Genomic DNA, 461373 nt, shown 5'->3' with positions numbered 1-461373 from the left:
GCGGTCGCGATTACCTTGAACACCAGCACCGCGACGAGCGCCTGCCAGGTCCACGGCGAATGCAGGATGTGGTTCACCACGCTGTAGCCGTTGCCCCATACGTCGGGAATCCACACCGAGATCACGCCCACTACGAGCCCGCCGAGCGCGAGCCGCACCGGCAGCGGCACGGGCAGGCGCTTGAACTGGTTCTTTGACGCATCGAGCAGGTGCAGGAACTGCGGCGCGAGCACGCCGCACAGCGCGCCGAGCACGACGAACAGCAGCACCTCGGGGCCCGTCACGGCGGGGAATACCGGCATCTCGTACGGCGGCCGGTAGCCGGCGAACTCGCGCATCACGATGTTCGCGACGACGGAGGCGACGACCATCGGCCCGAAGCTCTCCATCGCGATCGTGCCGAGCACGATCTCGGAGACGAAAAACGCGCCGGCGATCGGCGCGTTGTACGCGGACGTAATGCCGGCCGCCGCACCGCACGCGACGAGCAGGCGCAGGCGCGGCGGGTCGAAGTGCACGAAGCGGCCGACCAGCGACGCGGCGAGCGCGGCAAGCTGCACCATCGGCCCTTCGCGGCCGATCGAGCCGCCGCTGCCGATCGTCAGCAGCGACGATACGCTGCGCCACAGGCTCTGCCGTACCGGCACGACGCCGTCGCCGAGCGCGACGGCTTCCATGTAATCGGTGTTGCCGGATTTCCGGACGCCGCGCGTCGCGAGCAGCAGCACGCAGCCGGCCAGGAAGCCGCCGGCGGCCGGCATCCAGAAGCGCACGTACCACGGCAGGCTTCTCGCCATCTGCACGAAGCTGCCGCTGTGCCCGGAGATCAGGCGCTGCATCAGGTCGATGCCTTCGCGAAAGCCCATGGTGGCGAAGGCGCCGCCGACGCCGACGATGGCCGACCAGATCAGCATCGTGTGGGCGTCCGACAGGCGGAACAGCGTCTGGGCGCGGGTGCGCAGCTTCAGCAGGAACGAGAGCACGGCTGAAAGTGGGTGATGAAGAGGACGAAGGAAAACGACGCGAAGCATAGCACTGCGCCGCGCCCGCGGGACCTTCCCGTCGGGCGCGGCGCGTGTCGCGGCGTGGATGCGCGGCTCAGCCAAGCCAGTGCTGCACGGCCCAGGTGATCGCGTAGCCGCCGGCGATCAGCCAGACGTACAGGATTAGGCCGGTGGTCAGCGCGCGCGGGCCGGCTTCGCGAATCTGCGATACGCGGGTCTCGATGCCGAGCGCGGTCATCGCCATCGTCAGCGCGAAGGTGTCGAGCACGTTCAGCGTGTGGGTGACGTCGGCGGGCAGCACGTTCAGCGAATTGACGATCACGAAGCCGAGGAAGCCGAGCGCGAACCACGGCACCGCCACCTTGCGCTTGCCTTGCGTGCCGCCGGCGCTCGCGTCGGTCGAGCGGGCGGCGCGGGCGAGCCACCAGCCGAGCGCGAGCAGCACCGGCACCAGCAGCATCACGCGGGTCATCTTCACGATCGTCGCAACGTGCGTGACCTGCGGGCTGATGTCGCTCGCCGCGCCGACCACCTGCGCGACCTCGTGGATCGTGCCGCCGAAGAACAGGCCGAGGCCGTTCGCGTCGAGATTGAGCAGGCCGGCGTGATACGCGAGCGGGTAGAGGAACATCGACAGCGTGCCGAACAGCACCACGCTGCCCACGGCCATCGCGCTCTGGTGCGGCTTGGACTGCAGCGTCGACTCGAACGCGAGCACGGCGGCTGCGCCGCAGATCGCGCTGCCGGCGGCGGTCAGCAGCGCCGCGTCGCGATCGAGCTTCATCACCTTCATGCCGACCCAGGTGCCAATCGCAAGCGTGCTCACGACGACCAGCACCGACGCCGTCAGGCCCGGCAGCCCGACCTGCGCGATTTCCTGCAGGCTCACGCGCAGGCCGAAGAACGCGACCGCGATGCGCAGCAGCTTGCGCGCGGAAAAGTTGACGCCGGCCGCCCAGCTCGCGGGCATTCCATCGCGCAGCGCATTGCCGTACAGCGCGCCCGCGACGATGCCGACGATTAGCGGCGACAGGCCGAGCCCAGCGATTGCCGGAAGTTGCGACAGGCTGGTGACGGCGGCGGCGAACAGCGCGACGAACAACACGCCGTTCAACTGGCCGCGCATCGACGGCGCGGCGTGGTGGAGCTGGGGAGTCGGAGCAGTGGACATGGGGCACCGTGATGAAACGGGTTGCGATGGCCTAATCCTAATTTGGTTATATCGATATGAGAAATTGTGATTTGTGACGTAAACTATCCGGAAAGCCGATAATTCATCTCCATGACCCCGGATCAACTGATAACGTTCGCGGCTGTCGCCGAACACCTGAACATCAGCCGCGCTGCCGTGGCGCTGCATCTGTCGCAGCCGGCCGTGTCGGGCCAGCTGCGCCTGCTGCAGGACGAGTTCGGCGAGCCGCTGTACCAGCGCGAGGGCCGCGGCATCCGCCTGACGCCCGTCGGCGAACAGCTCGCGCAGTACGCGTACGCGCAGCGCGATACGTTCGCGCAGGCGCGCGCGTTTCGCGACGCGGTGCGCGGGCTCGATGCCGGCACGCTGCGCATCGGCGCGAGCACGACGCCCGCCAGCTACCTGCTGCCCTACCTGATCGCGGCGTTCCAGCCGCGCGTGCCGCGCGTGGCGATCCACACGATGAGCGGCAACACGGCCGACGTGGTGGCCGCGCTCGCGTCGCTCGACATCGCGATGATCGAAGGGCCGCCCGGCGAGGCGCTGCCGCCCGGCACCGCGGTGCACGCGTGGCACGAGGACGAGATCGTCGCGGTCGTGCCGGCCGGCCATCCGCTCGCCGCGCCCGAATACGAAACCGGCGTCACGCTCGACGCGCTGGCCGCCCATCCGCTCGTGCTGCGCGAGGAGGGCTCCGGCGTGCGCCAGCTCGTCGAACGCGCGTTCGCGCATGGCGGCGCGCCGATGCGCGTCGCGTTCGAGATCGCGGGCGTCGAAGCGGTGAAGGAGGCCGTGCGCGCCGGGATGGGCGTCGGGTTCGTGTCCGCGATGTCGCTGCGTCACGAGGACGCGGCGCTCGTGCCGCGCTCGCTGGCCCCCGCGCCGCTTACGCGTCATTTCTCGATCCTCGTGCCGCATGGCGCCGCGCCGTCGCGGGTGGCGGCCCGGTTTCTCGACATGTGCGTCGCGCACCGCGACGAATAGGCGCCTGCGGGGCCGGGAACGCGGGAGGCATGTGCGTGGGGCACGTATAGGGGCCGCGTATTCATGCAGCGGCCCGTCCTAGGGATTTCCTCTATGGCGCGTACCGAACGCGAAGCGCACCATCCGTCTCAAGCAAATGGAACCGGTTCCATTCCGGTAAAAAAGGGCAGAAATGGCAGACATCGTGATCGTGGCGAGCGCATTCGGGATCGACCGCGTGCGCCAGGAGGGCCACCGGGCATTCATCGCGACCGCGGCCGCAGCCGGCGCGGCCGGGTTCGAGGTGCGGCGCGAGCTGTTCGTGTCGGACGATGACGCGACGCCCGCCGCGCTCGCCGAACTCGGCAAGGCATTGGCCGCGCACGGGCTGTGGTCGGTCTATTCGACGCCGGCCACGCTGTACACGGAAACCGGCGCGCTCGATGCCGACGCGTTGCGCGACACGCTCGTCGAAGCCGACGCGCTCGGCGCGCGCTTCGTCAAGTTCCAGCTCGGCGGCTTCGCCGGCGACGCGCATGCATCGGAGATCGTCGCGCTGTCGCGCGGCGCGCGTGCCCGCGTGGTGGTCGAGAACGGCCAACTGCCGGTCGGCGGCGCGCTGGCTCAATTCAGCGGGCTGTTCGCCGCGCTGACGCAAGCGGGCGTGCCCGATGCGCTCGGCATGACGTTCGACATCGGCAACTGGCAGTGGCCGGGCGAAGCGCCGCTCGCGTGCGCGCACGCGCTCGCGCCGCACGTGGAATACATTCATTGCAAGGCAGTCGCGGGCGATGGCGCGCGCCGTTTCGCGGTGGCGCCGGCGTCGGGCGACCCGCTCGTCACCGGCGTGCTCGCGGCCCTGCCGCAAGCGGCGCCGCGCGGTATCGAATTTCCGTTCGATGCCGCCGACCTGGCGGGCGACGCCGGCCGGCGCGTGGCGTGGCTCGCCGCCGCGTGAAGCAGGACGGATACGGAGGAATTCACTCATGAAGGCAGCACTCGATGTCGTGACCTACGGCGAAGCGATGGCGATGTTCGTCGCCGCCGAGCCCGGTCACCTCGCGCACGCGTCGCAATTCACGAAACGGATCGCGGGCGCGGACCTGAACGTCGCGATCGGCCTGTCGCGGCTCGGCTTCCGGGTCGGCTGGATGAGCCGGGTGGGCCGCGATTCGTTCGGCGGTTACGTGCTCGACACGCTCGCGCGCGAAGGCATCGACGCGTCGTGCGTGACCGTCGATCCGCGCTATCCGACCGGCTTCCAGCTGAAGTCGCGCAACGACGACGGCAGCGACCCGACCGTCGAATATTTCCGCAAGGGTTCGGCCGCGAGCCACCTGTCGTGCGACGACTACGTGGCCGACTACGTGCTCGGCGCGCGCCACCTGCATCTGACTGGCGTCGCGCCGGCGATTTCCGCGACGTCGTGCGAACTCGCGTTTCAGCTGGCGCGCGAGATGCGCGCGGCGGGCAAGACGATCTCCTTCGATCCGAACCTGCGCCCGACGCTGTGGCCGTCCGCCGACGTGATGGCGAAGACGCTGAACGCGCTCGCGGCGTTTGCCGACTGGGTGCTGCCGGGCCTCGCCGAAGGGCAGCAGCTCACCGGGCACGATACGCCGGCCGATATCGCGGGCTTCTACCTCGCACAGGGTGCGCGCGGCGTCGTGATCAAGCTGGGTGCCGACGGCGCGTACTTCCGCACGGCCGACGGCCGCGGAGGCACGGTCGCGGGCGAGCGCGTCGCCAACGTGGTCGACACGGTCGGCGCCGGCGACGGCTTCGCGGTCGGCGTGGTCAGCGCGCTGCTGGAAGGGCGTTCCATCGAGCAGGCGGTCGCGCGCGGCAACCGCATCGGCGCGCTCGCGATCCAGGTGATCGGCGATTCGGAAGGCTTGCCGACCCGCGACGCACTCGATCGGCTCGAAAACGTCAGCAATGGCGTCGATCGCGTAGAGGAAACCGTCACCGCGCAATGAGAGGCCGGACACGGCACAATCCGCGGACCATTTCGTCGTGCACGCGCACGGCAACGCAAGGAACCGGGACACGCGCCGACGCGTTCGTTCCGACACAGGAGACATTCTCATGGCCAACACGCTCGCAGCCCGACGCTGGTGGACGATCATGCCGATCGTTTTCATCACCTACAGCCTCGCTTACCTCGACCGCGCGAACTACGGGTTCGCGGCCGCGGCCGGCATCAACCAGGACCTCGGGATCAGCAAGGGCCTGTCGTCGCTGATCGGCGCGCTGTTCTTCCTCGGCTACTTCTTCTTCCAGATTCCGGGCGCGATCTATGCGGAGCGCCGCAGCGTCAAGAAGCTCGTGTTCGCGAGCCTCGTGCTCTGGGGCGCCTGCGCGGCGCTCACGGGCGTGGTCACCAACATTCCGTCGCTGATGGCGATCCGCTTCGTGCTCGGCGTGGTCGAAGCGGCCGTGATGCCCGCGATGCTGATCTACATCAGCAACTGGTTCACGAAGAACGAACGCTCGCGGGCGAACACGTTCCTGATTCTCGGCAACCCGGTCACCGTGCTGTGGATGTCGATCGTGTCGGGCTATCTGGTGCACGAATTCGGCTGGCGCCACATGTTCATCGCCGAAGGCGTGCCGGCCATCGTCTGGGCCGTGTGCTGGTGGTTCCTCGTGCAGGACAAGCCGGCCGATTCGCCGTGGCTCACCGCCGAGGAAAAGCGCGACCTCGACGCGGCGCTCGCGGCCGAACAGGCGGCGATCAAGCCCGTGCGCAACTACGGCGAGGCGTTCCGCTCGCCGGCCGTGATCAAGCTGTGCGCGCAGTACTTCTGCTGGAGCATCGGCGTGTACGGCTTCGTGCTGTGGCTGCCGTCGATCGTCAAGAACGGCTCCGAGCTCGGGATGGTCGCGACCGGCTGGCTGTCGGCGCTGCCGTATCTCGCGGCGACGATCGCGATGCTCGCCGCGTCGTGGGCGTCCGACAAGGTCGGTTCGCGCCGTGGCTTCGTGTGGCCGTTCCTGCTGATCGGCGCGGCCGCGTTCGCGGCGTCCTATGCGCTCGGCTCGTCGCATTTCTGGATCTCGTATGCGCTGCTGGTCGTCGCGGGCGCCGCGATGTACGCGCCGTACGGCCCGTTCTTCGCGATCGTCCCCGAACTGCTGCCGAAGAATGTCGCCGGCGGCGCGATGGCGCTGATCAACAGCATGGGCGCGCTCGGCTCGTTCGTCGGCTCGTATTTCGTCGGCTACCTGAACGGCGCGACCGGCTCGCCCGTCGCATCGTACGCGTTCATGAGCGCCGCGCTGGTGGCCGCGGTGATCCTCACGCTGTCCGTCAAACCCCAGGCGCGCGATGCGCACCCGCTCGCGACGCCGCTGCAAGGAAAATGAAAACAATGAAGCCTCGTATCGTCGCGTACAAGCCGCTGCCCGATGACGTGCTCGCGTATCTGCGCGAGCAGGCGGACGTCGTGCAGGCCGACGGCGCCGACGCGCTTGCCGATGCCCTCGGCGACGCGGACGGCGCGATCGGTGCGAGCCTGAAGGTCACGCCGCAGATGCTCGATCGCGCGCCGCGCCTGAAGGCCTGGTCGACGATCTCGGTCGGCTACGACAACTTCGACGTCGCGGATCTCACGCGGCGCGGCATCGTGCTCGCGCATACGCCGGACGTGTTGACGGAATCGACCGCCGATACCGTGTTCTCGCTGATCCTCGCGTCCGCGCGGCGCGTGGTCGAACTGGCGGAGTGGGTGAAGGCCGGCAACTGGCACCGCAGCATCGGCCCGGACCTGTACGGCACCGACGTGCAGGGCAAGACGCTCGGCATCGTCGGGCTCGGGCGGATCGGCGGCGCGGTCGCGCGCCGCGCGGCGCTCGGCTTCCGGATGCAGGTGCTGTACACGAATCGTTCCGCGCATGCCGAAGCCGAGGCTCGGTACGGCGCCCGTCGCGTGTCGCTCGACGAACTCCTCGCGCAGTCGGATTTCGTGTGCCTGCAGGTGCCGCTGTCGCCGCAAACGCATCACCTGATCGGCGCGGCCGAATTCGCGAAGATGAAGCGCGGCGCGATCCTGATCAACGCATCGCGCGGCCCGGTGGTGGATGAGGCCGCGCTGATCGAGGCGCTTCAGGCGGGCACGATTCGCGGCGCGGGGCTCGACGTGTTCGAGAAGGAGCCGCTGGCGGCGGATTCGCCTTTGCTGCGGATGAGCAACGTCGTCGCGCTGCCGCACATCGGTTCGGCGACGCACGAGACGCGCCATGCGATGGCGCGCTGCGCCGCGGAAAACCTGATCGGCGCGCTGGCCGGCACGCTGCGCACGAACCTCGTGAATCCCGACGCGCTCGTGCGCGGCTGAGCGGCGGCGATCGGCCGGCTGGGGCGCCGGCCGGGTTAGAGGCGATGATCTTGGTGCGCGAGGGCAGGCTGCGTTATGATCGCCCGCTCGTCGCATCGACGAACCGGCCGCGCGGCCGGCGGCGTCCGGCGGCGGGCATCCGTGCCAGGTCCGGCGCGGCCGATCGCCGTGCGGCTCGGGCGAGCGGGGCGGGCGCGAATGCGCCGGCTTCGATCGACCGCGAAGCAGGGAAGCGGCGGCGTCCGCCGGGTGGCTTCCGTATCCAACAACAAAGGTCCGTCCGCACACGAAGCGGCGCGGATCGTACGTCGCGAGGCACGACTTGAGCGATTCGCAACCTTCCACGCAGCGTCCGGCGACGATCAGCGACGTCGCCCGCGAAGCCGGCACGGGCAAGACCAGCGTTTCGCGCTATCTGAACGGCGAGACGCACGTGCTGTCCGCCGATCTGCGCCAGCGGATCGAGACGGCGATCGCGCGTCTGAACTATCGGCCGAACCAGATGGCGCGCGGGCTGAAGCGCGGCCGCAACCGGCTGCTCGGCATGCTCGCGGCCGACCTGACCAATCCGTACACCGTCGAAGTGCTGCAAGGCGTCGAGGCCGCGTGCCACGCGCTCGGCTACATGCCGCTCATCTGTCACGCGGCCAACGAGGTCGAGATGGAGCGGCGCTTCCTGCAGCTGCTCACGACGTACCGGGTCGAGGGGCTGATCGTCAACGCGCTCGGCGCGGAGGAAGACGTGTTGCGCCCGCTGCGCGGCGCCGGCATTCCGGCGGTGCTCGTCGACCGGACGGTCGAGGGCTTCGAGGCCGACCTGATCGGCCTCGACAATACCGACGCGATCGAGACGGCGATCGCCCATCTGGTCGCGAGCGGCTTCGACGCGGTCCATTTCGTCGTGCAGCCGTTCGAACGTGTGAGCTCGCGGCGCCTGCGCGAGGCCGCGTTCCGCGCGGCGCTCGGCGCGCGCGGGCTGCCGGTGCCGCCGACGGTCGTGCTCGACCTGAACGAGCCCGCCGCGGTCGGGGCGGCGCTGGCCGACCTCGACGCGCGCATCGACGACGCCACGCGGCGCGGCGTGCGTGCCGCACTGTTCGCCGCGAACGCGCCGGTCGCGCTCGCGATCGCGCGCCATCTGCGCGCGCGGTTCGGCGCGGCGTGGCAGGAAAAGGCCGCGCTGCTGTCGATCGACGATCCGGAGTGGGCCGAGCTGATCGGCATCACGACGATTCGCCAGCCGACCTACGAGATCGGCTACAAGGCCGTCGAATTCGTGCACGAGCGCATCGACGGCGCGGTGGGCGACGTGCGCGTCGCGTTGCTGCCGGGCGAGCTGATCGCGCGCGCGTCGACCGCAAGCTGAGTATCATTCGGGGCACGCAGCGCGTCAGGTGCGCTGCCTCGAACAAGGAAATTCATGACTGTCGCTCCCGTCACGCTGGCGGTGCTGATCGCTGCCACGCTGATCATCGCGCTACTGCCGTTCGTTCTGTTCCGCTTCCTGCGCAAGCCACTCTCGCTCGACCGCCGCGACACGATTGTCGGGGTCGCCGTCTTCACGCTGTTCGCGATGATCGTCGAACGTGCATTTCACGGCCTCGTGCTGAGCCAGACGCCCGCCGGCGGCTGGCTCACGCAGCCGCTCGCGTTCGTCGCGTACAGCGCACTCGCGACCGCCGTGTTCGAGGAGCTCGGCCGCTATCTCGGGATCCGGTTCCTGAACCGCCGCTACGGTGCGTCGGCCGGCGACGGGCGCGGTATCGGCTACGGAATCGGCCATGCCGGCGCCGAAGCCTGGTTCGTCGGCGTGCTCGTATGGGGCCAGTGGTCGTATCTGGCATGGCTCGCGAGCCGCGGCCAGCTCGAGACGCAGCTCGCGGACCTGCCGGGCGATACCGTCGTGAGGCTGCACGTGATGCTGGCGACGCTGTCGGCGCAGTCGATGCTGCTGTTGCTGCTCGAGCGTTGCTCGGCGTTCGTGGTGCAACTCGCGCTGTCGGTGCTGGTCTGGCGCGGCGTGCGCGCCGGCCGCGCGGGCGTGCTGCCGCTCGCGATCGTGCTGCATGCGCTCGCGGTCGCGCCGGCGCTGCTGTATCAGGTGCGCGTGCTGCCTGCCGGATGGCTCGAGGCCGTGTATTTCATGCTGGCCGCGATCCTGGTCGCCGTGCTGGTGAAGACGTGCCGGTCGCCGCGTGCGGCGGCCTGACGGGAGAGGCGGAATGGACGACTATCTGATCGACTGCCAGAGCGCCGAATTCGACGCGCTCTCGCGCGTGATCTGCGATCTCTTTCCGGAGCAGACGCGTTTTGTCGAAAGCAGCGACGAACGCGGGCGTTTCCTGTCCGTGCAGTGGCTCGCGATGCGTTTCGGATCCACGCCGAAACGGATGACGCTCGACATCCGCATCGTGCCGGCCGCGCTGGCGCGCTATCTGGCGCTCAGGCCGATGCAGCGCGCCCGCAGCCATGCGGTGCTGCATGCGTATGCGGAAGCGATGCTGGGCTCGCTCGAGGAGCGGCACGCAGCCGGCGAGGCCGTCGAGCGTGAAGCGGAGCTCGAGCTCGACGAAGACTTCGCCTGAATGTCGACGTGAACGCGCGCGCCGGCGCGATGCCGGCGTCTCGCGTTACGCGTTACGCGTCGCGATAGACCTGCGCGAAACGCTGCGCCTGGACGACGCCGTAGTCGCCGGGCGCATACTGCATCACCCAGTCACCGGCGACGCCGCGCAGCGTGTCGCCGTTTTCCGAGCGGGCGATCGTGAACGGTTCGTCCATCCGGCGGGCGAGCACGACGGCCGGGCGGTTGCGGTAGGCGCCCGGCGCACCGTGCGCGAGTGCGTCATCGGCGGGCAGGTACTTCGCATCGAAGCGTGCGCGCGACACGACCCAGCGGTCGCCGGTCGAGCCGGTGATCAGCGCGTCGCCCGCGACATAGCGGTTCGGGCCTTCGAGGCTCATCAGTTCGCCGTCGGCCTGCGCGAATGCGACCGTGACGGTTTCGTCCTTCACGACGCGACGGGCCTGCGGGTCGGTACGCAGATCGATGTGCTTGAGTTCGAGCATGGCAGCGGGAAGTGCGGGAAAAGGCGGGAGCTTATCCCGAATCCGGCGTGCCGTGTGGCTCGCCGGGTTCCTGCGGGATGCGCGACGCCGTTCGGCCCCGACGGGCAGCGCGACGCCGGCGCGGGGCGCGTCAGGGTTGCGCGGGCGCGCTGGCGGCCGGCGCGGCGGCTGCCTTGCCTTCCTTGCTCCCCGTCTTGCCCTTGCCTCGGTGTTCGCCGCCATGATGCAGCCAGCTGCGGAACGTCGTGTCGGCGAGTGCCTTCTGGTCGGCCGGGAAGCTGTCGTACAGCGGCGCGAATGCGTCGGCGAGTTTTTTCGCGCCATCCGCGTTCGCCTGCGCGAGCTCCGCGTACTGCTTCATGTCGTCGACGGCGGACACGTTGCGGCTTTCCATTCGCGCGCGGTAGAGGCGGCCCATCGTGTCGCCGTTTTCACGCATCGTGTCGGCGAACGTCTTCCATTGCGGCTCCTGCGCCGACGTGATCTTCAACTGGTCGTGCAGGTATTGGATGCGCTGCTCGATGCGCGCTTCGTGGCGCGCCGCGCGCTGTTCGGCGCTCGGGGCAGACGCGGGCGTCTGCGGTTGCGGCGGAGTTTGCGCGAATGCGCTGGCCGCAACGGCGAGCGTGGCGAGGGTGAGCGAGATCTTCTTCATGGTTGGCTCTCCGGGGTGGTGTCGTGCGAGCGGGCGCGGCGGCCGATGCCGCGAGCGCGCAACTCGTGTCGCCCGTTATTAGTAGCACGTTGCGTATCGTGCGGCAGCGAAAGCGACACTTGCTTACATCCGAAACGAATCGAAATTGAAAGGGACATGGCGGCTGGCCACCGTCGACGGCGTTCGATCGACACGTCGGCCGCCGCACGCGAACGAGGCGGGCGATGCGAATGCGCGGGCCCGCGACCGTGCGATGCCGATTGGGCGCACCGGCGTTCGGCGCTATCATCGCGTCACGTTCCACTTCGCCGGTGCGATGCTCGCCGGCCCAGCCTCATGCGTCCACCTCGCCTCGACCAACTCGACGACCTCGACCGGCAACTCGTCGCGCTGCTGCAAGCCGATGCGCGCGCAAGCGTCGCCGATCTCGCGCGACAGCTCGACGTCGCACGCACGACGGTCGTCGCGCGCATCGCGCGGCTCGAGCGCACCAACGTAATTGCCGGATATAGCGTGCGACTCGGGCAGGACGTGCTCGATGCAAGCATTTATGCGTACGTCGGCATCATCCTGACGCCCAAGTTCGGCAAGGACGTGTTGCGCAAGCTCGACCGGATGCCCGAGGTGCAGCTGTTGTGCGCGGTGAGCGGCGAATACGACTACGTCGCGTGGCTGCGTGCGGATTCGCCGGAGCGGCTCAACGATCTGCTCGATCAGATCGGCACGCTCGAAGGCGTCGAGCGCACGACGACGTCGATCATCCTGTCGCGCAAGATCGATCGCGGCACGATCGGCGGATGATGCGTCGCATGCGGTGTCGCCGCGGGTGTGGCGCGTGACGCCGCAGCGCGATTCGCTTCATCGCGCAGTTTTCTCTTTCTTTCCCTTTCCTTGATGTCCGCCGCCGGCGCACGCTGCGTGGTGGAGCATTGCGTCGCCGATCTGCCCGCGAGCGCGTTGCGCCGGATGCCGGGCTGGGCGCGCGCAACGATTGATTTGCCGGCGCATGTCCCGCGTTGCGTGATCGTTCCTTCCTGCCTACCCATCCAAACGCGCTCGTCGCTGTCCGTTTCCGACCCGCCATATACGCGATTTTTAGATGATCTGGTCATTGTGACGAAATGCGTCGTCATATCGTCGAATTAAACGGTCGTTTCGCATCATTCTTCGTCTTGGAACTGATTTTGAGCGTCCCTAAACTGTGTTCATGGCTCGACGCCGTACACCAACACCAAACTCATCATCAGGAGATAAGCGCATGAAAATCGCCATCGTCGGCGCAGGTCTGATCGGTCACACCATTGCTCACATGCTGCGTGAAACGGGCGACTACGAAGTGGTCGCGTTCGACCGCGACGCGGATGCGCTCGCCAAGCTGTCGCGTGAAGGCATCGCGACGCAGCGTGTCGATTCGGCCGACGCCAATGCGATCCGCGAAGCCGTGAAGGGCTTCGATGCGCTCGTCAACGCGCTGCCGTACTACCTCGCGGTCAACGTTGCCGCAGCGGCCAAGGCTGCCGGCGTCCATTACTTCGACCTGACCGAAGACGTGCGCGCGACTCACGCGATCCGCGAACTGGCGGAAGGTTCGGATCGTGCGTTCATGCCGCAGTGCGGCCTCGCGCCGGGCTTCATCGGCATCGCCGCGCACGAACTCGTGAACGGCTTCAGCGAGGTGCGCGACGTGAAGATGCGCGTGGGCGCGCTGCCCGAGTATCCGACCAACGCGCTGAAGTACAACCTGACGTGGAGTGTCGACGGTCTGATCAACGAATACTGCCAGCCGTGCGAAGCGATCCGCGACGGCCGCAAGCAGTGGGTGCAGCCGCTCGAAGGCCTCGAGCACTTCTCGCTCGACGGCACCGAATACGAAGCGTTCAACACGTCGGGCGGCCTTGGCACGCTGTGCGAGACGCTGTCGGGCAAGGTCGAGACGCTCGACTACAAGTCGGTGCGCTATCCGGGCCATCGCGAACTTGTGCAGTTCCTCCTCGAGGACCTGCGCCTGTCGAGCGATCGCGACACGCTGAAGTCGATCATGCGCCGCGCGGTGCCGTCGACGAAGCAGGACGTCGTGCTCGTGTTCGTCACGGTGACGGGCGTGAAGGATGGCCAGCTCGTGCAGGACGTGTTCACGCGCAAGATCTTCGCGAAGGACGTGTGCGGAATGCACATGAGCGCGATCCAGATCACGACGGCCGGCGCGATGTGCGCGGTGCTGGATCTGTTCCGCGAAAAGAAGCTGCCGCAGAACGGTTTCATCCCGCAGGAAAAGGTGTCGCTGAAGGCGTTCCTCGCGAACCGTTTCGGCAAGCTGTACGAAGGCGGCACGATGGAGCGCGTGCACGAAGTCGCCTGACGACGGGTCTAAGGCACGAGGGCCGTACGACGCCGGGAGCGCAACAGCGCTTCCGGCGTTGTTTTTTGCGCGCGTCGAAGCGCATGGCGGCAGGCAAGAGCAGGGAGATGCGCGCCGCTCAGGCGGGCAAGGGCGGGACGATCGTCGACTGCGGCGTGTGCGGTGCGATGCGGCGCAGCAGCGCATCGATGTCCGCGTCGGACGGCGCGGTGTTGTCGAACATCACGATGCCGTCGCACTCGCGGCCGGTCGGCACGAAGCGGCGTTGCCGGTATTCGTCCCAGTGCGCGAGCTTGTATGCGTCGTTCGGATTGCCGCGCGCGACGATCCGCTGGCGCGCGACGTCTTCCGCGGTATGAACCCACACGACCGTCAACGCGACCTCCGGCCCGATGCCGAGCCACCTGCGGTCGAGGATGCGGCGATCCCGCACTTCGCGCGACAGCGGGCCGACCACGAGCACGCCGATGCCGAGCGCGAGGTTCTCGCGGGCCGTGTCGAGCAGGCCCTGGTACTCGGGGTCCCGCAGGTGCTTCAGGTAGAGCGGGCTGTCGCGATCGTTCGGATCGGAGGTGAGGGCGCCCATCGCGGCCGAGCTGTAGCGGCCGTAGAGCGTGTCCTTGTCGAGCAGGCAGAATGCTTCGCCGGTCGCGCGCATCAGCGGCCCGATCAGCCGCTTCGCGAGCGTGGTCTTGCCGGTGCCGGCATGACCGCAGAAGAACACCAGGTGCGTCACGAATGCCGGCTCCCCGGATCCGTTCGCGATGTGGCGGCGCGCTTGTCGCCGCGCGAGAAGACTTCCGCCTCCAGCCACATCGCGTTGATGATGCCGAAGCCGAGCGCCACGCCGATGCCGAGTATCCACGAGAAATACCACATGGGTCTGTCTCCTTGACGGTTGGACCGCACGGGCGTGCCGTGCGTGTCTGTCGAAGCGATGCCGTGCGCGTGCCGCGGTGCACGCAGTCCGATCATGACCAATATCGGCGTGTCGCGCAAGCCGGGCCGCCCGCGCTTCAAACCGGTAAACTGATGCGAAAACGGCAACATGACGGACAACATGCTGATCAACTGTGCTGCATACCAGGACGGCCGCAAGCTGGCCGAAATCGATATCGACGCCATCAGCGACTACGTGTCGAAGCCCGAGTGTTTCGTGTGGGTCGCGCTGAAGGACCCGACACCGGACGAGATCGAGCTGATGGGCGAGGAATTCGGGCTGCACGAGCTCGCGCTCGAGGATGCCCGCAAGGGGCACCAGCGGCCGAAGATCGAGGAGTACGGCGATTCGCTGTTCGCGGTGCTGCATATGGTCGAGCTCGACGACGACGGCGAATTCAAGGTCGGCGAGCTGAACGTGTTCGTCGGGCCGAACTACGTGCTGTCGATCCGCAATCATACCGAGCAGGACTTCCGCGACGTGCGCAAGCGCTGCGAGCGCGAGCCGCATCTGCTGCAGGAAGGGTCGGCGTTCGTGTTCTATGCGTTGATGGATCAGGTCGTCGACCGCTATTTCCCGATCCTCGAGACGCTCGGCAACGAGCTCGAGGAACTCGAGGACCGCATCTTCACGAAGACCTCGCCCGCGTCGTCGCGCGCGATCATCGAGGATCTCTATTCGCTGAAACGCCGGCTCGTGATGCTGTACCAGCACACGGCGCCGCTGATCGAGCCGCTAGCGAAGCTCACCGGCGGACGCATCCCGCAAGTGTGCAGCGGGATGGAGCATTACTTTCGCGACGTGTACGACCATCTGCAGCGGATCGTGAAGACGATCGAAGGGCGGCGCGAGATGGTCGTGACCGCGATCCAGGTCAACCTCGGAATGATTTCGCTCGCCGAAAACGAAGTGACCAAGCGGCTCGGCTCGTTCGCCGCGCTGTTCGCGATACCGACGATGATCGCCGGCATCTACGGGATGAACTTCGCGAACATGCCCGAACTGCACCTCAAGTACGGCTTCTACGGCTGCATCGGGGTGATGGTCGTCGCCGATCTCGCTTTGTGGTGGCGCTTCAAGCGGGCGGGGTGGCTGTAGTCGCGAGCGCCATTAGCGCGGCGCGTGCTTGCCGACCACGACGCGCCACGGGCGCACACACCAGGATTTGACGAGGCCGTGCTGCACGTACGGATCGGCGCGGGCGAACGATTCGGCGGCTTCCGGCGAGTCTCCTTCGAAGACAAGCACGGCGCGGTCGGCTGGATCCTGCAGGGCGCCGGCGAGCATGAGCTCGCCGCGCTCGGTTGCGGCCTGTGCGAGCGCGAGGTGTTCGGCGCGGTACTGCTCGCGCCGGGACAGATAATCGTCGACGAGTTCGTAGATCAACTGGTAATGCATGGTCGCTCCCGGAGTCGGCCGCCGCAGGATCGCGGGCGGTTGGCTCAGTATAGGGCGCGGTGCGACCTTTGTCGGGGCGGTATGCGATGGCTTTGTCGGCGCTTGGCCCGCGGATTCCGGGCGGCCAATGTCGATGATTTTTGAATCATCACGCACCTCCCTAAAATGCAACTAACGGTCTGGCGTGAATCCGCCGTCGCATGGGTTTGCAGCCGTCGGTCCCGAGTGGTTGCCGCTCTTTTTGTCTTCAGGAAAGGCCCGGGGGACCAGCATGCCTCGTGCATATTCCAGGTCCCGGTTTCGCATGCCGGCGAGGGCGTCCGCATCGATCGGAAAAGGGGCGCAAGCCAGCGGCGGCCATCCGTGCGGGCACCGTGCTCTGGCATTTCCATTGGCCGCAATGCGACCTATGCTGAACGAATCCGGAGTGAGCTTCGGTCATCCGATTCGTCCAGACGAGGTGTGCCATGCCAGTATCAGCCACCCTGCAGGATTGCCTGCGCCAGAAGTCATCGCGGTACGAAGTCGTGTACCACCCGTATAGCCATACCAGCATGGAGACGGCCGCCGCCGCGCACATTCCCGGCGACCGCCTCGCGAAAACAGTGTTGCTCGAGGACGACGAAGGCTACGTCGCCGCCGTGCTGCCGACATCGCACGCGGTGCGCCTGTCGGACCTCTGGGTCAAGACCGGCCGCCATCTCGTGCTCGCCAAGGAGATGGAACTGCGCGAACTGTTCAAGGATTGCGACCTCGGTGCATTGCCGCCGGTGTGCATGGCGTACGGGATGAAGACGTTCCTCGAGGAACATCTCGCGCAGCAGCCGGAAGTGTATTTCGAGGCCGGCGATCATGAAGCGCTGATCCACATGACGCAGGACGAATTCCTGTCGCTGATGGAGACGGCCGAGCGCGCGCATTTCTCGCACAAGATGCAGGGGATGTGGTTGTCTTGAGCGTTAGTGTCGGTTTGCTTGCGGCGGTTGGAGACGGAGTCTTGCGGGCGGGCCGTCGGGGAAATTGCGTGTCGTCGGTTTTGCCCGTGGGTGCGGGATCACGCTGGCGTCGGGCTGCGAGCGGCCGTGAGGCGGGATTTTGGTGGCGTCGGTTCAGGATTTCAGTGGAGTGTTTGGGTGAATTTCATATTTGACATAATCATAATTAGCGCAGATTTTGACTGTAGCAGCTAAGTTCAAATGTCCGCTTTTGGCTAAGTTCAGATGTCCGTTTTTCGACCCGTCGTAAGCTGACCGACCGCTGGCAATCCAGCGCCGGAGGCTGCGATGGCTGCAACGGAACGGATCACGATGACGATGCGCGAACTGGACCGATTCAAGGTCATACAGGACGTGGCGGACGGCAAGCTCAAGCCGTGGCGCGCGGCGGAACGGCTGGAACTGACGAGCCGGCAGGTTCGCCGACTGGTCGCCAGATTGCGGGAACACGGACCTCAAGGTCTTGTGTCGGGACGGTATGCGAAGCCCAGCAACAACCGGCTGGATCCAGGAGTCGCTGACCGGGCGCTGTCGATCATCCGTGATCGCTACGCCGATTTCGGGCCGACACTGGCCTGCGAGAAGCTCTGGGAGTGTCACGGCATTCGGCTGGCCAAGGAGACGGTCAGGAAACTGATGACGGAGGCTGGGTTATGGATTCCGCGTCGGCAACGACCGCCGAAGGTCTATCAGCCGCGTGCGCGCCGGGCGTGTCTGGGCGAACTGATCCAGATCGACGGCAGCGATCATCGATGGTTCGAGGAACGGGCGCCGGCCTGCACGCTGCTGGTCTACGTGGACGACGCGACGAGCCGGCTGATGATGCTGCACTTCACGCAGACCGAATCGACCTTCAGCTACTTCGAGGCAACACGGGCATACATCGAACGGCACGGCAAACTGGGGCGTTCTACAGCGACAAGGCCAGCGTATTCCGCAACGTGAAGCCAGGAAAAACCGGTAACCGTGTGACGCCGTTCGGCCGCGCGATGTACGAGCTGAACATCGACACGTTCTGCGCGAACAGCAGCTCGGCCAAGGGCCGCGTCGAGCGCGCGCATCTGACGTTGCAGGATCGGCTGGTCAAGGAGATGCGATTGCGTGGGATCAACACGGTGGCCGACGCCAACGCTTACGCGCCCTCCTTCATGGCCGCCTACAACACACGCTTCGCGAAGCCGCCGAAGAGCGACTTCAATGCACACCGGCCGCTGCGGCCCGACGAAAGTCTGGACATGGCGCTGACGTGGCGCGAGCCGCGGAAAGTGACGAAGTCGCTGACGGTACAGTACGACCGGGTGATGTACCTGCTGGACGACACGCCGGAGAACAGGAAGTTGATCGACCGGCAGATCGAGGTGTGGGAGTACCCGGATGGACGGATCGAACTCCGTGCTGACGATCGCGTGCTGCGCTGCCGGCAGTACGATCGTTTGGCTGAAATCGATCAGGGTGCCGTCGTCGAGCACAAGCGTTTGAGCCATGTGTTGCAGGTCGCGCAAGCGCTTCAGGCGCAACGCGATAACCGCCGAATCGGTAAAGCGCCGTCTCGAACGCATCGTGGCGACTCGACGCGGACCAACCGAAACGAGGCCGAGCCGGGTAAGAAGAAGCAACGCAAGATCACACAGGCCGACGTCGAGCATGTGATCGTCGATCTGGCGCAACGTCGTCAAACCGCCAAGTCAGCGGACAAACCTGGCCGTCGGTCTGCAAAAGCTGAGGAAGCGAGCGTAAGCGCCCTGCCCGTTCAGGCGCCGACCTTCGACACTGCGTAACGGTTAAAGCGAAGAAAGAGGCGCTGCAAAACCAACCTTAAAACCGGACATTTTTAAATGGCTGGAAGGTGGACATCGTGTGACGCACTCCGGCCACGCGGCGAGTCGGGCGAGCACACGTTACGTTGCAGGAGCGCTCGGTCAAGGAGAAGCGATTGAGCGAGTTGGTCACGGGCACCGACGCCAACACTTTCGCATTCCCCCGCAATTTACAAGGACAGGGTGGTTGCCTGCTGAAAACTTTCGGTGCGCGAGAAATATAGGATTCCCGCTTTTTTGGAAACACTAAAAAAGCCCTATCACCCAATATATGGGATTTTCACCCCTTATTCCGGTGGAGTTTTAGGAAATAATTGTTAAATTTAACAGTTTCACACCAGAGTCCATGTTGCAGCATAAAAATATTCTTTCATGTTTGTGATTATTTTCTTTCTGAAGTATAAATAATCTCAATATTGTGAAAGGAATATAGAATGGATTTCCATTTGGACATTTGTTACCCTCGGTCGGCCTGCAAAACAAGCATCACGACTTGATGCGGGTTGAATGCAGTGGATCAGCCGCAGACGTGCGCGAATTTTCCCGGGGCTGCATTTTCACCGAACTGTTTTGGCGGGCGTTCGGTTAATAAACTCTACTAAATGGAGATTTTCAATCATGAGACTCCTGAATGACAACGAACTTGCAATCCCGAGTGGTGGCGTGTCTGCCGGTGATGTCGGCAACGCAGTTGGTGCTGCTGTCGGTGGGCTCGTCGGCGGCGAAGTCGGTGGTCCGGTTGGCGCAGCGGTCGGTAGCGCGGTGGGCGCCATTGCCGGGGAGGCAGTCGGTGAAGCTATCGGCGATGCTGTCAGTGGCGACACCAACGATAGCTCGGGCGATGACGGTTCCAGCGACGGTGGGGACGGAGGTGACGGTGGCGATGGTGGTGGAGATGGCGGCGGCGATTAACCGCTAGAAATCGGGCCGCGGGCTGGCGTTCGCCAAGACCCGCGGTACTAATTTGTCGAACGAAGCCGACTCGAGAGTTGGCCTCGATTGCCGTGCTGCTACGGGTGGATTGCGCATGCCGACTTCCCGCCGTGATTTCGTGAGACTGGTGATTCCCGTGATGATCAATGCTATTGCTCCCAGTGTCGACGCTGCATTGCAAGACGATCCGTCAATGTCGAAGTCATCTTCATCAAATAATGGGATCGTCTGGAAAGCTGTCTCGGAAACAGGGATCGCGGTCAACCTCATTCCAACAATTCACGTTCTTCCTCGTTACGAGCGACTTCCACCTCGTATTGTCGAAAAAATCGCCACCTCGTCGAAAGTATTTATCGAAGCTGATCCTAACGACGCAGTCGATCGGGCGAACGCCATAAGTCACTGCCGTTATCCCGATGACGACGACGTATTCAACCATCTGACTGCGCAGACCGCCGCGCTGCTTGTCGTACGAGCCAACACGGTCGAGGTTCCGGTGGAGAAACTCAAAAAATTGAAGCCCTGGGCCATATCGATCCTGCTTCAGGACATCGAGAAGCGAAATGCGGAGCTCGGCAAACTGACAAGCGTTGAAGCAAAAATCGTGACAGAAGCGCGCCGCGACCACGTTCCGGTCGAAAGCTTTGAAAGCATCGAGCAGCAGTTTGTGATGTTCGATTCGTTTCCCGAGGAAACTCAAGACGCAATGCTACGCGGCTATCTTGAGCAGAATGCAACCGCGACTCAAACCAATACCGCATTGACACGCATCGCGCGAGCGTGGATGGCGGGAGACGTCGAGCGTCTTGGTCGCGAGATTGCCACGCTCGACCCCTACCCTCCCCAAGTCGACAAGATTGTCAACGAAAAGATGTTGAATCAGAGAAACCGCCGATTCGCCGACCGGATTCTGGCAGAAGCGCGATCGCCTGCAGCAGCTCCATTTGTGGTCGCGGTTGGATTCAATCACTTCAATGGGCCCAGTGGTCTGCTGGCCCTCCTTTTGGCTAGAGGATTCGTCATCGACGCCGCCTGAGACTAGCTCAACCGGAAAAATTTCGAACATGGACAAACACTCGATTCTCTCTGCCCTCGTCATCGGTGTGCTGGCGTATCTCATTACGTCTGGCGTACGGCATCTATCCGAAAGCGGCCGACTTGGGCAGTCGAAGTGGGCGAGGCATACGTTGATCGTGGTGCTCATATTCATTACCGCGCTCATTGTCAAAGCGCTGATTGGTTAGTCGCATCCCTCGTCCATTTATGAATCTCCTCGGGATATTTGGCAATCTTCAAGTGGGGTTGCGCAAGAAGGTTCCGGTCGTTCTACAAAATGAGGCGGCGGAGTGTGGACTTGCATGCGTCTGCATGGTCGCGTCGTTTCATGGTCACGAAATCGATTTGCGCCAATTGCGTCAGCGCTTTTCCGTGTCCCTCAAAGGCACGACGCTCGCCAACCTCGTCGAGATCGGCAGCCATCTGAAGCTGACGGCGCGCCCTCTTTCGCTCGAACTGAATGAAGTGCGTCATTTGCAGTTGCCCTGTGTCCTGCACTGGAGTTTCAATCACTTCGTCGTGTTGGAGCGAGTCCGGGCGTCGAGTGTGGAAATCGTCGATCCGGCGCTGGGACGCAGCACCATTGAATGGAAGGAACTATCCAGGCACTTCACGGGCGTCGCGCTTGAACTAACGCCTAACCCGGAATTCAAACGCGCGAAACGCAAGGAAAAGCTCCGGGTTCGAGAGTTGACTGGGCGCATCGTCGGGCTCAAACGATCGCTTTCTCAGATCTTCTTGCTAGCCATCGCAATCGAAATCTGCACGATCGTGACGCCTTTCTTCGTTCAATGGGTGACCGATGAGGCGCTCGTTACCGGCGACGAGCAACTGGTGTTAACGCTTGCCATCGGATTCGGCATCGTGTGGGCGTCGCAGACTGCCATCGAAGCGTTCCGGGCTTGGATTGTCGCGCACATGGGAGCATCGCTCAACGTGCAATGGCTTGCCAACGTTGGCAGCCGACTGTTTCATCTACCGAGCAGTTTCTTCGGAAAACGCCACCTCGGCGATATTGTGACCCGCGTTAATACGATCAACGTCATCCAGAACACAATCAGCACGAGCGTCGTGGAGGCAGTGCTCGACGGAGCGATGTCGATCGGCACGCTCGTGATGATGATCGTGTACGACGCGAAGCTCGCCCTGATCAGTGTCGGCGCGTTGACGATCTATATCGGTTTGCGGATTTCTTTGTATGGTGCACTGAGATCTGCGAACGAGAGCCAGTTCGTGTTCGACGCAAAGCAACAGACATATCTGCTTGAAAGCGTCCGTGGCATTCAAAGCATCAAACTGTTCGGGAAGGAACATTCCCGGATCGCCGGCTGGCTCAACCAGATTGTCCGGCAAAAGAACGCGTGGCTGCGTACGCAGCGGTTGCTTGTCTTCTTTCATGGCGCGAACAGCTTTATCTTTCGTGCCGAAAACCTGATCGTCGTCGTGATGGGCGCCAACGCCGTGATTGAAAAAACGTTTTCGATCGGCATGTTGCTTGCCTACCTTTCGTACCGCGAGCAGTTTTCCAAGCGTGTGACGAGTCTCGTCGACAAGGCATACGAGTTTCGCATGCTCGATGTTCAGCTGAACCGTCTGGCCGACATTATGTACGAGAAGGAAGAAGTGCGGACCACCGGCGTCGAGGTGACTCGTTTCCCTGCCGCGAGGATCGTGCTGAAGGACATCTCCTTTCGTTATGCCGAAGAGGAAGAAGAAGTCGTCAAAAGATTCAGTATGACCGTCGATCCCGGCGAGCACGTGGCAATTGTCGGCGCCAGCGGCAGCGGAAAAACGACGATTCTCAAAATCATCGCTGGTCTGCTTCGTCCGACCTCGGGTGCGGTTCATATAAACGACGCTCCAATCGAGGCGCTTGGAACGACGACGCACCGTCGACTTATCGGAACGGTCATGCAAGAAGACCAGCTGTTTGCCGGTACTCTGGCGGAAAATATTTGTTTCTTCGACGAGATGCCGGATCACGCGCGCATCCGCGAGTCCGCACGAATCGCCGCGATCGAAGACGACATCAACCGCATGCCGATGGGTTTCAACTCGATGGTGGGCGACATGGGTTCAATCCTATCAGGTGGCCAGAAACAGCGTGTACTGCTCGCGCGGGCGCTTTATCGACAACCTTCGGTCTTGCTGCTGGACGAAGCGACTAGTCACCTCGATGTGGAAAACGAGAAGCGCGTGAACGACGCGATCAAAAAACTTCCGCTGACAAGAATCGTTGTTGCACACAGGCCGGAAACAATTGCGAGTGCCGACCGGATCATCGACGTAACCGCTACATAACCGATGGAGTTTGCAAGGCGGTGGTCCATCGTGAGATTAAAAGCAGCAATAAACGGGGAAAGTCAATTGGAGCACATTGCAAAAGAGATAAATGTCTTTGATGACCTGGTGCCGGCTCATTTGCGTCAAAGCCTTAGTGAGCTGGTTCGTGGCCCGATTTGGCAATACGGCTGGCGGTCGAATACCCGCCGGGACCGGTTTTGCTTTTGGCATGCAAGTTTTGCCGGCGGCGGCATCGAGAGCCGAGCAAACTGCGAGATGGAACTGTCCAAAAATGCGGCAGCGGTTCCGGTCTACGAATTGTGGAAGCTACTGTCCAGTGGTCCGTTGAAGGGACACGAGCCGCTTCGGGTATATGCGAACAGCCATACTTATGGTGTCGAAGGCTACGTGCATACGGACAATGACGACACTGAGAACTACTTTTCGACGATTTACTACGCACATCAGACGTGGCACAAGAATTGGTCCGGTGAGACGCTGTTCTTTACGCGCGATGGGCAGGACATCGTGAAGGCAGTCTACCCCAGCCCAGGACGGATCGTCTCTTTCCCGGGTTCCCTTCCGCACGCGGCCCACGCGCCAAGCCGTGAGTGCGCGGAATTGCGCGTCTCGATCGTTTTCAAGAGCCAAAAGGCCCCAGTATGACCAGGCGATCGCATGAAGAGCAAGTGGCATTTCTCATCGAAGCCGGCGCCGGTCAGGTGTCCCACTCGGGGCGTACCTTCCTTGATCACCTGATCGGGGTCGAAAATTTGCTGAAGCGTTGGGGATGCGATGGAGACGTTCAAGCTGCCGGATTGTTTCACAGCGTATATGGAACGAATCGGTTCAAGAAGACACTGGTCGGCCTGCACGCTCGCCCGCTTGTCTCGCAAGTGATTGGAAGCGAAGCAGAGGAACTGGCGTTTCTGTTCTGCTCGTCGGAGCGACCTCAGGCGTGGCTTGATGCCTGCTCGACCGGAAAACTGATCGACCGGCGCTCCGGCAAGGCGCGGGCCGTGCCGAAAGCGATGCTCGGTTCTCTAATCGAGATGGAATGTGCAAACCTGATCGAACAGGGTAGCGGAAAGAAATTCCTGCAAAGTGTTCTAGCGATGGCTAAAAGAACGGGGCTCGCGCTGCGCGCATCAATTATCGACGAAATCTTGATGCAATCGACGACCCGAGAAAATCACGAGAAGGTCACTCGCCTGGCAATAGGTTCTGCACGGCCGGCCGAGTACTCAGCAATCGTTACGCTTGCACGTCAATTGCAGGTCGACAGTCGCTACGTTTCTCTTCGTTTCGACGAGCCGGCGGCGAAGCGATTCATTGCGTCGGCGGCCAGCGATCCAAATCAATGCGTTTTCGTCGCTCGCTTCGACGGTGAACCTCAGGGATTTCTGCTCGGCGGGCTTCACGAGCTTTCGTGGACCAATGCGAAGGTTGCGGTATGTGAGCATTTGTATGTCGCTCCAAGGCAACGAGGATTGACCGGGCTACGCTTGCTGCATGAATTCAAACGCTGGGCGCGAACGGCGGGCGCAGTTGAGCTCCGTGTGCTCGATACATTTGGCGATAACGCTGCGCGCTCGCGCGCCTACTTCGAACGGCTCGGCCTGGATAATACCGGCGGGAGTTTTGTGTTGTGGCTATAAATGTCGATACGGATATTTCGAGTCCGCCCGCGGAGACGTCGCCTCGGCCATTGTTCCGTGAAACCGCTCTTGAATTCCGGCAACGCGCGTTACCCGGCACAGTTCTGCTTTCGCAGGAGGTGCCGCGCTGGGTGCTGACAATCGCTTCGTTGGCGTTTGCGCTGGTGATATGCGCGTTTCTCGCGTTCGGTAACTATACACGCCGCGTCCGTGTCGGCGGGCAGGTTCAATTAACGCAGAAGGTCGCTCACGTGTACGCGTCTGTCGATGGAACAGTCGTCAGGCGCCTCGTCAGCGAGGGCCAGTTGGTCGACAAGGGAACCCCGCTCTACGTGGTCGACAGCGATAGACGAAGCGCGGCCATTGGTCAGACGCAAGAAGCGATCACCGCTAGCCTAAAAGAGCGGCGGAGCGAGGTATTCAGTGAGAAAAGCCGGCGAAGCCGAATCCTCGTCGAGGAGCGTCAGGCGCTCGACGATAAGGTCCGTGATCTGCAGGCCGAACTCCGACAGATGCGCGCACAGGCCGATGCATTGCGCGAACTCGTTGGCGCAAACGAGCAAAACCTCAGCCGCTATAAGCAACTTGCGGCTCAAGGGTATTTCCCGCTTGCGCAATTGCAGCAGAAAATCCAGGAGAACCTCGATGTAAAGGCGAGACTCGCCGGTGTCGAACGCGATATGGCAGCGACATTGTCCGGCTTGCAGCAATCCCAAAGCGCACAGAGAAATTTCCCGCTCCAGGCGCAAAATGAGCTCTCGGGCTACGACCAGAAATTGGCCGACCTCGATGCGCAGCTTGCCGACAACGAGGGCCGGAGGGAAATCGTTGTCTATTCGCAGATCCGCGGGCGAGTGACTGCGGCACTCTACGACCCAGGTCAATCCGTTACGTCAACCACATTATTGGTAAGTGTGGTGCCATACGACGCGCAGTGCGTAGTCGATCTGTATGTACCGAGCCGCGCGGCGGGTCTTATTTCGATTGGTTCTGCGGTACTGCTGCGATACGAGGCATTTCCCTACGAAAAGTTTGGTCAATATGGCGGCCGCGTGATCGAAATAGCGCATACCGCGCTGCCACCGACGCTGCTGCAGCAGGATAGCAGCTCAAGAGAAACGCTTTACCGAGTGCGCACTCAGCTCGACGAGCAGACGGTGAAGGCATACGGTCGGTCGGTCAACCTCGAGGACGGCATGAAGGTCGACGCCGATATTCTTCTCGAAACAAGGAAAATCTACGAATGGGTGTTGGAGCCGCTCTACGCGATCTCGGGCCGCTACGGTGGCGCCGTGCGATAGTCGCGCTTGCCCTGGGTCAGGCCGCGTTACCGATGGCATGTGCGCAGACCAGCGCATCAGTATTGGATCTCGTGCAGACGATTGATCGTGTGGAGACGGGGAACGCTGGCTTCGCCGCGGCCCGCGCGGAATTTCGCGCAGCGCAGCAAGCGGTCCCTGAGGCAGTTGCGGGCTTGCTACCGCGCGTTGCTTTAACGGGAAAGATGCAGAAAGGAAGCACAGTGGTCGGAGAAAGCACCGGTGCGAAGGATTTCCATACCAACGGCTTCACACTCTCGCTCACTCAGCCGCTGATCAACATTGAGCAATGGCAGATGGTCGACGAAGCCAGGCTGGGTGAAGCGCGCGACGCAGTCGCGCTAGCAGAGGCTCATCAGGACCTCTTGGCCGATGCGACATCCGCATACCTTGACGTCCTCGCAGCTCACGCCAGACTGCGTGCTGCGACAGCGCATCGCGTCGCGTTAGCCGAGGCATTGGATGCGGCGCATCATGCGTTCGAATCGGGTGTGGTTACAGTAGTTGACGTAGACGATGCTCAAGCGCGTCTCGCACGGTCGGACGCCGATCTGGCCGAGTTTGAGAATGACACAGAGATTGCGATGAGCAAGCTTCGCAAGATTGCAGGTGACGATTCGATCGCAGTTAAGCCTATGCCGTCCGCCTGGACAATACGGCCTGTGTCGCCCGGTGCACTGCCCGATCTGCTGGAAAGGGCTGAGGAAGAAAATCTTGGCGTTTCCCGTTCACGGCTCGAGACGCGAATCGCCGAGAAGAAAATCAAGGAGGCTCGTAGCGAATTTCTTCCGACTGTTGAACTCGTGGCGAGCCACAGTCGTGGCTCAGCAACCTATTTGGAAAGCCAGACCAACATTCTCCTGGGACGAGCCGGGCATTCCGATGCAATCGGTATCCAGGTCAGCGTACCGATCTTCGATGGATTTTCTACGATCGCGAAGGCGCGCCGGCGCCTTGATGAGAAGGACTCAGCCGACGACAAATTAGTCGAACTCATTCGAACCGTTCGTCAGCAAACGCGCCAAGCATATCTCACATTAACGTCGAGCCTCTCTCGCATGCACGCTCTTTCAGAGGCCATTCGCGCGGCAGTTACTGCGCGCGACGCAACGCGGAAGGCGTACGCAATTGGTGTCAAGATCAATGTGGACGTGCTCGATGCAGAAGACCGGCTATATGCCGCTCAGGCAGACTCCATTAGGGCAACTTTCGATGCGTTGCAGTCTGAAGTTAAGTTGAAGCGGCTAACGACCGATCTCACTGAAGGATATATCGCTGAGTTGAACCGCGATATTTACGGGGGAAAATAATCCCTTGACTTCGAGTGGACACGTCGATCGTGCTCTTGAACGACTGAGCATCACGTGGGGTGCGCGATGTTTCACTGAGCACCCAATATACCGCCACCGAACGTCAGATCATTCTCGTACGCGCTGGATGAAATTGTCTATCTCGGCCACATGAGGGCAAGATGAACGTGACTTATCAAGGAAAGGCGTTTCCTGCGGCCCTTGCGCGGCTTTGTCGAGAACGGATATTCGTCCATTTGTTCAGATCATGGATGGTGGTCGTATTGACTGTCTCCGTGATCGGCTGCACGGTGTCGGCAGACGAGGAGCAGCCCATCGCAAGCGACATCTATGAGACCGTCGCAAAAGTTCCCGTTGACGAAGGAATGCATAGCCGCGACATAGTAGCGACAACCTACATGCCGGCAGGCCCGGGGCCGTTTCCATTGATTGTTTTAAGTCACGGCAGTCCACCTGACCCCCGAGATCGATGGAAGGTTGGGCGCTACCGGAAATTGGCGCAGATTCGGACATTCATCCGGCTCGGTTTCGCAGTTGTCGTGCCGATCCGACGCGGCTACGGAGCCACGGGTGGCGCTTACGAGGAGGACGCGGGTTCGTGCCAGCATCCTGACTACACGACCGCCGGTAAGCATGCAGCTCATGATGTACTCGCAGCCGTCAAATATGCGCAGACATTGCCTCAGGTTGATCGGAAGCATGTTGTCTTGGTCGGGCAATCGGCGGGTGGGTTCGCATCGCTAGCCGCGGCAAGCTATGCCCCGGAAGGATTGGTCGCGGTCGTCAACTTTTCGGGAGGTCGTGGCGGGAACCCATCGAAGCATCCGGGTATGCCGTGTGGGGCGCAGCAGATGACGGACACGATTGCCCATTTTGCAGCGACAATTCGAGTTCCCGTACTGTGGCATTACGTCCAAAACGACCAGTTCTTTGCACCGGAAGTGGTTGCCGAATGGTATGCAGCATTTCGAGCTGCGGGTGGTCAAGGGCAATTGATTATCGAGCCGCCTTTCCGCGCGAACGGACACGGTATGTTCGCTGTCGCAAGCGCAATTCCCATCTGGTTGCCGCACTTCGAGCAGTTCGTCATGCCACTTGCATCGAAGAACCGCCCGACCTCAATAGACCGACATGATTGACGAGCGTGCGGGCCCATAACAACAGATGTCCGCTTTAGAGCCGCTTTGCTTTGTTCGCATTCAGCCGCAACTGACGGCCGGCGCGCCGCGGAATTCGTGGTGCTCAACGTGCTTGCGCAGATCGGAAGGCGCCTTGGCGGGCTCAATCGCCTGCATCACCTCGTGCGTGTTAACGGGCAAGTCGCGTCGGCCGACCGCTTTCAAGGTCAGCCGGCCGTGATCAACGGCACTTCCGCCCCGTTTGCCAACGTGCGGGTCAACAAGGCCGGACATTCGCGCTCGGCGTTTCCCCACCGCCAGTTGCCGGCAGACGCGACGGTCATCCTGTCGTGATCGCCGACGTTCATCCTGCATAGCCGAATTGCCGCAGCGCGCCGTCGCCGCCGCGGTCCCGATGGTGGCCCCCCCGCTATTGCTGAACTGCCGACCCGAGCCGCCTCTTGAATTTTTAATATAGGGGCTCGATCAACCAAGTGCCCTGCACAGCAAGGCTCGGCAGGATTCAGATACATTGAAATACAAAATATCGCATGCGATTTAATCGAATGCGCTTGACGTGGTTCGCTGTCTCGACGAAACTGCATCGCATGCGATCGAATCGCATCAGACAAAACCTTCCTACCTGACGGAGTGCACGATGAGCAAGATCGAAAAAGTGCTGTACACGGGCAAGACCCATACGACTTCCGGCGGCCGCGACGGCGCGGCTCGCAGTTCCGACGGCCGCCTCGACATCCAGCTGTCGTCGCCCGGCAGCGCCGGTACCGGCACGAATCCGGAACAACTGTTCGCGGCCGGCTGGTCGGCCTGCTTCATCGGCGCGATGCAGCTCGCGGCGCGCGCGGCGAAGGTCACGCTGCCGGCCGATCTCTCTGTCGATGCCGAAGTGGACCTGGGCACGGGCAACAACGCGTACTTCCTGCAGGCTCGCCTGAACGTGAGCGTGCCGGGGCTCGATCGTGACATCGCGCAGCACATCGTCGATACCGCCCACCAGACCTGCCCGTATTCGAAAGCGACGCGCGGCAACATCGACGTCGAGATCCGCGTCGTCTGAGCCATGTCCGGGCGGTCACGTGCGCCTTCCCAACGTTCCGCCATTTTCTTGTCGAGGTGAATGATGAAAACCCAACTGATTGCCGCTCTTCTCGTTGCCGCGTCCGCTGCCGTTTCCGTGCCGGCCCTTGCCCGTGAAGCCGTCGTGACGCGCGCACAAGTGCATGCCGAACTCGTCCAGTTGCAGCAGGCCGGATACGTGCCAGGCCGCGCGAACGATCCGCATTACCCGGACGACCTGCAAGCCGCGCTGACGCGTATCCACGCAAACGACACCGCCGCAGCCGACGCGGCGGCGTCCGGTTACGGCGCCGACGCCGCAGCCCCCACGCAATCGGGCAGCCGTGCTGTCGCGCGCGTCGCCGAGCGCTCGATCTACTTCGGCCATTGAACGAAAGCGCAAGCGACGCCTGCTCCTGGCATGCGGCGTCCACATTCCGATCACTTTTTCCATCGAGGTAAATGATGAAGACCCAACTGATTTCAGCCTTGCTCGTCGCCGTGTCGGCTTCCGTTGCCGCACCGGCCTTCGCGACCGAAAGCACCGTGACGCGTGCGCAAGTGCGTGCGGAGCTGGCCGCGCTCCAGCAGGCCGGCTACCTGCCGAATCGCCCGAACGACCCCAACTATCCGGACAACCTGCAGGCAGCGCTGAAACGAGTCCGCGACAACGCAGCGACGGCGGCCGACACCCAAGCCGCGGATTACGGCAGTGACGCTGTCGGTGCGACGCAATCCGGCAGTCGCATCGCGATGCGCACCGCCGAGCGCTCGATCTATTTCGGTCGTTGAGCGTCGCGCCGAAATCGGCACCGTCGTTCATCAAATAAGGCGCATGCGATGTAATCGCATGCGCCTTATTGTTTGCCTCCACCGTGTTCTGGCGATCGCGTCTATGCTGTGCGACGGCAGCCTTCAATCAAGGAGCGGGCGATGCGGGCAGGAACGACGGAGCAGGAAGAAAGCGGATCGCATCCGCTCGACAACGCCGTATGGCATGCGCTCACCGGCGAGCAGCATCGCTTCGCCGTCGGCGACGCGCGTGCGCGCCGGTTTGCTCCAGCTCTTGCGCCATTTGCCGGGATGCCCGGCCGCAGCCCTGCCGCTTTCGACGCGTTGCACGGCCTGATCGCCGCGCACGGCCCCGCGGCCCTCGTCACGCCGGACGAGATCCCGACGCCAACCGGTTTTTCCGTGATCCGGCGTGCGGTGCTGCATCAGATGATCTGGCGGGGAACGCTCGACGGCGTGCATCCTTTGGAGCATGTCCGGCTCACCGCAGCCGATGTGCCGGAGATGCTCGAATTGATCGCGGCGACGGAACCGGGGCCGTTCGGCCCGCGCACGGTCGAATTCGGCGGCTATATCGGTGTACGCAGACAAGGCCGACTGGTGGCGATGGCCGGCCAGCGCCTGAGGGTCGACGGTCATGCGGAGATCAGCGCCGTGTGCGTGGATGCGGCTTTCCGCGGCCAAGGCCTCGCGGCCGGACTGATCCGGTCGTTGATCGCGGCCATCCGCGCGCGGGCGGAAACACCCTTCCTGCACGTGCTCACGTCGAACCAAGGCGCGATCGAGCGCTATCGCGCACTCGGCTTCGAGACGCGTCGCGACATGCATTTGCTGGTGCTGGGGCGCGAGGAGATCGGGACTGTTCAGCGATCCGGGCAGGTCGCGCCGGTGCATCGGCCCTGAACGCGGAAAACGTACTGAAATTGCGGAAGGCGCCGGCGGCTGCCGCTTCGCCGGCTCGATATCGAGCCGGCGTTCACTTGTCTATTCGTTGATCGAGTCGATCAGGTTGCCGCGCAGTGTGACGATGGCCTTCTGCATCTTCGCGAACTCGTCGGGTTTCAACCCGGTGGCTTCGACCAGGTCCATGTCGAGTCCCTTCTCGCGCACGCGGCGGCCGCTCTTCGTCAGGCTTACGAGCACCTGGCGCTCGTCGGACGGATCGCGGTGCCGCTCCAGATAACCCATCGCCTCGAGCTTCTTCAGGATCGGCGTCAGCGTGTTCGATTCGAGGAACAGCTTTTCGCCGAGTTGCCCGACCGTCTGGTTGCCCTCCTCCCACAGCGCGATGATCGTGATGTATTGCGTGTACGTGAGGCCGAGTTCTTCGAGGATCGGTTTATACGCCTTGCCGAATGCGAGATTCGTCGAGTAGATCGCAAAACACAGAAACTCGGACAGCTTCGGTGCAGCGGGCGATGGTGCTTCGGTCGGTTTCATGAGCGTCCTCCAGCGACGGTCATTCGTGTCGCAGATGGATGCATTATATATCGCGTGCGATCTTATCGGAAGCGTTGATATGGTTTGAGGATCGACACGATGCGAGCGCCACGGCAGCTGCCAGGACTCAGTCACGCTCATCGTCGTTCCGACCCCGCCGATTGCTCGTCCGCTGCCGGCTGACGGTCAGCAGCGAGCACTGCATCGGATGCGCGATTTCGGTTGCGAGGCCGCCCGCGGCGAACAGCAGGATCATCAGCCAGCGCATCATGCGTCCTCCACGACCGACAGGCTTGCGCCATCGGCAACGCCCGCATCGAGCACATATGGATCGACGCCGTCGAGACAGCCGAGATTGACGCGCCAGCACGCGGGATCCTTGCGCGTCTGATGGAACGGATAGACGCCGCAGCGGCTGCAGAAATAGTGGCGGGCCGTATGCGTGTTGAAGCTGTACAGCGTCAGCGCGCCCTCGCCTTCGACGATCTTCAGGTCGGCCGCGGGGAACATCGGGCTCATCAGTGCGCCGCGCCGGCGGCACAGGCTGCAGTTGCAGCGGGCCGCCGGCTCGATCGCGGTCCGGACTTCAAATTTCACGGCGCCGCAATGGCAGGAGCCGTTGAACCACCTAGCAGACATGTCGTGCTCCTCGAAAGGTCATGTCCGCTTTATAACGGGCCTTCGCCGATGCGTTGTATCACGCTGTATCCGGGCCGCCCACGGATACACAACGTTGCAATTTTGTACCGGGCCACGTGCATGGCCGCGCATTCGCCGTGTGCCCGCGCGCCGCATGTGGCCGGAAGATCAGTCCAGCGTGTGCTGCAAACGGGCGATGGCCGCCCTCGTTTCGCGCTCGAGCGTCGCGAACAGTTCGGCTGCCGGCAGCGACCGCGCGAGCGGCGCCGCCTGCCCGGCCCATTGCGCGCCGTAGCCGAACTCGCCGTTCGCCTTCGCTGCTGCGTGCAGTGCCTTGCCAGCGTCGTATGCGATCGGATAGGCCGGCGTTGCCGGGGCGCGCGGATCGTCGCCGAGCGCGGTCAGCCGGTTCGCGATGCCGCGCGCGATCCGTCCGGAGATCGCCGTCGTCAAGGTCGTGCGTCGTGCCCCGTCGCCGAGGAGCGCGCGGCGATAACCGTCGTCGATCGAGGTCTCCGGGCACGCGACGAAAGCGGTGCCCAGCTGCGCGGCCTGCGCACCGAGCGCGAGCGCGGCCGCGATGCCTTCGCCGTCCATGATGCCGCCCGCGGCGATCACCGGCAGCGCGCATTCGCGCACCAGCAGGCGCGTGAGCGCGAACGTGCCGAGCCGGTCGTCATGCGCCGCCGGGTCGAATACGCCACGGTGTCCGCCGGCCTCGATGCCCTGCGCAACGATCGCGTCGATGCCGGCCGCGGCGATCTGCCGGGCTTCGTCGAGGTTCGTCGCGGACGCGAACACCGTGGCGCCCGCGCGCTTGAGCACGGCGATGGCGTCATCGGACGGCAAGCCGAAATGAAAGCTGACGACCGCCGGCTTTTCTTCGACCAGCATCGCGAGCATCGCATCGTCCACGACGAAGCTCGTATAGATCTCCGACAGCGACGCCGGAGGCGTCGCGCCCTGTTCACGGAACGCGGGCGCGAGCCAGTCGAGCCACTCGCGTTCGACCGCTGCGTCGGCGCGGGCCGGCTGGTGGCAAAACAGGTTGATGTTGAACGGCCGGTCGGTGAGCGCGCGGGTGTCGCGGATCATCTTGCGCGCGCCGTCGGGGTTCGTCGCACCGACGCCCAGCGAGCCGAGCCCGCCCGCATTCGACACGGCGGCCGCCAGCGCGGGGGTGCTGACGCCGGCCATGGGCGCCTGGATGATCGGGGTGCGGATACCGAGCGTGCGCAACAGCGTCCGGTTGTCGGGCGAGGGAATCATGTCGTGCATCTCCTGTGGGCGGCTTGAACGCAAACGGGACGCGTGCCGGCGGGCCCGTTTCAGAATTCAGCGCTCAGAATAGCGGACCGGGACAACGCATCCAAGTCTGCCGAACGGCATATGCCCCAACGAGCCGGTTCGTGAAATACTGCGGCCACGCATGCCTCCCGAACCGACGATCTGTGAAATGCCCGCCATGCCCTCGTTCCGTTGCTCGATCTTGCGTTTCGCGACGACGTGCGCCGTCGCATTGCTGGTTGCCGGGGCGGCCATCGCCGATCCTGCAACCGATGCCGCGCACCTGCCGAGTGGGTCGCCCGCACCGCCAACGCGCACGCCGCAACGCATCCTGTTCGTCGGCGACAGTCTCACGCATGGCCGCTACACGCCCGTGCGCTCGTATGGCGCGATGCGCTCCGGCAGCAACGACGTCGACGGCGCCGCGCAGGTCGTCGACGAAAACTTCGGGCAGACCGGAGCCCGCGCCGAACGCGAGCCGGGGCCGTGGGGCGGGATTCCGGGGATCTTCGCGCGCTTCGCCGCGCAAGCCGGACTCGACTACGAGGTTCATCTGGAAGCGATGTCGGCGACGAGTCTCGCGAAGCATGACCGCCTCGCATCGGACGTGATCGACCGGCCGACGTGGGATGTGGTGGTCCTGCAGGAGCTGAGTGCGAAGCCGCTGCCGTTTACGCTCACCCACAGCCGCGCCAGCGATCCGGCCGGTTTCCGTGCGAGCGTCGCGAAGCTCGCGCGCGGTATTCATGCGGCAGCGCCGCAAGCGCGTGTCTATCTGTATGAAACCTGGCCGCGTGCCGATCTCGCGAAAGCGCTGGCGGGCGAGCCGGACAGCGCCGGTTTTCACACACGGTACGTCGCTCGCCTCACCGACCTCGTCGCCGCATATCGCGATGCATACGAAGGCGCGCGCCGCACCGATCCGTCGATCGTCGCCGTCGCGCCGGTCGGTCGCGCGTGGCAGCAAGCGTGGGCGACCGGCGTCGCCGATCCCGACCCGTATGCGCGGTCCGGTGCGCCGCTGCTGTGGTACGGCATGCATGCGCGGAACCACCCGCCGATCTCGCGGCCCGATTATCTGCATCCGGGTGTGCTGGGCGCTTACCTGAGCGCGCTGGTGCTGTTCGAGCAGATCACTGGCGTCGACGTCCGTACTTTCGGCCCGCGGGAGCAAGCGGCCGCGCAGCTCGGCATCGCGCCGGACATGGCGGCAAGGTTGCAGGCAGTTGCGTCGGATACGGTCCGCCAGGCGCGCGCCGAAGGCGCCCCCGTGGACGCTGTCGATGCCGGTCGGACGTCGACAGCCGGGTGCGCCGTTTCGTGTGCATCGCAATGACCGCCAATGCGGCGCGGCCCTTGGGCCATATCGAGCAGCGGTGAGCATACGATAAATGCATAGACGGAGCGTGACGCGCGGTTGCGTAGCGCCGGCCCTGCCGACACCGAGCCACTCCGTACGGCGTCGCGAAGCCCGGAACGCCGAACGCCCGCAGCGCCACGCATGGTTTTCCCTCCCCTTCCACTCCCGCAGCGCTGGATTTGCATCCGGAGCCCGCCCGCCACGCGTTCAGCAGCCTTTCTGCGCGGGAAAGGATGCTTGAAGCATCCGCAATTATCGCGTCTCGCGAATTCGTCGACCATGTTTCGGACGACCGGCGTTACCCGCGGAGCCGGCCTTTTCCAGGGCCGGGCGGGCACGCGCGCCGCGTCGTGCGACCGGACCCGCATGGCCGGCCGCGAACGGCCGGGCGTCGCGCCACGGCGAATTCATAATCAGGAGACACGATGAACAGCCAATCCCTCGACCTCGGCGGCACCGCGGGCGGAGCCGCGTCCCCCATACCGTCCGCGGCCCGGGCCGGCGCCGGTGCGCCGGCGGCGCCCGTGCGCGGCATCACGCTCGGCGAATTCATGGACGATCTGCCGGTCGGTTCACTGCACCGGTTCGTCGTCTGGGTGATCGGCATCGGGCTGTTCTTCGACATGTACGAGATCTTCCTCGTCAGCACGATCGGCTCCGCGCTGCAGAACGAGTACGGGCTGAGCCGGCAAAGCGCCGATTTCAAACTGCTGCTGGCATCGGCATTCATCGGGATGTTCGTCGGCGCGATGTGCCTGGGCAGCCTCGCCGACCGGATCGGGCGGCGCAAGGCGTTCTTGCTGACGCTCGTGTGGTACAGCGCGTTTTCGCTGATCGGCGCGTTCTCGGTGAATGCCGACATGCTGGTCGCATGCCGGTTCCTGACGGGCATCGGCGTCGGTGCGATCTACCCGGTCGCCGACAGCTTCCTGTCGGAAATCCTGCCGAAGGACAAGCGCGGACGGCTCGCCGCGTGGGCCTATACGACTTCGTACGTCGCGGTGCCGCTGGTCGGTTTTCTCGCGCTATGGCTCAATCCGCTGCATGTCGCGGGCGTGGCCGGCTGGCGCATCATCCTCGCGATCGGCAGCCTCGGTGCCGTGTACGTGCTGCTGGTGCAGCACCGGCTGCCGGAAAGCCCGCGCTGGCTGCTCGCGCAGGGCCGCACCGCGGATGCACATGACGCGGCGCGACGCTTCGCCGACAGCGCTGGCGTGCGCATGCCCGAGCAGTTCGCGGCGTCGGCCGAACCGCAGCGGCCGCTGGGCCTCGGCGAGCGCGTCGCGCTGCTGCGCCGCCGGCCTTACGGCGCGCGTTATCTGATGCTCGTCGTGTTCCATCTGTTCCAGGGCTTCGGCTATTACGGCTTCGGCACGCTCGCCGGCACGGTCGTCAAGAGCCGCGGGTTCGACGTGACGGACGGTACGCTGTTCATTGCACTGTCGTTCATTGGTTATCCGATCGGCTCGCTGCTGTCGATCCCGCTGTTGAACTGGATCGAACGCCGCACGCTCGTGATCGTGTCGATCCTGTCGATCGCCGTGTTCGGGCTGGGCTTCGCGTATTCGGGCAATACGGCGTTGATCGTCTGCTTCGGTTTCCTGACGACCTGCGCATCGAACGTGTTCAGCAACGCGTATCACGTGTATCAGGCGGAAATTTTTCCGGCACGCGTGCGCTCGACCGCGATCGGCAGCACGTACGCGCTGTCGCGCATCGTCAGCGGCGGGCTGCCGTTCGTTTTGTTGCCGGTGCTTGCAACGTATGGCGCCGGCGCGATGTTCGGCGTGATCTCGGTCGCGCTCGGCATCGTTGCCGTCACGCTGCGCGTGTTCGGGCCGCTGACCACCCGGCGCAGCCAGGACGACATCAACCCGGTATGACGGCGATCGGCACGGCGCGCGCGAATGCGCGCGCCGTGCCCGATGCATCGCGTCTGCGGCCCGGCGCCGAGCACGTTTCAGCGCGCCGACATGAAATCGAACAGCTTCGCTATGTCGTTGGTCAGCACGGCGCCGGCCTTCACGCCGACCCACAATGTGCGCGTCGCCCACGCGTCGTCGAGCTTCACCACTCCGAGCCGCGCTGCGCGCTCGCCCGTCACCGCGTCGCGCGGCAGCACGCCGATCCCCAGCCCGGCCTCGATCATCCGGCTCACGCCGTCGAAATTCGACACCTGGATGCGCAGCTTCAGCGAGCGCTCGGCCGCGAACGCGGCATCGGTCATCCGCGTGAGCAGCGAACTGCCGTCGCTCAGGCCGACGTAGTCTTCATCGAGTGTCTCGGCGAAACGGATGCTGTCGCGCGCGGCGAAGCGATGCCCGCGCGGCACGAGGAGCACGAGCTCGTCGCGCCGGTACAGGCGGCGCTCGATGCCGGGTGCCGGCACGTTGTCCGCGAACACGCCGACATCGGCCTTGCCGGACAAGAGCGCGTCGACGATCTCGTGACTCAGCCGCTCTTCGAGACTGACCTTGATGCCCGGATTGTCGGTGAGAAATGCGGCGAGATCGGCCGGCAAGAACTGGACGATGGCCGACGTATTGGTCCACACGTGAATGTGGCCGCGCACGCCCGCGACGTAGTCGCTCATCTCGTGCGCCATCCGGTTGACCTGCTCGATCACCTTCGCCGCATGGTCGAGCAGCGCGCGGCCCGCCGGCGTCAACTCGACGCCGCGCGCATGCCGGACGAACAGCGCGCTGCCGGTCGTGCCCTCGAGTTCGGCGATCCGCTTGCTGACGGCGGACAACGTGAGCTGGCCGTGTTCGGCCGCCTTGGTCAGGCTGCCGTGCTCGGCAACGAGCGCGAATACACGCAGCGACTGCAGATCGAAATGAAGCGGGTTCACCATGATGAAGGTCCCGGGAAGCGCCATGCGGCGGGCGCGAACGGCGCCGGCCGGCCTGACGGCGATCATACGCCCGGCCGCGCGCGGCGCGCGATCGCGCCACGCGATGCAATACGGCGCGCTCAGTGCGGCGCGATCGCCTGCAACGCCGCGAGCATCGTACTGTCCGGTTTCGCGAGATCGTCGAGCACCGTGAAGTGCTGCATGCCGGGCAGCCATGCGCGGGCGATCCGTTCGCCGGCCGCTTCGCATGCGTCGGCATATTCGTGTGCGTGACGCACGAGTTCCGGCAGCTCGGCCGCGCCGACGGCGACGACGGTCGGTGCGCCGGGTCCGATGTGATACAGCGGACTGTATGCGGCGATTTCCTGCGCGGTGAGCTTCAGCTTGTCGTCGAGCACGCAAAGCGAGATCGGTTCGAGATCGACGAGCGGGCTGATCGCGAGCGCCGATACGACGGCCGGGTGCGCACGATGCACGGCCGTCAGGTGGCCGCCGGCCGAGTGACCGCTCAGGTGGATCGGTCGTTCTGCGGTGCCGATGCGATCCGGGTCGGCCGCGAGATGGTCGAGCAACGCGCCGATCTCGCCGACGATGTCGGTCATCGATGCCACCGGCGCGAGCGTGTATTCGGCGAGTACGACGTCGAAACCGCGTGCGAGCGGCCCGGCGGCCGCGTACGCGAAATCCTCTTTCGCGCAGTGCTGCCAGTAGCCGCCGTGAATGAACACGAACAGCGGCGCGTCGGGCGTGCCGCACCGAAGCCAGTCGAAGCGCTGCGCCGCCCGCTCGCCGTAACGCAGGTCGCGCTGCCCGGGCGTCGCGTCGTAAAGCGCTGCGCTGCGCGCCTGGCAGGACGCGAGCACCGCCGGGAAATCGGGAATGGCCTTCGTGTTCAGGTAGGCGGCGTCGAGCGCCGCGCGGTCCATGCCGCGATAGAGGATCGTCATTCGGGAAGTGCCTCGGTCGGATTTCCAAAGTGCGGGACGTCGCGGTGCCCGCGGCCGACGCGCCGGACGGGCCGACGCCGTTGCACCATTATGCGCAGTGCAACCGGGGCCGGCTATCCGGAATCGGCGGTGGGCGGCGCCCCTCTGTCCGCTTTCGGCGGCGGACCAGGGCGTGCCCGTGCATGCGCGAATGCGCGGTCGCATGACGAAGCGGCACGTCGAAGCCGCACGACGGTCGCGACGCGATGCACCTTGACGTCAGTCAGATCAGTTCGGATATCTCGATCAGGTTCAGGTCCGGGTCGCGCACGTACACCGACCGGATCTTCTGCGTCGCACCGGTGCGCTCGACGGGCCCTTCGACGATCGGCCAGTCGACGCGTCGCAGATGCGCGATCACGTCGTCGAGCGGCACCGACGCGATGAAGCACAGGTCGAGCGCGCCGGGCACGGGCACGTGCGCCTTCGGCTCGAACTCCGCGCCGCGCACGTGCAGGTTGATCTTCTGGTTGCCGAAGCGGAACGCGAGCCGGCCCGCGCCGAAGGTTTCGAGCTGCATCCGCAGCACTTCCGTGTAGAAGCGCTTCGTCCGTTCCGGATCGACGCAGGTCAGCACGAGGTGGTCGAGGTGATCGATCAGCGCCATGTGGTTCGCTCCTGGTTTCATGCGTTCACGCGAAAGCCCGCTGCGCCGGCATGTCGCCGGCTTCGGCGCGCGGCGGCGGATGAAGGTCCGAGCGGCGCCCGGCCTTCAGGATCTGGCTCGGCACGTCATGCCCGATCAACGCGGGCAGCCGCGCTGCCGCGGCGAGCACGGCCGTGAGGTCGATGCCCGTGTCGTAGCCGTCGAGCGCCAACATGTGGACCAATTCCTCGGTGCACGCATTGCCGGTCGCGCCCGGCGCGTACGGACAACCGCCGAGCCCGCCGAGCGACGCGTCGAAGCGGTCGATGCCGGCGTCGAGCGCGGCGAGCGTGTTGGCGAGCGCCATGCCGCGCGTGTTGTGAAAGTGCAGCGTGAGCTGTAGCGCGCCGAAGCGTTCGCGCGCGCGTTCGGCCAGCTCGCGCACCTGCGACGGGTATGCCATCCCGGTCGTGTCGCACAACGTGAAGCCGTGCACGCCGAGATCAGCGAAGCGCTGCATCCACGCGAGCACGGTGTGTGCGCGCACGTCGCCTTCCATCGGGCAGCCCATCGCGGTCGACAGCGACACGTTGATCGCGACGCCCGTGCCGCGCACCTCCTCGATCACGTCGCGCAGCTGCGCGAACGACTGCTCGCGGGTCATCCGCAGGTTCGCGCGGTTGTGGCTCTCGCTCATCGACATCACGAGGTTCACCTCGTCGACGCCGCACGACAGCGCGCGCTCCGCGCCGCGCACGTTCGGCACGAGCACCGTATAGACGACGCCCGGCGCGCGCACGATGCCGTGCATCACGGCCTCCGCGTCGCGCAGCGCCGGGATCGCCCTCGGCGACGTGAACGACGTGACCTCGATCTTCGCGTAGCCGCATGCGCTCAATGCGTCGACGAGCGCTATCTTGTCGGCGGTGTCGACGAACGCGGCCTCGTTCTGGAAACCGTCGCGTGTCGCGACTTCGTGGATGTAGAGTCGTTGGGGAGGCTTGCTCATGTCGTCGTTCCGTGGGCTGGCGGGCCGGTTCAGATCACGCCGCGCGAGCGCCAGTCGTCGCGCGTCGCGGCATCGATGCCGATCGATTCGAGTACCGCGTCGGTATCGGCGCCGAGCGCGGGGGCCGGGCGCTCGATGCGTCCCGGCGTCGCGCCGAGCTTCGGCACGATGCCCGGCACGAGCACGGGCGTGCCGTCGGGCAGCGCGGCGTCGACGATCATGTCGCGCGCGCGGTAATGCGGATCGGCCGCGATGTCCGCGACGTCGTAGATGCGCCCGGCCGGGATGCGCGCGTCGTTCAGCGCGGCGAGCACGTCGTCGAGATCGTGCCGCGCGCTCCATTCGCCGATCGCCGCGTCGATGCGCGCGACCTGCGCGACGCGTCCGTCGTTGTGCGCGAGCGCGGGATCGCAGCCCAGGTCGGGGCGCCCGATCAGCTCCATCAACCGCCGGAAGATGCTGTCGCCGTTGCCGGCGATCAGCGCGTACTTGCCGTCGCGGCAGCGATACGCGTTGGTCGGCGCGATGCCGGGCAGGCTGCTGCCGGCGGCCTCGCGCACCGCGCCGAACACCGCGTATTCGGGCAGCAGGCTTTCCATCATGTTGAACACCGATTCGTAGAGCGCGACGTCGACGACCTGCCCTTGGCCGCCCTGCTGCTCGCGATGGCGCAGCGCGAGCAGGACGCCGATCACGCCGTGCAGTGCCGACAGCGAATCGCCGAGCGACACGCCGACGCGCACCGGCGTGCGCCCGGGCTCGCCGGTCAGGTGACGAAGGCCGCCCATCGCCTCGGCGATCACGCCGAAGCCGGGACGGTCGCGATACGGGCCGGTCTGGCCGAAACCTGAGACGCGCAGCATCACGAGCCCGGGGTTGATCGCGGACAGCGTCTCCCAGCCGAGCCCCCAGCCTTCGAGCGTGCCGGGCCGGAAGTTCTCGATCAGCACGTCGGTCTCGGCGACGAGGCGGCGCACGACGTCCTGCCCTTCCGGCGTGCGCAGGTCGAGTGCGAGCGAGGTCTTGTTGCGCGACTGCACGGCCCACCAGACCGACGTCCCGTCGTGCAGCAGCCGCCATTTGCGCAGCGGGTCGCCGACGTCGGGCGGCTCCACCTTGATCACGTCCGCGCCGAATTCGGCGAGCATCCGGCCGGCGAACGGCCCGGCGATCAGTTGACCGAGTTCCAGCACGCGGATGCCGTCCAGGGGCCGCGTCATGGCTGTCTCCGATGAAATCGAGTTGTCGATGACGGCGATCATGACGGTGTTCGCATCCGGCGAAAATCGATCGATACTCAACCAGCCTTTCCCGAACGGAAAGGCATGGATGGCAGCGAGCCGGTGGCGCGACGCGCCCGTCCGGAGGCGCGATCACGCAGCCCTTTCCGCGCGGAAGACAGGCTGCCGCCGCGAAATCGGAGAAAAGAAGAATCGGGAAAGCAGGGTTCAGGCGGTGCGCGACCGGCACCGGTACGCGTTGATGCGCGATGCACACCGCCGGCGCGGGTCGGCCAGCGGCCGCGCGTCGGCGGGAATCAGCGGGGACGTGTCAGCGGGGAGGCGAGACTCAGTAAGCGGACATCTCGACGCAAGGATCGACCTTGGACGGCGAGCAGATGACCGAATACTTCGCGCTTTCGCGCATCAGTGCTTCGCCTTCGTGCAGGGCGACCTTGATCTCGGGGTGACGCTCGTACGCAAGGAATGCGGAGCAGAAGACCGCGGACATCACGACAAGGGAAAACACAAACTTTTCAAGGGACTGGAAACGTTCGGGCATGGTTCGACCTTTCTTCTAGGTCGCCATTATAACTGCGAATAAGGGTTTTCCCTATATATCGGCCTCTATACCGAGGATGGTTTCGATTCATTGCGGGCAGCGTTCGTGCCCTTTTTCCCTTTACGCAGGGTTCGAGCGTGGGTTCAACCGAAGGCCGCAGATGTTGTCGCACGCATCGTCCGCACGGCATTTAGGCAGACGCGTCGACGAAAGCCGGCGACGACGCGTCACCGCGTCACTGCGGCGCCGATGCACCGCTCGCCGCATTGCCGGGCCACGCGTTGCCGATCTTGTCGATCAGCGACTTGGCGGCGCCCGTCGCGATGGCGGCGTCGACGCCCGATGTCTGCCACGAGCCGTCGGCGGCCTTCACGAAGGTCAGGTTCGCGCGCGACGGCGCGTAATCGGTGTTGCGCCACGTGAGCACGACGTCGCACGTGTAGGTGCGCTCGCCAACCTTCCTGCAGTCGCCGTCCGGTTTCGCGGAGATCACGTCGGCCGACACGGGCAGCGGCTGGCCGAACAGCGCATTCAGGCCACCGTGGTTTTCGGCTTCGAGTGCGCGGCGCACCGCGGCATCGACATCGCTCGATCCGGGACCGTCGTGGAGCAGGTTGCAGGCGGCGAGCAGCGTGGCGGCACAGCCGAGTGTCAGCAGCGTGTGAAGCTTCATGGATATCCGTGAATCGGGTGAACGTCGGATGGCGGCGGCGGTGCATGCGAACGCATTGCCGATGCCTTACGCCGCGTAGTCTGCAACGTTCGCGTGTCGCACGCGGTATCCATTTGTAACGAATTGCATGCACGGCCGGCACGGCGCGAATATCCGCTCCCCGCCGCTTGCAGGCGCGCCTACTGCCGCTCCTGCTTCACGCGACTCACGAGTTGCGTCGGGCTCACGAACTGCAGCGCGATCACGACCCACACGAGCGTGATGGCCATGTAGATCATCGCCATCGCGTCGATCGACTGCGGTGCGCGCACGCCCGTCGAGAACACCGCGTAGTACAGCGCGACGACGAGCGTCTGCGTGCTCGGGCCCGCGGTGAAGAAAGTCAGCTCGAACATCCCGATCGTGCGCACCAGCACGAGCAGCCCCGCGGCGAGCATGCCGGGCACCAGCAGCGGCAGCAGCACGTGGCGGAAATAGCGCCACGTGTTCGCGCCGAAGATGCGCGCGGCGGCTTCGAGGTTCGGATCGATCTGTTCGATGAACGGCGTCATCACGAGGATCACGAACGGCAGCGCCGGCACGAGGTTCGCGAGGATCACGCCGGGCAGCGTGCCGGCAAGCCCGACCTTGTACATCACCGTCGCCATCGGGATCCCGTACGTGACGGGCGGCACCATCAGCGGCAGCAGGAACACCAGCAGTGCGAAGCGCTTGCCGCGGAACTGCACGCGCGCGAGCGCATAGGCGGCCGGCACGCCGAGCGCGACCGACAGCAGCACGACCGAGCCGACCACTTCGACGGTCACCCACAGCACGCTGGCGAGCTGGAAGTCTTCCCACGCCTTCGCATACCAGTGCAGCGTGAAGCCCTGCGGCAGCGGCGTGCCGAACCAGCGCGTCGCGATCGAGTTCACCGCGACGGTCGCGATCAGCAGCATCACGTTCAGCAGGAAGAACGTCATCAGCCCCCACACGAGCGCTTTCCACGCGCGGGCAGCGAGGCTGTCGCGCCGCTTGCGCGGCTTCATCGCGTCGACCGGCTGCGCGCCGGGCGGGCGGTGCTTCGGCGGCCACGCCGGCGCGGCATGATTGTCGGTCGCCATCAGCCCTTGCCTCCCGTGACCGGACCGGTATAGAAGAAGCGGCGCGCGCCGAGCATCGACGCGACCACCAACAGCTGCACGAAGCCCATCACGATCGCAATCGCCGATGCGAGCGAATAGTCGTAGCTCTCGAACGCGGCTTCGGCGGCTGCGATCGAGATCACGCGGGTCGGGCCGGCCGGCGCGCCGAGCAGCACGGCCGACGGGAATACCGAGAACGCCTGCACGAACGACAGGCACGCGGCCATCGTGAGCCCCGGCACGAGCAGCGGCAGGTAGATCCGCCGGAACTGCTGCCACGGGTTTGCGCCGAGCGTCGCCGCGGCGCGCGCGAGCGTCGGGTCGATGCCGCTGATGTACGACAGCATCAGCAGGAATGCGAACGGAAAGCCCGACACGATCAGCGACAGCAGCACGCCCCAGTAATTGTGGGTAAGGCGTACTTCGTCCGTGTACAGATGCAGCCCGTGCAATGCTTGCGGAAACCAGCCATTCGGGCCGAAATACGTGAGCATCCCGTCGGCGACGAGCACCGTGCCGAGCGTGACGGGAATCACGAGCAGCGTCGTGACGAACTTCTGGTACGGCGAGTTGCGGCGCAGCGCGAACGCGACGGGCACCGAGATGCCGACGTTGATCAGCGTCGCCGGCACCGCGAGCTTCAGCGTGACCAGCACGGTCGGCCACATCGCGGTGTCGGTGAAGAACTGCACATAGTTCGCAAGCACGCCGCCGCCGTTCATCGGCTGGAACGACAGCACGAGGCCATACGCGAACGGATAGATGAACAATGCGACGATGAACGCGAGCGCCGGCGTGACGAGCCATGCCTTCGCGTCGCGCGGCGCGCCGCCGGTCGCGAATGTGCTCATGCGGCCTCCGGGCGGCGAGCTGCCGCGCTCGCGGCGCAGCCGCGGTTCATTGCGCGTCTCCCGCATAGACGAGCGTGCGCGCTGGCGCCACGCGCAGCCGCAGTCGCTCGCCCTCCGCGAATTCGCCGGCGATCCGCGCCCAGATCGGCCCGAACGGCGCGATCGCGCGGACGAGGGAGTCCCGGCCGCCGTATTCGACCGTTTCGACGGTCGCGTCGAATGCGTTGTCGGCGCCCTCTTCCGCCCGCTCGATGTCGTCGGGGCGCAGCGCGACCACGACGTCCTTGCCGTCGAAACCGGCCATCGGCACACCGGTGACGCGCACGCCGCCCGCCGTGACGTTCACGTAATCGCCGGCCATCCCCTCGAGCGTGAACGGCAGCACGTTGCGATAGCCCATGAAGCGCGCGACGTGCAGGTTGCGCGGGCGCGTATACACGTCTTTCGGCGACGCCACCTGCTGTACGACGCCCTCCTTCATCACGACGATCCGGTCGGCCATCGACAGCGCCTCGTCCTGGTCGTGCGTCACGTAGATCGTCGCGCGTTCGAGCTGCGTGTGGATGCGGCGGATCTCGGCGCGCATCTCGATCCGCAGCTTCGTGTCGAGGTTCGACAGCGGCTCGTCCATCAGCACGAGCGGCGGCTCGATGACGATCGCGCGCGCGATCGCGACGCGTTGCTGCTGCCCGCCCGACAACTGCCCGGGCAGCTTGCCCTCGTGGCCGACGAGTTGCACGAGCTCGAGCGCCTGCTGCGCGCGCCGCCGCGTTTCCTGCTTCGGCACGCCGCGCATCTTCAACCCGAAGCCGACGTTCTCGAGCACCGACATGTGCGGAAACAGCGCGTAGTTCTGGAACACCATGCCGAAGCCGCGACGCTCGGGCGGTAGCACGTCGATGCGCGTGTCGTCGAGCCAGATGCCGCCGCTCGTGAGCGGTTGCAACCCGGCGATGCAGTTCAGCGCGGTCGACTTGCCGCAGCCCGACGGGCCGAGCAGCGCGATGAACTCGCCGCGCCTGATGTCGAGATCGAGCCCGTTCAGTGCGGCGACCTGCACGCCCTCCGCATTGGTAAAGCTGCGGCATACGCCGTCGAGCCGCAACCGTTCGAAACTGTGCTTCATTACGCGAACTCCGTCGGCGCGGGCGCTGCGGCGCCCGCGCGTTCATCCGTCATTTCGACTTCTGCGATCCGATTTCGCGGTCCCACTTCTGGAACGCGGCGACCATTGCCTGGGCGTTGAGCGGCTGCACGTGCGGACGATCCGCGAGCAGCTTCGCATACTCCGGGCGGCCGAATTTCCGGATCACCTCCTGGCTGTGCGCGGGCGCCATCTCGAGCGTCACGCCCTTCACGGCCGGGCCCGGATAGAAGTAGCCGTCGTCGTAGGTCATTGCCTGCTGCGCCGGTTCAAGCAGGAAGTTCATCAGCTTGAATAGCACGTCGAGCTTCTCCTTCGGCACGCCCTTCGGGATCACCATGTAGTGCGCGTCGTTGACCCACGTCATGTTGTCGAACGCCTGGATCCGGAACTCGGCCGGCACGATGCCGAGCGCGCGCGGGTTGAGATCCCAGCCGGTGACCGTCACCGTCATGTCGCGCGTGCCTTCGCCGAGCTCCTTCATCACCGCCGACGTGCCGCCCGGGTAGTACGGCACGCACTCGTTGAGCTGTTTCAGGAACGCCCAGGTCTTGTCCCAGCCGTTGATCGGGTCCTGCGGGTTCTTGTCGCCGAGCACGTACGGCAGCCCCATCAGGAACGTGCGGCCGGGGCCCGAGTTCGCCGGGCGCGCGTAGATCAGCTTGTTCGGATGCGCCTTGCACCACGCGAGCAATTGTTCGGGCGTCTTCGGCGGGTCGCTGACCTTGGCCGGGTTGTATTCGAGCAGCGGGCCGGCCGGCATGTAGGTCACTTCGAGACCGAAGCCCTGCGCGAGGTCCTGCATCTTGCGCGGGCCGGGCGCGTATCTGTCGAGCACGCCGGGAAACGCGCCCGCGCTGTCGGGCAGCAGCTTGAGCCAGAGGTTCTGCTCGATGCCGGCGGCCAGCGCGTCGGTGCCCGTCAGCACCAGGTCGATGTCGGCGCGCCCTGCCGCCTGCATCGCCTTGATCTTGCCCGGCAACTGAGGCGCGGGTGCGTTCGTGAACGTGACGTTCGAGACCAGATTCGGGTTCTTCTCCCTGAACGCCTCGATGGCCTTCTGAGTGAGCTGGAGATTGCCCGCGACGTCGACGACATTCAACGACACGGGGGCCGCGACGGCGGCCGTGGCCGTGAGCGTCAGGCCCAGCGCCAGTGCGATCCGGCGGACACGGCGCGCGATCGTGGTGGTGTTCATGTCTCCTCGCTTCGGTCGGTGGATGAGGACCTTTCTTTTGGGAAATCATGACGGCGTTATACGATGTCGGTCAACAAAAAACCAACCTGCACGGGGCGGGAATTTCCCTAACAAAAACCTTCCGAAGGATTCGCACCATTCCATGGAGCCGGGATTCCGGTCATTGGTGAATGTGTTAGGACGTCGTATGTCAACGGAAGGAAAATTAAAGCCGGTCCCCAGGCGGAGGGGCAAATCGCAACATCACCATGGCCTCACGCCAGGATGGGAAGCGAATCAATGCGCTCCATCGAGCGATCAAGGTGTGGCAAAAAAGCGAGCGGCTCGATGCGACGTCGTTAGCGGGACAAGGACAATTCCCACACTGCACTGAAATACTCGGCCAGTTCCTCACTGCTTACGCTGCCGTCCGCCACGTCGACCATAAGATCTTCGAGATCGGCGAGGCGAGGAATCGTGATTCCCTGCCGTTCCATATACGTCAATGCGCAGGTGAGACCAGTGCGCTTGTTGGCATCATTGAAGACGTGCCCGCGCGCGATGGCAATGCGTAGGTCGCGGCAATACCAAACACGTCGTCGAGACCCGCATAGTGAGCGTGATTGGCGACCCGATGCAGGGCGGCTTCGACGCCGCCCCGGCCAGCATGAGCAAATCCGCTCAAGCCGCCAAGGTCCCGGATGATCTCGTCATGAATCGTGATGACGTAATCAAGGTCCAGCAAATCAACGATCCTTCAATGCGATCAGCACATCCCGGTGTTCGGAAATGACTTTTCGGGCAGCGCGAAGCACATCACCTTTCTCGGTTTCCGTTGAAGCCTTCACCTCGTTGGTGGGCCGGATGATCGTACGGGGTTTCAATTCCACCCCGTACAGCGTCTTTCTTTGGGGGGCCATGATAGCTTTCCGACTTAAAAATCATTAGCAATCAGCCACTTGCCTGCACTTGCGGCAAGCGGCCGCGTGTCGATAATCATAGCACCCGAAGCGCCCGAACGAAGGCGGTAATGTCAGCTCGTCAAGCTTTGCTGGTTTTTGCCAAGCGCCGTCACCTCCGCGACCAAGCGCTCCGCATCCCGCCACTCACCATACCCCGACGCCGGATTCATATGCCCCACCTCGCCCAGATCGACCAACCGGCTGCCCCACCCTGCCGCCAGCGCTTGTGCGCGCTCGAAGCGCGCGAGCGGATCGTTGCGGCTGGCCGCGACGATGCTCGGAAACGGCAGGCGTTCGCGCGGAACCGGCAGCCAGCCATTGGCCCGGATCGCGTCGATCGGCGGATATGGTGCGGGCATCGGCGTCTCGAGATCGGCGGGCGTGACGAGCAGCGCGCCCTCGATCGCTCGCGTCGTTTGCTGCGCCCAATGCACGGTGATCATCACGCCCGCGCTGTGCGCGACGAGGATCACGGGGCCATCGATCGCGGCCAGCGCCGCATCGAGCGCCGCGACGCGCGCGGCGCGGCTCAGCTTGTCGGCTTCGAGCGGCGCGACGGCGCATGCGTTCGGCACCCGCCGTTGCAGATGCGTCTGCCAGTGATCTTCGACGTGATCGCGCAAGCCGGGCACGATCAGGATGGTGGGCGCGGTCACCAGGGTCATGCTGCCTCCGGGAGGAATCGGTTCAGGAAAGGTGTGACGCGCGCCGTTCGCGTTCGACGCGCGCGAGATCGGCCGCGTAGCTCGCGCGGCCGATCGCGAACAGCACGGCGGCCGCGAGCGGCACGGCGGGAATCCATTGCAGTGCGCCGACGAGGCCGGCGCGATCGGCAACCCACCCCGTCAGCAGCGGGCCCGGCGCCATGCCGAGCAGGTTGTTGGCGAGCGTGAGCGTCGCGAACGCCGATGCGTGGATCGCGGCCGGCGTCAGGTTCGCGACCATCGCGCCCGATGCACCCGATGCACCCGCGCCCACCAGCATGCCCGCGCAGATCAGCGCGAGCTGCAGCGGCCCGGGCGGCAGCCGGAACGCGACCGCGAGACACACGCCCGTCAGCACGCAATACGCGATCGCGGTCAGCCATTTGCGCGCGCCGTCGGCGCGCCCGACGCGGTCGGTGACGATCCCGCAGCCGACCATCCCGACGCCCGACAGCAGCACGAAGCCGGCCGCAAGCACGGCCGCACGGTCCGGCGCCATCGCGTAATAGCGGTTCAGGTAGCTCGGCAACCACGCGAACAGCGCGCCGGGCACGAACAGGTGCAGCCCGCTGCCGACATACGCGCAGATCACCGAACGCGATGCGAACAGCCCGGACATCAGCGCACGCATGTTGCCGCGCAGGCCGCGCGGCGCATCGGCATGCGGCCTGCACGGTTCGATGCGGCATGCGGCGAGCCGCCGTTCGGTGACCACGCCGCGGTACGCGACGAGCAGCACGATGCCGAGCGCGGCCATCACGCCGAACGACCAGCGCCAGCCGAGATGCGCGCCGACGAGGCCGCCGAGCGCCATCCCGAACACGGAGCCGAACGCGCCGCCGGCCATGAACGCGCCAGTCAGCGTCGCGCGCAGGCGCGCCGGAAAGATGCTGAGGATCAGGGCGACGCCGACGCTGCCGTACGCGGCTTCGCCGAGTCCGACAAGCCCGCGCGCGACGAGCATTTCGGCGTAGTTGGTCGACAGCGCGCAGCCGAGCGTCGCGACGCTCCACAACGCGGCCATCAACACGATGCTGCGCACGCGGCCGAAGCGGTCGGCGAGCACCGACAGCGGAAACGTCAGCAGCCCGACGAGCAGCGCGACGACGCCGGACAGCGAGCCGAGCTGCGTGTCCGACAGCCCCCACGCGTGCTTGAGCAGCGGAAACACGGCATTGAGGACCTGCCGCGACATGTAGTCCGACAGCAGCAGCCCGACGGTCAGCCCGAACACGAGCCAGGCATAGGCCGGCGCGCGCCGCCCGGTGGCCGCCACGTCCTGCAGCGACGGCTCGACGTGATGAATCAGCATGCGTGTCTCCTCCGGCACCGGTGCGGCAACGCGCCGGCGCGGCTTGCGCGGCCCCGCTCCGTTCGTCGGAGCTTGCCTCGCGCACCGCGCGAGGGTGGGTGCCGCGCCACATCGATCGGCAGGCGGCGCCTGTATGCCGCCCGGATGCGCGGTGCGTCAGGCCGCGCGCAGCGGCACGTTCGACTGGCCCGGCCGGCGGTTCGGCGCCATCCCGAGTCGCGCGAGCGTTTCGTCGACGCCGTCGTACTGCACGCCGATCCGGTAGATCGCCTTCGCCTCCTTGCCAGTGGCGATGTCGCGGCCGAGTTCGCGGGCGATCCGCACGCACTGCTCGACCTGCTGCACCGACGTCATCCGGTTGCCCTTCTGGTCGATGATCGTGTCCTCGATCCCGCAGCGCGGATGCAATCCCAGCGCCATCGCGACGGTGTTGATCGGCAGCACGTTCTTCATCAGCGATTCGAGCGTGATGCACGCGCCGTCGGGGCAGCGCCGGATGAATTCCATGAAGTTGTACGGATTCGGGCCGTCGAAGCCACCGCCGATGCCGACCCACGTGACGTTCAGCGGCCCGCGATAGACGCCGCGGCGGATGATCCGCTCGAGTGTCTCCAGCGCGTGCATGCCGGTGAGCTGGAAGTGCGGCTGGATCCCGGCCGCCTGCAGCCGGCGCAGGTGTTCGTCGACCCAGCCGGGGCCGGCCGGCACGGTCATCTCGCGATACGCGTCCCAGAGCGCGGCCTCGTTGAGCGACGTGCCGGCGATGTCCTTGCGGTTCATCAACTCGGTGATGTTCATCTGCACGGTATTGATCGCCACCGTCACCTGATCGGGCTTCGGCGTCAGCTCGGCGAGCATGTGGCGCGTGTCGTCGGACAGCCATTTCGCTTCCGCGCCGTCGCCTTCCGGCGCAAACGAGATCGAGCCGCCGACCTGCAGGATCATGTCGGGCACGGCGTCGCGCAGCCGGCCGAGCAGCTCGTTGAATTTCGACAGCCGTTTGCTGCCCTTGCCGTCGAGCTCGCGCACGTGCAGGTGCAGCACCGTCGCGCCCGCGTTGTAGCAGTCGACGGCCTTCTGCACGTGCTCGTCCATCGTCACGGGAATGTCTTCCGGAAAATCGGCGGGCATCCATTCGGGGCCGTACGGCGCGACCGTGATGACCACCTTGTCCTGGTTTTCCGGGTGCAGCGAATCGTCGAGAAATTGCATGTCGTCCTCCAGATGGAATCGTTGTGTTCGGGGCGTACGGGCGTGCGTATCCCGTCGCGCCGGGCGGCTCGCCCGGTGCGTGGTGCGTTGTTGCGAATGAGCTACGGCGCGGCCGCGTTCAGAACGGCACGTCGCCGACGATGCCCGCGCGCTCCATCCTGCGCACGCACGGCGGGTAGTCCATCACCGCGTAATGCTGCGTGCTGCGGTTGTCCCAGATCGCGACGCTGTTCTTCTTCCAGCGCCAGCGCACCTGGTATTCGGGGATGTACGCCTGGCTGATCAGGTATTGCAGCAACTGGCCGGCGCCGGGATTCGCGTCCTGCCCGAAGCGCACGCGCCCGGGCGTGTGGAAATTCGTGAAATGCGTCGTGAACGCGTTCACGTACAGCACCTTTTCGCCCGTTTCGGGATGCGTGCGCACGACCGGATGCTCGGCGTCCGGATACTGCGCCTTCAACGCAAGGCGCTTGTCGAGCGGCATCGCGGCGCCGAAGCTCGCCTCGATGCTGTGACGCGCGCGCAAGTCCGCGATCTGCTGCTTCACGTGTTCCGGCAGTTGCTCGTACGCGAGCACCATGTTCGCCCACATCGTGTCGCCGCCGACTGCCGGCCCCTCGACACAGCGCAGCACGCAGCCGAGCGGCGGCGCCACGCGCCAGCTCGCGTCGCTGTGCCACGCGTTCTCGTAGCGGTCGCTCGGCTGCTCGGGCGACTTGTAGATCCGCACGAGCCCGGGATGCTCGGGATCGCTGCCGGCGACCGGATGATCCTCGAGCTCGCCGAAGCGGCGCGCGAACGCGACGTGCTCGGCACGCGTGATGTCCTGGTCGCGCAGGAACAACACGCGATGGCGCAGCAGCTGCGCGCGGATCTCGGCGAACAGGCCGTCGTCGTGCACGGCGTCGGCGAGGCTCACGTCCAGCAGCTCCGCGCCGATCGCACAGGTCAGGGGTTCGACTCGCATGCGCATCTCCTCAGACGATGAACACCGACGAGCCGGTGGTCTTGCGCGATTCCAGGTCGCGGTGCGCCTGCGCCGCGTCCTGAAGCGCATAACGCTGGTTGATCTCGATCCGGATGCGGCCGGCCGCGACGTGCGCGAACAGTTCGCCGGCCAGATCGTTCTTCTCGGCCGGATCGGCGATGTAGTCGGCCAGCGCCGGGCGCGTCAGGTACAGCGAGCCCTTCATCGCGAGGCGCTGCGGGTCGAACGGCGGGATCGGGCCCGACGCGGTGCCGACGCAGACCATCAGCCCGCGCCGCTTCAGCGAATCGAGCGAGCCTTCGAAGGTGTCCTTGCCGACGCTGTCGAACACGACGTCGACGCCCGCACCGTCCGTCAGTTCGCGCACGCGCTTCGCGACGTCCTCGCGGCTGTAGTCGATCGTATGGTCGCAGCCGTGCGCGCGGGCGACCTCGGCCTTGTGCTCGCTCGACACGGTGCCGATCACCGTGAGTCCGAGCAGCTTCGCCCATTGCGACACGATGAGCCCGACGCCGCCCGCGGCCGCATGCAGCAGGATCGTGTCGCCCGGCGCGAAGTCGTGGATGCGGCGCAGCAGGTACGCCGACGTCAGCCCGCGCATCGTCATCGCGGCGGCCGTGTCGCATGCGATGCCGGCCGGCAGCTTCACGAGCGGCGCGGCCGGAATCAGCCGTTCCGTGCTGTACGCGCCGAGCGTGTTAAGGAAGCCGGTGTAGGTCACGCGGTCGCCGACGGCGACGTTCGTCACGCCGGGGCCGGCGGCCTCGACCACGCCGGCCGCCTCGACGCCGATGCCGGCCGGCAGCGGCACCGGGTACAGGCCGCTGCGGAAGTACGTATCGGCGAAGTTCAGGCCGACGGCCTCGTGCCGCAGGCGAACCTGCCCGGCGCCCGGCTCGCCGACTTCGACCGCTTCCCAGCGCAGCACGTCGGGGCCGCCGGTTTCGTGGAATCGCACTGCATGTGCCATCTCGTTCTCCGTAAGTATTCAGTCGGATGCGTGTCGCGCATCGTCGGATTCGTCCGCGTCCGGCTTCGCCGCGTCTGCGCCGCTCGCCGCGGACGTATCCAGTTCGTTCCAGTCGGCGTCGCCCAGGTAGCGCCGCGCGGCCGGGAAAATCACGCCTTCCATGCGTCCCATCTGCTCGAACGCGCTGCGCGCATACGCGGCGAGCGCGGCATCGAACGCGGCCGACGGCAATCCGTCGGCGGCGAGCCGCGCCAGCGCGTCGAGCGCATGCGCGTCGCGGCGCCGCTGGCGCTCGAGCTCGTCCAGTTCGGCCACGGCGCTCTCCGCCCGCATGCGCAACGCGGCGCACAGGCGGGCCTCGGCGGACGCGCCGAAGCGCGCGTTCTGCAGCGCGGCGAGCGACGCCAGCACCGCCAGCGCACCGCCCGCGTCGGCGGTCGGCCGCGTTGCCGCGTCCGGGTCCTTGCTTGCCATCGTCAGCGCCTGCAGCCGCTCGCCGAGCGCGCGGTGCGCCGCGAGACAGCGCGCCATCACGCGTGCCTCGGCCGGTGCACGCCGCGCCGGGCACACGAGCACCGGCACACGACTCGTCGCCAGCAACGAGCGCCGTTGCGCGGCCACGGCGGCATCGGCATCGTGCGGCAGCGCCGCGACGCCGATCAGGTCGCAGCCGAGCTCGCCGGCGAGCTTGGCGGGCGACGTCTCGTTCGCCCCCGGATGACCGGCCCCCGGTTGGCCGGCCCCCGGATGGCCGGCCCCCGCGATCGCATGGGACAGGCCCTGCGCCCGTGCGGCGGCTTCCACTTTCGCACCGTGTTCCGGCGTCCGCGCTCCGGATAAACGCGAGTCCGGCGCGGCGTCGGACAGCACGAACGTGACCCGCGCGCCGACCGCACGCGCCAGTTCGAGCGCATGGCCGATCGCGTCGATGCCGCCGGGCGCGCCGTCGACCGTCACGAGCAGATGGCGATACATCGCGCCGCTCCGTTTATCCGGCACGCGGTGCGCTGCGTCGCGCGCCGGTCGATACGATGTTCATGGTTCCTCCTCGTGGCATTCGTCGATTGCGTTCGTCACGCATCGGAACCCATGCTATCGACCGGGCGGCGGTGCTGCCCCACTCGTCGCGGGGGGGATTGACGCGCGAACGTGGTTCGGCCGATCCTGTCCCCCACGCTCATCCCGGACGCTGGCCAGCACGGCATCGCCGGACTCCGACTCCTGCCCCGATGGCCCACCCACCCGATCGCGCCGACGCGCCCCCCACCGAACTCGTGCTGAAGACGACCGCGCCGCGCGTGCCGGCGCAGTTGCTCGCGCGTGCGCGGCTGAGCCTCGCCGCGCCGGCGTTCGACGCGCGGCCCGTCACGCTCGTGCAGGCGCCGGCCGGCTACGGCAAGACCTCGCTGCTCGCGCAATGGCGCCGCGAATCCCTGGCGCTCGGCCGCGCGGTCGTGTGGCTGTCCGCCGACGAGCGCGACGACGCACCGCGCCTGCTGCAGGGGCTCGTGCAGGCGGTGCGCACCGGGTGCGCGCGGCCCGGCTTCGGGCGCCTGATTCCGGATGGCGCCGCCCGCGCGCTGGAAGGCATGACCGCGTGGCTGGCCGAAGTCGCGCAACTGTCGCTCGACGCGCTGCTGATCGTCGACGATGCGGAGCGCTTGCCGCCCGCCGGCCTCGACGCGCTGACCTACGTGCTGCACAACGCGCCGCAGAACCTGCGCGTGGTCGTCGCGGCCCGGCGCGGCCTCGATCACGCGGCCGGCGATCTGCTCGCCGGCGGCCAGTGCACGCTCGCGGGCCCAGACTGGCTGCGCTTCACGCTCGACGAGACGATCGCGCTGGTCGGCGCGCGCTTCGCGCAGCGGGTCGACGCCGACGCGTGCGCGCGACTGTTCGAGCGCGTCGACGGCTGGCCGCTCGGGCTGCAGCTCGCGATGGCCGCGATGGCGCGCTCGGCCGATCCGCGCCAGGCCGTCGACGCACTCGCCGCGCGGATGGACGGCACCCGCGACCGGCTCGTCGAGCTGCTGCTCGCGAACCTGTCGGCCGACGACACCGCGTTCCTCACGCGCACGAGCGTCGCCGACCGCCTGCATCCGTCGCTGTGCGCGGCGCTGCTCGACGACGCGAGCGCCCCCGCCACGCTCGCGCGGCTCGCGCGCGACACGCCGCTGTTCATCGCGTCCGACGATTCCGACTGGTGCCGGCTGCACCCGCTCGTGCGCGATACGTTGCGCGACCGCCTCGCGGCGCGCCCGGACGCCGAACGCAGCGCGCTGCACGCACGCGCGGCCGCGTGGCTCGACGCGCACGGAATGACGGAGGAAGCCGCGCGCCATGCGTATGCGGCCGGCCAGTTCGACACGGCCTACGCGCTGGCGCAGCGCTGCCTCGAGGACGCGATCAAGCAGGGCCGCATCAACGACGTGCTCGACTGGCTCGCGCTGCTGCCCGATGCGGAGCTCGACAAGCGTCCGACGCTGCGGATCGCGGTCGCGTGGGCGCTGGCGCTCGGCGAGCGCCATGTCGAGGCGCAGCGACAGATCGCCGGCATCCTCGCCGAGCCCGGCACGCCGGCCGCGATGCGCTACGAATGCGCGCTGATCCTCAGCGCGGCGGCCTATTACGCGGACGAAATCGACCGATTCGTCGAGCTGTTCGAACCGTGGGCCGGCTTCACGCCGCCCGCGGCGACATGGCTCGCGCAGATGCACGCGAACCGTCTGGCGGCGCGCGCGATCATCGTCGGCGAACCGGCGCAGGCACGCCGCTTCCAGCAGGCGGCGCCGCGCGGCGAGACGGCGGCCGGATTCGGCTACGTCGCGCGCTGGGGCGAACTGATCACGGGCCTGAGCTATCTGCGCGAAGGTCAGATCCTGCTCGCGGACGACGCGTTGTCGCCCGCGCTCGCCCGCGCGGAAGCCGACCTCGGGCGCCGCCATCCGCTGACCTGCATGCTCGCGGCGATGTGCGCGGCGATCGCCTACGAGGCCGATCGCGTCGACCAGGCCGCCGCGCTGCTCGCGAACCGGCTCGACGTGCTCGAGCACGCGGGCACGCCGGACACCGTGCTGCTCGGCTATCGGACGGCCGCGCGCATCGCGCTGCTGCGCGGCGTCGAGCATCGCGCGATCGACCTGCTCGAGGCGCTCGATGCGATGGGTGTCGCGCGCCGGCTGCCGCGCCTGTCGGTCGCGAGTCTCGCCGAGCAGGTGCGCATTCACGCGGCGCGCTATCGCGAGGCGACCTGCCATGCGCTGGTCGAGCGGATCGATGCGATCGCCGCGGCCGAGTTTCCGTCGCACGGGCCGCTGTGGCGGCGCCCCGTCGTGCTGCTGCAGGCGACGGCGCACGCGGGCGCCGCGCTTGCCGCGCGCCGCTGGGACGATGCATGCGCGGCGCTCGACGAGGCAGCGGTGCTGGCACGCGAGATGAGCATGGGACGCGAGCGCATCGAGATCATGGCGCTCAGCGCGTTCGCGCTCGAACAGTCCGGGCACGGCGGCCGGGCGCTGCTCGACGAGGCGATCAACCTGGCCGACATGTTCGGCCTCACGCGCACGCTCGCCGACGCGCATCCGGCCGTCGCCGACTGGGCGCGCCGCATCGGCGACGAGGCGCCCGCGGGCGACGGCGCCGTGCGGCCCGCGCAGCCGCAGCCGCGCATCGTGCCGCCCGCGCCGCGCAACCCGGCCAGCCCGCGCGCGGTGCCGAGCGTCGTGCTGACGCCCAAGGAACGCGCGATTCTCGAACTGCTCGCGCGCAACCTGTCGAACAAGGAAATCGCGGTGGCGCTCGCCGTGGGCGAGGAAACCGTGAAGTGGCACCTGAAGAACCTGTTCGGCAAGCTCGACGCCAGCTCGCGCAAGCACGCGGTGCGTCGCGCGCTCGTGCTCGGGCTGCTCGAAAGCGCGCCGTGACCGCTGTCTGCGCGCATCGGTAGCGGCGTTACGCCGGCCGTTGAAGTCGACCTCGTCTTCGCTCCCCGATCGATTCTCCGCAACCCTGCCCCCCGCGCTTGGGGGGGAGCGGCCGCGCGCCGTTGCGTAACCTTTCCGCACGGCTCGCCCCGGCGTCGCATCGCGCCTTCCTGCCTGCCCGCTGCTTCCCCCGCTTCACCCGCCCGGGCTCGATCCCGTGCGGTCCATTACGATCCTGGAGACTTCGATGAAGACGAAACTGGCCGCGCTCGCGGCGCTTGCCGGCTGTTCGGCGCTCGCGCACGCGCAATCCTCCGTCACGCTGTACGGCGTGGTCGATACGGGCCTGTTGTACCAGAGCACGTCGGCTGCATCGTTCAGCCCGAGCGCGCCGAACACCGGCAAGGTGTTCCGGATGAAGGACGGCGGCATCTATTCGAGCTTCTGGGGCATCAAGGGCAGCGAGGACCTGGGCGGCGGCTACAAGGTCAACTTCAAGCTGCAGGGTTCGTTCGACAGCGGCACCGGCAAGATGCAATTAAGCGACACGCCGGGCGCTGCCGCGATCTTCAACCAGGTCGCGTCGCTCGGCGTGTCGGGTCCGTTCGGCACGTTCACGGCCGGCCGCCAGATCGTGCCGATGATCTATGCGATGGCCGACACCGACGTGCGCAACGCGCAGTTCTTCGGCAGCGTGCTGACCGCTTGGCTCGGCCTGAACACCGCGGCCGGCTGGCCGGGCACGAGCACCAACGGCGCGATCGGCGCGCTGTACGACAGCAACGCGCTCGTCTATCAGTCGCCGACGTTCGCGGGCGCGTCGATCGCGCTCGAATACGCGCCCGGCGGCGTCGCCGGGCAGTTCCAGGGCGGCACGCGCGAGTCGGTCGTGCTGCGGTATTCGAACTACGGGCTCAATGCGTCGGCCGTCTACTACAACGGCCACGATACGAACCCGGCGCCGGGTGTCGCGCCGACCGGCGTCGACAACAACCGCTTCGTGTACGTCGGCGCGAAATACACGATCCGCGACTTCTCGGTGTCGGCGTCGTACGGCAACGGCCGCAATCCGTCGCATGCGGACAAGGTGAACCTCGACATGCTGTCGGCCGGCATCGGCTATCGCTTCACGCCGGCGCTGCAGGTCGCGTCGGCCGTGTACTACCTGAAGGACCGCAACCGCGCCGAGAACCGGTCGACGGCCGTCGTCCTCACCGCCGACTACAGTCTGTCGAAGCGGACGATGGTGTATGCGCAGGTCGGCCACGTGAACAACCGCGGCACGATGGACCAGATGCTCGTGTACGGGCAGCCGGTCGCGCCCGGCGTCGGCACGACCGCCGCGATGCTCGGGCTGCGGCACAACTTCTGACGACACGGCGACGCAGCGACGCAGCGGGCGCGCGGCGGCACGCGGGCACGGCGCGCGGCCGCCGTCTGCAGCGATTGCGGGGATCGGCTACAGTGGGCGTTTTCGGTGCGCTCCGCGCGCCTGTCGACGTGTTCGTCCCGTTCCTGCCGCGGTGTCGGCGGCGTCGGGCGACGCGCGGCAGGACGACGGAGCGCGGATCCTCCACATTGACGAGCGAACCTCCATGCCCGATCTGTCCGCCTTCCCGATCACGAAAAAATGGCCTGCCCGGCATCCCGACCGTCTGCAGTTGTACTCGCTGCCGACGCCCAACGGCGTCAAGGTATCGATCATGCTCGAGGAAACCGGCCTGCCGTACGAGCCGCACCTCGTGCGCTTCGACACCAATGACCAGCTGTCGCCCGAATTCCTGTCGCTGAACCCGAACAACAAGATCCCGGCGATCATCGATCCGAACGGCCCCGACGGCCGGCCGCTGCCGCTGTTCGAATCCGGCGCGATCCTGATCTATCTCGCGGACAAGACGGGCCAGCTGATTCCGAAGGATCCCGCCGGCCGCTACGAGACGATCCAGTGGGTGATGTTCCAGATGGGCGGCATCGGGCCGATGTTCGGCCAGGTCGGCTTCTTCCACAAGTTCGCGGGCCGCGATTACGAGGACAAGCGTCCGCGCGACCGCTACGTTGCGGAATCGAAGCGCCTGCTCGCCGTGCTCGACGCGCATCTCGCGAATCGCACGTGGATGATGGGCGACACGTACACGATCGCCGACATCGCGATCTTCCCGTGGGTGCGCAACCTCGTCGGCTTCTATGAAGCGGGCGACCTGGTCGGCTTCGGCGAATTCAAGCATGTCGCGCGCGCGCTCGACGCGTTCGTCGCGCGTCCGGCTGTCGCGCGCGGGCTCAACATCCCGGCACGCGACTGAGACGCGGGCGCGGGGGCGCCCGCTGCCCGGCCCGCCGCGTTGAGCGGCGGGCGATTCTCCCGCTTCCTTCAGGCGGTTCGTTTCTTGTTCGTCGCGTTCGTTCGACGTGACGATTCGGCGTCGCTATTTGTCGGCCGGCGCCGATGCCGCTTTGCCCAACCCCGCCAGCAGCTTTTCCAGCAACGCCGAAAGTTGCGCCTGCTCGTCGTCCGACAGCGCGGCCAGCATCGCGCGCTGATTGTCGACGTGCGCGACCACCGCCTCGTCGATCAGCGCGCGGCCGGCGTCGGTCAACGCGACGAGCGTGCCGCGGCCGTCGGCCGGGTTCGGCCGGCGCTCGACCCACCCGGCCTTCTGCAGCCGGTCGATGCGCGCGGTCATCCCGCCCGACGACATCATCAGCGCGTCGTACAGCGCGGTCGGCGTCAGCGCGAACGGCGTGCCGCTGCGCCGCAGCGTCGCCAGCACGTCGAATTCGCCCGGCTGCATCCCGTAGCGCGCGAACAACGGATTGAGACCGTCGCGTGCGATCACCAGCGCGGCCTCCTGCAGCCGGCCCATCACGAGCATCGACGACGCATCCAGATCCGGACGCTCGACGCGCCATTGCGCGAACGCATGCGCGGCTCGATCCATTAACCCTCCTCGGTTCACCAGTTATCTTGACGTCGAGATAAATCAGCATTTATCTTGATGTCGAGATACTTTACATGAAAACGCGCGCCACCCCCGACGGAGGTGCCGCGCACCGATACCGAGGGCCGTTCCATGAATCGCTTCACTTCCCCCGGGTGGCGGCTTGCCGCCATCGTGCTGGTCGGACTGAACCTGCGGCCGGCGCTGGCCGCGATCGGTCCGCTGCTCGACATGATCCAGCGCGCGACCGGCATCGGCGACGGCGCGGCGAGCCTGCTGACCACGATCCCGATCCTGCTGATGGGCTTGGGCGCGCTGAACGCGCGGCGACTGCAACGGATGACGGGCATCGCGGGCGGCGTGTGGCTCGGCGTCGCGCTGATCGGCTTGGCCTGCGCGTCGCGCATCGGCGCGCGGCACGCGTGGCTGCTGCTCGCGAGCGCCTGCTGCGCGGGCGTCGGGATCGCGATGGTGCAGGCGTTGCTGCCGGGCTTCGTGAAGGCGCATTTCGCGACGCGGATCGGCGGCGCGATGGGCGTCTATTCGACGGCGATCATGGGCGGTGCGGTGCTCGCGAGTGTCGTTGCGCCGTTCGCCGCGGCCCGCTGGGGCTGGCTGGTCGCGCTCGCGGGCTGGGCGCTGCCGGCCGCGCTCGCGGCGCTCGCGTGGCCGCTGGCGAGCCGTGGCGGCGACCCGTTGACGTCCGGACCGACGTCGGGCTCGACGGTGCAGGCGCGGCCTTCGCGCTCGCCGCGCGCGTGGCGGCTCGCGATGTTCTTCGGGATCGCGACGGGCGCCTACACCCTCGTGCTGGCATGGTTGCCGCCGTACTACATGCGGCTCGGCTGGTCGCCGACCGCGGCCGGCGGCTTGCTCGGCGGCGTGACGCTTGCCGAAGTCGTCGCGGGGCTGGCGGTCTCGGCGACGATCGACCGCCTGCCCGATCGCCGGCCGGCGCTGCACGCGGCGATCGCGTCGCTGCTCGCGGGGCTGCTGGTGATGCTGGCCGCGCCGCAGGCTCTGGCGCTGCCGGCCGCGCTGCTGCTGGGGGCCGGTATTGGCGCGCTGTTTCCGTTGTCGCTGATCGTCACGGTCGACCATGCGGCGACGCCGGCCGAAGCGGCGTCGTTGACGGGGTTCGTGCAAGGCATCGGCTATCTGATCGCGGGGCTGTTTCCGTTCGCGGCGGGCATCGTGCGCCAGCGCCTGGCGGATCTGTCGCCCGCGTGGGTCGCGATGGCCTGCCTGTGCGTCGTGCTGTTCGTGCTGGCGGCGGGATTCGCGCCGCGGTTTGCGCGGCGCGTGGCGCGCGCGTAGAGCCGGTCAGACGCGGTGCGTAAAGGCGGCGAGGCGTTGATCTGGGCGTGGCTGGCGCGTGGCGCTCCGGCGCTGCCCGGTCACGCTCGATGTCACGGTTGGAGCCGTTCGGCCAACGGTGTTGCCCGGCGGGCTGGTCGGCTCACGACAACATCCGTCGTCCCAGGCAAGGCCTCGAAACGCCACGTGCACTGCGTTTTCCGTGTACGCGCGCTCAGCTCCCGCTCGCATACAGCGTCGAATCCGCGAATCCTTCTGCATCGAGCACGCGGCCGATCAGGATCAGCGCGGTGCGCTCGATCCGCGTGCCCTGCACCTTGTCGACGATGTCGGCCAGCGTGCCGGTCACGCGTTCCTCGTCGGGCCAGCTGGCACGGTAGATCACCGCGACCGGGCAGGCGGCCCCGTAGTGCGGCAGCACTTCGTCGACGATCCTCGCGAGATGCCGCACGCCAAGATGGATCGCGAGCGTTGCGCGATGCGCGGCCAGCGCGCCGAGCGCTTCGCCTTCCGGCATGGTCGTCTTGCCGGCGAAGCGCGTGAGGATCACCGTCTGCGCGACACCGGGCAGCGTCAGCTCGACGCCGAGCGTTGCCGCGCAAGCAGCCGTGGCAGTCACCCCCGGCACGATTTCATAGGGAATCCCGAGGGCTTTCAGCCGGCGAATCTGTTCGCCGATCGCGCCGTACAGCGACGGATCGCCCGAATGCACGCGCGCGACGTCCTGGCCTTTCGCATGCGCATCGGCGAGCAGCGCGACGATCGCGTCGAGGTCGAGCTCGGCCGTGTTGACGACCTGCTCCGCGCGATGGCCGTCGAGCACGGCCGGCGGCACGAGCGAACCCGCGTACAGGATCACCGGGCACGTGCGCACGAGACGCTGGCCCTTCACCGTGATCAGCTCGGGGTCGCCGGGGCCCGCGCCGATGAAATACACCGTCATCGAAAAATCTCCGTCAATTCATGGGGCAGCGGCTCGTGCGCCATCACGCGCGCGCGGCCGGGTCGAGCGCATCGAGCAGCGCGGCGGTCGAATCGAACGCGCGATCGACGTCGGGCAACGTCGGCCGGCGCAGCATCACGACCGGCAGCCTGCGTTCACGCGCGACGTCGAGCTTTGCCTCGGTCGCGGCGCCGCCGCTGTTCTTGCTGACGACGACGTCGATGCCGGCAAGCGCGAACAGTGCGCGCTCGCCGTCGGGCGTGAACGGCCCGCGCGCGGCGATGATCTGCGCGCGCGCGTTGCCGGGATGCGCGTCGAGGCAGCGCACCAGCCAGAACTGGTGCGGCGGGATCTCGTCGAGATGCGCGAGCGGTTCGCGGCCGAGCGTGAACAGCGGCCGCCGGAACGGCGTGAGCGCGGCCTCGATGCCGGCCCAGTCGTCGACCATGCGCCAGTCGTCGCCGGGCTGCGGCGCCCACGGCGCGCGACGCAGCGCCCACAGCGGCACGCCCGCGTCGCGCGCGGCGGCCGCCGCATTCGCGCTGATTCGCGCGGCATACGGATGTGTCGCATCGATCACGAGGCCGATGCCGGCGCCACGCAGATACGCGGCGAGCCCCGCCGCTCCGCCGAAGCCTCCGACGCGCACTTCGCAGCGCAAGTCGTCGGGCACCTTGCCGAGGCCCGCGAGGCTGTAGACGTGCCGAGGACCGAGCGTGCGTGCGATCTTCAGCGCGTCTGCGGTGCCGCCAAGCAGCAGGATGCGCGCGCTCATCGTGCGCTCCCGACGAAGCCGCCCTGCCGGTCGATCGCGAACATTTCGACCGCGACCGACGACGGTACGATGTCGCGCGCGACGCGCAGCGCATGCGTGCAGACGATGTCGCCAAGCGGCACGCGGTCGTGCTGCGCGAGCTTCAGCGCTTCCTGGCTGGTATTCGCCGCGCGCATCGCGGCCTGCAGCGCCGCGCTCGCGCCCGCCTCGGCCGCCCACTGCGCAAGCAGCGGCAGGTCGATGCTCGAATGGCGGCTGTGCAGGTCGAGATGGCCTGCCGCGAGCTTGCTGAGCTTGCCGAAGCCGCCGCACATCGACAGGCGGGCGACCGGCGCGCGGCGCAGATGCTTGAGCACCGCACCGGCGAAATCGCCCATTTCGATCAGCGCCATGTCGGGCAGGCCGTAGTGCGCGCGCATCGCATCCTCGCTCGCGTTGCCGGTGCATGCGGCGATGTGCGAAATCCCGTTCGCGCGCGCGACGTCGATGCCCTGGTGGATCGACGCGATGTACGCCGAGCACGAGAACGGCCGCACGATGCCGGTCGTGCCGAGGATCGACAATCCGCCGACGATGCCCAGACGCGGGTTCATCGTCTTCAACGCGAGCGCCTCGCCGCCTTCGACGCCGATCGTCACGTCGAAGCCGCCCGCGTAGCCGAATTCGGCCGCGAGCGCGTCGAGGTGCGTGGTCATCATCTGGCGCGGCACCGGATTGATCGCCGGTTCGCCGACCGGCAGCGTGAGTCCGGCGCGCGTGACGGTGCCGACACCGGGCCCCGCGTGAAAGCGCACGCCGGGCATATCCGCGAGCGCCACGCGCGCAAAGACGAGCGCGCCGTGCGTGACGTCCGGATCGTCGCCGGCATCCTTGATCGTGCCGGCTTCCGCGCCGTTAGCCGTCGTCCGGCAGAACGCGAGCCGCATCATCACGCGCTGTCCCTTCGGCAGCACGATCTCGACCGCGTCGGCCGCGACGCCCGCGAGCAGCAGGCGCGCGGCCGCAAGCGACGTCGCGGTCGCGCAGCTGCCGGTCGTATAGCCGAAGCGCAGCGGTGCAGGTTGTTCGGGCGTTTCGTCTCGCATCATGCGCAGGCCGCGAGGCCGGTTGCCGTGGCATGCGGCTTGTGCACGTCGTACAGCGTGACGGGCAGCGGCTGCCGCCACGTGTCGAAGCGGCCGAGCGGCTCGGCGTGCGCGAGCGACACGCGCGTGAGCGTACCGCCGTGCAGGTCGCGCCACGCGGCGAGCGCGAGCTCGCCCTGCAACGTGACGGCGTTCGCGACGAGCCGTCCGCCGGGCTTCAGCGCCGACCAGCACGCGTCGAGCACGCCGGGCGCGGTTGCACCGCCACCGATGAAGATCGCGTCGGGCGTCGCGAGCCCGGCGAGCGCCTCGGGCGCGCGCCCCGCGACGAGTTGCAGCGCCGGCACGCCGAGCGCGTCGCGGTTGTGCTCGATGAAGCGCTGCCGCTCCGCATGCGATTCGATCGCGATCGCCTGGCATGACGGATGCGCGCGCATCCACTCGATGCCGATCGAGCCGCTGCCCGCGCCGACGTCCCACAGCAGTTCGCCGGGCGCGGGCGCGAGGCGTCCGAGCGTCAGCGCGCGCATGTCGCGCTTGGTGAGCTGGCCGTCGTGGCGGTATGCGTCGTCGGGCAGGCCGGGCGTGAGTGCGCGGCGTGGCGCGTCGGGGCCGGCCTGGCAATCGAGCGCAACGAGATTGAGCGCGGCGGTTTCGTCGATGTTCCAGTCCTGCGCGAGGCCGTCGATGCGCCGTTCCAGCGGGCCGCCAAGGTGTTCGAACACGCTGATGCGCGTCGGGCCGAAGCCGCGCGCGGCGAGTTCGGCGGCGACCGTGGCCGGCGTGCGGCCGTCGGCGCTCAGCACGAACAGGCGCCGGCCCGGCAGCAGATGACGCGCGAGCGTCGCGAGCGGCCGGCCGACGAGCGACACCGCGCCGACGTCCTGCAACGCCCAGCCGAGCCGCGCGGCCGCGAGCGACAGCGACGACGGCGCGGGCAGCACGCGCCATTCGCCGGGCGATAGTTCACGCACGAGGGTCGCGCCGACGCCGAACAGCATCGGGTCGCCGCTTGCCAGCACGCAGACGGGCGAACCGCGCCGCGCGAGCAGGCCCGACACGTCGAACGGCGAAGGCCATGCTGCGCGTTCGGCCCGCAGCCGTGCGGGCAGCATGTCGAGGTGCCGCTTCGCGCCGACGACCCGCGTCGCCTCGAGCAGCGCGCGCCGCGCGCTGCGCCCGAGGCCCGCGTAGCCGTCGTCGCCGATGCCCACTACCGTCAGCCACGCCGTCATGCACCCTTCCCCATCGTCCGGTTCCATCGAGTCGGCGCACGGCGGCCGTGAAAGCGCCGGTGCGGCCGTCCGCATTGCGAAAGTCGGCATGGTACCGTGTTCCTCCACGCGTTTCATCTGCGGGGCCGCCGATGCCCGGCCGCGTTGCGCTTCGGCCGCGGTGCCCGTTCGGCGGTCGCGAAGCGCCGGTGAAATCGGGTATGCTACGGCCGTTCGTTCGCCGGTGCCCTTCGGGGCCGAAGAGGGAACACAGGGCGCGCACCGCGCCGCTGTGGCTGCCCCCGCAACTGTAGACAGCGAGCCGATCTCCCCCTCGTGCCACTGGTTTCACCGGGAAGGCCGGGAGCCGGCGCCGACCTGTCAGCCAGGAGACCTGCCGGCATGAAAGTGCGTGCGTGCCAGTCGGCGTCGGGCGGGGTGTACCGATGCGTTGGCCGCGGCGCGACACTGTCCCCGGTATCCCGTTGAGCTCCGCCCCCGATTCCATTCCTGCGTCGTCGCCCGTCGTGCGCCCGTCGGCTTGCCCGGGGCTCGTGCGCGTCGTCGCGGCCGCCGACGGCGGGCTGTGCCGGATCAAGCTGCCCGGCGGCCGGCTCGACGCACGGCAGGCGCGTGCAATTGCCGCCGCTGCCCGCGCCTGCGGCTCGGGCGCGATCGACGCGACCAATCGCGCGAATCTGCAACTGCGCGGCATCCGCGACGGCGCGGCCGAGACGCTGGCCGACGCGTTGCTCGCCGCGGGCCTGGGCCCGCACGCGAGCACGGGCGATGCCGCCGACGACCGGGCCGCGCTCGCCGCGAGCGACGATATCCGCAACCTGATGCTCAGCCCGCTCGCGGGGCGCGATCCCGACGCACTCGTCGACAGCCGCGCGCTCGCGCTGCCGTTGCTCGACATGCTCACGCACGAGCCGCGTCGCGGCGAGGTGTCGCCGAAATTCTCGATCCAGCTCGATGGCGGCGAATCGGTCGCGGCGCTCGATCATCCGCACGACATCTGGCTTGCCGCGCGACGCCGCGAAGACGGCGCAATCCGCATCGCCGCGGGCCTCGCCGGCTGCCCGCCGGTCGCGCCCGGCGATCCGCCCGCCTGGTTCGACGTCGCGCCGGACCAGACCGTCGCGCTCGTTCGCGCGCTGCTGCTCGCGTTCCTCGATCTCGCACCGGCCGATGTCACGCGCATGCGTGCGTTGCTCGCAGCCGGCGCCGCACGCGCGCTGCGCGAGCGCGCGCAGCATTACGCTCCCTTCCTGCTCGAGGCCGATCCGGGCTTGTCCGGCTGGCGGCGCAAGCATGCGGACGCGGCGCTGCGTTTCGGCGTACGGCCGTCGCGCGATGCGGATCGCTGCAGCGTCGGCGCGCAGTTCGTGCTCGGCCGGCTCGACGCAATCCAGCTCGAACGGCTCGCGGCACTCGCCGAAGCACACGGCGACGGCACGCTGTCGATGACCCCGTGGCAAGGCGTGTTCGTGCACGGCGTGCGGCACGAGCGCACGCGCGCCGTGCTCGACACGCTCGCGGCGCTCGGCCTCGTGTGCTCGACCTCCGACCCGCTGGCGGCGCTGGTCGCCTGCACCGGCAGCGCGGGCTGCGCGAAGTCGCGCGCCGATACGAAACACGATGCGCTCGCGCTGGCCGCACGTATCGGCCATCCGGTCGACGTGCACCTGACCGGCTGCGAGCGCCACTGCGCGCTGCCGCACCCCGCCGCGCACACGCTCGTCGCGGTCGCGCCGGCACGCTACGACCTTTACCGGCGCGACGCCGCCGCGGGCCTCGGCGCCCCGCTCGCGCGCCATCTGACGATTGACCAGGCCGCGGCCCGACTGGCGGGCGCGCGGCACAGCCAGGACACCACCGATGCTTGACTACATTCGCGACGGGCAGGAAATCTACCGCCAGTCGTTCGCGACGATCCGCGCCGAGGCCGACCTGTCGCACGTTCCGCCCGATCTCGAGAAGCTCGCGGTGCGCGTGATCCACGCGTGCGGGATGGTCGATGTCGCCTACGACCTGCGCTTCTCGGCCGGCGCGGGCGCGGCGGGCCGCGCGGCGCTCGAAGCCGGCGCGCCGATCCTCTGCGACGCGCGGATGGTCGCCGAAGGCATCACGCGCGCGCGGCTGCCGGCCGGCAATCGCGTGATCTGCACGCTCGGCGAACCGGAAGTGCCCGACCTCGCCCGGCATCTCGGCAACACGCGCTCGGCCGCGGCGCTCGAACTGTGGCGCCCGCATCTGGCCGGCAGCGTCGTCGTGATCGGCAACGCGCCGACCGCGCTGTTTCACCTGCTCGACATGATCGACGCAGGTGCGCCGCGCCCCGCGCTGATCCTCGGTTTTCCGGTCGGCTTCATCGGCGCGGCCGAATCCAAGGCCGCGCTCGACGCCGACAGCCGCGGCGTGCCGTACGTCGCGCTGCTCGGCCGGCGCGGCGGCAGCGCAATGGCCGCGGCCGCCGTCAACGCACTCGCGACGGAGGCGGAATGACGGCCCCGCGCGGACGCCTGTTCGGCGTCGGCGTCGGCCCCGGCGACCCCGAACTGATGACGATCAAGGCGCTGCGCGTACTGCAGGCGGCGCCGGTGGTCGCGTATTTCGTCGCGAAGGGCAAGAAGGGCAATGCGTACGGGATCGTCGAGGCGCACCTGCTCGATGCGCAGACGCAACTGCCGCTCGTCTATCCGGTGACGACCGAGGCGCTGCCGCCGCCGCTCTGCTACGAGACCGTGATCGCCGATTTCTACGATACGGCCGCCGAAATCGTCGCGTCGCATCTCGACGCCGGGCGCGACGTCGCGGTGATCTGCGAAGGCGATCCGTTCTTCTACGGGTCGTACATGTACCTGCACGATCGCCTCGCGCCGCGCTACGACACCGAGGTGATCCCGGGCGTGTGCGCGATGCTCGGCGGCACCGCCGTGCTCGGCCAGCCGCTCGTCTATCGCAACCAGAGCCTGTCGGTGCTGTCCGGCGTGCTGCCGGAGGACGAATTGCGCACGCGCCTCGCGCAGGCCGACGCGGCCGTCGTGATGAAGCTGGGCCGCAATTTCGACAAGGTGCGCCGCGTGCTCGACGAGCTCGGGCTCGCGAAGCGCGCGCTGTACGTCGAGCGCGCGACGATGGCGGCGCAGCGCATCGTGCCGCTCGACGAAGTCGATCCGATGGCGTCGCCGTACTTCTCATTGCTCATCGTGCCGGGGGAAAAATGGCAAGGATGACGACTCCGCCCGCGATCGTGATTCTCGGCGCGGGCGCGCTCGATACCGCGCGGCGCATCCAGGCGCGCTATCCGGGCGCCTCGGTGCACGGGCTCGCGTCGCGCGTCGAGGCCGACGTGCCGTTCGACGAACTCGGCGCACATCTGCGTGAGCTGTACGCACGCGGCCTGCCGATCGTCGCGCTGTGCGCGGCCGGCATCGTGATCCGTTGCGTCGCGCCGGCGCTGGCCGACAAGGGCATCGAGCCGCCCGTGCTCGCGGTCGCGGAAGACGGCTCGGCCGTCGTGCCGCTGCTCGGCGGGCTGACCGGCGTCAACCTGATCGCGCGCGAAATCGCCGAATGCCTCGGCGTCGCACCGGCGATCACGACGAGCGGCGAGCTGCGCTTCGGCGCGTGCGTGCTCAACCCGCCCGACGGCTATGCGCTCGCCGATCTCCAGCAAGGCAAGCGTTTCGTGTCCGACCTGCTCGCTGGCGCGGCCACGCGCATCGACGGCGCGGCGCCGTGGCTCGACGACGTCGCGTTGCCGCGCGACGATGCGGCCGCGCATGCGATCCGCGTGACGCCCGATGCATGGCGCGGCGCGCGCGACGAACTCGTGATCCATCCGCGCAGCGTGGTGGTCGGCATCGACGCGCACGCCGTGCGGGCCGATGCGTCGCCGTCGCTTGCCGAGCGTATCGACGCGCTGCTCGAGATGAACGGTCTCGCGCGACTGGCGCTTGCCGCACTCGTCGCATCGGCGACGTTGCAAGGCGATGCGCGCGTCGACGCGGCGGCACGGACGCTGGGCGTGCCGCTGCGCTTCGCCGATGTCGGCGGCGATGTCGCCGGCGACCGGGATGTCGATGCCGCTGCCCTGCTGGGCGCTACGCTGCGCGTTGCGCACACGCTGCGCGCAGTATCCGACGGCCTCGCATGCGCGGTGGCGGCGCAACCCGTCGACCCGGCGTCGCTCGGCCGTGCACGCGGCCGCCTGACGGTGCTCGGCCTCGGCCCGGGCGATGCGGCGTGGCTCACGCCCGCCGCCCGCACCGCGCTCGCGCAAGCCACCGACATCGTCGGCTACACGACCTACGTGACGATGGCCGGCCCGTTCCGCGCGGACCAGCGCGTGCACGGCACGGACAATCGCGAGGAAATGCAGCGTGCGCGCCATGCGTTCGAACTCGCGGCCGAAGGCCGGCACGTCGCGGTCGTGTCGTCGGGGGATCCCGGGGTGTTCGCGATGGCCGCGGCCGTGCTCGAAGCGCTCGACGAAGCGCGCGACCCGCGATGGGCCGCGGTCGAACTGCGTATCGAACCCGGCGTATCGGCGTCGCTCGCAACCGCCGCGCAGGCCGGCGCGCCGCTCGGTCACGATTTCTGCGCGATCTCGCTGTCGGACAACCTGAAGCCGTGGAACGTGATCGAGACACGCCTGCGGCACGCGGCGCAAGCCGATCTCGTGATGGCGTTCTACAACCCGATTTCGCGTGCCCGGCCGTGGCAGCTCGACCGTGCGCTCGACGCGGTGCGCGCGTATCGAGCGGCAGACACCATCGTCGTGCTCGGCCGCGATATCGGCCGGCCCGGCGCGACGCTCGCGACGACGACGCTCGGCGCGCTGCGCAGCGATCAGGTGGACATGCGCACGATGGTGATCGTCGGCTCGTCGACGACGCGGCGTTTCGCGATCGGCGACGGGCGTGAGTGGGTCTACACGCCGCGCTGGTATCGCTGAAGGCGCGTCTCCCGCTATTCGCGTGCCGCGCGGGCCGGCCCGGCGTGGCCCGTTCGCCGGAAGCGGTCCATCGGCATGGTGGACCGCTTCCGTGCGCATCGCTTCATCGCCCCGACAGACCACACGCGTCACGCAAGCGGAAAAATCTGCCGCCTCGCGTTTCGATATGCGATCGAATCGGCAAGATCGTTACGTATCGGGAATCGAATAACGAAAAGAACACCTAAGTATTCACGATTCGGCGCGAATCCTCCAAGATGAGCACGCCGCCAGGCGGGCATACCCGATCGCCCGCGAGGCGGCGATACGCAGGCCAGCGTATCCCTCTTCCACTTGGAGAACACAATGAACAACAACGTGTTGCCGCGATTCAACCCGCGCGCGCTCGCCGCGGGCTGCCTGCTCGCCATGGCGAGCGTGTCCCACGGCGCCGGCATGTATGCGCCGTTCGTCGACGTGACGCTCTACCCGACGCCGCTCGTCGACCGGATCGGCATCCAGCAAGGCATCCAGCAGTTCACGCTGGCGTTCGTGGTCGCGGGCAGCGGCTGCGCGCCATCCTGGGGCGGCGTGCAGCCGATCGGCAACGGCGCGAGCGGCGACCTGCTCGCATCGCTGTCGACGTCGATCGCGAGTTATCGCGCGAAAGGCGGCGAAGTCGCCGTCTCGTTCGGTGGCGCGAACGGCACGCCGCTGATGCAGGCATGCTCGAGCGTCCCCGCGCTGAAGACGGCCTACCAGACCGTGATCGATACCTACGGCCTCACGCATGTCGATTTCGACATCGAAGGCGCATCGCAGCAGGACAGCGCCGCGATTGCCCGCAACTTCCAGGCCGTCGCGCAACTGCAGTCCGACTACGCGGCGAAGGGCAAGCCGCTGCACGTCACGCTGACGCTGCCGACGATGCCGACCGGGCTCACGCAGGATGGCGTGAACGTCGTCAACGCGGCAATCTCGAACAAGGTCGCGTTCGACGCCGTGAACCTGATGACGATGGATTACGGCCCCGCGAACATCGACATGGGCGCGGCCGCGATCAGTGCCGCGCAGGCGCTCTATACGCAACTCGATACGGCGTTCAAGTCGGCGGGCCAGCCGAAAACGGGCACGCAACTGTGGCAGATGGTGGGCGTCACGCCGATGATCGGGATGAACGACGTACAGGGCGAGACCTTCACGCTCGCGAATGCGCAGAGCGTATTGAATGCGGCGGTCGGCAACGGTTACGGATTCTTCGGCAACTGGTCGGTCGGCCGCGATCAGCCGTGCCCGAACAACGGCGCGTATGTCGCGCCGACCTGCTCCGGTGTCGCGCAGCAGCCGTACGCGTTCGCGTCGATCTTCCGCAAGCTCGACGGCAAATGGGGGGCGGGCGTCACGCAGGATCCGAACTACGGCGGCGGCTCGAGCGGCGGCACGCCGCAACCGGGCGCGCCCTGGTCGGCCGGCCAGGTCTATACGGCAGGCGCGACGGTGACTTACCAGGGGACGACGTACCAGGCGCAATGGTGGACGCAGGGCGACGTGCCCGGCCAGGCGGCGGTGTGGAAGCCGGTCGGCGGCGGCACGCCCGTGTGGTCGGCGACGACCGCGTATCAGGGCGGCACGTGCGTCACGTACCAGGGCGCGAAATACTGCGCGAAATGGTGGACGCAGGGCGATAACCCGACCGCGGGCGGCGTGTGGGTGAAGTCGTGACGTCGCGACGCATCGGCGCGTGACGCGCGGCGGCCGTTCCCGGATGCCGTCGGGCATCGCGGCGAACGGCCGCCGAAGCAGCGGCACCGCTGGCCACGGCCCTGCCCGCCCATCCTGCCGGGAATGCGGCCGCCGGCAAGTGGGGAGGACACCGAACGCAGGCCGATTGCGGCGCCCGGCCGCGGTTCGCTAAGCTGACGGACGGCGCTCATCCGAAAAAGGCGGATCTTTCATGAAACACATGCTGCTCGCGGTCATCGTGCTGGCGTCGACGCTGGGCGTCGCGCGCGCGCAAACCCAGACCTTCCATTTTGGCGAGGGACAATCGCAGCCGCGGGCTGCCGCGCCGACGGCACGACCCGCACCCACGCGCCCGCACGTGACACCGCCACCGCATCAGCACCGGCGTGCGATCCACAAGCGGCGCCACGGCCGTTCCGGAAAACCGGCGCGCGCGGGGCTGTACACGCACGCGTGATGCGGTGCGCGTTGCGCGCGGCAACGCACGGAACTGTCACGAACGCCCGGTAAGATCGGCGCGGCGGCCTGCATGCCGCCGTGCCCGACGATCGGTCGACAGGCCGGCAGCCCGGGGCGACGCGCATTTCCCTCCACGACTCAGCATTTGTTTTTGCCGAACATGAATACCGGGCCGGATACCGTCGTCAGCATCAAGGAACGCGCCACGATCGTGTGCCGCCAGCGCAGCAGCGTGCTGCTGGTCGCCCGTACCGCCGCGCGCTGGTCGCTGCCGGGCGGCACGATCCGGCGCGGCGAGACGCCGCTCGAGGCCGCGCAGCGGGAGCTGGCGGAGGAAACGCGACTGGAGGGGCTCGCGCTCGACTATGCGGTGCAGTTCGGCGGACTCACGAAGCTTCATCACGTGTTCGTGGCCGACGTGCCGCGACACCTGACGCCGCGCGCGAGCAACGAGATCGCGCGCTGCAAGTGGTTCGACGTCGAACGGCTCGAGACGCTGCGCGCGAGCGTGCCGACCCGCAAGATCATCGAACTGCTGCACCTCGACCGCTTTTCCGCGCTGGCGGACGGGCCGCCGCGCTCACGCTGAGCCGGCCCGGGCCGGTCACGCGCGCAGCCACGGACCGGCCTTACGCTCGAGCAAGGCGATCAATTCCGGCTGCATGTACGCGTAGCGGTCCGGAATGTCGAGACAGACGATCTTCTTGTGCTTCAGCCGAGTGCCGTATCGGGCCAACAGCTTCGCCTTGTGTGCGCGCTCCATCACGAACACGATCTCGGCCCACTCGAGTTGCTCGGCGGACAAACGCGTTTGCGCATCGGGCGCGAGGCCCGCGGAGTCGGCTTCGACACCCGGCCACGCGGCGAACACCGCCTCGGCCGTCGGGCTGCGCAGCCGGTTGCGGCTGCAGATGAACAGCGCCCGTGTCATGCCGGCGCATGGCGGCCGGAACACCCGCTCAACCGTTCAACCCCGAGGAATCGTGCCGGGCCGCACGTAGGCCAGCATGTGCGGCACGTAGTCGGCCTTGCCGAGCTCGACGCCGTGATGCCGCAGGATCGCGTACGCGGCGATCGCGTGAAAGTAGAACTGCGGCAGCGCCCAGTCGCGCACGTATTGCTCGCCCGTCATGTCGAACGCGGTGCCGTTCGGCAGTTCGAGCGCGATGGGCAGCGCGGCGCCGCCATCGAGCCCGTCCGGCGCGAGTTCGCCGAGAAAGGCGATCGTGCCGGCGACGATCGCCTGCGCGTCGCTCAGCGTGCCGGGCTGCGCGTCGGCATGCCAGCCGGCTTCCCGCAACGCCAGCAGCGCGTCCGGCAGCGGCTCGCCGCGCAGCCGATAGACCGGTTCCATCGCCTGGAAACACGAAAACCGCACCTGGGCGGCAAGCGGATACATATCGGGCGCGAGCTTCAGCGTCAGCAACGCATCGGGCGCGTTGCCGTCGGCCTGCCCGTGCGCGGCGGCCTTGTCGAGCCACGCGGACTGCGCGCGCAGCATCTGCGTGAAGGTCGGAACGAGAAGTTGGGTCGGTGACATGCATGCTCTCCGATGAAGCGTTCGCGCCGCGATATCGATGTCGGGGCGAATCCGTATTCTGCCGTAGCCGACGTTTCGACGCGAAACCGGTGACGTATCGCAAGACCGATGCCCGGTGTCACGGTTTGCCGTGGCGTGCCAGGAACCGATCGAATTGCGACGCGAACGCCTTGCCGTCGCGCGCGCTGAACGGGGCCGGCCCTCCCGTATCGATGCCCGCGCTGCGCAGTTGTTCCATCATCGCGCGCGTCGACAGCCGTTCTTCGATGTTCTCGCGGCTGAACCAGTTGCCGCGCGGGTCGAGCGCATGCGCGCCCTTGTCGAGGACGGCGGCGGCCAGCGGGATGTCGGCGGTGATCACGAGATCGCCGGCTTGCGCGAGCTCGACGATGCGCGCATCGGCCACGTCGAAGCCGGCCGGCACCTGCACCGCCTTGATGAACGGCGACGGCGGCGTGCGCAGGAACTGGTTCGCGACCAGCGTCACGCAGATCTCGGCACGACGCGCGGCGCGAAACAGCATGTCCTTGATGACGGCCGGACACGCGTCGGCATCGACGAGTATTTGCATGGCAATCGTTCCGGTAAGCAGAAACGGCGATCATAACGCAGCACCGCCGATCGCCGCGCACGGGCGGTCAGTCGGGCAGCCCCGGGCACAGTGACGCGGCCGTCGTCCATTGCGCGCCCCATGCGTCGGCTAGCCGCCTGCCCTGCCCGATTCGCACGGCCGCGTCGTCGAAGTCGACGAACGTGACGTGATCGGCGGCAGCCGGTCTCGGCGGCGTTTCGCGGGTGCAACCGTCGGACAGCACCCAAAGCCAGCGCTGTTGATCCGGCCTGCGGCGCGCGGCGGCCGCGAGCAATTGCGCGGCCGCCGCGATGCCATTCGCGAGCGGCGTGCCGCCGCCGCCGTCCACCGGTTCGAGCCAGCGCGCGTTCCACCAGCGCGGCACGGCCGGGCCGAAGCGCCGCGCGGCACCGTTGCCGCCGAAGCAGATCAGCGCGGTTTCCACGCGGTTGCGCGCGGCCTGATCGAAGTACGCGACGATCAGGCCTTTCGCGAGCGCGAGCCGGTCGTGCGACAGCATCGACGCCGAGCAGTCCAGCACGAAGCAATGCAGTGCGCGCGGTGTGCCGGCTCGCTTGCGAAAGCGCAGATGGCCGGCGTGCAGCGTGCCGCCGCGCTTCGCGGCGAGTGTCGCCGGCCATGCCACGGCCGTGCCGGCACGCACCGTCCCGGGCACGCGCGCGACAGCGCCTGGCTGCCATCGAGGACCGCGAATGGCATTCGCGGCGGCGGCGGCTCGATGGCTCAGCGTTTTTTTAGCGGCAGCGGCACCACGCTCTTCACGTCACGCAATCCGGCCGGCTCGGGCGGCAGGTAGCCCCAGTCGCCTTGCGACGCCGCCGCATCGCCACGTGCGGCGTCCGGCGAACGATCGGGCTGCCGGCTGATGTCCGGCGGCGTTCGGCCGTCGCGGTTGCCGACGCCTTCGGCGTTCGACTGCGACTGCGACGCCCCTGACGACGGCGGCGTACCGGCGTGGCGCCGATGCCGCAAAACCGCGTCCGCCACGCGCTCGACGTGCGACACCGTCACCGCTTCGGCTTGCTCCAGCGCCGCGAGTGCGCGCGCGGCGCGCAGCATCACGAGGTCGGCGCGCAGGCCGTCGACGGCGGCAGCGATGCACAGCGCGCTGACGCGCGCGTGAACCGCGTCGTCGAAATCGAGCGCCGGCAACCGTGCCCGCGCCGCGTGGATCGCATCGCCGAGTGCGCGTTGCGCGCTCGCGTGGCGTGCGCGAAACGCGTCCGGGTCGAGATCGAACGCGAGGCGCGCCTTCACGATCTGCTCGCGCTGCGCGGCGTCGAAACAGTTCTCGAGCTCGACCATCAGCCCGAAGCGGTCGAGCAGTTGCGGGCGCAGTTCGCCTTCCTCGGGATTCATCGTGCCGACCAGCACGAAACGCGCGTCGTGCGCATGCGACACGCCATCGCGCTCGACCACGTTCACGCCGCTCGCGGCAACGTCGAGCAGCGTATCGACGAGACCGTCGGCAAGCAGGTTCACCTCGTCGACGTACAGCACGCCGCGATGCGCGCGCGCAAGCAGGCCGGGCCGGAAGCGCACGCCGTTTTCGGCGAGCGCATGGGCGAGATCGAGCGTGCCGGTGACCTGCTCGTCGCTCGCCGACAGCGGCAGCGTGACGAATGCGCCTTCGGGCAGCAGTTCGGCGAGCGCGCGCGCGGCGGTCGATTTCGCGGTGCCGCGCGGCCCGCTGACGAGCACGCCGCCGAGCGACGGGTCGATCGCCGCGAGCAGCAGCGCCTGCTGCAGCGGCTGTTGCGCGACGAGCGCCGCGAACGGGAACACCGCGCGCGCGCGATGCGTCGTCGGATCGGTCATCGCCGTCCTCCTTCCTGAAGTTGTTCGCTGTCGAGCCAGACCGCTTCGATGCGCTCGCGATACTCGCCCGGCTGCTGCCAAAGCCCGCGCTGCATCGCTTCGACGAAGCGCTCGCAGATGCCGTGCAGCGCCTTCGGGTTGTGTCGTTCGAGGAACGCGCGCGTGTCGTCGTCGAACAGATACGCGTCGGCGACGAGCGCGTACTGGTGATCCGACAGCACGCGCGCGGTCGCGTCATAGCCGTACAGATAGTCGACGGTCGCGGCCATTTCCGCCGCGCCCTTGTAGCCGTGGCGCTTCACGCCGTCGAGCCACTTCGGGTTGACGACGCGCGAGCGGATCACGCGCGCGATTTCCTCGCGCAGCGTGCGCATCTTCGGCGCGACCGGGTTCGCATGGTCGCCGTGGTAGATGCTCGGCTGCTGCCCGGACAGGTGGCGCACGGCAGCCGCCATCCCGCCCTGGAACTGGTAGTAGTCGTTCGAATCGAGGATGTCGTGTTCGCGGCTGTCCTGGTTCTGCACGACGACGTCGATCGTCGCGAGCCGTTCGCCGAACACGTCGGCCGCGGCGTCGCCGGCGCTGTTCTGCGCGTACGCGTGGCCGCCCCACTGGCGGTACGCGGCGGCGAGATCGGCGTCGGTCTGCCAGCGGCGCTGGTCGATCAGGTCCTGCAGGCCCGCGCCGTAGCTGCCCGGCCGCGCGCCGAACACGCGCCAGCCGGCACGACGCCGCGCCTCGTCCGGCGCCACGCCCTGCTCGATCCATTTCGCGCGTTCGCGCTCGACGCGCGCGCGGATCGGGTTCAGCGCCTCGGGCTCGTCCAGCGCGGCAACGGCCTGCACGGCCGCGTCGAACAGGTGCATCAGGTTCGGGAAGGCGTCGCGGAAGAAGCCCGACACGCGCAGCGTCACGTCGATGCGCGGCCGGTCGAAGATCTCGATCGGCAGGATCTCGAAGTCGGTCACGCGATAGCTGCCGTGCGCCCATTTCGGCCGCACGCCGAGCAGCGCGAATGCCTGCGCGATATCGTCGCCGCCGGTGCGCATCGTGGCCGTCCCCCACACCGACAGGCCGATCGCGCGCGGATAGTCGCCGTGATCCTGCAGATGGCGTTCGATCAGCTGCTGCGCGGATTTCAGCCCGAGCGACCATGCGGCCTGCGTCGGCACCGCGCGCGTATCGACCGAATAGAAGTTGCGGCCCGTCGGCAGCACGTCGGGCCGGCCGCGCGACGGCGAGCCGCTCGGCCCCGGCGGCACGAAACGGCCGTCGAGCCCGCGCAGCAGCTGGCGCAGTTCCTCGCCGCCGCACGCGTCGAGCGCCGGCAGAAGCGTCGAGCGCACGCGTTCGAGCACCGCGAGCGTGCGCGGCCAGTCGCCCGGCGGCGTTGGGCCCGCATCGGCGCCGGGCGCGCCGGAAGCAGCCGCGCACAGCCCGTCGAGCCAATGCTGCGCGAGTCGTTCGAGCCGCTCGCGCGTGTCGCCGGCATGGCGCCACGGCGACGCGTCGAGCGCCTGAAGAACGGCCGGCCGCGGACCTGTCCACGGTGCGGCCCAGTCGGCCGCGAGCGGATCGAAATCGTCGCCGAGCGCGAGATCGCCCGCAAGCGCGCCGATCAGCCCCGCGCGTTCTCCCTTGCCGTCGCCGACCGGAAAACGGGCGAGCGCGAGCAGCGTGTCACGCCGCTGACGGTCGGTGGGCGACACGCCGAATACGTGCAGCCCGTCGCGAATCTGCGCTTCCTTCAATTCGCACAGCCATGCGTCGACGCGCGTGAGCAGCGCATCCTCGTCGCCCGCATCGCGCGGCGGCGAAACGCTCAGTTCGTCGTGCAGACGGTGTTCGGCGATCGTCGCAAGGATCGTCTTGCGCAGCAGCTTCGCGCGCCGCGCATCGACCATCAGCGCTTCGTAGTATTCGTCGACCTGCCGTTCGAGATCCTGCAGCGGGCCGTAGTTTTCCGCACGCGTGAGCGGCGGCATCAGGTGATCGACGATCACCGCCTGCGCGCGGCGCTTCGCCTGGCTGCCCTCGCCCGGATCGTTGACGATGAACGGATACAGATGCGGCAGCGGCCCGAGCGTCAGGTCCGGCCAGCACGCATCGGACAGCGCGACGCTCTTGCCCGGCAGCCATTCGAGGTTGCCGTGCTTGCCGAGGTGAATGACCGCGTCGATGCCGAACGCATCGCGCAGCCAGAAATAGAACGCGAGATACGCGTGCGGCGGCACGAGCTCGGCATCGTGGTAGCTCGCGTAGTCGTTCTCGCCGCGCGAGCGCGACGGCTGGATGCCGACGAACACGTTGCCCGCACGCCAGCCGGCGATCGTGAAGCGCTCCTGCCGCAGCGTCGGGTCCGCTTCGGGCGGGCCCCAGCGCGCGTTCAGCGCGTCGCGCACGGCGGCCGGCAGCTGCGCGAAACGTGCGACGTAATCGGCCAGTGCGAAGCTCTGGAACGCGGGGCGCAACGCGCGCACGGCAGGATCGTTGGTCACGCCTTCGGTGAGCCGCGCGATCAGCGCGTCGCCATCGGCCGGCAGGTCGGCCACGGCATAGCCGGCATCGCGCAACGCGGCCAGCACGCGCAGCGCGGACGCCGGCGTGTCGAGCCCGACGCCGTTGCCGATCCGCCCTTCGCTTTGCGGATAGTTCGCGAGGATCAGCGCGATGCGCTTGTCGGCGTTGTCGAGCGTGCGCAGCCGGCACCAGCCGCGCGCGAGCGCCGCGACGAACGCGATCCGCTCGGCATCCGGCTGATAGCGCACGACGTCGACTTCGGTGTGCGGACAACGATACGCGAGCCCCTTGAAACTGACCGCGCGCGTGACGATGCGCCCGTCGACCTCGGGCAACGCGATGTGCATTGCGATGTCGCGCGCGTGCAGCCCCTGGTTGTCGGCCACCCACGCGTCGCGATTGCCGCCGGACAGGATCACCTGCAGCACCGGTGCATCGCCGGCGAGCACGTCGGGTTCCGGGCTGTCGATCGCGCCGGCCGCGAACGCGGTGGTGTTCAGCACGAGCGCGACGCGGTGCGTGTCGCACAGTTGCGTGATGACCTCGCGGCTCACCGCATCCTTCAACGACGTGACCGCGATCGGCAGCGGATTGAGCCCTTCGCGCACGAGCGCATCGGCCAGCGCGTCGAACACGGCGGTGTTCGCGGCCTGCCAGTGCGCGCGATAGAACAGGATCGCGACGACGGGTGCGCCGGGCGTCCAGCGCGAACGCCAGTCGTCGATGCTCGCCGGGTCGCGCACCGGGTGATACAGCGCAGCGGCCGGCAGCGGGCGCGGCGGCTCGGGTTCATCGCCGAAACCGAGCGTATGAAACGCGATGCTGCGCAGCAGCGCTTCGGCGTTGTGCATCCCGCCTTCGCGCAGATAGCGCCACCACAGCCGGCACAGATCCGGCGCGACCGTGCTTTTCGCGACGAGGTTCGGATCTTCCTGCAGGTCGCCCGAGAACATCGCGAGCTGCTGCCTGCGCTTCGACGCGAGCGACACGGCCTGCTCGATCCCGTACGGCCAGTATGCTTCCCCGCCGAGATGGTCGATCACGACCGTCTTCGCGTGACGCAGCACGTCGTCGACGTAGAAGTCGACCGACGCCGGCTGCCGCAGGAACGTGACGTTCGCAAGCCGCACGCTCGGGAAGCCGGCAGGCAGTTTCGGCACGACGCTGGCCAGCAGCGACAGCGTCGTGTCGGCCGAGCTCAGGATCACGATGTCGGCCGGCTGCTGGTCGATCCGGACGACGCCCTGCGTATCGTCGACGAAGCCGCCCGGCGTGGTGCGCAACAGATGCATTGCGCGTTACGCCTGTTGCAGGTCGGCCGCGCACGCGGCGTCGAACGCGCGCTGCAGCGCGGCCGCGTCGAGGTCCTCGCCGATCAGTACGAAGCGGCTCTCACGCGCCTCGCCGTCCTGCCAGCGGCGGTCGAAGTAGCTGTCGAAGCGCCGGCCGACGCCCTGGATCACCAGACGCATCGGCGCATCGGGCAGCGCGGCGAAGCCTTTCGCGCGGTAGATCGTGTGCGTCTCGACGACACGCTGCAGCGCGGCGATTGTCGCCTCGCGCGTGCCTGCATCGCCCGATACCACCACCGAGTCGAAATCGTCGTGATGATGGTCGTGATCGCCGTCGTCGGCCGAGCCGTGATGGTCGTGCCGCAGGTGGATCGTTTCCTCCGACGCCGATTCGAGCCCGAGCAGCATCGCGACGTCCAGTTCGCCGCGGGTGGCGCGCACGATCTTCACCTGCGGCGGGATTTCCTCGCGGATCGCGGCTTCGATCTCGGCGAACTGCGCGTCGGCGACGAGGTCGGCCTTGTTCACGATCACGAGATCGGCGGACGACAGCTGGTCGGCGAACAGTTCGTGCAGCGGCGATTCGTGGTCGAGATTCGGATCGGCGCGGCGCTGCGCGTCGACGGCCTGCGGGTTCTCGGCGAACTGGCCGCTCGCGGCGGCCGGAGCGTCGACGACGGTCACGACCGCGTCGACCGTGAAGCTGTTGCGGATCGACGGCCAGTTGAACGCCTGCACGAGCGGCTTCGGCAGCGCGAGGCCGGACGTCTCGATCAGCACGTGGTCGATGTCGGCGCGGCGCTCGACGAGCGCTTCCATCACCGGATAGAACTCCTCCTGCACGGTGCAGCACAGGCAGCCGTTCGCGAGCTCGTACAGCTGGCCCGATGCCTCGCCCTGCGCGCCGTCCGCGTCCTCGCAGCCGATGCCGCAGCCCTTGAGGATTTCGCCGTCGATGCCGAGCTCGCCGAATTCGTTGACGATCACCGCGATGCGGCGGCCTGCGGCGTGCTGCAGGATATGGCGCATCAGCGTGGTCTTGCCGCTGCCGAGAAAGCCCGTGACGATCGTGACGGGCAGCTTGCGTAAGGTCATGGTGGATCCTGTGTCGAAATGGAAGTCAGGCCGAGAGCGTCACGTCGATCTCGTCGTAGCGTTTGAGGCGGTAGATCGTGGCCGACACGATCCAGCACGCGAGGAACAGGCCGATCACGACATAGCCGAGCATCCCGAAATGCGATGCGACCATCGTCGAGAAATCCCACACGGGCCCCTGCAGCGACAGCTTGTCCGCGAGCAGCGCGAGCACCTCGATGCCGCCGATCAGCGCGGCCACCAGCACCGACACGAACGTGATCGTCATGTTGTAGTAGATCTTGCGGATCGGCCGCACGTATGCCCAGCGGTACGCGCCCATCATCAGGATGCCGTCGGTCGTGTCGACGAGCGTCATGCCCGCGGTGAACAGCACGGGCAGCGCCATCACCGACCAGAACGACAGGCCGTCCTGCACCTGCGTGGCCGAGATGCCGAACAACGCGATTTCGGTCGCGGTATCGAAGCCGAAGCCGAACAGGAAGCCGACCGGATACAGGTGCCAGCTGCGCGACACGAGGCGGAACAACGGCCGGAACAGGCGAGCCAGCACGCCGCGCTGGTTCATCAGCATGTCGAGGTCGGCGTCGACGATCGTCTCGCCGCGGCGCGCCGCGCGAAACGTCCGGTAGACGGAAATCAGGATCAGCAGGTTGGCGGCCGCGAGCACGAGCAGGAAGAATGCCGATACGCTCGTGCTGATCACGCCGCCCCAGGTCTTCATGCTCTCGAAGCGCGCGAGCGACGCCGCGGTCAGCGCGACGGCCACCGACATCACGATCACCACCGTCGAATGGCCGAGCGAGAAGAACAGGCCCGCGCCGAGCGGGCTGCGGCCCTCCTGCATCAGCTTGCGCGTGACGTTGTCGATCGCGGCGATGTGGTCGGCGTCGACCGCGTGGCGCAGGCCGAACACGTAGGCGAGCAGCGCGGTGCCCAGCAGCACGGGCTGGTCGCGAAACGCGACGAAGGCCCAGATCCACGCGCCGACGTTGAATGCGACGAGCAATGAATAGATCGCGACGATTTTGCCGCGCAGCCCGGATGAGCTGTCGTTGAACAGACGGAAGAACGAGTCGAGCATGATGCTCCTTTGCGAACGGTCGACATGATGAATGCCAACACGGCCGTCGCCGGCCCCGCCTGCACCGTTGGCCGTTCCTCGCCCCCGCCCGCGCACGTGCTGCGGCTGGCGGGTCGGCGGAGGAAGCGGGCAGCGTTCGGGCGTCGGGCGTGGTGCGGCCGTGGACGATGCGCCGCCTCCCCGCGGCGCTGAACCCCACGTTCTGGCCGGTATCCGGGCTGACGAACACGCCGCTTCGCCTTCCCGGATGCGCGGCATCCAGTGGCGGTCGTCCGCATGCGGCAGGCATGCGGCGAAGCGGCGCTGCATCGCAATGGGCGATGCGTTCGCTTACCGTTGCGGGGGCAGCACAGGTTGGCTCGACTGCGGTGCAGGCAGGCTCCCTGTTTCCCGTTTAACTGCACGCGCCGGAACAGCGCGCGCGAGCACCAAAACGCGTGCGAGTGTAGGCGGCGGTGCGGGGAGCGTCAAGGCAAAACGGGCCGCCGCGGCGCGTGCGGCACGGCCGCGGCATCGTGCCTGGCGTGCTTGCGACGCCCGCGTGGCGGGTTCGCGCGGGCCGGGCGCTGTGCTATCGTATGCGCCGCGTTCGGTGCTCGCATGCGCATTGCGCGCACGCAGTTAAACGGGAAACAGGAGGCGGAAGTCCGCCCGGCCTGTGCTGTCCCCGCAACGGTACGCCGCCCGCGCGCGCGGTTCCCCCCGCACGCGCCCAGGCCGCCCGCGATGCCACTGCCCTTCAACGGGCGGGAAGGCTGCGGCCTGGCAAGCGGCCAGCCCGGATACCGGCCGACGCAAGGGGCGAGCCCGCCGCTCGCCGAAACGCCCGATCCGCGGGGGACGGATGAGGTGCGCTTGCCGCCCGCGTTCGCGCGGGCTTCGCCCGATCCATCATGCCTTGCCTGTCCACCGGCCGCCGCTGCGCCGCTCGCCCTCTCCTTTCCACTGCCACGACACGGTGCGCGCCGTGCCGCGTCCGATGAGCCGCGCGTGGCTGGTCGGCGCCGGCCCCGGCGACGCCGAACTGCTGACGCTGAAGGCCGTGCGCGCGATCGCCGCGGCCGACGTGCTGCTCGTCGACGACCTCGTGAATCCCGACGTGTTGCGCCATGCGCGCGCCGACGCGCGCATCGAGCACGTCGGCAAGCGCGGCGGCCATGCGTCGACGCCGCAGGAAGCGATCGTCGCCGCGATGCTCGCGCACCTGCGCGCGGGCCGCAGCGTCGCACGGCTCAAGGGCGGCGATCCGTTCGTGTTCGGCCGCGGCGGCGAGGAGCTGCTTTCGCTCGGCGCGGCGGGTTTCCCGGTCGAGGTCGTGAACGGCATCACGGCCGGCATCGCGGCCCCGGCCGCGCTCGGCATTCCGGTCACGCATCGCGGCGACGCGCAGGGCGTGATCTTCGTCACCGGTCACGGCGCGGGGGCCGACGAGCCCGACTGGCGCGCGCTGGCCGCGACGCGGATGACGATCGTGATCTACATGGGCATACGCCGGCTCGACGCGATCGTCGCCGCGCTGCGCGACGGCGGCGTGCCCGGCGACATGCCGTGCGCGGCGATCGAGAACGCGACGCGTGACGGGCAGCGGCACGTGCTCGCGACGCTCGACACCGTCGTCGAGCGCGTGGGCGCGACCGGTATCGGTTCGCCCGCGATCGTCGTGATCGGCCGCGTCGCGGCGCTCGCCGACGATCCGGCCGTGCGCGCGGCGCTCGGCGGTCGCGCATGATGCGCGTCGCGCTCGGCATCGGTTTTCGCGCGGGCGTGACGGCCGCGCAACTCGATGCCGCGATCCGCGCGGCGCTGGCGCATTACCCGGGCGCCGAACCGGCCGTCGTCGCGACCCTCGCCGACAAGGTGCGGGCCCGGCCGCTGCGCACGCTGTGCGCACGGCGCGGCTGGCCGCTCGTCGCGTTCGACGCGGCGCGGCTCGCGCAATGTGCCGACGCGGCATTGAGCGGCCCGTCGGCTGCCGCGCTCGCGCGTTTCGGCGTCGCGGGTGTGGCCGAGCCGTGCGCGCGGCTCGCGGCGCCGCAGGGCCGGCTGCTTGGTCCCAAATCCATCCTGGGCGGCGTGACGGTCGCGCTCGCCGGCCCGCTCTGAACCCATTGTTTCCCTTTCGACAGGACGATTCCCGATGAAGACCGATGCCGAATCCCATCAGCGGATGGCCGAACGCCGCCGCGCCGGCCATGAAAAGAAGCAGGCTGCCGCCACGCAGGAAAAGGGCCTGCTGATCGTCAACACGGGCAACGGCAAGGGCAAGAGCACGGCCGCGTTCGGCATGGCCGTGCGCGTGCTGGGCCACGGCATGCGGCTCGGCGTCGTGCAGTTCATCAAGGGTGCGCTGCACACGTCAGAGCGCGACTTCCTCGGCGCGGTCGCGCAATGCGATTTCGTGACGATGGGCGACGGCTATACGTGGAACACGCAGAACCGCGACGCCGACATCGCGACCGCCCGCAAGGGCTGGGACGCGGCACGCCGGATGATCGAGAGCGGCGAGTACCGGATGGTGATCCTCGACGAGCTGAACACCGTGCTGAAGTACGAATACCTGCCGCTCGACGAAGTGCTCGCGACGCTCGTCGGGCGGCCGGATGCGGTGCACGTCGTCGTCACCGGCCGGCATGCGCCCGATGCACTGATCGATGCGGCCGATCTCGTCACCGAAATGCGGCTCGTCAAGCATCCGTACAAGGAGCAAGGCGTGAAGGCGCAGCCGGGCGTGGAGTTCTGAGCGATGCCGGCCTGCCCCGCGCTGTTCGTCAGCGCGCCCGCATCCGGCCAGGGCAAGACGTCGGTGACGGCCGGGCTCGCGAGGCTGCACCGGCGGCTCGGCCGGCGCGTGCGCGTGTTCAAGACCGGGCCCGATTTTCTCGATCCGATGGTGCTCGAACGCGCGAGCGGCGCGCCCGTGCACGCGCTCGATCTCGGCATGGTCGGCGAAGCCGGCTGCCGTGAACTGCTCGCCGATGCCGCGCGCGACGCGGACCTGATCCTGATCGAAGGCGTGATGGGATTGTTCGACGGCACGCCGAGCAGTGCCGATCTCGCGGTCGCGTTCGGCGTGCCGGTCGTCGCGGTGATTGCCGCGAAGTCGATGGCGCAGACGTTCGCGGCGATCGCGTTCGGCCTCGCGCGGTTCCGTCCTGCGGTGCCGTTTCACGGCGTGCTGGCGAACCGCGTCGGCTCGCCACGGCACGCGGAACTGCTGCGGCAGGCGTTGCCCGACGACTTGCGCTGGCTCGGGCACGTGCCGGCCGATGCGGGCATCGCACTGCCGGAGCGCCATCTCGGCCTGCACCAGCCGGCCGACATCGACGACATCGATGCGCGGCTCGAGCGTGCGGCCGACGTGCTCGCGCAGACGGCGCTCGCCGAATTGCCGCCCGCCGTTTCGTTCGCGGCCCCGGACGTGCGCGCGCCGCTACCGCGTGCGCTCGCCGGCAAGCGGATCGCGATCGCGCGCGATGCGGCGTTCTCGTTCATCTACCCGGCGAATCTGGCGCTGCTCGATGCGCTCGGCGCGCAGCTTCGGTTCTTTTCGCCGCTTGCCGACGAACCCGTGCCCGCCGATTGCGATGCGCTGTTCCTGCCGGGCGGCTATCCGGAGCTGCATGCGGCGACGCTCGCGGCGAATGCCGTGACAGCACGCGCGATTCGCGCGCACGCGGCAGCCGGCCGGCCGATCGTCGCGGAATGCGGCGGGATGGTGTATCTGTGCGAATCGCTGACCGATGTGGACGGTACGACGACGGCGATGCTCGGGCTGCTGTCAGGCCATGCGACGATGCAGCGCCGGTTCGCGGCGCTCGGGATGCAGGCGCTGGACACGCGCACCGGGCCGATGCGCGGTCATACGTTTCACTATTCGCGGCTGGATACGCCGCTGGCGCCCGTGGTGACCGCTGCGCGGCCCGACGGCCCGCGAGGCAGCGGTGAAGCCGTTTATCGCGCGGGCCCGATCGTCGCGACGTACATGCACATGTACTGGCCTTCGAATCCGGAGATGGCGGCCGCGTTGTTCGGCGGCACGGCATTCTGACGAAGAACCGCCGGCTGCCGCGATGTCAGGGCTTTTCGCGGCCCGGCGCTTCCGAGCGTGAAGTCCGGATCACGGTGCCATCGGGCGAGAAATGCGCGTTGAACATCGCGTCGCCCGATACGCCGCCCTCGGCCCAGTGCCAGCTCCACACTTCTTCATGACTCAGCGCGTATTGCGCAACCTCGGTCGGCTTGCCGAGCAGTTGGCGCACATCGTCCTTCGACATTCCCGGCACGACCTTCGCGATGTTCGCCGCCGTCAGTGCCTGCGTGATCGACACGAGCCGCCCGTCCGGCCCGAAATCGAGCATGTACGTGCTCGTGCCGTACGGGCCGCGCGGATACTCGAACCGCTGCGAGCCGTCCTCGCCCTGCCTGACCATCTCGGGCTTGCCAGCCTGACGCAGCACGTCCTCGGTCGTCGAGATGCCCGGCTGCAGATTGCCGAACGCCATCGGATCGGGCTTGATCGCGTTCACCGCGTCGGCCACTTTCTGGTCGTCGCACCCGGCCGCCAGAACGCCGACCGCGCAGGCCGTCAGCACGGTCAGAAACTGTTTTCGCATGTCGTCCACACCTGTATTCATCGAGCCGATTCGGCGTCGCGCGCAGCGTAGCACGCGGGTCGTCCCGTCGATGTCAAGGAGCGTCAAATTCGCGTGCATCCTGCGCGCCCGGTTTCACGGCCTGGTTGGCGCGTACCGGGCGGCGACCGCGCCGATGCGCGGCGACGTCACACGAGGAACGTTTCGGCCAGCTTGACCCAGTACGATGCGCCGGTCGGCAATGCGGCGTCGTTGAAGTCGTAACCGGGGTTGTGCACCATGCAGCCGCCCTCCCCGTCGCCGTTGCCGATGATCAGGTAGCAACCGGGCCGTTTCTCTAGCAGGAACGCGAAATCCTCGCTGCCGGTGAGCGGCACCATCCCGTCGATGAGGTTCGCTTCGCCGACCCACTCGCGCGCGACGTCGCGTGCGAACGCGGTCATCGCCGCATCGTTGACGAGCACCGGGTAGCGGCGTTGATAGTCGATCGTCGCGGTCGCGCCGAACACCGCCGCCTGCGCATGGATGACTTCCTTGATACGCGTCTCGAGCAGGTCGCGCACCTCCGGCTTCAGCGCGCGCACGGACAGGCGCATCTGCGCGCGGTCGGGAATCACGTTCGGCGCCTCGCCCGCGTGGATCGCGCCCACCGTGACGATCGCCATGTCGAGCGGCGACACGTTGCGCGACACGATCGTCTGCAGCGCGACGACGATCTGCGCGCACACGACGACCGGGTCGATCGCCCGGTGCGGCACCGCGCCGTGGCCGCCGCGCCCCTGCACGTCGACGATCACGGTGTCCGACGACGCCATGAACGGCCCCGGCAGAAAGCCGAACCTGCCCGTCGGGAAGCCCGGCATGTTGTGCATCGCGAAGATCGCGTCGCACGGAAACTGCTCGAACAGGCCGTCGTCGAGCATTTTCTTCGCGCCGCCGAGCCCTTCCTCGGCCGGCTGGAAAATCAGGTTCAGCGTGCCGGAAAAGCGGCGCTCGCGCGCCAGGTGCTTCGCGGCCGCGAGCAGCATCGCGGTGTGGCCGTCGTGGCCGCACGCGTGCATCTTGCCGGGGATCGTGCTCTGGTACGGCAGGCCGGTCGATTCGTGGATCGGCAGCGCGTCCATGTCGGCGCGCAGGCCGAGGCGCTGCTTGCCGTCGCCCACCTTCAGCTGCGCAACGACGCCCGTGCCGCCGAGCCCGCGATGCACCGTGTAGCCCCATGCCTGCAATTGCCCGGCGACGAGATCGCTCGTCGCGAATTCCTCGAAACCCAGCTCCGGGTGGGCATGGATGCGATGCCGGATCTCGATCATTTCGTCGGCGAGGCCTGCGGGGATCACGCTGTGCGTCACGGTGTCGTCTCCTGGGTTCCGTGGGGAATGTGCAGGCAAGGATAGTCGGTGGATCGGCAACCGAACAGACAGAAAGTCGTCATGGTGACAACCTCGGGTTGCCGGACGATCGTCGGGCCTACGATGAAGCGTGCAGCGCAGGCAACCAGCCATTCGGCCGACTGCCGACCGCGCTCGGGATTCGCGACACTCACCGTATGTTCGGTCTCGATTTTTCAGACGGGAGTACGCGTTGATCGCCGTTCGTCATTCCGGAATAATTCCGTCACATCAATGGGTTGAGCGCTCATGTTCATTTTTTGACGCGTGTACATTTTTTGTGTACGCTAACAAAAAAGTGAACAAACCCTACTCATCGATGCCCAAGAACGCGCCCCTGCCGATGTCCGAACAGCACGTGCTCGACGAAGCCTGTGCCGCGTTCGAACGCACAACCCGCCGCTTCAACGCGCGGCCCGTGCGCATGCCGGCCGCATACAGCGCGCATGCCGACGCGATGATCCGCTTCGGCATAGCCGGGCAGACCGTCGAGATGCCGGCGGTTGTGAGCGTCGGCGTCGAGTCGCTGCAGGGCGCACTCGCCGCGTTACGCCGACGCGCGCGTCCGGCGCGCGCCGAGCGGCCGCTGATGCTGGTCGCACCGTATTTTTCGGCCGAGCTGGCCGCCCGCCTGATCGAGCACGACATCCCGTTCATCGATACTGCCGGCAACGCGTGCCTGATCCAGCCGGAGGCGACGGTGATGATCACCGGCCGGCCCAAACCCGCACGCCCGCCGCGCTGGCAGACATCGCGCGCGACGACGCCCAAGGGGCTCGCCGTGATGTTCGCGCTCGCGACGCAGCCGAGCCTCGTCGCGCAACCGCTGCGGGCGATCGCCGCCGCATCGGGCGTCGCGCTCGGCACGGTCAATCTCGCGATGGACGACCTGATCGCACGCGGTCTCATCGCGCAGCGGCGCAACGGCGAGCGCTCGTTTCCCGACTGGCCGCGCTTCGTGCAGGAATGGGTCGCGCTGTACCCGAGCCGCCTGCGTGCGAAATTGCCGAGCCGGCGGTTTGCCGCGCTCGCGCCCGACTGGTGGCACGGCTTCGATTTCGCGGCCTTCGACGCGCGGCTCGGTGGCGAACCCGCGGCCGACCTGCTGACGCACGACCTGAAGCCGGCCGCGATCACCGTCTATACGCACGGCGCCGCGACGAACCGCCTGCTGCTCCAGGCGCGCCTGCGCCCGGACGAGCGCGGCGACGTCGAGCTGCTCGAAGCATTCTGGCCGCCGTCGGCGGTGCTCGACTGGCGCGAGCAGGACGTGCCGCTCGTGCCGCCGCTGCTGATCTACGCGGATCTCGTCTCGTCCGCAGACAGCCGCAACCTTGCCGCCGCCGAACACATCCATGACCGATACCTCACCCACCCGCCCGCTTGAAGTCGACGCGCGCCGGCCGCTCGAGCCGGCGGCGATCGCGTTGCTGCAGGCGGTGCGGGCGGCCTGCGCGCAGCTCGACGCTGCATTCGTCGTCGCCGGCGCAACCGCGCGCGACATCCTGATGTGGCATGTCCACGGCATCCGGCCGGTGCGTGCGACGCGGGACGTCGACGTCGCGGTATGCGCGGTGAGCTGGCCGTTTCACGAACGGCTCGTCGACGCGCTCGTCGCGACCGGGCAATTCGCGCGCGCGCCGAAGCATCGGCAGAAGCTGCTGTTCGACAGCGGGACGCAAGGCTTTCGGACCGAGCTCGACCTCGTGCCGTTCGGGCCGCTCGAGGCGCCGCCGGGCGAAATCGCGTGGCCGCCGGGCGGTGATTTCGTGCTGAACGTGCTCGGCTTTCAGGAGGCGGTCGATTCGGCGCTGGTCGTGTCGATCGCAGCCGACATCGCGGTGCCGGTGGCGAGCCTGCCGGCCCTTGCGCTGTTGAAGTTGCTCGCGTGGAAGGACCGGCGTGCGCGCCAGAACAGCGACGCGTACGACCTGCTGTTCCTGCTCACGCATTTTCATGACGCGGGCAATCGCGAGCGTATCTGGGACGTCGCCCCCGACCTGCTCGAGCGGCACGGCTTCCAGCCTGAGCTGGCCGCGGCCGCGCTGCTGGCGCGCGATGCAACGCGAATTGCGTCGCCGCCAACGCGCGATGCGATCCGCGCGCTGCTATCCGACGCCACGATCTACGCGACGCTCGGGCAGGATCTGCAGGCGCGTGCGTTCGCGCTGCTGCCGGGCGAATTCAGCGATGACGTCGACCGGTATCTCGACGCGTTCCGCGACGCCTTTCTCGCGGATTCGCCCGCTCCCCGCGCGTGACGTGTAGCGCTTGCGAGCGCAACGTCATCGCGTGTTCACGGCCCTAAGCCGAAGCCGTCCAGTCTTCGAGCGACAACCCCGCGACGCGGCTGAATTCGCGTCCATTGTTCGTGACGAGCACGGCACCTGCCGCGATCGCATGGCCGGCGATCGATGCATCGTTCGCGCCGATCGGCGTCCCGCGTGCGGCAAGGTCGGCGCGAATCGCGGCCGTTGCATCGACCGCCGCGGTATCCCACGACAACACGCCGTCCAGTCGTGCGACGAACGCCGCCACGAGATCCGCATGCTTCGGCGACGCCTTTCTGCCGATCGCGCCGAACCGCATTTCGGCATAGGTGATCGACGACACGACGATCCGGTGCTGCGCGTTGACGCACGACTGCAGCCGGGACAACACCGCGGGCGGCCGCTCGCGCATGATGAACGAGCAGATGTTCGTATCTAGCATGTAGAGCGTGGTCACCGGCCCGACTCCGTCGGTGCGTCGCCATCCGTGCCGGACAGGTCGAAACGCCCCGCTTCGACGACAGCAGGGCGCTCGGCGAGGAAGTCGGCATCGGCCAGCGGTTCGCTCGCCAACGACAGCCATGTCGGCCGCACCGGACGCAGCAGCAGCGTGTCGCCCTCGCGGCGGATTTCGAGTTCCGTCACACCCTCGAACTCCATGTCCTTCGGGATGCGGATTGCCTGGTTACGGGCGTTCTTGAAAATGGAAACGGTGCGCATGAGCCACTCCACGGGAGTACGATGCGCCCATTCTAGGCATATGCTGGCATATGTCAATATCGAGGCATGCGAGCCGGGGACCGCGCTCGATGCCGTTGCGGATCTGCTTGCCATGTCGTCACGACCTGTGTGCGTTGAGGGAGCGGTCCATTCTTCCTCATGCCGCCCGCCCGATCCATATCCCGAACGGCCGATGCGTGCCCCCTTCCCATCGCGCGAAACACCGACGCCGGCGAATCGACGCATCGACGCATCGACGCTTCGCGCCCGCATCCCGTCACGGCAACCGGAAAGTGTCGAAGAATGTCTCGCGCTCCATCACGGTGAGCGCAGCCCGCTTGTGCGGGAAGTCGAACTCCTTCAGCGTGTAGAACCCGAGCCGGTGCATGTACGCGATATGCCGCACGTGATCGATGCGCGGCTCGCCGACGAGGCGCTGCGTGCGCGGCTCGTCGACGAACATGTAGTGCAGCACCCCGCTCCACCACGCATGCAGCTTGCCCGCGCTCTGGAAGCGTGAGTCGCCGATCAGCAGATGAAGCCCGCGGTCGTAGTCGTGCGCGTCGTAGAACGGCGCGAGGCGGTCCTCCTTCGCCCAGTAGAACTCGAAATAGCCGAACGGCGTGTCGTCGAAATAGCCGATCATCGGATGCATGTGCGCATCGGCGAGCCGCTCCGCCAGATAGGCGGCGTGCTCGTCGAGCGTGCCGCGCTGATCCCAGAAATGCGCGACGCGATCGAGGTTCATCCAGTCGCTGAACAGCTGCGCATGCGTATCGATGTCGACGGTGCGCAGGCTGAACGTCATCCCCACCTGCGGCATGTAGCGCGCATAGATCTCGCCGGCCGGCGACGGCGGCCGCACCGGATGCCGATGGCCGTTCGTGAGCGTGTAGCGCAGCGGCATCCCGCCCGATGCGGGCGCCTTCAGCCACGGCCGCGGGTTCTGCCAGAACGTCGCGCGCGATGCGGTGAGGCGCAGCCGCTCGCCCGCGATTCGCGCGTCGTCGATCACGCCCTCGCGCACCGCCCGCGCGACGTAGGACGCGACAGCCGCCGGATCGGCGTCGCCGAGCGGCACCGACACCGTCGCCGCCTCGTGCCGCGTGTCGGTGTTGAACAGCGCGACGAACGCCTCGAGCAGCGCGGCCGGCGCATCGTCGGGCCGCCACGTGTCGCATGCGTGCTCGACGGCGGGCGTCGACTGCACCTGCGCCCGAGCGGCGCCGTCGAGGGCCGCGGCCACCTCGCCTTCGACGGCGTCCGCCGTGCCGGCCGGTTTCGTCAGCGTGTCGTCCATCACAGTGCTCCCGCGTCGTGGCGGTCGGCGAGGATGTGCAGCCCTCGCTCGAGCGCCGGAAACAGGCTGCGCTGGAAGTTGTTCCAGCGCAGTTCGAGAATCGTGTCGTCCGGCGCGATCGGCGTGTCGAGCACGTCGCAGATCACTTCGCCGGAGTCGATGCCGTTGTCGACGTAGTGGAACGAAGCGCCCGTCATCGTCACGGGTTCGACGCGCGAGGCCGTGCCGGTCGCCCAGTCGATCCGTTCGCCGCGCGCGCCGTGCAGTGCGTCGAGCGTCGCCCACGCACCGCGCCGCTGGTACGGCGAGTCGTCGGCCGTAATGCCGGGGTGGATGTTCGCGATGCGGCGATGAAAGCGCGCGCCGGGGCGCACCAGTTCGTCGAGGATCACGAGCAGGCCGTCGAGCACGACCACGTCGGCGTCGAGTTCGAGCAGGCGTTCGAGCAGGCGGCGCTCGAACGCCTGCTTGCCCGTCACGCGCTCGCGTGCGTCGCGCGGCAGGCGGCGGTACGTCGACGCAATCGTGCAGAACAATTCGTCGACGGGCCGCCCCTGCACGGTCAGCCCGTCGGGCAGGATCCAAGGGCGGCCGGGCGTGCGCGCGAAGCCGTAATCGGCGAGCTTCGCGCGGTCGGCCGGCGAGCCTTCGTCGTCGTCGACGATCACGCCCCGGAGCGTATAGCGCTCGCCGAGCGGCGAGTCGTTTAGGCGCTCGACGAGGAATTCGAGCGGCGCCTTCATGTAGCGCGTGCCGCCCTGGTAAGCGACCGGCTGGCCGGCGCGATCGGCCGCGCCGTTGCGCAGCGACTGGATGTAGACGAGATTTTTCTTCGGCATGGAGGAGGCGTCGTGAAAGAAGCGGACGGCGGCACCGCGGCCCGCCCGCGCCGGCCCGAAGGCCGGCCGGCGCGCCGCGGCGCGCGGCGTCACCAGTTGTATTTCGCGGTGGCGATCACCGTGCGATCGGTACCGAAAATGCACACGCTCGTCGACTGGCAACCGCTGATGTAGTGGCGGTTGAACAGGTTCGTCCCGTTCACGGCAAAGCGCCAGTTACGCGTGTCGTAATGCACGCCCGCGTCGAACAGCGTGTAGCTCGATACCGTCAGCGAGTTGTCCGCCGCACCGGCCGACGCACTCTGGTAGCGCACGCCGCCGCCCAGGCCGAAGCCGGTCAGCGGCCCGGTGTGCCACGTCCAGTCCGCCCACAGCGACGCCATCTGGCGCGGCCGCGGAATGTCGACCGGCCAGTTGTTCAGCGACGCGTCGTTCGCCTTCACGTTCTTCACGTCCTGGTAGACGTACGACGCGATCAGCGACAGGTTGCGCGTGAGCTTGCCGGTCGCGTTCAGCTCGATCCCGCGCGAACGCACTTCGCCGGTCTGCACCGACGTCGTGCCCGACGGATCGAGATTGAGCGGCGTCGACGTGAGCACGTTGGTCTGGTTGATCTGGTAGATCGCCGCGCTCAGCATCAGGTTCTTGCCGGGCGGCTGCCAGCGCAGGCCGGCCTCGATCTGCTTGCCGCGCGTCGGCTGCGGCAGCCCGCCGCCGTACAGGTTCACGCCGATCAGCGGGTTGAACGACGTCGCGTAGCTGACGTACGGCGACAGCCCGTAGTCGCCCTGGTACGTGAGGCCCACGCGGCCGGTGAACGCGGTGATGTCGGCCTTCGACTGCGTGCCGCCCTCGCGGTCGTCCATCCGCTGGTTGACCCAGTCCTCGCGCCCGCCAAGCGTCAGCGTCCAGCGGTTCCACTTGACCTGGTCCTGCACGTACAGCCCGAACGTGTTCATCGTCGTGTACGTGTTGGTGCGGTACGTCGTGTTCGGCGGCGAGAACACCGACAGCGTGACCGGCGTGTAGACCGGGTTGTAGATGTTCAGCGTCGGCGCGGCGGCCAGCCATTCGCTGTCGGTCGCGGTCTGCCGGTTGTACTGGAAGCCGAGCAGCAGCGTGTGCTCTAGCGGCCCCGTGCCGAACCGGCCCTGCAGGTTGTTGTCGATGTCGAAGCGGCTGTAGTTCGTCTGGAACACGCCGGCCCAGCGGTTGATGTCGGTGAGGCTGCCGTCGGCGAAGCCCGCGCCGAACACCGAGCCGTTGTCGAGCGACAGGTGCATCCAGCGCACGTTCTGCCGGAACGTCCACATCGAATTCAGGTTGCGCTCGAACTGGTAGCCGAGCGACCACTGCTTCTTGCGGTAGTAGTTGAAGTTCGGGTCGCCGCCGTAGACGTCCTTGTCGAGCTGCCCGTTCGGGTTCGGCAGCACCGTGCCTTGCGCCGGCAGGAAGTTCGACGAGATGTCGCCCCAGTCCTGCAGGTAGGTGGCGGACAGCGTCAGCGACGTATCCGCGTCCGGGCGCCAGCGGAACGACGGCGCGAGCGCGACGCGCTGGTCGTTGTTCGGGCCCGTCAGCGCGTTGCCGTCGCGCGCGACGCCGACGAACCGGTACGCATACTTGCCGTCCGCATCGAGCTTGTCGCCGACGTCGATCATGAACTGCTTGCGCGCGTAGTTGCCGAACTGCACGCCGGCTTCGCGCACGCGCTCGCCGTCGGCCGTCTTGGTCTGCACGTCGATGATCGCGCCCGGGTCGCCGGCGCCGTACAGCACCGACGTCGGCCCGCGCAGCACGGTGATGCTGTCGATCATGTACGGATCGACTCGCCAGCTCGACAGGTTCAGCGTGTTCGGCACCTGCAGGCCGTTTACGTACGCGGTCGGCGTGAAGCCGCGCAACGCCGCGTACCAGTCGGACCGGTTGTCCGAGCCGTACGACGAGAAACCGGGCACGTAGCGCAGTGCCGCGTTCACGTCGGTCGCGCCGGTCATCTCGATCTGCTGCGCGGTGACGACGTTGATCGTCTGCGGGATTTCATTGATCGACGTATCGGTCTTGGTGCCGGTCCGGCTGCGCTTCGCGACGAGCCCGACCGTGCCGTCGCCTTCCGAGCCCGCGTTGACGTTGATCGCCGGCAGCGTGCCGGCGGCCGCGCCGTTCTGCGCACTGGCCGCCGCACCGTTGCGCGCATTGTCGGCCGACGCCGCCGCGCCCGCGTTCACGGCAGGCGCCGTCTGGGCGTATGCGTGCCCTGCCGCCATCCCGAACGCCACGCTCGCCGCAGCCGCGATCGCACGCACCCGCATGCCTGTTGCCCACTCCATCTTTCTCTGCTCCACTTTTTCGATGCGGTCTCCGACCGCCTTTTGTCAAAGAGCGAAAGCCATGCGGCCCGCGCTCGCCCCGTGTTGATGTCGTCGTTCATGCAGTGCGCGGGCCGCGTCGTCGGCGGCGGCAGGCGCGATCCCTTCCTCGAGCGACGCGCAGATCTCGTCCGCGCGCCGCGCGAGGACCGACAGCAGCGTGTCGGACAGGCCGTGGCTGTCTTCGCAGCAGCCTTGCAGGTAGATGCGCGGCGCGAAGTGCTCGGGCGTCGCGAGCAGGTAATCGCGCGTGACTTCGCCGCGCGCGAGCGCATCGCCCAGATGCGGCGCGAGCCCTTCGAGCAGCGCCGAGTGCGTGTCGCGCCGGTAGCCGGTCGCGAGCACTAGCGCATCGAACCGTTCGACGCGCGTCGCGCCGTTCATCCGGTCGCGCAGCGTCAGCTCGATGCGCCCGTCGGCGGCACGCACCGCGGTCTCGATCGCGCTGTTTGCGAGCAGCGCATGGCGCGGCGTGCCGTCGATGCGCTGCAGGTACAGCATTTCGTAGATCTGCTCGATCAGCGGCCGGTCGACCACCGCGTAGTTGGTGTCGCGATAGCGCTCGAGCAGCGCGCGGCGCGCGTCGTGCGGCTGCGCGTAGACGACGTCGGTGAACTCGGGGCTGAAGATCTCGTTGACGAACGGACTGTCGTCGGCCGGTTTCAATGCGCCCGCGCGCATCACGAGGCTCGCGTCGACGTGCGGGAAGCGGCGCGCGAGGTCGATGAACACCTCGGCCGCGCTCTGCCCCGCGCCGATCACCGCGATACGGCGACGCTCGCCGTGCGGCGCCGCGGCCAGCCGGTCGATGTCGGTCAGGTAGGACGACGAATGGATCACGCGATCGCGGCCGAGCGCGGCGAACGCGTCCGGCACCGCCGGCGTGCCGCCGACGCCGATCGACAGCGCGCGCGTCACGCGCTGGCGCTCGTGGCCGGCCGCATCGCGCGACAGCACGCGCAGCGCGTCGATCCGCGCGCCGTCGCCGCGCACGGGCTCGATCGCCGTGACGGTTTCGCTGTAATGGACCTGATCGGCGAATGCGTCGGCGACCCAGCTCAGATAGTCGTGAAATTCGACGCGGGTCGGATAGAAGTTCTTCAGGTTCACGAATTCGTTCAACCGGCCGCGTTCGAACAGGTAGTTGATGAACGTGTAGCGGCTCTTGGGATCGCGCATCGTGACGAGATCCTTCAGAAACGAGATCTGCATCCGGCAATCGTCGAGCAGCATGCCGCGATGCCAGCCGAATTCCGGCTGGCGTTCGACGAAGCAATGCGTGAGCGGACGCGTGCCGTTGCGTTCGGCGAGGCGCACGGCCAGCGCCAGGTTCGACGGCCCGAAGCCGACGCCGATCAGGTCGAATACGGTTTCTCTCTGCATGTCTCTCAGCTCCCTTGTCGGTGAAACCGGCCCGTCAGACGTGACGGCCGGAGAAGAAGGTCTCGCGCAACGTGCGCATCCACAGCGGTTGCCCGTCGGCGAGCGGCAGCCGCCGCTGCCGCGCGAAGCCGTGCCGCGCGAGGGTGTCGACGACCCGCGCGCGGCCGGCCGGGACCGCGCAGCCGACCGCTTCGGTGCGCGGATCGTCGAGAAACAGGTAATGCACGACCGACGGCAGCCAGCCCGCCACGCAATGCGGGCCGCGCCAGCGCGATTCGCCGACGAGCATCCGCAGCCCGCGGTCGTAATCGCGCGCGCCGACGTGCGGCGCGAGCGGGTCTTCCTTCAGCCAGAACGCCTCGACGTACGCGAACGGTTCGCCGTCGAAGCAGCCGACGAGCGGGCTCACGTGCGGATCGGCATCGGGCGACGTGCCGTCGGCGCCGGGCTGCGTGCCCGGCCAGCCGTCGCGCACGCGCGGCGTGTCGAACCAGTGCGCGACGCGCGCGGCGTCCTCGCCCGGCTGCCAGCCGCGCAGCGTGAAACGCACGCCGAGTGCCGGCAGGTCGCGCGCATAAACGTCGCCGCGCGGCGCGGGCGGCCGCCGCGGATGCCGCCGGCCGTCGGTCAGCATCGGCAGCGTCGCGCACGGCAACGGCGTGCCGACGCGCCACAGATCGGCCTGCTGCGCCCAGCCTTCGCGCATGCACAGGCCGCCGTCGGCGAGCACGCCGCTTGCGCGCAGCGCATCGAGCGCGACCGCCGGCCACGCGGCCGGGTCGAGCCGGATCGCCGCACGGCGCGCGTCGTCGGAAAACGCGGCGGCGAGCGCGGCCAGCACTGCGCGGCGCTGGTCGCCCGGCGCCGCGCGATGGTTGTACGCGACGAGGCGCAGCGTGCCGTCGTCCGCAAGCTGCGCGCGCAGCAGCTGCGCGCCGATGCCGTCGCCCTGCGCGACGCGGATTTCCGCGTCGTTGCGCACGGCGAACAGGCCGTCCGCGAACGCGAGACGGCAGGTGTCCGGCATCGTGAATGCGTCCGGACGCACCTCAGCCAGCATCGCGCACCTCCTCCGTCTCGGCCGACGCATCGAGTCGCGCACCGAGCGCCGCGAGCGTCGGCGACGCGAACACGTCGGCCACCGTCAGCGCATGCCCGGCGCGGCAGGCGGCATCGACGAAGCGCACGACGTCGAACGAAGTCGCGCCGGCTTCGAACAGGTCGGCGTCGGCTGCCGGCGCGGCGGTGGCGAACGTGTCGGACCACAGCGCGGCGAGCGCGGCTGCCGCTTGCGGCGCGCGCGATGCCGCCGGGACGTGCGCCGCCGCACGGCCGGATGCGTCGACTGCGACTTCGACCGCCGCCGACGCCGCGTACCGCGCATCGGGCGCGCCGAGCGCCGCTTCCTGCGCACCGGCGAAACGCGCGACTTCGTCGTGGTAAAGGTCGACGAGCGCGTCGACGAAATCGCCGTCGAGCAATTCATCCGCATATGAAAATGCGGCGCTCACGCGGCCGTCCGGATGCTCGACCACGTCCAGCTCCAGCGTGAAAACGACGCGATGACGCACGTCGTCGAACTCGGCAAGCGACAGGCCGGCCCAGTCGCGCGCGGCGGCACCCGTCGGGCGCAGGTAGTTGAACATCACCTGGAACAGCGGATTGGCGTGCGCGACACGCGGCGAATGCAGCGCGGCGACGACGTCGGCGAACGGCACGTCGGCATGCGCATACGCGGCGAGCGCCGTATCGCGCACCTGTGCGAGCACGTCCGCGCGGCATGCCGCCGCGTCGAGCCGCGTGCGCACGACGACCGAATTGATGAACAGGCCAAGCGCGTCGCACGCCGCGTCGCCCGTCAGCTCGCGCGTCGATGCCAGCACGCCGACCGGCTGGTCGGCCGCACCGGTCAGGCGGAACAGCGCGGTGTTGAGCGCCGCATGCAGCAGCATCGGCAGCGTCGCGTGCGCGGCCGATGCGGCGTCGCGCGCGGCACGGATCAGCGATGCGTCGAACTCGAACGCGATGCGCGCCGCGCGCCATTGCGGGACGGCCGGCGCATTTGCGCGCCGCGGCAGCACGGGCGGCGGCAGGTCGGCGAGCGCGTCGCGCCAGTACGCGACGCGGGCCGGATGGCACGGCGCGGGCAGCACGAGCGACGTGTTTTCCGCCGTCGCCGACGTCGATGCCGAACTGGCTGACGCCGCTTCGCCGCGCACGAACGCGACATAGCGTGCACGCACCGCGTCGAGCCACAGTTCGATCGATTCGCCGTCCGACACGATGTGATGAATCGTCACCGACAGCACGTGATCGTCGTCGCCGACGCGCAGCACGCGCGCCCGCCACAGCGGCGCATCGGCGGCGAGATCGAACGGCGCGAGCGCATCGGCGTCGGTGAGCGCCGTCGCGCGGGCGAGCGCATCGGGCCGTGCCGACAAGTCGACGAGCGGCAGCGCGACGGGCGCTGCGGCGGCGATCCGCTGGCCCGGCAGCATGCCGTCGCGCGCGACGATCCGTGCACGCAGCGCCGGGTGCGAGGCCGCCACGGCCGAGAACGCCGCGCGCAGCGCATCGACGTCGAGCGGACCGCGCACGCGCAGCGCGACCGGAATGTTGTACGCGGCGCTGTCCGGCTGCGCGCGCCACAGGAACCACAGGCCGAGTTGCGCGGGCGACAGCGGCCATACGCCGTGCGCGTCGGGTTTGACCATCGCGATACCCGGAGCCGACGCACCGGCGTGCACGGTGCGCGGCGCGTCGGCCACCTGGCGCGCGTATTGCGCGAGCACCGGCGCTTCGAACAGCGCACGCACGGGCACGTCGCGGCCGAGCCGCTCGGCAACGCGCGTGGCGACGCGCACCGCCGCCAGCGAATGGCCGCCGAGTTCGAAGAAGTGATCGCCGCGGCCGACGCGTTCGACGTTCAGCACCTCGCGCCAGATTGCCGCGAGCACGGTTTCATCGCCGTCGTGCGGCGCTTCATATGCGCGTTCGACGCGCGCCGGCGCCGGCAGCCGCGCCCGGTCGACCTTGCTGTTCGCGTTGCGCGGCAGCGCGTCGAGCACGATCAGTTGCGCGGGAACCATGTAGTCCGGCAACGTGCGACGCAGATGCGCGTCGAGCGTCGCGGCCTCGACGGGCCGCGCGGCCGACTGCGCGTCGGCGGTCAGTTCGACGTAGGCGACGAGCTGCGCGTGCGCGCCCTGCCCGTGCACGACCGCGCATGCTTCGCGCACCGCATCGTGCGCGGCCAGCTGCGCCTCGATCTCGCCGAGCTCGATGCGCAGCCCGCGCAGCTTCACCTGATGATCGACGCGGCCGATGAAGTCGAACACGCCGTCCGCACGGCGCCGCACGAGGTCGCCCGTCCGGTACAGGCGCGCGCCAGGCGCGCCGTACGGATCGGGCACGAAGCGCTCGGCCGTCAGCGCGGGACGATCGAGATAGCCGCGCGCGACGCCGATTCCCTCGCCGCCCAGGTACAGCTCGCCGATCACGCCGACCGGCAGCGGATGCAGCCGTGCGTCGAGCACGTGCGCGGTGCGCGCACCGACCAGCGTGCCGATCGGCAGATACGCGGCGTCGCCGAGCTTCGCGAGATCGTCGCCGGGGCGGAACATCCAGAGCGTCGGCGTGATCACGGTTTCGGTCGGGCCGTAGCCGTTGACCACGCGTACATTCGGCATCGCGCGGCGCAGCATGGCGAACGCTTCGCGCGACGTCGCCTCGCCGCCGACGGTCAGCGAGCGCAGCGTCGGCGGCGCGCCGTGCGCGAGCGCCCATTCGGCGAGCTGCGCGGCGCACCCGGGCGGCACGTAGGTCATCGTCACGCCGTCGCGGATCATCATCGCGCAGGTCTGCGCGGGCGGCCACAGCACGTCGGCCGTCACCGACACGGCGGCGCCCGACAGGTATTGCGAAAACCAGCCTTCGTGCGCACCGTCGAAGTTGACCGACTGGAACAGCAGGAACACGTCGTTCTCGCCCACGCCGTAGCGCTCGGCGATCGCCACGCAATGGCGCGCGAACGCCGCGTGATCGACGACCACGCCCTTCGGCTTGCCGGTCGAGCCCGACGTGTAGATCACGTAGGCCGCATGGCCGGGCAGCACGTCCGGCAGCGCGACGTCCGCGGCCTCGCCGAGTGCATCGACTTCGTCCGCGCGCCAGATGCGCAATGCCGGCAGCTGCGGCAGCGATGCGACGCTCGCGCCATCGGTCAGCACGTGCGCGATGCCCGCATCGCCGACGATCTGCGCGAGGCGCTCGCGCGGATGGGCCGGGTCGAGCGGCACGAACGCGGCGCCGGATTTCAGCACCGCGATCAGCGCAACCAGCAGGTCGACCGAGCGCTGCAGCGCGACGCCAACGCGCATTTCAGGCCGCACGCCGGCCGCGACGAGGTTGCGCGCGATGCGTGCCGCGCGCGCGTCGACCTCGCCGCGCGTGAGCGCGCGATCGATGTCGGCGACACCGCGTGCGTCGGGCCGCGCCTGCGCATGCGCGGCGATCCGTGCGTGCACGGGAACGAACGGTTCGGCTTCGGCCGCGCCTGCCGGCGCGTTCCACGCGAACAGTTGCGCGCGTTCGTCGGCCGGCAGCCAGTCGAGATCGCCGACCGGCACATGCGGGCGCGCGAGCGCATCGCCGAGCAGCGTGACGAGACGCGCGGCCAGCCGCGCGATCGCGTCGGCATCGAACAGGTCGAGCGCGTAGATGAACGCGGCGTCGAACGTGCCGTCGGGCGTCGCCTCGACGGAAAGCGTCAGGTCGAATTTCGCGGACGGTGTGCCGGACGGCAGCAGCGTCGCCGATGCTGCGCCGAACGCGGGCAGCGCGTGGCGTTCGCCATACGCGGCCATTACCTGGAACAGCGGATGATGACTCGCGCTGCGCGGCACGCCGAGCGCGTCGACGACCTGCTCGAACGGCACGTCCTGATGCATCTGCGCATCGACGAGCGCGCGCTGCGTGCGCGCGACCAGCGACGCGAAGTCGCCGTGCGCGGGCACGTCGACATCGATCGCGAGCGTGTTGACGAAGAAGCCGATCAGCCCGGCCGTTTCCGCGCGCTCGCGGTTCGCGGCGGGCACACCGACGCAGATCCGCGCATCGCCGGTCGCGCGGGCGAGCAGCGCGTCGAGCGCCGCGAGCAGCACCGCGAACGGCGTCGCGCCCGATGCGGCCGCGAACGCCCGCAGCTGCGCGCCGATGCGTGCGTCGAGCGCAAACACGTGACGCCCGCCGCGTGCGCTGCGGCGTGCGGGTCGTGCAGTCGCACCGGGCAGCGTCAGCACGCCGCGCTGCGGATCGAGCCGCTCGCGCCAGAACGCCAGCTGCCGGTCGCGCTCGCCGGCATCGAGCCAGCGGCGCTGCCACAGCGCATAGTCCGCATACTGGATCGGCAGCGGCGCGAGCGGCACCGGCGCGCCCGTCGCATACGCGCGATAGAACGCCGCGAGCTCGTCCAGCATCACGCCCGACGACCAGCCGTCCGACACGATGTGGTGAACGGTCAGCGCGAGCCAGTGATGCGTCGCGTCGAAGCGGATCAGGTGCGCCCGCACGAGCGGTGCCACGCCGAGATCGAACGCGCCGGCTTCATCGGCCATTGCGACGCTTTCGGCGCGCGCGACGCGCTGCGCATCAGGCAGCGCTTCGAGATCGGTCTCCCGCCACGGGCAACGCAACGGCGGATGGATCGTCTGCGCGACGCCGTCGTCCGCTTCGTCGAAGGTCGTGCGCAGTGCTTCGTGGCGCGCGATCAGCGCATCGCACGCGAGCCGCAGCGCATGCGCGTCGAGCGGGCCCGTCAGCGCGAGCCGCTCGGTGATGTGATACGCGTGCGGCGCATCGATCAGCCGCGCATGCAGCCACAGCCGCGTCTGCGCGAACGAGGCCGGCACGCGATCGCTGCGCGGCGTGCGCGGCGGGATCGGCAGCACGCGGAAGTCGATGCCGGCCGCGCCGAGCTTGTCGATGAACACCGCGCGCTGCGCGTCCGGCAGTTGCGCGAAGCGCGTTGCAAGGGCGAGCCAGTCGGGTTGAGCCTTCGTCATCCGGGGTCCTTATTGGGTTTCCAGTTCGCCGAGCAGCGCATCGATCGCGCTCGCCGCGTCGGTCTCGCCGCGTGCCGCGCAGGCGGCGTCGATCGCCTCCGCACAGCGGGCGAGCGTGCGGGTGTCGAACAGCGTGCGCAGCGGCAGCGCGAGGCCCCAGTGCAGGTTCGCCTGCGCATGCGCCTGCGTCGCGAGCAGCGAGTGGCCGCCGAGCTGGAAGAAATCGTCGTCGCGGCCGATCGCGTCCACGTGCAGCACGCGCTGCCAGATCGCCGCGAGCGCGCGCTGCGTGTCGGTCGCGAGTTCGACAGCCGCGGCCGCGTCGCGCACCGGCGCGGGCAGCGCATGGCGATCGCATTTGCCGTTCGGCGTGACCGGCAGCGCGTCGAGCTCGATCAATTGCGACGGCACCATGTAGGCCGGCAACTGCGCACGCAACGAATCCAGCAACGCGGCGCGGTCGAGCGGCCCCGCGTCGCCACATGCGACATAGCCGACCAGTTGCTCGTCGCGCACGATCACGACGGCGTCATGCACGCCGGGCGCGGCGCGCAGCAGCGCCTCGATCTCGCCCGGCTCGATCCGCTGGCCGCGCAGCTTCACCTGCGTGTCGACGCGGCCGAGGTAGTCGAGCGCGCCGTCGGCGCGACGCCGCGCGAGGTCGCCGGTGCGATACATGCGCGCGCCCGGCACGAACGGATCGGGCACGAAACGCTCGGCGGTCAGCCCCGGGCGGCCGAGATAGCCGCGCGCGAGGCCCGCGCCGGCCAGGTACAGTTCGCCGGTCGCACCGGCCGGCACGGGCTGCCAGGCCGCGTCGAGCACGTGCAGTTGCAGGTTCGCGATCGGATGGCCGATCGGCACCGCGACGGCGCTCGCGTCGGCGGGGCCGCAGGTCCAGTGCGACACGTCGATCGCGGCTTCGGTCGGCCCGTACAGGTTCACGAGCGTTGCGTTCGGCAGGAGGCGCGCGACCTTCGCGACGAGTTCGGGCGCGAGCGCCTCGCCACTCGCGACGATCAGGCGCACGCTGTCGCACTGCGCGGCGGCCGAAAAATCGTCGAGATACGCGGCGAACGCGGCCAGCATCGACGGCACGAAGTGCAGCACCGTCACGCCGTGCGCATGGATCGCGGCTGTGAGGCGGGCCGGATCGCGGTGGTCGCCCGGCGCGGCGATCGCGAGCTTCGCGCCGGTCGCGAGCGGCCACACGAATTCCCACACCGACACGTCGAAGCCGAACGGCGTCTTGTGCAGCACGACGTCGTCGCGCGTCAGCCCGTATGCGTGCTGCATCCACGCGATCCGGTTCGCGAGCGCGCCGTGCGAGTTGCCGGCGCCCTTCGGCTTGCCGGTCGAGCCGGACGTGTAGATCAGGTATGCGAGCTGCGCATCGTGGATGTCGGTTGCAATGTCGATGGCGGTGTCACCCGATTCGTCCGCGAGCAGGTCGGCCACCGTCAGAAGCGCGGCCGACGCGTCGTTGCCGAGCGCGGCTTCGACCTGCTCGCGCAGATGCGCGTGCGTAATGACAACCGCGGGCCGCGCATCGCGCAGCAGGTACGCGATGCGCTCGGCCGGATAGTCGGGATCGACCGGCAGATACGCGGCACCGGCCTTCAGCACGCCGACGAGCGCGGTCACCATGTCGAACGAACGCTCGACGCACAGTGCAACCGGCGTGTCGGGCTGCACGCCGCGCCGGCGCAATGCGGCGGCCACGCGTGTCGTGTCCAGGTCGAGCTCGCGATAGGTCGCGCGCTGCACGCAGCCGTCGGCATCCGCGTATTCGAGCGCGATCGCGTCGGGCGTCGCGCGTGCGGCGGCCGCGAATTGCAGGTGCAGCGGCTGCCGTTGCGCATCGGGCCACGTCCGTGCGGTGTCCTGCGCGCGCGCCAGTGCGGCGCGCGTGTCGTCGTCGGCGATCGACAGCGTGCCGAGCAGCGCGTCCGGCATGTGCGCCAGCGCGTCGAGCGCACATGCGAACGCGCGGTGCCAGCGTTCGACCTGCTGCGTATCGATACGCGCGGTGTCGTAACCGTAATCGATCGTGAGTTCGGCACCGCTTTCGATCACGAGCGTCAGCGCGAAGTCCGTGGATTCGATGCTGCGCACGCTGCTCAGCGCGAGTGCGCGCGGATCGGCATCGCGCGCCGTGTCGTCGACCGGATAGTTCTCGAACACGACCAGCGTGTCGAACAGCGCACCGCCGGCGCCGCGCGCCCAGCGCTGGATGTCGGCGAGCGGCGTATGCGCGTGCTCGGCGGCAGCCGCGTTGTCGCGCTGCAGCGCCTGCAGCCAGTCGGACGCGCGCTGATGCGGCGCGGGTGCCGTGATGACCGGCAGCGTGTTGATGAACAGACCGAGCACCGAGTCGACGTCCGCGAGCGCGTCGGGACGGCCCGCGACGGTCGCGCCGAACGCAATGGCCGGCTGGTGCGTCATCCGCTGCAACGCGAGCGCCCATGCGCCCTGCACCAGCGTGTTGACGGTCAGCTTCAGCGCGCGCGCCGTCTGCGCGACACGCGTCGTCGCCGCCGTATCGATCGTCGCGCGCCACGCAAGCATTTCCGCCTGCGCACGATCGGCGACGCGCTCGGCGATCAGCGTCGGCGCGTCGAGACGCGCGAGCCGCGCGGTCCAGAAGCGCTCGTCGGCCGCGCGGTCGCGCGTGCCGAGCCATGCGATGAAGTCGCGATAGCGCAGTGCCGGGCGCCGCTCGAACGGCGACACCGCATCGGGATCGCGATAATCGCGCAACACGTCCGCGAGCAGGCGCGCGGTGCTCCAGCCGTCGAGCAGCACGTGGTGACGTGTCCACACGACGCGCCACGCATCGTCGGCGACGCGGATCAGCGTGAGCCGCATCAGCGGCGGCTCGCGCCAGTCGAAGCCGCGCGTGCGGTCGGCCGCGAGCCACGCGTCGAAATCGGCGTCCAGCGTGTCGCCGCGCGTGCGCCAGTCGAGCTGTTCGACCGGCATCCGCGCATGACGATGCACGCATTGCAGCGGTGCGGCCTCGTCGGGCATCACGCTGGTGCGCAGGATGTCGTGGCGTGCGACGGATGCGGCGAACGCGGCCGCGAGCCGGTCGGCATCGAGCGCCGTTGCGGTCGCGACGAGCTGGTTCACGTAGCTTGCATGACCGGGCGCGAACAGCGCATGGAACAGGATCCCCTGCTGCATCGGCGACAGCGGATACACGTCGTCGATCGTGCGCCAGTCGAGCGGCGCGCGCTCGATCGCGGCCTGCGTGAGGCCGGCGGCCTGCGCGAGCGGGAAGTCGCCCGGCGTCGCACCGCCGCCGCGATGCGCGATGCGCGACGCGCAGGCGCCGGCGAGTTCGCGCAGCGCGGCGGCGAAGCGATTCGCGAACGCATCGATCGTCGCACGCTCGAACTGCGGCGCGCCGTAGACCCAGTGAACCTTCAGCGTGCGGGCGCCGTCGCGGTCGGTATCGAGGTACGCGTGAATCGCGAGCGTGTTGCCGAGCGGCCCGTGCGGGTCGCGCTCGATGCCGGTGCCGCCGAAACGCGGCACGAGCACGGCGTCGCGCGGTGCATCGAACTGGCCGAGATAGTTGAACGTGACACGCGGACGCGGCACGGCGGCCAGCGCCGCACGCGTCGCCGCGTCGCCGTGGTGCGCGAGCACGCCAAAGCCGAGGCCCTTGTGCGGGACTGCGCGCAGCGTGTCCTTGATCGCGCACAGCGTGTCGCGCGCGGTGGCTTCGACCGGCAGCGTGACCGGATAATGGCTCGTCAGCCACCCGACCGTGCGGCTTGCATCCGCATCGTCGAACAGCGCCTCGCGTCCATGCCCCTCGAGTTCGACGCGGCACGATGCGGCACCATCGGCGCCGGCCAGCGCCAGTGCGAGCGCCGCAACCAGCAGTTCGACCGTCTGCGTGCGATAGGCGGCGTGCGCATCGGTCAGTACGGCGCGAGTCAGCGCCGCGTCGATCGTCTGCACGACGACTGCCGCATCGGCGTTCGTCGCCGGTGCGTCGGGATGATCGGGCACGAGGTCGTCGCCCTGTGCCATCCGCACCCAGTAAGCCGTTTCGGCGGCGAACGGCGACGCTGGCTCCGTCGCGGCACGCGCGAGGCGTGCGGCCCATGCATCCGCACGCAAGCCCGGCTGCGACAGGCGCACGGGGGCGCGTTCGCATGCGGCACGATATGCGGCGTCCAGGTCGTCGAGCAGGATGCGCCACGACACGCCGTCGACGATCACGTGATGAATCGCCAGATACAACCGTGTCGCACCGTCCGGCAGCCGCGCGGCGCATGCGCACGCGAGCGGCCCGCGACCGAGATCGAGGCGGCGCTGCAACGCGTCGAAGCGTGCCAGCGCGTCGGCTTCGTCGTGCGCGGCGACTTCGACGAACGGCAGTGCATCGTACGGTTTCGCCGCGTCGCTCGCGTGCCAGTGGCCGTCCGCGCCGCGTGCGAAGCGCTGGCGGAACGCGTCGTGATGCGTGAGCAACGCATCGAACGCGCGCGCGAATGCATCGGCGTCGAACGGGCCGCGCACGTCGAACGCGACCGACTGGTTCCAGTGGCCCGGATGCGGCACGTCGAGCGCGAAGAAGCGCTGCTGCGCGGGCGTCAGGATCGCCGCCACGGCAGCCGTTGCGGCCTGGACCGGCACCTGCGCTGCCGGCGTCGTCGCGGGCGTTGCTGCGGCGACGTCTTCGGTCTTCGCGACGCGCGCGAGCTCGGCGACCGTCGGGCCGTCGAACAGTTGCTTCGGCGTGAAGCGCACGCCGCGCTTGCGCGCGCGTGCGATCACCTGCAGCACCAGAATCGAGTCGCCGCCGAGCTCGAAGAAGTTGTCGTCGCGGCCGACGTGCGGCGCCTTCAGCACCGCCTGCCAGACTTCGGCGAGCGTCGTTTCGACCGGCCCCTGCGGCGCATCGCCGGCTGCTGTCGCCACCGGCGCGGCGGCCAGCTCGCGCAGCGCCGCGCGATCGATCTTGCCGTTCGCGGTCACCGGCAGGCGCGCGAGCGCGACGAACTGCGCGGGCATCATGTAGTCGGGCAGCGTCGTGCCGAGCGCCGTGCGCATGGCTGCCTCGTCGAATGCCGCGCCGTCGCGCATCACGACGAACGTCGCGAGCCGCAGGCGGCCGTCATGCTCGATCGCGAGCGTCTCGGCCTGCGCGACCGGCCCGGCCGCGCGCACCGCCGCGCTCACCTCGCCCGGCTCGACGCGATAGCCGCGAATCTTCACCTGGTCGTCGATGCGGCCGAGGAACGCGATGCGACCGTCCGCGCGCAGGCGCACGCGGTCGCCCGTGCGATACAGGCGCGCACCGGCCGCGAACGGATCGGGCACGAAGCGCTCGGCGGTCTGCGCCGGCCGGTTCAGGTAGCCGCGCGCCACGCCCGGCCCGCCCAGATACAGCTCGCCCGTCGCACCTGCCGGCACGCACGCGCCGAACGCATCGAGCACCAGCGCGCGCGCATTCGGCAGCGGTCCGCCAAGCGGCACGCCGCTCGCGGGATCGCGCGCGTCGGCGGCGATCGATGCGGTGTCGCACACGAGCGCGCCGACGGTCGCTTCGGTCGGCCCGTAATGGTTGATCACGCGGCAGGCAGGCGCCAGCGCGGCCACGCGCGCGACGAGCGCCCACGTGAGCGTTTCGCCGCCGGTCACGAGCGCATGGCGCGGCAGCACGTCGGCCGGCACGCGCGCGTCGAGCAACGCCTGCAGGTGGCTCGGCACGATCTTCAACACGCCGACGTCGCGCCGGCGCATTTCATTCGCGAAGAGGTCCGGATCGAACGCGCATGCGGCCGGCAGCAGGTGCAGCGTGCGGCCCGCGCACAGCGCGCCGAACAGCGTCGTGTGGCCGAGGTCGGCGGCGACGGTCGATACCATCGCGAACGACGCGTCCGGAGCGAACGCCAGCTCGTCGAGCATTCCCTGCACGTAGTCGGCCAATGCGCCGTGCGACACGACGACGCCCTTCGGCGTGCCGGTCGAACCCGACGTATAGATCAGATAGGCGCCCTGTTCGCGATGCGGCGCGACGCGTACGCCGGCCGCATGCGCGAGCGTCGCGTCCTGCGCGAGCGCGTCGACGTCGAGCGGCTGCGCCGTGCTGCCGGCCGGCCACGCGGCCACATCGCGGCCATGCGCGACGAGCGCCCAGCGCGCGCCGCAATCGGCGGCCGCGGCCGCGATGCGCGCGCCCGGCTGGGCCGGGTCGAGCAGCACGGCCAGCGCGCCGGCCTTCAGTGCGCCGAGCAGGCCGACGACGAAGCGGGCCGAGCGCTCGATGCAGACGATGACGGGTGCTTCGGCGGCCACGCCGCGCAGCGTCAACGCATGTGCGACGCGGTTCGACGTATCGTCGAGTTCGGCGAACGTCAGCGACGCCGACGCATCAGCAAGCGCGACGCGATGCGGATACGCGGCAGCCTGCCGCGCGAAGGCGGCGACGACGTCCGCGTGTTCGACGTCGAGCGCACGCCCGTCGCGCGGCTGGCGCAGCGCCGGCGAGGCATCGCACGGCAGCGCGGCCGTCGTGCGGTGCGGTTCATGAGCGGCGGCCGCGACGAGCGCAGCATAGCTGTCGAGCCACGCGCGCGCGGTGCCGGCATCGATGCAGTCGGTCGCATAGGCGGCGACCAGTTCGATTCCGTGCGCATCGTCGGTGAAATCCAGCGCGAAGTCGAAGCGCGCGGCGAGATCGGGGCCCGGCGTCGCGACCGCGGTCGCGCCCGGCAGCACGCTGTCGTGCCGTGCATCGAACTGTTGCGCGAATTTCACGCGCAGCCATTCGTCGCCGCGCTTGACGGGCGGCTTCACCGCATCGACGACGCGCTCGAACGGCACGTCCTGGTGCGCGACCGCATCGAGCGCCGCCGTGCGCGCCGCGTCGACCAGCGCGCGGAACGGCAGCGTCGGCGCCACCCGCACGCGCAGCGCGACCGTATTCAGGAACAAGCCGAGCAATGCGCGCGTTTCCGGGCGCTGGCGGTGCGCGACCGGCACCGCGACGACCACGTCGGTCTCGCCGGTCAGGCGCGACAGCCACGCGTCCAGTGCGGCCAGCAGCACCGTGAAGACGGTGGCCTGCGCATCGCGCGCGAGACGCCGGATGTCGGCGGCCGCCGTGTCGGGCAGGCGGACCGAGACGCGTGCGCCGTGCAGCGTGCGCGTCGCGCCCGGTTGACGGTCGACCGGCAGCGCGAGCGGGCCCGGCACGTCGCGCAATGCATCGCGCCAGTAGTCGAGCTGACGCTCGCCCTCGCCGCCGGCGAGCATGTCGCGCTGCCAGTCCGCATAGTCGGCGTACTGGATCGGCAGTGCCGGCAACGACGGATCGCGGCCTTGCGCATACGCGCTGTAAGCGGCCGCCAGTTCGTCGAACGCGCAGCGCGAGCTCCAGCCGTCGGTGATCGCGTGGTGCGCGGTCAGCAGCAGCCGGTGACGATCGTCGGCGAGCGCGATGAGCGTCGCGCGCAGCAGCGGCCCGCTCGACAGATCGAACGGCGTGCCTGCGTCGCGCTCGGCGGTGCGCGCGGCTTGCGCGTCGCGCGCGGCCGGCGATTCGCCGCGCAAGTCGAGCGTCGCGATCGCAACGGGCAGACGGGCATGGATGCGCTGCATCACGATGCCTTCGCCGTTGTCGACGAGCGTCGTGCGCCACGCGTCGTGCCGCTCGATCACGTGATCGAGCGCACGCTGCAATGCGGCGCGGTCGAGCGCGCCGTCGATCGTCCAGTGCGCGGCGATGTGATACGCGGCGCCTGCGTCGCGCGTTTGCGCGAGCACCCAGAAACGTTGCTGGGCGAGCGAAGCGGCGCGATCGACGTACGGGGCATCCGATCCAGCCGCGCCGGCCGGCGCGCGGCGTGCGGCAATCGCGGCCAGCGGCTCGCCCGTCTCGCGTTCCGCGCGATCGACGTGCGCGGCCAGCGCGGCCAGCGCCGGATCGGCGAACAGCGTGTCGAGCCGCAGGTTCACGCGCAACGCGGCGCGGATCGCGGCCTGCAGTTGCATCGCCGCGAGCGAATCGGCGCCCAGCATGAAGAAGCGGTCGTCGCGCGACGGCGTCGTGTCGAGCCCGAGCAGCGTTTGCCAGAGGCCGGCGATCTGCTGTTCGGTCGGCGTGCACGGCGCGTCGCCCGCGGTGCGTTCGGTATCGCGGGCGGCCGCGATGCGCTCACGCAGCGCGGCACGATCGATCTTGCCGTTCAGCGTGTACGGCAGCGCATCGCAGCGCACGAAGCGATGCGGCTGCCACGCGGCGGGCAACTGCGCGCCCACGTGCGCCTTCAGCGCGGCATCGTCGGCCGCCGCGCGCAGCGCCACACACGCGATCAGCCGCGTCGGCCCGTGGCCGGTTTCGGCGATCACGGCGGCGTCGGCCACCGCCGGATGCGCGCGCAGGCACGCGGCGATTTCCGCCGGTTCCACACGCACGCCACGCACCTGGACCTGGTCGTCGAGGCGGCCGAGATAGTCGAACGTGCCGTCGGCGCGCAGACGCGCGAGGTCGCCCGTTCGGTACACGCGGGCCCCGGGTTCGCCGTGCGCATCGGGAATGAAGCGTTCGGCCGTCAGCGCCGGGCGGCCGTGATAGCCGCGCGCGACGCATACGCCGCCCAGCAGCAGTTCGCCGCCCTCGTCCGGTCCGCCCTGCTCGCCTGTCTCGTCGCCGGCGATGCGCGCGACGCGCGGGCCGATCGCGCGACCGATCGGCAGCGCCGCATACGCATCGCCCGTCGCCAGCACCGGCGTTTCGCCCGGCTCGACCGGCCACAGCATCGGCGAGATCACGGCCTCGGTGGGCCCGTAGCCGTTGATCAGGCGAACCGACGGGAACGTGCGGCGCACGAATTCGAATGCCTGCTGCGGCAGCGCTTCGCCACCGAACGCGAGCACGCGCAACGCCGGCGGCACGCCGTCGCGCGCGGCGACGGCCGCGAATTCGCGCAGATACGCAGGCGGAAACGCGGCGACGCTGACCGATTCCCGCACCATCAGCGCATGGGCGGCGTCCGGCGCGAATGGCTGCGGCGGCGCAATCGTCACGCTCGCGCCGATCGCGAGCGGCGCGAGCCAGCACTCGTGCGCGGCATCGAAATTGACCGACGCGAAATGCAGCAGGCGGTCGCCGCTCTCGATCGGCAGCGCGGCCGCGAGCGCGTCGCAATGCGCGGCGAGCGGCCCGTGCTCGACGACCACCGCCTTCGGCGTGCCCGTCGAGCCCGACGTGTAGATCATGTAGGCCGCCGAGCGCGGATGCACGGGCACGTCCTCGTCGTCGACGCTGGCGGCGGCGCCCGTACCCGCATCCGCGGACATCGCGTCGAACGCATGTTCGAGCGGCGCGCCGAGCGCCGCGCGGCCTGCCGCGTCGACGATTCCGTGGCGCAGTTGCGCATCGCGCACGATCCAGTCCAGCCGCGCGGCCGGATGACGCGGATCGAGCGGCACGAATACGCCGCCCGCCTTCAGCACGGCGAGCAGCGCGACGAACAGCTCGCACGAGCGTTCGACGCAGACGCCCACCCGCACTTCCGCGCCGACACCGGCCGCGCGCAGTTGGCGGGCAAGATGCGACGCACGCGCGTCGAGCGCGCCGCGCGACAGGCGCAGGTCGCTCTGGAAAGGCGCGGCGAGCGCGGGCGCGTCGGGCGCACGGCGCGCCAGTTCGCGAATTCGGTAATGCAGCGCAGTCGGGAAACTCGTCATGTGCGTGAAGTCCTTCGGTCCGGCCGCTTCGGCCAAGTCTCGGGGCCGCATGGGGCGGCTTCACTGGTGTGACGAACGGCGCGGCCGATTTTTTACCGTTTTGCGCGCAAAGTCGGAACGAACGCATTTTTCGAAGGCAGCGCTAAATATTTGCGCGGCCCGTTCGTCTATCAGGAAGGAACGCCGCGACCGGGCCCGCCCGCGCGCCGCTTTCGCATCGATCCTGCCGTTTCCGCAAGGTTTGCCTGCCCTTCATTTACCGACGTTGCCGATGACCGCTGCCCACGAGCCTTCTTTCCCGCCGTCCCTCGACGCCTCCCCCGGCCGCCCCGCGGCCCGCCTGATCCTCGCGCTGCTGCGCGAAAGCCGCGCGTCGCTCGCGCTGGCGCTCGTCGCGTGCGTGCTCAACGGCGTCGCGAGCGTGCTGCTCGTCGCGACGTTGAACCGCGCGCTCGCGACGCCCGGCGCGGCCGATGCGTCGCTCGCGTGGCGCTTCGCGCTGTGCGCGGTGATCGCGCTCGTCACGCGCATCGTGTCGGGCACGCTGTTCGCCCGGCTGTCGCAGGACACGATGGCGCGGCTGCGCGTGCATCTCGCGCGGCGCGTCGGCGCGGCCGAGCTGCGCGACATCGAGCGGATCGGCGCGGCACCCGTGCAGTCGGTGCTCACCGACGACGCGACCAACGTGTCGATGCTGTTCTTCGCGCTGCCGAACCTGGTGATGCACGGCTCGATCGTGTTCGGCTGCCTCGGCTATCTCGCGTGGCTGTCGTGGCCCGTGTGCGTGCTCGCGCTGACCGCGATCGTCGCGGGCTCGCTCGGCTATCACACCGGCGATCGCCGCGCGATCGCGTCGCTCGAGGCGGCCGGCCACGCGCAGGACCGCCTGTTCGGCTATCTCGGCGCACTGTTCTCGGGCGCGAAGGAACTGAAGCTGCATGACGCGCGCGCACGCCAGTTCGTCGACGGCCAGCTCGGCGCCGCGATCGGCGAGGTGCGCGACCACCGCCGCCGCGCGTTCAGCGCGTATGCGGTCGGCGTCGGCTGGATCATCTTCCTGTTCTATGCGTTCCTCGGCGCGGCCGCGTTCTGGCCGCAGCTCGGCGTGCATGCCGATGCGGGCACCGCGGCCGGCTATGTCGTCGTGTTCCTGTTCATGCTGGTGCCGCTCGACGGACTGTTGAACAACCTGCCGACCGTCAATGCGGCACGCGTATCGCTCGCGCGCATCGAAGGCGTGATGGCCGAATTCGGCGCGCTGCGCACGGTGCCGCCCGCCAGCGATGCGCCCGACGTGCCGCCGGCCGGCGCGATCACGCTGCGCGGCGTCACGCACGCGTATTTCCACGAACGCGACGAGCGCATGTTCCGGATCGGGCCGATCGACCTGACGATCCGGCCGGGCGAGCTCGTGTTCATCGTCGGCGGCAACGGCAGCGGCAAGACGACGCTCGCGAAGGTGCTGACAGGGCTCTACGAGCCGGAGGAAGGCGCGATCGAGGTCGACGGCCGCACCATCGGCTGGCGCGAGCGTGCCGCCTACCGGCAGCGCTTCAGCGCGGTGTTCAACGATTTCCATCTGTTCGATGCGCTGCTCGGCATCGTCGATCCCGACGATCCGGCGCGTGCGCAGGCCGATGCGCGCGCGAACGCGCTGGTGGCAAAGCTCGCGCTCGATCACAAGGTGAAAGTCGTCGACGGTGCGTTCTCGAACCGTGCGCTGTCGACCGGGCAACGCAAGCGGCTCGCGCTCGTCGTCGCATACCTGGAGGACCGGCCGTTCTACCTGTTCGACGAATGGGCGGCCGACCAGGATCCGTCGTTCAAGGCGGTGTTCTACGAGCAGTTGCTGCCGGAACTGCGCGCACGCGGCAAGGCCGTGATCGTGATCACGCACGACGACCGCTATTTCGATCTCGCCGATCGCCTGCTGAAGCTCGACAACGGGCAGATCGTCAGCGACACGACGCCCGCGCGGTCACGCGCACGGGACGGCGCCGACGCGCTGAGCGCGTAAGCACGCGTGAACGCGGGCCGCCTGCATCCGCCGATCGCGGTGCGCAGGCGGCCGGTTTTCGGCTCCGCCGCGCGTAAAGGATCCGAAATGGACGCAAATATCGTTCGAGACACTGATGGATGCGTGACACCATCGGCACGCGAAGACTCGCGAATGCCCGTGCGACGCGCGTTTCCCTGCACCCGAACGACGATCCGCTCGTTCAGCGCACGGTCGGCAGCGCGAGCAGCGTATCGGTCATCACGTCGGCCAGCTTCAACGCCGACATCGGCCCGCCGAACCCCCAGATGTTCCGTTCGACGAGCGCGATCCTGCGCTCCCGCAGCGCGGGCACGAAACGCCACACCGGCGAGTCGAGTTTCGACGACAGCGGCACGTCCATCCCCGTCGCGGTGACGAACAGCACGGCGAGATCGCGTTGCCGGAGCAGGTCGGCGGACGTCACGTAAAGCGTGCCTTCCCGCGTCGGCTTCTTCGGCCACGGGTCGAGCCCGAGCGCGCGCGCGAGGCCCGCGGACGTGCTGTTGCCCGTATAGGCCCAGTAGCGATCGGGCAGCCCGAGATCCTGAAGGAGTGCGATGCGTTCGCCGCGACGGCCGGCGGCCGCGAGCCGCGCCGCATTGCGCGCGATCCCTGCGTCGAGCGTCCCTTCGATCGCCTTCGCACGCGCATCGCGGCCGGTCACCGCACCGATCGTCCGGAAGATCTGCCGCATCCAGTCGAGCTGCGTGACGGGCACGCCGTCTTCCGACACGTTCGGGCTGAACTGGAACAGGATCGTCGGCGCGATCCGGTCGAGCGCGGCAAAGATCGGCGCATGCCGGAAACCCACGCCGATGATGAGGTCGGGCTTCACCGCGGCGATCGCCTCGAGCCCCGGCTCCTGACGCGAGCCGACGTCGGTCACGTGCGCGAGCCGCTCGCTTTCGTAGCCGAGCCAGCCCGGATAGAACGCGGTATCGGCCATGCCGACCGGCACGATGTCGAGCGCGATCGCGCTTTCGGCGAACATGAAGTCGAGCGCGACCACGCGTTGCGGCCGCACGGGCATCGTCGCACTCGCCTGCGAGACGACAGGGTTGCCGGCAAGCGAGCGGCCCGCTTGCGGCGACGTGCCGCCCTGCCCGCCGCGCGCGACATCCGCGACATCCGCGACATCCGCGACCGCGGCGGACGGCGCAGCCAGCGCACCGCAGCATGCGGCGCCGAGCGCGGCCAGTGCGCCGAGCGCCTGGCGGCGGCCGGCGTGCGGCCTCCCCGTCACCGGATCGCGTCCTGCTCGGCCAGCGCCGCGTCGTCCATCGTCAATAGCAGCGGGCAGCTTCCACACAGTTGCGTTTCTCCAGGAATTTCATAGCGCAGGCAGCACACGCGGCGCGCGCGAAACGGCGTCGGCAGCAGCGGCGAACGCGGTACCGCGTCGCGCACCGGCAGACGCAGCGGATTCGGCTCGCCTTCGACGCGACACGCACCGAACAGCCACTCGGCATCGCGCGCGGAGTCGGCCGCGCACGGCAGCGAGCGGTACGTGCCGAACAGATGGTCGAGCAGGTTGCCCGCGTTGCTCCACAGCACGCGCGGCGTAACGCGGCCCATCGCCGCGAGCAGCTCGATCACCGCGCCAAGATGCGCGAGCAACCCGGCATAGCGCGGTGCGGGTGCGTCGCACGGTTCGCCGAGCGCGTCCGGCGCGACATACAGCGCGGCCGGCATCCCGTCGTCGAGTGCGACGAACGTGCGGCCAGGCGCCATGTCGAGCGGCCGGCCGAGCGTCAGCGCGGCGACCACGCCGGCGGGCACTGCACGGCCGAAGTAATACTTGCTCCATTGCGACATCAGCGCACGCGCATGCAGCGCCGGATCGCCGCCGTAGTGGCGGACCATCGCATCGAGCAGCGCATCGCGATGATCGGGCAGCGCGTCGACCGGCACGACGATCCGGCCCGGCGCGAGCGCATCGTCGGGCATGCCGAGCCACACCGTGTCGAGATGCTCGGCGAACGGCTCGGGCGCGAACGCGGAGAAGCGCGTGGCGCGTGCACCGTCGAGCACCTGCGTCATCGCCCCGCGCGCCGGGCGCGGCGCCCCTCGAGAACCAGCAGCCCGAGCAGATACGGCGCGCCGATCAGCGCGGTCAACACGCCGGCCGGCACTTCGCGCGGCGCGACGACCGTGCGGGCCGCGAGGTCGGCGCATCCGAGAATCAGCGCGCCGCATGCGGCCGCCAGCCACAGCCGCGTGCGATGCCGGCGCGCGCCGAGCATCGTCGCGACGTGCGGCGCCATCAGTCCGATGAAGCCGACCGGCCCAACCGCCGCGACGGCCGCGCACGCGGCGAGCGTCGCGATCGTCAGCGCGAGCGGGCGCAGCGCGGCGACCGGCAGGCCGAGCGCGGCCGCCTGGTCGTCGCCGAGCGCGAGCATGTCGAGCGGCCGGGCAAGCCATGCGAATACAGGAATCGCCAGCACGCACCACGGCAGCAGCATCGACACCTCGCCCCAGCTGCGGCCGTAGGTGCCGCCGACGAGCCACACGACGAAGCGCGCGGGCTGCACGCTTTCCTGCGTGATCAGCCATTGCGCGAGCGTGGTCCACAGCGCGCCGATCACGATGCCGGTCAGCGCGACCGCGAGCGGTGCGTAACGGTGCCGGTGATTCAGCGCGAGCGTGATCGCGAGCGACAGCGTGCCGCCGGTCAACGCGGACACGGCGAGCGTCGCGTGCCCCATCAGCGGCCACGTCGACAGCGCAAACAGCGTAACGAGCCCCGCGCCCTGCGTGACGCCGAGCACTTCGGGGCCCGCGAGCGGGTTGCGCACGACGCTCTGCATCGCGACGCCGCTCACGGCCAGCAGCGCACCCGCGAGAAGCGCGCACAGCAGCCGCGGCATGCGCAGGTCGATCAGCATCCGTGCGACGTCATCGTGACCGGACAGCGCGGCGGACCAGCGTGCCGGCGACACCCACTCCGGGCCGGCCGACACGCCGGCGAACACGACGAGGACGCCGGCCGCGACGAACAGCGCCGCGCGCAACGGCCAGCCGAGCTGCTCGAGCCAGGCGACCACCCGCGTCGAGCCGCTGCCGGCCGCGCGCTCGGCCTGCGCGTGCAGCACGCCCGACCATGCGGCGCCGCGCCGGATCATCGCGAGCATCAGCGGCGTGCCGACGAGCGCGATCGCGACGCCGGTCGACAATGTCGCATCGAGGCCCGACGCGAGCACCGCGCTGTCGGTGACGAGCACGAGTGCACCGCCCGCCAGCGCCGACAGCGGCACCAGCACGCCGAGCCGGGCCGCGCGTGCGCCGCGCACCTGGCGCAGCAGGTTCGGCGCGACGAGCCCGACGTACGACAGCGGGCCGGCGATGCTGACGGCCACGCTCGTGAACGCGACCGCGACGATCGTCGCGGCGAGCCGCGACGCGTCGACGCGCACGCCTGCGGCGGCCGCCGCCTCGTCGCCGAGCGCGAGCGGGTTCAGCGGCCGGATCACGAACGGCAATGCCAGCAGCGGCAAGACGAGCCAGCGCGCGGCGAGCGCGAGCCCGGTCGCGCCCGGCTGATAGAGACTTCCGTTGGTCCACAACGCGGCGCCCGCGATGTTCTGCTCGAAGAACGCGAGCACGAGCGTCGACAGTGCCGCGAACAGCAGCATGCAGACGCTGCCGGCGAGCACCAGCCGCAGCGGCGTCGCGCGCCAGCCGCCGGCCGCGACGATCGCGCACGCGGCGGCCGCGAGCCCGCACACGAACAGCAGCGGCACCGACGCGACTCCGGCGAGCGCCGGCACCAGCATCGCCGCGAGCAGGCCAAGCTGGGCGCCGCCCGTCACGCCGAGCAGATCGGGCGATGCGAGCGGGTTGCGCGTGAGCGACTGGAACAACGCGCCCGCGACGCCGAGGCAGCCGCCGGCGACCAGCGCGGCCGCGACGCGCGGCAGCTGGAGGTCGAACAGGAACACGCCCGCCAGCGCGGCAGCGTCGCTGCCGGGCGCCGCGTTCCACCATGCGTGCAAGTCCGGCGCGATGCGCAGCACCGCCAGCAACACGATCAGCACGACGAGGCCGAGCGCGAGCGCGCCGGCACGGCGGCCGGATGCCGCGCGCTGCCCGCTTGCCGCAAGCCGCTTGCGCATCGCGAACGTCGTCATACGGCGATATCCCGATGAACCGCGCGATCGAACGCGACCGCCGTGCCGGATGCCGGCGGCCCGTACGCCGGCACGCACATCGGCGCGCCCGTCTGCGGATGCGCGAGCTTCAGCATGTCGACGCCGAACGCCGCACGCAGCCGCGCCGGCTCCAGCATCGCGTCGGGCGAGCCTTGCGCGACGAGGCGGCCGGCACGCATCAGAACGATGTCGTCGCTGTACGCCGCCGCCTGGTTCAGGTCGTGCAGGACCCACACGATCGTCAGCCCGCGTGCGCGGTTCAGCGCGCGCAGCGCATCGAGGATGTCGAGCTGGTGATGAATGTCGAGATAGGTCGTCGGCTCGTCGAGCAGCACGATCGGCGCCTGCTGCGCAAGCGCCATCGCGATCCACGCGCGCTGCCGCTCGCCGCCGGACAGCGCGCCGACGTCGCGCTCGGCGTCGCCCGCGAGACCGCTCGTGTCGAGTGCCTCGTCGATCGCCGCATGGTCGGCGCGCGACAGCCCGCGCAGGAACCCGCCATACGCATAGCGCCCATACGCGACGAGCTCGCGCACGGTGAGCCCCGACGGAATCTGGTTGAACTGCGCGAGCATCGTCAGCTCGCGCGCGAGCGCGCGACGGCGAAACGACGCGAGCGGCTTGCCGTTCACGTCGACATGGCCCGCGCGCGCCGGCTGCAGGCCCGCGAGCGTGCGCAGCAGCGTGCTCTTGCCGCAGCCGTTCGGGCCGCACAGCGCGGTGACGCGGCCGGCCGCGATCGACAGGTCCAGCCCGTCGATCACGACATGGTCGCGATAATCCACCGTCAATCCGCGCGCGGCAAGCGCGGCGATACTACGCGCCATCGGCCCTCCGTTCGGTTGCGCGCGCAACCGTATGGCTCTGCGCCATCGCGACGACCACCTTGCGCGGCCCTTCGAACGGGTCGCGTGCATGCGCGCTCAGCATGTTGTCGAGCATCAGCACGTCGCCCGTCCGCCACGGAAACACGATGCGCTGGCGGTCGAGCACGCCGCGGATTTCCGCGAGCGCGTCCGCCTCGAGCGGCTCGCCGTCGCCGTAGTACACGTTGCGCGGCACGTTCTCGAGCCCGACCGCGTCGACGAGCGCTTCCTGCATGTCTTCGTCGAGCGCGGACAGATGAAACAGGTTCGCCTGGTTGAACCACACGCGCTCCCCCGTGCGCGGATGGCGCGCCACGGCCTGGCAGCGTTCGCGCGTGCGCAACAGCAGCTCGCCGTCGTCGCCGGTGCGCCATGCGCATTCGATGCCGCGTGCCGCGCACATCCGCTCGACCTCCGCCGGCTCGTCCGTGCCGAACGACTGCTGCCACGGCAAGTCGAGCCCCTGGCCGAAGTTGCGCACGTACAGCAGCTCGCGCTGCTCGAAGCGTGCGACCAGCGCCGGATCGAGCGCGCGATACACGGCGCGGCTGTCCGCGATCGGCGTCGCGCCGCCCTTCGGCGCCGCGAGCGCGCAATGGAACCAGATCCGCAACGGCCACTCGCGCGTGTACGACTGCTCGTTGTGCAGCGGAATCGCACGGTGCGGCGGGTATTCGGTCGACGTGTAGACGGCGCCTTCGACCTGGCTGCGCGGCGTCGACGCATATTCATAGCCGATCAGCGGATCTCCGAACGACGCCGCGAACCGCTGGAACGCGTCGATCGACGGCACGTGAAAGCCCGTAAACAGCACACCGCCCGCCCGTTCGAGCGTGTCGGCCGCGATCGCATGCGCGAGCGGCGCGATCTCGTCGATCGACATGCCGTCGGCGCCGCGCGGCGACACGACGGTGGGCAGCCCCGGCTCGATACGCAGATCGTCGAGCGTCGGCAACGAAAGCAGGGTCATGCAACGTCCTCTTCAGGTGGCGCGCGCCGCGCACGCGGCGCAGCGGGTCACGACGCGCGCGTCGCGCGGTCGCCGTCCATCGCGCGGCGCAGGCTCGCCGGGCGCATGTCGGTCCAGACGGTCTCGATGTGCGCAAGGCAGTCGGCCTTCGGGCCGCGCACGCCGACTTCGCGCCAGCCGGCCGGCACGGGCCGGAACGTCGGCCAGATCGAATACTGTTCTTCGTCGTTGATGACGACCGTGTAGACGAGGTCGTCGATGTCGGCGGAAGGCGTCGTGGCTTGCGTCATGATCGAATCGGAAAATCGGGAGGCGGTTGAAGGAAGCGAAGCGGCGGAGTGTCGAATCGGCCGCTTCCGTGTTGAAGACGATTGGCCGGCGCGATTTTTTACCGCCGCCGCGCGCGGCCGCCGAGGAACGCCGGGCATGCGTCGCCGCGATGGCAAGCGTCGAGACACTCCGCGCAGTGCCGCTGCGCGTCGCGCACCATGAAATGCACGAGGGTTTGCGACACGTTCAGCGCGCGCGCCGCCGTCTGCAGCGTCTCCTCGCGCAGCCGCACCATCTCGAACGCCGCGCGGCTGCGCGCCGGCAGGTCGTCGAGCGCGGCCCACACGCGGCGCAACGTGTCGCGCGTCATCAGCGCGGCCTCCGGCGTGGGCTCCGGCGACGGCACGTCGAGGCCGTCGTCCTCTTCCGTGTGATAAACGTTCTCGAGGCTTTGCCGGCGGCATGCGTCGATCGATGCATTGCGCACCATCCGCGTCACGTACGCGATCGGCTGACGCACCGCGTCCTGGTTCGGGAATTCGACGAGTTTCACGAACACGTCGTGCACGACGTCCTCGGCCCGGCTCGCACAGCCGACGAAGCCGCGCGCGACGTTGACGAGCATCGCGCGATGGGAAACCAGCACGTCGAGCAGCGCGCCCTGCGCATGCGGCTCCGCGGCACGGCGCACACGCGGCGCGGGGCGCGACGGCCGATCCGGAACCTTGCCGAGGAACGGGTTTGCCGTTGCCGCCGCCGGCCGTTCGAGCACTTCCGCCATAGCCATCGATCTGCTCCGTCAGATTTCGAGATAGCGCAATTTAACGTAAACGCAAATCATTCTCAATCTGATTACGAGATGACCCTTCGGATCGTCAGGATTTGTCTGATCAATGGATCGGATCGGCGACGGATGGCACGGTGACGGCGGTTCGGCGTCGAGCCGGACGCTTTGCGGATGTGGCGCAAGCGTGCGACACGGCACGGCTGGGGCGCCGTTGTATCGATCGACGGGCGAATCCGCCGAGCGTGCCCGGCTTGCATTTCGCCGACGCCGCCCTTCGCCAGCATGCCGACACGCGAGCGGCCGTTATTTGCGGTAGCAACTTCTTACCGCATGAAATTTTGGGGGCTCGTACGATGGCCGCTGCCGTTTCCAAGGGAGAACAACATGAAATCCATCGTGTTATCCGCCGTCATGGTGGGCGCGCTGTCGAGCGCGATGCTGACGGGCTGCGTGGCCTACCCCGGCCCGGCTGAAATCACGGTCGGCTGGCATGGCGATCGCTACTGGGACGGACATCGCTACTGGGAGCGCCGCGACTGGGAAGCCCGGCATTCCGGCGGTTATGACGACCGCCGGGACGACCGGCGCGACGATCGCCCGGACGACCGGCGACCGCAGTGGTAAACGCTCCTTCCCGTGAACCGCAATCGAACGACAGGACCTCGATATGAAGACGCTACTGAAAACGCTGACCGCCGCCGCCGTTGCCGCCGCCGTGCTCGTGCCGGCCATTGCCGAAGCGCATCCGCACCGCGTGTGCCACTTCGAGCATCATCACCACAAGGTGTGCCGCTGGGTGCGTTGAGCACCGCGCCGCGCGTCTGAAAACGAGCGCCGGCATGCCGGCGCTCGTTTCATCGGATGCGTGCGGCCAATGCGCGGCCGACCGCGTCAGTAGATGAACAACCGGATCGTCGCCGTGCCGTTGAACGGCCCCGTCTTCGGCGGCCCGAACGCCTTCAGCACCGCGTCGAGCATCACGCTCTGGTAGTTCACGTTACCGGGCATCTGCGCAAGCACGAACTGCTGGTTGAACGGGATGGCCGTGCCGTTTCTGTCCTCGATGCCGATCCCGAAATTGCTCTTCGCGTCCGGCACGAGCAGCCCGTTCTGCACGGTCTGCGATGTCTCGAAGTAACCGTCCACGCGTACCGGCACGCTGCACTGCTTGGTCAGCGCGAGACTGAACGACTTGCGCGGCACCGCCGGCGAGAAGCCGTTCCCCGTCGCCTGAACCTGGCCGAATTTCACGATGCCCGGCTCCGGCGTGACCTTCACGTCGACCATGCACGGCGTCGGCTTCAGGTTCTGCAGGCCGCTCAGCTTGTAGCGGAAACTTCCCTTGCTGTTCAGGCCGCGCTCGCCGTCGAACTGGAACACCGCGTAGATGTCCGACGGTGGCCGCACCCACGTGCCCTTCTTGCGAACGACGACTTGATACGTAATGCTGATCGGCCATTTCGGACACATCCCGGCATTGACCTGGCGGTCGCTCATCTCGCAGATCTGCACGTAGCGATGCGTACCGATGCCATTGCCCGGCTGGCTGCTGCGCCCGTAGTAGTCGGTGCCCTCGAAGCGAATGCCGATTTCAAGACCCCACGCGGCCGGATTCTGCCGCTCCGGGTTCGCGTAGAAATAGATCTGTTCGGGGAAGTTCTGCAGCCCGCCGATATCCTTGTAGCAATAGCCGGTCGTCGTGCGCGGGGGCGACACCCAGATCACGTAACCGTCCGGTGCGTCGGTCGGATACGACGCGACGTTGCCGATTGCTTCGGTCAACGACATTCCGCCGTTGTCCGCGATGCATTTGAGCGCCCACGCCGGCTGCGCCAGTGCGACGAACAGCGCGAACATGCTCCACCGGAGCCACGCAGGCAGCCGCGCCGCGATGGCATTGCGTCGCACGCCGCTCATTTCTTCACGCTCTTGCACGCACCGGCTTCGCATGCGTACTCGACCGCCACCTGGCCGCCGTAATCGTCGATGTGCGTGACGAACAGCGTCGACGGTGTCGCAGCCTTGAACGGCACGTCGGCCGTGCTCATCGGGCTCACCATCACCGGCTCAATCGGCACCGGCGTCTTCTGCGCGCCTGCCGTCACCTCGACCACCGTCACGTGATACGGCGTCGGATTGTCGAACACGAGCTTGTGCGCCCCCGCGTCGACGCGCAGCGTCATCGGCAGCGTCCAGTCCTCGTCGCGCGCCGGCTGCACGGCCTTCGGCCGGTAAAACAGCTTCATCTGCGTATGCAGCGCGATCTGCAACGTGTTCGGCGTATCGGATTTCGGCGGCACTTCGCGGATGTTCAGGTAGAACACCGATTCGCGATCGGCCGGCAGCGCCGTGCCCGGCAGCTTCGCGATCCGCAGCACGTTGCGCTCGTTCGCCTCCACGCGCTGCAGCGGCGGCACGACCATCAGCGGCGTCGTCACCCTGTTGCCCTTCGTGTCCTCCAGCCACGACTGCACGAGATACGGATACGTCGTGCTCTTGTTCGTGATGGTGACGATCGCGGCCTGTTCGCCTTCGTTGAAGATCACGCGCGTGCGGTCGGGCACGATCGCCGCATGCGCGGCACCGGCGAGCAGCACGCCGGCCGCGGCCAGCGCGCACGATGCGCGTCGCGGGAAGGAATGAGAGAAAGCAGTAGTCATCGCTGGATCCGTGAAATCATCGTTCGGCCCGCGCGGCCGCTGCGTGCGACTCGCCGGGCGTCTGGCACGTCACCGGAATCGGCGTGCCTTCGAGTTGAAGCTGGTTGGGCAGTGCGTCCACCGTGCACAGCGTGCGTTCGCCCGCGCGAACCGCGAGCGCGGATTTCGGCTGAACCTGGGTCAGGAACGCCGCCCCGCCCTCGCCGACGATACCGAGCTCCTTGCCGTTGGCCGCGTCCTGCACCGACGCGCCGAACGGCAGCGGCTTGCCGGCCGTGTCGGTCAACGTCAGGTACAGGTTGCTGCCGCGCGCGGCGGAAAACTTCGCGAAACCGATCGCACCGTCGGTGAGCACCATGCGCTGGATCGGATTCGTCACCTGCACTTCGAGCGGCAGCTTCTCGACGTTGACGGTCGCGTCGTACACGTTGTACGGCGAGATCCCGTCGAGCACCGCATAGCCGCGCGAGTCGGTATGCGTGAGCGTGCCGGACAGCGGCACGTCGGGCACGCCGTCGGTCGATACCAGCAGGCGCGTATCGCCGGCGTTGCCGTTCGCGTGCGCGGACACGCCATAGCGCGTCGCGACGAACGAGCCGTCCACCTCGAGCGACGCGGCCGCATACGCGTTGGCGAGCGTCGACGCCTGCGCGGTCAGCTGATACGTCGACGTGCGCTGGCGGAAGCTCGCGTTCGCCGCCGCGCGGCCGTCGGTCGCGCCTGCATTGACCTGGTAGGTGCGGCCGTCCGGATCGTCGTAGATGTATCCCGCGTTCACGCTCGTGCTGCCGCTGCCCGTCGTCAGGTTCGACGTGACGGTGTGGCGGCCGCCGATCGGCAGCGTCGCGGTCACCGAAAGCTGATTGCCGCTCGCGCCCGCGCTTTGCGTGCGGAAGGCCGACACGCTGACGTTCAGGTTGCGCAGCGCGCCGACCGAGAACGCGCGCGTCAGCGTAAGGCCCACGCGCTGCTCGGAAGAGCGCGCCCAGTAGGTCGTCTGGTCGTACGAGAAATAGGTCGACGTGTCGCCGAAACGCTTCGACAGGGTCGCCGAGTAGCGCTGCTTGCTGTTGGCGAGGCCGTACGCGGTCGGGTCGCCGGAGAACTGCGCGAAGTTGGTGTAATCGCGCTCAGAGAAGCGATAGCCGAAGAAGCGCACGTCCGCATCGAGCCCGTCGAAGTGCTTCGAATAGTTGATGCGGTACGAGTTGCCGTTGCGCGTCGCGCCGTTCCACCACAGCCGCGCCCGTGCGTGCGTGACGTCGGCCGACACCGCGCCGAACGTGCCGAAATCGCGGCCGACGCCGAGCGCAATCGACGTATAGCCCGATGCCGCGATGAAGCCGCCGTACACCGTGATGTCGAGCGGCAGGCCATAGGCGGCTTCGCCGAAGCCGAAGAACGGCGTGATGCCCGCGCCGCCGAACTGTCGCGGCTTGCCGACGGCGGCCTTGTAGCGCAGTTGTCCGGTGCGCGCGAGGAACGGCACGGCGGCCGTCGTCACCTGGAAGCGCTGCACGCTGCCGTCCTCTTCCTCGACCGCGACGTCGAGCGTGCCCTGCACGCTCGTGTTGATGTTCTGCAGCGCGAACGCGCCCGGCGACACGCGCGTCACGTACAGCACGCGGCCCGCCTGCGACACAGTCACGGTCGCATTGGTGCGCGCGACGCCCGAGATCAGCGGCGCATAGCCGCGCAGCGAAGGCGGCAGCATGCGGTCGTCGCTGCGGATCGACGCACCGGTCAGCGCGAACGTGTCGAAGATGTCCGAGCTCAGGTAGTCGTCGCCGAACGTCACCGTCGACTGGATCGACGGCAGCGCGCGAAATGCATAGAGCCGGCTGAAGCGGAACGTCCGGTCCGCGTACGCCGTGTTGCCCACGTTCGACTGCGCCTGGTAGTCGCCGCGAAAGCGCCATGCATCCCAGTTCGCGCCGATCGTGCCGTAGGCCTGGATCGAATTCGTCTGTGCGCCGCCCGAGCCGAAGCTGCGGTTCGTATTCGCGATCACGCGATAGTCGAGCATCGCGCCCGGAATGCCTTCCGACCAGCGCGCCGGCGGCAGGTAGGTCGAATCGGTGAACTCGAGCGCGGCCTGCGGAATCGTGATCTTGAGCCGTCCGTCGCTCTTCAGGTAACGCACGGTCGCCCCTTCGATCGCACCGAGATCGACGCACCGTCCGCCCTCGAAGCGCGGCAGATCCTTCGCGAGCGACGGCTTCAATCCGAACTGGGCGACGAGTTCCGGCGGCAGGCACGGCTTGCCGGTGCCGGACCCGTCGAGCGCGATGAACCGGATCGCCTGCAGCCCGTAGAACAGGTCGTTGACCTGCACGTCGAGCATGTATTCGCCGGGCAGCGTGAAGTCGGCCTGAGAGAACTGCGACAGGTCGACGTTGTTCGTGCCGTCGATGTCGAGAAACGACGAATTGAATTCCGTCGCATGGCTCTGGCTGCCGACCACCAGCACGGAGACGCAAAGGAAGGAATGTCTGATTCGCACGCGGTGCTACCGGAAGTCCAGGGAAGAAGAAACGGGAAATGAAGCGAGGATGGAGAAAGGGTGCGCACACCCCTTCTCCGGCACGGACGCTTACTGGTAGCGAACCGTGAAGTTCGCGACGCCGTCGGCGGTACCCGGCGTCACGCCGGCTGCCGTCGCTTCGTACATGGCCGCGAAGCGTGCGATGTTCGTGCCGTTCTGCAGCACGGTCGGCGCCTTTTGCTCCGCGCCGTTGTCGAGGTATTCACCCGACGCTGACTGCAGGCGGATGCCGACGTTGGTGGCCGAGCCGATCGTGGCGAGCAGCTTCGGCTGGCCGGCGCTCGACGTGCCCGTGAACGTGAAGTACGCGTTCTGCGCGATGCTCGTGTCGCAGTCGGTCAGCTTGATGTCGAAGTTGGTCGGCGTGGACTTGTCGCCGGCCTGCTTGAACGTGTGGGTCGGCACCTTGCCGAGGTTCACGGTCTGGTTGACCGAGCCCGAATCGATGCCGCATGCGCCTGCGACGATCTCGCCCGTGAAGTTGATCGTGCCGGTGCCGTCTGCGAAAGCCGAGGTGGACAGGGCTGCGAGTGCGACAGCGGTCAGGAGGGATTTTTTCATGACGTTTCCGTGTGAATTGCAAAGGGAATGGACGACGTGGCGGATACAAAAGGCAGCATGTGGTTGGCTCCCGTCCGTCACGAGGCGGCATTATCGAGATACGAGTGAAAGAATTCTGTAAAGCATTGTTAAATCACCAATGACAATCTCATTTTTACGCACTTTCAGACGCACTCTTTCGTTGGAATTCTCAATACGGAAATTTTTATACGAAGTCCTTTTTAATTCTCCGGAACCGCTTGAAAACTAAAGAGGTTTCCTTTTATGAATTTCCACGACGCCGCTTTTCCTTTCTGCGCAAGGTTTTCCGATATAACCACCAGGAAAAGACAAAATTCTGTCCAATACCGCCATCGTTGTCCGATCGCAACGAAAACGATCACCGATCTTCAACTGACAGGAAATTAACGAGCGATTTTCTCCGGATGAAATTTCTCGCGCAAACGATTGCGCAATCATCACAAACGTTTCGCCGCGACATTTTGTCGCCCGCATTATTCGCGATACCAGAATTAATCGAACCGTCAATCGCGGATTAAATTCCGCGTGCCGCGACTTCATCCGGCGCACGTTCGCGACGATGCATACGCGGCGTTTCGGCGCACTGGATGGAATCGAAAAGAAGGAAGTCCGGCCCGAGCCGGAGCCGGGATGCGTGTCGAGCGAAGGGTGCCCTTCAAGCTCGACAGCCAGGGGAAGAACTCGGACGACGACGCGCGAATGGACGCGTCGCCAATCGCCGTCGATGCGCGACGGTACCGATGCCGACCGCAAGCGACGGCGCCTCGCCGTGCGCCATCGCCACGCGGCACGGCCAGCGCATCACACGGCCGACGCCTCGGCCGATGCAGGCGCCCACCCGCCGCCCAATGCGCGATACAGCGCAATCGCGTTCGCGAGCCTGCGTTCCTTGAGCCGGATCAGCTCCTGCCCCGACTCGTACGTGCTGCGCTGCGCATCGAGCAGTTCGAGATACGTCGCGACACCGCCCGCATAGCGGCGCTCGGCGAGCTTCAGCCGCGCGCCGTCGGCCGCATGGACGTCCTGCTGCGCGGCGAGCTGGCGATCGATCCAGTCGCGCGCGGCGAACGCATCGGCCACTTCGCGGAATGCGGTCTGCACCGCCTTCTCGTACTCGGCGACCGCGATGTGCTTGCGTGCGTTCGCGACGTCGAGATTCGCGCGATTGCGGCCGCCCGCGAAAATTGGCAGCGTGATGCGCGGCGCGAACGTCCACACGCTCGTGCCGCCCGCGAACAGGCTCGAGAACGCATCGCTGACCGAACCGTAGTCGGTCGTCAGCGCGATGCGCGGAAAGAACGCCGCGCGCGCGGCGCCGATCTGCGCGTTCGCGGCCTTGAGCCGCGACTCGGCCTGCCGGATGTCGGGCCGCCGTTCGAGCAGCTCGCTCGGCGCGCCGGGCGCCACCGGCGCGATCGCGAGCGTGTCGAACGCGGTGCCGTCGGCCGGCACGGTGCGTGCAAAGTCGCCGGCGAGCAATTGCAGCGCGCGCACCGACTGCGCGTGTTCGCGCTGCAGCGCGGCCTGCGACGCACGCGCGGACGCAACCAGCATCTCGGCCGAGCGCAACTCGATCGCGTCGCTCGTGCCGGCCGCGTAGCGGCGCTGCGTGAGCGCGGCGATGCGCTCGCGCGCATCGAGCGTGCGCTGCGCCAGCGCCAGTTGCTCGCGCAACGACCGCTCGGAAACGTATGCGCCCGCGACTTCGGCGATCACGCCGATGCGCACCGTGCGCTGCGCGTCGGCCGTCGCGAAATACTCGGCGAGCGCTGCATCGGACAGGTTGCGCACGCGGCCGAACAGGTCGAGCTCGTATGCACTGATGCCCACGCCCGCACGATACAACCCGCTCACGGCGCTCTCGCGCACGACCGGGTCGTACTGGCGCGTACGCTCGTAGCCGAGATTCGCGTCGACCGACGGCATCAGGTCCGCGCGCTGCACGCCGTACAGCGCGCGCGCTTCGTCGAGCCGGCCGGCCGCGATCCGCAGGTCGCGGTTGTTCGCGAGCGCGGCGTCGATCCACGCCTGCAGGCCCGGATCGGTGAAATACGCGCGCCAGTCGTCGAGCAGCGCCGCATCGGCGGGCGCGGACGCGGCTGTCTCGACGGCCTGCCGCGTATCGCCGTCGACCGATGTGTAACTGGCTGGCACCGGCGCCGCCGGCCGCTCGTAGCGCGGTGCGAGCGAGCATCCGGCAAGCACGAACGCGAGCGCGGCGGCCAGCGCGAGCCGGGCCTGCGGCGGTGCGCACGCTTTCAGATGAAACGTCATTGAGAACCCTCCATCGTGGCCGGCTGCGCGCCGCCGCGCCGGCGCGGGCCGACGTCGAACAGGCGGCCGACGATCACGAAAAACAGCGGGACGAGGAACACCGCGAGCACCGTCGCCGTGATCACGCCGCCGAGCACGCCGGTGCCGATCGCCATCTGCGCGCCGGACGCGGCGCCCGAAGCGAACGCGAGCGGCAGCACGCCGACGCCGAACGCGAGCGACGTCATCACGATCGGCCTCAGCCGCAGGCGCGCGGCCTCGAGCGCGGCGTCGACGAGCGACATGCGCTGCGCGACCAGATCCTTCGCGACTTCGACGATCAGGATCGCGTTCTTCGCGGACAACCCGATCGTCGCGATCAGTCCCACCTTGAAATAGATGTCGTTCGGCATCGCGCGTAGCGTGACGCCGAGCACCGCGCCGATCACGCCGAGCGGCACGACCAGCATCACCGCGAACGGGATCGACCAGCTCTCGTACAGCGCCGCCAGCGCGAGGAACACGACGAGCACCGACAGCGCGAACAGCATCGGCGCCTGCGAGCCCGACAGCCGCTCCTCGAACGACTGCCCCGACCATGCATGACCGATGCCGGCCGGCAGCTTCGCGGCGAGCCGCTCGATCGCGGCCATCGCCTCGCCGCTGCTGTGCCCCGGCGCGGCCGAGCCGTTGATCGTGAACGACGGGTAGCCGTTGTAGCGCGTGAGCTGCGGCGGCCCGAGCGTCCAGTGCAACGTCGCGAACGCCGCGAGCGGCACCATCTCGCCGCGCGCGTTGCGCACGCGCAGCTTCTTCACGTCGTCCGGATCGAGCCGGTGCAGCCCGTCGGCCTGCACGATCACGCGGCGCACCTGCGTGCCGTGCATGAAGTCTCCGATGTAGTCGGAGCCGAACATCACCGCGAGCGTCGTGTTGATCTCGTCCATCGACACCCCGAGCGCCGACGCCTTCGCGCGATCGATGTCGAGCTTCAGTTGCGGCGCGTCCTGCGTGCCGGCGAACATCAGGTCGGTGAGCGCCGGGTCCTTGCCGCCCGCCGCGAGCAGTTGCTCGCGCGCGGCGCTGAACGCCGCGTAGTCGAGCCCGCTGCGGTTCTGCAGCCGGAAGTCGAAGCCGCTCGTCGAGCCGAGATCGGGCAGCGCCGGCGAGTTCATCGCGAACACCGTGGTATTCGCGGCACCCGCGAAGCGCTCGTTGATGCGCGCGACGATCGCCTGCACGTGATCGCGCGCGGCCTTGCGTTCCTTCCAGTTCTTCAGCGTGACGAAGATCATCCCGCCGTTCGGCCCTTCGCCGTACAGGTTGAAGCCGCCGAGCGCGAACGTGTACGCGGCCGGCTCGTCATGACGAATGTACGACTCGACCTCGCGCACGCTCTGCATCGTTTCCGCGAGCGGCGTGCCCTGTGGCCGGATCACCATCACCATGAAGTTGCCCTGGTCCTCGTCGGGCAGGAACGCAGTCGGCAGTTGCGTGAGCATCAGCGCGGCCGCCGCGCTCAGCGCGCCGTACACGACGAGCCAGCGCACCGGCTTCTTCAGCATCGCGCCGACGCGCGTCGCGTAACGCTGCGTCGCGCGTGCGACGAAGCGGTTGAACCAGCCGAAGAAGCCGCGCTTCTCGTGATGGTCGCCCGCCACCGGCTTGAGCAGCGTCGCGCACAGCGCGGGCGTGAGCGACAGCGCGAGAAACGCGGAGAAGCCGATCGACACCGCGAGCGCGAGCGCGAACTGCCGGTAGATGTTGCCCACCGCGCCGCCGAAGAACGCCATCGGCACGAACACCGACGTGAGCACGACCGTGATGCCGACGATCGCGCCGCTGATCTGCTTCATCGCCTTCACGGTCGCGTCGTACGGGCCGAGCCCCTCCTCGACCATCAGCCGCTCGACGTTCTCGACGACGACGATCGCATCGTCGACCAGAATGCCGATCGCAAGCACCATGCCGAACATCGTCAGCACGTTGATCGAGAAGCCGGCCGCATACATCACGCCGAAGGTGCCCGCGAGCGCGACCGGCACGACGAGCGTCGGGATCAGCGTCGCGCGCAGGTTCTGCATGAACAGGAACATCACGAGGAATACCAGCACGCCGGCCTCGATCAGCGTCGTGACGACCTTGTTCATCGACACGCGCACGAACGACGACGTCTCGTACGGGATCTGGTATTTCACGCCGGGCGGGAAGTATGCGGACAGTGCGTCCATCGTCGCGCGCACGCGCTTCTCGGTGGCCACCGCGTTCGAGCCCGGCGCGAGCTTGATGCCCATCCCGGTCGCGACCTTGCCGTTCACGTACGACGGATAGTTGTAGTCGTTGCCGCCGAATTCGATGCGCGCGACATCGCGCAGCGTCAGCGCGGAGCCGTCCGGCAGCGTGCGCAGCGCGATCGCGCCGAAGTCGGCCGGCGTCTTCAGCGGCGCGTCGGCGAACACCGTCGCGGCGATCGGCGCGGTGTCCGGCACCGCGCTGCGCCCGATGTCGCCGACCGTCACGCGCGCGTTGTGCGCGCGCACGGCCGACGAGATGTCCGACGCGGTGAGGCCGTGCCCGGCCATCTTCACCGGGTCGGGCCAGATCCGCATCGCGTATTCGGCGCCCCAGAACTGCACGCGGCCGACGCCGTCGACGCGGCGCAGCGCCTGCACGACGTTCGCCGATGCGTATTCGCCGAGCTGCACGTCGGTCATCCGGCCGTCGTCCGACGTCAGCGACACGACGAGCTGGATGTTGTCGGCGGCCTTCTCGACCTGGATGCCGTCACGCCGCACCGGCTCGGGGAGCCGCGCCTCGACCGTCTTCAGCCGGTTCTGCACTTCGACGGCCGCGAGATCGGCGTTGACGCCCTGCTTGAACGTCAGGTACAGCGACGCCGCGCCGGCGCTGCTCGTCGCGGACGTATACAGCAGCCCCGGGGCGCCGTTCATCTCGCGCTCGATCAGCGCGGTCACCGATTCCTCGACGACCTGCGCGGATGCGCCCGGGTACGTCGCATAAATGCTGACGACGGGCGGCGCGATGTCCGGATACTGCGCGACGGGCAGCGCGCGTATCGCGAACGCGCCGCCGAGCATGATGAAGAGTGCGATCACCCACGCGAAGACGGGGCGATCGATGAAGAAACGTGCCATGTTGGTCTATGTGAACCGGTCAGGTTTGACGGGCGGCCGCCTGCGACGCGGCCTTCGTCGGCGTCGACTGCTCGACGGGCTTGACGGCGCTATCGGGCGCGAACTGCGCGGCGTTCTCGACGATCACGCGCTCGCCGCCGGCGAGGCCGCGCGTGATGCGCCAGTCGCGTCCGCTCATCCGGTCGGCGACGACCTCGACGTCCTTCACCTTGCCGTTCGCGTCGACTACGCGCACCGACGTGCGCTCGGCCGTGCGCAGCAACGCATCGCGCGGCACGAGGATCGCGCGCTGATCGACGGCCGCGTCGAGCGCGATCCGCACGTACGCGCCCGGCAGCAGTTCGCGCTCCGGATTCGGGAACAGCGCGCGCATCGCGACGGTATCGGTGGTCGGGTCGACCGCGAGATCGGTGAACAGCAGCTTGCCCTTGAGCGGATACGCGGTCCCGTCGGCACGCAGCAGCGTCACCGCGACGTCGTGCTGCGCGATGCCCGTCGCGCGGCCGCTCTTCACCGCGCGGCGCAATGCATCGACGTCGGCCGCCGGCTGCGAGAAATTCACGTAGATCGGATCGAGCTGCTCGACGGTCGTGAGCGGCGTGGCCTGGTCCTGGCCGACGAGCGCGCCCTCGGTGACGAGCGCGCGCCGTGCGCGGCCCGAAATCGGCGCGGTGACGGTCGCGTAGTCGAGCTGCAACTGCGCGCGGGCGAGTTCGGCCTTCGCCGAAGCGACGGCGGCCTTCGCCTGCGCGTCGTCGGCAACGGCCTCCGTGTGATCGCGCTCGCTGACCGCGCGATCGCGCACCAGGTCGTCGTACCGGCGACGCTTGTCGCTCGCCGCGAGCGCGGCGGCCTGCGCCTTCGCGAGCGCACCCTGCGCGGCGTCGCGTGCGGCCTTCAGCGGTGCCGGGTCGATGCGGAACAGCACCGCGCCCTGCTTCACTTCCTGGCCTTCTTCGTAGGTGCGCGCCGTAACGATGCCCGCGACCCGCGCACGCACTTCCGCTTGCCGATACGCATCGAGCCGGCCGGGCAATTCGACGGTCATCGGCACGGCCGTCGGACGTACCGTCACGACGGTCGCGCGTTGAACGGCCTCCGGCGCGTTGCCCTGTTCATCCTTTCCGCATCCGCCCACGAGCAGCATGGCCGCGAGCGCGAACGGCGCCAGCCGAAGGCGGCGCCCCAGGGAGCGTTTGTTGTTCATGTATGACCTCGGATCGTTCGCCGCCGATACAATGCGGCGGCTCAGGGTGGCCGATTATAATCAGTCACGACTGATTAAATACAGGCCGTTTCAATCCGGCCGCCACACTGTCTCAATAAAACGACAGCGAACTGTAAGGAAATTCACGACATGGCCCGCAAGACCCGGGAAGAATCTCTTGCCATCAAGCACCGGATCCTCGATGCCGCCGAGCTCGTCCTGCTCGAAAAAGGCGTCGCGCAAACCGCGATGGCGGACCTCGCCGAGGCCGCCGGCATGTCGCGGGGCGCCGTGTACGGCCACTACCGCAACAAGATGGAAGTGTGTCTCGCGATGTGCGACCGCGCGTTCGCGCGCACGTCCGAAGGTTTCGACGCGGTCGACGGCCTGCCCGCGTTCGCCACGCTGCGCCGCGCGGCGTCGCACTATCTGCGGCAATGCGGCGAGCCGGGCGCGATGCAGCGCGTGCTCGTGATCCTCTATACGAAGTGCGAACAGAGCGAGGAGAACGGCGCGCTGCAGCGGCGCCGCATGCTGCTCGAGCTGCAGATGCTGCGTATCACCAAGGCGCTGCTGCGCCGTGCGATCGCGGCCGGCGAACTCGCCGCCGATCTCGACGTGCATCTCGCGGCCGTCTATCTCGTGTCGCTGCTCGAAGGCGTGTTCGCGTCGATGATCTGGACCAACCGGTTGCGCGGCAATCTGTGGAACGACGCGGAAGCGATGCTCGACGCCGGCTTCGACGCAGTGCGCACGTCCGCCGCGCTGCGCATGCGTGCGCAAAAATTGCCTGTCTGACGAAAAGCGGCGCAATAAATGCTGATTTAACCCGATTTACCGCACTGCGAAACGAGTGAGCCGACCCTCTTTAAAATTTTTAACGTTTCGCGGAACATCGGTAGACTGACGCTGTCATCTTTCTTTAGCGTCTTCGTGATAATCCGGGTGCGACCCGGAAAGCTCACGCCGCCGTTCGAAGCGGGCCTGCCCGCAAGTTGGGTCGAACGGAAACGACACAGGCCCCTGGCGGGGCCTGTTTTGTTGCACGCCCGTCGTCCGCCCCGTCGTCACCCGACGGACATGCCGCCGATGGCTCCCGCCCACACCTCTTTGAACCGCTTTTCTGGATGTGGACACCCTTGGTCAAGCCTGCCGCAACCCCTGATGCTTTCGCGCCCGGCCGCGCGCAGCGCCTCGTGCGCGCGCTCGTGCCGGCCGCCGTGCTCGGCGCCCTCGCCGCCTTCGGTCTCGCCGCCGCGCTACCGGCCGTCTCGCAACTGCCGGGCGCCGTCGATTCCGGCACGGCCGCGCTGCCGCAGCGCGTGCTGTCCGACACGCCGTTTCCCACCGCGCAGCATTTCGTGACGAGCGAGCTCGCGCGCACGATCGGCGAGCGCAACGCACTCGACGAACACGGCGAGCGCAGCGTGCAGCCGGGCCTGTTCGCGCCGCTCAGCGCCCATCGCAACGACATGCTCGGCTATACGAGCCTGTTCCAGTTCGCGCCGCCCGAACAGCAGCACGGGATGCGCGCGGGCGACATCGAACTCACGCTCTCCGACACGCTGAACCGTCTCGACGTGCCGCCCGAGGTGCGCATCCAACTCGGCGATCTCGTCAGCGGCAAGGTCGCGATGCGCGCCAGCGCACAGCGCGGCGACTACTATCGCCTCGCTTACGACACCAACAACGGCACGCCGCACATCACTGCGCTCGAACTGCGCGTCGCGGGCCGCACGTTCGGCGCGATCTGGTTCCGCGCGCCGGGCGCCGACCACGGTGCGTACTACACGCTCGACGGCGCACCGCTCGAAGCGGCCGCATTCACGATGCCCGTCAAGTGGACACGCATCAGCTCGTTCTTCGGCGAGCGCATCCACCCGCTGTCGCAGGCGATGGCGTTCCACACCGGCGTCGACCTCGCCGCGCCGTCCGGCACGCCCGTCAATGCGGCGGCCGACGGCGTCGTGTCGTTCGTCGGCACCGATCCGGGCGGCTATGGCCGCTACGTGATCGTCGATCATGCAGACGGCTATTCGACCTACTACGCGCATTTGTCCGCCTTCGCGCACGGGCTCAAGACCGGCGAAACCGTGAAGCAGGGCCAGCGCCTCGGCTCGGTCGGGATGACCGGCGCCGCCACCGGCCCGCACCTGCACTTCGAGGTGCGCGTCGCGAACGATCCGGTCGATCCGCTCGTCACGCTCGCAAGCGCGCAGACGGGGCTGTCCGACATGCAGCTCACCGCGTTCCGCCAGGAAGCGGCGCAATGGCGCTTCCGCCTCGCGTCGATCAGCACGGCGCCATTCGCATTCGCGCAAACCGACGGCCCGTTGTGGGGCGACTTCGCGACCGGTCCGTCGACGCTGCGCGCGGTCTTCGACACGCACTACAGCGCGTCCTGACGCCGACGCACCGAGGCGCCCGCCGCCGCTGGCGCGGGCGCACACTCTTCATCACCGGCAACGCGCCGCATGCATCGCACGCGGCCCGCCGTTACCGCGCCGGCTCCGTGCGCTCGGCCGCCTGCGCCACGCGCTCCGCACGCGGGCGACGCGACAGCAGCCAGCGCGCCGCGCCGTCGAGCGACGTGCACAGCACGAGATAGATCGCCGCGACGAACAGGAAGATCGGCGCCGGATACACCATCAGCCGGTTGTTCACCTGCGTCGCGACGAAAGACAGCTCCGGCACGCCGACGATATACGCGAGCGACGTGTCCTTCACGAGCGCGACCCACTGGTTGACGAACGACGGCGTCATGATCCGGATCGCCTGCGGCAACAGCACGTAGCGCACCGTCTGCCAGCGCGTGAGCCCGAGCGACAACCCTGCCTGCCACTGCCCGTCGCCGGCCGCGACGATACCCGCGTGCACCGCATGCGCGAGATACGCGCCGCCGATCAGCGCCAGCGCGCACACGACCGTCGCAAGCCCCGGCACGTCCACGTGCAGCAGCATCGGCATCAGGAAATACGTCCAGAAGATCAGCATCAGCACCGGAATCGCGCGGAAGAAGCCGATGAACGCGAGCAGCAGCACGCGCAGCGGGCCGCGCGCGAGCGCCATCGCGACGCCAAGCGCGACGCCCAGCACGGCGGACGCGAGCGCCGATGCGATCGCGAGCACGAGCGACAGCGCGGCGCCGCCGAGCGGGCCGTCCGGGAACGCGCCGACGAGCAGGTACGGCAGGTTGTCGAGCAGCAGCGAGATGTCCATCGTCAGCGCCCCGCACCGAGCCGGTCGCGCCATTGCGCGGCCGCGTATGCGGCGGCCTCGATCGCCGCCACCGCGACGATGTACAGCACGGTCGCGACACCGAACGCGGCGAAGGTCCTGAACGTCTCCGTCTCGACCTGCCGCGACGCATACGACAGCTCGGCGACGCCGATCGCCATCGCGAGCGACGAGTTCTTCACGAGATTCATGTATTGGCCGAACAACGGCGGCAGCGCGATGCGCACGGCCTGCGGCAGCACGACGTAGCGCAGCGACTGCATCGGCGTGAGGCCGAGCGCCGCGGCCGCCTCATGCTGCGCGCGGCGCACGCCGCGCAGTCCGGCTTCGCATTCCTCGGCGACGAACGCGGCCGTGTACGCGCTCAACCCGAACCAGCCCGCGACGAACTCGAACGACGGCCACGCGAGCGTGACGAAGCCCGCGCTCAGTTGATGGCGCGCGTTCAGCCATGCGACCCACGTATCGGGCAGCAACGACGCGACGCCGAAATACCAGAACAACAGTTGCACGAGCAACGGCGTGTTGCGCAACGCAACGACGTAACCGGAAGCCAGCATGCGCGGCACCGTGCCGCGTGCATGTCGCATGACGGCGAGCAGCAGCCCGCCCGCGGTCGCGGCGAGCGCCGCTGCGGCCGCGAGGCCGAGCGTCAGCAGGAAGCCCTGCCAGAGCCAGGACAGATATTTGGGAGCCAGGCCGAGCATGCGGTGGTGCGTGCGCGAAGCGCGCGATCGAAAAGAAACGGAAAGCGCCGCGCTCCGTGCGCACCGGCGCGGCCGGCGGCGAAACGCGGCACACGTGGCCCGCGGCTCAGGTCTTGTCGCCGATGCGGAAGATGCGCGTGAGCGGCGTCTTCGTCGTCGGCCCGAACCACGCGTCGTAGATCTGCCCCGCGCGGCCATTCGCCTCGAGGCCCTTCAGCGTGTCGTTGACGAAGCCGAGCAGGCGCGTCTCGCGCTTCGGCACGCCGACGCCCATGTAGTCGTTCGAGATCGTAAACGCCGGGATCTCGTAGTTCTGCTTGTCGGGCACGTTCGCGAGCAGGCCGATCAGTTTCGGCCCGTCCTGCGTGATCGCCTGCACGTTGCCGGCGCGCAGGGCGGCGAACGCGAACGGCGTGTCGTCGTACGCGACGATCGTCGCCTTCGGGAATTTCTCGCGCAGCGTGATCTCGTTGGTCGTGCCCTTGTCGGCGCCGACGCGCAGGCCGTTCAACTGGTCGGCCGATTTGAGCACGCCCTTCTTCGCGAGAAACTGCTGGCCCGACGAGAAATACGGGATGCTGAAGTCGACCTGCTTCGCGCGCTCGTCGGTGATCGTGAAGTTCGCGAGCACCAGATCGACCTTGCCGGACGTCAGGAACGGAATGCGGTTCGCGGGATTGGTCGGCTGCAGCTGCAGCTTCACGCCGAGCTTGTCGGCCAGCGCCTTCGCATAGTCGACGTCGAGGCCGACGATGCGATTGCTTTTGGCGTCGACGTAACCGAACGGCGGATTGCTGTCGAAAGTCGCGACGCGCAGCACGCCGGCCTTGCGGATGTCGTCGAGGCGGTCCGCGTGCGCGAGCGTGCCGGACGTGACGAGCGCGGCCCCGACGAGCCACGTGGCGAGAGTGTGGATTTTCATGAGCACGACCTGATTTGTTATCAAGGCCGCCGCGGATCGCGCGGCGGCCGGTTCGAGGAACATCGCGACGCCGTGTATCGTCGCGAAGCCGCTAACGTATCAGCGCGTGCGGCGATTCCGAACCAACAAATGCTGCTTTGCTCTGCCGGATTCGTGATGACGCTCGCAGGCGGCGGGCGCGATGGCGTGCGTGGAAAAAAAGACGCCCGCTGCACGCAGCGGGCGCGAATCCCAGTCAAGGAGGTGTCACACGAACTACGCGCTCAGCATAAGAGCTTCGCCGGCGGCCGACAACGAAGCGATTCCGATATCGATATCGCGCGTCCCGCGATGAGCTTGCCTGCGCTCGTGCGCACGCCGCGCGCATGAAAAAACGGCGCGCCGCCTGTGTGGCGGAGCGCCGTCCCGTTGCCCGTTGCCGGTCGATGCAGGCAGCCTCGCGAGGCTGCCCGGTCGATCACGGTTCGTGACGCAGATACCCTTCCTTGCTCGGATCGCGCATCCGCCAGGACACGATCAACGAGATCGCGCACAGCGCCGTCACGTACCAGTAGAAGGTTTCCTCGCTGCCGATCGACTTGAACCACAGCGCGACGTACTCGGCCGAGCCGCCGAAGATCGCGTTCGCGACCGCATACGACAGGCCGACGCCCATCGCGCGCACTTCGGGCGGGAACATCTCGGCCTTGATGAGGCCGCTGATCGACGTATAGAAGCTGACGATCGCGAGCGCGATCGTGACCAGCGCGAACGCGGCCGTCGGGCTCGTCACGGTCTTCAGCGCATGCATCAGCGGCACCGTGCCGATCACCGCGAACGTGCCGAACAGGATCATCGACGTGCGCCGGCCGATCTTGTCGGACAGCGCGCCGAACACCGGCTGGATCAGCATGTAGACGAGCAGCGCGACGGTCATCACGTTGCTGGCCGTCTTCGCGTGCATGCCGGCCGTGTTGACCAGGTACTTCTGCATGTACGTGGTGAACGTGTAGAAGATCAGCGAGCCGCCGGCCGTGAAGCCGACCACCGTGAAGAACGCGCCCTTGTGCTGCCACACGCCGCGGATCGTGCCCGCATCCTTCTTGTCGCGCGATGCGCTCGTCGAGGTCTCGTCGAGCGATTTGCGCAGATACAGCGAGATCAGCGCGGCCGCCGCGCCGCAGACGAACGGAATGCGCCAGCCCCAGGCCTTCAGCTCGTCGTTCGACAGCGCCTGCTGCAGGATCACGAGCACCAGCAGCGCGCACAGCTGGCCGCCGATCAGCGTCACGTACTGGAACGACGCGAAGAAGCCGCGCCGGCCCTTGAGCGCGACCTCGCTCATGTAGGTGGCGCTCGTCCCGTATTCGCCGCCGACCGACAGGCCCTGGAACAGACGCGCGACCAGCAGCAGCGCCGGCGCGAGCGCGCCGATCTGCGCATAGGTCGGCAGCACCGCGATCACGAGCGAGCCGCCGCACATCATCAGCACCGAGATCATCATCGCCGTGCGGCGGCCATGACGGTCGGCGATGCGGCCGAACAGCCAGCCGCCGATCGGACGCATCAGGAAGCCGGCCGCGAACACGCCGGCCGTGTTCAGCAGCTGCGTCGTCGTGTTGCCGCTCGGGAAGAACGCCGGTGCGAAGTACAGCGCGCAGAACGAGTAGATGTAGAAGTCGAACCACTCGACAAGGTTGCCCGACGAGGCGCCGACGATGGCGAACACGCGCCGCCGGGTGTCATGCGCGGACAGCGCAGCTTGGTCGGTCTGGACGTCCATGGGTTGGTCTGTTCCTTTTAGTGCTTTCTGGGCGAGACGGCTGGGGGCCGCCGCGTGCGGTCGCACGTGGCACCGGTTCCGGCGCACGGCGCTACGGGATTTTAGCGAAATGTAAAGTAACAGGCTTTCCGGGTTCGTCCGGATGTAGAAAAATTTTCTCCGGCCGCGCGTTCGCCATATGAAAACGCCAGCCGCGAGGCTGGCGTCCGATGCAAACTATTTCCGGCGCGAGGCTAGACCCGCACCTCCGGCGGCACGTAGCGGCACTCGTAGCGCTTGCGCACGGTACCGGCCTCGTCGACGCTTTCCAGGAACACGTCGAACTGCCAGAGCCGCGCCATGTGCTTGAGCACCTCCTCGCTGTCGTTCGACAGATGGCGGTTGTCGGTCATGAAGTGGCGCAGCGTGAGGCTGCGGTCGCCGCGCGTGTTTACCGCCCACACCTGGATGTTCGGCTCGCGGTGATGGATGTCGTACTGCCGCGACAGCGCCTGCCGCACGTACTGGTAGCCGGACTCGTCGTGGATCGCCGATACCTCGAGCGAGTCGCGCATGTCGTCGTCGAGCACGGAGAACAGCCGCATCTCGCGGATCAGATTCGGCGACAGATACTGCGCGATGAAGCTCTCGTCCTTGAAGTTGCGCATCGCGTAGTGCATCGCCGGCAGCCACGGGGTGCCCGCGATCTCCGGGAACCACTTGTAGTCTTCCTCCGTCGGCGCCTCGCAGATGCGCCGAATGTCGCTCATCATCGAGAAGCCGAGCGCATACGGATTGATCCCGCTGTAGTACGGCTTCGTGACGGGCGGCTGGTAGACCACGTTGCTGTGTGAATGCAGGAACTCCATCATGAAGCCGTCTTCCAGCTTGCCCTGGTTGTACAGCGTATTGAGCAGCGTGTAGTGCCAGAACGTCGCCCAGCCTTCGTTCATCACCTGCGTCTGCCGCTGCGGATAGAAGTACTGGCCGATCTTGCGCACGATGCGGATCACCTCGCGCTCCCACGGCTCGAGCAGCGGCGCGTTCTTCTCCGCGAAATACAGCAGGTTCTCCTGCGGCTCCGGCGGATAGCGTTCCTCCTGCTCCTCCATCAACTCGGGCTTCTTGCCCGGCAGCGTGCGCCACAGCTCGTTGACCTGCGACTGCAGATACGCCTCGCGCTCGCGCCGCAGCGCGGCCTCCTTCGACAACGACGGCTTCTGCGGCCGCTTGTAGCGGTCGACGCCGTAGTTCATCAGCGCATGGCATGAATCGAGCAATTCCTCGACGCGATCGAGACCGTAGCGCTCCTCGCATTCGGCGACGTAGTTCTTCGCGTACACGAGATAGTCGATGATCGCGTGCGCGTCGGTCCACAGCCGGAACAGGTAGTTGCCCTTGAAGAACGAGTTGTGCCCGTACGCCGCGTGCGCGATGACGAGCGCCTGCATCGTCATCGTGTTCTCTTCCATCAGATACGCGATGCACGGATTCGAGTTGATGACGATTTCGTACGCGAGGCCCATCTGGCCGCGGCGATAACTCTTCTCGGTCGCGAGGAAGTGCTTGCCGAACGACCAGTGGCGATAGTTGACCGGCATCCCGACCGACGCGTACGCGTCCATCATCTGCTCGGCGCTGATCAGTTCGAGCTGGATCGGATAGATGTCGAGCTCGTATTGCTCCGCGACCTGCGAGATGTGCGTGTCGTATTCCTCGAGCAGTTCGAACGTCCAGTCGGACGGGCACGGCAGCGGCTTGCGTTCGGCAACGTTCATACGCGCTTCCTTCTGCCCGGCAGCGGGCAAGTCGGCGGCCGGCGGCGCCGGCTCGGCCCGGCCGCTTTGCTGCGATGCGGCAGGGCCGGCGGCGGTGTCGCCGGATGGGCGCGGCGCGTAGCCGCGCGACTCGTTGTGCAGATGGCGGGTCGTCATGACATTTCCACCTGCTTCTCGAACAATTCGCGAAACACCGGGTAAATGTCGGCAGCCGATTCGACTTTCTTCATCGCCAGATGCGGTTGCGACAGCGCGAGCTGCGCGTATTCCAGCCACAGGTTCTGCTCTTCGGGCGCGACCTGGATATACGCGAAGTAGCGCGTCTTGGTGAGGATATCCTCTTCCAGGATTTTGCGACACTTCGGCGAATCGTCGGTCCAGTTGTCGCCGTCGGATGCCTGCGCACCGTAGATGTTCCATTCCGTCGGCGAGTAGCGCTCGTTCATCACCTTGCGCATCAGTTCGAGCGCGCTCGACACGACGGTGCCGCCGCTTTCGGTCGAATGGAAGAAGGTGTCCTCGTCGACCTCCTCCGCGCGCGTGTGGTGGCGGATGAACACGACCTCGATGCGCTCGTAGTTGCGCTTCAGAAACAGGTACAGGAGGATGAAGAAGCGCTTCGCGAGATCCTTGCGCTGCTCGTCCATCGAGCCGGACACGTCCATCAGGCAGAACATCACGGCCTGGCTCGACGGCTGCGGCTGCTTCACGCGGTTGATGTAGCGCAGGTCGAACGGATCGATGAACGGGATTCGCCAGATGCGCCCTTTCAGGTGATGGATCTCGGCCTCGAGCGTCGCGATTTCCGCGCGGCGGTCTTCCGGATCGCTCTTCAACGCCTCGAGCTGCGCTTCGAGTTCGCGCAACTCGTTGACGAGCGGCGAGCCCAGCGCGATGCGCCGGCCGAGCGCGCTGCGCAGCGAGCGCACGACGTCGATGTTGTTCGGCGTGCCTTCCGCCGACCAGCCCGCGCGCACGTTCTTCCAGCTCGGCACCGTCAGCAGGTGCGTCTTCACGAGGCGCGGCAGTTCGAGATCGTCGAAGAAATACTGCATGAATTCGTCACGCGACAGCTCGAACACGAAGTCGTCCTGCCCTTCGCCCTCGTTGCTCGCCTGACTGCCGCCGCCGCCCGAGCCGCCCTGCGGGCGCGGGATCTTGTCGCCGCGCACGTAGTCTTCGTTGCCCGGGTGCACGTATTCACGGCGCCCGCCAGGCGCGTGCCGGAAATTCGGCTCGGCGATGTCCTTGCGCGGAATCGTGATGCTTTGCGTGCTCTGGATATCCTTGATGCTACGGTCGCGCACCGCGTCGGACACGGCACGACGAATGTAGTTCTTGACGCGACGCAGAAAGCGTTCGCGGTTGGCGATGCTCTTGTTCTTGCCGGCCAGCCTGCGGTCGATGATTTGATGAAGCACTCCCGGTCTCCCGCTCGAAAGTCGATCTGCCGGGGCACTCGCCGCGCATGCCGTGTGCCGTCATGCGGGCGGCGCCTCTGAAGGTGCCCGTACGGACTCGCCGTACGGGCGCGGTACCGCGCGCGTCATGACGACTTGCGCACGCGCAGGTACCAGTCGCAAAGCAGCCTCACCTGCTTCGGCGTATAGCCCTTCGCGACCATCCGGTTCACAAAGTCCTCATGCTTGCGTTGCTCCTCCGCCGAACCCTTCGCGTTGAACGAAATGACCGGCAACAGTTCCTCGGTATTCGAGAACATCTTCTTCTCGATCACGACGCGCAACTTCTCGTAGCTCGTCCACACGGGGTTCTTGCCGGCATTCGCCGCCCGTGCGCGCAACACGAAGTTCACGATCTCGTTGCGGAAATCCTTCGGATTGCTGATTCCGGCAGGCTTCTCGATCTTCTCGAGTTCCGCATTCAGCGCCGCGCGGTCGAAACTCTCGCCCGTGTCGTGATCGCGGAATTCCTGATCCTGGATCCAGAAGTCCGCATACGTGACGTAGCGGTCGAAGATGTTCTGCCCGTACTCCGAATACGACTCGAGATATGCCGTCTGGATCTCCTTGCCGATGAACTCCGCGTAACGCGACGCGAGCACGTCCTTCACGAACGACAGGTACTTCTGCTCCGTTTCCGGCGGGAACTGCTCGCGTTCGATCTGCTGCTCGAGCACGTACATCAGATGCACGGGGTTCGCCGCGACCTCGCTCGTGTCGAAGTTGAACACGCGCGACAGAATCTTGAACGCGAAGCGTGTCGACACGCCGGTCATCCCTTCGTCGACGCCCGCGTAGTCGCGATACTCCTGGTACGACTTCGCCTTCGGATCGGTGTCCTTCAGATTTTCGCCGTCGTACACCTGCATCTTCGAGAACAGGCTCGAATTCTCCGGCTCGTGCAGGCGCGACAGCACCGAGAACTGCGACATCATCTTCAGCGTGCCCGGCGCGCACACGGCTTCGGCGAGCGACGAATTGCGAATCAGCTTCTCGTAGATCTTGATTTCTTCGGACACGCGCAGGCAATACGGCACCTTCACGACGAAGATCCGGTCGAGCAGTGCCTCGTTGTTGCGGTTGTTGCGGAACGCCTTCCACTCCGACTCGTTCGAGTGCGCAAGAATCACGCCGTCGAACGGAATCGCGCCGAATCCTTCGGTGCCCTTGAAGTTGCCTTCCTGCGTCGCGGTCAACAGCGGGTGCAGCACCTTGATCGGCGCCTTGAACATTTCGACGAATTCGAGCAGGCCCTGGTTCGCGAGACACAGGCCGCCCGAATAGCTGTACGCATCGGCGTCGTCCTGCGCGTACTGTTCGAGCTTGCGGATGTCGACCTTGCCGACAAGCGACGAGATGTCCTGATTGTTCTCGTCGCCAGGTTCGGTCTTCGCGATGCCGATCTGCCGAAGGATCGACGGATAGCGGCGCACCACGCGGAACTGGCGGATGTCGCCGTTGTATTCGTGCAGGCGCTTGACCGCCCACGGACTCAGGATGCTCTTCAGGTAGCGGCGCGGTATCCCGTATTGCTCTTCGAGGATCGGGCCGTCCTCGTCGTAGTCGAACAGCCCGAGCGGCGATTCGTTGACGGGCGAACCCTTCAGTGCATAGAACGGCACGCGCTCCATCAGCTGCTTCAGGCGCTCGGCGATCGACGACTTGCCGCCGCCCACAGGGCCCAGCAGGTAGAGGATCTGCTTCTTCTCTTCGAGCCCCTGCGCCGCATGGCGGAAGTACGCGACCACCTGCTCGATCACTTCCTCCATTCCGTAGAACTCACGAAACGCGGGATAAACCTTGATAACCTTGTTCGCGAAGATCCGCGACAGGCGCGGGTCGTTGCGGGTATCGATTTGTTCTGGTTCCCCGATTGCAGCCAGCATGCGTTCGCCTGCCGTGGCGTACGCTGACGGATCGTTCTTGCAGAGCGCGAGATACTCCTCCAGCGAGAACTCTTCCTCTCGCGTTTTTTCGAAGCGGTTCGCGAAGCTGCTGTAAATATCCATGCTACCTCCTCGCCTGAGTCTGAAGACGTGCCTGCCTTCTATGACTGCGCAGAAGCAAGCGCGTTCGAATTCATCCTAAACCCTTTCTTATTTTTTTTCACGAACTCTTCGTATGAAGTTCGTCATTCTCGACAACACGGGCTGCGCAACGCATTTCGACGCTTTACAATCGATCTCCCGAGCCGCAGAAACTGCATCCGCCGCATCTTGTCGAGCATCGGAACATCTCGTGCGCCGGACACCTTCTCCGTCATCGCCGCGCCCTTCGTTCTCCCCTTCCTCCCTATACGTTCGAACAGGCGTTTCCGACGACACTTCGCGCGCACCGTTACAAATTTTTTTCGCATCGTCGGGAGATACCCGTAGCGCGGATGCGCACGCTCGATGCGCGGCCACGCGCGAACGCTCACGCGCGCCGTCACATTCGATCGGTCGTCGAAACGACGACGCCCGCATGCCGCGGGCGTCGTGTGCTGCCAAATGGGGATAGATGCGGGGATCGATGCGCGACGCGCGCGTATCAGAACGTTTCCCAGTCGTCGGCGCCGGCAGACGCAAGCGCCGGTGCGGGTGTGGCGGCCGTCGGCTTGCGTGCCGGCGCGGCGTGCCTGGGCGCAGCGTCGCGCTCGTTGCGCGCCGCGACCGCGGGCGCCGGCGGCGAAACCGGCACGACAGCCGGTGCGGCCACCGCGCGCGGCACCGGGCGTGCAGCGGCGGCGACCGGCGCGGCCGCGTCGTCGTCGATCCGGAATACCGACGCCGTTTCGCGCAGGCGCGCGGCCTGCTCATCGAGCGATTGCGCGGCCGCCGCCGCTTCCTCGACGAGCGCGGCGTTCTGCTGCGTGACCTCGTCCATCTGCGCGACCGCGCGCGCGACCTGGTCGATGCCGCCGCTCTGCTCCTCGGATGCCGCCGCGATCTCGCCCATGATGTCGGTCACGCGCTGCACCGCACTGATCACGTCGCTCATCGTGCGGCCGGCTTCGTCGACGAGCGTCGAGCCGGTCCGGATGCGCTCCACCGATGCATCGATCAGCGCCTTGATCTCCTTGGCCGCGCTCGACGACCGCTGCGCGAGGCTGCGCACCTCGCCCGCGACAACCGCGAAGCCGCGGCCTTCCTCGCCGGCACGCGCGGCTTCGACGGCCGCGTTCAGCGCCAGGATGTTGGTCTGGAACGCGATTCCCTCGATGATTGCGATGATGTCCGCGATCTTCGCCGAACTGTCGTTGATCTCTCCCATCGTGCCGACCACCTGGCCAACCACCGTGTTGCCCTTGTTTGCAATCTCCGACGCGTTCGCGGCCAGCGAGCTTGCCTGCCGCGCATTCTCCGCGTTCTGCTTCACGGTGCCGGTCAACTGCTCCATGCTCGACGCGGTTTCCTGCAGCGCGGACGCCTGCTCTTCCGTGCGCGACGACAGGTCGATATTGCCGGCGGCGATCTGGCGGGCCGCGGTCGCGATCGACTCGCTGCCGCCGCGCACGGTGCGCACCGTGTCGACCAGCCCGCGCTGCATCTTCGCAAGACCCTCGAGGAGCTGGCCCATTTCGTCGCGCCGATGCACCACGATCGAGCGGCGCAGGTCGCCCGCGGCGATCGCGTCGAAATGCGCGAGCGCGTCCGCGAGCGGGCGGCCGATCGCGCGGCTGAGCGTCAGCCACGACAGCACCGCCGCGATCAGGCCCGCCGCCAGCAGCGCGATCGACAGCATGCGCAGCGTCTCGAACAACGATTCCGCGCGGTCGAAACCCGCCTGCCCGTCGGTGAACTGGAAATTGCGCAGCGCTTCGCCGGCAGTCGCGAGGTCGTTGTAAAGCGCCTGCAACTGCTTGGCGCCCTCACCGATGCGCTCGTGGTCGCCTGCCGCGACCATGCTCCCGAACGCATCGCAGCTGCGCTGCAGTGCCAGCCGCTTGGCGGCGACGTCCTGCGCCAGCCGGTCTTCCTCCGGGCCGCGCGGCAGCGCAAGATACTTTTGCCACCACGCGTCGGACTGCGCGCGCATCCCGCGGCTGCGCTCCACCGCGGCAGCCGAGTCGGGCGTGCCGGCCAGCAGTGCGGCGCGATCGAGCGCCAGGCGCTCGCGCGCCGCGTACATTTCGGCAACGGCCACGTCGACCGCGCTCGGCATCTGGTTCGTGAAAATCTCGCGCGTCGCGTCGTTCGAGCGCGTCATCCCGTACACGCCCAGCATGCCGATCACCGCCAGCAGGACCGCGAGAAACGCCATCGTCAGACCGATGCGTGCACGTATCGTCAGGTTTCCGATCACCATCATTCTTCCTGTATTGCGTCGTCATGGCGGGCAACGCCCGCTTTTCGAAACAGTGTTTCGTCCTGGTGTATTTACGACCGGATGTTGCGCAGCTTGATGGTATTCACATCATTTTTTTCACCAATTCGTTAGTTCATTACATATCGATGAATAATGGGGGCGAAGCATCGCAGCTCGTCACGCGACGGCGCGTGGCGAGCATTGCGGTCAGGCATCCGGGGAAAGAGGGTCGGCCGCGTGGCGTCGCACGCGCCGGCCGGGATGCGCGATCTAGCCCTGTTCGGCCAGGTCGGCGAGGGTGGGAATCGACGGTTGCGCGCCCGCGCGCGTGACCGACAACGCCGCCGCGCGTTGCGCGAAGCGGATGGCCGCATCGATGGCCTCGCCCGCAGCGACGCGCGCGGCGAAACCGCCGATGAAGGTATCGCCGGCCGCGGTCGTGTCGACGGCCTTGACGACGGGTGCCGGATAGTGGCGCACCGCGCCGTCGGCCGTCAGCGCGAGCACGCCGCGCGCGCCGAGCGTGATCAGCACGTTGCGCGCGCCGCCCGCCTGCAGCACACGCGCCGCGGCTTCCGCGTCGGCCGGGTTGCGCACGGGCAGCCCGGTCAGCGCGGCCGCTTCCACTTCGTTCGGAATCAGGTAATCGACCAGCGGCAGCCAGCCGTCCGGCAGCGGCGCGACGGCCGGCGCCGGATTGAGCACGACGATGCGACCGAGCCGCCGCCCGGCCGACAGCACCGCGAACACGGCGTCCGGCGGCGTCTCGAGCTGGCAGATCACCACGTCGGTCGCGGCCAGCGCGGCCTCGTTGCGCGCCACCGTTTCGGTCGTCACTTCGCCATTGCTGCCCGCGACGATCACGATCGCGTTCTGGCTCGCGTCGTCGACGACGATCAGCGCGACACCGGTCGATGCCGTCGTGCTCGTCGCGAGCCGCGAGCAGTCGATGCGTTCGGCCTCGAGGCCGGCCCGCAGCGCGGTACCGTGCGCATCCGCGCCGACGCAGCCGATCATCGCGACCTGCGCGCCAAGCCGCGCCGCCGCGACGGCCTGGTTGCCGCCCTTGCCGCCCGCGGCCTGCGCGTACGCGTGGCCGGCCAGCGTTTCTCCAGGCAGCGGCAACCGCGGCGCCCGCACGACGAGATCCATGTTGAGGCTGCCGACCACCGTCACGCGGCCGGTGCCTGCCGCACGCGCCGTCATGCGCGAGCGCCCGGCGCGGCCGGCTCGCGATAGATCGCCGTCGATTCGCGCAGCACGAGACGCGGCGACACGACGCGACGACGGCTCGGCGCGGCCGTCGAACCGCCGCCGATCCGCTCGATCAGCGTTTGCGCGGCCATTTCGCCGAGCGCGCGCACCGACTGGCCGACCGTCGACAGCGCCGGATACGTATAACGGGAGAATTCGATGTCGTCGAAGCCGATGATCGAGCAGTCGTCCGGCACGCGCAGGCCGCGCTCGGCCGCCGCGCGCAGCGCGCCGACGCCCATCAGGTCGTTGCCCGCGAAAATCGCGCTGGGATGCACCGACTCGAACAGCCGCGAGGCCGCGTGGTAGCCGCCGAGGCACGAGAAATCGCTTTCCGCGATCGCCCCCGGCACGATGTCGATCCCGCGCTCGGCCATCGCACGGATGAAGCCGTGCACGCGCATCGCGCTGACGGCCGTGTCGGTCGGCCCGGTGATGCAGCCGATCTTCGCGTGCCCGAGCTCGAGCAGGTGACGCGTCGCCAGGTAGGCGCCGCGTTCGTGGTCGATCTGCACGAGGTCGGCCGCGAGCCCCTCGATGTTGCGGTCGACGACGACGAGCGGCGCATGCGCGTCCGCCAGCGTCTGCGCGAGCACCGCGTCCTCGCCGGCCGACGCGACGATCAGCCCGTCGATGCGCTTTTCCTGCAGCACGCGCAGGTAGTTGCGCTGCTTCACGGGATCGTCGTCCGAGTTGCAGAAGAACACGCAATAGCCGTTGGCCGCGCACTGGTCCTCGATGCCGCGCGCCAGCTCCGCGAAGTACGGATTCGTGCTGTTCGGCACGACGAGGCCGATGGTCGCCGTCGCGCGCGCCTTCAGCGACCGCGCCACGGCCGATGGCACGTAATTCAGCTCGCGGATCGCGCCCTCGACCTTCGCACGCACATCCGCGGACACCGGCCGCGAATTGTTCACCACGTGCGAGACGGTCGTAAACGACACGCCCGCCATGGCCGCCACATCCTTGATCGTCGCCATTTCCCGTTTCTCTCTGGTCTGCTTTCCGTATAGTTCTACCGGGCGCGCGCGCGCCGGCTGCGATAAGTGTCGAGCACGACCGCGACCACGATCACCGCCCCGGTGATGATCCGTTTGGTCGGCTCGTTCGCGCCGATCTGAGCGAGTCCCGCGGCCAGCACGGAGATGATCAACACGCCGAAGAACGTGCTGATCACCGAGCCGCGCCCGCCCATCAGGCTCGTGCCGCCGATCACGACGGCTGCGATCACCTGCAGTTCGACACCCGCGCCCGCGTTCGGATCGGCGGCCTCGAGCCGCGAGATCTGAAACAGCGACGCGAGCCCCGCGAGCGCGCCCATCAATGCGAATACGAGGATTTTATACGGACGCGGGTTAACCCCGGCAAGCCGTACCGCCTCCTCGTTCGTGCCGATCCCGACGAGATAGCGTCCGAACACGGTGCGCGTGAGCACGAACTGTGCCGCGACCATCACCGCCACCGCGATCAGGAACGCCGGCGAAATGCCGAGCGCGATCGGGTTCGACAGGAAGTCGAACGCGTCGCCGATGTAGGCCGTGCGCGAATTCGTCAGCTGGTATGCGACGCCGCGCGCGGCCTCGAGCACGCCGAGCGACACGATGAACGACGGAATCCGCCAGCCGACCGTGATCGCGCCCGTCAGCGAGCCCGTCGCGGTCGCGACCGCGATCCCGATCAGCGCGGCCGGCAACGGCCCCCACTGCCACTTCAGCGAAGCCACGCTGACCATCGACGCGGCCAGCGCGAGCACCGAGCCGACCGACAGGTCGATGCCGGCGATGATCAGCACGAAGGTCATCCCGACCGACATCACGACGAGATCGGGGATCTGGTTCGCGATCGTACTGAACGTATCGTAGGTCAGGAAATGCGAACTCAGCGCCGAAAACAGCGCGATCATCGCGACGAGCGCGCCGGCGAGCCCGAGATAGTTCGACACGCCGAGCCGCGTGCCGGACAGCGTGCGCGCGCGGCGCCCCGTCACGGTCTGCTGCGCGCCTGCGTCGCTCGGGGATACGGGAGGCTGGGTCATTGCTGTCGTCCTGTCGTCGAAGTGCCGGAGGCCGGGCGCGGCGCGCCTTGCGCATCCGGATGCCGCGCGCCGTCCGGAAGCGCTTCGCGGCCGAAGCCGGCGAACGCCGCGGCCAGCAGCGCATCCTGGGTCCAGTTGCCGCGTTCGAACACGGCGGTCATGCGGCCTGCCGACATCACGCCGATCCGGTCGCAGATCAGCATCAGCTCGCGCAGGTCGCTCGATACCACCACCAGCGCGCGGCCTTCGCGCGCGAGCGCGCCCATCAGCGTGTAGATCTCGAACTTGGCGCCGACGTCGATTCCGCGCGTCGGCTCGTCGAACAGCAGCACGCCCATGTCGCGCGCGAGCCAGCGGCCGATCACGACCTTCTGCTGGTTGCCGCCCGACAGTTCGCCGACCGCCTGCGCGGCGCCGTGCGTGCGAATCCGCAGCGCGTCGATCTGCTGTTCGGCGAGCGCCGTCTCGCGCGTCGCGTCGACGATGCCGCCGCGCGCCAGACGGTCGAGCTGGCCGAGCGACACGTTCGACGTGACCGACTGCGACAGCAGCAGCCCTTCACCCTTGCGGTCCTCGGTGATCAGCGCGATGCCGTGCTTCACCGCGTCGACGGGCGAGCCGATGCGCGCCGGCTTCAGCGGATCGCCGACCGCGATCATCCCGGCGTCCGGCGTATCCGCGCCGTAGATCAGCCGCAGCAACTCGGTGCGCCCCGCGCCGATCAGCCCCGAGATGCCGAAGATCTCGCCCGAGCGCACCTCGAGCGACACGTCGCGCACGGCCGTGCCGCGCGTCATGCCCGATACGACGAGCCGCGGCGCGCCGATACGGCGCGCACCGAGGTCGATGTGCTCGCCGAGCTCGCGCCCGACCATCAGCGTGACGAGCCCGTCGGACGTCGTCGCGGCCATGTCGCCGACATGCACGAGCCGGCCGTCGCGCAACACCGCGACGCGCTCGGCCACGCGGGCAAGCTCCTCGAGCCGGTGCGAGATGTAGATGATCGCGACGCCGCGCGCCTTCAGCCGGTCGATCTGCTCGAACAGCAGTTCGACCTCGCGCGCGGTCAGCATCGCGGTCGGTTCGTCGAGGATCAGTACGCGGCAGTCGCCGATCAGGTTGCGCGCGATCTCCACCATCTGCTGGTGGCCGATCCCGAGCGCGCCGACCGGCGTATCGGGATCGACCGCATCGAGCCCGACCTGCGCCATCGCGGCACGCGCATCGTCGCGCAGCCGCGCGCGATCGATGATGCCGAAGCGCCGCGGCAGACGATTCAGAAACAGGTTTTCGGCGACCGTCAGCGTCGGCAGCAGGTTCAGCTCCTGCATCACCATGCGCACGCCGAGCGCCTCGGCCTGCGTGCGGCTTGCCGGCGCATAGGCCTGGCCGCCGAGCTGCATCGTGCCGGCCGTCGGGTCGACGAGCCCGCCGATGATCTTCGACAGCGTGCTCTTTCCCGCGCCATTCTCGCCCGTCAGCGCGAGCGCCTCGCCCTGCACGAGCGTCAACGTGACGTCGGCGAGTACGGGTTCGGCGTAGGTCTTGCCCACACCGGAGACGGACAGCACGGGAACAGCTGAACGGGAGGGTTGGAAGGTCGGTTCCATCGCGATCCTGGTTGCGGCCGCGCGCACGCGGCGCGCGGGTATGACGCTCACAAGTGCTTGCAGTGGCCGTGATCGCGCTCACTCCGTATAACGGCCGCTGTCCCCGATTCTTGAGCGCGGCGGCCGTGGCGGAGCGGCGTTACTTCGTCACGAGATCCACCGGCGTCTCGACCACGCCGGTCATGTCGGCCTGCTTGCGATGCTCGGCGATCGCCTTGAGCGCCGTGTCGATGCCGAACACGGCCTGCTTCGCCGCGTACTGGTCGGCGGTCGCGACGACGCGGCCGTCCTTCAGCATCGGCTTGATCGCGTTGATGTTGTCGTAGCCGACCACGAGCACCTTGCCCTGCTTGCCCGCCGCCCGCACGGCCGACACGGCGCCGATCGCCATGTTGTCGTTGCCGCACAGCAGCGCGCGCAGGTTCGGGTACTCGTTGAGCATCGCGGACGCGACCGCGTTGCCCTTGTCGATCTCCCACTCGCCCGACTGTACCGACACGACCTTCATCCCGCCCGCCTTCATCGCATCCTGGAAGCCGGCCGTGCGCTGCTGCGCATTGGTCGTCGTCGACACGCCTTCGATGATGCCGACCTGGTCGCCCGCCTTCAGCCGCTTCGCGAGGTAATCGCCGATCTTGCGCGCGCCCTTGCGGTTGTCGGGGCCGACGAACGGCACGTTCAGGTTCTTCGACTTCAGCACGTCGGGATCGAGCCGGTTGTCGATGTTCACGACGATGATGCCCGCGTCGACCGCCTTCTTCACGACCGGCACGAGCGCCTTCGAATCGGCCGGCGCGAGCACGATCGCATCGACCTTCGACACGATCATCTGCTCGACGATGCGGATCTGGTTCGCGGTGTCGGTCTCGTCCTTGATGCCGTTCGTGATCAGGTCGAACTGACCGGCGTTGTGCTTCTGGTATTCCTTCGCGCCGTTTTCCATCGTCAGGAAGAACTCGTTGGCGAGCGACTTCATCACGAGCGCGACTTTCGGCTTGCCCGCCGATTGGGCATGGACGACCGGTGCGGCAGCGACCGCGACGGCGGCAAGCGCGGCGGTCAGGAAGCGACGGCGAAAGCGGACATTCATACACATCTCCTGGCGACTGGCCCGACGGGCCGGACTGTTGTTTTAATGTGAGCAAACGTTTGCGCCACACTACCCGGGCATTGGCCATCGATGCTGCTTGTCGGTACCACGGAATGGAAGCGAGGCAGACGGCCGACTGCCTGGCGCGTGCTGTCGTCGACGCGCCACCGCCGGCGGGGACGCCGGCGGAGTGAGGGCTATGCTGTACCGTTTCGCGGCGACGCGCAACCCGTCTGATCAATATTTAAGGGTTTATTCGGAGCGCATCGCGACGCGCGAAGGCAACACCTCGTGCGTCAGGCCCGATCCTGTTGCGCGGGCTCGTCGCGATCGTTCGACGGCGGCGCGCCGAAGCGGTTCGCATGCGGCGTGCCGGCGATGAAGCCGTTCATCACGAGCAACGCGAGCGCACCGACGATCGGCACGCACATCAGCAGCATCCACCACCCCGACTTGTCGATGTCGTGCAGCCGCTTCACGCCGACGGCAAGTGTCGACCAGAACGCGACGACGGCGATCGCAACGAACAGCAGCACGACCGACAGCGGCAGATCGTCGTTCGACGAACCGCGGCTGCCCGCATCGAAGATCGCGCTGATCACGCCGGACACCACCGCGTAAATCCACCACGGCATGCGACCGATCCGGCCTTCGAACGAAAAAAGAAACCATTTGAGATTCATTGTTCACCTCTTGTTCGTGCATCGTCGAATGGCGGACGGCGATCGCGGCAGCGCCGGCCTCGGGCATGCGGCCGCCGGTTCCGTCCCGCGTCGCGCAAGAAAGTCCGGCCCGGCCCTTCTCGCGTCCGCGCGCATTAAATCATATCCTTGGCGCCATGACTTGCATGAGATGAACGGAATGCAGCGTTTCACGTGCGTATTCCATGAGCGTCGATGCATGCGGATCGGGCGCGGCGCGGGTATGCGATCCGCCGTCGCTCGAGCGGCAAAAGAAACGCCGCGCGCGCCGGGCGCTTGCCCGGACCGCACGCGGCGTGTGCAGCACGCGCGTAACCGTCAGGCCACTTCGCGCAGTTGCGACGCGATTTCGGTTTCGTTCAGATGCGGCGCGAACATCTCGATCAGCCGGTATGCATACGCGCGCAGGAACGCGCCCTTGCGCAAGCCGACACGCGTCGTGCTCGCCTCGAACAGGTGCTGCGTGTCGAGCGCGACGAGCCCGGTGTCGCGCTGCGGATCGAAGGCCATCGCCGCGACGACGCCAATCCCCATGCCGAGCTCGACGTAGGTCTTGATCACGTCGGCGTCGATCGCGGTCAGCACGACATCGGGCACCGCGCCGGCCTGCGCGAATGCCTGGTCGATGTGCGAGCGGCCCGTGAAGTCCTGGTCGTACGTGATGATCGGGTACTCGGCGATTTCGTCGAGCGTCAGGTTCTCGCGGCCGACGAGCGGATGGCCCTTCGGCACGACGACCGTGTGGTGCCACGAATAGCACGGGAACGTGACGATGTCGGGGTAGCGGTCGAGCGCCTCGGTCGAGATGCCCAGATCGGCTTCGCCGTTCAGGATCATCTGCGCGATCTGCTGCGGGCTGCCCTGCCGCAGCGCGAGATGCACCTTCGGGAACACCTCGGTGAACTGGCGGATCACCTTCGGCAGCGCGTAGCGCGCCTGCGTGTGCGTCGTCGCGACGACGAGGTGGCCGCTGTCCTGGTCCGCGAACTGGCGCGCGACCCGGCGCAGGTTTTCCGCGTCGAGCAGCATCCGCTCGATCAGCTGGTGCACGGCCTTGCCGGGCTCGGTGAGCCCGGTGAGCCGCTTGCCGCGACGGATGAAGATGTCCACGCCCAGTTCATCCTCGAGATCCTTGATCTGCTTCGACACGCCTGACTGCGACGTGTACAGCACGTTCGCGACTTCCGTCAGGTTCATGTTCTGGCGCACGGCTTCGCGCACGAAACGCAATTGCTGAAAGTTCATGGGTATGCCTCTTGGGCTGTCGTTGTTCGAATGTCGATCCGGAGCGGTATCCGCCCTCTTCTCTTTGACGGGTTCGGGCGTCAGTGTGCGGGAAATACGCGCACCGCGCGCGGCACGGCGGTTGCGCCGTCGCCGACCTGCAGCGCGAGCGCGCGCCACGCGTCGCGATCGAGTTCCGCTTCGAGTGCACCGCCCGTGCGCGCCTCGAGCTCGACGCGCACCGAGCCGCCGAGCGGGATCACACGGCGCACGTCGACCGCGATGCCGTCGCGATGGCCGTCGCCGGCCGGCCACAGCTGCAGGTCGTGCGGGCGCACATAGGCATTCGCGGGCCCCGCGAAATCGGCGTCGACGGCGATCGGCGCGGCCGCACCCTCGGCGACGAAGCCGCGCCCGGCAACCGTGCCCGGCAGCCGGTTCGCCGCGCCGAGAAACTCGTAGACGAACGCGCTTTCCGGATGATCGTAGACGTCCTGCGGGCTGCCCACCTGCTCCACGTGGCCGCGGTTCAGCACGACGATCCGGTCGGCCACTTCCAGCGCTTCTTCCTGGTCGTGCGTGACGAAGATCGTCGAGATGTGAAGGTCGTCGTGCAGGCGCCGCAACCAGCCGCGCAGTTCCTTGCGCACCTTCGCGTCGAGCGCGCCGAACGGCTCGTCGAGCAGCAGTACCTTCGGCTCGACCGCGAGCGCGCGGGCCAGCGCGATCCGCTGGCGCTGGCCGCCCGACAGCTCGGACGGGTAACGCTGCGCGAGCCAGTCGAGCTGCACGAGCTTCAGCAGCTCGTGCACCTTGTCGCGGATCACGGTTTCCGACGGCCGTTCGCGACGCGGCTTCACGCGCAGCCCGAACGCGACGTTCTCGAACACGGTCATGTGGCGGAACAGCGCGTAATGCTGGAACACGAAGCCGACCTGGCGATCGCGCGCGCCGACCGACGCGACGTCGAGCCCCTGCAGCACGACCTGGCCGGCGTCCGCGTGCTCGAGGCCCGCGATCACGCGCAGCAGCGTGGTCTTGCCGCAGCCCGACGGCCCGAGCAGTGCGACGAGTTCGCCCGCCGGAAAGTCGAGCGACACATCGTCGAGGGCGGTGAAATCGCCGAAGCGCTTCTGAAGATGACGGACGGTGATACCCATTCTGGTTGCCTCTTTACGATTTCGACGAAACGGCCGCGACAGGGCCGGCATGAGCGGGAACGTCATCGCGTGCGCCGGCCAGTTCGGCGGCGAGATGACGCTCGGCGAGCAGCTTCAGCGCGAGCGTGACGAGCGCGAGCAGCGCGAGCACCGACGCCACCGCGAACGCCGCCGCGAAGTTGTATTCGTTGTACAGGATCTCGACGTGCAGCGGCATCGTGTCGGTCACGCCGCGAATATGGCCGGACACGACCGACACCGCACCGAACTCGCCCATCGCGCGCGCATTGCACAGGATCACGCCGTACAGCAGGCCCCACTTCACGTTCGGCAGCGTCACGCGCCGGAAGATCTGCCAGCCCGATGCACCGAGCACGCGCGCGGCCTCTTCCTCGTCGGTGCCTTGCGCCTGCATCAGCGGAATCAGCTCGCGCGCGACGAACGGGAACGTGACGAAGATCGTCGCGAGCACGATGCCCGGCACCGCGAAAATGATCTGCACGTCGTGATCCTGCAGCCACGGGCCGAGCCAGCCTTGCGCGCCGAACAGCAGCACGTAGACGAGGCCGGAGATCACCGGCGACACGGAGAACGGCAAGTCGATCAGCGTGGTCAGCAACGCCTTGCCGCGGAATTCGAACTTCGCGATCGCCCACGACGCGCACACGCCGAACACGAGGTTCAACGGCACCGCGATCACGGCGACGGTCAGCGTCAGCTTGATCGCCGACCACGCGTCGGGATCGGCGAGCGATTCGACATAGAAGCCGACGCCCTTGCGCAGCGCCTCGAAGAACACCGCGGCGAGCGGCACGACGAGGAAGAACGCCAGGAACGCCAGCGCGACGCCGATCAGCAGCCAGCGCACGGCGCGCGGCTCGCCGACGGGGTCGAGCCGCTTCGCCGCGCGCACGCGCGCGACGGACGGGTCGTTCAGTACGGCACCGGACTTGCGGGTCATTGCTGGCCTCCTGCTGCTGCGGCAACGGTGCCGGTCGCCGGCGCGGGGCCGCTCGCCCCCTTGCTCGTGCGGCGCTGCAGATACCATTGCAGCGTATTGATCAACAGCAGCATCACGAACGACACGACCAGCATCACGACGGCCAGCGCGGTCGCGCCCGCATAGTCGTACTGCTCGAGCTTCGTGATGATCAGCAGCGACGTGATCTCGGATTTCATCGGCACGTTGCCGGCGATGAAGATGACCGAACCGTACTCACCGAGCGCGCGTGCGAACGCGAGCGCGAAGCCGGTGAGCAGCGCCGGCAGCACGGCCGGCAGCACGACGCGGCGGAAGGTCAGCCAGCGCGATGCGCCGAGGCATGCGGCGGCCTCTTCCTGCTCGCGCTCGAAATCCTCGAGCACCGGCTGCACGGTGCGCACGACGAACGGCAGCCCGATGAAGGTCAGCGCCACCAGCACGCCGACCGGCGTAAACGCGATCTTGATGCCGAACGGCGCGAGATACTGGCCGACCCAGCCGTTGGCCGCATAGACGGCGGCAAGCGAGATGCCCGCGACCGAGGTCGGCAGCGCGAACGGCAGGTCGACGATCGCATCGACCAGGCGCTTGAACGGGAACGTGTAGCGCACCAGCACCCACGCGACGAGAAAGCCGAATACGGCGTTGATCAATGCGCCGCCGAGCGCGGCGGAAAACGTCAGCCGGTACGACGCGAGCACGCGCGGCGACGTGACGGCAGTGACGAACTGGTCCCACGACAGCGTCGCGGTCTTCAGGAACGTGGCGGCGAGCGGAATCAGCACCACGAGGCTCAAATAGGCCACCGTGATGCCGAGCGTCACGCCGAAGCCGGGCAGCGCGCTCGGCTTGCGAAAGGTGTACGTCGTCATCGGATGCTCTTGCTGGGTCGTTGCTGCTCATGGGTCCGACGCAAACGCCGACGCGGGAATCGCGCCGGCGGGCCGTCGGGGATGCGGCGCGCTCTCGTGGCGCGCCGCTGTCGTTATGGCTTGCTGCGTGGCGTTATTGCGGCTTGTAGATCGAATCGAACACGCCGCCGTCCGCAAAATGCGTCTTCTGCGCCTTCGTCCAGCCGCCGAACGTGTCGTCGACCGTGTACAGCTTCAGCTTCGGGAACTGCTTCGTCAGCTCCGCCGGCACGTTCTTCGAACGCGGGCGGTAATAGTTGCGCGCCGCGATTTCCTGGCCCTGCGGGCTGTACAGGAAATTCAGGTAGGCCTCGGCCAGCTTGCGCGTGCCCTTCTTGTCGACCACCTTGTCGACCACCGCGACGGGCGGCTCGGCCAGGATGCTCACCGACGGCACGACGATCTCGAACTTGTCGGTGCCGAATTCCTTGATCGACAGGAATGCCTCGTTCTCCCACGCGATCAGCACGTCGCCGAGCCCGCGCTGCACGAAGCTCGTCGTCGCACCGCGCGCGCCCGAATCGAGCACGCCGGCATTCTTGTAGAGCTTCGTCACGAAATCCTTCGCGCTCTGCTCGCTGCCGCCCGGCTTGTGGACGGCATAGGCCCACGCGGCGAGGTAGTTCCAGCGCGCGCCGCCCGAGGTCTTCGGGTTCGGCGTGACGATCGAGATGCCTGGCTTCGTCAGATCGTCCCAGTCCTTGATTCCTTTCGGGTTGCCCTTGCGCACCAGGAACACGATCGTCGACGTGTACGGCGACGCATTGTCCGGCAGGCGCTTCTGCCAGTCCTTGTCGACGAGGCCCTTGTTGGCGAGCGCGTCGATGTCGTAGGCAAGCGCGAGCGTCACGACGTCGGCCTGCAGGCCGTCGAGCACCGAGCGCGCCTGGGCGCCCGAGCCGCCGTGCGACTGCTTGAAGTTGACCGTCTCGCCCGTCTTCGCCTTCCACTCCTTGCCGAACGCCTGGTTGAAGTCCTGGTACAACTCGCGCGTCGGGTCGTAGGACACGTTCAGGAACGTCGTATCGGCCTGGGCATGCGTCACGACGCCCAGCGCCGCCGCCGCGCCCAGCGCGAGTGTTGCGATCAGGCGGCCCGCTCCGCCCACCAGCCCCGTATTGCGCTTCACCATCCTTGGTTCTCCAGTGTTGTCGGTATTGCGATGTCGGGCCAGTCTATCGAACGGGTTACATGATTAAAAATAATCGTTCTTCATTTTTTAATACTCAAAAGTGCTAACGCATACTGGACGGACGGTTGCGGCGGACGATCCGGCGTTCGGGCGTCGCGAAATCGCGCCGGAATCGACGCGATCGCGTCGAACCTCAAGTAACACTTGAAATTCGCGAAGTACTGTATAAAAATACAGCTCACTGTCTATCCATACAGTTCAGCCATGACCAAACTCACCGCCCGTCAGCAGCAAGTGTTCGACTTGATCCGCCGCGCGATCGAGCGCTCCGGTTTTCCGCCCACGCGCGCCGAGATCGCTGCAGAGCTGGGTTTCAGCTCGCCGAACGCGGCCGAGGAACACCTTCGTGCGCTGGCGCGCAAGGGCGTGATCGAGCTGGCCGCCGGCGCGTCGCGCGGCATCCGCCTGCTCGGCATCGACGACGCTCCGCACCAGTTCACGCTGCCGCACGCCGGCCTGATGCAACTGTCGCTGCCGCTCGTCGGCCGCGTGGCGGCCGGTAGCCCGATCCTTGCGCAGGAGCACATCTCGCAGCATTACGCGTGCGATCCCGCGCTGTTCACCAGCAAGCCCGATTACCTGCTGAAGGTGCGCGGCCTGTCGATGCGCGACGCCGGCATTCTCGACGGCGACCTCCTCGCCGTGCAGAAGCGCACGGAAGCGAAGGACGGCCAGATCATCGTCGCGCGCCTCGGCGACGACGTCACGGTCAAGCGCCTGAAGCGCCGGCCCGGCGGCCTCGAGCTGATCGCGGAGAACCCGGATTACGAAAACATCTTCGTCAAGGCCGGCAGCGCGGATTTCGCGCTGGAAGGCATCGCCGTCGGGCTGATCCGCTCGGGCGAACTCTGACAATCGGTCTCTCTGAGGAGAACATCATGGAACGCCTTTCCCGTCTGCTGCCTTTCCGTCAATTCGGCCGCCTGCGTCACCTGCGCGGCCGCACGCCCTGCGCGCCGCTGTCCGCGGCGGCGCCCGTGGTGAGCCAAGAAGTCGCAGTTGAACGGCAGGCGTCGTTGCTGCCGTCGGCGCTGCCCGCATTCGCGCGGGTGTCGCTGAACGCCGGCCTGAATCACGCGGAACCGGCACGTCGTGCGCCCGTGCGCGTGTATCACGGTCGCTCGCGCCTGATCATGGTCGGGACGATCGATGCCGTGTGCCGAATGATCGATCGTTGCATCGCGGAGGAACGATCGGCCACGCACGGCGGTCTCTGATTGCGGAACCTGTCCGTACCGGAGGCACCGTGACTGGATCTTCGGGCCGTGCGTGGCGGCTCAAGCCCTTGCTGATCGTCGTGCTGGCCGTCGCCGTCCTGACGGCGATCGGCTATGCATACGCATCGCCGTACGTCGCGCTTGGTCGCCTGAAATCGGCAATCGACGCGCGCGATGCGCAAGCGGTCAGCGAATATGTCGATTTTCCGTCGCTGCGTATCAGCCTGAAGCAGCAGGTCACGGAAGAGCTGATGCGCCGGATCGACGCTTTAAAGAAAGACAATCCGTTCGCGGTGATTGGCGCGCTGATCGGATCTGCATTGATCGGCCCGCTGGTCGATGCCTATGCGACACCGGAAGGCGTCGCGGCGCTGATGAGTGGCATTCCCCCGCGCGGCAATCCGGGAGAACGGCCGCCTGAATGGTCGAGCCCGCCGTCCGGCGCTGCGACTGGCAACGCGCCGGGCACATCGCCTGCCAATCCGGCGAGTGTTCCGGTGCCCGCCAGCAATGTGGCCGCCTCGGCCGCGTCTGTACCCGCTACCGCACCCGCAGCTGCGAACCCCGGCGGGGCCGGCCATCCGCAGCAAACGAGCGCTGGCTACCGGAATATCGATGAATTTGTCGTGACCTACCAGCGCAACGCGGACGGCACGCGCTATGCAGCGATCTTCCATCGCTTCGGCCTGTTCTCGTGGAAGCTGTCCGCGATCGACCTGCACGCGTGAGCAGCCGTGATCGGCGCACATGTCGCCAGCGGCACGGCGCATGACCGGCGCGAATCGCGATACGATCCGGCCGGTTACACGATCGTTGCGTTACTTGCCGCTCGCGGTGGCCGCTTCGCGTTCGCGTGCGATCTGGGCCTTTTGCTCTTCCGCCGACGAACATGCGACGAGAATGCTGCAGTTCACGCGATCGAGCAGCTGTGTGTTGCCCGAGCCCATCCACCATCTCGACAGTCCGCTGCGGCACCGATGGCCGACGACGACGAGGTCGGCTTTCAGCTCCGTCGCGAGATTCGCGATTTCGTCGATCGGATAGCCGAATGCGAAATGGCCTTCGGCCTGAACGCCGCGCTCGCGCAGCCAGTTCACGCCTTCCTGCAGGATCTCGCGCGCGGTTTCCTCGAAACGGCCGCACGCGACGTCGGTCAGCAACCCGGCGCTTTGCGCGATGCTCGAGCGCATGTCGACGACCGACAACAAATGCGTTTCCGCCTTCAGGTCCAGCGCGAGATTGGCACCACACCGCAATGCCTTGCGTCCTTCGAGCGTGCCGTCGTAGCACAGCAGAATCTTGTTGTAGCTAGCCATGAAACCTCCCTGTCGCGACTACGTACCCTATGCACTCATCATGGTGCGCCGCAATTCAGGACGCAAGGGATGGAAAACGCTGATTCGCCACGCCGCGCGCGTCGGCGATGATGCGGTGCACGATCCGCGCACGCATGCACCATGCGGAGCACATACGCGCTGAAGAGACGCAGGCGATGCACTAGAATGGCCCGTTCGTGCCGTCGGCGCGCGTTCGCCCCCGTCATGCCCATGTGACACGCATTCATCCGATCCGTTCGCCGGGCTGTATGGCCGCCCGACCGGCCGCGAAACGCGTCCGCGTCCGCTTACAACGACAACCTGCCCATGTCCGTTGCACCGATCGATTTCCGGAACGTCGAAAAGCGCTATGGCGACAAGCTCGTCGTCAACGACCTGTCCTTCCACGTACAGGCCGGCGAATGCTATGGCCTGCTCGGGCCGAATGGCGCCGGCAAGACCACGACGCTGAAGATGCTGCTCGGCCTCGCGTATCCCGACGCCGGCGCCATTTCACTCTGCGGCGAGCCGGTTCCGTCACGCGCGCGGCATGCGCGCCAGCGCGTCGGCGTCGTCCCGCAGTTCGACAATCTCGATCCCGATTTCACCGTGCGCGAGAACCTGCTCGTGTTCAGCCGCTATTTCGGGATGTCGGCACACACCGCACGCGCGCTCGTGCAACCGCTGCTCGAATTCGCGAAGCTGGAAAACAGGGCTGACGCGAAGGTCGGCGAACTCTCGGGCGGCATGAAGCGCCGTCTGACGCTCGCGCGCGCACTCGTCAACGATCCCGACGTGCTGGTGCTCGACGAGCCGACGACAGGCCTCGATCCGCAGGCGCGGCACCTGATGTGGGAGCGGTTGCGATCGCTGCTCGCGCGCGGCAAGACGATCCTCATCACCACGCACTTCATGGAAGAAGCCGAGCGCCTGTGCGACCGGCTGTGCGTGATCGAGGAAGGCCGGAAGATCGCCGAAGGCGCGCCGCACGCGCTGATCGAATCGGAAATCGGTTGCGACGTGATCGAGATCTACGGGCCGGACCCGGTCGCGCTGCGCGACGAGCTCGCGCCGTTCGCGAAGCACACCGAGATCAGCGGCGAGACGCTGTTCTGCTACGTGACCGATCCCGAGCCGCTCAGTGCGCGGCTCAAGGGTCGCACGGGATTGCGCTATCTGCATCGCCCGGCCAATCTGGAAGACGTGTTCCTGCGGCTCACGGGCCGCGACATGCAGGACTGATCGATCATGGACGTACGCAACTATTCCGCCGCCGCGCCGTCCGCACCGCCGCGCGAGTCGCGCTTCGCGATCGCGCTGCCCGCGAATGCCACCAACTGGATTGCCGTGTGGCGACGCAACTACCTCGTGTGGCGCAAGCTCGCGCTCGCCTCGCTGTTCGGCAATCTCGCCGATCCGATGATCTACCTGTTCGGCCTGGGGTTCGGGCTCGGCCTGATGCTGGGCCACGTCGACGGCGTGTCGTACATCGCGTTCCTCGCGGCCGGCACGGTCGGTTCGAGCGTGATGATGTCCGCGAGCTTCGAATCGATGTATTCGGGCTTTTCGCGAATGCACGTGCAGCGCACCTGGGAAGCGATCATGCACACGCCGCTCGCGCTGGGCGACATCGTGCTCGGGGAGATTGTCTGGGGCGCGAGCAAGGCGCTGCTGTCCGGCGTCGCGATCATGCTCGTCGCGGGCCTGCTCGGGTATGCACGGTTTCCGTCGATGCTCGCGGCGCTGCCGGTGATCGCACTCGCCGGCCTCGCGTTCGCGAGCACGGCGATGATCGTTACCGCGCTCGCGCCGTCCTACGATTTTTTCATGTTCTATCAGACGCTCGTGCTGACGCCGATGCTGCTGCTGTCGGGCGTGTTTTTCCCGATCACGCAATTGCCTCCGGTCGCGCAACACGCGGCACACGTATTGCCGCTCGCGAACGCGGTCGAACTGATCCGCCCCGCGATGCTCGGCCGGCCGGCGACGGACGTCGGCATGCATCTCGCGGTGCTCGCCGGCTATGCAGTCGGCGGATTCGTGGTTTCCGCGTGGCTGTTCCGGCGGCGGATGATGCGCTGACGGCCGGCGCGCACTGCGCCGGCTCGATGCTGCGATGAAACGGCGACGACGTTACTCGTCGTCGTCGCTCCACGGAATCTCGACGTCGGTCAGGAACGCGACGGTCGCCAGCGGGCCGCCTTCGTGCCGGCCGAGCTTGCCGTCGGCGCGATGCCATTCGACGCGGAACTGCGTACCCGGATCGTCGGCGACGAGATAGACCGCGCGCAGCTCTTCCGCGTCGGCCTCGTCGACCGGACCGTCGAACGACACCAGCATCTTCTGCGGCCACAGGCCGTTCACCGGATCGTAAATGCGGTCGCCCTGCGGGATGTCGATGCTGGCCTCGACGCCGATCGTGGCGGAAGCTTCGATGATCATCGTGCCGAGTGCGTTCAGCACGGCAGTCGCCCGCGCGGAATTGGCCTGGCGGATCGCGAGATCGCCGCGCGTCAGCGCCTTTTCGAGTCGAGGATGAATCTTCGGTTGGGTCATGCGTTTTCCTGTTTGCTTCTTGTAAAGGGCACCGCACGCTTGAAGCTGCGGCGCCGGATGAATACGACGGTCGCGCGGCGGGACCGGCCGGCGCGCGGCACGGCGGCCATCGCGCAGGCTCGGACGCGGGCAGCCGGGCATGTCCTGGCTCGCGCCCGACCGGGCCGCGCGTGTCGCGCCTGTCCGGCCGTCCCGCGCGATCGCCGTGCCGCCCGCGTGTCCGTCAGAACCCGAATGCGATCGCGAGCAGCCCGCTCACGATCCCGAACACGATGACAAGGCCCGTGACGATCGCAAGCATGTAAGGCTTGAACGAACGCGCGAGCATCGCGAGCGACGGCACGCTGATCGGCGGCAGCGTCATCAACAGCGCGGCGGCCGGGCCGACGCCCATGCCGAGCGACAGCATCGCCTGGATGATCGGCACCTCGCCGGCTGTCGGGATCACGAACAGCGTGCCCGCGACGGCGAACGCGACGATCCAGCCGAGATGATTGCCGATGTCCGGGCCGATATGCGGGAACAGCCATGCGCGCGCCGCGCCGAGCAGCAGCACGAGCACGATGTATTCGGGCACGAGCCGCACGGCCATGCGTGCAAGCAGCTTCATCCAGCGGACGAACGGATTGCCCGCGGCAGCCTGCTCCGCCACCAGCGCGGCGAGTTGCGCGTCGTCGATGCTGCGGTCCTCGGGGCGCGCGATACGGTTCAGCAGATAGCCGCCCCCGAATACCATCGCGACGCCGAGCACGAGCCGCAGCGCGCTCCAGTGCCAGCCGAGCACGAAGCCCATGAACACCAGCGCGGCCGGATTCAGGACCGTGTTGCCGAGCCAGAACGCGACCGCGCCGCCCGGCGACGCATGCCGCGCGCGCAGGCCCGCGACGACCGGCGCCGCACAGCACGTGCACATCATGCCGGGCAGCGACAGCAGGCCGCCCGCGGCGACACTGCCGAAGCCCGTGCGACCCAGCGTGCGTGCAACCCAGTGCGCCGGCAGCAGCGCCTGCACGGCCGAACCGAGCAGCAGGCCGAGCACCATGGCCTGCCAGATCGCCTTGCCGTATGCCCATGCATAGTCGAGCGCCGCCTTCAGCGACGGCTCCGGCGCGCTCGCCGACGTGCCCATCAGGATCGACTGGCCGATCGAATGATGCTCGGCGGCAACGAACGCCTTGTTGTAGTACGGGAACCATTTCACGTAGAACAGTCCCGCGACTGCGATCAGCAGGAAGGTCATCCAGCCGAGCGCCGGATTGGGTTGAGTGCGTGTGGTCGTCATCGTGTGTGGGTCGATTGGTTTTTGTCGGTGTCGGATCCCGCAGCCGCGCCGGTGCCGTGCGTCGCCGGCAGCCCCGCGCGCGCCAGCGCATCGAGCAGCGCGCGCGCCTGCTGACGCCCGTCGACGGCATTCGGCCGGAACGCGAACGTCAGCGCGCGGTTCGGCTTGTCGTACGACGAACGATAGGTGCGTGCGTAGGCAGGATCGTAATGCTTGTCGATCAGCGTGCGGAACAGTTCGGCACGTGCATTCGCGTCGATCAATGCATGCCAGCGCGCGACTTCTTCGCGGCTGTGCAGGCCGATCAGCCGATCGAGTTGCGCCTTGAACGCCGCCGGCTCGTCGAACAGGTGCGCGTAGTCGTCGAGCAGGAACGCGATGCGTTCGTCGCGCTCCGCCTCGACCTGGACCCATGGCCCCGCGCGGAACGCGTCCAGCAACGCGAGGGGCAACTGGATGAGGCCGATCTTGCGGCTCTCCGATTCGACGAATACCGGCAATGCGGGGTCGAAACGTTCGAGCGCCTTGACGAGACCCGAATCGAACGCCTTCTGCGTGGGTTGCGGCACGCCCGGCAATGCGCCGAGCAGCGAACCGCGATGGCAGGCCAGCGCCTCGAGATCGAGCGTCTGCGCGCCTTCGTCGCGCAGCGCGTTCAGGAGCCGCGTCTTGCCGCAGCCCGTATGGCCGACGAGCGCGATGTAGCGAAAGCGCGTGGGCAACGTGTCGAGCGTCGCGCATACCGAGCGGCGATACGCCTTGTAGCCGCCGTCGAGCTGCCGGGCCTGCCAGCCGATCAGGTTGAACCAGGTGGTCATCGACCCGGAGCGCTTGCCGCCGCGCCAACAATAGATCAGCGGCCGCCAGTTGCGCGGACGGTCGGCGAACGTGGTGTCGAGATGGCGCGCGATGTTGCGCGCGACCATTGCGGCGCCGACGCGCGTCGCTTCGTACGGCGACACCTGGCGGTACATCGTGCCGACGATGACGCGCTCCTCGTTGCTGAGCACGGGCGCGTTCAGCGCGCCGGGAATATGGTCCTCGGCGAACTCGAGCGGCGTACGCACGTCGATGATCTCGTCGAACTCGCCGGCGCGATCGAGGGTGACAATCAGGTTCTTCAATTTGGCGTCGAACAGGGGCGATGCGGCTCGGCGAGCCGCACGGGCACGGAAGGCGGATTGGCAATTATCTCATGCCCGGCCGTCTCGGGCCGCGCTTGGCAACCGGCGGGGGCGACACGCTGCTCATCGCGTCGATCAGATGGTCGCGAAACGCGCGCACCGACGTCGGCAGGTCGCGCCCCGCCATGGTCTGTACCTGGATGCTGCGCTCGCGCAACTGGGCATTCGTGACGGGCACGACGACGAAGCCGTCCGCGTCGAAACGATCCCGCACCGACAGCAGTCCCGTAAACATCACCGCGCCGGTACGCTGCGCGTAGCGGTACATCACCGCGGTGTTGTTGCTGGTCAGCTCCGGCTCGAGCATGAGCCCGTCGAGCACGCACGCGATGTCGATCAGCTGGCGCACCGTCGTGCCGGCCTCGGGCAGTACATGCGGATGCCGTGCGACATCGGCGAGCGACACCGAGTCGCACGCCGCGAGCGGATGGTCGCGGCGCACGAGCGCGAAGACCGGCGCACGCTCCGTGTGTTCGACGCGCACGCCCTGCTCCGGCGCCAGGCTGAACGTCAGCCCGATGTCTGCATCGCCGTCGCGCACACGCCGCGTGGCCTCCGCCGGCGACACGACCCACACCGAGAAGTCGACGCCCGGATGGCGCGCCTTGAAGCTTGCGAGCGCGCCCGGCAGAAAATCGATCGCGAATCCCTCCGAGCAGGCGATCTTCAACAGGCTGCCGTGCAGCGCCTCCAGCCCGCCGATCTCCTTCATCACGTGCTCGGCCTCCAGCAGGCTGCGCTGCGCGAAGCCCAGCAGCCGTTGGCCGGCCTCCGACAATGCCATCCCTCGCGGCCGACGCTCGAACAGCGGCGCGCCCAGCTCGCTCTCGAGCTTCGCAATCTGCCGGCTGATCGCCGAGACGGCCACGTGCAGCCGCGTGGATGCGTCGCTGATCGACCCGGTGCGCGCCACTTCGACGAAATACCGCAGCGCGAGACCATGCAGGAAAGCCGCCATCGTTGTGTCCCCGGGCCCGCGTTCAGGCCGCTCTGCTTTGCCTTTTCAGCAAAGAAATGTTCGAAATTCGATCATTGTGACAAAAAAAACGGCTTCCTAGAATCGATCGCACTCTCGGTCGTGCGCGCCGCGCTCGCCGCAGAATCGATACAGGAGACACGTCTTGAGCCGTACCGCCGCCATCCAGCATGCGTTGAACCAGTTCGAATCCGGCGCGTTCTTCACCACCCTGAGCCGCCGCATTGCCCTGCGCACCGAAAGCCAGGACAGCGGTGCAAGCGCCGCGCTGCGTGCCTACCTGACCGACGAGATCGCGCCGGAGGCCGCGCGCCTGGGTTTCACGTCGCGGATCGTCGACAACCCGGTCGACGGCGGCGGCCCGTTCCTGCTCGCGTCGCGCCATGAGGACGACGCGCTGCCGACCGTGCTCGTCTATGGCCACGGCGACGTCGTGCGCGGCTACGACGCGCAGTGGCGCGCGCCGCTGTCGCCGTGGACGCTGACCGTCGACGGCGATCGCTGGTACGGCCGCGGCAGTGCCGACAACAAGGGCCAGCACACGATCAACCTGAGCGCGCTGGCGAGCGTGCTCGATGCGCGCGGCGGCCGGCTCGGGTTCAACGCGAAACTGCTGATCGAGATGGGCGAGGAAACGGGGTCGCCGGGCCTCGACGCACTATGCCGCCAGGAACGCGACGCACTCGCGGCCGACGTGCTGATCGCGTCCGACGGGCCGCGCCTCACCGCCGAACGTCCGACCGTGTTCCTCGGCTCGCGCGGCTCCGTCAACTTCAAGCTCGGCCTGCGCGCACGCGACGGCGGCCATCACTCCGGTAACTGGGGCGGCCTGCTGCGCAACCCGGCGACCGTGCTCGCGAACGCGCTCGCGAGCCTCGTCGACGCGCGCGGCGCGATTCGCGTCGCCGGGCTGCGCCCGCCGCCGATCCCGGCCGCCGTGCGCGCCGCGCTCGCCGGCCTGTCCGTCGGCGGCGGGCCCGGCGATCCGGCGATCGACGCCGACTGGGGCGAGCCCGGCCTGTCCGCCGCCGAGCGCGTGTTCGGCTGGAACACGCTCGAGATCCTCGCGTTCAAGGCCGGCAATCCCGAACATCCGGTCAATGCGATCCCGCCCGTCGCCTACGCGCACTGCCAGTTGCGCTTCGTGGTCGGCACCGACTGGGAGGCGCTGCATGCGCACCTGCGCGCGCATCTCGATGCGCACGGCTTCGCCGACATCGAGATCGACGTCGAACGCGGCGCGCCGGCGACGCGCCTGCCGCCGGACGATCCGTGGGTCCGCTGGGCTGTCGCGTCGCTCGCGCGCACCACCGGCAAGCAGCCCGCGATCCTGCCGAACCTCGGCGGCACGCTGCCCAACGAAGTGTTCGCCGATACGCTGGGGCTGCCGACGCTGTGGGTGCCGCACTCGTATCCGGCGTGCTCGCAGCACGCGCCCGACGAGCACCTGCTCGCGAGCGTCGTGCGCGAGGGACTGCAGATGATGGCCGGCCTCTTCTGGGATCTCGGCGAGGCCGCACCAACCGTTCGCCATCCGGCAGCCGTCGCGGCCGGTGCCGCCCTGTAACGCGCTTCGCCCCTTTCCCGGGACTGCTCACACGATGAATACGACCACCCTCACCTCGCAGGACGCCGCGCGACCCAGCGCCGCGAAGATCCGGCGCATCATCTTCGCCGCGTCGATCGGCAATGCGCTCGAATGGTTCGACCTGATCGTCTACGGCTTCTTCGCGGTGACGATCGCCAAGCTGTTCTTCCCCGCGACGAGCGAGGCGACGTCGCTGCTGCTCACGCTCGGCACGTTCGGGCTGTCCTACCTGATCCGGCCGATCGGCGGCTTCGTGCTCGGCGCCTACGCGGATCGTGCGGGCCGCAAGGCGTCGCTGCTGCTGTCGATCGGGATGATGATGGCCGGCACGCTGCTGATCGCGCTGATGCCGACCTACGCATCGATCGGCATCCTCGCGCCGCTCGGGATCATGCTGTCGCGGCTGATGCAGGGCTTTTCCGCCGGCGGCGAATTCGCGAGCTCGACCGCGTTTCTCGTCGAGCATGCACCGCAGCGACGCGGCTTCATGTCGAGCTGGCAGTTCGCGAGCCAGGGCCTCGCGACGCTGCTCGCATCGGGCTTCGGTGCGCTGCTGACGTCGACGCTGAGCGTCGCGCAACTCGAAAGCTGGGGATGGCGCGTGCCGTTCCTGTTCGGGCTCGCGATCGGCCCGGTCGGGCTCTACATCCGCCGCTACGTCGACGAGGGGATCGAGTTCAAGACGCAGGCGCGCTCCGAAGCGCCCGTGCGCGAGCTGTTCGCGGACCAGAAGATGCGCGTGCTGCTGTCGATCGGCGTGCTCGTGATCTCGACCGCGATCAACTACATGGTGCTGTACATGCCGACCTATGCGATCAAGCAGCTCGGGCTGCCGGCATCGACGGGCTTCGCGGCGACGCTTGCGACCGGCTTCGTGCTGACGCTCGTCACGCCGCTCATCGGCCATCTCTCCGATCGCACCGGGCGAATCCGCGTGATGGCGGCGGCGGCCGTGCTGATGCTCGCCACCGTCTGGCCGACGTTCGCGTGGCTCTCGCATCACGCGTCGTTTGCGACGATGCTCGCCGCGCTGATCTGGATCGGGCTGCTGAAGGCGACGTACTGCGGCGCGCTGCCGGCGTTGATGGCCGAACTGTTTCCGTCGCAAACCCGCGCGACCGGCCTCGCCGTCAGCTACAACACGGGCGTCACGCTGTTCGGCGGCTTCGCGCCGTTCGTGATCACGTGGCTGATCAGCGCGACCGGCAACCGACTGTCGCCGGCGCTGTACCTGATGGGTTGCGCGGTGCTGAGTCTCGGCGCATTGCTGGCCGCGCGCACGCGGCTCGGGATGCGCTGAGCGCGCGCCGACGAAACCGCGGCGCGCCCCTGCGCGTCGAATGCGGCCGGTCGCGGCACCTCGCCGCGCGGGCCGCTTGCCGTTTACGGCGCCGGGTTCGGCTGCAGTTCGTGCAGCGCGTCGATCTCGGCGAGGACCTCATCGGACAGCGTCACGTCGATGCTGCCGATGTTCTCCTTCAGCTGCGCGAGCGACGTCGCGCCGACCAGGTTGCTGCGCACGAACGGCCGGCTGTTGACGAACGCGAGCGCGAGCTGCGCGGGCGACAGCCCGTGCCGTTTCGCGAGCGCGACGTAGCGCGACGTCGCCTCGACGGCCTGCGGCTTGCTGTAGCGCTGAAAGCGCTCGAACAGCGTGATGCGCGCGCCGGCCGGCCGTGCGCCGTTCTCGTACTTGCCGGACAGCCAGCCGAACGCGAGCGGCGAATAAGCGAGCAGCCCGACGCCGTCGCGATGCGTGAACTCCGACAGGCCGTTCTCGAACGTGCGATTAAGCAGGCTGTACGGATTCTGGATGCTGGCGATGCGCGGCAAGCCGAGCTTCTCGGCCGCCCGCAGGAATTGCGCGACGCCCCACGGCGTTTCGTTCGACACGCCGATCGCACGGACCTTGCCGGCCTTCACGAATTCCGCGAGCACGCCCAGCGTTTCCTCGATCGGCACCGTATATGCATCGTCGACCCACGGATACGCGGGACGACCGAACGTCGTTGTGCTGCGATCGGGCCAGTGCAGCTGGTACAGGTCGACATAATCGGTCTGCAGGCGCTTGAGGCTGCCGTCGAGCGCCTCGGTGAGGTTCTTGCGGTCGAACTGATTGCCTTCGCCGCGAATATGGCGCGGATTGTGCGGCTGCCGGGCCGGGCCCGCGATCTTCGTTGCGAGCACGATCCGGTCGCGCTGGCCACGATGCTGCGCGAGCCAGGTGCCGATGTACTGCTCCGTGCGCCCCTGCGTATCGGGCTTGGGCGGCACCGGGTACATCTCCGCGGTATCGATCAGCGTTACGCCCTGCCCGAGCGCGTAATCGATCTGCTCGTGGGCGTCGCGTTCAGAATTCTGCTCGCCCCACGTCATCGTGCCGAGACCGATCAGGCTGACCTCGATGCCCGAATCGCCGAGTGTGCGGTATTCCATGCTGTTCCTGTCGCGTCAGTGGAAAGCAGAAACGCTATCACATTGAAGCGAGCGCTTCAGACAGCCGGCGCGTTCGCTTACAGGCGCCCTTCGCCGTGCAGCCGGCCAACGCCCGTACGGCTCGCGCACGATCGCGGGCGGCCGGGCCGGCGAACGACGACACCGCTGCGTTACTGCGGCCGCTGAATGAAGCAGGTCGCCGATGCGTGCGCGACGATCTTGTCGTCCGGCGTCTTCAGCGTGCCCTCGGCGACGCCGAGCGAACGCGACAGGTGAATCACGCGCCCCTCCGCGATCAGATCGACGTCACGCGGCACGGGGCGCAGCATCTTCACGTGCAGGTCGACCGTGCCGTAACCGACGCCCGCGTCGAGCATCGAGTGCACCGCGCAGCCCGTGATCGAATCGAGCACCGTCGCGGCGAACCCGCCATGGACGCCGCCGAGTGGATTCAGGTGCCGGCCGTCCGCACGCGCGGCCATCTTTACGTAGCCGAGCTCGACGCCCAGCGGCCGCATCGGGATCGTTTCGCAAATCGATGCGAGCGGCAGATCGCCCGCCGCCGCCGCGCGCAGCAGGTCGAGACCGGACAGGGAAAGCGGATTCATCGGGTTGTCTCCTGATTGAAAGCACGTCGCCGCGCGAGTAAGTTCTAAATTGGAACTCATTATTCGCAACCGCCCGGCGCTTGTCAACGCAGTTCCGCGCTTTGCAACCGACGGCAAGTTCTATAATCGAACCCGCTCCTTCGCTGAACGGCCGCACGAGACTCGATCATGAAATGGGATGACATCGGCACGCTGAACTGTTCGGTCGCGCGCACGCTTGCCGTGCTCGGCGACCGATGGACCATGCTGATCCTGCGCAACGCGTTTCTCGGCTGCCGCCGCTTCGATGCGTTCCAGACGCAACTGGGTCTCACGCGCCACGTACTCGCCGAGCGGCTCGCGCGCCTCGTCGACGAAGGCGTACTGGTCAAGCGCGCATATCAGGAGCGCCCGCCGCGCTTCGAATACCGGTTGACGGAAAAAGGCCTCGACCTCTACCCGGCCCTGCTCGCGCTGATGACATGGGGCGATCGCTGGAAGGACGACGGCCAGGGGCCGCCGCTGCAATTGCGCCATCGCACCTGCGGTCAACTGATGCATGCGGTCACGGTGTGCTCGGCATGCGGCGAGCCGCTCGATGCGCACGACGTGCAGCCGGAGCCCGGGCCCGGATGGATCGCACGCGAGGCGGCCGGGCCGCTCGATGTCTGACGCGTAGCACGGACGCGTGTCGTGCGCGCATGACTGCGCCGCATGGCCACCGACCGATGCAGATGCTGCCCGGCACGATGAACCGCATCCCGTCGACGGCACCCGGCCGTCACACGATGCGTCGCTGCGCCCGGGCGTGACCGCGCCGCCGTGTGTGCGTTACACTCACGGCCCGCTGTCTCAAATTCATTCGCTGTCCAAGATGTTGTCGCGCCAACGCCTCGCCGCCGCCTGCCTCGCTGCCTCCCTGCTCGCCACGCCCTTCGCCGCCTTCGGCAAGACGCACAACGAATCGCTGCTGCAGCAGGCGATCGACTTCATCGCGCAACTCTTGCCGGCCCCGACACATGAGGCGCCGGCCACGCAGGTCGTCGAATCCGCGTTCTCGCCCGATGGCGGTGCCGAGGCGCTCGTGCTGAAAGCAATCGGCGCCGCGCGCACCTCGATTCGCGTGGCTGCCTACTCGTTCACGTCGCCCCCCATCACGCGCGCGCTGCTCGCCGCGAAACGGCGCGGCGTGAATGTCGCGGTGGTCGTGGACGACAAGGGCAATCGCGCGAAGAGCAGCAAGCAGGCACTGAACCTGCTCGTCAATGCAGGCATTCCGACACGCACGATCGACGCGTATGCGATCCACCACGACAAGTATGTCGTGGTCGATGCGGAACATGTCGAGACGGGCTCGTTCAACTACAGCGCGTCGGCAGCGAGCCGCAATTCCGAAAATGTCGTCGTGGTCTGGAACAATCCCCAGCTCGCGTCGCGCTACCTAGCGCATTGGCAAAGCCGCTTCGACCAGGGCACGCCATACCGCTCGTCGTACTGAGCCTTCGAACGCGGGCAATCGCAGGCACCGCTCGCATGCGGCGCGGCTGACGGGCAGCGTTGCGTACATGCGCGGCGATGTCGTCCATGATCAGTGCACATTGCATGCCGGTCAACCTGGCCGAATGGCCTGCACACCGCGCGCGACGGTACCGCGACCGGTGGAACCGGTTGATGAAATCAGTGGATGTCGGGCGATCGCTCGGAGATCTGCGTCGTCGCGACACATCGGCTCGCATGCGCGTGTGCGTCGCTGGCCGAAAGCTGCGGTCGATCGCGATTCCCTCCCGGCAGCGCGCCGAGCACGCAGTCCGCACTGAAGGCCAGCGTGTCCTGAACCATCGGATAGAGCAGATACAACGCGAACGCGAGATAGCCCGCGTACAGAATTCGAACCATGGTGCGGTGGATGAGCGATTGATGTTTCCCCTGTTTACGGCATCGCGCCGGGGAGCTTGAGCCGCCGCGCATCAAATCCGGATGTCGGGAGGCAACGCACGACACGCGGTGCGTTCATGTCGGATCGACATGTCGCTCCGGGACAACCGGACGTGGCAGTGCCAGGGCGAATGCGCGATACTGTCCGCCATGCGCTCATCGAGCGCGGTGATTGATATCCGCGGAAGTGCGCCGCCGGGCGTGTGCACGCCCGGCGCGCCATACAGACACGATCGATGACCGGCTTCACGGCCGGGACCAGAGACAAAGGCCCATGCAGATTGCTCCCAAACCGGTCGACGAGGCGGCCCGGCTCGAGACGCTTCACTCCCTGTCGATCCTCGACACGCCGCCGGAAGAGCGGTTCGACCGCCTCACGCGCCTCGCGCGCCGGCTGTTCGACGTTCCGATCGCGCTCGTCAGCCTCGTCGACGAGAATCGCCAGTGGTTCAAGAGTCATCCGGGTCTCGACGCAACGCAGACTTCACGCGATGTCTCGTTCTGCGCGCACGCGCTGCTCGCGGACGAAACGATGGTGATCCAGGACGCGCGCAACGACGATCGCTTCCACGACAATCCGCTCGTCACCGGCCAGCCCGGCATTCGCTTCTATGCGGGCCGGCCGCTTGCCGCGCCGAACGGCGCACCAGTCGGCACGCTGTGCCTGATCGACACGCGACCGCGCGAACTCTCCGTCGACGACCTGGCGCTGCTCGGCGATCTCGCGCATATGACCGAACGCGAAATCGCGGCGCTGCATCTCGCGACGACCGACGAGCTGACCCAACTGACGAACCGGCGCGGCTTCGAGATTCTCGCGCGCCACGTGCTGAGTCTGTGCGAGCGCATGGGCCGGCACGCGGTATTGCTGTTCTTCGACCTGAACGACTTCAAGGCGATCAACGACCGCTTCGGCCATGCCGAAGGCGACCGCGCGCTCCAGACCTTCGCGGACACGCTCACCGGTGCGCTGCGCGACAGCGACGTCATCGCACGACTCGGCGGCGACGAATTCGTCGTGCTGCTGAGCGCCAGCGATCCGGCCGATGTCGGCGAGCCGATCGAGCGCGTCGCGCAGGCGCTCGCGCTGCGCAACGCGGCCGACGCACGCGGCTATGCAATCCGGTTCAGTGCCGGCTACGTGGCATACGATCCCGCGCGACATCGCGCGGTGGCCGACCTGCTCGAATCGGCCGATCGGCGCATGTACGAGGACAAACAGCGCGGCAAAGCCGCCGGCGCCTGAGCACGACCGAGCCGCGGCCGCAAGCCGCGTTCAGCCCGGTACGCGCCGTTCGGTCAGCTTCCGCACGGCGGCGCGCTCGCCATCGCTTGCGCGATCTGCTCGGGTGTCAGGTCGCGCTGATGGGTCGCGATCGACCAGCGATGGCCGAACGGATCCTCCACCTGGCCGTAGCGATCGCCCCAGAACATGTCGGCGGCCGGCATCGTGACGGTCGCGCCGGCCGCGACGGCCTGCGCGATCGCCGCATCGGTATCCGGTACGAACAGGTGGAGGCAGACCGGCGTGCCGTTCAGCGCCTTCGGCCCGAGCGCGCCGTGCTCCGGCATTTCATCGACGAGCATCAGCGTCGAATCGCCGATTGCGAGGCACGCGTGCGCGAGCCGGCCGTCCGGGGTCGGCAGGCGAAACCGTTCGGTCGCGTTGAACGCACGCTTGTAGAAGTCGATGGCGGCGGCTGCGCCGGCGCAGATCAGGTGCGGCGTCAGTGTGCGCATCCCTTCCGGGATCGGGTTGACGGACGTGGTCATGAGTGTCGCTCCTTCAGTCGGTTATCGTGTCGGAAATCGGATCGCACGCACGATGCGCACGCCTCCGATGCCACGACGGACGAGCTCGACGGAAATCGACACGCCTGCGGATTATTTTTTTCAGATCTGCGGAAGGTCACGTAGCGTACGCGACTCGCTCGTCGCATCGATGTCGAGCTCGATCCCTTCCGACGCGTCGCGATAGCGCACGCGCTTCAGCCTCGGCCCGACCGCCATCCCGTCCGCTTCGTCGAACACGGCGCGGACGTCGTCGCCAGCCGCAAGCGCACGCGCGACTTCCGCCACCGACGCCTCGGTCGGCGCCGCCGCCCACGACCTGTCCGCCGGATTGACTGCCGCCCAGCGCACGTGCGTCACGCGCGCGCTGAGCACGTCGATTCGGACACCATTCACAGCGAACATCGACATCGGTATCTCCTTCGAAACGATTGCGGCCGGACAAACGCCGGACGATGGAAGCCTGCGATGGCACGACAGCACGAGAATTCAACCACCACCGGGCGGGCTTGACGGGCGATCATCCCCGCCCGTGGCTTCGGCCAACGCGATTTTCGATGATACATTGGGACGCTTTGCAACCGTCAACAGACAATCGTGCACGGGAGAAACACATGACCGACGCCTGGGGAACCTTCCCTGCCAGAATGGGCGACCATCAGGCCTTCATCAGCTTCAATCACGGCTTTGCGGAAATCGCCGAAAGCGATCCGCGCACGTCGCTGCTCAGCGTGCGTGTCACGCTCGAGCATCCGACGCCCGACGGACTGCCGAGCAGCGACGAGTTCGCCGGTCTCACGAAAATCGAAGATCTGCTGGACGCCGCAGTGACCGCGAAAAACGGTGTGCAGGTCGGCCGCATCACGGTCGACGGCAACCAGGACTTCCTGTTCTACGTGCCGTTCGACGAAGCCGCCGCCGCCGGGATCGTCGACTCGCTGGCCGAGCACACGACCTACGCGCTTCAGTACGCCTACCAGGACGATCCGGACAAGGAAACGTACTGGCGCACGCTCTACCCGACCGACGACGACTGGCAACTGATGCGCGACATGCGCGTGCTCGATGCGCTGCGGCAGAAAGGCGACGTGAGCGACGTGAGCCGCCGCGTGATGCACTGGGCCTACTTCGCTGAACCGAGTGATGCACATCAGTTCGCCGACTGGGCGGAGTCGAAAGGCTATCTGGTCGAATCGGTCGCGCCGACCGAGGACGGCAAATCGGCCGTGCGGTTTGCGCACGAAGGCACGATGGTGCTGGCCGACATCACGCGCCATACGCTCGAGATCAATCGCGAGGTGCGCTCGCTTGGCGGCGAATACGACGGCTGGGAAACCAGCGTCGAGCACGCGGGCTGATCTCGCGGGCGCGTGCATTGCGCGTGTGCTGGTTTTCGATGGGAGCGGTACAAAAAGCATCCCGGCAGCGCGACGGCGCGCCGCCGGGACCAAGGCATCGCCGGCCGCAACCGGCGATGGGCCCAAGCAAGCGCTCAGGCACGAGGAAAGCGATTCATGCGGATCAGGCGAGCGGACGCCGTGGCGCGAGACGCCGCCTGCCGGACGCCTGTCCGTTTGCGCCGACGCGGCTTGCATGCGTCGTGCGGGGAAAAAGCCCCCGCTCCTGCGCGAGCGAGCGGGGAAATGGTTGACCGGGCCGGGGTAGAACGGTCAACCGGCCAGATTGTGATCGCGGCCCGTGCCAGCGTCTGTGCGGCAACTCACCCTTTCAGCGGGTATCTGCCTGCGCCGCGGCCGCGGTCGCGCTGCTACACTCGGACCACGATAGTCGCTTGCCCCACTCAAGGAAACAATGTCACTCGCCCGGGCACAACATGATGGCGTCGATGTCTGGATCATCCCGCTTTCGGGACATGCCGCCTATGCCTCCACGCATCTCAAGCGAGTATTCGCATCCGACGACTCGCGGCATCGCGTCGTGACGGTCGACCTGACGAAGCTGCTCGCCTGCGCCGATCGAGACACCACCGATTATGTGCTGCCGTCGGTTCAGTACTGGGCGCCCGGCAAGGCTGTGGGCATCCGCGATTTCCTCGACCCGGCCCAGGCCCGGATTCCCGAAATGCCCTTCATCACCTTTCGCGAGACGCGAACGCGGACTTTGCTCGGCATTCCCGGGCTGTCGAAAGTCGGCGTGGCATCATTCCGAAACGGTCAGCACCGCGCGCGCTATCTGGCGTATGCCGGGGCGACGAGCCTGCCGGTCGAGGTGCATGAAACGGAGGCGGATTTGCTGGTGCGGTATTGCGGGGACTAAAGACGGGCGCTTGACTCCGTGCCGAACGGATCGAGCACCGCGCGACCCCGTTCGAGTCGATGCCGACCGGCCGCTAGGCCTCGATTACATAGATCCGGTCCGTCACTTCCGTCCAGCCGATCAAGCTGGTTTCGACGGCCGCCAGTTGCCAGCCGTTGTGCTCGTAAAAGCCAATGGCGCGGACATTGCCGTCCAGCACCGAAAGGTGAACCTTGTCCGCGCCGATATTTCGCGCCCACGCGCGAACGGATTCGATCATCCGCTTGCCGGCCCCTTTTCCATGATGTGCAGGATGGACGTGAAGGCAATCGAGCAGGACGCCGCGCATCGGATCGACCGGCCTTTCGGCGCTGACGAAGCCGATGATATCGTCCGATACCGCGACGAGCACGAGGCCCCGTTCGGCTTCGTTGCGGTCGAAGTAGCTTCGCCACCGCGTCGCATGCTCCATTGGCACCTCATCGGACAGATAGGCAGCAGGCAGGATATGGCGATATGCGCTCTGCCAGCTCAGCGTATGCAAGCGAGCAATGGGGGCGGCGTCGCCTGGTGTCGCGCTGCGTAGCGTGACGAGTCGGTTTTCCTGCATGCGCGGGTGGGTCCCATTGTGCGATCGAGGCCGGGAAAGTGTAGCAATCGCGAAGCCCCGACGGGGAACTGAATCGCGACTCGAACGAGATGCTGCACGACGGCGCCAGTCGCAAAAAAAGTCCCGGCGCCTTCCGGGTCGCCGGGACCGAACGGCCCTGCAAAGCTAAGGGCACGAGGAATCAAAATATTACATGAATGTAAGACTGTAAGGCTTTGGCGGCTGATGCCAAGACACTGGCCTATTCCGCCATCCGCGCTGACTTTCGCTAAGCGTCGCGAGAGCCGGGATCACCGGCCGATGTTTGAAGAAACAACACGCGCTGAGTCAGCGGCGGTTCAGTCGCGTCTCGATTTGCTCTCGGCGTCCTCCTGACGCGCGAATTGAGCCTCCCACTGTCTCAAACTCCAGAGGTGCCAATAGCGCGGGTGGAACACCATCGTCCAGAACGAAATGTTGCGCGGCGGGCCGATTTTCCGGCAGATCTTTGCCATTTGTTCTGTACGAAAATGATGTGCCAGCAATGGTGCCGCACATGAAATTATCAGTAATTCAAGCCAGAAGTTCTGAATCATATTTCAACTGAATGTGGTGAACTGAAGAAGTCAGGATTTCCGTCGATGGATCGCAACGGGGCTCGTTCATGGCTATGTGTCAGCGCATCGCGGTTACTGCATTTTTTCGAAGATCAAGATTTGCGATCGACCGAACATCAACTTGAATCCCGTCAAGAGACGACTGACGCTTGCAACGCCCGGGTATGTTCCGGCGGAAGTGCCATGCGTGACTTTCCGGGTCCACAGGATCGACAGGGGCTTCAGCAGCAGATAAAGCGGGATAAGCGCCATGCGCTTGCGGCGATCGATGCGGACGCCCTTTAGCGTGCAACCCATCGCACCAAACACATAGATCAGTTGAAGCGGTGTGAACGGACTCACGTGGCCACGATCGACCGACGCTCCGTGAGTCTGGCGCGCGCCGCGCGCATCGAACTGGAAGAAAGTACCGGTAAAGAGAAACTGCAGACGCGAATGCAGATTCGAAACGTTCGGCGTTGAAACGATGATGGTGCCCTTCTGCTTCGTTACGCGAACCAACTCGGAAATAAGATGCACCGGATTCAGTACGTGCTCGACTCCCTCGAGACAGGTGACCGCACCGAACTCGTCATTCTGGAACGGGAGAGGCGCTTCCATGTCGGCTACGACGGAATCGCCGTAGCCATGGATATCCGCCTGCACTACATCATGGCCGAGCGCATTCAGTGATGCGGCGAACACGCCGGATCCGGACGGGATATCGAGGATTCTGGTCTTTTCGGGGCAACAGGCTGCGAAATACTGCAGCACCTGCTTCATGTATTCCGTTTGGCCGCGGAGGTAGTAGCTGTAGTCGCGATGGTTCATTTTATGGTGCCGGCGATAGGTATAAAGATGTATACCTGCCGACAATCGCGGCTCATATCGGATATGTCTGAAAAGTGACTCGTTTGACAAAAAACAGGCAACGGCGTCATTGTTGCAATCGCTCCCGGTGTTGCATTTCGGCGAGTCCCGTTTTCGCCGTATTGGCGAGTGCAGGAGAAACCGATCGGCTGAAGGAAGTGAGCCGGCTAACCTTGAACCAGAGTTAGTCCCGGTCGGAAGTGGAGATTTCCGGCGTGGTTGAGTGGTCTGGCGAGGCGGATTCCCTTGCCTGACGGGCAAATCGGGCGGAGCTAAAATCCAGCTCGCCACCATGTTCATACATCCAGGAAACCATTATGTTCGAGACGAACTCGCTGCCATTGTCGACCTTGATCGTGGCACGATGCCCGCGCATGGCGATGATACGCATCAGCGTGCGGGCCGCGTGCTCACCCTTCAGGCCTTGCTCGACGTCGATGACCAAGTATTCCCGTGGGTAGTTGTCGACGACGGTCAGTGTTCGAAGTAGTCGCCCATCGAACAGTGCGTCTGTAACGAAAACCAGGCTCCAGATTTCGTTGATCTCGGTCGCGATGCGCTTAGGTTGTCGCAACCGAGCCGATTTGTTACATCGTGACTCTTGTGCCCCAGCGACAGGCCCACCGCACGGCACAGCCTGTGGACGCACTTTCAGTTATCTCGCCTGCCTTCGCGGGACCACGTGAACGCGTCGATATCCATAAAGCGCGCGCCACGCGGTGATCTCCTTGGTACCGGCAAGCAGCGCCAAGGAATCACGCGCAACCGCCTGACACGAAAGCATGGACAACCTGGCGGCCCGCTTGACCCTTTCCGGAAACTCCACTCCATACTGCGCGACGCGCAGAGTCGGTCTGATCTGGAACCGGGGTCCGCGTATGGTGGCCTACCCTTGAGAGTGCCTCGCGTTTACCGTATAACGCATCGAGTACGGGGAACAAAAATATCTCGCGGGGGCCTGATGAAAAGGACAATAACCAGTCTGGATGGACTGCGCGGAGCCGCCGCACTGCTGGTCGCCCTGTTCCACCTCAATATGGGGACTCTCGATCTCACGTATCTCCAGGGTGGATATCTCGCGGTGGACCTGTTTTTCGTTTTGAGCGGGTTCGTTATCTCCAGCGCTTACTCGGAGCAACTTGACGATGGCCCACGGTTATTCGCGTTTTTGACAAGAAGATTCGGCAGATTGTGGCCCACCCATATCGTAACCACGATCATTTACTATGGCCTCGCGAACGTCTTGCTCGGCCTCGGGACCGCGATAACCGCCGGCCATTTCCGATTCAAAATGCTGCCGACCACACGGGAAATTGCGTCGACCCTGACGATGACGCAAGGGCTCCATCTGTTCGCAAGCCCGTTCGGTACTGCAGTGAGCTGGAGCGCATGCGACGAATTCTTCGTCTACATTCTTTTCGCGCTTCTATGCTTCCATTTCCGAGGTGCGCGCCGCATCGCGTTGTTGTCGTCGATGATGGTTATCAGTTTCGCTCTGGTTATATGGGCTTCGCTCGCGGTGCATGAGTGTACCCTTGGCTCGCGCTGCATGGACATAACCTCTGATTTTGGATGGGCGCGCTGCATCGCGGGATTTTTCGCGGGCGCGCTCCTTTCCGAATTTCGGGAGTCGCGTGCGGCACTGATGATGCGAACAGTACCGACGCAATGCACTGCAGTTCTTCTTTCTTGCTTTATCGTCGCGTTCTCGTATCAGATCCCCGGCCTCGCGTTTATCGGCCCTGCGTCGTTTGTTCTACTAGTTGGGTCACTATCTGGGGATACAGGTCCAGTGGCGCGAGTGCTCAATACGATGCCGTTTCAGTACTCGGGGCGAATCTCGTATTCCCTCTATCTGACCTTCGGCGCATTGAGGCCTATCACGGATATCGTGCGAACGATTGATTCACCGATCGCTCAGGGAATCGGCGCAACCGTGTTTATTTTGCTGTCCTTTGCGGTTGCCGATATCCTGTACAGGCGAATCGAGGCGCCGTGGCGCATCCGCTTTCACGCTCTCGCGGACCGCATCTGCGGCAATCGGCTCCAGCAGCCTGCGGCAAGTTGATGCCGGCAACGGCAGTCCGAATTACCCGATATCCGTCATCAAACAGCCGCTGCCGTGCGACGACCGGCATATGTCGTTCGAACGAACTGGCGTAGCCGGTACGCGCATGATCGGCGCGCCGTTGACCTTATCGAGCGCGCCGTGTGTCGCCTCGCATGCCACCAACATCAAGTCGATGATGCGCGGCGCCAGCGTCGGCAACCCGTATGTACCGAGCGGCAGCAGATCGTCATCCGACAGGATGATAGATTCCGACGTGTTGCACGCCGTCGACCGTGAGGTCGCTCACCGGCATGTTGCCGCACGTTCCGCCGTCAGCCATGAGACCGCCTGTCACCTCGACCGGCGCAACGACGATCGAGGCTGACGCGCTCGCGCGCTGCTAGCGCCACCGCGACGTCTGGTGTCGCCCTTCGAGAACCGGAACTCGCACTCGGTCAGCAAGTGCCGCGATCACCCTCAGGTCGACCTCGAGCTGGGCGAACCTGTTACCGTTCGCCACGTACTGCAGCGGCGCATCTACATCTGCACGACGAAATTCGCCACGCACTACACGCGCGATGGATTCAAAGGGTTCTGGGATGCTGATGAAGGGTGATCGATGAAAAGCTAATGGCGAGGCGCTTCACCTTCCGCGACCTGCGGGCCTATTACCGTCGCCCGATACAGGGCCGATCGCGGCGCACCGCCCGATCTGCACGCCAATCCGGCGAAGACTACGCGAGTCGACGATCGAACGAAACTCGTGAAGCGCCGAGGCATGTAATTCCCAATTTGGGAATTCCAAAACAAAAACGGCACTGCCTTGTGGGACAGTGCCGTTTCTAACTACTTGATACCGCTAGGAATTCTTTGGGGTGGCTGATGGGACTCGAACCCACGACAACAGGAATCACAATCCTGGACTCTACCAACTGAGCTACAGCCACCACTGATACTGCTTTGTTTCTTCGCTGTTTCGTTTCGTGTTCAGCAGCGAAGAACAAGATTATACGAAGACTTTCCCATCTTGCAAAGCATTTTTTTCAAAATTTTCGAGAGCGTCGTTCAGATGCGTACGCGCCTCGTCGAACACGGCCAGATCGCCGCGCGCGAGCTTCTTGTTGTCCGACAGCACGCGACGCCAGCCGCGCGCCCCCGCGACGCCGCGATACAGCCCGAGTGCGTGCCGGACGATCGCGCCGAGATACGTGCCGCGCTTCAGCTCCGCCGCGCAGTATTCGATCAGTTTCGCCTCGGCCTCTTCGCGCGTCGGCGCGGCGGCGGTCGCTCCATAGAAGCGCGCATCGACTTCCGCGAGCACGTACGGGTTGTGATACGCCTCACGGCCGAGCATCACGCCGTCCACATGCTCGAGATGCTGCGCGACTTCGTCGAGCGTCTTGATGCCGCCGTTGATCACGATCTCCAGCGACGGGAAATCGCGCTTCAGCCGGTACGCATAGTCGTACTTGAGCGGCGGAATCTCGCGATTCTCCTTCGGCGAAAGCCCCTTCAGGATCGCATTGCGCGCGTGCACGACGAACGTCTGGCAGCCAGCCTCGGCTACCGTGCCGACGAAGTCCCGCACGAACGCGTAGTCCTCGACCGCATCGACCCCGATCCGATGCTTGACCGTGACCGGCACCGACACCGCATCGCGCATCGCCTTCACGCAATCGGCAACCAGCTGCGGCTCGTTCATCAGGCACGCGCCGAACGCACCGCGCTGCACGCGTTCGGACGGACAGCCGCAATTCAGGTTGATCTCGTCATAGCCCCACTGCCCGCCGAGTTTCGCGGCGCGCGCCAGATCGTCCGGTTCGCTGCCGCCCAGCTGAAGCGCAATCGGCGATTCGTTCGGCGTGAACGCGAGATGCCGCTGGGCGTCGCCGAACAACAGCGCGCCCGTCGTGATCATTTCCGTATACAGCCACGTGTCGCGCGTCAGCGTGCGATGGAACGACCGGCAATGACGGTCGGTCCAGTCGAGCATGGGCGCCACGCAGACGCGGCGGGGAGGAAGCGAGGACGGTGCGGACATGGAATTCGGGGCAGCAAGCGGCGCGGGAAACAACCCGCCATTTTACCGCAACGCGACCAGGCCGGCCCGGCGGCCTGACTAGACCGGCCCGCCGTCGCCCAGCTCGGCGTCGATGGCACGCCGCGCCTCTTCGAGCACGCGCTCGATCACGCGCCGCTCCGTCAGCAGCATCCCGTCGACTTTGACGAGCCGCCAGTCGATCCGCACGGCAGCGCCCTGCAGCACGCGATAGTGCGCATGCTCGCCGTCCCACACCTGCTCGGTCTTCACTTCGATCTCGTAGCCGCGGTACGGCTCGCTGAAATCGCCGAGATCGCTGCCTCTCGGTTCCATCGCTCGCTCCGTGGCGACGCAACGCCGGGCCGCCTCGGCGGCCGGCGCCGTGCGCTCAATCGTATTCGTTAGACAAAACGGATTTGCCGTCGGCGGTCAGGTCGACACGGTCGCCGGCCGCCTGATAGATCAGCCCTTCGTTCAGCAACGCGTAGACGACGTCGTCGAATGCGGCGGGAACCGGCCGGGTATCGCCGAACTGGTCGATCCACTTCAGCGCCTCGATGGCTTCGGGAGAAAGGATGGGGGTCATGCGTTGGCCTCCGGCGTCGGTGTCGTTCCATCCTAGCACTTCGTCCGGACGCCGAATACAGAGGCAAACGCGCGATCGAAATACCGGGCTCGACGCATGGCCGGATGGCCCGTGCGCCGCGCCCGGCGTCGGAAACACGCTCAGAGGCGCGCGATCGACACTTCGGTGGATTTCACGAGCGCGACGACTTCCGCGCCCACCTTCAGTTCAAGTTCGTCAACCGAGCGCGTCGTGATCACCGACGTGACGATGCCGAACGGCGTCTCGACGTCGACCTCGGACACGACGGGCCCGCGAATGATCTCCTTCACCTTGCCCTTGAACTGGTTACGCACGTTGATTGCAGTGATGCTCATCGGGTTGATCGCTCCGAAGAAAAAAGGTCTGAGAGCGGGCGGCCAGCGCCGCCCGGATTTAAACGGCCCAGCGAATCTGCCCGACCGGTCGTACGTAATCGACCTCATGCGCCGCGCCCTGCCCGGCCGTGCCGGGCCCGCCGGCGAGCACGCGTTGCAGTACGCGATCCTCGAGCGCCGCGAACGCAGCGGACGCGCGTGCACGCGGCCGGTCGAGCGGCACCGGCTGATCGAGCGCGACGCGCCCTTGCTCGATCAAGAGGATCCGATCGCCGAGGGCGACGGCTTCCTGCACGTCGTGCGTGACGAGCAGCGCGGTAAACCGATGCTCGCGCCACAAGCGCTCGATCAGTGCATGCATCTCGATGCGGGTCAGCGCGTCCAGCGCGCCGAGCGGCTCATCGAGCAGCAGAAGCTGCGGTCGGTGCACGAGCGCTCGGGCGAGCGCGACGCGCTGCCGCTGACCGCCCGACAACTGCGCGGGCCAGTCGTTCGCACGCTCGAGCAGCCCGACTTCGTCGAGCACCGCGCGCGCCTGGTCGCGCGCTCCGCGACCGAGCCCGAGCATCACGTTCTGCAGCACGGTTTTCCACGGCAGCAACCGCGCATCCTGGTACATGATCCGCGTGTCGAGCGTACCGCCACCCTCGCCGCGCGTCACGAGCGCACCGCTGCTCGGCGCCTCGAGTCCCGCGACGAGACGCAGCAGCGTGGATTTCCCGCAACCGCTGCGGCCGACGATCGCAACGAAGCTGCCCCGCGCGATGCCGAGTTCGACGTTGTCGAGCACGGTGCGCGCGCCGAAGCGCTTGCTGACACCCGACAGCGTCACCGCGTCATCCTGTGCCGGGCTGCCCGCGCGCCGCCGTGCAAGCGGCACGACGGATGCACCGCCGTCCCGGTCGACGATCGCCGCGTCGCGTGCGTCGTCGTCCGTCACGCGCGCCTGCGCCAGTTCGGCCTCGAGGTCTGCGCCGGCGAGCGGGCCGTAGGCGGCCGCCGAAGTCGTCGCGTTCATGCCTTTGCTCCAGATTGATAAGCGGGGTGCCAGCGCAGCGTCACGCGCTCGATCCATTTCGCCAGCACGTCGGCCAGCTTGCCGAGCACCGCATACAGCAGGATGCCGACCACCACCACATCGGTTTGCAGGAACTCGCGCGCGTTCATCGTCATGTAGCCGATGCCCGATTGCGCGGAGATCGTTTCCGCAACGATCAGCATCACCCACATCAGCCCGAGCGCAAAGCGCACGCCGACGAGAATCGACGGCAATGCACCGGGCAGAATCACGTCGCGATACAGCGCGAAGCCGCGCACGCCGTAACTCTTCGCCATCTCGATCAGATTCGCATCGACCGAGCGGATGCCGTGATACGTGTTGATGTAGACGGGAAAGAACACGCCGAGCGCGACGAGGAACAGCTTCGCCTTCTCGTCGATGCCGAACCACAGGATCACGAGCGGAATCATCGCGAGCGCGGGGATGTTGCGGATCATCTGGATCGTCGAGTCGAGCGCGACCTCCGCCGCTTTCGACAGCCCGGTCGCAAGCCCGAGCGCCAGACCGACACCGCCGCCGATCGCGAATCCGAACAACGCGCGCCAGGTGCTGACCTTCACGTTCGCCCACATCTCGCCCGACGTCACGAGCGACCACGCGGCACGCACGACCGCCACCGGCTCGGGCAGCACGCGCGTCGACAGCCAGCCGACGCGCGCGCCGACCTCCCATGCAACCAGCAGCGCGAGCGGCACGAGCCACGGCGCGATGCCGCGCCACGCGCGGGCGGCCACGGCCGCGCCCGTCGTCGACGTTTTCGTTGTCATCTCGGGTCTCCTTCGTTCAGCTCTGGCTCGCCTTCGGCAGGTAGCTGTTGCCGACGATCTCGCCGAACGGCCCCGACAGCGGACCGGACGGCCGCGCCGCACGCTTGTCCTTGATCAGCGGGAACACGAGCTCGGCGAAACGGTACGACTCCTCGAGGTGCGGATAGCCTGACAGGATGAAGGTCTCGATGCCGAGGTCCGCGTATTCGCGCATGCGTTGCGCAACCTGCTCCGGATTGCCGACGAGCGCGGTACCCGCACCGCCGCGCACGAGGCCGACACCGGCCCACAGGTTGGGATACACCTCGAGCACCTCGCGGCCGCCGCGCTTGCCGCCGTGCAGCGCGGCCATCCGGCGCTGGCCTTCCGAATCCATGTTCGCGAATGCCTTCTGCGCGCGAGCAATCGTCTCGTCGTCGAGACGGCTGATCAGGCGCTCGGCATCGCGCCACGCTTCGTCCTCGGTCTCGCGCACGATCACGTGCAGGCGGATGCCGAACCTGATCTTGCGGCCGCGCGCCTCGGCGCGGGCGCGAATGTCGGCAATCTTCTTCGCGACGGCCTCGGGCGGCTCGCCCCAGGTCAGATAGGTGTCGATGTGATCGGCGGCGATCGCGTGCGCGGCCGGCGACGATCCGCCGAACCACAACGGCGGATGCGGGCGCTGTACGGGCGGATACAGCGCCTTGCCGCCCTTCGACTGAAGGTGCTTGCCGATGTAGTCGAACCCGCCGTTGTCGTGCGATGCGGACAGCAGCCCGCGCCAGATGTTCAGGAAGTCGTCGGTGATTTCATAGCGCGTATCGTGATCGGCGAACAGCCCGTCGCCTTCGAGCTCGGCGGCGTCGCCACCCGTCACGACGTTGATCAGCAGGCGGCCGCCCGACAGACGGTCGAACGTCGCGGCCATCCGCGCCGCGAGGCCGGGCGATGCGATGCCGGGACGCACGGCGACCAGGAATTTCAGGCGCTGCGTCGCCGGAATCAGGCTCGACGCGACGACCCACGCATCCTCGCAGGAACGGCCGGTCGGCAGCAGCACGCCTTCATAGCCGAGCGTGTCGGCCGCGACGGCGATCTGCTTGAAATAATCGTAATCCGCGGCGCGCGCGCCTTCCGCGGTGCCGAGGTAGCGGCTGTCGCCGTGCGTCGGAATAAACCAGAAAACATTCATCTGCTGCTCCTGCTTGACCGTTCTTGCCGGAATCTGGATAAAACGAGGCCCTGCTCGCGTCGCGAACGTGCGACGCATGCATGATGTGCGTTCGAATCGGGATGGCTCGCCGGTTACGCCGTGCCGCGGGCGAGTACGCGATTGCGCGGCTGTTTCCGGGAAATCAGTCTATGGATCGGTGCAGGGCTTTGGAACGATTTTTTTGAGCTTAGGTTTTCCGCTTTCGTGATTAGCACGACGCTCGAGCGAATATCGCATCGGCCGGGCCCTATAATGACGCACCTATCCGAACAACTTCGCGCGGACAGCCCCGGCCGACCGCGCCTGCAATGCACTCATCGATGCAGAAAGTCATCCTGCCGTTCCTGTCCGGTTTCCTGGCCTCGCTCTTCTTTCGCGAAGCAACGCTCGCGCTCCTGCATACGGCGGACCTGATCGCCGCCGCCGGGTTCTCCACCCAGCCGTTCGCGCCGCTCGGCATTCCTGAATTTGTTGCGAATGCATTGATCAGCGCGTGCTGCGCGATTCCGATGGCGTGGCTGCTGCGCGTGGCGCCTGATCGCGAGGCGCCGTGGATCGGCGCACTGGTGTTCGGCGGCATCGTGCTGACGGCCGCCCGCGTGTTCGCGATCGACCCGCTGCGCGGGATCTGGCCGTCGGGCAACATGATGCCGGTGCTCGCCGCCGGTTTCGCGGCGAACGCGGTCTGGGGCTTCGGCGCGCTCGTGTTCATGCGCGCGTTCATGTCGGACGACGCCGGCGACGAATAGCGCATGCCTCGCGGCGAGCCACTGCCCACTGCCCACTGCTCGCTGCCGCCGGCCGCACCGGCATCCTCGAATGAGAAAAGGCCGCCTGCATCGTGTGCAGGCGGCCTTTTTGCCTTTCGCGTCGATATCGCCGCGCGTCAGTCCTTCAGATTGCGCAGCGGATGCGTGTCGGGCGTCCACGGGCTGTCGAACATCGCGAGCACGTCGGCGCGATCGATATCGGCGATCGACTTGAAGCGCCAGGCCGGCTGATGGTCCTTGTCGACGATCAACGCGCGCACGCCTTCGATCACGTCGCCGTGCGCGAACGTCGAACGCGTGAGGTCGAGATCGCGCCGCAGGCAATCGGCCATCGTCGCGCCGCGCGCCCGCTCGACGACTTCGAGCGACACGGCCATCGACAGCGGCGACAGCTGAGTGCGCATCGCGTGAGTCGCCTTCTCGACCCATCCGTCGACCGCGGCGCAATCCTGCTCGGCGTCGAGCGATGCGAGGATCGCGCCGATATCGGCTTGCGCGAAATGCCGGTCGATCGCGGCGCGCGCGTCGGCCAGCACCGACGTGTCGGGCGTCGGCACGACCTTGTGCGACGCGGCCGCGTCGGCCACGCACGCGACCGCCTGCGCGCCGCTGTCGATGGGTGCGCTGCGCAGCGTATCGAACAGCGCCGGCAGCGCGGCATCCGGCAGGTACGCATCGGCAAGCTGCGCGTAGAGTGCGCCGGCCGCGTCGAGCGTCGCGCCGGTCACGGCGAGATAGCGGCCGATCGCGCCCGGCGCGCGCGCGAGAAACCAGCTCATCCCGACATCGGGGAACAGGCCGATGCGCGTCTCGGGCATCGCCATCTTCGTCGAGTCGGTGACCACCCGCAGGCCGCCCGTGTGCCGCGCCGCCTGCGAAATGCCCATGCCGCCCCCCATCACGACGCCGTGCATCAGCGCGATGTACGGTTTCGGATAGGTGAAGATCGTATGGTTGAGCGTGTATTCCTCGATGAAGAACGTATCGACCGCGTCGCGATCGCCACGCTGCCACGCGTCGTGGAAGAAGCGCACGTCGCCGCCCGCGCAGAACGCGCGCGGATGCGGGCTGTGCACGACGACCGCGACCACGTCCGCGTCGTCGCGCCACGCGTCGAGCGCCTGCTGCATCAGTCGGATCATCCCGACCGACAGCGCATTCAGCGCCTTCGGCCGGTTCAGTTCGAGATAGCCGATGCGGTTCGCGACATACGCGCGGACATCGGGCTGGGCGGATTCCGCGCAAGCGGAAGTGGAATCGGTCATGTGAGCCATCCGGCGTATCGCGGGCGCACGCTCAATGCGCCTGCATCTTCGAGAACAGGTTCAGCACCACGACGCCCGAGATGATCAGCCCGAGGCCGATCACGGCCGGCAGGTCCGGCACCTGGCGATAGAGGAGCATCGCGACGAGCGTGATCAGCACGATGCCGGCACCGGACCACACCGCATAGATGATGCCGACGGGCATCGTGCGCAACGTGAGCGACAGGCAGTAGAACGCGATGCCGTAACCGGCCACGACGAGCGTCGACGGCCACAAACGCGTGAAACCGTCCGCCGCGCGCAGCGCGGACGTGCCGACCACTTCCGCGACGATCGCGATCGCGAGCCATGCGTAACCGGGAAGCTGCATCGCTCAGCTCCTTGCAAGCGCCAGCACGGCATAGTCGTGCCCGAGCTCGGCACACAGCGCTTCGACGACGAACTCGTGATCCGCGCGCTGCGGCAGCCCCGACGCGGTGATCGAGCCGATCACGCCGGCCCCCGCGACGGTCAACGGAAACGAGCCGCCGTGCGGCGAATATTCCGAGATCGGCAGTCCGTGCTTGTCGGCGAGCGTGGCGCCGGCCTGCTGCATGCGCAGGCCGATCGCATACGAGCTGCGGCGGAAATGCGCGACGACGTTGCGCTTGCGGCGCACCCAGTCGGCGTTGTCGGGCGTCGCGCCGGCGAGCGCCGCATAGAACAGCGGCTGGCCGAACGTGACGATATCGATCGCGATCGCATGGCCGCGCGACGTCGCGAGCGCATGCATCCGGTTGCCGAGCGCCCACGCGCGCGCCGGGTCGAAATGGGGAAACACGAGCGCCTGTTCCTGCGCGCCGATCGATTGCAGATCGTGAGCGATGTCCATGAATCCGTCGATGCAATGGTGAGTGTCGCAACGGCACCGACGCAATTCGCGCACGATTCCGCTGCAGGAATGAACGACACAAGCAAACCGCTCGATTCTAGCGCACGCGCCTGCCGGACCGGTCCCGCAAGCGCTCCGCAGGCGGTTGCAACGCGATTGTCAGAAAGTACTTGCACGCATTCAGGTAAGTCCATATAATTCAATTCTTCGACGGACGCGGGGTGGAGCAGTCTGGCAGCTCGTCGGGCTCATAACCCGAAGGTCGTAGGTTCAAATCCTACCCCCGCAACCAACGTCCCGATTCATTCAAAAAGCCCGGCTCAACGCCGGGCTTTTTGTTTTTCCGCGCCCGACTCCGCGCAGCGCACGCCATGCATCGCGCCGCACACTGCGCGCGTGCGCTCGCGTTCGAGAATGCCCCGCCCCGGTGATACACTCGCATCACCTCGTCCCTTCCACTCGACATGAAATTCTGCTCCGTCTGCGGTCACGAAGTCATCGCGCGCATTCCTCAGGGCGACAACCGTGAGCGATTCGTCTGCGATCACTGTGGCACGATCCATTACCAGAATCCGCGCAACGTGGTCGGCACGGTGCCGGTCTGGGGCGATCAGGTGCTGCTGTGCCGGCGCGCGATCGAACCGCGCTACGGTTTCTGGACGCTGCCGGCCGGCTTCATGGAGATGGGCGAGACGACGGCCGAGGCCGCAGCGCGTGAAACGCTCGAGGAAGCCGGCGCTCGCGTCGAGGTGCAGAACCTGTTTACGCTGCTCAACGTGCCGCACGTGCACCAGGTCCACCTGTTCTATCTGGCGCGGCTCACCGATCCGGCCTACGAGGCCGGCGAGGAAAGCCTCGAAGTCAGGCTGTTCGACGAAGCCGATATTCCGTGGGACGAAATCGCGTTCCCCACCGTCAGCCAGACGCTGCGCTTCTTCTTCGCGGATCGCGCCGCCGGCGACTACGGCGTCCACACCGGCGATATCTTCCGCTCGCTGCGCAACGGCTGAGCCCCCGCCACATGGTCCCCTGGCTCGGCCCGGACGATCCGTTTCCGCCCGTCGAACGCGCGCTCGGTCCGGCGACCGGTGCGCCGGGGCTGCTCGCCGCGAGCGCCGACCTGCTGCCGTCGCGCCTGATCGACGCCTACCTGCGCGGCATCTTCCCGTGGTATTCGGACGGCCAGCCCGTGCTGTGGTGGAGCCCCGACCCGCGGATGATCCTCGTGCCGACTGAGTTCAAGGTGTCCCCGTCGCTGCGCAAGACGCTCAGGCGCGTGCAGCGCGACCCCGCGTGGGAAGTGCGCGTCGACCACGATTTCTCCGGCGTGATGCGCGCGTGCGCGCAGGCACCGCGTCGCGGGCAGCGCGGCACGTGGATCACGGCCGAAATCATCGACGCATATACGTCGCTCTATCGCTCCGGCAACGCGCACAGCATCGAGACGTGGCACGACGGGCGCCGCGTCGGCGGCCTCTACGGCGTCGCGTTCGGGCGGATGTTCTTCGGCGAATCGATGTACGCCGATGCCACCGATGCGTCGAAGATCGCACTGGCGACGCTCGTCGCCCATCTTCGCGAGCAGGGGCTGGAGATGATAGACTGCCAGCAGAATACGTCGCATCTAGCGTCGCTCGGCGGCCGCGAGATCGCACGCAAGGCCTTTGTCGCTCACGTGCGCCGCGCGGTAGCCGAACCGCCGATCCCGTGGCAGTTCGACAAGCGCGCGCTCGCCGCGCTGACGGGCCCCGCAGGACCGGCCGCCCCGTCCGGGATCGTGCGCTAGCGCGGCACTCCCTCCCTGCATCGAGAGCTGCCCATGACTCACCCGACTGAGCTGCCGCTTTCACCGCTTTCGGCGCTGCAATTCTATGCAACGGCGCCCTATCCGTGCAGCTATCTGGACGGCCGCGTCGCGCGCTCGCAAGTCGCGACGCCGAGCCACCTGATCAATTCCGACATCTATACCGAGCTCGTCAAGGCCGGCTTCCGGCGTTCGGGCGTGTTCACCTATCGCCCGTACTGCGACGGCTGCCGCGCGTGCGTGCCGGTGCGCGTGCCGGTCGGCGCATTCACGCCGTCGCGCACGCAACGCCGGATGTGGAAGCGGCACCGCGCGCTCGTCGCGACGGTCTCGCCGCTGCACTACGACGAGGAGCACTACGCGCTCTACATGCGCTACCAGTCGGCACGCCACGCGGGCGGCGGCATGGATCGCGACAGCCGCGACCAGTACGAGCAGTTCCTGCTGCAAAGCCGGATCAATTCGCGCCTCGTCGAATTCCGCGATCTCGACGCGCCGGGCGGCGAGCCCGGCAAGCTGCGCATGGTCAGCATGATCGACATCCTCGGCGACGGGCTGTCGTCGGTCTACACGTTCTTCGAGCCGGACGACCGGCACACGAGCTACGGCACGTACAACATCCTGTGGCAGATCGAGCAGGCGAAGAGCCTCGGCCTGCCGTACGTGTATCTCGGCTACTGGATCCGCGAGAGCCCGAAGATGGCCTACAAGGCGAACTTCCATCCGCTGGAAGGATTGCTCGACGGCCGCTGGAAAGTACTCGATCCCGAGCGGGTCGACCTGCCGCCGGTCGACGCGGCATTCGCCCGCGCGCCGCTGCCGGGCGGACATTCCGGGTCGAGCTGACGGGAACGTCGCCGGCACGGGGCACGCGCGCGACGCACATCGGTCCGGATCATCAAGCGGGCGACGCGCGGCGCGGCGACCGTCGCCGCGGGCCGCTACGAAGCGAAGCCCGCCCCTGCCGCGCAACTCCCGGTAAAATAGCAGGTTGTCATTTATTCCGGCCGTCCGCCCAATTCCCGTGTTCAGTTCCCTCTATCCGCTGGCCCGCGCATCCCTGTTCAAGATGGATGCGGAAGACGCTCACCACCTCACGCTGCGTGCGCTCGGCGCCGCCGGCCGCACGGGCCTCGCCTGCGCGCTGTCGGCCCGCGTGCCCGATGCGCCGCGCACCGTGATGGGCCTCACGTTCCGCAACCCGGTCGGCCTCGCCGCCGGCCTCGACAAGGACGGCGCGGCCATCGACGGCCTCGCGGCGCTCGGCTTCGGCTTCATCGAAGTCGGCACGGTCACGCCGCGCCCGCAGCCGGGCAACCCGCGCCCGCGCATGTTCCGCCTGCCGCAGGCGGAAGCGCTGATCAACCGGATGGGCTTCAACAACCACGGCGTCGATCAGTTCGTGAAGAACGTCCAGGCGGCACGCTATCGCGGCATCCTCGGCCTGAACATCGGCAAGAATGCCGACACGCCGATCGAACGCGCGGCGGAAGACTATTTGTACTGCCTCGAGCGCGTGTATCCGTTCGCGAGCTACGTGACGATCAACATTTCGTCGCCGAACACGAAGAACCTTCGCCAGCTGCAGGGCGCGGGCGAGCTCGACGCGCTGCTCGCCGCGCTGAAGGACAAGCAGCAACGCCTCGCCGACCTGCACGGCAAGCTCGTGCCGCTCGCGCTGAAGATCGCGCCCGATCTCGACGACGAGCAGGTCAAGGAAATCGCCGACACGCTGCTGCGCCACAAGATCGAAGCGGTCATCGCCACCAACACGACGCTGTCGCGCGCCGCCGTGCAGGGCCTGCCGCATGCGGAAGAAGCCGGCGGCCTGTCGGGCCGCCCGGTGTTCGACGCGTCCAACGAAGTGATCCGCAAGCTGCACGCCGAAGTCGGCAGCGCGGTGCCGATCATCGGCGTCGGCGGCATCTTCTCGGGCGAGGACGCTCGTGCAAAGCTCGCGGCCGGCGCATCGCTCGTCCAGCTGTATACGGGCTTCATCTATCGGGGCCCTGCACTCGTCGCCGAATGCGTGAAGGCGATCGCGCGCGAACGCGCCGCGTAATATAGCCATAAGCAAACGATATATAGCGTCCGATTGCATTTTTGCTATGATCGGCCTCACGTTCTGAATCAAGCGCCCCGCTGGGGCAAGGAAGCTCACACGATGAAAATTTCGCTGCTGAAGAAGCTGCTGGTCGCCGGTCTGATCGGTACGTCGTTCGCCGCCGTCACCGCACATGCGGCCGACCTTCTCGACCAGGTGAAAGAACGCGGCACGCTGCGCGTCGGCCTCGAAGGCACGTTCCCGCCGTTCAACTCGAAGAACCCGCAAGGCGAGCTCGTCGGCTTCGACGTCGACATCGCGAAGGCCGTCGCCGCGAAGCTCGGCGTGAAGGCCGAGTTCGTCACGACCGAATGGAGCGGCATCATCGCGGGCCTGCAGGCCGGCAAGTTCGACGTGATCGCCAACCAGGTGGGCATCACCGACAAGCGCAAGGAAACGCTCGACTTCTCGCCCGCGTACACGTATTCGTCCGCGCAACTGATTCAGCGCAAGGACGACACGCGCCAGTTCAAGTCGCTCGAAGACCTGAAGGGCAAGAAGCTCGGCGTCGCGCTCGGCACGAACTACATGGACATGGCAAAGTCGGTGCCGGGCATCGACGTGAAGACGTACCCGGGCGCGCCCGAGTATCTGCGCGACCTCGCGGCCGGGCGTCTCGACGCGGCGCTCAACGATCGCCTGATGCTCGCGTACCTGACGAAGAATTCGCAACTGCCGCTGCGCCCGGGCGCGAACGTCGGTTCGGCGAACCCGTCGGGCATCCCGTTCAAGAAGGGCAATCCGAAGTTCCAGAAGGCGATCGACGACGCAATGTCGCAACTCGAAGCCGACGGCACGTTCACGAAGATCTCGGACAAGTGGTTCGGTGTCGATGTGACGAAGCCGATCAAGTAAGCACGCCTCTGTTTCCCGCCTGACGGCGGGCCGGAAAGGGCGGCATCCGAAACGATGCCGCCCTTTGTTTTATCGGTCCGGTTTATGATTGCGCTTTCGCGCACGCATTCGCTTCGTATTCCATGTCGACAACGTCCCTGCTCGTCCAATCGCTGCCGGTGCTCGCCCAGGGTGCCGTGCTGACCGTCAAGTTCGCCGTGCTGTCGATGGTATTCGGCCTGCTCGGCGCCGTCGTGCTCGCGATGATGGGCATCCGGCAAAGCGAGGCGCTCGAAGGCTTCGAACGCGTGTGGGTCAACGCACTCGCGTGGCTCGCGCGCGCGTACGTGAGCCTGATGCGCGGCACGCCGCTGCTCGTGCAGATCTTCGTCATCTATTACGGGCTGCCGAGCCTCGGCATCTCGCTCGATCCGACGCCCGCCGGCGTGATCGCGCTGTCCGCGAACGTCGCCGCGTACATGTCCGAAAGCATGCGCGGCGCGATCAACGGGATCGCGCGCGGCCAATGGCTGGCCGCATACAGCCTCGGGTTGTCGTGGGGGCAAACGCTGCGCTACGTGATCGGCCCGCAGGCACTGCGCATCGCGGTGCCGAGCCTGTCGAACAGCCTGATCAGCCTGATCAAGGACACATCTCTCGTGTCGGTGATCACCGTGACCGAACTGCTGCGCAGCGCGCAGGAAGTGATCGCGGCAACCTACCAGCCGCTGCCGCTGTATCTGGCCGCCGCCGCTGTCTACTGGGTGCTGTGCCAGATCCTCGAATGGGTCCAGCGCTGGTACGAAAAGCGCCTGTCGCTGCCGGCGCGCCACTGAGCACGGCAGCTCTGCCGCCGGGCCGCGGTCGCGCGCCCGGCGCGCGCCTTCCCCTGCCGCTCGCCTACTCGCCCGAATAGCGCACGCCGAGTGCCGCACGCGCGGCGTCGGTCATCGCGATCATCCGACGCGAGTGGTCGTGCGTGATGATCGGGCTCTCGAGTTCGCCCGCGCGCAACAGCTCGCAGAAATGCGCGGTCTCGTAGTTCAGGCCGCCGCCTTCGACCGGTGCATCGAGCTCCACGGTGCGCCCGTCCGCATAGCGGATCGTGGCCCGCGCCGGGTTCCACCACTTCTCGTGAATCGTCACGTGCCCGCCTGCGGCGGCAATCAGCGCGTCGCCGCGTCCCATCACGTCGAGCCCGCAAAAGAGCTGTGCGATGCCGCCGTTCGCGTGACGGCTGTTCAGGCTCGCGAACACGTCGACGCCCGTCGCGCCGATGCGGCCGAGCGTCTGCACGTCGACTGCCTCGCCGAGCCAGTCGACCGCGAGAAACGCTTCGTAGATCCCGATGTCGAGCAGCGCGCCGCCGGCACGGTCGAGTCGGTAGACGGAATGATCGTCCGGCACCGACGACGACGCGCAGCCCGCGCGCACGAGTTGGATCTCGCCGATCGGATCGTCGTGCAGGTGCGCGCGCAACCGACGATACAGCGGGAAGAACGGCGGCTTCATCGCTTCCATGAAGAGCCGTCCGGCCGTGCGCGCCGCATCGAGCACGGCATCGAGTTGCGTCGCGTTCAGCGTCGCGGGCTTTTCGCACAGCACGGCCTTGCCGGCGGCGAGCGCCGCTTGCGCGTAGCGTGCGTGACTGTCGTGGAGGGTTGCGATATAGACCGCGTCGATGTCGCTCGCGAGGAGCGCGTCGAGGCTGGCGGCAGGCGTGCCGCCGCTGATGTCGCAGAAGGCGGTCGCCGCGTCGGCGCGGCGGGCCCATACGCCGGCGAGCGTGGCACCCGGCACGTGGGCGAGGCTTTGCGCGAATCGGCGTGCGATGCTGCCTGCGCCGACGATGCCGAAGCGCACCGGGCGGTTGTCGAGGTCGTTCATCCGGATCTTCCGTGTCGGTCGTATGACGGGGGCCGGCACGCTGCCGGCCGGCCGTCATGATAAACGGCTCGCCGGCGCACGGATAAGCGACGCTTGCCGATTCAGGCGCGCACGGGCACGTCCACGGAGAAATCGCGCGAAATCTCGTCGGCGCTGAAATCGATCAGCGCGAGCGACGCCGCTTCGGCTTCGCGCGGATCGCGGCGTTCGATCGCATCGACGACGCGCGCATGCGCCTTCACCGCGACGTCGTGTGCACCGTCCTTCTGCGCGACGCGCGGATTCACGAGACGAACCGCCCCTCGCACGATGGCCGCCATCTGCTGGAAAAACTGGTTGCCGCTCGCCTGAACGATCCGCGTGTGCAGCAGTTCGTCCGCCGTGTCGTATCCGGGGTCGCCCGGTTGCAAAACCTTGAACGCCTCGAATGCCTCGCGGATGCCCGCGATATCGGCCGCCGTCGCACGAACGGCTGCCTGCGCGGTCGCGCGCGGTTCGATCAGCATCCGGAACTCGATGACGTCGCGCATGAACTGCGGATCCGGCTTCGCGCGGAACCGCCAGCTCACCACGTCTTCGTCGATCATGCGCCAGTCGCGCATCGGTCGAACGCGCGTGCCGACTTTCGGACGCACGTCCAGCATGTCGCGCGCAAGCAACATCGACAATGCTTCGCGCATCACCGTGCGGCTCACGTCGAACTCTTTCGACAGCACGTCCTGCGGCGGCAAGATGCCGCCGTACTTGTCCTCGACGATACCCGCGACAAGCCCATCCATCACTTTGGCGACCAGTGACCGGTCTTTGCCCTGCTCCATGACACCTCCCCGTGCGTCGATTTGCGAACACCTGCTCCGCAGTTCCGCCGGCCCTGGTTACGACTGTTCTTATGATCTATAAGTTGATGAGTTCGAGGATATTTCGCTATCTGGTAAACACCTGACAGGGTTATCCCTCTTTTTGACGTGGTGATTTATAAGGCTTCAAAAAAAGCCCGGAAAGCGCGCTGCGCTTGCCGGGCCGGGCTTTCCGTCGCATTCGGGCATGCCGTCCATTACGGCATCCTGACGCAATTACGGACTGCTTCTCATTCAGTCTTGACTAATCCGGATAAACGATCGTTTCAACGCCGTTTGCCGTGCCGAGCAGACACAGATTCGCGCCGCGCTCGGCGAACAGGCCGACCGTCACGACGCCCGGCCATGCGTTCACCTGCGCCTCGAAACCACGCGGATCGGTGATCTGCAGGCCCTTCACGTCGATGATTTCGTTGCCGTTGTCGGTGATGTACGGCGCGCCGTCCTTCGTCACGCGCAGCACCGGCACGCCGCCCAGCGCGGTCACGCGACGGCCGATCGCCGTGCGCGCCATCGGCACGACTTCGATCGGCAGCGGGAACGCGCCGAGCACCGGCACGCGCTTGCTGCCGTCCGCGATGCAGACGAACGTATCGGCCACCGACGCGACGATCTTCTCGCGCGTCAGCGCGCCGCCGCCACCCTTGATCATCGCGCCGCTCGCGTCGATCTCGTCGGCACCGTCGACGTACACCTGCAGCGATTCGACATCGTTCAGGTCGAACACCTTGATGCCGTGCGATTCGAGGCGTTCGGTCGTCGCGATGGAGCTCGACACGGCGCCGCGGTAGCGCGATTTGACGGCCGCGAGCGCGTCGATGAAGCAGTTGGCGGTCGAGCCGGTGCCGACGCCGATCACCGCGCCTTCCGGCACGTTCTGGATCACATAATCGGCGGCTGCCTGGCCGACCAGGCGTTTGAGTTCGTCTTGAGTCATGGGATGGGAAAACAGCGGGATTGCAGAAAACCGGCAGTTTACCGGACTCGGATGACGACCCGGGCTTTTTCGGCGCATGTTGCGCCACCCGACACGCCGATCGACCTCGTCAGGGCGCGCCCGTTGCGGCCGCGTCCTCCGCTGGCGCGGTGGCGTTGGCGGGGAAATACTTGTCGAGCAATGCCTGCGCGATCGCATCGGTCCCGGCATCCGGGTTGCCCGCATAGTCGGATGGCCGGAAATGCATCTGGAACGCCGCGAATACGCGCCGTGTACGCGCATCGAGCACGCCATCGGTCGGCACGTCGTAGCCGTAGCGCGCGAGCTTCAGCTGCAGTTCCCGCACGTCGACGAGCGCATGCGGATCGCGGCCGCCGAGCCGCGCGGCTACGGTCGCATCGTCCGGCCACGCGCCGACGCCGGCTTGCGCAAGCGCGCGCCACGGAAACAGCGGCCCCGGATCGATCTTGCGTTGTGGCGCGATGTCGCTGTGCCCGACCACGCGCGTCGGTGGAATTCCGTAGCGCGCGACGATGTCCTTCGACAGGCGGATCAGCGCATCGACCTGTTCGGGCGAATACGGCTGCCACGTGCGGTTTTGCGGATCGAGCGGGCCGCGGTTCACGTTCTCGATGCCGATCGATACCGCATTGAGTTCGGTCGTGCCCTGCCATGCGCTGATGCCCGCATGCCATGCGCGCTTCGATTCGGGAACGAGCTGGTAGACGATCGGCATCCCGTGTTCGATGCGCGGCTGCGGCGGCACGACGTAGTGCACGCTGACCGAATCGCCCGTCAGCGTGCGCAGCGATTTTGCTTCGTCGCTTTCGGTGTAATGCATGACGAGAAAGCGGATCCGCGAATCGGCGCCGCGCGCATGCAGGCTCGTATCGGCGTAGTAAGTGCCGCGCTCGACGAGCGACGGCGCCGTGCAGGCGGCCAGCAGGCCGAGGATGGCGCACGATGCGCCGAGGCGAAACAGGGTCATGGTCCGAGTTCCGGGAGCCGCGTGCCGCGCGTAGCCGCGGCACGCGTCGTTCGGGTCGAGGCCGTCACGGCCCGCGCAGCGCGCGCGGCCGCGTGCGTCGGCCCGTGTATCAGCCCTTCGCGCGCCGCTGCCGCACCGCTTCGTACAGGCACACGCCGCTCGCCACCGACACGTTCAGGCTTTCGACGCTGCCGGCCATCGGGATGCTCATCACTTCGTCGCAGGTGTCGCGCGTGAGCCGGCGCATGCCTTCGCCTTCCGCGCCCATGACGATTGCGACGGGGCCGTCGAGCTTCGTTTCGTACAGCGTCCCAGGCGCCTCGTCCGACGTGCCGATGATCCACACGCCCGCCTCCTTCAGCTCGCGCAGCGCGCGGGCAAGGTTCGTGACCGTGATGTACGGCACCGTGTCGGCCGCGCCGCTCGCGACCTTGGCCGCGGTCGCGTTCAGGCCGACCGCGCGGTCGCGCGGCGCAATCACCGCATGCGCGCCGGCCGAATCGGCGACACGCAGGCAGGCGCCGAGGTTGTGCGGATCGGTGACGCCGTCGAGCACCAGCAGCAGCGCCGGGCCCTGGATGCCATCGAGCAGTTCGGACAGGTTCTGCGCGAGCGGAACGTCCTCGACGCGCGCGACGACGCCCTGGTGGCGCTCGGTATGCGCGAGGCCCCAGAGGCGGGTTTCATCGGCTGCGATCAGCCGCACGCCCGCTTCCTTCGCGGCGTGCAGGAAGTCCTGCATGCGGCGGTCGCGGCGCGTCTGGTCGTACAGCACCTCCGCAACCGTCGACGCATCGTGCCGCAAACGTGCGGTCACCGCATGAAAACCGTAAAGAACCTTCAGACGTGACATGACTGGAACAACCTTCGATCAAACGTGCGGCCGCGCGATGGGCGAGGCCGCGATCCATGAAAAAGGAAAGCGCCGCGTTGCCGGCCGGTGGCCGGGAGAACGCGGCGTCTCTCGATACTGCACGGGGCGCGCGCGTGCGCTGCCCCGAACGCTCAATACTTCTTGCGGGCGTGCGGCTTCTTCGCGGCCGTCTTCGCCGCCACGCCGCCCTTCTTCTTCGCGGCACGCGCGGCACGCGCCTCCTTCACCGCGACGGTCGGCGCGCTCGCGGCCTTCTTGCGACGCGGTGCGGCGTCTTCCACCGGCGGTAACGATCGCACGCGCGGGCCGCGATCGTTACCGTTGCCGGCAGCAGCCGGCGCCGGGGCCGGACGCGGCGCCTTCACCGGCGTGTCGCGCACGAGGCGGAAGTCGATCTTGCGCGCGTCGAGATCGACGCGGCTCACCTGCACGCGCACGCGATCGGACAGCCGATAGCGGATGCCGGTGCGCTCGCCGCGCAGCTCGTTCTTGATCTCGTCGTACTGGAAGTAGTCCGAGCCGAGTTCCGTGACGTGCACGAGCCCTTCGATGAACAGCGTATCGAGCTGCACGAAGATGCCGAACGACGTGACGCCGTTCACCATCCCGCCGTACTCCTCGCCGAGCTTGTCGCGCATGAAGTAGCACTTGAGCCAGGCCTCGACGTCGCGCGACGCTTCGTCGGCGCGGCGCTCGTTCGCCGAGCAGTGCAGGCCGAGTTCCTCCCAGATCGCCGTGTTCGAGCGCGAACGGCCGCGTGCTTCGTCGTCGGCCTGCTGCATCGCGCGGGCGCGCGGCGACAGCGCCGTGTTCAGTTCGAAGCCTTCCGGCGCCTTCGGCACGTACTTCTTACCCGACAGGATCGAGTAGATCGCGCGGTGCGTGAGCAGATCGGGATAACGGCGGATCGGGCTCGTGAAGTGCGCGTACGCCTCATACGCGAGACCGAAGTGACCGATATTGTCCGGGCTGTAGACGGCCTGCTGCATCGAGCGCAGCAGCATCGGCTGCAGCATCTGCGCGTCGGGCCGGTCGCGGATCTGCGCCATCAGCGCCGCGTAGTCGCTCGCGTGCGGCTTGTCGCCCCCGCCGAGCGACAGGCCCATGCCGCGCAGGAATGCGCGCAGGTTCTCGAGCTTCTCCGGCGTCGGGCCCGCGTGCACGCGGTACAGGCCCGGGTGCTTGTTGCGCTTCAGGAAGTCGGCCGCACAGACGTTCGCGGCCAGCATGCATTCCTCGATCAGCTTGTGCGCATCGTTGCGCTGACGCGGCACGATCTGCTCGATCTTGCCCTGCGAGTTGCAGACGATGTACGTCTCGGTCGTGTCGAAATCGATCGCGCCGCGCTTCTGGCGTGCGGTGAACAGCGCCTTGTAGACGCCGTACAGATCCTGCAGGTGCGGCAGCAGGTCCGCGCGGCGCGCGGCCTCGGGCCCCTTCGTGTTCGACAGCACGGCGGCGACTTCGGTGTACGTCAGGCGCGCGGCCGAATGGATCACGGCCGGATAGAACTGGTACGCCTTGATCTCGCCGCGCGCGGTAATCACCATGTCACACGCGAGCACGCAGCGGTCGACCTGCGGATTCAGCGAGCACAGCCCGTTCGACAGCTTCTCCGGCAGCATCGGGATTACGCGGCGCGGGAAATAGACCGACGTGCTGCGCTCCAGTGCGTCGGCATCGAGGCCGTTGCCCGGCTGCACGTAGTGCGACACGTCGGCGATCGCGACGATCAGGCGGAAGCCGTCGCCGCGACCGACCTTGGTCGGCTCGCAGTACACGGCATCGTCGAAGTCGCGGGCATCCTCGCCGTCGATCGTCACGAGCGGCACATCGCGGAGATCGACGCGAAAGCGCAGGTCGGCCGGCCGCACCTTGTCGGGCAGCGCGGCGGCCTCATCGAGCGCCGGCTGGCTGAACTCGTGCGGCACGCCGTACTTGCGCACCGCGATCTCGATTTCCATGCCCGGATCGTCGATGTCGCCGAGCACTTCGACGACGCGGCCGAGCGGCTGCGAATGGCGGCTCGGGAAGTCGGTCAGTTCGACGACGACGACCTGCCCGACCTTAGCCTTCTTCACGTTCTGCGTGATCAGGATGTCGTGGCCGATACGCTTGTCTTCGGGCGCGACGATCAGTGCGCCGTTCTCGTTGAGCAGGCGGCCGATCACGCGCTTGTTCGCGCGCTCCGTGACTTCGACGACATGGCCTTCCGGGCGGCCGCGGCGATCGTAGCCAACGATCCGCGCGAGCACGCGGTCGTTGTGCATGACCTTCTGCATTTCGCCGTTCGGCAGGAACAGGTCGTCCTGGCCGTCGTCGCGGATCACGAACCCGTAGCCGTCGCGATGCCCCTGCACGCGGCCCGCGACGAAGTTCGACGGATGGGTGAGCTGATAGTGGCCGCGCTTGTCGAGGCGGATCTGGCCGTCGCGTTCCATTGCGGCAACACGCCGGAAGAACCCTTCGCGTTCCTGGCGCTTGATCGACAACGCTTCGGCGATGTCGTTGGCTGCCAGCGGCGCGTCGCTCGTACGCAGCACGCCGAGAATTTCTTCACGGCTCGGAATGGGGTACGGATATTTGCTCAAGGGTTTGTCGATGATTGTTCTCGTTGCGTTGACTGATGGTGCACGGCATCAACATAGAAGTGTCCGTCAGACAGTTCTATAGTGACGGCGGCGGATCATTCTATCACCCGCCTGTGTTGCCAAATGACGCGAATGGCGCGTGCACGCGCCGCGGCGGCCGGTTTGCGGTGCATTGCAAAAAAGTGTTGACACGATTAATTGGGGCGCTATAATTTCCCTTCTTTGCAGCAAGCAGCTACTGCAAAACGTGCCCAGGTGGCGGAATTGGTAGACGCACTAGGTTCAGGTCCTAGCGGTGGCAACACCGTGGAGGTTCGAGTCCTCTCCTGGGCACCATCTGTTTTCTAAAAAGGTCGGCTTCTAGCCGGCCTTTTTTCATTTCGAGCCTCGTAATGCACGCGCCGATCGCGCGATATGCCCGTCACGCCGATCGATAGCGGAATCCGTATTCGCACGCGTGTTCCCGGCGTGCAGGCTCGACCGCCTCTGCCGTCCAGACGCACGCCGAGAATGCGATGCGTACAGCTGCGTACCTGACATCCGAACACCGACGTTCATTACGCCGCTTAAAACGCGCGGCAAGCTCAAGCTCGTCGCTTGCCCGGCTCGGCCAGGAACTGCCTCGGCATGAAATCGCAAGCGACTGGCGACTGACCGAAACTCGCGGTATCAGCGCGATCGACTTCAGCGCAGACGTGGCTGCCCCTCCCTCGTCGTCAATCGCAACAATTCCGACGCCCTCCATGTCACGTGCGATCAGCCAGCGGGAGCCCGGACATGGCTGCGCGAACATGCGGCACGCAAAATTTTTATCACCATCGCTCAAATTGTATTGACAGACTTTCAAGACACGCTAGAATAGCGGCCTTCGCATCGCAGCAAGCGAAACGTGCCCAGGTGGCGGAATTGGTAGACGCACTAGGTTCAGGTCCTAGCGGTGGCAACACCGTGGAGGTTCGAGTCCTCTCCTGGGCACCATCTGTTTTCTAAAAAGGTCGGCTTCTAGCCGGCCTTTTTCTTTTTCACGCGCAGGAAACGCCGAGTAACGAAGCGAACTCGTCGCGCGCGACAAACCCATCACCCGTTCAGCAGCCGAACGGCCATCGAGACCGCCCGGCCGCCGAGCTCAAGCGCCGTTCCAGCGTTTCGCGGCAATCGCGACGCGCTCGCCCAGCACTTCGGCCGTCTTTCGGTCGCTCTCGAGAATCGCGTCGCCGCCCTGGTCCGCATTTGCCTGCGCCATCGCGCCGAGAAACGACCCGAGCCGATTCAGATCATTCACCGAGCCCGCACTGCTGTTGTTGCCGGGCATCAGGCCAAGGCTGACCCACAGCATCTGATGCTGGGCAGCGAAGACCGCCAGTTGTTGCAGCGTCGACAGTTTGTCGCCGCTTTGCGAAGCCGACACGGTGAAACCTGCGGCCAACTTGTCGCGCCACTTGCCCCAATACTTCGACGATGCGTCCATGAAGCCCTTGAACTGGGCGGACGCACTGCCCATGTAGGTCGGCGAGCCGAAGATGATCGCCTTCGCATCGCGCTCCAGGTACTCCCAGTGTTGGTCGATCGCGTCGACGGGAATCAACTTGACCGACGCGCCGTCGACTTTCTCGACACCGCGCGCAACTGCATCCGCAATAACGGCTGCGTGGCCGTAGCCGCTATGAAAAACCACTGCGATTTCAGACATGACAAGCTCCTTGGCGCGGACTCTTCCGCAATGAACAAAACGTAACCGCAACAGTAACACATTTGATCGCGTCGCAAGCGATTTCCCCTACAGGTGCAGCACGCGCCATTGCGCGCCCACGCCGCGGGTCAGCGCACGAGACAGGATGTCACCGTCAACAACCTCGCCAGCAACACCCGCGAATGTGCGCTCGGAGAATCCGCTCCATCCTTGATTCCTCGCACCCGCATCGCCCGGCAACCTCGGTCAAACCGCGACGGCCCATGCGCACCCTTTTTCACATATTCAGCCGATCGCGCAAAAATCTGTTGACACCCCCTTCCGTCACGCTATAATTGCGTTCTTTCGCGATGCAGCAAAGCGAAACGTGCCCAGGTGGCGGAATTGGTAGACGCACTAGGTTCAGGTCCTAGCGGTGGCAACACCGTGGAGGTTCGAGTCCTCTCCTGGGCACCATCTGTTTTCTAAAAAGGTCGGCTTCTAGCCGGCCTTTTTTTCATTTCAAGCCCAGGAAGCAAAGCGCCTGTGCGCTTTGCGTGAGGACTCGAGAGGCTGCGCTTGCAAGCGCAGCCGGGGTCGCGCATGTGTGACCGAGTCCTCTCCTGGGCACCATCTGTTTTTGAAAAGGCCGGCTTCATGCCGGCCTTTTTTCATTTCCGGCTTCGGAATCATTGCGGGCAGGCTTGTGGATCCAGCCACCGCGCAACGCCGTCGGCCTGCCTACGCGCTCCACTCGGATGCGGGTTCCACGCCCGCCGTTCTACGCACGCAGTGCTTCCGCCGCAATGAGTCCCCGCCGCCGTTGCCGCTTCACGCCCTCCTTGCCTGGAGCTCAACCGGGATTTCCCTAGGCTGACACGCCGTCGCTCACGCGGTTAAATAAATCAACGTGATTTATTTAATGCGTCGCAACCGGCGCGTTCATGGAAGGAGACGCCATGAGAAGCCCGCACATCGGCCAGGGAAGCAACTCGGCCAACGTGCGCCGTTACAACGAGCGCCTGCTGTTGAAGACGCTGCGCCGTGCGGGCAGCGCGTCGAAGGCCGACCTCGCCCGTCTCGCGAACATGACGGGCACCGCGGTCGGCAGCATCATCGCGTCGCTCGCCGATGCGAAGCTGATCGCATTCGCCGGCCGCACCGAGGGTCAGCGCGGCCAGCCGGCTTCGTTGATCCGCCTCGATCCGCGCGGCGCGTTCGGCATCGGCGTCCATCTGGATCGGATGCGCATCGAGACGGCGCTCGTCAATTTCGCGGGCGACGTGCTCGGCCGCCGCTCCCACGACACGCTGCTTCCCCCGCCCGCCGACGTGCTCGAAATCGTCCGGCACGATATCGATGCGATGCAGGATCTGCTCCCCGCGCATGAGCGCGCACGCCTGACCGGCGTCGGCGTCGCGCAGCCGTACAACCTCGGTGCCTGGATGCGCGAGCTCGGCCTTGCGCCCGACACGTTCCGGGCATGGGAAGACGTCGACTTCGCGAGCGACCTCGGGCGCACGCTGTCGCTGCCCGTGTTCGGCGAAAACGACGGCAACGCGGCCGCGATCGCCGAACTGTTCTACGGGTACGGCCGGCAGTGCGACGACTTCGTGTACCTGTTCATCGGCCCCGCGATCGGCGGCGGCATCGCGATCGATGGCGATTGCCTGCGCGGCGTGACCGGCAATGCCGGCGACATCGCCGTGATTCCGGTCCCGCCGAGCCGGCTGGCCTCGGCACCGCCGCCGCGCGGCCCATGGGACATCCTGCTCGCCCGTGCATCTCTGCATGCGCTCGTGCGCCACCTGCGCCATCACGGCGAGACGGTCGAGAACCGCGCCGACCTCGAGGCCTGCATCGCGCGCGGGTTGCCAGCGGTCAACGAATGGATCGACGACTGCGTCGACGCACTCGCCCCGGCACTGCGCGCGGTGCTGTGCGTCGTGGATGCGCCGGTGGTCGTGCTCGACGCCGACACCGACGCCGGCCTGCTCGATACGCTCACGAGCCGCCTGCGCGCGGCGCTTGTCGCCACCGCGCCGGAAGCGCGCGGCACGCCGACGCTCGTGCGCGGTACGTTCGGCGCCGACGCCGGCGCAATCGGCGCCGCGACGCTGCCGATGTTCTTCAACTTCTCCCCGCGGGCCGGCATCCTCAAGGGCGCCCGCACCGAATCGCAGGAGGTCAACCATGTCGCGTTCTGAGTCGCCCCGGCCGCTGCTCGAGATGCGCGGGATCAGCAAGACGTTCCCGGCCGTGCGCGCGCTCGACAACGTCAGCCTGACCGTCTATCCGGGCGAGATCCACTCGCTGATGGGCGAAAACGGCGCGGGCAAATCGACGCTGATGAAGATCCTGTCCGGCGCGTACCGCGCCGACGCCGGCGGCGAAATCCTGATCGACGGCGAGCGCATCGACGTCGACGGCCCGCTCGCCGCGCGCGATGCGGGCGTCGCCGTGATCTATCAGGAGCTGTGTCTCGCGCCGAACCTGACCGTCGCGGAAAACATCTACGTCGGCCGCGAACTGCGGCGCGGCAACCGGCGCTGGGGCACCATCGACCGCGCGGCAATGGCGCGCGGCTGCCAGGACGTGCTCACGCGTCTGGGCGCCCCGTTCGGGCCCGACACGCTCGTCGGCACGCTGTCGATCGCCGAGCAGCAACTCGTCGAGATCGCGCGCGCCGTACACACCCGCGCACGCATCCTCGTGATGGACGAACCGACGACGCCGCTGTCGTCGCGCGAGACCGAGCATCTGTTCGGCCTGATCCGCCAACTGCGCGAGGAAGGTCTCGCGATCATCTACATCAGCCACCGGATGGCCGAGATCTACGAACTGTCCGACCGCGTGTCGGTGCTGCGCGACGGATCGTACGTCGGCACGCTGGAGCGCGAATCGCTGTCGGCCGAGCGGCTCGTCGCGATGATGGTGGGCCGCGACATCTCCGGCTTCTACAAGAAGGAACATGCGCCGTACGACCCCGGCCACCTGCTGCTGTCGGTGCGCGACATCGCTGACGGCGAGCGCGTGCGCGGCTGCAGCCTCGACCTGCATGCCGGCGAGGTGCTCGGCATCGCCGGGCTCGTCGGCGCGGGCCGCACCGAGCTCGCGCGGCTGATCTTCGGCGCGGAGCCGCGCACGCGCGGCGAAGTGAAGCTGGGCGACCGCACGTTCGGCGCGCATTCGCCGCGCGACGCGATCGACGCGGGCCTCGTCTACCTGACGGAGGACCGCAAGCGCCAGGGGCTGTTCCTGGACATGAGCGTGCGCGACAACATCAACATCTCGGTATGCAACCGCGACGCGCGGCTCGGCGCGCTCGATCTCGCACGCGGCACCGAACGCGCGCGCGACGCGATCGCCTCGCTGTCGATCCGTGTGCCGAACGCGAACGTGAACGTCGGCGCGCTGTCCGGCGGCAACCAGCAGAAGGTGCTGCTGTCGCGCCTGCTCGAGACGAAGCCGCGCGTGCTGATCCTCGACGAACCGACGCGCGGCGTCGACATCGGCGCGAAATCCGAGATCTACCGGATCATCAACGAACTGGCCCGTGCGGGCGTCGGCGTAATCGTGATCTCGAGCGAGTTGCCGGAAATCATCGGCGTCGCCGATCGCGTGCTCGTGATGCGCGAAGGCGAGATCGCCGGCGAACTTGGCGGCCACATGCACACGCCCATCACGCAGGAAGCGATCATCGCGCTCGCCACCGGCTCACAGGCCGAACTCGCCGCCGCGCACTGATCACGGCCCCTTCATCTCCCTCTTAAGCCCAGGTACCGACATGATCAACCCGACCAAGCAGCGGAACCTCGCTTCCGCGACGGCCCATCCGGTGGCCAACCGTACGCCGCTGATGCGCGGCGCCGATCATCGCGCACGCATGCAATCGCTGATGCGCACCGCCGGCATGCTGCCGGTGCTGCTGGTTCTGTGCATCGGCTTCGGATTCCTGACCGACGGCTTCTTCACGCTGCAGAACCTGTCGATCGTCACGCAGCAGGCGTCGATCAACATCGTGCTCGCCGCCGGCATGACCTTCGTGATCCTGACTGGCGGCATCGACCTGTCGGTCGGCTCGGTGCTAGCCGCATCGGCCGTCGCCGCGCTGCTCGCGTCGACCATCCCCGGCTGGGGCTGGCTCGGCGTGCCGATCGCGCTGGCGGTCGGCCTCGTGTTCGGCGCGATCAACGGCGGCCTGATCTCGTTCCTGCGCCTGCCGCCGTTCATCGTCACGCTCGGTGCGATGACGGCCGTGCGCGGCGTCGCCCGCCTGATCGGCAACGACACGACCGTCTTCAACCCGCAGCTGCCGTTCGCGTTCATCGGCAACGGCACGATCCTCGGTGTGCCGTGGCTCGTCGTGATCGCGGTCGCGGTGATCGCGCTGTCATGGTTCATCCTGCGCCGCACCGTGCTCGGCATGCGGATCTATTCGGTCGGCGGCAATCCGGAAGCCGCACGGTTGTCGGGCATCAACGTGCGGGCGATCCAGCTGTTCGTGTATGCGGCGTCCGGCCTGCTTGCCGGCCTCGGCGCGGTGATGTCGGCCGCGCGGCTCTATGCGGCCAACGGCCTGCAACTCGGCCAGTCGTACGAACTCGATGCCATCGCCGCGGTGATCCTCGGCGGCACGAGCTTCGTCGGCGGCGTCGGTTCGATCGTCGGCACGCTGATCGGCGCGCTGATCATCGCGGTGCTGACCAACGGTCTCGTACTGCTCGGCGTGTCCGACATCTGGCAATACATTATCAAGGGGCTCGTGATCATCGGTGCGGTCGCCCTCGACCGCTATCGCCAGCGCGACTCGGCTCGCACCTGACGCGCATTCCTCACCGCGCATTTCTCATCATCCAACCATCAGGGCGCAGGCAGGTCCTCCTGCGCCCGTCCGCCAACGGACCTTCCGGAGACACAACGACATGTTCAAGCACAAAGCCGCCCTGACCGCCATCGCCTGCGCGCTCGCCTTCGGCGCCGCCGCCGCCCACGCAGCCGACAAGCCGCTGAAATCGATCGGCGTCACGGTCGGGTCGCTCGGCAACCCGTACTTCGTCACGATCGTCAAGGGCGCCGAAGCGCGCGCGAAGCAGCTCAATCCGAACGCGAAAATCACCGCCGTATCGGCCGACTACGACCTGAATAAGCAGTTCACGCAGATCGACAACTTCATCTCCGCGCACGTCGACATGATCCTGCTGAACGCGACCGATCCGAAGGCGATCGAGCCGGCAGTGAAGAAGGCACAGGCGGCCGGCATCACGGTGGTCGCGGTGGACGTCGCCGCGGCCGGCGCGAACGCGACCGTGCAGACCAACAACGTGAAGGCCGGCGAACTCGCGTGCGACTACCTCGCCAAGAAGCTCAACGGCAAGGGCAACGTGATCATCGAGAACGGCCCGCAAGTGTCGGCCGTAATCGATCGCGTGAACGGCTGCAAGGCCGTGCTCGCGAAGAATCCGGGCATCAAGCTGCTGTCGAGCGACCAGGACGGCAAGGGTTCGCGCGAAGGCGGGATGAACGCGATGCAGGGCTACCTGACGCGCTTTCCGAAGCTCGACGGCGTGTTCACGATCAACGACCCGCAGGCGATCGGCAGCGATCTCGCGGCGAAGCAGCTGAACCGTCCGAACATCGTGATCACGTCGGTCGACGGCGCACCCGACATCGAGGTGGCGCTGAAGTCGAACACGCTCGTGCAGGCATCGTCGAGCCAGGATCCGTGGGCGATGGCGCAGAAAGCCGTCAACGTGGGCTACGGGATCATGAACGGCCAGAAGCCGGCCAATCCGATGATCCTGATCGAGCCGACGCTCGTCACGCGCGACAACGTGAAGGATTACAAGGGCTGGAGCAGCCCGCGCTGATCGCGCGACGCCGGCTGCCCGCGATCGCGGGCGATGCCGGGCCGCGTCGCCGCGCGCGGCAGCCGCCCTGCCCGTGCGCCCACTTCAATCGCCGCACCGCCCGCGCTCGCGCAATTGCGCGCGGCGGCGCCCGGGGCGAGCGTTCTCGACACGCGCGGCGCGACGGGCATGCAGTTGCCGCGTCGCGCTACGCGCCCTTTCCGCCCTCTCCACCATTACCGCGCGCCTGCAGCAACTGCAGGCTCTCGTCGACGCTCAGTTCGGACATCGCGTCGTCGCGCAGCGTCTCGTCGGCCGCACGACGCAGCGCATGCAGCGCGTGCTCCTTGAGCCGCACGATCGCGAACTGCAGCCCGCGAGCCGCGCATTCGGCCGCGAACGTGCGCAGCGACTCGATCGTCGTGCCGTCCACGTCGGGCGTTTCCTCGAGACTCAGCAGCACGGTACGCGTATCGGGCGCGGTTTTCATCAGCGCGCGCACGCGATTGAGCATCCGGTCCGCGTTCGCGAAGAACAACTGCGCCTCGGGCCGCACGATCAGCACGCCGGGCACCGGCTTCGCATCGGCATGATTCGCGACGTCGACGAAATCGTGCCCGTCACGCAGCCGGCCGAGCACGCTCACGTTCGGCTCCGACAACTTGCGCAGCGTCAGCAGCAGGCTCACGCCGATCGCGGCAAGCAGCCCGTGCAACACGCCGAGCACGAGCACCGCGAGCAGCGCGGCGATCACGACCAGCCGGTCGCGATGCCAGATCCAGTATGGCCGGAACACCGACGGGTGCAGCGAGTGGCTGACCGCGAAGATCACGATCGCCGCAAGCACCGGCTCGGGCGTGCGCGCAAGCTGCGGCAGCAGCTGCCATACGATCAGCGCGACCACACCGGCCGCCCACAGGCCCGCGAAGCGCGACCGAGCGCCGGCCGCCTCGTTCGCGGACGTCGCCGAATACCCGGCACCGACCGGCATCCCGTGCAGCAACCCCGACACGAGATTCGCGCAACCGAGCGCGACGAGGTCGCGGTTCGGCGACACGGTGTCGCCGTGCTTCAGCGCGAAGTTTCGAATCGACCCGTACGACTCCGCATACAGGATCAGCATCAACGCGAACGCGAGCTCGACCGTCTGCATCCATGCGTTGCGGTCGAGATGCGGCAGCCCGAATTCGATATGCCGGAAATCGATGTGCCCGACGATCGCTATGCCGTAGTGCTGCCAGTCGACCATATACCCGGCCGCGATCGACAACACGATCACGACCAGTGTCGCGGGCACGCGCGAGCGCCGGCCGAGCACGAACAACAGCGCGAGCGCGGTCGCGCCGAGCGCGACGCTCGCGAGGTTCGCATGCGGCGCGCCGGTGACGAGATCGAGCGCGACATGCGGCGCATCGCTGTGCTGCACGGAGATCGCGAGAATCTTCGGCAACTGCTTGATGACGATCGTCAGCGCCAGGCCGAACGTGAAACCGCGCAGGACCGGGCGCGCGACGAAATCCGACATGCCGCCCAGGCGCGCGGCACCTGCGAGGATGAACAGCACACCGGTCATCGCGACGAGCGCGGCCGCCAGCGCGAGCTGCGCGGCAAGCGCCATCCCGGATTCGGCCAGCACGGTCGCGGCGAGCACCGCCGCCGACGACGACGTCGACGACACGATCGCAAAGCGACTGCTGCCGGTCAGCGCATAAACGACGAGCCCTGACAGCAACGCGATGAGACCGGCCTGCGGCGGCAGGTTGGCGAGACCCGCATACGCCACCGCCTCGGGAATCAGCAGGCCGGCGATCGACAGGCCGGCGAGCGCATCGAGGCCGATGCGCTGCGTGGGCGGCGGCGTTGCCGCATCGAGTGCGGCGAAATGCTCGGGATGCTGGGGGCCGGCATCCGGACGGGTCGGGGCGGTCGTCATGAGGCGGTGGGTACCGTGCGCATATCAGGGTTTGACGGCGATCACACCGGACCAGCCGGGCAGATAGCGCGCGTCCTGCTCGTGCGCGCGGCGCAGCGCGACGTCGAGCGCCTTCGAGAAGTTCTTGCGGATCTGGTCCAGCGTCACGTGCTGGCGCAGGTAGTCGGCCCACAGGAATTCACTGAACGGCGTCGCGTCCTTCGCATAGCCGCCGGCCGTGCGCAGCTCGCCGGCAAGGCTCCGGTACGGATCGTCCTCGAGCTCCGTCAGCGCCTTCGGCAGACGTGCATAGTCGCGACGCGAACCATCCGCGCCGAACGGATGCACCCACTGGTTGTGTTCCATCATCCGCCAGAAGATCGTGTCGTCGAGCCAGGACAGATCCTTGAGCAGCATCGCGTTTACGCGCGTCTCCCCTTCCTCGATCAGTGCGAGGCCGAGGTGGTGGTGATCGGTGATGTAGTGCAGCCCGCCCGGGCCGAGCACGGCCGGAAACCAGTGCGACTCGATCGCGGCCTTGCGTGCGCGCTTGTCGAGGGTCTTCCAGTGCTTGCGCTTCGCTTTCACTTCGCGATAGCCGACCGTCATTTGCGTCGGACGCAGTGCGTCGAGCCGGACGGGAATGAGATGAACGTCGTTGCCGAGTGCCATGGTCGTACCCCATGTTGAATTTCCGGCAACGATACTCCTGAACTGGCGAGCCGTTAATACGTCGCGGCGTCGATTCGCGTGTGCTTGACCATCTCTGACAACGAGGCACAACGCTATGCACGCAGGTCGTCGCGTTCGAGACGATGCCGAACGTAGGGAATCCCGTCGTGAACGACGCTCACGCGACGCATCCCGAGCTTGCGTGCGACGTTCAGCGAACCGGTGTTCGCCTCGGCGATATCGGCAATCACGCGCGGCAGCCGCACAGTGTCGAACGCATGGCGCACGACGGCCGCCGCGGCCTCGCATGCGATGCCGCGCCCCCATGCCGCGCGCACGAGCCGCCAGCCGATCTCGACGTCGCGCGCGCCGCCCGCGTAGTCGGGAATCAGCAGGATCCAGCCGACGAACGTGTCGGGCGCGGCCTTCTCGAAGATCGCCCAGTAGCCGAGGCCCGGCGGATACGCGCGCGTGATCCGGTGCGTGACGAAGCGGCGATGTTCGTCCGGGTCGTGCCACGGGCCCGCGATGTAGCGCGTGACTTCGGGATCGCGATCCATCTCGATGCTCGCGTCGAGATCGGCCAGCACGCGCGGGCGCAGCCACAGCCGCCCGGTCTCCAGGACGGGCAACGCGGCAATCGATGGTGCGGTCATCGGGACTCCTGATACGGTGACGATGCGCGGCGCGCATTACATAACGAATACAAAAAGCCTTCCGGAATGATACAAGGCGCCTGTCGCCCATCAGGCGCGCGCGCATTTCCGCGCATTTCGGTTTTCTCAACAATTCATTTCATAGGGATTATTCCCGATTCGCGGATGTCGCGCCCCGCATCGCACGGCACCACGACCTACACTCGATCCATGCACCCGCGCCGCGCGCCAGCCGGGCAGGCATCCGCCTGAAGATCGTGAGCGCACAAGCCTGCGAGGAGACTTCGGACATGAGCTGGACCCGCGAACAACGCAACGTCACGATCGCCGCCTACCTGGGCTGGACACTCGACGCGTTCGACTTTTTCCTGATGGTCTTCGTGCTGAAGGACATCGCGGCCGAATTCGCGTCGACGATTCCCGCCGTCGCTTTTGCGCTGACGCTCACGCTCGCGATGCGCCCGCTCGGCGCGTTGATCTTCGGGCGGCTCGCCGACCGCTTCGGCCGCCGTCCGACGCTGATGGTCAACATCGCGTGCTATTCGCTGCTCGAACTCGCGTCGGGTTTCGCGCCGAGCCTCGCCGCGCTGCTGGCGCTGCGTGCGCTGTTCGGCATCGCGATGGGCGGTGAATGGGGCGTCGGCTCCGCGCTGACGATGGAAACCGTGCCGACCCATGCGCGTGGTTTCGTGTCGGGCTTGCTGCAGGCCGGCTATCCGAGCGGCTACCTGCTCGCATCCGTCGTGTTCGGCCTGTTCTACCAGTACATCGGCTGGCGCGGAATGTTCATGGTCGGCGTGCTGCCCGCGCTGCTCGTGCTGTACGTGCGCGCGCACGTGCCCGAATCGCCGGCCTGGAAGCAGATGGAAAAGCGGCCGCGGCCGAGTCTCGCGGCCACGATCCAGCAGAACTGGAAGCTCACGATCTACGCGATCGTGCTGATGACCGCTTTCAACTTCTTCTCGCATGGCACGCAGGACCTCTACCCGACCTTCCTGCGCGAACAGCATCACTTCGATCCGCATACCGTCTCGTGGATCACGATCGTGCTGAACATCGGCGCGATCGTCGGCGGCCTGTCGTTCGGCGCGATCTCGGAGAAGATCGGCCGCCGTCGCGCGATCTTCGTCGCCGCGCTCATCGCGCTGCCGGTTCTGCCGCTGTGGGCGTTCTCGAGCGGCGCAGTCGCGCTCGCCGCAGGCGCGTTCCTGATGCAGATCTCGGTACAGGGCGCGTGGGGCGTGATCCCCGTCCACCTGAACGAGATCTCGCCCGACGAGATTCGCGCGACATTCCCCGGTGTGGTCTACCAGCTCGGCAACCTGCTCGCGTCCGGCAACGCGACGATGCAGGCGTCGCTCGCGGTTTCCCAGGGCAACAACTACGGTTTCGCACTGGCGCTCGTGGCCGGCATCGTGGCCGTCGTGATCGCGGTGCTGATCCTGTTCAGCCGCGAACGGCGCGGCATCGACATGACGCAATCGGTCAATACGCGTACGACCATCGGCTGAGCCCGCGAATTTGCGCATCGCACCATCGCGCACGCCCCGCGCCGCCGGGGCCGCGCGACATCCTTTCTGCATCCGCACATCGAACTAGAGGAATTTGTCCAGATTCGTCGCTTGCCCGCGCCGCCCGCGTTTTTTTATCTTAATAAAAACGGCTGTTTGAATCAGATAATCAAATCACCTGTTCGCGGCCGGGAGACCGGCATTGGGAGGCGGGACATGGCAGTCAGTCAGGAGGGGCGACCGTCGGCTGGACGGGCGTCCGGGGCGCGGTCATCCGGCAATCGGCAGACCGGCGGGACGAAGGCGCGCATTCTCGATGCGGCCGAGGACCTGTTCATCGAGCACGGCTTCGAAGCGATGTCGATGCGGCAGATCACGTCGCGCGCGACGGTAAACCTCGCTGCGGTCAACTACCACTTCGGCAGCAAGGAAGCGCTGATCCACGCGATGCTGTCGCGCAGGCTCGATCAGCTCAACCAGGAACGCCTCGGCATCCTCGACCGCTTCGATGCGCAGCTCGGCGCACACATCACCTGCGAGCACGTGCTCGGCGCGATGTTCATTCCCGCGCTGAAGGCGTCGCGCGACCCGGAGCGCGGCGGCCCCGCATTTCTGCGGCTGATCGGCCGCGCGTACACCGACCCGTCGCCGTTCGTGCGCAACTTCCTGACCGCACACTACGCGAGCGTCGCGGGCCGCTTCTTCGACGCATTCCAGCGCGCGCTGCCGCACCTGCCGCGCACGGAGCTCGGCTGGCGGCTGCACTTTGCGATCGGCGCGCTGTCCGGCGCGCTGGCCGGTGCCGAGACCGAAAGCCTCATCGATGAATTCTCTCAAGGCCGCACGATGAACGACGTTCAGATGATCGCGCGGTTGTCGTCGCTGATCGTCGCCGCGCTGAAGGCGCCGATGCCCGACAGCGCGCAGTTGTCGATCTTCGCGGCCGTGCTCGACGATGCGGGCGCCGGCGACGCGTTCGGGCTGCCTTCGGGCACGCCGGCGGCCGATTCCGCGACGGTGCATTCGGCGAACTGATTGCGCGAGGCCGTGCAGGCAGCGATTCACGATCCTGGCGGCCCGGGCCGGCGTTAGTGGGCTGGCGAGGCCGAACGAATGTCGTGTGGCGCAAGCCGGGACCGGCTTGCGCGACGACGAAAAAGCATGGCGAGAATGGCGCGCTGGAGTGACGGCTCTCACCGTCCGCGAAGCATGGGGCGAGAGTGGGCGCTGAAGCGCCAACTCTCGTCGACCGCAAAGCATGGGACGAGAGCAAGCACTAAAGCGCCAACTCTCGTCGACCGCGAAGCATGGGACGAGAGTAAGCGCTAAAGCGCTAACTCTCGTCGACCGCGAAGCATGGGACGAGAGTAAGCGCTAAAGCGCTAACTCTCGTCGACACCGGAGACACATCATGTCCTCATCCGCAGCAACCGCAGCGGCCCAGCTCCCGCCGAACACCGACGGCATCTGGTACGCGTCGTATCCGCCCGGCGTGCCGCACGAAATCGACGTCACGCAATACGCATCGCTCGTGCAGTTCTTCGACGAATGCACGACACGCTTCGCCGAGCGGGTCGCCTACGTGAGCGCCGGCGCATCGATGACCTACCGCACGCTCGCGCAGAAAGTCGATGCGTTCGCGTCGTATCTGCAAAGCATCGGCGTGAAGCCCGGCGACCGCGTCGCGATCATGCTGCCGAATACGTTCCAGTACCCGGTCGCTCTGTTCGGAACGCTGAAGGCCGGCGCGATCGTCGTCAACGTCAACCCGCTCTATACCGCGCGCGAACTCGCGCACCAGTTGAAGGACAGCGGCGCGCAGACGATCGTCGTGTTCGAGAACTTCGCGCGCACGCTGCAGGACGCGTTGCCCGAAACGCAGGTGAAGAACATCGTCGTCACCGCGCTCGGCGACCTGCTCGCCGACGGTTTCAATGCCAAAGGACGCCTGATCAATTTCGTGCTGAAGCACGTGAAGAAGCTCGTGCCGGCCTACAGCCTGCCGCAGGCGATCCGGCTGCGCTCGGCCCTCGCGCTGGGTGCGCACGGCAAACCGCAGCCGGTGCAGACGACGCGCGACGATCTCGCGTTCCTCCAATACACGGGCGGCACGACCGGCGTCGCAAAAGGCGCGATGCTCACGCACGGCAACCTGATCGCGAACCTGCTGCAGGCCAAGGCGTGGATCGCCGACCAGGTCTCGGGCGAAGTCGAGACCGTGCTGACGCCGCTGCCGCTTTATCACATCTATTCGCTGACGGTGAACGCGTTCATCTTCATGGGACTCGGCGGGCGCAACATCCTGATCGCGAACCCGCGCGACATGAAGATGGTGATGAAGATCATCCGCCACGAAACATTCACCGGAATCACCGGGATCAACACGCTCTACAACGCGTTCCTCGACAACGAGGAATTCCGCAAGCGCGACTTCTCGAAACTCAAGCTCGCGATGGCCGGTGGCATGGCAATGCAGCGCGCGGTCGCGGAGCGCTTTCACGAGGTCACGGGGCGGCCGGTCGTCGAAGGCTACGGGCTCACCGAATGCTCGCCGATCGTCACGATGAATCCGGTGGACCTGAACGACATGGCCGCATTCAGCGGCTCGATCGGCCTGCCCGCCCCGTCGACGCTCGTGCGCTTCCGGCGCGAGGACGGCACCTGGGCCGGCGTCGGCGAGCCGGGCGAGCTGTGCGTGCATGGCCCGCAGGTGATGCGCGGCTACTGGCAGCGGCCCGACGAGACGGCGAAGGTGATCGACGCCGACGGCTGGCTCGGCACCGGCGACATCGGCGTGATGGACGAGCGCGGTTTCATCCGCCTCATCGATCGCAAGAAGGACATGATCCTCGTCTCGGGCTTCAACGTGTATCCGAACGAGATCGAGGAAGTGCTGGTCATGCATCCGGGCATCAGCGAAGCCGCCGCGATCGGCATTCCGGACGAAGTACAGGGCGAACGGATCAAGGTCTTCGTCGTGCGCCGCGACCCGACGCTGACGGTCGAAGACGTGCTCGCGCATTGCCGCAAGAACCTGACCGGCTACAAGATGCCGAAGCTCGTCGAATTCCGCGACGCGCTGCCGCAGACCAACGTCGGCAAGATCCTGCGCCGCGCGCTGCGCGACGAGGAACTCGCCAGGCTCAAGGCCGCGAAGCAAGGCTGACCATCCATCGCCCCCGGGAGACGCTGTCGATGAACGAAGGAACGAAGCGCCGCACGCGGCACGCCGCCGCGGCCCTCGCGTGCATGCTGTCGCTCGCGCAAGCCGGCCTGCATGCGCAGGAAACCGCCGCCGCCGCGAGCGCGGTACAGGAGGCCGCGCTGCCCGCCGACCTCGCGAAAGTCACGCGCGAGCCGGTCGCGCAGCAGGCGCGCTGGTTGCGCACGGCCGCCCAGCGCGGCACGCTCGCACAACTCGACGACGCGACGCTCACGGCGCTGTTCAAGGCACTCGATCCGCTCGCCGTCCCGCTCTACATCCGCAATGGTCCCAACGGCTATCCGTCGTATCAGTTCACGATGGTGCGCCAGGAGCGCATCAGCGGGAAATGGTCCGACACGCCCGACCGCATGCTCGTGAAAACGACCCGCGAACCGTTGCGGGTCTATGCGAAATGGCTGCCCGGCGGCGCGCACGCGGGACAGGAAACGATCTACGACACGACCCAGCGCAAGGACGAGATGTACGGCCATCTCGGCGGCTTGCTCGGCAAGATTCCGCTGTGGACGGCGCTCGACGGCGCACTGGCACGCGCGCAGTCGAATCACCAGGTGAAGGATCTCGGCACCGAGTTCATCACGAACCTGTACCTGACCGAAGGAAAGAAATACCAGGAAGCCGGCGTGCAGCGGCCGACGCAGGTGGAAGCCAAGACGATCGGCGGCGTGCGCGTCGTCGCGCTCACCTACGAGACGCCGACCGGCCGCCCGCAGTTCTACGCGAAGAAGGAGGTCCTCGGGCTGGACCTGCACGCGCCCTACTTCAGGACCGTCGAATCCTATGACAACGACGGCACGATCTTCGAGCGAATCATCATCGAGAAAATCGCGCCGGCGACGTTCGACGAATCCGCGTTCGACCCGAAGAATCCGGATTACGCGTTCTGATCGCAGCCGGTGCCGCGCACGTCGCGCTCAATCGTCGTCATCGTCGTGATGCTTGCGCCAATGTTTGTAATAGTGCTTGCGCCATCTCCGGTAGCCGTCGTCGTCCTCGTCGCCGTAGTAGCCGTATCCGTAGCCCGGATAGGCGACCACGGCCGGCTGCGGCGCCACATAGACCGGTGCCGGCTCTGCATAGACCGGTGCGACCGGCACGCCGATGCCCACCGACAGGTCGACGTGCCCCGCCATTGCACTGCCGGAAGCGAGCAACGCCACACTCCCGATCCACACCGCCAATCCCCTCTTGTTCATGTTCCCATTCCCGGATCCGCCGGCCAGCCCGGCATGCGCGTCGAATGTAATCGCACCGCGCGCCGCCAGGTGCTACGCCGTTGCGAGAGTCGTAACGCGACGTAACGAAACGGCACTAGCCATTCGACCGAATCGCGAAAATGCACGGGAGCGTCTATAGTGGGTTACGGTTCGACACAATCGCGACCGCGCACTGGCGGAACGAACAGGGTAAAATCCCGCCAAATGCTTGGTGGGCAATCCGCCGCACACGCACAACATATTCTCTGACGCAGGCTCCTGCCGCACCTCAATGGCCAATCCCGCAGAATCCCATCCGCAAAACGACTTCATCAATTCGGCGCGCAAGGAACGTAAGCGTGTTGAAATCTATCTCGTCAACGGCATTCGTCTGACGGGGTGTATCGAGTCGTTCGACCAGTACCTGGTGATGCTGCGCACCCCCGTGGGTCTGCAAGGCATCTACAAGCGTGCGATTTCCACGATCCAGCTCGACACCGGTGGCTCGCGCCCGGGCGGCGGCGGCCCGCGCGGCCCGCGTACCGGCGGTCGGCCGGGCGGCCGTGAAGGCGGCGGCCACAGCCCGTACGGCTCGCACGGCGGCGCACGCGAATCGCGCGGCGACGGCGGCTACGGTTCGCGCGAACCGCGCGAAGGTTACGGTTCCCGTGAACCGCGCGAAGGCTATGGCTCGCGTGAACCGCGCGAGGGTTATGGCGCGCCGCGCGAGCCCCGCGAAGGCTATGGCGCCCCGCGCGAAAGCTACGGCGCGCCGCGCGATGCCGGCGACGCATCGGGCAACACGTCGCCGTCCGACGCACGCGGCAGCAACGGGCCGGTGATCGTCACGCGGCGCCGGCGAATCGTGCCGGACGGCCAGTAAAACAAAAGGGCAAGCCAGGTGGCTTGCCCTTTTTTCCGGTGGGTCGGCGCGGCATGTCGCCGCACCGGCCGTGCCCGCGATCGCTCAGTGTGACGCCGTCGGCAAGCCCGCGTCGGCCTCGCGCTGCAGCGAACGGACCTGCTGCTGCAATGCGCGCAATTGCGACTGAAGCTGCGCCTGTTGCGCCTGCAACGCCGCCGTTTCGGTGCGAACGCTCTTCTGGCGATCCGCGACGGCCGCCTGTTGCTCGCGTGCGATCGAGATGTCCGCCTGCAAGCGCCGCGCGCGTTCCTGCGTGACTTCGATCTGCCGGTCCATCTGCGCCTTCTGCGATTCCAGCTTCGCCGCACGCAACTCGTTGACCGCCAACCGCTCCGCCTGCCGCGAGAAATCGCGGTAGATCGCTTCCGCCCGCGTTTCGTCGTACGTCTTGATCACGCGCCAGAACGCCTTCTGCTGGAACAGCGCGACGAAATAGGAACCGTCCTTCACGCTGAACAGCAGGCTCGCGCCGTAGCTGCCGTTATAACTGGTGCGCATCTCCGTCAGCGAATGCGCCTGGATCTGGCGCTGCAGTTCGTCGACCGTGCTCTGGCCGGTCGTCTCGCCCGCCTGCGGCTGCATCGAGGTCTGCACCTGTTGATCGATCACCGGAATCGTCGCCACCGGCGCCGATGCCTGCTGCACCGCCGGCGATGCATTGCCGGCCAATCCCTGCGCGAACGCGCCCTGCACGCCTCCCATCACGGCGAGCAACACACACGCCCGCCCCAACCTCGTCATATGGCTCATGAATTTCAATTCCCCGCCCGTGTCGTTGTAATTCAGCGCGATTTTATCTCATTAATTACTCGCTTTCGCGGGTCTCGGGCTCTTCGTCGAATATCTGGTATTTGCGCATCTTTTCCCACAGCACCTTCCGGCTGATGCCGAGCTGCTGCGCCGTATCCTGGCGCCGCCAACCGTTTGCGTCGAGCGCCGCGATCACGCGGCTGCGCTCGTTCATGTCCCACTTGCTGCGGTCGACGAAGACCTCTGCGGCACTCTCCGCCGGCACCGGCTGCGCCGAATTGCGCGCATGCGCGATCAGCCGCTGGAGCCGAGCGGCATCCCAGCCGCCCGTTTGCCGCACCGTCACCCCGACGCGCTCGGCAAGGTTGCGCAATTCACGCACGTTACCGGGGAAATAGCTGTCCGCGACCGCGTCCGCAAGCCAGTAAGGCAGGTCGGGCAGTTGCGCGAGCCGCTCCTCGCCCACCACCTCCGCGACGAACGACTTGAACAGCGCGATCTTGTCTACGGCTCCCCGCTCCTCCAGCGACGGAATGCTCAACTCGATCACCGCGAGCCGATAGTAAAGATCGGCGCGGAACAGGCCATCCTTCACGAGCTGCGGCAGCTTCTTGTTGCTGGCCGCGACGAGACGGAAATCGACCTTGATCGGCGTCGTCGCGCCGACCCGCAGCACGGCGCCGTCCTCGAGCACGCGCAGCAGCTTGACCTGCTGGTACAACGGCAGGTCGCCGACTTCGTCGAGGAACAACGTGCCGCCCGCTGCCTGCTCGAAATAGCCTTTATGCGCAACAACCGCCCCCGTAAACGAGCCTTTCGCGTGCCCGAAGAACAGCGACTCGAACAGGCCGTCCGGAATCGCGCCGCAGTTGACCGGCACGAATTCGCCGTTGCGGTAGCGCGAATGCTTTTCGTGGAGCAATTGCGCGATACGTTCCTTGCCGACGCCGGTTTCGCCGTGCAGCAGCACGTTGGTGTCGCAGTCGGCGAACGTATCAACCTCGTGCAGCAGCGCCTGCATCGATTCCGAGTGCGCGACGAGTTCGGACGGCTGCAGCGTATCGGCCGCATGCGCCCGCAGCTGCGTGACGAGCTTGCCGATCATGCCGCGCAGTTCGGCGCAGGTGAAGTCGAGCGGCAGGATGTGCGAATAATCGGGCGGATACTGCGACGCGTCATGGTCGCGCGCCGCGCCGACCCACACGACCGGCATGCCGATGTTCGCCTGCCAGTCGCGCAGGAATGCCGCGCCGGTCTCGATCATCGTCACGCTGATGATCGCGAGCGACGGCCGCAACGCGGCGCGCTCCGGCGAGATTTCCGCATTGTCGGCACGGATCACTTCGACGTCGAAGCTCGCCATGCAGCGAGCAACGCGATCGACGATGTCCGCCTTGCCTTCCCAGACGTACAGGTCGAGTTCTGCGATTGCGGAGGGGGTTCTCATGATTCAGGTGCAGCTACGGTTATTGACGGGTGATGCGGCATTGCGAGGCAAGCGCGGGGCATCGGCCAAGGTGCCGCCCGTGCGCCCGACACAAGCGGATGCGGCGGTGTTCATTGCACAAGCATCGGGTTGCCGCATTTGATCGAGTCCGGTGTATTCGTGACATAGGCGTTCCCCAGACTCAAACCGAGCAAGCCGGTGACCGAAGTCAGCAGGGAGTCGATCGGCTGCAGCAGGAGCGGAACGAGCGTCGCGCCCAGCGCGGACAAAATAGGCCCGAGCACGACATCCAACACTGGCGTTAAAACAATGCCGAGCGCCGCAAGCAGGCCGCTGTCCGCCGTCAACTGCACCGACAGGCCACTGTTGAGGGCACTTTGAACCGCGGGCGACAGAAGCTGATCGGTTCCTGCGCTCAGCATGTACGGTGATGCCGGACTGCCGGGATAGGTGAACGTCAGCGGCGTCGGACTTTGATTGGCGACGGGAATCGTCAACTGCCCGGGCGTCAATTTGATGTTGATCGAGATATCGGTCAGATCGAGGACACCCAAGGTCGCGACCTTGATCAACGTCGTCAGCCCGGAAACCAATCCACCGAGGTTCAACAGATTGAGCAGACTCTGCAAGTTGACGGACACCAGCGTGAGCGGCGTTGCGGTGCTCGGCGTGTATCCGCTCGGGGCATTGAGATTGATCGGCGTATTGGGTCCCCCGCCCAGATAGACGGCGACCACCCCGGTCTGCACGTTCACCGTCGCGCTCTTCGTGCCGTTCGCGGAACAGGTGACCGAGGCGAGCCCGGCCTTCGCCGGCGCGACATACGCGGTGATCGGCAGTTGCACGGCGGCCAGCGGCGTCGGCTTGCCCGACGGGCAGGTGCCGCCCGGATAGACCAGGGAACCGTTGGAGCATGTCGACAGCAACGAAATCGACGTGTTCAGGAACACGTTCCCTTGCGTGGTCGACGTATTGGTCAAGCAATTCGACGTCCCGCAATTCGACGGCCCGGGCGGCCCGCTGGCGGTGGCCGGCGGCATTCCGGCGAGTGTGACGGAGCCCGACACCGTCGCGTTCAACAGCGGCGCGAGCGCGGTCGGCGTCTGGACCGTGATGCTCGGGATGGCAATGGGATTCGTGCCGTTCGCGACCTGAAGCGCGGTCGACAACAAACCGAGCGCGTTGACGCTGGCGTCGACGGCGGAGCTTCCATTGGCCACTGCGGCGGAAACCAGCTGATTGAGCGCGATCTGCGGTCCGCCGCAGACAGTGCCGGAGCAAAGCGCAGCGCTGATCGCGTTCAGCACGTTGAGGTTCGCGCCCACGACGTTCTGTTGGGTCGCCGCCTGCACCAGTGCGTTGGCCAACTGGCCAAGCGTCACGGAGCCGTTCAGCACGGCCGTGCTCGAGCCCACCGGCAAATTGGCGAGAATGCCTGCCAGCTTCAGGTTGACCTGCGCCAGCCCCTGGTAGTCGACAGCGTTGAGGCTCAATGCCTTGGGCGAACCGGTCAGCGTCTGCAGCAATTGATTGGCCAGCCCGCCATTCAACGCGGCGAGCGACGTCGTCAGCGTAAACGTATCGGTCGGTGTGCTTTTCGCCATGGCCGACGCACTGATCGTCTTCATGCCGCGGAAAAAGCCGTTCACCGGTTCGGAAACGCTCACGCACACGGCATTGGCCGACTGGCCGGTCGTTGATCCGGCCGGTCCTGCCGACAAGCCGCCGCATTGACCGTTGAGCGGATCGCCGGCGGTCGGCGTAAACGTCGCGGCACCGCCGCTGGTTTGAGGTGCAGCCCACACACCGCATGTCACGGAAATGGTGGCGTTTGCCGGTACGGAATTCGCGGTAGGGCTCGCGACCTGCTGGGCTGCGGTCTTCGCCGCCGAGCACGTCGTATCCGCGCTGGCCTTCATCACCGACGACAGCGCGGCCAGATCGGCGGCCGCCTGCATATGGCGCCGTTCGGAATAAAAGCGGCCGATATCGATCCCGCTCAGCACGATGACGGCAACCGACAGCCAGATCGCCGCCATGATCGCGATGGAGCCGCGCTGACGCGTTCCCGCCGGCGCGCCGCTGCCGTGTCGCGGGCCCATCCGTGATTGATCTGCGCGCATCGCCATTTCGCTTATTGCGCACCCTGTCCGTTACCCGACATGCCACCGGACGAGCCGAGCTGCGTGCTCATCGACTCGGGAATCTTGTTCTTGAAAGAATCGAGATAACGCTGGTAGACCAACGACGCGACGTCGCCGAGCAACGGTTGCGTCGGAGCTGCCGCGCGGTTTTCGCCCTGCATCGTGAGCCAGCCCCGGGTCGAGCGCCCCACGTCGGACGCAACCGGCGCCGTATCCTGCTGTGCGTACGCGGTGACGGTTCCCAGCGCGACGCAGGCAATCGCAGCAAGCATTGCCATCCGCCCTGCACGCATGTTCCGACGATCGTTGTTGTTCATGTCGTTCCCCGCCTGTTCGTTCTGTTCATTGTGCAAACCGTTGCAGCAGCGGCACGGTCTGGTCATAGCCGAAATTGTTCGCCATCGGCGTGATCGGCGCGGTCGCGGCGCGCCGCGACACCACCGGCGGCGTCGCGACCGCACGCTGTTGCGCACGTGCCGCCGCCGCGATCTTTGCGGCATCACCAAGGATGTCCTTGCGGATATCCGCCGGCAGACGCTGCTGGTTCATCAGTCGCTGCGCATCCTGTGTGCGTCCGGCAGCGAGCAGATACAGCGCGAGGTTGCTGACGATCTTCGGATTGCGTTGATCCAGCTCCGCCGCCTTCATCAACGGCACCCGCGCGCCGACCACATCGCCGTTGCGCAATTTCGCATACGCGAGATCGGAGAGCAGCGACGCGTCGGTCGGCGCAAGCTCCGATGCCTGCGTCAGCGCCTGCACAGCCTGGCCGAAATCGCCGGCCGCACCGGCGATCAATCCCAGCCCCCGATAACCGCGCGCGGCGAGCGGCGTCTTCAGCAACTGCGTGTACGCGGCCGCGCTGGCGGCCGGCTGGTCGGTCATCCGCAGCGCGTCCGCGCGCAGCAGAATCGTGTCCGGCGACACGCCGTAGGCCTTGTCATAAGCGTCGATGTGCGCGAGCGATGCGTAATAGAGGCCCTGCGCCTGCATGCGCTGGATCAGGCCGAGATACATCGCGGGCGTATCCGGCACCGCCTGCTTCTGGTCGGCAGCCTGAATCAGCGCCGCCCGTTCTGCCTGCGCGTTCACACCGTACCCGCCTTCCTTGGTCGCGCATGCGCCCAGCAGCGCGACCACCGCCACCATGCCTGCGCGCCCCGCCATTTCGCTGATCCGCTTCATCGTCCTTCCTTCCGTCCATCAATGATGGTGCGCCGTCAGCGCGCGCATCACGGCCAACAACCCCGGCCCGGCCGTCACGATCAGCAGCGCGGGCAGCAATGTGACCACCATCACACCGGTCATCTTCACGGTCAGCCGACCGATCCGGTCGCGCAGCATCGCGCGACGCGTTTCCCGAAGCCGGTCGCCGAACTGCTTGAGCGGCTCCTGCACCGCGCCGCCATGCTTGTCGACCTGCACCATCAGCCGCGCGATCGCGCGCAAGTCCTCGTTGTCGAATCCGCTCGACAACCTTTGCATCGACTGCTCGCGTGTGCGGCCCGCCGCGAATTGACGCTGCGCGATCCCGACCTCCGACGACAGCACCGGCATCATCCCGCGGAAATCGTTCGTCACGACCTGCAGGCTTTGATCGAGTGACAACCCGACGCCTTGCAACAACCGCAGCATGTCGACGAGCAACGGCAGTTCGTCGATGACACTCTGGCGCCGTGCGGCGGCACGACGCCGAAGGTAGAACTTCGGCAACATGAAGCCGAGCCCGAATGCGGCGAACATGCCGATCATCCAGGATCCGCCTGCCACCCGTCCACTCGCGAAGATCGCGAACAGCAACGGCAATGCGATCGCGCATGCAATCCGCGCGATCAGGAACAGACCGCGCGTACGCGCGTCGACGTAACCGCATTGCTCGAGCAGACGGCGATCCTCGTCCGCGACGATGTGCTTGCCGAACCCGGTATCGAGCCAGCGCATACCCGTCGCCGAGAATCGCGCGAGCATGCGCTCGATGCGCTCGCGCCCGCGAGTGTCCGGTTTCACGGACGGAACATCGTCCGCTGCACCCCGCGCCTTGGCTGCCTCCAGCGCCGCCATGCGCTGATCGAGCGCATCGGCCAACGCACGTTCCGCACGCGACGCGGCGCTCGCGCGCAACAACGCGATCATTCCAAGCAGCAGCACGCCTAGCGCGCCAAGCGCCAGCGCGATCGATCCGATCTGGGTTGCCGTCATCGCATCACCTGAGTCGAGCCATTCGATACAGCCATACACTACCCGCAACCTGGGCAAGGAACGCGAACATGAGCAGCATGCGTCCGCTCGGGTCGTTCCACATCCCTGACAGGTACTTCGGATTGGTCATCACCACGAAACTGCCGATCCCGATGGGCAACATCACGAGCACGAATGCCGACAGCCGCGTCTCCGCCGACATCGCCGTCAGCTCGCGCTCCGCTTGCTCCAGATCGCGCATGAACACGGCCATGCGTTCGAGCATGACGTCCGCGCGACCGCCGTACTTGACCGACAACCGCAGTACCGATCCGAGCAGTTCGAACTCCTCGGTCCGGTAGATCCTGGCGATGTGGAGCATTGCGCGATCGATCTCGACACCCGTGCGCAGCATCCGCGACACGTGGTCGAGACACCCCCGCAGCGGCTCCTCCGTCGTCAGCAGCGCGGCCTGGAACGCGGCCGGCACGCTGTTGCCGAGCGTCACGAGTCGCACGATCCCGTCGAGAAACGACGGAATCTGCCGGACGATTTTCAGTCGTCGCTTCTGAATCCGCGACGCGAGCCAGACGCCGAAGATCGCGCCGCCGCACGCAAGCGCCGCGAAGCACGCGAGTGCGCCGCCGTGGCTGCCCGCGATCGCGGCAACCGCGACGAGAACGGCCAGCGCGGCGATCGCCTTGCCGCGCGCGCCTTCGATCCCCGCACGATTCACGAGGTTGGCCAGATATTCCGTTGCGAGCGCGTACCAGTGCACCCAGAAAGCACGAGACGCGGCATGGCGCGCGCCATCGGACGACGGCGCGGCCCGTGACGCAGCGGATGCCGCCGATCGTGCGGCCGGTGCCGCCGCGCGTACGCCGGGTTCGAGCCGACTGTCGATGAAGCGCTTCGCATCGGTGCGCACGCGCCGGGTCTCCGCATGTCGCCACAGCATCAGTGCCGATGCCACGCACAGCATCGCGACCGCGAGCACCCAGATCATCGCGCTATACATTGAAGCCCCCGCCACGGCCGAATCCGCCGCCGCCAAACCCGCCACCGAAACCGCCTCCGCCCATTGCGCCGTTCGTCAGCGTCTGGCGAAAGCGCGCGAGCTTCGGCGAATGCGGATGGATGCCGAGCGATTCCCAGTGATCGACTTCCTCGCCTTCCGGCGTCACGCGCGCTTCGTAGCGATACAGCTCCTGCGTCGCAATGATGTTGTCGGACAGCCCCGTCACCTCGGTGATCGACAGAATCCGGCGGCGTCCATTCGACAGCCGCCCGATCTGCACGATGAAGTCGATCGCATTCGCGATCTGGCGACGCAGGCTCGACTCGGTGCCCTGGAAGCCGGCGAAACCGGCTAGCATCTCGAGCCGGTACAGGCACTCGCGCGGCGAGCTCGCGTGCACGGTGCCCATCGAGCCGTCATGGCCCGTGTTCATGGCCTGCAGCATTTCGAGCACTTCACCGCCGCGCACTTCGCCGACGATGATCCGGTCCGGACGCATCCGCAGCGTGTTGCGCAACAGGTCGCGAATCGTCACGACGCCGCTACCGTCGAATCCGCCCGGGCGGCTTTCGAGCCGCACGACGTGCGGGTGGTTCAGCGACAGCTCCGCCGTATCCTCGATCGTCACGACACGCTCGGCCTCCGGGATGTGGAATGCGAGCGCATTGAGCAGCGACGTCTTGCCCGAACTCGTGCCGCCCGACACGAGCACGTTGCAACGTGCCTCGACCGCTGCCTCGAGCAGCGCGCCGATCTCGTCGTTGTACGTGCCGTTGCCGAGCAGGTCCGAGGGCTTCAGCGGATCCTTGCGGAATTTCCGGATCGACACGATCGGGCCGTCGATCGACAGCGGCTCGATCACGACGTTCACGCGGCCGCCATCGGGCAGCCGCGCGTCGACCATCGGGTTCGATTCGTCGAGACGACGCCCGATCGGCGCGAGGATCCGGCGCACGATTCGCAGCAGGTGCGCGTTGTCGGTGAAGCGCACCGGCAGCTTCGCGAGAATCCCGTGCCGCGACACGTACACGTCGTTGTAGCCGTTGATCAGGATGTCCTCGACCGCCGGATCCGCGAGCAGATCCTCGATCGGCCCGAAACCCGCGAGCTCCTTCGTCAACGCCTCGGCGATCGCGCGCACCTCGTTCTCGTTGAGCGGAATGCGGCGCAGGCGCACGAAGCTGTCGATCTCGAGATCGACGAACTGATTGATCGCCTGGCGCGACCATCGGCCGAACTCGGCGCCCAGCTCCTCGATACGCGTCAGCAGGTGCTCGTGCGCAGCATTCTTGATGTCGTGGAATTGCTGCGTCTGGGAGAACGGCGCTGCGCCGTCGGCGAATTGAATGTCGTGTGCCATCGGTTATGACCGCTTGGACGAGGGTTGAATGAAACGTTTGAGCGCCGACAGGCCGGGCGCCGCGCGAGACGCGCCCGCCACGCCCGATACGCCGGGCAGCCGCGTCGCGAGGGATTCGAGGGCGCGAACATACGGATCGCGCTCCGCCGCGTCGATGATGAGCCGTCCCTGGTTCGCCGCATGTCCGATCGCGACGCGACGCGCGGGCAAGGTGCCGACCAGCGACAGCCCCAGACGCTCCGCGATCTGCGCGGGCAGCAGGTCCAGCGCCGGATCGTACTGGTTGACCACGAGCTTGACGCGATCCGTGTCGACGCCCGCATCGCGCAGCCCGGTGAGCAGGTCGGCGGCCGAAACGATCGAGGCGACGCCCTGATCGCAAACCAGCCACGCCTCGTCGGCCGATGCGGCGATCTGCGTGACGAATTCCCGGTTCGTGAACCCGCCGAGATCGACGACCTGCTGGTCGAAGAACGCACGGAAACGGTTCAGCAGCCCGATGCATGATGCATAGGACACGTCGCGCAATCCGCTCAGATCCGGCGGCAGCGTCGTCAGCGCGACGCCGCTCTGGTGCCGCGTGAGCGCGGTGTTCACGAACGTGCGATCGATGCGGCGCAGATTCTGCACGGCGTCGATGAAATGGAATTCGCAGCGCGTGTTCAGGAACAGCGCGCCGTCACCGGCCGGCAACCCCAGGTCGATCAGCGCGGTCTGGCGACCAGCCGGCACGCCGCCGTCCGCGCCGCCCGTTGCGCCCGGGCCGAGCGCGCGCTTCTGCAGCCAGACCGAGAGATTCGCGGCGAGCGTGCTGACGCCCATGCCCGCGCGCGCGCCGAGCAACGCGACGACCTTGCCGTGGCGGCTCGTCGGCTCGGCGACGTGGGACAGCAACCCGCGCGTCGTGCGCAGCGCGTCCTCGGCCGGTGCCGACACGTCGATGAAGTCGCGCACACCCGCACGCAGCGCGGCGAGCGTGCTCTCGGGCTGCGCGAGCGAGCCGAGCGCGATGATCGGCAACCCCGGATGCGCGGCACGCACCGTGGCCGCGGCGACGCTCGCCGCTTCGCTGCGCTCGGAGAAGTCGATGAACACCAGTGCCGGATTGACGCCGGTGATGCGCTGCGCCAGCACGCCGGGGTCCAGCGACGCGGCCTCGACCGCACCGGCCGAGATCAGCGTATCGGCCAGCCAGCGCACATGCGCTTCCTGTGTCGATGCACAAACGAAGTAGTCGGTCACGGCGGGTTCACACAATGATTGAGTTCGTGCATTCATGTCGAACACCCCCGATTACGCATGGCGTAGCGCTGTGCCGCGACGCGCCGTGCTTCAGATTCATTTCGAAAACCCCGGTGCCGCATCCGGCGACGCGACCCCGCCCAGATAGGATCGCCACACCGGCCCGTCACGCTGCTCCGACAACTCGCCAGGCGTCGCGGGCAGCACCGCGCCCTTCGCAATCGGTGCGACGAGATGCGGTGTCACGATGATCAGCAATTCCTTGTCGTTCTGCTGGTAGTTCAGATTCTTGAAGAACGTGCCGATGATCGGCAGATCGCCGAGCAGCGGCACCTTGCTCACGTTCGACAGTGTCTGGCGGTCGATCAGGCCGCCGATCACGAAGCTCTCGCCGTCACCGAGTTCGACCGTCGTGTCGGCACGACGCGTCGTGATCCCCGGCACGGCGACACCGCTGATCGTCACGCTGTTCACGAAGTCGAGCTGGCTCGATTCCGGCGCGACCTTCAGCGCGATCCGGCTCGGGCTCAGCACCGTCGGGGTCAGCGACAGACCGACGCCGTATTGCTTCCACTGGATCGCGGTCGAGCCGAGGCCCTGTGGCGCGGGCACCGGAATCTCGCCGCCCGCGAGGAAGCTGGCGCTCTGGCCGGACAGCGCGACGAGCGTCGGCTCCGCCAGCACGCGCGCCATATTGTTCGCTTCGAGCAGCGACAGGTCGGCGAAGATGCCGCGTCCGGCTGCGTTCACGACCAGGTTGAACGCGGATGCGACCGGTGCGCCGAGCGTCGGGATGTACGAACCCGTGCCCGGGCCCGCTGCGCCGTTATACGACTGCACGCCGCCGGGCGCGAACGAGCCGAACGAAAAGCCGTTGCTCTGCTTGAAGAAATTGAAGCCGATCTGCTTGAGCACCGAACGGCTGAACTCCACCACCCGCACGTCGACCTGCACGACGTTCTTGCCGGCCAGCGTCGAACGATCGATCACCGTGCCTTTCGGGCTCATGTTTTTGGCGACCGCCGCGGCCCGTTCATGCGCATCGAGCGATGCCGCCGTTCCGCGCAGCACCGACGTCCCGCCATACGCCTTCACCTGCGGCGTGGAGCCGTCGAGTACCGCTTGCGCCGCCGCGTCGACGACTTCCACGCTCCATACCGTCGGCTCGTCGCGACCGCGCTCCCACAACATCACGTTCGTCGCACCCGGCGCCTTCGCGGTCAGCAGCACCGAGCCCGAACGACTGCCCTTCATGATCAGCACATCGGCGATTGCCGGATCGCCGACGGCGACCCGCTGCAACGCGTGGCCAGCGGAAATCTGCCGCTGCGCGCCGACCGCGAGCTCGATCGTGCCGCTCGCGCTTGCAATGGAGGCGAATGTCAGGGTCCAGAGAGCAATCGCGAATGCAATCAGTGTGTTTTTCATTGTTTGTTGGACCGTCGCACGGCCGTTACTTGTCGTCGCTGATATCGATGGCCATCGATGTTGTTCAATACGCAACCGTTTCCGACCGGCCGCCGCGGATCACCTCGATACTGCCTCCCCCTCCATTGCCTGCAGACCGCACCGTCGGCGGCAAGCGCGACGGCAGCGGCGGCACATTCACGTTGGCGACTGCGGACCGCGTCGTGCCGGACAGCTGTTGCAGCGATACGCCGGCCGCGGCAAGCGCCGACGGCGACAGCTTGTTGTCCGTGCGCACCGCCACCGTCTGCGTCGCGAGCTCGTCGTCGCGCGGGTTGCGCAGCGCGAGCGTCAGCCGCCCGCTCGCCTCGCCGAGGGTCAGCGCATCGACCTGCGCGGTCGGCACCGCGAGCACCGCAATGCGCGCGTTGCTCGGCTGGCCGTTGTTGCCGTTCGTGCTGTTGCCGCTGTCGCGATCCGGCGTCGCGTCGCCGAACGACAGCACGCGAACCTTCGACATCAGCAGCCGCGCCTGCGTCTGCGACACTTCGCCGTCGAACATCGCACCGCCGCCTTCCCGCTTCAGGTTCAGGAACACGTCGACGAAATTACCGGGCCGCAGCCGGTTGCCGACCGCATTCGTTTCGTCGACCCGAACCGCGATCGCGCGTTCGCCCGGCTCGACGTCCTCGGCGAGGCCCGAAACCAGTGCGCCCGAGACGACGGGCGTCGATGCCGGAATGTCGCGCGCCGGAACGCGCCCGACCAGTGTGGCCGGATCGGAAAACGCCCCTGCCGGCGCCGGGGCGGTCGGCTGAATCTTCAACGCGTCGGCGGCAATCGGCTGACCGGCCGACAGCGTGCGCGCGGCGACCACGACCGGAACCGGCGTTGCGGTCGCAGCCGGTTGCGCCGGAACGGCACTGGACGAACTGCGCCCGAGCATCCATGCATAGATTCCGAGCAGAACGGCGATCGCAATCAGCAGCCCCGCGATGATCTTCGTTACGTTATTGGCCATGTTGTCGTATGGATACCGGATTAGGTCCGTGCAAATCTCTTGGTCTGACGATTAGCGTGGTCGCGATGCGCAACTCATTGAAGCAACGACTGCGAAATCTGGACGACGGCGGTACTTGTCAACGGTTGAGTCAGAATGGTCCCCACAAAGGGCATGGTCGTGACCCAGGCTTGCGGTGAATAGCTCACCGTTACCGACAGGCAATACAGCGACGCGTCGTATTTGCACGCAGGTGCCTGCACCACGACATTCGGCGTGCTGATATTCAGCCAACTCACGACGTTTTTCGCAGCCGCCTGCGCCTTCGCGGTTCGAGTCGTCATATCCGGCGCGTAATTCAGGCCCGCGCGCGCGCCCTCACTGGCGGCGAACGTCAGACTTTGCTGAATCACGAAAACCATTCCGAAACATATGATCGCGTAGCAGATCACGAAGAAAAGCGGAAATATGATTGCGAATTCGACTGCGGTCGCTCCACGCTGCCGCCTGTATCCGCACCGCCTTCTTTGCCGTTTCATCGCGCGCTTCCTCCCGCGACGAGGCAGACGAGCCATACCGCCGCCGGCACGACAAGGCACGCGCCATAAGGTGTCGCGCGGTATCGACCCAGGGTCAGCGCCGGCGCGCCACGCCGCCACAACGTACCGAGCGACGTGCGAGACAACAACAGCACGGCGAGCGCATGAATTCCCGCCGCGACGCTCGCGGCAATCCAGAGCCACATCAGGCCATGCACGCCGCACCATGCGCCGAGGACGGCAAACACCTTTACGTCGGCCGCGCCCATCACCCTCAGGAAAAGGAACGGGAGAAGGCCCACCAGACCGACAAACATGCCGAGCAGCGCCTGAATGCGCACGATGCCGAACGGATTTGCACCGGAAAAGGCGCTTGCCAATGCGGCGATCAACCCGCCGACAACGAGTAAATTCGGAATGCGCCGGGAACGAATGTCACAGGCCGTGACGAGCACCGCCCACGCCAGGAACGCCCCGAAAGAAAAGAGATATGCCATCGCGCCAGACCGGTCGCAGATACAAGTCGAGCGGCTCGCCGCAGCAAGCCGCCCGATATCACACCGAGAGACAATGATTGGGACTGCTTAGCCCAATTTGCACGCCGCAGCGGTGCCCGAGCTACCGACCGTGCTGACGCACGTGCCGATGGTCGAGAACATCGAATTGAGATTAGTGCCGAGCGACGATACACCGGCGATGATGGCAACTGCGACCAACCCCGCGATCAGACCATACTCGATCGCGGTAACCCCGTCTTCTTCCTTGAAGAAGCGCTTGATGAGTGCTTTCATTTTTTAATTCCTCGTGCCTGTATGTACGTTCTTTGGCCTTTTATACGTTGTGCGTCCCCGTATATCTGGCCCTTGCCTCGCGCCGTTCGTTACACATGTGCAACGACAACCGAGTGCACTTTCTTTATATGTCACCCCGAGGGGTGCGTATCACAATTTGATGCAAGTTAACATTCGCGATAGTGATCCTCCTCGAACGTCGTGTACCGGACTGTACATTTCCTTACACCTGCTCCGGATTCTATATCCGATCCTATTTAACTTCCAACTTCTTTTAAGGCGGGATCGAAAAACTTTCCGCGAGCACAACGTATTTGTACGGCGTTTCGGTACGACTTACACATAGGATTTACGATAGGTTAGATGTGCACACCTAATCCACCAGTAAAACACGCGAACCGCCCGTCAGCCTTCCCCGCCCGCCACGTTACGCCGCGCGCGTAACGCCAATGTTGTGACGTTACGTTACGAAACGGCCGTAACCGTTCTCATTCGACTGCTCTTAAACAGATTCAACATTCTTTCAATTTGCCTAAAACCCTTTTCCGACAAGGAATTGCCTCGTTTAAAACCAATCGTCGAACCAGCGGCCATCGAAATGGCACGACAGTTGCAGAGTAATCCTCGCATCACTCAACACAACATCAGCTTCAATGCGAGGACGAAATGGACATTCAGGTTATCCCTCATGGCATGCTCCGGACGACTATGATCGCGGCCACCGTGGCAGCCATGCTTTCCCTCTCCGCGTGCGGCGGTTCCGGTTCCATCAGCAAGGGGCTCAGCGGCGGCTCGAGTTCGGGCGGTGGCGATTCGATCTCCACGTCGGGTGGCGGCACCTCCGGCGGCACGTCCGGTTCGACCAGCGGCAGCACGTCGGGTAGCACGAGCGGCTCGACCAGCGGCAGCACGAGCGGTTCGACGAGCGGCAGCACCAGCGGCACGACGAGCGGGACGACCAGCGGCACGACGAGCGGAACGAGCGGTACCTCGGGCGTGTCGGCGAACCCGGTGGGAACTGTCCTCGCACAAGGCAGCAATGTCGTCACGAGTCTCGGCGGCACCGTATCCGGCCTCGGCTCCATGGTTGCCGGCCAGTCGTTGCCCGGCGTCAACCCGGCGACGACGCAAGCGGCAGGCGGCATCGTGCAGAACGTCGGCGGCGCGGTGACGGCGCTCGGCAATGGCCTCGGCAGCGGCCTCGGCCAGCTCGGCGCGACGAAGGATCCGGTCGGCGTCACGGTCGCCAGCACCGGCGGCGTGGTGAACCAGCTCGGCGGCGCGGTCACGCAGACCGGCAACCTGGTCACGAGTCTCGGCAGCGGCCCGCTGTCGCCGCTCGCGCCGGTCACGGGCGCCGTCGGCGGCCTCGTCGCGCAGGTCGGCAACGCCGTATCGAACGGCGGGACCACGCTGACCAACGTGTTGTCGACCGGTCCGATCCAGCAGGTCACGCAGACGGTCAGCTCGGCGATCACGCCGATCACGACGATGGTCGGCCAGACGACGCAGACGATCGGGACGGCCACCGGCCTCGGCGCCCCGGTCAACACGCTGCTCGGCACGATCGGCAACGGCCTGAACCAGGGTGGCGCACTGATCGCATCGACGGGCGGCAACCCCGTCACGACCGGCCTCGGCAACACCGTTTCGTCGGCCGGCAACACCGTGAAGGCTGTCGGTGGCCTGCTTACGGGCGGGACCGGCGGCACGACCAACCCGCTCGCACCGCTCACGGGCCTGCTCACGACCGTCACCGGCACGCTCGGCGGCGCAGCGGGCGGCACCAGCGGCGGCCCGCTCGCTCCGGTCACCGGCCTCGTCTCGACCGTCACCGGCGCACTCGGCGGTGCAGCGGGTGGCACCAGCGGCGGCCCGCTCGCACCGGTCACCGGCCTCGTCTCCACCGTCACCGGCGCACTCGGCGGCGCAGCAGGCGGCACCAGCGGCGGCCCGCTCGCTCCGGTCACCGGCCTCGTCTCCACCGTCACCGGCGCACTCGGCGGCGCAGCAGGCGGCACCAGCGGCGGCCCGCTCGCTCCGGTCACCGGCCTCGTCTCCACCGTCACCGGCGCACTCGGCGGCGTAGCCGGCGGCAGCAGCGGTCCGCTCGCCCCGGTTACGGGCCTCGTCTCCGCAGTCACCGGCGCGCTCGGCAGCGCAACGGGCGGCACCGGCGGCGGCAACCCGCTCGCTCCCGTGACGGGCGCGCTGTCCTCGGTCACCAGCACGGTCGGCGTACCGGCCCTGAGCGGCAGCACGGGCGGCGCCACGAACTCGGGCTCGGGCTCGAATCTGCTCGCGCCTGTCACGTCGCTGATCGGCGGCCTGCTTGGCGGCACGCACGGCAAGTAATCGAGCATCCATTCATCGACAAGACAGCGAGGAGTCAATCATGTCCCAGCAACGTTCCATCACGACGGCCGTCCTGCGCCAATGGCGCGTGCCCCTCACCGCCTTCGCCGCAGCGTGCCTGCTGGCTGCCTGCGGCGGCAACAGCGTCAGCGCGCCGCCGTCCAGCAACAACGGCGGCGGCAGCTCCAGCGGCACGAGTGGTACGAGCGGCACCAGCGGCACCAGCGGCTCGTCCACCGGCACCAAGGGCGCTGTCAACACGCTCGGCCAGACTGCAACCGATCTCGGCAGCACGATCGGCAACGTCAGTCTGCCGGGCCTCGGCGACGGCGTGACGAAGGGCGTCGGCAGCACTGTCTCGAGCACCGGCACGATCATCAACGCGGCGGCCGATGCGTTGAGCAACGGGCTCGGGCAGACCGGCTCGATCAAGGATCCCGTCGGCACGACGGTCGCGGGCCTCGGCAATGTCGTCGGTGCGACCAGCAACACCGTGTCGGGCCTGAGCTCGACCGTCAAGGCGCTCGGCACGGGCCCGCTCGCGCCGCTCGCGCCGGTCACGTCGCCGGTCGGCACCGTGCTCGACACCGTCGCCAACGGCCTGTCGGCCGCCGGAACGACGATCGGCTCGACGCTGTCGTCGGGGGCCGTGCAGCAAGTGACGCAGCCGCTCAGTTCGGCAATCACGCCGCTGGTGATCACCGCCGGCCAGGTCACGCAACAAGTCGGCACGACCACCGGCCTCGGACAGCCCGTGTCGGGCCTGCTGGGCCAGATCGGCGGCGCGATCAGCTCGGCGGGCAAGCAAGTCGGCAGCACGTCGAATCAGCCGCTCGTCGGCGACGTCGGCCAGCTCGTCACCGCGGTCGGCAACACGGTGACCAACGCAGGCGGCCTCGTGAATCCGAACGGCCCGAACGGCGCGGCACCGATCCCCGGCCTGATCACGAGCCTCGTCGGCGGCTCGACGGCCACCGTGCAGAACGGCTCGTCGTCGGGCTCCGGCTCGACCAACCCGCTCGGCGGCCTGCTGTCCGGCCTCGGCTCGACGCCGCTCGGTTCGCTCACCGGCGCAGTCGGTGGCGCAACGGGCGGCTCGGGCAGCAACCCGCTCGCGCCGGTCACTGGTCTCGTGTCGACGGTAACGGGCGCGCTCGGCGGCGCAACGGGTGGCGCAGGCGGTGCAAACCCTCTCGCGCCCGTCACCGGTTTGCTGAATACTGTCACCGGAGCAGTCGGCGGTGCAGCGGGATCCGGCGCTTCGTCGAATCCGCTCGCACCGGTCACGTCGCTCGTCGGCGGCGTGACGGGGACGGCATCGTCGGGCAGCTCGACGGGGCTCCTCGCGCCGGTAACGGGGTTGCTGGGCACGCTGGGTAGCGTTGGCAAGTAAGGAGGACGGTCGCGCCTTTGCAGCCGGAGCAGGAGGCGCGGCCGTACAAACACAACCGGCAAGGCGGCACGCGGCGCGCGACACCCTGGTGTCGCGCGCCCGCATTAGAAAGAAGACGAAAAGCAAGGCCTACGAGGAAGAACAATGAAATCCAGACTCGACAGTTGGATGATGCTGCTCGCCATCGCGGCAACAGGCACGGCACATGCACAAACGCGCGCGGCGGGTAACCCGCTCGATTCGCTCCCCCAGATCAACGCCCCGCAAAAAGGCCCGAGCGTCACTGTGCAGGTCACGCCGCAGGCACCGCAGCTGCAGGAGTTGCTGTCGCGGCACCTGACGCCGACGACGTTCCAGGTCGAGGGCGTCAAGTCGGTGCCGTTCGACGAAATCTCGCGTCGCTTCACGCCCCTCGTCGGCAAGGACATCACGATCGGCGAGCTGATCGAAACCGCGAACGGCGTGACCAAGCTGTACCAGGATCGCGGCTATGCGCTGTCGTTCGCGTTCATTCCCGCGCAGACCTTCGAGAACGGCGTCGTGCGCGTGACCGTCGTCGAAGGCTACGTGTCGGACGTCAAGGTCACCGGCAAACCCGGTGCGATGGAATCGAAGATCCGCGCGATCGCCGCGCACATCACGGCCGATCGCCCGCTGCGCCGCGCAACGTTCGAACGCTACGTCAACACGTTCGGCCTGCTGCCCGGCCTGACGGTGAAGGCCAACGTTCCGCCGCCGCAAACGACGGACGGCGCGACGACGCTCGAACTGGCCGTCGACCGCAAGGCGTTCAACGTCAGCACCGGCATCGACTTCAATCACCCGGGCGTGCAGGGTCTCATCACCGCGACGGAAAACGGCCTCACGTCGTTCGGCGAGCAACTGAGCATTTCCGCGCTGGTGCCGCCCGGGCGTGACAAGCAGACCTACGTCGCGTTCAGCGGCGCGGTGCCGGTCGGCAGCAGCGGCCTGGTCACGCGCCTCGATGCGAGCACGTATCGCGGCAAGCCGACCGACAACCCGGGGCTGCCGTCGTCCGTCGAGCGCACCGTCAAGAACGAGAAGCTCGGCCTTTCGGCATCCTATCCGTTGTTGCTGAACAACCAGCGCAGCCTGCTCGGCACCGTGTCGGGCTATGCGTCGCACAACGAAGACCGCTATCAGAGCAAGCTCACCGGCAACAGCATCGACACGCGCTCGCAGGTCCGCGTACTGCAAATGCAGCTCGACTACACGAGCGTGTCGGCCAAGCAGGTGCAGAAGCTCAGCGTGAACGTCGCCAAGGGCTTCGACATTCTCGGTGCGTCGAAATCGCAGGACACCACGATCGGCTCGAACACGACCTCGGTGGACAGCCCGGTTTCGCTGACGTTCGTGCGCACCGGCGCAACCTTCACCCAGACCAACGAGTGGCCGTTCAAGATCGGCACGTCGATCTCGCTGACCGGCCAGTACAGCCCCGATTCGTTGCCGACGTCCGAGCAGATCTCGTTCGGCTCCACGCGCTACGCGCTCGGCTATCAGCCTGGCGAAACATCGGGCGACTCGGGCTGGGGAATGTCGCTGGAAGTCAACCGCGGTTTCACGCCGGGCTGGACGTACATGAAATCGATCACGCCGTACATCGCATACGACATGGCGCGCGTGTACCTGCACACGGGCACGCCGTCGCCGAGCCGCCTGTCGTCCGTCGGCATCGGCGTGCGATTTTCGGATAGCCGTTACTACAGTCTCGACCTGAATATCGCGAAACCGGTCGGCGACGCGCCCGTCGAAAGCGCATCGCGCAGCCCGCGCGTGAATGCCGCGTTCTCCTATCAGCTCAACTGATCGGTCACCAAACAGCCCGCGTCTTGCGGGCTGTTTGGATTAGAGTCCCCTCTATCAAACGCAGCACGCGGTTTCACGTATTCTGGCAAAGCTCGCAACAAGCCACCGCCCCATGCAGACGGTCGTGCGGGCGCATCGAATACGACATGAAACAAGGAGGAAGACGATGATTCAACTGACCCGCCCGTTGCGCACACTGGCAATCGCAAGCGCACTGCTCGCTTGCGCCGCCCCGGCATTCGCCCAAGCCGACAGCCCCGTCGGCATGTGGCAGACGATCGACGACAACACCCATCAGCCGAAGGCGCTCGTGCAGATCTCCGACGACGGCGATGGCTCGCTGTCGGGCAAGGTCGTCAAGGGCCTCGGTGCCAACGACACGCCCGATCGCCGCTGCACCGCATGCACGGACGAGCGCAAGGATCAGCTCATCAAGGGCATGACGATCATCAAGGCGATGAAGAAGGACGGCGATCACTGGGACGGCGGCAACATCCTCGACCCGGAAAACGGCAAGGTCTACAAGTGCAAGATGTCGCTGGAAGACGGCGGCCAGAAGCTCGTCGTACGCGGCTACATCGGCGTGTCGCTGCTCGGCCGCTCGCAGACCTGGGTTCGCGCGCAATAACGCAACATAACGCAACGCGCGTCGATACGCGCGACGCAATGAAAAATCGGCCTGCGACGGCGTCGTCAGGCCGATTTTGTTTGGAGCCGAGCGTGCGTGAAATCGATCGACGTCATGCTGCGTGTTTCAGCGCTTCCGGTGCACGACCGCCCTGCGGACGATACGCGGGCGCTGCGGCACTTCGCATCTCCGCCGCCTTCGATTGCGCATGCTTTCGCATCCGCGTGGACAATTCGTTGCACAGATTCACACCGGCGTCGCCGTAGAGCTCGCGCATCACCTCCATCAACGTGCCGGTCTCGTGCCAGACCTTGAAGCGGCGATGGCAGGTCTGGTACGAAGGGTAGCGACGCGGCATCGCAGACCAGGTCGCGCCGCTGTAAATCACCCAGAGTACGCCGTTCAGGACGGCGCGCGTGTTGGCCATCGGACGGCCGCGCAATTCGGTGCGCGGCTGCATTTCGGGCAGAAGCGGCACGACGCAGCGCCACTCATGGTCGGTCAGATCGCGATACGGTGTCATGGACATCTCCAGCCTTAAGAACCATGACTCAACGATATCGGCTGCCCTCAACCATGAATATAAGACAAATCCGAAAATACCCTGAGATCGCGATAATTTGACCGGAATTGACGTTTGAAGGACGCCACTTGCCGGAAAACCGCGATCAGGTCAGCGACGTGTCGACGATACGGCGCGGCGTTTCGAGGTACTCCTTCGACTGCATCTCGACGATCCGCGAGACCGTGCGCGCAAATTCGTTCGCCATCGGTCCTTCGATGTACAGCTGCTCCGCCGGCACGGCCGCGGACATCAGCAGCTTGACCTTGTGGTCGTACAGCACGTCGATGAGCCAGGTGAAGCGCCGTGCCTCGGACGCCATCCGCGGCGACATCTGCGGCACTTCCGACAGCACGATCGCATGGAAGCGGCTGGCAAGCTCGAGATAGTCGTTCTGCGAACGCGGGCCGCCGCACAGCGTCGCGAAATCGAACCAGACGACCCCGTCGGCCTTGCGCAGCGCCTTCAGCTCGCGCTTCTCGATATGCAGGATCGGGCTTTCGTCCGGCACCGCGGCGAGCTTCGCGAATGCATGACGCAGCTCGCGATCGGCGTCCGCGCCGAGCGGCGTGTGGTACATCCGCACCTGCGCGAGCGTGCGCTGGCGATAGTCGACGCCCGCGTCGACGTTCAGCACGTCGAGCTTTTGCTTGATCAGCGCGATCGCCGGCAGCATGCGGTCGCGATGCAGGCCGTCGGGATACAGGTCGTCGGGATCGTAGTTGGACGTCATCACGAACTGCACGCCATTGTTGAACAGGCGATCGAGCAGCCGGTACAGGATCATCGCGTCGGCGATGTCCGACACGTGGAATTCGTCGAAGCAGATCAACCGGTAGCGCTTCGCGATGCGCCGCGCGAGCTCGTCGAGCGGATCGGCCTGCCCCTTCAGTTCCTCGAGTTCGCGGTGTACCTCGCGCATGAATTCGTGGAAATGCAGGCGCGTCTTGCGCTGCACCGGCACCACCGCGTAGAAGCTGTCCATCAGGAAGCTCTTGCCGCGACCGACGCCGCCCCACATGTAGACGCCACGCGGCAGGTCCGGATGATTGATGAGCTTCTTGAACGCGTTCGAGCGACGCGCCTTGTATTCGACCCACTCGTCGAAGCAGCGCTGCAGGCGATCGACGGCCGCGCGCTGCGCGGGATCGGACTGATAGCCGCGCGTGGTCAATTCGCGCGTGTAGTATTCGGTGACGTTCATCGGGCAAACCGGAAAGAACGAAGGCGAGCGGGGAAACCCCGCCCGCCTTCGTCATGAGACGGCTGCGCCGGCCGGTGGCCGGCAGGCGCTACACCGTGCTCAGCTGTTCAGCGAGCGCTTGTCGACGGCGAGCGCCGCTTCGCGCATCACTTCCGACATCGACGGGTGCGGATGGCAGATGCGGGCGATGTCTTCCGACGCCGCCTTGAACTCCATCGCCACCACGGCTTCCGCGATCAGATCCGACGCGTTCGCGGCGATCACGTGCACGCCGAGCAGTTCGTCGGTCTTCGCGTCCGCGATCATCTTCACGAAGCCGTCCGGCGCGTTCATGCCGAGCGCGCGGCCGTTGATCGAGAACGGGAACTTGCCCGACTTGATCTCGCGGCCTTCCGCCTTCAGCTGCTGCTCCGTCTTGCCGACCCATGCGATTTCCGGGTACGTGTAGATCACCCACGGAATGCAGTTGTAGTCGATATGCGGCTTCTGGCCGTCGATCACTTCCGCGACCAGCACGCCTTCGTCTTCCGCCTTGTGCGCGAGCATCGGGCCGCGCACCACGTCGCCGATCGCATAGACGTTCGGCACCGCGGTACGGCAGTGGTCGTCCACGTCGATGAAGCCGCGCTCGTTCGCCTTCAGGCCGATCGCCTCGAGGCCGAGGTTGTCGGTGTTCGGCACGCGGCCGACCGACACGATCAGGCGGTCGGCGTCGAGCGTCTGCGCGTTGCCGTCCTTGTCCGTGTAGGCGATCGACACGCCGTTCGCGGTCGTCTTCACGTCGCCGATCTTCACGCCGAGATGGATGTCGAGGCCCTGCTTCTTGAACAGCTTGGCCGCTTCCTTCGCGAGCGCTTCGTCGGCTGCGCCGAGGAATGCCGGCAGCGCTTCGAGCACCGTCACTTCGGCGCCCAGGCGACGCCACACCGAGCCGAGCTCGAGGCCGATCACGCCTGCGCCGATCACGGCGAGCTTCTTCGGCACCGAGTCGAACGTCAGCGCGCCTTCGTTGTCCGACACGATCCTGTTGTCGACCGGGATGCCCGGCAGGTGACGCGCCTTCGAGCCCGTCGCGATGATCACGTTCTTCGCGGTGACGACTTCCGTCTCACCCTCGCCGCTCACTTCGATCTGCACGCCGGCGTCGGTCTTGCCGGTGAACTTGCCGTGGCCCTTCAGCCAGGTGATCTTGTTCTTCTTGAACAGGAACTCGATCCCGCTCGTCATCTTCTCGACGATCGCATCCTTGCGGCCGAGCATCTTCGCGACGTCGATCTTCACGCCGTCGACCGTGATGCCGTGATCGGCGAGGTGATGCGACGCGTTCTCGAACTCTTCCGACGACGCAAGCAGCGCCTTCGACGGGATGCAGCCGACGTTCAGGCAGGTGCCGCCGAGCTTCAGCGCGCCGGCCGGGTTCTTCCACTTTTCGATACAGGCAACGGTCTTGCCGAGCTGCGCGGCGCGAATCGCGGCGATGTAGCCGCCGGGGCCTGCGCCGATCACGACGACGTCAAATTCCTTGGACATGACAATCCTTTCTACTTGTACGCCCGCACGGTCGCGCGTGTGCGCAACCGTGCGGCGCGGGTCAATGCAGTGAGACTCGGCTTACAGGTCGAGCAGCAGGCGTGCCGGATCTTCCAGCGCATCCTTCATCGCGACGAGCGACAGGACGGCTTCGCGGCCGTCGATGATGCGGTGGTCGTACGACAGTGCCAGGTAGTTGATCGGACGGATCACGATCTGGCCGTTTTCGACGACCGGGCGCTCCTTCGTCGCGTGCACGCCGAGGATGGCCGACTGCGGCGGGTTGATGATCGGCGTCGACAGCATCGAGCCGAACACGCCGCCGTTCGAGATCGAGAACGTACCGCCCGTCATTTCCTCGATCGACAGCTTGCCGTCCTTCGCCTTCTGGCCGAATTCGGCGATCTTCTTCTCGATGTCGGCGAGGCTCATTTGATCGGCATTGCGCAGGATCGGCACCACGAGGCCGCGCGGCGAGCCGACGGCGATACCGATGTCGAAGTAGCCGTGGTAGACGATATCGTTACCGTCGATCGACGCGTTCACGAGCGGGAACTTCTTCAGCGCGTGCACGGCCGCCTTCACGAAGAACGACATGAAGCCGAGCTTCACGCCATGTTCCTTCTCGAACTTGTCCTTGTACTTGTTGCGCAGCTCCATGACCGGAGCCATGTTGACTTCGTTGAACGTCGTCAGGATCGCGTTGGTCTGCTGCGACTCGAGCAGACGCTCGGCGATACGCGCACGCAGACGCGACATCGGCACGCGCTGTTCCGGACGATCGTTGAGCCACGTCGTGGCCGACGCCGGCACCTTCACTTCCGGCAGCGACGGCTTCGCAGCGGCGGTCTTTGCCGGTGCGGCGGCCGGAGCGGCCTTCGGTGCGCTGCCTGCGGCCAGCGCGTCGCCCTTCGTGACACGGCCGTCGCGGCCCGAACCTGCGACGTCGCCTGCCGACAGGCCCTTCTCGGCCAGCAGCTTCGCTGCGGCCGGCGATGCGGCGGCCGAGCTCGATGCGACCGCGGCAGCCGGTTGTGCGGCCGGTGCGGCTGCGGCGGGTGCTGCGGCCGGCTTCACTTCGGCGGCGCCCGCTGCTGCTTCGGCAGCCCCTGCCTTCGCTTCGGTGTCGATCGTCGCGATGACCTGGTCGGCAACGACCGTGTCACCGTCGTTCTGCAGCACTTGCGCGAGCACGCCCGCGGCCGGTGCCGGCACTTCGAGCACGACCTTGTCGGTCTCGAGTTCGATCAGGATTTCGTCCTGCGCGACTGCTTCGCCCGGCTTCTTCTTCCACTGCAGCATGGTGGCTTCCGAAACCGACTCCGAAAGCTGGGGGACTTTGACTTCTACGATAGCCATGTGATTTTCCTGGATGCTTAATCTGGGTAATGACGAGGTTCGTGCGATTCCTTCGGCCGATGCGGCGCGCGACGCGCCCGGCGGGCCAAAAGACACGGGAAAGCGCGCTGCGCCTTCCCGTTTCGCTTGACGTCGGTTATTTCGCGATCGATGCGCTCTTCAGGCGGCCGAATGCACCTTCGATGAGGGCCTTCTGCTGCTCGTAGTGCTTCGCGTAGTAGCCAACCGCCGGCGAGGCCGAAGCCGGACGGCCGCTGTATGCCAGCTTCTGCCCTTCCTTCATGCCTTCCTTCAGGTGGTGCTCGACGTAGAACCAGGGGCCCTGGTTCTGCGGCTCGTCCTGCACCCAGACCACTTCAGTCGCGTTCTCGTACTTCTTCATTTCCGCTTCGAACTGCTTGTGCGCGAACGGATACAGCTGCTCGATACGGATGATCGCGACGTCGTTCGCCTTCGCTTCGCGGCGATGCGCGACGAGGTCGTAATACACGCGGCCCGAGCACACCAGCACGCGCTTGACCTTCTTCGCGTCGATGCCGCCGTCGGTTTCGCCCAGCACCGGCTGGAACGAGCCCTTCGCGAGCTCCGACAGGTCCGACACCGCTTCCTTGTGGCGCAGCAGCGACTTCGGCGTTGCGACGATCAGCGGCTTGCGGAACAGGCGGATCATCTGGCGGCGCAGCAGGTGGAAGATCTGCGCCGGCGTCGTCGGCTGAACGACCTGCATGTTGTGATCGGCACACAGCTGCAGGAAACGCTCGATACGCGTCGACGAGTGTTCCGGACCCTGGCCTTCGTAGCCGTGCGGCAGCAGCATCGTGAGACCCGACACGCGGCCCCACTTCACTTCGCCCGACGAGATGAACTGGTCGATCACGACCTGCGCGCCGTTGACGAAGTCGCCGAACTGGGCTTCCCACAGCACGAGCGTGTTCGGCTCGGCGGTCGAGTAACCGTATTCGAAGCCCAGCACCGCCTCTTCCGACAGCACCGAGTCGATCACCGTGAACTTCGCCTGACCGTCGGCGATGTTCTGCAGCGGCACGTACGTGCCGTCGTTCCAGCGCTCGCGGTTCTGGTCATGCAGCACCGCATGACGGTGCGTGAACGTGCCGCGGCCCGAGTCCTGGCCGGTCAGGCGCACCGAGTAGCCCGATGCGACGAGCGACGCGAAGGCGAGGTGTTCGCCCATGCCCCAGTCGAGCGGCTGGTCGCCGCGCGCCATGTTGCGGCGGTCGTTGATCACGCGCTCGACGAGCGGGTGGACCTTGAAGTTTTCCGGGACCGTCGTGATGCGTTCGCCGAGGCGCTTCAGTTCGGCGAGCGGCACGGCCGTATCTGCCGCGTCCGTCCACTTGCGGTTCAGGAACGGAACCCAGTCGACCGCGTACTTGCTCTTGTAGTTCGACAGCACCGGATCGACGGTGTGGTGGCCGTCGTCCATCGCCTTGCGGTACGCCTTCACGTAGTTGTCGGCGTCTTCCGCGGTGATCACGCCCTGCTGCACGAGCTTCTCCGCGTACAGCGCACGGGTGCCCGGGTGCTGCGCGATCTTCTTGTACATCAGCGGCTGCGTGACCGCCGGCGTGTCCTGCTCGTTGTGGCCCAGCTTGCGGAAGCAGACGATGTCGATCACGACATCCTTGTGGAACTGCATCCGGTAGTCGATCGCGATCTGGGTCGCGAGGACGACGGCTTCCGGATCGTCGCCGTTCACGTGCAGCACCGGCGCTTCGATCATCTTGACCACGTCGGTACAGTACAGCGTCGAGCGCGCGTCGCGCGGGTCGGACGTCGTGAAGCCGATCTGGTTGTTGATGACGATGTGCAGCGTGCCGTGCGTGCCGTAACCGCGCGTCTGTGCGAGGTTCAGCGTTTCCATCACGACGCCCTGGCCGGCAAAGGCCGCGTCGCCGTGGATCTGCACCGGCAGCACCTGCAGGCCGTCTTCGTCGCCGCGGCGGTCCATCCGTGCCTTCGCGGAACCTTCGACCACCGGGTTCACGATTTCGAGGTGCGACGGGTTGAACGCGAGCGACAGGTGGACCGGGCCGCCTTCGGTCGACACGTCCGACGAGAAGCCCTTGTGGTACTTCACGTCACCGGCCGGCAGGTCGTCGACGTGCTTGCCTTCGAATTCGGCGAACAGGTCGGCCGGCATCTTGCCGAGCGTGTTGACCAGCACGTTCAGACGGCCGCGGTGCGCCATGCCGATGATGATTTCCTGCACGCCGCGCTTGCCTGCGTGCTGGACGACTTCGTCCATCGCCGCGATGAAGCTTTCGCCGCCTTCGAGCGAGAAGCGCTTCTGGCCGACGTACTTGGTGTGCAGATAGCGCTCGAGGCCTTCCGCTGCCGTCAGGCGGTTCAGGATGTGCTTCTTCTTGTCGACCGAGAAGGACGGCGTCGCGCGGATCGATTCCAGGCGCTCCTGCCACCAGCGCTTTTGCTCCGGATCGCTGATGTACATGTATTCGGCGCCGATCGTGCCGCAATACGTGTCACGCAAGCCCTTGACGATGTCGCGCAGCGATGCCTGGTCGAAACCGAAATACAGGTTGCTTGCGCTGTAGGTCTGGTCGAGGTCGCCTTCGGAGAAGTCGTAGAAAGCAGGTTCGAGTTCGGGAATGGCGGGACGTTCGCGACGCTTCAGCGGATCCAGATTGGCCCATTGCGAGCCGAGGAAGCGATATGCGCTGATGAGGGACTGGACATGGACCTGCTTGCGCGCGGTCGCCAGGTTGCTCGTGCTTTCGCGCGGGATGAAGGCATTGGCCTTCGCGCGCTCGGCAAACGATTCGACGATCGGGAAGTGAGCGACGTCGTTGGCGTTCGAGCCGTCGGTTGCAGGCACGTTCTGCAGCGCGTCGAAATACTCTCGCCAGTTCTCCGGCACCGATGCCGGATTGTTGAGGTATGCATCGTACAGTTCTTCAACGTACGAAGCATTGCCGCCGAACAGATAGGAGTTCAGCTGAAACTGCTTCATTACATCTGACATTTTACGCTCACCTTTCTTCGAGCTTCTCGAGAAATAGCGGGTTACTCAACCTTCCGCGACACGGCCTGACCGTTTAGCGGATTGCGAATCAAGTCTTGCTTGGAAGGACCTAAAACTTGCGTGCGCGCAGCATATCACAGAACCGATACCGAAGTTCACGCCGAGCACGCCTGAAAGCGCCGCGCGGCGGGGGTTTTGCCGGATTGCGGCGCGCTGCGGGAACAGTGTTTTACAGCGCGCCCGATTGCACACCGCGCAAATGCAAAAAGGCTGCCCGAAGGCAGCCTTTTTCGTCATGCGGGAACGGCCGATGCTCAGTCGACCGCGCCTTCGCGGCTCGCGCGGCGACGCTCGTGTTCCTTCAGGAAGCGCTTGCGCAGACGGATCGACTGCGGCGTCACTTCCACGAGTTCGTCGTCGTCGATGAACTCGACCGCGTATTCGAGCGACATCTGGACCGGCGGCACGAGACGCACGGCTTCGTCGGTGCCCGACGCACGCACGTTGGTCAGCTGCTTGCCCTTGATCGGGTTCACGACGAGGTCGTTGTCGCGGCTGTGGATGCCGATGATCATGCCCTCATATAGCGCGTCGCCCGGCTTCACGAACATGCGGCCGCGATCCTGCAGCTTCCACAGCGCGTACGCCACTGCCGCGCCGTCGTCCTGCGAGATCAGCACGCCGTTGCGGCGCTCGAACACCGAGCCGTCCTTGACCGGTGCGTACGAGTCGAAGATGTGGCTCATCAGGCCCGTGCCGCGCGTCAGCGTCAGGAATTCGCTCTGGAAGCCGATCAGGCCGCGCGCCGAGATCTTGTACTCCAGACGCGTGCGGCCGCGGCCGTCCGATGCCATGTCGAGCATTTCGCCCTTGCGGCGACCGAGCTCTTCCATCACGCCGCCCTGGTGCTCGTCCTCGACGTCGACCGTCAGCAGCTCGTACGGCTCGTGGCGCACGCCGTCGATTTCCTGCATCACGACGCGCGGACGCGACACGGCCAGCTCGTAGCCTTCACGACGCATGTTCTCGACGAGAATCGTCAGGTGCAGCTCGCCGCGGCCCGACACTTCGAACACGGTTTCGTCGCCCGTATCCTTCACGCGCAGCGCGACGTTGTGGTTCAGTTCCTTCATCAGGCGATCGCGGATCTGGCGGCTCGTCACGAACTTGCCTTCGCGGCCGGCCAGCGGCGACGAGTTGACGAGGAAATTCATCGTCAGCGTCGGCTCGTCGACGGTGATCATCGGCAGCGCTTCCGGCGTGTCGACCGCGCAGATCGTCGCGCCGATGCCGACGTCTTCGATACCGTTGATCAGCACGATGTCGCCGGCTTCGGCCGATTCGACCTGCACGCGCTCGAGACCCTTGAACGACAGCACCTGGTTGATCTTGCGGTTGAGCACGTCGCCTTCCGGACCGAAGCGCATCGCGACGGGCTGACCCGGCTTGATGCGGCCGCGCGTGATGCGGCCGACGCCGATGCGGCCGACGTACGTCGAATAGTCGAGCGACGTGATCTGGAGCTGCAGCGGCGCTTCCGGATCGGCCGGGCGAACCGGCACGTGCTTGAGGATCGCCTCGAACAGCGGACGCATGTCGCCTTCGCGGGTCGCCGGATCGAGCGACGCATAGCCGTTCAGGCCCGATGCGTAGACGATCGGGAAGTCGAGCTGCTCTTCGGTCGCGCCGAGCTTGTCGAACAGGTCGAAGGTCTGGTTGATGACCCAGTCGATCCGCGCGCCCGGACGGTCGACCTTGTTGATGACGACGATCGGCTTCAGACCGAGCGCGAGCGCCTTCTTCGTGACGAAGCGCGTCTGCGGCATCGGACCCTCGACGGCGTCGACGAGCAGCAGCACCGAGTCGACCATCGACAGCACGCGCTCCACCTCGCCACCGAAGTCCGCGTGCCCCGGCGTGTCGACGATGTTGATGTGCGTGCCTTCATATTCGACCGCGCAGTTCTTCGCGAGAATCGTGATCCCGCGCTCCTTTTCGATGTCGTTCGAGTCCATCACCCGCTCGGCAATCTGCTGGTTCTCGCGGAAGGTGCCGGACTGGCGGAGCAGTTGGTCGACGAGCGTGGTCTTGCCGTGGTCGACGTGAGCGATGATGGCGATGTTGCGAAGGGCGCGGGTCATAGAAACCTGGAAATCGTTGAACGCGCAAACGCGCACGCTCGTCAGTCACCGGGACACGTGCGCGCGCGTTGCAGCTTGGAAAGCCTCAAATTATAGCACGTGAGGATGTCGAAAGCCGGACTCGCCTTTGCAATGCAGCAAACCGCACCTCCCTGCCCTCGCTGCGCACCTCGGCCGGCACCGCCGATGGCGACCAGAAGACCCTGACGCCGACAAGGAGATTTCGGACCGGGGAGCGCGCCCTCGCCCGTTCGATTAACATTTGCCGCGGCAAGCAATTGTGCCTATACTGCTGCCTAGTCAACTATTGCAGCTTCAGGGTTTTATGTCGGATTCTCCTTCCCAACCGTCCGTCTCGCCGCTGTCCACGTATCAGATGAACGACAGCGTCGGTTATCTGATGTCGCGCGTGAAATCGGTGATGACCAACCTCGTCACGCAGCGCACGCAGGAAGAGCTCGGCATCACGGGCACGCAGGCGAGCATGCTGTTCATGATCGCCGTCGGCAAATGCTCGACAGCCGCCGAGCTCGCGCGCGAATACGGGATCGACGCGAGCGCGGTCACGCGCCTGCTCGATCGCGTCGAAAAGCGCGGGTTGCTGTCCCGGGTGCGCAGCATCGAGGATCGGCGGGTCGTGCGTCTCGAGCTGACCGACGAAGGTCGCGCGCTGGCGGAGCGGCTGCCGCCGGTATTCCGCAGCGTGCTCGACGAACTGCTGGACGGTTTCACGCCGGAAGAAGTCGGTTTTCTGAAGAGCATGCTGCGGCGCATTCTCAGCAACTATTGCGAGACCGCCGGCAGTAGCGTCACGCAATAGTTGCCATAACAATTACTTTTGACAGATTAATGTAAGGAAATCCTTGCAGTGTCCATCATTCATTCCGAGTCAGGGAACAGCGCGATGAAATCCTCCCCGTTGTCCGTGCGCGCCGGGTCGTGCCGCGCCGCCATCGCCGCCGCGGTCGCCGCGCTGGCGCTGGCGGGCTGCGCAAACTACATCGGCATCAAGAGCGACAAGCAGATCGCACCCGCGTCGCAATTCGAAACCGCCCAGAGCCTGCCCGCCCAGGGCGGCCAGTGGCCGACACTCGACTGGGCAAACCAGTTCGGCGATCCGCAACTGCCGAAGCTGATCGACGAGGCGCTCCAGGGCAACCCGTCGATCGCGCAGGCACAGGCGCGCATCGCCAAGGCGTCGTCGTACATCGAATCGTCGCGCTCGAACCTGATGCCGAAGGCCGAAGCCAGCTACTCGTGGACGCGCGAGCTGTATTCGTCGAACGCACTGTTCCCGCCCCCGTACGGCGGCCAGTGGTACAGCGAGAACAACGCGCTCGCGAGCGCATCGTGGGATCTGGATCTGTGGGGCAAGAACCGCGAGCGCCTGCATACGGCCGTGTCGCAGGAAAAGGCCGCCGAAGCCGACATGCAGCAGGCGCGCATCACGCTTGCGTCGTCGGTGGCCCGCACCTACAACTCGCTTGCGCAACTGTATGCGCTGCGCGACATCGCGCAACGCGAGATCACCAACCGCCAGACGGTCGGCAAGATCACCGACGGCCGCGTGTCGGCCGGCCTCGACACCAACGTGGAACGCCAGACCGCGCGCGGCAACATCGCGACGACCCAGGCGTCGCTGTCCGACCTCGACGGCCAGATCACGACCGTGCGCTACCAGCTCGCCGCGCTGCTCGGCAAGGGGCCGGATCGCGGTCTGCAAATCGCCGCACCCGTGATGAACCCGACCGGCGAAGTCGCGCTGCCGGGCAATCTGCCGGCCGACCTCGTGTCGCGCCGCCCCGACATCGTCGCCGCGCGCTGGCAGGTCGAGGCCGCCATGCACGACGTGAAGGAAGCGAAGGCGGAATTCTTTCCCGACGTGAACCTCGCGGCCGGCTTCGGCTTCGATGCGTTCGGCTGGGGCAAATTCCTGAATTTCGCGAGCCGCCAGGCGCAGTTCGGGCCGGCCATCCACCTGCCGATCTTCGATGCGGGTGCGTTGCGTGCGCAGCTCAAGGGCCGCTACGCGGACTTCGACCTGTCGGTCGCGAACTACAACCAGACGCTGATCAGCGCGCTCAACGACGTCGCGACACAGGTCGCATCGATCCGCGCGGTCGACCGCCAGATGGACGACGCGCAGCGCGCGCTCGACGCGTCGACGCGTGCGTACGACCTCGCCGTGATCCGCTACAAGGCCGGCCTGTCGCCGCAGCTCCAGGTGCTGACCGCCGACAGCAACCGCCTCGCGTCGGAGCAGACGGTGACGAACCTGAAGATGCGCCGGCGCGACATGCAGCTCGCGCTGATCAAGGCGCTCGGCGGCGGGTTCGATGCGACCGGCACGCGGCTCGCCGCGCCCGACGCCGACAAGCAGACGAAACAGGCCGCCAACTGATCCGGCGCCACCACTACGCAGACACTCGAAATAACGGACGGAGAAAATCGCCATGAGCGACCCTCAACAAAACGCCGCCAGCGCCCAGCCGCAGAACAACGGAAAGCGCAAACGGATGATGACGCTGCTGATCGCGGTCATCGCGATCGCGGCCATTGCGTACGGCCTGTACTACTTCCTGGTCGCGCGCTTCCATGAAGAGACCGACGACGCGTACGTGAACGGCAACGTCGTGCAGATCACGCCGCAGGTCACGGGCACCGTGATCGCCGTGAAGGCCGACGATACGCAGACGGTCAAGGCCGGCGATCCGCTCGTCGTGCTCGACCCGGCCGACTCGCAGGTCGCGCTGCAGCAGGCCGAGGCCAACCTCGCGCAGACGGTACGCCAGGTGCGCGGCCTGTTCGTCAACGACGACCAGTACCGCGCGCAAGTCGCGCTGCGCCAGTCCGACCTGTCGAAGGCACAGGACGACCTGCGCCGCCGGATGGCCGTCGCGCAGACGGGCGCCGTGTCGCAGGAAGAAATCTCCCACGCACGCGACGCCGTGCGCGCCGCGCAGGCGTCGGTCGACGCGGCGCAACAGCAGCTCGCATCGAACCGCGCACTGACCGCGAACACGACCATCGCGTCGCATCCGAACGTGATGGCCGCGGCTGCGAAGGTTCGCGACGCATACCTCGCGAACGCGCGTAACGTACTGCCCGCGCCGGTCACCGGCTATGTCGCGAAGCGCTCGGTGCAGGTCGGCCAGCGCGTGTCGCCGGGCAACCCGCTGATGTCCGTCGTGCCGCTGAATGCAGTGTGGGTCGATGCGAACTTCAAGGAAGTCCAGCTCAAGCACATGCGCATCGGCCAGCCGGTCGAGCTGACGGCCGATATCTACGGTTCGTCGGCGGTCTACCACGGCAAGGTGGTCGGCTTCTCGGCCGGCACGGGCTCGGCGTTCTCGCTGCTGCCGGCGCAGAATGCGACGGGCAACTGGATCAAGGTCGTGCAGCGCCTGCCGGTGCGTATCGAGATCGATCCGAAGGATCTCGAGAAGCATCCGCTGCGCATCGGCCTGTCGATGCAGGTCGACGTCGACATCAAGGACGAGCGCGGCGACCAGCTTGCCAATGCACAGAACACGGTCTACGAGACGAACGTGTTCGCGAAATACGGCGACGAAGCCGACGCCGAGATCGCGCGCATCATCGCCGAGAATGCCGGCGGCAACGCGCCGGCGCCGGCCGCCGCGAAGTCGGCGAGCGTCGCGAAGATGATGTAACGGATCCGACTCCGGAAAACTATCGACATGGCACAGGCTCCTGTCTCCCACCCGCCGCTGCAAGGCGGGCAACTCGTGCTCGGGACGATCGCGGTATCGCTCGCGGTGTTCATGAACGTGCTCGACACGTCGATTGCGAACGTCGCGATCCCGACCATCTCGGGCGATCTCGGCGTATCGTCCGACCAGGGTACGTGGGTCATCACGTCGTTCGCCGTTGCGAACGCGATCTCGGTGCCGCTGACGGGCTGGCTGACCGATCGCTTCGGACAGGTTCGTCTGTTTCTTGCGTCGATCATCCTGTTCGTGATCTCGTCGTGGATGTGCGGGCTGGCGCCGAGCCTGCCGTTCCTGCTCGCGTCGCGCGTGCTCCAGGGCGCGGTCGCCGGGCCGATGATTCCGCTTTCGCAATCGCTGCTGCTGTCGAGCTACCCGCGCGCGAAAGCGCCGATGGCGCTCGCGCTGTGGTCGATGACGACGCTGATCGCACCGGTCGCGGGCCCGATCCTCGGCGGCTGGATTTCGGACAACTATTCGTGGCCGTGGATCTTCTACGTGAACATCCCCGTCGGCATCGCCGCCGCGCTGGCCACGTGGTCGATCTATCGCACGCGCGAATCGACGGTGCGTCGCGCGCCGATCGACGGCGTCGGTCTCGCGCTGCTCGTGCTGTGGGTCGGCTCGCTGCAGATCATGCTCGACAAGGGCAAGGATCTCGACTGGTTCGCGTCGACGACCATCATCGTGCTCGCGCTGATCGCAGTCATCTCGTTCGCGTTCTTCGTGATCTGGGAGCTGACGGCGGAACATCCGGTCGTCGACCTGTCGCTGTTCCGGATGCGCAACTTCACGGGTGGCACGATCGCGCTCGCGGTCGGCTACGGGCTCTATTTCGGCAATCTCGTGCTGCTGCCGCTGTGGCTGCAGACCCAGATCGGGTACACCGCGACCGATGCCGGCCTCGTGATGGCGCCGGTCGGGCTGTTCGCGATCCTGCTGTCGCCGCTGACCGGCAAGTTCCTGCCGCGCACCGACCCGCGCTACATCGCGACCGCCGCATTCCTGACCTTTGCATTGTGTTTCTGGATGCGCTCGCGCTACACGACCGGCGTCGACGAGTGGTCGCTGACGCTGCCGACGCTCGTGCAAGGCATCGCGATGGCCGGCTTCTTCATCCCGCTCGTGTCGATCACGCTGTCCGGCCTGCCCGGCCACCGCATTCCCGCGGCATCGGGCCTGTCGAACTTCGTGCGGATCATGTGCGGCGGCATCGGCACGTCGATCTTCCAGACCGCGTGGGACCACCGGAACAACTTCCACCACGCGCAGCTGGTCGAGCAGACCAACCCGTACAACCCGACCTTCAACCAGGCCGTCACGCAGATGGGTAACCTCGGGCTGACACAGGATCAGGCGCACGGGCTCATCAACAACATGGCCACGCAGCAGGCCGCGCAACTCGGCGTGAACGATCTGTTCTACATCTCGGCGGCAATCTTCGTGCTGCTGATCGGACTGATCTGGATCACGAAGCCCGAACGCGCGGGCGGCGGCGATGCGGGTGCGGCGGCGTCGGCTGCGCACTGAGCATCGCGCTGAAACCAGCACGCCAATAAAAAAACCGGTCGAGATCGACCGGTTTTTTTCATTCCGAGGACGGCGCTCGCGCGCCGCGCATCATGCTGCCGTCACGACGAGGCGTTCGGGCGCGAGCACGCCATTGGCCTTGCGCGCCACGCCGAGCAGCCGTGCCGCGGCGTACACGCGCACGCGCTCGCCCTCGGCCGCGTCGATCGGATCGAGCTCGGACAGCGGCAGGCGCTGGCCGTGCAGGAACCGCTTCGCGCAGGCTGCGTCGAGATGCACCGGCGCAAACGTCGACAGCAGCGCGTCGACCGGCTGAAGCCATGCGTCGCGCGCCGCTTCGGCGGCGTCGGACAATGCGTCGAGCGTCACCGCATGCTCGAGCGTCAGCGCGCCGACGCCCGTGCGGCGCAGCATCGTCAGATGCGCACCGCAGCCGAGCGCCTCGCCGATATCCTCCGCCAGCGTGCGCACATACGTGCCCTTGCTGCAGGTCACGCGAAACGTCACGTCGGGCAATTCGCAGGCGAGCAGGTCGAGCGCATGGATCGTCACGTTGCGGCCTTCCCGTTCGAGGGTCTGGCCTGCGCGCGCATATTCGTACAGCGGCTTGCCATCGCGCTTGAGCGCCGAATACATCGGCGGCACCTGCACGATCTCGCCGGTAAAGCGCGCGAGTGCCGCCTCCACCGCCGTCCGGTCGCATTCGACGGCACGCGTGTCGAGCACGTCGCCTTCAGCATCGCCGGTGGTCGTGCGCACGCCCAGACGCATCGTCGCTTCGTAGGTCTTGTCCGCTTCCAGCAAGTCCTGCGAGAACTTCGTCGCCTCGCCGAAGCACAGCGGCAACAGGCCCGAGGCCAGCGGGTCGAGCGTGCCGGTATGGCCGGCTTTCTTCGCGAGGAGCAAGCGCTTCGCGCGGATCAGGGCGTCGTTGCTCGACAGGCCGACCGGCTTGTCGAGCAGGAGGACACCGTCCAGCGTGCGCCGCGGCACACGTGGACGCTGGGGAGCTGCATTGGTCATGGCGTACGCGCGCTCACTCGTCCTTCGCGGGGGCGTCGGCTTCGTCGTCGTCCTTCGCGCGCGTCGAGTTGGCTTCCTTGATCAGGCGCGACATTTCCACCGCCTTCTCGATCGTCTGATCGTAATGGAAATGCAGCGTCGGCACCGTATGGATATGCAGGCGCTTGAACAGCAGGTTGTGCAGGTGACCCGACGCATGATTCAACGCTTCCTGCGTCTTGGCAGGATCGCCGGTGAGCGCCGTGAAATAGACCTTCGCGTGCGCGTAATCCGGCGTGAGTTCCACGCTCTGGATGGTCACGATGCCGATGCGCGGATCCTTGACCTCGCGCATGATGAGTTCGGACAGGTCGCGCTGAATCTGATCGGCGATCTGAACGTTGCGATTGGGGGAAGTACGTTTCCTGGACATGATCGATCCGTGATCCGTTTATCAGGATAAAGCGGCGCGCGTCGAGCACGCCACCATGAAAATGGGCGGGACAGGCCCAAGCCTGCCCCGCCCAAGAGCCGATACGCGACGATTACAGCGTACGTGCGACTTCGGTCACTTCGAAGACTTCGAACTGGTCGCCTTCGATGATGTCGTTGAAGTTCTTCACCGACATACCGCACTCGAAGCCTTGCTTGACTTCCTTCACGTCGTCCTTGAAGCGCTTCAGCGATTCGAGTTCGCCCGTGAAGATCACGACGTTGTTGCGCAGCACGCGAACCGACGACGAGCGCTTGACGATACCGTCGGTGACCATACAGCCGGCAACCGTACCGACCTTCGGCACCTTGAACACCTGGCGCACCTCGACCATGCCCGTCACGACTTCGCGCTTCTCCGGCGCCAGCATGCCCGACATCGCGGCCTTCACCTCATCCACTGCGTCGTAGATGATGTTGTAGTAGCGAATGTCGATACCGTTCGCTTCGGCCAGCTTGCGAGCCTGTGCATCCGCGCGCGTGTTGAAGCCGATGATGACCGCCTTCGATGCCGTCGCGAGGTTGACGTCGTTCTCGCTGATGCCGCCCACCGCGCTGTGCACGATCTGCACGCGCACTTCGTCGGTCGACAGCTTGAGCAGCGACTGCACGAGCGCTTCCTGCGAGCCCTGCACGTCCGCCTTGATGATGAGCGGCAGGTTCTGCACTTCGCCTTCGCCCATCTGCTCGAGCATGCTTTCCAGCTTCGCGGCCTGCTGCTTCGCCAGCTTGACGTCGCGGAACTTGCCCTGGCGGAACAGCGCGATTTCGCGCGCCTTGCGCTCGTCCGGCAGCACGATCACTTCCTCGCCCGCGCCCGGCACTTCCGACAGACCCTGGATTTCGACCGGGATCGACGGGCCGGCTTCCTTCGTCGGCTTGCCGTTCTCGTCGAGCATCGCGCGCACGCGGCCATAGGCCGTGCCTGCCAGCACGATGTCGCCGCGATTGAGCGTACCGGACTGCACCAGGATCGTCGCGACCGGGCCCTTGCCCTTGTCCAGCTTCGCTTCGATCACGATGCCCTTGGCTGGCGCCTCGACCGGTGCCTTCAGTTCCAGCACTTCGGCCTGCAGCAGCACGTTCTCGAGCAGGTCGTCGATACCGGCACCCGTCTTCGCCGACACCGGCACGAACGGCGAATCGCCGCCGTATTCTTCCGGCACGACGCCTTCCGCGACCAGTTCCTGCTTGACGCGGTCCGGGTTCGCTTCCGGCTTGTCGATCTTGTTGATCGCCACGACGATCGGCACGCCACCAGCCTTCGCGTGAGCGATGGCTTCCTTCGTCTGCGGCATCACGCCGTCGTCGGCCGCCACGACCAGCACCACGATGTCGGTCGCCTTCGCGCCGCGTGCACGCATTGCCGTGAACGCCTCGTGACCCGGCGTATCGAGGAACGTGATGACGCCGCGCGGCGTTTCGACGTGGTATGCGCCGATGTGCTGCGTAATGCCGCCCGCTTCGCCCGCTGCAACCTTCGCGCGGCGGATGTGGTCGAGCAGCGAGGTCTTGCCGTGGTCGACGTGACCCATCACGGTGACGACCGGCGGACGCGGCAGTTGCTCGGCATCGGTGCCGGTCTCGCCTTCGACCAGCAGCGCTTCCGGATCGTCCAGCTTCGCGGCGACCGCGCGGTGGCCCAGTTCCTCGACGACGATCATCGCCGTTTCCTGGTCCAGCACCTGGTTGATCGTGACCATCTGGCCCATCTTCATCATCACCTTGATGACTTCGGAGGCCTTGATCGACATCTTGTGCGCGAGATCGGCAACCGAGATGGTTTCCGGCACGTGCACTTCACGCACGATCGGCTCGGTCGGTGCCTGGAACGTCGATGCGCTGTCCTGGTGACGGCCGCGGCCCTTCGGGCCGCCGCGCCAGCCGCGGTCGACGCCGCCGCTCGAATCGCCGCGCGTCTTGATGCCACGGCGCTTGGCCGCATCGTCCTGCCAGCCGCCCTTGCCGCCACCCGGCTTCTTGTTGCGGTCGCCCGCGCCTGCCGGTGCCTGCGTCGCCGCCGGCGCTGCGCCGGCCGGCTTCTTCACGGCCGGACGTGCCTGCGTGGCCGCACCCGCCGGCTTGGCCGGCTTGTGCAGCGTGCCCTTCGCTTCGGCCGGCTTCGGCGGTTCCACCGGCTTCGGCGGCTCGACTGCCTTGACCACGGCCTTGCGCGGCGTGTTCATCATTTCGCGGATCGCGCGTGCTTCGGCCTCGGCCGCCGCGCGACGCTTGCTGATCTCTTCCTGCTCGGCGCGGGCCTTGTCGGCCGCCTCGCGGGCAGCGTCCTCGGCCTTCTTCGCCGCTTCGCGCTGAGCCGCGCGCTCGGCGGCCGCGCGTGCTTCGTCCTGCGCGGACTGCGCACCGGCTGCTTCCTGCTGGGCCTCGGCGGCCTGCTGAGCTGCAGCCTGCTTTGCCGCTGCGGCTTCGGCCGCGGCGCGTTTCGCCGCTGCTTCTTCCTCCGCACGGCGACGCTCGGCTTCGGCCGCTTCCTCGCGGGCACGGCGCTCGGCTTCCTCGCGCTCGAGGCGCTCCTGGCGCTCGCGCAGTTCCTGCGCCTGCTTTTCGAGCAGCTCGGCCTCGCGGCGCGCTTCTTCCTCGCGACGCTTCAGATCCGCATCGTCATCCGCTTCGGCGACCTGCGCCTGACCCTGTTCCGCACCCTCGGCCACGTCGTCGCGCTTGACGAACGTACGCTTCTTGCGGACCTCGACCTGAATGGTGCGAGCCTTGCCCGTCGCGTCAGACTGCTTGATCTCCGACGTATGCTTGCGGGTCAGCGTGATCTTGCGCTTGTCGCCGTCGGTTGCGCCGTGCGACTTGCGCAAATGATCGAGCAGACGCGCCTTGTCCGCCTCGGACAGCGCATCGTCTTCACTCGCTTTCTGGACACCCGCTGCCTGCAGCTGTTCGAGCAGCACACCAGCAGGCATTTTCAGTTCCGCGGCAAATTGGGCTACGTTGTTACTCGCCATTCATTCCTCTTAGTGCAAGGACCGATTCCTTGCGGTTAGCATCGGGTCAGGCCATACGGCCGCCATCAAATCAGTGCGCCATGGTCATTTCTCACTGGAACCAGTGTTCACGTGCTTTCATGATCAACGCCTTAGCGGCATCCTCTTCCATCCCGGTCATGTCGACCAGTTCATCCACGGCCAGCTCGGCGAGATCGTCTCGCGTCTGCACGCCGTGTTCGGCCAGCTTCGCGAGCAACTCCGGCGTGATGCCGTCGAGGCCCTTCAAATCCAGCGCTGCGTTTTCGACCTTTTCTTCGTTCGCGATCGCCATCGTCAACAGTGCGTCGCGTGCGCGGTTGCGCAGCTCGTGCACGGTGTCCTCGTCGAACGCCTCGATTTCGAGCATTTCGTTGAGCGGCACGTACGCGATCTCTTCCAGGCTCGTGAAGCCTTCGTCGATCAGGATGTCGGCAACTTCTTCGTCGACGTCGAGACGCGCCATGAACAGCGAACGCAGCCGATCGCGCTCCTCACCCTGCTTCAGGGCGGATTCGTCCGGCGTCATGATGTTGATCTGCCAGCCGGTCAGCTCGCTGGCAAGGCGAACGTTCTGACCGCTGCGGCCGATCGCGACAGCCAGCTCGTTTTCGTCGACGACGACGTCCATCGAATGCTTTTCTTCATCGACGACGATCGACTGGACGGCTGCCGGCGCGAGCGCGCCGATCACGAACTGGGCGGGATCCTCGGACCATAGCACGATGTCGATGTTTTCGCCACCGAGCTCGTTGCGCACGGCCTGCACGCGCGAACCGCGAATGCCGACGCAGGTGCCGATCGGATCGATCCGCTTGTCGTAGGCGATCACGCCGATCTTCGCGCGCACGCCCGGATCGCGAGCGGCTGCCTTGATTTCGAGCAGGCCCTGCTCGATTTCCGGCACTTCCATCTCGAACAGCTTCATCAGGAACTCGGGCGCCGTGCGCGAGAGTTCGATCTGCGGGCCGCGCGCGGTGCGGTCGACCTTCGCGATGTATGCACGCACGCGGTCACCCACGCGCAGGTTTTCCTTCGGAATCAGCTGGTCGCGGCGCAGCAGCGCTTCGACACGGCCCGATTCGACGATGAAGTTGCCCTTGTCGAGGCGCTTCACCGTGCCCGTCATGATCTTTTCGCCGCGCTCGAGGTAGTCGTTCAGGATCTGCTCGCGCTCGGCATCGCGCACCTTCTGCAGGATCACCTGCTTGGCGGCCTGCGCGCCGATACGGCCGAACTCGATCGACGGCACCGGCTCCTCGATGAATTCGCCGACTTCGACGTCGGGCTTCTGCTCACGCGCCTCGAACAGCAGGATCTCGCGATCCGGCTCCTGCAAGCCTGCCTCGTCGGGCACGACGAGCCAGCGACGGAAGGTTTCGTGCTCGCCGCTTTCGCGATCGATATGGACGCGGATTTCGGCGCCTTCGTCGAACAGCTTCTTGGAAGCGGACGCGAGCGCAGCCTCGAGGGCGCCCAGCACCACATCCTTGTCGACGTTTTTCTCGCGCGCCAGCGCATCCACCAGCATCAACACTTCGCGACTCATTATTTGCGGCTCCTAAAGTCAACTTGCGGAATCAGGCGGGCTTTGTCGATATCGGCCAGCGTGAAATCCAGCATGGCGGCCTCGCCCTTCTTCCTCTCAAATTCCAAACCGATCGTTTCGCCATTCGGCGCGTGCAGAATGCCGCGGTACGTCTTGCGCCCGTCCAGCGGCTTTTTCAAGGTCACGGAAACTTCGCTGCCGGCGAAGCGCTCGAAGTCGGCCAGCTTCTTCAACGGGCGGTCGAGCCCCGGGGACGAGACTTCGAGCCGTTCGTAATCGATGTTTTCGACCGTCAAGACGTGCTGGAGCTGACGCGTGACCTTTTCGCAATCTTCGAGCGAGATGCCGGCAGGCTGATCGATATAGATGCAAAGCATGCCGCGCCCGGAGCGCTCGAGATCCACCAGCTCGTAGCCGAGCCCGGTGACCGTGGTTTCTATCAGTTCCGTCAGTTGCACAGTGTCCTCTCAGGTGTTCGCGCCCGCCGCTCGCGATTCACCCGCGGGCGCGCGCCTTAGCCGGCGCAGGAAGCGCTACCCGAGATGCCTAACCGTTTCAGCAAAAAAAAATGGGCGGAACGCCCATCTTCTTACTGGTGGTCGCACCTGAGCCGCACATTGAATCCGTACGCCCAGCGACTCCGCGATTATAGCGATTTTTGGCGCAAACGCCAAGCCAGCCGGTAAAAGCAGCGTCCAGCCCGCCTTTACCGACCAAAAATGCGAAACCGGACTGTCCGATCAGACGGCACAATCCGGCAGCGCGATATATACAGTCAAAAGCAAACCGCGCAACGCGAGGTGCCGACTCAACCGGACACGCGCCGGTATTGCCGGCACACCGGCGGCTTCACGCCGCTGCGCGCCCGAAATGGTCAGCGTCCGCGGGAGCGATTGCGCTGCGGGCGTTGGCCGCCTCGCGCGCCACCACCGCCGTTGCCGGCGCCCTCGGCGCGATTGCCATTGGGATTGCGGTTACCGCCCTTGCCGCCGCCGCGCTTGCCACCCGCGCCGTCACGCTTGGGGCCCGCGCCATACGACGCGCGATTGCCATCGACATCGCGACCGCCACCCGAGCGGTTGCCGTAGCCCGCAACCGGCAGGCTGCCGTAGCCGCTCAGGCCAGGCAAGCCCGGGGCGCCACGCCGGCCGCCACCGCGCCGCGGCTGATCGAGCTGACCATGCGTGGTCAGCACCGGCTCGCGGCTGATGAAGCCCATCGACGTCTGCATCGGATCCGGCTGGCGACGCTCGGCCTGCCCACCAGTGCCGCGTCGGCCCTTTTCCTCGGACGGCGCCTTCAGGCCGACGGTCGCCATCAGCTTGCGCACCTGTGCCTCGTCGAGCTCCTCCCAGCGACCGCGCTTCAGGCCGCGCGGCAGCGGAATCGGACCGTGACGCGTACGGATCAGGCGGCTCACCATCAAACCGGCCGCCTCGAACATCCGCCGCACTTCGCGGTTGCGGCCTTCGGCCAGCGCGACGTGATACCAATGGTTCGTGCCTTCGCCGCCGCCGTCGCGGATACGCAGGAAGTTCGCCGGGCCGTCATCGAGTTCGACACCGTGCAGCAGCTTCTGCCGCATCCCTTCGGACAGTTCGCCGACGACGCGCACCGCGTACTCGCGCTCGACGCTGTAGCGCGGATGCATGAAGCGGTTTGCGAGATCGCCCGACGTCGTCAGCATCAGCAGACCTTCGGTGTTGAAGTCGAGACGACCCACCGCGAGCCATTTCGCCGTCTTCATCGGAGGCAGGCGATCAAACACCGACGGACGACCTTCCGGATCCGCGTGGCTCACGATCTCGCCCGTCGGCTTGTGATACAGCAGCACGCGCGGCGGCTTGTTCGGGAGCTTCCGCTTGACCGGCTTGCCGTTGATGCGGACCTGGTCGGTCGGCATGATGCGCTGGCCGATATGGGCAGGCTCGCCGTTCACCGACACGCGGCCGGCAACGATGAGCTCTTCCATTTCGCGGCGCGAACCCATGCCGGCTTCCGCGAGGACCTTGTGGAGCTTCGGCGCGTCGTCGTCCGGCGACAGCACGCGCTTGTTCGCCGGCTGGTTGCGGCCGCGACGCAGCATCGGCGCACGCACGCCGCTGCCGCCCGTCGAATTGTCCGCATCGAACGCCGGCGACGTCACGTAGGCGAACAGGTCGTCCTGCGACGCCGTGTCGCCGTCGGCCTTCGCCGCGCCGCCCTCGGCCTTCGCCGAAGCACCGCGCCGCCCCTGGCCGCCTTGCCCGCCCTGGGCACCCTTGGCCGTACCTTCACGCTTGCCGGCCGGCTTGCGGCCGCCCTTGGCCGTGCCTTCCTTGCGCGGCGCGCGCGCGGGCTGGGCTTCCGCGGCCGGCTGCGCGTCCGCGCCTTCGCCGCCCTGCGACTCGCCATCGCCCTTCGACTTGGCCGCCGCGCGGCGGCGCGCGATCAGGCTGCGCGGGCCGCGCCGCAGGCCGCGGCGGGGACGCTCGTCACCACCCGCGGCCGGAGCATCCTGCTCCGGCGTATCGTCGGCACGCGCGGCCTGCACGGCAGGCGCGGACGATTCAATATCGTGGATATTAGTCAAAACAACCTCAAAATGTCAGGTCTCGCGCCCGGTTCGGGCGCGGCAAGAAGTCGGCCGCGATCAGGCGCGGCGCTGTTCGGGTTCTGCTTCGTCGTCCGGCAGCGCATCGGCGCCGATGGGCGCGCTGGCACTGCGTACGGCATCGGCGAGGCTGCCGGACGTATCGTCCAGCAACTCACCGTCCGCGGGACGGGAGCGTGAGGCGTCGGCCTCGCCAGCCTCGCCCGGCATGTCGCCGGCCGCTTCCGCTCCGTCTCCGGCAACCGCGTCGGCGGCCGGCTTGTGATCTTCCTCGTTCCCTTCCGCGCGCAGCGGCTCGGGCTGCCCGCCGGCCGGCGCTGCTTCGGCGCCGCCCTGTTCCATCTGTACGCGATCAGCTTCCAGCGTATCGCGGTTCGGCATTTCGTGCGTCGCCGCACCTTCCGCCGCGGCGGCTTCCGGCGATTCATGCGGCTGCACGCGCGACACGTCGGCCGCCGCTTCGTCGGCTTCCGGCACCGCGTCCGCCGCCGGCACGTCGCCGTCGAAGTCCATCGCCTGCTGCGCGAGCAGCGCGGCCTCGATGTTCGCGGCCGGCTCCTCGAGCGCCGGCAGGTCGTCGAGCGCCCTCAGGCCGAGATCGTCGAGGAATTGCTTGGTCGTCGCGTACAGCGCCGGACGTCCCGGCACGTCGCGATGCCCGATCACCTCGATCCAGCCGCGATCCTCGAGCTGCTTGACCACCTGCGTATTGACCGTGACGCCGCGAATCTCTTCGATGTCGCCACGCGTGACGGGTTGCCGATACGCGATGATCGCGAGCGTTTCGAGCACCGCGCGCGAGTATTTCGGCGGTTTCTCGGGATGCAGCCGATCCAGATAATGGCGCATCGCCGGCTTGCTCTGAAAGCGCCATCCGGTTGCCAGCGCCACCAGTTCGACACCGCGACCGGACCAATCCTGTTTCAGATCTTCGAGCAACGCGCGGACCGTGTCAGCCGACACGCCGTCGGCAAAGAGCTTGCGCAAATCGCCGAGTTTCAGCGGTTCTTGCGCGCAGATCAAGGCAGTCTCGAGGACGATCTTCGCCTCTTGGGTATTCATGCAGCTAGGCCAGACCCTGTGGTCAAACGAACCGGATCAACAAACAGACGAAAGGAACGGAAGACGCGCTCGCCCGATTCTGATCGGTCATATTGATGGGAGCACGAACCGGGGGCGGCGAACCAACTTCAAGCCAGGCCCAAACCGGACGGAACAGCACGGCTCAACGACGGAACCGCGTGACTGAGCGCCATCTTACGCAAAATTGTCCGGTGCGTAAAGATGAGCCGAAACGGCCCGCCGCGCCAGCTCCGCCCCTGCTTCAACGCCTTCAACGCCGGCCCGCGCCGCGCGCGAGGAACGCCCGCAGGCGCTCGACGCCCGCGTCGAGCCGCGCCGGATCGCATGCGTAGCACCAGCGCACGAACCCTTCCCCCTCCGGGCCGAACGCACGCCCTGGCGCCAGCCCGAGCCCCGCGTCGCGCACCAGCGACTTGCAGAACGCGAGACTGTCGTCCGCGCCCGGCAAGCGCAGGAACACGTACATCGCGCCCGGCGGAGGCGGTACGTCGACGCCCGGCAACGTGCGCAGCGCGGCGACCAGGTGATCGCGTGCACCGCGCAGCGCCCCGACGAACGACCGCACGAACGGCTCGCCGTCGCGCAGCGCGACCTCCCCGGCAGCCTGGATGAAACCCGGCGCGCACGACGTGTTGTACTCGACCAGCTTCGACAGATCGTCCATGATCGCCGCGGGCGCAACCAGCCATCCGAGCCGCCAGCCCGTCATCGCCCAGGCCTTCGAGAACGAATTCACGACGATGAGCCGCTCGTCGCGCGACGCGATGTCGAGAAACGACGGCGCGCCGTCCGCGGCGAACGCCAGCCGTTCGTATACCTCATCGGAGACCACCCAGATGCCATGACGCCGGCAATGCGCGAGTACGGCCCGCTGGTCGTCGCGGGACATCGTCCAGCCGGTCGGATTGTTCGGCGAGTTCACGAACAACATGCGCGTGCCGGGCGTCAGCGCCGCGAGCAGCCTGTCGATGTCGAGCGCCCAGCCCGCATCGCCATGGTGAAGCGGGATGCACTCGACCTGTGCACCGAGGATCTTCGGGATTTCAACGAGGTTCGGCCAGAGCGGCGTGACCGCGACGACGCAATCGCCCGGGCCAACCAGCAATTGCGCGACCAGCATCAGCGCGCTCACACCCGAGCTCGTCACGGCGATCGCATCGGCCCCGGTCGTGCCGTGACGCGCGCTCACATAGGCGGCAATCGCATTGCGCAACGATACCGTGCCGAGATTGGGCGTGTAGAAGGTCGCGCCGTCGCTCAGCGCCGCGGCGGCCGCGTCGCGAATGAATGCCGGCGTGACGCGATCGGATTCGCCGAACCAGAACGGCAGCACGTCGGGCACCGCGAAGCCTGCGTTCGCGACCTCCCTGATCAGCGACGGACGCAGCGCCTGGACCGCGCTGCGTGCCGCCGGTTGGCCCGTGGCCGGGCCGGCATCTGCGGAATGCGCCATCGAATACCGCCATCGGGGAACACGATTGGCGCAGTGTACCGGCGCGCGTGCCGGATCAATACCCTCAGTCGAGATCTTCCGCCCGCGCCGGCATCTGGCGCACAAGCTCCCAGATCGCCTGCGCCGCCGGCGACAGCGACCGGTCGCGGCGCCGCACCAGCTCGACGGTGCGCTCGGTACGCGGCGTCAGCGGCCGCGCGACCAGCGACGACCCCGCCGGCAGCGGCAGCGACAGCCACGGCTGCACGCTCACGCCGACACCGGCCTCGACGAGCCCGAATACCGTCGCCGAATGCCCGAGTTCCTGCATGACGGTCGCGTTCACCCGATGAGCAGCCAGCGCGGCGTCGATCAACGGCCGGCTTCCGGACGCATGATCGAGCAGCACGAGGCGCTCGCCGTCGAGCGCCGTCCAGGGCACCTCGGCCCGCGCCGCAAGCCGGTGATCCGCGCGCGCAACCAGGCAAAACGAATCGGTCATCAACGGTTCGCAGACGAGATCGGCAACGGCGAGCGGACCGATGACGACGCCGAAATCGACCTCGCTCGACTTCACCTTTCGCAGCACGTCACTCTGCACGTCGTCGCGCAGCCCGAGGGTGACGAACGGGAACTGGCGCTCGCAGGCCGCGACGACGCGCGGCATCAGCCGGCACGCGATCGTCGGGCTCGCGGCGACGATCACGCGCCCGCGCCGCTGCTCGCCGATCTCGCGAATCTCGCGCAGCGTGTCGTCGAGATCGTCGAGCAGGCGGGACACGCTTGCGATCAGATTCGCACCGACGTCGGTCAGTTGCACGTCGCGGGTCGTGCGGTCGATCAGCTTCAACCCGAGCTCGGCCTCGAGTTCGCGCACGCAACGACTGACCGCGGACTGCGTGAGCCCGATCTCGTCACCCGCGCGGCTGAAGCTGCGCAGCCGCGCAACCTCGATGAACACGCGAAGCTGGCGCAGCGTAACGTTCATCCGTTCACCTCATCAATCGTCGATACCGATGCGCGATTGTAATGCGCGACATCGGCTTCGATGGGCGAATCCGGCACTCGCCGCACATGTTTCGCTGCGGTGCAATATCCGTGCAGACGCACGCACCACGGGCGAATTGCACAAGATTGGTGATTGTCCTGATTTGCTGGCGGGTTATTTTGGCGTCTTATACGCCCCTAGCTGACTTAGCCGTTAGCCCGCTGCCAAGCGGCTCTCGAGGGAATCGCCTCCGACATGGCACACATCGTGCTTTTACTGGCGCACAGGGCGCAGGTTTGGTCGGACGGAAGGCAGAAACGCCGCTGCCGGCCAACCGGACGCCCCCACCCGGCACTCGACGCTCGAGTGCTTGAAGAGTGCGCGGCGCAGGGCAGCGCACCGGAGTTAGCTTCGCTGAGGTGAGGACATGATGCTGTTCGACGATTTGAGAGATAACGAGTGGGCGCTGGTCGAGGGTCTGTTTTGCTCGGAGCCGGCACGCAGTGAACGGCGCGGCCGTCCCCGCGTGGAGGCCCGCTCGGTGGTCAATGCCGTGCTGTGGGTACTGTCGACCGGTGAAGGCTGGTCGAAGCTGCCGGGTCGCTATCCGTCGCCGCCGACCTGCCGCCGTCGCTTCGACGAATGGCAGGCAGACGGTACGCTCGCCGAAATCGTCAAGCGCCTGGGTACGAGCGGCCGCCAGATCTCGTTGCGCGGACGCATCGGGGCAAGTGCGGCGAAGCCGCCCGCACCGCCGAGCCGCGACCGGCTGCGCGGCGCCTTCTGGACCAATCCGGAATCCTGGCGCGCCCCCGTCAAGATGGCGTAACGCATGCTCGATCGGGCGGCTTCGGCCGCCCGGTTCCGTTCAGCGCCGCGCGTTTCGCGCAGCGCCCGCACCGCCGCCGGTTACCGCCGTCGCGCCGCGATACATCTCTTTACTATTATTTACAGCAAGCCTGCACTCCCCCGCTTACCTTAGCGACATATCAACAAGCCGCGCCGATGGCTTGAAGGGAGCCCCGCCATGAAACCAATGTCACTGCTCGTCGCATGCGGCATTGTCGTTTCGCTGGCGCTCACCGCTCCCGCGCGTGCCGACGATCGCACGAAGCCGCCTCACCGCCAGCAGGATCACCGCAACAGCCTCCGCCAGCAAGCGCCCGCCCCGACGTTCAATCGGCAGACAGTGCCACGCGGCGACTTGCGCGGCGACATCGCCAGCAACGCACGCGCGCGCATCGGCTCGCAGCCGCCGAGCATTTCGCGTCATCCGTAGTCCGCACGATTTCGTCGAAGAAAAATTCCCGAACCCGGGAACTGCTCGACATGCGACGAGTCACATCCGTTGCCATGAGCACAGCGTGGCAACAGCAAAAGTATCCGGTACGCCCGTATCCTCGCGATACGGGCTTTTTTTTGGTTTCGGCGGCGACGCCGCGAAAACGGGCGCGCGCCGCTACAGACGGCTCTCGAGAATCGCCACGGCGCTCGCTTCGCTCAACGCGTAGTCGTCCATACGGCGATCGGTCCAGGAAAGTAATTTTTCGTCGCGCTCGAGGCGCGCGCATTCGGCGCGACCACTCTCGGTCAGCACCGCGATGTCGACCGGCGCATGGAAACCCGGTGCGGGGGCAACCGTCTTCTGCCTGACCGTGTCCATCAGCCCCAGCGACCGGAGATACTCGAACACGCCCGGGCGGCGCGCCCACGGTACCTGGCGGTACTGCACTCGTCTCAATGCGTCGAGCACCGCTTCGTTGGAATACGTGGCCATCTCGATTCTTTCTTAAAGTGCAGCGACAATGCGAAGCGGCGCGCCGGGCGGGAGCTCCGCCCGCCGATACCGCCACCGATTCTGGGGGCCGACGTTCGGCGTCGCGTCAGGGCCGGATCGTCAGCCGTCCATAAAAAGACACCATACCCCAATCAAATTGATTCTGTTCGATTCATTTGTACTTCTCTTCATCGGTTTCATGCTCTTGCGCAAGCGGCGCAAACTCATCGCGATCGCAAGCGTCGCGCTGTTCTGGCTGCTCGCGACAGGCTGGCTTACCGCACCGCTCATCGCTTGGACCGAGGCGGGCGTGACACCGGTCGAGCGCCCCGCCATGCACGGCCGAACCACACTGATCGTCATCGGCATCGGCACACGGCGCAGCGACACCGGACTACAGCCGCCGCCCGACGGGCAAGCCCGCATCCGCACGACCGCGGCGCTCTACCGCATGTGCCGCGAGCAGGCCGTCCGCTGCACCGTGGTGATGTCGGGCGGCGACCCGCAGCATCACGGCGAAACCGAGGCGGCCGTCTACGGGCGCCGGTTGCTCGCCGAAGGCGTCCCTCCCGGCGACCTGGTTCTCGAGCCGAACAGCCGTACCACCTACGAAAATGCGAAATTCACCGCCTCTATACTACGCTCACAACATGACGACTCGCGCATTCTCGTCGCGTCGTCGTACCAGATGCGCCGCGCATTGCTCGATTTCCGCCACTTCGGCATCGATCCGCAGCCCGTTTATTCAAACCGCCGACGCGCGCAAACAGGCTGGCTGCCCCACTGGCACAACCTGGAGGACGCGAATCAGGCATTGCATGAGCTGATCGGCATCGCGCAATTCCACGTCTACCGATGGCTCGGCTGGTTTTGATGGCCACGTGCGCAGCGCAGGCGGAAACGACGGTGCCGCAGACGATGGCACGCGCATGACGGAATGCACGAAGTGTTGCGCGACTTCAACGGGGCCTTGCGCTGCGCCTCGATCCGGTGCACATTGATCCGTCACTTTTGTTACACTCGACACGCACTCGATTGCAGTCGCCAGACAAAACGGCAACATTCGGGTTCATCACCACTTAGCGGAGGTAAAGCAATGAAGAAGACGTCCCTGGCTATTCTGGTCGCGATGTCGGCGCTGACTGGCGCAGCGTATGCGCAAGAGAGCACGCAAATCCAGACCATCACCGACCCGGCGAAGATCGCCGAGATCGAGCAGCGCGCACAGGCACTGCAACAGCAGCAAGCAGCCGAGGCTGCACAGCCGGCGGCGCAGGAAGAGCACCACGGCAAGAAGGCTGCTCACCACCACAAGGCAGCGAAGAAGGCTGGCAAGAAGGCCGCCAAGGCCGCTCCGGCAGAGGCTGCCAGCCAGTAAGTTCGGCGGCACCGCACAAGCGAAAAGCCGAATCCGGGCAACCGGGTTCGGCTTTTTTGGTTGCGGCGCCCGCGCGCTGTGCTAAAGTCGCGCACCGAAATTTTCCACCCGTGCGCACCCCGGTGCGGAGGACAGCATGAGCAACATTCAACTCGACATCGAGTGGACCGAAGCCGCCACTCGCAAGATCAAGCAACTGATGCCGCGCGGCTCGGACGACGCCTTCCTCGCGCTGCCGCCGATCGAATGCCTGCCGATGGAGGGCGACGTGCTTTTCCTCGGTCCGCAAGGCAAGCAGCAACCGTTCATCGTCGCCGAACGCCAGTATCACCACGACGGCGACGCCGACTGGACGATCATCCTGATTCTCGACGTCCCCAGCGCGTCGCACTGATGCGTCGCGGCGGCCGGCAACGTGTCCGGCCGCACACCGTGCTCGCACCCGTTCGCGAGTTCGGCAGCACGCGGATCCCCCGATCGAGTCCAAGGCTGCTTCGCGGAAAGCCGTAACGTGTGCGGAACGCGCAAGCACGTCGAAGCTTGCCCGCTCCGGTTACGCGCCAACTCCCCAATTCAGAAAAGATTTTACGAATCGGCAAATCCGGCACCCGCCGGATCGCCATCCCTCGCTTTGCGGCCCCACCAAAAAAATTGCCCGCGCTTCAGAAGAAGCGCGGGCGAAACCGTCGCCCTACGAGGATAGGCGACGGGGCCATCGAGATCCGCGCACGACGCGGATCGTCATCGGTTACGCCGGCGCTCGCAGCGCCGGCATCTGAAGACGCCGAAACCGTTGGTCGGGCGCTCGCGACACCTGCCCGGTCTCTGACGTCCATCCTCCCTGTCCTAACGATTCGCACTTATAAAGCAGTTTGCGTGCCAGATTTATTTTCGAAAATACGCCATTGATCCATAAGGATATTTTTCAGATTCACGATGATGTAACACCCGTTCTGCGGCCGTAACGCGCGAATGTTACGTAACATCACGACAGAGGAACGCGAACGTCGCGCGCACGCCGGCATCGGCAGGCATCGGGCACGCGACCAAGAAAAAAGCCCGCCGGAAGGCGGGCTTTTTCAAAGAGGCAGGAGCGTGCCGCGGTCAGCGCAGCTGATTCACGAGCAGCCCCATGATTTGCCGGGCCGGGCCCGACGTATCGATCGCACCGGAATCGTCGACGATGGCCACACGCGTCTGGTCGGGCGTCAGCGCCTTCACGTTGACCCGATACTGCTTCGCCTGCTTTTCCTTCTTGCCGTGGAACAGCTGGCTCCAGAAGCCCTGCTCGGCCGCGCTCAGATCCTTCGGATCGACATAGCGCACGAAATACAGACCCTTCGTGCGATCGCGATCGTCGACCGTGAAGTTCGCGCGGTCGAGCGCGAGACCGACATGCAGCCACGACCGGTCGTACGGCTCGCCGAGCGTGACTTCGGACGGCACCGCGGCGGAATCGGCATCGTTCGCTTGCGACGACGTACGCGCGACGTTCTGCGCGGCGATCGCGGCAGCGGCGGCCTTCGACGCGTCGGTATCCGCCTTCTTGTCCTTCGGCACCGTGTTGTCGTTGATGTTCGCGATCGGCGGCTCGCCGTTCTTCGCACGCTGCTCGTTCTGTGCGAGGACCGCCATCAGCCGCTTCAGGTATTCGGTTTCGAGCGCCGGATCGTTCGGTTTCGCTTCCCACTTGCTCGAATCGTTGTTCGCGCCGGTGATCGCCTCGCGCATGCCCTTCTGGCTGATGAACACGTAGGTACCGCCGTTCGGCGCCGAATCGAGACGGGTGCGGTACTTGTTCCGCTCGGCCGTCACGTAAGAGTTGCCCATTGCCTTGGAGATCACGCTACGGATCAGGCCGTCGTTGATCTGCGGATGGGTTTCGTTCCAGTCGGTTTCCATCACGCCCTTGTCGCGCTGGTCGACGACGAGCAGGAAGCCCTGCTCCTGCCAGAAGCGGCGGACTTGCGGCCAGATGTCGGCAGGCTTCTTGCCGTCGATCACGAGCCAGCTCTCGGTGCCATCGCGCTGAATATGCATGCCGGCCACGGCGGGCGCGACGGTGTCCGTCGCGGGCGCTGCTTGCTGGACATGCTGAAGTGCGGACAGGGAAGTCGCGCCGCCCTGTGGCGGCAGCGAACGCTGATCGGCCGTCTCGTCGAGCATGTTGGGCGGCACTGCGAGCGACGCTTCCTTCGATTTCGAATCGCTCTTGTAGTCCACTTTCGTGGGCGACGACGTACCGCAACCGGCAACGAGCGCGCCGGTGGCGAGCACTGCAGCGAACCGCATGGTAAGACGAAGATCAGTCATGTTCGGGGAATCCTCTTCCGCTAAATCACGGCGCTTTCCGTGGATCAACCTTGCATTTTACCGGGGCCGCGCCGCGATGTGCAAAAAAGCGACCGGCAAGAAAAAACCCGCGTCAGCCTGAACTGACGCGGGTTCTTTGTCTGGTCGGGGCGAGAGGATTTGAACCTCCGACCACCTGCACCCCATGCAGGTACGCTACCAGGCTGCGCTACGCCCCGAAAGAAAAAAATTATAACAGACAGTTTGCCGCTTTAGAACGGGTCGCATGCATTTTGTGAATGTTCCTGCGAAATTCCTTGCGACATGCCCAAGCGCGACATGACCGCTTCGATGCAGCCGGCAATTCGCGTCCCCGCTGCTGCCTTGCACTGCGCATCGCGCTCATCGCCGGCGCGCGACACAGATGACCGTGAGGCCCGCCACCCGGTTGAACCGGAACATCGGCAACTCGGCCTGGCAGATCAGCTTGAGCAAGCCGTTGACGGCCGGATGGTGCCGGCGCAATTGCGACGCCGGTTCGCGCGGTTGCCGGCGCGCGCGCTCGCTCAATCGCAATGCCGCCGCGAGCGGGAACGTGAGGCCGAAGTAGTAGGCGCCGCGCTCGACCTCCAGTCCAGCACGACGCACGACGTCTTCGAGACCCTCGAGCGTGTATCTGCGCTTGTGCTCGAGAAAATCGTCATGCGCGCTCCAGAGGAACTGAAATGCGGGCACCGTGATCAGGAACCGGCTGCCCTTCGGCGCGCCCGCCACGTAGCGGGAAAGCAAGCCGACATCGTCGTCGACGTGCTCGAGGACATCCATCAGCAACACGAGATCCGCATCGAAGCGATCGACGGCCCGGCGAAAATGAACCGGCTTGCCGGCGGCCTCCCCGTCGGTATCGTCGGGGTAGCTCGTATCGACGCACCATGCTTCGGTCGCCCGCGTGCGCTCGAGCAGATGCTTCGAAAAGAAACCCGAGCCGGCACCGACGTCGAGTATGCGGTTCGCGTCCGTCGCGCCCAGGAACCGACGGATCGCGCTCGCCTTCGACGCGTAGTACCAGTGATCGCCTACATCCGCTCCCAATACGTCGAGCTCCTTCAGATCCATGACGCCTCCCCCGTGTCGGCCACCATGCTTCGATCCATCCAGCTAATGACGCCGATCTTACCGCGCCGCCGCCCTCGCACGTGCGGCTAGTTGCGCGATTCGCACGGGTCATCGGTGCGGCGCCTTAATCGAAAAGGACGATGGCCGATTCGTCGCCGCTCGCTACCGTGCGCTTGCCCGGCGCGAGATCAATGCGCACGGCACATCGTCCGATTGCATTGCCGATCGATGCGGCAGGTACGCGCGTTGCCGTGTTGCGCGGCACACCGCGAGCCGGTTCGATCGCAACGGCGGTCGCGACATCCTGTCACCGTCTCAGACCAAGGCCAATCAATGACTCAGAAAAACGACTTTTCCCGTCGATCCTTTCTCCGGCTCGGTGCCGGCGCGATCGGCATCGCGCTCGCAGGCACGTCTCTTCTGTCCGCGTGCGGCGGCGACTCGATCGCGGTCGCCCCCGTGACGACGCCCAGACTCGGTTCGGCAGCGAACTTTCGTGATACCGGGGGACCGGGCGCAACAGGCTATGCCACCGAGAGCGGTGCAGCGATGAAGAAAGGCGCGATCTACCGGTCATCCGCGCTCGCGCTGTCCGCGGCCGACCTCGCAACGGTCGACACGCTCGGCATCGCGCGGGTGTGCGACCTGCGCACGACGGCCGAGATCCACGCGCAGCCCGATGTGCCGTTGACCGGCGCCACCTGGCAGAACCTCAACGTGCTGGGCGCCGCCAGCATCGGCCCGCTTCCCACCGACGGCGCGACTGCCACGGCCTTCATGCAAAGCATGTATCGGGCGTTCGTGACGTCCGAAACGGCCCGGACGAGCTACCGCACGCTGTTCGCCGGCTTCGCCGCGTCCGACGGAAACTTGCTCTTCCACTGCACGGCCGGCAAGGATCGCACTGGCTGGGCGACGGCCATTCTGCACACGATCCTTGGCGTCCCGCGGCAGACGATCGTCGCCGACTATCTGCTGACCAACGTCTACAGCGCGTCGGAGATCGCGGCCTATGTCGAACAGGCGCGGAAGAACGGCGGCCAGGATGCTGCCGACATGATGGCCGCCCTGCAGAGCGCCCAGGCGGGCTATCTGCAGGCGGCGTTCGATCAGGTCGTCGCTTCCTACGGCTCGATGACGTCGTACATCGACAACGGCCTGCAGCTGGACCCCGCGACGCAGAATGCAATCCGGCGGCGCATGCTGGTCTGATTCGTGGTGCAGGCGGCGCGCGATAGCGCGGTCGCTGCCGCGTCCGTCAGCTCGCCTGCCCCGTACGCGTCGAATCGGACATCGCCCTCATCCGGCATGCGTCCCCACGTCGGCCCACGCCGACGCCGGGTTTGCCGATCCGGCACACGGCGCGCCGCCTGCCTCGAGCGCAAACCAAACGGCCGTTTGATCTTTTCGCGCCGCCGCCGCGAATCCATTGTCCTGTCGCGCGCCGGCCGGGCTCGCCCGGCCGCCCGCTGTTTGGTTACGCCGCTCTAGCGCGCTATGCCACACTGCACGGCATCGACCTCGGCGCCGCGCATCGGCCGTGCGCCCGCGCCGATCATGACAAGACATGGAGACAGACGATGCGGAATGCGGTCCGACGCGGCCATCGCACGCCTTTGGCATTATTCGACTGGATGGCCGGCCCGCGACGCACGGTCGCGCCGGCGTCAAATGGCGCCTCTCGTGCACTCGGCTGCGGCGCGCTCGCGCTCGCGCTGCTCTGCGCCGGCTGCGCGGAACCGGCCGCACAGCGTGACGGCAACGCGTCGGCCGCATCGACGAAGATCGAGCGCACCAAGGCCGAACGCCTTGCCCGCGAGCAGCAGATCGCGCGCACGGTGCCGTCGCTCGCGTCGCTCAGCCTTACGCAGCCGCGCCCGTTCACGCTGCGCGACTCGGGCCAGAACGGTGCGATGACGTTCCTGCGCGATGTCGATTTCCGCATCGTCAACAACCTCGGCTTCTTCATCCATCAACTGTCGGCCACGCTCGTGCCGACGCAGGCCGGCGCCCCGATCGTGTTCGACGATCCGACGAGTTTCGAGATCGACGTGCATGAAGGCACGGTCACGCTCGACGACGCGAAGCTCACCGCCCTGTTCAACACCTATATCTTCGGTTACCGCAACGCGCCGCTTCGCAAGCTCGCGGTATCGGCGGGCGACGGCGTGATCCATCTGCAGGGCGAGATGCAGCGCGACGGCTGGGTGCCGTTCTCGCTGACCGGCACGCTCGCGATCCGCGACGGCAGCCAGCTCGTGTTCCACCCGACCGGCGTGCGCGTGTCGGGCATCAACGCGCAGCCGGTCATGCGCGCGGCCAACGTGAAGATGGCCGATCTGCTGAAAGTCGAGACGCCGATCGCACGGCTCGCCGGCGACGATCTCGTGATGTCGGTCGACAAGCTGATGCCGCCGCCGCGGCTGAAGATCAGGATCACCGCGCTGCGCGTGACGCCGGCCGGCCTCGACCTCACGCTCGACGACGGCTCGCACGCCGGCTTCGCGCTGCCCGCGAACGCGCCGCAACAGGCGATGTACATCCGCGGCGGCGACGTGAAGTTCATGCGCTCGATGCCGATGAACGCGGACATCCTGATCGTCCCCGTCGATCAGACCAGGCGTGACCAGAAATTCGTGTTCGACCTGTATCACTATCGCGACCAGGTGTCGGCTGGCTATTTCAATTTCGACGAAAGCGGCGCGATGGCGATCCGGATGCCGTCGTACACGGGCCCGGCGAGCGGTGCCGCGCTCGGCAACGCGGCCGCTCGCCTGAACGACAGCTTCCTCGCCGCGCAGCAGAGCGCGTTGCACGACTCGCGCCAGCACTGGCAAGCGTTCGCACTTGCGGCCGGCACGCCGCAGCCGGGCATGCAGAAAGTTGCGATGCGACACGCGTCGGCCATCCCGTTCAACGAACGGCATGTGTCGAACCGACATCCGACGATCCACCTGCACAATGTCGACTTCAACCTGTCCGGCGACATCGGCTTCCACGTCGAAGACCTCGACGTCCAGCTCATCGCGAAACGGCCGGGCGAACCGGTCGACCTCGACGATCCGAACCAGTACGACATCCGCATTCTCGGCGGATCGGTCGTCGAATCGTGGAAAGCGATGTCGGCACTCTTCAACAACTACCTGCTCGACTACTCGCCGCGCTCGCTGAACGACCTGCAGTTGAGCGCGGACGGCCAGGACCTGCGCGTCCAGGGCGGCATCAAGCTGTGGAATCACGTGCCCGGCGTGTGGCTGCCGACCGACATGAAGGGCTCGCTTTCGGTGCTCGACGACCGGCATCTCGCATTCCGGCCTTCGCAGGTGTCGGTGCTCGGCATCCCGCAGGCGAAGCTGCTGCGCTCGCTCGGCATCGAGCTCGCGTCGCTGACGCCGCTGCAGCGTCGCGGCGCGGAACTGCGCGGCGACACGCTCGTGCTCGACCAGTACACCGTCTTTCCGCCGCCCGTGCTGAACGGCAAGCTCGGCCAGGCCACGGTCGAACGCGACGGACTGCGCCTCACGTTCCGGCGCGCCGCCGACGCGCCCGCGTTAAAGCGGCCGCAGATCGACGCGCCGAGCTACATGTGGATGGAAGGCGGCGACATGAAGATGTTCAACGTGCTGGAACTGAACGTGCGCGCGCTGATCCGGAACTCGGCCGAGGCCGGCCCGATGCGCTTCGACCTGTACGACTACCGCAGCCAGGTCGCGCAAGGCTCGGTGCGGATGCTGCCGGACGGCACGCTGGTCGTCGACATGGGCAAGCCGAATCCGCTCGCATCGCGCTGACGCGCGCGGCCTCGCACGCACGAAAAAAAGCCCGGTGGCGCGCGCCAACCGGGCTTCATATCGGATCCGAGCGTCGTGCTCAGTCGTGCTTCAGTCCGTCGATCACGTCGAGGAGCGCCTGACGCAGCGCGATCACGTCGACCGTTGCCCCCGCCTTGCCCGATGCACGCGCGTCGGCGGGCACGTCGGATTCGACCGGTGCGCCGGCAGCGCGCTCGCCGCCCGGCGAATCGAGCCGATTGCGCGCACCGTTGATCGTGAACCCCTGCTCGTACAGCAACTCGCGTATCCGCCGGATCAGCAGCACTTCGTGGTGCTGGTAGTACCGGCGATTGCCACGCCGCTTCACCGGCCGCAACTGCGTGAATTCCTGCTCCCAGTAACGCAGCACGTGCGGCTTGACCCCGCACAGTTCGCTGACTTCACCGATCGTGAAGTAGCGCTTCGCGGGAATCGGAGGCAAGACGACTTTCTCAACCGTAGTGGTCATCGTCGGTTAACCGTCGGTAAAGGGTGCGCGGCGGCCGCGCGGAGACGTCGGCGCGCGGGCGTTACTCCGCGCCGTTTTCGACCAGCGCCTTCAGTTTCTGGCTCGCGTGGAAGGTTACCACCCGGCGGGCCGCGATCGGAATCGCCTCGCCCGTCTTCGGATTGCGGCCCGGACGCTGCGGCTTGTCGCGCAGCTGGAAATTGCCGAATCCCGACAGCTTGACGCTTTCGCCGTTTTCGAGCGCGTCGCGGATCACTTCGAAAAACGCCTCGACCATGTCCTTCGCTTCACGCTTGTTCAGCCCGACGCTGTCGAACAGCAGCTCGGCCAGCTCCGCTTTCGTCAACGTCGGCGTCTCGGTGGACGCCGGCGCCGACGCGTCGCGGTTCATGGCACTGCGTTGCGCCGTCAGAAGGGCTTCGAATTCACTCGAGGTCATGTCGTTCATATCTGCCATACAGCGCGTTAAACCAAAACTTACGATGGGGAAGCGCCGCCCGCAGGCGGGCGGCCCTTCTCCTTAGCCTCGCAGGCGCGCGCCCGCGCGAGCCATCCGCTCGACCAGCGTCTGGATCGCCTGATCGACGACTTCGTCTTGCAGCGTGCCAGCCGCGTCCTGCAGCGTCACGCGGAAGGCAAGGCTCTTCTCGTGCGCGGCAAGGCCACCGGAAGTATTTGATTTTGCACGAAATTCGTCGAAGAGTACAACCTTCTGAACGAATCGGCAGGCGTCTTCGGCGAGCGCCTTCTTCATTTCGTCGAAAAGTGCCTGAACCTCGACCGCCTGGTCGACCACGACCGCGATATCACGCCGCACCGGCGGGAATTTCGACACGTCGGTCGGGGCCGGCAGCGCACGCGCAATCAGCGCATCCGCGTCGATTTCGAACATCACCGGCGCGTGGGGCAGCTCGTACTTCTGCATCAGGCGCGGATGAAGCTCGCCGATCCAGCCGACCGCGCGACCGTCGACCTCGATGCGCGCGCTGCGGCCCGGATGGAGGGCCGGATGCTCGTCCTTCACGAAGCGCGCGACGGCCGGCGCGAGCAGCGCCTCGAGATCGCCCTTCACGTCGAAGAAATCGACCGCGCGGGTCGCGACACCCCACTGTTCGTCGACCGCCGGGCCATACGCGAGCGCGCCGACGCGCTTCGGCTGCGTGTAGCCTTCGACGGTCAGTTCGCCGGCCTTCACCGACGGATCGGCGAGGAACACGCGACCCGTCTCGAACACGCGAACGCGATCCGCGCGACGGTTCAGGTTGTGGCGCAGCACCGAAATCAGGCTGCCGAACAGCGTCGTACGCATCACCGACAGCTGGCTCGCGATCGGATTCAGCAGACGGATCGGGTTGTCGTTGCCGGCGAAGTCGTGCTCCCACTCAGCATCAACGAAGCTGAAGTTGACCGTTTCGGCGTAGTCGCGTGCCGCGAGCGCGTGACGGATGTCGTGGATCGAGCGCTGCGTCTCGTTGGTCGCGCGCATCTCGCTCGTCGCGACCGGCGGGCGCGCCGGGATCTTCTCGAAGCCGTAGATGCGCGCCACTTCCTCGATCAGATCTTCCTCGATCTCGATGTCGAAGCGGTGCGACGGCGGCGTGACCAGGAATGCATCGTCGTCACGCTCGAACGGCAGGCCGAGACGCGTGAAGATGTTCGCGATCTCGTCGGCGTCGATCTTCACGCCGATGATGCGGTTCGCGCGCGACACGCGCATCTTCACCGGCGCGCGCTGCGGCAGGTTCACCACCTGGTCGTCGACCGGGCCGGCCTTGCCGCCGCAGATCTCGAGAATCAGCTGCGTGATGCGCTCGACGTGCTCGACGGTCGTCGCGTAGTCGACGCCGCGCTCGAAGCGATGGGCCGCATCGGTCGAGAAGTTGTACTTGCGCGCGCGGCCGCGAATGCTGTCCGGCCACCAGAACGCGGCTTCGAGGTAGATGTTGGTCGTGTCGAGCGTGACGGCCGTGCTGTCACCGCCCATGATGCCCGCGAGGCTTTCGACCTGACGGTCGTCCGCGATCACGCCGACCGTTTCGTCGAGCTCGACCGTGTTGCCGTTCAGCAGCTTCAGCGATTCGCCGCGCTTGCCCCAGCGAACCTCGATGCCGCCGTGGATCTTGTCGAGATCGAACACGTGCGACGGACGGCCGAGTTCGAACATCACGTAGTTCGAGATGTCGACGAGCGCCGACACGCTGCGCTGTCCCGCACGTTCGAGGCGCTCGACCATCCACTGCGGCGTCTTCGCACGTGCGTTCACGCCACGGATCACGCGACCCGAGAAGCGGCCGCACAGGTCGGGAGCAGCGATGCGCACGGGCAGCGTTTCGTCGAGTTCGACACGCACCGGACGAATGTCGACCGGCGTCAGCGGCGCGCCGGTGATTGCGGCCGTCTCGCGCGCGATGCCGAACACCGACAGGCAATCGGCCTTGTTCGGCGTCAGCTTGATTTCGAAGATCGTGTCATCGAGATTGAGCGTGTCGCGGATGTCCTGGCCGACCGGCGTGTCTTCCGGAAGAATCAGCAGGCCGCTGTGGTCCTCGGACAGCTTCAGCTCGCGCGCCGAGCACAGCATCCCCTGGCTCTCCACGCCGCGCAGCTTCGACAGCTTGATCGCGAACGGCTTGCCGCCCTCTTCAGCCGGCGGCAGTTCGGCGCCGACCAGCGCGACCGGCACCTTGATGCCGGGCGCCACGTTCGGTGCGCCGCACACGATATTCAGCGTCGCGCCGGTGCCGGCGTCGACCTGGCAGACATTGAGCTTGTCCGCATCCGGATGCTTGACGACTTCGAGCACGCGCCCGACGACGATCTTCGACGTCGGCGGCGCAGCCTTGCTCAGCGATTCGACTTCGAGCCCCGCCATCGTCAGCGCGTGCGACAGTTCGTCGGTCGTCAGCTGCGGGTCGACAAAGGTTCTCAACCAGGATTCAGGGAATTGCATGGATGTCTACGTTCGAAACAGGTTAGATCGGCGCCCGGCCGCCGCCGGAAACGTCCGGCGGCGCATGCGCGGGCACATGTCGGCGCGGCGCGTGCGTTATGCGAACTGGCGCAGGAAACGCAGGTCGTTCTCGAAGAACAGCCGGAGATCCTGCACGCCGTAGCGCAGCATCGTCAGGCGCTCGAGGCCGCTGCCGAACGCAAAGCCGATGTAGCGCTCGGGATCGAGGCCCATGTTGCGGATCACGGTCGGATGCACCTGCCCCGAGCCCGAGATCTCGAGCCATTTGCCGGCGTTCTTGCCGTGCTCGAACATCATGTCGATCTCGGCCGACGGTTCCGTGAACGGGAAATACGACGGACGGAAGCGCACGAGGATGTCGTCGCGCTCGAAGAATTTCTTCAGGAAGTCGGTATAGACGCCCTTGAGGTCGGCGAAACTGATGTTTTCGTCGATCCACAGCCCCTCGACCTGATTGAACATCGGCGAGTGGGTCGCATCGCTGTCGACGCGATACGTGCGGCCCGGTGCGATCACCTTGATCGGCGGGCGGTTCATGCGCGCGTAACGCACCTGCATCGGGCTCGTGTGCGTGCGCAGCAGCAGCTGGCGGCCGTCGGCGTCCTTGCCTTCGACGTAGAAGGTGTCCTGCATCGAACGCGCCGGATGGTTCTCCGGGCTGTTCAGCGACGTGAAGTTGTACCAGTCGGTCTCGATTTCGGGACCGTCGGCCACGTCGAAGCCGATCGAGCGGAAAATCTGTTCGACGCGCTCCCACGTGCGCATCACGGGGTGCAGGCTGCCTGCACCTGCGCCGCGGCCCGGCAGCGTGACGTCGATCGCCTCGGCGGCGAGGCGCTGGTTCAACAGCGCGTCGGCGAGCGCCTGGCGGCGAGCGGTCAGCGCGGCTTCAACCTGCTGCTTCGCGACGTTGATGCGTGCGCCTTCGGTCTTGCGTGCTTCGGGATCGAGCTTGCCGAGGCCCTTGAGCAACTCGGTCAGCGCACCCGACTTGCCGAGAAAGCGTGCCTTCTCGTTTTCGAGCGTGGTGATGTCGGCAGCCTGTTCGAAGGACTGCTGCGCGTCGGCGACAATCTGGTCCAGATCCATAGATCCCATCATTTCCAACGTCATTCGGTCTTGGCGAGCGAATCTGCCCGCCAAACAAAAAAGGGGCTCGGAAGAGCCCCGTTTTCGCTGCAGCGGCCGAAACTACCGGAACATCGCTGCAACTAACCACGCAGTGCTAATTTCGCAATTAGGCTGCAACGGCGGCTTTCACCTGCTTGACGATCGCAGCAAAAGCAGCCTTGTCGAACACCGCCATGTCGGCCAGGACCTTGCGGTCGAGTTCGATCGACGCCTTCTTCAGGCCGTTGATGAACACGCTGTAGGTCATGTCGTGCTGGCGAACTGCCGCGTTGATACGCGTGATCCACAGTGCGCGGAACACACGCTTCTTGTTGCGGCGATCGCGGTACGCGTACTGACCAGCGCGCATCACCGCCTGCTTGGCGATGCGGTAGACGTTATTGCGACGGCCGCGATAACCCTTGGCCAGGTTGATGATCTTCTTGTGGCGGGCCCGTGCGGTTACCCCACGTTTGACTCGAGGCATGTTTCTCTCCTTGGAGTATCAGTTGAGGGGTTACGCGAACGGCAGCATTGCGCGGACGGAGTTCAGATCGGAATCATGAACTGCCGTTGCGCCGCGCAGGTGACGCTTGTTCTTCGTGGTTTTCTTGGTCAGGATGTGACGCTTGAAGGCTTGACCGCGCTTGACGGTACCGCCCGGACGCACCACGAAGCGCTTTGCAGCACTCTTCTTGGTCTTCATCTTAGGCATGACGAACAACTCCAGTTTATTTGATGGCGATGGGTGTGCGGTTGGCTTGCGCCCTTGACCCGCCCTTCGAAACCCAGTCCACTTGTGTACGGCGAACCGCTTGCGCAGCCGCCGTCATTGTTGGCGCGCCGCCCTGACCGGGCGACGCGCCGAACCACTTTCGAACCTGCGCGGCTTGCGCGCGGGCTCGTTACTTCTTTTTCTTCGGCGAGAGCACCATGATCATCTGGCGCCCTTCCATCTTCGGCATCTGCTCGACCTGGCCGACTTCCTCGAGATCCGTGCGCAGACGCTCGAGCATCCGCATGCCGATCTCCTGGTGAGCCATTTCGCGGCCGCGGAAACGCAACGTGATCTTCGTCTTGTCGCCCTCTTCGAGGAAGCGTACGAGATTGCGAAGCTTGACGTTGTAGTCACCGTCATCGGTACCCGGGCGGAATTTGACTTCCTTCACCTGGATGACCTTCTGCTTCAGCTTCGCCTCGTGCTGCTTCTTGGACTCCTGATACTTGAACTTGCCGTAGTCCATCAGACGGCAGACCGGCGGAACCGCTTGCGGCGCGATTTCCACCAGGTCAACATCCAGCTCTTCCGATTTACGGAAAGCATCAGCGAGTTTTACGATACCGAGCGGTTCGTTCTCGATCCCGACCAGACGCACTTCCGGCGCAGTGATTTCACCGTTGATGCGATGCGACGACTTATCAGTAGCGATGTTACGTTTCCTCTAAAAATTAAAAAAACGAGCCGCGCTGCCAGGGCGGTTACTTGAACGAGCGCAGGTCTTCCTGCAGACGCTCAACAAAGGCTTCGATCGGCATAACGCCAAGATCGACGCCGCCACGGGCACGCACGGCTACCGTTTGCGCATCACGCTCCTTATCGCCCACGACGAGGAGATAAGGCACCTTTTCCAGCGTGTGCTCGCGTATTTTATAGCTAATCTTCTCGTTGCGCAAATCGGCCGCCACTCTAACCCCTTGTTTTTGCAACGTTTGGGCCAGAGATTGTGCATATTCCGCCTGACTTTCGGCGATATTGAGCACAATTGCCTGGAACGGCGCGAGCCAGACCGGCATCGCACCAGCATGGTGCTCGATCAGAATGCCGAGGAAGCGCTCCATCGAACCGACGATTGCACGGTGCAGCATCACCGGCCGGCGGCGGCTGTTGTCTTCCGCGACGTATTCGGCGCCGAGACGCTCCGGCAGCACCATGTCGAGCTGGAGCGTGCCGCACTGCCACGAGCGGCCAAGCGCGTCCTTGATGTGGTATTCGATCTTCGGGCCGTAGAACGCGCCCTCGCCCGGCAACTCTTCCCACGACAGGCCGCACGCAGTCAGCGCATCGCGCAGGCCTTGCTCCGCGCGATCCCACGTTTCGTCGGTGCCCGCCCGCTGTTCGGGGCGCAGCGACAGCTTGATGTCGATGTGCTCGAACCCGAAATCCTTGTACACGCTCATCGCCAGCGTGTTGAATGCGATCGACTCGGCAATGAACTGCTCTTCCGTACAGAAGATGTGCGCGTCATCCTGTACGAAGCCGCGCACGCGCATCAGGCCATGCAGCGCGCCCGATGCCTCGTTGCGATGGCACGAACCGAATTCCGCGTAACGCAGCGGCAGGTCGCGGTACGAGCGCAGGCCGTGCTTGAACACCTGAACGTGACCCGGACAGTTCATCGGCTTGATCGCGTAGTCGCGCTTCTCCGACTCCGTCGTGAACATGTTCTCGCGGTAGTTCTGCCAATGGCCCGACGCCTCCCACAGCGAGCGGTCCATGATCATCGGCGTCTTGATCTCGAGGTAGCCGGCTTCGTTCACGCGGCGGCGCATGTACTGCTCGACCTGCTGCCACAGCGCCCAGCCCTTCGGATGCCAGAACACCATGCCCGGCGACTCTTCCTGCATGTGGAACAGGTCGAGCTGCTTGCCCAGCTTGCGGTGGTCGCGCTTTTCCGCCTCCTCGAGCATGTGCAGGTATTGATCCTGGTCTTCCTTCTTCGTCCAGGCCGTGCCGTAGATGCGCTGCAGTTGCTCGTTCTTCGAGTCGCCGCGCCAGTACGCGCCCGCGACCTTCATCAGCTTGAAGACCTTCAGCTTGCCGGTCGACGGCACGTGCGGGCCACGGCAGAGGTCCGTGAAGCCGCCGTGCGAGTACAGCTTGATTTCGTCGCCTTGCGGAATCGATTCGATGATCTCGGCCTTGTACTTCTCGCCGAGGCTGCGGAAATAGCCGGCCGCCTCGTCGCGCGACACGACGCGGCGCGTCACCGGCTCGTCCTTTTTCGCGAGTTCCTGCATGCGCTTTTCGATCTTTTCCAGATCTTCGGGCGTAAACGGGCGGTTATACGAGAAATCGTAATAGAAGCCGTTGTCGATCACCGGGCCGATCGTCACTTGCGCATCCGGATACAGGTCCTTCACCGCGTAGGCAAGCAAGTGCGCGGTCGAGTGACGGATGATGTCGAGACCGTCGGCATCCTTGTCCGTGACGATCGCAAGCGATGCGTCGCGATCGATGACCGTGGACGTATCGACGAGCTCCCCATCGAGCTTGCCACCAAGCGCAGCCTTCGCAAGGCCGGGACCGATCGAGGCCGCAACCTCGGCAACTGTCACCGGATGCTCGTATTGTCGAACTGAGCCGTCAGGCAAGCGTATCGAAACCATAGCAATCTCCGTGATGCCGACAGTGGGCGGCAAACCAAGCACGCGATATCAAGTCACGCGCGAAAATTTCGCGACAAAAAAAATGCGGCCCCGCTTTCGAGGGGCCGCATTCGATACTTCACTCAAACTGAAAGGGCGAAAACGTTCCTCGACTAGCGTCGCTCCGAAAAGGTTTCGGTCAACGTTCGCGGTGTCATAACCGTATTCGCCTTGTTCGCGTTGAGTTATTTACTGCATCGAACACCCGGGAACCGGGCATTCTCAATTCGTTGGTAGGCTCGATTGGACTCGAACCAACGACCCCCACCATGTCAAGGTGGTGCTCTAACCAGCTGAGCTACGAGCCTAAAGAAGCTAAGATTATATGGAGCTATCGCTCACTTGGCAAGTGTTTTATGCATCCGCAGCAAAAGGACCGCGTTTCAACCCCGTTTTCGCCGACGTCATGCCTTGCGAGCCGCCCGCACCACGCCCGGCACTTCGCCGAGCAGCGTGCACGCACGCTGCACCTGTGCGGAATTCGACACCTCGACCGTGAACTGCATGAACGCCGTATTCCGGCGGCTCTGGGTCTTCACGCCCACCACGTTCATCTTCTCGCGCGCGAACACTTCGGAGATGTCGCGCAGCAAGCCTTGCCGGTCGCTCGCCTCGATCATCAGGTCGACCGGATAGACCGACACGCCACGGCCGCCCAGCACGTCGGCCGACCAGGTCGTCTGCAGCACGCGCTCGGGGGCCCGTTCGGCCATTCGCCGGAACGTCGGGCAGTCGCTGCGGTGAATCGACATGCCCTTGCCGCGCGTCACGAAACCGCTGATCGGATCGGGCGGCGCCGGGCGGCAGCAGCGCGCAAGCTGAGTCAGCAGCGCATCGACCCCGACCACCAGCACGCCGGCCGACGCGCCATGCGCGACACTCGCCCCGCTGCTGCGCTTCTCGAAATCGGCAGGCGCCTCGGGCGCATGCTCGGGCGGCGGCGCATCGGCCAACGCATGTTCGACGTTGCGCAGGCTGAATTCTTCCTTGCCGACGACCGAGAACAGCTCCTCGGGCGACTTGAAGCCGAGCTTGGCGGCGAGGTTGTCGAGGTTGACCGACGTCTTGCCTTCGCGCTGCAGCGTCTTTTCGACGAGCGCGCGACCGTGCGCGATGTTCTCTTCCTGCTCGATCGAATTGAACCACGCGCGCACCTTCTGCCGCGCGCGCGGACTCTTCAGGTAACCGAGTTGCAGGTTCAGCCAGTCGCGTGAGGGCCCGCCCTCCTTCACCGCGACGATCTCGACCGTCTGGCCGTTCGCGAGCGCCGTGTTCAGCGGCACCATCACGCCGTCGACACGCGCGCCGCGGCAGCGATGGCCGAGCTCGCTGTGCAGGTGGTAGGCGAAATCGACCGGCGTCGCGCCCTGCGGCAACGCGATCACGCGCGCCTGCGGCGTCAGCACGTAGATGTGATCGTCGTCGAGCGACGTCTCGCGCAATTGGGCCCATGCCTGGTCACCGGATATTTCCGTGCCGTCCTCGACGTCGTCCTTCCATGCGAGCAGCTGGCGCAGCCATGCGATCTTCTCGTCGTACTTGTCGCTCGCCGAGAACTGGCCGCCGTAGCCGCGCGTGCCCGCTTCCTTGTAGCGCCAGTGCGCGGCGACGCCGTACTCCGCGAAGCGGTGCATTTCCTGCGTGCGGATCTGCACTTCGAACGCGCGGCCGTCGTCGCCGATCACGACCGTATGCAGCGACTTGTAGCCGTTCGGCTTCGGACGCGAGATGTAATCGTCGAATTCCTTCGGCACCGGTTGCCACAGGTGATGCACGATGCCGAGCACCGCGTAGCAATCCTTGATGTCCGGCACGATCACGCGGAACGCGCGCACGTCGTACAGCTCGGAGAAATCGAGCTCCTTGCCGCGCATCTTTCGCCAGATGCTGTAGATGTGCTTCGGTCGCCCGCTCACGTCGGCCGGGATCTGCGCTTCCGCCAGCTCGCGCTGCAGCCGCTCGATCGCCTGCGCGACGTACGCCTCGCGTTCGATGCGCTTTTCGTCGAGCAGCTTCGCGATGCGCTTGTAGGTGACCGGATCCTCGAAGCGGAACGCGAGATCCTCGAGCTCCCACTTCAGTTGCCAGATGCCGAGGCGGTTCGCGAGCGGCGCATAGATCTCCAGCGTCTCGCGCGCGACGTCGGGCGGCGGGTCGAGCTTCGCCGCCGCGTAGTAGCGCAGCGACTGCAACCGCGACGCCAGCCGGATCAGCACGACGCGGATGTCCTGCGCGAACGCGAGCAGCATCTTGCGCAGCGCCTCGATCTGCGTGCGCCGCTCTTGCGCGGCGTCGCGCCCGGCCTCGGGCATTGCGTTCTGCGCCGCGCGCAGGCTGACGGTGCCGAGCCGCAGCAGCTTGCGCACGTCGGACACGAGCCGCGCGACCTCGTCGCCGAAACGTTCGGTCAGCTCGCGCTCCGGATCGTTCAGGTGCGGCGTGAGCACGAACAGCGCGGCCGCCTGCATCGCGTGCGGGTCGACGTTCAGCGTGCGCATGATCGACGCCGTACCCGCCGAGTGATCGGCGAGCAGCTCGCCCGACGCCAGGCGCGCGTCACCGGCACGCTCGCGCACGAACGCGAGCACGTCGTCGAACGACGGTGCTGCGACGGAAGAAGCGGAAACGGACTCGGTCATCGCACGGCCTGGCGTATCGCGGTCATCGGAATGCTTCGCTCAGCTCCGTTGCGCGGCGACGACGACGATCTCGACGAGCAGCGCCGGATCCGCGAGCTTCGCCTCGACGGTCGCGCGCGGCGGCGTGTTGCCCTGTGCGACCCATGCGTCCCACTCCGCGTTCATGCCGTCGAAGTTCGCGAGATCCGAAATGTAGATCTGCACCGACAGCAGATGCGCCTTGTCGCTGTTCGCTTCGGCGAGCAGGCGGTCGATGTGGCCGAGCACTTCGCGGGTCTGGCCGCGGATGTCCTGCGTGGTGTCTTCGGCGATCTGGCCAGCCAGATACACGGTACCGTTGTGGATCGCGGTTTCGGAGAGACGGGCACCGACGTGGTGACGAATGACTGCCATGGAATGTTCCGGTCGTGTGAGTGGGTGAAGAATCGGCAACGACGCGGCCCGCGTGCCGCCGAACCGCATATTATGACGCGTTTATGCGCTTCCCTCGACGAAAAACCGGCGGGCGAGCGCAATCTGGTCGGCGCTGGTGAACGCCGGCGCGTGGCCCGCGCCCTGGATCTCGGCCTGCGTCACGTGGCGGCCGCGACGCACCATCTCCGCCACCGTGTCGCGCGACAGCAGGTCGGAACGCTCGCCGCGCACCACCAGCAACGACGCATCGGTGGTCTCGATCGCGCGCCACAGCGCGGCTTCGCCGAGCGCGGCGAGCTCGGGCGTCGTCGCCTTGAACGGCTCCGCGATGCGCGGATCGTAGCGCATCGTCCAGCCGCCGTCGGGCAGCTCGCGCAGCAGCGGCCCATTGATCTCGCGCCACTCGTCGTCGGTCAACGCGCCAAACGGCAGCGACAGCGACGTCAGATAGTCGATGCCCTCCTGTTCGGTCTCGAACCGCGGCTGCACGCCGAGGTATTCGCCGATACGCGTCAGCGAATCGGGCTCGATGCGCGGGCCGACGTCGTTGACGATCATCCGGCGCAGCGGCGAACCGGGCAACCCCGCGAACGCCATGCCGATCAACCCGCCCATCGACGTGCCGAACCAGTCGACCGACTCGACGTCGAGCCGCGCGATCAGCGTCACCATGTCGGCCACATATTGCGGAATCGCATAAAGCCGGGCATCGGCGAGCCACTCGGATCGCCCGCGCCCGACGACGTCGGGGCAGACGACGCGATACGTGTCAGACAACGCGGCGGCAAGCCGGTCGAAGTCGCGCCCCGAACGGGTCAGCCCGTGCACGCAGACCAGCACACGCGGATTGGCGGGGTCGCCCCATTCGGTATAGGCGACGTGGTGAAGGCCGGCGGCGCTCGCACACTGCACGCTTCGCTGACGGGGAACCGGAGGATTCGCTGAGGTGGTCGGCATCGTTGGCATCCTGTCGAACATGGGCGGTGCGGCGGACAACGCTCGCGCCGCCTGATGCAATCGATTGTAAACCGCTTCGCAACGACGAGACTTCACGTGGCCGCGGTCACCCGGCGCGTCGTTCGCAACGGTTCATGCACTGCCGCGCCACGTGTCGCGCAGCTGGTCGCGCAGGTAATCGACGAATGTCCTCACGCGCAGCGGTACATGGCGGCCGCCGGGATACACGGCATGGAGCGGTGCCGCAGGCGCCGCGAATGTCGGCAAGACCCGGACCAGCCGGCCGGCCTGCAGATCGGCGCCGACGTCCCAGATCGACTTCAGCGCAATGCCGGCGCCCTCCAATGCCAACGTCCGCGCCGCACCACCGTCGTTCGTCAGCAGCGCGGCCGTCACTTCGACCGTCACTGCACCCTGCGCGCCGTCGAACCGCCACTCCGTACGCGGCTGGTCGCCCATCACGATGCATCGATGCGCACGAAGCTCGGCCGGATGAGTCGGCTGCCCGTGCACGGCGAGATAGCCCGACGACGCGCAAAGCACGCGATGATTCGGCGCCAGTTCGCGCGCGATCATCGTCGAATCGGCAAGGCTGCCGATCCGCACGGCGACGTCGATGTCGTGCGCAAGCAGATCGACGATCGTGTCGGTCAGCATCAGGTGCACGGTCAATTCCGGATGGCGCCGTTGAAACGCCGCGACGAGCGGCGCGATCCGCAGTCGACCGAGCTCGCCGGGCGCCGTCACGCGCAGCACGCCGCCGACCGTGCCGCGACGATCGCTCATCAGCGTTTCCGCGCGATCGATCTCGGCCAGGATGCGCAGCACTTGCGCATGGAACTGCGCACCGTCGTCGGTCAGCGTCTGCTGCCGTGTCGTCCGATGCAGCAGGCGCACGCCGAGGCGCGACTCGAGATGCGCGAGCCGCTTGCTCACGACGGACAGCGACAAATCGAGTTCGCGCGCCGCCGCGGACAGGCTGCCGGCCGACACGATTCTCGCGAAGGTCTCGAGCGCCGGGAGATCGTCGATCAGCATCGCGGCACCTCTCCCGCGTCAATCTTTCCTTTTTTCGAATAATCCATTCGCCTTTTCCCCGTATTTGCGCGCGAAACGGAAACCTACCATACCTGTACCGCGTCACCCACGACGCCCTCCACAGGACAACCGAAACAATGTCGATCCCCTTTGCTTTTGTCGCGCGCCCGATCGCCCGCGTCATCGCCGCGGCGGCCTGTGTCGCTACGCTGTCGCCTGGTGCGTCCCGCGCCGCCGACCTTCTCGATCCGCACAAGCTGACCGTCGCGGCCGACGTGCCGGCCACGCAGGCACGTGCGCAAATCCTCGCTGCGCGTCGCTACGGCACGTTCTGGGATACCGGCGATGCGACCCTCGCTCGGACCGCGCTCGCGGCCGATTTCCTCGACCGGACGTTGCCGGCCGGCCGTGAGCAAGGTGTAGCGGGACCGCTTGCGGCGTCCAGAACGATGCGTGCGGCCATCCCCGACCTGCATTGCGACATCGAGCAGATGATCGTCGCGGGCGACCGTGTCGTCGTGCACCTGCACTTTCGCGGACATTTCACCGGCACGTTCAACGGAACGACCGGAAGCGGACAGGCGGTCGACTTCATCGCGACCGACATCTACCGGATCGACCACGGCCGGATAGCGGAAAACTGGCATATCGAGGACAACCTGACGCTGATGCGTCAGCTCGGGCTCGTCAGCTGACGGAGGACGCGATGACTCACCGCAATCACGGTTCAGCAACGCCGCCGGCCCGCCGCACGTTTCTTGCACAAGCGGGCGCGGGATTGGCAGCCGGCATCGCGATGACCGCGGGCGCCGCCGGGCCGGCAATGGCCGCCCCGGTACCGGGCATCGCGTCGACGGGTGCCGGAGGACACTGGCCGGGCGACACCCGCCTCGTCATCTCGATCTCGATGCAGTTCGAGGCCGGCGGACAACCGCCCAAGGGCGCGGACAGTCCGTTCCCGTCGGTCGAATTTCCGTCGTCGGTGCCGGTCGACCTGGCCTCGGCCACGTGGTTCGCCTATGGCTACCGGGAAGGGATCCCGCGTCTTCTCGATCTGTGGGATCGGCATGGCGTGAAAGTCACGTCGCACATGATTGGCGAGGCGGCACGCCGGCATCCGGAACTCGCACGCGAGATCGTGTCGCGCGGCCACGAAGCGGCCGCGCACGGCCCGACCTGGCGGTCGCAATTCGCGATGAGCCGCGACGACGAGCGCCGCTTCCTCACCGAAGCCCGCGACATGGTCGAAGCAGCGACGGGGCAACGCCCGATCGGCTACAACTGCAACTGGCTGCGGCGCGGACCGCACACGCTGCCGTTGCTGCAGGAACTCGGCTACGTGTATCACATCGACGATGTCAGCCGCGACGAGCCGTTCATCGAAACCGTCGACGGCCGCGACTTCGCCGTCGTTCCGTACACTTTGCGCAACAACGACATCCTGCTGATCGAAGGCCGCAACTATTCGCCCACGATGTTCGTCGAGCAGATCAAGCTCGATTTCGATCAGTTGTACGCGGAAGCCGGGCAGCGGCGGCGATTGATGTCGATCAGCGCGCACGACCGGATCAGCGGCACGCCGCAGATGGTGCGCGCGTGGGAGGCGTTCCTGCACTACGCTCGATCGCATCCGGGCGTTGTCTTCATGCGCAAGGACGAGATTGCACGCTTCGCCCTGCAAAGCCCGTCGACGTTGCGCGAAGCCGAAACGATCTGACCGGATTGCGCTCCCTCACCTCGGAAGGACCACCATGAACGATTCACTCCACGGAAAGAAAGTACTCGTCGTCGGCGGCAGCTCCGGCATTGGTGCCGCCGCCGCGAAAGCATTCGCACAACGCGGCGCCATCGTGACGATCGCATCGCGCGACCCGGCCAAGGCCAATGCAGATGCCGCGCCGGGCGCGCAAGTCCGCACCGAAGCGCTCGACATCACCGATACGGCGGCCGTCGATGCATTCTGTGCGCGCGCCGGCCAATTCGACCATGTCGCGATTTCGGCCGCGAAGACGGCGACGGGTCCGGTCCGGGCGCTGCCGCTTGCCGACGCGCAAGCCGCAATGGACAGCAAGTTCTGGGGCGCATATCGCATCGCACGCTCGATCGATATCGTGCCCGGCGGTTCGCTCACGTTCGTGTCGGGCTACCTCAGCGTGCGGCCGAACGCATCATCGGTATTGCAAGGCGCAATCAACGCAGCGCTCGAGGCGCTCGCCCGCGGCCTTGCGCTCGAGCTGGCGCCCGTGCGCGTGAATGTCGTGTCGCCCGGCCTGATCGCGACACCGTTGTGGGACAAGCTCGCACCCGATGCGCGCGACGCGATGTACGCGGGTGCGGCGCAGCGCCTCCCGGCACGCCGCGTGGGCCAGCCGGAAGACGTCGCCAATGCGATCCTGTATCTGACGACAACGCCTTATGCGACCGGCTCGACGGTGCTGATCGACGGCGGCGGCGCAATCGCGTAGCGCAAGCGGCCACGACAAAACGCCCCGCGTTCCATGGTGGAACGCGGGGCGTCGCGCGTTGTGCCGGAAGGCCGGCGGTTACGCGACCGCGCTCACGTCGAGCGGCGCGCCCGTCTTCGCCTGGATCTCTTCCGCGCTCACGCCATCGGCAAGCTCGAGCACCTTCAGGCCATTCGGCGTCACTTCGATCACGCCGAGATCGGTGATGATCAGGTCGACCACGCCGACGCCCGTCAGCGGCAGATTGCACTCTTCGAGGATCTTGTGCTGGTCGCCCTTCGCGACGTGCTCCATCAGCACGACGACGCGCTTCACGCCCGCGACGAGATCCATCGCGCCGCCCATGCCCTTGATCATCTTGCCCGGGATCATCCAGTTCGCGAGGTCGCCCGTCTTGCTGACCTGCATCGCACCGAGGATCGCGAGGTTGATGTGGCCGCCGCGGATCATCGCGAACGAATCGGCCGACGAGAAGATCGACGACCCCGGCAGCGTCGTGACGGTCTGCTTGCCGGCGTTGATCAGGTCGGCATCGACTTCGTCCTCGGTCGGCGACGGGCCAATGCCGAGCAGGCCGTTTTCCGACTGCAGCCACACCTCGACGCCCGCCGGGACATGGTTTGCGACGAGCGTCGGCAGCCCGATGCCGAGGTTCACGTAGAAGCCGTCCTGCAGTTCCTTCGCCGCGCGCGCGGCCATCTGGTCACGATTCCAGGCCATGTCAGTCTCCTTTCGCGCGTACGACGCGTTGTTCGATGCGTTTCTCGGGCGTCGCGTTCAGCACGATGCGCTGCACGAAGATCCCCGGCGTATGGATCTGGTCCGGATCGAGCGCGCCGTTCTCGACGATCTCCTCGACTTCCGCCACGGTGATCTTGCCCGCCATCGCGCACATCGGATTGAAGTTGCGCGCGGTACGGCGATAGATCAGGTTGCCGGATTTGTCGGCCTTCCACGCCTTCACGAGTGCGACGTCGGCCGTCAGCGACGGCTCGAGCACGTAGTGGCGATCGCCGAACTGGCGCGTTTCCTTGCCTTCCGCGATCACGGTGCCGTAGCCGGTGTTCGTGAAAAATGCGGGGATGCCGGCGCCGCCCGCGCGCAGCTTCTCGGCGAGCGTGCCTTGCGGCGTGAATTCGAGCTCGAGTTCGCCTGCCAGGTACTGGCGCTCGAACTCCTTGTTCTCGCCGACGTACGACGAGATCATCTTCCTGATCTGGCGAGTTTCCAGCAGCAGGCCGAGACCGAAGCCGTCGACACCCGCGTTGTTGCTGATGCAGGTGATGCCCTTGACGCCGGAATCGCGCAGCGCCGCGATCAGCGCCTCGGGAATCCCGCACAGGCCGAAGCCGCCCACCGCGAAGGTTTGTCCGTCGCGGACGATCCCTTCCAGCGCGGCAGCCGCGCTTGGATAGACTTTGTTCATCTGTATGTCCCTTCCTCTATGGAAACCAGCAAAACCGGTTCACGCGCTCACTGGGCCGCAAGCCCACCGCATCATTCTATGCATGCACGGCGATACCTGCGTCGAAGCGCGCTGTTTTTATATCGCGACAAGCCGCCGCGAGATGCCTGAAAGGGTACGATGCGGCGCGGATGCGGCACAATACGCAAAAATACATAAGCGTTTGCCTACGCTTGCCTGCGCCATGCCCGCTCTCGATTACCAGACTGCCTTTCACCTCGCGCCGCTCGGCCTCGTGATGTCGCGCGACCGCGTGATCGAGGACTGCAACGACGCGCTGGCGTCGATCTTCCGCTGTGCGCGCGCCGATCTGATCGGGAAGTCGTACGAAGTGCTCTATCCGTCGCCGGATGAATTCCAGCGCATCGGCGAGCGCATCTCGCGCGTGATGATCGCGAACGGCACCTACGCCGATGACAGAATCATGAAACGCGCCGACGGCGAACTGTTCTGGTGCCATGTGACGGGCCGCGCACTCGACCGCACCGCCCCGCTCGCGGCCGGCGTCTGGACCTTCGAGGACCTGAGCGCGACGCGCCGGGTCGCCGTCGAACTGACGCCGCGCGAGCGCGAGATCGCCGCGCAGCTCGCGACGGGCAAGACCAGCAAGCAGATCGGGCGCGTGCTCGACATCAGTTCGCGCACGGTCGACATCTATCGGGCGCGACTGATGCGCAAGTACGGCACGAACAATACGCCGGAACTGCTGCAGCGCCTGCTCGGCCAGTAAAACGCGCCGGGGAACGGCAATCGGCCGCGCGAGGCGGCCGATTCGGGAAATCGACGGGAAATGGCGGCATGGCGGCGCCCGGGCACCGGCCGCGGTGCCGCCGCGCTCAACCGACCTTCGCCGCGAGCGCGCGCTCGATGGTGTCGCGCAGCAGTTGCGGCAGCGGCACCGACTTGCCGAGCGCGTAGTCGACCCACACGCAGCGTGCGTTGCCGCGCGCATAGACGTGCTCCGGATCGTCCGCGCGCGTCAGCTCGAAACCCGTGTCGAAGCTGCTGCGGCCCGGCTTCGCGACCGACATCCTCGCGATCACGTCGCCCGGATAGTGCAATTGCTTCAGGAACTCCATCGACGCCGTGACGATCACGGGCCCCTGCCCCTCGCCGTTGCCGCCCGCGATGCCGAGTTGCTCGAACCACGAGATCCGGGCCTGCTCCATGTAGCGGAAATAGACCGTGTTGTTCACGTGGCCGAATGCGTCCATGTCGCCCCAGCGGATCGGCATCGACATTTCAAATACAGGGGAATATTCGCTCATTGCAGTGTTCTTCGTTGCTGGATGTCATCCGCTCACGCGAGGCCGAAGCCGTCGTCGGCGGAGATGATCGAGCCGTTGATGAACTGCGACTCGTCGGCCGCGAGCAGCAACAACAGCCCGTCGAGATCCTGAGGCTTGCCGACGCGCCGGCGCGGCAGCATCGACTGCAGCTTCTGGCCCTGCTCGGTTTCCCACAGGTAGTGATTGATTTCGGTATCGATATAACCCGGACAGATCGCGTTGACGTTGATTCCGTGGCGGCCCCATTCGAGCGCCATCGCACGCGTCATCTGCACGACCGCCGACTTGCTCATCGCATACAGCCCGATCTGCGGAAACACGCGCAGCCCGGCCACCGACGCGATGTTGATGATCCGGTAAGGCGGCTTGCCGTTGCCGTTTGCGCGCATGATCATCCGCTTCGCGACTTCCTGCGCGACGAAAAACGCGCCGCGCGTGTTGGTGTCGAACACGAACTCGAAATCGGCCGGCGTCACGTCGACGAGCTTCTGCATCGTCGAGACGCCCGAATTGTTCACGAGGATGTCGATCGTGCCGGCTTCCGTTTCCGCGTGCGCGATGGCCGCCTTGATGCTCTGCACGTCGGTGACGTCGAGCGACACGACGTGCGCGGCACCGCCCTCGGCCTCGATTTCCGCGCGCAACTCCTTCAGTCGCTCGACGCGGCGGCTTGCGAGCACGACCTTCGCGCCGGCCTGCGAGAGCACCTGTGCGAAACGTTGCCCGAGGCCGCTCGATGCGCCCGTGACCAGCGCGACCTTGCCTTCCAGATTGATCGATCGACCCATTGCACATCCCCTTTCGATGTCGTTTCGCCGCCGCGGGCGCCAAGTCCCAGGCAGCATAACCCTAGCACAAAAAAATAGAACGATCGTGCTAATCTTCACGCATGCTGTTGCGGCAAGCGTTTCGTTTCGCAGACAATACGCTCCCGAATAAAAGCATTCTAACGGTTAGAGGAACGCCAATGACCCCCGCAAGCCTCATCGAGCAATACGGCCCGCGCGAATCGATGGAATACGACGTCGTGATCGTGGGCGGCGGCCCGGCCGGGCTGTCGGCCGCGATCCGGCTCAAGCAGCTGGCCGCCGAGAAAGGCACCGAGATCGGCGTGTGCGTGCTCGAGAAGGGTTCCGAGATCGGCGCGCACATCCTGTCGGGCGCGGTGATGGACCCGCGCGCGATCACCGAGCTGTTTCCCGACTGGAAGGAACGCGGCGCGCCGCTGAACGTTGAGGTCACGGAAGACCGCTTCCTGTTCCTGTCCGAGAAAAGCGCCGTCACGACGCCGAACTGGGCGCTGCCGGACAACTTCAAGAACCACGGCAACTATGTGATCTCGCTGGGCAACGTCACGCGCTGGCTGGGCCAGCAGGCCGAGGCACTGGGCGTGGAGATCTTCCCGGGCTTTCCGGCCGCAGAAATTCTCTACAACGACGACGGCTCGGTGAAGGGCGTCGCCACCGGCAACATGGGCGTGGGCAAGGACGGCGAGCCGACCGAGAACTTCCAGCTCGGCATGGAGCTGCACGCGAAGTACACGTTGTTCGCCGAGGGCTGCCGCGGCCATCTGGGCCGCCAGTTGATCTCGAAGTTCAAGCTCGACGCGAACGCCGATCCGCAGGCGTACGGGATCGGCATCAAGGAGCTGTGGGAAATCGATCCGGCCAAGCACAAGCCGGGCCTGGTGATCCACACGGCCGGCTGGCCGCTGAAGTCCGACACCTACGGCGGCTCGTTCCTGTACCACATGGACAATAACCAGGTCGTGGTCGGCTTCGTGGTGGGCCTGGGCTACACGAACCCGTACCTGTCGCCGTTCGAGGAATTCCAGCGCTACAAGACGCACCCGTCGATCCGCGCGTTCCTCGAAGGCGGCAAGCGCGTGTCGTACGGCGCGCGCGCGATCACGGCCGGTGGCCTGTTGTCGCTGCCGAAGACGGTGTTCCCGGGCGGCGCGCTGATCGGCGACGACGCGGGCTTCCTGAACGCGTCGCGCATCAAGGGCAGCCACGCGGCGATCAAGACGGGCATGCTGGCGGCGGACGCGGCGTTCGACGCGCTGCAGGCCGGCCGTCAGTCGGACGAGCTCAACGCGTACCCGGATGCGTTCAAGCAGTCGTGGCTGCACACGGAGCTGTACCGTGCGCGCAACTTCAAGCAGTGGATGGCCAAGGGCCTGTACCTGGGCACGCTGATGGTCGGGCTCGAGCAGAAGGTGATGGGCGGCAACGTGCCGTGGACGCTGCATCACAAGCACGCGGATCACGAGATGCTGAAGCCGGCATCGCAGTGCGAGCCGATCGAGTATCCGAAGCCGGACGGCAAGCTGACGTTCGACCGGCTGTCGTCGGTGTTCATCTCGAACACGAACCACGAGGAGAACCAGCCGGCGCACCTGACGCTGAAGGACGCGAGCGTGCCGGTGAACGTGAACCTGCGCACGTATGCGGGGCCGGAGGCGCGGTTCTGCCCGGCGGCGGTGTACGAGTTCGTGAAGAACGACGACGGCAGCGAGCGCCTCGTGATCAACGCGCAGAACTGCGTGCACTGCAAGACCTGCGACATCAAGGACCCGACGCAGAACATCGTGTGGGTCACGCCCGAAGGCGGCGGCGGGCCGAATTACCCGAACATGTAACCTGCTGAAAGACGCCGCCTTGCGCGGCGTTTTTTTGTCCGGTCTGCATTCGACGCTGCCGCGCCCGAGACCGGGCGCGCGATGCCTTCGCTCCGCCCTGCCCCGGCCGCGCTACCGCGTCGCGATGCGCCGGCGGAAATGCTCGGTACCGGACACGATCTTGTCGAGCACCGCATCGAGCGCCCAGAACCGCTCCCGCACGTCGTAGTCGATCGAGCGACAGCGAATCGACGCGAACGTGCCGATCCGTTGATGATAGATCTTCGCGAGCGCCGGGTAGCCGAGCGCTTCCGACACCGCCGAAAGCACCAGGAAGGTCGACAATTCGTCGGCGAGCGCCGGATCCGAGTCGCCCCGGGTGCGCAGCCATCGATACAGGTCGGGATGGAAGTTGGTAAACACGCCGTTGAAACCGGCGGAGCCCGCCTTCATCGCATCCCATGCGATCGCGGCATTCGCATTCAGGATCTTCATCGGCGAGCCCGCGGCCAGTGCAACGCGTCGCTTCACCGTCTCCAGATCGCAGCTCACGTCCTTCAACATCACGAAGCGGCCTGTGTCGATGCAAGCACGCAGTTCGTCATCGGACAGCAAGCGCCGATATGGCGCCGGACATTCATACAAGCCGAGCGGCAGATCCGACGGCAGCCGCGCAAGCAACTTGTTCAGATGATCGACAAACGCGGCGCTGCCCTTTCGATGCGGATCGAGGCGGTTGGTCACGAGCACGACGCCTTGCGCACCCGATTCCGCCGCGGCACACAGCTCCGCGACCTGCGCGTCCAGATCTTCGCTGACGTGGCCGGACGCCACGACAGGCACACGCCCGGCCACCCGCTCGACCACGAAGCGCGCGAGTTCGGCACGTTCGGCAAGACTCAGGAACTGCATCTCGCTCGATTGCGCGACCGCGAACAGCGCATCCGAGCCATGCGCCAGATACCATTCGATAAGTCGCTCGAGGCCCGCATAGTCGATCGCGCCGGCATCGTCGAACGGCGTCAGCATCACCGGCACGATCCCTTCGATGGTCGTGCTCGCCTGCTGATATGGTTGCATCTGTTTCTCCTTCCTTCAGTGAATACGGGGATCGGCTGGCGCCTCAGGCCGGTAGCGGTCCGGGCGCCGCACTCGCGGATTGCTCGGGAATCGGCTTGCGCACCAGCAGCAGGTAAGCCATCGCACCCGCGAACGCGATTGCCGCCGCCGTCAGCAGCGCCGGCACGAACGACCACGTCTGCGCGATGACGCCGGTCAGGATCGGCGCGAGCGCACCGCCGATGAAACCGCCGAAATTCTGGATCGCACCGAGCGATGCGACACGGCTCGGCGGTGCGGCCGCCGTCGCGAGCGCCCAAGAACACGCCGAAGCCGCATTGGCGAGAAAGATCACGACCGAAATGCATGCGAGCGCGACCGTGTTGCTCTGCACGAGTGCGGCCGGAATCGTGAACGCGACCATCCCGAGCATCGCGACGACCACCGCATTGCGCCGGCTCACCACCGGCGAGCGGCTGCGGCGCGTCACCAGATCCGACAGCCAGCCGGCCACGAGCGAACCGACGAATCCGCACAGGAACGGCACGGATGCCGCAAACCCGGTGCGCACGAGGCTCATGTGACGCTCCATCGTCAGGTACCCCGGCAGCCAGGTCAGGTAGACCCAGTTCAGATACACCGAACCGAAGAATCCGATCAGCATGCCCCAGGTGGTGCCGTGCGAAAAAAGGCTGCGCCACTCGGCGAAGGTCAGCTTGGGGGCGCCGACGGCCGTCTGCGCATCGGCATCGAGATACCCTCGTTCCGCGGCGGTCAGTTGCGCGCGCGCCGGATCGCGATACGACGCAAACCAGACGACGGCGACGACGAGACCGGCTGCCCCCGTCACGAAGAACGCCCAGCGCCAGTTGAACGAGGCGACGAGCACCGACAGCAGCAACGGCGCGAGCGCGGTACCGAGCGGCGACGCCGCGTTGAAGATGCCGGTCGGCGTACCGCGCGCGCGTAACGGAAACCAGTTGCTCACCACCCGCGCCGCCGACGGAAACTGCGGCGCCTCGCCGATGCCGAGCACGATCCGCGCGACGATGAACCAGCCGAAGGTGGACACGAGGCCGCCCGCCATCTGCGCGAACGACCAGACGATCAGGCCGATGCCGAGCAGCCGGCGCGGCCCGATGCGATCGACGAGCCCGCCGACCGGAAACTGGCACAGCGCATAGCTCCACGAGAATGCCGACAGCAGCAATCCCATCTGCGACAGCGACAGCCCGAGATCGCTGCGGATGGACGAACTCGCGACGGCCAGCGTGCCGCGATCGAGATAGTTGACGATCCCGCTCGCGAGCAGCAGCGCGAGCGCGATACGTTGTCCGCGCCGGATACGTGGCGGCGCAGTCGGAACAGCCGGGTCTTCGTTCATTTCGATCGTCTCCATGTCATGGGCCGGTGCTTGCCGGCGCTTTCCGTCTCGCGGAATCTATACGGTTATGCTTTCCACTTCTGCGCGCGTCGGAATCGACGTCTGTGCGCCGTGACGCGTGACGCTGATCGCGGCGGCACGCTGGCCGAACGCGATCGCGTCGTCCATCGATGCGCCGCTCGCCCGGGCCGCCGCGAAGCCGCCGACGAAGGTGTCGCCGGCCGCTGTCGTGTCGACGGCGACCACCGCCATTGCCCGATGGCGGCCGTTGCCTGCGCTGCCGCGCCAGCAGACGCCGCGCGCGCCCAGCGTGACCAGCACGTTGCCGACGCCCTTCGCGCGCAACGCCTCGGCGGCGCGAACCGCGGAGGCATCGTCGCCGACGGCAATGCCGGTCAGCGACTCCGCTTCCGTTTCGTTGACGACGAGGTAGTCGATCCGGGCCAGCAAGGCGTCGAACAGCGGCCGTGCAGGCGCCGGATTGAGCAGCACCGGCGTGCGATGCGCGAGCGCACTGCCGATCGCGCGCGCGACCGTCTCGATCGGCACCTCGAGCTGGCACACCAGCAGCGCCGCGCCGGCGATCGCGTCGCGCGCCCGGTCGACCAATTCGGCATCGAGACGCGCGTTGGCGCCGGGTACGACGACGATGCTGTTGGCCCCGTGCGCATCGACCGTAATCGTCGCCACGCCGGTTGCCTCACCGTCGATTCGGTGCACGTGCGTCACGTCGATGCGTTCGCCCACAAGCGCATCGTGCAGGCGCGCGCCGAACGCGTCGCCTCCGACGCAGCCGATCATCGTCACCGATGCACCGAGACGGGCCGCGGCCACGGCCTGGTTCGCGCCCTTGCCGCCGTGAACCGTCTGGAATTTCGTGCCGAGCAGCGTTTCTCCGGGCACGGGCAGCCGCGGGGCATGCGTGACGAGATCGACGTTGAGGCTGCCGACGACTGCGATCCGACGAGGGTTTGCGTGGCTCATCATTCAATGTAATCGCTTACATTTTCAACGGACAAAATAGTCGACGCGATCATCGTCGACGAAAATTTCACAATGCGGACGTAAGCTGGGTCTGACATAATGCGGAGTAGCAACAAGATAGCGCTTACATTCGCACAGGCACGATGCCCAATGCAAGCGGGACTACGGTGAATCGAGGGTAAACGATGGCGTTTTTGACCACGCGCGGCGCCTGCGGGGCAGCCGCGCCGGGGGAAGATCGATGAGCATGCCTCCACCTGGTGGCGGTACGGCGCGCGCACGCCGCGGCAGCGGCCGATCGGTGCTCGGGGATGTCGCGAAACTCGCCGGCGTGTCGACCGCGACCGTTTCGCGTGTCTACAACGATCCCGGCAAGGTCTCGGCCGACGTGCAGCAGCGCGTGCGCGACGCGGCACGCGCACTGAACTGGATTCCGAACGCGGCCGGCCGGGCACTCGCGTCCACACGCACCCACATCACGGGCGCGATCATCCCGACGCTCGACGACCAGGTGTTCGCGTCGCAAGTAGCGGGCATGCAGGCCGTCATGGCCGAGCATGGCATCACCCTGTTCCTGGGTTGCTCGAATTACGACCCGGCACAGGCGCTCGCGCAGGTGCGCGCGATGCTGTCGCGCGGCGTCGAAGCCGTGTCGCTGGTCGGCGAGGCTCATCCGCCGGAAGTCTTCGAACTGCTCGACCTGCATCGGGTGCCGTACGTCGTCACGTACGCCTACCGCGACGACAGCCCGCATTGCTGCATCGGCTTCGACAACCGCGCGGCATTCGCGCGACTGACCACGCACCTGCTCGAGCTCGGCCATCGCGATTTCGCGATCATCATGCAGCCTTCCGCAGACAACGACCGTGTGCAGGCCCGCCTGCGCGGCATCCACGACACGCTCGCCGCGCGCGGGCTCGCGGTCCGGCCGATCCACCAGCATGAGGGCCCGGCCACGATTGCGTTCGGGCGAGCGAGCCTGCGTGCGATCGCCGACAGCGGCGCGACGCGCCCGACCGCCGTGATCTGCGGCAACGACGCACTCGCGCTCGGCGCGCTGCTCGAAGCGCAGGCAATCGGCCTCGAGGTACCGTCGGACTTGTCGATCACCGGCTTCGACGATATCGCGCTGGCTCGCGAAATCCGTCCCGCACTCACAACGATGTGGGTCGACACCGATGCGATAGGCCGCAAGGCGGCCCGCGCATTGCTCGACGCCCTCGAGCACGGAGCACGCGGGCCCGGTTGCGCGATCCTGCCGGAGTTGCGGGTGCGCGAATCGGCCGCGCCGCCGAATTCGGCAGCCCAATGAAAACGGGGCGCACCAGGCGCCCCGCTTCGTGTCGAATCGGTCGAGCCGGCGCGTGCCGGCCCGCTCGCATCAAGTCGCGCTACCCGCGATCTTCGGCGTCGGCGTCTCGACGTCGCCGCACTGCGCGCGATGGCGCAGCGCATGGTCGATCAGCACCAGCGCGAGCATCGACTCGGCGATCGGCGTCGCGCGAATGCCGACGCACGGGTCGTGGCGCCCGAAGGTTTCGACCGTCGCCTCTTCGCCGGACTTCGTGATCGAACGCCGTGGCGTGCGAATGCTCGACGTCGGCTTGATCGCGATCGACACGGTAATGTCCTGCCCCGTCGAGATGCCGCCGAGCACGCCGCCCGCGTGGTTGCCGACGAAGCCGGCCGGCGTCAGTTCGTCGCCGTGCACCGAGCCCCGCTGCGCGACGCTGTCGAAGCCCGCGCCGATCTCGACGCCCTTCACCGCATTGATGCTCATCATCGCCTTCGCGATGTCCGCGTCGAGCCGGTCGAACACCGGCTCGCCCCAGCCGACCGGCACGCCCGACGCAACGACGTCGATGCGCGCGCCGATCGAATCGCCGTCCTTGCGCAGCGCGTCCATGTAGGCTTCCAGTTCCGGAACGATCGCCGCGTTCGGCGAGAAGAACGGGTTCTCGCGAACGTGCGACCAGTCGACGAACGGCACGTCGATCTCGCCGAGGCCGCTCATGTAGCCGCGCACCTCGACGCCGAAGCGCTCGCGCAGCCACTTCTTCGCAACCGCGCCCGCGCCGACGATCGGCGCGGTCAGGCGCGCGGACGAGCGGCCGCCGCCGCGGTAGTCGCGGATGCCGTATTTCTGCCAGTACGTGTAGTCGGCATGGCCGGGGCGGAACGTCTCGACGATGTTGCCGTAGTCCTTGCTGCGCTGGTCGGTGTTGCGGATCAGCAGCGCGATCGGCGTACCGGTCGTCACGCCTTCGAACACGCCGGACAGGATCTCGACCTCGTCGGCTTCCTGGCGCTGCGTCACGTGCCGCGACGTGCCCGGCTTGCGGCGGTCGAGTTCGACCTGGATGTCGGCTTCGGTCAGCGTCATTCCCGGCGGGCAGCCGTCGATCACGCAGCCGATCGCGGGACCGTGCGATTCGCCGAAGGTCGTGACAGTGAAAAGCGTGCCGAGGGTATTGCCGGACATGATGGAACCGCCCAAAGAGAATTGAACAAACCGATGCGCTGCCGGGACCGCTGGCAGGCCGATCGTTTGCCGGTCGAGAAAAAGAAGTAAACCGCTATTATGCCAGCCGTCCCGTGCCCGCGGGCCGTGTGAACCGTTCAGACCACACGGGCCCGCCACGCGGACGGCCCGGCGCAACGATCGTCGGCCCGCGCCGTGGCGGCCGAACAGGCCGGTTCGCCGCCGTCGTCACGGCCCGGCGCGATGGTGCCGGGGCCCGCTCCTGCTCACTTTCGCGCGCCGCGCAGCTCGGTCACCGCGGCTTGCAATGCTTCTGGCGTCGCGACCGACGCCGGGATCGGCTCCCCGACCGCGAGCGTCAGCCGGCTCATCACGCCGCGCTTGATCGGTCGCGGCATGCGCGCATCGGCATGGCGAGAGAAGTAGCTGCCCCACAGCCCGCGCAGCGCCATCGGAATCACGGGCGCCGGCGTACGGCCCAGGATTTCGGTGATGCCGTGGTGGAACGTGTTGATGTCACCCGTCTTGGTCAGCTTGCCTTCGGGGAAGATGCACACGAGTTCACCGTCTTTCAGCGCGGCCTCGCATGCGTCGTACGCGCGCGCGAGCATGTCGGGATCTTCGTGGCGCGGCGCGATCGGAATCGCCTTCGCATGCCGGAACACCCAGCTCGCGAAGCGCGTCTTGAAGATCCGGTGATCCATCACGAACCGGATCGGCCGCGGGCTCGCGGCCGCCAGCACCAGCGCGTCGACGTAGCTCACGTGGTTGCATACGAGCACGGCCGCGCCCTCTTCCGGGATCCGCTCCGCGTGCACGAGGCGAATCCGGTAGAACGTGTGCACCAGCACCCACGCGACGAAACGCAGCAGGAACTCCGGAACGAGCAGGTAGATGTACGTCGCGACCACGACGTTCAGCAGCGCGGTGACGAGGAACAGACCCGGGATGTCGACGCCGGCCTTGGTCAGCGCCATCGCCATCAGGGCCGACAGGATCATGAACAGCGCGTTCAGGATGTTGTTCGCGGCGATGATCCGCGCGCGATGGGTCGGCGCGCTGCGGCTCTGGATCAGCGCATACAGCGGCACGCTGTAGAAACCGCCGAACATCGCGAGCAGGAACAGGTCGGCCAGGATGCGCCAGTGGCGCGCGCCGGCCAGGAACTCGCCGACCGACAGCAGATGCCCGGGCGACGGCAGCGCGCGGCTCGCGAAATACAGTTCGATCGCGAACACGCTGATGCCGATCGAGCCCAGCGGCACGAGGCCGATCTCGACACGCCGCTGCGACAGCCGCTCGCACAACAGCGAGCCGAGGCCGATCCCGACCGAGAACGTCGCGAGCAGGACCGTGACGACGTCGGGGCTTGCGGACAGCACGTCCTTCGCGAAATTGAAGAACGACGTGAGGAACGTCGCACCGACGAACCACAGCCACGAGATGCCGAGCAGGCTCAGGAACACGGTGCGATTCTGTCGCGCGAGCCCGAGGTTGCGCCAGGTCTCGCTGAACGGGTTCCAGTTGATCACGAGATCGGGCTGCGGCGCCGGCGTCGGCGGCACGCGCTGCGCGACGAGCCGCCCGGCGAGCGCAATGACGACGACGCTGACGGCGAGCACGCGCTCACCGCTGCCTTCGATGCCCGCGGCCGCGCCGCCGATGATCGTCCCGATCAGGATCGCGATGAACGTGCCCATCTCGACGAGGCCGTTGCCGCCGACCAGTTCGTGGTCGCCGAGATGCTGCGGCAGGTACGAATACTTGACGGGGCCGAACAGCGTCGAGTGCATTCCCATCATGAACGTGCACAGATACAGCAGCGTCGCGCTGTGCGTGACGAAACCGGCCGCGCCGACCAGCATCAGCACGATCTCGAAGGTCTTCACGAAGCGCGTGAGCGTCGCCTTGTCGTATTTGTCTGCGATCTGGCCGGAGGTGGCCGAGAACAGCACGAACGGCAGGATGAAGATCGCGGAAATCAGGAACGCGGCCGTCTTCGCGTCGACGCCGGAGAAACGCGCGGTGTGATACGTGACGAGCGACGTGAACCCGATCTTGAACACGTTGTCGTTCAACGCCCCGAGGAACTGGGTCGTGAAGAACGGCGCGAAACGGCGCTGGCGCAACAGGTCGAACTGCGACGCGTGGGCGCGCCGTTCGCCACGCGATGCGGAAGAGACTTGCGTGTGATCGCTCATGCGGAATACGCGCGCGTCGTCTGGGCGAAGCTGCGCGGGCCTTGTGTTGTTGTCGAAAAAACGGCGACGCAGGCTGAACCTGCGCCGCCGTGCGCCGAGTGGCAGCGCCCGCGCGTCATGGCACCGGGCGCGACCGGATTCACGGCTTCTGCGCTTCGGCTTCCGATTCCGGCCAGTCGCGGATGTACGCTTTCAGCATCCGGTTCTCGAAGCTTTGCGCCTCGACGACCGTCTTCGCGACGTCGTAGAACGAGATCACGCCCATCAGCACCTTCTTGTCGAGCACCGGCATGTAGCGCGCGTGGCGCTCGAGCATCATCCGGCGCACTTCGTTGACATCCGTTTCCGGCGTGCACGTGAGCGGCTCGTCCATCACCTTGCGCACCTGCACGTCGCCGATTGCGCCGCCGTTTACGTGCAGGCGCAGGATAATCTCGCGGAACGTCAACATCCCGACGAGATCGCCGTACTCCATCACGACGAGCGAACCGATATCGTGTTCGGCCATCGTATCGACCGCTTCGCGCAGCGGCTTATCGGGCGTCACCGTAAACAGCGTGTTGCCCTTCACTTTCAGAATATCGCTGACGCGCATCGTAGTCCCCTCATGCTTGAATGCAAATCCGCTTTCGATCCTATCGGAAAGCCTGTCAAAAGGAAAGCGCGCCCCCGGCGCGGGCGCGTGCCGCTTGCGGACGCCGCCCGCCCGCCGCACAATGATTCCATCGACAGCGGCCCGAGGAGACGGCCATGGCGCACACGCATACGGAGCAATTCGCGAGCTTCGCCGATTTCTACCCGTACTACCTGAACGAACACCAGAACCTCACGTCGCGGCGGCTGCACTTCATCGGCTCGCTCGGCGTGATCGGCTGCGTCGCGATGGCGATCGCGACGGGCCACTGGGCGTGGCTGCCGGCGGCGCTCGTCTGCGGCTACGGATTCGCGTGGGTCGGACACTTCTTCTTCGAGAAGAACCGCCCCGCCACGTTCCGGCACCCGATCTACAGCCTGATGGGCGACTGGGTGATGTTCAAGGACATCTGCACCGGGAAGATCCCGTTGTAACGCCCGCCCGGCAGCGCGTCACGCCGTTTTCGGCGGCCGCGCGTGCGGGTCGCGCGCGCCGCCCGGCACGGGCCCCGGCACGGTCTCTTCAGGCTGCTCACCGGCGAGCCGGTTCGCGGCGATCAGCGACGCAAGCGATACGTCGAACCGGTCGTTCGACAGCACCTCGAGCAACGCCGCGCCTTCGACGTGGCTGCGGCGTCGCTGCAGCTGGTAGGTCAGCTCGGTGCGGTCGATCACCAGCACGTCGAACAGCTGCGCCAGCGTCAGTTGCTCAGGATTCGCCAGCAGAATGTAGCGCGGCGCGGGTTCGCCGCTTTCCAGCCGCGCGATCCATTCGCGCTCCTCCATCGTCAGCAGCAGCCGCTGCGCGGTTTCCATGTCGCAGCGCAACATGGTCGCGAGCCGCATCGCCGTGTAGCCTGCCTTGCCGGCCGCGCGCGCCTCGGCCAGCCGCGCGAGCAATTCGAGCGCGTCGAGCAGGTCGCTGCCCGGATAATGGATGCGGTGGAACTGGCCGACACGGATCGCCGGCAGCGCGGACGCCACCATCGCGCCGAGCAGCGCGATGAACCAGCTCAGGTACACCCACAACAGGAACACCGGCAGCGCCGCGAACGCGCCATAGACGGCCGTATAAGTCGGAATGCGCCGCACGTAATAGCCGAAGCCCCGCTTCGCGAGCTCGAACGCGATGGCCGCGAACAGCCCGCCGATCACCGCGTCGCGCCATGCGACCGTGCAGTTCGGCAGGTACACGTACAGCAGCGTGAAGGCGAGCACCGTCAGCGGCAGCGACGCGAACGCGAGCAGCCATTCGACGATCGACGTCGACGGTGCGGCGCCGGTGAACGCCAGCGACTGCGTAAACAGATACGACGAGATCGACAGGCTCACGCCGAACAGCAACGGGCCGAGCGTAATCAGCGCCCAGTACGCGAGCACGCGCTGCGCGAACGGCCGCGGCTTTCGCACCCGCCAGATCAGGTTGAATGCGGATTCGATCGTCATCATCGTCATCACCGACGTGACGACGAGCACGATCAGGCCGGCCGTCGTCAGCCCCTTGGCCTTCGACGCGAACTGGTTCAGGTACTTGAAGATCTGGACGTTGAACTGGGCGGGCATCAGGTGATCCGCGAGGAACCCCTGCAGCGAGATCTGGAACGACGCGAACATCGGGAACGCGGTGAACAGCGCGAACGCGACCGTCACGAGCGGCACGAGTGCCAGCATCGTCGTGAACGTGAGGCTGCCCGCCACTTGCGGGATGCGATCCTCGGCGCTGCGCCGGGCCGCGAACTGCGCGAGGCGCTTGAGGGTGTCGAGATCGACGCTCAACTTCGGCAAACGGCTTCTCCTTCTCGATCGCGCGCGCGACGGCGCGCCGCCGCCGCGCTGCGCGACGACTTCAGCCCCTATAATAGCCGCTCGATCCAGCAGGGGCCGACTGCACCGGGCATGCGCGCGGCCGCACGCGGCTCCGTCGCCCATGAAAGACATTCTCGTCCTCTATTACAGCCGTCACGGCGCCACGCGCGATCTCGCGCTCGCGATCGCGAACGGCATCGACAGCGTGCCCGGCATGCAGGCCCGCATCCGCACCGTGCCGCCCGTCTCGACGGTCTGCGAAGCCACCGCGCCCGAGATCCCCGACGACGGGCCGCCGTACGCGGAGCTGCGCGATCTCGAGGAGTGCGCGGGCCTCGCGCTCGGCTCGCCGACCCGCTTCGGCAACATGGCCGCCTCGCTCAAGTATTTCCTCGACGGCACGACCCCGCAATGGCTGTCGGGCGCGCTGACCGGCAAGCCGGCCTGCGTGTTCACGTCGACCGGCAGCCTGCACGGCGGCCAGGAATCGACGCTGCTGTCGATGATGCTGCCGCTGCTGCATCACGGGATGATGATCGTCGGGATCCCGTACACGGAATCCGCGCTCAGCACGACGCGCACCGGCGGTACGCCGTACGGCGCATCGCACGTGTCGCAACACGATCGCAGCGCGCCCGAAGGGCTGTCGGCCGACGAAAAGGTGCTCGCGGCCGCGCTCGGCGTGCGACTCGCCCGCGCGGCAGCGGCGCTGTCAGCCGCCCAGGCTGCCGAAGCCGCATGAACGCGCCCGCCCGCCCCGCCGTCGCTGCCCGGCCGCGCTACGCGCTCGCCGCGGCCGCGTGCCTCGTCGCGCTGATCGCGCTGTCGCTCGCGTGGGAGCTGTGGCTCGCGCCGCTGCGCCCGGGCGGCTCGGCGCTGATGCTCAAGGCCGTGCCGCTCGCGCTCGCGCTGCCCGGCGTCTGGCGGCGTAACATCTATACGATGCAGTGGGCGAGCATGCTGATCCTCGTCTATTTCGCCGAAGGCATCGTGCGCGGCATGTCCGACCGCGGGCTGTCCGCGACGCTCGGCTGGTGCGAGACCGCGCTCGCCGTCGGCTTCTTCGTGGCGGCGCTTGCGTACGTCGCGCCGTTCAAGCGCGCGGCGAAGCGGCAGCGCGCCGCGTCCTGACCCTTACGCGACCGAACGTGATGAATTCTTCCGAAGCCTTCGTATCCGCCTGCCGCGACGCGATCGGCAGCGCCTACGTGCTGACCGATCCGCATGACACCGAGCCGTTCCTGACCGATTGGCGCCGCCGCTACACGGGTAGCGCGTGCGCGGTGCTGAAACCGGCCGATACCGCCGAAGTCGCCGCGCTCGTCCGGCTCGCGAACACGCATGGCGTCGCGCTCGTCCCGCAGGGCGGCAACACCGGCCTCGCCGGTGGTGCAACGCCGGACGCGAGCGGCGGCCAGGCCGTGCTGAGCCTCGCGCGCCTGAACCGCGTGCGCGCGCTCGATCCGCACAACAACACGATCACCGTCGAAGCCGGCGTGATCCTCGCCGACGTGCAGGCGCGCGCCCGCGAAGGCGGCCGGCTGTTCGCGCTGAGCCTCGCCGCCGAAGGCAGCTGCACGATCGGCGGCAACCTGTCGACCAACGCGGGCGGCACCGCGGTGCTGCGCTACGGCAACGCGCGCGAGCTGTGCCTCGGGCTCGAGGTCGTGACGCCGCAGGGCGAGATCTGGGACGGCCTGCGCGGCCTGCGCAAGGACAACACGGGCTACGATCTTCGCGACCTGTTCATCGGCGCGGAGGGCACGCTCGGGATCATCACGGCCGCCGTGATGAAGCTGCACCCGCTGCCGGCCGCGCAGGTCACCGCGCTGGCCGCGCTCGAGTCGCCGCACGCGGCGCTCGACTTCCTCGCGCTCGCGCAACGCGCGGCCGGCCCGCTGCTGACCGGCTTCGAGCTGATGTCCGACTTCTGCATGCAGCTCGTCGGCAAGCACTATCCGCAACTGCGCTATCCGTTCGAGCGCACGCATGCACAGACGGTGCTGCTCGAACTGTCGGACAACGAGAGCGAAACGCATGCGCGCGCGCTGTTCGAGAAATTGATGGAGGAAGCGTTCGACGCCGGGCTCGTGGTCGACGCGGTGGTTGCGGAGAATCTCGCGCAGTCGCGCGCATTCTGGGACCTGCGCGAACACATCCCGCTCGCGCAGGCCGACGAAGGGCTCAACATCAAGCACGACATCGCGGTGCCGATTTCGTCGATCGCGCGCTTCATCGACGAAACCGATGCGGCCATCCAGCAGGCGGCGCCCGGCGCGCGGATGGTCACCTTCGGCCATCTCGGCGACGGCAACCTGCACTACAACGTGCAGACGCCCGAAGGCGGCGACCCGAAGGCGTTCCTTGCGGCGTTCCAGAAGCCGATCAACCGCATCGTCTACGACAACGTGCATCGTCACCACGGCACGATCAGCGCGGAACACGGGATCGGCCAGTTGAAGATCGACGACGCGCAGCGCTACAAGTCGCCGGTCGAAACGGCGCTCATGCGCACGCTGAAGACCGCGCTCGATCCGCGCGGGCTGATGAATCCCGGCAAGGTCCTGCGCTGAAGCCACGCACCCCGGAGCGATGTCCATGAGAGTACGCGTCCTGTCCGACCTGCATCTCGAAAGCAACCAGCCCGACACGATCCCGCATGCCGACGCGGACCTGGTCGTGCTGGCCGGTGACATCCACAATCACGCGGAAGGCCTGCGCTGGGCCGCCGAAACGTTCGCCGCCGATGTGCCGGTGGTCTACGTGCCGGGTAACCACGAGTACTACGACGGGGAATTCGGCGCGCTCGAGACCGCGATGCGTGACGCCGCGCAGGCGATCGACCACGTGCATTACCTGAACAACGGCGTGTACGTCGATCCGGCGCGGCGCTTTCGCGTGCTGGGTACGACGCTGTGGTCGGACTTCTCGCTGTTCGGCGCCGACGATGCGAGCGTCGCACGCGCGATCGACGCTGGCCTGCGCGTGATGCTCGACTTCAAGGGCTTGATTCAGGTGACGTGGCCGCACGACGCGGCACTGCATGGGACGGAGGCGGCGGAGCGGGATTTCACGCCGGCCGACGCGATCGCGCTGCACCGGCAAGGCCGCGCGTGGCTCGAGGCACGGCTCGCGACGCCGTTCGACGGCTGCACGATCGTCGTCACCCATCATGCCCCGCACCTGCGCTCGCTGGCCGAGCGTTACGCGGAAGACCTGGCATCGGCCGGGTTCGTCACGGACATGGCCGAACTCGTGCGGCCGCCCGTGGACCTGTGGATCCACGGCCATACGCACACTTCATTCGATTACGTGACCGACAGCGGTACGCGCGTGGTGTGCAACCCGCGCGGCTATATCCACCGGCGCACCGGCGAACTGGAAAATCCCGCGTTTGCGTGGGACAGAGTGGTCGAACTCGGCTGATTGCCGGCCCGCCGGGCCGCATGATGCGGCCCTGCCCGATCCGGAAAAGCCGCCCGATCAGCGATCGGCGCGGCGCGATCCGTTCGATGACGGGCGCACCCGCACCGGTACCGGCTTCATCCGTGCCTTCATCGCGCGCAGCAGATCGCGCGTCGCCGCGGCGGCAGCAGCCGCACCAAGAAGAATTCCAAGGCCGATCATCAGTTGCGTATCCATTGCGACTCCGGGTATGGGCAGATCCAAATCTCTATGATTTGAACAGTATCAAACTGTCCGCCGTCCGAGGGTAAAAAAATGTTGCGCGAAGGACAAATCTCGTCAGATCGGCCTCGACTGCGCGGTCATGTCGCAGCCGTGAACTGCGCGAGCGCGGCTTCGTCCGCTTCGAGGGTGGCCGGCAACTCGTCGCGCAAAAAATCGACCCAGGTGCGAATTTTCGCGTCGAGGTACTGCCGCGACGGATACAGCGCGTAGATGTTCATCACGTGCGACCGGTATTCGGGCATCACGCGCACGATGTGTCCGCTGCGCAGCCCGCCGATCGCCGAATAGAGCGGCAACCCGCCGATCCCCATTCCTTCCCGCACCGCGACCGCGAGCGCCTCGGCGACATTCACGCGGAACGGCGGCGCCGTGATCGGAATCACCTCGTCGCCGTGCGGGCCCGACAGCGACCACTCGTCGAAGTGAAAGCCCGGCGCGACCATCCCGAGACAGACGTGCTGCTCGAGATCCGCGGGCGTGCGTGGCACGCCGTGCGCGTCGACATAGCCGGGCGACGCGCACACGACGCTGTAGCTCTCGCCGAGCCGCTGCGACACGAGCCCCGAATCGGGCAAGTCGCGGCCGACGACGATCGCGACGTCGTATCCCTCGTCGAGCAGGTCGGGCATCCGCTGCGCGAGCGTCAATTCGACGTGCACGTCCGGATAGCGCTGCCGATAGCGCGCAATGGCCGGCACCAGGTAATGCTGGCCGAGGCTCGTGAAGCAATGGACCTTCAGCTTGCCCGACGGGCGCGCGTGCGCGTCGCCCGCTTCGGCTTCGGCCTGGTCGACGTACGCGAGGATCTGCTCGCAGCGCTGCAGGTAGCGCTCGCCTGCTTCGGTCAGCGCGATCCGGCGTGTCGTCCGGTTCAGGAGGCGCGTGCGCAGGTGTGCCTCGAGATCCGAGACGGCGCGCGACGCATAGGCGGTCGTCGAATTCATCTGCTGGGCCGCCGCGGTGAAGCTCCCCGCGTCGACCACGCGGACGAATACCCGCATGTTTTGTAACGTATCCATCGCATTACCCGTTTGAATCCGGACGGATTGTTGCACAGGGTCGAACAAATATTGTCTCAGGATTCGTAAAAATGACTTGCATCCTTGTCCATTTATTCAGGAATCACTGAAAAATATAATCGCATCCGACTCATCTATATCCGAAAGGGAGAAAATCGTGCGGTCTCCGGCAACAAAAGGGACGCTGGCACTGGCGGTTCTTGCAGTCTCATTAATAATGGCCGGGTGCGCGAGCATGGGCGACAACAAGCCGCAGTCCGCCCGCATCGACGCGAACGCGCTCGATGCCGGTGCTGCCATCCGCGCGGCGAACCGCGACGCGGGCTGGCCCGCGTCCGACTGGTGGCGCGCCTATCGAGACCCGCAGCTCGACGCATGGGTCGCCGCCGCGCAGGCCGGCAACCCGACCCTCGCGGCCGCCGCGGCCCGCGTGCGCGAAGCGCAGGCGATGGCGCGCGTGGCCCGTTCGGCGGAGCTGCCGCAGATCAACGGCAATCTGTCGCTGATGCGCCAGCACTGGCCCGACAACGTGTATTACGGCCCGGGGCCGCTCGCCGATACCGATACGTGGAACAACACGGGCACGCTGGGCCTGTCGTACCACCTCGATCTGTGGGGCAAGGACAAGAACGCGACCGAGCGCGCGCTCGACACCGCGCACGCGACCGCCGCGGACGCGCGGGCGGCGAAGCTCGAGCTCGAGGTCAATGTCGTACGCGCGTATGTCGGCATGTCGATGAACTACGCGCTGCTCGACCTCGCGCACGAAACGCTTGAACGCCAGAAAGCGCTGGCCGATCTCGCGCGCAAGCGCCTGCAGGCCGGGCTCGGCACGCAGCTCGAAGTCAGCCAGGCCGAATCGACGCTGCCCGACTACGAGCGCCAGATCGACACCTATGAAGAAGCGATCCAGCTCGCGCGCCACCAGCTCGCCGCGCTCGCGGGCAAAGGCCCGGGCGCCGGCGACGCGATCAAGCGGCCGAGCCTGTCGCTCGACGCACCGGCCGGCTTGCCGTCAGCGATGCCGGCCGACCTGCTCGGCCGCCGGCCGGACGTCGTCGCGGCCCGCTGGGCGGTCGACGCGCAGGCGCGCGGCATCGACGTCGCGAAGGCCGCGTTCTACCCGAACATCGATCTGCTCGCGACGGTCGGCGGCTTCGGCGTGACCGCGCCTTTCACCGATTTCCTGCGCGCGATGAACGGCGGCTGGATGGCCGGCCCCGCGCTGTCGCTGCCGATCTTCGAAGGCGGCCGCCTGCGCGCGCAACTCGGGGCGGCCGACGCCGGCTACGACCAGGCGGTCGAGCGCTACAACCAGACGGTCGTCGGCGCGCTCAAGGACATCGCCGACCAGGTCGTGCGGATCCGTTCGCTCGATACGCAGAAGAAGGACGCCGCGCGCTCGGTGGCCGCCAACGACCGCAGCTACCGGTTGTCGCGCGAAGGCTTCCGCCGCGGGCTGACCGATTACGTGAACGTGCTGGTCGCGCAACAGCAGCTGCTGCGCGCGCAGGAGACGGCGGCCCGCATCGACGCGGAACGCCTCGCCGCGCACGCGCAGCTGATGGCCGCGCTCGGCGGCGGCGTCGAGACGGAAGCGGACGTTCAGGGCAACCATCCGCAGAACGACGAGTCCGGCGCACACGCTGCCGCGGGCACTGCCGCGCCGGCCGCCGCATCGGGCGCGAAGCCCGTCGCGGCCGTCGCCCGTCCCGCGCAGGTCGCAACCGCCGGCACGGCCGCCGCGCCGGCCGCACGGTAAAGCGGAGCGAACGCCATGTCCGCCTCCTCCCCCGCTTCCACGCACGCCGCCGGTCCGCTCGCGGCCTGGTCCGCCGCGTTCGGCGACTGGGCTCGCAGCGACGGCGCCGCGTGGCTCTATCTGTTCAAGGCGCTGCTCGCCGCTTTCATCGCGACCGGCGTGTCGATGCGGCTCGACCTGCCGGCACCGAAAACGGCCATGACCACGGTGTTCATCGTGATGCAGCCGCAAAGCGGCGCGGTGCTCGCGAAGAGCTTCTACCGGGTCGCCGGCACGATCTTCGGGCTGATCGCGACGCTCACGTTCGTCGGGCTGTTCCCGCAGCAGCCGCAGCTGTTCCTGCTGGCCGTCGCGCTGTGGGTCGCGCTGTGCACGGCCGGCGCCGCGCGCAATCGCAACTTCCGCAGCTACGGCTTCCTGCTCGCCGGTTATACGACCGCGCTGATCGGGCTGCCGGCATCGCAACACCCGGACGGCGCGTTCATGAGCGCGATGACGCGGGTCGCCGAAATCATGGTCGGGATCGTGTCGGCAGGTGTCGTCAGCGCGCTGGTGTTTCCGCAATACACCGGCGAGCAGATGCGCACGACGGTGCGCAAGCGCTTCAGCAGCTTCGTCGACTACGTCGCGGCCGCGCTGTCGGGCCAGCTCGATCGCGCGCACATCGAAACCATCCATACGCGCTTCGTCGCGGACGTGGTCGGATTCGAAGCGGCGCGCAGCATGGCCGTGTTCGAGGATCCGGACACGCGCATGCGCAGCGGCCGCCTCGCGCGGCTGAACAGCGAGTTCATGAGCGTATCGAGCCGCTTCCATGCACTGCACCAGCTGATGAACCGGCTGCGCGCCGCCGGCGCGCAGGCCGCGATCGATGCGATCGAGCCGTATTTCCGCGAGATAGCGCCGCTTCTGACGCGCAATGGCGAACCGGTGCGCTCGTCGGCCGACGCCGCGCTCGCGGCCGAACAGCTGCTCGCATGGCGCGACGCACTGCCGCGCCGCATCCGCGCGACGCGCGCCGCGCTCGAGACGCAGCCGGATTTTCCGCTGCTCGACTTCGACACGGCCACCGAGCTGCTGTATCGCTTCATCACGGACCTGCACGAATACGCGGCAACCTATGCGTCGCTGTCGACCGCGACGCACGAGCGCGAACGCTGGATCGAGCGCTACGAACCGCGCACCAACGCGACGGCGATGGTGATCGCGGCGATCCGGACCGCGACCGTGATCCTCGTGCTCGGCTGGTTCTGGATCGAGACCGCGTGGCCGAGCGGCGTGACGATGACGCTGACGGCCGCGGCCACCTGCGCGCTCGCTTCATCGACGCCGCGCCCGACCGCGATGTCCGCGCAGATGGGCATGGGTACCGCGCTGGCCGTCTGCACGGGCTTCCTGCTGACGTTCGGCATCTACCCGCACATCGACGGCTTCCCGCTGCTGTGCGCGGCGCTCGCGCCGCTGCTCGCGATCGGCATCTTCATGACGCTGAAGCCGAAACTCGCGGGCTACGGGATGGGCTACCTGATCTTCTTCAGCTTCCTCGCCGGCCCCGACAACATCACGCACTACGACCCGACGAGCTTCATGAACGACGCGCTCGCGCTGGTGCTGTCGATGCTGGTCTCCGCGATCGCGTTCGCGGTGCTGTTCCCGCCGACCGCGCCGTGGCTCAAGAAGCGGCTGTTCGCCGACCTGCGCCACCAGGTGGTCGCCGCGTGCCACGCGCGGCTGGCCGGACTGCGCACGCGCTTCGAGAGCGGCGCGCGCGACCTGATGTACCAGGCGCACACCTTGTCGGCCGACCAGCCGGACGTGCAGCGCGACGCACTGCGCTGGATGTTCGCGGTGCTGGAGACGGGCAACGCGGCGCTCGACCTGCGCACCGAACTGGCCGCGCTGCCGTCCGACCCGCGCCATGCGCCGACGACGCCGTGGCGACGCGCGATCGAAACGCTGCGCACCGCGCTGTCCGCGCTGTTCCGCCATCCGGACGCAGCGCGCTTCGACGCAACGCTTGCAGCCGTCAACGCCGCGATCGACGCGACCCGGCAGACGCTCGATGCGTTCACGCCGTCGCGCGACGAGCGCCATCGGCTGCAGCGCATCCTGAGTCATCTGCATTTCGTACGCACGGCGCTGCTCGATCCGGAATCGCCGCTCGAGCCGCTCAACCGCAATCGCCCCGTGCGTCCCCAACAAGGAGCCTCGTCATGATGCCGCGTGAAATCGCCATTCTCGATGCCTACATGCCCACGGTGGTCCTGATGTTCGTCCTGGGCGCGCTGGCGACCTGGGCCGTCGACCGCCTGCTCGCCTACACGGGCCTCTACCGTCTCGTCTGGCACCCGTCGCTGTTCCGCGCGTGCCTGCTCGTCTGCATTTGCGGCGGACTGAGTCTCGCCGTTTACCGTTGATCCCGAACCATCATGATTCTCAGAAAACTCTTCGGCTTCGTCGCGACCGCCGTCATCCTTCTCGTCGCGATCCTGATCGGGCGCTCGCTGTGGGTGCACTACATGGACGATCCGTGGACGCGCGACGGGCGCGTCCGTGCCGAGATCGTCAACGTCGCGCCGGACGTATCGGGCGCGATCGTCGAGCTGCCCGTACATGACAACCAACTCGTGAAAAAGGGCGACCTGATCATGCAGATCGACCCGTCGCACTATCAGATCGCGGTCGAACAGGCGCAGGCGGCCGTCGCCGCCCGCCGCGCGGAGCTGCAAATGCGCCGCGACGATGCGGCCCGCCGTGCCGACCTCGACGCGCTCGTCGTGTCGAAGGAAAACCGCGAGAACGCGGCGCACAGCGCATCGAGCGCCGATGCGCAGTACCAGCAGGCGCTCGCCGCGCTCGATGCCGCGAAGCTCAACCTCGAACGCACGCGCGTGGTCGCGCCGGTCGACGGCTACATCACGAACCTGCAGACGTTCAAGGGCAACTACGCGGTGGCCGGCCAGGCGAAGCTCGCGATCGTCGACAGCCATTCGTTCTGGGTCTACGGCTACTTCGAGGAAACCAAGCTGCCGCGCGTGAAGGTCGGCGCACCGGCCGAGATGCGGCTGATGAGCGGCGGCGTGATGAAGGGCCACGTCGAGAGCATCTCGCGCGGCATCTACGATCGCGACAACCCGCAAAGCCGCGACCTCGTCGCGGACGTGAATCCGACCTTCAACTGGGTGCGCCTCGCGCAACGCGTGCCGGTGCGCATCCGGATCGACGAAGTGCCGGCCGACGTGGTGCTGTCGGCGGGCACGACCTGCACGGTCATCATCGATCCGGACAAGCAGAAGAAATCGTGACGATGCGACGGCCGGGCGACGCCCCGCCCGGCCGCGTCACTCCCAGAAAAACCGGTAAGGCAGGAACGGCGACGGCCCGAGCCCGTATTCGCCGAGCATGTTGCGCAGCCGCATCGCGAAACCGATGGCGCCGATCACGACCAGCACGACGATCACGTGCCGGCGCCGGATCCCCGGCACGTGCTGCAGCGGCACGAACTGACAGCCCATCGCGAACAGCACGAGCCACTGGAAGCGCAGCCCCGCGTAGCTGACTCTGGCGAGCGCGAAGCTCGCAATCTCGCAGACGAACAGGAATACGAGCGTGCGCGGCATCCGCGCGAGCAGCATCCAGCCGGCCGCGAGCGTCAGCAGCGCAAGCGCGAGCGGTGCGCCGCCCGACATCTGCGCAGGCGGCGTGAACGCCGCATACAGGCCGACCTTCGCGAGCAGTGCATCGTGATGCATCGCGAACAGCACGCCGCCGATCGCGAGCGCCAGCCCCGCGTAGCGCAGCCGGCGCAACCGTCGGATCTGCAGCAGCACGACCAGAAGCACCGCCGACACGTGCATGCTGGTCGCCGCCGCAGCGAATGCGAACGACGCGCCGTGCCGTCTGCGCGCCCACGCGTCCGACGCGAGCTTCGCGACACAGAACGCGATGCCATAGCGCAGGCCGCTCATCGCCATGTCGTAGAAGAACAGCGGAAAGATCAGCGTGGCGAACACGCATGCGTCCTCGGCGCTGCGGCCGAACGCGGTGACGCATGCGACGACGACCAGCAGCGACAGAATCGCCATCGCGACGTACGGCTCGTGCCCGAGCCACCCGAGCGCGCGCACGAGCCAGACGAAACCCGGTTCGAGCGTGCGCGGCACAACCTTCAGATTGCCGCTCCAGATGCCGGCGATGATGTCGTGGTAGATCGCCGTGTCGGTGCCGGTCCTGCCCCGCAGCAACGCGAACGCGGCGGCCGGCGCGATGCCCGCCGCGAGCCATCGCCACGCGGCCACGCGCGTGCGCATGCCGATCGCGGCGGACGCGAGCATCCACAGGTATCCCGTCAGGTAAATCGTAATCGTCATTGTCGTGACCCGGCTGGCGTGCCGTCGCACCGAGGAGTCGGTACGGGCGCGCCGCGGGTTCTGGCCCCCAGCTATGTGGACGCGCATTGTAAGGGATTGCGCGCGGGCCGACCGCCGGGTTTGTCACGGATCGACAGCGCGCCGCCGGCCTGCGTGTCGCGGGCGGCGCGCGACGGAGCGGGACGAAACGACGCTCAGGCCGCGATGCGAAAGCGTCCGACCAGCGACTTGAGCGCCTGCGCCTGCTCGTCGAGCGCATTCGCTGCGGCGGCCGCCTGTTCGACGAGCGCCGCGTTCTGCTGCGTGCCGGCATCCATTTGCGTGACGGCGCGGCCGATTTCGTCGATCCCCGCGCTCTGCTCGTCCGATGCCGCGGAGATCTCGCCGATGATGTCGGTCACGCGCTTGACTGCCCGCACCACGTCGTCCATCGTGCGGCCCGCATCGTGTGCGAGCGCCGCGCCGTTCGCGACGCGCTCGACCGACGCGCCGATCAGCGTACGGATCTCCTTCGCCGCGGTCGCCGCGCGCTGCGCGAGCAGCCGCACCTCGCCCGCGACCACCGAGAAACCGCGCCCCTGTTCGCCGGCGCGCGCGGCCTCGACCGCGGCGTTCAACGCGAGAATGTTGGTCTGGAACGCGATCCCCTCGATCGTGCCGATGATGTCGCGAATGTTCTTCGCGCTGTCGTCGATTTCGCTCATCGTCGCGACCACGCGCCCGACGACTTCGCCGCCCGCCTCCGCGACGGCCGACGCATTGGCCGCGAGCGCGCTCGCCTGGCGCGCATTCTCGGCGTTCTGCCGCACGGTCGACGTGAGCTGCTCCATGCTGGCCGCCGTGCGTTCCAGCGCGACGGCCTGCTGCTCGGTGCGCCGCGACAGGTCCAGGTTGCCGGTCGATATCTCGCCGGACGCGGCCGCGATCGCCTCGGCGCTGACGGCGATCTCGCCGACGGTCGCCGCGAGCCCGGTCTGCATGTCGTACAGCGCACGCACCATGCTGTCACGGTCGTGCCGGGCGAGCGTTATCGGTCGCGTGAGGTCGCCGCGCGCGATGTCGGCGGCGATCGCCTTCGCGTCGGCCGGCTCGCCGCCGAGTTGCGACGCGAGGCGGCGCACGACGCCTTCGGCAATCGCGATCGCGAGCACGATCAGCGCGGCCGTCATCGCCGCGATCATCGCGAACGACGACGAGAAGATCGTTGCGGACGCATCGAGCGTCGCCTTCGACTTCGCGCCGCGCGTCTTCACGAGCATCGCGACGAGTTTCTCGAGCTTGCCGGTCTCGACCAGCAGCGACACGTCCTGCGTGCCGACCTGCCAGTTCATCTGCGACAGGTCGAGCGGCTGCGCCTGCACGAGCGCGACGAAATCGCGCAGATGGCCGCTCCACGTGCCGACCGCCATCGAGAACGCGCGCAGTCGCGCGGAATCGTCCGCATCGGCCGGATCCGCGTAACGCTGCAGCGTCGCGAGCGCCTGGCCGATCGACGCGAGCCCGGCGCCGACCTCGGCGCCCAGATCGTCGCGTTCCTTCGCGGTGGTCGCGGTCAGCAGCATCTTCTGTGCGCGGCTCGCGCGCAGCACCTCGGCGCGCACTTCCTCCGCCGCCCGGCTCGCGACGTGCCCCTGCTCGTAGACCGACGCAATCGACGCGTTCAGGCGGCTGATCTGCCACAACGAAAACACGCCGATCGCGAGCGTGCCGGCCAGCAGGATCGCGAACGCGGCGCGCAAGGTCGCCTTGACGGTCCACGGCCGGCGTTCGCGCCGCGCTGCACGCGCGCGCCGTGCGGCGGGCCTGGCGACTGCGTCGGATGCGGCGACGGCCGCATCCGGCCGCGGATGCAATGAAGCTGCTTTCATCGATATATCCCCGTATTGATCATGCCGCCGGAAAGGTCGGTTCCGGCGGCCGGCATTCCCGCGATGGCCCGCCATGCCGCGCGCACTGCGCCGGGCCGGCTCGTGGCCGTGCCGCACGCAGGCGCCCCTGTGTTGTCGTTGCGTCCTTCTACGGCCGCCCGCGGCGCGCCTTGAGTCCGGGCAAACACCGATCCGGCCGCACGCGCCGCGAATAACAGGCGCGCCGCAGCGTTATACCCGGCCAAAAAACGGCGTCATGGCCGAATCGTCACAGCAATGTCCGAATCGCGACAAAAGTTGGCCTGACATTCTCGATCCGCCACATTACACTTCTTTGACGCAACAACGATTCGAACGCGCCGATCCCCATCAGAGCGCGTCCCGTCACCTCAACTCGCTCAGCTCACATGGAAACCAGCCTCGATACGGGCGCCGGCGCAACCGCCGCAGCCCAGCCGTCTGTCCCGCCCGCTCCGCGTACCGTCTACCCCGTGCTCGGCGCGATCAGCTTCTCGCACATGCTCAACGACATGATCCAGTCGTTGATCCTCGCGATCTATCCGATGCTCAAGAGCCAGTTCGCGCTGTCGTTCGCGCAGATCGGCCTGATCACGCTGACGTACCAGATCACGGCGTCGCTGCTGCAGCCGCTCGTCGGCCTGTACACGGACAAGCGGCCGAAGCCGTATTCGCTGCCGGTCGGGATGGGCTTCACCCTTGCCGGGCTGCTGCTGATGTCGGTCGCGCAGAACTTCCCGATGCTGCTGGTGGCGGCAGCGCTGGTCGGCTGCGGCTCGTCGGTGTTCCATCCGGAATCGTCGCGCGTCGCGCGGATGGCGTCAGGCGGCCAGCACGGGCTCGCGCAGTCGCTGTTCCAGGTCGGTGGCAACGCTGGTTCGGCACTCGGGCCGCTGCTCGCCGCGCTGGTGATCATTCCGCACGGCCAGCACAGCATCGCGTGGTTCTCGGCGGCGGCGCTCGTCGCGATGGTCGTGCTCACGCAGATCGGCCACTGGTACAAGAAGCATCCGTCGATGAAGAAGAAGGCGGCGGCGGCCGGCCATCCGACGCTGTCGCAGGGCCGCGTACTCGCCGCGATCGGCGTGCTGGTGCTGCTGGTGTTCTCGAAGTATTTCTACCTCGCGAGCATCAACAGTTATTTCACGTTCTACCTGATCGACAAGTTCCACCTGTCGGTGCAGGCCGCGCAGATCCACCTGTTCGTGTTCCTCGCGGCAGTCGCGGCCGGTACGCTGATCGGCGGGCCGGTCGGCGACCGGATCGGCCGCAAGTACGTGATCTGGGTGTCGATTCTCGGCGTCGCGCCGTTCACGCTGCTGCTGCCGTACGCGAACCTGTTCTGGACGAGCGTGCTGAGCGTGATCATCGGCGTCGTGCTGGCGTCGGCATTCGCCGCGATCCTCGTCTACGCGACGGAGCTGATGCCCGGCAAGGTCGGGATGGTCGCGGGCCTGTTCTTCGGCTTCGCGTTCGGCCTGGGCGGCGTCGGTGCCGCCGTGCTCGGCCAGCTCGCCGATGCGACGAGCATCGCGTTCGTCTACAAGGTGTGCTCGTTCCTGCCGCTGATCGGCGTGCTGACGGTGTTCCTGCCGAACCTCGAAAGCAGCCGGCGCAACAAGGCGTGACGAACCGGCCGCGGCATGCGTGCCGCGGCCGGTCGGATCGATGGGAAAGTGTGCGACGGCGGCTTCAGGCCGCCGTCGTCGCATGCAGCGTCAGGAAACGCTTGAGGATGCCGGACGAATAGCTGCTCGCGATCGCCGACAGGAAGTGCGAGAACGACTGCGTCGCATGATCGTCGGCCGTATCGGAGATCGTGCGCACGATGGCGAACGGCACGTCGTGCTCGGCACACACCTGCGCGATCGCCGCCCCTTCCATCTCGACCGCGAGCGCGTCCGGCAACGCTTCGCGCAGCGCGACGACTTCGCGCTCGCTCGACACGAAGCGGTCGCCGCTGATGATCAGCCCGCCGTGCAGCGTCGAGCCGGCCAGCCCGAAGCGCTCGGCGAACTGCGCGCCTTCCTCGGCGACGAACAGCGTGCACGCGGCCTTCAGACGAGCCGTCAGTACGGCATCGGTCGCGAACCGCGTGATGCCGAGCAACGGCACCTCGTAGCGCGGAAACAGCGGCGATGCATCGAGATCATGCTGCAGCAGCAGATCGGCAACGACGACGTCGCCGACGCGCACCGTGCGCGACACGCCGCCGGCGACGCCCGTGAACACGATGCCGGACACGCCGAACACATGAATCAGCGCGCTGACCGTCGCGGCGGCCGCGACCTTGCCGACCCGCGCGAGCGTGACGACGCAGGCCGCGCCGTGCACGGTGCCGACGTGATAATCGCGGCGGCCGAGCGTGATCGTCTTCATCGCGCCTTCGGCACGCATCGCGGCGATCAGGTCGCCGAGCTCCTCGGGCAGCGCGGCCAGAATGCCGAGCGGGCGCGTCGAAACCGTCTGAACCATGTCGATGCTCATCATTCCACCGCCTGCAGTTTCGCGACCGCCAGCGCGAGCCATTTCTCGCCGTGCCGTTTGAACTTCACCTGCGCCTTCGCGTCGGCGCCGTTGCCTTCGAGCGCGGTGACCGTCCCCTCGCCGAACTTGGTATGGAACACCTGCTGGCCGATGCGAAAGCCGGTGTCGGCCGCGCGCTGCTTGTTCGCGAACGCCGGCAGCGGCGCGGTGACCGCCGCGTCGACGACCTGCTCGCGACTGCCGCCGCCCGGTCGCGCGAACCAGTCGCGCCCCCAGCCGGCGTTGTCCGAGCGCCCGCCCCAGCGCGAGCCCGCCTCGACCTTCGGCGTGAGCCACTTCAGCACGTGCTCCGGCAATTCGTCGAAGAAGCGCGAGCGCACGTTGTAGCGCGTCTGGCCATGCAGCATCCGGCTCTGCGCGAACGACAGGTAGAGCCGCTCCTTCGCGCGCGTGATCGCGACGTACATCAGCCGGCGCTCTTCCTCGAGACCGTCCGATTCGAGCACGCTGTTCTCGTGCGGGAACAGCCCTTCCTCGAGGCCGGTGATGAACACGGCCGAGAATTCGAGGCCCTTCGCCGCGTGCACCGTCATCAGCTGCACCGCATCCTGGCCGGCCTGCGCCTGGTTGTCGCCGGCTTCCAGCGACGCATGCGACAGGAAACCCGCGAGCGGCGTCATCGTGTCGGGATTCTGCGCGGGGTCGTCGAGCGGTGCCGGATCGAGCACGTCGATCGCCGGATCGTCCGCGTCCACGCCGAGCTCCGGCGCCGCGATCGCGCCCGCGCGCAGCGGAATCGAGCGGGCCGGCGCATCGAGCCCGTAACCTTCCTCGCTGACGAACGCGGTGGCCGCGTTCACGAGTTCCTGCAAGTTCTCGAGGCGGTCCTGGCCTTCGCGCTCGCCCTGGTAGAAATCGGCGAGGCCGCTCGCGCGCACGACGTATTCGACCGTCTCCGGCAGGCTCATGTGCTGCGTGTCGGCGCGCATCTTCGCGATCAGGTTCGCGAACGCGCCGAGGCTCGTGCCGGCCTTGCCGGTGACGTACGGAATCGCCGCGGCCATCGAGCAGTCGTACAGGCGCGCGGCGTCCGCGAGCTGCTCGATCGAACGCGCCCCGATTCCGCGCGTCGGGAAATTCACGACGCGCACGAACGCGGTGTCGTCGTTCGGGTTGTCGATCAACCGCAGGTACGCGAGCGCGTGCTTCACTTCCTGGCGCTCGAAGAAGCGCAGGCCGCCGTACACGCGATACGGGATGCCCGACGTCATCAGCGTGTGCTCGATCGCACGCGACTGCGCGTTGCTGCGATACAGGACGGCGACTTCGCTGCGCGACATGCCGGTGTTGATGAGCGAACGGATCTCCTCGACGATCCAGCCGGCCTCCTGCGCATCGGTGCTCGCCTCGTACACGCGCACGGGCTCGCCATGGCCGGCGTCGGTGCGCAGGTTCTTGCCGAGGCGATGCGAGTTGTTCGAGATCAGCTGGTTCGCCGCATCGAGGATGTTGCCGTGCGACCGGTAGTTCTGCTCGAGCTTGATCAGGTTGCGCACGCGGAATTCGTCTTCGAAGTCGCGCATGTTGCCGACGTTCGCGCCGCGGAACGCGTAGATCGACTGGTCGTCGTCGCCGACCGCGAAGATCGCGTTCTCGCCGCCCGCGAGCATCTTGAGCCACGCGTACTGCAGCTTGTTGGTGTCCTGGAACTCGTCGACGAGGATGTGCCTGAAGCGCGCCTGGTAGTGCGCGCGCAGCGGCGCGTTGTACGCGAGCAGCTCGTAGCAGCGCAGCAGCAGCTCGGGGAAGTCGACGACGCCCTCGCGCTGGCACTGCTGGTCGTACGCCTGATAGAGCTCGACGAACTTGCGGTTGAAGTTGTCGGACGCGTCGACCTTGTCGGGACGCAGCCCCTGCTCCTTCGCGTTGTTGATGAAGTACTGGACGTTCTTCGGCGGATATTTCTCGTCGTCGACGTTCGCCGCCTTCATCAGCCGCTTGATCGCCGACAACTGGTCGGCCGTGTCGAGGATCTGGAAGGTCTGCGGCAGCCCGGCGTCGCGCCAGTGCGTGCGCAGCATCCGGTTGCACAGCCCGTGGAACGTGCCGATCCACATGCCGCGCGTGTCGATCGGCATCATCGCCGACAGCCGCGCCATCATCTCGCGCGCCGCCTTGTTCGTGAAGGTGACGGCCAGCACGGTGGCCGGCGACGCATAGCCCTGCTGAATCAGCCACGCGATGCGCGTGATCAGCACGCGGGTCTTGCCGCTGCCCGCCCCCGCGAGGATCAGCGCCGGTTCGTTCGGCAGCGTGACGGCGGCGTATTGTTCAGGGTTCAGATTGGCGAGCAGATCGGGCATGGAGCGGCAGCGGACGTGCGAGAAAAATGCGGACCCGCCATTATAAGTCGGCCGCGCGATGCCGTTTCCGATCGATTCGGCCGCGTGCCGCCGCCCGCGTCGTCGCCCCTTGCGGCCTGCCCGCGCCAGCCAGCGATGGCTGGCCGATGTGCATCCATTTATAATTGTCAGATTCGGCATCCAATTCACGCATTTTTCGGCAGATTTCCAACCATGAGCGACAGCACGCTTGCGAAGAGTTTCGAGCCCCACACCATCGAGTCCCAATGGGGGCCGGAGTGGGAAAAACGCGGCTATGCCGCCCCGGCATTCGATCCGGCACGCCCCGATTTCGCGATCCAGCTGCCGCCGCCGAACGTCACCGGCACGTTGCACATGGGCCATGCGTTCAACCAGACGATCATGGACGGCCTCGCCCGCTACCACCGGATGCTCGGCGAGAACACGCTGTGGGTGCCCGGCACCGACCACGCGGGCATCGCGACCCAGATCGTCGTCGAGCGCCAGCTCGATGCGCAGGGCGTATCGCGCCATGACCTCGGCCGCGAGAAATTCGTCGAGCGCGTGTGGGAATGGAAGCAGCAATCCGGTTCGACGATCACCGGCCAGGTGCGCCGTCTCGGCGCGTCGACCGACTGGTCGCGCGAGTATTTCACGATGGACGACAAGATGTCGGCCGCCGTGCGCGACGTGTTCGTCACGCTCTACGAACAGGGCCTGATCTACCGCGGCAAGCGCCTCGTCAACTGGGATCCGGTGCTGCTCACCGCGGTGTCGGATCTCGAGGTCGCGAGCGAGGAGGAAAACGGCCACCTGTGGCACATCCGCTACCCGCTCGTCGACGGCTCGGGTTCGCTGACCGTCGCGACCACGCGCCCGGAAACGATGCTCGGCGACGTCGCGCTGATGGTTCATCCGGAAGACGAGCGCTACGCGCACCTGATCGGCAAGCTCGTCACGCTGCCGCTGACGGGCCGCGAGATCCCGGTGATTGCCGACGACTACGTCGACCGCGAGTTCGGCACGGGCGTCGTGAAGGTCACGCCCGCGCACGACTTCAACGACTACCAGGTCGGCCTGCGCCACAACCTCGCGCCGATCGAGATCCTGACGCTCGACGCGAAGATCAACGACAACGGCCCCGAGCAGTATCGCGGCCTCGACCGCTTCGACGCGCGCAAGGCGATCGTCGCCGATCTCGACGCGCAGGGCTTCCTCGATTCCGTGAAGCCGCACAAGCTGATGGTGCCGCGCGGCGATCGCACGGGTGTCGTGATCGAGCCGATGCTGACCGACCAGTGGTTCGTCGCGATGACGAAGCCGGCGCCGGAAGGCACGTTCAACCCGGGCAAGTCGATCACCGAAACGTCGCTCGACGTCGTGCGCAACGGCCAGATCAAGTTCGTGCCGGAAAACTGGACGACCACCTACTACCAGTGGCTCGAGAACATCCAGGACTGGTGCATCTCGCGCCAGCTCTGGTGGGGTCACCAGATTCCCGCGTGGTACGGCGAGAACGGCGAAGTGTTCGTCGCGCGCAACGAGGAAGAGGCGCGCGCGCAGGCCGCCGCCAAGGGCTACACCGGCGCGCTCAAGCGCGACGAGGACGTGCTCGACACGTGGTTCTCGTCGGCGCTCGTGCCGTTCTCGTCGCTCGGCTGGCCGAACGAAACGCCCGAACTGAAGCACTTCCTGCCGTCGTCGGTGCTCGTCACCGGCTTCGACATCATCTTCTTCTGGGTTGCCCGGATGGTGATGATGACGACGCACTTCACCGGCAAGGTACCGTTCCATACCGTCTACGTGCACGGCCTCGTGCGCGACGCGGAAGGCCAGAAGATGTCGAAGAGCAAGGGCAACACGCTCGACCCGATCGACATCGTCGACGGCATCGACCTCGAAACGCTGGTCGCGAAGCGCACGACGGGCCTGATGAACCCGAAGCAGGCCGCCACCATCGAGAAGAAGACGCGCAAGGAATTCCCGGACGGCATCCCCGCGTTCGGCACCGACGCGCTGCGCTTCACGATGGCGTCGATGGCGACCCTCGGCCGCAACGTGAACTTCGACCTCGCGCGCTGCGAAGGCTATCGCAATTTCTGCAACAAGCTGTGGAACGCGACGCGCTTCGTGCTGATGAACTGCGAAGGCCACGACTGCGGTGCCGACAAGCCCGAAGTCTGCGGCGCGGGCGACTGCGGCCCCGGCGGCTACCTCGACTTCTCGGCGGCCGACCGCTGGATCGTGTCGCTCCTGCAGCGCACCGAGGCCGACATCGCGAAGGGCTTTGCCGATTACCGCTTCGACAACATCGCCACCAGCATCTACAAGTTCGTGTGGGACGAGTACTGCGACTGGTACCTCGAACTCGCGAAGGTGCAGATCCAGAACGGCACGCCGGAGCAGCAGCGCGCGACGCGCCGCACGCTGCTGCGCGTGCTCGAAACCGTGCTGCGCCTCGCACACCCGATCATTCCGTTCATCACCGAGGCGCTCTGGCAGAAGGTCGCACCGCTCGCCGGCCGCTACCCGCAAGGCAAGCGCGAAGGCGAAGCGTCGCTGATGACGCAGGCGTACCCGGTCGCGAACCTGCAGAAGATCGACGAGGTGTCCGAACAATGGGCAGCCGACCTGAAGGCGATCGTCGACGCATGCCGCAACCTGCGCGGCGAGATGAACCTGTCGCCGGCGACCAAGGTGCCACTGCTCGCGGCCGGCGACGCCGAGCGCCTGCGCTCGTTCGCGCCGTACGTCCAGGCGCTGGCGCGCCTGTCGGAAGTGCAGATCCTGGCCGACGAAGCGACGCTCGACCAGGCGGCGCACGGCGCGCCGATCGCGATCGTGGGCCCGAACAAGCTGGTACTGAAGGTGGAAATCGACGTCGCGGCCGAACGCGAGCGCCTGTCGAAGGAAATCGCGCGCCTGACGGGCGAGATCGCGAAGTGCAATGCGAAGCTCGGCAACGAGGCGTTCGTCGCGAAAGCGCCGCCCGCCGTGGTCGAACAGGAGCAGAAGCGCGTCGCCGAATTCCAGAGTACGCTGGACAAGCTGCGCGCTCAACTCGATCGGTTGCCTGCGTAACAAACAGTAAGGTCGTTTGCGTTCACTATAATCGGAACGTGAACATAGACTGTCTGACAAGTCGATTACAGGAATAAAGGTTCGATCATGTTGAAAGTCACCAAGGCGGTATTCCCCGTTGCCGGTCTCGGCACGCGGTTCCTCCCGGCAACGAAGGCAAGCCCGAAGGAAATGCTGCCCGTCGTCGACAAGCCGCTGATCCAGTACGCGGTCGAGGAAGCAATCGCCGCGGGCATCACGGAGATGATCTTCGTGACCGGCCGCAGCAAGCGCGCGATCGAGGATCACTTCGACAAGTCGTACGAGGTCGAGGCCGAACTCGAGGCGCGCGGCAAGGAAAAGCTGCTCGAGCTCGTGCGCAGCATCAAGCCGAGCCACGTCGACTGCTTCTACGTGCGCCAGCCGGAAGCGCTCGGCCTCGGCCACGCGGTGCTGTGCGCGGAAAAGCTCGTCGCCGACAACCCGTTCGCGGTGATCCTCGCCGACGACCTGCTCGACGGCAACCCGCCCGTGATGAAGCAGATGGTCGACGTGTTCGACCACTATCACAGCTCGGTGATCGGCGTGGAAGAGATCCCGCCGTCGGAGACGAAGTCGTACGGCATCGTCGACGGCAAGGAGTGGGAAGAGTCGATCGTCAAGATGTCGGCGATCGTCGAGAAGCCGGCGCCGGAAGTCGCGCCGTCGAACCTCGGCGTGGTCGGTCGCTACATTCTGAAGCCGCGGATCTTCGAGCACCTGCGTGCACTGAAGCCGGGCGCGGGTGGCGAGCTGCAACTCACCGACGCGATCCAGGCGCTGCTCGCCGACGAACAGGTGCTGGCCTACAAGTATCAGGGCACGCGCTACGACTGCGGCAGCAAGCTCGGCTACCTGAAGGCGACGGTCGAGTTCGCGTTGCGCCACCCGGAAGTCGGCACCGAGTTCGACGCGTACCTGCGCGCGCGCGCCAACGGCCAACCGGCCGCCTGAACGCGGCACGGGCCGGCCCCGCCCGCGCGGCGGCCCGCCCTCGCCTCACGGCCGGCGCGTCAGCGCGCGGCGGCCGACTTCACCGAGACGACGCCCGGCATTGCGCCCGCGTCGTCTTTTTTCGTCTTCACGAGCCAGCCGTCGCCCTGCTCGAACGGCAGCTTCGCGAGCGCGCTCTTCACGAGCGTCGGCGCGGCGTGCTGCGTGCCCGCATCGCGATCGCGCATCGACGCCGACACGCGATAGACATCGGCGCCCGACTTCGCATCGACGAAACGCAACGTCAGCACGTGGCGGTACACCTTGCCCGCGAACGGCAGCGGGAGCGGCGCCGGCCCGTCGACGGTCACGCACGCACTGCTTGCCGCGCCGCACTGGTCGGCCGTCGCCGCGACCGACGCCGGCTGCGTCGCGTACGCGATCGACAGCCGGTAGCGCGCAGCCTGGCCACGCTGCGCGTCGAAGCCGCGGTGCGCGAGCTCGTCGCGCACGAGCGTCTCGATCTGCCGGTACTCGGCATCGTCTGACTGAGCGGCCGTGCGAACGAAATCGTAGGTGTGCGAACCGGATGCGAACGCATTCGACTGCCCGAGCGCGCTCACGCCGGTCGTGACGCCGGCGCAACCCGTCAACAGCGCCACCGCCAGCGCGGTCGCTGCCCATTCCTTTCTCATGACTTCCCCCAAATGCCAGCCGTCGCGCCCGGCCCTGTCAGGCGGACGGCTCGTCGATCGCGGGCAGCGACACCGTCACCGCGGTGCCGACACCCACTTCGCTGTCGACCGTCACGCTGCCGCCGTGGCGCGTGACGACCGTCTTCACGAATGCCATGCCGAGCCCGGAGCCCGAGATTTCGGGCCGCTCGCCCGCATGGAATCGCTTGAAACGCTCGAACAGATGCCGCTGATCTTCCGGCGAGATGCCGTACCCCTGATCGCGAATCGTACAGGACATCCGTTTCGATGCGTGCTCGACCGTCAGCGTACACGTGATCACCGTGTCGGACGGACTGTATTTGACTGCATTGTTCAACAGGTTCACGAATGCGCGCGTGATCAGCGAGCGGTCGGCACGCGCCCAGCACATGCCGGTGCCGACGTCGGTCTCGATGCGGATGCGCTTGGCCTGCGCCTGCGGCCAGACTTCGTCGCTCGCGTCGATCAGCACGTCGACGAGGCTGGTCGGCTCGAGCTGATACGCCTGCGACTCCGCGCGCGCCAGCTGCACGAACTCGTCGGCAAGCGACAGCGCCCGGTGCGCGTACCGCTCGATGCGCGCGAGCAGCCCGCGCATCGCGTCGGTTTCGACGCGATCGCGCTCGATCTCGACGAGCGCGAGGATCGACGACTGCGGCGAGCGCATGTCGTGCGACAGCAGGTGCAGCGCCTCCTCGCGCTGCCGCTCGGCCGCGTGCAGCTCGGTCACGTCGACGAGCCCGGCGATCCAGCCGGTCACGTGCCCCTGCGCATTGGTACACGGGGCGTAGCGTAACAGATGGTCGAGCCCGTCGCGATCGCGCACCTCGATGCCGCGCGCCATCGCTTCGTCTTCGCCGCCGAGCGTCGGATCGAGCGCGTCCGGCCAGTGTTCGCGGATCGTGACGTCGTGCTCGGCGTTGCCGTCGACGGTCTTCATGAACGTCAGCTCGCCGAGCGCGGCGCGCAGCGGCCGCCCTTCCGGCACCGGCAGCGCGAGGCGCGCCCCGTAGCGCTTCGCCGCATGGTTCGCGATCAGCACGGTCCCGGCCAGGTCGGTGACGAAGATCGGCTCCGGCATGCTGTCGAGGCTGTCCCATACGAAGCGCTTCATGTCCTGCACGCGCTGCGCGGCCTGTGCCATCAGCGCCATCTGCCGCTCTAGCACGTCGCCGCCGACGCTGCGCGTGCGCGGTGCCTCGGGCAGCAGGTGCGGCTCGTCGGCAAGCCGCTGCAGCTCGCGGCGCAGGTACGACATCGTCATTTCCAGGCGCCGCCAGTTCCAGATCGGGTAGACGGCGATCAGCCCGAAGATCGCCGGCGCGGGCGACAGCCACACGCGCGCCTCGAACAGCAGCGCCATGCTGGCGACGACGGACAGCGCGGCCAGGCTCAGCGTCAGCAGCAGCGCACGCCACGGCGACAGCATCAGGAAGCCGCCCAGCAGCACGGCGAGCGGCAGCAGCGATGCGGCGAAGATCCACGCACGAGACGCGGGCAGGATCGCGCTGCCGGTAGCCAGCATGTCGAGCACGTTCGCGTGGATGTACACGCCGGCAAGCGGGCCGAAATCGCCCGACACCGGCGTCGCGAAGCGGTCGTAGAGGCCCGATGCGGTGACGCCGACGACGACGATCTTGCCGCGCAGCGCGTCGGGTTTCACGCGCCCTTCGAGCACATCGTCGAACGACAGCGTCGGATACGCGGGCGTATTGCGGCTAAACGGAATCAGGTAGCGGCCCTCGCCGCTCGCGTCGCGCGACAGGTCGTGCGCATTTGCGCCGGGCACACCGCCGACCGGGTGCAGCCGGCCGGCCTGAATCGCCCGATAGACGGGCACCATCAGTTGCGGCCAGCGCACGCGCCCGTCGCTTTCGAACAGCGCGACGCTGCGCACGATACCGTCGGGATCGACTTCGAGATTGATGTGGCCGAGGCCCATCGTGCGCGCCGCCAGCTCCGCCACGGGCGGATCGACGGTGCGCGTGCCGTCCGCCTGCTCGGGGCTCAGCAACACGGGCAGGAAGGTCGGCACATGGGTCATTGCATCCGCGAACGCGCGATCCTCCGGCGACTGCTCGGTAAACAGCACGTCGTAGACGACCGCGGCCGGCTTCGCACGCGCCAGCGTGTCGAGCAGCCGAGCGTGCACGCTGCGCGGCCACGGCCAGCGGCCGAGCGCGGACACGCTCTGGTTGTCGATATCGACGACGACGACGTCTGGCGACAACGGCAGGCTGCGCAGCATCAGCAGCCGATCGTAGATGAGCCCGTCGACGCTCGACGAGAACCGGCCGAACGCGCACGCGAGGATCACCGCGATCCCGAGGCAGCCGATCGCGATCCACTCGATCAGGAAGCGGCGGCCGAGGCGCCGCCGCGGGGAAACGGAGTCGGTTTTCATGCGCCGCGGGTCAGCGCGACAACGTGAACGCGCTGACCGGACTCGTCTTCTGGTAGAACTTGCCGCCCTCGAACTCCTCGACCGTCACCGCCCAGTAGTAGTCGCCGGGCGGCAGGTGCGCGACCGTGATCCGCCGGGCCTGCAGGCCCATCTGGTCGACGACCGGCGCGCTCAGGTCCTTCGAGCGCGACAGCACGAACCGGTAACGCGCATCCTTGCCCGCGCCATTCGGCGACCAGCGGAACTCATAGCCGTTCGGGCCGGGCGACGCGGTCGCATCGAGCCCCATCAGGCGCCGCTCGAACGCGTAAATGTGCGGCATGCCTTCGAGGCCGTTGTCGTCGATCGCGGAAATCCGGACGAAGTACGTCCCGTTCGGCACCTCGCGGAACACCGCGCGCGACGAAACGGTGCGCGTTTCGCTGAACAGTTCGAGCATGCCCGCATCGCGCGCGAGTTGCAGGTGATACGCGTGCGCCCGCTCGAGCGGCACGATGTCGAACGTGAGGTCGGACTCGTCCTGCACCTTGTCGGGATACGTGAGCGCGGGTGCCGGCAGCAGTTGCACGGGTGCGCCCACCGCGCCGGACGACGTCGAGACGCTGCCGAAGTTCGCATGCACGAGCGTCGGATCGGCCGGCTGCTCCTTGCCCGCGACGCCGACGGTACCGTCGAGCACCTCGACGCGCGTGGCAGCGTTGCCGGCGGCGTCGTAGTTCACGCGGAACCGCGTGCCGCGCACGCCGGCCACGACCGACGGCGAGCGGATCTGGAAGCGGTCGTCGCGCTTCTTCAGATGCGTGACCTCGCTGTCGACCGAGCCGCGCGTGAGCTCGAATTCGCGATCGAGCGTGCCGGTCAGCACGGTGCGGCGCAAGGTCTTCAGGGCCAGCTGACTGTCGGGCGGCAGGCTCATGTGCGTGCCGTCAGCCAGTTCGAGGGTCAGGAAGCCGTTCCCGCCGGTGCGTACGCGATCGCCCTCGGTGAGCGTCGCATCGCTCACGAGCGGCGCATACGCGGCGCCGGACGCGCGCTCGACCGTGCCCTGCACCGCGACGACGCGCGCGGTCAGCGTTTCCCTGCGCAGGCGCGCGACGGGCAGCTTCAGCGCGACGCCGGGCTGCAGGCGCTTCGGCGCGGGCACGCCGTTGATCTGCTGCAACAGCTGCCAGTCGTCCGCGCCCTGCAGGTAGCGCGCGGCGACGTCGTACAGCGTGTCGCCGGCATGCGTGCGGTAGACGACCGTCTTGCCCACGGCGGCGGGCGGCTGTGCGACGGCCTGCCGTGCCGCGAATGCGAACGCGACCGCGCACGCCGCGTGCAGCGCCGCCGTGCACACGCGCGCCGTGCGCTGCGTGGTGCGCCGGGTCACTCCGGTTCTCCCTGGCCGACCCGCTCGAGCCGGTAGCCGTAGCCGTAGATCGGCGCGAGGCGGTAGCCGTTTTCCGGACGCAGGCCGAGCTTCGTGCGCAGCATCGAGATGTGCGTGTCCATCGTGCGCGACGGAATGTCGGTCGCCTGCTTCCACACGAGATCGAGAATGTGCGCGCGCGACAGCGGCCGGTCGAGGTGCTGGAACAGCAGCAGCGCGAGCTCGAATTCCTTCTGCGTGAGGCTCACGGCCTTGTCGCCGACATACGCCTGTTTCAGGTTCACGTCGAAGCGGAACTGGTCAAACTCGCGAACGGTCGCCTCCGCGTTCACCGGATACGCGCGGCGCAGCAGCGAGCCGATGCGCGCGCGCAGGATCGGGCCCGACACGGGCTTGACCACGTAATCGTCGGCGCCGGCGTTGAGGATCTGCGTGATCCCCGCCTCGTCGTCGCGGCTCGTCATGAAGATGATCGGCAGGCTGTGCTCGGTCTGGTTCGCACGCACCCACTTGAGCACTTCCTCGCCGGACATGTCCGGCACGTTCCAGTCGAGCACGAGCAGATCGAACGTCTCGCGTTGCAGACGCTTCTTCAGGGCCTTGCCTTCCTTGAACGCATAGCATGTGTGGCCAGCGGCCGTCAGCGTTTGACTGACGAAATCCGTCTGGGCCGGGTCGTCATCCAGTACAGCAATTCTCATAGCACCCCGCAAATCGAAATCGATTCGTCCAGTTCAGCTTCCCGCGCTCACCCCGCGCGGCACGCACGCGGCCTTCGACACCGGCCGGCGAGCCGTCGTTGGCCGAGCACGCGAACTGCGCCGCACGGCACCCCGGCAACATATCTCAAAAACGGGGCACGGACGAACCGGCGATTTCATCATAGTAGTATGAAATTCGCCAAGAAATTGCGCGGACTACGGTCCTTTATTCGAATAATCCTTCCCGCCGCGTGATCGCGCGCCTAGTCGGCGCCTGTTTCGCCGGCCACCGGCTCGGTCGCGTCATCGGCCGACAGTCGCCGCAACCGCGCGCCCGCAAGCGCCTGCGGCCGTCGCGGCATGGGTTGCCCCTGCCCCAACATCCGCGCCAGTTGGCCGCGCACGCGCTCCCAAGCGGGCGCTGCATAGTCCGGCTGGCTCGCCGCCCATGCCTGCGCGAGATCGAACACGCGCTCGATCGTTGCACCGCAATACGTCAGGCCCGCGCCTTCGTCCTGCGCGGCGCCGCGCAGGCGTTCGTCCAGCGATTCGGCCAGCCACGGCATCTCGGCCGCGGCCGAATCGGCATACGCCTCCAGCGCGGCACGCGCGTGCCTGTCCTGTTGCGGGTCGAGCTCGATCCGGCTCAACCCCGCCACGCGTGCGGGCGCGATGCATTCCGCTGCGGACGGACTTCGAATGGTCCCTGGTCTGAAGGACATGTCCTCTCCCCGTTTGTACGACGGCAGCGTCAGGCATGGCCCCCGTGCCAGCCTCGTATGACGTACCGTGGCCGGCGCGTCGATCCGAGACGGACGACCGGCCGGGCCAGTATACGCAGCCGGCCGTGCGACGAGGTTTAAGAATTGTCAGAGGTGCGGAGAAGACGCGGCCGGGCCGCGACGGGCGCTGCCCGTCCGGGGGCCGCAAGCGGCGCGTGATGCGGACCGTCAGCGGCGGCGCATCAGGAACACGAACGTTTTGTCCTGGGTGGTGACTTCGACGATCTCGTTGCCCGTCTGCTTCGCGAACGCGGCGAAATCGCGCTGCGAGCCCGGATCGGTCGCGAGCACCTTGAGGATCTGCCCGCTCTCCATATCGGCGAGCGCTTTCTTGGCGCGCAGGATCGGCAACGGGCAATTGAGCCCGCGCGCGTCCACTTCCTTGTGAATCTGCATCGGCTGTCGACCTTCGAATGACGCGCCACGCGGGCGCGGGAGGAAGCGGCGATTTTACCGCAGCGCGCCCAGCGCCGCCCGAGCGGCCGCCCTCGCCCGTCAGGCAGCCGAGAAGCCGCCCGCGAGCCGCTCGCGCAGGTGCCGCACGAGCGCGCGCGCCGCGCTCGGCACGACCGCGCTGTATGGGCGGATCGCGAAGATGTGGTCGCCGAACGCGCCCGACGGTCGCCAGCCATCGAGCAGCGCGACGAGCCGGCCGGCGTCGAGATCGCGCCGCGCGCTGAAATCCGGCAGCAGCGCGATGCCGAGCCCGCCGAGCGCGGCCTCGCGCATCGCCTCGCTGTTGTTCGCCGCGAAACTGCCGCGCACGGGCACGCTCACGCGCTCGCGCCGACGGCCGTGCGGCTCGAAGCTCCAGGCCGCCGGTTCGTTATCGCGCAGGTAGCACAGGCAGCTGTGGTCGACCAGTTCGCCCGGGTGGCGCGGCGTGCCGCGCGCATCGAGGTAGTCCCGGCTGGCCACCAGCAATGAACGCGTGTCGCACAGCTTCCACGCGACGTGGGTTTGCGGCGCGGTCGTCGTATGGCGGATCGCGAGGTCGAAACCCTCCTGCGTCAGCGAATGCAGCCGGTCGGACAGGTCGAGTTCGATATGCACGCCCGGATGCTGCCGCAGGAAATCGGGCAAGTGCGGCACGATCTGCTGGCGCCCCAGCGCGACGGGCGCAGTCACGCGCAGCAGCCCGCGCGGTTCGCCGGCCAGGTCCTTCACGCGCGCGAACTGCTGGCCGATCGATTCGAATGCGTCGCGCGTGCTGTCGACCAGCGTCTGACCCGCGTCGGTGAGCCGCACGCTGCGGGTCGTGCGCCGCACCAGCGGCACGCCGGCCGCCTTCTCGAGATCGGCGATGCGCTGGCTCATCGCGGCCTTGCTGATGCCGAGCCGCTGCGCAGCGGCCGTGAAACTGCCTGCGGCCGCCAGCACCGTCAGCGAATGAATATGCGGCCAGAGCGCCTGAACATTTTGCTGATTCATTCGTCGATTATTCAGAATTCTGAACAGTGAATCAAGTTGCGCGAGCTTCTCCCGCCCCGCCGCTTTGCCTAGACTAGGTTCCGTTCGCCCCCAATCTCAGGAGACACGATGAACCCGGTTCCCGCCTACACGTCCGACGCCGACGTCGGCCACTATGTCGACGGCGCGCCCGTTGCCGGCCGCAGCGGCCGCTTCCAGGACGTCTTCAATCCGGCGCTCGGCCGCGCGGTGCGCCGCGTCGCGCTCGCCGGCGACGACGAGGTGCAGCAGGCCGTCGCGTCCGCCCGCGCCGCGTTCCCGGCCTGGGCCGACACGCCGCCGATCCGCCGCGCACGCGTGCTGCACCGCTTCCTGCAGTTGATGAACGAGCACCGCGACACGCTCGCGGCGATCATCACGGCCGAGCACGGCAAGGTGTTCTCCGACGCGCAGGGCGAAGTCGCGCGCGGCATCGACATCATCGAATTCGCGTGCGGCGTGCCGCAACTGCTCAAGGGCGACTTCACCGACCAGGTCAGCACCGGCATCGACAACTGGACGATGCGCCAGCCGCTCGGTGTCGTCGCCGGGATCACGCCGTTCAACTTCCCCTGCATGGTGCCGTGCTGGATGTTCCCGGTCGCGCTCGCGACCGGCAATACCTTCGTGCTGAAGCCGAGCGAACGCGACCCGTCGGCGGCCCTGTTCATGGCCGACCTGCTGACGCAGGCCGGCCTGCCCGCCGGCGTGTTCAACGTCGTGCAGGGCGACAAGGGCGCGGTCGACGCGCTGCTCGACCATCCGGACGTGCAGGCCGTCAGCTTCGTCGGCTCGACGCCGATCGCGGCTTACGTGCAGCAGCGCGCGGTGCAGTCGGGCAAGCGCGTGCAGGCGCTCGGCGGCGCGAAGAACCACCTCGTCGTGATGCCCGACGCGAACATCGAGCAGGCGGTCGACGCGCTGATCGGCGCGGCGTATGGCTCGGCGGGCGAACGCTGCATGGCGATCAGCATCGCGGTGCTCGTCGGCGACGTGGCCGACAGAATCGTGCCGGCGGTCGCCGAGCGCGCGCGCAAGCTGGTGATCGGCGACGGGATGTCGCCGGAAGTCGAGATGGGTCCGATCGTCACCGGCGAGGCGCTCAAGCGCATCGAAGGCTATATCGAGCAAGGCGTCGGCGAAGGCGCGCAACTGGTGGTCGACGGGCGCGGGTTGCGCGTGCCGGGCCGCGAGGCGGGCTTCTTCACCGGCGGCACGCTGTTCGATCATGTGACACCCGACATGCGCATCTACAAGGAAGAAATCTTCGGGCCCGTGCTCGGCTGCGTGCGCGTGAAGGACTTCGGCGAAGCGGTCGACCTGATCAACGCGCACGAGTTCGGCAACGGCGTGTCGTGCTTCACGAGCGACGGCGGCATCGCGCGCGAATTCGCGCGGCGCATCCAGGTCGGCATGGTCGGCATCAACGTGCCAATTCCCGTGCCGATGGCATGGCACGGCTTCGGCGGCTGGAAGAAGAGCCTGTTCGGCGACATGCACGCGTACGGCGAGGAAGGCGTGCGCTTCTACACGCGCCAGAAGTCGGTGATGCAGCGCTGGGCATCGAGCATCGGCAAGGGCGCCGAATTCGCGATGCCGACCGCGAAGTAAGCGCGATGGGCAAGCCCGCCCGCCGGAGCTACCGGCGGGCGGCACGCATGCGCAACGCCGGCGTCAGCCGGCCCTCGTGCCGTGGGCGCCGTCGGCGGTGGGCAGGTACGACAGCTCGAGGCGGTATGCGAGCGCGACGAACAGGCTCTGCGCGAGACCCATCGTCGCGGTCAGCGCGCGGAACCCGAACGTCGCGCTGTCCTGCACCATCAGCGTCACCTCGGCCTCGCGCGCGAGCGGGCTCATCCGGCTGTCGGTGATCGCGATCAGGCGCGCGCCGCGCTGCGCGGCCTGCTGCGCGACCTGCACCGTCTCTTCCGCATACGGCATGAACGAGATCACGATCATCACGTCGCCCTCGCGCACCGAGCGGATCTGCCCCAGATGCATGCTGCCGAGCGCGCTGAACAGGCCGATGCGCTTGTCGGTGTGCTGCAGCGCGTAGTCGAGATAGACGGCGATCGGAAACGCGCGGCGCGAGCCGGCGATCCAGATCGCCTGCGTGTCGGCGAGCAGGTCGACGGCCTGCGCGAGCGCCTGCGGGTCGAGCGTCTGCCGCAACTGCTGCATCCCGGCAATGCTGCCCTTGATGAATTCGTCGGCGATCTGCTCGGGCTGCAGGCTGGACGACCCCGATTCGATCACGTCGCGCACTCGCAGGTTGTACGCGCGGCCCGGCGCGATCTGCTGGGCCAGGCCCTCGCGGAACAGTCGCTGCATCTCGGAGAAGCCGGAGAAGCCGAAATGCTTCGCGAACCGCACGACGGCCGACGGCTGCACCCCGCACGCCTCCGCAAGCGACTGGATGCCTTCCAGCCCAAGCTGGTCCCGATGCGTTTCCACGTGACGCGCAATTACCTTCAGGCGATTGCTGAGGCCATCGTACTCCTGCGTCAGATGCTGCAGGAACTGCTCGACGGTGGCGGGAGGTTTCTCGGATGAACTCATCGGATAGCGCGAAGTTGACGGCCCCGATGCGCGCGCGACGCCGACGCACGCCGCCCGGGACTCACCTGTATGGATGCATGAAGGGCGAATTTAATCACGTTTGCGGCACGGACCGCGCCGCACGCTCGCTCCCACGCGCTCGATCATCACCTGCACACGCTCCACGGCGATACTGAAACGATTTTCCAACGCTCTCGCCGTGCCGTAAAGATCGGGACGTTTACCGACGCGGACGCGAACGCGACGCCGGTGGCCGCCGCCGGCCGATGGCGCGCACCGGCCAGCCGTGGCTCAACGATAGTCGACCCACACGCCGCCCGCATCGGCGGAGCGCACGCAGTTCTCGACCCAGCGCACGCCCTCGACGCCGGCATGCACATCCGGAAAGCGGATTTGCTTCAGCGCCTGCGCATCGCCGCGATCGGCCGCATCCATCGCGAGTGCGAAGCGCGCGTACAGGTTCGACCATGCTTCGAACAGCCCCTCCGGGTGCCCGGCGCCGATGCGGTCCTCGCGCAACGCGTGCGGATGCAGATAGCCCATGCCGCGATCGAGCACCTGCGCGGGTTGTCCCTGGATCTCGTAGCGCAACTGGTTCGGATGTTCGTCCCACCATTCGACGCTCGCCTTCGAGCCGATCACGCGCACCTTCTGCCCGTGCATCGAGCCTGCGTTCACGGCGCTCGACCATACGTAGCCGATCGCACCGGTGTCGTATTCCATGATCGTGAACGCGTTGTCCTCGAGCGGCGCGCGGCTCTTCACGAAGCTTTGCCGCGAGCACATCAGCCGGCGGATCTTCAGCTCGGGCGCCATCACTTCCGAGATGTACAGCGGGTGCGTGCCGATGTCGCCGAGCACGTAGCTCGGGCCCGCGAACTTCGGATCGACGCGCCAGCGCGCTGCCGCGCTCGCGGCCTCTACGCCCTCGCTGTGGAAACCGTGCGCGAACTGCATCTGCACGATGCGGATCTCGCCCAGATCGCCGCGCGCGATCATCTCGCGCGCCTGCTCGATCATCTGGTGACCTGAATAGCCATACGCGACGCCGACGATGCGGTTCTTCTCGATCGAAAGCCGCGCCAGCGCCTCGGCCTCCTCGGTCGTGAAGCACAGCGGTTTCTCGCAGATCACGTGCAGCCCGGCGTTCAGCGCCGCGCGGCAGATCTCGAAGTGCGTGTTGTTCGGCGTCGCGATCGACACCGCGCGAATGCCGTCGGCGCGCTTCGCCTCGGCCTCGAACATCGTCCGGTAGTCGGGATAGCAGCGCTCGGCGTCGACGCCGAGCTTCACGCCGAACTGCCGCCCTCGTTCGGCATCGATGTCGAACGCGCCGGCAACCAGCCGGAAACTGCCGTCGCGCAATGCAGCCGATCGATGGCTGTAGCCGATCTGGCTGCCGAGCCCGCCGCCGACCATGCCCCAGGGAATCGAATGTCCGAGCAGAATCTGTCCGTCGATCATGATTGTCGTGTTCCTGTCCGTGTTCAGATTTTCATATGTTCAGAAGTACCAATCGTCCGTCGCTCACGCGAATCCGGCCGATGCGAGAAACGCGCGGCTCGCCGCGACGTCGCGCAGGCTCGTGCCGGCATTGCGCGGGTCGCGCTCCTGCTCGATCGTGATGGTGCCCGCATAGCCGATGTCGTCGAGCGCGCGACGGATCGCGCGGTAGTCGAGTACGCCGTTGCCGATCGGGCACATCACGCCGCGCGCGCAAGCCGCGAAGAATGCGATGTGCTCGCCCATCACCGCGTCGTAGACGGCCGCGTCGATATCCTTGAAATGCACGTAGTCGAGCCGCGCCGCATGCCGGCGCAACCACGTCTCGGGATCCATGCCCGAGTAGTACAGGTGGCCGGTATCGAGACACAAGCCGGCAGTGTCGGCCGCGATGTCCGCGACGATCCGGTCGATCTCGTCCGCGAACTCGATGTAGCCGCCGGCGTGTGGATGAATCACCGCGCGCACGCCGAATTCGTCGCGCGCGACGGTCGCGATCCTGCGGATATGGTCGACCATGCATGCCCAGCGCTCCGCGGACAGCCGCGGCGCGCGATCGGCATGGCCGGCCGCGTAGTCGCGCTCCTCGTGTCCCCAGTCGATCACGACCAGATACGGCGCCGCATAGCGCTGGCCGGGTTGGGTCGGCAGCGTCGGCAGTCGCGAGATCAGCGCGCAGATCTCGCGCGTCTGGCGCAGCAGGTTCGGCAGGTTCTCCGGCGACACCAGGTCGTCGAAGATCGTGCCGGCGGTGATGCTCAGGCGCTGCCGGTCGAGCTCGGCGCTCACCACGTCGAGCTCGAGCGGGATATAGCCGTATGGCCCGAGCTCGATGCCCGAGTAGCCGGCCTGCGCGGCCTCGGCAAGCACGTGCCGCCACGGCGGCAGGTGCGGGTTGTTCACGTCGTCGACGCCCCAGCAGCAGGGCGCGCAGCCGATCTTCATCGTCATCTCGGTCGCTCCGGTGGAAAAACGGCGCGTCGCCGCGTGCGTGGCGACGCGGCCACGGGTCAGGCGCGATAGAACGCCGGGCGTTCGGCCATTGCGATCGGCTCGACCGCCCCGCTCTTTTGGGCACGCACGCAAGCGTCGGCCGCGACCGCCGCCGCATAACCGTCCCACGCGGACGGGCCGGTCAGTGCGCCGTGCCGCACGCCGTCGATGAATGCCTGCAGCTCGACGTCGTACGACGCGATGAAGCGCTCCTTCCAGTCGGTCATGATCTCGACCGATTGGCGCGCCGCATGCTTGAGCCCGACAGCCGGCGGATCGGGCAGCTTCGCGATGCCGTTCTCGCCGACGACTTCGCACTGGATGTCGTAGCCATACTGGCAATTGACGAAGATCTCGACGTCGATGCGCACGCCGCTCGCGGTTTCGAGCAGCACGATCTGCGGATCGGCGAGATGCGCGCTCGCGTGGCGCGTCTTCTTCGGATAGACGACCTGCGCGCTCGCATAGTCCTCGCCGAGCAGCCAGCGCAGCACGTCGAGCTCGTGGATCAGCGTGTCGGTGATCGCCATGTCCGTCGTGTAGCGCTCGCCGACGGATTGATTGCGGTGCGCGCAATGCAGCATCAGCGGCGCGCCGATCTCGCCGCTGTCGATCACGCGCTTGAGCGCGCGATAGCCTTCGTCGTACGGCCGCATGAAGCCGACCTGCACGAGCCGGCGGCCGTGCGCGACCTCGGCCTCGACGATCCGCATGCAGCCGTCGGCCGTCACCGCGAGCGGCTTCTCGCAGAACACCGGCTTGCCGTGCGCGATCGCGTCGAGCACGAACGCTTCGTGTGTCGGCCCCCAGGACGTGACGAGCACGGCCTCGACGTCGGCGGCCGCGACGACTTCGTGGCCGTCGCCGTAGATTTCCGCATCGAGCCCGTACTTCGTCACCGCATCGCGCGCCTGCTGCGGATCGATGTCGTTGACGGCCACCACGCGCGCGCCGGACAGTGTGCGCGTGAGTCTGCGGATATGGTCCTGGCCGATCGCGCCGCAGCCGATCACGCCGATTTGCAAGGTCATCCGGATATCTCCAGTCTGTCGTTCATCAACGGCACGGTCCGTGCCGTTCGTTCATGATTCAGCGCGTTGCCGCGTGTGCGAAATGGCGATCGACGTAGCGCCGGATCGTGTCGCGCATGTAGCGCGACGACGCCTCCGCGCGGTCCTCCCACGCGAACACGCACGACGACATCACGCCGTCGAAGCCGGCATCGCCGAGCGCGCGAAAAAAGATGTCCCAGTCGATCTCGCCCTGCCCGATGTCGAGATGCTGGTGTACTCGAACCTGGTTCGAGCCGGGCGGGTTCACGATGTAGCGCAACTGGCTGCTCTTGCGGTGATCGAAGGTGTCGGCCACGCGCACGTGCGCGAGGATCGGCGCGGCCTGCGCGATCATCGCGGCCATGTCGTCGCCGTAATAGAACGTGTGCGGCGCGATGTACGACAGCTTCAGCGAAGGCGAGCCAATGTTCGTGACGATGTCGATCGCCGGCTGCAGCTGCTCGATCCAGTCCTCCGGATGCGGCTCGACCGACAGCACGATACGTTCGCGCTCGAGGATCGGCAGCAGCTCGTCCATCGAACGAAACCATGCGGCTTCGCACAGTTCCTTCGGATTCGCGCCCGGCCGCTCGCCGACCGAGCGCTCGGGCGACGCGCCGCGCCCGAACTCGGACACCATCAGCGCGCACTCCATCTCGAGCGCGACCTCGATCGCCTTCTTCCAGCAACGCACCGCCCATTGGCGCTCGTCCTCGAACGGGCTGGCCCAGCGATACATCGGCTGAAGCGACGCGAGGCCGACGCCGCTCGCACGCAGCGCTTGCCGGAATGCGGCCATGCGCTCGCGCGTCGCGCGCGGCATCACCCACCAGTCGAGAAAATCGCTGCGCGGCGACAGCTCGATCTGGTCGTAGCCGAGTTCGGCAACGGCGTGCGGCAGCCGATCGAGCGGCAGGTGGCGAATCATGTAGGGATCCAGAGCAATCTTCATCTTCTTCCCGGTCGGTTCCGTATTCGATCGTCGCAGGTCAGCGGCGGGACTTCTTGTTGCGGTACTGGTCGGCGATCACGGCCGCGACGATGATCGCGCCCTTGACCATCTCCTGGTAATACGCGTCGATCCGGATGAACGTGAAGCCCGATGTCATCACGCCGAGGATCAGCACACCGATCACGGTGCCCGTCACGCGCCCGAGGCCGCCCGACAGCGACGTGCCGCCGATCACGACGGCCGCGATCGCGTCGAGCTCGTACATCACGCCCATGCCCGACTGGCCGGAGATCGCGCGCGCGGCCGTCACGGTGCCGGCGATCCCGCTCAGCAGGCCCGCGATCGCATAGACGAACACCAGGTGGCGCGTCACATTGATGCCCGACACGATCGCCGCGTGGCGGTTCGCGCCGATCGCATACGTGTACTTGCCGAAGCGCGTGTAGCGCAGCACGACGTGGAAGATCGCGGCCACCACGACGAAGATGATCACCGGGTTCGCCCCCGCGCCGATCGCCGCGAACTGGTCGGTCAGCATCGACACCGGCATCCCGTTGGTGAACCACTTCGCGAAGCCGCGCGCGGCAACCATCGTGCCGAGCGTCGCGATGAACGGCGGGATGCCCGTCAGCGCGATCAGCGAGCCGTTCAGCAGGCCGACCAGCAGCCCGACGCACACGCCCGCCAGCACCGGCCAGATGACCGGCAGGTCGGTCAGGTGCGGGAACACCGCGCGCGGAAAATCGGATACCTGCGCGAGGCTGGCCGACACGACGGCCGCCGCGGCGACGACCGATCCCGACGACAGGTCGATCCCGCTGGTGATGATCACGAGGTTCACGCCGACCGCGATGATGCCGATCACGGCCATCTGCAACACGATGATCTCGAGCCGCTCGGCGTTGAACAAAAAGCTCTGGCCGACGACAAGCCAGCCGATCACCTCGAAGAACAGGCTGATGCCCACCAGCACCATGAAGATGCTCAGTTCGGGCGGCCACTTCGCATGCCGCGTCTTGATCGTCATGGACTGCGCGTCCGCGACGGGATTCAGGTTGCCCATTTCAGTTGTCTCCATGCTTGTTGCGGCTCAGCGCGAAGCCAGGTCCATGATGCGGACCTGGTCGGCGTCCTTGCGCTCGACGATGCCGGTCATCCGGCCTTCGTGCATCACCATCACGCGGTCGCTCATGCCGAGCACTTCCGGCATTTCCGACGAAATCATCAGCACCGCGACGCCCTTGCCGGCGAGCGCGCTGACGAGCCGGTGAATCTCGGCCTTCGCGCCGACGTCGATCCCGCGCGTCGGCTCGTCGAGGATCAGGATGCGTGGTTGCGTCAGCAACCATCGGCCGATCAGCACCTTCTGCTGGTTGCCGCCCGACAGGTTCTGGATTTCCTCGTGCAGCCCGGGCGTCTTCACGCGCAACATCCGGCTCATTTCCTCGCAGTCGCGCTTCAACTGCGCCTGCCGCACGAAATTGAACTTCACGTAGCGATTGCTGAGCACCGCGGCTTCCATGTTCGCGAGCAGGTCGAGATTCAGGAAGCATCCGGTGTCCTTGCGGTCCTCGGTGAGGAACGCCATCCCGTGCTTCATCGCCTGCGCGGGCGTGGAAATACGCACCGGCTTGCCGTCGATCAGGATCTCGCCCGTCGTCGCCGGCACGACGCCGAACAGCGCCTCCGCGACGTTCGAGCGCCCCGAGCCGACGAGGCCCGCGACACCGAGAATTTCGCCCGCGCGCAACTCGAAGCTGACGTCGCGGAACACGCCGTCGACGCCGAGGTTCTTCACGGCCAGCACGACGTCGCCGATCGGCACCTCCTCCTTGGGGAACATCTGCGTGATCTCGCGGCCGACCATCATCCGGATGATGTCGTCGCGCGTGACGTCGGTCGACGCGTGCGTGCCGATGTACTTGCCGTCGCGGAACACCGAGAACTCGTCGGCGATCTCGAACAGCTCGTTCATCTTGTGCGTGATGTAGACGATGCCCTTGCCCTGCTCGCGCAACTGGCGAATGATCCGGAACAGGTGCGTGACCTCCTTGTCGGTCAGCGCCGAGGTCGGCTCGTCCATGATCAGCACGTCCGAGTCGAACGACACCGCCTTCGCGATCTCGACCATCTGGCGGCTCGCGACCGTCAGCGTGCGCACGTCGGCCTCGGGGTCGATGTCGATCGACAGCCGCTCGAACAGCGCGGCCGTGCGGCGGCGCAGCTCGGCGTGATCGATCAGGCCGAAGCGGTTCTTCGGTTCGCGGCGGATCCAGATGTTCTCCGCGACCGTCATGTACGGCATCAGGTTGAGTTCCTGGTGGATCATCGCGATCCCGCGATCGAGCGCGTCGAGCGGGCCGTTGAGCACGACCGGCTCGCCGTTGATCAGGATCTCGCCCTGGTCGGGCGTGTAGACGCCGGCGATGATCTTCATCAGCGTCGACTTGCCGGCGCCGTTCTCGCCCATCAGCGCGTGCACGGTGCCGCGACGCACGCGAAACTGCACGCCGTCGAGCGCGACGACGCCGGGAAACGACTTGCCGACGCCGCGCACCTCGAGCAGGCAATCGTCGACGGGTACACCGGACGAACCCGGTGCGCCGAGCGAGGCGGCCGGCCCGCTTTCGCCGGCCATCGGGCGCGCCATCCTGGCTGTATACATGGACGTTCCTCGAAAGTCACACGCGAACCCGGGCGCGCCGGGCTCGCGCAGTTCAGCGGAAAAGCCGGTCAGTGCTTCGCGTACTGGCTCATGTTCTCCGGCGTGACGAGCTCGAACGGCACGTTCACGTAGCGCTCCACCGGCTGCTTCTTCGCGAGCTTCAGCGCGGTCGCGACGGCCTGCGCGCCCTGCCCGGCCGCGTTCTGGTACACGGACACCTTCAGCTCGCCGCTCTTCATCGCCGCGAGCCCGTCCGGCGTCGCATCGATGCCCGCGACGATCGTCTTCGGCGTCAGCTTGCGCGCCGCCTTCAGCGCGTTGATCGCGCCGATCGCCATCTCGTCGTTGTTCGAGACGATTGCATCGAACTTCGTGCCGGAACTGAGCCAGTTCATCGTGATGTCCTGGCCCTGCGTGCGGCTCCACTTGCCTTCGCGCTTGTCGACGATCTTCATGCCCGAGCAGTCCTTGGTCGCGATCACGTCCTCGATGTCCTTGGTGCGCGCGCGCGCCGACTCGTTGGACAGCTCGCCCATCAGCACCAGGATGTCGCCCTTGCCGCCGAGCAGCTTGCAGACCTGGCGCGCCTGCAGCGTGCCCGACTGCTTCTCGTCGGACGCGACCACCGCGACGCCGGCCGGCAGCTTGTCGAAATCGACGGGCTTGCGGTTCACATAGACGAGCGGAATCTTCGCGGCGGTCACCATCTTGGTGATCTTCGGCGTCGCGTCGGTGTCGACCGCGTTCACGATGATCGCGTCGACCTTCTGCGCGATCATGTTCTGGACCTGGCTCAACTGCTTGCCGACGTCGTTGCCGCCGTCCTCGATCTGCACGGTCGCGCCGTCCTTCTTCGCCGCATCACCGATGCTGTTGCGCAGGATCGTCAGGAACGTGTCGTCGAACGATGCCATCGTCACGCCGATCTTCTCGGCATGCGCGAGCGGCATGGCCAGGATCGCGGCGGCCGCGGCGGCCATCAGCTTGGTCTTCATGATCACTCTGTCTCCTCATCTCCGGGGGGCGGAAAACGGCGCGTTGCGCGCCGCCGGGCCGAGTCCGATAACGGACTGAAGCATCCGGATGAAACTGTAGATCACTTCCTCGAAAATTTGGAAATTTATTTCTACGTGATTTCACCTAGGGAACTGGATTTCCAAAAAGTCTAGACTCCGTTCCGTAGCCCGATTCCTCGCGGCAGGCGCACTCGTGTCGCGCCGCGGATGTGACGCATCGTCGTCCGGGATCGGTCCCCAATCTGCCGGCAAGGTCGAGCGCCGGCCGCGAGCGTGATACGTGATATGAGCCCGTTGAACTTTCCGACTGACCGCCCCATCGATCTCGCCTGCCTCGGCCGCGTCGCCGTGGATCTTTACGCGCAGCAGTACGGCAGCCGCCTGGAAGATGCGCGCAGCTTCCAGATGTATCTCGGCGGTTCGTCGGGCAACGTCGCGTTCGGCGTCGCCCGCCTCGGGTTGAAGACCGCGATGATCTCGCGCGTCGGCGACGAGCAGATGGGCCGCTTCGTGCGCGAGACGCTCGAGCGCGAAGGCTGCGACACGAGCCAGTTGCAGACGGATCCGGAACGGCTGACCGCGCTGGTGCTGCTCGGCCTGAAGGATCGCGACACGTTCCCGCTGCTGTTCGTGCGCGAGAACTGCGCGGACATGGCCGTGCGTGCCGACGAGATCCGCGAGGACTTCATCGCCGGCTGCCGCGCGCTCGCGATCACCGGCACGCATCTGTCGACGCCCGGCACCCGCGAGGCGTCGCTCACCGCGCTCGGCTACGCGCGCCGCCACGGCGTCGTGCGGATCCTCGACATCGACTACCGGCCGGTGCTCTGGGGGCTGACCGCGCGCGGCGCGGGCGAGAACCGCTACGTGCCCGACGCGCAGGTCACGCGGCAGCTGCAGCAGGTGCTCGGCGAGTTCGACCTGCTGGTCGGCACCGAGGAGGAATTCCTGATCGCGGGCGGCGTGCCGCACGACCTGATCGCGTCGCTGCAGGCCGTGCGTCGCGTGAGCGGCGCGGCGCTGGTGGTCAAGCGCGGTGCGCTCGGCTGCTGCGTGATCGAGGGCGACGTCCCCGCGCGCATCGAGGATGCGCCGGCCTTCCACGGCGAACGCGTCGAAGTCCTGAACGTGCTCGGCGCGGGCGACGCATTCCTGTCGGGCCTGCTGTCCGGGCTGCTGCGCGGGCGCGACTGGGCGGAATCGACCCGCATCGCGAACGCATGCGGCGCGATCGTCGTGTCGCGCCATGCGTGTTCGGCCGCGATGCCGACGCCGGCCGAGCTCGCGCACTGGTTCGGCGGCAGCCGCAATCCGCAGGTGGACGCCGATCGCACGCTCGCGCACCTGCATCGCGTAACGGTGCCGCGCCGCGAATGGGACGACCTGTGCGTGATGGCATTCGACCATCGCAGCCAGTTCTACGAACTCGCGGTGCAGGCCGGCGCGGACGAAGCGCGTATCAAGACGCTCAAGCGCCTGCTCGTGCGCGCGGCCGAACAGGTCGAACGCGATCGCCATATCGAAGGCCATGTCGGCGTGCTGATCGACGGCGGCGCGTATGGCCGCGACGCGCTCGCGTCGGCCACCGGCCGCGGCTGGTGGGTCGGCCGCCCGGTCGAGCTGCCCGGCTCGCGGCCGCTGTGCTTCGACGACACGCGCTCGGTCGGCTCGTCGCTCACGCACTGGCCGACCGAGCAGGTCGTGAAGTGCCTCGTCCACTACCACCCCGACGACGACGTCGACCTGCGCGTCGCGCAAGAGCAGCGCGTGCTGGAGCTGTGGGAAGCCACGCGCGCGAGCGGCAACGAGCTGCTGCTGGAAATCATTCCGCCGCGTGCCGTCACGCCGGCCGGCACCGAGGACGACGCGGTGCTGCGCACGGTCGCGCGCTTCTACAACCTCGGCGTGATGCCCGAATGGTGGAAGCTCGCGCCGATGAGCGCGGACGGCTGGGCACGGCTCGAAACGCTCGTAGCCGAGCGCGACCCGCACTGCCGCGGCGCGGTGATCCTCGGGCTGAACCAGCCGCTGCAGTATCTCGTCGACAGCTTCCGCTCGGCGACCAATCCGATCGTCAAGGGCTTCATGGTCGGCCGCACGCTGTGGGCCGACGCGTCGCTGCACTGGCTCGCCGGCCGCATCGACGACCAGGCGCTGATCGACGAAGTGGCCGGCAATTTCGCGCAGCTGGTCGACGCATGGCTCGGCCGCCGTGCCGCCGCGCGCGCCGCGGCAGCAGCCTGACGCGCATGCCCGTGACGACCATCCGACTCCTCTTGATCGACAGACGATGACCACCACCGTGAGACTGACCGTCAGCCAGGCGCTCGTGCGCTACCTGGCCGCCCTGCGCGCCGAAGTCGTCCAGCCGGACGGCCGCACCGAAATCCTGCCGTACTGCGGCGGCGTGTTCGCGATCTTCGGGCACGGCAACGTGGCCGGGCTCGGCGAGGCGCTGCACGCCGAAAAGGACCGACTGCCGACGTTCCGCGCGCACAACGAGCAAGGCATGGCGAATGCGGCCGTCGCATTCGCTAAAGCGAACTTCCGCCAGCGGATGATGGCCGCGACGTCGAGCATCGGCCCCGGCGCGACCAACATGCTGACCTCCGCCGCGCTCGCGCACGTCGGCCGGCTGCCGCTGTTGCTGCTGCCCGGCGACGTGTTCGTGTCGCGGCTGCCCGATCCCGTGCTGCAGCAGGTGGAGGATTTCGAGCAGGGCGACGTCAGCGCGAACGACTGCTTCCGGCCCGTGACGCGCTACTTCGACCGGATCACGTCGCCGGAACAGCTGCTCGTCGCGCTGCCGCGCGCGATCCAGGTGATGACCGATCCCGCGCAGTGCGGGCCGGTGTGTCTCGCGCTGCCGCAGGACGTGCAGACCTTCGCATACGATTGGCCCGAGGACTTCTTCGCGCCGCCGGTGATCCGGATGCGCCGGCCGCCCGCCGACGCGCTCGAGCTCGCGGATGCGCTCGACGTGCTGAAGGCCGCGAAAAAGCCGCTGATCGTCGCCGGCGGCGGTGTGCTGTACAGCCAGGCATGGGACGCGCTGCGCACGTTCGCCGACACGCACGGCGTGCCGGTCGCCGAATCGCAGGCCGGCAAGGGCGGCCTCGCGTGGGACCATCCGCTGAACCTCGGCTCGATCGGCGTGACGGGCTCGCCCGCCGCGAATCGCGCGGCCGCGCAGGCCGACGTCGTGTTCGCGGTCGGCACCCGCCTGCAGGACTTCACGACCGGCTCGCATGCGCTGTTCGGCAACGCGACGCTGCTGAGCCTGAACGTGCAGCCGTTCGACGCGGGCAAGAAACGCGGCAGGCAATTGATCGCCGACGCACGCACCGGCCTCGGCCAGCTGTCGGCCGCGCTCGCGGGCTGGCACGCGGATGCGGCGTGGACCGCCGCGAACCGCGACCAGGCCGCCGCGTGGAATGCGCGCGTGACCGAGCTGACCACGCGCGTGCCGAAGGACACGCTGCCGTACGACGCGGAAGTCATCGGCGCGGTGCGCGACTCGGCCGCCGACGCGGGGCGCGACAGCGCGCGCGACGATCTCGTCGTGTGCGCGGCCGGGACGCTGCCCGCCGAACTGCACAAGCTGTGGCGCAGCGGCGTGCCCGGCAACTATCACATGGACTACGCGTACTCGTGCATGGGCTACGAGGTCGCGGGCGGGCTCGGTGCGAAGCTCGCGCGGCCCGAGCGCGAAGTGATCGTGATCGTCGGCGACGGCTCCTACATGATGCTCAACGCCGAACTGGCGACCTCCGTGATGCTCGGCCGCAAGATCATCGTCGTGATCCTCGACAACCGCGGCTACGGCTGCATCGAGCGGCTGCAACTGAACTGCGGCGGCGCAAGCTTCAACAACATGCTCGACGACTGCGTGCCCGAGGGCGGCGAACGCTCGACGATCGACTTCGCGATGCATGCGCGCGCGATGGGCGCCGAAGCCGTGCACGTGCGCGACGTCGGCGAGCTGCGCCGCGAAATGACGCGTGCGCGTGCGGCGAAGACGAGCCAGGTCATCGTGATCGACACGACGCACGAGCGCACGACCGCCGATGGCGGCGCATGGTGGGAAGTCGCGGTGCCGCAGGTGTCCGCGCGCGCCGGCGTCGAAGCGGCGCATCGCGCGTATCTCGACGCGAAGACGCGGCAGCGGCACTGACACGCTTTCGGTTTCACTCCTTTGCCCCGCGACAACAACATTCGAACCAAGGAAGCAAGTCATGAGCTGGAACGTTCGCATCGGTATCAATCCCCTGTCGTGGATGAACGACGACCTGCCGTCGCTCGGCGGCGAGACGCCGCTCGAGACGGCACTGAAGGAAGGCGCCGAAATCGGCTATGCGGGCTTCGAGCTCGGCAACAAGTTTCCGAAGACGGGCCCCGAGCTTAAGGCGAAGCTCGCCGAATTCGGGCTCGTGTGCGTGTCGGGCTGGTATTCGGGCTACCTCGCGGAAGTCGAACCGGGCATGAGCGATGCCGACGCGCTCGCCGCCGAAATCGAGCGTTGCCGCGCGCACATGACGAAGCTGCAGTTCAACGACGTGAAGGTCGTGGTGTATGGCGAATGCGCGGGTACGATCCAGGGCAGCATCGACACGCCGGTCGCGAAGCGTCCGCGTTTCGTCGACGACGAAGCCTGGCGACGCTATGCGGCACGCCTCGACGCGTTCGGCGCGCACCTGCTCGAGACCTACGGGATCAAGCTCGCCTACCATCACCACATGGGCGCATACGTCGAATCGCCCGCCGACGTCGACCGCCTGATGGCGCTGACCGATCCGGCCAAGGTGTTCCTGCTGTTCGACACGGGCCATGCATATTTCGGCGGCGCCGCCGATCCGGTGGAACTACTGAAGAAACATGTGTCGCGCATCGTGCACGTGCACTGCAAGGACGTGCGCCCGCAAGTCGTCACGCAGGCGCGCAACGGCGGCTGGAGCTTCCTGAACGCCGTCATCAACGGCACGTTCACGGTGCCGGGCGACGGCGCGCTCGATTACGAAGCGACGCTGCGCACGCTGAAGGACGCCGGCTACGAAGGCTGGCTCGTGGTCGAGGCCGAGCAGGATCCGGCCGTCGCGCCGAGCTATCAATATGCGAAGAAGGGCTACGAATCGCTGCGCGCGATCGTCGACCGGTTGAGCGCGTAAGCGCTGCCCCCAGTTGATCACCTTATTGCGGAGCTCCGTTCCATGGCGATTTCTCCCCTGCTGGTCAAGGCATCCGCCGACCGCGAAATCTGCAACGTGACGCCCGAGTCGGCCGGCTGGAAACACGTCGGCTTTCGCGCGCTGCGCCTGAAGGCCGGTGACACCGAGACGCTCGATACCGGCGCGCGCGAATTGTGCGTCGTCGTGCTCACGGGCACGCTGCGCGCGCAAGTCGACGGCGAAACCTACGATGCGCTCGGCAAGCGCGACAGCGTGTTCGAGGAAGTATCGCCGGACGCGCTGTACGTGCCGGGCGGCAAGACCGTCACGCTGGTGGCGACGCGCGATGCGGAAGTCGCGCTGTGCACCGCGCCTTACGCGAGCGGCGACAGGCGCGTGCAGCGCCTCGACGGCGAACGGATGCGGCGCACGGTGCGCGGGCAAGGCACCAACACGCGCTACGTGTGCGACATCCTGATGGGCGACAACCCGGCCGCCGACCGGTTGCTCGTCGTCGAAGTGATCACGCCCGCGAGCCATTCGAGCAGCTATCCGCCGCACAAGCACGATCGCGACGCGGCGCCGGACGAAACGTCGCTCGAGGAAACCTATTACCACCGGATCGATCCACCGCAGGGCTTCGCGTTCCAGCGCGTCTATACGGACGACCGCAGCCTCGACGAGGCGTGCGCGGTCGAGAACCACGACGTGGTGATGGTGCCGCGCGGTTATCACCCGGTGGTCGCGCCGCATGGCTACAACCTGTATTACCTGAACGTGATGGCCGGGCCGAGCCGCGCATGGGCGTTCAAGAACGACCCCGCGCACGAGTGGATGCTCGACGCGGCACCCGGGCGCTGATGCGTCGATGCGCTGAACGATCGACGGCGGACGCGCGACGCAGTGCACGCGCGTACGAACCGGACCTGGGACGACACGGAGCTGCCATGGCGACCACCTTCCCGCACTTCCCGCCCTTCGGCGACACCGCGTCGATGCCGCTGCTGCCGCACTTCGATGCCGACGTCGCGCGCCGGCTCGGCGACATCGCGGTCAATCTCGCGTCGCGCCGCGGGCTGCCGATCGCGGTCGGCATCGTCGGCGAGACCGCACCGCTGTTCTATTGCGCGCTGGACGGCAGCCGCGCGAACGACAGCGACGCGATCCGCCGCCGGCAGAACACGGTGTTCCGATTTGGCGTCAGTTCGCTCGAGGTCGGCGCGCGCTTTCGCCGCGCCGGCTGGTCGTTGCAGTCGCAGGGATTGTCGGACGCCGACTATGCGCTCGATGGCGGCAGCGTGCCGTTGCGGCTCGCCGGAGGCGGTTTCGTCGGCGCGATGACGGTCGCCGGACTCGACGACGCGCGCGATCATGCGCTCGTCGTCGAAAGCCTGCGCTGGCATGTCGGCGCGCACGCGCTCGCGATGAGCGCGTAACCGCGCGCCGGCGCGTGCGATCAGTGCAGCCCGCCGCTCGCGACGAGACGCTCGCCGGTCAGCCAGCGCGAATCGTCCGACGCGAGGAACACGGCGACCGACGCGATGTCGTCCGGCTCGCCGAGTCGGCCGAGCGGCGTCTCGCTGCGCACCTGCTTCTCGAGATCCGAACCGATGATGCCGGCGCTGTGCGTGCCTTCGGTCACGATCATCCCCGGGTTGATCGCATTCACGCGGATCTTGCGCGGGCCGAGCTCCAGCGCGAGCACGCCGGTGATCGCGTCGACGGCGCCCTTGGTGCCGCTGTACACGGCGCTTGCGGGCGGCGTGATGCTCGTCACCACCGAGCTGATGTTGATGATGCTCGCGCCTTCGCCGAGATGCTTGACGGCAGCCTGCGTCGTCAGCAGCACGCCGAACACGTTCGTGTCGAACTGCCGGCGGTAGTGCTCTTCGGTAATCGCCTCGATCGGCGCGAATTCGTACACGCCGGAATTGTTGACCAGCACGTCGAGACGGCCATAGGTGTCGATCGCGGTGTCGACGATGCGCTGGGCGTCCGCTGCCTTCGACACGTCGCCGCCGACCGCGACCGCGCGGCCGCCTGCCTCGACGATCGCGTTCACGACCGCGTCGGCGCCTGCCTTGCTGCTCGCGTAGTTGACCACGACCGACGCGCCTTCGGCGGCCAGCGCCCTTGCGATCGCGGCGCCGATGCCCTTGGACCCGCCCGTGACGATCGCTACCTTGCCTGCCAGCTTGCTCATGATTTCATTCCTCAGTCGGATGACCTTCGATGGATGGGTGCCGGTCTCGCCTGTCGCGGCGCACACCGGCCTTGCTGGCAATCTTGGCGGTTCGCGCGACCGCGATAAAGCGGCTCGACGCGAATTGACTGGCGGAGTTTTCCGAACAATCGGCGCACGGGCGATCAGCCCGCACTCAGCCATGCATTGACGACATCGGGACCGAGCCCGCCGAGCGGGCCGTCGTGGACGATTCGACCGCGCCCCATCACCGCGACGCGCCGCGCGAGCCGCGGCGCGAGCTGCAGCCGCTGCTCGATCAGCAGGATCGCAACGCCGTCGGCCTGCAGCGCGGCGAGATAGGCACCGACTTCGTCGACCGCGAGCGGCGCGAGCCCTTCGGCCGGTTCGTCGACGATCAGCAAGCGCGGACGGCCGGCCAGCGCGCGCACCAGTGCGAGCACCTGCTGCTCGCCGCCCGACAGCAGCCCGGCCTTCACGTCCGCCCGCGCGGCCAGCATCGGAAAGCGCGCGAGCAGCCGGTCGAGCGCCGCCCGTTCGGCCGCGCCGCGCACGCCGCGCAGCCCGAGCCGCAGGTTGTCGCGCACGCTCAGCAGCGGAAACACATCGCGGCTTTCGGCGACGTAAGCGACGCCGCGTCGGGCGATCTCGAACGTAGGCGCGCCCGCGCATTCGGCACCGGCGATACGCACCGACCCCGCGGTGCGTACGAGCCCCGTCACGGCCTTCGCGAGCGTCGAGCGGCCCGAGCCGTTGCGGCCGAGCAACGCGAGCGTCTCGCCCGGTGCGAGTGCGAGATCGACGCCGTCGAGCACGGGTTGCATCCCGTACCACGCGCGCAGGCCGCGAATGTCGAGCAGCGCGCTCATGCAACGTCGCCGAGATAGGCGGCGCGCACGGCCGGGTCCGCACGGATCGCGTCGGGCGCGCCGGTCGCGACCACCGCGCCGCGCACCAGCACCGTGATGCGCTCGGCGAAGCCGAACACCGCATCCATGTCGTGCTCGATCATCAGCACCGTGCGACCCTGCGTCGTCGCGCTGATCAGCTCGATCATCCGCGCCGCCTGGTCGCGGTTCATGCCGGCCGTCGGTTCGTCGAGCAGCAGCGTGCGTGCGCCGCTCGCGAGCGCGATGCCGAGATCGAGCGCGCGCTGTTCCGCATAACCGAGTTCGGCGGCCATCGCGTCGCGCCGCGCATCGAGACCGATGTCGCTCAGCACGCGCGCCGCCGCGCGATCGACCGACGCGGATTCACGCAGCCGGTTCCACCAGCGCCGCCGCTCGGCCGGCGCATGCAGCGCCGCGCAGCGCAGGTTGTCGAACACGCTCAGCCGCGCGAACGCGCTCGTCTGCTGGAAACTGCGGCCGATGCCGAGCCGGCTCGCGACGACCGGCCCGCGCCCGCGCAGCTCGACGCCGTGCAACACGACGCGCCCGCGCGTCGGCCGCGTCGCGCCGGCAATCACGCCGAACAGCGTCGACTTGCCCGCGCCGTTCGGGCCGATCAGCGCGTGACGCTCGCCGGCCGCGACGCTCAGCTCGATACCGTCGAGCACCGTCTGCACACCGAAGCGCTGCACGATTCCGTGCAGCGCGATCGCGCTGCCGCTCATCGCTCGTCCTCCGGCTGGCCGTGCCCGTGGCGCGGGAATCGCGCGCGCCAGCGCCACAGCAACGTGCCGATCCCGGCCGCCGAGCATGCGACGGCCCAGCCCGCCGGCGCATCGGCGTCGATGGCCCACGCACCGAATGCGAGGCCCGTGCCGTCGTCCTGCGCGAAGCGCCATGCATATCCGAGCTCGGCCGCGCAGACGATCGCGACGGCCCAGAACGCACATGCGCCGGCGCCGCACAGCACGCGCCAGCGCTCGGCGGACGGCGCGTCGCCGCGCAACGCGTGCGCGAGCGTCTGCGCGATGCCCGCGATCCCGCGCGGCGCGGCGACGACGACCGCGACGAACAGCACGCCGAGATACAGCGCCCACGCGCGCGACACGCCCGCGACGCCGATGCTCAGCGCGGTCAGCACCACCGCGCCTGCCGCCGGCCCGAAGAACGTGCCGGTGCCGCCGATCACCGCGGCGATGAGCACGGTCGCGGAACGCGCCATCGATACGCTGTCGGGCGTCGCGATCTCGACGTCGATCAGCGTCAGCGTCCCGGCAATGCCGGCAAAGAACGACGCGCAGGTCACCATCGCGAGCCGCACGCGGCGCGGCTCGGTGCCGAGCGCGGCAACGCGCGCGGGGTTGTCGCGCACCGCGTTCGCGAGTCGCGCGAGCGGCGTGCGCGTCAGCGCATGCATCGCGGCCGCCGAGACGATGCACCATGCGGCGATCACGGCGTAGGCCTGCGTTTGCGCGCCGAAATGCCAGCTGCCCAACGGCGTGCCGCTCGCACGGTCGATCGGTACGCCGCCGAGGCCGCCGAACCACGCGGGCACGCTCCACGCCGCGGCGGCGACGCATTCGCCGAGGCCGAGCGTGATCATCGCGAACACGGTGCCCGCGCGGCGTGTCGCGAGCAGGCCGGCGACGAACCCGAAGCCCGCGCCGGCCGCCCCGCCGACGAGCGGCAACAGCGGCAGCGGGCCGCCGACATGATTGAACCAGTGCGCGGCGGCGAAGGCGCCGAGGCCGGCGAACGCGGCATGACCGAACGACAGCAGCCCGGTCGTGCCGAGCTGCAGGTTGTACGACAGCGCGAGCACGACGAGCGCGGCCGTCTGCGCGAGATAACCGAGCACCGCGCCGTGCGGCCACAGCCACGCGGGCAGCGCGACGCACGCGGCGAACAGCATCCAGCGCAACACGCCGGCTCTTGCGCGGCTAGCCATCGACTCGCTCGCCGAACAGTCCGCGCGGACGGGCGACCAGTACCGCGACGAGCAGCAGGTACGGGACCAGCGGTGCGAGTTGCGCGACCGACACGGCAGCGACGCTGTCAGGCAGCGCGATACCCGACCATTGCGCGAGGTCGCGCAGCGACGTATCGCTGGATGCCGCGAAGGTCTGCGCGAAGCCGACCGCGAGCGACGCGACGAATGCGCCGCCGAGCGAGCCGAGCCCGCCGATCACGACGACCGCAAACACCACCGACCCGACGGTCTCGGCCAGCGCCGGTTCGATCACCGCAAGCGGCGCGCCGATCACGCCGGCCAGCGCCGCGAGCGCGGTACCCGCGCCGAACAGCGCCGTCATCATGCGCGGCACGTTGTAGCCGAGCGCCTCGACGGCGGCGCGGTGCGTGAGCGCGGCGCGCACGACGAGCCCGATGCGCGATGCCCGCAGCAGCGCACCCAGCGCGACCAGCATCGCCGTGGACATCGCCATCATGAAGAGCCGGTAGCGCGGCAGCGCGAGGCCGAACACGCTCACGGGCGCGCCGTCGAACAGCGGCGGCACCGGGGCCGGCAGCGGCGCGAGGCCCCACAGGAGTTTCGCGCCCTCGCCGATCAGGTACGCGAGCCCGAAGGTCAGCAGCAGTTCGCTCGTGTGCCCGTGCGGCTGTACGCGGCGCAGCAGCCAACGCTCGCAGCCGGCGCCGAGCAGGCCGACCGCGACCGGCGCGAGTGCGAGCGCGGGCCAGAAACCCGCGCGGGCCGCGATGCTGTACCCAATGTATGCGCCGAGCATGTAGAAGCTCGCATGCGCGAAGTTGAGCACGCCCTGCACGCTGAATATCAGCGTGAGACCGGCCGACAGCATGAACAGCAGCAACCCGTAGCTGAGGCCGTTGAACGCCTGGATGGCGATCGCGTGCACCGCCCGCGCCCGTCAGCCGGCGAGCGGTTCGAGCGCCGCGCGCAGCGCGTCGGGCAGCGGCACCGGACGCCGCGTGCCGCGATCGACGTACACGTGCACGAAATGCCCTTGCGCGGCCGGCGCGGCTTCGCCTGCCGCGAACAGCCCGATCTCGTAGCGCACGCTCGACGTGCCGAGCTTCGCGACGCGCAGCCCCGCATCGACCGACTGCGGAAACACGAGCGGAGCGAAATAGTTGCACTGCGTCTCGACCACGAGCCCGATCGTCTGCCCGTGCTCGACGTCGAGCACGCCCGCGCGGATCAGGTATTCGTTCACGACGGTGTCGAAGTAGCTGTAGTAGACGACGTTGTTCACGTGCCCGTAGACATCGTTGTCCATCCAGCGGGTCGTGATCGGCAGGAAGTGGCGATAGGCGTCGCGCGGGCGCGGCTGCGGCTTGTCGGACATGGCGATGGCGTTCAGGATGAAGAAGGCGAAGCGGACGGCGCGCGGTGGCCGTGCCTGACGGCGCGCCGGTGAATGGCGGAATGTCGCGCCGCGACCGTGCCACGCGCGGCGGACGACATGCCGGAAGCGGCGCGGCCCGTCACTGCCCCGCTCGATCGACGAATTCGAAATCGAGGCCGCGCGCGCGCATCCAGTCGGCCAGCGCGTAACCGGTGCCGGCGCGCCACGGGCGCAGCATCGGCGGCTCGACGAGCCGGTATTCGAGCAGCTCGGGCGACAGCGCGACGGTGCCCGACGCGCGCACGTGATACGCGATGATCAACTCGTTCTTGCGGATGAATTCATAGACGCCGACCAGCGCGACCTGCTCGGCCTTCAGCCCGGTTTCCTCGAACACCTCGCGCGCGATGCCGTCCTCGGGCGTCTCGCCGTTCTCGAGGAATCCGGTGATCAGCGCGAACATCCCTTCCGGCCAGGCCGCATTGCGCGCGAGCAGGATCTTGCCGTCGAGCTCGACGATCGCGGCCACCACCGGCAGCGGGTTGTTCCAGTGAACGTAGCCGCACGCGTCGTCCGGGCACGCCTGACGAACGCGGCCGCCCTCATGTTCGGGATCGGCGCGCTCGGTCAGCGGGCGCGCGCAGCGCGGGCAAAAGCGGTAGTCGGCGATGGTCATCGATGGAAGATCTGGCAAGCGCCGACGGCGGCCGGCAAGCCGCGTCGCACGCCCGCTCGGCGCGGGAAAGGCTTCATTCTAGCGAGTTTGCCCGCGTCGCTGACGATCCGGCCCCGACGATGTCAGGGTTGCGTGCCGGGTCGGGCACGCCCGCGCGCGGCCGTCGCCGCGAAGCCGGCCGCACCGACGAGCAACGCACTCGCCGCGACCCACAACGCCGGCGAGAACGACCCGAAGCGCGCGGCGAGCGGCGCCGCGACGAGCGGGCCGAGAATCTGCCCGACCCCGTACGACGCGGTCGCGTAACCCATCAGCCCGGCCGCGCGCTCGCCGTGCAGCCGCCGCGCCTCGCGCATCGCGAACAGCGTGATCGCGGTGAACGGCAGCCCGAGCAACACGCTGCCGATCGAGAAGCCGGCCGCATTCGGCCACACGATTCCCGCCGCGATCCCGAGCGCCTGCGTCGCGCAACCGGCGGCGAGCAGCAGCCGGTTGTCCCAGCGGGCAGGCAGCCGCGCGGCCGCGATCGCGCCGACGATCAGCGCCGCGCCGAACATCGGCCAGAACAGGTCCGGCCACGGCGAGCCGGCCGGCAGCGCGGCGCGCGCGATGACCGGCAGGAACGTCGCGGTGATGATGTAGCCGAAGCCGGGCATCCCGTACAGGACGACGAGCCATGCGGCGTCCGCGCGACGGCGCCGCGCGTCGTGCGGCGCCGCATCCGTCGCCGCGGGTCGGACTGGCGCCGCCGACGTTGCGCCTGCCGCCGCCGGCACGGGCCCACCGCCGAAGGTGCGCCAGATCGCGACCGACAGCACCGCCGACAACGCCGCGAAGCCCAGCCAGCCGGGCGCCGCGCGATGGCCGGCCAGTGCGCTGCCGATCAGGCCCGTGAGCACGATGCCGACCCCGGGCCCCGCGTAGATCACCCCGCTCCACTCGGGCGCGTGCAGCTCGGCGAGCCGCCGCAGCCCCCATTGCGACACGAACACGAACGTCCATGCGCTGACGACGCCCGCGACGAAGCGCACCGCGAGCCACACCGGCAGCAGGTGGCCGATGCCCATCGCGGCGGTCAGCAGCACGGTGGCGGCAAGCCCGAAGCGCACCATCCGCGCGGGCGCGACGCGCACTGCCGCGCAGCTGACCGCGCCGACGAAATAGCCCGCGTAGTTCGCCGACGCGAGCCAGCTGCCCGCCTTCAGGCCGATCGAGCCGTCGGTGAGCATCAGCGGCAACAGCGGCGTGAACGCGAAACGGCCGACGCCGAGCGCGACGGCCAGCCCGATCATGCAGGCAAGCGCGGCCGTGCGGGCGCGGCGGTCGGCGTCATCGGACAGGTGTACGCCGGCGGCACTCGGAGCATCGGAACGGGACATGGCGGCATGGGCCGCGCAGGTTGCGCAACGGCCGGAACGGGAGTCGGATTGCTCGTATCGTAGCTTGACCAACCATTCTCGAAAAATGAATAATTGAGAATCCAACCATCGCACGGAGAGAATCATGGATCTGGCGGCGCTGGCGATTTTCCGGGCCGTCGTGCGCGAGAACGGCGTGACGCGCGCGGCGGCGAAGCTCAATCGCGTGCAGTCGAACGTGACGACGCGCATCAAGCAGCTCGAGGAGGAGCTCGGTGCGGCGCTGTTCGTGCGCGACGGCCGCCGGCTCGTGCTGACGCCGGCCGGCCACACGCTGCTGCCGTACGCGGAACGGCTGCTCGAGCTTGCCGACGAGGCGCGCCACGCGGTGCGCGAGGACACGCCGCGCGGGCGGCTGCGGCTCGGCACGATGGAAAGCACGGCCGCGAGCCGGCTGCCGACCGTGCTCGCGCGCTATCACCATGCATGGCCCGACGTGTCGCTGGAACTCGTGACCGGCACGACCGGCTGGCTGATCGACAAGGTGCGCGACTTCGAGGTCGACGCGGCGCTGTTCGCTCGGCCGCCGGAACCGGACACGCTGCCCGACACGTTCGAGACGGTGCCGGTCTTCCGCGAGGACCTGGTGCTGCTGACGCCGCGCGGCCATCCGCCGGTGCGCACGCCGCGCGACGTGATCCTGCCGACGCTGATTGCGTTCGAGCGCGGCTGCACGTACCGGAAATACGTCGAACGATGGTATGCGGCACACGGAATGCGGCCGGCACGCGTGCTCGAACTGGGTTCGTATCACGCGATCGTCGCGTGCGTCGCGGCCGGCGCGGGCATCGCGGTCGCGCCGCGCTCGGTGCTCGAGCTTCAGCCCGAGACCGGCAACGTCACCGCGCACACGATCGCGGAACTCGAAGGAATCGACACGCTGCTTGCGTGGCGGCACGGTTACGCGTCGGCGGCGCTCGCGGCGCTGCGCGATGCGCTGGGAGATGCCGCGCGGGAATCGGGCGATGTGGTGAAGCCGAGCATGGCGACGTCGGTTTGAAGCGGGCGGTATTGGTTGCAGTGCCGACTGCTTGAATCCGCAGCTACTGCGTTTGCCCGGAGCTAGGCAAACGGTGCTGCGACGATGATCAGGCTCAGCACGTAACCGTCCCACTGCTCGCTACTCGCCACGCGCCCGTCATCTCACCGCTGCTGGAGCGGCACGGCGCCGCTGCGCTCCTGCAATTACGCACTGATCGCGCGGACGCCTGGTATTCCGGTTTCGTCGTTCGCGTTACCCAGATACGTCCATTGGACCTCTTCCATCGCAATGTCGATGAAGCGGTCGCTCGGAGCAGGAAAAGGACTTCCCTGCTCGATGAAGGCTTGCTGATCCCAACGGTTATAGAGGCTTGCCATGGGATGAGCCTCGGCTATCCGGCCTTCCCATATGCCGGTTTCCGGGCACGGCCGTTCTCCGGCGCATCGCACTCGCGACGGCTGACCGGGAATTTCCCGTATCATTCCAGCTTCGACCAGATGAGCGATGAAGTCGGCCCGTTGCGGCGGCAACTGAAAGGCCTCGCCAAGGTAATGCCAAAGCACGCGATCCGGCGACAACCAGTCATGAGACGCAAGTTCGAATTGCTCTCCAGCCTCGAAACGCTCCGGATATCCAGCGCGCGCCGCCAACGATGCGCCGGAGTCGACCGACGAACCGTACAGCGCTAGCCAGTAACCTGTTCTTGGTACCCTTTGGTCGCCGGTGGCGGTCAGCCCATTACCATCTTCCAATCGAGCAACGGCATATCCGTCCGGAACAAATGCTCGACCATCAAGCGCTGCGGTCTTTTGCGACTTGGGTGATGGTGTAACGGCCTTCGCAGCATCGAGCAACGTTTTCGCATTGCCGTCCCACTTGGGAAGAGATGCAGGCGGCAGCGGCAAGACTTTATCAAGATTTGGGAGCTTCATACGCCCCTGGTAACGCTCCAACGCGTCCTTTAGTACGCGATATCTATCAGCGCGCGCTTTGTCGATGCTACCTGGCAGATTTCGACCATTCGTCAGATTGAATCCGTCAAATTCAATAGACAGCTTCGTTGCACATTTCGCGCTTCCAAGCTTTACCCCGTCTTGAAGCATCATCAGAGCGCGTCGCTTTGCGTCTGCTGTCCTTGGACGTGCATAAACAAAAGACAACTCTTCGGCCGCATCGCCGTAACCTTGCGCAACAGCGCATTCAAGCATCTGGGTAGCAACCGGCAAATTTCCCCAAAACTCCCCGTCTGAATCGTCATACGTTGCGTCGAGTTTTTCTCCGAGAAATGCCATCGCCGACGGACTGCCCATATCTGCCGCACGCTGGAAGAAGGCAAAGGCAGTGGTTGCGTCGCCTCCCTTGATCAAGCCATTCTGGTGATAGACCCCCATCATATCGTAGGCATCCGGCACACCCAGCTTCATCGCCCTTTCGATCCATTCAATCGCAACCTCAGGATCGTGCTCAGGCACGCCGGGATTGTTACTTCGAATCAGCGTGGCAATATTGAGCATAGCTTTCCAATGCCCGCGTTCAGCCGCCTGGACGTACAACTGATAGATCTTTGCGTAGTCTCGCTTCTGGTAGTACAGGTCGGGGTCATCGAGCGCAAGCGCTTGCTGAAACCATAACTCCGCCTGCGGATCCATTGGTGGCACATGCTGTGATTGATAAGTACATTTGAAGCTCTTTCGATGCGGATCGAACAACGGCAGTTTTTCGTAGCGCGGAAGATCTGACATGGCAGCAATTGACTTGATTTTCGATGAAGTTGAAGTATCTGCCTGTGCACCGATAGCAAACAGACACACGACGACAGTCATAGCAATTCGGAGAGCAGCTATTATCGACATCAAATGGCCTCGATCACGCAGTCGTGGAAGCGTTGGTTGATGACGGCACATCAATCTGAGCATGCAACACCGTCTCAGCACGGCGATCGATGAATGGTAAAATGAATCCTTGCAAATTCTCGGTACCGGCTTTTTGGATATCGCGATTGTCTTTCATTCGCCCCTCCCAAATATCAAAAACCACCGGAATCCGATCTCGGTCGCCACTACCCGAAGTGGCTCCTCCGGAAAGCAATGAAAACACCCGCGCGCGCAACTTGGAAGTGCATTCATTCCCCGTCGCCGCGATGTTGATTTCGCTGTCAACGGACATACTGCGCTGATTCAGGTTCGCACTACCCACCGTGACGAAAACATCATCGATAAGCATCAGCTTCGAATGAATGTAAATTTCGCGGTAGGCCATCTGATTATTTACTATGCCGCTGGTCCGCAAGCGAGCGATGCTGACCTTGAGTCCCATCGTATCCTGAAGTTCTTTCAGGCTTTGTGGGTGGAATGTATTTTCCCCTTTTGCATTCTTATAGCCTTGCGCCGTCTTGCCGGCTCTCACCAGATCACCCTGGCCCTTCATGGCATCCGCATGTCCCAGTTCCGCCAGCGTGTCATAGGTTCGCGGAATCATACCCGGATCCTGCGGATGCGGCGTGACGACAAACATGTGCAGTATGGGCGCGTCCGGTTGTGGCTTGTTTGCCAATTTGCTCCACGCATCATGAAATTTCTGCCTCTCCTCTTTCACGTGCCGCGCAAACTCCGGATAAAAGAAGTATTGATTTTCCATGTAGATATAGTTGCGAGCAAAGCTGGTCGCCTGGAAGTAGACCCTCTTGATCGTCTTCTCCCGCTCATGCGGCTGGGTACGCACGATCTGCGCCCGCTCCGCGGGGTCATCCGGCAAACTCGGAATCTTCGAAGGTAGCGTCGCCAGTTCCGTCGTCTTCCATTGAGGAGGAGCAAACAAGTTCCAGCCGCGCTCGAAATTTTGATGCACTCGCTTCAACGTTTTTCCGACCACCCGGCATCCGTAGTCCTGATATGGATTGGTATGCCTGTATGCCGCTGTACTGAGCGCTCCATTCGGGTCCTGGGTTTCCTGTTCATGCTTCAGTTCATCGTTGACGTACGACCCAACCCACTCCTCTCTTAACGGATCGTCAATTGCGTGATCAGTTCTATCCCAATAATCGGTAACCGAATTCAGACCCATGACATAGCCCACGGCCTTGCTACCCTCGTCGTAGTTGTAGTCGATCAGGATCGGCTTCTGATGATGTGTTGGATAGTCCTCAAGCAAGTTCTTTTCATTGACGAGATAGTAATCGACCGACTCGCTATGAGTACTTGGAGAATCTTCCTCCTTCAACGGAGCGGCAATCAGTGCGTCGACGTCTGCGCTCGCAATACTTCGCAACACGATCTGCAGCCGCTGATTCTTCGTCAGGATGCCACTGCGCTTGCTCTCGCCCTCAGGCAAGTTGCGATTCCACCAGTCGATACAATACTGGGTTCGCTTCGCATTTTTATACGGAGGCACCTGTTGTAGCTTTTTTTGAACAGGACTGGTCCAACCCGACACTGCAACATCTGTAAATCCAGGCATGCTGTTTTGCTTGCGCGACGCACGTGGGTCGAACCAGATCAATAACCTGACGGTAACCGGGTTATTCGTGCGTTGTGTGATCTCTTCGAGTAGCGCGCCGTAAACCATGCCGCGCGGCCAGGTTCCGGGTACAAAAGTCGTGTCGACTTGAGGATCACCGATCCAACATGCCGCACCATCCCCCCGGACAAGCTCCATGCCGGGGTCGAATCCCCAGCAGCAAATATCGACCGTGGACTTCGCCGCCATAATGTCCGCAGCAATTGCCCGAAATCCCTCTTCGCCGCAGACGAAGAATTCCAGCTTGTTGCCAGTAGTTGGCAACACGTCGGGGTCTACATCTGTTTCAAGCAACCATTGAACGGTACCTTTGGCTATTCGCCCGGCTTCGTCGATGGCCACATCCATAGCGTTATGAGACTCGAGAGGAAGCTTCGCCATATTCTTTTCCTTGTTTTTAGCGCGCCGGCACGTTTGTCAGATCAGCCGTTCGCCGCGGTTCGTGCGTTGCTCGACATGATCCGGATCGCTCTGAAGCGCGTCCTTCACTTTCAGATCGAACTGTCCGCCATTGGCGAGCCTGACCTGATAGGCCGGTGTGCCGGCCTGATGGTCCTTGACGACGATACGGCCAAACTGATCCGTAACACCTTCGTCAATCTTCGCTCCCCCTCGGTACAGCTCATAAGGCTCGCTCACGTACTGGTGCGCCTCGCCCGGCAATGCTCCCAACGCAAAATGCAATTGCCCGTTCTCCGGTGGCAGCGCCGGGATAGTCGGCGTTCTCACGCTGTCTGGCCCGACGAACGTCTGGCTTGCCGAGTGCACCTCGAAGCCGCCAGACGTGCCAAACTTGATCTTGTCTGCCGACCATCGCGTATAACTACCACCACCATTGATCTCCACCTCCTGCTGCGCGCTGATCGTGATCTTGGTGGCCGTAACGGTCACGTTCAGCTTCGCAAGCAGGTTGATGCTGTCCTTCAACGCTTTCACGTCGATATCACCCGCCGCAGCGACCAAACGCATGCCTGCTTCATAGGCAAACAGACGGAGCGCCCGGCGTGCACTGGCAAAAAAACCACCGCCCGTACTCACCGACATGTGCTCACCAGCCGTGATTGCCGTCGTCTTTGAGCTGCTTAAATGAATCTGCTGATCGGAGCTGGCCGCAATGCCCGCCGAGCTGGCCAGAACAAGATGCGGCTGCTCGAACTGCTTGAGCGTACCGCCACCTTGAATGGCCTTTGCCTGCGCCTTCAGCAAGTTGGCCACAGTCTTCTGCTCGCCATCTTGCGCTCCGGCCGAGTGCGCCAACTGGGCAAGGCTGGCAGTCGTATCCTGGGCGTTCGCTAGTTGAAGATTTACCTCGTCGACGTTGAACGCATCGCCGCTGGCACCCGAGCGGGCGTGAGTCGATAACAGCAACCCGCGCGCGCCTCGCATCGCGGCATGTCCGTCGGTGCGCAATTCTGCGCCCTCACCGCGCTTCTCGCCCCGCCCCGCAGGCTCGCTCACACGTGTAAGGTAACCCATATGCAAACCGGATTCGAGGTGATCACTGCGAATTTGGGTTTGTACCTGCCCCTTCGTGTCGTCCTTCAACCAGACATTATTCTGCTCGCCGCCAATTTCCTTGCTGACGAAGCCAGACAATGCATGCTGATCCGGCAGGTTCCACTGCGGCCGGTTAGAGCCATTTCCCACGCGGGCCGTGATCACCGGGCGATCTGGGTCGCTGTCAAAAAATTGCACGACAACCTCATCTCCGACTCTCGGCAACTGGATACCGCCAAAGCCAGCACTCGACCAAGGCTGTGCAATCCGTATCCAGCACGAACTGCGCTCATTACGCTGGCCGATCCGGTCCCAGTGAAACTGCACCTTGACCCGGCCCAATCGATCTGTAAAGACCTCCTGACCTTGCGGGCCGACCACTGTCGCGGTCTGCATTTGCATGATCGGCCGATGATGTTCGAGCGGACAGCGAAAAGGTACTGACTTACGCTGCGCCTCGACTTCAATCCGGAAGTAGCCTTTGGATCCATCCTCATGTGTCACGACGAATGTGCCCGACGCGTCACCATCGTCCGCAGCTTTGCTCAACACACCCTTAAGGCTGTGCGGAAAGTCCGCGTCTTGACTCGCCCCGGGAATATTGTTCTCGATCAACCATGCGGTTTCGATTACCGAGAACTGGCGCCGCTCAGCCGAATCCTTGTCATGCTCGGGGTGGCCGGAAAGTTCGAACCAACGCCCAGCGTCGATCCCGCGCAACCCGCCAATACCGTAATATCGCTTCGCTCGCGACTCCCATTCTTCCATGCGGACCTTGGCAAGATGATCGCCACGGTCCTGCTCGAGATATGAATAAGGACCCGTGTATTCATATATCTCCAACTGTTCGGGCAACTCTTCCGATACCGTTGGCAAACTGACACCTTTCGGATTGGCGAGAGACGACGGATTCTTGTAATCGAATGTACGCGTCGTCAACACGGCGCTATGCAAAGTTCTGACGCCCGACCAATAAACCAGCGCATTCACTTCATTGTTTAAGCCATAACGGGAAAACGCGACAGTATGCGGAGCGAGTGGCTCGCCAGCATCAAGCTGGTCGGTTACGGTCAGCGAATGCGACTTACCGTCGTCGGCCTGCGTCCAGATGCCGAATAGCCCTTCCACTTCCATCAATCGATGTACGAAGTTCCAGTCGTCCTCGTACTGAGTGCAATATGATCTCGAGGGTAGAGGTTTTGAGAGCGCGAACTTGAATTGGCCTTTGGCCTGCGGGTGGGCGTTGAATACGTCGCTCAGAATTTCATCGACGGACTTGTCCTGCCAAATGCGCTGGTCGCGACGGAACTTCAAAAAATGCATCCACGATGCAAAGCGAATCTGATAACTGGTCAACCCACCTTCGGTGCCGAGTCGCCGGACCGAATAAACGTAACCATGCCGAGGAAGGTAGGAGCGGTTTGCCTGCCGAAGCCATAGGGTGATCGACTGCCCAATCAGCTTCTTCAGCTTCAGATCGCTACGCGCCGACAACACATCCAGCGTGAAATCAAAATGCCGACCGATGCGTGACCATCCCGCAACACGCTGCGGCAAGAGCACGTCGCCCCCCAACGGCGTGTCGAGTTTCAGCAAACGATCTTGCTGAATCACGCCCCCTTGAATCGCCCTCACGATGTCTTGCGCGTCCATCCCCACCCCTTTTATTACAATTTCCCTACTTATTGTCATTAATTTGACATGGGCTCTCTCGCGCGATTCTACAGTCAAATAGATAGCCGAATGGGAAATCCGGCGCGCCACTCTCGTGAAGAATTGCAAACTTGGGCAACAACCGCCCAAGCGGACGTATACGCAAAACGACCCGATCGGCACACGTACCGATCGGGTCGCTGATTTTGATGCACCGCACCGTGATGCGATGCAGTCAAAGACCGCATCGCACCCACCATGACGATCAAAGACGCTGTTCGATCCAGCCCTTGACGCCTGCCAGCGCGCCCGGCAGGTTCGCCGGTTCGGTGCCGCCTGCCTGCGCCATGTCCGGACGGCCGCCGCCCTTGCCGCCCACCTGCTGCGCGACGAAGTTCACGAGCTCGCCGGCCTTGACCTTCTTGCTTGCCTCCTGCGTGACACCCGCGATCAGGCTGACCTTGCCGCCTTCGACGGCCGCCAGCACGATCGCCGCGCTCTTCAGCTTGTCCTTCAGCTTGTCGACCGTCTCGCGCAGCGTCTTTGCATCCGCGCCGTCGAGCGTCGCGGCCAGCACGTACACGCCGCCGATTTCGACCGCCTGTTGCGCGAGCTCGTCGCCCTGGCTCGAAGCGAGCTTCGACTTCAGCGCGCCCAGCTCCTTCTCGAGCGACTTCACCTGGTCCTGCACCTGCGCGATACGCTGCGTGAGCTCCGACGGCTGCGCCTTCAGCGCGGCTGCCGCTTCGTTGATCCGCGCATCCAGCTCCTGCACGTAACGCACCGCATTGTCGCCGGTGATCGCCTCGACGCGGCGAATGCCGGCCGCGACACCGCCTTCGACGACGATCTTGAACAAACCGATGTCGCCAGTGCGATGCACGTGCGTGCCGCCGCACAGTTCGCGCGAGAAGCCGAGGTCGAGCACGCGCACTTCGTCGCCGTACTTTTCGCCGAACAGCGCCATCGCGCCGCCCTTCACCGCTTCGTCGTACGGCATCACGCGCACGATGCCCGGCGCGTTCGCGAGGATTTCATTGTTGACGATCTGCTCGACGCGACGGATTTCGTCGTCGGTCATCGGCGCGTTGTGCGCGAAGTCGAAGCGGGTTTTCTCCGCATCGACGAGCGAACCCTTCTGCTGCACGTGCGCGCCGAGCACTTCGCGCAGCGCCTTGTGCATCAGGTGGGTCGCCGAGTGGTTGCGCTGCGTGCGCGCGCGGCGCTGCGCGTCGATTTCCGCGCGCAGCACGTCGCCGACCTTGAGCGTGCCCTGCTCGAGCGTGCCGTGGTGGCCGATCACGTCGGCCTGCACCTTCAGCGTGTCGGCCACCGCGAAGCGCGTGGCGGCATTCGCGAGCACGCCCTGGTCGCCGACCTGGCCGCCCGATTCCGCATAGAACGGCGTGTGGTCGAGCACGACGACCGCGTCCTGGCCGTGCTTCACTTCGTCGACGGCCGAACCGTCGACGTACAGCGCGACGACCTTCGCGTCGTCGAACGCGATTTCCTCGTAGCCGTGGAAGGTGGTCTTCGCGCCCGAGTATTCGAGGCCCTGCGTGGCCTTGAACTTGCCGGCCGCACGCGCCTGCTCGCGCTGGCGTGCCATCGCGTCGTCGAACGCCGGCTCGTCGACCGTCATCCCGCGCTCGCGGCACACGTCGGCCGTGAGGTCGAGCGGGAAGCCGTACGTGTCGTGCAGCTTGAATGCGAGTTCGCCGTCGAGCACCTTGCCGCCCTTCGCCTCGACATCCGCCAGCGCGGCCTCGAGGATCGACATCCCGTGCTCGATCGTCTCGAAGAAGCGCTCTTCTTCCTGACGCAGCACGTCCGTGACACGCTGTTCGGCTTCCTTCAGTTCCGGGTACGCGTCGCCCATCTCGGCGACGAGGTCGGCCACCAGCTTGTGGAAGAACGAACCCTTGCGGCCGAGCTTGTAGCCGTGGCGGATCGCGCGGCGCACGATGCGGCGCAGCACGTAGCCGCGGCCTTCGTTGCCGGGGATCACGCCATCAACGATCAGGAACGAGCATGCGCGGATGTGATCGGCGATCACCTTCAGCGAGTTGTTGTTCAGGTCGCTGATTTCGGTCACGCGCGCGGCGGCCTTGATCAGGTTCTGGAACAGGTCGATCTCGTAGTTGCTGTGCACGTGCTGCAGCACCGCGGCGAGGCGCTCGAGGCCCATGCCGGTGTCGACCGACTGCTTCGGCAGGCGCGTCATGTTGCCCTGCGCGTCGCGGTTGAACTGCATGAACACGAGGTTCCAGATCTCGATGTAGCGGTCGCCGTCTTCTTCCGGCGACCCCGGCGGGCCGCCCCAGACGTCCGGGCCGTGGTCGTAGAAGATTTCCGTGCACGGGCCGCACGGGCCCGTGTCGCCCATCGTCCAGAAGTTGTCCGACGCGTAACGCGCGCCCTTGTTGTCGCCGATGCGGATGATCCGCTCGGTCGGCACGCCGACTTCCTTCGCCCAGATGTCGTACGCTTCGTCGTCTTCCTGGTAGACGGTGACCCACAGCTTTTCCTTCGGCAGCATGTAGACCGTGGTCAGCAGCTCCCAGGCGAACTTGATCGCGTCGTGCTTGAAGTAGTCGCCGAACGAGAAGTTGCCGAGCATCTCGAAGAACGTGTGGTGGCGCGCCGTGTAGCCGACGTTCTCGAGGTCGTTGTGCTTGCCGCCCGCGCGCACGCTGCGCTGCGCCGTGGTGGCGCGCGAGTACGGACGCGGGTCCGTGCCGAGGAACACGTCCTTGAACTGGACCATGCCCGAGTTCGTGAACATCAGCGTGGGGTCGTTACCGGGCACGAGGCTCGACGAGCGGACGATCGTGTGGCCCTTCGATTCGAAGAATTTGAGGAATTTCTCGCGGATTTCGGCAGCTTTCATGGCGTGCGGGGAATGTCTGGCTGAGACGGCTTCAAACGCCGGCCGTCCTCGCGGACGCACGGCGGGCAAATATCGTAAACGATCGATTATACGATACAGACCGGCGCCCCAGACGGCAGCGGCCCGGCGCGCCGGACGAGCGCGCTGGGCCACCCGCGCGACCGATTCGCCTTAAGATGCTCGGCATGACAATCCGCCTTGCCCCGGCCGGGCGAGCCATGAAAGGAGACGATTCGACGATGGGTGCCCTGAGCCATATCCGCGTGCTTGACCTGACCCGCGTGCTCGCGGGCCCGTGGTGCGCGCAAACGCTCGCCGACTTCGGCGCGGACGTGATCAAGGTCGAGCGCCCCGGCGCCGGCGACGACACGCGCCACTGGGGGCCGCCGTACCTGAAGGACGCGAACGGCGCCGATACGGCGGAAGCCGCGTACTACCTCGCGGCGAACCGCAACAAGCGCTCGGTGACGGTCGACATCGCGACGCCCGAAGGCCAGCAGATCGTGCGCGAACTCGCCGCGCAGAGCGACGTCGTGCTCGAGAACTACAAGGTCGGGCAGTTGAAGAAGTACGGGCTCGATTACGCGTCGCTGCGCGCGGTGAAAGCCGATCTCGTCTACTGCTCGGTCACGGGCTTCGGTCAGACGGGCCCGTACGCGCACCGCGCGGGCTACGACTTCATCGTGCAGGGAATCGGCGGCTTCATGAGCATCACCGGCGAGCGCGACGGCGCGCCGGGCGGCGGCCCGCAGAAGGCCGGCGTCGCGATCGCCGATCTCGCGACGGGCCTCTACTCGACGATCGCGGTGCTCGCCGCGCTCGCGCACCGCGACCGCACGGGTGAAGGCCAGTACATCGACATGGCGCTGCTCGACGTGCAGGTCGCGCTGCTCGCGAACATGAACACCAACTTCCTCGCGAGCGGCAAGCCGCCGGTGCGCTGGGGCAACGCGCACCCGAACATCGTGCCGTACCAGACGTTCCAGACGAGCGACGGCTGGATCATCGTCGCGGTCGGCAACGACGGGCAGTTCCGCAAGTTCGTCGAAGCCGGCGGGCGGCCCGAGCTGGCCGACGACGAACGGTTCGCGACCAACCCGTCGCGCGTGCGCCATCGCGACACGCTGGTGCCGATCCTCGCGGAGATGGTGAAGACGCGCGCCAAGGCCGACTGGATCGACGCGCTCGAAGCGGCCGGCGTGCCGTGCGGGCCGATCAACGACCTCGACGAGGTGTTCGACAACGAGCAGGTGATCGCGCGCGGGATGCAGGTGACGCTGCCGCACCCGTGCGGCGCGGACGTGAAGCTCGTGCGCAATCCGATCCGGATGAGCGCGACACCGCCCGACGCACACACCGCCCCGCCGCTGCTCGGCGCACAGACGGTGGACGTGCTGCGCGACATGCTCGGCTACGACGACGCGCGGATTGCGGCGCTGAAGGCGAAGCAGGCGATCTGAATCGTTCCGGACGAGCGCGCCGCCGTACCTGCCCGGCACGTGTCGGCGCGCCAGCGCGCAGGCGGACGCCGGTGGATCGATGGTTCGGTTGTCAGCGGCTAGCGCGCGAGCGCATCGAGCCAGCCCCGCGCATCGGGCCAGTCGCCGAGCCCGCTGTCCGCGTTGATGTGGCCGCGCGGGCCGAGATCATGGAACGCGCTGCCCCACACGTGCGCACAGCCGCGCGCGAACGCGAGCGAGCCGTACGGATCGTCGCTGCTTGCAACGACGCAGGTCGGAAACGGCAGGCGTTCGTGCGGCACCGGCCCGAAACCGTGTGCGTCGGCCGGAAACGCCGCGCCGGCCGGATCGGGCAACGCCACGAGCAACGCGCCGCGTACCTTCGCGAGCGCGGCCGGCCGCGCGTAGCGGGTCGCCCACCACGCGGTGGTCAGCGTGCCGAGGCTATGCGCGGCGATCGTCACGGGGCCCTCTGCGGCCTCGACCGCGCGGTCGAGCGCAAGACACCAGCCGTTGCGGAATGCACGCTCCCAGTCGGGCATCGCGACGCGCACGAAGCGCGCGTCGGCACGCTCCCAACGGCTTTGCCAGTGGAGCGGGCCGGAATTGCCGTAGCCCGGAAGCACGAAAACGATAGAGTCGCTCATGAAGGATTCGTCGACGATTGAAGTCGTTGTGTGATGTCGACGAAGTGTCGCACATCCGCTCCTCCCTGATGCTGCCTGTCGAATCGCGGAATGGATGTGCGGAGCAGGAACGGGCCGTGATGCGGCGGCGATGCCGTCACGCCCGGCCGGCGCTCATGCGCGCCGGCTTCGATCAGCGCACGCCGGCGCCGACCAGGCCGCCTGCCGCGGCGCCGGCAACCGTGCCGACCGGGCCGCCCGTGATCAGGTAGCCGAGCGCGCCGCCCGCGGCCGCGCCGATGCCGGCGTTGCGTTGCGTATGCGTCATCGCGCATGCGCCGAGTTGCGACAGGGCCGCGACGATCACCGCGGTGCGAACGAGAAAAGTGGTCTTCTTCATCATGATTGTTGATGTCCTCCCGCCAGCAAAAAATGCGAATGGCGGCATTGAATCGGTAAGGCCATCATAGGAAAAGCCGAATGCGCGCGGCAATCCGATTTACGTCGTGTTACAGCCGACACACAATCGAGATATTGCGCTCACGCCCCGCGAACCGCCCGCCCGGTGGCGCAACCCGCGCGGGACGGACCCCGGTCAGGTAGAATTACGGGATTAAACCGGCGCGACGCGCCGACACAACCTGACGCCAACCGCATGAGCACCGAACGCAACGACGCCCCCGCGGCTTCCAACTTCATCCGCAACATCATCGACGACGACAACCGCACCGGCAAATGGGGCGGCCGCGTCGAGACACGCTTTCCGCCCGAGCCGAACGGCTATCTGCACATCGGCCATGCGAAGAGCATCTGCCTGAACTTCAGCGTCGCGCGCGACTACGGCGGCGTGTGCCACCTGCGCTTCGACGACACGAACCCGGAAAAGGAAAGCGTCGAGTACGTCGACTCGATCGTCGACGCGGTTCGCTGGCTCGGCTTCGACTGGCGCAAGGATGCGGTCGATCACCAGTATTTCGCGAGCGACTACTACGACAAGCTGTACGAATTCGCCGAGTTGCTGATCCAGCGCGGCAAGGCATACGTCGACAGCCAGAGCGCCGAGGAGATGCGCGCGAACCGCGGCTCGCTGACCGAAGGCGGCAAGCCGTCGCCGTTCCGCGACCGTTCGCCCGAGGAGAACCTCGACCTGTTCCGCCGGATGAAGGCCGGCGAGTTCAAGGAAGGCGAGCACGTGCTGCGCGCGAAGATCGACATGGCTTCGCCGAACATGAACATGCGCGACCCGGTGATCTACCGGATCCGCTATGCGCACCACTATCGCACCGGCGACGCATGGTGCGTGTATCCGATGTACGACTACACGCACTGCATCTCGGATGCGCTCGAAGGCATCACGCACTCGCTGTGCACGCTCGAGTTCGAGGATCATCGACCGCTGTACGACTGGGTGCTGAACGAACTCGCGGAAGCCGGCGTGTTCACGCGCCCGCTGCCGCAGCAGATCGAATTCTCGCGCCTGAACCTCACGTATGCGATCACCAGCAAGCGCAAGCTGCTGCAGCTCGTCACCGAAGGCCACGTCGAAGGCTGGGACGACCCGCGCATGCCGACGATCGTCGGGATCCGCCGTCGCGGCTTCACGCCGGAGAGCATCCAGCTGTTCTGCGAGCGGATCGGCGTGACGAAGGTCGATTCGTGGATCGACATGAGCGTGTTCGAAGGCGCGCTGCGCGACGACCTCGACGACAAGGCGCCGCGCTCGGTCGCCGTGCTCGATCCGCTCAAGCTCGTGATCGACAACTATCCGGAAGACCTCGAGGAAGCGTGCACGGCGCCCGTGCATCCGCATCACCCGGAGCGCGGCGTGCGCACGTTCCCGATCTCGCGCGAGCTGTGGATCGAACGCGAGGACTTCGTCGAGAATCCGCCGAAGGGCTATTTCCGCCTGTTCCCCGGCAACAAGGTGCGCCTGCGCTACGGCTACGTGATCGAGTGCACGGGCTGCGACAAGGACGCCGACGGCAACGTGACGGCCGTGCACTGCAACTACTTCCCGGACAGCAAGTCGGGCACCGAAGGCGCGAACAACTACAAGGTCAAGGGCAACATCCACTGGGTCAGCGCGAAGCACGCGCAGGCGGCCGAAGTGCGGATCTACGACCGGTTGTTCAAGGAGCCGCACCCGGACGCAGGCGGCGCGAACTTCCTCGAGGCGCTGAACCCGGATTCGAAGAAGGTCACGCAGGCCTATGTCGAACCGGGTGCCGGCGACGTTGCGCCGGAAACGCGCCTCCAGTTCGAGCGTCACGGCTATTTCGTTGCCGACCGCGTCGATTCGAAACCGGGCAAGCCCGTGTTCAACCGGATCGTCGGGCTGCGCGACAGCTGGGGCAAGCCGGCCTGACGGCCGGCTCGATGCGCGACGTGCGGCTCCAGGGCCGGCGTCGCGTGACGATAAAAAAACCGGCCTGCGGGCCGGTTTTTCATTGCGCGCGCGGGATCGTCGCGATCGTCGGGACCGAAGCGGCCGCGCTCACGCGCTCGCCAGGCGCCGGTGCAGATCCGCGAGCGGCAGCGTGGTGCGAAACAGCCGCGCGAGACTGCGGCTCGCATACGCATCGACGTCGCCGGGCGCGGTCCAGCGATACGCATCCATCTCGGGGATCGGCGAGCCGTCGCGACGGCTCGGAAACAGCGACGTGCACGTGCAGTGCGCCGGATCGATCTCGCCGTCCGCGACCCGCACCGCGAACAGGTGCAGGTCCTTGTCGTGACGGTAGGCGAAGCGGCCCAGATCGAGCAGCCGCGCCGCTGCGAGCTCGATGCCGGTTTCCTCGCGCAGCTCGCGCAGCGCGGCTTCGGCCGGCGATTCGCCGGGCTCGCCCTGCCCCTTCGGGATGTCCCAGTGCGTGGTATCCGTCGCGTGCGCGAGGAATACGCGGCCTGCCCCATCGAGTATCACGACGCCGCACGACACCGTGCGCGGCGCACCGCTGCGCTTCATTGCTCGCGCGCTCAGCGCTTCTGCAGCTGCCACTTGCCCGCGGCGGTCTTGCAATAGACGGGCTTGAGCGTCATCGTCTGGCCCTTCGCGGAAATTTCGGTGGCGATCTCGCGGCAGGTCTTGCCGTCGTTCTCGGACGTCGACGGCGTGAGCTTCGCGTCGATCTGCGTGCCGCGGCCGCTGCTCTGCCACGTCGTGGTCTCGCCGTCCTTGCCCGCGTCGCGCACCTGCACGACGGCCTCGGCCAGCGACGCGCGGTCGGTCTTGCTGAAGTAGCTCAGCGGCGTGTCGCTCAGGAAGCCCAGGTTGTTTTGCGCGTGGGCGGGCAGCATCGCGGCTGCGCACGCGGCGCCGGCCAGCACGCGCGTGACGACGAAAAGGGATGCACGCATCGACATGTGTTGTTCTCCTTGGATGTTCGATCGAACGGCGTGGCGCGCGGCCGGCGGCCCGGCACGCGCCACGCCCGTCAGCCAGCGAGCATAGCATGCGTGCCGCAACGACCGCGTTCTAGCGCGCCGCCGTCGTGGCCGCCGGCTGATATCCGTCGGTCAGCGTGTTCAGGAACGCGATCACGTCCTTGATCTCGGCCTCGTTCAGCGCGGGCGCGTCGCCGCGCTTGCGGTCGAACGGCGGCTCGCGGTTGATGTTGGGCCAGTAGCGCTTCGGCAGGTCGTCGTACACCTGCACCTTGCCGTGCACGACCGGATAGAACTTCTCCGGGTGGATGTCGCGCTCGACGTAGAAGTGCATCACCTCTTCGAGCGAGTGATACACGCCGTTGTGGAAGAACGTCTTGCGCAACGCGACGTTGCGCAGCGACGGCGTGCGGAACAGCCCGCAGAATTCGTCGCGGCCCTTCAGGTCGGTGCGCTCGGGGCCGCACGCGCCGAGATCGTGGAAGCGCGGATCGCGATTGACCGGCAGCGCGCGGTTGCGCGGCACCGCGATCGCGATCAGGCCGAAATCGCTGAACTGCGGCGGGCCGCCTTCGAGCGTGCGCTGGCTCACGTGGCAGCTCGCGCAGTTGCCCTTCTTCTCGTCGTTGAACAATTGCAGCCCGTGCAACTCCGCGGGCGTGAGCTGTGCGCGGCCGGCCAGATACGCGTCGTACTTGCTCGTGTATGGATCGAACAATGCCGGCTGCTGCTGGAATGCGTCGAGCGCACGCAGCACTGCACCGAAGGTCGCCTGGTCGTCGCCGAGCACGCGATCGCCGAACGCCTTGCGAAACGCGTCGGCGTAAGGCGCGGCACGCACCGCCTTCGCGACGCGCGCCGGCGAGCTGCTCATCTCGAACGGCGACGTGAGCGGAATGCGCGCCTGCGCATCGCGCGTATCGACGCGACCGTCCCAGGTCAATCCGCCGGTCGGGCCTGCATCGATGCTTTCGTCGCCTTCGTCGGGCGAATCGTGGAAGTGCTCGGTGAACGGCGGAATGCCGCGTACGTACTTCAGCGACGGCACCGCGCGAAAGCCCATGCGGTGCATGTCGTCGCCGCCGAGTTGCACCGACAGCGCATTCGGCGGGCCGAACGCATGCTCGGCGCTGTGACACGACGCGCATGCGAGCTTGCCGGAGCCGGACAGCGACGGATCGAAGAACAGCTGCTTGCCGAGCGCCGTCATCTGCTTCACGCCCTCGAATACCTGCGCGCGCGTTTGCGGCTGGCCGGCTGGCGCGACGGCCGGGGTGGCCGAGGCGGCCGGGGCTGCTTGTGCCGCCGACACGACCGAGGCCGCCTGCGCGTTCGCATCGGGCCGCGCGTCGCAACCGGCGAGCGGCGCGAGGCCGCCGATGAGCGCGAGCGCCGCCGCGGCCGGGATCAACGATCGCGCGAACGCGAGGGATTTCAGAAGGCTGTGCATCGTCGTTCTTCTAGTAGCGGTGGGCAATCGGCCGGAGCTTATGTCAGTTTCATGACCGGTGCATGACGTTCGACCGACAGTCAATTGAAAGCGCCCCTACACCCGGCTGTCAAACGGGTTCCAGATAATGCGCGCAGCCGGTCGGTGCCCCATGGCTCCCGCGCCGGCCCGACGACAACCCGGTTCCCACACGCGACTAACGACGAAAGAGAGAACATCGCATGAAGAAGCACGCCTGGATTCGCTACACGCCGATCGCGCTCGCGGCCGCGCTCAGCCTGACCGCCTGCGGCGGCGACGACGTCACGCAGCAAGGCCTGTCGGCCGTGAAGAACGTCGTCGTGATCTATGCGGAAAACCGCAGCTTCGACAACCTCTACGGCAACTTCCCGGGCGCGAATGGCCTGCAGAACGCAACGGCCGCGAATTCGGTGCAGAAGGATCGCGATGGCTCGACGATGGCAACGCTGCCGAAGATCTGGGGCGGCCTGACCGCGACCGGCATCACGCCGGCGGTCACCGAAGCGATGACGGCGAACCTGCCGAACGCACCGTTCGCGATCGACGATCCGAACGGCTTCAACCAGTCGATGAGCATCGCGACGCGCGACATCGTGCACCGCTTCTATCAGGACCAGATGCAGATCGACGGCGGCAAGAACGACATGTACGCCGCATGGACCGATGCGGGCGGCCTGACGATGGGCCACTACACGCCGGATCCGTCGAAGCTGCCGCTGTGGAAAATCGCGCAGCAATACGTGCTCGCCGACAACTTCTTCATGGGCGCGTTCGGCGGCTCGTTCCTGAACCACCAGTATCTGATCTGCGCATGCGCGCCCTACTACCCGAACGCCGACAAGAGCCCGGCGGCCGGCAAGATCGCAGTCCTGAATGCCGACGGCAAGTCGCTGAAGGTCGCCGCGAACTCGCCCGCATCCGCGCTGAGCGGCCCGCCGAAGTTCGTCAACGACGGCGCGCTGACGCCGGACTTCTACGGCGTCAACACGATGCAGCCGGCGTACCAGCCGAGCGGCAACAAGGCCGCCACGGGCGGCGACCCGCTGCTCGCCGACCCGGCCAATCCGTCGACGATGCCGCCGCAGACGGCGACCAACATCGGCGACCTGATGACCAACGCAAACGTATCGTGGGCATGGTACGGCGGCGCGTGGGGCCAGGCGCTGCAGGCGAGCCAGAACGGCACGTCGAACGTGATCTACGGCGCCGACCTGTCGACGCCGAACTTCCAGCCGCACCATCAGCCGTTCAACTACTACGCGAACCAGGCACCGGGCACCGCGAGCCGCGCGCAGCACCTGCTCGACGGCGGCGCGAACGGCGCCGAATTCATCAAGGCGATCGATGCGGGCACGCTGCCGCAAGTCACGTTCTACAAGCCGCAGGGCAACCTGAACGAGCACCCGGGCTATACGGACGTCACCTCGGGCGACCAGCACATCGCCGACGTAATCGCGCACCTGCAGGCCAGCCCGCAGTGGAAGAACATGGTCGTGGTCGTCACGTATGACGAAAACGGCGGCTTCTGGGATCACGCCGCGCCGCCGAGCGGCGATCGCTGGGGCCCGGGCACCCGCATCCCGGCGCTGATCGTGTCGCCGTTCGCGAAGAAGGGTTTCGTCGACCATACGCAGTACGACACGGGTTCGATCCTGCGCTTCATCACGCGCCGCTTCTCGCTGCCGCGCCTCGCGGGCCTGCAGCAGCGCGACGACGCGTTGAAGGCGAACGGCGCGCAGCCGATGGGCGACCTGACGAACGCGCTCACGCTGTCGCCGAACCTGTAACGGCATCGCGGCGAACGGGCCGGCCGCGCTGCCGGCCCGAACGAGCGAAGGGCGACCCGCCGGGTCGCCCTTTTTTCATGCACGCGCGCTGCCGTGCGGCCGCGTCACCAGCCGTACTTCAGCTCGATACCCGCGTAGTCAGCGTTGTGCCCGCCCGCCTGCCGGATCGTGTCGCCGACCTGGAAGTGCACGGCCTCGATCGAGCCGATCAGGTTCGCGGCGATCGTCCAGTCCGCGCGTAGCTGCACGTACATCCCCGTCCACAGACCGCCCTTGCCTGCCGTGCCGGGCACCGCGACATTCGGCTGCTGATAGACGGCGTCGCCGGTCGTCTCGCGCCACTGGAAACCGAGCGCGCCGAGCAGCGACAGGTTCGACGACGGCTTCAGCGTCACGGACGGCTTCACGTGAATCAGGTTCGCGTAACTCGTATAGCCGGCGAGCGTGAAGTAATAGCCGTTCGGAAACAGCGGATTGAAGGTGCCGACGCGGCCGTCGTGCGGATGCCGGTCGCCCGATGCCGCGTCCACCTGCAGCGCGATACGCGGCGACCACGGCGCGTCGAGCTTGTAGCCCGCGATCGAGCCGACGGCCCACGCGCCGATCGTCGCATTGCCGAGCGTGCCGGTCTGCAGCATCGTTTCGAGATCCCAGTCGAAGCGGCCCCGCGTGCCCGTGTAGCGAACGTCCCACACGTCGCGATGCTCGGGGCCGCTCGCGTCGAGGAAGCGTGCATTGCTGCGGTTGTAGCGCGACCAGTAGCCCGACAGGTCGCCCGGCCCGACCGACTGCCGCTCGAAGCGCACGCCGCTGAACGTGAGGTCGCGATTCGACACGTCATCGAACGCGGACATCGTGCGGTTCTGCACGGGCTGCGTCGCATACGCGATGAAGCGCCACTTTTGATATTCGTAGTCGGCCCACACGGCATCGAACGCCTGCCGCACGTTCGGACCGTCGCGCGTCGCGATGAAGCGCTGCAAGTCGAACGCCATTTCCTGCCGGCCGACGCGGAACTTGAACGTGCCGCCACCGAGCGCGCCCGTGTAGGTCGCGAACGCCTGTTCGAGATCGAGCGGGTTCTTGTCGACCGGCGAGATCGTGTTCTTGCCGAATGCGCGGTCGTCCTGCAGCTGCACGAAGAACTGCCAGTGCTGGCCCAGATGCGCATCGGCATGCACTTCGACGCGCTGGATCACGTACGTATCCGATTGCGCGGAGCCGATCCCGAACAGCGGCGCGTCGTTGGTCTCCAGCCGCTCGCGCAGGTTCACGCCCAGCGACAGATAGGAGGCCGGATCGTTGCCGAGCGGGATGTATTTCAGTGCGTCGAGCGGCGCGCGCGGCACGCATCGATTCGCGAGCACCGACCAGTCTTCCTGCCACCGATTGAACAGCACCGTCGGCCGCTTCGCCGTGCAGGCCGACGCGGTGCCGTCACCGGGCGTCGATGAAGACATCGAACTCGCCGGCGTTTGCGCGACCGCCGCGTCTGCACCCGCGAACAGCAGGCCCGCGACGATCGACGCGCGCGCGGCCCGCTCGAAGCCGCCGCCGTGGCCGCTTCGTCGCCTGCGCCGCTCCCGCGCGATCATGCACGCTCCTGCGTGGCAGGTCCGGCGGCTCGCGCCGCACACAGTGCAAGCATCGCGAGCGCGCCGACGGGTACGAGCAGCGCCAGGAATCCGACCTGGCGGAACCCGAGCGCACCGCCCATCGCACCGAGCGCGAACGCGACGATCGCCGGCAGCATCTTGCCGAAGCGCGCGCGCGCCGCCGCGCGTGCGGTATCGGGCGTGCCGGCCGACAGCAGATCGACGGCGTCGAGGATCGCCTGCGTCACGTTGCCCGTCATCACCGTGTTCGGCACGCCGCCCGCACGCGAAATCACGCGCGGATGCGCGTTCTGCACGCCCATCGCGAACGTGCCGACGATGCCGGCCACGAGCGCCGGCAACGCGTCGGGCTGCGTGACGGGCGTCGCCCATACGCCCGCCGCGCAGAAGCCGAGCAGCAGCACGGCCTGCACCGCGTGCAGCGCGCGCGCACCCTGCCACGCGGGCCGGCCGGACATCGACCGCGCGATCAGGCTGCTCGCGATCACGCCGCACACGAACGCGGGGAACACGCTGAGCTTCAGCACGACACCCTGGCCGAAGCCCGCGGTGCCCGCGCCGATCAGCACGAAGTTACCGGTCACGTGTGCGGTGAACAGCCCGAACAGCGCGACGAAGCTCAGCGTGTCGACGAAGCCGGCCACCGCGGCAAGGATCGTGTCTTCGTGCTTCATCGCGTCGCGCTCGCGTGGATTTCGGCGACGTAGCCGCCCGGGAACTGCACGAGTGCAGCGTCGCGGCCGTCCGCGGTGAACGGCGGCACGAGCACGGTCGCGCCCGCGGCTTCGGCCTTCTTCAGCGTCGCCGCAAGATCGGGCACTTCGTAGCCGGTCATCTCGCGCCCGAACGGGTAAGGCAGATGGCCGTCGGTCACGAGCACGGTCATCTTGCCGAAACCCGAGTCGATGCGGATGCGGCGGTACGTATCGTTCGGCCGGCCGATCTCGATGCCCGGCGCCTTCAGGTTATCCGACACCACCTTGCCCTTCGAGAACTTGACGAAGTCGTGCACGAACTTGCGTACGGTTTGCGGCGACACGTAGACGCGGTTCTCGGGAATCGTCTGCAGCGCTTCGTAGTGCGGCGCCTGGGTATGCCAGTAGAGCTGCATCTTCACGCCGCCCGCCCACGCAATGATCGCATCGCGGCCGATGGGATCCGGGAACGTGTCGACGATCACGTCGGCGCCGTGCTCGCGCGCCGACTTCACGGCGACGTCCATGCCCGTGACGAGATAGCCGGTGCGCTCCGTGCAGAACGGATACGGGACCGGTGTCTTGAAGCCGAACACGGAGATCGTGCCGACCGGCGTCAACACGAGCTGCGACATCGTCTGGCTCGGTGTCGGCGTGACCTGGAACACGCCCTGCTTCGACTTGCTGCCGCCGAAGGTAGCGACGAAGCTGTCGGTGAAGCGGTCGAAGTCCTCCGGCGCCACGCACACGTGCGTCGTGTCGTATTGCGGGCCGACGGCCACCGTGGGTGCGACGGCCGGCGGCACGGGCGGTTTCGCGAACGCGGCAGGCGCGGCGACGAAGCCGCTGGCAAGCGCAAGCGCCAGCAACGCGGAACGAAGAATTTTCATCATGGATGTCCTTGTTGTTTCATCAAATGGTACGGCGGCTCGGGCGATCGCGGTTACCCGCGGCTGTCGCCGGCCGGATCCCGTGCGTCGTCGAGCACGGTAGCAAGCACGAGCGCCGCAATCAGGCCCAGATGCTCGAAGAAGCTGTTGAGCGCCATGAAGTGCGCGGTGCCCGTCTGGTTCCAGAAGTCGTTCGCCACCAGCATCGCGACGAGCGTCAGCATGCCGAGGCTGCCGGCACCGAGCCACGTGAAGCGGCGAAACACCACGCAGAGCGAGCCGGCGATCTCGACCACCACCGCCAGTGCAGCCCACAGCGCGGCCGGCTGCAGCCCGAAATGCGCCTGCTCGGCCACCGCGCCATTGAAGTCGAGTGCTTTAGCGATGCCACCGACCAGATAGGCTGACACCAACGCGAGACGCGTGAGCGGCAGGATCCACGGCTGCGACAACAGCAAGCGGACCCACGCCGGGTTGCCATGGACGTTGCGCGTCGACATGTCAGATCGCCCAGCACGAGCAACCGAACGCGCCCCAGAAGCCCTTCGCGTCCGACGTCGGCAACGCGCTGCCCCACGCGCTCGCATGCGCGTGCTGGTGCACGTTGCAGGCGTTCGCGCAGCCGCACATCGCGGCCGCCGCCGCCCGTTGCAGCGGCGCGCCGCTGCGCTGCGTCGCGCCCCAGCCGCCATAGCCGCCGTACTCGCGCACCGGCGACCAGTCCGGCATCGCCGGCGGAATCGGCGCATCGTGCGACGCGAACGGGCCCGCGCCCCACACGATCTTGCCGCCGACCACCGTCAGCAGCGCGGTCGTGCCCGCGATATCGTCTTCCGCGCATGCGAAGAAGTCACGATCCGGAACCACCAGGTCGGCGAGCTGCCCGACCGCGATGCGCCCCTTCTTGCCTTCCTCGTTCGAGAACCACGTCACGTACTCCGTCCACATGCGCAGTGCGGTCTCGCGATCGAGCAGGTTGCGCTGCGGGTACATCCGCAGGCCGCCGACCGTCTTGCCCGTCACCAGCCATGCGAGCGACACCCACGGGTTGTACGACGCCACGCGCGTCGCGTCGGTGCCGGCCGACACCTTCAGGCCCTTGGCGAGCATTTTCGCGACCGGCGGCGTGGCTTCCGCCGCCTGCGCGCCGTAGCGCTCGACGAAGTATTCGCCCTGGTACGCCATCCGGTGCTGCACCGCGACACCGCCGCCGAGCGCGGCGATGCGGTCCATCGATTGCTCGGAGATCGTTTCCGCGTGATCGAAGAACCAGTTCAGCCCTTCGAGCGGGATGTCCTCGTTGACCTTCTCGAACACGTCGAGCGCGCGGCTGATCGTTTCGTCGTAGGTCGCGTGCATGCGCCACGGCCAGCGGTTCTGCGCGAGCACGCGCACGACGCCTTCGAGATCGTCCTCCATCTGCGCGGGCAAGTCCGGGCGCGCGACGCGGAAGTCCTCGAAATCGGCCGCCGAAAACACCAGCATCTCGCCCGCGCCGTTGTTGCGGAAGTAGTCGGTGCCGTCGTGATACTTGACGCTCTGCGTCCAGTTCACGAAGTCTTCCTTCTCGGCGTTCGGCTTCTGCGTGAACAGGTTGTAAGCAATCCGGATCGTCATCTCGCCCGCGTCGTGCAGCTTGCGGATCACTTCGTAATCGTCCGGGTAGTTCTGCGAGCCGCCGCCCGCGTCGATCACGCCCGTCACGCCGAGCCGGTTCAGCTCGCGCATGAAGTGGCGCGTCGAGTTGTACTGATACTCGAACGGCAGCTTCGGCCCTTTCGCGAGCGTCGCGTACAGGATCGTCGCGTTCGGGTTTGCGAGCAGCAGGCCCGTCGGGTTGCCGGCCGCATCGCGCAGGATCGTGCCGCCGGGCGGCTCGGGCGTGTCCTTCGTATAGCCGACCACGCGCAGCGCGGCCGCGTTCAGCAGCGCGCGATCGTACAGGTGCAGGATGAACACCGGCGTATCGGGCGCGGCTGCGTTGAGTTCGTCGATCGTGGGCAGGCGCTTCTCGACGAACTGATGTTCGGTGAAGCCGCCGACCACGCGCACCCACTGCGGTGCGGGCGTCACGGCAACCTGCCGCTTGAGCATCTCCATCGCGACCGCGAGCGAAGGCACGCCGTCCCAGCGCAGCTCCATGTTGTAGTTCAGGCCGCCGCGAATCACGTGGCAGTGGTTGTCGATCAGGCCCGGCAGCACGCCGCGGCCGTCGAGGTCGACCACCTTCGTCGCGCGGCCCGCGAGCGGCATCACGTCCGCGTCGCTGCCGACCGCGACGAAGCGGCCGGCCGCGATGGCCACCGCGGTCGCGACGGGGTTCGAGCGGTCGAGGGTCGTGATGCGGCCGTTGTGCAGAATGAGATCCGGTTGAATGTCGGGTGCGCTCATCAGTTTGTCCTCGATGCAATCAGAAACCGAGCCAGTGACGGACCGGTGCGACGGCCGCCACGCCGATCAGCATGCCGGCCAGCCCGACCAGCGCGACCAGCGGCGGCGCGGGAGAGCGGACCTTGATCACGCTGTACACGACGCCGACCAGCACGCCGGCGCCCAATGAAGTCAGATACGATTCCATACGCCCTTCCCGACTGAATTAGAATGTCCCGCATTGCCGCCCGGGCACCGCGCGCCGCGCGCCGCTTTCCTGCCACCGTCTCCAGCCATGCAACATCTTCCCGATCTCGAAGCCTGGGCCATCTTCGCGCGCGTCGCGGAGACCGGTTCGTTCGCCAAGGCCGCCGACCTGCTCGGCATCACGCAACCGACCGTGTCGAAAGCGATCGCGCGCCTTGAAAAGCGCCTCGGCGCGATGTTGCTGTACCGCACGTCGCGCAAGCTGTCGCTCACGCCAACCGGCGAACTGCTGCGCGATCGCGCGATCCGGCTGCTCGCCGACGCCGAGCTGATCGAGGGCGAAGCATCCGCGCACGCGCTCGAACCGCACGGCCTCGTGCGCGTGAACGCGCCGATGTCGTTCGGGCTGCACCATCTGGCGCCGGTGCTGCCCGCGTTTCTCGAACGCTACCCGCGCGTCGACATCGACCTCGTGCTGACCGACCATTTCGTCGACATCGTGTCGGGCGGCTTCGACGTCGCGATCCGGATCGCCGAGCTCAACGACTCCTCGCTGCGCGCACGCCGTCTCTGCGCGGTGCGCCGGCCGCTCGTCGCATCGCCCGCGTATCTCGACCGGCATGGCCGGCCGACCCATCCGAGCGAACTCGAGCGGCACGTGTGCCTGACCTACACGAACATCCCGACACCCGACTACTGGCGCTTTCGCCACACCGCGTCGAACGATGAAATCGGCATACCCGTGCGCGGCCGCATTCGCACCAACAACGCCGACGTCATCTGCCCCGCGCTGATTGCAGGCCACGGTCTCGCGCTGCAGCCGACGTTCCTGGTGTGGGACGCACTGCAAAGCGGCGAGCTCGAGGAAGTCATGCACGACTGGAAAATCGCCGACATCAACCTGAACCTCGTCACACCGCCCGGCATGCTGCGTGCCGCACGCGTGACGGCGTTGCTCGACTTCCTCGTCGAACATCTGTCGCACGCGCCGTGGGCGCTGCCGCCCGTCTGAACGGGCGGCCCGCGGCCGTTACTTCGCCGGCACGGCCGGGATCGACTCGTGCGGCGTCGCGGTGCGTTGCGGCGCCTTGTGAACCATCGTGTACGCGTAGTCGATGCCCATCCCGTACGCGCCCGAGTGCTCCTTCGCGACCGCCATCACGGCGTCGTACGTGTCGCGGCGCGCCCAGTCGCGCTGCCATTCGAGCGCGACCTGCTGCCAGGTGACCGGCACGACGCCGGCCTGGATCATCCGCTGCATCGCGAAGTCGTGCGCGTCCTTGGACGTGCCGCCCGACGCATCGGCGACCATGTAGATTTCGTAATCGCCTTCGAGCATCGCGCTGAGTGCGAACGTCGTGTTGCAGACTTCGGTCCACAGACCCGACACGATCACTTTCTTGCGGCCGTTCGCGGCCAGCGCATCGCGCACCTTCTGGTCGTCCCACGAGTTCATCGACGTGCGTTCGAGCGTCTTCTGGTTCGGGAACACGTCGAGCAGTTCGGGATAGGTGAAGCCGGAGAAGCTCTCGCTTTCGACGGTGGTGATCGTGGTCGGGATATTGAACGCCTTCGCGGCCTTGGCGAGTCCGACGACGTTGTTCTTCAACGTCTGGCGATCGATCGACTGCACGCCGAATGCCATCTGCGGCTGCTGGTCGATGAAGATCAACTGGCTGTTCTGGGGAGTGAGGACTTCAAGCTTCGGGTTGCTCATGGCGCGAATCATCCTTTGGACAGGAAACGTGTGAGGCTTGCCTCGACCGGAAACCGGGAGTAGCCGACTGTGCGTTGCCCCGGATCTGCGTGTTCCGGTTGCAGCCATTTAATCGGAAAAGCCGCCGTTCGAACATCCAACAAATGGAATCGATCGAATTCCGGACGACGGGGCTCTCCAGCGGCCATCCGCCCTTTTGTTCCACACGTAAACCCGATACGCTTCGAGCACGTCCAAGGCGCGCCCCGCGCCCCGATCGGCCCGTCACGAGAGATTTTCATGATGAAACCGTATCTTCTGTCGCTGTTCGCAGGCGTCCTCGCCGGCGTCATCTACGGCGCGCTCGGCGTGGATTCGCCGGCGCCGCCGATCATCGCGCTCCTCGGCCTGCTCGGCATGCTGGCCGGCGAACAGATCCTGCCGCTCGCGCGCCGGATGCTGGCCGGCTATCGGCTGAATACCGCATGGCGCGATGCACAATGCAGTCAGCACATGTTCGGCGCGCTGCCGGGCGGTGCCGCGAACGACCGCAAACCGTCGTGACGCCAGGCTCATGACCAACGTCGAACTGTTTCACTACCTGCTGCTGTTGATCTGCGCCGCGGGCGCGCTGACGTGGATCGCCGAGCGCATCTCGATTCCGCCGGCCGTCGTGCTGCTGCTCGGCGGCTGCGTGGTGGCCGTCGCCGGCAAGGGCGTGCCCGACATGGACCCGGCGCTGCTCCTCGCAGCCGTGTTGCCGCCGCTGCTGATGTCGAGCGGCTTCTACACGGCATGGAAGGAATTCCGGCGCGAGCTCGGCTCGATCACATCGCTCGCGCTCGGCGCGGTGGCATTCACGACGGTTGCGGTCGCGCTCGCCGTGCATGCGGCCGATCCGTCGCTGCCGTGGGCCGCATGCTTCACGCTCGGCGCGATCGTGTCGCCGCCCGATGCGGTCGCCGCGAAGGCGATCCTGCAACGCCATCCGCTACCCGCGCGGCTCGTCGCGGTGCTCGAGGGCGAAAGCCTCGTCAACGATGCGTCGGGCCTGCTGCTGTATCAAATGGCCGTTTCGGCCGCGCTCGCCGTCACGATCACGACTGCTAGCGCGACCGGCCTGTTCTTCTCGCTCACGCTGATCGGCATCGCGATCGGTCTCGCATGCGGCCATGCGATGTGCTGGGTGCTGCAACGCCTGCGCGAGCCGATGCTCGGCATCGTCGTGACCTTCGCGATGGCGTGGGGCAGCTACGGCATCGCGGAAGCCGTGCACGGCTCCGGCGTGCTGTCGGTCGTGACCTGCGGCCTCGTGCTCGGCGTGCGTCAACATCGCGTGTTCGACGCCGACATGCGGATCAAGGCGAAGGCGACCTGGGAAGCGATCGTGTTCGTGCTCGACGCGCTCGTGTTCATCCTGATCGGCCTCGCGCTGCATGCGATCCTCGCGCGCGTGAACCACGAAGGCGCGGTGCTGATGGCCGGCCTGCGCGTCGCGCTGCCGGCGACGGCCGCCGCGATCGCCGCGCGCGTCGTCTGGGTGTTCGTCGCGATGTGGCTGCCGGGCCGCCTGCGCGCGCCGCGAGCGGGCCACGCGCCGTGGTCGTGGCGCGAGGCCGTCGTGCTCGGCTGGTCCGGCATGCGCGGCGTCGTGAGCCTCGCGGCCGCGATCGCGCTGCCGAGCAATTTCCCCGGGCGCGACCTGATCCTGTTCAGCACGTTCCTGCTGATCATCGCGACGCTCGTCGTGCAAGGCGGCACGCTCGCGCCGCTGATCCGTGTGCTGAAGCTGCGCCCGGCCGCGCGGCACACGATGTCCGAGCACGCGGTGCGCGCAGCCACGTTCGGCGCGGCGCTCGCCGAGCTCGATGCGCGCGGGCAGCGCGGCTCGGGCCTCGAACGCGCATCGCTCGACCGGCTGCTGACCGAATATCGCAGCCGCGTCGCGTTCAACGAACGCGCGCACCGCGACGGCGCGGAGCCGGCGGACGTGCGCGCGCGGATGCTGCGCGTCGAGCTCGAGCTGGTCGGCGTGTCGCGCGACGCGCTGCTCGACCTGCATCGCGACGGCCGCGTCGACGACGCGGTGTTGCACCGCATAGAATCCGAGCTGGATTTCGAGGAACTGAGGCTGCAGCGCCTGCTCGAACCGTGACGTCCGGCCATGCCCGGCCGGCCCGTCTTCCCCTCCCCCACATGGAATTGCAATGAGCGAACTGTCCGTCGAAGCGAGCATCGGCTCCGTCGATTACCTGGTCCATTTCACCGACGGCGTGCATCAGTGGCGCGCCGACGAACCGGCGTCGCTCGGCGGCGGCGATACCGCACCGACGCCCGTCGCGCTGCTGCTGTCGAGCCTCGGCGCCTGCACCGCGATCACGCTGAAGATGTATGCGCAACGCAAGGGCTGGCCGCTGGCCGAAGTGCACGTGAAGCTCGCGCACGAAGCGGGCAGCGCGGGCAGCACGATCGTGCGCCGCATCACGCTCGACGGCGACCTGACCGACGAACAGCGCGAGCGCCTGCTGCAGATCGCGAACGCGTGCCCGGTGCACAAGATCCTCACGCACCCGATCGCGATCGATACGGCCATCGCCTGATTCACCGAAACCGGGAGACCACCATGTCCGCAACGATCAAGACCGTGCTCACGCCGCGCGAGAGCGACATCGGCAACCTCGTCGTGCGCCGCGTGCTGCCCGCGCGCGCCGCGCGCCTCGTCGGCCCGTTCATCTTCTTCGACGAGATGGGTCCGGCCGTGCTGCCGGCCGGCAGCGGGATCGACGTGCTGCCGCATCCGCACATCGGCCTCGCGACCGTCACCTATCTGTTCGACGGCACGCTGATGCATCACGACAGCCTCGGCTTCCGGCAGAAGATCGTGCCCGGCGACGTGAACTGGATGACCGCCGGGCGCGGCATCGTCCACTCGGAGCGCTCGCCCGACGAGGACCGCCCGCATGAGCAGCCCGTGCACGGAATCCAGACCTGGGTCGCGCTGCCGATCGAGCACGAGGACACCGCGCCCGCGTTCGTGCATCACGCGGCCGACACGCTGCCGTCGTTCACGCGCGACGGCGCGAGCGTGCGCGTGATTGCGGGCACCGCCTTCGGGCTCACGTCGCCGGTCGCCGTGTTCTCGCCGACGCTCTATGCGTATGCGGAATTCGCCGCAGGCGGACGACTCGTGCTCGACGCGGAACACGACGAGCGCGGCGTGTATCTCGTCGACGGCGACCTCACGATCGACGGCACGCCGCTCGCACCGGCGACGATGGCCGTGCTCGAAGCCGGCGCGAACGTCGCGCTCGCGAGCGTGAACGGCGCGCGTGTGATGCTGCTCGGCGGCGCCCATCTGCCGGGCGAACGGTTCATCGAATGGAATTTCGTGTCGAGCGAGCGCGCGAAGATCGAGGCGGCCCGCAACGCGTGGGCCGCGCAAACCTTCGGCAAGGTGCCGGGCGAGGAAGACGAATGGACGCGCCAGCCGGAGCGCCGCGCGCAGTAAGCCGGTAGCCGCCGGCTCATCGATGCAGGGCGGCCGGCATTCACGCCGGCGGCCTTGCGTTTACCGCTTCAATCCCATCAGCTTCGCGAGCACCGGCCAGCGCTCGAGCGATTCGTCGAACGCGCGCCGCGCCTGCTCGTCCACATAGCGTGCAGGGTCCAGCGCGGGCAAATGCCGCGCGAGGCCGATCACGTCGTTCGGCTGCGACAGGCGATCGTCGTCGCCTTCGCCGATGTTTATTGTTCGTCGATCCATACGCCGTCCGGGGTCTTCACCGCATAGCCGGTGCTCGTCTGCATCGTCACCGTGCCTTCGTTCTCGCCGACCATCCGCGTGCGCGGCAGGTCGGCGGCATATTGCGCAAGCGTCACGCCCGGCTTGAACGGGCTGTTCGACACGAGGTTCGACAGCAATTGCGCGAGCGCGAGAAAGCTCGTCGGCTGGTCGATCACGGTCGTCGTGCCGTGATTGCCGGTAAAGCCGACGAGCCGCACGCCGACCGGCCCGTGAACGATGCGCGGCGTCGGAATCTCGCGCAGGCCCGCGACCTGGTTCTTGTCGCCGCGCAACGCGGCACCGTGCTCGGGCACGAACACGATCACCGCGCGCCGGCCCGACTGCGCGATCAGGTCGGCGAGCCGGTCGAAGTCGTTCATCAGCTTCGTCGCGCGCTGCGGATACGAATCGATGCTGGTCAGCGAACTGCCGACCACGCGGTTGCCGTCGTGCAGGCTGATCGTGTTGTAGTACAGCGCGACCGGGCCCGGCACCGACGCACGCTGCGCGTACCAGTTCGCGAGCGTGCCGTAATCGTCCTTGATTGCGGAGCCGTCGAACGCATGCATCGCGACCGGGGCGGCGGCGTTCGAGATCAGCGGTGCGTCGGGCACGCCGATATTGTCGTGAATGACCTCCAGGAAGTTGTCGAAGTGACCGTCGTGATTCAGCAGCGACTGCACCGTGTAGCCCGCGGACGCGAGCTGCGAGAACAGGTAGCACTGCTGCGGCGCGGGTTTGTACAGATCCGCATGCGCCTCCTGCCCGCAGCTCGCGCGCAGCACGCGGATCGCGGCCGGGCCGCTGTAGCTCGCGGCCGTGCTGAAGTTGTTGAACAGGTAGTCGAAGTGACTGAGCATCGGGTGGTTGCGCACCTTCGCCGCGTCGAGGTCGTCCCACGACAGCGAGCACACATGCAGCACGATCACGTCGAATTGCGCGGCCGGGTCGTTGCCGAGATGACCGAACGCGACCTGGCGCTGCGATTCCTGCGCGCGGAACGTCGCGAGTGCCGCGTTGTGGTCCTCCGGCTGGCCGGCGCGCACACCCGCCGCGTTCGCCTGCTGCGGCAGCGGCGCGACGATGCGCGCCATCAGCCCGCTGCCGGCCTGCCACAGCGGCATCACGATGAGCGCGGCCAGCACGAAGGTCGCGACACGCAGCCAGCGGTTGACGATGAAATAGACGATCAGCACGCCCGCCACCGTCAACACCAGTACCGGCGGCAACAGTCGCGGCAGCAGCTCCATCCAGTACTCGAGGCGGAACGTGCCGACCTCGCGTGCGGCTTCGGCGAGGCGCGCGAGCGGCGGCGCATGCATTTCGCGCGCGAGAAGCGGCACCGCGATCGCGATCGCGACGAGCTGCCGCACGATGCGCCACGCGCGTTGCCGGATCGGCGCACTCGCCGCGAGCGCCAGCGCGAACGCAAGATTCGCGAGCCAAAGCGGCTGCAGGTGGCCGGTCGCGAACAGCGCGAACTTCAGGATGAAATACAGATTCCAGAACGTCATCTAAACCACTCCATGATGGGCGCCGCGTCAGTCGCGCGCCCGATCGAGCTTCGGTGCCAGCATCGACTGCACGCCGCGCGCCGCGCCCTTCCACATGCGTACGTAACCGTCCAGGCCCACGCGCAGCACTTCCTTCAGCCCGCGCAGCGGCGTGTCCGCGCGCGCGCCCGCATGCCAGTCGAGCCATGCGTCCGCGCGGCCGAACGTGCACTGCACGAGCTGGCGCTCCTGCTCGAGCGTCAGCGCCTCGAAGCTCACGCCGACATGCGTCGGCGTCACGCGGCTCACGCGCACCGGGAACGGGAACGGCCGGTCGCCGCGCGTCACGCACACCGTCAGCGTGTCGCCGACCGCGAGCGTCAGCCCCGGCACCGCCTCGAGGCCGAGGCCGCCGGTCGAGTAGTCGCTGGTGAAGCAGGCGGCCGTCGACCCGTCGGCGAGCAGCAGCGTCGCCGGCACACGCATCGCGATCCGGTGCGTGACGCGCACCTGCTTGGTCTCGCGCGCGACGGCCAGCGCGGCGCCGAGCATCGCGAGGTTGTAGACGGTCCAGCCGAGCGTGATGAGGATCGTCGACGCCTCGTCGCCCTGATCGACCACGAGCCGCCACAGACCGGCCGCGATCGCGAGCACGTTCAGCGCGAACAGCACGAGATACGGCTTCGACGTCGACCAGTCGACGTAGCCTTCGTCGATCTTGCCGCCCTTGTCGGTCACGTTGAACTTACCGTGCTTCGGGCTGAAGAACGCGACGGTGGTCGGCAGCGCGATGTACCACGCGAGCACCGATTCATAGACTTCCGCCCAGAACGAGTGGCGATAGCGCCCCTGCATCCGCGAGTTCGCGACGTTTGCGAGCACGAGGTACGGGATCACGTAGCTCGCGAGCGCAACCGACGACGCATTGATGAAATACAGGTGGAAGAACAGGTAGGCGAGCGGGATCGTCAGGAACACGAGCCGCGGGATCCCGTAGAAGAAATGCAGCATCGCGTTGCCGTAGCAGATCCGCTGGATGAAGCCGAGCCCGCGCCCGAGGAACGGATTGTCGATGCGGAAGATCTGCGCCATCCCGCGCGCCCAGCGCGTGCGCTGCTTCACGTGCCCGGCGAGGCTCTCGGTCGCGAGGCCGGCCGCCTGCACGGTCGGCAGGTAGGCCGACGTGTAGCCGCGGCGATGCAGCTTGAGCGCGGTATGCGCGTCCTCGGTCACCGTCTCGACGGCGACGCCGCCCACCTCCTCCAGCGCACTGCGCTTGAGCACCGCGCACGATCCGCAGAAGAACGTCGCGTTCCACAGATCGTTGCCCGACTGCACGAGCCCGTAGAACAGGTTGCCCTCGTTCGGGATCTCGCGGAACGTGCCGAGGTTGCGCTCGAACGGATCGGGCGAGAAGAAATGGTGCGGCGTCTGCACCAGCGCGCACTTCGGGTCGCGCAGGAACACGCCCATCGTGGTCTGCAGGAACGAGCGCGTCGGCACGTGATCGCAATCGAAAATCGCGATGTATTCGCCGTGGGTCTTCGGCAGTGCGCGGTTGATGTTGCCGGCCTTCGCGTGGCGATTGTCGTCGCGCGTCAGGTAGCCGATCCCCGCTTCGCGCGCGAACGCCTCGAACTCGGGGCGGCGACCGTCGTCGAGCAGGTACACGCGCAGCTTGGCCGTGGGCCAGTCGATGCTCTGCGATGCGAACACGGTCGGCTTCACGACCGACAGCGGCTCGTTGTAGGTCGGAATGTAGATGTCGACGCTCGGCCAGCTGTCGGGATCGTCGGGCAACGGCACGATCGGCCGGTCGAGCGGCCATGCGGTCTGGATGAAGCCGAGCAGCAGGATCATCCACGTGTAGACCTCGGCACCGTAAAGCAGGTAGCCGGCGAACGCCTCGACGGGGCTGCGGAAATCGAGCGTCTGGGTCGTGCGCCACCACACGTAGCGGACCGTGGCGAGCAGCGCGAGCGATGCGAGCGCGAGGGTCGGCAGATGGCCCGGCAGGCGGCGCAGCGCCAGCGCCAGCACCGCGACGATCGCGAAGAATGCGAACTGCGCGCCGGGCATCAGCGGCGACATCCCGGCCGCAGCCCACATCAGCGTGCCGGCGATCAGCAGCAGCGGCGCGAGCCAGCGATGCCGGCCGACGCCGTGCGCGCGTGCATCCAGCCAGCCGCCCCAGCGAGCCCAAGGCAGACGCTCGAGCAACGCGTCGAAGCGCTTGCCGAGTGCGCGCGCCGCGACGTAGGCCGGCACGACGAACGTGTCGAACCACGCGAGCGGATCGCGTGCGGGGCGCGCGTCGGCCGCGCGCGGCGCGCGCACGATCGCGCGCCACAGCCATTCACGCGGGCTCAGCGGCTGCAGCACGCCCCACTCCCGCGCGAGCCACAGAAACGCAACGCGCGCCCGCCGGCGCATCGTATCGGCGCGGCCGGGCGGCGGCGCGTGGAAGAACAGTCGCACGAGCCAGTCGAGCAGCGTGCGCTCGGCCGGCAGCCCGATCCCGCGCGCGCACCAGTCGGTCGCGCGCCGAACCGCGGCGCGCCAGCGCGACGCGAATGCGGCGTTCATTGCCGCGCTCCCGTATGGCCGGCCGCCGCTGCGGCCAGCCACGCGTCAACCCAGTTCGCGACGCCGTTCAGGTCGTGCGACGCCTGCGAATACGGCGCATCGTCGAAGATCCAGGTGCCGCGCGCGAGCGTCTCGGGCACGGCTGCATCGACGTGAATCCGCTGTTCGAGCATCGATGCGGGCCCCGCGACCGCGCGCAGCATCGCAAGCGCATCGCGCTGCATGTCGCGCGCCGGGTTCAACCGGTTCACGACGATCCGCAGGTCGCCGCCGCCGGCCCGCAGCGCGTCGAGGCGCGCGGCCACCGTCGCGCACGCGGCCGGTTCGGGCGGCACGACGACGAGCGTCAGGTCGGCAACGCGAATCGCCTGTTCGGCCTGCGGCGACGGATAACGCGCGGTGTCGACCAGCACGACGCCGTCGGCCGGCAGCGCGATCTCGTCGAGCGCACGCGACAGCCACGCCGGATCGGCGACGAGCCGCGCATCGCAGGCGGCGGCACCCGCCGCGTCGACCTGCCCGTACGGCACGAACAACACGCCGTCGGCGTTGCGCCACGTATGCGCGTGCCATGGCGCGGCGTCACCCGCGTCATCGAGCAGGCTGTGCGCGAGCCCGTGCTCGGCCAGCGTGTCGAGACCGAGCGTCGCGCCCATCAGGTTCTGCGCATCGAATTCGACCGCGACGACCGGCCGGCCGCGGCGCGCGAGCAGCACGGCGAGCGCGCCGGCGAGCGTCGTGCGGCCCGCGCCGCCGGTCGTCGACGTGATGGCGATCGTCTTCATCGCGCGGCCTCGTCGCTACGGCCGGCTTCGGGTAACAGGCGCCCGCGCAGCGCGACCGGCACAAGCACGCACGGCACCACGTCGCGCCGGTGCAGGCCGCGCGGCGCATGAAAGCCGCGGCCGAGGCCCAGATGCTGCGCGACGATCCACACCGGCACCGCGATCGCGATGCCGACGACGAATCCGATGACGAGTTCGGCGATCATGCGCCCTCCGGCTTGCGCAGCGGCATCGCGCTGCGAATGGCGCCGCGCGGGCGCGCGGCGGGAAATTCGGCGGACGGTGCCGGCGCATCGGCGGCCGGCGTCGTGTCGCCGGCGCGCGGCGCCGCATCGGCAGGTTCGTCGACCGTCCGCGCCGCTGCGATTTCGGCTCCCGGTTCGGCACCCGGTTCGGCGAGCGTCACGGCTTGCGCGGCGCGTTCGATCGACGCGCGCGCCGCACCGGCCGGTTTCGCCGTCGCGAACAGGTCGCTGTAGTCGGCGATCGGCGCGCGCCGGTTCTCGGCCTTCAGCGCATCGAGTTCGGTGTCGATGCTGCCCTGGCCGAGACATACGACGCGATCGGACAGCGTGTCGACCGGCACGTCGAAGATCCGCGCGAGCGCGTCATCGGCATCGCCCGGCTCGCACGCGAACAGGAATACGTACAGGTGCCCGGCATCGGCGGTCACGACGTCGCCCGCGCGGCGCGGCCGGCAGTGCCGCAGCGCATCGACGTGCGACACGCCGGGCAGCAGCGCGATCTTCGCGAGCGTATGCGGCAGCGCGAGCACGGCACCGCGATCGAGCACCGCGCGAATCCGCAGGCAGAATGCGCCGACCGGCAGGTAGCCCAGCACCGAATCGCCGAGCGCGGCGGCGAGTGCCGCACGATAGTCGGCCGCGACGGGCCGCGCATAGAGCTGCCCGCGCAGTGCGTTCACGGCCCCCTGCATCCGCGACATCGGCAGATCACGCGCGACGACGCGGTTCGCGCCGACGCTCAGCACCAGCATCTCGAACTGCTGGCGCAGCACTTCGCCGCGTTCGACGACGGCAATCTTCAATGCGCCGCCGGATTGGCGGCGCAGTGCATGAACGGCCGCGCACAGCGCCTCGAGCTGCGCGTGCGAGCGGAACGCCAGCACCGCGGTCGCGGCCTGCGCGTGCGCACAGGCGGCGACGACCGCCGCGTTGTCGTCGACGACTTCCCAGCCGGCGGGCACGCGGCCCGCCTCGTCGAGCGCCGCGCGGCTGACGACCACGCGATCCTCGTCGGTCGCGAGCTTCATGCGGCTCGACGGCTCGGCGGCGCCGCCGTCGACGATCGCCGCGAGCCGGCCGCTCGGCGCGAAACGCAGCGGCCGCACTTCACCGGCCGCGAGCGTGTCGCCGGCACGCCAGAAATCGACGACCCACAGCAGTTCGCCGTGCGTGCGCTGCAACTGCGCGACGCCCGAGCACACGCCGTGAAAGCCGCTGCGCGGCGCGCGATTCGCATCGCGCACGAGCGGTGGATCGTCGGTATCCAGGTCGGCGCCGGTGCGCACGATCTCCGGATCGACCAGCAGCACCAGCGCGATCCGGTGCGTGCGGCACCAGTCGGCGAGCGCGTGCGCCTCTTCCGCGAGTGCGGCCGGATCGTCCCAACTGAACCAGCGCTGCGCGCCTTCGATGAAATACAGCGAGCGCGCGCGGAAGCCGTAGCGCTTCATCGCGCGCAAGGCGCCCGCGAGGCGCGCGAACGGACCGGGTGCCGCACGACGTGGTGCGCCCGGTTCGCGCGCGGCATCGCCGTCGGCCGGCTCGTGCGCGCCCGGCATCGCCAGCACGTTCAGGTTGCGCGGCCAGCCGGCCGGCTGCGCGCCGCCCGCGAAACCGCGCGACGCCATCTGCGCGGCAACGCGCGCCGCGTCGCGCGACAGCACGACCGTCACGTCGCGCGTGCGCGACTGCCGCGCGCTTTCCCACACCAGCGCGTCGCACGCCGGCGTGCCGGCAGCGGCATAGATCGCATACAGGCCGCCCGCTTCCAGCTGCGTCCATGTATCGGGCAGCCCGTCGATCGCGAGCCGACTCAACACACCCGCGCGGCCGCCTGCCGGCCCCGTGCGCAGCAATGCGCGCAAGCGGCCCAGCAGGCCGGCGGCGCCGAGCGCGGGACGGGTTGCATCGATTTCCGTATTCACGCGCTTCCCCTAGTAATCCGAATAAAGCCGCACCGGCGTCGGCGTGACGAGCCAGCTGCGCTGCGCGCGTGCGTCGAACGCATAGCGCAGATACACGAGCGCCGAACTCGGCGCGTAGTCGTGCGACCGGTCGACGTGCAGTTGCGCGCCGACGCTCAGGTGCGGATTCACGCGATATTCGACGATGCCGTTCACGCCGTACGAGAACGACACGCCGCGCGTCGAACTGCCCGCGTAGACGAGCCCCGCCGCCTCCTGCGCGGCGCGCTGGTTCGCGAAGGTCGGGTAGAACAGCGAATCCTTTTCATAGCTGTTCGAGATCCCGGCCGTGACGGTCAGGTCCCACGACAGCGCGTCGCGCCGCCCGGCCCATTCGATCGGCACGCCGAGCGACAGGTAGCGCTGCGGGCTGTAGTAGCCGCCCTGCCCGTACGTGTAGTAGCGCAGGTTTTGCGCGTAGTGCCACGCGTTGCCGACGAGCCCCGTGCTCACCTTCATCGTCGCGCGTTCGTACACGGGCACCGTGAAGCCCGAGCGCAGCGTGACTTCCGCGTTGCGCTCGACGTTGCGGCCAGACAGCACGCCCGCGCCGAGTTCGGCGAACAGGTTCACGCGCCCGACGTCGAGCGCCGCGCGCAGGTTCACGCCGTCGCGGCGCACGCCGCCCCAGACCGCCCCGGTCCACGGATCGCGCATCCCCGCATACGACAGCACGCTGCTCGTCTCCGGACGGCGCGACGCGTTCACGGTGAAGCTCGCCGGGCCCGCGTCGAAGCGATAGCGTACGCCCCCGACCAGGTAATGCACCGGGAAGCCGAGCGGCGACGTGCCGAGATCGAAGCGCCACGCGTCCGTGCGATAGCCGGCGCCGAGCGCAACGCCCGTCATCGGCTGATGCAGGTCGCCCGGCGGATGCGCGATCGACGCGGCAGCCGACGGATTCGCGGCGAACGGCGCAGGCAGCCCGATCGGTGAGTTAAGCGCCGCGTAGGTCCCGAACGTCTTCAGCGAATACGCGTTGGGGTCGCTCGTATCGAGCGTGCCGGCGTCCAGATGCACGGTGTCGAGCTGCAGGAACGCATGCCCGTCGTAGCGCACCGGCATCTGCATGTAGATCGGCACCTGCTGTGCACGGTACGCGGAAATCCCTTCGTCGCCCGACTTGTACGCGGGCAGCCAGCCGATCTCGATCTCGGGATCGCGCCGCTGCGCGAGCTCCGCGAACGCGGCCTGCGCGGGCGTGCGGCCGTCGCGGCCCGGGCTCACGCCGCTTGCGCGCTCCTGCGACAGCGACAGCCGGTACAGCGACGCGGCATCGTCGTAGCGGCCCTGCGTCTCGGCCACCCGCCCCGCCGCGACCGTCACGTCGGCGCGGGCCGGGTACGCGGCCTGCAACGGGTCGATCACCTGTGCTGCGTCGTCGGGACGACGCAGTGCGTTCAGCCGGCGCACGATCGACAGCCGCGTATCGACGTCGTCGTCCGGCGTGCGCGCGAGCACGGCCTGCACGCGTGCGAGCGCGGCCGCGCGATGGCCGCTGTCCTCGTCGATGCGCGCGAGCGCGAGTTGCGTGTCCGCATCGTCCGGCGTGCGCGCGACCACCGGCGCGAGCGCGTCGCGGGCCGCGTCGTAATGCCCCTGCGCGCGTTCGAGATCGGCCCGCTCGAGCGCGTAGCGCTTGTCCGCGCGGCCGGCCGGGCTTGCCCGATCGAGCAGCGTGCGCGCGCGTGCATAGTCGCGTTGCGCGATCGCGTCGTCCGTCTGCCGCAGCACGAGCCGCAGCGACTGGTCCTCGATCCGCGCGGTCTGCGCCGGCGTCAGCGCCGGTTCGCGGCGCAACGCGTCGAGCCACGCGGCGAGCGCGTCGTCGCGCGCCGCGCTGCCGAGCAGATCGCCGTAGCGCAGTCGCACGTCGGTGTCGGCTTCGTGCGGATGCGCGGCGATCCAGTCGCGCAACGGCGCCAGACCGCGATCGGGTTCGCCCGCGTCGATCCATTGCGCGCCGATCGAGGCCAGCATGTCGGGATCGTCCGGCGCGCTCGCCTGCGCATGCGCGAGCGCCGCGTCGAATGCCGCGCGATCGCCACGGCCGAGCGCGCCGCGTGCGTCGGTCAACGCGCTTTCGGCATCGAGCTTGCGTGCGAGCGCGCGCATGCCGTCCGAACGATGCGCGTCGTCGACGCCCGCGAGCGCGGCCTGCGCGCCGGCGACATCGTCCAGCGAATTGCGGTACAGCGCGGTCGCATAGCGCATCTCCGGCGACTCGCTCCGTGCGAGCCCGTCGTCCATCACCGTGCGGCCAAGCTGCGGCAGTCCCATGTCGCGGTACAGCCGTGCGAGCGCGAAACGCGTCCACGGCGCGTCGGGCGCCGCACGCACGGCCGCTTCGTAGCGTTGCGCGGCCGGCCCGCGTTCGCCCTTCTCCGCGAGCGCACGCGCGTCGTTCGCAAGCAGGTCGGCACGCAGCCCGTCGAGCGCACGGCGATCGTCACCGCCCGTCATGCGGCTTTGCAGCGCGTCGAGCAGCGGACCGACGCGATCGGCACGGCCGGTGTTCTCGTACAACATGGCCGTGCCGCGCACCGCCGACAGGCTCGGCTCGCGCGCGGCGAGCAATTCGCGCAGCAGCGGCTCCGCGCGCGCCCAGTCGCGCTGTGCGAGCAGCGCATCGGCGAGCTGAAGCTTCGCGTCGGGGCTGTCCGGCTGCATCGCGAGCGCCGCGCGCGCCGCACGTTCGGCATCCTGCGGCCGCCCGGCCGACGCCGCCGCGCGGCCTTGCGCGAGCAGCCCCCAGAACTGCGCGGTGCGCGCGAGACTCTGCCACTTGCCGCGCTGGTCGGTCGACAGCGCAGCGGCGCGCACAAACAGCGCGCGCGCTTCGTCATGCCGGCCTTCGCGCAGGCGCAGCAGGCCGAGCCCGCCGACCGCGTCGGCGTCGTCGGCCCGCGCTTTCGCCGCGCGCGCGAGCAGCGGATCGGCGCCGGCCAGGTCGCCGCGCACGAGCGCCTGCAGGCCGCGCTGCTGCGCGATGTAGTCGGGGTCGCGCTCGAGCCGGCGCTGCGCGTCGCGCTGCCGGTCGAGTGCGGCCGCGCGATCGCGGAATTCGGTGTCGTCCGGCACGAGCGCGAGATACGCGTGCAGCGCATCGAGATAGGCGGAGTCGCTGCCGGCCGACTGCAGCACGCGCCGCCACACGGCCATCGCTTCCGTATGGTCGGCATCGACCCGCTTCGCGAGCGACCACGCGATGCGGTTCGCTTCGGCGCGCGTATCGGCGCGCTGGTTCAGCAGCCGTGCGAGCGCCAGCGCCGCGCTCGAATCTTGCGGGTCGGCCGCGACCGCACGGCGCAGTGCGGCGATTGCCGGCTCGCGGCCGCCCGGCGCGTTCGCGACGATCTGGTAATACTCGGCGCCGAGCGCGCCGGACGGCGCGCCGTTCGGAAACAGCGCGACGATGCGGCGGGCGGCCTCGTCGGCGCGGCCGCTGCGCGCGAGCAGGCGGATCTGCGCCATCTCGCCGCGGCCGCTCGTCGCGACGCGGTATTCGTCGGCCGCGCGCCGCGTGTCGGGCGCCGCGGGCGCGCGCGCCTGCAGGCGTGCGAGCGTGGACTGCGCGCCTTGCGCGTCGCCGAGCCGCAGCAGCACGCGTACCTGTTCCGCAAGCAGTTCGGGATCGTCCGGCGCGATCAGGAGCCCCTTGCGCAGTGCATCGCGGGCGAGGTCGTCGCGATGCTTGGCGCCCCACATGCGGGCAGTTGCAAGCTGACGCTGGACATCGGACGCGGCGGATGCAGCCGCCATCGACGCCGCTTTCGGCGCGACGGGTTTCGTCGCCGCGACGGCGACCGCGGCCGGCGCCGCCGCGGAGACCGACGACGCGAGCCATGCCAGCCCCGCGACACGCCGCGCGGTGCGCTTCATCGGGACGCGCATGAACGGCCCTCCCAGCGCGCATCGAGCGCCCCGTCCGCGCCGAACCGGTAGCGGCCGTCGCGCCAGCCGAGGCCGAACAGCGTCAGCACACTCGAGTAGTAGCCGGGCGGCGACTGGCGCGCGAGCGCATCGACACGCGCGGCCTGCGCATCCGCGAGCGCATGCTGGCCGCGCGCGTCGAGGAACGGCACGGCCGCCGCGGAGAAGCCGCCGTTGCCGTCGTTCGGCCCCGCGACGCCGGTCGTCGTGTCGACCTTCTCCGGCGGCGCGCCGTGCGCGGCGATGTGATCGGCGAATGGCGCGAAGCGCGCGAGCAGCGGTGCCGCGAGCGGATCGGCACGATCGAGCATGCCGGCCCACAGGTACACGCGGATCGCGTTGTACGCGCTTTCCGCGTGGGTCTGCGGATCGGGCGCGAAGCCGGCACCGGCGCGATACAACGCCCAGTCCGGCGCAAAGCCCTTGGGCGCGGTGTCGAGCAGCACGCGGCCGGTGCTCGCCGCGAGCGCGGCCCAGCGGCGATCGTCCGGCAGGCGCGTGGCGAGCCCGCGGATCACTTGCGGCGGCGAATAGCTCGGGTTCACGCGCCATCGGCCGTCGGCCAGCCGGAAGCCGGTCGGCCCGGGCAGCAGCGTAAGGCCGAGGCCCGGCACGCTGGCCGTCTCGTCGTCGAGCACGCGCTTCGCCAGCAGCGCGCCGCGCGCGGTGTAGCTGCGCTCGTGCCAGAGCCGTCCGGCTTCGACGAGCGTGTATGCGATCCACAGGTCGGCATCGGATGCCGCGTTCGCGTCGAGCACGCGCCACGCGCCGTCGGGCGCGCGGCCCCACAGCCACGCGGGCAGACGCGCGCTCAGGTCGCCCTGCGCGAGGTTGTTCTCGGTCCATGCGAGGATCGTGTCGAAGGTGCGCCGGTCGTTCGCGACGAGCGCGAAAAACAGTCCATACGCCTGCCCTTCCGATACCGTGCGCGAATCCGCCGAGCCGACGTCGATCACCCGGCCGTCGGCCGACACGAAATCGCGCTTGAACGCGTCCCAGCGCGGCCACGCCGCGCCGCACCGTGCGTCGGCCGGGTCGCTTTGCGCGGCGTGCGCGCGTGCGGCGGCGCCGGCCGTCGCACACGCGGCCGCGATGGCCAGCACGAGCGTCGCGCCGACCCGCCGCGCGGCCCGTCGCCTTGCGAATGCCCACGCCATCCGTTACATCCCCCGTCGGCGCGCGGCGATTCTCTGCAGCACGCTGAACACGCCGAGCGCGAGCAGCAGCCCCGCGACGACGCCGACCACGCCGAGCACCACCGGGTGCCGCGCCGCGTGCGTCCAGACACGCGCGTACCACGGCACGAAGCCGACCACGTACGGCTCGCCGACGCGCAGGCTGTCGACCTGCCCCGGCCGCACCAGCGCGAGGTCGCCCTGCAGCTGCGACACGAGGCCCGGCTTCTCGAACACGTCGAGCAGGTCGGCCAGACGCGCCTGGTCGGTCGCCGTCAACGCCACGACGCTGCGGCCGTGGCTGCCCGGCAGCTCGAACCCGGCCAACGCCGCGAGCGAGCCGGTCTGCTCGATATGCGCGCCGCCGTCGGCCATGCCCACGCCGTTGCGCCAGCGTTCCTTCACCGAGAACGCGACACGCGTCGCGCCCGCGCCGGCCTGGCGGTCGATCGACAGCGGCAACGCCGTGCGCCAGCGCGACAGCAACGGCGACGCGGGCGAACCGTCGATCACGAGCAGGTCCTTGCCCGCCAGCGCGGCCACGTCGCCGGGCCGCGCGATCTGCACGCGCAGCGCCGGGAAGCCGGTCCACTGCCCCATGTGGCCGAGCATCGTCAGGTAGGCTTCCAGCTCCTGCGGCGACGGCCGCTCCGGCATCACGACCGCCGTCTGCGACAGATCGGCGAAGCGCGTGAACGGGAAACCGCTGTTCGCGAAGAACGCGAGGTTCGGCAATTGCGCGTAATGGACGAAGTGCGAGAAGTCGATCGTCGAATCCGGATCGATCGCCGCGCGCTGCGGCTCGGTCGCGGTGCTCGAACACAGCCCCGTCTTCTGCGAATCGAGCGTGAAGCGGAACTGCAGCTGGTTGCCGCTGCCCACGCGAAACGCCGGGATGTCGACATCGCTCGTCACGCGCCCTTCCGGCACCGACAGCAGCGGCAATTGCATGCGCCCGCGCGCGTCTTCCGCATGCGCCGGCCCGAGCCGGTACGACTTCACGAGCTGATCGTTGATCTCGACGGCGAGCGTCGAGTTGTCCTGCACGGTCGGCGCCGTGTAGCGGTAGCGCAGCGTGATCGGCACGCCCGAGCCGTTCCACGAATGCAGATCGGCCGGCACGCGCAGGTTCAGCCGGATCGCGTCGGGCGACGTGCCGCGCACTTCGAGTTCGCGTGGATCCGACACCAGTTCGCGGAACGCGATCGGCCGGTTCACCGGCAGCCAGCGCGGTGCGTCGTACGGCTTGCGCGGCGCGCCGAGATCGACGTGCGCGACCGTTGCCGCCGGGCCCGACAGCGCCGCGCGGCCGAGCACGAGTGCCGCGACCGCATCGTCGACCTCGGCCGCCGTGCGGCCCGTCACGATCAGCAACTTGCGGCCCGGCGCGGCCGGGTTGTCGGCGACGGCGAGCAGCGGGCCGTTGACCGACGGCAGCGCGAGGCCGGCCGGCAAGGTCGCGGCCGTGCCGACCACCACCGCCTGGTCGTCGGCCGGGAGCGTCGCCGCGACCGGGAAGCGCGCCTGCCGATAGTCGGCCAGCGCACCGAACCACGACGCGAGCACGCCGGCGCTGCGCAGCGTCGCCGAGTCGGGCGATGCCGGCAGCACGAACGGCAGCCGCAGGAGCCCGTTGTCGCGCCGGTCGAAGAACGGCGCGGGCAGCAGTGCGAGATCGTTCGGCAGGCGTACCGGCGACTCGTCGAGGATCAGTTCGCTCGTCGGGCTCACGTCGGCCCACAGTGCCGAGCTCGACGGATCCTCGCAGTGATCGAGCGTGTAATGCGCGATCAGGCGCAGGCCGATCTGGTTGAAATCGGAGAAGTAGCGCGGATCGATCGGGATGTCCTGCGTGACCGTGCGCCCGGCGCGCGTCGCATCGAACGGGACGGTCGCGACCACCTCGCCGTTCATCGACACCTTCAGGTGCGACATCGGAAAGACCAGCGACGGCGAATACGCGTAGGTCAGGCGCAGCCGTGCGCCGGTGACCACGCGATCGAGCCGCACACCCGCATTGATCGTGCGCGCGTCGTCGGCGCCGCGCAGGTGGAGCGGATCGAACGCGCCGAGCGACGCGAACGGCAGGTGCACGGTCGTCGCGGGCAGGCCCGCGGTGGCCGCACTGGCGGCGGCGCCCGGCGCTGTCGCGAGCGGCGGCGCCGCCGTGCCGCCGGCCAGCACCGGCCCGGCCGGAATACCGGCGGACGCCGAAGCGGGCGCGGCCGCATGGAACGCGGCGAACGTGGCGACCGACACGACGAACAGCGACGCGGCCGGCTTCATGCGCGGCCCCGCATCGTCATGATCGTCCGGTCGTCAAGCGCGCCGCAACCGGCGCGCGCAAAGCAGCTATGCCCGTGAGTGCAGATCCCCACTGCTTCCCCTCAAAGTCTGGCCTGAATTGCATTTATCGAAACGACACGGCGAATCATTTTGCTGTCGAATCGTCGGACAGTGCGCACCTGGCACCGGTGCTCGCACATTCGTCACACTATCTCAAAATTGGGACAATTCTCACCCTGATTCGTGCTGATGAAGCGAAAAACAACTCAATCCGGTCGGAAATGCTGCGCGTCGCGATGGAATGGCAAGAGTTACACCGTTGCTGCCGGCCTGGCCGACCGGCATACTGCCGGCGCTGCCGAACCGACGGGCCGGCCGTCCGGGGCACCAACCGGATGCCGGCGGCGGCCCGTTGCGGGCCGCCCGGAACGCGCTGCCGCGTGAGCGGCGCGTATGCTACCGCAAGCCCGCGCCGCGCGCTGAGCTTTCTTCATGGAAAAGTGACTTGGATCAAATCGTCGACACCGCCACCCCGTCCCCCGATACGCTGCTGCGCATCATCGCCGTGCAGGCCGAGATCGTGAAACTCGGCCTCGACCTCGGCAGCGTGATGGCCTACGTGGCCGAGCAGGTCCCGCAACTTACGGGCGCGAGCGGCGCGGCGGTCGAATTCGCCGAAGGCGACGACATGGTGTACCGCGCCGCGTCGGGCTCCGCGGCCGGGATGCTCGGGCTGCGGCTGCGCCGCTCGGGCAGCCTGTCCGGCCTGTGCGTGACGCGCGGCGAACTGCTGCACTGCAAGGATTCCGAATCCGACCCGCGCGTCGACCGCGACGCGTGCCGCCGGGTCGGGCTGCGCTCGATGCTGGTGATGCCGCTCACGCATGCGGACACCACGGTCGGCGTGCTGAAGGTGATGTCGCCGGACATCGACGGTTTTTCGGCCGCCGATGCCGGCACGCTGCGGCTCACGGCCGACCTGATCGCCGCCGCGATGTTCCACGCGGCGCGCAACGAGGCCAACGAGCTGTACCTGCGTGCGACGCACGATGCGCTCACCGGCCTGCCGAACCGCGCGCTGTTCTACGATCGGCTGCGCCAGTCGATGCATACGGCGCTGCGCGCGAACGGCCGGCTCGGCATCCTCAACATCGACATGGACGGGCTCAAGCCGATCAACGACGGCTACGGCCACCGCGCGGGCGACGCCGCGCTGCGCGAGATCGCCACGCGGATGCAGCGCGCCGTGCGGCGCTCGGATACGGTCGCACGGGTGGGCGGCGACGAATTCGCGGTGATCCTGCCGAACATCGCCAGCCGCGACGACGTCGATGCGCAACGCACACGGCTCGCCCGCCAGGTCGGCGAGCCGTTCGAGTTCGAGGGGCATCCGCTGCGGCTCGGCGTCAGTGTCGGCATCGCGATGCTGCCTGACGACGGCACCGACATGAACGCGCTGATCGAGCGAGCGGATCAGGCGATGTACGAGGTGAAGCGCGCGCGAACGCGGCGGGCGGCGCACGCATGACAGGCTTGGCCACCGCGGCCCGCCGGCCGCCCGTGCCGGTCGCGGATGGCTAACCGGGCCGCGGCAGCGCGATCGCCATGCCGATAGAACAGCGTGTCGCCGTCGTACGTGACGAAGTCGGCCGCGCGGGCCGTGCGCGCGCTCACGCCATCTCTCTCGTTTCGTCGTTCGAATCATGCGGCGCCGCCCTCCGGCGCCGGTCCTGCCCGTCCTTCTGCGGCCGTTAGCCGCCCGCTTCGGCGACGCCGGCCTGCACGCGCCGCACCACCGTCACGATCGACAGCACGATCAGCACGCGCCACAGCCACACCGCCACGCTGCCGACCGGCAGACCGACGCCGATCCACAGCGCGAACGCGCCGAGCGCGAGCGCGCGGTCGCTCTTGCCGAACGGGCCGTCGTAGCGGCGCGTCGCACCGGCGAGCGGGCCGATCAGCCCCGCGCATTCGACGATGACCGCCGTCAGCGCGAACAGCCAGACGTCCGCCTGAGCGAACGCGGCGACCGCGAGGAACGGCAGCACGAGCGCGACGTCGGATACGACGTCGCCGAGCTCGTTCAGGTACGCGCCCAGCGTGCTCTTCTGCCCGTGCTCGCGGGCGAGCATGCCGTCGATCGCGTTGAGCGCCATCCGCACGAACAGCCAGATCGGAATCAGCAGGAACAGCACGCGGGCGAACACGCCAAGCCCGGCGAGCGCGCCGACGACGATCGAGCCGCCGGCCGCGAACAGCGTGACCTGGTTGGCCGTGACGCCGCGTTCGGCGAGCGAATCCGCGAACGGGCGCAGACGGTTCTGGAATTTCGGTTTGAGTGCGTAGAGGCTCATCGTTTTATTGGTTTATTCACGTTCGGACACGTTTGCGGCAGCCCCGCCCCGGGCCGCGCACCCATCGGCAGCGGCGTGCAACGGGTGGGCGTAATCGTCGCCGAGCGGTCGCCCGTGCGTCAAGCCGCGCCCCGCGCCGGCGGTGCCGGGCAATCTGGCGTTTTCGACGGAAACTCGCGATAATCCGCTGGCCCGCGAGCGCAGCAATTCATTCGAACTGTGACCGGGCGCTCGTGCAACAGCCGATTATCACGCCGTCGAACGGCGCATTCGCCGCGACGCAACACCGTCGGCGCATCGTCCGATTATCGCGGCCCTGCGACAGGCAGCCACGAATTTGAAAGAACTTAAACAATGGCCGTCCGGTGCGCATTCTGCCGCGCCGGCATTCCGGGATTCCGTCCGCCGCGCATGCGCGGTTGCGCGGGCATGCGTGCAGGAGGCGCGACGCCGATGAACATCCTGAACGTGTGGCAGCGCGACTTCCTGCTGTCGATCGTGCGGCTCGTCGCCGGTGCGTATCCGGTCTGGCATCAGGCACCGCCCTCCCCGACACAGAAGATCTACTTCTCGAACCATACGAGCCATATCGACACGCTCGCGATCCTCGCCGCGCTGCCGCGCGACGTGCGCGCGGTCGTGCGGCCCGTCGCCGCGCGCGACTACTGGGACAGCAGCAACGTGAAGCGCCACATCGCGCAGAAGCTGCTGAACGTCGTGCTGATCGACCGTCACCGCGAAAGCGGCGGCGACCCGTTGGACCCGGTGCGCGATGCACTCCGGCAAGGGCACTCGATCATCATCTTCCCCGAAGGCACGCGCGGCGCCGAAGTCTTGCCGCAGCCGTTCAAGAGCGGCCTGTTCCATCTCGCGACCGAGTTTCCGGAGGTCGCGCTCGCGCCGGTCTACCTCGAGAACCTGCAGCGCATCATGCCGAAGGGCACGATCTGGCCCGTGCCGCTGATCTGCAAGGTGCACTTCGGAGCGAACGAAGCGCTCGCCGCCGGCGAGGACAAGCCGACCTTCCTCGCCCGCATGCGCGACGCGATCGTCGCGCTCGCGCCGCCGCAGCGGCCGGCCGGTTGAACGCGGCGCCCTTCTCTTCCTTTTCCGGACCTCTTCATGCGAACTCTCTTCTGGGAACTGGTCGCAGGCGTCACCGGCGTGCTGGTGCTCGCGACCGTGATCGGCGCGATCCTCGGCGCGCGCAGCGGCGGCACCAGCGCGACCATTGTCAACCTGAACCAGCGCATCCGCGCGTGGTGGGCGATGATCGCCGTGATGGTCATCGCGATCAGCCTCGGCAACAACGTCACGTATCTGGTATTCGCGCTGCTGTCGTACCTGACGCTGCGCGAGTTCATCACGCTCACGCCGACCACCGCAAGCGACCACACGACGCTCTTCATCGCGTTCTTCATCGCGATTCCGGTGCAGTACCTGCTGCTGGCGATCAACTGGTACGGGATGTATTCGATCTTCGTGCCGGTGCACCTGTTCTTCGCGATGTCGCTGGTGTCGGCACTTACGCAGGACACGCGCGAATTCCTGAGCCGCAACGCGAAGATCAACTGGGCGCTGATGGTATGCGTGTACGGGTTGAGCCATGCGCCGGCCGTGCTGATCCTCGACATTCCGCGCTACGCCGGGCAGAACGCGCTGCTGCTGTTCTTCTTCCTGTTCGTCGTGCAGATCAGCGACGTGCTGCAGTACGTGGTCGGCAAGCTGTGCGGGCGCCGCAAGATCGCGCCGCGGCTGTCGCCGTCGAAGACGGTCGAGGGCTTCGTCGGCGGCGGCCTGCTCGCGACGCTGTGCGGCGCGTCGCTGTATCGCGTGACGCCGTTCAGCTTCGGTGCGGCGTTCGGGATCTCGCTCGCGATCGTGATCGCGGGCTTCGTCGGCGGCCTCGTGCTGTCGGCCGTGAAGCGCTCGCTCGGCACCAAGGACTGGGGCTCGATGATCGCGGGCCACGGCGGGATGCTCGATCGCGTCGACTCGATCTGCTTCGCGGCGCCGGTGTTCTTTCACCTCGTGCGGTATTTGTACGTGTGATGCACGGGCGGCGCCATGCCGCCCGTTTCCGCACGTGAAGGATCAGTATCCTTCGCGCAACGCCTTCGGCACGATGTAGCGGCCGCGCGCCGCATCGAACTTCACCGTGTAGCGCACATGAATCGCGTGGCCGCCGCGCGTTCCGGTCTCGGTCACGATCAGCGGATAGGCGATGCCAGCGTCGGTCGTATCGGGTGCGATCTCGAAACGGCGGTCCTCACAGCGGGTCGGGTTGCTTGCGCAGTCGTTCGACGCTGCATTGTCGAGTGCCTCGTTGATGCGCGGCGCGGCCAGTACCAGCGCATCGCCATTCGGCAGCCAGATCGAGCGCAGGCGCTGCGTGTAGCCTTGGCGTGAATCGGCTTCGCCGATCACGAAACCGAACAAATGTGGGCCGAGCCGCTGAATGTGCATCGTGCCCGGCTCGCCGCGCGCGCCGGACGCGATGCCCGTCTTCTTTAGCACCGGTTCGAGTCGACTGCCATCCGCCGACGGCTTCAGCACGTACAGGTCGATCGTACCCGTCGTCACGTCGTCGTCCATTCCAGGTGTTCCGTTCTGCACGGCGTCCTCGGTCTCGCCGCACATCGCGAGCAACGTGCGCGGGCCGTCGGTCGTCGCGACGCGCAACGATCCGCACGGTGTGTAGATGAAGTCATCGGCGCCTGCCTGCCAGCCCTTGCGGTCCGCGCGCCAGCCACCGTACGTGTCGCGGATGAACGCTTGCAGCGCATGCGCGGGATTCGCCGACTCGGCGGCATGGACGGGCGGCAGCGCGGCGAGCGAGGCGAATAGCGCGACGCCGGACAGCGCGGCGAGCGTTGCCGCGAACCGGCGAATGCGCACAGGCTCGACAATCGCGCCGCCTGGCGTAACGATTTCTTTGTTCATCCCTGGATCCGTTCGATGCGTGCGCCCCCATGCCGCACGCGCGGGCGTGCCCACGAGTCCGAAGCGTACACGTACAGCGCGGCATGCGCACGTGCGCATGCCGCGCGCCCTCGATCGGAACCGCCCGCCGGCCATTTACTTACTGCGGATCCCGCTGCCCTGGATCCACGTGCAGCGATTCGCCGATCGCATAGAAGTTGCCGCCCGCGATGTAGTGCAGACTGCGCAACGCCGGATCGGCCGATTCGAAATACCAGTGGCCGTCGCGGAACACGCGCGTGTCGGACCACGCGCCGACCACCTCGCCAATGAACAGGTCGTAAGTCTGCTGGTTGTGCGGCTCCGGAATCAGCTTGCATGCGAGCCAGCCCGAGCAGCCGGCGACGAACGGCAGGTCGTGGCCCTCGACATCGAACAGCGTGACGCCCGCTTCGCGCAGCTTGTCCGGCCGCTCCGCAAGGCTGTGGCTGCCAACCGCATGCGTGAGCTGCAATTGCGCGGCCGTCGGTACCTGGATGACGAAAGTGCCGCTGCGCTCGACGAGCTCGCGCGTCTTCGCCGACTTGTCGAGCACGACCGTCAGTTTCGGCGGCAGGAAGTCGAGCGCGCAGGCCCATGCGGCGGCCATCACGTTGTCGACGCCGTCGTGACGGGCCGACACGAGCACGGTCGGGCCATGGTTGAGAAGACGGTAGGCTTTCTGCAGCGCCACCGGAGCGATGTGACTGTCCATGCGGGTTCCCTGGTGAGCGGCCCGACGCGTGCCGGCCGAAGGCCGCATTCTCGCACCCTGTGCCGATCGACGCTGACGGCGAGCGCGGTTGGGCGCGAGCGCGCGGCATCGCGCTCGCACACGCGATGCGCGCAATAACACATCCGGCCCGCACGACGCGATTCAATTCATTAAATAATCAATTGATGAATCGGCGACGAATGCGTTCTCGTCGAATTTCCACCGAAAATAGCGCGGAATTATCACGAATCCGGCAATACGCCGATCGCTCCCCGTTGAAACGCAAATCGATTGATACACAATTCTCAATAATGTGAATCTCTCAATGGACCTTGCCGAAGCACGCACCTGTCTGCTTTAGGTCACATCGGAGAATTTCATTTTTGCCGTTCGTCGTCGGCTCGGTAGTCTTCCTGCCATTCCGGTTCAAGAAAGCAAGCCAATCGCAAGGAGATGAAATGAAACGCACGACCCTCTCGCTGATTTCGCTCGCATCGTTCGCGGCCATTCCCGCCGCGCACGCGCAGTCGAGCGTCACGCTGTATGGCGTGATCGACACGTCGATCACCTACGTGAATCATGCGCAGGGCAAGGACAACGCGTGGATGCTCGGCAACAGCAGCGCGGGCAACCTCGCCGGCAGCCGCTGGGGCGTGAAAGGCACCGAGGATCTCGGCGGCGGGCTGAAGGCGCTGTTCCAGCTCGAGAACGGCTTCGATCCGAGCACCGGCCGGCAGGGCCAGGGCAACCGCCTGTTCGGCCGGCAGGCGTTCGTCGGGCTGACGAGCGACCGCTACGGCACGCTCACGTTCGGCCGCCAGTACGATCCGCTCGTCGACCTCGTGCAGGGCATCACCGCCGACAACTATCTCGGCAGCGTGTTCGCAACGCCGGGCGACGTCGACAACTACGACAACAGCTTCCGCGTCGACAACGCGGTGAAATACACGTCGGCCGTGTATTCGGGCCTGCAGTTCTCGGCGATGTACTCGTTCGGCGGCATCGCCGGCAGCACCGGCGCCGCGCAGTCGTATTCCGCTGCGGTGTCGTACAACAATGGCCCGTTCAGCGTCGCGGGCGGCTACTTCTACGCGACCAACAGCCCCGCATCGAACGGGCTGCGCACCGGCTGGACGAGCTCGTCGGACGGCACCTTCGACGGCCCGATCAACAACGGTTACGCGAGTGCGCACTCGATCGGCATCGCCCGCATCGCGGGCCAGTACGTCGCCGGCCCGTTCACGTTCGGCCTCGGCTACAGCAACGCGCAGTACCGCCGCGACGCGAGCTCGGTGTTCAACTCGAACGAGCACTACAACACCGGCCAGGGCTTCGTGAACTATCAGGCGACCAATGCGCTGCTCGTCGGCGTCGGCTACAGCTACACGCGCTCGGGCGGCGATACGTCGGCGACCTATCACCAGGTGTCGGCCGGCGCGGACTACAACCTGTCGAAGCGCACCGACGTGTACCTGACCGCCGCGTACCAGCATGCAAGCGGCCGCACGGGCGACGGCAACGGCGGGTCGATGGACGCGCAGGCGTCGATCGGTTCGTATGGCTATGCGGGCACGAGTTCGCAGACGATGGTCAACCTCGGCCTGCGCCACCGCTTCTGATCGATGACGGCCGGCTGCGCGCGGCAGCGTGCGGCCGGTCGCTCGACTCCGGATTCGGGGATCGACGATTCACCGACACGGCGGCTGCGGCCGCCGTCTTCGTTTTCACTGCGCGCACGGCCCGATGCGCCGCCCGTCATTCCGCGTCGCCGCATCATTCACTGCCGCCTTCACCGCACATGACGCGACGCGTCAGGATTGCGACCGCGATCGCCCGCCGGCACGCGCACGATTGCAGTCTTTTTTACCGATTCCGTCCCGTCGCGCATCGATACCTGCGCCAACGGAAAGGCCCGACACATGCGCGGGCAAATGCAAAGGAAAGTTTGACGCGAGCCATTTGACTGCGCGCTATGGCACACTTCGCGTCTGCGTAATTTCCTTGCACCGGGCGGCCGGATTCCGCCCCAACCTGCCATGCCGCGTCAGACTGCCCGTTCGATCAGCCACGCCACGCCGAAGATCGCCGCGACGATCGCGCTGTCGTGCGCGCTGCACGGATTCGCTCAAGCGGACTGTCTCGACGACGCAGCCACGTTCCAGAAGGTGAGCGTGAGCCTGCTGCGCGGCATCGCGCAGGTCGAATCGGGAATGAATCCGAACGCCGTCAACACCAACACGAACGGCACCGTCGACATCGGGCTGATGCAGATCAACAGCACCTGGCTGCCGACGCTCGCGCGCGAAGGCATCACGCGGGAAAGCCTGTTCGATGCATGCACCAACGCGTATGTCGGCGCGTGGATCCTGTCGCAGAACATCCGCCAGCTCGGTGCCAACTGGAACGCGATCGGCGCGTACAACGCCGCGTCGCCCGACAAGCGCCTCGCGTATGCGCGCAAGGTCTATGATGCAATCCGGACCATGCCGGATTCGCCGGATACTCCCATGCCCATCCTGCCCCCCTCCTTCACGCCGCCGCAGCAGGTGCAGCCGTACAACCCGTTCGCGAGCCTGAGCGTGTCGGCACCGCCGGTCGCGCGTGCCCGCACGCTCGCGCCGGCCGCCCCGCCCCCGCAGCCGCAAGGCGGGCCCGCCGGCCCGGCCGGCACGTACAACTTCGGCTGGACGGTCACCGGCGCCGACCAGGCGAAGCCGACCCAGGTGTTCGACGACGGGGCACGAATCTACGTGCAGTTCAGCGACATGAAGCATGTGCCGGCGATCTTCACCGAGACGTCGTCGGGACGCGTGCTGATGTCGTGGGAACTGCAGTTCCCGTATGCCGTTCTGACGCGTCCCGCGCAAACGTTAATCTTCCAGCTCGGGCCGTTCGAGGCGCGCGCGCAGCGCGGCGCTGGTGCGGCGGCGGCAGCGACAGCACAGGGTGGAACGGGAACGACAGCGGGAACGCAGCGTTCGGGGGCGGCGGCAACGGCCGCAACGGCTGCCGCAGCGCCGACGGCGAAGCACGGTGCCAATGCGTCGGCCAAGCGCACCACGTCGTCCGATGCGCTCTGGTACATCGATACGGCGTCGACGTCCGGTTCGGCGACGACCGCGAGTACGGCAAACTCCTCGCCGGCGTCCGCCACGTCCTCGACGCCAGCGACGTGGCCGACCGCAGTGACGTCGAACACACCGGCCCCCGTCGCGACGCCTCAGGCGCCCGCGACGACGAAGCCGGCAGCGCGCGTCAGCACCGACGCGCTCTGGTACATCTCGAAGTAACGCACGCGCCGGCCTGCCGCATCACCCGCGCCGCACCCAGATCACCTTGCCGTCGCGAATGCCGAGATCGCGGCGCTCCGCGCGGTAATCCATCGTGCCCGGCAACGACTTGCCGTCGCGCTCCAGCACGCGCCACAGGCAGCCGTCGAGCAGCGCGGCCGCGTCGGCCTCGGTCCTGCCGATCAGCGCGTCGTCCGGGGCGGCGTCCGCCTTGCACGCAGCCGCGGTGCCCGACGGCGCCGGATCCATGACCGCGCCGCCGGCGGTGGCGTTCGGATGCTTCACATTCATGTCCGCACATCCTGCAAAGGTTGCGCTTGCAACGAGCGCAACGATCATCGCGATCGTTTTCTTCATCGGTTTTCTCCGTGACGCGGCCCGACCGTTCATGCGACGCATGATGCGAGCCGCCGGGCATTTCGTGCGTAATCGATTCCGCGCGCGGCGCGAACCGCGCCCCGGCAGATGCAGGCCGGCGAACGACGGCACGCCGCGACGCCATCAAGCCACTTCAGCCAACCCGCGCCGCTGGCCCGGCGTCGCGCCGGACCGGATTGCATGTTACCGCACGCGATCCGCGGCAGCCGTGACATCGGCGTCCGCATTCCGCATGCGCGATGCGGGCCGCCTTCCCGTTCAGAACTTGTACGTCGCGCCGGCCATTCCGACGTAGTTGCTGCGTGTCTGCACGATCGGGCTGTCGCCGTATCGCCCGAGCAGCCGCGTGAAGCCGCCGGTCGCGCGCACCGACCAGTGCCGCGACACATCCCAGTTCCACGCGAGCGACAGCGTCGCGCTGTCGACCCCGCCGCTCGTCGAATACGGCCTGAACCCGCTCGCGAGCGACTGCGCGTCGGTCACGCCGTAGAACGTCTGCATATAGCGTCCCGTGCCGGCGTGCACGCTACCCGTCGCGACGAACGAATGGCGTCCCGCCTCGAACAGCGGCACCGCGAGATCGACATGGCCGGACAAGCCGCGCGACGCATGCGTGACAGGCGCGTCGACCGCGATCGTCAGTTCGCCGCCATCCAGCAGCTTCACGCCGGCGCGCAAGCCGACGAGCACCGATCCCGGCACCCGGCCCATGCCCTTCAAGTGGTCCGAGCCCGGCAGGCCGAAGCGATTTTCGTCGGCGCGGCCCGCGTCGTAGCCCAACGCAGCCGATACGAATGCACCGTGGGGCAGGTTCAGGCGGTAGCCGGCGCCGGCGTTGGTATCGATGAAGAAGCCATTGCCGAACATCGCCGAAAACGACGGCCCGACGACCGCGCGATACTGGTTGCTCCCCTGGTAGCGCGGTGCGAAGCCGCCACCGAGCGATATCGTGTACTGGTTTTCGGCGTGAGCCAGGGCGGCAAGCGTGAGGCCGGCAAGCGGCATGCAATAGCGCAAGGAGCGGAGGGATGGACGCACGATGTCGGGACAAGAGTGAAGGAGCCCGAAGTCTAGGTTCGGTCGCTCGGCACGACTGTCCGGAAACTGCGGCAAATGTGTGGTCAATTGTGTTCGAATGTTCCCGATTGTCGTGCGCGTCCCCGCGCCTTCGGAACGGCGGATAGAATTCGCGTGCCGCGCTCCGCGCCGCCTGCAGGATGACGGAGGACGCGCGCATTTCGAGGAGACCCATGAACGACAATCCGCTCAAACATCGCGTGCTGCTGATCGAGGATGACGACCGTCTCGCACGTCTCGTGCGCGAATACCTCGACGGCTACGAGTTCGAGGTGACGGTCGTGCGCCGCGGCGATCTCGCGGTCGCCGCGATACGCGAACACAGGCCTGCACTCGTGATACTCGACCTGATGCTGCCGCATCTCGACGGGATGGAAGTCTGCCGGCGCATGCGCGCGTTCACCAACGTTCCCGTGCTGATCCTGACCGCGCGCGCCGACGTCTACGACCAGATTGCCGGCCTCGAAATCGGCGCCGACGACTACGTGACCAAGCCGATCGAGCCGCGGGTGCTTGTCGCGCGTGCCCGCGCACTGTTGCGTCGCGCGCAGCCCGCCGCGTCGGAGCCGCATGCCGACACGCCGGCGCACGAACTCGTGTTCGGCGAACTGGCGATTTCGGCACCGAACCGCACCGTCACGTGGCGCGGTGAACTCGTCGACCTCAAGACCACCGAATTCAATCTGCTGCTGATCCTCGCCCGCTCGGCCGGCACGGTGCTCAGTCGCGACGCGATCCTGAAGCAGTTGCGCGGAATCGAATTCGACGGCATCGACCGCTCGGTCGACTCGGGCATCTCGAAGCTGCGCCGACGCTTCGAGGACGCTTCGTCGGAGCCGCAACGGATCAAGACGATCTGGGGCCGCGGCTACCTGTTCAGCCCTTCTGCGTGGGACGACTGAATGCTGCGCTCTCTGATCAGGCTGTACCTCATCGTGATCCTGTGCTGTGCCGCAGCGATCGTCTTCATTCAATGGTCGTTCAACAGGATCTTCTACGAGCGGGTGGCGCAGGCGCAGCGCAACGCGCTGACCACTTACGCATTCGTGCTGAACGACTACCTCGAACGTCATCCGGGCGGGAAACGCTCCCTCGCGCTGCGGGAACTCGCGCAGCACGGCAACGAGCGATTCGGTTTCGTGACGATGGCCGACGCCCGTGCCGCACTGACCGGCGCGCCGTTGCGCGATCTGGACGCCGGCCGGATCGCGATCAGTTACGACCGCAGGAACTACTACATGCCGCTCGCGGACGGCTCCGTCCTGCATGCTCGCCCCATCGCGCCGGCCGATCTCGACATCCAGATCTACGCGTACGGGATGACCGCGCTCGCGGCACTGTTCGCCGTCGCGCTGTGGATCTCGTATCACTGGCGCGACCTGCGCAAGCTGCAGGCCGCCGCGCACGCGTTCGGCGCGGGCAACCTGTCGACGCGCGTGAAGGTGTCCGGGCGGTCGAACATCTACGAGCTGTCGCGGCAGTTCAACGACATGGCCGAGCGGATCGAAGCGTCGATCAAGCAGCAGCGCGAGATGATGCACGGCATCTCGCACGAGCTGAAGACGCCGCTCGCCCGCCTCGAATTCGGCCTCGCGCTGCTCGCCGATTCCGACGACAACGGGCGGATGCGCGCACGTCGCGACGAACTGCGGCGCGACGTGCGCGAACTCGACGAACTCGTTACCGAACTGCTGACGATCGGGCGGTTGGAACAGGGGGCAAGCGAGCTCGCGCCAATGGACGTCGTCGTCGACGCGCTGATCGACAGCGTCGCCGGCAACGTCGCGAACGATGTCGCGGATCGCGGCCTCACGCTCGGCGTCGCGACGACCGGCGCGCCCGCGACCCACGTCTGCGATCCGAAGCTCGTCGCGCGGGCGCTGCTGAACCTGATCCGCAACGCCGCGCGTTATGCGTCGCGCACGATCCTGCTGTCCGCCACGCACGATGCGTGCGGCGCGCTCGTGCTCAGCGTGGACGACGACGGCCCCGGCATTCCGGTCGCCGAACGCGCGCGCGTGTTCGAACCGTTCCAGCGGCTCGACTCGAGCCGCGATCGGCAGACGGGCGGGTTCGGCCTCGGGCTCGCGATCGTGCGCCGCGTCGCGCTCGTACACGGCGGCGATGTGCGGCTAGAGGATTCGCCGCTCGGCGGCGCACGCTTCGTGATGACGCTGCCGTCGCATGCGTTGCCGGCGTTCCGCGGCGATGGGTCGTCGGCGTGCTGATGCCTGCTCGCCGCGAACGCGCGAGCGGACCGCGCGCGTCGGATGAAAGCAGGAGGCGCGACGCTTCACAGCGTCGCAGCCGTCGATCGGCGTCGCTTATCCGCCGACCTTGAACGCCGGCAACTGCTGCCCGAGCCGCGCGCCCATTTCCGCGCCGAGCGCCTGCAACGCATTGAACGGGCGGATCATCACCTCGAATTCGACGATCCGTCCGTCGGTGTCGAAGCGGATCATGTCGATCCCCTTCAGCCGCTTGTCGCCGACCGTCGCACTGAATTCCAGCACGACGCTCGTGCCGTCGTCATCGGCGAACGCGCGGTGATATTCGAAGTTCTCGAGGATCGTCAGCACCGTGCGCAGCGCCAGCAGCAGCGCGGGGGCCGGCCCGTACGCCTTGAACGCCATCGGCGAGCGGAACACGGCGTCCGGATGGACGATCGTGTCGAGCTCGCTGAAGTCCTTGCGCGCGAGCATCGCGTGCCAGGTCGCGAGCGATTTCGCAACGGCGGGCAGCACATTCGATAAAGGTTGCATACTCAACGACTCCGGGGACGTCACACAAAGGATGCTCGACCGAAGGCGGCGGATCGGGCCGCCCTCGGATCGTCCGGCACGGCGCGCGTCATGCATCCGGCAGGATCACGACCTTGCCCTTCACCTGCCGGTTCGCCATGCGCGCGATCGCGTCGGCCGCGCCCGCGAGCGGCACGCGCTCGGTGATCGCGGGCCGCACCTTGCCGGCCGCGAACCATTGCGCGAGCTGGTGCATGTTCGCCGCATGTTGCGCGGGGTCGCGCCGCACCGCGTCGCCCCAGAATACGCCCAGGATGTCGCGCTCCTTGAGCAGTGCAAGATTCAGCGCAATCTTCGGAATTTCGCCCGCTGCAAAACCGATCACGAGGAACCGGCCGCGCCACGCGGTCGCGCGCAGCGCCGCCTCGCTGTACGCGCCGCCGACCGGATCGTAGACGACGTCCGCGCCGCGTCCGCCCGTCAGTTCGTCGACGCGGCGCCGCAGATCCTCGGTCGCGTAGTCGATCGTGTCGTCGGCGCCGGCTTCGCGGCATAGCGCGAGTTTCTCCGCGCTGGACGCGGCCGCGATCACGCGCGCGCCCAGCGCCTTCGCAATCTCGATCGCGGCGAGCCCGACACCGCCGGCCGCGCCCAGCACCAGCAGCGTCTCGCCCTGCTGCAGGCGTGCGCGCTGCTGGAGCGCATGCAGCGACGTGCCGTAGGCCAGCACGAGCGCCGCGCCCTGCTCGAACGACATCCCCGGCGGCAGCGCCGCGATCTGGTGGACGTCAGCCACGCATTGGCCGGCGAAGCCGCCGTGGCCGGTGAATGCGACCACCGCGTCGCCCGGCCGCCAGGTGCTCACGCTGTCGCCGACCGCGTCGATCACGCCGGCGAATTCCGCGCCCGGCGAAAACGGCAGCGCCGGCTTCACCTGATACAGCCCCTGGACGATCAGCGCATCGGGGAAATTGAGCGACGCCGCCTTCACGCGGATCCGCACCTGGCCGGCGGCCGGTTCGGGAATCGCGACATCCTCGATACGCAAGCGGTCGATCGGGCCGAATGCGGTACACAACAGGGCTTTCATGCTCTCCATTCTCCTTGCGCGACAGCGCCGCGCATCGATACGGCAGCGGGACGCGCCCGCCGGCGGCGCCGGAACCGGCCGATTGAGTCGTGACTGCGCATGCTGGCGGGAAACTTAGCACGGTCGTTCTAAAACAACAATGGCGGGTCGCCCCGACGGGAATCCGGGCGCGATGGCGGCATACGAAGGTGGAACGCGCATCGATACGGGTCCGGGCACGCGACGCGCGCGATGCGCGGCGTGCCCGGGCCCGGCCCGGCTCACGCGTGCGGCGGCAAGTCCGCGTCGTCGTCGGCCAGCGTGCCGAGCGGCACGAAAATGTAGCCCTTCCCGCGCACGGTGCGGATATAGCGATAATCGCCGACGGCCCGCTCGATCAGGTTGCGTAGCCGGAAAATCAGCACGTCGAGCCCACGCTCGGAGCGTCCGGCCACGTTCAATCCCAGCAGCGCGAGAATCTCCGCGCGCGACAGCACGCGCATCGGCTGCGAGATGAACAGCTCGAGCAGCGCGAATTCGCTCGCACGCAACCCGAGGTCGTATCCGGCGCGGGTCGCGCGCCGACTGACGAAATTCACCTCGATGTCGCCGAATGCGTAGGATTCGGGTTTCCCGCCCGCGCGCACCGGCTCCGCGCGGTTCGCCGCATACCGGCGCATCGCGCTGCGCACGCGCGCGACCAGTTCCATCGGCTCGAACGGCTCCACGACGTAGTCGTCCGCACCGAGCTCGAGCGCGACGACCTTGTCGACCACTTGCGCGTCGCGGCTGATCACGATCACCGGCATGTCGTGGCCGGCACGCCGCAGCGCACCGAGCGCCATGTGGAACGCCGTGGCCGGCCGTTCGACCCGCAACACGATCAGCGTGGGCGGTGCCTCGGTCACGTGCGCGAGCAGCAGCGACACGTCGTCGAGCGCGGACGAATCGATCTGGCAGCCGCGCAGCAGCGCGCGCATCATGTCGCGCACGCGCGGATCGGGCTCTACGACGAGAACTCGGGTGGTCATAAGAAATCGCCCGGCACGACGGCTCGAACAGTGCATCGCGACGTCACGTCGCCTCGCGGTCCGGCCGCAACGGCCCGGCACGGCCTGCACGAACCCGCGAGCGTGCGGCACCGGCGACTACACATGCATGCAGCAATCGAGACTCGTCAGAAAATAGCTCAGGCTCTTGCGAATCGACGCCTCGACCTCCCTCACGTCGCTGGGCGCCGGCGACCGGCCGAGCAGCGTCGCGACGATGTCCAGTGCCTCCCAGGGATGCCGGTCGTCGTAATCGGCATGCAGCTTGAGCCAGCGCATCGCGCGATGCCGCACGGCCGGATCGAACTGCTGTTCGTACGGCGATGCGCAAAGCAGCGCACTCCACTCGCCGGTCACGCCTTCGATCGCGTAGTTGGTCGCGGCGATGCTCGGCGCGAGCGCGTCGGCGCTGGCGCTCTTCCAGCACCAGTGGCTCAGCGCGAATCCGGCGAGCGGCGCGTCGCCGCGCAGCAGCATGTCGATCGTCACGCCCGATTCCGCGGCCCAGTTGGCCCAGTGATCGACGTGATTCTGCTCGACGCGGATATTGCGGATCAGATAGCGCCGCGCCTTTTCCTCGCCGCGCGACCGATAGGCGGCGGTCTTCACCAGGTTCATCGCCATGTATTCCGGAAACTGGCTGACCACCGCCCAGCCGGTCACGAAGAAGGCGCGCAGTTGCGACGCACGCAGCGTCCCGCCGCTCATCGCCGCGAACACCGGATGCGACCGGACGCGCGCCTTCAGTTCGTCGGTCGCGCCGACCACGTCGCGCAGCCAGGCCGGATAGCTCGCCAGGTCCATCAGGTCGCCGGTCAGTTCAAATGGAGCACTCATGCGTTCGTACCTCGCTTGTTCAATGGAATCCCCCTTCCCGCCAGGGCGCGGGGCGGCTGAAGTAATAGCCCTGGCAATAGTCGACGCCGAGCGCACGCAGCATCTCGGCCGTCGCCGTGTCCTCGACGTGCTCGGCGACGGTGCGGTACTGCATCACGTGCGCGATGTCGTTGATCGCGGACGCGATGCCGCGCTTGATGCTGTCGGACGTCATGGTCGCCACGAGGCCGCCGTCGATCTTCAGGTAGTCGATCGGCAACTGGCGCAGATACGAAAACGACGACATGCCGGCGCCGAAGTCGTCTAGTGCGAAGCGGCAGCCGAGATCGCGCAGCTCGCACATGAAACGCGACGCGACCTCGAGGTTGCGCACCGCGCTCGTCTCCGTGATTTCGAAACACAGCAGCGACGGGTCGAGCCCCGACGCCGACAGCTCGGCGATCACGAACTCCACGAAGCGCTCGTCGGTGATTGACATCGCCGACAGGTTCACGTTGTATTCGACGTACTGGCGCTGTTCGAGCCGCGCGAGACGCCGGATCACGGTGCGCACGACCCAGCGGTCGATCATCGTCATGTGGCCGTAGCGCTCGGCAGCCGGCAGGAACACCGGCGAGATCAGCTTGCCGTCGGCATCCGGGATGCGCAGCAGGATCTCCGCGCGCTCCTGCGCGCCGAGCGCCGGCTGGATCGGCACGATACGTTGCGCATACAACTGGAAGGAATTCGTTTCCAGCGCGGTCTTCACGCGCCGGCTCCACTGCATGTGATACGCCTGACGGCCCGAGTTCATGTCGCGCGAATCCGCGACGTGCACGCGATTGCGGCCGCGATCCTTCGCGACGTAGCACGCGATGTCGGCCATCTGCATCGCCTTCTCGACGCTCTCGGGCCGGCAGGCGAGATCGAGCACGCCGATGCTCACGCTGATCTTGAACGGCTCGCCCTCCCACAGAAACGTGAAGTCCTCGAGACTCGCGCGGATGCGCTCCGCCTTGCCGCCGTCCCGCGCGCCATCGCGGCCGCCCGGCAGCAGGATGCCGAATTCGTCGCCGCCCAGGCGGCCGATCACGTCACCGTCGTCGAGACAGCGCGCGAACACCGCCGTCGCTTCGCGCAGCAGCGCATCGCCGGCCGCGTGCCCGCACACGTCGTTGACTTCCTTGAAGCCGTCCAGGTCGAGTACCAGCAACATCCCGTCGCCGCGTTGCGCCAGCCCGTCGCCCAGGCGCCGCTCGAACGCCGTGCGGTTGATGAGGCCGGTCAGCGCATCGTGCGATGCCTGCCATGTCAGCTTCTCGATCAACTGGTGTTCGCGTGTCATGTCGCGCAGGATCAGCACGTAGCCGACGCAGCGGCCCGCGGTGTTGTCCATCTTCGACAGCGACGCGCGCACCGGCACCGCGGAGCCGCACACGCGGATCAGGTCGAGATCGCGGGTAAACGTGTGATCGCCGCTGTTGCTGAGCGACGCGAGCAGCTTGATCGACATGCCGGTCGACGTGTCGATCAGGTCCAGCACGTCGTTGATCGGCTTGCCGACGCACAGCTGCGCCGACGCGCCGAGCAGCTGCTCGGCAGCCGGATTGACGGTCTCGATGCTGCGCGTGAGGCCGATCGTGACGATCGCATCGGCGACCGAGCGCAGCGCGGCTTCCGCGAACGCCTGGCTCCGGTCGAGTTCGGTCTGCATCGACACCTGCTGGCGTTGCGCGCGGCTCGCCCATCGCACGGACAACAGGATGATCAGCAGCGACGCGACGATGTATGACAGGAACAGCTGGATGACGGCCGAGCGAAATTCGGCGCTCAGCTCGGCGGAAAAGCGCTTCGGCAACGGTTCGATGTGCGAATTGAGATCCCAGATCGCGCGGTTCAGGCGGCTCGTGCGCCGGACGTCGTCCGCATGCACGGACTCGCGCAGCGCATCGGCGATCTCGCGCAGGTCGACCAGCTGCCGATCCGCGTCCTCCCAGTATTGCAACGCGGCGTTCAGGCGCGCGAAGCTGCTCAGGATCGGATAGAACCACACCACTGCCGCCGCGTCGACGGGATTGATGCCCGCCGCGATCAACGCCCGGCGCGCCACGCCGTGGTCCGGCGGCAGGCTGGTCATCGCGCGGCGCGCGACGCCGAGAAATGCGAGGGTTCGATCGACTGCCAGGTAATCGTCGAACAGCTTTGCGTCGCCGGTCTGCCCGTAGCGGCTCAGCAGGATGATCTCGTCCTTCTGCGCCTTCGACCAACTGCTCTCGCCGCCGACGTACACGCGCAACGACATGATCACGATCAGGCTGACGGCGACGAACCCGGCCAGCGCGACGATCACGACGACGATCGGCAGGATGCCGAGCGCCGGACTCCATGGCCACACATGAAACGAGCTGCGCTGACTCTGGAGCTTCGAAATGTTTTCCATACCTGATTGACTTCTTTTCTGATTCTTCTCGATGCCGCCGGCCTGCCGCATCGCTGCGCGCTCCGGCCTCTCCCCCTTCCGTCCCGACGCGCCGGCGCTCATGCAGTCGTGGCGGGACGGCACACCGGCGGGCGCCGAGCCGCAGCACGCCACGCCGCCGGCTAGGTCGTCCAGACGCGCCGCGACAGCTCAGCACCGCCGCCCGTGCCGTCGTCGATCGCGAGAATGCGGCGCGTTTCGTCGCGGATGACCCGATGGCAGTCGCAGCCCTGCCGCTCGAGACCGGCGAGATCGGTCAGCACGATGGCACCGCGATGCTGATGAATCACGCCGAGCTCGTGAAGCTGCCGCGTAGTATCGGTGACGGTCTCGCGGCGCACGCCCAGCATCTGGCCCAGCATGCCGTGCGTGACCGGGATTTCGATGCTGCGCGAGCGCTCGTAAGCGATCAGCAGCCAGCGGCTCAGTTGATGCCGCATCACGTGGTGGCGGCTGCAGAACATGACCTGCGATGCCTGGGACAGCACCAGTTGCATCCGCACGAAGATCTGCCGCCGGATCGCCGCCGATGCGTCGCACACGCTGGCGAACCGGCGCACATACAACCGGTACGCGAAGCCGCCGCGATAGACGACGACGCGGCGCTGCATCGCGCTGCCGATGACGTCGTCGCACACGAGGCCTTCGCGGCCGATTTCCGTCACGCCGAGCGTCATCTTGCCGCCCGCCGTGTATTGCAGCGAAATACCCGCCGTCACCGGAAAATAGACGGCCTCCAGATCCTCGCCGGCATCGCACAGCACCTGCCCGGTCTTGAGATTGGAAAGCATCAAATGCGGCGCCAATTCCGAACGGCTAATTCCATCGAGCGCAGACAGGAAATGATTGGCACCAAGCGCATGCGGCAACTCGATGACGTTGTTGGCCTGATGTTTCACGGCACACCTCGTACGTTGTATCCCTGCCCCTCGGCCAACGAATCTTCATGCTGTTTTTACCGCAGCGGTTTTACGGCGTTTCCGCCTTGTCGTCGCGGTGACATTGAGTAAAAAGGTATCACGCGGCCCTGCGGTTCGCGACACTTCGCTTTTGTTACATGAAGTAATTTGACAGTTCGATTCACCATTTCCGGATACTTGCATCGTCAATCAAAAATCCACGATTTAAACCCGCTTCATATAAGGTGGATTGCTCGATGAATCATTGAAAATCCCGAGTGAATACCAATACGCGGCAATGCTATTTACACGGGAAATTAAAATCATTCTCGAATCGAAAATAATGCGGGAAATGTGGGCTATCTCGCATTTGTCGCGCGACAGGTGTGCGTGCGGCGGCGACACGCACGCCGGAGACGGCCGCTAGTGCGCCGATGCCGCGGCCCTGCCCGCGTCGAGCGACGCGGCCCGCAATGCGTCCGCCGGATCCGGGAAATCGCGTTGCCGCAGTTGCGCGATCCGCGCATCGCGCGCGTCGGGCGCAAGCTGCTGCGCATCGAGCCGGTCGCGCTCGGACGCATAGTCGCGATAGCGCGCCTGCCACGCGTCGTCGTCCTGCTGCATCCGCGCGACACGCGCGGCGACATCGGCACCGAGCTGCGCACGCAGCGCATCGGTCGTCGCGCGCTGGCCGTCGAGCCGCGCGATCGTTGCAATCGCGTCGCGTTGGCGCGCCGCGCGCGCGCGTGCATCGCGCTCGCCGGGCGGCAACGTCAGGTCGAGCGCGGCGAGACGCTCGCGTTTCTGCGCGTCGTCGAGCGTCGGATCGCGCGCGATCCGGACCCGGTCGAGGTCGTCGTGCTGACGCCGGAATTCCGCGTCGAAGAACGGCGTGCTCCAGTCGCCGAGCCAGCGGCGAGCCAGCGCCGCGCGCCGCTCGAGCTCGCCCGAGATCGCGTCCGGGTCGAGACCGGCGCCGGCCAGTGCCGCACCCGGCTGCGCGTCAAACGCGGCGATGCACGCGCGATAGCGCGGCCAGAGGTCGCGCGCGTCGCGGCGGGCCGCCGCACCGATCGGCTGCGCGTCGATCTCGCGCTCGACCAGTGCATCGAGCGCCACCGGCATCACGTCGTGCCGCGCCAGCAAAAAGTAATCGAAGAATTCCCGCACCGCGCGTACTTTCGCGAGATGCCCGTCCGGCCCGACCGGCAGGCTCGGCGCACGCGAACCCGCGAGCGACGCCGGCAGCGCGACATCGGACGCGGCAAGCACCGGCTGCGGCCGCGCGGCGCCGCCGGGCGCGGCGCGGCCAGACGGCGCATTGCCCGCGGCGGACGGCGAAGTCTGCCGGCCGAACCCATGCCACACGGCCGCCGCCGCGATCAACCCGGTCGCGCCATACAACACGGCGCGAGACAGCATCGCCCGGACTTCCATCGCTCAGACGCCCTGCTGCTTCAACCGGTTCGCCTGCACGCGCAGCGCGGCGACCGGGTCTTCCGCGTAGGCGCCGCGAATGCCGAACAACTGGTTGATCGCGTCGAAGTGATTCCAGCGATAGCGCGTCGAGATCACCGTGCCGAACAGCGAACTGCAGGTCGACGTGAAACCGTCGTTCGCGTCGGCGCCGGCCAGCGCCATCACATTGCCGGCCGTCAGGAACACGAGAGTCGACGGATCCAGCACGTTCGCCGGATCGATGACGGGAATCACGCTCGTGTCGACCGCCCCGGTCACGATACCGAGCAGCGACACCGGCTGATACGCGGCCCCGCTCCACGAATACAGCAGATGCACGTTGCCGCCGATCGTCTCGACCGGTGCGCCGGTGCCGCATGCGCCAGCGCCGAGCCCCGGGCTCGGGAACAGCTGGTTGAATCGCGCGACGTAGGTCGTACTCAGCGCGTTGAGCGCGGCGATCGCATCCTGGTTGGTGTTGTGCGTGTCGCTGGTGAGGATGCCGAACAGGTTCAGCAGCGCGCCGAACACCGGTGTCGACAGGCCGGTCGGGTCAAGCTTCAGCGCGCCCAGCACGAAATCGGCGAACTGCGAGCCGCGGTGCGGCGTCGCGATCGTCGTGACCGACGCGACGAGCGCGGGTGCGACCGACGCCACGTAGCGCGACGTCAACCCGCCCTGGCTGTGGCCGATCAGGTTCACCTTGGCCGCGCCGGTGACCGCGAGCACCTGCTTCACGTAGGCCAGCAACTGCTCGCCGCGCCCGTTCGGGCCGAGATCGCTCTGGAAGCCGGACAGGTCGGCGACGTAGACCGTCGCGCCATGCCGCTGAAGATCGCTCTGGATGCCGTACCAGTACGGCAGGACACCGAAATAGTCGTCGGTTCCGGTCAGCCCGTGCACGAGGATGATCGGATAACGGGTCGCCGCGTAGTCGTCGGCGGCCGTCTGCGCGCCGGCCTGTGCCGGACCCGCGATGACACACGCGAGCAGCACGATGCGGGCGATGACCCGTGCGCGCACGACCGACATGCATCGCGCCGCCACGGCGTGCAGGCGTGTCGCGATGCGCTGCACGGAAATATCGGCGCGACGACGCAGCGCCACCTGCCGGTTGATGTCGATGTCATGCATTTGCACTCTCCCATGCGGCCTGCGCGGCCACGCGCCGCTGCCATGCGATGAACAACGGCGCGCCGACGACTTCGAGCACCGTGAAGCCGACGAACGGCGGCCACGGCAGCCCGAGCGCCGCAAGCGAAATCAGCCGCCCGACACCGCCGAGAAAGATCATCATCCACAGCGTCGCGAACAGCCGTCCCTGACGTTCGATGCGCGGAATCACCGAAAACGCCGCCAGCCCGAGCCCGAGCCAGACGCCCGCATAGAAGCGCAGGTTGCCGTCCAGCGTCGCGTCGCTCGGCAGCGCGATGCCGAGCGACGCGTACAGCGGATCGCGGATGCCCATCATGCCGAGCACCCCGGTGACCGTCGGGACCAGCGCAAGCACGGCGGTCGCCGCCTGAAGCGCGCGTTTGCTCATTCGAACTCTCCTTGCGTCATCGATAGAAAATGCCCAGCACCTGGATGCTCGTCGACTCCGGCATCGCGCCGAAGCGGCTCCACGACGGCCCGCCCTGATGCAGCCATTGCAGCGCGACATCGAACCGGTCGAAACGCCGCCGCAGCTCGAGCCAGTATTGCCGGCCGCCGCCGAGGTCGGCCTGCACGAAGCCCGACAGGTCGAGGCGCCGCATGCCGACGTTACGCCATGCCGCCATCACGAACATTCCGTGACGGGTCTGCAGTTCCTGCGCGGCGATCGACGTCTGCACCGCGCGGCCCCACGCAGCCGGGTTCGCGCGCTGCAACGACCGCCATTGCGCCGCGTCCGCGCCGCCGCCGTTGCTCTGGAATTCGGCGGTCAGCGACAGATCGACCGGCAGCGTCCATGTCGCGCCCACCGACGAACTGGTGCGGAACGCACGATCATCGGCCACGCCCGTGGCACGCGCGATCAGCGAGCGCCGGTAGCCGCCCGTCCATTCGACGTACGCGACCACCGAGTTGCCGAGCAGCACGCTCAGATTCTGGCCGAACTGCGGCGCCTGCCCGCTTTCTCCGTAGACGATCCACTGCGGCTGGATCGCCGCGGTGAGCCGCTGGCTTGCGACGAGCATCCAGCGGTCGACACCGTTGGTGCGCTGCAGGTCGGACGCCGCGGCCGGGTCGCCCGGCAGGCTGCGGCGCTCGAGCCGCGGCGACAGCAGCGTCGTGAGCGATCCCGTCTCCCACACCTGCTGGGCGCGCAATCCGACCGTGCCGAGCCGATTCGTATGCCGGCTGTCCGGGTCGGGCGGCACGTCGAGGCTCACCGCGCCGGCCCGGAAGAAGTCGGTCGGGTTGTAGCCGGTCGCCGCGCCGAGCCGCGCGTTCACGCGGCCCGCGTCGACGACGAGCGCAGGCGACGCGCGCCAGCTCGCATAGGCTTCCTTCACGAGCGTCACGTCGCGCGACGACGTGCGCGACGTGCCGAGCGGATCGAACCGGTCGAAGCGCATCGAGAAATGCGCGGCGAACGACGGCGTCAGCCACTGCCCGTACTCGAATTCGACCGACAACTGGTTGCGGCCGGCCTCGCCGCCGTCGCGATAGCGGCTCGCGCGCAGCGCGTCCTGCACGTTCAGCTTCCACGGCTTCGCGGCGTCGGCCGGGGTCGCGGCCGGCTGGTCGGCGAGCGCGAGCGCCGCGGCATCGGCCGCGTCGACGCCGGCCGTGCCATCCGCCCCGCCCGCATCCGCCGCACCCGCGAACGCCGGCAGCAGCGCGAACGCGAGCATCGCGATCCGGCCTCGGTGCCGCGCCGTCATTGCGCCTGGAAGCGGGACAGGTAGTCGCGCTGAAGCCATGCATCGGGAATGTCGCGCCATGCGTAGTCGGAGAAGCGCATGACCGTGACCCAGTTGCTGTCGAGCCCGTCGATGATGACGGTTTCGGTCGGCCGCTCGACACCGAGCTGCATCATGTAGCGGCGATAAAACGCGGTCTTCAGCAGCCGGTCGCTTTCCGAATAGAAGCGTGCCTTCAGCGGCCGGTTGTTCGCCGCATCGATCCAGATCTCGATGCGGCGGTACGTCAGCCCTTCGCCGTGCCCGTTGAGCGCGAGCCGGTACGCGCGGCGCGTCTGCCGGTCGCCGTCGACGATGTCCTCGACACCCTTCAGCTGGGCCGCGTAGTCGTGCGCGAGATTGACCGTCACGACGTCGCCGTTCGCGGCCTGGCCGAGCAGCCGCTGGTCCGGCGAGATCCGCACGCTCGCCTGGTTCGCCGGATCGTAGAACCACAGGTCGTTGCCGTTCTTCAGCATCAGCTTGCCCGTATCGCGCGCCGGCGCGACGAAGCGCACCAGCGTGCGGAACGCGCCGCCGGGCGCATCCGGCTTCGAAAGGATCGACAGCGTATTGCCGTCGACCTGCTTGCCGGACCGGTACTCGATGAGCGTCGCGGTCAGCACGAACGATTTCTCCGGCGTGCGGATCGCGTCGCTCGCCGCGAGCACCTTCTGCGGATCGGGCGCCGGCTGCGCGTGCGCGACGCCGGTCAGGAACGAAAGACTCAGACAGCATGAAACGAACAGGCGACGCACGAGCGCTCTCCCGAAAGTGAAGTGAACGAAAAACGCGGCATTCGCGCGACATCACACATGCCGCAGCGCATCGACGATCGACAACCGCGCCGCGTGCCGCGACGGCAGCCACGCGGACAGCCCGGCCACGCATGCGAGTCCGACGAACGTGACGGCGATGGTTCGCCACTCGCCCCACACGCGCACCGTCAGCGCGACGGCATCGATCCGCGCGGGCGGGGTCCACGCGAGCCCGCTGTGATTGACGGCCGCGGCAATCGCAAGCGCGACCAGCACGCCGAGCGATGCACCGGCCACGCCGAGCAGCGCGCCCTCACAGACGAACAGCGCCTGGATGCCGCCGCGCCGCATGCCCATCGCGCGCAGCGTGCCGATCTCGACGGTGCGTTCGATGATCGCGGTGCTCATCGTGTTGCTGATCACGAACAGCACGATCGCGCTGATCAGCACGAACACGAAGCCGAAGATCACCGAGAACATCCGGTTGGTCTGGTCGTAGAACGGGTTCAGCGTCGCGAAGTCGACGACGTCGAGCGGCTGGCCGTCGAAGCCGCCGTGCAGCAGCCGCTCGATGCGCGCCCGCGCCGCCGGCAGATCGGCCGTGCGCGCGAGCTGGATCTCGATCGCGGTCGCGCGCGGCGCGGCGCCGCCGTAGACGAGCCGCTGCGCCTGCGGCAGGCGCACCGCGAGATACACGTCGTCGAGCTCCTTCACGCCCTGCTGGTCGGCCTTCACGACCGAGAAGCGACCGACGTTCGGCGCGCCGCCCGCGCTCGCGGTCAGCACTTCGACGTGAGTCGCCCCGCCGTCGGCCGGCCGCGTGCCGGCCTCGGCCCGGGCGAGCGCCAGCACGTCGGGCGGCGCGCTCGCGGCCGGGCCGTCGGCAGCCGGCTCGGCCGGGCCCGGCGGTGCATCGTGGCAGTCCGGCACGCGCAGCGGGCCGCACAGGTGCAGCACGCGCGCGACGCCGAGGCCGACGATCGCCGCATCGTCGGCGCTGCCGCGCAACGCGAACGCACGCGGGCGCAGCGGAAACCCGTACGCGTTCCATTGCTGCATCCGGTACTGATCGTCCGGAATCGCGCCGAAACCCATCACGGTGCGCGACACGCCGGCCGCGAAATTGCCTGCGATCCCGCCGAACTGCAGCGTCGGCGTGACGACCTGCAGCAGCGGCGCGAGCTGCGGATCGCGCCGCAGCCGTTCAATCAGCGCCGGGTAGTCGCGAATTCCGTATGCGGCCGGATCGCCCGTGCCGTACAGGAAATAGCCCTGCCGCTGGATCTGCAGATGGCCGCTGCGCTGGACGAAATCGGTCTGCAGGCCGAGCGTGATGTCGCGGCTGAAGCCGCCGAACAGCAGGATCGCGCTGACGCCGACGATCATCGCGAGCAGCGTGGTCAGCGAGCGCCGGCGGTTGCGTTGGAGATTGCGCAGCGCGAGCATCAGCGTATGGGTCATCGGCACACCTCCTGCGTCGCCGTGTCGCCGCCGGGCCGTTCGTGGCCGACGATACGGCCGTCGAGAATCCGGATCACCTCGTCGGCCACCCGCACCACCTGCGGATCGTGCGACGACACGATGAACGACACGTCGCGCTCGCGCTGGATCGTGCGCATCAGCTCGATGATCGCGTGCCCGGTCGCGCTGTCGAGGTTCGCGGTGGGTTCGTCCGCGAGGACCATCGCGGGCTCGGCCGCGAGCGCCCGCGCGATCGCGACGCGCTGGCGCTGACCGCCCGACAGCTGGCTCGGCCGGTGTCGCGCCTTGTCGGCGAGGCCCACCGCATCGAGCAGGTCGCGCACCCGCGCGGTACGCCGTGCCGGCGCCCAGCCCGCCATCAGCAGCGGATACTCGACGTTCTCGTACGCGGACAGCACCGGCAGCAGGTTGAAGGTCTGGAACACGTGGCCGACATGGCGCGCGCGAAAATCGGACAGCGCATCGTCGGACAGCGACGCCGTGTCGTGGCCGGCAATCGTCACGCGTCCGCCGTCGGGGCGGTCGATGCAGCCGATCAGGTTCAGCAGCGTCGTCTTGCCGCTGCCCGACGGGCCGCTCAGCACCGTGAAGCGGCCCGCGTCGAGCGTCGCCGACACGTCGGCGAGCCCGGTCACGCGCACGCTGTCGAGCAGGTAGGTCTTCGACAGATGTTCGACATGCACGAGACTCACGCCGCACCTCCCGCGCGTGCCGCGCGCACCGGCGCCGCCTCCGGCGCATCCGCCGCCGCGCCGCCGGCCACGGCCGGCAACCCGCGTATCAGCCGCCGCAGCTGCTGCCGGTACGCGAAATGTTCGACCTCGATCACATGCCGCGGCGTGCGATGGAACGCGATGCCGCCGCTCCAGTCCGAGCGGCCGCGCCGGATCAGCCGGTCGATGCGTGCGGCCTTGCGCGGCGCCGCGTCGCGCGCATGCAGATAGCGTGCGAGCAGTTGCGCCTGATAGTCCATCAACGGCCAGTTGCCGGTCGACGTCTGGAACAGCCCGATGAAGAACAGGTCGCGATGCTGCGCGTCGAACAGGTTCAGGTAAAGCGACGGCTGCTGCTTGCGCCATTGCAGATGCGCCTGGTCGATGAACGGGAAGCTCGGCTGGTAGCCGGTTGCGTACACGATCACGTCGATCGGCTCCTCGCGACCGTCGACGAACACGACGCGATCGCCCTTCAGTTCGCGCACGTCCGGCCGCGCGTCGAGGTCGCCGTGGCCGAGGTGATAGAACAGCGTCGAGTTGATGATGAAATGCGATTCGAACAGCTTGTGGTCGGGCTTGCGCAGCCCGTAGTGTTCCGGCTGTCCGGCCGTCGTGAGGCGCAGCAGCCGTTCGCCGAAGAAGCGCCGCGCCCACAGCGGCATGCGCAGCCGCAGCGGCCATTCCGCCCACTCGTCCGCCGGCATCCCGAACAGGAATTTCGGCCAGTAGTAGTAGCCGCGGCGCGTGCTGTGGAATACCGCGCTCGCGTGATGCGACGCCTCGACCGCGATGTCGCAGCCGGAATTGCCGGCGCCGACCACGAGCACGCGCTTGCCGTCGAAGATCTCCGGCGTGCGGTACTGCGACGAATGAAGCTGCAGCCCGTCGAATTGCCCCGGATAGTCGGGCAGTTGCGGATGCGACAGGTGCCCGTTGCAGACGATCACGCCGCGGTAGGTCCGCACCTCGCCGCGATCGAGTTCGACGCGCCACTGCGTGCCGCCCGGCACCGGCGCGATCTCGAGCACCGAGCGGCCGAACTCGATCCGGTCGTACACGCCGAAGCGCCGTGCGTATGCGCGCAGATACGCGAGTGCCTGGTCGCCGCGCGCGTAGGTCGGATAGTCGTCGGGAATCGGAAAGTCGGTGTACTCGGAAAAACGCTTCGAGCTGATCATGTGGATCGATCGATACACCGCGCCGCTCGGCCGGCCGTAGTACCAGTTGCCGCCGACGTCGTCCTCGCGCTCGATCACGTCGAAGCCGATGCCGGCCGCGAGCAGGTTCTTCGCCGCAGTAATGCCCGCCGCGCCCGCGCCGATGATGCAGTATCGCGCGCCGTCGTTGCGCTCCGTCATGGTGAGCCTCCTCTTCCCGTTCAAAGATCCGGCGCCGCCACGGCCTGCGCGTCGGTCGCGCCGGCAAGCCGCGCGTCGTACAGTTCGGCGATCGATGCGCCCGCGCGATCGGCGATCGCGAAGCGATCGTCCGGATAGCGCAGCAACATGTCGGCATCGCCGGCCTGCGCGGCGCCGAACACGATGCGGCCGATGCGCCATGCGCGCGGCGGCTCGCCGTCGGCAGCCCGGGCGCCGAGCAGTGCGCGCAACACGTTTTCCAGGTGATTGACCGGCAGCCACAGCTGCGGGCACGTCGCGCGCGCCGCATCGTCCCGCACGCCCCAGAGCGCCGCGGGGTCGGCGGCCTTCGCCTGGGCGATGCCGCCGCTCCATCGCGCCTCGGGCAACAGGTCGTCGCGCCAACGCGCGCGCGCGGCGTCCCGGGCCGGGGCGTCTTCGGTTTCGCGCGGCAGCGCAACGGTCATGCCGCCGGGCGGATGACCGCGGTACACGAACGTCGCGTCGAGCAGCACGCGGCCGGCGAGCGACGCACAGCGCACCGTCACGTGCCAGCCGTCGCCTGCCGTGCGGCCGTTCGCGTCGGTGTCGAGCGCGAGATCGCCGTGACTGTCGAGCGCGTCGGCGAGCGCGTCGAGCGCGATCGTGATGTCGACGGCTTCGTGCAGGCAGGCCCGCTCGCCGCCAGGCGGCGCGACCCAGTCGGCCACGACGCGCGCGTGCTCGAGCAGCAGCGACGCCGGCACGGCCGCGCGGCCGTCGAAGCGGAATGCCTGCGTATAAGGTGCGCCTGACGTGCGATAGCGCGTCGAGAAGCAGCTGAACGGCCGGAAGCGTCGTGGCGTGCCCGCGTGATGCCGGCGCGTCGCGAGTTCGCCGAGGTTCGGCAAGCCGTCGACCGCATCGAATCCGCGCAGCTGGATCGGCGTCAGCGCGCGGCCGACCGCGCCCATGTACATCGGTTCGCCGCTGCCGGAGGACGCCGGTGTCGCGAGTTCCGCGAGCCAGTGGCGCACGCCTTCGTCGATCCGCATCGGCGTCACGTAACGCCGCGTGACGGCAAGGTTCGTGATCATCCCGACCCCGTCCCAGGTCGGCCATGCAATCGTCTTCACGACGCGCGCGCCGGCATCGCGTCGCGCCCACCAGCCGAGCCGCGCAAGCGCCTCGTTCGCGGCCGCATAGTCGGTCTCGCCCGTCATGCCGCCCCAGCGGCCGGTCAACGAGCCGACGTTGACGAAGCAGCCGACGCGCGGCCGGTTGCGCACGGCCGCGTACAGATTGACGAAGCCGAGCACCTTCACGCGCACGGTGCCGATGAATTCATCGGCGCTCTTGCGCGACAATCGCACCGGCTGGTCGATGCCCGCGTTGTGGATCACGCCGCGCAGCCGGTCACCGAAGGCGTCGCACAGCGTGCGCACGGCGTGCGCGTCGGTCACGTCGCATACGCGGTAATGCACCGGCAGGCCGAGCGCGGCCACCGCGTCGAGCGACGCCTTCAGTTCGCGTCGGCGTTCGAGTTGCCGCAACGTATCGCGGATCGCCTTCGGCGAACGCCCGGGTGCGGCCTGACGCAATTGCTCGAGCCCGTAGCGCTTGAAGCCCGCATCGTCGAGCGCGAGCCACGGCTCGTCGCCGGCGGGCAACGCGTCGCGCCCCGTGACGATCACCGTGCAGCGATGGCGCTTCGCCAGCGCGCACGCAGCCAGGAATCCGATGCCGCGCGCGCCACCCGAAAACAGCACGACGTCGTCGGCTCCCCAGTCGGGCGCCGCGTCGGCCGGCAGCGCGTCGCGGGCCGCCACGAGCGTATGTCGGCGTCCGCCGCGGTGCCCGACCTCGAAGCGTCCCCAGCGATACAGTTCACGCGCGATCAGCTGGTCGACGCGCCCCGTTTCGTCGGGCGCGACGTCGAGCACGCGCACGTTGCAGTTCGGCAGTTCCTGAGGCAGCGTCTTCGCGAGGCCGGCCCACAGTCCGCCGAGCGGCTGCACGAGCGTGCCGTCGCCATGACCCATCAGGCCGTCCTGCCAGGTGAGCGCCAGATAGAACAGTCGCGACGTCGACGCCTCCTGCGACCAGTCGCCATAGCATGCTTGCAGCAGTGCGACCGTGCGGCGCAACGGCGCTTCCCATTGATCGTGCACGTCGAGCGAGAACGGCGTTTCGACGCCGAGATCGACGATCCCGTCGAACGGCCCCGACTGCACGAAGAACGTGCTGGCGGCGGTCGCCGGATCGACGCCGTCGGCCGGCGCGAACACGCTCGGTCTCGCACAGGCGCGCGTGAGCGTCGCCACCACGCGCTCGACCGTGCGACCGAGGCCGTTGACGATCGCGATCCGCTTGCCGCTCAGTTCGGCCGCCGGCAGGTCGGGCAGCGGCTCGATCTCGACCGGCCGCCATGTGAAGCGGTGCGTCGGCGTCGCGTCGGCGTCCGGCGACGCTTCGTCCGTGACCGGATCGCGTTGCAGAAAGGCCAGCATGTCCGGCGCCAGCGCGGGGCCGGCGGAACGAACGGGCGTTGGCGATACCGCATTCGCCGGTGGCGCGGTGTTGGGGGGCGGAGACGGCGCGGGCGCCTGAGCCTGAGCCTGTGCGCCACTGAACGGACACACCGAGGCCCGGTCGGCCGGCGTACCCGGGTCCGCTCCCGCGCGCCCGGTGGACCCGCGCTCGCGCGATCGCCGCTTCGCGATCAATCGAATCCCGTCGCGCGGACGCAGCGAGATCGTCGCGCCGGTGTCCAGCGAATGACCGGGCACCGCGCTCAGGTCGACATGCTGCGCGACCACCGCGATCAGCACGCGGATCTGCAGCAACGCGGTCTGGTAGCCGATGCATTTGCGCATCCCGCCGCCGAACGGAAAGTACGCGTACTTGTGGCGCGCCGGCGCATGCGATCCGAAGTTCTCCGGATCGAATGCGTCGGGATTCGCCCACAGTGCGGGATGACGATGCGTGACATACGGCGACATGAAAACCGACGAGCCGGCCGGCACGTGATAGCCGCCGATCTCGTCGTCGTCGACCAGATCGCGCGTGAAGCCCCAGATCGGCGGATACAGGCGCAGGATCTCGTCGACGGTCTGCGCCAGGTACGGCAGACGTTCGAGATCGGCCGCATCGGGCGCGCGGCCGCCGAGCACCGCGTCGAGCTCGTCGCGCAGGCGGCGCAACACGTCCGGATGCTGCGCGAGCGCATAGAGCCCCCACGCCATCCCGCTGCCGGTGGTTTCGTGACCGGCGAGAAACACCGTCATCACTTCGTCGTGCACCTCGCGCTCGGTCAGCGGCGCCCCGGTTTCCGGATCGCGCGCGGCGAGCAGCAGCGAGATCACGTCGCTCGTTTCGCAGCGCCCCGCGCGATGCTCGGCGACAATCGCGTCGACGATCGCGTCGATCCCGCGACGCGCGTGCGCGATCCGGCGATTGAACGGCGTCGGCATCCAGCGCGGCACGAAATCGTTCAGGTTGCCCTGCGGCATCATCGCCGCGATGCCGAAACGCACGGCCGGCCCGACGTCGTCCGCATGCCGCGAAATGTCCGCGTTGAACAGCATCAGCCCGAGCATGCGCAGGCTCACGCGCATCATTTCCTCGACGGCGTCGAACGGCTCATGCGCCGGGCGCTTCAGCCAGCGCTCGACGAGCGCGAGCGCCGCGTCGCCGAGCGCGGCCGTATGCGCCTCGACCTGCTTGCGGTGAAACAGCGGCTGCACCACGCGACGGTGACGCCGCCAGAACTCGCCGTCGGTCGTCAGCAGGCCGTCGCCGAAGAACATCTTGAAGTTGTCGTAGAAGCGGCCGCGCACGTAGTTGCGGTGGTTGTCCTGCAGCACGTGCTGGATGCCGTCCGGATGCGCGAGCGCGTGCGTGAGGAACGGGCCGAGCCGGTTGCGCGCGATGTCGCCGTACTGCTGCTGCAGCTTCAGCAGCATCGTGACCGGATTGCGCTTGTATTCCGCGAGGTTGCCCATCACGACGCTGCCGCGCGGGCCGGGCGCGAGTCGCTTCATCCTCATGCGGGCACCCGTTCGGAACGCGTGCGCGCGGCCAGTTGCGCGTCGATCTCGCCGCGCGCGGCGAACGCGCCGGTCGCGCGATGCACGTAGCCGATCACGATGCCCGTCACGTCGCGCATCTGCATCAGGATCCTGCCGTCCGGGCGCACCGCGACGAACCGGTTGCCGCTGCTCGCCGGCCCTTCGAGCGCGAATGCGCGCGGCGTCACGCGCAGCGCGATCGACGCGTGGCGGCTCGACAGCTCGCAGTCGTTGCCGGCTTCATAGATATCGATGCGGCCGATCGACATCGGCGCCGCGAGCGGGATGTAGTCGCCTGCGACGTGATCGAGCGCGGCCACGCGCGCGAGCCCGTCGAGCAGGATGCTCGGGACCACGAAGCGCGAGAACACCGGATCGTCGCCCGGCACGTTAAGCCGGAAACGCGCCTGCTTGCCCGCGTCGCTCATGCCGGTATCGGTCGTCGACACGAACATGCCGGTCAGCCGCACGGGCGCCGCGTCGAAGTGATACGGATCGGCGACGGGCGTGAACGCCCCCGCTGCCGGTTCGTGCCATATCGGCGCCGGCGCGTATGCATCGGCGAGGCGAACGGTGATCTCGAAGTGCGGCTTGTCGCGCACGAGCACCTGCCCGCCAGGCGCGAGCACGTCGCCGGAGATCCGCACGCGCACCTGTACCGTGTCGCCGTCACGCGACGCGATCCGCGCATGGATGCGCTTCACGCTCGGCCGCTTCGCATCGTAGACGCGCAGGAAGTGCAGGAATGCCGCGTCGGCGAAGCCGACGACCTTGAGCCCCGGCACGAGCCGCAGCGCGGCCTCGGCGGCCACCTCGGGCACGAAGGTCCCCGGCAGCGTCGGAAAGCCGTTGACGACGTGATGCTGCAGGTACGCATCGCGCTCGAGGTCGAACACCCGCTCGAACGTCACGCTGTCGTCGGTGCGCGCAAGCTCGGCGCCGAGATAGAAATCCGGCTCGCGCGATGCGGCGACGGCGGCGCGGGCACCTTCGTCGAGATCGAAGTAACCGGGCAGGTGCGTTTCGATCGCGCGCCGCTCGGCTTCGCCGAGATGCACGGACATCGCCGCGCGCTCGCCGAGACCGAGTTCGCGCATGAAGTGATGCTGCCCCTCCGCGGTGCGCATGCTCGTGAACAACCCGCTTTTCTCGAGGAACGCACGCGTGACCGGATTCGCGCCGAGCCCGACCGAGCGCCACAGCGTCCAGCCGATCGTGAATTCGTCGTGACCGAGCGCCGCGCGGTGGTACGACGCCTGGGTGTTCAGGAAGTCGTTGCCCGACGCGTAGTCGGTTTCGCCCGCCTGTCCGGTCAGTCCGATGAACGAGCCGAAGTTGCACCACAGGCGCGGCTGCCGCGTGCCGAACGCGCGGCGCAGATTCCAGTAACCGCGCACCTTGATGTCGCGCACCGCGACGAAATCGTCCAGCGACTTCACGCGCACCGATGCCGAACGGTTCAGTCCGGCGGCGTTGACCAGCAGGTCCACACGCGACTCGCGGGCAAGAATCGCGTCGATGGCCGTCTTCACGCTGTCCGGGTCGAGCACGTCCGCGCGCAGGTAGGTCACGCGATGCGCACCGCAGAACGCGCGCATCGCGTCGATGTTCATGCACGCCGTGCGCGCGTCGGCACGCCGCTCGAAGGCGCGGATGATCTCCGGCAACGGCCGTTCCGGATGCCGCGCCTTCTGCGCGCGGATGTAGTCCGGGCGGCTCTTCGCGAACGTTTCGTCGTCCATTGCAAGCAGCTCCGCGTCGATCGTGTCCAGCGCGCTGCTGCCGATCAGATACAGCGTCGGACGCACGTGCGAGGCCAGCGTCTTCATCAGTTCGCCGGTGATCCCGCGCGCCCCGCCGACCGCGACCACGACCGACTCCTGGCCGAGCGACAACCGCTCGTCCGCGCTCAGTTCGCCCGCGTCCGCGATCACGCGCGGCGTGCGGCGGCGCCCGCCGCCCAGCGCGACGACCGGCAGCCAGTGACGTGCGCCGCTTTCGCGCTCGGCGTCGCGCAGCGCGTCGGGCAGCGCACGCGCATCGGTCAGCACGGCGACCGGGCGCGCTGCCGGCATCTCGATCGCGAGCGCCTTCACGAGGCCCGTGAACAGGCCCGCATCCGGATGCGGCACGTCGCCCGCGAGCGCATCGAGCAACAATGCGATGACGCTGCCGTTGTGCTCGAGCGCCGCATGGCATCGCTTGATCGCGAGGAATGCGAGGTCGTGCAGCGCGAGCCGTGCGGGCGCCGCCGGTGCCGTGGCGCCCGGCGCGAGCGTGCCCGCGTCGAGCGACGTGAGCACGCGCACGTGGCCGATGTCGTCGGGCACGACGTCGAGCGCCGCCGCATCGATGCGCTCGATCCAGTGCCAGCCCGGCCGGCGCGCGGCGAACGGGCGCGTCGACAGCACCACGCAGCCGGGGCCTGTATCGCCTTGCGCGGCCAGCGTGTCCGGCATGTCGGTCACGATCACGCAGCGCGGCGCGATGAACGGCACCGACCGGCCCGCCGGCCGCCACGGCGCGTCGCGCCATTCGATCCGGTAACGCGCGACGCCGAGCGGTTCGCCGTCGGCCGCGACGCCGGTCCGGCGCAGCGGGCCCGGTATCAACGTGCCCGGTGCAACGGGTGCGGCGCAAGCGACCGCCGATCCGGCCGGTTCAGCGGACGCAACGGCCGGTGCCGGCACGTGCGCCGGCGGCATCTCGCGTTGCGGCTCGCGAGGCGCCGCCGGCTGCGCGTCGGCCGCCTCGCATGCGACGTGCAGCGCATAGCGCGCGTGATCGCCGCCACCGCCGTCACGCGTGAGTGTCGTGCCCGCCTCGCGCGCGACGATGGCGCGCAGCACGTCGATCGCCGAATCGGCACCCGCATACGTGACCGCACGACCCGTCGCATCGCGCGGCGCGGCCGGTTCGACCGCAGCCCGCGCGTCGCCGCCGCCGACCACCGCGAGCACCGGCAGCCCTTCCGCTCGCGCGCAGCGCACCGTCGTGACCGCGAACAGCACGATGCCCTCCGCGAGCGGCAGCCCGAATGCCGGGCGCACTTCCTCCGACGAATTGCCGTTGATCCCGCCGACGATCGCCATGTCGAGTTCGCCGCTGCACAGGAAGCGCTCGGCCGCCTCGAACGCGGCCAGCGTCGATGCGTGACCCGCATCGACCGTCATGTTCATCCCGTGCAGGTCGTGATAGTTGGCGACGCGCGCCGGAATCACGTTCGGCATCATTCCCGGAAACGAATTCTCCGTCGTCGGCGCGACGAGCTGCTTCGTCGCCTCGCGCAATGCCGCCAGCACGCTTTCGGTCGCCGCGCGTTCGTCCGGCCGCGTCGCATCGCGCACCGCGGCCGCGATGTCGTCGAGATAACAGCGGCTCGCGTAGAGCGCCGCGTTGCGGGTAGGCCCCATGTGTCCCATCACGAGCCCGATCGTGTCGGCGTGCTCGCGCCAGAACGCCCCGAGGTGTTCGCGCAGGTCGTGCGCGGCGTCGAGCGCCATCAGCTGGCAGCGGTCGAGCGCTCGCAGCACCGCCGGCGGCATCTTCACGCGCGCGAAGCTCGGCAGCGGGTAGCCGATCCCGAAGCTCGCGTCGGGCGCACGGCCTTCGCCGCGCAGCCACGCGGCGACCTCGGCGTCGCCGTCGAGGCCCGGAAACTTCGCGGACCAGCCGACGATCGCGAGCGGTTCGCGCTTGAACCGGCCGCTCGCCCGGCCGGCGGGCAGATCCGCGCGGTACTCCGACACGATCAGGTGGCCGTTCGTGCCGCCGAAGCCGAACCCGGAGACCGCCGCGACGCGTGCGGATTCGCTCCGGACCGGCCACGATACCGGCGCCACGGGAATCCGCAGGTTCGTGCCGGCGATGTCGAATTCCGGCGGCGGCTCGCTGAAGCGATGTTGCGGCGGGATCATCTGATGCCGCAGGCCGAGCAGCACCTGGATCACCGACACGACCCCGGCCGCCCAGCCCGTATGCCCGACCAGCGACTTGTTCGACGTCACCTGAACCGGGCGGTCGCGCCGGATCGCATCGCGCAGGCTCTGGAACTCGGCGAGATCGCCGGCCGGCGTGCCGGTTGCATGTGCAACCACCCAGTCGACGTCGGCCGGCACCGTCGCGGTGCGTGCATACGCGCGATCGATCGCGATACGCTGGCCGGCCGAGTTCGGCGCGTAGATCGCCTTGCCCTTGCCGTCGGACGACGAGCCGAACGATTTCAGCACGCCGAGGATACGATCGCCGTCGGCGCGTGCCCGCGCGAGGCGCTTCAGGATCACGACACCCGCGCCGTCCGCGAACAGCACGCCGTCGCAGTTGCGGTCGAGCGGCCGCACCTCGCCGCTGCGCGACAGCCCGTGCAGCTTCGAGAACAGCACCGAGCCGCGCGGCGCAAGCGCGAATGCGCCGCCGCACGCGACGACGTCCTGCTTGCCGAGCAGCAACGCCTTGATCCCCAGGTCGATCGAATACAGCGACGACGAACACGCGGTATCGACCATCATGCATTGCGCGCTGTCCGGCAGCACGCCCTTCATCGCGTTCAAGCCGACCCGGTGCGGGAAGAACGACGCGAGATCGCCGGCGCCGCGCGCATAGCGTGCGCTCAGCACCGCATCGATCGCGGCCACGCGGCGCTCGCGCTCGGCCGCGTCCACGCCCGCATCGATCAGCACCGCATTCAGGCGCTCGCGCGCGGCGGCCAGCACCATCCCCTCCTCAAGATGCTGGCTGCCGTCGGCCGTGTAGCCCACCAGGAATGCGACGCGATCGGCTTCGCGCAACGCCACGCCGTCGAGCGACTGGCACAGCGCGTGACGCAGCCACAACGTCGTCAGCTCGCGCGGCGCGGTGCCCGCATCGAGTTCCGCGCGTACCGTCGGGCACGGGTCGAAATGCTCGATGAAGACCGAGCGCGACTGATAGCTCTTGTCCTCCGCCGACGGATCGGGCGAGTAGAACGAGCGGTAATCCCAGCGATCCGGCGGCACGTTTCCGAACAACTCGGGGCCGTCGAGCAGCGCGCGCCAGAACGTGTCCGGATCGCTCGCGCCGGGCAATGCGAGACCCATGCCGACCACGGCGATATCGTCGCCGTCCGGCGCTTCGTCAGGCGACGCCGCGGGACGCTCGCTCCCGCCCGAGGCCGTCTGCTGCCGCGTCGTCGACGGAGCCGGCCGCACCGCTGCGGGCGCCGCCGCGCCCGCGCCTTCGGCACGCCCCTCGCCCGCCCATTCCGCGCGCGGCGACAACCCCTCGCTGCACAGCGACAGCCCGCCGTCCGCGACGACCACCTGGCCCGTGATCCAGCGCGCCGCGTCCGACGCGAGAAACACGACCAGATCGGCGAGGTCCTCCGCACGTGCGAGCCGCTTCAGCGGCGTCGCCGCGATGCTCGAGCGCTTCGTGTTCTCCGGGTCCGGAAACTGCGCGGCGACGTCGCCGTCGATCAGCGTCGACGACGCGCCGTTCACGCGAATGTCGCGGCCCGCGTACTCGACCGCGAGATAGCGCGTCAGCGATTCGAGCGCCGCCTTCGCCGTGCCGACGACCAGATAGTTCGCCGGCACCAGCGTCGCGCCCACCGACGACACGTTGACGATCGCACCGCCGCCCGATCGCGCCATCAACGCCGCGGCCCGGCGTGCGCACCAGAACGCGCCTTTCAGGTTGGTGTCGAGCGCGCGATCGAAATGTTCGGCGCCGATCTCGTCGACGCCGAGCAGCGCACCGGAGGCCGCATTGTTGACGAGCACGTCGAGCCGGCCGTAGCGCCGTTCGATCTCGTCGAACATCCGGTCGACCTGCGCTTGCTGCGCGACCGACGCACGGATCACGTCGACCGTCGCGCCGAGCGCGCGAAGTTCGTCGGCCGTCTGCTTCGACGCGTCGAGCGAGTGGAAGAAATTCAGGATCACGTGCGCGCCCTGCTCGGCGAAACGCCTGCAGATGGCCTTGCCCACGTTTTTCGCACCGCCCGTCACGAGAACGAGCTTGCCGCGCATGCTGGTATTCGACATGGATCGCCTGCCTATCGAGAACGTGTCATTACGGGCAGGGCCCCCCCTGCCGACCAACGGCTCAGATCGCTGCCGTCAAGCGAGCGCCTTTCCCTGGTTCTCGTAGACGAAATCGACGATCTGCCCCATCGCCTTGAAATCGCCGCTGCGGAAATTGGCCGGCAGCGGCGGCAATGCGTAGCGCGCGATAATGCGCTGGATGATTTCCGTCTGCTTGACCGAGTCGATGCCCAGTTCGGCTTCGAGTTCGATCGTCTCGGAGAACACCTCGGCCGGATACTCCATCGCTTCCGCGTAGATATCGACGAGCTCCGCGAACAGCCGCTCGCGCGGCACATGCGCGGGCTTCGCCGCCGTGTGCGGGTCGTGCGGCGCCGACGGCGCCGGTACGGCCGTCAGTGTCGGTGCGGCCACGGCCGCCAGACGCGGCGCGGACGCGGCGATCGGCTCGGCCTGCGGCGCGAAAGCGGCGACCGTCGACGCCGCGGCCGGCGCGGCGATGGCCGGTGCCGTGTTCGCCATATCGAACGCATGACGCAACTCGCCCTTGAGCCAGTCGACGATGTGCGGTCCGCGCGCATGCCAGAACGCGTCGAACCCGGAGCCGGAATTGCCGATGCGAATATCGTCCTTCATGATGTTGTCCTCCTGGAAATAACGGGTGATCGTCGTGACGACGCTCGATTCCTCTGTCGCGTTCGACGGGCCGCCGAACGTCCTGACCGCGCCGGGCCCCGCGATGCGCACGACGATGCGCGCCAATGCGTTGAGCGCGCCGCATTCGACATAGCGTCCGATGCCGTCAGCGTGCGCGGCGCGAATTGCATCCGCGAACCGCACCGGCAGCACGAAGTGCGACGCGAGTCGCGCGCCCGGATCGTCGGCGCCGCTGTAACGGCGGCCGAGGATCGGCGAATACACCGGAATCGCGAGCGGGCCGTGCCGATATGCGGCAAGACGCGCGGCGAACTGTTCACGCGCACCGGCCAGATCGGGGTGATGAAAGCCATACGGAGACCTGAGCGTCTGCGCAGCCACACCGCGTGCCGCACATGCCGCGACGAAGTGCTCCAGCGCATCGCGCGGACCGGACACGACGGTCTGCGACGGATGGTTCTCGACCGCGACGCACACGTTGCGCACCGCATGCGCGACGGCGCTCGCATCGATCAGCTCGCGCGTCGCGTCGGCGCCCGCGGAGATCGCGGCCATCATGCCGTCGGCCGGCGCAGCCGCCTGCAACGACGCGATCCGGTCGCAGACGATATGCGCGCCCTGCTCGATCGAATACATGCCGCCGCACACCAGCGCCGCGATCTCGCCGAAGCTGTGTCCGATCAGCACGTCGGGCTTCACGCCATGCGCGTGCAGTACACCGAACATCGCGACCGACACGCCGTAGATGCCGAGCTGCAGCAGATCGGGCGCTTCGCGCAACCATACGTCGAGTCCGGCATCGTCACGCCACAGTGCGCCCGTCAGCGGGCGTCCGAGGCGCGCGCTCGCGACCGCATCGAGCGTGTCGAGCGTCTGCCGCGCGCTCCGGTGGTCGCGTGAAAGCTGCCGCAGCGCACCCGCATAGAACGCGCCCTGTCCCGGGAACAGGAACGCGCAACCGCGCGCTTGCGCGCCGCCCGTGTCTGCCCCCGCGCCGTTCAACCCGCGTCGTTCCATAATCCCAATCTCCCCAGGCTCTCGGCCAGCTTCAGTCTCGCGATCCGCCACTTCGACACCGCGAGCACGCGCTGACGCCGCGCATCCGCGAGCGCCGACTGCGCATTCAGCAGTTCCGTGAACGTGCCGACGCCGGCCTTGTAGCGGCCGCGCGCGATGTCGAGCGAATGCAGCGCGGTATCCAGCAGATGCCGCGAGTTGTCCAGGTTCGTCGTGTCGGTCTGCAGGCTCTGATAGCTCTTCCACACGTCGAGCGACACCTTGAGTTCCGTGTTGCGCACGTCGGCTTCCTGTGCGTCGGCCTGCGCCTTCGCCTCCGCGATGCGGTAGCCCGATGCGAACCCTTCGAACAACGGGATCGAGATCTGGATGCCGATCGAATTGCTGTGACTGCTCTGCAACTGGAGAAATGACGCTTGCTGCTGATATGACGGGTTGTTGCGCGCGAGGCTGCCCATCAACGAAATCGTCGGCAACGATTGCGCGCGCACCGCGCGCACCTCGTCGCGCGCGGCTTCGAGCTTTTCGCGCGCGGCGATCAGCTTCGGGTGATGGCGCTTCGCCTCGGCGATCAGGTCGGCGACGCCGCGCGTGAAGTCGTCGCGATCGGGCGACGGTTCCGCGTCGGCAATGCGCAGCGGCGTATCGGCGTCGGCGCCCAGCGTCGTCGCGAGCGTGCCGATCGCGTTCTGCAGGTCGCCCTCCGCGCTTACGCGATCGAGCAGCGCCTTGCGATAGGTCGTCTGCGCCTGCAGTGCGTCGCCCAGCGTGCCGGCGCCGCCGTCGTGCCGCGCGCTCGCCTCGGCCAGGCTCTCCTGTGCCGCATGTTCGACCGCCTGCGCGGCGGCGAGCGCAGCCTGCGCGTCGCGCAGCGCGTAGAACGCCTGCGCCGCCTCGTAGAAGACGCTCTGCAATGCGTCGTCGTGTGCCGCGTTGGCCGCACGCAGCAACGCGCGCGCACGGTCGAGCGTCGCGCCGCGCTTGCCGAAATCGAACAGCACCCAGCTCAGGTTGAGCATGCCGTAGCGGCTCGTGCTGCGCTGGTCCTGCGTGAAGCCGCCGCTGTAGTTCGTCGTCAGGTTGTCGCGCTCGATGCCGGCCGTTGCATTGAGCGTCGGCCAGTACGCCGCTTTCGACACGCCGACCTCGGCCGCCGCGGCGCGCGCGTCCGACCATGTGCGGCTCAGCTGCGGATGCGAACAGATCGCGAGCAGGATTGCATCCTCGAGCGCGAGCGGCTGCGCGTCGACATGCCGCGCGCCGCACGCGGTGGCCGATGCCATCGAACCGGCCGGTGTCGCCGTGACCTCGTCGCGCGTGCCGTAGACATCGAACGTCTGCGCGCACGCGCGCGGCGCGAGCATCGCAAACGCGACGGCGGCCAGCACGGAAGCGATCGAATGCTTCATCGCTCAACGCCCCGCGACCGGTTCAGCGGCGGCGCCGGTGTCATGCGGCGTAGCCGCCGCACCGGCGGACATTCTGGCCGCCATCGCCGCGCGCATCGCGGCGGTCGACTGGTCGAGCACGACCTTGCCGCCCTGCAGCATGATGACCCGCTGCGCCGACGCAATCGTCTCCGGCCGGTGCGCAACGATCAGCCGCGTCATCGCGAGCTGCGTGACGGCCGCGTTGACCTGCATCTCGCGCTGAATGTCGAGATGGCTCGTCGCCTCGTCGAGCACCAGAATGGCCGGCCGCTTGTACAGCGCACGCGCAAGCAGCACGCGCTGCTTCTGCCCGCCGGACAGCACCGTGCCCATGTCGCCGACCAAGGTGTTGTAACCCATCGGCATTGCGGCGATGTCGTCGTGCACGGCGGCGATGCGCGCGCACTCGGCGATCCAGCGCGGGTCCGCGTCCGGGTCGAAGAAGCTGATGTTGTCCGCGATCGAGCCCGCGAACAGCACGTCGTCCTGCAGCACCGTGCCGACGAGCCCGCGCAGCCGCTCGATGCCGAGCCGGCCGACGTCGAGTCCGCCGATCCGCACCGTGCCGCTCGTCGGTTCATGGATGCCGAGCAGCACGCCGATCAGCGTCGTCTTGCCGCAACCCGACGGCCCGACGATCGCGACCGACTCGCCCGCGGCGATCTTCGCGCTCACGCCGTCCAGCACCAGCGGCTCGCCATCCGCGTAACGGAACGACATCCCGTCGATCTCGATGCTCGCGTCGAGCGCATCGGCCTCGCCCGGCACGCTGCGCAGGCTCGCGTCCGGCTCGCTTTCGGCAAACACGATATCGGCCAGCCGCTCGCCCTGGAGCTGCAACATCCGGACTTCGAAGTATTTGTCGATCAGGCTGCCGACCCGGCTGTCGAACTGGTTCTTGTATGCGTTGAACGCCATCAGCACGCCGACCGTGAACTGGCCGTCCATCACCATGCGCGCGCCGAGCCAGATGATCAGCACGTTCTCGATACCGAACAGCAAGCCGTTGAGCTGCTGATAGAAGATCTGCAGCTTCTGCACGTGCAGGCTCGCATTGACCTGTTCGACGAGCAGCGTGATCCAGCTCGCGCGACGCTCCGTCTGGCGGTTGAACAGCTTGATCGTCTTCACGCCGCGCACCGTCTCGAGAAAATGGCTCTGCTGCTTGGCCGCGTGCACGATCTGATCCTCGGTCGCGCGTCGCAGCGGGCCGTACCACAGCCACCGGACGAGCGCGTACAACGCCATCGTCGCGAGCGCGACCATGCCGAGCACGCGGCTGTAGACGAACATCATCGCGAGCGTCACGATCGTCATCAATCCGTCAATCACCGCGCCGAGAAACGACGTCGTCAGCGTTTGCTGGATCGTGTCGATCGAACCGAAGCGCGACACGACGTCGCCGAGATGGCGCCGCTCGTAATAGCGCACCGGCAGGCTCAGCAAGTGCGTGAAGACGTTCGCGCGCCACTGGATGTTCAGCGTGACGCCGACGTACATCAGCGCCCACGCGCGAATCGTGCCGGTCGCCTGCTGCATCAGCAGCAACAAGCCGAAGCCGAGCGCCAGCACCGTCAGCAGGTCGCGATCGGCGCTGACGATCACTTCGTCGATCACCCACTGCAGAAAGAACGGCTGCACCAGCATGAAGACCTCGAGCGCGATCGCGAGCGCGAGGATTTGCGCCAGCGAGCGCGACAGCCCCGACACCGGGCCGAGCAACTCGCGCAGCTTCACCGCCGGACGTGCCGCGCGCGGCGCGAAGCCTGCGGCCGGCCACAATTCCAGCGCGACGCCGGTAAACGCCCGCGACAGTTCGGCGAGCGACACCTTGCGAATGCCGTGCGACGGATCGTGAATCGTCGCGGCCTTTCCGTTCACTTCCTTCAGCACGACGAAGTGGTTGAAATTCCAGTGCAGCAGACACGGCAGACGCAGTTGGCCGAGCTGCGCCATGTCGAGCTTCACGGCGCGCGTGCCGAGCGCGAGACGCTGCGCGACCTCGATCACGCGTCCGAGTCCCGCGCCCTTCAGCGATACGGGGAATTGTCCGCGCAGCGTCGCGAGATCCACGTGATGGCCGTGATAGCCGGCCACCATCGCAAGGCATGCGAGTCCGCATTCCGCGGCTTCGGTCTGCAGGATCATCGGGAGCCGGCGGCCGAGGCCGAACGAGAGTCGATCGAGTAATGCCATGCGCGACCTCGTCAAAGTTTGCCGGTCAGGCTGTAAAGCGGCTCGAGCACCCACTCGTACAGGCGCCTGCGCTCCTGCAGGATGTCCGCCTGCAACGTCATGCCGGCCTGCAACGGCTGCTGCGCGCCATACGCGACGACGTGCTGCGCATCGAGCGCGACGATCACGCGATAGAAGGTCGCATCGCGCCCCTCGCCCGGCGTCGCCGCCGGGCCGCCGTCGTTCGCGAGTTCGGCCGCCGACAGCGCCGTGCGCGCGATCGACACGACCACGGCGCGATACTGGCCGAACTTCTGGTACGGGAACGCCTGATAGCGGATCAGCACCGGCTCGCCGACCCGTACGAAGCCGATCGCCGTGCTCGGCACGAACAGATGCGCCTGCCAGCGCGCACCGCCGGGCACCACGCTCGCGAGCGGCCGGGACGTATCGACCGACTGGCCGACGTCGGCGATCGCCGCCGTCACGATGCCCGTCTCCGGTGCGGTGACGACGATCCGGCGCTTCGCCTCGCTCTCGATCAGGTTCTGGTCGACGTCGATCACGTTGCGATCGATCTGCGCGAGCTGGTTTTGCTGCTTGAGGTCGAGGCCGGCCAACTGGTTGTTCGCTTCCGTCAGCGACTGCGCCGTCGACGCGCGCTCGCGAAGCAGCCCGTTCAGCTTCGACTGCTGGTCGAGCAGGTCGGCCTCGCGCTGCTGTGCCTGATCCTTCGAAATATAGTCCTGGGCCAGCAGGCCGCGATAGCGTTTCGCGCCGTCGGCCGCGATCGACGTGCGCAACCGCTGCGCCGAAAGCTGATCGTCGATCTGTGCAAGCTCGCCGCGCAGGCTTGCGATCTTCGCGCGCACCGTCGCGCGTTCGTCCTGCTGCAGGCTGCGTGTCTTGTCCATTTCCGTGAGCAACGACGCCTTGCGCTGCCGCGCCTGCGCGATCAGCGCGGCCTGCGTCGCGCCCTCCGCCGCGCTTTGCAGATCGGTGGACACCGTGTAGAGCGTCTGCCCGCGCGCAACGTGCTGCCCTTCCTTCACGTCGCGCTCGACGACGATGCCCGGCTGCAGCGCATAGACCTTCACCAGCCCTGCATCCGGCATCACGACACCGCTGACCGTCGTGCGACGCGTGTAGGTGCCGAACGCGAAGAACAGCAGCACGCAGGCGGCCATCGCGACTGCGGCCACGGCCAGCAGCGTCAGCGACACGGGGCGCACCAGCACGATCTCGCCCAGCGCGCCGGCGCGCTGGGCCTGTTGAGCTTCGTGCCGGAAAAGAGAAGTCGGGTTCGTCAAGATACGGATGACAGACAGTCGGTTGGATTCGGCGGATGCATTGCGGTTACCGGCAAGATCGCCGCGACAGCCCGCTTCGGTGCCGCGGCAACCCGCGATTCACGCGATGGCGACGCAGCGCGCGCCATCGCACGGAAATCGCGTCCGGCTTACGCGTGCTGGCCGGTCAGCAGGCCGAGCAATGCGTTGCCCGTGCCGACGACAGCCGTCGTCAGTGCTTCGCCGACGTTGTAAAGCGTCTGGCCATACAGCTCGACCACGTTGCCCAGCGTGTCGAAAATCGAGCCGCCGCTGTAGTAGCCGCCGGAAACTTGTGCGATTTCCTGCTGATTCAGTTCTTGCATTGCGTTTCTCCAGATTGAGAATGCTAGATAACCCATCTAGCGAGGCATCGAGCCACGCCGCGATTGCGACGCAGATCAATACGTTGAATATCTTTACTTTATTGATGACATGATTATTCCGTCGAGCAATGCTTCATTAATTTGCCCGGCGCGCAGGAATTCGAAACCATGTCGAATCAAACATCCACGACGGCTTCCTGGCTTATAAAGCTGAATTCAGCAACTGGCTTTTATTTCGGTTGTTCGACGTGATGTTTTCAATCCACTGACGATCATTCTCTCCTGCTCGCGCGCCACGCCGCCTGACGCGCCATGAGCACCAGAATGAAAGCGATGGCGAATACGCGGTCGACGATTTACCGGAAAAAATGTAGGCGCCCAGTGCCCAGCATCGAGCGAACCATGGCCACACGCTTAATCACGCCGATTTTACTCATTGAATTTTTTACAACGTTGAATTCGATGAGCCAATGATCCGACACTTTCCATCTGATCTTTGTACGATACCGCACCATCGGGCAAACCCGATATCCGAAGGCAATTGATTCTGTTCTTACGGGGAATTCCTGACCATAACGCCACGATTGAATTCCCGTGGTTGATTCTGGAAAGGACTGTCATGGCGGTCGGACAGATGGGGCGTAATCCGTCGAATTTATATGCGAAGCACATGCATGAATGGATCGCGCAATCGTCCGGGTGCGCGAGCGGACACCCGCGCCGGGCCTTGCGGGCTGCACGGCGCGCAGCATGCATTACCCGTCTTGCTGCTTTGCGAGCTGGTCCGCGACGGGCAGGCCGCGGATATGCGTGCCCGTCTCGGCGAAGATTCTGTTGGTCAGCGTAGGCGGGGGCAGCGGCAAGCCGGCTCGCCGGGGGTGTCAGGATTTCCGTGTTCAAGGCAGGTTGAGTAATTACACGGAAGGCCGAACGAATCGATCTGCGTAAAGGATAGCGAACTGGTTCGTGGCCGTCTTCCAGTCATGCGCTGCACTTCCCCAATTCGCGGTGATGTTGCGCAAGGCCAGCCAGATGAGCTTGGTGGCGGCCTCGTCGGTCGGGAAGTGACCACGGGTCTTGATGATCTTGCGCAGCTGCGAGTTGATATTTTCAATCGCGTTCGTTGTGTAGATGATCTTGCGCACGCCCGGAGGGAACGCAAAGAACGGGATCACGCGATCCCAGGCGTTGCGCCACGCGCTGCTGACGGTCGGGAATTTCTGGCCCCACGGGCCATTCGCAAACGCATCGAGTTCGGCCTGAGCGGCTTCCGCGCTGGGCGCGGCATAGATCGGTTTGATCGCCGCGGTCAGTCCTCGGCGGTCCTTCCAGCTGGCGTAGTCCAGGCTGTTGCGGATCAAATGGACGATGCAGGTTTGCAGCGTCGTGGCCGGAAACACTGCCGCCAGCGCTTCGGGCATGCCCTTCAGACCGTCGGTGACGGCGATCAGGATGTCGTGAACACCGCGCGTCTTCAGATCGTTGAATACCTTCATCCAGAATTTGGCCCCCTCGGTATTCTCGATCCACAGGCCCAGGATCTCCCGCGTGCCGTCGGGCAGCACGCCCAGCGCCAGGTACACCGCCTTGTTGCGCACGACGGCGTCTTCGCGAATCTTGACCCGCAGTGCGTCGAAAAACACGACCGGATACATCGGCTCGAGCGGCCGGGCCTGCCAGGCGGTTACTTCGGCCATGACCTCGTCTGTCACTGAGCTGATGAAGTCAGGCGAGACCTCAGTACCGTACTGTTCCAGCAGGAAGCCCTGGATCTCGCGTACGGTCATGCCTCGGGCATACATGGCGACGATCTTGTCGTCGAAGCCCGTGAAGCGCCGTTCGTGCTTGGGAATCAGGACGGGTTCGAAGCTGCCGTCGCGGTCACGCGGCACCTCGATTCGGATCGGACCGTCTTCGGTCAGAACCGTCTTGGCCCCTTTGCCGTTGCGCTGATTCGTGGCGTTGGCCGGCTTGGCAGCACCGGGAGGGTAGCCGAGATGATGATTCATCTCGCCACCCAGCGCACGCTCGATCAGCGCCTTCTTGAGCGCCAGCGTCGCGGCATTGATGGCTTCGGCCGTCATCGGACCGTTACCGAACTGCTCGAGCAACTTGGCCGGAATCGCCGGCAGAGCCGCCGGCTGGGCTTTCGGTTTGCGTGGCATAAACTCTCCTTGGGAGCATGTTATGCCTTAAACACAAAATTCCTGACAGGCCCGCGACGCCCTCCTGTTACACGGAGCGCGTCGCGAGAGCCGGGCATCACGGGTTGTTCATCAATTCTTTGATACCTTGATCTATCAACGATTTGAATTCTTGCAAATTCACGCGCCACGCCCGGGCATTCTCGGGCCCGTACAATTCAATAACGTAATCACACCCAGGCTCCTTCGATATTTCTGCGAGTTGCTTGGCTTCAAACCATATTTCATAAACCAAATTATCTCGATCCACAACGCTTGCTACCTGCGCAGTCAAAGCACTCATTTCGGCGGCTCCAAGAAACCAATAAATTTACCATCGACAGAGTAACGCACCCCTCGACCATCAGTTGCCGTAATATCAATCACGTTACCGAAGCGCCCTGTCTCGCGCTGCGTCACTGTACGTCCGGGATCATTCAAGATGCTATCAACAATTTGCTGCCCTTGTTCATTGATTGCTGCTGGATTGCCCTTTGCAGTTGGAAACGCGCTATCCGTACGCCCGCCATGTTTCTGCAAGGCCCGACCGGCCGCGCTCAACTGCCCAGATTTATCTGATTGGTCGGGCAATTTTCCCGCATCGGAAAGATCGCTAATGCTTTTTCCACCAATCGTTGAATTCGATTGACCGTCTCCATTTCCACCACTCGACAAAATAGGCCCACCGGGCGTCACGACAGGGGCAACGTTCACGGTCGGACACAAGACACCCGGCCCGCACGGCACGGCCCCTACAACAACCGTGGCCCCCGCTGGTCCGCTCGGCGTCTTCGGGCCGCCACCATTCGGGTCAATTTGCGGGTTCGCGTCACCCTGCTGCACGTCGGTCGGCAGCTTCGCCCGCGAGTTCGCCACATCACGCGGCAGGTTCTTCGCGTCTTCCCCGAAGCCCAGCACGCCGCGTTTGAACTGGTCGACCTGACTCAGCCCCAAGTCCTTCGCTTGCTGAATCAGCGTGTAGTCGAACAGTCCCTTGTTCGCCTTCTGGCTATCGATCCACTGCAACTCGGGCGCGAGGTCCTTCGCGTCCATCGGGTTCACGTAGTTCGCCAGCCACTGCGGACTGTTCGGCGAGAACTCCGCCCAGCACTGAACACGATAGCACGCAGCCTGTGTCAGACGCTTTTCCTCGTCCGCGTTGCCGTTCGCCTTGTCATGAATCGCCTTCTTCTCGTCCTGATTCAACTGACGATTAAAGCGATCGACTGCTGCGCCCGTCAACGCACCCGTCCCGCCGCCGACAAGAGCACCCGCGCCGCCGGCCAACAGGTTCGACGCGACGTTACCCAGCAGCTCGTCGACGTTCTTGTTGCCGGTCGGCCCCGCGTCCTTGATCGATTGCGCGATTTCCGTCAGTGCCGGAGCAAGCTTCGCCGAGACTCCAGTACCGGCTGCACCGCCTGCCGCACCCAGCCCGCCCGCCGTCAATCCACCGGTCAGCGCACCGCCTGCAATGTGCAGAGCAACACGATTGTCTCCGCCTTCGGCCCAGTTCTTCGCGTCCTGCAAATACTGCGCCTTGAGCGTCGGATCATCGGTCGCGGCAGCCGCATCGCGTGCGGTTTTCTCCTTCCTGTCCGCATAGTCGCCGATCTGCTTTGCAATCGCCTCCGATGCAGCCTGCGCCGCGTTGATGAGATCCGATTGATTGCTCAGCACCTGCTGCAGATCCGGCGTCTTGCTAACCGTGCCATTCAGGCCCGACGTATCACGATTCAGCGTCGTCACATCCTGCTTCTGGTTCGCCTTGTCTGTGATCGTGATGTTGCCGGCACTGATCGCGCTTCGCGTTGTCGCATCGCTACTGCCGTTCTCGTTCACGTACAGCGGTAATGCGCCGCCCGTGTTCTTGCCAGTGGTCGGACCGTGGGTCGCATAGTTGTTGCCGCCGTCGCCAACGCCACCGCCCGCGCTCACACCAACGCTGCTGGCGTCGTATTCCGAATGGTTCTGAATGTCCGAAAACGACAATGTGCCGGTCGTCAACTGATTCTTGTCCGGCGTCGCCGTGCTCGCGATGTACGCGCCCTTCAGGTCGGTGTTGCCCTTCACACTGATGTCGAATCCGCCATCGCCAGCCCGGATACCCGCCTGCTCGTTCACGCCCGCATAGTTACCGCTCGCATGGCCGTTCTGCGCGCTGAAACTCGCGCTGCCGCCGCCCTGGCTAACACTGAATCCGCCGCCCGAACTGCTCTGGTGAGCCTCGCTGCGGCTCGTATCCTGCACCGACGCGAGATTCAGGTTACCGCCGACATCCGCAATCACCTTGTTCGCGTTGACGTTCGCACCGATGATATTGGTGTCGCCGCCGCTGATGATCGTCGCCGTATTGCTCGCGTTGATGTGCGTATTGTTCTGCGTGGCCGCATCCGAGTTCGCATCGCCGTGTGCGCGCGACATTGCCGCCGACACGCCAAACCCACCTGTGCCGTACGAGACACCCACGCTCGCACTCTTCGACTCGTTCGTGCTACGCGTGCTGTCGGTATCCGTGCTGTTGACCAGATTGACC

The 461373-nt window shown here is 67.0% G+C and carries 394 protein-coding genes, 7 tRNA genes, 2 pseudogenes and 3 riboswitches (2 of these 406 running past the window's edge); of the genes and pseudogenes, 140 read left to right on the top strand and 263 right to left on the bottom strand.

The genetic code is table 11. From position 1 onward, the window contains the following. Both HW466_RS09630 and HW466_RS09625 read right to left on the bottom strand, forming a co-directional pair. On the bottom strand, positions 1–983 hold the 5' portion of the coding sequence (locus HW466_RS09630; RefSeq protein WP_196483220.1) for a ClcB-like voltage-gated chloride channel protein. 751 nt of this gene lie to the left of the window's left edge; 983 of the gene's 1734 nt are visible here — the first part of the coding sequence; the start codon lies at positions 981–983; its stop codon lies off the left edge, out of view. A gap of 115 nt (positions 984–1098) precedes the next feature. Further along, entirely contained in the window at positions 1099–2175 is a 1077-nt protein-coding gene (locus HW466_RS09625) for a YeiH family protein (protein WP_151006465.1), read from the bottom strand. Positions 2176–2286: 111 nt separating this feature from the next. Here HW466_RS09625 and HW466_RS09620 point away from each other — a divergent pair, with 111 nt between their 5' ends. The 8 genes from HW466_RS09620 to HW466_RS09585 all read left to right on the top strand — a co-directional run bounded on the left by HW466_RS09620 (position 2287) and on the right by HW466_RS09585 (position 10084). After that, complete coding sequence (locus HW466_RS09620) at positions 2287–3180, top strand: LysR family transcriptional regulator (protein ID WP_147956317.1); 894 nt, start codon at positions 2287–2289, stop codon at positions 3178–3180. 172 nt (positions 3181–3352) lie between these two features. After that, positions 3353–4117, top strand: a complete 765-nt coding sequence (locus HW466_RS09615; protein WP_174905806.1) for a sugar phosphate isomerase/epimerase family protein — start codon at positions 3353–3355, stop codon at positions 4115–4117. Between the two features lie 28 nt (positions 4118–4145). Then, entirely contained in the window at positions 4146–5138 is a 993-nt protein-coding gene (locus HW466_RS09610; protein WP_151006456.1) for a sugar kinase, read from the top strand. Positions 5139–5247: 109 nt separating this feature from the next. Then, positions 5248–6528 carry an MFS transporter gene (locus HW466_RS09605; protein WP_151006457.1) on the top strand — a complete coding sequence of 427 codons (1281 nt, stop codon included), beginning with the start codon at positions 5248–5250 and terminating at the stop codon, positions 6526–6528. Positions 6529–6533: 5 nt separating this feature from the next. Further along, entirely contained in the window at positions 6534–7499 is a 966-nt protein-coding gene (locus tag HW466_RS09600; protein WP_151006458.1) for an NAD(P)-dependent oxidoreductase, read from the top strand. A 322-nt stretch (positions 7500–7821) separates the two neighbouring features. Continuing rightward, on the top strand, positions 7822–8865 hold the full coding sequence (locus HW466_RS09595; RefSeq protein ID WP_059502116.1) for a LacI family DNA-binding transcriptional regulator: 1044 nt from the start codon (positions 7822–7824) through the stop codon (positions 8863–8865). A gap of 54 nt (positions 8866–8919) precedes the next feature. Continuing rightward, positions 8920–9708 carry a YhfC family intramembrane metalloprotease gene (locus HW466_RS09590; protein ID WP_151006923.1) on the top strand — a complete coding sequence of 263 codons (789 nt, stop codon included), beginning with the start codon at positions 8920–8922 and terminating at the stop codon, positions 9706–9708. Between the two features lie 13 nt (positions 9709–9721). After that, positions 9722–10084 (top strand): DUF3022 domain-containing protein, encoded by a 363-nt coding sequence (locus HW466_RS09585; protein WP_151006924.1) that lies wholly within the window; start codon positions 9722–9724, stop codon positions 10082–10084. A 52-nt stretch (positions 10085–10136) separates the two neighbouring features. On the opposite strand, the gene HW466_RS09580 is transcribed toward HW466_RS09585, so the two are convergent. Together HW466_RS09580 and HW466_RS09575 are read right to left on the bottom strand one after the other, a co-directional pair. After that, positions 10137–10568 (bottom strand): PGDYG domain-containing protein, encoded by a 432-nt coding sequence (locus tag HW466_RS09580; protein WP_063549492.1) that lies wholly within the window; start codon positions 10566–10568, stop codon positions 10137–10139. Between the two features lie 130 nt (positions 10569–10698). Next, positions 10699–11223: a Spy/CpxP family protein refolding chaperone gene (locus tag HW466_RS09575; RefSeq protein ID WP_059502112.1), complete on the bottom strand. Its 525-nt coding sequence runs from the start codon at positions 11221–11223 to the stop codon at positions 10699–10701. Positions 11224–11559: 336 nt separating this feature from the next. On the opposite strand from HW466_RS09575, the gene HW466_RS09570 reads away from it, so the two are divergent. Both HW466_RS09570 and HW466_RS09565 read left to right on the top strand, forming a co-directional pair. Beyond that, positions 11560–12024, top strand: a complete 465-nt coding sequence (locus HW466_RS09570) for an Lrp/AsnC family transcriptional regulator (RefSeq protein ID WP_006481526.1) — start codon at positions 11560–11562, stop codon at positions 12022–12024. A gap of 457 nt (positions 12025–12481) precedes the next feature. Next, complete coding sequence (locus tag HW466_RS09565; protein ID WP_059451390.1) at positions 12482–13582, top strand: saccharopine dehydrogenase family protein; 1101 nt, start codon at positions 12482–12484, stop codon at positions 13580–13582. Positions 13583–13700: 118 nt separating this feature from the next. On the opposite strand, the gene HW466_RS09560 is transcribed toward HW466_RS09565, so the two are convergent. Beyond that, the gene (locus tag HW466_RS09560; protein ID WP_151003847.1) at positions 13701–14318 is read right to left on the bottom strand and encodes a P-loop nucleotide/nucleoside kinase family protein; all 618 of its coding nucleotides are present in this window, start codon (positions 14316–14318) and stop codon (positions 13701–13703) included. Beyond that, positions 14315–14461 carry a cytochrome bd-I oxidase subunit CydX gene (gene cydX / locus HW466_RS09555; protein WP_081053246.1) on the bottom strand — a complete coding sequence of 49 codons (147 nt, stop codon included), beginning with the start codon at positions 14459–14461 and terminating at the stop codon, positions 14315–14317. Before cydX ends, HW466_RS09560 begins: the two co-directional genes overlap by 4 nt. Before the next feature lie 181 nt (positions 14462–14642). Between cydX and corA the strand changes: the two genes are divergently transcribed. Beyond that, positions 14643–15620: a magnesium/cobalt transporter CorA gene (gene corA / locus HW466_RS09550; protein ID WP_060260805.1), complete on the top strand. Its 978-nt coding sequence runs from the start codon at positions 14643–14645 to the stop codon at positions 15618–15620. A gap of 12 nt (positions 15621–15632) precedes the next feature. On the opposite strand, the gene HW466_RS09545 is transcribed toward corA, so the two are convergent. After that, the gene (locus HW466_RS09545; RefSeq protein ID WP_059451388.1) at positions 15633–15920 is read right to left on the bottom strand and encodes a YciI-like protein; all 288 of its coding nucleotides are present in this window, start codon (positions 15918–15920) and stop codon (positions 15633–15635) included. Between the two features lie 467 nt (positions 15921–16387). On the opposite strand from HW466_RS09545, the gene HW466_RS09540 reads away from it, so the two are divergent. The 15 genes and pseudogenes from HW466_RS09540 to HW466_RS09470 all read left to right on the top strand — a co-directional run bounded on the left by HW466_RS09540 (position 16388) and on the right by HW466_RS09470 (position 31181). Continuing rightward, the gene (locus HW466_RS09540; RefSeq protein ID WP_059771298.1) at positions 16388–16876 is read left to right on the top strand and encodes an aminoacyl-tRNA deacylase; all 489 of its coding nucleotides are present in this window, start codon (positions 16388–16390) and stop codon (positions 16874–16876) included. A 327-nt stretch (positions 16877–17203) separates the two neighbouring features. Next, positions 17204–18693 (top strand): annotated as a pseudogene (locus tag HW466_RS09535) (ISNCY family transposase). A gap of 657 nt (positions 18694–19350) precedes the next feature. Next, positions 19351–19644 (top strand): glycine zipper domain-containing protein, encoded by a 294-nt coding sequence (locus HW466_RS09530; RefSeq protein WP_151003849.1) that lies wholly within the window; start codon positions 19351–19353, stop codon positions 19642–19644. Positions 19645–19759: 115 nt separating this feature from the next. Beyond that, complete coding sequence (locus HW466_RS09525) at positions 19760–20701, top strand: TraB/GumN family protein (protein WP_151003851.1); 942 nt, start codon at positions 19760–19762, stop codon at positions 20699–20701. 227 nt (positions 20702–20928) lie between these two features. Beyond that, positions 20929–23022 (top strand): peptidase domain-containing ABC transporter, encoded by a 2094-nt coding sequence (locus HW466_RS09520; RefSeq protein WP_151003853.1) that lies wholly within the window; start codon positions 20929–20931, stop codon positions 23020–23022. 66 nt (positions 23023–23088) lie between these two features. After that, on the top strand, positions 23089–23670 hold the full coding sequence (locus HW466_RS09515; protein ID WP_170296634.1) for a 2OG-Fe(II) oxygenase: 582 nt from the start codon (positions 23089–23091) through the stop codon (positions 23668–23670). 23 nt (positions 23671–23693) lie between these two features. Further along, a complete protein-coding gene (locus HW466_RS09510) occupies positions 23694–24662 on the top strand; it encodes a GNAT family N-acetyltransferase (protein ID WP_170296635.1) in 969 nt (322 codons plus the stop codon). Between the two features lie 50 nt (positions 24663–24712). Next, complete coding sequence (locus HW466_RS09505; RefSeq protein WP_170296636.1) at positions 24713–25963, top strand: HlyD family secretion protein; 1251 nt, start codon at positions 24713–24715, stop codon at positions 25961–25963. Further along, positions 25906–27291, top strand: a complete 1386-nt coding sequence (locus HW466_RS09500; RefSeq protein ID WP_151003861.1) for a TolC family outer membrane protein — start codon at positions 25906–25908, stop codon at positions 27289–27291. The genes HW466_RS09505 and HW466_RS09500 overlap by 58 nt, the downstream gene beginning before the upstream one ends. A 161-nt stretch (positions 27292–27452) precedes the next feature. Further along, positions 27453–28430 carry an alpha/beta hydrolase family protein gene (locus HW466_RS09495; RefSeq protein WP_151003863.1) on the top strand — a complete coding sequence of 326 codons (978 nt, stop codon included), beginning with the start codon at positions 27453–27455 and terminating at the stop codon, positions 28428–28430. A gap of 99 nt (positions 28431–28529) precedes the next feature. Next, positions 28530–28763 (top strand): RidA family protein, encoded by a 234-nt coding sequence (locus tag HW466_RS09490; RefSeq protein WP_244138224.1) that lies wholly within the window; start codon positions 28530–28532, stop codon positions 28761–28763. A gap of 304 nt (positions 28764–29067) precedes the next feature. Continuing rightward, complete coding sequence (locus HW466_RS09485; protein ID WP_151003866.1) at positions 29068–29487, top strand: organic hydroperoxide resistance protein; 420 nt, start codon at positions 29068–29070, stop codon at positions 29485–29487. 63 nt (positions 29488–29550) lie between these two features. Further along, positions 29551–29877: a DUF4148 domain-containing protein gene (locus HW466_RS09480; RefSeq protein ID WP_151003868.1), complete on the top strand. Its 327-nt coding sequence runs from the start codon at positions 29551–29553 to the stop codon at positions 29875–29877. A 71-nt stretch (positions 29878–29948) separates the two neighbouring features. Further along, on the top strand, positions 29949–30278 hold the full coding sequence (locus HW466_RS09475) for a DUF4148 domain-containing protein (RefSeq protein WP_151003870.1): 330 nt from the start codon (positions 29949–29951) through the stop codon (positions 30276–30278). 141 nt (positions 30279–30419) lie between these two features. After that, complete coding sequence (locus HW466_RS09470; RefSeq protein WP_151003876.1) at positions 30420–31181, top strand: GNAT family N-acetyltransferase; 762 nt, start codon at positions 30420–30422, stop codon at positions 31179–31181. An 81-nt stretch (positions 31182–31262) separates the two neighbouring features. Here HW466_RS09470 and HW466_RS09465 read toward each other — a convergent pair whose 3' ends face one another. The 4 genes from HW466_RS09465 to HW466_RS09450 all read right to left on the bottom strand — a co-directional run bounded on the left by HW466_RS09465 (position 31263) and on the right by HW466_RS09450 (position 33626). Continuing rightward, positions 31263–31718 (bottom strand): MarR family winged helix-turn-helix transcriptional regulator, encoded by a 456-nt coding sequence (locus tag HW466_RS09465; RefSeq protein WP_059502091.1) that lies wholly within the window; start codon positions 31716–31718, stop codon positions 31263–31265. A 127-nt stretch (positions 31719–31845) separates the two neighbouring features. After that, positions 31846–31989 carry a hypothetical protein gene (locus HW466_RS09460; protein WP_167357996.1) on the bottom strand — a complete coding sequence of 48 codons (144 nt, stop codon included), beginning with the start codon at positions 31987–31989 and terminating at the stop codon, positions 31846–31848. Then, positions 31986–32357 carry a GFA family protein gene (locus HW466_RS09455; protein ID WP_151003872.1) on the bottom strand — a complete coding sequence of 124 codons (372 nt, stop codon included), beginning with the start codon at positions 32355–32357 and terminating at the stop codon, positions 31986–31988. Before HW466_RS09455 ends, HW466_RS09460 begins: the two co-directional genes overlap by 4 nt. Before the next feature lie 168 nt (positions 32358–32525). Further along, the gene (locus HW466_RS09450) at positions 32526–33626 is read right to left on the bottom strand and encodes an NAD(P)H-dependent flavin oxidoreductase (RefSeq protein WP_151003874.1); all 1101 of its coding nucleotides are present in this window, start codon (positions 33624–33626) and stop codon (positions 32526–32528) included. A 187-nt stretch (positions 33627–33813) separates the two neighbouring features. On the opposite strand from HW466_RS09450, the gene HW466_RS09445 reads away from it, so the two are divergent. Together HW466_RS09445 and HW466_RS09440 are read left to right on the top strand one after the other, a co-directional pair. Continuing rightward, positions 33814–34980: a hypothetical protein gene (locus tag HW466_RS09445; protein ID WP_239005786.1), complete on the top strand. Its 1167-nt coding sequence runs from the start codon at positions 33814–33816 to the stop codon at positions 34978–34980. A 449-nt stretch (positions 34981–35429) separates the two neighbouring features. Then, positions 35430–36887, top strand: coding sequence for an MFS transporter (locus HW466_RS09440; protein ID WP_174905807.1), 1458 nt, complete (start codon positions 35430–35432; stop codon positions 36885–36887). 77 nt (positions 36888–36964) lie between these two features. On the opposite strand, the gene HW466_RS09435 is transcribed toward HW466_RS09440, so the two are convergent. The 20 genes from HW466_RS09435 to HW466_RS09345 all read right to left on the bottom strand — a co-directional run bounded on the left by HW466_RS09435 (position 36965) and on the right by HW466_RS09345 (position 54313). Beyond that, positions 36965–37858 (bottom strand): LysR family transcriptional regulator, encoded by an 894-nt coding sequence (locus HW466_RS09435; protein ID WP_151006073.1) that lies wholly within the window; start codon positions 37856–37858, stop codon positions 36965–36967. 119 nt (positions 37859–37977) lie between these two features. Continuing rightward, positions 37978–38805, bottom strand: a complete 828-nt coding sequence (locus HW466_RS09430; RefSeq protein WP_151006072.1) for an alpha/beta hydrolase — start codon at positions 38803–38805, stop codon at positions 37978–37980. A gap of 262 nt (positions 38806–39067) precedes the next feature. Next, positions 39068–39451 carry a VOC family protein gene (locus HW466_RS09425; RefSeq protein ID WP_151006071.1) on the bottom strand — a complete coding sequence of 128 codons (384 nt, stop codon included), beginning with the start codon at positions 39449–39451 and terminating at the stop codon, positions 39068–39070. Positions 39452–39476: 25 nt separating this feature from the next. After that, positions 39477–40439 carry a hydroxymethylglutaryl-CoA lyase gene (locus HW466_RS09420; protein WP_151006070.1) on the bottom strand — a complete coding sequence of 321 codons (963 nt, stop codon included), beginning with the start codon at positions 40437–40439 and terminating at the stop codon, positions 39477–39479. A 29-nt stretch (positions 40440–40468) separates the two neighbouring features. Then, positions 40469–41659, bottom strand: a complete 1191-nt coding sequence (locus HW466_RS09415) for a CaiB/BaiF CoA transferase family protein (RefSeq protein ID WP_174905808.1) — start codon at positions 41657–41659, stop codon at positions 40469–40471. A gap of 349 nt (positions 41660–42008) precedes the next feature. Further along, positions 42009–42221 (bottom strand): hypothetical protein, encoded by a 213-nt coding sequence (locus HW466_RS09410; RefSeq protein ID WP_059502077.1) that lies wholly within the window; start codon positions 42219–42221, stop codon positions 42009–42011. A gap of 235 nt (positions 42222–42456) precedes the next feature. Then, on the bottom strand, positions 42457–42894 hold the full coding sequence (locus HW466_RS09405; protein WP_060136612.1) for a hypothetical protein: 438 nt from the start codon (positions 42892–42894) through the stop codon (positions 42457–42459). A 179-nt stretch (positions 42895–43073) separates the two neighbouring features. Further along, a complete protein-coding gene (locus HW466_RS09400; protein ID WP_059544685.1) occupies positions 43074–43997 on the bottom strand; it encodes an ABC transporter permease in 924 nt (307 codons plus the stop codon). Continuing rightward, positions 43997–44869, bottom strand: coding sequence for an ABC transporter permease (locus tag HW466_RS09395; RefSeq protein ID WP_059771265.1), 873 nt, complete (start codon positions 44867–44869; stop codon positions 43997–43999). Before HW466_RS09395 ends, HW466_RS09400 begins: the two co-directional genes overlap by 1 nt. 46 nt (positions 44870–44915) lie before the next feature. Then, complete coding sequence (locus HW466_RS09390; protein WP_151004785.1) at positions 44916–45995, bottom strand: ABC transporter ATP-binding protein; 1080 nt, start codon at positions 45993–45995, stop codon at positions 44916–44918. 49 nt (positions 45996–46044) lie between these two features. Further along, a complete protein-coding gene (locus HW466_RS09385; RefSeq protein ID WP_059502069.1) occupies positions 46045–47211 on the bottom strand; it encodes an ABC transporter substrate-binding protein in 1167 nt (388 codons plus the stop codon). Positions 47212–47549: 338 nt separating this feature from the next. Continuing rightward, a complete protein-coding gene (locus HW466_RS31870; RefSeq protein WP_230958502.1) occupies positions 47550–47753 on the bottom strand; it encodes a type II toxin-antitoxin system death-on-curing family toxin in 204 nt (67 codons plus the stop codon). Further along, complete coding sequence (locus HW466_RS31865) at positions 47693–47935, bottom strand: hypothetical protein (protein WP_230958156.1); 243 nt, start codon at positions 47933–47935, stop codon at positions 47693–47695. Before HW466_RS31865 ends, HW466_RS31870 begins: the two co-directional genes overlap by 61 nt. A gap of 1 nt (position 47936) precedes the next feature. Further along, a complete protein-coding gene (locus HW466_RS09375; protein ID WP_170296669.1) occupies positions 47937–48110 on the bottom strand; it encodes a hypothetical protein in 174 nt (57 codons plus the stop codon). Between the two features lie 113 nt (positions 48111–48223). Continuing rightward, positions 48224–48817, bottom strand: a complete 594-nt coding sequence (locus tag HW466_RS09370) for an RBBP9/YdeN family alpha/beta hydrolase (RefSeq protein WP_151004789.1) — start codon at positions 48815–48817, stop codon at positions 48224–48226. Between the two features lie 22 nt (positions 48818–48839). After that, positions 48840–50168, bottom strand: a complete 1329-nt coding sequence (locus HW466_RS09365; RefSeq protein ID WP_060023464.1) for an MFS transporter — start codon at positions 50166–50168, stop codon at positions 48840–48842. 156 nt (positions 50169–50324) lie between these two features. Beyond that, positions 50325–51380 carry a beta-keto acid cleavage family enzyme gene (locus tag HW466_RS09360; protein WP_059449710.1) on the bottom strand — a complete coding sequence of 352 codons (1056 nt, stop codon included), beginning with the start codon at positions 51378–51380 and terminating at the stop codon, positions 50325–50327. Between the two features lie 118 nt (positions 51381–51498). Continuing rightward, on the bottom strand, positions 51499–52347 hold the full coding sequence (locus HW466_RS09355) for a TauD/TfdA dioxygenase family protein (protein ID WP_151004787.1): 849 nt from the start codon (positions 52345–52347) through the stop codon (positions 51499–51501). 10 nt (positions 52348–52357) lie between these two features. Then, the gene (locus HW466_RS09350; protein WP_060127692.1) at positions 52358–53338 is read right to left on the bottom strand and encodes a quinone oxidoreductase family protein; all 981 of its coding nucleotides are present in this window, start codon (positions 53336–53338) and stop codon (positions 52358–52360) included. Between the two features lie 18 nt (positions 53339–53356). Then, positions 53357–54313, bottom strand: coding sequence for a universal stress protein (locus HW466_RS09345; RefSeq protein ID WP_174905809.1), 957 nt, complete (start codon positions 54311–54313; stop codon positions 53357–53359). Between the two features lie 254 nt (positions 54314–54567). Here HW466_RS09345 and HW466_RS09340 point away from each other — a divergent pair, with 254 nt between their 5' ends. The 3 genes from HW466_RS09340 (at position 54568) to HW466_RS09330 (ending at position 59561) form a co-directional block, all read left to right on the top strand. Next, the gene (locus tag HW466_RS09340; RefSeq protein WP_174905810.1) at positions 54568–57261 is read left to right on the top strand and encodes a winged helix-turn-helix domain-containing protein; all 2694 of its coding nucleotides are present in this window, start codon (positions 54568–54570) and stop codon (positions 57259–57261) included. A gap of 247 nt (positions 57262–57508) precedes the next feature. Then, positions 57509–58633: a porin gene (locus HW466_RS09335; RefSeq protein WP_059544673.1), complete on the top strand. Its 1125-nt coding sequence runs from the start codon at positions 57509–57511 to the stop codon at positions 58631–58633. Positions 58634–58856: 223 nt separating this feature from the next. Beyond that, positions 58857–59561 (top strand): glutathione S-transferase N-terminal domain-containing protein, encoded by a 705-nt coding sequence (locus HW466_RS09330; protein WP_059502050.1) that lies wholly within the window; start codon positions 58857–58859, stop codon positions 59559–59561. Positions 59562–59684: 123 nt separating this feature from the next. Here the strand turns inward: HW466_RS09330 and HW466_RS09325 are convergent, their stop codons facing one another. Then, the gene (locus tag HW466_RS09325; RefSeq protein ID WP_059790640.1) at positions 59685–60197 is read right to left on the bottom strand and encodes a MarR family winged helix-turn-helix transcriptional regulator; all 513 of its coding nucleotides are present in this window, start codon (positions 60195–60197) and stop codon (positions 59685–59687) included. Positions 60198–60329: 132 nt separating this feature from the next. On the opposite strand from HW466_RS09325, the gene HW466_RS09320 reads away from it, so the two are divergent. Continuing rightward, on the top strand, positions 60330–61514 hold the full coding sequence (locus HW466_RS09320; protein WP_176316076.1) for an MFS transporter: 1185 nt from the start codon (positions 60330–60332) through the stop codon (positions 61512–61514). A gap of 214 nt (positions 61515–61728) precedes the next feature. On the opposite strand, the gene cobM is transcribed toward HW466_RS09320, so the two are convergent. Genes cobM through HW466_RS09300 form a run of 4 tightly spaced genes read right to left on the bottom strand, consistent with a single transcriptional unit; the run spans position 61729 to position 65552 of the window. Beyond that, a complete protein-coding gene (cobM, locus tag HW466_RS09315) occupies positions 61729–62457 on the bottom strand; it encodes a precorrin-4 C(11)-methyltransferase (RefSeq protein WP_059798260.1) in 729 nt (242 codons plus the stop codon). 43 nt (positions 62458–62500) lie between these two features. Continuing rightward, positions 62501–63232, bottom strand: coding sequence for a cobalt-precorrin-6A reductase (locus HW466_RS09310; protein WP_174906062.1), 732 nt, complete (start codon positions 63230–63232; stop codon positions 62501–62503). Continuing rightward, entirely contained in the window at positions 63229–64317 is a 1089-nt protein-coding gene (locus HW466_RS09305) for a cobalt-precorrin-5B (C(1))-methyltransferase (protein WP_151007051.1), read from the bottom strand. The genes HW466_RS09310 and HW466_RS09305 overlap by 4 nt, the downstream gene beginning before the upstream one ends. Then, entirely contained in the window at positions 64317–65552 is a 1236-nt protein-coding gene (locus HW466_RS09300; protein WP_059848752.1) for a bifunctional cobalt-precorrin-7 (C(5))-methyltransferase/cobalt-precorrin-6B (C(15))-methyltransferase, read from the bottom strand. Before HW466_RS09300 ends, HW466_RS09305 begins: the two co-directional genes overlap by 1 nt. Positions 65553–65756: 204 nt before the next feature. Beyond that, positions 65757–65947: riboswitch (cobalamin riboswitch) on the top strand. 30 nt (positions 65948–65977) lie between these two features. On the opposite strand from HW466_RS09300, the gene cobG reads away from it, so the two are divergent. The 7 genes from cobG to HW466_RS09265 all read left to right on the top strand — a co-directional run bounded on the left by cobG (position 65978) and on the right by HW466_RS09265 (position 73264). After that, complete coding sequence (cobG, locus tag HW466_RS09295) at positions 65978–67420, top strand: precorrin-3B synthase (protein ID WP_420908194.1); 1443 nt, start codon at positions 65978–65980, stop codon at positions 67418–67420. After that, positions 67413–68039 carry a precorrin-8X methylmutase gene (locus HW466_RS09290; RefSeq protein ID WP_059594780.1) on the top strand — a complete coding sequence of 209 codons (627 nt, stop codon included), beginning with the start codon at positions 67413–67415 and terminating at the stop codon, positions 68037–68039. The genes cobG and HW466_RS09290 overlap by 8 nt, the downstream gene beginning before the upstream one ends. Next, a complete protein-coding gene (locus HW466_RS09285) occupies positions 68036–68770 on the top strand; it encodes a precorrin-2 C(20)-methyltransferase (protein WP_151007018.1) in 735 nt (244 codons plus the stop codon). Before HW466_RS09290 ends, HW466_RS09285 begins: the two co-directional genes overlap by 4 nt. Further along, the gene (cobJ, locus tag HW466_RS09280) at positions 68767–70494 is read left to right on the top strand and encodes a precorrin-3B C(17)-methyltransferase (protein ID WP_174906061.1); all 1728 of its coding nucleotides are present in this window, start codon (positions 68767–68769) and stop codon (positions 70492–70494) included. Before HW466_RS09285 ends, cobJ begins: the two co-directional genes overlap by 4 nt. A gap of 345 nt (positions 70495–70839) precedes the next feature. Beyond that, positions 70840–72195 carry a chitinase gene (locus HW466_RS09275; RefSeq protein ID WP_170296723.1) on the top strand — a complete coding sequence of 452 codons (1356 nt, stop codon included), beginning with the start codon at positions 70840–70842 and terminating at the stop codon, positions 72193–72195. Positions 72196–72427: 232 nt separating this feature from the next. Further along, entirely contained in the window at positions 72428–72673 is a 246-nt protein-coding gene (locus HW466_RS09270; RefSeq protein WP_151006150.1) for a hypothetical protein, read from the top strand. 162 nt (positions 72674–72835) lie between these two features. Further along, positions 72836–73264 carry an NUDIX hydrolase gene (locus HW466_RS09265; protein ID WP_059544660.1) on the top strand — a complete coding sequence of 143 codons (429 nt, stop codon included), beginning with the start codon at positions 72836–72838 and terminating at the stop codon, positions 73262–73264. A 15-nt stretch (positions 73265–73279) separates the two neighbouring features. Here HW466_RS09265 and HW466_RS09260 read toward each other — a convergent pair whose 3' ends face one another. The 8 genes from HW466_RS09260 to HW466_RS09225 all read right to left on the bottom strand — a co-directional run bounded on the left by HW466_RS09260 (position 73280) and on the right by HW466_RS09225 (position 82616). After that, a complete protein-coding gene (locus tag HW466_RS09260) occupies positions 73280–73606 on the bottom strand; it encodes a low molecular weight protein tyrosine phosphatase family protein (protein WP_060347575.1) in 327 nt (108 codons plus the stop codon). Positions 73607–73642: 36 nt separating this feature from the next. After that, positions 73643–74215, bottom strand: coding sequence for a DUF1993 domain-containing protein (locus HW466_RS09255; RefSeq protein ID WP_151006151.1), 573 nt, complete (start codon positions 74213–74215; stop codon positions 73643–73645). A 118-nt stretch (positions 74216–74333) separates the two neighbouring features. Beyond that, complete coding sequence (locus tag HW466_RS09250) at positions 74334–74786, bottom strand: YaiI/YqxD family protein (RefSeq protein ID WP_059502027.1); 453 nt, start codon at positions 74784–74786, stop codon at positions 74334–74336. Between the two features lie 67 nt (positions 74787–74853). Next, positions 74854–75462, bottom strand: a complete 609-nt coding sequence (locus HW466_RS09245) for a vWA domain-containing protein (protein ID WP_174906060.1) — start codon at positions 75460–75462, stop codon at positions 74854–74856. Between the two features lie 68 nt (positions 75463–75530). After that, positions 75531–76625, bottom strand: a complete 1095-nt coding sequence (locus HW466_RS09240) for a magnesium chelatase ATPase subunit I (protein WP_174906059.1) — start codon at positions 76623–76625, stop codon at positions 75531–75533. Then, on the bottom strand, positions 76622–80437 hold the full coding sequence (gene cobN, locus HW466_RS09235) for a cobaltochelatase subunit CobN (protein ID WP_174906058.1): 3816 nt from the start codon (positions 80435–80437) through the stop codon (positions 76622–76624). Before cobN ends, HW466_RS09240 begins: the two co-directional genes overlap by 4 nt. 6 nt (positions 80438–80443) lie before the next feature. Further along, positions 80444–81532: a cobalamin biosynthesis protein CobW gene (gene cobW, locus HW466_RS09230; protein WP_059502019.1), complete on the bottom strand. Its 1089-nt coding sequence runs from the start codon at positions 81530–81532 to the stop codon at positions 80444–80446. Positions 81533–81557: 25 nt separating this feature from the next. Beyond that, positions 81558–82616 (bottom strand): HoxN/HupN/NixA family nickel/cobalt transporter, encoded by a 1059-nt coding sequence (locus HW466_RS09225; protein ID WP_151006118.1) that lies wholly within the window; start codon positions 82614–82616, stop codon positions 81558–81560. A gap of 187 nt (positions 82617–82803) precedes the next feature. Beyond that, positions 82804–83064, bottom strand: a riboswitch (cobalamin riboswitch). A gap of 124 nt (positions 83065–83188) precedes the next feature. Next, a riboswitch (cobalamin riboswitch) is annotated at positions 83189–83424 on the top strand. A gap of 171 nt (positions 83425–83595) precedes the next feature. Here HW466_RS09225 and cobA point away from each other — a divergent pair. The 4 genes from cobA to HW466_RS09205 are packed head-to-tail and all read left to right on the top strand — an operon-like array spanning position 83596 to position 86664. Next, entirely contained in the window at positions 83596–84345 is a 750-nt protein-coding gene (gene cobA, locus HW466_RS09220) for a uroporphyrinogen-III C-methyltransferase (RefSeq protein WP_174906064.1), read from the top strand. Next, entirely contained in the window at positions 84342–84719 is a 378-nt protein-coding gene (locus tag HW466_RS09215; protein ID WP_059544772.1) for a cobalamin biosynthesis protein, read from the top strand. The genes cobA and HW466_RS09215 overlap by 4 nt, the downstream gene beginning before the upstream one ends. Before the next feature lie 34 nt (positions 84720–84753). Continuing rightward, positions 84754–85356 (top strand): cob(I)yrinic acid a,c-diamide adenosyltransferase, encoded by a 603-nt coding sequence (gene cobO, locus HW466_RS09210; RefSeq protein WP_059449682.1) that lies wholly within the window; start codon positions 84754–84756, stop codon positions 85354–85356. Positions 85357–85359: 3 nt separating this feature from the next. Next, positions 85360–86664 (top strand): cobyrinic acid a,c-diamide synthase CobB, encoded by a 1305-nt coding sequence (locus HW466_RS09205; protein WP_151005566.1) that lies wholly within the window; start codon positions 85360–85362, stop codon positions 86662–86664. Positions 86665–86689: 25 nt separating this feature from the next. On the opposite strand, the gene bamE is transcribed toward HW466_RS09205, so the two are convergent. Both bamE and HW466_RS09195 read right to left on the bottom strand, forming a co-directional pair. After that, positions 86690–87229 (bottom strand): outer membrane protein assembly factor BamE domain-containing protein, encoded by a 540-nt coding sequence (gene bamE, locus HW466_RS09200; RefSeq protein WP_059771286.1) that lies wholly within the window; start codon positions 87227–87229, stop codon positions 86690–86692. 167 nt (positions 87230–87396) lie between these two features. Then, positions 87397–88560: a M20 aminoacylase family protein gene (locus tag HW466_RS09195; protein ID WP_151005563.1), complete on the bottom strand. Its 1164-nt coding sequence runs from the start codon at positions 88558–88560 to the stop codon at positions 87397–87399. 358 nt (positions 88561–88918) lie between these two features. Here HW466_RS09195 and HW466_RS09190 point away from each other — a divergent pair, with 358 nt between their 5' ends. Together HW466_RS09190 and HW466_RS09185 are read left to right on the top strand one after the other, a co-directional pair. Continuing rightward, complete coding sequence (locus HW466_RS09190) at positions 88919–89986, top strand: type IV toxin-antitoxin system AbiEi family antitoxin (RefSeq protein WP_151005561.1); 1068 nt, start codon at positions 88919–88921, stop codon at positions 89984–89986. Next, positions 89955–90860, top strand: a complete 906-nt coding sequence (locus tag HW466_RS09185) for a nucleotidyl transferase AbiEii/AbiGii toxin family protein (RefSeq protein WP_060298826.1) — start codon at positions 89955–89957, stop codon at positions 90858–90860. Before HW466_RS09190 ends, HW466_RS09185 begins: the two co-directional genes overlap by 32 nt. A 43-nt stretch (positions 90861–90903) precedes the next feature. Here the strand turns inward: HW466_RS09185 and HW466_RS09180 are convergent, their stop codons facing one another. The 9 genes from HW466_RS09180 to HW466_RS09140 all read right to left on the bottom strand — a co-directional run bounded on the left by HW466_RS09180 (position 90904) and on the right by HW466_RS09140 (position 113256). Further along, positions 90904–91326 carry a PIN domain-containing protein gene (locus tag HW466_RS09180; protein ID WP_151005559.1) on the bottom strand — a complete coding sequence of 141 codons (423 nt, stop codon included), beginning with the start codon at positions 91324–91326 and terminating at the stop codon, positions 90904–90906. Next, on the bottom strand, positions 91323–91589 hold the full coding sequence (vapB, locus tag HW466_RS09175) for a type II toxin-antitoxin system VapB family antitoxin (protein ID WP_059502004.1): 267 nt from the start codon (positions 91587–91589) through the stop codon (positions 91323–91325). Before vapB ends, HW466_RS09180 begins: the two co-directional genes overlap by 4 nt. A 277-nt stretch (positions 91590–91866) precedes the next feature. After that, positions 91867–92889, bottom strand: coding sequence for a GNAT family N-acetyltransferase (locus HW466_RS09170; RefSeq protein ID WP_059502002.1), 1023 nt, complete (start codon positions 92887–92889; stop codon positions 91867–91869). Beyond that, positions 92889–93728, bottom strand: coding sequence for a formyltransferase family protein (locus HW466_RS09165; RefSeq protein ID WP_151007213.1), 840 nt, complete (start codon positions 93726–93728; stop codon positions 92889–92891). Before HW466_RS09165 ends, HW466_RS09170 begins: the two co-directional genes overlap by 1 nt. 89 nt (positions 93729–93817) lie before the next feature. Then, positions 93818–96058, bottom strand: coding sequence for a TonB-dependent siderophore receptor (locus tag HW466_RS09160; RefSeq protein WP_151006732.1), 2241 nt, complete (start codon positions 96056–96058; stop codon positions 93818–93820). Positions 96059–96103: 45 nt separating this feature from the next. Beyond that, entirely contained in the window at positions 96104–97480 is a 1377-nt protein-coding gene (locus HW466_RS09155) for a lysine N(6)-hydroxylase/L-ornithine N(5)-oxygenase family protein (protein ID WP_174905421.1), read from the bottom strand. 34 nt (positions 97481–97514) lie between these two features. Then, positions 97515–98540: a GNAT family N-acetyltransferase gene (locus tag HW466_RS09150; protein WP_174905422.1), complete on the bottom strand. Its 1026-nt coding sequence runs from the start codon at positions 98538–98540 to the stop codon at positions 97515–97517. Next, positions 98530–103542 carry a non-ribosomal peptide synthetase gene (locus HW466_RS09145; protein WP_174905423.1) on the bottom strand — a complete coding sequence of 1671 codons (5013 nt, stop codon included), beginning with the start codon at positions 103540–103542 and terminating at the stop codon, positions 98530–98532. Before HW466_RS09145 ends, HW466_RS09150 begins: the two co-directional genes overlap by 11 nt. Before the next feature lie 9 nt (positions 103543–103551). Then, the gene (locus HW466_RS09140; protein WP_174905457.1) at positions 103552–113256 is read right to left on the bottom strand and encodes a non-ribosomal peptide synthetase; all 9705 of its coding nucleotides are present in this window, start codon (positions 113254–113256) and stop codon (positions 103552–103554) included. Between the two features lie 271 nt (positions 113257–113527). Here HW466_RS09140 and HW466_RS09135 point away from each other — a divergent pair, with 271 nt between their 5' ends. Beyond that, positions 113528–115273, top strand: a complete 1746-nt coding sequence (locus HW466_RS09135; RefSeq protein ID WP_059798279.1) for a cyclic peptide export ABC transporter — start codon at positions 113528–113530, stop codon at positions 115271–115273. 202 nt (positions 115274–115475) lie between these two features. Here the strand turns inward: HW466_RS09135 and HW466_RS09130 are convergent, their stop codons facing one another. From HW466_RS09130 to HW466_RS09100, 7 genes are all read right to left on the bottom strand, one after another. Then, on the bottom strand, positions 115476–116537 hold the full coding sequence (locus HW466_RS09130; RefSeq protein WP_174905424.1) for an ABC transporter substrate-binding protein: 1062 nt from the start codon (positions 116535–116537) through the stop codon (positions 115476–115478). After that, positions 116534–117334: a siderophore-iron reductase FhuF gene (fhuF, locus tag HW466_RS09125; protein WP_151007277.1), complete on the bottom strand. Its 801-nt coding sequence runs from the start codon at positions 117332–117334 to the stop codon at positions 116534–116536. Before fhuF ends, HW466_RS09130 begins: the two co-directional genes overlap by 4 nt. Beyond that, positions 117331–119424 (bottom strand): Fe(3+)-hydroxamate ABC transporter permease FhuB, encoded by a 2094-nt coding sequence (gene fhuB, locus HW466_RS09120; protein WP_174905425.1) that lies wholly within the window; start codon positions 119422–119424, stop codon positions 117331–117333. The genes fhuF and fhuB overlap by 4 nt, the downstream gene beginning before the upstream one ends. Beyond that, entirely contained in the window at positions 119421–120272 is an 852-nt protein-coding gene (locus HW466_RS09115) for an ABC transporter ATP-binding protein (protein WP_174905426.1), read from the bottom strand. The genes fhuB and HW466_RS09115 overlap by 4 nt, the downstream gene beginning before the upstream one ends. Continuing rightward, entirely contained in the window at positions 120262–121281 is a 1020-nt protein-coding gene (locus HW466_RS09110) for a TauD/TfdA family dioxygenase (RefSeq protein ID WP_059790686.1), read from the bottom strand. The genes HW466_RS09115 and HW466_RS09110 overlap by 11 nt, the downstream gene beginning before the upstream one ends. A 47-nt stretch (positions 121282–121328) precedes the next feature. Beyond that, positions 121329–121571 (bottom strand): MbtH family protein, encoded by a 243-nt coding sequence (locus HW466_RS09105; protein WP_059449665.1) that lies wholly within the window; start codon positions 121569–121571, stop codon positions 121329–121331. A gap of 98 nt (positions 121572–121669) precedes the next feature. Next, positions 121670–122338: an RNA polymerase factor sigma-70 gene (locus HW466_RS09100; RefSeq protein WP_060347556.1), complete on the bottom strand. Its 669-nt coding sequence runs from the start codon at positions 122336–122338 to the stop codon at positions 121670–121672. 384 nt (positions 122339–122722) lie between these two features. Between HW466_RS09100 and HW466_RS09095 the strand changes: the two genes are divergently transcribed. After that, a complete protein-coding gene (locus HW466_RS09095; protein WP_059501976.1) occupies positions 122723–122962 on the top strand; it encodes a hypothetical protein in 240 nt (79 codons plus the stop codon). Positions 122963–123005: 43 nt separating this feature from the next. After that, positions 123006–123143, top strand: coding sequence for an HHHH-motif protein (locus HW466_RS09090; protein ID WP_014897078.1), 138 nt, complete (start codon positions 123006–123008; stop codon positions 123141–123143). A gap of 86 nt (positions 123144–123229) precedes the next feature. Here the strand turns inward: HW466_RS09090 and HW466_RS09085 are convergent, their stop codons facing one another. From HW466_RS09085 to HW466_RS09055, 7 genes are all read right to left on the bottom strand, one after another. Then, complete coding sequence (locus HW466_RS09085; protein WP_059501974.1) at positions 123230–124255, bottom strand: fimbrial protein; 1026 nt, start codon at positions 124253–124255, stop codon at positions 123230–123232. Beyond that, positions 124252–124998 (bottom strand): fimbrial biogenesis chaperone, encoded by a 747-nt coding sequence (locus HW466_RS09080; RefSeq protein WP_151005553.1) that lies wholly within the window; start codon positions 124996–124998, stop codon positions 124252–124254. Before HW466_RS09080 ends, HW466_RS09085 begins: the two co-directional genes overlap by 4 nt. Positions 124999–125014: 16 nt before the next feature. Next, a complete protein-coding gene (locus HW466_RS09075; RefSeq protein ID WP_462101152.1) occupies positions 125015–127501 on the bottom strand; it encodes a fimbria/pilus outer membrane usher protein in 2487 nt (828 codons plus the stop codon). Between the two features lie 90 nt (positions 127502–127591). Beyond that, positions 127592–128104, bottom strand: a complete 513-nt coding sequence (locus tag HW466_RS09070; protein WP_059449659.1) for a fimbrial protein — start codon at positions 128102–128104, stop codon at positions 127592–127594. 822 nt (positions 128105–128926) lie between these two features. Further along, entirely contained in the window at positions 128927–130399 is a 1473-nt protein-coding gene (locus HW466_RS09065) for an efflux transporter outer membrane subunit (protein ID WP_174905427.1), read from the bottom strand. Continuing rightward, positions 130396–133533 carry a multidrug efflux RND transporter permease subunit gene (locus HW466_RS09060; protein WP_174905428.1) on the bottom strand — a complete coding sequence of 1046 codons (3138 nt, stop codon included), beginning with the start codon at positions 133531–133533 and terminating at the stop codon, positions 130396–130398. The genes HW466_RS09065 and HW466_RS09060 overlap by 4 nt, the downstream gene beginning before the upstream one ends. A 19-nt stretch (positions 133534–133552) precedes the next feature. Further along, the gene (locus tag HW466_RS09055) at positions 133553–134740 is read right to left on the bottom strand and encodes a MexX/AxyX family multidrug efflux RND transporter periplasmic adaptor subunit (RefSeq protein WP_174905429.1); all 1188 of its coding nucleotides are present in this window, start codon (positions 134738–134740) and stop codon (positions 133553–133555) included. Positions 134741–134890: 150 nt separating this feature from the next. Between HW466_RS09055 and HW466_RS09050 the strand changes: the two genes are divergently transcribed. Together HW466_RS09050 and HW466_RS09045 are read left to right on the top strand one after the other, a co-directional pair. Further along, positions 134891–135538 (top strand): TetR family transcriptional regulator, encoded by a 648-nt coding sequence (locus HW466_RS09050; protein ID WP_059544608.1) that lies wholly within the window; start codon positions 134891–134893, stop codon positions 135536–135538. A gap of 341 nt (positions 135539–135879) precedes the next feature. Further along, on the top strand, positions 135880–137145 hold the full coding sequence (locus tag HW466_RS09045; protein WP_230943544.1) for a M23 family metallopeptidase: 1266 nt from the start codon (positions 135880–135882) through the stop codon (positions 137143–137145). A gap of 91 nt (positions 137146–137236) precedes the next feature. Here HW466_RS09045 and HW466_RS09040 read toward each other — a convergent pair whose 3' ends face one another. From HW466_RS09040 to HW466_RS09030, 3 genes are all read right to left on the bottom strand, one after another. Continuing rightward, a complete protein-coding gene (locus tag HW466_RS09040; RefSeq protein WP_059790700.1) occupies positions 137237–137959 on the bottom strand; it encodes an amino acid ABC transporter permease in 723 nt (240 codons plus the stop codon). A gap of 2 nt (positions 137960–137961) precedes the next feature. Further along, entirely contained in the window at positions 137962–138684 is a 723-nt protein-coding gene (locus HW466_RS09035) for an amino acid ABC transporter permease (protein ID WP_059848685.1), read from the bottom strand. Positions 138685–138790: 106 nt separating this feature from the next. Further along, positions 138791–139606: an ABC transporter substrate-binding protein gene (locus tag HW466_RS09030; protein ID WP_151006146.1), complete on the bottom strand. Its 816-nt coding sequence runs from the start codon at positions 139604–139606 to the stop codon at positions 138791–138793. Here HW466_RS09030 and HW466_RS09025 point away from each other — a divergent pair. Beyond that, a complete protein-coding gene (locus HW466_RS09025; RefSeq protein WP_151006145.1) occupies positions 139595–139975 on the top strand; it encodes a hypothetical protein in 381 nt (126 codons plus the stop codon). The two genes, HW466_RS09030 and HW466_RS09025, sit on opposite strands and share 12 nt — an antisense overlap. Before the next feature lie 88 nt (positions 139976–140063). On the opposite strand, the gene HW466_RS09020 is transcribed toward HW466_RS09025, so the two are convergent. The 16 genes from HW466_RS09020 to HW466_RS08945 all read right to left on the bottom strand — a co-directional run bounded on the left by HW466_RS09020 (position 140064) and on the right by HW466_RS08945 (position 160971). Further along, positions 140064–141368 carry an MFS family transporter gene (locus HW466_RS09020; protein WP_059449651.1) on the bottom strand — a complete coding sequence of 435 codons (1305 nt, stop codon included), beginning with the start codon at positions 141366–141368 and terminating at the stop codon, positions 140064–140066. Between the two features lie 233 nt (positions 141369–141601). After that, entirely contained in the window at positions 141602–143281 is a 1680-nt protein-coding gene (locus HW466_RS09015) for a SpoVR family protein (protein ID WP_059449650.1), read from the bottom strand. Beyond that, the gene (locus HW466_RS09010; protein ID WP_059449649.1) at positions 143278–144546 is read right to left on the bottom strand and encodes a YeaH/YhbH family protein; all 1269 of its coding nucleotides are present in this window, start codon (positions 144544–144546) and stop codon (positions 143278–143280) included. The genes HW466_RS09015 and HW466_RS09010 overlap by 4 nt, the downstream gene beginning before the upstream one ends. Before the next feature lie 125 nt (positions 144547–144671). Further along, complete coding sequence (locus HW466_RS09005) at positions 144672–146594, bottom strand: PrkA family serine protein kinase (protein WP_059449648.1); 1923 nt, start codon at positions 146592–146594, stop codon at positions 144672–144674. A 520-nt stretch (positions 146595–147114) separates the two neighbouring features. Then, positions 147115–148872 (bottom strand): methyl-accepting chemotaxis protein, encoded by a 1758-nt coding sequence (locus tag HW466_RS09000; protein ID WP_174905430.1) that lies wholly within the window; start codon positions 148870–148872, stop codon positions 147115–147117. Positions 148873–149142: 270 nt separating this feature from the next. Continuing rightward, entirely contained in the window at positions 149143–150078 is a 936-nt protein-coding gene (gene rbsK / locus HW466_RS08995; protein WP_174905431.1) for a ribokinase, read from the bottom strand. Beyond that, positions 150075–151106, bottom strand: coding sequence for a LacI family DNA-binding transcriptional regulator (locus tag HW466_RS08990; protein ID WP_059449645.1), 1032 nt, complete (start codon positions 151104–151106; stop codon positions 150075–150077). Before HW466_RS08990 ends, rbsK (HW466_RS08995) begins: the two co-directional genes overlap by 4 nt. 35 nt (positions 151107–151141) lie before the next feature. Then, a complete protein-coding gene (locus tag HW466_RS08985; RefSeq protein ID WP_059449644.1) occupies positions 151142–152161 on the bottom strand; it encodes an ABC transporter permease in 1020 nt (339 codons plus the stop codon). Continuing rightward, complete coding sequence (locus tag HW466_RS08980; protein ID WP_151005852.1) at positions 152158–153771, bottom strand: sugar ABC transporter ATP-binding protein; 1614 nt, start codon at positions 153769–153771, stop codon at positions 152158–152160. The genes HW466_RS08985 and HW466_RS08980 overlap by 4 nt, the downstream gene beginning before the upstream one ends. Positions 153772–153910: 139 nt before the next feature. Continuing rightward, complete coding sequence (locus HW466_RS08975) at positions 153911–154861, bottom strand: sugar ABC transporter substrate-binding protein (protein WP_059449643.1); 951 nt, start codon at positions 154859–154861, stop codon at positions 153911–153913. 296 nt (positions 154862–155157) lie between these two features. Continuing rightward, positions 155158–155544, bottom strand: coding sequence for a DUF805 domain-containing protein (locus HW466_RS08970; RefSeq protein WP_151005854.1), 387 nt, complete (start codon positions 155542–155544; stop codon positions 155158–155160). A gap of 336 nt (positions 155545–155880) precedes the next feature. After that, the gene (locus HW466_RS08965; protein WP_059449641.1) at positions 155881–156807 is read right to left on the bottom strand and encodes a CysB family HTH-type transcriptional regulator; all 927 of its coding nucleotides are present in this window, start codon (positions 156805–156807) and stop codon (positions 155881–155883) included. 80 nt (positions 156808–156887) lie between these two features. Continuing rightward, entirely contained in the window at positions 156888–157946 is a 1059-nt protein-coding gene (locus HW466_RS08960; protein WP_174905433.1) for a sulfate/molybdate ABC transporter ATP-binding protein, read from the bottom strand. Between the two features lie 13 nt (positions 157947–157959). Continuing rightward, positions 157960–158907 carry a sulfate ABC transporter permease subunit CysW gene (gene cysW / locus HW466_RS08955; protein ID WP_059501949.1) on the bottom strand — a complete coding sequence of 316 codons (948 nt, stop codon included), beginning with the start codon at positions 158905–158907 and terminating at the stop codon, positions 157960–157962. Continuing rightward, the gene (cysT, locus tag HW466_RS08950) at positions 158904–159800 is read right to left on the bottom strand and encodes a sulfate ABC transporter permease subunit CysT (RefSeq protein WP_059501947.1); all 897 of its coding nucleotides are present in this window, start codon (positions 159798–159800) and stop codon (positions 158904–158906) included. Before cysT ends, cysW begins: the two co-directional genes overlap by 4 nt. A 133-nt stretch (positions 159801–159933) precedes the next feature. Then, complete coding sequence (locus HW466_RS08945) at positions 159934–160971, bottom strand: sulfate ABC transporter substrate-binding protein (RefSeq protein WP_059501946.1); 1038 nt, start codon at positions 160969–160971, stop codon at positions 159934–159936. A gap of 264 nt (positions 160972–161235) precedes the next feature. Here HW466_RS08945 and lexA point away from each other — a divergent pair, with 264 nt between their 5' ends. Genes lexA through HW466_RS08930 form a run of 3 tightly spaced genes read left to right on the top strand, consistent with a single transcriptional unit; the run spans position 161236 to position 162976 of the window. Further along, positions 161236–161883 (top strand): transcriptional repressor LexA, encoded by a 648-nt coding sequence (gene lexA, locus HW466_RS08940; RefSeq protein WP_059449636.1) that lies wholly within the window; start codon positions 161236–161238, stop codon positions 161881–161883. A gap of 26 nt (positions 161884–161909) precedes the next feature. Continuing rightward, on the top strand, positions 161910–162248 hold the full coding sequence (locus tag HW466_RS08935; RefSeq protein WP_040144136.1) for a hypothetical protein: 339 nt from the start codon (positions 161910–161912) through the stop codon (positions 162246–162248). Positions 162249–162277: 29 nt separating this feature from the next. Then, positions 162278–162976, top strand: a complete 699-nt coding sequence (locus HW466_RS08930) for a DUF2939 domain-containing protein (protein WP_059951890.1) — start codon at positions 162278–162280, stop codon at positions 162974–162976. A gap of 90 nt (positions 162977–163066) precedes the next feature. Here HW466_RS08930 and HW466_RS08925 read toward each other — a convergent pair whose 3' ends face one another. Further along, positions 163067–163564: a universal stress protein gene (locus tag HW466_RS08925; RefSeq protein WP_151005264.1), complete on the bottom strand. Its 498-nt coding sequence runs from the start codon at positions 163562–163564 to the stop codon at positions 163067–163069. Between the two features lie 327 nt (positions 163565–163891). On the opposite strand from HW466_RS08925, the gene nodI reads away from it, so the two are divergent. Continuing rightward, a complete protein-coding gene (nodI, locus tag HW466_RS08920) occupies positions 163892–164806 on the top strand; it encodes a nodulation factor ABC transporter ATP-binding protein NodI (RefSeq protein WP_239005789.1) in 915 nt (304 codons plus the stop codon). Between the two features lie 6 nt (positions 164807–164812). Continuing rightward, positions 164813–165646 (top strand): ABC transporter permease, encoded by an 834-nt coding sequence (locus HW466_RS08915; RefSeq protein ID WP_151005268.1) that lies wholly within the window; start codon positions 164813–164815, stop codon positions 165644–165646. Between the two features lie 51 nt (positions 165647–165697). Here HW466_RS08915 and HW466_RS08910 read toward each other — a convergent pair whose 3' ends face one another. The 4 genes from HW466_RS08910 to HW466_RS08895 form a co-directional block, all read right to left on the bottom strand. After that, positions 165698–166120, bottom strand: coding sequence for a hypothetical protein (locus tag HW466_RS08910; protein WP_059449632.1), 423 nt, complete (start codon positions 166118–166120; stop codon positions 165698–165700). 223 nt (positions 166121–166343) lie between these two features. Further along, complete coding sequence (locus tag HW466_RS08905; protein WP_059790710.1) at positions 166344–167402, bottom strand: permease; 1059 nt, start codon at positions 167400–167402, stop codon at positions 166344–166346. Beyond that, entirely contained in the window at positions 167399–168526 is a 1128-nt protein-coding gene (mnmH, locus tag HW466_RS08900; RefSeq protein ID WP_059501939.1) for a tRNA 2-selenouridine(34) synthase MnmH, read from the bottom strand. Before mnmH ends, HW466_RS08905 begins: the two co-directional genes overlap by 4 nt. 64 nt (positions 168527–168590) lie before the next feature. Then, on the bottom strand, positions 168591–169544 hold the full coding sequence (locus tag HW466_RS08895) for a LysR family transcriptional regulator (RefSeq protein WP_059501936.1): 954 nt from the start codon (positions 169542–169544) through the stop codon (positions 168591–168593). Positions 169545–169707: 163 nt separating this feature from the next. Between HW466_RS08895 and HW466_RS08890 the strand changes: the two genes are divergently transcribed. Beyond that, positions 169708–171129, top strand: coding sequence for a M20 family metallopeptidase (locus HW466_RS08890; RefSeq protein WP_174905434.1), 1422 nt, complete (start codon positions 169708–169710; stop codon positions 171127–171129). A 34-nt stretch (positions 171130–171163) separates the two neighbouring features. After that, complete coding sequence (locus HW466_RS08885; RefSeq protein ID WP_151006969.1) at positions 171164–172450, top strand: MFS transporter; 1287 nt, start codon at positions 171164–171166, stop codon at positions 172448–172450. An 83-nt stretch (positions 172451–172533) separates the two neighbouring features. On the opposite strand, the gene HW466_RS08880 is transcribed toward HW466_RS08885, so the two are convergent. Further along, positions 172534–173586: an NADP(H)-dependent aldo-keto reductase gene (locus tag HW466_RS08880; RefSeq protein ID WP_059790716.1), complete on the bottom strand. Its 1053-nt coding sequence runs from the start codon at positions 173584–173586 to the stop codon at positions 172534–172536. A 170-nt stretch (positions 173587–173756) separates the two neighbouring features. After that, positions 173757–174194 (bottom strand): PaaI family thioesterase, encoded by a 438-nt coding sequence (locus tag HW466_RS08875; protein WP_059848694.1) that lies wholly within the window; start codon positions 174192–174194, stop codon positions 173757–173759. A gap of 168 nt (positions 174195–174362) precedes the next feature. Here HW466_RS08875 and HW466_RS08870 point away from each other — a divergent pair, with 168 nt between their 5' ends. Beyond that, a complete protein-coding gene (locus HW466_RS08870) occupies positions 174363–174845 on the top strand; it encodes a winged helix-turn-helix transcriptional regulator (protein ID WP_059544576.1) in 483 nt (160 codons plus the stop codon). Positions 174846–175047: 202 nt separating this feature from the next. Beyond that, on the top strand, positions 175048–175671 hold the full coding sequence (locus HW466_RS08865; protein WP_059501924.1) for a phospholipase D family nuclease: 624 nt from the start codon (positions 175048–175050) through the stop codon (positions 175669–175671). 179 nt (positions 175672–175850) lie between these two features. Here the strand turns inward: HW466_RS08865 and HW466_RS08860 are convergent, their stop codons facing one another. Continuing rightward, positions 175851–176069 (bottom strand): hypothetical protein, encoded by a 219-nt coding sequence (locus HW466_RS08860; RefSeq protein WP_059544574.1) that lies wholly within the window; start codon positions 176067–176069, stop codon positions 175851–175853. Positions 176070–176382: 313 nt separating this feature from the next. Between HW466_RS08860 and HW466_RS08855 the strand changes: the two genes are divergently transcribed. After that, entirely contained in the window at positions 176383–177354 is a 972-nt protein-coding gene (locus tag HW466_RS08855; protein ID WP_059449622.1) for a GGDEF domain-containing protein, read from the top strand. A gap of 53 nt (positions 177355–177407) precedes the next feature. Here the strand turns inward: HW466_RS08855 and HW466_RS08850 are convergent, their stop codons facing one another. Next, entirely contained in the window at positions 177408–177881 is a 474-nt protein-coding gene (locus HW466_RS08850; protein WP_151004430.1) for a VOC family protein, read from the bottom strand. A gap of 120 nt (positions 177882–178001) precedes the next feature. Continuing rightward, positions 178002–178310, bottom strand: coding sequence for a hypothetical protein (locus HW466_RS08845; protein ID WP_059449620.1), 309 nt, complete (start codon positions 178308–178310; stop codon positions 178002–178004). Positions 178311–178513: 203 nt separating this feature from the next. Here HW466_RS08845 and HW466_RS08840 point away from each other — a divergent pair, with 203 nt between their 5' ends. Next, entirely contained in the window at positions 178514–179257 is a 744-nt protein-coding gene (locus tag HW466_RS08840; RefSeq protein ID WP_151004428.1) for a DUF695 domain-containing protein, read from the top strand. A 454-nt stretch (positions 179258–179711) separates the two neighbouring features. Then, complete coding sequence (locus tag HW466_RS08835; RefSeq protein WP_059771122.1) at positions 179712–180176, top strand: plasmid fertility inhibition factor family protein; 465 nt, start codon at positions 179712–179714, stop codon at positions 180174–180176. 73 nt (positions 180177–180249) lie between these two features. On the opposite strand, the gene HW466_RS08830 is transcribed toward HW466_RS08835, so the two are convergent. The 3 genes from HW466_RS08830 to HW466_RS08820 all read right to left on the bottom strand — a co-directional run bounded on the left by HW466_RS08830 (position 180250) and on the right by HW466_RS08820 (position 182784). Next, positions 180250–180765, bottom strand: a complete 516-nt coding sequence (locus HW466_RS08830; RefSeq protein WP_151004426.1) for a GNAT family N-acetyltransferase — start codon at positions 180763–180765, stop codon at positions 180250–180252. Between the two features lie 668 nt (positions 180766–181433). Beyond that, a complete protein-coding gene (locus HW466_RS08825; protein ID WP_170296655.1) occupies positions 181434–182171 on the bottom strand; it encodes a class I SAM-dependent methyltransferase in 738 nt (245 codons plus the stop codon). Positions 182172–182394: 223 nt separating this feature from the next. Continuing rightward, positions 182395–182784 (bottom strand): DDE-type integrase/transposase/recombinase, encoded by a 390-nt coding sequence (locus HW466_RS08820; protein ID WP_170296654.1) that lies wholly within the window; start codon positions 182782–182784, stop codon positions 182395–182397. A 387-nt stretch (positions 182785–183171) separates the two neighbouring features. On the opposite strand from HW466_RS08820, the gene HW466_RS08815 reads away from it, so the two are divergent. Continuing rightward, positions 183172–184278, top strand: coding sequence for an acyltransferase family protein (locus HW466_RS08815; RefSeq protein ID WP_151004420.1), 1107 nt, complete (start codon positions 183172–183174; stop codon positions 184276–184278). Positions 184279–184348: 70 nt separating this feature from the next. Then, positions 184349–184645: a hypothetical protein gene (locus HW466_RS08810; protein WP_151004418.1), complete on the top strand. Its 297-nt coding sequence runs from the start codon at positions 184349–184351 to the stop codon at positions 184643–184645. A 486-nt stretch (positions 184646–185131) separates the two neighbouring features. On the opposite strand, the gene HW466_RS08805 is transcribed toward HW466_RS08810, so the two are convergent. From HW466_RS08805 to ssuD, 8 genes are all read right to left on the bottom strand, one after another. Continuing rightward, positions 185132–185207 (bottom strand) — tRNA-His (locus tag HW466_RS08805). Between the two features lie 59 nt (positions 185208–185266). Continuing rightward, the gene (dusA, locus tag HW466_RS08800; RefSeq protein WP_239005790.1) at positions 185267–186253 is read right to left on the bottom strand and encodes a tRNA dihydrouridine(20/20a) synthase DusA; all 987 of its coding nucleotides are present in this window, start codon (positions 186251–186253) and stop codon (positions 185267–185269) included. 126 nt (positions 186254–186379) lie between these two features. Further along, positions 186380–186634, bottom strand: a complete 255-nt coding sequence (locus tag HW466_RS08795; RefSeq protein WP_151004414.1) for a hypothetical protein — start codon at positions 186632–186634, stop codon at positions 186380–186382. A 55-nt stretch (positions 186635–186689) separates the two neighbouring features. Then, a complete protein-coding gene (locus HW466_RS08790; protein ID WP_059447228.1) occupies positions 186690–186887 on the bottom strand; it encodes a hypothetical protein in 198 nt (65 codons plus the stop codon). Positions 186888–187027: 140 nt separating this feature from the next. Then, a complete protein-coding gene (locus HW466_RS08785; protein ID WP_006400187.1) occupies positions 187028–187243 on the bottom strand; it encodes a TOBE domain-containing protein in 216 nt (71 codons plus the stop codon). A 58-nt stretch (positions 187244–187301) separates the two neighbouring features. Continuing rightward, a complete protein-coding gene (locus HW466_RS08780; RefSeq protein ID WP_059447227.1) occupies positions 187302–188261 on the bottom strand; it encodes an ATP-binding cassette domain-containing protein in 960 nt (319 codons plus the stop codon). Beyond that, positions 188258–189070, bottom strand: a complete 813-nt coding sequence (gene ssuC, locus HW466_RS08775) for an aliphatic sulfonate ABC transporter permease SsuC (RefSeq protein WP_059501900.1) — start codon at positions 189068–189070, stop codon at positions 188258–188260. Before ssuC ends, HW466_RS08780 begins: the two co-directional genes overlap by 4 nt. Before the next feature lie 16 nt (positions 189071–189086). Continuing rightward, positions 189087–190244 carry an FMNH2-dependent alkanesulfonate monooxygenase gene (gene ssuD / locus HW466_RS08770; protein ID WP_059501898.1) on the bottom strand — a complete coding sequence of 386 codons (1158 nt, stop codon included), beginning with the start codon at positions 190242–190244 and terminating at the stop codon, positions 189087–189089. Positions 190245–190585: 341 nt separating this feature from the next. On the opposite strand from ssuD, the gene HW466_RS08765 reads away from it, so the two are divergent. Continuing rightward, positions 190586–191014, top strand: a complete 429-nt coding sequence (locus tag HW466_RS08765) for a hypothetical protein (protein ID WP_059502173.1) — start codon at positions 190586–190588, stop codon at positions 191012–191014. Positions 191015–191151: 137 nt separating this feature from the next. On the opposite strand, the gene HW466_RS08760 is transcribed toward HW466_RS08765, so the two are convergent. Genes HW466_RS08760 through HW466_RS08750 form a run of 3 tightly spaced genes read right to left on the bottom strand, consistent with a single transcriptional unit; the run spans position 191152 to position 193171 of the window. Continuing rightward, positions 191152–192300 carry an enoyl-CoA hydratase/isomerase family protein gene (locus tag HW466_RS08760; protein WP_151005815.1) on the bottom strand — a complete coding sequence of 383 codons (1149 nt, stop codon included), beginning with the start codon at positions 192298–192300 and terminating at the stop codon, positions 191152–191154. Between the two features lie 31 nt (positions 192301–192331). Beyond that, positions 192332–192670, bottom strand: coding sequence for a DMT family transporter (locus HW466_RS08755; RefSeq protein WP_059501893.1), 339 nt, complete (start codon positions 192668–192670; stop codon positions 192332–192334). A 3-nt stretch (positions 192671–192673) separates the two neighbouring features. Further along, positions 192674–193171: a heme-degrading domain-containing protein gene (locus HW466_RS08750; protein WP_059501891.1), complete on the bottom strand. Its 498-nt coding sequence runs from the start codon at positions 193169–193171 to the stop codon at positions 192674–192676. A 215-nt stretch (positions 193172–193386) separates the two neighbouring features. Here HW466_RS08750 and HW466_RS08745 point away from each other — a divergent pair. The 7 genes from HW466_RS08745 (at position 193387) to HW466_RS08715 (ending at position 198749) form a co-directional block, all read left to right on the top strand. Continuing rightward, a tRNA-Met gene (locus HW466_RS08745) sits at positions 193387–193463 on the top strand. Positions 193464–193635: 172 nt separating this feature from the next. Next, positions 193636–194181 carry an NUDIX hydrolase gene (locus HW466_RS08740; RefSeq protein ID WP_059447221.1) on the top strand — a complete coding sequence of 182 codons (546 nt, stop codon included), beginning with the start codon at positions 193636–193638 and terminating at the stop codon, positions 194179–194181. A gap of 11 nt (positions 194182–194192) precedes the next feature. After that, positions 194193–194957 carry a leucyl/phenylalanyl-tRNA--protein transferase gene (aat, locus tag HW466_RS08735; protein ID WP_059501888.1) on the top strand — a complete coding sequence of 255 codons (765 nt, stop codon included), beginning with the start codon at positions 194193–194195 and terminating at the stop codon, positions 194955–194957. 33 nt (positions 194958–194990) lie between these two features. After that, entirely contained in the window at positions 194991–195821 is an 831-nt protein-coding gene (locus HW466_RS08730; protein WP_059501886.1) for an arginyltransferase, read from the top strand. A 178-nt stretch (positions 195822–195999) separates the two neighbouring features. Further along, positions 196000–197037 carry a quinone-dependent dihydroorotate dehydrogenase gene (locus HW466_RS08725; RefSeq protein ID WP_059447218.1) on the top strand — a complete coding sequence of 346 codons (1038 nt, stop codon included), beginning with the start codon at positions 196000–196002 and terminating at the stop codon, positions 197035–197037. A 102-nt stretch (positions 197038–197139) separates the two neighbouring features. Beyond that, complete coding sequence (locus HW466_RS08720; protein WP_059501880.1) at positions 197140–197934, top strand: cystine ABC transporter substrate-binding protein; 795 nt, start codon at positions 197140–197142, stop codon at positions 197932–197934. A 122-nt stretch (positions 197935–198056) separates the two neighbouring features. Beyond that, positions 198057–198749 (top strand): amino acid ABC transporter permease, encoded by a 693-nt coding sequence (locus HW466_RS08715; protein WP_059447216.1) that lies wholly within the window; start codon positions 198057–198059, stop codon positions 198747–198749. A 64-nt stretch (positions 198750–198813) separates the two neighbouring features. Here the strand turns inward: HW466_RS08715 and HW466_RS08710 are convergent, their stop codons facing one another. The 6 genes from HW466_RS08710 to rnr all read right to left on the bottom strand — a co-directional run bounded on the left by HW466_RS08710 (position 198814) and on the right by rnr (position 206047). Next, on the bottom strand, positions 198814–199800 hold the full coding sequence (locus tag HW466_RS08710) for a Gfo/Idh/MocA family protein (RefSeq protein ID WP_060338774.1): 987 nt from the start codon (positions 199798–199800) through the stop codon (positions 198814–198816). Positions 199801–199901: 101 nt separating this feature from the next. Next, positions 199902–200618, bottom strand: a complete 717-nt coding sequence (locus tag HW466_RS08705; RefSeq protein ID WP_059447214.1) for a FadR/GntR family transcriptional regulator — start codon at positions 200616–200618, stop codon at positions 199902–199904. 283 nt (positions 200619–200901) lie between these two features. Beyond that, positions 200902–201594 (bottom strand): ribose-5-phosphate isomerase RpiA, encoded by a 693-nt coding sequence (gene rpiA, locus HW466_RS08700; protein ID WP_059447213.1) that lies wholly within the window; start codon positions 201592–201594, stop codon positions 200902–200904. 109 nt (positions 201595–201703) lie between these two features. Further along, positions 201704–202582 carry an N-acetylmuramoyl-L-alanine amidase gene (locus tag HW466_RS08695; RefSeq protein WP_151005087.1) on the bottom strand — a complete coding sequence of 293 codons (879 nt, stop codon included), beginning with the start codon at positions 202580–202582 and terminating at the stop codon, positions 201704–201706. A 109-nt stretch (positions 202583–202691) separates the two neighbouring features. Further along, positions 202692–203435 (bottom strand): 23S rRNA (guanosine(2251)-2'-O)-methyltransferase RlmB, encoded by a 744-nt coding sequence (gene rlmB / locus HW466_RS08690; protein ID WP_059848707.1) that lies wholly within the window; start codon positions 203433–203435, stop codon positions 202692–202694. Positions 203436–203587: 152 nt separating this feature from the next. Further along, complete coding sequence (gene rnr, locus HW466_RS08685) at positions 203588–206047, bottom strand: ribonuclease R (RefSeq protein ID WP_151005089.1); 2460 nt, start codon at positions 206045–206047, stop codon at positions 203588–203590. 249 nt (positions 206048–206296) lie between these two features. Here rnr and HW466_RS08680 point away from each other — a divergent pair. Together HW466_RS08680 and HW466_RS08675 are read left to right on the top strand one after the other, a co-directional pair. Next, positions 206297–206383, top strand: a tRNA-Leu gene (locus HW466_RS08680). Between the two features lie 555 nt (positions 206384–206938). Further along, positions 206939–207025 (top strand) — tRNA-Leu (locus HW466_RS08675). A 148-nt stretch (positions 207026–207173) separates the two neighbouring features. Here the strand turns inward: HW466_RS08675 and HW466_RS08670 are convergent. Continuing rightward, positions 207174–207737 (bottom strand): flavodoxin family protein, encoded by a 564-nt coding sequence (locus HW466_RS08670; protein WP_059451686.1) that lies wholly within the window; start codon positions 207735–207737, stop codon positions 207174–207176. Positions 207738–208106: 369 nt separating this feature from the next. Between HW466_RS08670 and HW466_RS08665 the strand changes: the two genes are divergently transcribed. From HW466_RS08665 to HW466_RS08645, 5 genes are all read left to right on the top strand, one after another. Further along, positions 208107–208193 (top strand) — tRNA-Leu (locus HW466_RS08665). 482 nt (positions 208194–208675) lie between these two features. Then, positions 208676–209923, top strand: a complete 1248-nt coding sequence (locus tag HW466_RS08660; protein WP_151005924.1) for an ROK family protein — start codon at positions 208676–208678, stop codon at positions 209921–209923. Next, positions 209910–211463 carry a sugar ABC transporter ATP-binding protein gene (locus HW466_RS08655; protein ID WP_060260456.1) on the top strand — a complete coding sequence of 518 codons (1554 nt, stop codon included), beginning with the start codon at positions 209910–209912 and terminating at the stop codon, positions 211461–211463. The genes HW466_RS08660 and HW466_RS08655 overlap by 14 nt, the downstream gene beginning before the upstream one ends. A 40-nt stretch (positions 211464–211503) precedes the next feature. Then, complete coding sequence (locus HW466_RS08650; protein WP_059447207.1) at positions 211504–212541, top strand: ABC transporter permease subunit; 1038 nt, start codon at positions 211504–211506, stop codon at positions 212539–212541. A 100-nt stretch (positions 212542–212641) separates the two neighbouring features. Next, positions 212642–213586, top strand: coding sequence for an ABC transporter substrate-binding protein (locus HW466_RS08645; protein ID WP_059544541.1), 945 nt, complete (start codon positions 212642–212644; stop codon positions 213584–213586). Positions 213587–213773: 187 nt separating this feature from the next. Here the strand turns inward: HW466_RS08645 and HW466_RS08640 are convergent, their stop codons facing one another. The 3 genes from HW466_RS08640 to HW466_RS08630 form a co-directional block, all read right to left on the bottom strand. Further along, entirely contained in the window at positions 213774–215498 is a 1725-nt protein-coding gene (locus tag HW466_RS08640) for a SulP family inorganic anion transporter (RefSeq protein ID WP_059501870.1), read from the bottom strand. 24 nt (positions 215499–215522) lie between these two features. After that, entirely contained in the window at positions 215523–216149 is a 627-nt protein-coding gene (locus tag HW466_RS08635) for a ParB-like protein (protein WP_059447204.1), read from the bottom strand. A gap of 113 nt (positions 216150–216262) precedes the next feature. Beyond that, positions 216263–216805 carry a GNAT family N-acetyltransferase gene (locus tag HW466_RS08630; protein ID WP_151005602.1) on the bottom strand — a complete coding sequence of 181 codons (543 nt, stop codon included), beginning with the start codon at positions 216803–216805 and terminating at the stop codon, positions 216263–216265. A gap of 290 nt (positions 216806–217095) precedes the next feature. On the opposite strand from HW466_RS08630, the gene HW466_RS08625 reads away from it, so the two are divergent. The 4 genes from HW466_RS08625 to HW466_RS08610 all read left to right on the top strand — a co-directional run bounded on the left by HW466_RS08625 (position 217096) and on the right by HW466_RS08610 (position 222426). Further along, the gene (locus tag HW466_RS08625; protein WP_059501864.1) at positions 217096–218316 is read left to right on the top strand and encodes an MFS transporter; all 1221 of its coding nucleotides are present in this window, start codon (positions 217096–217098) and stop codon (positions 218314–218316) included. Positions 218317–218532: 216 nt separating this feature from the next. Continuing rightward, positions 218533–219351: a TetR/AcrR family transcriptional regulator gene (locus HW466_RS08620; protein ID WP_059447201.1), complete on the top strand. Its 819-nt coding sequence runs from the start codon at positions 218533–218535 to the stop codon at positions 219349–219351. 376 nt (positions 219352–219727) lie between these two features. Beyond that, positions 219728–221482: an AMP-binding protein gene (locus HW466_RS08615; RefSeq protein WP_151005600.1), complete on the top strand. Its 1755-nt coding sequence runs from the start codon at positions 219728–219730 to the stop codon at positions 221480–221482. A 29-nt stretch (positions 221483–221511) separates the two neighbouring features. Further along, positions 221512–222426 carry a DUF1571 domain-containing protein gene (locus HW466_RS08610; RefSeq protein ID WP_174905435.1) on the top strand — a complete coding sequence of 305 codons (915 nt, stop codon included), beginning with the start codon at positions 221512–221514 and terminating at the stop codon, positions 222424–222426. Positions 222427–222453: 27 nt separating this feature from the next. Here HW466_RS08610 and HW466_RS08605 read toward each other — a convergent pair whose 3' ends face one another. After that, on the bottom strand, positions 222454–222735 hold the full coding sequence (locus tag HW466_RS08605; RefSeq protein WP_059544528.1) for a PXPV repeat protein: 282 nt from the start codon (positions 222733–222735) through the stop codon (positions 222454–222456). 292 nt (positions 222736–223027) lie between these two features. On the opposite strand from HW466_RS08605, the gene hfq reads away from it, so the two are divergent. After that, positions 223028–223618 carry an RNA chaperone Hfq gene (gene hfq / locus HW466_RS08600; protein ID WP_059790743.1) on the top strand — a complete coding sequence of 197 codons (591 nt, stop codon included), beginning with the start codon at positions 223028–223030 and terminating at the stop codon, positions 223616–223618. Positions 223619–223702: 84 nt separating this feature from the next. Here hfq and HW466_RS08595 read toward each other — a convergent pair whose 3' ends face one another. The 14 genes from HW466_RS08595 to HW466_RS08530 form a co-directional block, all read right to left on the bottom strand. Continuing rightward, positions 223703–224410 (bottom strand): DUF2968 domain-containing protein, encoded by a 708-nt coding sequence (locus tag HW466_RS08595; RefSeq protein ID WP_059447196.1) that lies wholly within the window; start codon positions 224408–224410, stop codon positions 223703–223705. 55 nt (positions 224411–224465) lie between these two features. Then, positions 224466–225857, bottom strand: coding sequence for a sigma 54-interacting transcriptional regulator (locus HW466_RS08590; RefSeq protein ID WP_059447195.1), 1392 nt, complete (start codon positions 225855–225857; stop codon positions 224466–224468). Positions 225858–225967: 110 nt separating this feature from the next. Further along, complete coding sequence (locus tag HW466_RS08585) at positions 225968–227980, bottom strand: pilus assembly protein TadG-related protein (RefSeq protein WP_239005791.1); 2013 nt, start codon at positions 227978–227980, stop codon at positions 225968–225970. Positions 227981–227991: 11 nt separating this feature from the next. Next, positions 227992–228318 (bottom strand): DUF3613 domain-containing protein, encoded by a 327-nt coding sequence (locus HW466_RS08580; protein WP_059447194.1) that lies wholly within the window; start codon positions 228316–228318, stop codon positions 227992–227994. Positions 228319–228343: 25 nt separating this feature from the next. Continuing rightward, positions 228344–229186, bottom strand: a complete 843-nt coding sequence (locus tag HW466_RS08575) for a tetratricopeptide repeat protein (protein WP_059501851.1) — start codon at positions 229184–229186, stop codon at positions 228344–228346. Between the two features lie 18 nt (positions 229187–229204). Continuing rightward, positions 229205–230200 (bottom strand): type II secretion system F family protein, encoded by a 996-nt coding sequence (locus tag HW466_RS08570; protein WP_059447192.1) that lies wholly within the window; start codon positions 230198–230200, stop codon positions 229205–229207. A gap of 4 nt (positions 230201–230204) precedes the next feature. Further along, positions 230205–231197 carry a type II secretion system F family protein gene (locus HW466_RS08565; RefSeq protein ID WP_059501847.1) on the bottom strand — a complete coding sequence of 331 codons (993 nt, stop codon included), beginning with the start codon at positions 231195–231197 and terminating at the stop codon, positions 230205–230207. After that, a complete protein-coding gene (locus HW466_RS08560) occupies positions 231190–232557 on the bottom strand; it encodes a TadA family conjugal transfer-associated ATPase (RefSeq protein WP_059532996.1) in 1368 nt (455 codons plus the stop codon). Before HW466_RS08560 ends, HW466_RS08565 begins: the two co-directional genes overlap by 8 nt. 3 nt (positions 232558–232560) lie before the next feature. Continuing rightward, positions 232561–233835, bottom strand: a complete 1275-nt coding sequence (locus HW466_RS08555; RefSeq protein ID WP_059502170.1) for a fimbrial protein — start codon at positions 233833–233835, stop codon at positions 232561–232563. Positions 233836–233895: 60 nt separating this feature from the next. Beyond that, a complete protein-coding gene (locus HW466_RS08550; RefSeq protein WP_151004490.1) occupies positions 233896–235227 on the bottom strand; it encodes a type II and III secretion system protein family protein in 1332 nt (443 codons plus the stop codon). A gap of 64 nt (positions 235228–235291) precedes the next feature. Next, the gene (gene cpaB / locus HW466_RS08545; RefSeq protein ID WP_059790744.1) at positions 235292–236227 is read right to left on the bottom strand and encodes a Flp pilus assembly protein CpaB; all 936 of its coding nucleotides are present in this window, start codon (positions 236225–236227) and stop codon (positions 235292–235294) included. Between the two features lie 74 nt (positions 236228–236301). After that, positions 236302–236745 (bottom strand): TadE/TadG family type IV pilus assembly protein, encoded by a 444-nt coding sequence (locus HW466_RS08540; RefSeq protein ID WP_059501843.1) that lies wholly within the window; start codon positions 236743–236745, stop codon positions 236302–236304. Further along, positions 236742–237242, bottom strand: a complete 501-nt coding sequence (locus HW466_RS08535) for an A24 family peptidase (protein ID WP_151004488.1) — start codon at positions 237240–237242, stop codon at positions 236742–236744. The genes HW466_RS08540 and HW466_RS08535 overlap by 4 nt, the downstream gene beginning before the upstream one ends. 87 nt (positions 237243–237329) lie before the next feature. After that, entirely contained in the window at positions 237330–237536 is a 207-nt protein-coding gene (locus HW466_RS08530; RefSeq protein ID WP_059447185.1) for a Flp family type IVb pilin, read from the bottom strand. Between the two features lie 666 nt (positions 237537–238202). Here HW466_RS08530 and HW466_RS08525 point away from each other — a divergent pair. The 4 genes from HW466_RS08525 (at position 238203) to HW466_RS08510 (ending at position 243742) form a co-directional block, all read left to right on the top strand. After that, entirely contained in the window at positions 238203–239891 is a 1689-nt protein-coding gene (locus HW466_RS08525; protein ID WP_176316075.1) for a collagen-like triple helix repeat-containing protein, read from the top strand. Between the two features lie 40 nt (positions 239892–239931). Then, positions 239932–241284 (top strand): collagen-like triple helix repeat-containing protein, encoded by a 1353-nt coding sequence (locus HW466_RS08520; RefSeq protein WP_059501839.1) that lies wholly within the window; start codon positions 239932–239934, stop codon positions 241282–241284. Between the two features lie 144 nt (positions 241285–241428). Next, positions 241429–243114, top strand: a complete 1686-nt coding sequence (locus HW466_RS08515) for a ShlB/FhaC/HecB family hemolysin secretion/activation protein (protein ID WP_151005432.1) — start codon at positions 241429–241431, stop codon at positions 243112–243114. A gap of 166 nt (positions 243115–243280) precedes the next feature. Further along, a complete protein-coding gene (locus HW466_RS08510; protein ID WP_059501835.1) occupies positions 243281–243742 on the top strand; it encodes a DUF2147 domain-containing protein in 462 nt (153 codons plus the stop codon). A gap of 112 nt (positions 243743–243854) precedes the next feature. Here HW466_RS08510 and HW466_RS08505 read toward each other — a convergent pair whose 3' ends face one another. From HW466_RS08505 to typA, 6 genes are all read right to left on the bottom strand, one after another. Next, positions 243855–244265: a transposase gene (locus HW466_RS08505; RefSeq protein WP_060347518.1), complete on the bottom strand. Its 411-nt coding sequence runs from the start codon at positions 244263–244265 to the stop codon at positions 243855–243857. Between the two features lie 145 nt (positions 244266–244410). Continuing rightward, positions 244411–245508: a cell division protein ZapE gene (gene zapE / locus HW466_RS08500; RefSeq protein ID WP_060347517.1), complete on the bottom strand. Its 1098-nt coding sequence runs from the start codon at positions 245506–245508 to the stop codon at positions 244411–244413. Between the two features lie 99 nt (positions 245509–245607). After that, the gene (gene lpdA, locus HW466_RS08495) at positions 245608–247038 is read right to left on the bottom strand and encodes a dihydrolipoyl dehydrogenase (RefSeq protein ID WP_060271770.1); all 1431 of its coding nucleotides are present in this window, start codon (positions 247036–247038) and stop codon (positions 245608–245610) included. An 81-nt stretch (positions 247039–247119) separates the two neighbouring features. Then, on the bottom strand, positions 247120–248397 hold the full coding sequence (gene odhB / locus HW466_RS08490) for a 2-oxoglutarate dehydrogenase complex dihydrolipoyllysine-residue succinyltransferase (protein WP_059447177.1): 1278 nt from the start codon (positions 248395–248397) through the stop codon (positions 247120–247122). Positions 248398–248533: 136 nt separating this feature from the next. Further along, positions 248534–251398 carry a 2-oxoglutarate dehydrogenase E1 component gene (locus tag HW466_RS08485; RefSeq protein WP_059447176.1) on the bottom strand — a complete coding sequence of 955 codons (2865 nt, stop codon included), beginning with the start codon at positions 251396–251398 and terminating at the stop codon, positions 248534–248536. A gap of 314 nt (positions 251399–251712) precedes the next feature. Continuing rightward, complete coding sequence (typA, locus tag HW466_RS08480; protein WP_151004646.1) at positions 251713–253539, bottom strand: translational GTPase TypA; 1827 nt, start codon at positions 253537–253539, stop codon at positions 251713–251715. Positions 253540–253864: 325 nt separating this feature from the next. Here typA and HW466_RS08475 point away from each other — a divergent pair, with 325 nt between their 5' ends. From HW466_RS08475 to HW466_RS08460, 4 genes are all read left to right on the top strand, one after another. Next, entirely contained in the window at positions 253865–254359 is a 495-nt protein-coding gene (locus tag HW466_RS08475; protein WP_060347516.1) for a MarR family winged helix-turn-helix transcriptional regulator, read from the top strand. Positions 254360–254443: 84 nt separating this feature from the next. Next, on the top strand, positions 254444–255940 hold the full coding sequence (locus HW466_RS08470) for an efflux transporter outer membrane subunit (protein WP_060338810.1): 1497 nt from the start codon (positions 254444–254446) through the stop codon (positions 255938–255940). 52 nt (positions 255941–255992) lie between these two features. Next, the gene (locus HW466_RS08465) at positions 255993–257210 is read left to right on the top strand and encodes an HlyD/EmrA/EmrK family protein (protein ID WP_059447172.1); all 1218 of its coding nucleotides are present in this window, start codon (positions 255993–255995) and stop codon (positions 257208–257210) included. A gap of 27 nt (positions 257211–257237) precedes the next feature. After that, on the top strand, positions 257238–258797 hold the full coding sequence (locus tag HW466_RS08460; protein ID WP_059447171.1) for a DHA2 family efflux MFS transporter permease subunit: 1560 nt from the start codon (positions 257238–257240) through the stop codon (positions 258795–258797). 90 nt (positions 258798–258887) lie between these two features. On the opposite strand, the gene truB is transcribed toward HW466_RS08460, so the two are convergent. The 9 genes from truB to HW466_RS08415 form a co-directional block, all read right to left on the bottom strand. Further along, a complete protein-coding gene (gene truB / locus HW466_RS08455) occupies positions 258888–259820 on the bottom strand; it encodes a tRNA pseudouridine(55) synthase TruB (RefSeq protein WP_151004648.1) in 933 nt (310 codons plus the stop codon). Between the two features lie 13 nt (positions 259821–259833). Continuing rightward, the gene (gene rbfA, locus HW466_RS08450; protein WP_059447169.1) at positions 259834–260232 is read right to left on the bottom strand and encodes a 30S ribosome-binding factor RbfA; all 399 of its coding nucleotides are present in this window, start codon (positions 260230–260232) and stop codon (positions 259834–259836) included. Positions 260233–260344: 112 nt separating this feature from the next. Further along, positions 260345–263266 carry a translation initiation factor IF-2 gene (infB, locus tag HW466_RS08445; protein ID WP_059447168.1) on the bottom strand — a complete coding sequence of 974 codons (2922 nt, stop codon included), beginning with the start codon at positions 263264–263266 and terminating at the stop codon, positions 260345–260347. Between the two features lie 91 nt (positions 263267–263357). Beyond that, a complete protein-coding gene (gene nusA, locus HW466_RS08440; RefSeq protein ID WP_059447167.1) occupies positions 263358–264833 on the bottom strand; it encodes a transcription termination factor NusA in 1476 nt (491 codons plus the stop codon). Then, positions 264833–265291 carry a ribosome maturation factor RimP gene (rimP, locus tag HW466_RS08435; RefSeq protein WP_059447166.1) on the bottom strand — a complete coding sequence of 153 codons (459 nt, stop codon included), beginning with the start codon at positions 265289–265291 and terminating at the stop codon, positions 264833–264835. Before rimP ends, nusA begins: the two co-directional genes overlap by 1 nt. A 416-nt stretch (positions 265292–265707) precedes the next feature. Next, a complete protein-coding gene (gene rluB / locus HW466_RS08430; RefSeq protein ID WP_174905437.1) occupies positions 265708–267405 on the bottom strand; it encodes a 23S rRNA pseudouridine(2605) synthase RluB in 1698 nt (565 codons plus the stop codon). Positions 267406–267465: 60 nt separating this feature from the next. Continuing rightward, positions 267466–268488, bottom strand: a complete 1023-nt coding sequence (gene scpB / locus HW466_RS08425; protein WP_151003219.1) for an SMC-Scp complex subunit ScpB — start codon at positions 268486–268488, stop codon at positions 267466–267468. Positions 268489–268759: 271 nt separating this feature from the next. After that, complete coding sequence (locus HW466_RS08420; protein ID WP_151003221.1) at positions 268760–269962, bottom strand: pyridoxal phosphate-dependent aminotransferase; 1203 nt, start codon at positions 269960–269962, stop codon at positions 268760–268762. 64 nt (positions 269963–270026) lie between these two features. Continuing rightward, positions 270027–270929 carry a LysR family transcriptional regulator gene (locus tag HW466_RS08415; RefSeq protein WP_059447162.1) on the bottom strand — a complete coding sequence of 301 codons (903 nt, stop codon included), beginning with the start codon at positions 270927–270929 and terminating at the stop codon, positions 270027–270029. A 430-nt stretch (positions 270930–271359) separates the two neighbouring features. Between HW466_RS08415 and HW466_RS08410 the strand changes: the two are divergent. Both HW466_RS08410 and HW466_RS08405 read left to right on the top strand, forming a co-directional pair. Beyond that, positions 271360–271755 (top strand): annotated as a pseudogene (locus tag HW466_RS08410) (transposase); the annotation flags it as partial. 201 nt (positions 271756–271956) lie between these two features. Then, the gene (locus tag HW466_RS08405) at positions 271957–272208 is read left to right on the top strand and encodes a hypothetical protein (RefSeq protein WP_151003223.1); all 252 of its coding nucleotides are present in this window, start codon (positions 271957–271959) and stop codon (positions 272206–272208) included. A 180-nt stretch (positions 272209–272388) separates the two neighbouring features. Here the strand turns inward: HW466_RS08405 and HW466_RS08400 are convergent, their stop codons facing one another. Then, positions 272389–272706 (bottom strand): hypothetical protein, encoded by a 318-nt coding sequence (locus HW466_RS08400; protein WP_059447160.1) that lies wholly within the window; start codon positions 272704–272706, stop codon positions 272389–272391. Between the two features lie 157 nt (positions 272707–272863). On the opposite strand from HW466_RS08400, the gene HW466_RS08395 reads away from it, so the two are divergent. From HW466_RS08395 to HW466_RS08385, 3 genes are all read left to right on the top strand, one after another. Then, on the top strand, positions 272864–273580 hold the full coding sequence (locus HW466_RS08395) for a YdcF family protein (RefSeq protein ID WP_151003225.1): 717 nt from the start codon (positions 272864–272866) through the stop codon (positions 273578–273580). 222 nt (positions 273581–273802) lie between these two features. Beyond that, a complete protein-coding gene (locus HW466_RS08390; RefSeq protein WP_059447158.1) occupies positions 273803–274084 on the top strand; it encodes a hypothetical protein in 282 nt (93 codons plus the stop codon). A 136-nt stretch (positions 274085–274220) separates the two neighbouring features. Continuing rightward, a complete protein-coding gene (locus HW466_RS08385) occupies positions 274221–274478 on the top strand; it encodes a hypothetical protein (protein WP_006486090.1) in 258 nt (85 codons plus the stop codon). Between the two features lie 710 nt (positions 274479–275188). Here HW466_RS08385 and bamC read toward each other — a convergent pair. From bamC to HW466_RS08370, 3 genes are all read right to left on the bottom strand, one after another. Continuing rightward, positions 275189–276397 carry an outer membrane protein assembly factor BamC gene (gene bamC / locus HW466_RS08380; RefSeq protein WP_059447157.1) on the bottom strand — a complete coding sequence of 403 codons (1209 nt, stop codon included), beginning with the start codon at positions 276395–276397 and terminating at the stop codon, positions 275189–275191. A gap of 141 nt (positions 276398–276538) precedes the next feature. Beyond that, a tRNA-Pro gene (locus tag HW466_RS08375) sits at positions 276539–276615 on the bottom strand. 163 nt (positions 276616–276778) lie between these two features. Further along, complete coding sequence (locus HW466_RS08370) at positions 276779–277492, bottom strand: methyltransferase domain-containing protein (protein WP_151003227.1); 714 nt, start codon at positions 277490–277492, stop codon at positions 276779–276781. Positions 277493–277825: 333 nt separating this feature from the next. Here HW466_RS08370 and HW466_RS08365 point away from each other — a divergent pair, with 333 nt between their 5' ends. Continuing rightward, positions 277826–278704 (top strand): tyrosine-protein phosphatase, encoded by an 879-nt coding sequence (locus HW466_RS08365; protein WP_151003229.1) that lies wholly within the window; start codon positions 277826–277828, stop codon positions 278702–278704. Positions 278705–279072: 368 nt separating this feature from the next. Continuing rightward, entirely contained in the window at positions 279073–281283 is a 2211-nt protein-coding gene (locus tag HW466_RS08360; RefSeq protein WP_151003231.1) for a hypothetical protein, read from the top strand. Between the two features lie 79 nt (positions 281284–281362). Here HW466_RS08360 and HW466_RS08355 read toward each other — a convergent pair whose 3' ends face one another. The 13 genes from HW466_RS08355 to HW466_RS08295 form a co-directional block, all read right to left on the bottom strand. Next, the gene (locus tag HW466_RS08355; RefSeq protein ID WP_151003233.1) at positions 281363–281773 is read right to left on the bottom strand and encodes a MerR family transcriptional regulator; all 411 of its coding nucleotides are present in this window, start codon (positions 281771–281773) and stop codon (positions 281363–281365) included. A gap of 61 nt (positions 281774–281834) precedes the next feature. Beyond that, positions 281835–282221: an integration host factor subunit alpha gene (locus HW466_RS08350; protein WP_006486093.1), complete on the bottom strand. Its 387-nt coding sequence runs from the start codon at positions 282219–282221 to the stop codon at positions 281835–281837. Positions 282222–282293: 72 nt separating this feature from the next. Then, positions 282294–284723 carry a phenylalanine--tRNA ligase subunit beta gene (pheT, locus tag HW466_RS08345; RefSeq protein WP_060347504.1) on the bottom strand — a complete coding sequence of 810 codons (2430 nt, stop codon included), beginning with the start codon at positions 284721–284723 and terminating at the stop codon, positions 282294–282296. Positions 284724–284819: 96 nt separating this feature from the next. Beyond that, positions 284820–285833 (bottom strand): phenylalanine--tRNA ligase subunit alpha, encoded by a 1014-nt coding sequence (pheS, locus tag HW466_RS08340; protein WP_006753318.1) that lies wholly within the window; start codon positions 285831–285833, stop codon positions 284820–284822. Positions 285834–285981: 148 nt separating this feature from the next. Continuing rightward, the gene (rplT, locus tag HW466_RS08335; RefSeq protein ID WP_004192938.1) at positions 285982–286341 is read right to left on the bottom strand and encodes a 50S ribosomal protein L20; all 360 of its coding nucleotides are present in this window, start codon (positions 286339–286341) and stop codon (positions 285982–285984) included. Positions 286342–286371: 30 nt separating this feature from the next. Continuing rightward, complete coding sequence (gene rpmI, locus HW466_RS08330; RefSeq protein ID WP_004191477.1) at positions 286372–286569, bottom strand: 50S ribosomal protein L35; 198 nt, start codon at positions 286567–286569, stop codon at positions 286372–286374. A gap of 190 nt (positions 286570–286759) precedes the next feature. Then, a complete protein-coding gene (gene infC, locus HW466_RS08325; RefSeq protein WP_071734130.1) occupies positions 286760–287284 on the bottom strand; it encodes a translation initiation factor IF-3 in 525 nt (174 codons plus the stop codon). A gap of 49 nt (positions 287285–287333) precedes the next feature. Further along, positions 287334–289241: a threonine--tRNA ligase gene (gene thrS, locus HW466_RS08320; protein WP_059447339.1), complete on the bottom strand. Its 1908-nt coding sequence runs from the start codon at positions 289239–289241 to the stop codon at positions 287334–287336. Positions 289242–289511: 270 nt separating this feature from the next. Continuing rightward, positions 289512–289588, bottom strand: a tRNA-Val gene (locus tag HW466_RS08315). Between the two features lie 96 nt (positions 289589–289684). Beyond that, the gene (locus HW466_RS08310) at positions 289685–291919 is read right to left on the bottom strand and encodes a RelA/SpoT family protein (RefSeq protein WP_151003235.1); all 2235 of its coding nucleotides are present in this window, start codon (positions 291917–291919) and stop codon (positions 289685–289687) included. Positions 291920–291958: 39 nt separating this feature from the next. After that, entirely contained in the window at positions 291959–292312 is a 354-nt protein-coding gene (locus tag HW466_RS08305) for a RidA family protein (protein WP_034190161.1), read from the bottom strand. 81 nt (positions 292313–292393) lie between these two features. Further along, a complete protein-coding gene (locus tag HW466_RS08300; protein ID WP_151003237.1) occupies positions 292394–293290 on the bottom strand; it encodes an alpha/beta fold hydrolase in 897 nt (298 codons plus the stop codon). A gap of 132 nt (positions 293291–293422) precedes the next feature. Continuing rightward, complete coding sequence (locus HW466_RS08295) at positions 293423–294328, bottom strand: LysR family transcriptional regulator (RefSeq protein ID WP_059868564.1); 906 nt, start codon at positions 294326–294328, stop codon at positions 293423–293425. Between the two features lie 137 nt (positions 294329–294465). Between HW466_RS08295 and HW466_RS08290 the strand changes: the two genes are divergently transcribed. The 3 genes from HW466_RS08290 to HW466_RS08280 are packed head-to-tail and all read left to right on the top strand — an operon-like array spanning position 294466 to position 296793. Further along, complete coding sequence (locus HW466_RS08290) at positions 294466–295023, top strand: ester cyclase (protein ID WP_151003239.1); 558 nt, start codon at positions 294466–294468, stop codon at positions 295021–295023. Between the two features lie 11 nt (positions 295024–295034). Further along, positions 295035–296045: a polysaccharide deacetylase family protein gene (locus HW466_RS08285; RefSeq protein WP_151003240.1), complete on the top strand. Its 1011-nt coding sequence runs from the start codon at positions 295035–295037 to the stop codon at positions 296043–296045. A 34-nt stretch (positions 296046–296079) separates the two neighbouring features. Beyond that, on the top strand, positions 296080–296793 hold the full coding sequence (locus HW466_RS08280; RefSeq protein ID WP_151003242.1) for an SDR family oxidoreductase: 714 nt from the start codon (positions 296080–296082) through the stop codon (positions 296791–296793). A 78-nt stretch (positions 296794–296871) separates the two neighbouring features. Here the strand turns inward: HW466_RS08280 and HW466_RS08275 are convergent, their stop codons facing one another. Then, positions 296872–297513: a CoA transferase subunit B gene (locus HW466_RS08275; RefSeq protein WP_059447347.1), complete on the bottom strand. Its 642-nt coding sequence runs from the start codon at positions 297511–297513 to the stop codon at positions 296872–296874. 1 nt (position 297514) lies between these two features. Next, positions 297515–298219 carry a CoA transferase subunit A gene (locus HW466_RS08270; RefSeq protein ID WP_059447348.1) on the bottom strand — a complete coding sequence of 235 codons (705 nt, stop codon included), beginning with the start codon at positions 298217–298219 and terminating at the stop codon, positions 297515–297517. Between the two features lie 223 nt (positions 298220–298442). Here HW466_RS08270 and HW466_RS08265 point away from each other — a divergent pair, with 223 nt between their 5' ends. Then, positions 298443–298988: a LuxR C-terminal-related transcriptional regulator gene (locus tag HW466_RS08265; RefSeq protein WP_059447349.1), complete on the top strand. Its 546-nt coding sequence runs from the start codon at positions 298443–298445 to the stop codon at positions 298986–298988. Between the two features lie 106 nt (positions 298989–299094). On the opposite strand, the gene HW466_RS08260 is transcribed toward HW466_RS08265, so the two are convergent. Beyond that, positions 299095–299526 carry an acyl-CoA thioesterase gene (locus HW466_RS08260; protein WP_059501796.1) on the bottom strand — a complete coding sequence of 144 codons (432 nt, stop codon included), beginning with the start codon at positions 299524–299526 and terminating at the stop codon, positions 299095–299097. A gap of 32 nt (positions 299527–299558) precedes the next feature. Then, a complete protein-coding gene (locus tag HW466_RS08255; RefSeq protein WP_059447351.1) occupies positions 299559–300335 on the bottom strand; it encodes an SDR family oxidoreductase in 777 nt (258 codons plus the stop codon). 179 nt (positions 300336–300514) lie between these two features. On the opposite strand from HW466_RS08255, the gene HW466_RS08250 reads away from it, so the two are divergent. Then, on the top strand, positions 300515–302188 hold the full coding sequence (locus tag HW466_RS08250) for an electron transfer flavoprotein-ubiquinone oxidoreductase (protein ID WP_069229531.1): 1674 nt from the start codon (positions 300515–300517) through the stop codon (positions 302186–302188). Positions 302189–302299: 111 nt separating this feature from the next. Here HW466_RS08250 and HW466_RS08245 read toward each other — a convergent pair whose 3' ends face one another. The 3 genes from HW466_RS08245 to rbsK (HW466_RS08235) are packed head-to-tail and all read right to left on the bottom strand — an operon-like array spanning position 302300 to position 305594. Then, on the bottom strand, positions 302300–303247 hold the full coding sequence (locus HW466_RS08245; RefSeq protein ID WP_151003246.1) for a dihydrodipicolinate synthase family protein: 948 nt from the start codon (positions 303245–303247) through the stop codon (positions 302300–302302). A 43-nt stretch (positions 303248–303290) separates the two neighbouring features. Continuing rightward, positions 303291–304610: an MFS transporter gene (locus HW466_RS08240; RefSeq protein ID WP_151003248.1), complete on the bottom strand. Its 1320-nt coding sequence runs from the start codon at positions 304608–304610 to the stop codon at positions 303291–303293. 57 nt (positions 304611–304667) lie between these two features. Then, entirely contained in the window at positions 304668–305594 is a 927-nt protein-coding gene (gene rbsK / locus HW466_RS08235; RefSeq protein ID WP_420908197.1) for a ribokinase, read from the bottom strand. 241 nt (positions 305595–305835) lie between these two features. Between rbsK (HW466_RS08235) and HW466_RS08230 the strand changes: the two genes are divergently transcribed. After that, complete coding sequence (locus HW466_RS08230; protein WP_059503082.1) at positions 305836–306906, top strand: LacI family DNA-binding transcriptional regulator; 1071 nt, start codon at positions 305836–305838, stop codon at positions 306904–306906. Positions 306907–306975: 69 nt separating this feature from the next. On the opposite strand, the gene aroC is transcribed toward HW466_RS08230, so the two are convergent. The 3 genes from aroC to HW466_RS08215 all read right to left on the bottom strand — a co-directional run bounded on the left by aroC (position 306976) and on the right by HW466_RS08215 (position 310872). Next, positions 306976–308076, bottom strand: a complete 1101-nt coding sequence (gene aroC / locus HW466_RS08225; protein WP_059448302.1) for a chorismate synthase — start codon at positions 308074–308076, stop codon at positions 306976–306978. A gap of 266 nt (positions 308077–308342) precedes the next feature. Next, positions 308343–310277, bottom strand: a complete 1935-nt coding sequence (locus HW466_RS08220; protein WP_059545108.1) for an MFS transporter — start codon at positions 310275–310277, stop codon at positions 308343–308345. Between the two features lie 139 nt (positions 310278–310416). Next, the gene (locus tag HW466_RS08215; protein ID WP_044846066.1) at positions 310417–310872 is read right to left on the bottom strand and encodes a CBS domain-containing protein; all 456 of its coding nucleotides are present in this window, start codon (positions 310870–310872) and stop codon (positions 310417–310419) included. A 155-nt stretch (positions 310873–311027) separates the two neighbouring features. Between HW466_RS08215 and HW466_RS08210 the strand changes: the two genes are divergently transcribed. Beyond that, entirely contained in the window at positions 311028–311345 is a 318-nt protein-coding gene (locus tag HW466_RS08210; RefSeq protein ID WP_059448300.1) for an Mpo1-like protein, read from the top strand. 18 nt (positions 311346–311363) lie between these two features. Here HW466_RS08210 and HW466_RS08205 read toward each other — a convergent pair whose 3' ends face one another. Then, positions 311364–312695, bottom strand: coding sequence for a YihY family inner membrane protein (locus HW466_RS08205; RefSeq protein WP_151005411.1), 1332 nt, complete (start codon positions 312693–312695; stop codon positions 311364–311366). 142 nt (positions 312696–312837) lie between these two features. Between HW466_RS08205 and wrbA the strand changes: the two genes are divergently transcribed. The 4 genes from wrbA to HW466_RS08185 are packed head-to-tail and all read left to right on the top strand — an operon-like array spanning position 312838 to position 316142. Further along, a complete protein-coding gene (gene wrbA, locus HW466_RS08200; protein ID WP_059448298.1) occupies positions 312838–313458 on the top strand; it encodes an NAD(P)H:quinone oxidoreductase in 621 nt (206 codons plus the stop codon). After that, positions 313455–313847 (top strand): DUF2069 domain-containing protein, encoded by a 393-nt coding sequence (locus HW466_RS08195; RefSeq protein ID WP_059545112.1) that lies wholly within the window; start codon positions 313455–313457, stop codon positions 313845–313847. The genes wrbA and HW466_RS08195 overlap by 4 nt, the downstream gene beginning before the upstream one ends. Before the next feature lie 20 nt (positions 313848–313867). Further along, positions 313868–315289, top strand: coding sequence for an FAD-binding oxidoreductase (locus tag HW466_RS08190; protein WP_059769427.1), 1422 nt, complete (start codon positions 313868–313870; stop codon positions 315287–315289). Between the two features lie 25 nt (positions 315290–315314). Then, on the top strand, positions 315315–316142 hold the full coding sequence (locus HW466_RS08185) for a metallophosphoesterase (RefSeq protein WP_059868394.1): 828 nt from the start codon (positions 315315–315317) through the stop codon (positions 316140–316142). Between the two features lie 57 nt (positions 316143–316199). Here the strand turns inward: HW466_RS08185 and HW466_RS08180 are convergent, their stop codons facing one another. Then, complete coding sequence (locus tag HW466_RS08180; RefSeq protein ID WP_167357986.1) at positions 316200–316358, bottom strand: hypothetical protein; 159 nt, start codon at positions 316356–316358, stop codon at positions 316200–316202. Between the two features lie 125 nt (positions 316359–316483). Beyond that, positions 316484–317425, bottom strand: coding sequence for a LysR family transcriptional regulator (locus HW466_RS08175; protein WP_059448294.1), 942 nt, complete (start codon positions 317423–317425; stop codon positions 316484–316486). A 157-nt stretch (positions 317426–317582) separates the two neighbouring features. Between HW466_RS08175 and HW466_RS08170 the strand changes: the two genes are divergently transcribed. The 4 genes from HW466_RS08170 to HW466_RS08155 are packed head-to-tail and all read left to right on the top strand — an operon-like array spanning position 317583 to position 322492. After that, positions 317583–319187, top strand: a complete 1605-nt coding sequence (locus HW466_RS08170; RefSeq protein WP_174905440.1) for an efflux transporter outer membrane subunit — start codon at positions 317583–317585, stop codon at positions 319185–319187. A gap of 15 nt (positions 319188–319202) precedes the next feature. Continuing rightward, entirely contained in the window at positions 319203–321404 is a 2202-nt protein-coding gene (locus HW466_RS08165; protein ID WP_059448292.1) for an FUSC family protein, read from the top strand. Further along, positions 321401–321604: a DUF1656 domain-containing protein gene (locus HW466_RS08160; protein WP_011351756.1), complete on the top strand. Its 204-nt coding sequence runs from the start codon at positions 321401–321403 to the stop codon at positions 321602–321604. The genes HW466_RS08165 and HW466_RS08160 overlap by 4 nt, the downstream gene beginning before the upstream one ends. 12 nt (positions 321605–321616) lie before the next feature. Beyond that, entirely contained in the window at positions 321617–322492 is an 876-nt protein-coding gene (locus HW466_RS08155; protein WP_059503067.1) for an efflux RND transporter periplasmic adaptor subunit, read from the top strand. A 36-nt stretch (positions 322493–322528) separates the two neighbouring features. On the opposite strand, the gene HW466_RS08150 is transcribed toward HW466_RS08155, so the two are convergent. Next, a complete protein-coding gene (locus tag HW466_RS08150) occupies positions 322529–323557 on the bottom strand; it encodes an EpsG family protein (RefSeq protein ID WP_060120439.1) in 1029 nt (342 codons plus the stop codon). A 194-nt stretch (positions 323558–323751) separates the two neighbouring features. Further along, positions 323752–325425 carry a methyl-accepting chemotaxis protein gene (locus HW466_RS08145; RefSeq protein ID WP_059769415.1) on the bottom strand — a complete coding sequence of 558 codons (1674 nt, stop codon included), beginning with the start codon at positions 325423–325425 and terminating at the stop codon, positions 323752–323754. A 407-nt stretch (positions 325426–325832) separates the two neighbouring features. Between HW466_RS08145 and HW466_RS08140 the strand changes: the two genes are divergently transcribed. After that, positions 325833–327071 (top strand): MFS transporter, encoded by a 1239-nt coding sequence (locus tag HW466_RS08140; protein WP_059791516.1) that lies wholly within the window; start codon positions 325833–325835, stop codon positions 327069–327071. A gap of 64 nt (positions 327072–327135) precedes the next feature. On the opposite strand, the gene HW466_RS08135 is transcribed toward HW466_RS08140, so the two are convergent. Next, a complete protein-coding gene (locus HW466_RS08135) occupies positions 327136–327933 on the bottom strand; it encodes a 5'-methylthioadenosine/adenosylhomocysteine nucleosidase (RefSeq protein ID WP_060347411.1) in 798 nt (265 codons plus the stop codon). After that, positions 327930–330293: a UvrD-helicase domain-containing protein gene (locus tag HW466_RS08130; RefSeq protein WP_059769411.1), complete on the bottom strand. Its 2364-nt coding sequence runs from the start codon at positions 330291–330293 to the stop codon at positions 327930–327932. The genes HW466_RS08135 and HW466_RS08130 overlap by 4 nt, the downstream gene beginning before the upstream one ends. A gap of 213 nt (positions 330294–330506) precedes the next feature. On the opposite strand from HW466_RS08130, the gene HW466_RS08125 reads away from it, so the two are divergent. Next, the gene (locus HW466_RS08125; RefSeq protein WP_059868389.1) at positions 330507–333374 is read left to right on the top strand and encodes a valine--tRNA ligase; all 2868 of its coding nucleotides are present in this window, start codon (positions 330507–330509) and stop codon (positions 333372–333374) included. 87 nt (positions 333375–333461) lie between these two features. Beyond that, positions 333462–334346, top strand: coding sequence for a UTP--glucose-1-phosphate uridylyltransferase GalU (gene galU / locus HW466_RS08120; RefSeq protein ID WP_059448284.1), 885 nt, complete (start codon positions 333462–333464; stop codon positions 334344–334346). 59 nt (positions 334347–334405) lie between these two features. On the opposite strand, the gene HW466_RS08115 is transcribed toward galU, so the two are convergent. The 7 genes from HW466_RS08115 to HW466_RS08085 form a co-directional block, all read right to left on the bottom strand. Beyond that, a complete protein-coding gene (locus HW466_RS08115; RefSeq protein WP_059503053.1) occupies positions 334406–335020 on the bottom strand; it encodes a DUF4136 domain-containing protein in 615 nt (204 codons plus the stop codon). A 37-nt stretch (positions 335021–335057) separates the two neighbouring features. Further along, the gene (locus HW466_RS08110; protein WP_060347415.1) at positions 335058–337445 is read right to left on the bottom strand and encodes a CHASE2 domain-containing protein; all 2388 of its coding nucleotides are present in this window, start codon (positions 337443–337445) and stop codon (positions 335058–335060) included. A gap of 10 nt (positions 337446–337455) precedes the next feature. Next, entirely contained in the window at positions 337456–338817 is a 1362-nt protein-coding gene (locus HW466_RS08105) for a FecR family protein (protein ID WP_174905441.1), read from the bottom strand. Next, entirely contained in the window at positions 338814–339518 is a 705-nt protein-coding gene (locus HW466_RS08100) for a response regulator transcription factor (RefSeq protein ID WP_006402120.1), read from the bottom strand. Before HW466_RS08100 ends, HW466_RS08105 begins: the two co-directional genes overlap by 4 nt. Positions 339519–339781: 263 nt before the next feature. Beyond that, a complete protein-coding gene (locus HW466_RS08095; protein WP_059503046.1) occupies positions 339782–340240 on the bottom strand; it encodes a hypothetical protein in 459 nt (152 codons plus the stop codon). Positions 340241–340468: 228 nt separating this feature from the next. After that, a complete protein-coding gene (locus HW466_RS08090) occupies positions 340469–340696 on the bottom strand; it encodes a sulfurtransferase TusA family protein (protein WP_006753156.1) in 228 nt (75 codons plus the stop codon). A 99-nt stretch (positions 340697–340795) separates the two neighbouring features. Beyond that, positions 340796–341731: a LysR family transcriptional regulator gene (locus HW466_RS08085; protein WP_059448279.1), complete on the bottom strand. Its 936-nt coding sequence runs from the start codon at positions 341729–341731 to the stop codon at positions 340796–340798. Positions 341732–341839: 108 nt separating this feature from the next. Here HW466_RS08085 and HW466_RS08080 point away from each other — a divergent pair, with 108 nt between their 5' ends. After that, positions 341840–343360, top strand: coding sequence for a CoA-acylating methylmalonate-semialdehyde dehydrogenase (locus HW466_RS08080; RefSeq protein WP_174905442.1), 1521 nt, complete (start codon positions 341840–341842; stop codon positions 343358–343360). A 63-nt stretch (positions 343361–343423) separates the two neighbouring features. Here HW466_RS08080 and HW466_RS08075 read toward each other — a convergent pair whose 3' ends face one another. From HW466_RS08075 to HW466_RS08040, 8 genes are all read right to left on the bottom strand, one after another. Continuing rightward, positions 343424–344308: a MurR/RpiR family transcriptional regulator gene (locus HW466_RS08075; protein WP_151004670.1), complete on the bottom strand. Its 885-nt coding sequence runs from the start codon at positions 344306–344308 to the stop codon at positions 343424–343426. Between the two features lie 291 nt (positions 344309–344599). Further along, complete coding sequence (locus HW466_RS08070) at positions 344600–345772, bottom strand: Gfo/Idh/MocA family protein (RefSeq protein ID WP_059448276.1); 1173 nt, start codon at positions 345770–345772, stop codon at positions 344600–344602. A 63-nt stretch (positions 345773–345835) separates the two neighbouring features. After that, a complete protein-coding gene (locus HW466_RS08065) occupies positions 345836–346762 on the bottom strand; it encodes a TIM barrel protein (RefSeq protein WP_059503040.1) in 927 nt (308 codons plus the stop codon). 59 nt (positions 346763–346821) lie between these two features. Next, positions 346822–347835, bottom strand: coding sequence for a bifunctional inositol 2-dehydrogenase/D-chiro-inositol 1-dehydrogenase (gene iolG / locus HW466_RS08060; protein ID WP_059448274.1), 1014 nt, complete (start codon positions 347833–347835; stop codon positions 346822–346824). Positions 347836–347893: 58 nt separating this feature from the next. Next, on the bottom strand, positions 347894–348808 hold the full coding sequence (locus HW466_RS08055) for a sugar phosphate isomerase/epimerase family protein (RefSeq protein WP_151004668.1): 915 nt from the start codon (positions 348806–348808) through the stop codon (positions 347894–347896). 37 nt (positions 348809–348845) lie between these two features. Then, positions 348846–349871, bottom strand: coding sequence for an ABC transporter permease (locus HW466_RS08050; RefSeq protein ID WP_059448272.1), 1026 nt, complete (start codon positions 349869–349871; stop codon positions 348846–348848). 27 nt (positions 349872–349898) lie between these two features. Further along, the gene (locus HW466_RS08045; protein ID WP_059545137.1) at positions 349899–351473 is read right to left on the bottom strand and encodes a sugar ABC transporter ATP-binding protein; all 1575 of its coding nucleotides are present in this window, start codon (positions 351471–351473) and stop codon (positions 349899–349901) included. Positions 351474–351541: 68 nt separating this feature from the next. Further along, the gene (locus tag HW466_RS08040) at positions 351542–352468 is read right to left on the bottom strand and encodes a sugar ABC transporter substrate-binding protein (protein WP_059448307.1); all 927 of its coding nucleotides are present in this window, start codon (positions 352466–352468) and stop codon (positions 351542–351544) included. Between the two features lie 306 nt (positions 352469–352774). Between HW466_RS08040 and HW466_RS08035 the strand changes: the two genes are divergently transcribed. The 5 genes from HW466_RS08035 (at position 352775) to HW466_RS08015 (ending at position 359090) form a co-directional block, all read left to right on the top strand. Next, on the top strand, positions 352775–354733 hold the full coding sequence (locus HW466_RS08035; protein WP_059810092.1) for a bifunctional 5-dehydro-2-deoxygluconokinase/5-dehydro-2-deoxyphosphogluconate aldolase: 1959 nt from the start codon (positions 352775–352777) through the stop codon (positions 354731–354733). A gap of 46 nt (positions 354734–354779) precedes the next feature. After that, the gene (gene iolD / locus HW466_RS08030; protein WP_174905443.1) at positions 354780–356663 is read left to right on the top strand and encodes a 3D-(3,5/4)-trihydroxycyclohexane-1,2-dione acylhydrolase (decyclizing); all 1884 of its coding nucleotides are present in this window, start codon (positions 354780–354782) and stop codon (positions 356661–356663) included. 61 nt (positions 356664–356724) lie between these two features. After that, positions 356725–357654, top strand: coding sequence for a myo-inosose-2 dehydratase (iolE, locus tag HW466_RS08025; RefSeq protein WP_151006328.1), 930 nt, complete (start codon positions 356725–356727; stop codon positions 357652–357654). A 42-nt stretch (positions 357655–357696) separates the two neighbouring features. Then, complete coding sequence (iolB, locus tag HW466_RS08020; protein ID WP_151006327.1) at positions 357697–358515, top strand: 5-deoxy-glucuronate isomerase; 819 nt, start codon at positions 357697–357699, stop codon at positions 358513–358515. An 86-nt stretch (positions 358516–358601) separates the two neighbouring features. Beyond that, complete coding sequence (locus HW466_RS08015) at positions 358602–359090, top strand: heme-degrading domain-containing protein (protein WP_151006326.1); 489 nt, start codon at positions 358602–358604, stop codon at positions 359088–359090. Positions 359091–359110: 20 nt separating this feature from the next. Here HW466_RS08015 and HW466_RS08010 read toward each other — a convergent pair whose 3' ends face one another. The 8 genes from HW466_RS08010 to HW466_RS07975 all read right to left on the bottom strand — a co-directional run bounded on the left by HW466_RS08010 (position 359111) and on the right by HW466_RS07975 (position 366128). Beyond that, entirely contained in the window at positions 359111–359857 is a 747-nt protein-coding gene (locus HW466_RS08010; protein ID WP_059448265.1) for a glucose 1-dehydrogenase, read from the bottom strand. Positions 359858–360021: 164 nt separating this feature from the next. Further along, positions 360022–360726, bottom strand: coding sequence for an ABC transporter ATP-binding protein (locus HW466_RS08005; protein ID WP_174905444.1), 705 nt, complete (start codon positions 360724–360726; stop codon positions 360022–360024). After that, positions 360723–361472 carry an ABC transporter ATP-binding protein gene (locus HW466_RS08000; RefSeq protein WP_174905445.1) on the bottom strand — a complete coding sequence of 250 codons (750 nt, stop codon included), beginning with the start codon at positions 361470–361472 and terminating at the stop codon, positions 360723–360725. Before HW466_RS08000 ends, HW466_RS08005 begins: the two co-directional genes overlap by 4 nt. After that, positions 361469–362695, bottom strand: a complete 1227-nt coding sequence (locus tag HW466_RS07995) for a branched-chain amino acid ABC transporter permease (protein ID WP_174905446.1) — start codon at positions 362693–362695, stop codon at positions 361469–361471. Before HW466_RS07995 ends, HW466_RS08000 begins: the two co-directional genes overlap by 4 nt. Then, entirely contained in the window at positions 362688–363623 is a 936-nt protein-coding gene (locus tag HW466_RS07990) for a branched-chain amino acid ABC transporter permease (RefSeq protein ID WP_174905447.1), read from the bottom strand. The genes HW466_RS07995 and HW466_RS07990 overlap by 8 nt, the downstream gene beginning before the upstream one ends. A gap of 12 nt (positions 363624–363635) precedes the next feature. Beyond that, a complete protein-coding gene (locus HW466_RS07985; RefSeq protein WP_044846106.1) occupies positions 363636–364073 on the bottom strand; it encodes an acyl-CoA thioesterase in 438 nt (145 codons plus the stop codon). 139 nt (positions 364074–364212) lie between these two features. After that, the gene (locus tag HW466_RS07980) at positions 364213–364749 is read right to left on the bottom strand and encodes an NUDIX domain-containing protein (RefSeq protein WP_059448260.1); all 537 of its coding nucleotides are present in this window, start codon (positions 364747–364749) and stop codon (positions 364213–364215) included. Positions 364750–364871: 122 nt separating this feature from the next. Beyond that, the gene (locus HW466_RS07975) at positions 364872–366128 is read right to left on the bottom strand and encodes a YbfB/YjiJ family MFS transporter (RefSeq protein WP_174905448.1); all 1257 of its coding nucleotides are present in this window, start codon (positions 366126–366128) and stop codon (positions 364872–364874) included. A gap of 124 nt (positions 366129–366252) precedes the next feature. On the opposite strand from HW466_RS07975, the gene HW466_RS07970 reads away from it, so the two are divergent. Then, complete coding sequence (locus HW466_RS07970; RefSeq protein ID WP_151004733.1) at positions 366253–367167, top strand: LysR family transcriptional regulator; 915 nt, start codon at positions 366253–366255, stop codon at positions 367165–367167. A 185-nt stretch (positions 367168–367352) separates the two neighbouring features. Here the strand turns inward: HW466_RS07970 and HW466_RS07965 are convergent, their stop codons facing one another. The 4 genes from HW466_RS07965 to alaS all read right to left on the bottom strand — a co-directional run bounded on the left by HW466_RS07965 (position 367353) and on the right by alaS (position 376705). Further along, positions 367353–368972: an SEL1-like repeat protein gene (locus HW466_RS07965; protein WP_239005793.1), complete on the bottom strand. Its 1620-nt coding sequence runs from the start codon at positions 368970–368972 to the stop codon at positions 367353–367355. Between the two features lie 43 nt (positions 368973–369015). Beyond that, positions 369016–371046 (bottom strand): phospholipase D-like domain-containing protein, encoded by a 2031-nt coding sequence (locus HW466_RS07960; RefSeq protein ID WP_151004738.1) that lies wholly within the window; start codon positions 371044–371046, stop codon positions 369016–369018. 36 nt (positions 371047–371082) lie between these two features. Then, on the bottom strand, positions 371083–373815 hold the full coding sequence (locus HW466_RS07955) for a type VI secretion system Vgr family protein (protein ID WP_151004740.1): 2733 nt from the start codon (positions 373813–373815) through the stop codon (positions 371083–371085). Between the two features lie 265 nt (positions 373816–374080). Then, complete coding sequence (gene alaS / locus HW466_RS07950; protein WP_060120389.1) at positions 374081–376705, bottom strand: alanine--tRNA ligase; 2625 nt, start codon at positions 376703–376705, stop codon at positions 374081–374083. Positions 376706–376944: 239 nt separating this feature from the next. Between alaS and HW466_RS07945 the strand changes: the two genes are divergently transcribed. Next, positions 376945–378165: a CaiB/BaiF CoA transferase family protein gene (locus HW466_RS07945; protein ID WP_059791545.1), complete on the top strand. Its 1221-nt coding sequence runs from the start codon at positions 376945–376947 to the stop codon at positions 378163–378165. 98 nt (positions 378166–378263) lie between these two features. On the opposite strand, the gene HW466_RS07940 is transcribed toward HW466_RS07945, so the two are convergent. Both HW466_RS07940 and HW466_RS07935 read right to left on the bottom strand, forming a co-directional pair. Continuing rightward, entirely contained in the window at positions 378264–378812 is a 549-nt protein-coding gene (locus HW466_RS07940) for an RBBP9/YdeN family alpha/beta hydrolase (RefSeq protein ID WP_151004742.1), read from the bottom strand. A 172-nt stretch (positions 378813–378984) separates the two neighbouring features. Next, positions 378985–379194: an ornithine acetyltransferase gene (locus HW466_RS07935; protein WP_006497729.1), complete on the bottom strand. Its 210-nt coding sequence runs from the start codon at positions 379192–379194 to the stop codon at positions 378985–378987. 252 nt (positions 379195–379446) lie between these two features. On the opposite strand from HW466_RS07935, the gene HW466_RS07930 reads away from it, so the two are divergent. Then, complete coding sequence (locus HW466_RS07930; protein WP_151006303.1) at positions 379447–381156, top strand: glutamine--tRNA ligase/YqeY domain fusion protein; 1710 nt, start codon at positions 379447–379449, stop codon at positions 381154–381156. A 129-nt stretch (positions 381157–381285) separates the two neighbouring features. Here the strand turns inward: HW466_RS07930 and HW466_RS07925 are convergent, their stop codons facing one another. The 3 genes from HW466_RS07925 to HW466_RS07915 form a co-directional block, all read right to left on the bottom strand. Further along, the gene (locus tag HW466_RS07925) at positions 381286–381756 is read right to left on the bottom strand and encodes an NUDIX hydrolase (RefSeq protein WP_059503009.1); all 471 of its coding nucleotides are present in this window, start codon (positions 381754–381756) and stop codon (positions 381286–381288) included. Between the two features lie 11 nt (positions 381757–381767). Further along, positions 381768–382154, bottom strand: a complete 387-nt coding sequence (locus HW466_RS07920; protein WP_059503007.1) for a hypothetical protein — start codon at positions 382152–382154, stop codon at positions 381768–381770. 112 nt (positions 382155–382266) lie between these two features. Continuing rightward, complete coding sequence (locus HW466_RS07915) at positions 382267–383625, bottom strand: cytochrome-c peroxidase (protein ID WP_174905449.1); 1359 nt, start codon at positions 383623–383625, stop codon at positions 382267–382269. Positions 383626–383846: 221 nt separating this feature from the next. On the opposite strand from HW466_RS07915, the gene HW466_RS07910 reads away from it, so the two are divergent. Continuing rightward, entirely contained in the window at positions 383847–385433 is a 1587-nt protein-coding gene (locus HW466_RS07910; RefSeq protein ID WP_059448250.1) for an acid phosphatase, read from the top strand. 104 nt (positions 385434–385537) lie between these two features. Here HW466_RS07910 and HW466_RS07905 read toward each other — a convergent pair whose 3' ends face one another. The 6 genes from HW466_RS07905 to HW466_RS07880 are packed head-to-tail and all read right to left on the bottom strand — an operon-like array spanning position 385538 to position 391212. After that, positions 385538–387028, bottom strand: a complete 1491-nt coding sequence (locus HW466_RS07905) for an alginate export family protein (protein ID WP_151006477.1) — start codon at positions 387026–387028, stop codon at positions 385538–385540. Then, positions 387025–387723 (bottom strand): YoaK family protein, encoded by a 699-nt coding sequence (locus tag HW466_RS07900; RefSeq protein WP_174905450.1) that lies wholly within the window; start codon positions 387721–387723, stop codon positions 387025–387027. The genes HW466_RS07905 and HW466_RS07900 overlap by 4 nt, the downstream gene beginning before the upstream one ends. Next, on the bottom strand, positions 387720–388634 hold the full coding sequence (locus HW466_RS07895) for a VOC family protein (protein WP_151007107.1): 915 nt from the start codon (positions 388632–388634) through the stop codon (positions 387720–387722). Before HW466_RS07895 ends, HW466_RS07900 begins: the two co-directional genes overlap by 4 nt. Before the next feature lie 53 nt (positions 388635–388687). Then, positions 388688–389134 carry a DoxX family protein gene (locus HW466_RS07890; RefSeq protein WP_174905451.1) on the bottom strand — a complete coding sequence of 149 codons (447 nt, stop codon included), beginning with the start codon at positions 389132–389134 and terminating at the stop codon, positions 388688–388690. Position 389135: 1 nt separating this feature from the next. Beyond that, positions 389136–391025, bottom strand: coding sequence for an amidohydrolase (locus HW466_RS07885; protein ID WP_174905452.1), 1890 nt, complete (start codon positions 391023–391025; stop codon positions 389136–389138). Between the two features lie 19 nt (positions 391026–391044). Beyond that, positions 391045–391212, bottom strand: a complete 168-nt coding sequence (locus HW466_RS07880) for a DUF1427 family protein (RefSeq protein ID WP_060348555.1) — start codon at positions 391210–391212, stop codon at positions 391045–391047. 87 nt (positions 391213–391299) lie between these two features. Here HW466_RS07880 and HW466_RS07875 point away from each other — a divergent pair, with 87 nt between their 5' ends. Then, positions 391300–392223 (top strand): LysR family transcriptional regulator, encoded by a 924-nt coding sequence (locus HW466_RS07875; protein ID WP_059506192.1) that lies wholly within the window; start codon positions 391300–391302, stop codon positions 392221–392223. A gap of 18 nt (positions 392224–392241) precedes the next feature. Here HW466_RS07875 and HW466_RS07870 read toward each other — a convergent pair whose 3' ends face one another. Further along, positions 392242–392928 carry a hydrolase gene (locus HW466_RS07870; RefSeq protein ID WP_059449299.1) on the bottom strand — a complete coding sequence of 229 codons (687 nt, stop codon included), beginning with the start codon at positions 392926–392928 and terminating at the stop codon, positions 392242–392244. 282 nt (positions 392929–393210) lie between these two features. Between HW466_RS07870 and HW466_RS07865 the strand changes: the two genes are divergently transcribed. From HW466_RS07865 to HW466_RS07850, 4 genes are read left to right on the top strand one after another with little or no spacing between them, the layout of a single operon-like run. Beyond that, positions 393211–393471: a DUF1427 family protein gene (locus HW466_RS07865; protein ID WP_151006459.1), complete on the top strand. Its 261-nt coding sequence runs from the start codon at positions 393211–393213 to the stop codon at positions 393469–393471. A 10-nt stretch (positions 393472–393481) separates the two neighbouring features. Next, the gene (locus HW466_RS07860; RefSeq protein ID WP_174905453.1) at positions 393482–395062 is read left to right on the top strand and encodes a cation:proton antiporter; all 1581 of its coding nucleotides are present in this window, start codon (positions 393482–393484) and stop codon (positions 395060–395062) included. Between the two features lie 52 nt (positions 395063–395114). Beyond that, positions 395115–395507: an OsmC family protein gene (locus HW466_RS07855; RefSeq protein WP_059546284.1), complete on the top strand. Its 393-nt coding sequence runs from the start codon at positions 395115–395117 to the stop codon at positions 395505–395507. A 23-nt stretch (positions 395508–395530) separates the two neighbouring features. Next, positions 395531–396415, top strand: a complete 885-nt coding sequence (locus HW466_RS07850) for a pirin family protein (RefSeq protein WP_151006122.1) — start codon at positions 395531–395533, stop codon at positions 396413–396415. A 60-nt stretch (positions 396416–396475) separates the two neighbouring features. Here HW466_RS07850 and HW466_RS07845 read toward each other — a convergent pair whose 3' ends face one another. The 9 genes from HW466_RS07845 to bcsB are packed head-to-tail and all read right to left on the bottom strand — an operon-like array spanning position 396476 to position 411158. Then, on the bottom strand, positions 396476–396670 hold the full coding sequence (locus HW466_RS07845) for a hypothetical protein (RefSeq protein WP_060348559.1): 195 nt from the start codon (positions 396668–396670) through the stop codon (positions 396476–396478). Further along, the gene (bcsG, locus tag HW466_RS07840) at positions 396652–398205 is read right to left on the bottom strand and encodes a cellulose biosynthesis protein BcsG (protein WP_151006121.1); all 1554 of its coding nucleotides are present in this window, start codon (positions 398203–398205) and stop codon (positions 396652–396654) included. Before bcsG ends, HW466_RS07845 begins: the two co-directional genes overlap by 19 nt. Before the next feature lie 27 nt (positions 398206–398232). After that, positions 398233–400770, bottom strand: a complete 2538-nt coding sequence (gene bcsA, locus HW466_RS07835) for a UDP-forming cellulose synthase catalytic subunit (protein ID WP_174905454.1) — start codon at positions 400768–400770, stop codon at positions 398233–398235. Further along, on the bottom strand, positions 400767–401555 hold the full coding sequence (gene bcsQ / locus HW466_RS07830; protein WP_059769735.1) for a cellulose biosynthesis protein BcsQ: 789 nt from the start codon (positions 401553–401555) through the stop codon (positions 400767–400769). Before bcsQ ends, bcsA begins: the two co-directional genes overlap by 4 nt. Next, on the bottom strand, positions 401552–401761 hold the full coding sequence (locus HW466_RS07825) for a hypothetical protein (RefSeq protein ID WP_059449305.1): 210 nt from the start codon (positions 401759–401761) through the stop codon (positions 401552–401554). Before HW466_RS07825 ends, bcsQ begins: the two co-directional genes overlap by 4 nt. Then, a complete protein-coding gene (gene bcsE / locus HW466_RS07820; protein WP_174905455.1) occupies positions 401758–403725 on the bottom strand; it encodes a cellulose biosynthesis protein BcsE in 1968 nt (655 codons plus the stop codon). The genes HW466_RS07825 and bcsE overlap by 4 nt, the downstream gene beginning before the upstream one ends. A 9-nt stretch (positions 403726–403734) precedes the next feature. Then, positions 403735–407658, bottom strand: a complete 3924-nt coding sequence (locus tag HW466_RS07815; protein WP_176316074.1) for a cellulose synthase subunit BcsC-related outer membrane protein — start codon at positions 407656–407658, stop codon at positions 403735–403737. Beyond that, a complete protein-coding gene (bcsZ, locus tag HW466_RS07810; RefSeq protein ID WP_174906048.1) occupies positions 407643–408854 on the bottom strand; it encodes a cellulose synthase complex periplasmic endoglucanase BcsZ in 1212 nt (403 codons plus the stop codon). Before bcsZ ends, HW466_RS07815 begins: the two co-directional genes overlap by 16 nt. Before the next feature lie 3 nt (positions 408855–408857). Beyond that, positions 408858–411158, bottom strand: a complete 2301-nt coding sequence (gene bcsB / locus HW466_RS07805; RefSeq protein ID WP_174906047.1) for a cellulose biosynthesis cyclic di-GMP-binding regulatory protein BcsB — start codon at positions 411156–411158, stop codon at positions 408858–408860. 505 nt (positions 411159–411663) lie between these two features. On the opposite strand from bcsB, the gene HW466_RS07800 reads away from it, so the two are divergent. Beyond that, positions 411664–412686 carry a sensor domain-containing diguanylate cyclase gene (locus tag HW466_RS07800; RefSeq protein ID WP_059806286.1) on the top strand — a complete coding sequence of 341 codons (1023 nt, stop codon included), beginning with the start codon at positions 411664–411666 and terminating at the stop codon, positions 412684–412686. Between the two features lie 223 nt (positions 412687–412909). Here the strand turns inward: HW466_RS07800 and HW466_RS07795 are convergent, their stop codons facing one another. Continuing rightward, positions 412910–413515 carry a CDP-alcohol phosphatidyltransferase family protein gene (locus tag HW466_RS07795; protein ID WP_059449311.1) on the bottom strand — a complete coding sequence of 202 codons (606 nt, stop codon included), beginning with the start codon at positions 413513–413515 and terminating at the stop codon, positions 412910–412912. Positions 413516–413968: 453 nt separating this feature from the next. Between HW466_RS07795 and HW466_RS07790 the strand changes: the two genes are divergently transcribed. Next, positions 413969–414601, top strand: coding sequence for a lysophospholipid acyltransferase family protein (locus HW466_RS07790; RefSeq protein ID WP_059506214.1), 633 nt, complete (start codon positions 413969–413971; stop codon positions 414599–414601). A gap of 36 nt (positions 414602–414637) precedes the next feature. After that, complete coding sequence (locus HW466_RS07785) at positions 414638–415567, top strand: phosphatidate cytidylyltransferase (RefSeq protein WP_059506159.1); 930 nt, start codon at positions 414638–414640, stop codon at positions 415565–415567. 42 nt (positions 415568–415609) lie between these two features. On the opposite strand, the gene HW466_RS07780 is transcribed toward HW466_RS07785, so the two are convergent. Both HW466_RS07780 and HW466_RS07775 read right to left on the bottom strand, forming a co-directional pair. Beyond that, a complete protein-coding gene (locus HW466_RS07780) occupies positions 415610–416458 on the bottom strand; it encodes a topoisomerase IV (protein ID WP_151005486.1) in 849 nt (282 codons plus the stop codon). A gap of 139 nt (positions 416459–416597) precedes the next feature. Beyond that, positions 416598–417191, bottom strand: a complete 594-nt coding sequence (locus HW466_RS07775; RefSeq protein WP_059789856.1) for a flavin reductase family protein — start codon at positions 417189–417191, stop codon at positions 416598–416600. A 458-nt stretch (positions 417192–417649) separates the two neighbouring features. Here HW466_RS07775 and HW466_RS07770 point away from each other — a divergent pair, with 458 nt between their 5' ends. Beyond that, positions 417650–418810 (top strand): porin, encoded by a 1161-nt coding sequence (locus HW466_RS07770; protein WP_151005488.1) that lies wholly within the window; start codon positions 417650–417652, stop codon positions 418808–418810. Between the two features lie 417 nt (positions 418811–419227). Beyond that, entirely contained in the window at positions 419228–420481 is a 1254-nt protein-coding gene (locus tag HW466_RS07765) for a lytic transglycosylase domain-containing protein (RefSeq protein ID WP_174906046.1), read from the top strand. A 21-nt stretch (positions 420482–420502) separates the two neighbouring features. Here HW466_RS07765 and HW466_RS07760 read toward each other — a convergent pair whose 3' ends face one another. Then, positions 420503–420838: a hypothetical protein gene (locus HW466_RS07760; protein WP_059789861.1), complete on the bottom strand. Its 336-nt coding sequence runs from the start codon at positions 420836–420838 to the stop codon at positions 420503–420505. Between the two features lie 279 nt (positions 420839–421117). Then, positions 421118–421864, bottom strand: coding sequence for a MipA/OmpV family protein (locus HW466_RS07755; RefSeq protein WP_151005995.1), 747 nt, complete (start codon positions 421862–421864; stop codon positions 421118–421120). A gap of 245 nt (positions 421865–422109) precedes the next feature. Here HW466_RS07755 and HW466_RS07750 point away from each other — a divergent pair, with 245 nt between their 5' ends. Both HW466_RS07750 and HW466_RS07745 read left to right on the top strand, forming a co-directional pair. Further along, positions 422110–422838 carry a response regulator gene (locus HW466_RS07750; RefSeq protein WP_059449318.1) on the top strand — a complete coding sequence of 243 codons (729 nt, stop codon included), beginning with the start codon at positions 422110–422112 and terminating at the stop codon, positions 422836–422838. Next, on the top strand, positions 422839–424164 hold the full coding sequence (locus HW466_RS07745; RefSeq protein WP_059506147.1) for an ATP-binding protein: 1326 nt from the start codon (positions 422839–422841) through the stop codon (positions 424162–424164). Positions 424165–424260: 96 nt separating this feature from the next. Here HW466_RS07745 and HW466_RS07740 read toward each other — a convergent pair whose 3' ends face one another. From HW466_RS07740 to HW466_RS07625, 24 genes are all read right to left on the bottom strand, one after another. Continuing rightward, complete coding sequence (locus tag HW466_RS07740; protein WP_420908195.1) at positions 424261–424698, bottom strand: nuclear transport factor 2 family protein; 438 nt, start codon at positions 424696–424698, stop codon at positions 424261–424263. Between the two features lie 88 nt (positions 424699–424786). Beyond that, positions 424787–425767 (bottom strand): NADPH:quinone oxidoreductase family protein, encoded by a 981-nt coding sequence (locus HW466_RS07735; RefSeq protein ID WP_151005994.1) that lies wholly within the window; start codon positions 425765–425767, stop codon positions 424787–424789. 260 nt (positions 425768–426027) lie between these two features. After that, positions 426028–426777 (bottom strand): winged helix-turn-helix domain-containing protein, encoded by a 750-nt coding sequence (locus HW466_RS07730; protein WP_059546251.1) that lies wholly within the window; start codon positions 426775–426777, stop codon positions 426028–426030. 117 nt (positions 426778–426894) lie between these two features. Further along, positions 426895–427632, bottom strand: a complete 738-nt coding sequence (locus HW466_RS07725; protein WP_059789868.1) for an iron-containing redox enzyme family protein — start codon at positions 427630–427632, stop codon at positions 426895–426897. 19 nt (positions 427633–427651) lie between these two features. Continuing rightward, complete coding sequence (locus tag HW466_RS07720) at positions 427652–430051, bottom strand: putative bifunctional diguanylate cyclase/phosphodiesterase (protein ID WP_060348572.1); 2400 nt, start codon at positions 430049–430051, stop codon at positions 427652–427654. Positions 430052–430212: 161 nt separating this feature from the next. Further along, positions 430213–430989, bottom strand: coding sequence for a Crp/Fnr family transcriptional regulator (locus HW466_RS07715; protein ID WP_059506134.1), 777 nt, complete (start codon positions 430987–430989; stop codon positions 430213–430215). Between the two features lie 423 nt (positions 430990–431412). Next, positions 431413–432411, bottom strand: a complete 999-nt coding sequence (locus HW466_RS07710; protein WP_420908196.1) for a lipase secretion chaperone — start codon at positions 432409–432411, stop codon at positions 431413–431415. An 18-nt stretch (positions 432412–432429) separates the two neighbouring features. Continuing rightward, the gene (locus HW466_RS07705; RefSeq protein WP_151006649.1) at positions 432430–433479 is read right to left on the bottom strand and encodes an esterase/lipase family protein; all 1050 of its coding nucleotides are present in this window, start codon (positions 433477–433479) and stop codon (positions 432430–432432) included. 94 nt (positions 433480–433573) lie between these two features. After that, positions 433574–433990 (bottom strand): DUF4345 domain-containing protein, encoded by a 417-nt coding sequence (locus HW466_RS07700; protein WP_059506130.1) that lies wholly within the window; start codon positions 433988–433990, stop codon positions 433574–433576. Between the two features lie 16 nt (positions 433991–434006). Beyond that, positions 434007–435293 carry a hypothetical protein gene (locus tag HW466_RS07695; protein ID WP_420908198.1) on the bottom strand — a complete coding sequence of 429 codons (1287 nt, stop codon included), beginning with the start codon at positions 435291–435293 and terminating at the stop codon, positions 434007–434009. Between the two features lie 20 nt (positions 435294–435313). Continuing rightward, entirely contained in the window at positions 435314–436093 is a 780-nt protein-coding gene (locus tag HW466_RS07690; RefSeq protein ID WP_059546228.1) for an outer membrane lipoprotein-sorting protein, read from the bottom strand. 51 nt (positions 436094–436144) lie between these two features. Continuing rightward, positions 436145–437554 (bottom strand): ABC transporter permease, encoded by a 1410-nt coding sequence (locus tag HW466_RS07685; RefSeq protein ID WP_176316073.1) that lies wholly within the window; start codon positions 437552–437554, stop codon positions 436145–436147. Beyond that, entirely contained in the window at positions 437551–438267 is a 717-nt protein-coding gene (locus HW466_RS07680) for an ABC transporter ATP-binding protein (RefSeq protein WP_174905876.1), read from the bottom strand. Before HW466_RS07680 ends, HW466_RS07685 begins: the two co-directional genes overlap by 4 nt. After that, positions 438264–439649, bottom strand: coding sequence for a flavin-containing monooxygenase (locus HW466_RS07675; RefSeq protein WP_174905875.1), 1386 nt, complete (start codon positions 439647–439649; stop codon positions 438264–438266). The genes HW466_RS07680 and HW466_RS07675 overlap by 4 nt, the downstream gene beginning before the upstream one ends. A 20-nt stretch (positions 439650–439669) precedes the next feature. Then, a complete protein-coding gene (locus HW466_RS07670; RefSeq protein WP_174905874.1) occupies positions 439670–443677 on the bottom strand; it encodes a cytochrome P450 in 4008 nt (1335 codons plus the stop codon). Then, positions 443674–449721 (bottom strand): SDR family oxidoreductase, encoded by a 6048-nt coding sequence (locus tag HW466_RS07665; protein ID WP_174905873.1) that lies wholly within the window; start codon positions 449719–449721, stop codon positions 443674–443676. The genes HW466_RS07670 and HW466_RS07665 overlap by 4 nt, the downstream gene beginning before the upstream one ends. A gap of 75 nt (positions 449722–449796) precedes the next feature. Then, complete coding sequence (locus tag HW466_RS07660; RefSeq protein ID WP_174905872.1) at positions 449797–451395, bottom strand: acyltransferase domain-containing protein; 1599 nt, start codon at positions 451393–451395, stop codon at positions 449797–449799. Further along, positions 451377–452804, bottom strand: a complete 1428-nt coding sequence (locus HW466_RS07655; RefSeq protein WP_059506112.1) for a TolC family protein — start codon at positions 452802–452804, stop codon at positions 451377–451379. The genes HW466_RS07660 and HW466_RS07655 overlap by 19 nt, the downstream gene beginning before the upstream one ends. 3 nt (positions 452805–452807) lie before the next feature. Next, a complete protein-coding gene (locus tag HW466_RS07650) occupies positions 452808–455021 on the bottom strand; it encodes a peptidase domain-containing ABC transporter (RefSeq protein WP_151003609.1) in 2214 nt (737 codons plus the stop codon). 11 nt (positions 455022–455032) lie between these two features. Continuing rightward, a complete protein-coding gene (locus HW466_RS07645) occupies positions 455033–456310 on the bottom strand; it encodes an HlyD family secretion protein (protein WP_059546209.1) in 1278 nt (425 codons plus the stop codon). 149 nt (positions 456311–456459) lie between these two features. Beyond that, complete coding sequence (locus tag HW466_RS07640) at positions 456460–456654, bottom strand: hypothetical protein (RefSeq protein WP_059449338.1); 195 nt, start codon at positions 456652–456654, stop codon at positions 456460–456462. 914 nt (positions 456655–457568) lie between these two features. Further along, positions 457569–458819, bottom strand: coding sequence for an IS256 family transposase (locus HW466_RS07635; protein WP_151003611.1), 1251 nt, complete (start codon positions 458817–458819; stop codon positions 457569–457571). A gap of 97 nt (positions 458820–458916) precedes the next feature. Further along, positions 458917–459141: a hypothetical protein gene (locus tag HW466_RS07630; RefSeq protein WP_081084957.1), complete on the bottom strand. Its 225-nt coding sequence runs from the start codon at positions 459139–459141 to the stop codon at positions 458917–458919. Beyond that, positions 459138–461373 carry the end of a two-partner secretion domain-containing protein gene (locus tag HW466_RS07625; RefSeq protein ID WP_151003613.1) on the bottom strand. The gene runs 7388 nt beyond the window's last position, so 2236 of the gene's 9624 nt are visible here — the last part of the coding sequence; its start codon lies off the right edge, out of view; the stop codon is at positions 459138–459140. The genes HW466_RS07630 and HW466_RS07625 overlap by 4 nt, the downstream gene beginning before the upstream one ends.

This window comes from Burkholderia territorii (assembly GCF_902833055.1).
GTDB lineage: Bacteria > Pseudomonadota > Gammaproteobacteria > Burkholderiales > Burkholderiaceae > Burkholderia > Burkholderia territorii.
This window is presented reverse-complemented; position numbering and strand designations above follow the sequence as displayed.

Bases quoted from the DNA above. Each gene is read 5' to 3' on its own strand.
- HW466_RS09625 (WP_151006465.1), bottom strand. From the start codon at position 2,175: ATGTCCACTGCTCCGACTCCCCAGCTCCACCACGCCGCGCCGTCGATG.
- HW466_RS09620 (WP_147956317.1), top strand. From the start codon at position 2,287: ATGACCCCGGATCAACTGATAACGTTCGCGGCTGTCGCCGAACACCTG.
- HW466_RS09615 (WP_174905806.1), top strand. From the start codon at position 3,353: ATGGCAGACATCGTGATCGTGGCGAGCGCATTCGGGATCGACCGCGTG.
- HW466_RS09610 (WP_151006456.1), top strand. From the start codon at position 4,146: ATGAAGGCAGCACTCGATGTCGTGACCTACGGCGAAGCGATGGCGATG.
- HW466_RS09605 (WP_151006457.1), top strand. From the start codon at position 5,248: ATGGCCAACACGCTCGCAGCCCGACGCTGGTGGACGATCATGCCGATC.
- HW466_RS09600 (WP_151006458.1), top strand. From the start codon at position 6,534: ATGAAGCCTCGTATCGTCGCGTACAAGCCGCTGCCCGATGACGTGCTC.
- HW466_RS09590 (WP_151006923.1), top strand. From the start codon at position 8,920: ATGACTGTCGCTCCCGTCACGCTGGCGGTGCTGATCGCTGCCACGCTG.
- HW466_RS09585 (WP_151006924.1), top strand. From the start codon at position 9,722: ATGGACGACTATCTGATCGACTGCCAGAGCGCCGAATTCGACGCGCTC.
- HW466_RS09580 (WP_063549492.1), bottom strand. From the start codon at position 10,568: ATGCTCGAACTCAAGCACATCGATCTGCGTACCGACCCGCAGGCCCGT.
- HW466_RS09575 (WP_059502112.1), bottom strand. From the start codon at position 11,223: ATGAAGAAGATCTCGCTCACCCTCGCCACGCTCGCCGTTGCGGCCAGC.
- HW466_RS09570 (WP_006481526.1), top strand. From the start codon at position 11,560: ATGCGTCCACCTCGCCTCGACCAACTCGACGACCTCGACCGGCAACTC.
- HW466_RS09565 (WP_059451390.1), top strand. From the start codon at position 12,482: ATGAAAATCGCCATCGTCGGCGCAGGTCTGATCGGTCACACCATTGCT.
- cydX (WP_081053246.1), bottom strand. From the start codon at position 14,461: ATGTGGTATTTCTCGTGGATACTCGGCATCGGCGTGGCGCTCGGCTTC.
- corA (WP_060260805.1), top strand. From the start codon at position 14,643: ATGCTGATCAACTGTGCTGCATACCAGGACGGCCGCAAGCTGGCCGAA.
- HW466_RS09545 (WP_059451388.1), bottom strand. From the start codon at position 15,920: ATGCATTACCAGTTGATCTACGAACTCGTCGACGATTATCTGTCCCGG.
- HW466_RS09540 (WP_059771298.1), top strand. From the start codon at position 16,388: ATGCCAGTATCAGCCACCCTGCAGGATTGCCTGCGCCAGAAGTCATCG.
- HW466_RS09530 (WP_151003849.1), top strand. From the start codon at position 19,351: ATGAGACTCCTGAATGACAACGAACTTGCAATCCCGAGTGGTGGCGTG.
- HW466_RS09525 (WP_151003851.1), top strand. From the start codon at position 19,760: ATGCCGACTTCCCGCCGTGATTTCGTGAGACTGGTGATTCCCGTGATG.
- HW466_RS09520 (WP_151003853.1), top strand. From the start codon at position 20,929: ATGAATCTCCTCGGGATATTTGGCAATCTTCAAGTGGGGTTGCGCAAG.
- HW466_RS09500 (WP_151003861.1), top strand. From the start codon at position 25,906: ATGGGTGTTGGAGCCGCTCTACGCGATCTCGGGCCGCTACGGTGGCGC.
- HW466_RS09495 (WP_151003863.1), top strand. From the start codon at position 27,453: ATGAACGTGACTTATCAAGGAAAGGCGTTTCCTGCGGCCCTTGCGCGG.
- HW466_RS09485 (WP_151003866.1), top strand. From the start codon at position 29,068: ATGAGCAAGATCGAAAAAGTGCTGTACACGGGCAAGACCCATACGACT.
- HW466_RS09480 (WP_151003868.1), top strand. From the start codon at position 29,551: ATGAAAACCCAACTGATTGCCGCTCTTCTCGTTGCCGCGTCCGCTGCC.
- HW466_RS09475 (WP_151003870.1), top strand. From the start codon at position 29,949: ATGATGAAGACCCAACTGATTTCAGCCTTGCTCGTCGCCGTGTCGGCT.
- HW466_RS09470 (WP_151003876.1), top strand. From the start codon at position 30,420: ATGCGGGCAGGAACGACGGAGCAGGAAGAAAGCGGATCGCATCCGCTC.
- HW466_RS09465 (WP_059502091.1), bottom strand. From the start codon at position 31,718: ATGAAACCGACCGAAGCACCATCGCCCGCTGCACCGAAGCTGTCCGAG.
- HW466_RS09460 (WP_167357996.1), bottom strand. From the start codon at position 31,989: ATGATGCGCTGGCTGATGATCCTGCTGTTCGCCGCGGGCGGCCTCGCA.
- HW466_RS09455 (WP_151003872.1), bottom strand. From the start codon at position 32,357: ATGTCTGCTAGGTGGTTCAACGGCTCCTGCCATTGCGGCGCCGTGAAA.
- HW466_RS09450 (WP_151003874.1), bottom strand. From the start codon at position 33,626: ATGATTCCCTCGCCCGACAACCGGACGCTGTTGCGCACGCTCGGTATC.
- HW466_RS09445 (WP_239005786.1), top strand. From the start codon at position 33,814: ATGCCCGCCATGCCCTCGTTCCGTTGCTCGATCTTGCGTTTCGCGACG.
- HW466_RS09440 (WP_174905807.1), top strand. From the start codon at position 35,430: ATGAACAGCCAATCCCTCGACCTCGGCGGCACCGCGGGCGGAGCCGCG.
- HW466_RS09435 (WP_151006073.1), bottom strand. From the start codon at position 37,858: ATGGTGAACCCGCTTCATTTCGATCTGCAGTCGCTGCGTGTATTCGCG.
- HW466_RS09430 (WP_151006072.1), bottom strand. From the start codon at position 38,805: ATGACGATCCTCTATCGCGGCATGGACCGCGCGGCGCTCGACGCCGCC.
- HW466_RS09425 (WP_151006071.1), bottom strand. From the start codon at position 39,451: ATGGCGCTGATCGATCACCTCGACCACCTCGTGCTGACCTGCGTCGAT.
- HW466_RS09420 (WP_151006070.1), bottom strand. From the start codon at position 40,439: ATGAGCAAGCCTCCCCAACGACTCTACATCCACGAAGTCGCGACACGC.
- HW466_RS09415 (WP_174905808.1), bottom strand. From the start codon at position 41,659: ATGACGCGGCCCCTGGACGGCATCCGCGTGCTGGAACTCGGTCAACTG.
- HW466_RS09410 (WP_059502077.1), bottom strand. From the start codon at position 42,221: ATGCCCGAACGTTTCCAGTCCCTTGAAAAGTTTGTGTTTTCCCTTGTC.
- HW466_RS09405 (WP_060136612.1), bottom strand. From the start codon at position 42,894: ATGAAGCTTCACACGCTGCTGACACTCGGCTGTGCCGCCACGCTGCTC.
- HW466_RS09400 (WP_059544685.1), bottom strand. From the start codon at position 43,997: ATGGCGACCGACAATCATGCCGCGCCGGCGTGGCCGCCGAAGCACCGC.
- HW466_RS09395 (WP_059771265.1), bottom strand. From the start codon at position 44,869: ATGAGCACATTCGCGACCGGCGGCGCGCCGCGCGACGCGAAGGCATGG.
- HW466_RS09390 (WP_151004785.1), bottom strand. From the start codon at position 45,995: ATGAAGCACAGTTTCGAACGGTTGCGGCTCGACGGCGTATGCCGCAGC.
- HW466_RS09385 (WP_059502069.1), bottom strand. From the start codon at position 47,211: ATGAACACCACCACGATCGCGCGCCGTGTCCGCCGGATCGCACTGGCG.
- HW466_RS09375 (WP_170296669.1), bottom strand. From the start codon at position 48,110: ATGGCCCCCCAAAGAAAGACGCTGTACGGGGTGGAATTGAAACCCCGT.
- HW466_RS09370 (WP_151004789.1), bottom strand. From the start codon at position 48,817: ATGACCCTGGTGACCGCGCCCACCATCCTGATCGTGCCCGGCTTGCGC.
- HW466_RS09365 (WP_060023464.1), bottom strand. From the start codon at position 50,168: ATGCTGATTCATCACGTCGAGCCGTCGCTGCAGGACGTGGCGGCCACC.
- HW466_RS09360 (WP_059449710.1), bottom strand. From the start codon at position 51,380: ATGCAATTTCTCGACGATTCGCTGCACCCGGAAAACCAGGACAAGGTG.
- HW466_RS09355 (WP_151004787.1), bottom strand. From the start codon at position 52,347: ATGCGAGTCGAACCCCTGACCTGTGCGATCGGCGCGGAGCTGCTGGAC.
- HW466_RS09350 (WP_060127692.1), bottom strand. From the start codon at position 53,338: ATGGCACATGCAGTGCGATTCCACGAAACCGGCGGCCCCGACGTGCTG.
- HW466_RS09345 (WP_174905809.1), bottom strand. From the start codon at position 54,313: ATGTATCGCCATCTGCTCGTGACGGTCGACGGCGCGCCCGGCGGCATC.
- HW466_RS09340 (WP_174905810.1), top strand. From the start codon at position 54,568: ATGGCCCACCCACCCGATCGCGCCGACGCGCCCCCCACCGAACTCGTG.
- HW466_RS09335 (WP_059544673.1), top strand. From the start codon at position 57,509: ATGAAGACGAAACTGGCCGCGCTCGCGGCGCTTGCCGGCTGTTCGGCG.
- HW466_RS09330 (WP_059502050.1), top strand. From the start codon at position 58,857: ATGCCCGATCTGTCCGCCTTCCCGATCACGAAAAAATGGCCTGCCCGG.
- HW466_RS09325 (WP_059790640.1), bottom strand. From the start codon at position 60,197: ATGGATCGAGCCGCGCATGCGTTCGCGCAATGGCGCGTCGAGCGTCCG.
- HW466_RS09320 (WP_176316076.1), top strand. From the start codon at position 60,330: ATGAATCGCTTCACTTCCCCCGGGTGGCGGCTTGCCGCCATCGTGCTG.
- cobM (WP_059798260.1), bottom strand. From the start codon at position 62,457: ATGACGGTGTATTTCATCGGCGCGGGCCCCGGCGACCCCGAGCTGATC.
- HW466_RS09310 (WP_174906062.1), bottom strand. From the start codon at position 63,232: ATGAGCGCGCGCATCCTGCTGCTTGGCGGCACCGCAGACGCGCTGAAG.
- HW466_RS09305 (WP_151007051.1), bottom strand. From the start codon at position 64,317: ATGCGAGACGAAACGCCCGAACAACCTGCACCGCTGCGCTTCGGCTAT.
- HW466_RS09300 (WP_059848752.1), bottom strand. From the start codon at position 65,552: ATGACGGCGTGGCTGACGGTAGTGGGCATCGGCGACGACGGCTACGCG.
- cobG (WP_420908194.1), top strand. From the start codon at position 65,978: ATGCGTTGGCCGCGGCGCGACACTGTCCCCGGTATCCCGTTGAGCTCC.
- HW466_RS09290 (WP_059594780.1), top strand. From the start codon at position 67,413: ATGCTTGACTACATTCGCGACGGGCAGGAAATCTACCGCCAGTCGTTC.
- HW466_RS09285 (WP_151007018.1), top strand. From the start codon at position 68,036: ATGACGGCCCCGCGCGGACGCCTGTTCGGCGTCGGCGTCGGCCCCGGC.
- cobJ (WP_174906061.1), top strand. From the start codon at position 68,767: ATGACGACTCCGCCCGCGATCGTGATTCTCGGCGCGGGCGCGCTCGAT.
- HW466_RS09275 (WP_170296723.1), top strand. From the start codon at position 70,840: ATGAACAACAACGTGTTGCCGCGATTCAACCCGCGCGCGCTCGCCGCG.
- HW466_RS09270 (WP_151006150.1), top strand. From the start codon at position 72,428: ATGAAACACATGCTGCTCGCGGTCATCGTGCTGGCGTCGACGCTGGGC.
- HW466_RS09265 (WP_059544660.1), top strand. From the start codon at position 72,836: ATGAATACCGGGCCGGATACCGTCGTCAGCATCAAGGAACGCGCCACG.
- HW466_RS09260 (WP_060347575.1), bottom strand. From the start codon at position 73,606: ATGACACGGGCGCTGTTCATCTGCAGCCGCAACCGGCTGCGCAGCCCG.
- HW466_RS09255 (WP_151006151.1), bottom strand. From the start codon at position 74,215: ATGTCACCGACCCAACTTCTCGTTCCGACCTTCACGCAGATGCTGCGC.
- HW466_RS09250 (WP_059502027.1), bottom strand. From the start codon at position 74,786: ATGCAAATACTCGTCGATGCCGACGCGTGTCCGGCCGTCATCAAGGAC.
- HW466_RS09240 (WP_174906059.1), bottom strand. From the start codon at position 76,625: ATGACCGATCCGACGACGCATCGCGCGCGCGCGGTGTTCCCGTTCGCG.
- cobN (WP_174906058.1), bottom strand. From the start codon at position 80,437: ATGCATCTGTTGCGCACCACGCCGGGCGGCTTCGTCGACGATACGCAG.
- cobW (WP_059502019.1), bottom strand. From the start codon at position 81,532: ATGACCTTACGCAAGCTGCCCGTCACGATCGTCACGGGCTTTCTCGGC.
- HW466_RS09225 (WP_151006118.1), bottom strand. From the start codon at position 82,616: ATGCTCGACTCGTTCTTCCGTCTGTTCAACGACAGCTCATCCGGGCTG.
- cobA (WP_174906064.1), top strand. From the start codon at position 83,596: ATGAGCCGCGCGTGGCTGGTCGGCGCCGGCCCCGGCGACGCCGAACTG.
- HW466_RS09215 (WP_059544772.1), top strand. From the start codon at position 84,342: ATGATGCGCGTCGCGCTCGGCATCGGTTTTCGCGCGGGCGTGACGGCC.
- cobO (WP_059449682.1), top strand. From the start codon at position 84,754: ATGAAGACCGATGCCGAATCCCATCAGCGGATGGCCGAACGCCGCCGC.
- HW466_RS09205 (WP_151005566.1), top strand. From the start codon at position 85,360: ATGCCGGCCTGCCCCGCGCTGTTCGTCAGCGCGCCCGCATCCGGCCAG.
- bamE (WP_059771286.1), bottom strand. From the start codon at position 87,229: ATGCGAAAACAGTTTCTGACCGTGCTGACGGCCTGCGCGGTCGGCGTT.
- HW466_RS09190 (WP_151005561.1), top strand. From the start codon at position 88,919: ATGCCCAAGAACGCGCCCCTGCCGATGTCCGAACAGCACGTGCTCGAC.
- HW466_RS09185 (WP_060298826.1), top strand. From the start codon at position 89,955: ATGACCGATACCTCACCCACCCGCCCGCTTGAAGTCGACGCGCGCCGG.
- vapB (WP_059502004.1), bottom strand. From the start codon at position 91,589: ATGCGCACCGTTTCCATTTTCAAGAACGCCCGTAACCAGGCAATCCGC.
- HW466_RS09170 (WP_059502002.1), bottom strand. From the start codon at position 92,889: ATGGACGACACGCTGACGAAACCGGCCGGCACGGCGGACGCCGTCGAA.
- HW466_RS09165 (WP_151007213.1), bottom strand. From the start codon at position 93,728: ATGCCGAAGAAAAATCTCGTCTACATCCAGTCGCTGCGCAACGGCGCG.
- HW466_RS09160 (WP_151006732.1), bottom strand. From the start codon at position 96,058: ATGGAGTGGGCAACAGGCATGCGGGTGCGTGCGATCGCGGCTGCGGCG.
- HW466_RS09155 (WP_174905421.1), bottom strand. From the start codon at position 97,480: ATGCAGAGAGAAACCGTATTCGACCTGATCGGCGTCGGCTTCGGGCCG.
- HW466_RS09150 (WP_174905422.1), bottom strand. From the start codon at position 98,540: ATGCTGGCTGAGGTGCGTCCGGACGCATTCACGATGCCGGACACCTGC.
- HW466_RS09145 (WP_174905423.1), bottom strand. From the start codon at position 103,542: ATGACGAAGGCTCAACCCGACTGGCTCGCCCTTGCAACGCGCTTCGCG.
- HW466_RS09140 (WP_174905457.1), bottom strand. From the start codon at position 113,256: ATGACGAGTTTCCCGACTGCGCTGCATTACCGAATTCGCGAACTGGCG.
- HW466_RS09135 (WP_059798279.1), top strand. From the start codon at position 113,528: ATGACCGCTGCCCACGAGCCTTCTTTCCCGCCGTCCCTCGACGCCTCC.
- fhuF (WP_151007277.1), bottom strand. From the start codon at position 117,334: ATGACGCAGGTGCTCGACGGTGCACGCGCCACGCGCTTCTCCGCGTTC.
- fhuB (WP_174905425.1), bottom strand. From the start codon at position 119,424: ATGACGACGTTCGCGATGCGCAAGCGGCTTGCGGCAAGCGGGCAGCGC.
- HW466_RS09115 (WP_174905426.1), bottom strand. From the start codon at position 120,272: ATGGCGCGTAGTATCGCCGCGCTTGCCGCGCGCGGATTGACGGTGGAT.
- HW466_RS09110 (WP_059790686.1), bottom strand. From the start codon at position 121,281: ATGACCCTGCTTTCGTTGCCGACGCTCGACGATCTGCGTATCGAGCCG.
- HW466_RS09105 (WP_059449665.1), bottom strand. From the start codon at position 121,571: ATGACGCAAGCCACGACGCCTTCCGCCGACATCGACGACCTCGTCTAC.
- HW466_RS09100 (WP_060347556.1), bottom strand. From the start codon at position 122,338: ATGGCTATGGCGGAAGTGCTCGAACGGCCGGCGGCGGCAACGGCAAAC.
- HW466_RS09095 (WP_059501976.1), top strand. From the start codon at position 122,723: ATGAAATCCATCGTGTTATCCGCCGTCATGGTGGGCGCGCTGTCGAGC.
- HW466_RS09090 (WP_014897078.1), top strand. From the start codon at position 123,006: ATGAAGACGCTACTGAAAACGCTGACCGCCGCCGCCGTTGCCGCCGCC.
- HW466_RS09085 (WP_059501974.1), bottom strand. From the start codon at position 124,255: ATGAGCGGCGTGCGACGCAATGCCATCGCGGCGCGGCTGCCTGCGTGG.
- HW466_RS09080 (WP_151005553.1), bottom strand. From the start codon at position 124,998: ATGACTACTGCTTTCTCTCATTCCTTCCCGCGACGCGCATCGTGCGCG.
- HW466_RS09070 (WP_059449659.1), bottom strand. From the start codon at position 128,104: ATGAAAAAATCCCTCCTGACCGCTGTCGCACTCGCAGCCCTGTCCACC.
- HW466_RS09065 (WP_174905427.1), bottom strand. From the start codon at position 130,399: ATGACGTTTCATCTGAAAGCGTGCGCACCGCCGCAGGCCCGGCTCGCG.
- HW466_RS09060 (WP_174905428.1), bottom strand. From the start codon at position 133,533: ATGGCACGTTTCTTCATCGATCGCCCCGTCTTCGCGTGGGTGATCGCA.
- HW466_RS09055 (WP_174905429.1), bottom strand. From the start codon at position 134,740: ATGAACAACAAACGCTCCCTGGGGCGCCGCCTTCGGCTGGCGCCGTTC.
- HW466_RS09050 (WP_059544608.1), top strand. From the start codon at position 134,891: ATGGCCCGCAAGACCCGGGAAGAATCTCTTGCCATCAAGCACCGGATC.
- HW466_RS09040 (WP_059790700.1), bottom strand. From the start codon at position 137,959: ATGGACATCTCGCTGCTGCTCGACAACCTGCCGTACCTGCTCGTCGGC.
- HW466_RS09035 (WP_059848685.1), bottom strand. From the start codon at position 138,684: ATGCTCGGCCTGGCTCCCAAATATCTGTCCTGGCTCTGGCAGGGCTTC.
- HW466_RS09030 (WP_151006146.1), bottom strand. From the start codon at position 139,606: ATGAAAATCCACACTCTCGCCACGTGGCTCGTCGGGGCCGCGCTCGTC.
- HW466_RS09020 (WP_059449651.1), bottom strand. From the start codon at position 141,368: ATGGACGTCCAGACCGACCAAGCTGCGCTGTCCGCGCATGACACCCGG.
- HW466_RS09015 (WP_059449650.1), bottom strand. From the start codon at position 143,281: ATGACGACCCGCCATCTGCACAACGAGTCGCGCGGCTACGCGCCGCGC.
- HW466_RS09005 (WP_059449648.1), bottom strand. From the start codon at position 146,594: ATGGATATTTACAGCAGCTTCGCGAACCGCTTCGAAAAAACGCGAGAG.
- HW466_RS09000 (WP_174905430.1), bottom strand. From the start codon at position 148,872: ATGGTGATCGGAAACCTGACGATACGTGCACGCATCGGTCTGACGATG.
- rbsK (WP_174905431.1), bottom strand. From the start codon at position 150,078: ATGACGGCGCGTGCGGCAGGCACCGGCCGCGTGACGGTGGTCGGCAGC.
- HW466_RS08990 (WP_059449645.1), bottom strand. From the start codon at position 151,106: ATGGCGACGATCAAGGATGTGGCGGCCATGGCGGGCGTGTCGTTTACG.
- HW466_RS08985 (WP_059449644.1), bottom strand. From the start codon at position 152,161: ATGACCCAGCCTCCCGTATCCCCGAGCGACGCAGGCGCGCAGCAGACC.
- HW466_RS08980 (WP_151005852.1), bottom strand. From the start codon at position 153,771: ATGGAACCGACCTTCCAACCCTCCCGTTCAGCTGTTCCCGTGCTGTCC.
- HW466_RS08975 (WP_059449643.1), bottom strand. From the start codon at position 154,861: ATGAATGTCCGCTTTCGCCGTCGCTTCCTGACCGCCGCGCTTGCCGCC.
- HW466_RS08970 (WP_151005854.1), bottom strand. From the start codon at position 155,544: ATGAATCTCAAATGGTTTCTTTTTTCGTTCGAAGGCCGGATCGGTCGC.
- HW466_RS08965 (WP_059449641.1), bottom strand. From the start codon at position 156,807: ATGAACTTTCAGCAATTGCGTTTCGTGCGCGAAGCCGTGCGCCAGAAC.
- HW466_RS08960 (WP_174905433.1), bottom strand. From the start codon at position 157,946: ATGGGTATCACCGTCCGTCATCTTCAGAAGCGCTTCGGCGATTTCACC.
- cysW (WP_059501949.1), bottom strand. From the start codon at position 158,907: ATGACCCGCAAGTCCGGTGCCGTACTGAACGACCCGTCCGTCGCGCGC.
- cysT (WP_059501947.1), bottom strand. From the start codon at position 159,800: ATGACGACGTACACCTTTCGCAAGCCGAGCGCGCTGCCCGGCTTCGGC.
- HW466_RS08945 (WP_059501946.1), bottom strand. From the start codon at position 160,971: ATGGTGAAGCGCAATACGGGGCTGGTGGGCGGAGCGGGCCGCCTGATC.
- lexA (WP_059449636.1), top strand. From the start codon at position 161,236: ATGACCAAACTCACCGCCCGTCAGCAGCAAGTGTTCGACTTGATCCGC.
- HW466_RS08935 (WP_040144136.1), top strand. From the start codon at position 161,910: ATGGAACGCCTTTCCCGTCTGCTGCCTTTCCGTCAATTCGGCCGCCTG.
- HW466_RS08925 (WP_151005264.1), bottom strand. From the start codon at position 163,564: ATGGCTAGCTACAACAAGATTCTGCTGTGCTACGACGGCACGCTCGAA.
- nodI (WP_239005789.1), top strand. From the start codon at position 163,892: ATGTCCGTTGCACCGATCGATTTCCGGAACGTCGAAAAGCGCTATGGC.
- HW466_RS08915 (WP_151005268.1), top strand. From the start codon at position 164,813: ATGGACGTACGCAACTATTCCGCCGCCGCGCCGTCCGCACCGCCGCGC.
- HW466_RS08910 (WP_059449632.1), bottom strand. From the start codon at position 166,120: ATGACCCAACCGAAGATTCATCCTCGACTCGAAAAGGCGCTGACGCGC.
- HW466_RS08905 (WP_059790710.1), bottom strand. From the start codon at position 167,402: ATGACGACCACACGCACTCAACCCAATCCGGCGCTCGGCTGGATGACC.
- HW466_RS08895 (WP_059501936.1), bottom strand. From the start codon at position 169,544: ATGGCGGCTTTCCTGCATGGTCTCGCGCTGCGGTATTTCGTCGAAGTG.
- HW466_RS08885 (WP_151006969.1), top strand. From the start codon at position 171,164: ATGAATACGACCACCCTCACCTCGCAGGACGCCGCGCGACCCAGCGCC.
- HW466_RS08880 (WP_059790716.1), bottom strand. From the start codon at position 173,586: ATGGAATACCGCACACTCGGCGATTCGGGCATCGAGGTCAGCCTGATC.
- HW466_RS08875 (WP_059848694.1), bottom strand. From the start codon at position 174,194: ATGAATCCGCTTTCCCTGTCCGGTCTCGACCTGCTGCGCGCGGCGGCG.
- HW466_RS08870 (WP_059544576.1), top strand. From the start codon at position 174,363: ATGAAATGGGATGACATCGGCACGCTGAACTGTTCGGTCGCGCGCACG.
- HW466_RS08865 (WP_059501924.1), top strand. From the start codon at position 175,048: ATGTTGTCGCGCCAACGCCTCGCCGCCGCCTGCCTCGCTGCCTCCCTG.
- HW466_RS08860 (WP_059544574.1), bottom strand. From the start codon at position 176,069: ATGGTTCGAATTCTGTACGCGGGCTATCTCGCGTTCGCGTTGTATCTG.
- HW466_RS08855 (WP_059449622.1), top strand. From the start codon at position 176,383: ATGCAGATTGCTCCCAAACCGGTCGACGAGGCGGCCCGGCTCGAGACG.
- HW466_RS08850 (WP_151004430.1), bottom strand. From the start codon at position 177,881: ATGACCACGTCCGTCAACCCGATCCCGGAAGGGATGCGCACACTGACG.
- HW466_RS08845 (WP_059449620.1), bottom strand. From the start codon at position 178,310: ATGTCGATGTTCGCTGTGAATGGTGTCCGAATCGACGTGCTCAGCGCG.
- HW466_RS08840 (WP_151004428.1), top strand. From the start codon at position 178,514: ATGACCGACGCCTGGGGAACCTTCCCTGCCAGAATGGGCGACCATCAG.
- HW466_RS08835 (WP_059771122.1), top strand. From the start codon at position 179,712: ATGTCACTCGCCCGGGCACAACATGATGGCGTCGATGTCTGGATCATC.
- HW466_RS08830 (WP_151004426.1), bottom strand. From the start codon at position 180,765: ATGCAGGAAAACCGACTCGTCACGCTACGCAGCGCGACACCAGGCGAC.
- HW466_RS08825 (WP_170296655.1), bottom strand. From the start codon at position 182,171: ATGAACCATCGCGACTACAGCTACTACCTCCGCGGCCAAACGGAATAC.
- HW466_RS08815 (WP_151004420.1), top strand. From the start codon at position 183,172: ATGAAAAGGACAATAACCAGTCTGGATGGACTGCGCGGAGCCGCCGCA.
- HW466_RS08810 (WP_151004418.1), top strand. From the start codon at position 184,349: ATGTCGTTCGAACGAACTGGCGTAGCCGGTACGCGCATGATCGGCGCG.
- dusA (WP_239005790.1), bottom strand. From the start codon at position 186,253: ATGCTCGACTGGACCGACCGTCATTGCCGGTCGTTCCATCGCACGCTG.
- HW466_RS08795 (WP_151004414.1), bottom strand. From the start codon at position 186,634: ATGGAACCGAGAGGCAGCGATCTCGGCGATTTCAGCGAGCCGTACCGC.
- HW466_RS08790 (WP_059447228.1), bottom strand. From the start codon at position 186,887: ATGACCCCCATCCTTTCTCCCGAAGCCATCGAGGCGCTGAAGTGGATC.
- HW466_RS08785 (WP_006400187.1), bottom strand. From the start codon at position 187,243: ATGAGCATCACTGCAATCAACGTGCGTAACCAGTTCAAGGGCAAGGTG.
- HW466_RS08780 (WP_059447227.1), bottom strand. From the start codon at position 188,261: ATGAACGCGACGACTTCGGCGGCCGCCTACGGCCCGCTCGCCGGCGCA.
- ssuC (WP_059501900.1), bottom strand. From the start codon at position 189,070: ATGACAACGAAAACGTCGACGACGGGCGCGGCCGTGGCCGCCCGCGCG.
- ssuD (WP_059501898.1), bottom strand. From the start codon at position 190,244: ATGAATGTTTTCTGGTTTATTCCGACGCACGGCGACAGCCGCTACCTC.
- HW466_RS08765 (WP_059502173.1), top strand. From the start codon at position 190,586: ATGCAGAAAGTCATCCTGCCGTTCCTGTCCGGTTTCCTGGCCTCGCTC.
- HW466_RS08760 (WP_151005815.1), bottom strand. From the start codon at position 192,300: ATGACCGATTCCACTTCCGCTTGCGCGGAATCCGCCCAGCCCGATGTC.
- HW466_RS08755 (WP_059501893.1), bottom strand. From the start codon at position 192,670: ATGCAGCTTCCCGGTTACGCATGGCTCGCGATCGCGATCGTCGCGGAA.
- HW466_RS08750 (WP_059501891.1), bottom strand. From the start codon at position 193,171: ATGGACATCGCTCACGATCTGCAATCGATCGGCGCGCAGGAACAGGCG.
- HW466_RS08740 (WP_059447221.1), top strand. From the start codon at position 193,636: ATGAAATTCTGCTCCGTCTGCGGTCACGAAGTCATCGCGCGCATTCCT.
- aat (WP_059501888.1), top strand. From the start codon at position 194,193: ATGGTCCCCTGGCTCGGCCCGGACGATCCGTTTCCGCCCGTCGAACGC.
- HW466_RS08730 (WP_059501886.1), top strand. From the start codon at position 194,991: ATGACTCACCCGACTGAGCTGCCGCTTTCACCGCTTTCGGCGCTGCAA.
- HW466_RS08720 (WP_059501880.1), top strand. From the start codon at position 197,140: ATGAAAATTTCGCTGCTGAAGAAGCTGCTGGTCGCCGGTCTGATCGGT.
- HW466_RS08715 (WP_059447216.1), top strand. From the start codon at position 198,057: ATGTCGACAACGTCCCTGCTCGTCCAATCGCTGCCGGTGCTCGCCCAG.
- HW466_RS08710 (WP_060338774.1), bottom strand. From the start codon at position 199,800: ATGAACGACCTCGACAACCGCCCGGTGCGCTTCGGCATCGTCGGCGCA.
- HW466_RS08705 (WP_059447214.1), bottom strand. From the start codon at position 200,618: ATGGAGCAGGGCAAAGACCGGTCACTGGTCGCCAAAGTGATGGATGGG.
- rpiA (WP_059447213.1), bottom strand. From the start codon at position 201,594: ATGACTCAAGACGAACTCAAACGCCTGGTCGGCCAGGCAGCCGCCGAT.
- HW466_RS08695 (WP_151005087.1), bottom strand. From the start codon at position 202,582: ATGACCCTGTTTCGCCTCGGCGCATCGTGCGCCATCCTCGGCCTGCTG.
- rlmB (WP_059848707.1), bottom strand. From the start codon at position 203,435: ATGTCACGTCTGAAGGTTCTTTACGGTTTTCATGCGGTGACCGCACGT.
- HW466_RS08670 (WP_059451686.1), bottom strand. From the start codon at position 207,737: ATGTCTGAAATCGCAGTGGTTTTTCATAGCGGCTACGGCCACGCAGCC.
- HW466_RS08660 (WP_151005924.1), top strand. From the start codon at position 208,676: ATGAGAAGCCCGCACATCGGCCAGGGAAGCAACTCGGCCAACGTGCGC.
- HW466_RS08655 (WP_060260456.1), top strand. From the start codon at position 209,910: ATGTCGCGTTCTGAGTCGCCCCGGCCGCTGCTCGAGATGCGCGGGATC.
- HW466_RS08650 (WP_059447207.1), top strand. From the start codon at position 211,504: ATGATCAACCCGACCAAGCAGCGGAACCTCGCTTCCGCGACGGCCCAT.
- HW466_RS08645 (WP_059544541.1), top strand. From the start codon at position 212,642: ATGTTCAAGCACAAAGCCGCCCTGACCGCCATCGCCTGCGCGCTCGCC.
- HW466_RS08640 (WP_059501870.1), bottom strand. From the start codon at position 215,498: ATGACGACCGCCCCGACCCGTCCGGATGCCGGCCCCCAGCATCCCGAG.
- HW466_RS08635 (WP_059447204.1), bottom strand. From the start codon at position 216,149: ATGGCACTCGGCAACGACGTTCATCTCATTCCCGTCCGGCTCGACGCA.
- HW466_RS08630 (WP_151005602.1), bottom strand. From the start codon at position 216,805: ATGACCGCACCATCGATTGCCGCGTTGCCCGTCCTGGAGACCGGGCGG.
- HW466_RS08625 (WP_059501864.1), top strand. From the start codon at position 217,096: ATGAGCTGGACCCGCGAACAACGCAACGTCACGATCGCCGCCTACCTG.
- HW466_RS08620 (WP_059447201.1), top strand. From the start codon at position 218,533: ATGGCAGTCAGTCAGGAGGGGCGACCGTCGGCTGGACGGGCGTCCGGG.
- HW466_RS08615 (WP_151005600.1), top strand. From the start codon at position 219,728: ATGTCCTCATCCGCAGCAACCGCAGCGGCCCAGCTCCCGCCGAACACC.
- HW466_RS08610 (WP_174905435.1), top strand. From the start codon at position 221,512: ATGAACGAAGGAACGAAGCGCCGCACGCGGCACGCCGCCGCGGCCCTC.
- HW466_RS08605 (WP_059544528.1), bottom strand. From the start codon at position 222,735: ATGAACAAGAGGGGATTGGCGGTGTGGATCGGGAGTGTGGCGTTGCTC.
- hfq (WP_059790743.1), top strand. From the start codon at position 223,028: ATGGCCAATCCCGCAGAATCCCATCCGCAAAACGACTTCATCAATTCG.
- HW466_RS08595 (WP_059447196.1), bottom strand. From the start codon at position 224,410: ATGAGCCATATGACGAGGTTGGGGCGGGCGTGTGTGTTGCTCGCCGTG.
- HW466_RS08590 (WP_059447195.1), bottom strand. From the start codon at position 225,857: ATGAGAACCCCCTCCGCAATCGCAGAACTCGACCTGTACGTCTGGGAA.
- HW466_RS08585 (WP_239005791.1), bottom strand. From the start codon at position 227,980: ATGCGCGCAGATCAATCACGGATGGGCCCGCGACACGGCAGCGGCGCG.
- HW466_RS08580 (WP_059447194.1), bottom strand. From the start codon at position 228,318: ATGAACAACAACGATCGTCGGAACATGCGTGCAGGGCGGATGGCAATG.
- HW466_RS08575 (WP_059501851.1), bottom strand. From the start codon at position 229,186: ATGAAGCGGATCAGCGAAATGGCGGGGCGCGCAGGCATGGTGGCGGTG.
- HW466_RS08570 (WP_059447192.1), bottom strand. From the start codon at position 230,200: ATGACGGCAACCCAGATCGGATCGATCGCGCTGGCGCTTGGCGCGCTA.
- HW466_RS08565 (WP_059501847.1), bottom strand. From the start codon at position 231,197: ATGTATAGCGCGATGATCTGGGTGCTCGCGGTCGCGATGCTGTGCGTG.
- HW466_RS08560 (WP_059532996.1), bottom strand. From the start codon at position 232,557: ATGGCACACGACATTCAATTCGCCGACGGCGCAGCGCCGTTCTCCCAG.
- HW466_RS08555 (WP_059502170.1), bottom strand. From the start codon at position 233,835: ATGAATGCACGAACTCAATCATTGTGTGAACCCGCCGTGACCGACTAC.
- HW466_RS08550 (WP_151004490.1), bottom strand. From the start codon at position 235,227: ATGAAAAACACACTGATTGCATTCGCGATTGCTCTCTGGACCCTGACA.
- cpaB (WP_059790744.1), bottom strand. From the start codon at position 236,227: ATGGCCAATAACGTAACGAAGATCATCGCGGGGCTGCTGATTGCGATC.
- HW466_RS08540 (WP_059501843.1), bottom strand. From the start codon at position 236,745: ATGAAACGGCAAAGAAGGCGGTGCGGATACAGGCGGCAGCGTGGAGCG.
- HW466_RS08535 (WP_151004488.1), bottom strand. From the start codon at position 237,242: ATGGCATATCTCTTTTCTTTCGGGGCGTTCCTGGCGTGGGCGGTGCTC.
- HW466_RS08530 (WP_059447185.1), bottom strand. From the start codon at position 237,536: ATGAAAGCACTCATCAAGCGCTTCTTCAAGGAAGAAGACGGGGTTACC.
- HW466_RS08525 (WP_176316075.1), top strand. From the start codon at position 238,203: ATGGACATTCAGGTTATCCCTCATGGCATGCTCCGGACGACTATGATC.
- HW466_RS08520 (WP_059501839.1), top strand. From the start codon at position 239,932: ATGTCCCAGCAACGTTCCATCACGACGGCCGTCCTGCGCCAATGGCGC.
- HW466_RS08515 (WP_151005432.1), top strand. From the start codon at position 241,429: ATGAAATCCAGACTCGACAGTTGGATGATGCTGCTCGCCATCGCGGCA.
- HW466_RS08510 (WP_059501835.1), top strand. From the start codon at position 243,281: ATGATTCAACTGACCCGCCCGTTGCGCACACTGGCAATCGCAAGCGCA.
- HW466_RS08505 (WP_060347518.1), bottom strand. From the start codon at position 244,265: ATGACACCGTATCGCGATCTGACCGACCATGAGTGGCGCTGCGTCGTG.
- zapE (WP_060347517.1), bottom strand. From the start codon at position 245,508: ATGAACGTCACCGAATACTACACGCGCGAATTGACCACGCGCGGCTAT.
- lpdA (WP_060271770.1), bottom strand. From the start codon at position 247,038: ATGTCCAAGGAATTTGACGTCGTCGTGATCGGCGCAGGCCCCGGCGGC.
- odhB (WP_059447177.1), bottom strand. From the start codon at position 248,397: ATGGCTATCGTAGAAGTCAAAGTCCCCCAGCTTTCGGAGTCGGTTTCG.
- HW466_RS08485 (WP_059447176.1), bottom strand. From the start codon at position 251,398: ATGTCAGATGTAATGAAGCAGTTTCAGCTGAACTCCTATCTGTTCGGC.
- typA (WP_151004646.1), bottom strand. From the start codon at position 253,539: ATGACCCGCGCCCTTCGCAACATCGCCATCATCGCTCACGTCGACCAC.
- HW466_RS08475 (WP_060347516.1), top strand. From the start codon at position 253,865: ATGTCGGATTCTCCTTCCCAACCGTCCGTCTCGCCGCTGTCCACGTAT.
- HW466_RS08470 (WP_060338810.1), top strand. From the start codon at position 254,444: ATGAAATCCTCCCCGTTGTCCGTGCGCGCCGGGTCGTGCCGCGCCGCC.
- HW466_RS08465 (WP_059447172.1), top strand. From the start codon at position 255,993: ATGAGCGACCCTCAACAAAACGCCGCCAGCGCCCAGCCGCAGAACAAC.
- HW466_RS08460 (WP_059447171.1), top strand. From the start codon at position 257,238: ATGGCACAGGCTCCTGTCTCCCACCCGCCGCTGCAAGGCGGGCAACTC.
- truB (WP_151004648.1), bottom strand. From the start codon at position 259,820: ATGACCAATGCAGCTCCCCAGCGTCCACGTGTGCCGCGGCGCACGCTG.
- rbfA (WP_059447169.1), bottom strand. From the start codon at position 260,232: ATGTCCAGGAAACGTACTTCCCCCAATCGCAACGTTCAGATCGCCGAT.
- infB (WP_059447168.1), bottom strand. From the start codon at position 263,266: ATGGCGAGTAACAACGTAGCCCAATTTGCCGCGGAACTGAAAATGCCT.
- nusA (WP_059447167.1), bottom strand. From the start codon at position 264,833: ATGAGTCGCGAAGTGTTGATGCTGGTGGATGCGCTGGCGCGCGAGAAA.
- scpB (WP_151003219.1), bottom strand. From the start codon at position 268,488: ATGAATACCCAAGAGGCGAAGATCGTCCTCGAGACTGCCTTGATCTGC.
- HW466_RS08420 (WP_151003221.1), bottom strand. From the start codon at position 269,962: ATGGCGCATTCCGCAGATGCCGGCCCGGCCACGGGCCAACCGGCGGCA.
- HW466_RS08415 (WP_059447162.1), bottom strand. From the start codon at position 270,929: ATGAACGTTACGCTGCGCCAGCTTCGCGTGTTCATCGAGGTTGCGCGG.
- HW466_RS08405 (WP_151003223.1), top strand. From the start codon at position 271,957: ATGAAACCAATGTCACTGCTCGTCGCATGCGGCATTGTCGTTTCGCTG.
- HW466_RS08400 (WP_059447160.1), bottom strand. From the start codon at position 272,706: ATGGCCACGTATTCCAACGAAGCGGTGCTCGACGCATTGAGACGAGTG.
- HW466_RS08390 (WP_059447158.1), top strand. From the start codon at position 273,803: ATGAAGAAGACGTCCCTGGCTATTCTGGTCGCGATGTCGGCGCTGACT.
- HW466_RS08385 (WP_006486090.1), top strand. From the start codon at position 274,221: ATGAGCAACATTCAACTCGACATCGAGTGGACCGAAGCCGCCACTCGC.
- bamC (WP_059447157.1), bottom strand. From the start codon at position 276,397: ATGACTGATCTTCGTCTTACCATGCGGTTCGCTGCAGTGCTCGCCACC.
- HW466_RS08370 (WP_151003227.1), bottom strand. From the start codon at position 277,492: ATGGATCTGAAGGAGCTCGACGTATTGGGAGCGGATGTAGGCGATCAC.
- HW466_RS08365 (WP_151003229.1), top strand. From the start codon at position 277,826: ATGACTCAGAAAAACGACTTTTCCCGTCGATCCTTTCTCCGGCTCGGT.
- HW466_RS08360 (WP_151003231.1), top strand. From the start codon at position 279,073: ATGCGGAATGCGGTCCGACGCGGCCATCGCACGCCTTTGGCATTATTC.
- HW466_RS08355 (WP_151003233.1), bottom strand. From the start codon at position 281,773: ATGACCACTACGGTTGAGAAAGTCGTCTTGCCTCCGATTCCCGCGAAG.
- HW466_RS08350 (WP_006486093.1), bottom strand. From the start codon at position 282,221: ATGAACGACATGACCTCGAGTGAATTCGAAGCCCTTCTGACGGCGCAA.
- pheT (WP_060347504.1), bottom strand. From the start codon at position 284,723: ATGCAATTCCCTGAATCCTGGTTGAGAACCTTTGTCGACCCGCAGCTG.
- pheS (WP_006753318.1), bottom strand. From the start codon at position 285,833: ATGGATCTGGACCAGATTGTCGCCGACGCGCAGCAGTCCTTCGAACAG.
- rplT (WP_004192938.1), bottom strand. From the start codon at position 286,341: ATGCCTCGAGTCAAACGTGGGGTAACCGCACGGGCCCGCCACAAGAAG.
- rpmI (WP_004191477.1), bottom strand. From the start codon at position 286,569: ATGCCTAAGATGAAGACCAAGAAGAGTGCTGCAAAGCGCTTCGTGGTG.
- thrS (WP_059447339.1), bottom strand. From the start codon at position 289,241: ATGGTTTCGATACGCTTGCCTGACGGCTCAGTTCGACAATACGAGCAT.
- HW466_RS08310 (WP_151003235.1), bottom strand. From the start codon at position 291,919: ATGACCGAGTCCGTTTCCGCTTCTTCCGTCGCAGCACCGTCGTTCGAC.
- HW466_RS08305 (WP_034190161.1), bottom strand. From the start codon at position 292,312: ATGGCAGTCATTCGTCACCACGTCGGTGCCCGTCTCTCCGAAACCGCG.
- HW466_RS08300 (WP_151003237.1), bottom strand. From the start codon at position 293,290: ATGCCGACCACCTCAGCGAATCCTCCGGTTCCCCGTCAGCGAAGCGTG.
- HW466_RS08295 (WP_059868564.1), bottom strand. From the start codon at position 294,328: ATGCTGATCGACGATCTCCCGGCGCTCGAGACCTTCGCGAGAATCGTG.
- HW466_RS08290 (WP_151003239.1), top strand. From the start codon at position 294,466: ATGTCGATCCCCTTTGCTTTTGTCGCGCGCCCGATCGCCCGCGTCATC.
- HW466_RS08285 (WP_151003240.1), top strand. From the start codon at position 295,035: ATGACTCACCGCAATCACGGTTCAGCAACGCCGCCGGCCCGCCGCACG.
- HW466_RS08280 (WP_151003242.1), top strand. From the start codon at position 296,080: ATGAACGATTCACTCCACGGAAAGAAAGTACTCGTCGTCGGCGGCAGC.
- HW466_RS08275 (WP_059447347.1), bottom strand. From the start codon at position 297,513: ATGGCCTGGAATCGTGACCAGATGGCCGCGCGCGCGGCGAAGGAACTG.
- HW466_RS08270 (WP_059447348.1), bottom strand. From the start codon at position 298,219: ATGAACAAAGTCTATCCAAGCGCGGCTGCCGCGCTGGAAGGGATCGTC.
- HW466_RS08265 (WP_059447349.1), top strand. From the start codon at position 298,443: ATGCCCGCTCTCGATTACCAGACTGCCTTTCACCTCGCGCCGCTCGGC.
- HW466_RS08260 (WP_059501796.1), bottom strand. From the start codon at position 299,526: ATGAGCGAATATTCCCCTGTATTTGAAATGTCGATGCCGATCCGCTGG.
- HW466_RS08255 (WP_059447351.1), bottom strand. From the start codon at position 300,335: ATGGGTCGATCGATCAATCTGGAAGGCAAGGTCGCGCTGGTCACGGGC.
- HW466_RS08250 (WP_069229531.1), top strand. From the start codon at position 300,515: ATGACCCCCGCAAGCCTCATCGAGCAATACGGCCCGCGCGAATCGATG.
- HW466_RS08245 (WP_151003246.1), bottom strand. From the start codon at position 303,247: ATGCAACCATATCAGCAGGCGAGCACGACCATCGAAGGGATCGTGCCG.
- HW466_RS08240 (WP_151003248.1), bottom strand. From the start codon at position 304,610: ATGAACGAAGACCCGGCTGTTCCGACTGCGCCGCCACGTATCCGGCGC.
- rbsK (WP_420908197.1), bottom strand. From the start codon at position 305,594: ATGAGCCACGCAAACCCTCGTCGGATCGCAGTCGTCGGCAGCCTCAAC.
- HW466_RS08230 (WP_059503082.1), top strand. From the start codon at position 305,836: ATGAGCATGCCTCCACCTGGTGGCGGTACGGCGCGCGCACGCCGCGGC.
- aroC (WP_059448302.1), bottom strand. From the start codon at position 308,076: ATGTCCGGCAATACCCTCGGCACGCTTTTCACTGTCACGACCTTCGGC.
- HW466_RS08220 (WP_059545108.1), bottom strand. From the start codon at position 310,277: ATGAGCGATCACACGCAAGTCTCTTCCGCATCGCGTGGCGAACGGCGC.
- HW466_RS08215 (WP_044846066.1), bottom strand. From the start codon at position 310,872: ATGCGCGTCAGCGATATTCTGAAAGTGAAGGGCAACACGCTGTTTACG.
- HW466_RS08210 (WP_059448300.1), top strand. From the start codon at position 311,028: ATGGCGCACACGCATACGGAGCAATTCGCGAGCTTCGCCGATTTCTAC.
- wrbA (WP_059448298.1), top strand. From the start codon at position 312,838: ATGAAAGACATTCTCGTCCTCTATTACAGCCGTCACGGCGCCACGCGC.
- HW466_RS08195 (WP_059545112.1), top strand. From the start codon at position 313,455: ATGAACGCGCCCGCCCGCCCCGCCGTCGCTGCCCGGCCGCGCTACGCG.
- HW466_RS08190 (WP_059769427.1), top strand. From the start codon at position 313,868: ATGAATTCTTCCGAAGCCTTCGTATCCGCCTGCCGCGACGCGATCGGC.
- HW466_RS08185 (WP_059868394.1), top strand. From the start codon at position 315,315: ATGAGAGTACGCGTCCTGTCCGACCTGCATCTCGAAAGCAACCAGCCC.
- HW466_RS08180 (WP_167357986.1), bottom strand. From the start codon at position 316,358: ATGGATACGCAACTGATGATCGGCCTTGGAATTCTTCTTGGTGCGGCT.
- HW466_RS08175 (WP_059448294.1), bottom strand. From the start codon at position 317,425: ATGGATACGTTACAAAACATGCGGGTATTCGTCCGCGTGGTCGACGCG.
- HW466_RS08165 (WP_059448292.1), top strand. From the start codon at position 319,203: ATGTCCGCCTCCTCCCCCGCTTCCACGCACGCCGCCGGTCCGCTCGCG.
- HW466_RS08160 (WP_011351756.1), top strand. From the start codon at position 321,401: ATGATGCCGCGTGAAATCGCCATTCTCGATGCCTACATGCCCACGGTG.
- HW466_RS08155 (WP_059503067.1), top strand. From the start codon at position 321,617: ATGATTCTCAGAAAACTCTTCGGCTTCGTCGCGACCGCCGTCATCCTT.
- HW466_RS08150 (WP_060120439.1), bottom strand. From the start codon at position 323,557: ATGACGATTACGATTTACCTGACGGGATACCTGTGGATGCTCGCGTCC.
- HW466_RS08145 (WP_059769415.1), bottom strand. From the start codon at position 325,425: ATGAAAGCAGCTTCATTGCATCCGCGGCCGGATGCGGCCGTCGCCGCA.
- HW466_RS08140 (WP_059791516.1), top strand. From the start codon at position 325,833: ATGGAAACCAGCCTCGATACGGGCGCCGGCGCAACCGCCGCAGCCCAG.
- HW466_RS08135 (WP_060347411.1), bottom strand. From the start codon at position 327,933: ATGATGAGCATCGACATGGTTCAGACGGTTTCGACGCGCCCGCTCGGC.
- HW466_RS08130 (WP_059769411.1), bottom strand. From the start codon at position 330,293: ATGCCCGATCTGCTCGCCAATCTGAACCCTGAACAATACGCCGCCGTC.
- HW466_RS08125 (WP_059868389.1), top strand. From the start codon at position 330,507: ATGAGCGACAGCACGCTTGCGAAGAGTTTCGAGCCCCACACCATCGAG.
- galU (WP_059448284.1), top strand. From the start codon at position 333,462: ATGTTGAAAGTCACCAAGGCGGTATTCCCCGTTGCCGGTCTCGGCACG.
- HW466_RS08115 (WP_059503053.1), bottom strand. From the start codon at position 335,020: ATGAGAAAGGAATGGGCAGCGACCGCGCTGGCGGTGGCGCTGTTGACG.
- HW466_RS08110 (WP_060347415.1), bottom strand. From the start codon at position 337,445: ATGAAAACCGACTCCGTTTCCCCGCGGCGGCGCCTCGGCCGCCGCTTC.
- HW466_RS08100 (WP_006402120.1), bottom strand. From the start codon at position 339,518: ATGAGAATTGCTGTACTGGATGACGACCCGGCCCAGACGGATTTCGTC.
- HW466_RS08095 (WP_059503046.1), bottom strand. From the start codon at position 340,240: ATGTCCTTCAGACCAGGGACCATTCGAAGTCCGTCCGCAGCGGAATGC.
- HW466_RS08090 (WP_006753156.1), bottom strand. From the start codon at position 340,696: ATGCAGATTCACAAGGAAGTGGACGCGCGCGGGCTCAATTGCCCGTTG.
- HW466_RS08085 (WP_059448279.1), bottom strand. From the start codon at position 341,731: ATGAATCAGCAAAATGTTCAGGCGCTCTGGCCGCATATTCATTCGCTG.
- HW466_RS08080 (WP_174905442.1), top strand. From the start codon at position 341,840: ATGAACCCGGTTCCCGCCTACACGTCCGACGCCGACGTCGGCCACTAT.
- HW466_RS08075 (WP_151004670.1), bottom strand. From the start codon at position 344,308: ATGAGTTCATCCGAGAAACCTCCCGCCACCGTCGAGCAGTTCCTGCAG.
- HW466_RS08070 (WP_059448276.1), bottom strand. From the start codon at position 345,772: ATGATCGACGGACAGATTCTGCTCGGACATTCGATTCCCTGGGGCATG.
- HW466_RS08065 (WP_059503040.1), bottom strand. From the start codon at position 346,762: ATGACGATGAAGATCGGCTGCGCGCCCTGCTGCTGGGGCGTCGACGAC.
- iolG (WP_059448274.1), bottom strand. From the start codon at position 347,835: ATGACCTTGCAAATCGGCGTGATCGGCTGCGGCGCGATCGGCCAGGAC.
- HW466_RS08055 (WP_151004668.1), bottom strand. From the start codon at position 348,808: ATGAAGATTGCTCTGGATCCCTACATGATTCGCCACCTGCCGCTCGAT.
- HW466_RS08050 (WP_059448272.1), bottom strand. From the start codon at position 349,871: ATGGGCAACCTGAATCCCGTCGCGGACGCGCAGTCCATGACGATCAAG.
- HW466_RS08045 (WP_059545137.1), bottom strand. From the start codon at position 351,473: ATGTATACAGCCAGGATGGCGCGCCCGATGGCCGGCGAAAGCGGGCCG.
- HW466_RS08040 (WP_059448307.1), bottom strand. From the start codon at position 352,468: ATGAAGACCAAGCTGATGGCCGCCGCGGCCGCCGCGATCCTGGCCATG.
- HW466_RS08035 (WP_059810092.1), top strand. From the start codon at position 352,775: ATGAGCCCGTTGAACTTTCCGACTGACCGCCCCATCGATCTCGCCTGC.
- iolD (WP_174905443.1), top strand. From the start codon at position 354,780: ATGACCACCACCGTGAGACTGACCGTCAGCCAGGCGCTCGTGCGCTAC.
- iolE (WP_151006328.1), top strand. From the start codon at position 356,725: ATGAGCTGGAACGTTCGCATCGGTATCAATCCCCTGTCGTGGATGAAC.
- iolB (WP_151006327.1), top strand. From the start codon at position 357,697: ATGGCGATTTCTCCCCTGCTGGTCAAGGCATCCGCCGACCGCGAAATC.
- HW466_RS08015 (WP_151006326.1), top strand. From the start codon at position 358,602: ATGGCGACCACCTTCCCGCACTTCCCGCCCTTCGGCGACACCGCGTCG.
- HW466_RS08010 (WP_059448265.1), bottom strand. From the start codon at position 359,857: ATGAGCAAGCTGGCAGGCAAGGTAGCGATCGTCACGGGCGGGTCCAAG.
- HW466_RS08005 (WP_174905444.1), bottom strand. From the start codon at position 360,726: ATGAGCGCGCTGCTCGACATTCGCGGCCTGCGCGCGTGGTACGGGATG.
- HW466_RS08000 (WP_174905445.1), bottom strand. From the start codon at position 361,472: ATGAGCGGCAGCGCGATCGCGCTGCACGGAATCGTGCAGCGCTTCGGT.
- HW466_RS07995 (WP_174905446.1), bottom strand. From the start codon at position 362,695: ATGGCTAGCCGCGCAAGAGCCGGCGTGTTGCGCTGGATGCTGTTCGCC.
- HW466_RS07985 (WP_044846106.1), bottom strand. From the start codon at position 364,073: ATGTCCGACAAGCCGCAGCCGCGCCCGCGCGACGCCTATCGCCACTTC.
- HW466_RS07980 (WP_059448260.1), bottom strand. From the start codon at position 364,749: ATGACCATCGCCGACTACCGCTTTTGCCCGCGCTGCGCGCGCCCGCTG.
- HW466_RS07975 (WP_174905448.1), bottom strand. From the start codon at position 366,128: ATGTCCCGTTCCGATGCTCCGAGTGCCGCCGGCGTACACCTGTCCGAT.
- HW466_RS07970 (WP_151004733.1), top strand. From the start codon at position 366,253: ATGGATCTGGCGGCGCTGGCGATTTTCCGGGCCGTCGTGCGCGAGAAC.
- HW466_RS07965 (WP_239005793.1), bottom strand. From the start codon at position 368,972: ATGACTGTCGTCGTGTGTCTGTTTGCTATCGGTGCACAGGCAGATACT.
- HW466_RS07960 (WP_151004738.1), bottom strand. From the start codon at position 371,046: ATGGCGAAGCTTCCTCTCGAGTCTCATAACGCTATGGATGTGGCCATC.
- HW466_RS07955 (WP_151004740.1), bottom strand. From the start codon at position 373,815: ATGGACGCGCAAGACATCGTGAGGGCGATTCAAGGGGGCGTGATTCAG.
- alaS (WP_060120389.1), bottom strand. From the start codon at position 376,705: ATGAAAGCTGCCGAAATCCGCGAGAAATTCCTCAAATTCTTCGAATCG.
- HW466_RS07945 (WP_059791545.1), top strand. From the start codon at position 376,945: ATGGGTGCCCTGAGCCATATCCGCGTGCTTGACCTGACCCGCGTGCTC.
- HW466_RS07940 (WP_151004742.1), bottom strand. From the start codon at position 378,812: ATGAGCGACTCTATCGTTTTCGTGCTTCCGGGCTACGGCAATTCCGGC.
- HW466_RS07935 (WP_006497729.1), bottom strand. From the start codon at position 379,194: ATGATGAAGAAGACCACTTTTCTCGTTCGCACCGCGGTGATCGTCGCG.
- HW466_RS07930 (WP_151006303.1), top strand. From the start codon at position 379,447: ATGAGCACCGAACGCAACGACGCCCCCGCGGCTTCCAACTTCATCCGC.
- HW466_RS07925 (WP_059503009.1), bottom strand. From the start codon at position 381,756: ATGAAGCGCAGCGGTGCGCCGCGCACGGTGTCGTGCGGCGTCGTGATA.
- HW466_RS07920 (WP_059503007.1), bottom strand. From the start codon at position 382,154: ATGTCGATGCGTGCATCCCTTTTCGTCGTCACGCGCGTGCTGGCCGGC.
- HW466_RS07915 (WP_174905449.1), bottom strand. From the start codon at position 383,625: ATGCACAGCCTTCTGAAATCCCTCGCGTTCGCGCGATCGTTGATCCCG.
- HW466_RS07910 (WP_059448250.1), top strand. From the start codon at position 383,847: ATGAAGAAGCACGCCTGGATTCGCTACACGCCGATCGCGCTCGCGGCC.
- HW466_RS07905 (WP_151006477.1), bottom strand. From the start codon at position 387,028: ATGATCGCGCGGGAGCGGCGCAGGCGACGAAGCGGCCACGGCGGCGGC.
- HW466_RS07900 (WP_174905450.1), bottom strand. From the start codon at position 387,723: ATGAAGCACGAAGACACGATCCTTGCCGCGGTGGCCGGCTTCGTCGAC.
- HW466_RS07895 (WP_151007107.1), bottom strand. From the start codon at position 388,634: ATGAAAATTCTTCGTTCCGCGTTGCTGGCGCTTGCGCTTGCCAGCGGC.
- HW466_RS07890 (WP_174905451.1), bottom strand. From the start codon at position 389,134: ATGTCGACGCGCAACGTCCATGGCAACCCGGCGTGGGTCCGCTTGCTG.
- HW466_RS07885 (WP_174905452.1), bottom strand. From the start codon at position 391,025: ATGAGCGCACCCGACATTCAACCGGATCTCATTCTGCACAACGGCCGC.
- HW466_RS07880 (WP_060348555.1), bottom strand. From the start codon at position 391,212: ATGGAATCGTATCTGACTTCATTGGGCGCCGGCGTGCTGGTCGGCGTC.
- HW466_RS07875 (WP_059506192.1), top strand. From the start codon at position 391,300: ATGCAACATCTTCCCGATCTCGAAGCCTGGGCCATCTTCGCGCGCGTC.
- HW466_RS07870 (WP_059449299.1), bottom strand. From the start codon at position 392,928: ATGAGCAACCCGAAGCTTGAAGTCCTCACTCCCCAGAACAGCCAGTTG.
- HW466_RS07865 (WP_151006459.1), top strand. From the start codon at position 393,211: ATGAAACCGTATCTTCTGTCGCTGTTCGCAGGCGTCCTCGCCGGCGTC.
- HW466_RS07860 (WP_174905453.1), top strand. From the start codon at position 393,482: ATGACCAACGTCGAACTGTTTCACTACCTGCTGCTGTTGATCTGCGCC.
- HW466_RS07855 (WP_059546284.1), top strand. From the start codon at position 395,115: ATGAGCGAACTGTCCGTCGAAGCGAGCATCGGCTCCGTCGATTACCTG.
- HW466_RS07850 (WP_151006122.1), top strand. From the start codon at position 395,531: ATGTCCGCAACGATCAAGACCGTGCTCACGCCGCGCGAGAGCGACATC.
- HW466_RS07845 (WP_060348559.1), bottom strand. From the start codon at position 396,670: ATGGATCGACGAACAATAAACATCGGCGAAGGCGACGACGATCGCCTG.
- bcsG (WP_151006121.1), bottom strand. From the start codon at position 398,205: ATGACGTTCTGGAATCTGTATTTCATCCTGAAGTTCGCGCTGTTCGCG.
- bcsA (WP_174905454.1), bottom strand. From the start codon at position 400,770: ATGAACGCCGCATTCGCGTCGCGCTGGCGCGCCGCGGTTCGGCGCGCG.
- bcsQ (WP_059769735.1), bottom strand. From the start codon at position 401,555: ATGAAGACGATCGCCATCACGTCGACGACCGGCGGCGCGGGCCGCACG.
- HW466_RS07825 (WP_059449305.1), bottom strand. From the start codon at position 401,761: ATGATCGCCGAACTCGTCATCGGATTCGTCGTCGGCATCGCGATCGCG.
- HW466_RS07815 (WP_176316074.1), bottom strand. From the start codon at position 407,658: ATGCGCGTCCCGATGAAGCGCACCGCGCGGCGTGTCGCGGGGCTGGCA.
- bcsZ (WP_174906048.1), bottom strand. From the start codon at position 408,854: ATGGCGTGGGCATTCGCAAGGCGACGGGCCGCGCGGCGGGTCGGCGCG.
- bcsB (WP_174906047.1), bottom strand. From the start codon at position 411,158: ATGAAGCCGGCCGCGTCGCTGTTCGTCGTGTCGGTCGCCACGTTCGCC.
- HW466_RS07795 (WP_059449311.1), bottom strand. From the start codon at position 413,515: ATGAGCCTCTACGCACTCAAACCGAAATTCCAGAACCGTCTGCGCCCG.
- HW466_RS07790 (WP_059506214.1), top strand. From the start codon at position 413,969: ATGAACATCCTGAACGTGTGGCAGCGCGACTTCCTGCTGTCGATCGTG.
- HW466_RS07785 (WP_059506159.1), top strand. From the start codon at position 414,638: ATGCGAACTCTCTTCTGGGAACTGGTCGCAGGCGTCACCGGCGTGCTG.
- HW466_RS07780 (WP_151005486.1), bottom strand. From the start codon at position 416,458: ATGAACAAAGAAATCGTTACGCCAGGCGGCGCGATTGTCGAGCCTGTG.
- HW466_RS07775 (WP_059789856.1), bottom strand. From the start codon at position 417,191: ATGGACAGTCACATCGCTCCGGTGGCGCTGCAGAAAGCCTACCGTCTT.
- HW466_RS07770 (WP_151005488.1), top strand. From the start codon at position 417,650: ATGAAACGCACGACCCTCTCGCTGATTTCGCTCGCATCGTTCGCGGCC.
- HW466_RS07765 (WP_174906046.1), top strand. From the start codon at position 419,228: ATGCCGCGTCAGACTGCCCGTTCGATCAGCCACGCCACGCCGAAGATC.
- HW466_RS07760 (WP_059789861.1), bottom strand. From the start codon at position 420,838: ATGAAGAAAACGATCGCGATGATCGTTGCGCTCGTTGCAAGCGCAACC.
- HW466_RS07755 (WP_151005995.1), bottom strand. From the start codon at position 421,864: ATGCCGCTTGCCGGCCTCACGCTTGCCGCCCTGGCTCACGCCGAAAAC.
- HW466_RS07750 (WP_059449318.1), top strand. From the start codon at position 422,110: ATGAACGACAATCCGCTCAAACATCGCGTGCTGCTGATCGAGGATGAC.
- HW466_RS07745 (WP_059506147.1), top strand. From the start codon at position 422,839: ATGCTGCGCTCTCTGATCAGGCTGTACCTCATCGTGATCCTGTGCTGT.
- HW466_RS07740 (WP_420908195.1), bottom strand. From the start codon at position 424,698: ATGCAACCTTTATCGAATGTGCTGCCCGCCGTTGCGAAATCGCTCGCG.
- HW466_RS07735 (WP_151005994.1), bottom strand. From the start codon at position 425,767: ATGAAAGCCCTGTTGTGTACCGCATTCGGCCCGATCGACCGCTTGCGT.
- HW466_RS07730 (WP_059546251.1), bottom strand. From the start codon at position 426,777: ATGACCACCCGAGTTCTCGTCGTAGAGCCCGATCCGCGCGTGCGCGAC.
- HW466_RS07725 (WP_059789868.1), bottom strand. From the start codon at position 427,632: ATGAGTGCTCCATTTGAACTGACCGGCGACCTGATGGACCTGGCGAGC.
- HW466_RS07720 (WP_060348572.1), bottom strand. From the start codon at position 430,051: ATGGAAAACATTTCGAAGCTCCAGAGTCAGCGCAGCTCGTTTCATGTG.
- HW466_RS07710 (WP_420908196.1), bottom strand. From the start codon at position 432,411: ATGCTGTCTCGCGCCGTGTTGTATGGCGCGACCGGGTTGATCGCGGCG.
- HW466_RS07705 (WP_151006649.1), bottom strand. From the start codon at position 433,479: ATGTCGGTCGTGCGCGCACGGGTCATCGCCCGCATCGTGCTGCTCGCG.
- HW466_RS07700 (WP_059506130.1), bottom strand. From the start codon at position 433,990: ATGAGCAAACGCGCGCTTCAGGCGGCGACCGCCGTGCTTGCGCTGGTC.
- HW466_RS07685 (WP_176316073.1), bottom strand. From the start codon at position 437,554: ATGACCCATACGCTGATGCTCGCGCTGCGCAATCTCCAACGCAACCGC.
- HW466_RS07675 (WP_174905875.1), bottom strand. From the start codon at position 439,649: ATGACGGAGCGCAACGACGGCGCGCGATACTGCATCATCGGCGCGGGC.
- HW466_RS07670 (WP_174905874.1), bottom strand. From the start codon at position 443,677: ATGAGGATGAAGCGACTCGCGCCCGGCCCGCGCGGCAGCGTCGTGATG.
- HW466_RS07665 (WP_174905873.1), bottom strand. From the start codon at position 449,721: ATGTCGAATACCAGCATGCGCGGCAAGCTCGTTCTCGTGACGGGCGGT.
- HW466_RS07660 (WP_174905872.1), bottom strand. From the start codon at position 451,395: ATGGAACGACGCGGGTTGAACGGCGCGGGGGCAGACACGGGCGGCGCG.
- HW466_RS07655 (WP_059506112.1), bottom strand. From the start codon at position 452,804: ATGAAGCATTCGATCGCTTCCGTGCTGGCCGCCGTCGCGTTTGCGATG.
- HW466_RS07650 (WP_151003609.1), bottom strand. From the start codon at position 455,021: ATGGCATTACTCGATCGACTCTCGTTCGGCCTCGGCCGCCGGCTCCCG.
- HW466_RS07640 (WP_059449338.1), bottom strand. From the start codon at position 456,654: ATGCAAGAACTGAATCAGCAGGAAATCGCACAAGTTTCCGGCGGCTAC.
- HW466_RS07635 (WP_151003611.1), bottom strand. From the start codon at position 458,819: ATGCCACGCAAACCGAAAGCCCAGCCGGCGGCTCTGCCGGCGATTCCG.
- HW466_RS07630 (WP_081084957.1), bottom strand. From the start codon at position 459,141: ATGAGTGCTTTGACTGCGCAGGTAGCAAGCGTTGTGGATCGAGATAAT.